Genomic DNA, 461,373 nt, shown 5'->3' with positions numbered 1-461,373 from the left:
GACCATGTGCCCGCCGACCCAGCGGTGGACGCGATTGTGGTTGCGCCAGGAAGCGGCACCCCGCCCGCTCCCCCACCCTTCGAGCTTGTTGCGGAACCCCTTCGCGGACGTCGAGTTCCACGGCGACACGTCGTAGACGGGGTCGGCAAGGGCCACGTCCAGGTCCTGCCGGGTCGGCAGCGCGAGCGGCTGGCGGGCGCGGCCGAGGTCCCGGGTGAGGAACTCGCCGTCGGTGACGCTCTCCTTGATGGTCCAGTCGCCGTGGTCGTAGGCGAACGGCCCGGTCATCACCCGATGGTCGGAGGATCGCCCGGTACCGCCGAGCAGGTCCTCGCTCCAGGGCGCCCCGGCCGTCGTACGGTCCCGGGTCCAGTCCCAGTACGGCAGCGTCACCGACGGGTCCAGGCGCTGCAGCGCCTCCTCCAGGTCCAGCAGGAACTGCCGGTGCCAGGGCAGGAATGAGGGCGCCATGTGGGCCGTACGCAGCCCCTTCTCGCCGTCGGAGACGTAGTACTCGATGTGCGTGCGCACGAACTCGTCGTACTCGCCCCGCCGTTTGAGCTCCAGCAGCGCCCCGACGAACCGCCGCCGCTCGCCGCGCGTCAGCGTGCTGACGTCCTTACGCGTGTACACCACGGCCACCCCCTTCCCCGCCGATGACCGTCAACTGCCGCCCCGGCCCCAGCTCGTCGACTGCGGCGCGGGCCGCCTCCAGGGCCGTGGGGTACGAGCGGTAGTGGTCGATCATGGTCAGATACGTCCCGTCCGCGCGCCGCATCAGATGCAGTGGCCGCCCGTCCACGGTGACGTGCCACCGCCCGCCGCCGGGCACGCGCAGGGTCTGCGCCATGTGGTCGAGATGCTCCGCGCCATCGACGTCGGCCTTCATACCGCGCAGTCGGCGGCCCCGGTACGTCTCGTCGAAGGACGGCGCCTCGTCGCCGCCCCCCGCACGCCGGGGCCACGCGGCGGCGACGACCGGGACCACGGCCAGGGCGAGGGCCGACACGCACAGGGCACGCAGCGCGTCCCGCCGCGTGCTGGAACAGGCACTGGGGCCTACCGGGCCCCGCGGTTCTCTGCTGACGAACAAAACTCTCGCCCTCCTCCTCGTTCGGTTCGTTCGGTAGCCACGACCGCCCGGTGACCGGGCCCGGGTGTCAACACCGGGCCCAGATGGTCCAGTTCGTCAGATCCCGCGACTACCTGGAACAACCCGGACTACATCGAGCCGAGCCCCAGGACGCCGGTCGGGGCCGTCTGCAGCACCGGGGTGAGTACGGCGGCCTGCGGCTCCTTGAGCGTCGGCAGGCCGAACCCCTCGGAGTCCGGCGCGGTCACCGGGGTGTCCACGGCCAGGCCGGGAGTCAGGGTCCGCAGGGCGGCCGCGGGAACGCTGACACCGGCCTGGTCGAAGCCCTTCCCGACGACCTGCGGCAGCGGCGCCTCGGCCGACAGACCGGGCAGCGCGGCACCCATCGGGACCTGCGGCACCGCGCCGGCCGGGATCATCTGCCCCTCGACGTACCGCGGACCCTCGGGTACGCCCGGCCTCAGCAGCGGCAGTTCGCCGCCGGCCCTGGGCAGGCTCACGTTGAGGGACTTCTCGACACCATCCAGAGGGACGGGTACGGGGACCGTGTCGGCCGCGACGGCGGGGGCCGCGGCGCCCACCGCCGCCGCCACGCCGGTGACGACGGCGGCAAGGGTTCGAGTGGTCGACTTCATCGCAAATACGGTCCTTTTCAGGAATCGGGGGGTGCTCATCCGTACCGCGTAACGATCCTGGGAACCGCATCAGCTGAAGATTCCCCCAACTGGTGCATTAATCGTCCGATCAGCCCGGAAGGGCGGCCCGGCCCGGACAGCCGACTCGCCTGTCCGGACCCCCGGACCTCACCCCGCGCCTGTCGGCCGTCAGCGCAGGCTGCGGGCCGGGAGGATGACGTGGGCCGCGGCCGTCAGGGTCTCCTCGGCGCCCGCGAAGGCGGCCAGCGCCTCCGGCTCGATGGGCTTGCCAGGCTGGGCCTCGGGCCAGGGGCGGGTGGTGAACACCAGGTAGGCGAAGCCTCGTTCGGCGACCGCGGTGAGCCATTCGGCGGGCGGGATGCACTGGGCGTTGAGCTGCGGCATGGTGACGACGGCCGAACCGGACTCGACGAGCAGGCTGACCGGCAGGCTCGGGCGGGTGGAGCCGTCGACGGTGTCGCCGCCGACCGGCAGACCGGTGTTGGCGAGGAGCTGCTCGACGGCGACGGCCGAGGCCTCCGGGCCGCCCTCGCCGTCCCCGAGGGAGTAGGCGAGGAGGTAGGGCATGTCACCGTCGGGGGCCTCACCGCTCCAGGCCATCACGACGAGCGTGCCCAGGTCGGCGATGCGGAAAGGGCGCGTTTCGCTTGAGGTTGAGGTCACCGCGGAACCTTATCGGCGGTATTTGACGCGTCCGGCCGCGTTCTCACTCGACCGGGGGATTTCCCGCCGGTATCCACACGAAAGAGGGACGGGACTCGAACAACGCGAAGGACCGATTCCACACCGCCGAGGAAGGCGGACGGAATCGGTCCTTTCGACACTCGTGTCAGCCCTGGAGGGGCAGGCCGCCGAGCAGCCCGCCGTTCGAGTTGAGGGCGGTCGTCGCGCCCTTCACCGTGCTGAGCACCGAATCCTTGTTCTCGGTGTCGAGCGCGTTCGACTGCTGCTGCAGCGGCTGCAGCTGCTGTACGTCGAGGGGGCCCTTGGTGAGCGTGTTCACAGCGCCGTTGAGGCTGGCGGGCGTGAGGTCGGCGGCGTCGTAGGCGAACGCGGGCGCGGCGGCTCCGGCGATGACCAGGGACCCGGCAACAACAGCGGCAGCCTTCAGGGACTTCATCGTGTTCCTTTCTTCGGCAACTCATGTCACCAGAGGGAATTCTGTCGACGTGCCTAACGAGCCCCGGTGTCGACGGAAACCCCGTACGCAGAAAATTTCTGCGGCCCTCGTGATTCCGGAACACGGAACGTGTCCCAAAGGATTGACGCACAAGCGAAATCGACGCACGGGCAAAAGACAGCCGTGGTACCGGCCGGTGGAGTCACCGGCCGGCACCACGGCCAGGGCGCTAGCGGGCCGGCACCGTCAGGGGCGGCACCGCGTCCGGCAGTTTGGGCGCCTCCGCCGGCAGCTTCGGCAGCGGCGGCAGACCCGCCAGCTCCGGCGCCGGCAGCTCGCCGCCGAGCAGGGTGGCGGCGACGAAGCCGACTAGGTTCGTCAGCACGTCGGTGACGGCCGGGACGACGTTCGCGGCATCGCCGGACGTGACCGCCTTGAGCAGCGCGTCGACCGACTTCTGCAGCGCTACGAGCGCGTCGGCCTTGATGTCGAGCGGGCCCTTGACCGCCTTGGCACCCTTGAGTGGCGCCGGAAGCGTGGAGACGACAGGCAGCGCGGGCTTCGCCGGGAGGTCAGGGGTCGTCGGCATTGCCGGAGTGGCCGGAGCCTCCGGGGTCGTGGGCACCGCCGGAGTGGCCGGGGCCTCCGGGGTCGCCGGCACCGCCGGAGTGGCCGGAGCCTCCGGGGTCGCCGGCAGGGACACCGGCGGAGTGGCCGGTGCCGGTGCGGCCGCGGCAGCGGCGATGGCCTCCTTCACTGCGTCGGTCAGCTTCGTCGCCTCGTCCAGCGGCAACTGGCCGTTGTCCGCCTTGAGTACGGCGTTCGTCAGATCGGTGACGGGTTTCACTACGCCGCCCAGGTCTCCCAGCGACTTGACCTGCGCGAGGAGCGCGTCGGCGTTGGGGACGGGCGCCTGGGAAGCCGCGTGGCCGCGCTCGCGGGCCGCGTCGCCGTCGGCCGCCAGGGCGGTCTGTGCGCCTATTCCGACGAGGAGGGTGGCGCAGAGTGCGGTGGACGCGATACGCCGTGCGGGCAAAGCACGCATGGAAGTTCCTTTCGATGGTGCGGTTGGGGTGTCGAACGGTGTGTCCGCTCGAATCCACCGTCCGATCCACCGTTGCCATCTGCAACCGGTCGCGCGCGCAAAGTGACGGTCCGTCGGGCAGGTCGGGTACGTCGTCCCTGGTGAGGCCATGTGTCGAGGCCCGCCCGTCGAGTAGATCGCCCGGCCCGCCATTCGGGGCAAACGCCGGAAACGCGAACCGGCCGCCCTCCCCTGAAGGGAGAGCGGCCAGCAGAAGGGTTCGCGCCGACTGATGTCAGTCGTTGACGCAGGTGTTGCCGAACGCCGGGTTCAGCAGACCGGCAGCGCTGATGGTGTTGCCGCAGATGTTGACCGGGATGTGGATCGGGACCTGCAGGACGTTGCCCGACAGGACGCCCGGGGAGTGGGCAGCGGCGGCGTGCGCGTCGCTGTCGGCGGCGGCAACACCGGCGGTACCCGCCACGGCGGCGACGGCAACGGAAGAAAGGGCGAGGCCCTTCGCGATACGCGACATGGAGAAGTGCTCCTTGGGAGTTGTCACAAAACATCCGGGCGGGGATGCCCGACGCTGTGTCAACGCGCGGCACGCGTCCGGGTTGTGCCGCCAATGGGGTGATCTCTCGAATCGCCCGGCTGCACGATTACGACACAGTCGGCATGAATCACCAACAAATACGCATAGCGGCTAGAGTTACTCACCTTCTACCAGCCGCCCCAAATACACCCAAAAGGCCGACTGCCACCCGGAATCCGTCGCTCGAAGCAGACCGGGAGCGCATGCGGCACCCAAGTGATCTCCAGATTTTCCGTCTCCCCGTCGGTCCACGACCTTTTCCCGAAAGGGCAACGCCGGTCATGCGTATTTCCCCGGGCCTTCTGCTGCGCCGTGCGATGGTGGGCGTCTTTGCCCTCGCCGCGATCTGGACTCCGGGAGGGACGGCGACGGCCGAGCCGCCCGTCGGCACGGAGTCCGGCAAAGAGAAGGAGCCGGAGGCGGAGCGCCTCGCGTTCGCCCAGCGCTACCGCGTGCTCCAGCACGGCGGGATCGTCCGCGCGGCCAACGCGTCCATCAGCTGCCGCACCACCCTCGGGACCTGCGCCGGCGTCCGCCAGGGCGAGAACCTCACGGCTGGAACAGGCGCCGCCAAGGCCGCGGTCAACGGTGACTTCGACATGTTCTACGTCGACGTCGACAGCGATCCCCACACATACAACTCCAGCCGGGCGGAGGTCCGGGTGCCCCAGGGCAGCCAGGTCTCGTACGCGCGGCTGTACTGGGGCGGCAATCTCATGGTCGGTGAGCAGAAGCCGCCGAAGGACAACGGGCGGGTACTGATCGCCGAGCCCGGCGGCCAGTACAAGGAGCTGCTCGCGGACTCGGTCGTCGGCCACCGGGTGGCGCACGGCGCCGACGCGTTCCAGGCCTCCGCCGATGTCACCAAGCTGGTCCGGGAGAGCGGTTCGGGGCTGTACACGGTCGCGCAGATCAATGTGGCGATGGGGAATTCGGCGGCCGGGGCCTGGGGCGGCTGGACGCTGGTCGTGGCGTACGAGAACGCGGCGGAGCCGCTGCGGCACCTCGCCGTGTGGGACGGGTTCGACGCTCTGGGGGAGCAGACGGGTGACGGTCCGTTGGTCCGGTTGGCCGAACTCCCGTTCCCGGCGGGCGCGAACGGGCGCGCCGGTCTGGTCGCCTACAACGGGGACCGTGGCAGCGCCGGCGACTCCCTGACGGTGTCCGTCGCAGGGCGCACAACCGCGCTCGGGGACGCGGCCAATCCCCTCGACGACGTGCTGAATTCCACGATCGGCCCAGCCGTCCCGGAGCGCGTTCCGGCGTACGCGAACACCCTCGGCTACGACTCCGACGTGTTCGAACTGGGTACGGCGCTGCGGAGCGGTGGTGACCAGCTGGCCTTCCGGCTCGTTTCCCAGCGGGACGCGGCGTGGTCCGGCGCACTTTTCGTGGCCGTCGACGCCCGGCAATAGCCGAGGTGCGTCCGGCACCGCCACCCGCGAGCGAGGAAACCGCGCATGCAACTGATCGCACCCGACCCCCGGCCACGGGTCCTGCACGTCACCCAGCCGGTGGACGGCGGAGCCGCCCGGGTCGTGACGGACCTGGCGCGGGCCCAGCTCGCCGCAGGTCTGCACGTCACGGTCGCCTGCCCGGACGGCGGTGACCTCCCCGCGCGGCTGCGGGCGCTCGGTGCCGACGTACGCCCCTGGCACGCGACGCGCGCGCCGGGGCCCTCGATCGTCGGGGAGGTGCGGCGGCTTCGGCGGGTGGTCGGGGCGGTGCGGCCCGATGTCGTGCACGCGCACAGCGCGAAGGCCGGGCTCGCCGCCCGGCTGGCGGTACGGGGGCGGGTGGCGACCGTGTTCCAGCCGCACGCCTGGTCGTTCGAGGCGGTCGGCGGACCCACTGCGGCGCTGGCGCTCAAGTGGGAGCGGTGGGGAGCGCGTTGGGCCTCCCGGGTGGTGTGCGTGAGCGACGCCGAACGGGCGACCGGGGAACGCGCCGGGGTCGCCGGGCAGTGGCGGGTGATCCCGAACGGGATCGACACCGAGCGCTTCCACCCGGCTGCCGCGGCCCCCGTACGGGCCGGGAATCCGCTGCTCGCGGACGTCGATCCGGCCGCTCCGCTCGTCGTGTGCGTGGGGCGGTTGTGCCGGCAGAAGGGGCAGGACGTGCTGCTCCGGGCGTGGGGCGAGGTCGCGGAGCGGGTGCCAGGGGCGCGGCTCGTGCTCGTCGGCGACGGGCCGGACGCCGGGCGGCTGCGGGCTCTCGCCCCGGACTCCGTGCTGTTCGCGGGGGCCGTCGCCGATGCGGTCCCCTGGTACCGGGCCGCCGATCTGGTCGTCCTGCCCTCCCGATGGGAGGGCATGGCGCTGGCGCCGCTGGAGGCGATGGCCTGCGGGCGGCCGGTGGTCGTCACCGACGTGGACGGCGGGCGCGAGAGTCTGCCCGCCGCTCTCGCACCGCGCTGTCTGGTGCCGGCCGAGAACCCCACCGCGCTCGCCGGGACCGTCTCCGAACTGCTGCTCGACCCGCCGCTGCGTGAGTCGCTGGGGCAGCTGGGGCGCCGGCACGTCCTGTCCGCGCACGACGTACGGCACACCGCCGAGGCCGTCGCGGACGTGTACCGCGAGCTGATCACCGCGCACGCCGTGCGGCCCGTGCGCGCCGAGTACAGGGAGTCCATCCACTCGTGACTGCGGAAAGTACCGTCCCGTCCCCCGGCGGAAGGCCGCGGGAACACGGATTCGCGACCGTATCGGCCGTCTCGGTCCATCCGCCCCGCGGGTCGGCCGACGGCTTCAGATTCCCGGCCGGCCGGCGCCCCGCGCCCCGGCCGGCCTCCCCGCTGCCGCTGCTCGTCGTCGACAGCGCCGCCGCTCTGCTCGGCGCCCTGGCACTGACCGAGCCCCAGCGACACCCCCTCCTCGTCTGCGCGCTGCTGCTCGGTGTGGTGGTGCTGAACACGCGCGCTTCGCTCTACCGGCCCGAGTCCGTGCCCGCCTTCCTCGACGAACTGCCCGCCGTCTGTGGCCGGATCGCGATGGGCTGGCTGGCTCTGGCCGCCGTGGTCGGGGCGTTCGCGCCCGCTGACGCGCTGTCCGCGCGCACCCTCGTCCTGGGCTGCGCGGTACAGGCGGCGACGAGTGCCGTCGGGCGCGGGACCGTCCACCGGCTGCGGCGCCGGACGCTGCTGCGCCGCCCGCACACGGCCCTCGTCATCGGCCCGACCGGCACCGCCCGGCGCGTGGCCGCCGCGTTCCTTCGCCACCCGGCGTGCGGAGTACGGCCGGTGGGGCTCATCACCGACCACCCGGACGGCATCGCGGGCCTGCCCGTGCTGACCACCGGCGAGGAGGTACAGCGGGCACTGATCCAGAACGGCGTCCGGGCCGTGCTCGCCGTCCATCCCTCCGTACGGGCCGAACAGGGGCCGCTGCTGAGGGCGTTGGCCGAGTCGGGCTGCACGGTGTGGGAGATCGACGCCGAGTCGCCCTCCTACGAGAGCGCCGAACGGCTCGCCGGGTTCTCCTGCCGACGGCTCGCGATGGTGCCGGACCGGCCGGGCAGCCTCGGCAAGCGGCTGCTCGACGTCCTGGTCTCGGGCACTCTTCTCCTGCTGTTCTCGCCGGCGCTGCTGCTGTGCGCGGTGGTACTGCGGCTGACCGGCGGGCGGGGGGTGGTCTTCAAGCAGGAGCGCATCGGCATGGACGGGCGCCCCTTCACCCTCCTCAAGTTCCGCACCCACCGCCCGGTCGACGAGATGGAGGCGGCGACCCGCTGGAGCGTCGCCGACGAACGGCGCATGAACTGGTTCTGCCGCTTTCTGCGCCGCACCTCGCTGGACGAACTCCTCCAGCTGTGGAACGTCCTCTGGGGCGATATGAGCCTGGTCGGCCCGAGGCCCGAACGCCCGTACTTCGTCGCCAAGTTCAGCCAGACCTACCCGGGCTACGCGGCCCGCCACCGGATGCAGACCGGGATCACCGGGCTCGCCCAGATCCACGGGCTGCGCGGTGACACCTCGATCGAGGACCGCTGCCGGTTCGACAACGCGTACATCGACAACTGGTCGCTGTGGCAGGACATCTGCATCCTGCTGCGCACCGCCGCCACGCTCGTCCGCCCGACAGGAAGTTGAGCGCAGTGAGCCACAGCCCCGCGCTGACGTTGCCGCGCCGAGCGCCCTTCGCGTACGTCGCGGCCTTCGCTCCGCTCCTACCCGTGATCCTGGTGATCGCCCTGCTCGCGCTGCCCGCCGCGCAGGGCACCGACGGCGGGGCGACCCCGGCCGACGCGGTCTCCGGGCTCGTGGTCCTCTACTGCGCGATCCGGCTCCTACGGGAACGGCGGCGCCCTCTGTCCCGTACGGCCGCCGTGGTGCTCGGGCTGCCCGTGGTCGGGCTCGCGGTCGCGGCCGTCGGGGCGTCCTCGCCCGCCGCCGGGATCGGGGGCCTGGGGCGTTACCTCCAGATCTTCGTGCTGGTCCCGGCGTCCGTGGTGCTGCTGGTCCGGGACCGGCGCGACTTCCGGGTGCTGGCCTGGGCGTTCGTCGCCTTCGCCCTGTTCCAGGGGGCGGTCGGGGTGCACCAGTTCGTGACCGGGACCGGCGCCTCCTACCAGGGCGCGGAGATCCGGGCGGTGGGCACCTTCGGGCCCGCCGATGTGATGGGCATGGCGACCGTGGTGGCCTTCGGGCTGATGTGCGCGGTGGGGCTGGCGCTCGGGGCGACCGCCGCCCGGCAGCGGGCCGTCGCCGCCGGCTGCGCCCTGGTGCTCCTCGCCCCGCTCGCCGTCTCCTTCAGCCGGGGCGCGTGGATCGCCACGGCGGCGGCCTGCACGCTGCAGCTGGTGCTGGCCGGGATGCGGCGCGCGCTGAAGGTCGGTGCGGTGGTGATCGCCTCGGCGGTAATCCTGGTCGGTGGCCTCGGCCTCGGTTCGGCGATGCTCCAGGAGCGGATCAGCAGCATCGGCCAAGTCACGGACGCACCCGACCAGTCGGTAACCGACCGGTACACGATGTGGGCGGCGGCGACCGACATGTGGAGCGAACACCCGCTCACCGGCGTCGGGTTGAAGGGTTTCCCCGAACACCGCGACGGACACGCCTCGTTGGCCCTGTCCTCGGGCAGCGACACGGAGGGCGCGGGCGCCGCGTACCGCAAGCAGCCGCTGCTGTCCCCGCACAACATGTACCTGCTGGTGCTCAGCGAGCAGGGCCTCATCGGGCTGCTGGCCCTCGGGGGCAGCTGGCTGGCACTGCTGGTGTGCGGCCTTCGGGGGCTGGTGCGGGCCCGGCGGTCGGCGTCCGGTGACGGGCTCGACTGTGCGCTCGCCGCCTGCGGGCTGCTGATCTGGCAGTTGATCGACTTCCTGTACGCCGACATCGGCGGACCCGCGACCGTGCTGACCGCCGTCGTCTTCGGGTTCGTCGCCTGGTGGGCCCTCGTCGGTGGCGACGACATGCCCGCGGCCTCGGCACGATGACCGCGAAGCCCCCTCGGTCCGAGGGAGAGACCAGGGTGACACTGCCCGCGGCACGCGCCGCTTCGCCGGGCGCGAAGGCAGGCGGAGACAAAGGGCGTTACGACGACAGCAACGGCAACGACTGCAACGATCCTGCCGAACTCGCCCCCGTTTCCAGGAAGTTCCTCGCCCAGGCCACCCTCATCACGGCCGTCCTCTCGGTCGCGGGCGCCCTGCTCGGGCTGGTCCGGGACCAGTCGCTGGCCCGGCTGTTCGGGGCCGGCAGTGACACGGACGCCTTCCTGGTCGCGTGGACCGTGCCGGAGTTCGCGGCGACGCTGCTCATCGAGGACGGGCTGGCCTTCGTCCTGATCCCGGCGTTCAGCATGGCGCTGGCCCGGCGCGCCCAGGGTGCCCCGGGCGATCCGGTGCGGGCGCTGGTCGCCACGACGCTGCCCCGGCTGGCGCTGGCGTTCGCGGCGGTCGGCGCGCTGCTGATCGCCACCGCTCCCTACCTGGTCGAGGCGCTCGCCCCCGGGCTGCCCGACCCGTCGCTCGCCGTGGACTGCACCCGCCTCACCGCCACCTGCGTGTTCAGCTTCGGGCTCGCCGGGTACTGCAGCGCGGCCCTGCGCGCGCACCGGCGGTTCCTGGCTCCCGCGGCGATCTACGTCGCCTACAACACCGGCATCATCACGGCGATGTTCGTGCTGGGCGGGCGCTGGGGGGTGCGCTCGGCGGCGGTCGGGGTGGCGGTGGGCGGCGCGCTGATGGTCGTCACCCAACTGCCCTCCGTGCTGCGGCAGTTGCGGCGGCGCCGGTCGGCCGTGCCGGCCGAGATCGTGGTGGAGGAGACGTCCGGCACGCCGATGGCGTTCGGACTCGTCGCGCCGGTACTGCTCTTCGCGCTGACCCGGCAGTCGCAGGTGCTCATCGAGCGTTTCCTCGCCTCCACCCTCCCCGCCGGGGCCATCTCGCACCTGAACTACGCGCAGAAGGTGGCGCAGATCCCGATGACGCTGTCGCTGATGCTGTGCACGGTCACCTTCCCGGTGGTCGCGCAGGCGATCGCGGAGGGCGACACCGAGCGGGCCCGCAGCCGGGTGGAGCGCGATATCGCGCTGGCCGCCTGGGTGGTGCTGCTCGGCGCGGCCTCGGTGGTCGCCTGTGCGCCGCAGATCATCGAACTCCTCTTCCAGCGGGGTGCGTTCACCGCCCGGGACACCGAAGCGACGGCCATCGTGATGCGCGTGTACGCGCTCGGGCTGCTCGGGCACACGCTGGTCGGCGCGCTCATCCGCTCGTACTTCTCCTCGAACCGGCCCACCTGGTACCCGCTGGCCGCGATGACCGCGGGCATCGTCGCGACGTCCTGGATCGGCGCGTGGACGGTCGGTCCGTGGGGGGTGTGCGGGATCGCCGCCGCCAACGCGGCCGGGATCACGCTGTCGGCCGCCCTGCTGCTGTACGGCATGGGTCCGCGCAGTGTGCCGATCCGGACCCGGCTGGTGCTGGCCGAGCTGAGCAAGCCGGTGCGCGCGGCGGTGTGCGCGACGGCCGCGGGGTCGTTCGTGACCAGCCGGATCGACGGGCCCGTGGCGGGACTCGCCGCCGGTACGGCGGCCGTCACCGTCGTCTACTTCCTGCTCGGCCGGCTCATGCGGGCCCAGGCCGTGCAGAGCTTCGTTCTCGCACTCCGTTCCGCACGCTCCATGACCCGAAGGCTTCCGCATGTCCGCAAGCGCACCCCCACCCACGCCCGCCCCCGTCCCCGCCGCCGCGACCGAGCCCGCTGACCGCGGCCGAAGAGCCGCCCGCCCCGGTTCCGTCCCCTGGGTGGCGATGTACCACTCGGTGGGCGACTGTTCGGACGACCCGTACCGCATCACGGTCACGCCCGCGCGTCTCGACGCCCAACTGCGGTGGCTGCACCGGCACGGGCTGCGGGGCGTCGGCGTGGCCGAGCTGCTCGCCGCCCGTTCCCGGGGCGAGGGGCGCGGGCTCGTCGGGCTCACCTTCGACGACGGGTACGCCGACTTCCTCACCAACGCCCTTCCGGTGCTGGAACGTTGGGACTGCGGCGCTACCCTCTTCGTCCTGCCGGGGCGGCTCGGCGGGGAGAACGCCTGGGATCCGCTGGGCCCGCGCAGGCCGCTGCTCACGGCGGACGGCATCCGTGCCGTCGCCGGGGCCGGGGTCGAGATCGGGTCGCACGGGCTGACACACGTCGACCTGACCAAGGCGGACGACGAGGTGCTGCGCGCCGAGGTCGCCGAGAGCAGAGCGGTGCTCTCGGAGTTGAGCGGTGCTCCGGTCGAGGGGTTCTGCTATCCGTACGGGACGGTCGACCAGCGGGCAGTCGATGCCGTGCGGGCGGCCGGTTACGGATACGGCTGCGCGATCGACCCCGGGCAGCTCAACGGCGTCCATGTCCTCCCTCGCGTCCACATCGGCGAGAACGACACCGCCGTACGCCTGCGTCTCAAGTACCGGCTGCACCGCCTGCGGCGCCGACCGGTCGAGGGGGTGTGACGGCTGTGAAAGCCCTGCACATCATCACCGGGCTCGGAGTCGGCGGCGCCGAGCAGCAACTTCGGCTACTGCTGCGGCACTTGCCGGTCGACTGCGATGTCGTGACGCTCACCAACCCGGGGTCGGTCGCCGACGGTCTGATCGCCGACGGCGTCCGGGTCGTCCACCTCGGCATGGCCGGCAACCGGGATCTCGCCGCCCTGCCCCGTCTGGTCGACGTCATCCGCTCCGGCCGCTACGACCTTGTGCACACGCATCTCTACCGGGCCTGCGTGTACGGCAGGATCGCCGCGCGGCTCGCGGGCGTACGGGCCATCGTCGCCACCGAACACTCTCTGGGCGACTCGCAGATGGAGGGGCGGCGGCTGACCGCCGGGGTCCGCGCGCTGTACCTCGCCGGCGAACGGCTCGGCAGCACCACCGTCGCCGTGTCCCCGACGGTCGCCGAGCGGCTCCGCCGCTGGGGTGTGCCCGCGCCCCGCATCGAGGTCGTCCCCAACGGCATCGACCTGGCCCGCTTCCGCTTCGACCCGGTCGCCCGCCGCCGCACCCGCGAGCGCCTCGGGCTGCCCGAGGGGGCGTACGTCGTCGGCGGCGTCGGACGGCTCGCACCGGGCAAGCGCTTCGGCGACCTCATCGGCGCCCTGGCTCAACTCCCTGACGACTACTGGCTGTTGTTCGTCGGCGGCGGCCCCGAGGAGCAGGTCCTGCGGCGCACCGCGAACGAGGCGGGCGTCGCCGACCGGGTGCTGTTCACCGGCGAACGGCCCTACGTACCGGACGGCACCCCCGGCCCCGACCTGCCCTCGCTCACCGCCGCGATGGACCTGCTCGCCTCTCCCTGCCCGGAGGAGGCCTTCGGGCTGGCCGTCGTGGAGGCACTCGCCGCCGGGCTACCCGTCCGGTACGTCTCCTGCCCGGCGATCGAGGACCTCCCCCCGGAGGCCGCCGAGGGCGCCCGACGCGTACCCGGCGGCGCGGACTCCTTCGCGCGCGCCCTCGCCGAGGCCCGCGCGCTGGGCCCACGGGACCGCACACCCCCCGCCGCCGCCCACCACTACGACATCACCCGCAGCGCCGCCCAGCTCATGGACGTGTACGCGGCGACCACCCCTGCCATCAACCCGTCCCCGTCCCCGTCCCCGTCCCCGTCAACTCAGGGAGCCCCCTCCTCATGACCGAGAACACCAACAGAGCCCCCCGCCTCGCGCCCCGCAACCGCACCCTCCCCCCGTGGACCCTCCTCGCGGCCGGCGCCGTGCTCGGCGGCCTCCTCGGCGGCGCGTACGGCACCTTCAAGCCGCCCACCTACACGGCCACGAGCTACGTCATCGCCGTACCGACCGAAAAGTCCGACCCGGCGTCCGCGCTCGGTTTCGCACAGGCGTACGGGCGGGTCGCCACGCAGCTCGCGGTGCTCGGGGACGCCCAGGCGTTGGCCGGCGTACCGGTGTCGACGCTGCGGAAGAGCGTGCAGACGGCGACCTCGCCCGACGCGCCCATGGTCGCCGTGTCCGCCACCTCCCCGCGCCGCGACCGCGCCGCCGCCATGGCCAACGCCGTGGCGCGCTCCCTCACCCTGCACGCCAACGACACCAAGGACTCCACCCACGTGGAGCTGCTGGAGTTCTCGCGCGCGGTCAAGCCGGCCGGTCCGTCCTCGGCCCCGGCCGCCGTGACCGGGCTGGTCGGCGCGAGCGCGGGCGGACTCCTCGGCGGGCTGGTGCTGCTGGTGCGGCCCCGGCGACGTACGGAGGAACCGCCGCCCGCGGCCTCCGTACCGGGCCCGGCCGTCGCCGCCGACGCACATGGACAGCTGTGACGGTCACGACCACGGGCGCCCTGCGCACCGAAGTCGTCAGCGACGAGGCCGCGTTCGCCGAACTCGCCCCGGCCTGGGGCCGGTTGTACCGGCGGTGCGGCGCGGCGACCCCGTTCCAGAGCCATGCGTGGCTGCACTCGTGGTGGCTGTCGTACGGCGTCGCGGGCCGGCTGCGGATCGTCGTGGTCCGCGATCCGGAGGGCGAACTCCTCGCCGCCGCCCCGCTGATGCGCGTACACCGCCCGCTGCCCGCCCTGGTGCCGCTCGGCGGCGCGATCTCCGACTACGGTGATGTGCTCCTCGACGACGAGGCGGCCGACGAGGCCGCCGACGCTCTCGCCGAGGGACTCTCCGAAGCCGCCCGCACCGCCCTGATCGACCTCCGCGAGGTCCGGCCGGGGGGCGCTGCGGAACGCGTGTACGAGCGCTGGCGGGGTCCGCGCCGTCAGGTCAGGGACTCCCTGTGCCTGGAGCTGCCCGCCGTCTCGATGGACGGTCTGGTCTCCCGCCTCCCCTCCTCGAAAGCCCAGCGGGTCCGCGCCAAGCTGCGCAAGCTGACCGCGCTCGGCGTCGAACGACGCGTCGTCCGCCCCGACGAGGTCGACGCGGCCCTGGCCCGCCTCCTCGAACTGCACCAACTCCAGTGGCAGGGACGGAAGGTGACGTCGGAACACCTCCAGCCCCGGTTCCGCGAGCACCTCGCCCGCTCGGTGGGGCCGATGGTGCGCTCCGGGGACGCCGTGGTCACCGAGTTCCGCCTCGACGACAGCGTGGTAGCCGTCGATCTGACGCTGCTGTCGGGACGCCTCGCGGGCGGCTATCTGTACGGCGCTCATCCTGGCCTGCGGAAACGAAAGGCCGACGTCGCCGTGATGCTGCTCGACGCCTGCGCCCAGCACACGGGGACAGGCGGGCACGGCACGCTCAGCCTGCTGCGCGGTGACGAGCCCTACAAGCACCACTGGCGTCCCGAACCCGTCGTCAACCAGCGGCTGTTGCTGGCCCGGCGGCTGACGGCACCACTCATGTCGGCGGTCCTGTGCGATGTCGCCGCCCGCAGCCGGGGCAAGGAACTCCTGCGCCGGCTACGGGAACGCGCCGGAAACGATGACGGCAACGGCAACGGTGGCGGCGGATCGTGAACGACCCGCCGCCACCGGGCGGTCACCGGTTGCGCGACCACCAGTCGAAGCGCAGGCACAGCTTCCCGCCCATCCAGTACTCCACCCAGTCGCCCAGCTCCAGCGGCGAGCAGTTGGGCGGCGGCAGCGGCACGGGCGGGGTGACCGGGTCCGTGGGCTTCGGCGGTTCGGGGGTCGGGTCCGGCGTCGGCACGGTCGGCTCCGTGTCCTTACGGCCCGTCAGGATCTGGCGGTACACCTCGGACGCCTTCGGATTGCTGCCGCACTGCCACACGCCGTGCGGACAGTAGTCGGTCAGCGTGTTGTACAGCGGCTTGTGCTCGTCCATCCACGCGAGCATGCGCCGCATGTACTCCGGATTGTCACCGTTGCGGAACAGCCCCCATTCCGGATAGGAAATGGGCTTTCCGTGGGCCTTGGCGAAGTCCACATGTGCCTGAAGTCCGTAGGGCTCGGTCACCTGCTCGTCGAATGACAGTCCCCGGGGCTGGTCATATGCATCCATTCCGATGATGTCGACCGTGTCGTCCCCCGGATAGCACTGCGGCCACGGAATGGCGTCCTTACCCCGGGTCGGATTGAAATCGAACCGGAATTTCTGGCCCGGCACCGCACGCATGGTGGTGACGATCCTGTTCCAGTACCTCTTCCAGGCCTCCGGGTCCGGCCCGCAGCGATGGGTGTACGTGATGCCGTTCATTTCCCAGCCGAGCACGATGACCGTGTCCGGGATGTTCTGCTCGACCAGTCGCTCGGCCAGGGCGCGGAAGTGGTGATCGAAGAGACCGGCCGCGCCGCGCCTCAACTGCACCCGGACCTGCCAGTCGGAGACACCCTCCTCGTTGCGCTCCAGCATGGGCACGTTGAGGACGAACAGCCGGTCCTCCTCGGCTCGCCGCCAGTCCGCCCACACATCGAGGAACCCGGGCAGCCCCTCGATGTTGGTCCACCGGTCACCCGGCAGGTAGGTGTGCCCGACCTCGAGATCGGCATCGCCCAGCCAGCGGCTGAGCTCGGCGATCCTGGCCGTGCCCCGGGTGCCGTCGTAGTCGACGTACGCGCCGAACGCGCCGAACGCGGGCAGCCGGGGGGCCTCCGGCGGCTCCGGGGGTTCCGGCGGCTCGGGGTTGGGGGGTTCGGGGGCCACGGGGGGTTCGAGGGCCACCGGGGGTTCGGGCGTCACGGGGGGTTTGGGGGCCACCGGGGGTTCGGGGGCCACCGGGGGTTCGGGTGTCACGGGCGCGACCGGTGCCACGATCCCGGTGGGTGGTGTCGGCTGCGTGACCGTGTCCGGTGCGGGGACGGGAGGATCGGCCACCCCCGCGCCCACGGCGTGTCCCGGCCCCGCCGCCAGGACGGCCGACGCGGCGACCGCCGCCGCCAGGAACGCCAGCCGTCCGCTACGGGCCCGTCGCTTGTGTGGGGCCATGCCTGCTCCTTCCTCCACGCTCGCACTCCCTGTTCTGGTCTTTCTTTTCCACCTACTGACACTCAGTCATATGAATATGAATTCCGCCACCGCGCTTAGGACTTTCGAGTGTTCCGCTCCCCCGCACGAGTGAACCGACCCGAAGGAAACCCGAAAAATATGTCCGCGTCGCTGCTCGACACCCGCGTCCCCGCCGTCCTCGTGCGGATCGACCGGAATCCCTTTCACCACGGAACACTGGGCGCCGTACGCTCACTCGGCCGGGCGGGCGTCGACGTCCACCTGATCGCCGACGTCAGCGGAAGTCCCGTACGCAGATCCCGCTTCGTACGCCAACTGCATCCGCCGCCGCCACCCGGCGCCGCCCCCGCCGACATCGCCCGCGCACTGCTGCGGGTAGCCGCCCAGATCGCGCGGCCGGCCGTACTGATCCCGCTCGACGACGCGAGCGCCGTCGCGGTGGCCGGGGCCCGGGCCGAGCTGGCGCCCTCCTATCTGCTGCCCCATCAGCCCGGCGCGCTGGCCGAACGGGTGGCCGACAAGGCCGAACTCGCCGCCGTGTGCGCGACCGTGGGCATCCCGCACCCGCTGACACTTATCCCGGACAGCCCGTCCGAGGCCGCCGCCGCGGCCTGGCGACTGGGCCTGCCGGCGGTGGCGAAGTGGAGCCGCCCCTGGCTGCTCCCCGCGGACAGCGACCTACGCAGCACGGTCGTCGTACGCTCGGCGCGGCAGGCCAGAGAACTGTTCCTGCGAACGGAGGAGGCGGGCAGCCGACTTCTGCTCCAAGCGTTCCTGACCCCCGGACCGGACCTCGACTGGTTCTGCCACGGGTACGCCGACCGCACCGGGACCGTGCACGGCGGCGGCGCCGGCCGCAAACTCCACGCCTGGCCGCGCGGCGCCGGACTGACCGCGGTGGGCCACTGGACACCGAACGCGCCGGTGCGGGCCCTCGCCGAACGCCTGGTCGGCGAACTGGGCTACCGGGGCGTCTTCGACCTCGACTTCCGCCGCTGCGCCATCACCGGTGACTACCACCTGCTCGACTTCAACCCGCGCCCCGGCGCCCAGTTCCGGCTCTTCACCGACACGGCCGGGCTGGACGTCGTACGCGCCCAGCACCTCGACCTGACCCACCGTCCGATGCCCGAGGGGGCGCCCCGGCCCGGGCGGGCGTTCGTCGTCGAGAACTACGCGCCGCTCAGCGCGCTGCGCCCGGCGCCGGCCGGCCGCGAACTGGCCTGGCACGCCCCGGACGACCTCGTGCCCGGCTGGACGATGTGGGCCCTGTGGGCCCGGCACGCCGCCCGCCGGCTGCCGGCCCGGCTGCGCCGGCTGTGCCAACGGCCCGAACCGGACGACACGCAGGCACGCGTGGTCCGGCAGGCCACGAGTCCCCTCCCGCCCGAGATCGACAACTCCCTGACCGACGACGAGAAAGCGAACAGTTACTGATGTACGACCTGCTGGTGGTGGGCGCCGGCCCATACGGCCTGTCCATCGCCTCCCACGCCGCGGGCGCCGGGCTCCGCCTGCGCGTCCTCGGCCGACCCATGGCGTCCTGGCGCGACCACATGCCGCGGGGCATGTACCTCAAGTCGGAGCCGTGGGCGTCCAACCTGTCCGACCCCGACGGCCGCTGGCGCCTGGACACGTACTGCGCCGGTCAGGGCGTCGAGGCACGGCACGGACAGCCGATCCCGTTGGAGATGTTCGCCTCGTACGGCCAGTGGTTCGCCCGCAACGCCGTGCCCGAGGTCGACGAACGGACGGTGACACGGGTGGCGCCCGTCGCCGGGGGCTTCGAGGCGGTGACGGAGGACGGCGAGACGGTACGCGCCCGGACCGTCGCCCTGGCCGTCGGCGTGCTCCCCTTCGTCGAGATCCCCGCCGCGCTGCGCGCCCTCGGGCCCGGCCTGGTCTCGCACAGCAGCCACCACAGCGACCTCGACCGCTTCCGCGACCGGGACGTCACGGTGATCGGCGGCGGCCAGGCAGCCCTGGAAACGGCAGCCCTGCTCGCCGAACGGGGTTCCCGAGTAAGGGTGTTGGCCCGTGCGGAGCAGCTGAACTGGAACGAGGTACCGCCGCCGTGGGAGCGCTCCTGGTGGCGCTCGGCCCGCGCCCCGCACAGCGGCCTGGGCTGCGGCTGGCGCAACTGGTTCTACTCGGAACGCCCCAACCTCTTCCGCCGTCTTCCGGAACCGACCCGCGCCCGAATCGCCGCCACGGCCCTGGGCCCGGCGGGCGCCTGGTGGGTACGCGACCGTGTGGAATCGGCGGTGGAGATTGTCCTCGGTCAAGAGGTGATGCAGGCACGGGAGTTGGGGGGAGGCGGCAGCGGCGTACGGCTGGACACGGTCACCCGGTCCGGTGAGCGGCGCTCCCTGGAGACCGAACACGTCATCGCGGCAACGGGGTTCAGGGCGACCTGCGACCGACTGGGCCTGCTGGATCCCCAACTCGGCAGCGGTCTGGGCACGTTGGGAGACGGTTCACCGGCGGTCGGGCGGCACTTCGAGTCCTCGTACCCCGGCCTGTTCCTGGCCGGCCTGGTGACGGCATCCGGCTTCGGCCCGGCGATGCGCTTCGTACACGGCGCGACGTTCACCGCGGAGACGCTCGTACGTGGCGTACGGCGCCGGCTGCGGGCGGAGGCCCGGGCGGGTGGCGCGGTGGTGCCGGGGCCGAGGAGGCGGGTTGGGGTGCGCTCCGCTGGATAGACGGTTCGTTCGCTGCAGGGCCGGTGGGGGCTGGTCGCGCAGTTCCCCGCGCCCCTGGACGAGCTACGCGCCCCTTGCGGGGCGCGTAGCTCGTCCAGGTTTGATTATCTTTCCGCTGAGAGAGGCGAGGAAAAGCCGGCCTTGGCACCCAAAGGTTTTCCAAGGCCGGCCCAGACAGCGCCGAACGGCTGGTGCGACGACGTCAGTCGTTGATGCAGGTGTTACCGATCGTCGGGTTCAGCAGCGCGATGATGTTGATCGAGTTGCCACACACGTTGATCGGAACGTGGATGGGAACCTGGATCACGTTGCCGGAGAGGAAGCCCGGGGAGTGGGCGGCGTAGGCCTCCGCCTCGGCGTCGGCGAAGGCCGGGGAGGCCATTCCGAGCGCCATGATCGCGCCGGCGATGACAGCAACGCTCTTCTTCATGAAGTTTCCCTTCTCTGCGGTCATGCCTTATGTCGGCCGGAGGCCGAGCGAGCACAGCTGAACGGCTCGCACCATGACCGGCAGTTGTAAAACGAGGGATAGACAGTCGAAGAAACTACGGAACGTGGTCCCACAGGTAATTCACTCGAACGCCCGGAATCGACAGGAAACACGATCCACACGAAAGGCTTGAGGAAATCGGGGACATGAAAAAACTCGGGCAGCCCCCACACCGTGTGCGGGGGCTGCCCGAGCTGCTTTTGCGGGCGACCGGACGAATGTCGACGACCGGTCAGCCGACGGCAACAGATCAGCTGTTGCCGATGCCGTTCCCGGACAGGACCGGAATGTCGCTGAGAACGTGCGACAGCGGCTCGTCACCCTTGGCCTGCGTGGAGTTCTCGGCGCACTGCTGGTTCTGCGGGGCGGACAGGATCGGAACGTCCTGGACGGCGATCGGCACTCCACCGAGGATGGAGCCCACGTTGGCCTTGACGGGCAGACCGACACAGAGCTTGTTCAGGGTGCCCTGCGCCAGGCTCATCTGAGGGCTCATGTCGCCCTTGGTGAGGGAGTTGCCGAACTTCGAGACCGCACCGTTCCCGCTGACGGACTTGGTGCCGCCGTCGTCCGCTGTGGCAAGCGCCTGGGGGGCGGTCGCCGCCGACACTCCGACGACGGATACGGCTACCGCCGCCGCGGCCATTGCCTTCTTCAGCATTTCGCTTTCCTTTCCTGCAGAGACACACGTTCCTGCTCTCCCATCAACCGGATGCGCGGGGTTTGGTTTCGTGTATTCACCCGGTTGGCCCTTTCCTGGCCCGCAGTTTCATAGAAACGCTCGGCTCACACGCCCTCGGAGACACCCCTCGCTGTGGGCCATCGGAGTGAACCGGAGCAACCATGCGTGCTCAAGGCAGTTGATCAGAACGCTCCGGTGGACGGGGTTTCTTCCGAAGGGACTAGCAAGTGATCAAGAAGGTTATGGCTGCCGCCGCAGTCGCCGCTTCCGTCATCGGTGCTTCCGCCGCAGTCGCGCCGCAGGCCATGGCGATCGCCAACGACGGTGGCACGACCTCCATCAGCGGCAACGGCGCCGAGCAGAAGTTCGGCAACTCGGCCACGTACGGCAACATGAGCCCGCAGATGGCGCTCATCCAGGGGTCGTTGAACAAGCCGTGCATCGGCCTCCCGGCGAAGCTCAACCTCGGTGGCGCCGCCGGCGTCGTGCCGATCGCCGTTCAGGACATCCCGATCCTGTCGGCCCCGCAGAACCAGCAGTGTGTCGAGAACTCGACGCAGGCCAAGGGCGACGAGCCCCTGTCGCACATCCTCAGCGACATCCCGGTCCTGTCCGGCAACGGCGTGGGCAACAACTGACCGGCATCACCAATACCACCGGGGACAGCTGAGCCAGGCGTACGTCCGGGCTCACTTCGAACCTTCACCAGCGGGCCGCCGAACTCTCGGCGGCCCGCTGGCCTACGTTGCGTCAGGTGACGACGAGACACCCTTTGCTCCCGTTTCCCCGTTTTTCCCGCCTGTGCGGCGTCGCGTTGCTGTGCGCAGCGACCGCGATCAGCTGTGGTGTGCCCCAGCAGCAGCCGCTGAGACCCATGGGCGGCGCCGCCGCCGCCAAAGGCACCGACATCCTGCTGCTGGGCACGGACGGCCGCGGCACCATCACCGAGAAGGAGCGTCGCAAGTTCCACGCGGGCGGCATTGCCTGCAACTGCGCGGACGTGATGATGCTCGTCCATGTGTCCGCCAAGCGCGACCGGGTCAGCGTGATCGGCCTGCCGCGCGACTCCTTCGCCACGATTCCGGCGTACAAACCCAAACCGTCCGCGAAACAGCGCCCCGCGCATCCCGCGAAGCTCAACGGCGCATACGCGGAAGGCGGCGCCAAGCTCGTCGAGCGGACGGTGGAGGCGGTGACCGGGGTGAGTGTCGAGCAGTATCTTCAGATCGACTTCCGGCGGTTCATCGACGCCGTCGACCAGGTCGACGGGGTCGAGGTGTGCACGAATCGGCAGCTCAAGGACTCCAAGACCAAGCTGAACCTGGCGCCGGGACGGCACCTGCTCAAGGGCGGGCAGTCCTTGCAGTACGTCCGCTCGCGGCATGTCGATGCGAGTGCCGATCTCGGGCGGATCCAGCGGCAGCAGCGGTTCCTGGTGTCGGCGCTGGAGCAGCTGACAGCTCGGAAGGTGCTCACGGACCCCGTCCTCATGGGCCGGGTCGCCCGGACGCTGCTCGGTCCGGCCAAGGTCGAGCAGGGCTTCGGGAAGGATGGCGTAAAGGCCATGGTCTGGCTCGCCTCGACACTGAGCAAGGTGCCGGCCACCCGGACGGAGTTCGCCACCGTGCCGATCGCCGGGTTCAACCCGCCGAAGGCGGGCATCGGTTCGACTCTGCGCTGGGACACCGCGAAGGCGAAGGCGATGTTCACCAAGGTGCGCGAGGACCGGCCACTGATCGCGGCGGGCTCGGATCCCAATCCTGGCGATCCTCCGGCGTTCGGGAAGGAAGTGCCGGTGCACGGGGACCGGCTGACCTGCCCCTGAGCAAGGCGGTCGTGCAGGAGGGCGAGTGGGCCTGTTTCCCCCGAACGACGGCTCGTACACCTCGCCCACTGGGCCAAACGGGGCAATCACCGCACCCCTGGCCGGGGTTGAACCGTTGACGATCACGCAGCTCCTTACCGGAGTCCGCTTTTCGAAGGGAACGAACATGAAGAAGCTGTGGGCAACCGCGGCCCTCGCCGCCTCCGTCGCCGCCATCTCGGCCACGGCAGCACCCCAGGCGCTGGCGATCGCCGACGACGGTGGCACCACGTCCATCAGTGGCAACGGTGCCAAGCAGACGTTCGGCAACTCGGCCACGTTCGGTGACATGAGCCCGCAGATGTCGCTGGTCCAGGGTTCGCTGAACAAGCCGTGCATCGGCCTCCCGGCCAAGGCCAACATCGGTTCCCTCGCCGGCGTGGCGGCGATCGCCGTCCAGGACGTCCCGATCCTGTCGGCCCCGCAGAACCAGCAGTGCGTCGAGAACTCGACGCAGGCCAAGGGCGACGAGCCCCTGTCGCACATCCTCAGCGACATCCCGATTCTGTCCGGCAACGGCGCCCACAACAGCTGAGTCTCCCCGCTCGGTTGCGGCGGCGGGTCACCGGTTCTCCGGTGGCCCGCCGTTCGGCGTTTCCGGCCGTACGTCCCTTTCCGGCCTCACTTGCTGTACAGCGCCTCGATCTCGGCCGCGTACACCTCCCGTACCGCGTGGCGTTTGACCTTGAGGGACGGGGTGAGCTGGCCGTTGTCCTCGGTGAACTCGCCCTCGACCAGGGTGAAGGCGCGAATCGACTCGGCCCGCGAGACCTCCGCGTTGGCGTGGTCCACGGCCCGCTGGACGTCGGCGCGCATCCGGGGGTCACGGATCACCTCGGACATGGGGGTGTCCGCGGGCATCCCCTGGACGACGAGCCAGTGGCTGACCGAATCGGGGGCGAGAGTGATCAGGGCGGCGACGAAGGGGCGGTTGTCGCCGACGACCATGCACTGGCCGACCGGCGCCCGGCTGCGCAGCCGGTCCTCCAGGACGGCCGGGGCGACGTTCTTGCCGCCGGAGGTGACGATGATGTCTTTCTTGCGGCCGGTGATGGTGAGGTAGCCGTCGTCGTCGAGGGCTCCGAGGTCTCCGGTCGCGAACCAGTCGTCGCGCAGCACTGCGTCCGTTGCCGCCGGGTTGTTCCAGTAGGCGCCGAAGACGACCGCGCCCTTGAGGAGGACCTCACCGTCGTCGGCGATCCGGACGGCGGTGCCGGGGACGGGGAGCCCGACCGTGCCGGGGCGGGGGGCCAAGGGCGGGACGAGGGTGGCGGCGGAGGTCGTCTCGGTCAGTCCGTAGCCCTCGTAGACGATGATTCCGGCGGCGTAGAAGAAGAGACTGAGGTCGCGGTCGAGCGGGGAACCGCCGCTGATGGCGTACCTCATGCGGCCGCCCAGTTCGTTGCGGATACGGCGGTACACAAGCAGGTCGTACAGGGCCCAGGCGGCGTAGAGGCGGAGGCCGGGGCCCTTGGCGGCACTGGGGCCGGTGCCTGCGCCTGTGCCTGTGTCGAGGAACTTTTCGAGGTACGACTCGGCGAAGCGGACGCCGATGCGGTGGGCGCGGTCGAAGGAGGCGGCGCGGCCCATCTTCTCGGCGGTCGCGCGGCCGGTGGCGTGGATCCGCTCGAAGAGGTACGGGACGCCGACCAGGAAGGTGGGCCTGAACTCCCGTAGTACCGGGCGGAGTTCGTCGGGCTTGATGCTCGGGAAGTGGCCGATCTCGATACGGGCCATCAGACAGCCGATCTGAAGGGCCCGGCCCATGATGTGGGCGAGGGGGAGAAAGAGGAGAGTCGAGGCGGTCTGGCCGGTGACCTCCTTGAAGATCGGGTGCAGCAGTTCGACGACGTTCGCCGCCTCGGCATGCAGGTTCGCGTGGGTGAGGACGCAGCCCTTCGGCTGTCCGGTGGTGCCGGAGGTGTAGCAGATCGTGGCGGTGGTGTCGGGGGTCAGGGCCGCTCGCCGCTTGGTCACCTCCGCGTCCGACATCTCCCGGCCCAGGGCGGTGAGTTCGGCCATCGCGTCCTCGTCCAGGGTGAGGACGCGCGGGGGTTCGGGGTGGGCGGCCGTGCCGGTGGTGACGGTGGCCGTGTTGTCCGGCGTTTCCGTGACGACCAGGCGGGCCCCCGAGTCCCGTACGATCCAGTCCACTTGAGCTGCGGACGAGGTGGCGTAGACGGGGACGGTCTGGCCGCCGGCCGCCCAGATCGCGAAGTCCAGGACCGTCCACTCGTAGCGGGTACGGGACATCACCGCGACCCGGCCGCCCGGTTCGAGGCCGGCGGATATCAACCCCTTTGCGATGGCGGTGACTTCGGCGGCGAAGGCGGCGGCTGTGATCGGGCGCCAGGTGCCGTCGTCCGCACGGCGGCGCAGGATCACCGCGTCGGGGGCCTCGGCCGCGTTGGTGTAGGGCAGATCGGCGGTGCTGCCTGTGGAGGGGGATGCCGCCATGGGGGCGGCGCGGGCCTCGCGGACGATGCCGGCCTTCTCGTCGCGGATCAGCTCGATCCGGTGGCGGGCCGCCAGATCGGTGCGGCGCTTCGCCTGCTTCAGATCCCTGCGTACGCCCATGACGGTCGCTCCCGGTGACTGGTCCCGCTCCTGATTCCGAGAAAAATTACCCGCGCGTAGCGGAAGTTCAATGGGTCGCGCGAAAGGGAGATTTTCGGAGCGGATATTTTGCTGCGTGGCGCGGGGCTACGGTCCGGCGCCGGCTTGACCTCCCCCCACCGAAAGGAACCCCGTGCGGTCCGTTCTACTCGCCGTGTGCGCGTCGGCCGTCTTGGCTGTCGCCGGTGCGGCGCCTGCTGTGGCTGTCGCCTCGACTCCGGTACGGGCAAGTGCCGTTGCCTCCTCCCCCATTTCCTCCACCCTCTCCTCCTCTGCCTCCTCCTCCGTCTCCTCCCTGGCTCCGCTGACCGACCTTTTCGCCGAGCGGTTGCTGGTGGCCGACAAGGTCGCCGCCGCCAAGTACGGCACCGACAAGCCGATCGACGATCCGGTACGCGAGCAGCAGATCCTCGACGATGTCTCCGCGCGGGCCGTCGGGCTCGGCCTCGACCCGGAGGCGGTGGCTGCGGTGTTCCGGGACCAGATCGAGGCGAACAAGGTGGTCCAGCGTGGGCTGTACGCGCGTTGGGACGCGCATCCCGAGCTGCGGCCCACCGAGCGGCCCGATCTGGTCAAGGAGGTTCGGCCGATTCTGGATCGGATCACCACTGAGTTGCTGGATGCGTTGAAGGAGACAGAGGGGGTTCGGTCGGGGGACGGGTGCGAGCTGCGGCTTGTGCTTGCTGCGGGGCGCTCCGCTTATGGGTACCGGTTGGATTGGTTGCATTTGGAGGGGCTTGGGCGGGCTGTGCCGTCTGTCTGCGGTTAGCGTGCCTTGGGTTGTTCAGTCCTCATAACGGTCCGCCTGTTCTATCGCCTCGGCCAGTTGGCGTACCGCCTTGTCCTCTGTCGTGTCCGCCAACTTGTCTGCCCTGTCGGCCAGTTCGTTGAGGGACGGGGCGCCCGGCAAGGTGGTCCAGCCGTCGTCGCCCTTGCGTAGGGCGTCGGCGAAGTAGGCGGCCACCGCGGTGATCTGGAGGCGGGACGGGGCGTCCCAGAGGGCTTCGTCCACCGCCTCCGACTCCAACTGGCCCGATTCCTCGTGGGGTTCGCGGGTCTCGGGGTCGAGCCAGCGGACCGTTGCCGTGGCCAGGTGGCCCGAGGCGGACTGCTTGGTGCGGACGGCGTACAGGGCGGTGACCGTGTGGCCGGGGCCTACCTCTCCCCCGTCCACGCGGTCGTCGCGGAAGTCGTCGTCGGCGACGCGGCGGTTGTCGTAGCCGATCAGGCGGAACTCGGCGACGGTCTCCGGGTCGAAGGCGACCTGGGCCTTGGCGTCGCGGGCCGTGAGGTCGATGTTGCGCGGGAGCTGCTCGCAGAACACCTCGCGGGCGTCGGTCTCGTTCGAGACGTAGGTGGTGTTGCCGTCGCCCTTGTCGGCGAGGCGTTCCATCAGGGCGTCGCCGTAGTCGCTGCCGACGCCGACGCCGAAGAGGGTGATGCCGTGTTCGCGGCGGGCGTCGGAGATGCGGTCGAGGATCGAGTCGGCGTCGGTGTCGCCGGTGTTGGCCAGCGCGTCCGAGACGAGCACGACCCGGTTGGTGGCGCCCTCGCGCAGGCCCTCGACGGCGGTGGCGTAGCCGGTGCGCACGCCTGCGCCGAGGTTGGTCGAGTCGGTCGGTTCCAGGTCGTCGATCGCGTGGTGGACGCGGTCGCGGTGGTCGTCGAGTCGGGTCATCGGCAGGACGGTCTCGGCTTCGTCGCTGAAGGTGACGATCGCGACCGAGTCGTCGTCGCGCAGTCGGTCCGTCATCACGCCGAGGGAGTCCTTGGCGAGGTCGAGGCGGCCGGGTTCGGCCATGGAGCCGGAGATGTCGATGACGAAGGTGAGGGCGGCCGGCGGGCGTTCGCCCTTCTGCCCGGCGGTGCGGGTGGCGAGACCCACACGGACGAGGGACCAGTCCTCGCGGTCGGTGCGGGCGCCGTCGACGGTGACCGAGAAACCGTTGCCGTCGGGGCGTTCGTAGTCCTGGCGGAAGCTGTTGACGAACTCCTCGGGGCGGACCGTCGACGGGTCGGGGCGGTGGCCGTCGGCGAGGGTGCGGCGCGCGTAGCCGTAGGAGGCGGTGTCGACGTCGAGCGCGAAGGTGGAGAGGTAGTCGGGGGACGGGGCGAAGTCTCCTTCCCTCTCTCCCTCCGTGTCGCCTTGATCGCCGTCCGATCGGCCGTCCTGCTGCTCGCCGGAGCCGTTGCTCTGGGCGGGCGCGGGTGCGTAGCCCGAGCCGCCCCCGGAGTCCTGCCGGCTGTCCGCCTTGCTGCTCTGGCCGCTGTCGCCCGTGTCGCCGCTGCACCCGGTGAGCAGCAGGCCGCCCGCGGCTGTCAGCGCGATCAGCGTGCCTTGCAGGCGTCGTGTTCGGTGGATCCGAGTCCGCTCCATCAGCCGTGCCCCCTCCGTCCGTTGACGTCGGACGACGTCAACTTCTGTGACTGTGACGGTGGAGGGGGCCGGAATGTGCGGTACGGGGTGTTGCGGATGGATCTCGAAGTGGCCACGAGGGACGGTCTCCGAGACCGGTAGGTGATCCTCCGGTGACCTAGGAGACGACGTCTTTGCGGGCGAAACCCCGGAAGGCCAGGGCAAACAGCACGAGGGCGTACGTTATCGAGACGGCTGTCCCCTGGATCATGCCGCCCCACTCCGGGCGGGGCTGGATGGCGTCGGCCCACGCGAACTGCCAGTGCGCCGGCAGGAAGTCGCGCCAGTCGCCGAGGGCCGTCACGGCGTCCAGGACGTTGCCGACGATGGTCAGGCCGACGGCGCCGCCGACCGCTCCCAGGGGGGCGTCCGTCTTCGTCGACAGCCAGAACGCCAGTCCCGCGGTGACAAGTTGGGACACGAAGAGGTACCCCACGACGACCACGAGGCGCTGGGCCGCCGTGCCCGCGGCGAGCGAACCGCCGGTGGGGATCTCCAGTGGCCCCCAGCCATAGGCCGCCGTGCCGACCGCGATGGCCACGACCGGCAGCAGCACCATCGCGGCCAGGCTCATGCCGAGGGCGACGGCGAGCTTGGACCACAGGAGGCGGGCGCGCGGCACCGGCGCCGCGAGCAGATAGCGCAGTGAGGACCAGCTGGCCTCCGAGGCGACCGTGTCCCCGCAGAACAGGGCGACGGGGATGACGAGCAGGAAGCCCGCGGAGACGAAGAGGTTGACGGCGGTGAAGTTGGCGCCGGACGCGGTGGCCGTGTCCATCAGGGAGACCTGGCCGTTGCGTCCGCCGGGCTCGCCCCCGATCGCGAACGCGGCGACGAGGATGAACGGCAGCGCGGCGAGGATGCCGCCCATGACGAGCGTACGGCGGCGCTTGAGCTGGCGGACCAGCTCGACGCGCAGGGGCAGTGTCCGCCGGGCGCGGTAGCCGTCGGCGGTCTCCGCCCGCTCCACGAGCGTGCTCATCGTGCTGCTTGTCGTGCTCGTCTCGGTGCTCATGCGGAACCTCCGATCAGGGTGAGGAAGGCGTCTTCGAGGCGGCGGTGGGGGCCCACCGACTCCACGGGCACTTCGAGGCGGACGAGTTCGACGACCAGGCGCTGGGCGCTGCCGTCCTCGGGGGCGAGGCGGACCAGGAGGCCGTCGTCGGTGCGTACGGCGGAGACGATGCCCGGCAGGGCGGCCACCTTCTCGACGAGCGGCTCCTCCACGGGGGTGGTGGTGCCGACGAGCAGGGTGTCGCCGGAGCCGATGATCTCGCTGACCGGGCCCGCCTGGACCAGCTTGCCCCGGTCCATGACCACGAGGTGCGTGCAGGTCTGCTCGACCTCCGCCAGCAGGTGGCTGGAGACGATCACCGTGCGGCCGGCCTCCGCGTACCGGATCAGCACCTCGCGCATCTCGCGGATCTGGGGCGGGTCGAGGCCGTTGGTCGGTTCGTCGAGGATGAGGAGGTCGGGCAGGCCGAGCATGGCCTGGGCGATGGCGAGGCGCTGGCGCATGCCCTGGGAGTACGTGCGCACAGCGCGCGCGAGTGCGTCGCCGAGGCCCGCGATCTCCAGGGCCTCCGCCAGGTGGGCGTCCTCGGTCGGGCGGCCGGTGGCCTGCCAGTACAGCTCCAGGTTCTCGCGGCCGGAGAGGTGCGGGAGGAAGCCGGCGCCCTCGACGAAGGCGCCGACGCGGGAGAGGACGGGGGCGCCGGGGCGGATGGCGTGCCCGAAGACGCGGATCTCGCCGTCGTCGGGCTTGATGAGGCCCATCAGCATGCGCAGGGTGGTGGTCTTGCCGGCGCCGTTGGGGCCGAGGAGTCCGAGGACCTGGCCCTTCTCGACGCGGAACGACAGGTCCCGTACGGCGTACCGGTCCGACGACTTCGCGTACCGCTTGCTCAAGTCGGTGATCTGGAGCGGGACTTCGGCCAGTTCGGGGTCCGGGGCGGAGGGCGCCGCCGTGCGTCGGCGGCCGGACAGGAGCAGGGTCAGGGCGATCGCGGCGCCCGCGAGGGGCAGCCACCACACCCAGGCGGGCAGCCCGGCCGAGGCCGTGGTGACGCCGGGGGCGGTGGGGATCTTCAGCTCGCTCTTGACGGAGACGGTGTACGTGGCCGGGGCGACCGGTGACGCGTAGCCCAGGTCTGTGGAGGCGAGGACCAGGCGGAGGCGGTGGCCCTGTTCGACCTCGTGGTCGATGGCCGGGAGGGTGATCGTGACGTCCTTGCCCTCCTTGGCGCCCTCGACCCTCAGGGGGGTGACGAGCTGGCCGGGCAGCACCTGTTGCCTGCCGCCGGCGGAGACGTCGTACACCTTGGCGAAGAGGACGGCGTCCTCGCTGGTCGACTTGACGTGGACGGTGACCGTGGGGGAACCGGTGATCCGTACGTCGTCGGCGACCGGGGCCGATTCGAAGCGCGCGTTCTGCCCCGGGAAGTCGAGTGAGACGCCGACTCCGAGGGAGGAGAGCTGGGAGAGGCCGCCCGCCGCGCCGAGGCCGGGCAGGGAGGAGACGGAGGGCGGGGCGGCGCCGGCCGGGTTGTCGAACTTCTGCTCCCTGCCGGTCAGGGTGAATGCGCGCTGTCCGCTCTCCAGCCCCGGGTAGGTGTCCGCGGTGGCGCCTCGCAGGGTGGCCGCTCCGTCGGTGGAGTCGATGCCGCCGGTGCGGGTGACGCGGAAGGCGGGGCCGGTGTCGGTGCCCTTGTCGCCCTTGAGGTACCGGTCGAACCAGGAGGTGACCCGGGACTCGACGCGGCTCGTCTCCAGGTCGCCGCCGTCATGGCCGCCCGCGATCCAGTCGACGTCCACAGGGGCGCCGTTGGCGCGGATCGCCTTCGCGGCGGCGTCGGCCTGGCCGAGCGGGAAGAGAGAGTCGGTCTGGCCCTGGATCAGCAGGGTGGGCACCTTGATGCGGTCGCCGACAGCGGACGGCGACCGGTCGGCGAGGAGGGTGGTGGCCTCGGCGTCCGGCTCGCCTGCCTCGGCGACCCGGTCGTACATCCGGCACAGCGCGGCCTCGAACTGGTCGCAGCCGCCGCCGGTGTTGATGAAGATGCCGGCCCACTGCTTCTTGAAGACGCCGCCCGGGAACAGGGCGTCCGCGAGGTTCCAGTAGGTGATCGCGGGCGCGATGGCGTCGACCCGCTGGTCGTACCCGGCGGCGAGGAGGGAGATCGCGCCGCCGTAGGACCCGCCGGCCATGCCGACGCGCGGGTCACCCTTCTTGTCGAGCTGAACCTCAGGGCGCGCGGCGAGCCAGTCGATGAGTTTCGAGACGTCGGCGACCTCGGTCTTCGGGTCGTTCAGCCCGATCTTTCCGGTCGATCTGCCGAAGCCCCGGGCGGACCAGGTCAGCACCGCGTAACCGTCACGGGCGAGGTCCTGCGCCTGGGCCCGCATGTCGTCCTTGCTGCCGCCGAAGCCGTGGGCGAGGAGGACGGCGGGGCGGCGGTCGGAGTCCGAACCCGCGGTGAAGTACGAGGTGCCGATGCGCACCCCGCCGCCCATGTCCATGACCCGGTCGGCGCGGTGCACCGCGGGCGCGTCGTCCGAGGCGACGGCCGTCCACGTACCGGCGCCGGCGAGCAGGACGACGGCGGCGGCCACGACGGCGATCAGCCGCCGGGGCCGCCGGGGCCGTACTCCCCGCAGTCCGGGCATTCGAAGATCCATGCGTCAACGGTACGGTCCGCCACTGACATCCGGGGCAACCGCCGGTCGGAACCTCCCGCCATCCTGCAGGCGTACGGCACGGGTCCGGCGTACACCAACCGTGGTACGAACGGGCCCATGAACATTCGGTTCGGGGAGACGCAGTCTGTGGAGATTCGCCGTGCCATGACGGTCGCCGAGGTGGCCGCCGCCGAGCACCTCTTCGACCACCCGGTCCGCACGGAGTGGGCGGAACGTTTCCTGACGTCCGCCGGACATCACCTGTATCTGGCATACGAGCCGGGTGAGAGTGCCCCCGTCGGCTTTGTGAGCGGGATCGAGACGATCCACCCCGACAAGGGCGCGGAGTTGCTGCTGTACGAGCTGGGGGTGGCCGAGTCGTACCGGCGCCGGGGGATCGGGCGGGCCCTGGTGCGGCGGCTGGCCGAGCTGAGCCGCGAACTGGGGTGCTACGGGATGTGGGTGCTGGTCGACACGGACAACGACGTCGCCCTCGCCACGTACAGGAGTGCGGGTGGCAAAGACGACGGGAGATGTGCGGTGGTGGTCTGGGAGTTGCCGGATTCGTCCAGGCTCAGTCCTGGCTAAGCCCCTACCACTCGCACTGGTGATCTGCCGCCGCACTGACGTGTGGCTCCTCACAGTCGAGGCCGCCAGACAACCCCTCCGGCGCCGAGGTCCTCTCCTCGGGTGTGAATTTTCTGAAGAGACGGCCTCACCTGCTCATACTCCTGGCCCTGGTCGTGGTGGCGGCTGTCACGGTGACTGTCGTCGCAGTCATCCAGGCGTACAAGATGGATACGCTTTCGCCGCGCGAGGAACGCGACCGGGCCGCGTCAGGAGCAGGCGGACCGCCGGGGCAGGTGGACTGCGCGAAGGCCAAGTGCATCGCGCTCACCTTCGACGGCAACCCGGGCGAACCCACCGTCCGGCTGATGGACCTCCTTAAGGAGTACAAGGCGCCGTCGACGTTCTTTCTCGAGGGGCGGCGCATCCACAAGTTCCCGGAGGTGGTGCGGCGGATGGCCACGGACGGCCATGAGATCGGGAACCACACCTGGACACACCCTGTGCTGACCGAGGTCTCCGATGCGCGGATCCGCGTCGAGCTGGAACGCACGGAACGGGCCATCACCGGCATCACCGGCCGTAAGCCGACGCTGATGCGTCCGCCCGGGGGCAGCACCGACGACCGCGTATCCAAGGTCGCCAAGGAGCTGGGCATGGCGCAGGTCCTGTGGACGGTGACTGCGAAGGACTACCAGACGGATGACTCCGCGCTGATAACCAAGCGCGTCCTCGATGGCGCCGGCCGCGACGGAATCATCCTGCTCCACCCGCTGCACAAGGGCACCGTGCCCGCCATGCCCTCCATCCTGAAGGCGCTCAGCAAGCAGGGCTACACCTTCGTGACCGTCACCCAGCTCCTCGCTCCGGCCAAGGCCGAGCCCGGCAAGATCTACCGGTGACCGCCTGACCCGGAACGCATCTGCCCGCCGACCAGAAAAGTCCTGGTCAGCAGGCATTTTTGCGGGTTACTCAGTGGTTGCGCGGGAAGCCCAGGTCCACGGCCGAGGGGCCGTCCGCAGGGTCGGGCCAGCGGGTGGTGACGACCTTGCCGCGGGTGTAGAAGTGGGTGCCGTCGTTGCCGTAGATGTGGTGGTCCCCGAAGAGGGAGTCCTTCCAGCCGCCGAACGAGTGGTAGCCCACCGGGACCGGGATCGGTACGTTGACGCCGACCATGCCGGCCTCGATCTCCAGCTGGAAGCGGCGGGCGGCGCCGCCGTCCCGGGTGAAGATCGCCGTGCCGTTGCCGAAGGGGGAGCTGTTGATCAGCGCCACGCCCTCGTCGTACGTGTCCACGCGGAGCACGCACAGCACCGGGCCGAAGATCTCGTCCGTGTAGGCCTTCGCGGACGTGGGCACCTTGTCGAGGAGCGAGATGCCGATCCAGTGGCCGTCCTCGAAGCCGTCGACCGTGTAGCCGCTGCCGTCGAGGACGACCTCCGCGCCCTCGGCCGCCGCGCCGGTGACGTACGAGGCCACCTTGTCGCGGTGCACGGCAGTGATCAGCGGGCCCATCTCGGAAGTGGGGTCGTTGCCGGGGCCGATCTTGATCTTCTCGGCGCGCTCACGGATCTTCTGCACGAGCTCGTCGCCGATCGCGCCGACCGCGACCACTGCCGAGATCGCCATGCAGCGCTCGCCCGCCGAGCCGTAGGCGGCGGAGACCGCGGCGTCGGCTGCCGCGTCCAGGTCCGCGTCCGGGAGGACCAGCATGTGGTTCTTGGCGCCGCCCAGGGCCTGGACGCGCTTGCCGTTCGTCGAGGCCGTGGTGTGGATGTAGCGGGCGATGGGCGTCGAGCCGACGAAGGACACCGCCTTGACGTCCGGGTGGTCCAGGAGGCGGTCGACCGCCACCTTGTCACCGTGGACGACGTTGAAGACGCCGTCGGGCAGGCCCGCCTCGGCGAACAGCTCGGCGAGCTTCATGGCCGCCGACGGGTCCTTCTCGGACGGCTTCAGCACGAAGGTGTTGCCGCACGCGATGGCGATCGGGAACATCCACATCGGCACCATGGCCGGGAAGTTGAACGGCGTGATGCCGGCGACGACACCCAGCGACTGACGGATCGACGAGACGTCGACGCGGCTCGCCACCTCCGTCGACAGCTCGCCCTTCAGCTGCACGGTGATACCGCACGCGAGTTCGACGATCTCCAGGCCGCGGGCCACTTCGCCCAGCGCGTCGGAGTGCACCTTGCCGTGCTCCGCCGTGATCAGCTCGGCGATCGCGTCGCGGTTGGCGTCGAGCAGCGCGCGGAACTTGAAGAGGATGGCGCTCCGCTTGGCGAGCGACGAGGTGCCCCAGGTCGCGTACGCGTCCTTGGCCGCGGCTACCGCCGCGTCGACCTCGTCGACCGTCGCGAAGGCGACGTTCGTGGTGACCGCGCCGGTCGCGGGGTCGGTGACCGGCCCGTACGTGCCCGACGCGCCTTCGACGGTCTTGCCGCCGATCCAGTGGTTGACGATCTTCGTCATGCCCAGGTTCTCCTTCACAGATGGCGGCGTCGGGTAGAGACGTGCCGTTCGTACAGCTCACGTGCCTTGACCGCTGACGGGCGGGTCGCGGTCTCGGCCACAGGAACATCCCACCAGGCCTGCGCCGGAGGCGCGCCCGACACTGTGTCTGCCGTTTCCGTCTCGACGTAGACACAAGTGGGAGTGTTGGCGGCACGGGCCTCGGCGAGCGCCGCCCGCAGCTCCCGTACCGTCTTCGCGCGCAGGACGCGCATGCCCAGGCTCGCCACGTTGGCGGCCAGGTCCACGGGCAGGGGGGCGCCCGTGTAAGTACCGTCGTCCGCCTGATAGCGGTAGGCGGTGCCGAAGCGCTCGCCGCCCACCGACTCCGACAGACCGCCGATGGACGCGTAGCCGTGGTTCTGGATGAGGAGGAGCTTGATCGCGATCCCCTCCTGTACGGCCGTCACGATCTCCGTCGGCATCATCAGGTACGTGCCGTCGCCCACCAGCGCCCATACGGGACGCTCGGGCGCCGCCAGTTTCACACCGATCGCGGCCGGAATCTCGTACCCCATGCAGGAGTAGCCGTATTCGAGGTGGTATTGGTCGTACGACCGCGCGCGCCACAGTTTGTGCAGGTCACCGGGGAGCGAGCCGGCCGCGTTGATGATGACGTCCGACTCGTCGGCGATGGCGTCCAGCGCGCCGAGTACCTGCGGCTGCGTGGGCCTGACATCCGGCTCGTCGGCCTCGTAGGCGGCGTCGACGCGCTGTTCCCAGCGTTCCTTGTCCTCGGTGTACTCGCGGGCGTACCCGTCCGTGACCCGGTGGTCGTGGAGCGCCAGTGCCTCCGTCAGCTGCTGCAGGGCGCTGCGGGCGTCCGCGATCAGCGGGGTGGCGGACAGCTTGTGGCCGTCGTACGGGGCGATGTTGAGGTTCAGGAAGCGGACGTCCGGCGCTGCGAACAGGGTGTTGGAGGCAGTCGTGAAGTCCGTGTAGCGGGTGCCGATGCCTATCACCAGGTCGGCCAGGCGCGCGAGTTCGTCCGCTGTCGCCGTGCCCGTGTGGCCGATGCCGCCGACGTCCTGGGGGTGGTCGTGGCGCAGGGAGCCCTTGCCGGCCTGGGTGGAGGCGACGGGGATACGGGTCGCCGAGGCGAACTCCGCCAACGCCTCCTCCGCGCGGCTGTGGTGGACTCCGCCGCCCGCGACGATCAGGGGGCGGCGGGCGGCACGGATCGCCCGTACCGCTTCGGTCAGTTCGTCGGCGTCGGCGGCCGGGCGGCGTACGTGCCACACGCGGTCGGCGAAGAACTCGTCCGGCCAGTCGTACGCCTCGGCCTGAACGTCCTGCGGGAGAGCGAGAGTTACGGCGCCTGTCTCGACAGGGTCGGCGAGGACCCGCATCGCCTGCAGCGCCGCCGGGATCAGCGCCTCGGGGCGCGTGACACGGTCGAAGTACCTCGACACCGGGCGCAGACAGTCGTTGACCGACACGTCACCGGCGTACGGGACTTCGAGCTGCTGGAGGACCGGGTCCGCCGGGCGGGTCGCGAAGGTGTCGCCGGGGAGGAGCAGGACGGGGAGGTGGTTGATCGTGGCGAGCGCGGCACCGGTGACGAGGTTGGTCGCGCCGGGGCCGATCGAGGTCGTCACAGCGTGCGTGGAGAGACGGTTGGACTGCCTCGCGTAACCGACTGCCGCGTGCACCATGGACTGTTCGTTGCGGCCCTGGTGGAACGGCATGTCGTCGCCGTACTCGACGAGCGCCTGGCCGAGCCCGGCGACGTTCCCGTGGCCGAAGATGCCCCAGGTGGCCTCGATCAGGCGGCGGCGGACGCCGTCCCGCTCGGTGTACTGGGCGGCCAGGAAGCGTACGAGCGCCTGCGCGACCGTGAGCCTCGTCGTCGAGGTCGGGGTGGGCGGGGTCATCGGTGTCCCCCTGTGCTGTGTACGTGGGCCGAGTGAACCTCCGGCGCGGGGCCGAAGCGAGCGGGGAGTCGTCGCCCGCACTTCGCTCCTGCCAGGGCGAAGCGGCGTCCCGCGCCGGAGGCGATCAGTGCCCGGGCGCCTCGGAGTGGGGCGTGCGCGAGGTCGGTGACCGACGCGAACGCCCTTTCTCCGCCCAGGAGTTGGAAATCTTCGTGCACCGTGCCGTTCTCCGCTCGCACGGTACAGCCGTCGTACCCGTCAGTCATCGCGCGCCTCACAACAGTCCGACGGCGGTGTCCACGGCTGCGGACACATCGCCGTCCGCCGGGTACAGCAGCGAGCGGCCGACCACCAGGCCCTGGACGGTGGGGAGTTGGAGCGCGCCGCGCCACTTCTCGTACGCGCCCTCCTGGTCGTCCCCGACCTCGCCGCCGAGCAGCACGGCCGGCAGGGTGGAGGTCTGCATGACCTCGGCCATGTCGTCCGGGTTCTCGGTGACGGGCACCTTCAGCCAGGTGTACGCCGAACTGCCGCCCAGGCCCGAGGCGATGGCGATCGACTTGGTGACGGCCTCGGCGGAGAGGTCGTTGCGGAGCTTGCCGTCGGGGCCGCGCTTGCTGATGAACGGCTCGACGAAGAGCGGGAGTCGACGCTCCGCCATCGCGTCGATCGCGTGGGCCGTGGACTCCAGGGTGGTGAGGGAGCCCGGGTCGTCGTAGTCGATGCGCACGAGCAGCTTGCCGGCGTCGAAGCCGAGGCGTGCCATGTCCTCGGGGCGGTGGCCGGTGAAGCGGTCGTCGAGTTCGAAGGTGGCGCCGGAGAGGCCGCCGCGGTTCATCGACCCCATGACGACCTTGCCGTCGAGGGCGCCGAGGAGGAGGAGGTCGTCCAGGATGTCGGCGGTCGCGAGCACACCGTCGACACCGGGGCGGGACAGCGCGAGGCACAGCCGTTCGAGCAGGTCGGCGCGGTTGGCCATGGCGAGCTTGCGGTTGCCGACCCCGAGGGCGCCGCGGGCCGGGTGGTCGGCGGCGACGATCATCAGCCGGCCGGAGTCCCCGAGGAGGGGCCGCCGGGTGCGGCGGGCGGCGGCTTCGGCTATCGCTTCGGGGTGACGGGCGCGGGTTGTGGCGAGGGCGGAGATGTCGACGGGGGTCAGTGGATTACTGGCCGGGGCGGTCACTGGCTCGGCCACTCGGCCGGTCAGTGGCTCAGCCACTCGGCCAGTCGCCGGCTCAGCCACTCGGCCAGTCGCCGGCTCAGCCACCGAACCACTCAGTGGCCCAGCCACTCCGCCGGTCACAGGCTCCTCAGTCACCGAACCACTCCCGCCCTGCGCACCGGCGCTCACAGAACCGCTCCCGCCGCGAGTGCCGCCTCGACCTCGGTCGGGGTGGGCATCGCCGAGGAGCACTCCAGGCGGGAGGCGACGATCGCGCCGGCCGCGTTGGCGTACCGCATGATGCGCTCCAGGTCCCAGCCTTCGAGGAGGCCGTGGCAGAGGGAGCCGCCGAAGGCGTCTCCGGCGCCGAGGCCGTTGAGGACGTTCACCGGGAGCGGGGGCACCTCGGCCGTCTCGCCCTTGCTGTTGACGGCGAGGACACCCTTCGGGCCCTGCTTGACGACCGCCAGTTCGACTCCGGCGTCGAGGAGGGCGCGGGCGGCGGCGTGCGGCTCGCGTACGCCGGTCGCCACCTCCACCTCGTCCAGGTTGCCGACGGCGACGGTGGTGTGGCGCAGGGCCTCGGTGTAGAAGGGGCGCGCCGACTCGGGGTCTGCCCAGAACATGGGGCGCCAGTCGAGGTCGAAGACCGTCGCAGCGGACTTAGCCCGGTGGGCGAGGGCGGCCAGGGTCGCCGTGCGGCTGGGCTCCTCGCTCAGGCCGGTGCCCGTGACCCAGAAGATGCTCGCCTCGCGGACCGCGTCCAGGTCCAGCTCGTGGGCATCGATCTCAAGATCCGGCGCCTTGGGCTGCCGGTAGAAGTACAGCGGGAAGTCGTCCGGCGGGAACACCTCACAGAACGTGACGGGGGTGTTGAGGCCGGGTACCGACGTGACCCAGCGGTCGTCGACACCGAAGTCGCGCAGGGCGTCGTGCAGATAGCGCCCGAAGGCGTCGTCACCGGTCCGCGTGATCACCGCGGTGCTCCGCCCGAGGCGGGACGCGGCGACCGCGACATTCGTCGCCGAACCGCCGAGGAACTTTCCGAAGGACGTCACCTGGGCGAGCGGCACACCGGTCTGCAGTGGATACAGGTCCACTCCGATCCGCCCCATGGTGATCAGGTCGTACGCCATCGAGTTCCCTTCGCTTTTCTTCGGCTCACGCGGCTCGCACGACAACTCGCACAGCGGCTCGCCCTCAGGTCTAGCCCGCCTCACTGAGCCCTGTCAATACTTTGTCCGGACATTCGGACTAGACCTTGACACGCGCCCTGGCGTCGGCTGAAGCTGACGCCCATGACTACGTTGTCCCCTTCTCCCTCCTCCTCCCCGTCGGGTTCCCCGTTGTCGCGCATCCGGATCGGCTCAGCGCCCGACTCCTGGGGCGTGTGGTTCCCGGACGACCCCCAGCAGGTTCCCTGGCAGCGCTTCCTCGACGAGGTCTCGCAGTCCGGGTACGAGTGGATCGAGCTGGGCCCTTACGGGTACCTGCCGACCGACCCCGCCGTCCTCACCGAGGAGACGGCCAGGCGCGGGCTGAAGGTGTCCGCCGGCACGGTCTTCACCGGGCTGCACCACGGCGAGTCCGTCTGGGAGAAGACCTGGGCGCACGTCGCGGACAACGCGGTGCTCGCCCAGGCGATGGGCGCGTCCCACCTGGTGGTCATCCCGTCCTTCTGGCGGGACGACAAGACCGGTGAGGTGCTGGAGTCGGACACCCTGACGCCCGAGCAGTGGCGCAACCTGACCACGCTGACCGAGCGTCTCGGGCACGAGGTGCGGGAGCGGTACGGCCTGCAGATCGTCGTCCACCCGCACGCCGACACACACATCGACAGCGAGGCGAACGTCACACGCTTCCTCGACGGCACGGACTCGTCGCTCGTCTCGCTGTGCCTCGACACGGGCCACTACGCCTACTGCGGCGGCGACAGCGTCAAGCTGATCGAGACCTACGGCGAGCGGATCGGCTACCTGCACCTCAAGCAGGTCGACCCGGAGATCCTCGCGGACGTGCGGGCGAACGAGGTTCCGTTCGGCCCGGCGGTCGCCCGCGGTGTCATGTGCGAACCCCCGGCCGGCGTACCGGAGTTGGGGCCCGTGCTGGCCGCTGCACAGAAGCTGGACGTGGACCTGTTCGCGATCGTCGAGCAGGACATGTACCCGTGCGAGCCGGACAAGCCGCTGCCGATCGCGCAGCGGACGCGGGCGTTCCTCCGGTCCTGCGGAGCGTAGCGCTCCGCGGGTTGGGCGGTTCATTTGCCTGCGGGCCGGTGGGGGCTTGTCGCGCAGTTCCCCGCGCCCCTTGCGGGGCGCTGCACTGCGCCGGAATTCACCGGCCCCCTCAGGGCCCGCCACCACGCCTATGGCGTGCGCCCCGCCCGTCAACGTGCCACTCCGGTCTGCGGGTGGGCGCCCTTGTGTCACTTGTGTCACAAAAACTCCCCTGGCGTCACGCATGTCACATGTACGCGAGTTCTGCGTCACATGGTGTCAACGAATACTGACCCAAGGTCACCGAGATCGTTTAACGGGCAATGGCTTTGTGATCGCCAAGCGCAGCGTCCGGCTCCCCCGACGGCCGACCCTGGCCGACCCCGTGACATGCGCGCAGGGAGGTGCACCGATGACCGACCGACGGCTCTGGTCGTACAAAGAGATCGCCGCACACATCCGCGTCCAGCCGGACACCGTGCGCTCGTACCGCAAGCACGGCCTGTTGCCCACGCCCGACCACGTGGAGAGCGGCAAGCCCTACTGGTACGCCGACACGGTACGGGCGTGGGTCGCGTCCCGGCCGGGCAACCGGGGCCGAAGAGACGACTGAGCCGCCCCGGACCCCGGCCGCGCCCCGCCCGTCGTGAGCGGGGCGCGGCCTTTATTGGTTTGCCGGTGTGTGCGGGGGCCGCCGAAGATCCGGAGATGAACTTCTCCGTCAAACCCGTTCTCACCGGCGAGAGGGCTGTACTGCGGCCGTTCACCGAGGACGACGTCCCCGTCATGGCCGGGATCCTGCACGATCCCGAGGTGCTCAGGCTCACCGGCAGCCCTGTCGAGGAGTTCGACCCGGACCGGCTGCGCTCCTGGTACACGACCCGGAACGCCCAGGCCGACCGGCTCGACCTGGGCATCGTGGACCGGGCGAGCGGGGAACTCGTCGGCGAGGTGGTCCTGAACGACTGGGACGAGCCCAACCGCAATTGCAGCTTCCGCATCCTGATCGGCCCGGGCGGCCGTGACCGCGGTCTCGGCACCGAGGCCGTCCGCCTCATCGTCGGGCACGCCTTCGAACAACTGGGCCTGCACCGCGTGTCGTTGCACGTCTTCGCCTTCAACCCCCGGGCGCGCCGCGCCTACGAGAAGGCCGGTTTCGTGGCCGAGGGCGTCGAGCGCCAGACCCTGTGGCACGACGGCGAGTGGATCGACGCCGTACGCATGTCCGTCCTCGCCCACGAATGGGCCGCTCACCACGGGTACCCGGACCTCGACGAGGTCAGCGCCACGGCTCGATGACCGTCACCCCGGCGCCCGACGCCGTCCCCATCTCCGCCAGCGCGGCCGGGGACTCCGTCAGCGGGATGGTGGACGTCACCAGCAGGTCCGGCCGCAGTACACCGGCGCGCACCAGCTCCAGCATCGGCGGGTAGGTGTGGGCGGCCATGCCGTGGCTGCCGAGGAGTTCGAGTTCCAGGGCGACAACGCGGGCCATCGGGACGGGCGTTGTGCCGGTGTCCGACGGGAGCAGGCCGACCTGGACGTGACGGCCGCGGCGGCGCAGGCCGTTCACCGAGGCCGCGCAGGTGACCGGTGAGCCGAGCGCGTCCAGCGACAACTGGGCGCCGCCGCCCGTCAGTTCACGTACGGCTGCTGCCGTGTCGTCGGTCGTGGCCGCGTTCACGCACTCCGCCGCGCCGAACTTGCGCGCCAGTTCCAGCGCTCCGGGGGACACGTCGACCGCGACGACCCGGGCGCCGGAGGCCGCCGCGATCATCACGGCGGAGAGGCCCACACCGCCGCACCCGTGCACGGCGACCCACTCCCCCGCCGCCACCCGGCCCTGCTGGACCACCGCCCGGTACGCCGTCGCGAACCGGCAGCCCAGCGAGGCCGCCGTCCCGAAGGACATTCCCTCCGGCATGGCGACGAGGTTCACGTCGGCGTGGTCCAGCGCGACGAACTCCGCGAACGAACCCCAGTGCGTGAACCCCGGCTGGGTCTGCCGCTCGCACACCTGCTGGTCCCCGGCCGCACAGGACGGGCAGCTCCCGCAGGCGCAGACGAAGGGCACCGTGACCCGGTCCCCGGCCCGCCAGCCGCTCACCCGGGCGCCGACCGCCTCGACGACACCGGCGAGTTCATGGCCGGGCACGTGCGGCAGCGCGATGTCGGGGTCGTGGCCCATCCAGCCGTGCCAGTCGCTCCGGCACAGCCCGGTGGCCTCGACGCGCACCACGACCCCGTGGGGCGCGAGCACCGGCTCCGGCACCTCCTGTACCTCGGCCGGCTCCCCGTACCGCTCGAACACCACTGCCCGCATACGCCCTCACTCTCACCGTCGCCGTCTCTCGCACCGGAGATCTTGCCACTGTCACGAGCGAAGTACCCCCCAGGGGTATAGTAGTGTGAGACTCACAGGGCTCGTACGCCACGTGACGCCCTCGATGACGCCTCGAAGAGGAGCAACGACATGACCGCCCAGACCGACACCCCCGGTTCCGTCACCGCCGTCTACCAGGTGACCGGCATGAGCTGCGGGCACTGCGAGGGCTCGGTCTCGGCCGAGATCTCCGAGCTCGCCGGTGTCACCTCGGTGAAGGCCATGGCCGCCACCGGCGAGGTCACCGTGGTGTCCGAGGCCCCGCTCGACGAGGCCGCCGTCCGCGCCGCGGTGGACGAGGCGGGCTTCGAGCTCGCCGACCACGCCTGACCGCGGGGACGCGGCGACCATGACCAGCACCGGTACCAGTACCGAGAAGACCCCGATAGCCACGCCCCACGAGGTCGAGCTGACCATCGGCGGGATGACGTGTGCCAGCTGCGCGGCCCGCGTCGAGAAGAAGCTCAACCGCATGGACGGCGTCTTCGCCACGGTCAACTACGCGACCGAGAAGGCCAAGGTCTCGTACGCCGACGGAGTCGGGGTCGACGATCTGATCGCCACCGTCGTGAAGACGGGGTACACCGCCGAGGAGCCGCCCCCGCCCGCTGTCGTCGACGAGACGACGGCCGCCGAGCGGGACGCGGACCCCGAGCCGGCCGGTCTGCGGGAGCGGCTCGTCGTCTCCGTGCTGCTCGCCGTGCCCGTCGTCCTGATGTCCATGGTTCCCGCGCTCCAGTTCGACAACTGGCGGTGGCTCGCGCTGACGCTGGCCTCGCCGGTCGTCGTCTGGGGCGGACTGCCGTTCCACCGGGCCGCGTTCACCAACGCGCGGCACGGTGCGGCCACCATGGACACCCTGGTGTCGGTCGGCACGCTCGCCGCGTACGGCTGGTCCCTGTGGGCACTGTTCTGGGGCGACGCGGGCAAACCTGCGATGCCCGGGATGGACGACGGGATGGGGGTGCGGGAAAGCTTCTCGTTCACCGCCTCCCGTACGGGCGGCACGTCGGAGATCTACCTCGAAGTCGCCGCCGGGGTCGTCGCGTTCATCCTGCTCGGGCGCTATCTGGAGGCCCGCGCCAAGCGGCGCTCGGGCGCGGCGCTGCGGGCGCTCATGGAACTGGGCGCCAAGGACGTCTCAGTACTGCGCGGTGGGCGTGAAGTGCGCGTCCCCGTGGGCGAGTTGGCGATCGGCGACCGGTTCGTCGTACGGCCCGGGGAGAAGATCGCCACCGACGGTACGGTCGTCGAGGGTGTCTCGGCGGTCGACGCGTCGATGCTGACCGGCGAGTCCGTGCCGGTCGACGTGGGCGCCGGGGACACCGTCACGGGTGCGACCGTGAACGCCGAGGGCCGGCTGGTCGTCGAGGCCACCCGGGTCGGCGCGGACACCCAGCTCGCGCGGATGGCCCGGCTGGTGGAGGACGCGCAGAACGGCAAGGCCGAGGTGCAGCGGCTCGCCGACCGGATCTCCGGGATCTTCGTGCCGGTGGTGCTGCTGATCGCGCTCGGTACGTTCGGCGCCTGGCTCGGCGTCACGGGTGACACGGTCGCCGCCTTCACCGCCGCGGTCGCCGTCCTGATCATCGCCTGCCCGTGTGCGCTGGGCCTGGCCACCCCGACCGCGCTGATGGTGGGCACCGGGCGCGGGGCGCAGCTCGGCATCCTCATCAAGGGCCCCGAGGTCCTGGAGTCCACGCGCCGCGTCGACACGATCGTCCTGGACAAGACGGGCACGGTGACCACGGGCCGCATGACCCTCCAGGAGGTGTACGTCGCCGAGGGCACCGACGAGAAGCAGGTGCTGCGGCTCGCGGGCGCCCTCGAACACGCCTCCGAGCACCCGGTCGCGCGGGCGGTGGCCGCGGGGGCGGAGGAGCGCGTCGGGGCGCTGCCGGAGGCCGAGTCCTTCGAGAACGTGCCCGGGCGGGGCGTACGCGGACGGGTGGATGGTCATGAGGTGGCCGTGGGGCGGCTCGTGGACGGGCTGTCCGAGCCGCTGCCGCGGGAGTTGGCCCACGCGAAGGCGGAGGCCGAGAGCGGCGGACGTACGGCCGTGGTGGTCGCCTGGGACGGGGTGGCACGCGGTGTCCTCACCGTCGCCGACGCGGTCAGGGAGACCAGCGCCGAGGCCGTGCGCGAGCTGCGCGCGCTGGGGCTCACGCCGGTGCTGCTGACCGGGGACAACCGGGCGGTGGCGCTGGCGGTGGCCAAGGCCGTCGGGATCGACGCCGAGGATGTCGTCGCGGAGGTGCTGCCTGAGGAGAAGGTCGACGCCGTACGACGGCTCCAGGGCGAGGGGCGGATCGTGGCGATGGTCGGCGACGGGGTGAACGACGCGGCGGCGCTGGCCACCGCCGATCTGGGCCTGGCGATGGGTACGGGCACCGACGCGGCGATCGAGGCGAGCGATCTGACGCTGGTGCGCGGGGATCTGCGGGTGGCCGCCGACGCCATCCGGCTGTCGCGGAAGACGCTCGCGACCATCAAGGGCAACCTGGTGTGGGCGTTCGGCTACAACGTGGCCGCGCTGCCGCTGGCCGCCGCCGGACTGCTGAATCCGATGATCGCGGGGGCGGCGATGGCCTTCTCCTCGGTGTTCGTGGTGACGAACAGCCTCCGACTGCGCACGTTCCGCTGAGATCGACCGCGGACCTGCCGAAGTTACCGGCAGTAAGCACAAGTAGGTGACATAGTCCCTATGGAGTCCAACGCGAGCCTCACATAAGCTCTTCACAAGGCTCCCGCATCATCCTTACGCTTGGCCCCGGTCGCGACAACCGGGATCCTGCGTACCTAACGGACATATGCGGGAGACGCAGATCACAGTGCTGTGAACGTAACCATCGAAGGGCTTCGAAGGTCTAAGTTGGCGATGTCAGACAGCGTCTTGGGGGGCGCTTGCTGACGTCTGAGGATGTCTTGGGGGACGTCCTCGGAAATGCGTTGCCGGGACACGTACGCCGGGAAGCTTGAGCGGCCCACCCCAGAGTGCGCGTCCCGGCAGACCGCACAGCAGGAGTACGGCGAGTTTTGCTCGTTTTGCTCAACAGCCGCCCCGACGGTGCACAACAACGGTTGCCTCGGCAGCCTGCACACCAGTGATAGCGAATTCAGGCGCTGTCCTCCGAAACGCCCGGCCGGATCCCGTGGGGGGAATCCGCACCGGGACATGGGAAGGCGCCCTGTACGCCGGCCCGTGGGGGGACCGTCGGCAGGGCGCCTTCCGCTTTTTGTTGCCGTGTCTCACTCGCCGGGTGAACTGGCGTGAGCGCGCAAGCCCACCCGGCGAGTGCGAGTTCAGCGCTGTTCGACCGGCACGAAGTCGCGCTCCACCACGCCCGTGTAGATCTGGCGCGGGCGGCCGATGCGCGATCCCGGCTCCTTGATCATCTCGTGCCACTGGGCGATCCAGCCCGGGAGGCGGCCGAGGGCGAACAGAACCGTGAACATCTCGGTCGGGAAGCCCATCGCGCGGTAGATGAGGCCCGTGTAGAAGTCGACGTTCGGGTAGAGGTTGCGCGAGACGAAGTAGTCGTCGGAGAGCGCGTGCTCCTCCAGCTTCAGCGCGATGTCCAGCAGCTCGTCGGACTTGCCGAGCGCCGAGAGGACATCGTGCGCGGCAGCCTTGATGATCTTCGCGCGCGGGTCGAAGGACTTGTACACCCGGTGGCCGAAGCCCATCAGGCGGACGCCGTCCTCCTTGTTCTTCACCTTGCGGATGAAGGAGTCGACATCGCCGCCGTTCGCCTTGATGCCCTCCAGCATCTCCAGCACGGACTGGTTGGCGCCACCGTGCAGCGGGCCCCAGAGCGCGGAGATGCCGGCCGAGATCGACGCGAACATGTTGGCCTGCGAGGAGCCGACCAGACGGACCGTCGACGTCGAACAGTTCTGCTCGTGGTCGGCGTGCAGGATCAGCAGCTTGTCGAGGGCGGAGACGACGACCGGGTCGAGGTCGTACTCCTGCGCCGGCACCGAGAACGTCATACGGAGGAAGTTCTCGACGTAACCGAGGTCGTTGCGCGGGTAGACGAAGGGGTGACCGATCGACTTCTTGTACGCGTACGCGGCGATCGTCGGAAGCTTGGCGAGCAGCCGGATCGTCGAGAGGTTGCGCTGCTTCTCGTCGAACGGGTTGTGGCTGTCCTGGTAGAAGGTCGACAGCGCCGAGACGACCGACGACAGCATCGCCATCGGGTGCGCGTCGCGCGGGAAGCCGCGGTAGAAGTTCTTGACGTCCTCGTGCAGCAGGGTGTGCTGCGTGATCTCGTTCTTGAACACGGAGAGCTCGTCCACGGTCGGAAGCTCACCGTTGATCAGCAGGAACGCCACCTCGAGGAAGGTGGACCGCTCGGCGAGCTGCTCGATCGGGTACCCGCGGTACCGGAGGATGCCCTCCTCGCCGTCGAGGTAGGTGATCGCGGATTTATAGGCGGCGGTGTTGCCGTAGCCGCTGTCCAGCGTCACCAGACCGGTCTGAGCGCGGAGCTTCCCGATGTCGAAGCCCTTGTCGCCGACGGTGGCGTCGATCACCGGGTAGGTGTACTCGCCGTCGCCGAACCGCAGTACTACAGCGTTGTTGGTGTGCTCGCTCACGTCATCCCTCACCGACGTTGTGCCTCTTCTTCGAGGTGCCCTGACTGTCTCTACCATCCCCCATTTGGCGCAGGAGAGTGCACTCGGGGTCGACCATTGGGCCTATTGGCGGCACTCAGTGCCGCCAACTAACTCATCCTGCCCCCCTTCGCCCTGGTTCCGGAAGTGCTGTGTGACCTTTGTGACTCATTTGATCGATCATTTTTGGCGATCACTGCGATGGCCACGGCGGGCTACGACGCCTACGACTTCAGTCTGAAGTCCAGTGCCGTGCAGCGCCGTCCAGCCGACACCGTGCGCACCGCCTGACCTATCGCCTTGCGTGAACCGACCAGGACGACCAGCTTCTTCGCCCGGGTGACGGCCGTATACAACAGGTTGCGCTGGAGCATCATCCACGCGCCCGTGGTGACCGGGATGACCACCGCCGGGTACTCGCTGCCCTGGGAGCGGTGGATGGTCACGGCGTACGCGTGGGCGAGTTCGTCCAGCTCATCGAAGTCGTACGGCACTTCCTCGTCCTCGTCGGTCAGTACGGTCAGGCGCTGTTCGACCTCGTCGAGGGAGGTGACGACGCCGACGGTGCCGTTGAAGACGCCGTTCTCGCCCTTGTCGTAGTTGTTGCGGATCTGCGTGACCTTGTCGCCGATCCGGAAGACCCGGCCGCCGAACCGCTTCTCGGGGAGGTCGGGGCGCCCCGGCGTGATCGCCTGCTGGAGCAGCCCGTTGAGGTTGCCGGCGCCTGCTGGGCCCCGGTGCATCGGCGCGAGCACCTGGACATCCCGCCGGGGATCGAGGCCGAACTTGGCCGGAATTCGTCGTGCAGCCACATCGACGGTGAGCCGGCCGGCCTCCTCCGTGTCGTCCTCGACGAAGAGGAAGAAGTCCTTCATGCCGTCGGTGACCGGATGCTGCCCGGAGTTGATGCGGTGCGCGTTCGTCACCACGCCCGACTGCTGGGCCTGCCGGAAGACCTTGGTGAGCCGGACGGCGGGGACCGGACTGCCGTCGGCCAGCAGGTCCCGCAGGACTTCGCCCGCGCCGACGCTGGGGAGCTGGTCCACGTCCCCGACGAACAACAGGTGCGCTCCCGGCGCGACCGCCTTCGCCAGCTTGTTGGCCAGCAGCAGGTCCAGCATCGACGCCTCGTCCACGACCACCAGGTCGGCGTCGAGGGGGCGGTCCCTGTCGTAGGCCGCGTCGCCGCCGGGCTTCAGTTCCAGGAGGCGGTGGACGGTGGAGGCCTCGGCGCCGGTGAGTTCGGCGAGGCGCTTGGCGGCGCGGCCGGTCGGGGCGGCGAGGACGACCTTGGCCTTCTTGGCGCGCGCCAGCTCCACGATCGAGCGGACCGTGAAGGACTTGCCGCAGCCCGGTCCGCCGGTGAGGACGGCGACCTTCTGCGTCAGCGCCAGCCGGACAGCCGCCTCCTGCTCGGGGGCGAGATCGGCCCCGGTACGCCCCTGGAGCCAGGTCAGCGCCTTGTCCCAGGCCACGTCGTGGAAAGCGGGCATCCGGTCCTCGCCGGTGCGCAGGAGGCGCAACAGCTGGGCGGAGAGGGAGAGTTCGGCGCGGTGGAAGGGGACCAGATAGACCGCCGTCACAGGCTCCGAGTCGCCGTCGGGGCCTGGGACCTTCTCCCGTACGACGCCGGGGTCCTCGCCCTCCTCCGGGGGCGCCGCGAGTTCGGCGAGGCACTCGATGACGAGGCCCGTGTCGACCTGGAGGAGTTTTACGGCGTCCGCGATCAGCCGTTCCTCGGGGAGATAGCAGTTGCCCTGGTCGGTGGCCTGCGAAAGGGCGTACTGCAGGCCCGCCTTGACGCGCTCGGGGCTGTCGTGCGGAATGCCGACGGACTGGGCGATCTTGTCGGCGGTGAGGAAGCCGATGCCCCAGACGTCGGACGCGAGGCGGTAGGGCTGGTTCTTGACGACCGAGATCGAGGCGTCGCCGTACTTCTTGTAGATGCGCACGGCGATGGACGTGGAGACCTCGACGGTCTGGAGGAAGAGCATGACCTCCTTGATCGCCTTCTGTTCCTCCCAGGCGTCGGCGATCTTCCTGGTGCGCTTGGGGCCGAGGCCCGGCACCTCGATGAGCCGCTTGGGCTCCTCCTCGATGATCCGGAGGGTGTCCAGGCCGAAGTGCTGGGTGATCCGGTCGGCGAAGATCGGGCCGATGCCCTTGACCAGGCCGGAGCCGAGATAGCGGCGGATGCCCTGGACGGTGGCGGGCAGGAGAGTCGTGTAGTTCTCAACCGTGAACTGCTTGCCGTACTGCTGGTGGGAGCCCCAACGGCCCTCCATGCGCAGCGACTCGCCGACCTGGGCGCCGAGCAGCGCGCCCACGACGGTGAGGAGGTCGCCGGCGCCACGGCCGGTGTCGACCCTGGCGACCGTGTAGCCGTTGTCCTCGTTGGCGTACGTGATCCGCTCCAGGACGCCTTCGAGGACGGCCAGTTGCCGTTCCCCCTGCGCCTGCTTCGGACCGCCCGCCTGATTCGACATGATCCGACGCTACCGTCCGGCACCGACAGTCCGCCGGGGCCTGTGGACAAGCGGCCTGCCGACCGTCGCCCCAGAGCCGTCACCCCATGGCGGATTTGATGTGGTCCAGCACCGTCCGGAAGTCCTCCGTCGGGGAGAACTCCACGAACTCGCAGTCCTCGAGGGCCACCGGCACATGGCCGGGCGCCCAGTAGTACGCCTGTCCCGCCTCGTACGTCTCGTCGCCCCCGTCGGTGTGCATCAGCAGCCGGCCCTTGAGCAGGTAGCCCCAGTGCGGGCACTGGCAGGCGTCGCCGGGCAGGCCCTTGAACGCCGGACCCATGTCCGTGCCCTGCGGCAGGCTCACGAAGCCCACCGAGAAGCCGCCTCCGATCGCCCGCGTACGCAACTCCACCCCGCCGCCCTCAAGGGTGAGGGGGACGTCCTTGCGAGTCGTCGCCGTCATGGCTCCTCCGCTCCGGCCCGTGGCGGACCTGGTCGGCCGGTGAGAACTGTTACGTCCTTCCAGCCTGGCCCCGGTCCACCAGGACCCGCGACCGCACGACCAGGGCGCTGGGCAGTGCCCGGCGTGGCCGCCCGCCGGAACGCCTCGCATCACGATCCGGTATCGAGAATCAGCCAGGGGCTTGTTTACGTGCTTGTAATCGATTCCAATCTGTCTCCAGTCAGTCGTGTAATCGATTCCACGCGACTACGGAGCCACAAGGAGGTGGTCCGGCGATGGCGAGCATCAAGGACGTCGCAGCCGAGGCGGGCGTGTCCGTCGCCACGGTGTCGCGGGTCCTGAACGACCATCCGTCGGTCAGCGAGGACGCACGCGCACGCGTGCTGGCCGCTGTCGAGGCGCTGGGCTACCGCCCCAACGCCCTCGCCCGCTCCCTGCGCACCGACCAGACCCGCACCCTCGGCCTGGTCATCAGCGATGTGATGAACCACTACTTCACGACCCTGGCCCGCTCGGTCGAGGAGGAGGCCCGCGCCCTCGGCTACAGCGTGATCATCGGCAACGCCGACGAACGCCCCGACCTCCAGGACCACCACGTACGGACCCTGCTGGACCGCCGTATCGACGGCCTCCTCGTCTCCCCCACCGACGGCGGCTCGCCGCTGATGCTGGACACCGCGCGCGGGGGCACCCCGATGGTCTTCGTGGACCGCTGGATCCCGGGCGTGGACGTGCCGGTCGTACGGGCGGACGGGCGCCAGGCGGTCCGGGACCTCGTCGCCCACCTGCACGGGCTCGGGCACCGGCGGCTCGCGATCATCGCGGGCCCGGCGGCCACCACCACCGGCAGTGAGCGCGTCGAGGCGTTCAGGGAGGCCCTGGCGGAGTACGGGCTGCCGCTCCCCGACGCCTACATCGGGCAGGGCGACTTCCAGGCCGAGAGCGGGCGCCGCGTGACGGACGCGTTCCTCGGCCTGGCCGAGCCGCCCGAGGTCGTCTTCGCGGCCGACAACCTGATGGCGCTGGGCGCGCTGGACGCCGTACGCGCGCGTGGGATGCGGGTTCCGCAGGACATCGCGCTCGCGGCCTTCGACGACATCCCGTGGTTCGTGCACACCGATCCGCCCGTCACGGCCATCGCGCAACCGACCGGCGAGCTGGGGCGGGCCGCCGTCCGGGCGCTGGTCGACATGATCGAGGGGCGCTCTCCGCAGTCCGTGACGCTGGCCGCGCACCTCGTCGTACGGCGGTCGTGCGGTGAGCCGGCCCCGGCCTCATCCGAACAGCCCCCCGAGCCCCCCGTGACGAACAGGAGTCTGTCGTGAGCAACCCGGACGAGTTGCTGCGCATCGAAGGCATAGGGAAGTCCTTCCCCGGCGTGGTCGCGCTCGACGGCGTCGACTTCGATCTTCGCCGCGGCGAGGTACACGTACTGCTCGGTGAGAACGGTGCGGGCAAGAGCACCCTCATCAAGATGCTCTCCGGCGCCTACCGCCCCGATGCCGGCCGTGTCCTCGTCGACGGCGAGGAGACCCGTATCCACGGGGCGCAGGATTCCGAGCGCCTCGGGATCGCCACCATCTACCAGGAGTTCAACCTGGTACCCGATCTGACGGTCGCCGAGAACATCTTCCTGGGGCGGCAGCCGCGTCGCTACGGGATGATCGACCGCAAGCGGATGGAGGCCGAGGCCGCCGTGCTCCTGGAGCGCGTGGGTGTGAACGTGTCTCCACGCGCGCGCGTGCGTGAACTCGGTATCGCGCGGCTCCAGATGGTCGAGATCGCGAAGGCGCTGAGCCTGAACGCGCGCGTCCTGATCATGGACGAGCCGACCGCCGTCCTCACCTCCGAAGAGGTCGAGAAGCTGTTCGCGATCGTGCGCAAGCTGCGCGAGGACGGCGTCGGGATCGTCTTCATCACCCATCACCTGGAGGAGATCGCCGCCCTGGGAGACCGGGTGACGGTGATCCGGGACGGCAAGAGCGTCGGACAGGTGCCGGCCGACACGCCCGAGGACGAGCTCGTACGGCTCATGGTCGGGCGGTCGATCGAACAGCAGTACCCGAGGGAGGCCACCGAGGCGGGCGCCTCGCTCCTCAAGGTGGAGGGCCTCACCCGGGACGGTGTCTTCCACGACGTGAGCTTCGAGGTGCGGGCCGGCGAGGTCGTCGGCATCGCGGGGCTGGTGGGGGCCGGGCGTACGGAAGTTGCGCGCGCGGTGTTCGGCGCCGATCCGTACGACCAGGGGTCCGTGTCCGTCGCGGGTGCCGGGGTGCGCGGGAGCGACGTCGGGGCCGCCATGGCCGCCGGGATCGGACTCGTGCCCGAGGACCGCAAGGGGCAGGGGCTGGTGCTCGACGCCTCCGTCGAGGAGAACCTCGGCCTGGTCACCCTGCGGGCCGCCACCAGGGGCGGGCTGGTCGACCTCAAGGGGCAGCGGGTCGCCGCCGCGAAGGTCGCCGAGCGGCTGGGCGTACGGATGGCGGGCCTCGGCCAGCAGGTGCGCACCCTCTCCGGGGGCAACCAGCAGAAGGTCGTCATCGGCAAGTGGCTGCTCGCGAACACCCGGGTGCTGATCCTCGACGAGCCGACGCGCGGTATCGACGTCGGTGCCAAGGTCGAGATCTACGAGCTGATCAACGAGCTGACGGCCGCCGGTGCCGCCGTACTGATGATCTCCAGCGATCTGCCCGAGGTGCTCGGTATGAGCGACCGGGTGCTGGTGATGGCGCAGGGCCGGATCGCCGGCGAACTCACGGCCGCCGAGGCCACCCAGGACTCCGTGATGGCACTCGCCGTCAGCACACCCACCCCTGTTGGAACTACCGGAACTACTGCTGTGGAGGGCTCCCGTGGCCACTGACACGCTCAAGAGCACGACGGGCGCGAGTGGCGCCACGAGCGGCCTGCGCCGTGTCCTGCTCGACAACGGAGCGCTGAGCGCGCTCATCGTCCTCGTCATCGCGATGTCGGCGCTGTCCGGCGACTTCCTGACGACGGACAACCTGCTCAACGTGGGCGTCCAGGCGGCCGTGACCGCCGTTCTCGCCTTCGGCGTCACCTTCGTGATCGTCTCGGCGGGCATCGACCTGTCGGTCGGTTCCGTCGCCGCCCTGTCGGCCACCGTCCTTGCCTGGGCGGCGACTTCGGAGGGCGTGCCGGTCGCGATAGCGGTCGTCCTGGCCGTCGTCACCGGCATCGCGTGCGGCCTGGTCAACGGCTTCCTGATCTCGTACGGCAAACTGCCGCCGTTCATCGCGACGCTCGCCATGCTGTCGGTGGGGCGCGGTCTGTCCCTGGTGATCTCGCAGGGTTCGCCGATCGCGTTCCCCGACTCGGTCTCGCACCTCGGTGACACACTGGGCGGCTGGCTGCCGGTGCCCGTGCTGGTGATGGTGGCCATGGGGCTCATCACGGCGTTCATCCTCGGCCGTACGTACCTGGGCCGTTCCATGTACGCGATCGGCGGCAACGAGGAGGCGGCCCGGCTCTCCGGGCTGCGGGTGAAGAAGCAGAAGCTGGCGATCTACGCGCTGTCCGGGCTGTTCGCCGCCGCCGCGGGCATCGTGCTCGCGTCGCGGCTGTCCTCCGCGCAGCCGCAGGCCGCGCAGGGGTACGAGCTGGACGCCATCGCCGCAGTGGTGATCGGTGGGGCGAGTCTGGCGGGTGGTACCGGCAAGGCGTCCGGGACGCTGATCGGTGCGCTGATCCTGGCGGTGCTGAGGAACGGCCTCAACCTGCTCTCGGTGTCCGCCTTCTGGCAGCAGGTCGTCATCGGTGTCGTGATCGCGCTGGCGGTGCTGCTCGACACGGTGCGCAGGAAGAGCGGGGCGACGGTGGCGCCGGCCGGGGCGGCCGGGGCCGGGGACAGGCGCAAGCAGGCGCTGACGTACGTACTGGCCGCTGTGGTCGCGACGGCGGTCGTGGGCGCGACGTCCCTGCTGCACAGTGGCTCTTCGTCCGCGACGACCCAGAAGGTGGGCCTGTCCCTGTCGACGCTGAACAATCCTTTCTTCGTGCAGATCCGGGCCGGCGCGCAGGCGGAGGCCAAGAAGCTGGGTGTGGACCTGACCGTCACGGACGCCCAGAACGATGCCTCCCAGCAGGCCAACCAGCTGCAGAACTTCACCAGTTCGGGCCTCGGGGCGATCATCGTCAACCCGGTGGACTCGGACGCCACGGGCCCGGCAGCGCGGGCCGTGAACAAGTCCGGTATCCCGCTCGTCGCGGTCGACCGGTCGGTCAACAACGCGGACACCGCCACGCTCGTCGCCTCCGACAACACGGCCGGCGGCCGGCTGGCCGCGAAGGCGCTCGCCGAGAAGCTGGGCGGCAAGGGCGAGATCATCGTCCTCCAGGGCCAGGCGGGCACCTCCGCGAGCCGTGAGCGGGGCGCCGGCTTCACCGAGGGGCTGAAGGCCTACCCGGGCATCAAGGTCGTCGCCAAGCAGCCCGCCGACTGGGACCGCACCAAGGGCCTGGACGTCATGACCAACCTCCTCCAGGCCAACCCCGGCATCAGCGGTGTCTTCGCCGAGAACGACGAGATGGCGCTCGGCGCGATCAAGGCGCTGGGCAGCAAGGCAGGCAAGTCCGTGCAGGTGATCGGCTTCGATGGCACGCCCGACGGGCTGAAGGCGGTCGCGGACGGCTCGCTGTACGCGTCGGTCGCCCAGCAACCCAAGGAGCTCGGGAGGATCGCGGTGGAGAACGCGCTGCGGGTCGCCGAGGACAAGGACGTCGAGAAGACGGTGATGGTGCCGGTGAAGGTGGTCACGAAGGAGAACGTGGCGGCATTCGGCGGCTGAGCAGTATCTCCGGATCGGGGGACGGCCGGGCGCCTCTTGTCGAGGCTGCCCGGCCCGCCCACTGGCAGACCGGCCGTCCGAACCGGGCAATCGACCGAATGACCGGCCGTCGGCCGGTACAACTGATGTGTATGGGGAGACTCTTCATGTACGACTACGACCTGCTGGTCGTGGGATCGGCCAACGCCGACCTGGTCACCGTGGTCGAGCGGCGGCCCGCGGCCGGTGAGACGGTGCTCGGATCCGACCTGGTCGTCCACCCGGGGGGCAAGGGCGCCAACCAGGCGGTCGCCGCCGCCCGGTTGGGGGCCCGTACGGCGTTGCTGGCGCGGGTCGGCAACGACGGCCACGGCCGGCTGCTGCTCGACTCGATGCGGGACGCCGGTGTCGACACGGTGGGCGTCCTGGTCGGCGGGGCGCCGACGGGGGTCGCGCTGATCACGGTGGACCCGTCGGGCGACAACAGCATCGTGGTGTCGCCGGGCGCCAACGGACGGCTGTCGCCCGAGGACATCCGAGCCGCGGGAAGCCTGTTCCAGGCGGCGCGGGTGGTGTCGGCGCAGCTGGAGATTCCGCTGGAGTCGGTCGTGGAGGTCGTACGGAATCTGTCTCCGGAGGGCCGGTTCGTCCTCAATCCGTCCCCTCCTCGCCCGTTGCCGCGTGAAGTCCTGGCGGCCTGCGACCCGTTGATCGTGAACGAGCACGAGGCCCGGGTGATCGCCGGTGCGGACGCCGAGTTGGGCGACTCGCCGGAGGACTGGGCGAAGACGCTGCTCGCGCTCGGGCCGCGCTCCGTCGTCATCACGCTGGGCGCGGAGGGCGCGCTGGTCGCCGTACGGGCCGGGGAGCGGGTACGGGTGCCGTCGGTGCCGGTGGAGGCCGTGGACACCACGGGGGCGGGCGACGCGTTCACCGCCGCGCTCGCTTGGCGGCTGGGCGCGGGCGAGTCGTTGGCACAGGCGGCGGGATACGCGGCCCGGGTGGGCGCGGCCGCGGTGACGCGGGCGGGCGCTCAGGATTCCTTCCCCACCGCTGAGGAGGTCGAGGCCCTGGGCGGTGCTCTCCCGGGGGCTGCCGCGTCCGACAGCCGCTCCGCGGCGGGCGGGAGCCCCGGCCGGGCAGACAGCCCGGGGAAGCCGGCCGGCGAGACCGTGCGAGGTGGGCTCCAGTGAAGCGGGGCGGAATCCTGAACCGTCATCTCGCGGGCGCGCTGGCCGAGTTGGGCCACGGTGACGGGGTGCTGGTGTGCGACGCCGGTATGCCGATCCCGGCCGGGCCACGCGTCGTCGACCTGGCCTTCCGGGCCGGGGTGCCTTCCTTCGCGGAGATCCTCGACGGGTTGCTGGCCGAGCTGGTGGTGGAGGGGGCGACAGCGGCGACGGAGGTACGGGCGGCGAATCCGGGGGCTGCGAAGCTGCTGGACGGGCACTTTCCCGACCCCGCCCTCACTCTTGTCCCGCACGAGCGGCTCAAGGAGCTGTCGGCGGGGGCACGGCTGATCGTACGGACGGGGGAGGCCCGGCCGTACGCGAACGTGCTGCTGCGGTGCGGGGTCTTCTTCTGAGCCCGGATCGGTGTGAGGCGCGTCAGCGGGCCGCTCGGGTGAAGGTCACATGCGTGACGCCGGTGGGCGAGGACGTGGCCTCGACGTCGTAGTCCTTCTCGATGTCCTCCAGCCCGTCCCAGAGACGTACGCCCCGGCCGAGCAGGACCGGGACCACCACGACGTGCAGGTGGTCGATGAGCCCGGCGGCGAGGAAGTCACGGACGACGGTGGGTCCGCCGCCGATGCGTACGTCCTGGCCGTCCGCTGCCTCGCGGGCGGTCTCGAGCGCCTTGGCGGGCGACGTGTCGAGGAAGTGGAACGTCGTGCCGCCCTCCATCTCGATCGAGGGGCGCGGGTGATGGGTGAGGACGAAGGTCGGTGTGTGGAAAGGCGGGTTGGGCCCCCACCACCCCTTCCACTCCGGGTCCTCGTGCCAGCCGGGCGGGCCGAACTTCCCGGCCCCCATGATCTCGGCGCCGATACCGGGGGCGAACTGCTGTGCGAAGGCGTCGTCGATGCCGCCGGTCCCGCCGGACTGGCCGGTCATCTCGTGCCAGAACCGGGTGGTGAACATCCACTGGTGCAGCCTCTCGCCGGCGTGGCCGAACGGGGCTTCACGGCTCAGCCCTTCACCGGTGCCGAAGCCGTCGAGCGAGATGGTGAAGTTGTGGACGCGGGCGAGTGACATGGTCGGCGACTCCGTTGGTGCGGCTGGTCGAGTCCTGCGGCTGGTCGAGCTTCACCAGTTTTTCCCAGGCCCTCAAGGTAGCTGGAGACGGTGCCGCCCGCCGGTCGGTTCAGCATCGAGGGGGCCCGGTCCGTCGACCGGGCCCCCTCGGCTTCCCCTCCGCATCAGAACCCCCGCGATCCCCCCAGATCCCCCTCCAGACGTCCTGACAACAGGTACGACCGGCGAGGTGGGGGGAGGGTTGTACGGGGGCCCAGATTTTTTCGGCTGCCGCGAGGGACGCTCCGCCCCGGGCCGTAAGACAGGTGAGAATGTCTCACTCCGGGTGTACGGGGGCTATTTGTGGATGCCAGGAATCTCTTCGACACCAGAACGACTTCCCGGCTCGTCCGGCTTGAGTGGTCGGTCGCTCTTGTCGTTTCCGGTGTTGCCGCTCTGACACATCTTTCGGAGATCCGCTGGTGGCTTTTCGTTTCCCTTTTCCTCGTCATCGATCTCATCGGATACATTCCGGGCGCCATCGCCCATCGGCGAAGTCCTGACGGGCTCATCGGGCGCGGATATTACATCGCCTACAATCTCATGCACTCACTCGTCACCTGGGCCGTTTTCGCGGGGCTGTGGATTTGGCTGGTAGGTGCTGAATGGGCGTTGCTCGCGCTGCCGATTCACCTCATGGGCGACCGGGCTCTCTTCGGGAACTCCCTGAAACCCTTCGGAGTGCCCTTCGAACCCTCCCCACATCCGGAATTCGAGACATTCCAGCGGGCCTACGACCGGAAGGGGCGCGATGCCGTCCGCGTTTGATCTGGTGTCGGCGCACTCCGACAATCCCAGTGCGTTTCTCGCCCTCAACAGCGGGAACGAGTTCTTTCTCGACGAGCGTCATGACGGGGTCTGCGCCTTTCGTCCGGCGGGACGTCATCTCCTCCAGCTCGGCGGTCCCTTTGCCGCCGACGGCGACCGCGCCGGGCTGCTGGACGCATTCCTCGACCGGGCCGCGACCGGGCGGCGGCGCGTCATCGCCGTACAACTCCAGGCTGCTGACGCCCAGTTGTATGCGTCGCGCGGGTTCACCGTGAATCAGATGGGGGCTTCGTACGCCGTCGATCTGGCGCGGTTCACCCTGCGCGGGTCGCCGTTCGTGCGGCTGCGGAACAAGATCTCCCGGGCCCGGCGTGCGGGGGTGGAGGTCGCCGAGGTCGCTTCCTCAGCCGCTTCGGACGAACTCGGTCTCATCGATCGTGAATGGCTGCGCGGGAAAGGGAAGCACACCAAAGAGCTTCGGTTTCTCGTCGGGGAGCGTGACGGGCCCGAGCAGAAACATCAGCGGGTCTTCACCGGTACCGTCGACGGGCGCATCGTGGGGTACATCTGCTACTCCCCCGCTTTCGGCAGCCGTCCTGGCTGGCTGCATGATCTCAGCCGTCGTCGTGCCGATGCCCCGCCCGGCACCATGGAACTCCTCAACTCGACCGCGATCGAGCGGATGACCGCTGAGGGCGCTGAATGGCTGCACTTCGGGTTCACGCCCTTCGTCGGGCTCGATCCGGCCCATGAAGTACCGGGTGCCAGCGGCATGGTGGCGCGTGTCGTGCGTTTTCTCGGCGAGCGCGGTGAGCGCGTCTATCCCGCCGCCGCCCAGCTCGAATACAAGGAGAAATGGGCGCCGCACGTCGTTCTGCCCGAGTACATCGCCTTTCAGGGCGGGGTCCGGCCGGGTGCGCTGTGGCGGCTCGGGCGGGCGACCAATGCTCTCTAAATCGTCCTCGTACGGAATGGAGTACATCGCGTATGCGTGAGGTAATCGTCCAGGTGGTCGTCGAGGAGCGTACGGCCCGTCAGGCGTACGAGCTGATCTGCGACTTCCGCCGCTACCCCGAGCTGACCGACAAGGTGAACGAGGTCGTGGTGCATCCGCCGGAGGCCGACGGGTCGCTCCGGTCGGACTGGAGTGTCATCTTCCGCAACGGGCTGATGCGGTGGAGCGAACTCGACCGGTTCGTCCCGGAGACGCTGACCGTCGAGTTCGAGCAGATCAAGGGCGATTTCGAGATCTTCCGCGGCTCCTGGGTGTGTGAGGAGAGGGATCCCGAGAACACGGGGGCCACTCGGGCCACGGCGGTCACGGTGGTCACCTTCCGGTCCGAGTTCGACCTCGGCATCCCCTCCCTCGCGGAGATCCTCGACCCGGTCGCCGAGAGCACGCTGCGGGACAACATCCTGCGCATCCTCGAAGGGCTCTTGGGCCGGGTGACTCCCATGACCCCCATGGATCTCACCGCCGCCCGGCATGGCTGACCCGGTGTCGTCCTTGGCCACGCGGCCCGGTGTCGCCCAATGCCTCGACATGTACGCCAAGTTGGCGGCCGGCGTGTGCGTCGTGACCACCCGGGGTGCCGCCGGGCTGCCGGTCTGCGCCACCGTCTCCTCGGCGGCGGCCGTCTCGGCGGCACCGCCCCTGATGTCGCTCTGCCTGGCCAACGCCTCCCGCACCCTCGCCGCCCTCCGCGACCACGGATCCTTCGCCCTCCACGTCCTCGACGAACGGCACCGCCCGTGGGCCGAGCGCTGCGCCGACCCGCTCGCCACCGCCGCCGAGCGCTTCGGCGAGGAGCAGGCGGAGTACGTCCATGGCGTGCCCGTCCGCACCGACGCCCTCGCCTGGTCCGTGTGCGCGGTGACGGACATACGGGCGTACGGCGACCATCACCTGGTCGTCGGCGAGGTGCTCGCCGCCCACACCGGCACCGGGCGTCCGCTGCTCTGGTACGACCGTGGCTTCCACGGTCAGGGAGGCGGGGCGTTCCATGGGTGAGCGGCTCTCGCACGACGACCTCCTCGACGGACCCGACGTACCCGTCACCCAGGCTCCGCCGTGGCGGGCCGGGCGGTCCGAGGATCACCAACTCCCGTCCGTACGGGGCCTGGTGAGCGCCGACTTCACCGTCGTCGGCGCCGGTCTGGCCGGCCTCTCCACCGCCTACCACCTGCTGCGGTACGCACCCGGCGCTGATGTGGCCGTCGTCGACGCGGGCCATCCCGCGGCCGGCGCCAGCGGCCACGGCACCGGCCTCCTCGGGCCCCGGGCCGGTCCGCCCGTCGACCGCGCGATCCGCCGCCACGGCCCGGACGCGGCCCGTCGTATGCACCGGGCCAGCGAGGACGCGGTGACCGGCGTCCTGGAGCTGTGCCGCACCCTGGACGTGCCCGTGCGTACCGGCGAGCAGCTGGTCGTGGCCCGCTCACCGCAGGGACTGGCCCGGCTGTCCGGGCAGGCGGCGGCCTACCGTGCCCTCGGCCTGGACGTACCGCCACTGTCGGCGGCCGGGGTGCGCGAGCGCATCGACGTGCCGTGTCAGGCGGGGCTGCTGCACCGGCACGCGGCCACCCTGGACCCCGCCCTTCTCACCGCCGCCCTCGCCCGGGCGTGTGCAGCGGGCGGCGCCCGTCTGTACGGGCGTTCACCGGTCGTCGGCCGGGACGTCACCGGCACCGGCGGCACCCGGTTGCTCTTCCCGCGCGGTGAACTCCGTACGGGCGCCGGGGTGTTCGCGGTCAACGGCGCAGCCGGTGCCCTCGGCCTCCCGGTGGGCACGGTGGCCCCGCTGGAGGTGCACGCCATCGCCACCGAGCCGTTGAAGCCGGCGGCGCGCGAGGTGCTCGGGGAGGTGTCGGGGGCGGCGTTGGTCGATGCGGCGCGGCTGGCTCCGTACTTCCGGCTGACGCCGGATGGGCGCCTGGTGCTGGGCGGTGGCCGGGCCTCACTGCCGGGTCCGCCGGGTACCGACGGGGCCCGGCGGGACGACAGGGCCCGCCTGTCGACCTGGCGGTGGCTGGCGGAGCGGATGCGGGCCCTGCACCCGCTCCTCGCCGACACCGCCGTCACGCACCGCTGGACCGGCCGTATCGGCGTGACCCTCGATGACCTGCCCGTCGTGGGCCCACTGGCCGGAACCCCCGGGATGTGGTTCATCGGGGGGTGCGGCGGCCATGGGCTGGCCCTGTCCGTCGCCCACGGGGCTCATGTGGCCCGGCAGTTGGTCGGGGGCGGCACAGGAGACGGGGTGGGCGGGGAGCAGACGCTGCCCTGGCACCGGTCGGCCGCTCCACGGTTGCCGCTCGGCGGAGCGGGGCGGGTGATGCTGCGCCACATCCTCGACCGGCTGGACCGCGGGGTACGAGGTGCGGCGTGAACGCCGGATGCCGACACTCACCGATATTCGCTGACACTCGCACCCAAGTCCGCGCGAATCCACGCGAGGGACGCCGGAGCGGGAGATCGTAAGACCTGGTGGAGACCGAGACAGAGAGGGAAGGCCCATGCCCGGCGAAAAGACAGTGACCCGAGGTCCCTACCGGCTGTTGCAGGAGAACTTCCGGCGTCCGGCAGGTGCACCGGGTGCCCTGGTGGGGCATCTGATGACCGTGCAGCATCGGGGGCTCACCCAGTGGGCGGCGGAGCATCTGGACGTCCGCCGCACCCATCATGTGCTCGACCTCGGCTGCGGCAGCGGTATGGCCGTGGAACTGCTGGCCCGGCGGGCCGAGTTGGGCTTTGTCGCGGGCCTCGACTACTCGCCCACCATGGTCCGCCAGGCGGTGCGGCGCAACGCCGACGCCGTCGGCCGGGGCCGAGTGGCGATCCGGCAGGGGGACGTCGGTCAACTGCCGTACGAGGACAGCTCGTTCGACCGGGTCAGCGCCATCGAGACGTTCTACTTCTGGCCGGATCCGCTGCGCGGACTCGCCGAGGCGTACCGAGTGCTCAAACCTGGCGGGCAGTTGGCCGTCACCCTGGAGATGAGCCGGGAGACGGCGGTCGTACCGACGCTCACCCAGCGGTTCTTCGGACAGCGCTTCACCGAGCGGTCGGAGCGGGACGGGCTGCGCATCCTGTCCGGCGCCGAACTCGTGGCGATGCTCGATGTCGCCGGTTTCAAGGACACCCGGTTCGTCGCCGAGCCCCGCCGTTCCCTCGGCTGGGTCTGCGCCCTCGGCAGCAAATGAGCAGCCAGGGGAGCAACCCGGTGATTGGCCCGGCGAGCGGCCAGGCGCGTGGCCCGGCCGCTCCCGAGGTGGCCGGGCTGCCGGTTCTCGGCAGTGTGCCGGCCTTCCGACGGGACATCCTCGCCGCGATGCGCGCCGGCTGGCGGGAAGGCGGCGACCTCGTCCGCTACCGGCTCGGGCCCGTGTCCGTGCACGGTGTCTCCAGCCCGGAACTGGCCGGCGAGGTACTGACCGACAGCGCCGCCTTCGGCAAGCTCGGCCCCGACAACCCGCTGCGGCTGGTGCTCGGCGAGGGGCTGCTGACCGGCGACGACCACGAGAGCTGGCTGACCAACCGGCGCATGATGCAGCCGATCTACAGCAAACAGGCCCTCTCCTCGATGTTCCGTACGATGGCCGGCTCGGTCGAGGACCAGCTGACCCACATGCAGGCCACCTACCGCACCGGTGACACCGTCGATCTGCACACCGAGCTGATGCGGGTGACGCTCGACATCGTCAGCCGGTGCATGTTCAGCACCGACATCACCGAGGGCCTCGGCGAACTCGGCCCGGACGCGGTGGACGTCGCGATCAACTTCGCCTTCGACCGCCTCCAGAACCCCTTCAGCCCGCCCACGCACTGGCCGACCCCGCGCAACCGGCGGTTCCGTGAGGTCATGGCCGGCATCGACGCACTGATCTGCCGCATCATCCGCGAACGCCGGGCGGAGGCGGAGACGGCGACCGCGGGCGCGGGTGTCCGGCGGGGCGATCTGCTGGACATGCTGCTCGACGCCCGGGACGAGGACACCGGCGTGGGCATGGACGACCGTCAACTGCGCGACGAGGTGATCACCACGTTCGCCGCCGGTCACGAGACGACCGCGGTCACCCTCAGCTGGACCTTCTACCTCCTCTCCCGCCACCGTGACGTCCTGGCCGCGGTGCAGCGCGAGGTCGACGACGCCCTCGGCGGACGTCTGCCCACCATCGACGACCTGCGTGCCATGCCGTACACACTCCAGGTCTTCGAGGAGTCGCTGCGGATGTATCCGTCGGCGCCGATCGTGCCCCGACTGACCCTGAAGGACACCGAGTTGGGCGGCCACCAGGTACCGGCGGGCTCACGCGTCCTGGTCAACCTGCACAACATCCACCGCCACCCGGCCCACTGGCCCGACGCGGAACGCTTCGACCCCGGCCGCTTCGGCAGCAGGGAGGGCAGGACGCCGGAGAAACAGCACCGGTTCGCCTACCTGCCCTTCGGCGCGGGGCCGCACCTGTGCATCGGCAAGCACTTCGCGCTCATGGAGGCGCATCTCCTGCTCGCCGCGCTGCTGCAACGCTACGAGTTCCGGCATCTGCCGTCCCACCGGGTCGTCGACCACGCGACGATCACCCTGCGCCCTCGTTACGGCATGGTGATGACCCTGCACGACCGCCGCCCACGCAACCCCCAACGGTTTCGGAGCCTCTGATGACGACGCGCCAGGACGGTCCGCACACCGATCCGCACACCCTGCCGCTCAACACGGTCCGGTACGACCCGGCCCGGCCGCAGGGCCACTACGAGAGCTTCTACCAGCGCGGAAACCATCCCACGGAGCCGCGCGCCTTCTGGATCCGTTACACCGTCTTCAGCCCGGCCGGGATGCCGGAGGCGGCCATCGGCGAGCTGTGGGCGGTGTACTTCGACGGGGTGACGGGCCGGCACGTGGTCGCCAAGGAGGAGTATCCGATCGCCGACTGCGACTTCCGGCGCGGGACGTTCGGCGCGCGGGTCGGCGACCGGGTCCTGGAACCGGGCCGCCTCAAGGGCGAGGCCACCGGCCCGAACGGCAGCATCGGCTGGAACCTGACCTACGAGGGCACCGAACCGCCCCTGTTCCTGCTGCCGCCCAAGATGTACGCCGGCGGCTTCCCCAAGGCCAAGAGCCTGGTCGGGATGCCGCTGGCCCGCTTCGACGGTTCCCTCACGGTCGACGGCGAGACGGTCGACGTGGACGGCTGGACGGGCAGCCAGAACCACAACTGGGGCAGCCAGCACACGGATTACTACGCGTTCGGGCAGGTCGCCGGGTTCGACGACGCCCCGGACAGCTTCCTGGAGATCGTCACCGCCCGCGCGAAGATCGGGCCGGTACGGACACCGATGGCGACCTTCCTCGTCCTGCGGCACGACGACCGCGAGTACCAACTCGTGTCGATGCGACGGGCATTGACCGCGAAAGCCCAATTCGGTTACTTCCACTGGGACTTCAGCACGGGCGACGACACCGTGACCGTCAACGGGCGGTTCCTGGCGGCGCGGGAGCAGTTCGTCGGGCTCAACTACTACAACCCGCCCGGCGGCATCAAGCACTGCCTCAACACCAAGATCACCAGCTGTGAGCTGGAGGTCCGCAACAAGGTCACCGGCAAGGTCGACCGGCTGCGCACCGAGCACCGCGCCCTGATGGAGATCCTCACCGACGACCGCTCGCACGGCATCGAGATCCGCGCGTGAGGACGCCGGGCCGCGCCGACGGCGCCGTGCCGTCCGTACCCGGTCGAGCACCGGGTACGGACGGCTGCGCTGTCACGCCGCGTGCTCCACGAACCGCGCCGCGGTCTCCGCGAGCACCTCGCGCCCGTCCCGGGCCCACAGCGCGTCGTTGAACAGCTCGACCTCGATGGGACCGGTGTAACCGGCGGCCTCGACATACGCCTTCCACTCGCGCATGTCGATCGCGCCGTCACCGATCTGACCGCGGCCGTTGAGCACGCCCTCCGGCAACGGGGTTGTCCAGTCGGCGAGTTGGAAGGTGTGGATACGGCCACCGGCGCCGGCGCGGGCGATCTGCGCGGGCGCGTTGTCGTCCCACCAGATGTGGTACGTGTCCACCGCGACGCCGACCTGGTGGGCGGGGAAACGCTCCGCGAGGTCGAGGGCCTGGGTGAGCGTCGAGACCACGCAGCGGTCGGACGCGTACATGGGGTGGAGCGGCTCGATGGCCAGCCGTACACCGTGTGTCTCGGCGTACGGGCCCAGCTCGGCGAGCGCGTCGGCGATGCGCTCCCGGGCGCCGCGCAGGTCCTTCGAGCCGGCCGGCAGGCCGCCCGACACCAGGACGAGGGTGTCCGTGCCGAGTGTGGCCGCCTCGTCGATCGCCCGGCGGTTGTCGGCCAGGGCCTCCGCCCGCTTCGCGGGGTCGATCGCCGTGAAGAAGCCGCCCCGGCAGAGGGTGGTGACGGCGAGGCCCGCGTCACGCAGCAGCTTCGCCGTCGCCTCGACGCCGTACTCCTGGACCGGAGCGCGCCACAGGCCCACCCCGGGGACGCCCAACTCCAGGCAGGCTTCGGTCAGTTCGGGCAGTGACAGTTGCTTCACCGTCATCTGGTTGATGCTGAAGCGCGAGAGATCCGCGGTGCTGCTCACTGGGCCACTCCGTACAGGGACAGCAGGTTCTTCATCCGCTCCTGAGCCAGCTTCGGGTCCGGGAACAGGCCCAGTCCGTCGGCGAGTTGGTAGGCGCGCGCGAAGTGCGGCAGGGAGCGGGCCGACTGCAGCCCGCCGACCATGGTGAAGTGCGACTGGTGGCCGGCCAGCCAGGCCAGGAACACCACGCCCGTCTTGTAGAAGCGGGTGGGCGTCTGGAAGAGATGGCGGGACAACTCGACCGTGGGGTCGAGGAGTTCACGGAAGCCGGCCGTGTTCCCGGTGTCGAGGACGCGGACCGCTTCCGACGCCAGCGGGCCCAGCGGGTCGAAGATGCCGAGGAGGGCGTGACTGAAGCCCTTCTCGTCGCCCGCGATCAGCTCGGGGTAGTTGAAGTCGTCGCCCGTGTAGCAGCGCACGCCCTGCGGGAGGCGGCGGCGGATGTCGATCTCGCGCTGGGCGTCGAGGAGCGACACCTTGATGCCGTCGACCTTGTCGGGGTGGGCGGCGATGACGTCGAGGAAGGTCTCGGTCGCCGCGTCGAGGTCGCTGGACCCCCAGTAGCCCTCCAGCGCCGGGTCGAACATCGGGCCGAGCCAGTGCAGGACCACCGGTTCGGCGGACTGGCGCAGCAGATGGCCGTAGAGGTCGAGGTAGTCCTCGGGGCCCTTCGCCGCTGCGGCCAGGGCCCGGGACGCCATCAGGATCGTCCGGGCGCCGGACTCCTCGACGAGGGCGAGTTGCTCCTCGTACGCCTTGCGGATGTCCGCCAGGGAGGCGCCGGGGGCGGTGAGCTGGTCGGTGCCGACGCCGCAGGCGATGAGACCGCCCACGGACTTGGCCTCGGCGGCCGACCTGCGGATCAGTTCCGCGGCGCCCGCCCAGTCGAGGCCCATGCCGCGCTGGGCGGTGTCCATGGCCTCCGCCACGCCGAGGCCGTGGGACCAGAGGTGGCGGCGGAAGGCGAGGGTCGCGTCCCAGTCGACGGCGGCCGGGGAGTCCGGGGACACGTCCGCGTACGGGTCGGCGACGACGTGGGCCGCCGAGTAGACCGTACGGGAGGTGAAGGGGGTGCCGGGGGTGAGGGCGAGGGGGGTGGCGCGGGGCTCGTAGGCCCGCAACACACCCGTGGCGTCCGGGAGTTGGATGGTCACAGCGAGATCTCCGGTACGTCGAGACGGACGCCCTCCGCCGAGGACTTCAGGCCCAGTTCGGCGAGCTGGACACCGCGGGCGCCGGCCAGCAGGTCCCACTGGTAGGGCGCGTCGGCGTAGACGTGCTTGAGGAACAGCTCCCACTGGGCCTTGAAGCCGTTGTCGAACTCGGCGTTGTCCGGGATCTCCTGCCACTGGTCGCGGAAGGAGTAGGTCGCCGGGATGTCCGGGTTCCAGACCGGCTTCGGGGTCGAACTGCGGTGCTGTACACGGCAGTTGCGAAGACCGGCGACGGCGGACCCCTCCGTGCCGTCGACCTGGAACTCCACCAGCTCGTCGCGGTTGACGCGCACGGTCCAGGAGGAGTTGATCTGGGCGATCGCGCCGCCCTCGAGTTCGAAGATGCCGTAGGCGGCGTCGTCGGCCGTGGCGTCGTACGGCTTGTCGTTCTCGTCCCAGCGCTGCGGGATGTGGGTGGCGGTGAGGGCCTGGACGGTCTTCACCCGGCCGAACAGCTCGTGCAGCACGTACTCCCAGTGCGGGAACATGTCGACAACGATGCCACCGCCGTCCTCGGAGCGGTAGTTCCAGCTCGGACGCTGGGCGCTCTGCCAGTCGCCCTCGAAGACCCAGTAGCCGAACTCGCCCCGGATGGAGAGGATGCGGCCGAAGAAGCCGCCGTCGATGAGGCGCTTGAGCTTCAGCAGGCCCGGGAGGAACAGCTTGTCCTGGACAACGCCGTGGCGCACACCGGCCGCGTTCGCCAGCCGGGCCAGCTCCAGGGCTCCTTCGAGACCGGTGGCGGTGGGCTTCTCGGTGTAGATGTGCTTGCCCGCCGCGATCGCCTTCCGGATCGACTCCTCGCGGGCCGAGGTGACCTGCGCGTCGAAGTAGATGTCGACGGTCGGGTCGGCGAGGACCTCGTCCACGTTCGTGGAGACGTTCTGCGGGTCCAGGCCGTGCTGCTCGGCGAGCGCCTTCAGCGCGTGCTCGCGGCGGCCGACCAGGATCGGTTCCGGCCACAGCACGGTGCCGTCGCCGAGGTCGAGACCGCCCTGCTCGCGCAGGGCGAGGATCGAGCGGACCAGGTGCTGGCGATAGCCCATGCGCCCGGTCACGCCGTTCATGGCGATACGCACCGTCTTGCGTGTCACGTCTTTCCCTTCGTAGGTGCCACAGGGGCGGGGTACGCGGTGTACGCGCCGCGTACGCCCGTGGAAGAGCAGCCCCCTGGCAGCCCTACTGGCAAGCGTCACAGCAAGCGCTTTCTATCTAGGGAGAAGCTAGCCTCTGTGCAGCGGTCTGGACAAGAGCACAGAGACGTCGAATTGTTCGAGGGTACGAACGGCAGGGGCCGAAGGACGGTCGTGGGTCAGCCGAAGGTCATAGGGTCTGCATCTGTATGGACGCGAAAACGCAAAATACGACAACTTACTGCAACGCGACAGACAACATGATGCGCGACCGGAGGACGACGAGATGACGGTGACCCTGGCGGACGTGGCGGCCCGCGCGCAGGTCTCGCCCGCGACGGTGTCGCGCGTACTGAACGGGAACTATCCCGTGGCCGCAACCACCCGCGAGCGGGTACTGCGCGCCGTGGACGAACTGGACTACGTCCTCAACGGACCCGCGAGCGCACTCGCCGCGGCCACGTCCGACCTCGTCGGGATTCTCGTCAACGACATCGCCGACCCCTTCTTCGGGATCATGGCGAGCGCGATCCAGTCGGAGGTCTCGGGCCCGGGCGGGCGCGCGGGCGGCGAACGGCTGGCGGTCGTCTGCAACACGGGCGGCTCCCCGGAGCGCGAGCTGACGTACCTCACCCTGCTGCAGCGGCAGCGCGCCGCGGCGGTCGTGCTGACCGGCGGCGCGGTCGAGAACCCGCCGCACCTCGCGGCCGTCTCCGCGAAGCTGCGGCGACTCGCGGATGCGGGGACGCGGGTGGTGCTGTGCGGGCGTCCGCCGGCGCCGGACACCTCGGCGATCGCGCTGACCTTCGACAACCGCGGGGGCGGGCAGGAGCTGACCGAGCACCTGATCGGGCTGGGGCACCGGCGGCTGGGATACATCGCGGGGCCGGAGGAGCGGACGACGACGCGGCACCGGCTGGAGGGTCACCGGGCGGCGCTGACGGTCCACGGGATCGACGAGGATCCCCGGTGGACCGTCTACGGGCGGTACGACCGTCGGTCGGGGTACGAGGCCACGCTGGAGCTGTTTCGGCGGGACCCGTCGCTCACGGCTGTGGTCGCCGCGAACGACTCCGTCGCGATCGGGGCGTGCGCGGCGCTGCGGGAGTCGGGGCGGCGGATCCCGGACGACGTGTCCGTCGCCGGGTTCGACGATCTGCCGTTCAGTGTGGACGCGGTGCCTTCGCTGACGACGGTGCGGTTGCCGTTGTCGGAGGCGGGGGCCAGGGCGGGGCGGATCGCGATGGGGCGCGAGGAGCCGCCGCCCGGGGGGATCGCCACGGTTCGGGGGGAGTTGATGGTTCGGGGGTCTTCGGGGGTGCCTCGGAAGTAGGGGGTTGGGGGGTGCGGGGGTCAGGTTTTTCGCCCCCGCCGCCCCTACCCGTCCCATCCCTGGGGGCTGTGCCCCCAAACCCCCCTACGGCCCTGAACGGGCCTTGTCCTCAAACGCCGGACGGGCTGTGGAGCGCGGAGAAAATCAGGACCGGGCGGCGGTCGCGTTGCCTATATTCCTGTTCATGCCCGAGATGCAGCTGCTCCGTCCAGGCCACGCCGCCGCACTACTCGCCTTCGAGCAGGAGAACCGGACCTACTTCGCGGCGTCTGTCCCGGACCGAGGCGATGACTACTTCGCCCGGTTCGACGAGCGCCACCGTGCCCTGCTGGCCGAGCAGGAGGCCGGTGTCTGCTACTTCCACGTGCTCGTCGGTGCCGAGGGCGAGGTGCTCGGGCGGGTCAATCTCACGGATGTGGCGGATGGCGGCGCCGACCTCGGGTATCGGATCGCAGAGCGTGCCGCGGGCCGGGGGCTGGCCACCTGGGCCGTGCGGGAGTTGTTCGACCTCGCCGCCTGCAGTTACGGGCTGACCGTCCTGCGTGCCGCGGCAACACTCGACAACGCGGCATCGCGGGCCGTGCTGACCCGCACAGGGTTCGCCGTCGTGGGCGAGACGCAGCTCTCCGGTCGCCCTGGACTGACGTACCTCCGCGACCTTACGAATCCCACCGCACCGCCCGGAACACCGGCCGCGCGGTCCCGGTGGAGCACGATGGCAGAGGGGACTAGGCCTCCCTCCTGACCTGCGAGCGCCCCCGAACCCGAGGACAATGAGTCCCGTCGGTCGGACATCGCCCACACACCGAAAGGTGGCGATCACCATGACTGAGCACCCGCACGCAGCCCTCGTACGCAAGGGCTTCGACGCCTTCTCGCGCGGCGACATGGACACCCTGCGCGGACTGATGACGGCGGACTGCACCCACCACGTACCCGGAAGCCATCCCCTCTCCGGGGACTTCAAGGGGCAGGACGCGATCATCGACATGTACCGTCGGCTCACCGAGGAGACGGCCGGGAGCATGCGCGTCGTGCTGATGAACATCCTCGTCGACGGGCGGGGGCACGCGGTCGCAGTGCACCGTTTCACCGCCGAGCGCCAGGGCCGGCAGCTCGACGAGCCCGGCGCCATCGTCTTCCGGATCGTCGGGGACAAGGTCACCGACCTCGACGAGTGCGTCGAGGACATCGACCGCAGCAACGAGTTCTGGGCCTGAGCAGTTTTTTCTGATACGTCCTGATACGGCGCCGGAATGCAAGGCAGGCGCGGGCTTTCGGCGCTGGGGTCCTTTCAGCTCGTTGAGGTCCTTCCAGCTCCTCGAAGCAGGGCCGCCTTCGGGCGAAGCGGCTGGTCGGCGCTCGGACGGTGTGTCATCGGCGTGATGGCGACGCCGGGAGCCAAGGGCGCGTCATAGCTGTGTGGCCGTGCGGATCAGCCCCGCGAGGGCGAGGGAGCGGCTGTGCGCCGGCCAGGCGATGTGGGTGACGACGGGGGGTGCGTCGGTCAGCGGGACGGCGGTGTGCCCGGTCCACAGCCAGCTGGGCCGGCTGTGTCTGGTCGCGGATCTCGGGGCCCGGGCCGGGCGGGTACGTGCCGTGGCGGGGCCGGCGGGCGGGCGGAAGGCCGGGGACGTCGCTGATGTCGGCCAGGGACAGGGTCCTGTGCGCGGCGAGGGGGTGCCGGCGGGCAGGACGGCGATCTGCCCCTCGTCATCAGTTCCTCGTGGCTGGGCTGGCGTACTACGTTGCCGGGTCTTGAGGAACACATCGCCCGGGCTCTACCCTCGAAGCGGCAATATCTCTGACTGAGTCAACTGTCCGTGCCCCAGTCGTCAGTCGCCCCCGAGGTGGTCCATGACCGTGCAGGACATCCGCTCCTTCAACCGCTTCTACACGAACGTCATCGGCGCCCTCGACTACAGCAGCCACCTCTACGCTCCCTACACCCTCACCGAGGCCCGCGTCCTCTATGAGCTCGCGCACTCCACCCGTACCGACGCCGCCGATCTCCGTGCCGAACTCACGCTGGATGCCGGGTACTTGAGCCGCATCCTCAACAAGTTCGAGCAGGACGAGGTGATCGAGCGGGCTCCCTCCGAGCGGGATCCCCGGCGGCGACGGGTCACGCTCACCGTGCGCGGGCGGGAGACCGCCAATCTGTTGAACGAGCGCTCCTCGGAGGCCATCGCCTCGCTGCTCGCCACCGTGCCGGCCGCCGACCGGCCCCGGCTCGCGGAGGCGCTGCACACGGTCCGCTCGCTCCTCTCCGACGGCCGTCCCCCGCGCCGCGAGGACGTCGTGCTGCGTGAGCCCGACCCCGGCGACCTCGGCTGGACCGTGCAACGCAACGCGGCGCTCTACGCGGCGGAGTACGGCTTCAACACCGACTACGAGGGGCTGGTGGCGAGGATCGTCGCCGACTTCGCGGAGGACCACGATCCGCATCTGGAGCGGGTGTGGATCGCCGAGCTGGACGGACGGCCGGTCGGGTGCGTGATGTGCGTACGGGACGAGGCACCCGGAACGGCCCGGCTGCGGCTGCTGCTCGTCGAGCCGGAGGCGCGCGGGCTCGGTATCGGCGACCGGCTCGTCGCGGCCGTCATCGGCTTCGCCCGGGAGGTCGGCTACCGCGAGCTCGTCCTGTGGACCAACGACGTACTCACCGCCGCCCGCCACATCTACCGGCGGCACGGCTTCGTCCTCGCCACCGAGAAGCCCCACCGCTCCTTCGGCAAGGATCTCGTGGGCCAGGACTGGCGGCTGGATCTGCACGGAACGACGGAACGGTGAAATCGCGACGCGACGGGTAGGGTCCGTGAGCATGAAACTGGCGTTCTCCACCCTCGGCGTCCCCGGTCTCCCCCTCCCCGAAGTCCTGCGGCTCGCGACCGCCCACGGCTATCACGGTGTCGAACTGCGCACGCACCCCGAAGAACCCGTCCACCTCGGTCTCGGCCTCGCCGAACGGGCCGATGTGGCCGCCGAGTTCAAGGCGTCCGGCGTCGAGATCCTCGGTCTCGCCGGGTACGTGCGTGTCGCGGCCCCCGGGGACGACGAACCGGTCCTCGCCGACCTGCGCGCACTCCTCGACCTGGCCCGCGACCTCGGCGCCCCCTTCGTGCGCGTCTTCCCCGGCGGCGGCACGGACCAGAGCCCCGAGGAAGCCGACGCGACGGCGGCCCGGCGGCTCGGGACGGCCGCCGAGTACGCGGCCGACCTCGGCGTACGCATCCTCCTGGAGACCCACGACTCGCATCGCACGGGCGCCGCCGCGATCCGCGTCCTGGGCCCGGTCGGTCACCGTCAGGTGGGCGCGCTGTGGGACGTCATGCACACCTGGCTCGGCGGCGAGCAGCCGTCGGAGAGCTACGCGGCCCTCTCCCCGCACCTCGGATACGTCCAGGTCAAGGACATCGCCTCGCCCGACGACACCACCCCGCTGGCACTGGGCGCCGGCGTCCTGCCGCTCGCCGAGTGCGTCGAGGTCCTGTCCCGGCACAGCTGGGACGGCTGGCTGTGCTGGGAGTACGAGAAGCGGTGGTACGAGGCCGCGGCACCCCTGGAGGGGCTGCTGGGCGCCGGCCGCGAGCACCTCGCCCGGCTGCTCAACGAGTCGGCCTAGGCCCTACCGGAGTACGTCCCTCAACTCGCCGAACGCCTCGTGGAACCCGGGGAACGTCTTCCGTACGCACCCCGGGTCGTCGAAGGTGATCCCGGGGGTGCGCAGGCCGGTCACCGCGAAGGACATGACGATGCGGTGGTCGCCGTACGACTTGATGTCCGTGCCCCCGGCAGGAGCCGTACCGGGCGGACAGGGGTGGATCTCGATCCAGTCGGGCCCGGTCTCCACCCGTACCCCCAGCCGCCGGAGGTTCTCCGCGCAGGCCTCCAGGCGGTCGCACTCCTTCACCCGCGTATTGGCCACGTCCTCGATGCGTACGGGTCCTGAGGCGAAGGGCGCGAGCGCCGCCAGGGTCGGCATGGTGTCGGAGATGTCCCGCATGTTGACCGTCAGGCCCCGCAGTTCACCGGTGCCCGTGACGGTTGTGCGGTCGGCGGCGATCTCCACCCGCGCGCCCATCCGGCGCAGTACGTCGACGAAGCCCAGGTCGCCCTGGAGCGCGCCGGTGCCCAGGCCCGGGACCGTCACCTCGGCGCCGGTGAGGGCCGCCGCCGCGAAGAAGTAGCTGGAGGTGGAGGCGTCGGGCTCGATGGCGTAGGTGGTGGCCCGGTAGCCGCCGGGCGGGACCACGAAGACGTTGCCCTCCTTGCGTACGTCCGCCCCGAACGCCCGCATCATCGCGATGGTGATCTCCACGTAGGGGGCCGAGACGAGGTCGGTGACGTTGATGCGCAGGCCCTTGCGGGTCAGGGGGCCGAGGAGGAGGAGTGCGGTGAGGTACTGGGAGGACTGGCCGGCGTCGAGGGTCACGTTCCCGCCCTGCACGCCCGCCGCCGCGATGGTCAGCGGGTGGTGTCCCTCCGTCTCCTCGTGCCGCAGGTCCACGCCCAGGTCGCGCAGGGCGCGGGTGAGGGGGGCGAGGGGGCGGCGGCGCATCTGGGGGGAGGCGTCGAAGCGGTAGGTGCCGTGGCCGGTGGCGGCGAGGGTCGGGAGGAAGCGGGAGGTCGTGGCGCCGTCGCGGCAGTAGACGTCGGCCTCGGTGGCCGCCGGGCCCTGCGGGCGGCCGTCGATCTGCCAGGCGCCGGGGGTCCGTCCGACCCGGTAGCCGAGAGCGACCAGGCCCTCGGCGAAGCCCTCCGAGTCGTCCGAGCGCAGGGGGCGTACGAGGGTGGTGACCCCGTCGGCTGCCGCGGCGAGGAAGAGGGCGCGCGCGGTGATGGACTTGGAACCGGGAATCTCTACGACGGCCATGACCCTATGCTCGCCCGCCCCGCGCCCCACGCGCCGGAACGTCCGCGAAATGGACCGTGAACGGTGAGCGCCACGAACCCGGTCCCGGCGGACGGGGCTCCCCTGCCGCCCTCCGCGCGGAAGAAGCGGAAGGAAGCGCGGAAGACGGCAAAGGGAGCCCCGTCCTCCAGGTCAGGAGAACAGCAGGCGCCAGGTCAGCGGGCCCGGGTAGCCGTCCGCGTCGCCGCGCAGTTCCTTGCGGGACTTCTGGAAGTCGCGGACGTTGAGCCGGTCGGCCTCGCCCCAACTGCGGCTCGGGCCCACCTTGTAGTGGTCGCCGAAGCCGCGCTTGACGAGCTGCTTGCCAAGCTTGAGAACGTTGTCGTTGACAGCGCCCTCCTTGAAGAACTTGCGGCCCGGATAGGCGGGCACCGCCGGCTTGGCCGGGCTCTTCGGCGGGGTGGGGGTGTCCTTGTCGTCGTCCACGTCCAGCTCGGCCTTGGCGTACTTGACGAGCGTGGCGAAGTCGATCGCGCCCGGGTCGCCGTGGTCGTTCTCCGGGACGTGCATGTGCCCGCAGACGCCCTTGAAGGCGCTCCACTCGGTGAAGGACAGACGCTGGCCGCCGCCGTCGCCGTACGAGGCCGGGTAGGCCGGCCACGACTTCGGGCCGGACAGCGCCACCCCGTGCTCCTCGTGCATCCAGGCCAGGAACCGGGCGACCGACCTGAGTGCCCAGTCGGGGGCATCGGGCCAGTAGAGGTGCGCCTGGCCCGCGGCCGTCCACTTCTTGTGCGTCTTGGGGTCGCAGGTGCCGACCAGTTCCACCTGGGTGACGTTGAGCGTGTTGGTCTCGACGCCGCCCCGCCTGTTGGCGAGGGCCCGGGACGAGGTCTCTATGTCGAAGTGCTGGTACCACTTCAGCTTCTTGGCGGCGAGGTCCGGCACCGCCGTCAGGTTGGGCGCCATGGAGCCACCGCTGTACGTGGGCAGGGTGCGCCCCTCGGTGGTGTGCAGGACGACGACGTTGACCTGCATCGGGTCACCCGGGTAATCGTCCTGGTACCAGTTCGCCCGGCTGGCGCCCGGGTATCGCTGGGGTCCTGTCTTCGTGGTCATCCCACGCCTCCTGTGTCTCGGCTTCTCCCTGGCCGGTCCCCGACAGGCGCTGCTGCGGTGAGGGCACGCAGGGCAGTACCGGGATCATCTCCCAACTGGCTTGGAAAGTAAGGCGGTTGATGTGATTTCAGTGTGTCGGTCAGGTTACGGGGGGCGGCTCGTGGGTATCACTCCCGCCCCGCCGTCCACCCCCGTACCGACTTCCCGGAATCGCCCACGATCCGGGAACCCACCCCCACCCCGCTCCGTCCAACCGCCACGACTGCCGGATGAGTCACCGTTGTGCGGTGTCGGCCTCGCTGCTGGCTGCGATCGCTGACCTACCCTCTCCAACCGCCCGCGGCCGGCAGCGTGCCGTCACCGGTGCGCCCCCCTCCGATGCGCCGGTGACGGCCCCCGTTTCCGGGGCCTTTACGGGGACAATCGGCCATCTCCCGCCAGTGCCCGCCCTCTTGACTGGAAGAAACTTCCCGGTTATTCGTGACTTCTCGGAAGTTTCCTTCACGAGGGAGGAGCGCCCCCGTGCGCGACCCAGCTGAGCAGAAGCAGAACGGGACCAGTGCCCGTCCATCCAGACGCGCACTTCTCGCCGCGACCGCAGGTACCGGCGCCACCCTCGCCCTCGGCGGCGAAGCACATCCGTCCGACCGTCACGACAGCGACACGAGACTCCGTCGACTCATCTCCCGTATGACACTGGAGGAGAAGGTCGGCCAGCTGTTCGTCATGCGGGTGTACGGGCACTCCGCCACCACGCCCGAACAGGCCGACATCGACGCCAACCTCGACGAGATCGGCGTACGGACGGCCGCCGAGCTCGTCGCCAAGTACCGGGTCGGCGGGATCATCTACTTCGCGTGGGCGCACAACACCCGCGATCCGCATCAGATAGCCGACCTGAGCAACGGCATCCAGCAGGCCTCCCTCACCCTTCCCGGCGGACTGCCGGTCCTCATCTCCACCGACCAGGAGCACGGCATCGTCGCCCGCGTCGGCAGGCCCGCCACGCTCCTCCCCGGGGCCATGGCCCTCGGCGCGAACGGGTCGCGCACCGACGCGCTGACCGCCGGCCGCATCGGCGGCGCCGAACTGCGCGCCCTCGGTATCCGCCAGGACTACGCGCCCGTCGCCGACGTGAACGTCAACCCCGCCAATCCGGTGATCGGCGTACGGTCGTTCGGCGCCGATCCGAAGGCCGTCGCCGGGCTGGTCGCCGCGCAGGTCACCGGGTACCAGCGGTCCTCCGTCGCCGCCACCGCCAAGCACTTCCCGGGGCACGGGGACACCGCCGTCGACAGCCACTACGGCTTCCCCGTCATCGAGCACACGCGCGAACAGTGGAGCACCGTCGACGCGCCGCCGTTCCGCGCCGCGATCCGCGCCGGCATCGACTCGATCATGACCGCGCACATCATGGTTCCGGCCCTCGACGACTCCGGCGACCCCGCCACCCTCTCCCGCCCGATCCTCACCGGCATCCTGCGCGGGGAACTCGGTTACGACGGAGTCGTGGTCACCGACTCCCTGGGCATGCAGGGCGTACGGGAGAAGTACGGCGACGACCGTGTTCCGGTGCTCGCGCTCAAGGCCGGGGTCGACCAACTGCTCAACCCGCCGTCGATCGACATCGCCTGGAACGCCGTACTGACGGCAGTGCGGCAGGGCGAGTTGACCGAGGCGCGGCTCGACGAGTCGATCCTGCGCGTCCTCCGGCTCAAGAACCGGCTCGGGCTGCTCGACCGGCCGTACGTCAGCCACGCCGGGGTCGACCGGGCCGTCGGTGTCCGTGGCAATCTCCTGGCCGCCGACCGGATCGCCGAGCGGACCACCACCCTCCTCGTCAACGAGCGGAAACTGCTGCCCCTTTCCCGGGCGACCCAGAAGAAGGTGCTCGTCGTCGGGGCCGATCCCGCCTCGCCGTCCGGGACCACCGGGCCGCCCACCACCGTGCTGGCGAACGCCCTCACCGAACTGGGCTTCACCGCCACCGCCCTGTCGACCGGCACCGCCCCCTCCGCCGCCGTCATCGCGCGGGCCGTCGCCGCCGCCGGGGAGGTGGACGCGGTGGTCGTCGGCACGTACAACCTCAGCGGCACAAGCAGTCAGCGCACCCTCGTCACCCAACTCCTCGCCACCGGACGGCCCGTGGTGTGCGTCGCCGTCCGTAACCCCTACGACGTGGCCCAACTGCCAGCTGTACAGGCCTACTTGGCCACCTACTCCTGGACGGACGTCGAACTCCGGGCCGCCGCACGGGTGATCGCGGGGCGGGTCCGGCCGCGCGGAAAACTGCCGGTGCCGGTGCTGCGCGCGGACGATCCGACGCGGGTGCTGTATCCGATCGGTCACGGACTGTCGTACTAGAGACGGGAGGTAGGGAGGCGTACGTGTCGTACGTCGCACAACCGGCGCACTACCCCCAATAGGCTCAAATCCGCTGAACTTCCGGCGTGGCCCTGGCATCGCGGGCCACGCTGGGCGGGGGTAGTCGGGGGGATGCGATGCGCGAAGTGCGTTCTGTGGGGCCCATGCGTTCTGCAGGGCCCGTGGGAATGGCGTGGGGGCGGGTGTTCGCCTGCGCGCTGTTGATGGCGGTCGTGGTGTTCACGGGGGCCGGATGTCAGCTGTCGTCGGGCAGTTCGGCGGGTGCCTCGTCGGACGGAGCCTCGGGGGCAGCCGACGGTACGGCGGTCGACCAGCGGCCCGCGCCGCCCCGGCCCACCGGCTACGGCACCGTCTTCCTCTCCATCGACGAGTGCAGTTCCTTCGGCACGACCAGTTTCACCGAGGTGCCCTGCACCAGCGAGCGGGCGGCGGCCCGGGTCGTGGCCCGGTACGACGGCAGGGTGACCGAGGGTCCGTCGTGCCCGGCGACCACCGACTTCGTGCTGCACATCAGCGAACAGCGCCCCGCCGCCGACGAGGACGGCGACGGAGCCGTCCCGCAGGGGTACGCCTGTATGCGCAACCTCCAGGCCCCGCACCCCGGCGACCCGGGCGGCGGCGGAGGCCCGCGCACGATCGTCGGCGACTGCGTGTACAGCACCGGGCGCGGAGAGGTGCGCGAGACGGCGTGCGACGGGAAGGGCGAGAAGAGGCCGGAGTACGAGGTGACCGAGGCCGTCGCCAAACGCTTCAACTGCCCCGGTTCAACTGCCCTTTACGTGCAGTTGGGCGGGGAGTCGCCGGTCGGCTGCGCGAAACCGGTATGAAGGATTCCTTTTGGTCGGCTCCATCGGCCGAAAAACGAGTCGCGCTAATTCCGCGGAACAACTGTTGTGATGATTTCGTGGATCGGTAGGCTCCCCCTGTCATGGTGCGGACCACTTCTTTTCGGACAGGTCCGTCAGCACTCACAGGCCGGGGCCTCTGTGGCACTCCACGCACGCACAGCGCAACAGCCGCAGGACCGGGCTCCGAAGCGCCGGATGTCGGTCCGGACCATGCTCCTCGTCCTGGCTCTGGTGCCCTGTCTGGCCCTGGTCGCCCTGGGCACGATGGACTCGGCCCACCTCTACGGCGACTGGCGGACCGTCCATGACCGCAGCATCGAGGGGAAACGCTTCGGCAGCCCGCTCGTCACCGTCTTCTTCCGCCTGCAGGAGGAGCGGCGGCTCAGCGCGGCGGTGCTCGCGGACCCCAAGGCCGACCGGGCCGAACTGAGACGTCAGCGTGAACTCACCGACAGGTCCGTACGCGACCTCGGCGCGCTCGGCGCTCCTCCGAGCGCTCTCGACGAGGCCTTCCAGGAGGTCAGCCTCGGGCTGAAGAAGCTGCAGGGCTACCGGGACTCCGTGGACCGGCGGTCGACCTACCAGCAGCAGACGTTCGACGCGTACACCGGCGTGATCGCGTCGACCATGGAACTGCTCGAGGACTTCAGCGACGTCGGCTTCGGCGAGACGGCCATCCTCACCCGGCCGGCGCTCGACGCGCAGTGGGGCCAGGAGATGATCTCGCGCGAGGACGCGATCATCACGGCGGGAGTGGCGAGCGGCAGACTCAGCGGTGAGCAACGCTTCCAGATCGCCGAGATGATCGGCAGCCAGGAGCACATCTACAGCGACAAGGTCGTACCGCAGCTTCCGGACATACGGGCCGAGGCCTACCGGACCGTACTGACCGGCGACGACTGGAAGCGGAAGACCTCGGTCGAGCAGATCCTCCTGAGCACCGAGGACACCGACAACACCGACGCCGGCGGCCCGACCGCCGTCTCCGCCGCGCTCGGTGTGAAGTGGCGGCAGAGCATCGCGGGGATCACCCCCCAACTGGTGGGGGCGGGCAACGCGTACTCCGAGGACCTCCTCGCCTCCACCGAGGACGAACTCGACGGCCTGATGACCGACATGATCGTCAACAGCGCCGTGAGCACGGCGTCCGTGGCGCTGATGCTGGTCCTCTCACTGCGCCTGACCGGAACACTGCGCCGCCGGATCTCCGGCCTGCGCGCCGAGGCCCTGGAACTCCAGGAGCGGCTGCCCGACCTCGTGGAGCGGCTGCGCAAGGGCGAGAAGGTCGACACCGACGCCGAACTGCCCGAGATCCACCACGGCGACGACGAACTCGGCCAGCTCGGCCAGGCCCTCAACCAGGCCCGCGGCTCGGCCCTGGATACCGCCGTACGGGAGGTCGAGCTGTACCGCGGCTTCGAGCGGCTCCTGCAACGCATCGCCCGGCGCACCCAGTTGCTGATCGGCATGCAGCTGAAACGTCTCGGCGAGATGCAGCGGCGGCACGAGGACCCCGAGGTCCTGGAAGGCCTCTTCGACCTCGACCATCTGGCGGCCCGGCTGCGCCGCTACGAGGAGAACCTGGTCATCCTCGGGAACGGAACCCCGCAGCGCCGCTGGCGCAGGCCCGTCCTCCTGCTGGACATCATGCGCTCCGCCCAGGGCGAGGTGCAGGACTACCGGCGCATCCGGATCGACACCGACGGCGAGACCTGGCTGTCGGAGCGTGCGGTCGGTCCGATGGTGCATCTCCTCGCGGAGCTGATGGAGAACGCGGTGTCCTTCTCCCGGCCGCCGACCCCGGTCGAGGTGACCGCCTCCCGGGTGGGTCGCGGGGTCGCGATCGAGATCGAGGACCGCGGCATGGGCATGGACCCCGAGCAGTACGCCGAGGCCAACGAACTGATGGCCGCGCCACCCCGTATGGACGTGATGTCCCGCGCCGACGACGCCCGTCTCGGCCTGTACGTCGTGGCCCGGCTCGCCGCCAACCTGGGCCTCCAGGTCGAGCTGCGGCCCTCGTCGTTCGGGGGCACCAGGGTCGTCGTCCTGGTCCCGGTGGAGCTGATCTCCGGCGGTCAGCCGGTGCAGGGACAGCCGGTCCCGCTGTCGGCGCCCCCGGAGCCCACGGCTCCCCAGTCGGGCGCCGTCCCGGACCGGCTCGCACTGCGCGCGGCGACCGCCCGCACCGGACCGGCAGACGCCCGTACCCGCCCCGCACCCCCGACGGCCCCCGTCCGGGACCCGCTCACACTCCGCGGCGCCACCGAACACACCGGACCGGCAGACGCCCATACCCGCCCCGCACCCCCGACGGCCCCCACCCCGAACCCACTCACACTCCGCGGCGCGACCGCACACACCGGACCGGCAGACGCGTCCACCCGCCCCGCACTCCGGCCGCGCGCCGCGCACGTCGGCGACCAGGAGGCGTACGCGCGTCCGCTCATCGGCCCCTGGGTCGCCCCCTCGACGCCCTCGGCACCCACGACCCGCCCCGCGCAAACCCCCGCGCAGGCCCCCGCCCAGACACCCGCGGCGAGCCCGAACCCCCTCCCCCGGCGCGTCCGGCAGGCCAGTCTCGTCACCGAACTCCGGGAGGTTCCCCCCTCGTACGCCACCGAAGCACCGCGCCCCGGCCCCACCGCCGCGCAGCCGCTGCCCCGCCGCACGGGCTCCCGATCCAGTGCCACCGTCGGTGCCTTCCAGCGCCAGTCCAAGGCCGCCCGGCGCAGGTCCGACGGCGATCACCGGCCCGCCCAGCAAATCGACCACCAGCCCACCCACCCCTCACCGGGACCAGACCGGGCCCGGAAGGAAGACGGACGATGACTCTGCGAACCACTGCCACCAACTCCGACCTCGACTGGCTGCTCGACCGTCTGGTCGACCAGGTTCCGGGCACCCGGAACGCCATCGTGCTGTCCGACGACGGTCTGGTGGTGAGCCAGTCCAGCAGCATCGCCCGGGTCGACGCGGAACGCCTGGCCGCCATCGCCACCGGTCAGCAGAGCCTGGCCCGTGGCGTCGGCGAGGTCTTCGGCGGCGGGGCCGTCCACCAGGTCATCATCGAGCTCGACGAGCTCTGGCTGTTCGTCAGCGCGGCCGGCCGGGGCACCCATCTGGCGGTCGTGGCGGACCAGGAGGTCGACGCCGAGGTGATGGCCGTGGCGATGGACACCCTCGTACAGCAGGTGGGGCAGCGGCTGGGGACCGACGTGCGGGTCCAGCGCCTGGAGGGCGGGGGGCGTGAGTGAGCCACTGGGCGTACGCGTCGCCGGACGACGATGACGCCGAGGAGAGCCTCGTCCGGCCGTACACGATCACCCATGGGCGTACGGCCTCGGTGCGTGACGATCTCACCCTCATCACGGTGATCGCGACCGTCGCGCCCGCCGAACGGCCCGGCGACCGGGGGCTGCAGCCCGAGCACCGGGTGATCCTCCGGCAGTGCCGGGTGCCGGTGGCCCTCGCAGAGGTCGCCGCCGGGCTGAATCTGCCGGTGGCGGTGACGAAGATCCTCGTCGACGACCTCATCACGCTGGACCGGGTGACGGCCAGGCCACCGCTCGCGGTCGCCGTCGGCCAGGAACCGGACATGACTCTTCTTCAGGCGGTGAAGGATGCCCTACTCAGACTCTGACGAACAGGCCGGGTCACAGCCCGGGGCACAGGTGGCCATGGCCGGGACGCCCACCGCGCCCGCCGCGGTGAAAATCCTGATCGCGGGCGGCTTCGGCGTCGGCAAGACCACCATGGTCGGCTCCGTGAGCGAGATCCCGCCCCTGCACACCGAGGAGCAGCTGACCGTCGCGGGCCTCGGCGTGGACGACCTCGACGGGGTCGAGCGGAAGACCACCACGACCGTGGCGCTGGACTTCGGCCGGATCACGGTGAGCAGCCGCCTCGTCCTGTATCTGTTCGGGACGCCCGGCCAGGAACGCTTCTGGTTCATGTGGAACGACCTGGTGCACGGGGCGCTCGGCGCGGTCGTCCTCGCGGACACCCGGCGGCTGGAGAGCAGTTTCGCGTCGATCGACTTCTTCGAGAGCCGTGGTGTCCCGTTCGTGGTGGGCGTCAACTGCTTCCACGGGGTGCGGGACCGCACGGTGGACGAGGTGCGGGACGCGCTCGACCTCGACCCGGCCGTCCCGGTCCTCATGGGCGACCTCCGGGACCGGCGCGACAGCCGGGACCTGCTGCTGGCCCTGGTCAACCGGCTGATGGCGGGCCGCCCGCCGGCCGCGATCGGCAGCTGATCACACGACGGTGGAGGGGCCCGGTGGCAGCTGCCACCGGGCCCCTCCATCATCAACTACCCGTACTCTCCACGGTCGTTACGGCCGCAGCGTGGGCTCCCGCTCGATGTTGCGCTTGTCGAGCCTGGCGTCGTACGTCGCCAGCGGCTTGGCCGCCGACGGGTTCGACCGGACGGCGGTCGAGGCGACGCCCGCCCACTCCAGGATGCGGGCCGTGGCGAGCGCCTTCTGCTCGGGGACCAGACCCGCGACGTTCGCGCCGTGGTTCAGGCCGGGGGCGGTGAAGACGTACGAGTCCTTCGCGCCCTTGCCGACGTGGAACGGCTCGGAGCCCCACGGGTCGTTCTGCCCGTACACGAACAGCATGTGCTGGGCACGGTGCTTGACCCAGTTGTCGACGTCACGCATCGCCGACGGCTGGAACTTCATGCTGATGTCCCGGGGGACGAAGTTGCGCGGCGGCTGGTAGCCGTAGCGGATGTACTTCTTCTCGATGTGCGGGAACTTGATGTCGGGCGCGCCGAGTTGGGTGCCCGCCTGGTAGTAGTACGGCGTGTACCGCTCCAGGCCCTGGTCGGTGTAGGCGGAGAACCCGGAGATCGTGTCGATCGAGGTCCAGATGTCGTCGTCGGTCGCGTTCTTCGCGTCCGCCGGGATGGACTCGCAGTCGGCGAGCAGGCTGTACTGCCAGAAGCCCCAGACGTAGTCGAGGACGACGGCCTCGTACGCGCGGTCCAGGCTGCCGATGGTGGTGAAGGTGAAGCCCTCGGCGGCGACGACCTCCGCGTACTTCTTCTCCAGCGGCTCCCGGCGGACGAGCGCCTCGCGCTGTACGGCGTTCAGCCGGTCGCGGCACTCCTTGGTGCCGACCTTGGCGAAGAACCGGTCGTACGCCGAGTCCTCCTTGTTCACCACGTCGTTGGGAGCGACGTACGCGACGACGCCGTCCATGTCACGCGGGTAGAAACGCTCGTAGTACGTGGCGGTCATGCCGCCCTTGGAACCGCCCGTGGAGAGCCACTTCTTGGCGTAGATCTTCTTCAGTGCCGTGAAGACGCGGTGCTGGTCGCTGGCCGCCTGCCAGATGTCCAGCTTGGACCAGTCGGCGGGGTCGGGTCGGGACGGAGTGAAGAAGCGGTACTCCAGGGAGACCTGGTTGCCGTCGACGATCCGCGTCGGTTCACTGCGAGTGGGGTTCGTGTTGACGGAGTATCCGCCGGTGAAGAAGACCGTCGGGCGCGAGGCGTCCTTGTGCAGGACGGTGATGCGCTGCTGGAACGTGCCCTTGGACGGGTGCCGGTGGTCGATCGGCTGGGTGTAGTTGAGGACGAAGTACCGGTAGCCGGTGTACGGCTTCTCCTGGATCAGACTCATGCCCGGGATCGCGAGAAGCTGGTCCTTGATGTCCGAACTGGCAGTGCTGGTACCGCTCTTGGTGCTGGATCCGGCTTCCGGCTGAGCGGCGGTGGCCGCTCCCGCCGTACTCATCGTGCCTATGAACACGGCGAGCGCGAGCAGCCATCTGAGCGCCTTGCGCATGCACCCTCCCCTGTGAGACATCTGTGCGCCGGAAGCTATCGGAGCAACTACCGGTGCACCAGGGGAGATAGGGAAATCCCTCGGGCAGGGGATCAGGAATTAGGGGTCCGGGAAGATCCTCAGCACCGAATCCAGCCAGAACTGACCGATCCCCGCCCCACCGCCCCCTTGACCCACACCTGCCGCCGCCCCGCGTGCACGGTCACCGGGCCGGCCCGCTTCGAGAACGTCCCCTCGTCGACGACCGGACGCCCCCCGCGCGCCCTTACGCTCACCGACATCCACTGGCGGGCCCCCGGGCGCTTGGGCATGGTCACCGCGCAGACGTAGCCGTTGCGCCGGTATATGTGCACCTCGCCGGTGGAGAAGGCCAGCGTCCGCGTCTTGCGGCCGGAGCACGCCGGCGCCGCCGAGGCCGTCGAGGCCGTCGACGCCGCTTCGGCTGTGCCCGGGCTCGCGAGGGAGAGCATCCCGGACGCGGTCAGCACGGCCAGTCCGAGCGCCATCCGCCGCCATACCGAACCACCACTCACCGTCTCCCCCTCCAGCCGCCACCCATGACATTAGTCGTGCGTCGTACTGATGTACGGACGCACGGCACCTGTCGAACGGTTGCGCAAGCCGGTGGCCGCCAGACCTACCGGCCCTCAGCGGGATGAGATGACCGGTTCCTCCGGCTCCTCCGCCGCGCCCACGAACGTGCGCCACAGTTCGGCGTACTGGCCGTCCAGGGCGAGGAGTTCCTCGTGGGTGCCGTCCTCTGCGACCCGGCCGTGGTCCATGAGGACGACCCGGTCGGCGCGGGCCGCCGTCGTGAGGCGGTGGGCGACGACCAGGGTCGTACGGCGGCCTGCGAGGCGGTCGGTCGCCTGGTTGACCTGGGCCTCGGTAGCCAGATCCAGTGCCGCCGTCGCCTCGTCGAGGAGCAGGATGTCCGGGTCGACCAGTTCCGCGCGGGCCAGCGCGATCAGCTGGCGTTGCCCCGCCGAGAGGTTGCGTCCGCGCTCGGCGACCTCGTGGAGGTAGCCGCCCTCCAGCGTGGCGATCATGTCGTGCGCCCCGACCGCCCGCGCCGCCGCCTCCACCTGGGCGTCGGTGGCATCCGGCCGCCCGTACGCGATGGCGTCCCGCACGGTCCCCTGGAACAGGTACGCCTCCTGCGGCACCACCCCGAGGCGATGGCGGTACGAGGTGATGTCGAGGGCGCGCAGATCGGTGCCGTCGACGGTGACCCGGCCGCCGGTGGGGTCGTAGAAGCGGGCGACCAGCTTCACGAGCGTCGACTTGCCGGCGCCCGTCTCCCCGACGAAGGCGACGGTCTGCCCGGCCGGAATCGTCAACTGGACGCCGCTCAGGGCCTCTTCGGCGTCATCGCCGGACCCGTACGCGAAGTCCACGCCCTCGAAGGCGATGTCACCACGCAGGGACAGCACATCCAACGGCTCCTCGGCCGCCTCGGTCGAGGTCCGCTCCTGGAGGAGTTCCTGGATCCGGCCCAGCGAGACCGTCGCCTGCTGGTACCCGTCGAAGACCTGCGAGAGCTGCTGCACGGGCGCGAAGAACAGGTCGATGTAGAGGAGGTAGGCGACCAGCGCACCGGTCGTCAGCGTCCCGTTGTCGATCCGCCCCGCCCCCACGATCAGTACCGCCGCTGCCGCGACCGAGGCCAGCAGCTGCACGAACGGGAAGTACACGGAGATCAGCCACTGTCCCCGCACGCGTGCCTGGCGGTAGCTGTCGCTGCCCTCCGCGAACCGCTCGTTGCCCGTCCGCTCGCCCCGGAAGGCCTGCACGATCCGCAGCCCGGACACCGACTCCTGGAGGTCGGCGTTGACCGACGACACGCGCTCACGGGCGAGTTCGTAGGCCTTCACGCTCGCCCGGCGGAAGTAGAACGTGCCGACGACCAGCACCGGGATGGTGACGAACACGACGAACGCGAGCTGGACGTCGATCACCACCAGGGCGGCCATGATGCCGAAGAAGGTGACGACGGAGACGAAGGCGGTGACCAGCCCGGTCTGCAGGAACGTCGACAGCGCGTCGACGTCCGTGGTCATCCGGGTCATGATCCGCCCGGTCAACTCCCGTTCGTAGTAGTCGAGTCCGAGGCGTTGCAGCTGGGCGAAGATCTTCAACCGGAGTGCGTACAGCACGCGTTCGCCGGTACGGCCCGTCATCCGCATCTCACCGATCTGCGCCGCCCACTGGACGACGACGGACACCAGGGCGAGCGCGGAGGCCGCCCACACGGCGCCCAGGGCGAGTTGGGAGACGCCCGAGTCGATGCCGTGCCGGATCAGGATCGGCAGGAGCAGCCCCATCCCGGCGTCCACGGCGACAAGCCCGAGGCTCACCAGCAACGGCCTCCCGAAGCCGCGCAGCAGCCGCTTCAGCCCGTACGACTCCTCGGGCGTGACCGCGCGTGCCTCGTCGATGCCCGGGGTGTCGGCGGCCGGGGGCAACGCCTCGACCTGGGCGAGGAGTTCGGGCGTGGCCGGCATCCCGACGAACGCGGTGTCCTTGGGCTCGCGGTCGCCGTTCCACAGCCTGGGCGTGACCCCGCGCTCGGCGTCGAACTCGGCGTCCAGCTCGTCCCGTACGGAGGTGTCCTCGGGCGGACAGGAGGGCAGGGCGCGGCCGGGCGAGACGCCGCCCAGCTCGTCCGGGTCGGTCAGCAGCCGCCGGTACAGGGCGGAACGGGCCTGGAGTTCGTCGTGGGTGCCGAGGTCGGCGAGGCGTCCGCCGTCGAGGACGGCGATGCGGTCGGCGAGGCCGAGGGTGGAGCGGCGGTGGGCGATGAGGAGGGTCGTCCGGCCCTCCATGACGTGCTTCAACGCCTCGTGGATCTCGTGCTCGACCCGCGCGTCCACTGCCGACGTCGCGTCGTCGAGGACGAGGAGCCGGGGGTCGGTGAGAATCGCGCGGGCGAGTGCGACGCGCTGGCGCTGGCCGCCGGAGAGGGTGAGGCCGTGCTCGCCGACCTTGGTGTCGTAGCCGTGGGGCAGCTCGGCGATGAAACGGTCCGCCTGGGCGGCGCGCGCGGCGGTGAGGATCTGTTCGTCGGTTGCGTCCGGACGGCCGTACGCGATGTTGGCGCGGACGGTGTCGGAGAAGAGGAACGAGTCCTCGGGGACGAGCCCGATCGCGGCCCGGAGGGAGTCGAGGGTCAGCTCGCGGACGTCGTGGCCGCCGATGAGGACGGCGCCGCGCGTCACGTCGTAGAAGCGCGGCAGGAGGAGGGAGACGGTCGACTTGCCGGAGCCGGAGGAGCCGACGACGGCGAGGGTCTCGCCGGGCCGGATCTCGAAGGTCAGCCCGGAGAGTACGGGCCGGTCGTCGTCGTAGCCGAACGACACGTCGTCGAACTCGACGGTGGCCGGGGCGTCGGCGGGGAGGTCCTTGTGCCCGTCGGACATGGTGGGCCGGGTGTCGATGAGCTCCAGGACGCGCTCGGTACCGGCCCGCGCCTGCTGCCCGACGGTCAGCACCATGGCGAGCATGCGCACCGGCCCGACGAGCTGGGCGAGATAGGTGGAGAACGCGACGAACGTACCGAGCGTGATGTGCCCGCCCACGGCCAGCCAGCCACCCACCGCGAGCATGGCGACCTGCCCGAGCACGGGCACGGCCTGCAGGGCCGGGGTGTAGACGGAGTTGAACCGGATGGTCCGCAGCCGCCCCGCGAAGAGCCGCCGCCCGACCTCCCTGAGCTTCCCGGTCTCCTGGTCCTCCTGCCCGAACCCCTTCACCACGCGTACGCCGGTCACGGCGCCGTCCACGACACCGGCGACGGCGGCGGCCTGGGCCTGCGCGTACCAGGTGGCCGGGTGGAGCTTCGTACGGCTGCGCTTGGCGACGATCCACAGGGCGGGGGCGACGGCGAGGGCGACCAGGGTCAGCGGGATCGACAGCCAGGCCATGATCGCGAGGGAGATCAGGAACAGGAGCACGTTCCCGAGCGTCATCGGGAGCATGTAGAAGAGGCTCTGGATCAGCTGAAGGTCGCTGGTGGCCCGTCCGACGATCTGCCCGGTCGACAGCTCGTCCTGGCGGCGCCCGTCGAGCCGGGTGATCGTCTCGAACATCTCCGTCCGCAGGTCGTGCTGGACGTCGAGGGCGAGCCGGCCGCCGTAGTAGCGGCGGATGTAGGTGAAGACGTAGACGAGGACGGCGGAGACGACGAGCGCGCCCGCCCAGAGGGCCATGGAGCGGCTCTCGCCGCCGATGACGTCGTCGATGATCACCTTGGTGATCAGCGGGACCAGCGCCATGAGGGCCATACCGCCGAGGGACGCACCGATCGAGAGCACGACGTCCTTCGGATACCGCCAGGCGTATCCGACCAGCCGCCGCGCCCATCCCGGTACCGGTACAGGCTCCTGTTCCGGTACAGGTTCCTGTACCGATACCGGCTCCTGTTCCGATACAGGTTCGTGTCCTGGCTTCCGCCCCCGTTGCTCTGCCACTCCGGCGCCTTCCGTAGATCCGCGATTCCGCACTCCGCCGGTAAGCACCAACACGGGCGGAAGCGGATTTCATCCCTCCGCAACAGTCGGAGGGCGCGGTCAGGCGCGTACGCGCAGGTAGTAGAAGCGGGTCGTCTGTACGGCGTTCTGGTTGTCGTCGCTGACCAGGAGGACGCGCAGGGATCCGCAGGTGCCGCCAGTGATCACCATGCCCTCGATGTTGTCGAGGAGCAGGTTGGGCTGGGGCTGCTTGGCGGTCGCTCCCAGTGACGGACAGTTCACGATGTCGGCGAGAAGCGTCTTCTTGATCAGCCTTACGCCGCCCTCGACGGTGTCCCCCTGACCGGTGAGGTTCTCGACGCCGCTCGTGTCCGTGGCGTGGCGCGGGTCGGCCAGGTAGAGGCGGACCGTGTTGCCGACGCCGGCGGTGAAACCGCGCTCCAGGACGAGGAGGCGGCCGTCGGGGGTGGCGGCGACCTCGGGGACGCCCAGGCCGGTGTCGGTGCGGTAGGCGTACTGGGCGCCGAGTGCGAACCGTTTCCCGTGCCGCTCCCAGGTCTGGAAGCGGACGATGCCGGTGGAGTCACCGGAGATCGCGTACTCCATGGACGCGAGGAGCGTACGGCCCCCGGGGAGGAGCGTGAGCCCCTCGAAGGTCTGGTTGGCGGTGGCGCGGCCGGCCGGGGTGACACGGAGCGCGTCCGGCACCGGGAGGCGGCCGAGGATGCGGCCGTCGCGGGAGTAACGGCGCACGGAGGGTTCCGTCTCCGAGGAGACGAGCCGGGTGCCGTCCAGGTCGACGACCAGACCCTCGGAGTCGAGCGCGGCGCCCGTCTCGTCGGCGAGGGGGACGACGCTCGTCGGGGTCAGGGTTCTCCGGTCGAGAGTGAAGAGGGAGGAGCGGTCGGACAGGGCGGCGAGGTCGCCGTTCCGGTCGACCGCGAGCGCGGAGAGGTTGCCGACGAACGTGCCGTCGTACGTCGTCTTGTCGAGCGCGTCGGAGAAGCGGTCGATGGAGACGGCGGGCGAACAGGCGGTATCTGTGCGGGAGTTGGCGTTCACCGGTCCGGCGGCGGTGAGGCAGGTGGCCGCCGCCAGACCGGCGGTGACGGTGGCGAGCAGGGTTCGAGGGCTTCGCAGGGTTCGCAGGCGCATGGCCGTCACCGTAGGGCGGGTCGGTGACGGCCGAGAGGCGCTGCGGTGAAGTGCAGCCGGTTCGCGGTCAGCTCGCCGCGAGATCCCGGTGGACGACCTTGGCGACGCCCTCGATCGTCGCGATGCCGTAGTTCCAGGTGCTGTTGCCGTGCGTGAGCACCGTGATCATGTAGTCGTGGCCACGGCCCTTGAACGTACCGATGCTGTGCACCCGCCAGCCGTACGAGGCGCGTTGCAGCCAGCCGTTCTTGACGTGCACGGAGACACCCGAGGGCACGCCCTTCGGCGTACCCCAGCGCTGGGACGCGATGACCTCGCTCATCAACTTCTGTATGTACGCACGGGAGTTGTCGCTCAGGACCCGGTTGGTGAGGGTGGTGAGCATGAGGAGCTTCTGTTCGTCGCGGGCGGTGATCTGGGTGAGCCCCCAGTAGCCGTTCGCGCCGGGTTTGGTCTGGGTCATGGCGGCGGCCGTGAGGAAGCCCTTGATCTTCGTCAGGCCCAGCTGGCTCCACAGCTTTGTGGTCGCGGCGTTGTCCGACTTGGTGATCATGGCCTGGGAGAGGCTCTTCTCCCGGGCGGTCAGGGCGCGTTGGGTCTTCTGGGCGTCCCAGAGCAGGGTCGCCAGGACGGTCACCTTGACGACACTGGCGGAGTCGAAGGCGGTCTGCGCCCGGTACGCGCACGTCGTCTGGGTCGTGCGGTCGTAGACACCGATGCTGATGGAGCCTCGGCGCCCGGCGAGGGCGGACGTGATGTCCCGCTTCAGCTTGGTGGCGAGGCCGGCCTTGGCGGACGTACAACTGACGGCCGCCGGGGCCGCGTTGGCTGGTGCGGCGGTGGCCAGGAGGGCCAGCGCGGTCGTGACGCAGACAGCGGCACCGCCGAGTACGCGAGCACGCGCTGATCTCGCCGATCTGGATATGCGGCGGCCCGCGGATATGTGGTGAGTGTGAGTCATGGAGGTTCCCCATCCCCGTGAAAGACGTCAGCCTGCCCCCGGCACGCTGGTCTCCTTTGACTCACATGCACGTACGAATGGTTGTACGCCTGGCCACACTTCTTTGGGGAGAGCATGCACCACACGTAACGCACTGTTTCCAGAATTCACAGCCGGTCCCCAGGTGCACCACAGTCCCCGCCCACTCCCCGTTCGCACGATTCGCTGGTGACATCTGCCACCGACCCTCACCCCCACGCTCCGGAGACCACCCCCGCTGCCGCCGATCCCGCGGCGCCCGTGGCTCCACCGGCCCCCACCGCGTCAGGCGTGCCCGGCACGCCCGAGAAGGCGCCGCGCTGGTCGCTGCCCGCGCTGCTCGCGATCATGCTGCTGGCCGGGGCCCTGTACTCCTGGAACCTCTCCTCCTCCGGCCTCAACAGCTTCTACAGCGCTGCCGTGCTGAGCGGCACGCAGAGCTGGAAGGCGTGGTTCTTCGGCTCGCTCGACGCGGGGAACTTCCTCACCGTCGACAAGCCACCCTTCGTCCTCATGGTCATGGGCCTGTCCTGCCGCCTGTTCGGCTACGGCACCTGGCAGATGATGGCGCCACTGATCGCGTCCGCGCTCGGCACCATCTGGATCCTGCACTCCTGCGTGAAGCGGGTGTTCGGGCACGCGGCGGCCACCGTGGCCGCGCTGGTCCTGGCGCTCACCCCGATCACCGTGGCCATCAACCGCGACAACAACCCCGACACGCTGCTGGTCTGCCTGATGGTGGCCGGCGCGGCCCTCGCCCTGCGCGCCACGCGCGACGGCAAGCTGCTGCCGCTGATCGGCTCGGCGGTGTGCTTCGGCCTCGCCTTCAACACGAAGATGCTCCAGGGCTACATCGCACTGCCCGCCGTCTTCGCGGTCTACCTGTACGCGGCCAACGTGGGCCTCGTGAAGCGGATCGTGAACCTGCTGCTCGCGGGCGTCGCGCTCGCGGTGGCCAGCTTCTGGTGGGCCACGGCCGTGACCCTCGTACCGGCCGACGAACGCCCGTACATCGGCGGCTCGACGGACGGCAGCGCCTGGAACCTGATCATGGGCTACAACGGCCTCGGCCGCGTCCTCGGCGGCGAGGGCAACGGCGGGGGCGGTGGTGGCGGAGGCGGCGGCTTCTCCGGGACCGCGGGCATCGGCCGGATGTTCAACGAGATCCTCGGCGGCCAGATCTCATGGCTGATCCCCTTCGCGAGCATCGCGCTGGTGGGTGGCCTGGTGCTCTGCGGCCGAGCCCCGCGTACGAACGCGACTCGCGCCGCACTACTCATGTGGGGCGGCTGGACGCTGCTGCACTACCTCACCTTCGCCATGGCCGAGGGCACGATGCACCCGTACTACACGACCGCCCTCGCGCCCGGCATCGCGGCGCTGTGCGGTGGCGGCGGCGTCCTCCTGCTGCGCGCGTTCCGCACCGACAAGCGGTGGGTGTGGGTACTCCCGCTGGCCCTCGGCGTCACCGGCGTCTGGTCGATCGTCCTGCTGCGCCGGAGCGCCGACTGGAACGCGTGGCTGTGGCCGACGATCGCCGTGGTGATGGGCTTGGCGATCACGGGTCTGCTGGTCTTCCGCAGCGGACGGCGAGTGCAACTCCTGGCGGCCTCCGTGGTGGCGGCGATCGTCGCGGCGGTGGCCGGCCCGGCTGCGTACTCCTTCGCGGAGACCTCCGCGACGGGCGGCGGCGGCATGGGCGGCACGAACCCGACGGCGGGGCCTTCGACGGGCGGCGGCATGGGCGGCCCGGGTGGCGGCGGGGGTGGCGGCGGTCGCACGGGCGGCGGCTTCCCCGGCGGCAGCGGCGGACCGGGGCAGCAGAACGGGCAGCAGGGTCAGCAACAGGGTGGCCAGGCCGAGGCCGGTCAGCAACAAGGCGGCCGGCAGGGCGGTCAGATGGGTACGCCGCCCAGTGGCGGTATGCCCAGCGGGGCGCCCGGCGGCACCGGTGAGCAGGGCGGGCAGCCCGGCGGCATGGCCGGCGGCGGAGGTACGGGCGGCGGGGGCGGCATGGGCGGCGGCGCCGACAGCGAGCTGATCACGTACCTGAAGAAGCACCAGGACGGCGCCAAGTGGCTGCTGGCGGTGTCCAATTCGCAGGGTGCGGCGCAGCTGATCGTGAGCAGCGGTGAGCCGGTGATCTCCATGTGGGGCTGGACCGGTACCGACAAGGCGATGACCCTGGCCAAGCTCAAGGAGCTGGTGAAGAAGGGCGAGTTGCACTACATCCAGCTCGGCGGCGGCATGGGCGGCGGGGGCGGCATGGGCGGCTCCAGCCTCAGCTCGGAGGTCACGGCCTGGGTGCAGGAGCACGGCACGGCGGTGCAGGAGAGCGAGTACAGCGGCAGCGCGTCGACGGAGTCGCCCACTGACTCGTCCAACTCGTCCAACTCGTCCAACTCGTCCAACTCGTCTGACTCATCGAGCTCGTCCGCGTCCTCGATCTACCGTCTGGACGCGTCGGACGTCAGCTGACCGAGTGGCCCTTGACCGGAACGCCGGTCAAGGGCCCCCGTTTCGCTCTACGCGCGTCAAATGGCGCCGAAATCAACCGAGTTGCCGGTTTAAGTCACCCAACAGACACGTGCAGTTCATTGCCTGAAACGCATGTCCATGTCACGCTCCCGAATGCCTCCCCCATTCGACACGCGTAGAACGGACACCCCCGATGCCCGCGACGCAGATACGCACCCGCCGTTGGAAGACCGTGGCGCTCGCCACGTCGACCGTCCTGGCGGCCCTCGCCATCCCCACCATGACCGCGACCCCGGCCGGCGCGACAACGACCGCCTACGACGCGACGTACTACAAGAACGCGGTCGGCAAGACCGGCACGACCCTCAAGTCCTCGCTGCACACGATCATCAGCAGCCAGACGAAGATCTCGTACTCCGCGGTCTGGGACGCCCTCAAGGTCACCGACCAGGACCCGAACAACAGCAGCAACGTGATCCTGCTGTACAGCGGTGTCTCGCGCAGCAAGACCCTCAACGGCGGCGACGTCGGCGACTGGAACCGCGAGCACACCTGGGCCAAGTCCCACGGCGACTTCGGCGAGGTGACCGGCCCCGGCACGGATCTGCACCACCTGCGCCCCTGCGACGTCCAGGTCAACAGCACCCGTGGCAACCTGGACTTCGACAACGGCGGCAGCACCGTCACCAACGGCGGCGGCAGCACCGTCGACTCCGACTCCTTCGCGCCGCGCGCCGCGGACCGGGGCGACGTGGCCCGCATGATCCTCTACATGGCCGTGCGCTACGAGGGTGACGACGGCTTCGCCGACCTGGAGCCCAACGAGAAGGTGGGCAACGGCAGCAACCCGTACATGGGCAAGCTCGCCGTGCTCAAGGCCTGGAGCGAGGCGGACCCGCCCAGCGCCTTCGAGGAGAAGCGCAACCAGGTCATCTACGACACCTACCAGCACAACCGCAACCCGTTCATCGACCACCCGGAGTGGGTCGAGGCGATCTGGTAGCCGCACCGTTTCCGACCTGAACGCCCCGCGATCCACGGGGCGTTCAGTGCGTCGGCTACTTCCCGCCGAGGCTTTCGGCGAGAGCCAGGAAGAGGTGGAGATTCGCGACACCGCTGACCTTGGCCGTGAACCAGGGGCTGGACTCGGCGGACTTCATGACGCGGACGCTGCCTCCTATGACGACTATCTCCTGGACGTCGGACCACGGAAGAGCGCGTTTCCCTGTGGCGGCCACGCCGGTACGCGAGACCGAGAAAGCGCCGAAGTCGCTCGTCCCGCCGTCCGACACCGCTTCCAGGACCTTCTGCCCCTGAGCACGGAGTACCGCCTCCTGCATCCAGGGGCCCCAGGTGTCGGGGCTCTCGTAGAACTCCGTGATCTCAGCTCCGCCGAAGCTCGGGGCGACCACGGAGTAGAGGTACTTGGCGGGGGTGGGGACACCGTTGACGATCAACTGAGTGATGTCCTGGTAGACCTTCGCGGAGTCCCAACGGAAGGCGGTCATGCCATCCCCGGACTGCGGTTGCACGATCATCCCGTACTCGAACAGGTGGAGACGCTTGGCGGCCTGCTTCCTGCTGAAGTTGGGGAAGCGCCGCAGCCACCAGAACCACAGCAACCCGGGAACCAGAAAGAACGCCGAGAGAACGAAGAGCATGTTGAGGTACGCGAGGAACATCAGTACGCCGAGCCGCTTGGGGGCGAACGAGCCCTCCAGCACGCCGAGTTGGTGACGCGCGGCCAGTGCGGCGACCTCGGGTGAGAGCGACTGGGGCGTGGGTGCCTTTGTGGTCATGAGCCTCTGCTTCACGAAGGAGTGACGGGGATCGGGCGAGCTACTGCCGTGTCCGGGCGACGAGTTCAGCGAGCAGTTGGGTACGGGGGACCATCGTCGCGATCATCACATGCTCGGTGTCCGCATGCGCACCCCTGCCGACGGCGCCCAGACCGTCCAGCGTCGGGCAGCCCACGGCCGCCGTGTAGTTGCCGTCCGAGGCGCCGCCGACGGCGATTCCCCGCAGTGGCTCCTGGCCCAGTTCAGACGCGATGCGGGAAGCAAGCGCGAACAGTCCGGCGGAGGAACCGGGCTCCATCGGCGGCCGCTTCCTCCCGCCCAGTACGGTCAGCCGGGCCCCCGGTGTCCGGGCGGTGAGCCCGCGCATGAGCTCGTCGACACGGTCCTGCGCCGCCAGGGTCGGCACACGTACGTCCACGGCGATCTTCGCCTGCGCGGGCACGGTGTTGAGTGTGCTGCCGGCCGACACCAGGGTGGGGGTGATGGTCGGGGCTCCCAGTACCGGACATGTGCCTTCGGCTGCAGCGGCGCCACCCATCGAGGCTCCGAGACCGGCGATGGCCAGCACCTGGTGAGCGGCCTCGACCGCGGCGTTGATCCCCAGGTGCGGTTCCAACCCCGCGTGGGCGGCCTTGCCGTGCACCACGACTTCGTACCGTGAGGTGCCCTTGCGGGCGGTCTTGAGTGCGCCCGTTTCGTCTGCGGACGCCTCCAGCACAAAGGCGGCCGCAAGACCGCGCGCGGACTCCTCGATCAGCCCCCGGGAAGTCGGGGAGCCGACCTCCTCGTCCCCGGTGACCAGCACGCACACACCCTCCGGGGACGGCAGGGACGCCAGCGCGTGGAACATCTGCACCAGTCCCGCCTTCATGTCCAGGACACCGGGGCCCCGGGCGACCCCGTCGGCCACCGACCAGGGGTGGGTCTCCAGCGAGCCCACCGGCCACACCGTGTCGTGGTGGCCCACCAGCAGCACGCGCGGGGTGCCGAAGGTCCACCGCAGGTGGGTCACACCGTCGACCACGATCGTCTCCGGCACCGCACCCAACAGCCTCGCGCCGAGCGCGCCGACCACCTCTGCGCTGCGGGCAACGGCCGCATGGTCGGCGGAGAAGGACTCGCAGACCACGAGTTGCTCAAGATCGGCCAGCATGGCGGGCAGAGCACTCACGTTTCCCCCTCGGACTGCGAATTTGCGGCGTCATAAGACGTTACGAAGGGCCAACACATTCCACCAGCGACTAGATTGCATGGAAGCCATGCACTGAAGGAATGCCAGAAGCCAGAAACTTCAGGAACGGGGAGATGTGTTCGGGATCGACGCGCTGCGCCTGCTGGTAGCCGTGGCCGACACCGGGTCGTTCACCGCCGCGGCGACCCAGCTCAACTACACGCAGTCCGCGGTGTCCCGGCGGATCGCCACCCTCGAACAGCAGGCGGGCGGCCCGCTCTTCGAACGGCTCCCACGTGGCGTACGTCTGAACCCGGCCGGCAGTGCGCTGCACCGGCACGCCGTGGACGTACTGGAACGTCTGTCACGGGCGGAGCAGGAGCTGACCGTGATCCACGCGGGCCATGGCGGAATGCTCCGCGTGGGAGCCTTCGCGACCGCCAACATCTCGCTGGTGCCCACTGCCCTACGGGAGTTCAGGCGGGCCAGACCGGACGTCGAGATCGTCGCCGTCGAAGGCCGGAGCGCCACATTGATGGAGCGCCTCGCGGAGAGGGCGCTCGACCTCGCCGTGGTGAGCGACTATCCGTCCGGCCTCCCCTCGGCCGACGGCACCACGACAGCCGTTCTACTGGAGGACGAGCTGTTCGTCGCCCTCCACCGCGAACACCCCCTGGCCGGAGCCGAGTCGATCGATCTGCGCGACCTGCGCGACGAGGCCTGGCTCCAGGACACGTACGGCGACCGCCCCACCATGCTCGCCGACGCCTGCGCCCGGGCCGGCTTCACCCCACGGAAGATCATCAGAATCGCGGAGTGGACAGGCAAGTTCGGCTACGTGGCCGCAGGGCTGGGAGTGGCCCTCGTCCCGTCGCTTGCCACTTGGGCGCTCCCGGCGGAACTGGCCCTGTGCCGCGTCGACGACCCCGCTCTGCGCCGGACGGTCCACCTGGCGTTGCCTGCGGCGCCGCTGCCGGCGGCACTGAAACTGGGGGATCTACTGCGCGGTGCCGCAGGCTGAACCGGCCTTGTGCCGCGCCCGGGCAGGAATGACAGCGCGGGCGCACCCGAGAGGCCGGGTACACCCGCTACCGCCGCACCCCCGCCGACCACACGGTGGTGAACCGGCCGGAGCACTGGGACCCGACTGCTAGACCTTCTGCAGCCGCAGCTGCATCTGGCAGCCGCCGGAGCGTCCGTCGGTGTCAATGCCGATGGTCACCGGGCTGCCCGCGAACGCCGTGTGGTTCTGGTCCGAGGGCAGGGAGTTCACGCACTGGCTGCCGTCGCCGTCCGCGAAGTACCTCACTTCGAGGATGACGTCGGAGCGGCCCGAGACGGTGAAGGTGAGGTTGCAGTAGCCCGGCCTGCCGTCGGCGTCGACCCGGACCGGGGACCCGAAGGTCCGGAACCGCTGAATCGGCATCTGATACGTGCCCGGGTTTCCGCACTGCCCCGCGTCGCCACCGGCACTGGCCTGGAAGCCGTAGCTGATGGACGCACCCCGGAGCGTGTTGTCCGGGTCGAAGATGCCGAAGGACAGCTGACAGCCGCCCGAGCGGTTGTCGGTGTCGAATCGGATCGCCCGGGTGAAGGCCGGATCGGCGCCCCACTGCTGCCCCGACTGCCCGCCGCACTGCCCGGCATCGCCGTCCGGGTTGAACCGGATGCCGATCTCCGCCGGGGCGGCGGTCACGGTGTTCTCCGATGCCTGCGCCGCCGTACCGGTCAGACCGGCGATCAGCGCACCGGCGGCAAGGACACCGGACAGCGCTCTCAGGCGTGAGTTCCTCATACTGTTTCCCGTTGCCGAGACCGTAGTCAGGTCTCAGCATTCCGGACGTTTCCGCCCGGAAGGTCCGTCTCGTCACCAGAGCGTGAGGGCTTCGGCTTGAGTACGGTCTCTCGCTTCCGTCTGCCGCTGGTGCGGCAGGGTTGCGCCACCTGCCCGCCCCGCCTCCGCCTTGCGGCGGGGGCGGGTGGCGCGGGTCTTCTGGTCGGCTCCACGAGGCTTCGACACCGATTGGGTGTCCTGGTCTCCGGCCACTCCGGTACCGGTTGTTGCGGCTGCCGCGAGCGCGGCGAGGTTGAGTGCGGCGTTGTCGTCCCGGTCGATGACCAGGCCGCAGGCGTCGCACAGGTAGGTCCTCACGTGCAGCGGCAGTTTGGCTTTCACCGCGCCGCACCCGGAACAGGTCTTCGAGGAGGGGTACCAGCGGTCCGCCGCGATGGTGCGGGTGGCGTGGCGCTGGCGGGTCTTGTAGGTGAGCTGGCGGCGGATCTCCCCGAACCCGGCGTCGGCGATCCTTCGCGCGAGACGCCGGTTGCGGAGCATCCCGGCGACGTTGAGGTCTTCGACCACGACCGTGCCGTACTCGGCCGCCACGGCGGTGGTGAGCTTGTGCAGGGCGTCCGCGCGGAGGTTGGCCACCCGGTGATGCACCTTGTTGCGGGCGGCGTTGGCCTTCTCCCACCGCTTCGACGGCTTCTGCCCGGTCCGCCGGTCGGGGCCCTGGCGTCGGGAGACGACGCGGGAGGCGCGGCGCAGCTGCTTGCGTGCCCGGTCGTAGTGCCCGGGATTCGCGATGGTGCGGATCTCGCCGGTGCTGTCGGCCATGACCGCGAGGGTCTTCACCCCGAGGTCGATGCCGACCGCCACGTCCGGCCGCGCCACGCGTTCGAGGTCCCGCTTGACCTCGGCCTGGAATGAGACGAACCAGCGTCCGCGCTCGTGCCGCACGGTCGCGGACAGGATCCGGGCCGTCCCGGCCTGGACGCGGGCGAGGAGCTTCACCGTGGGCTCGTGGGTGCGGATCGTGCCCAGCCGGGGCAGGGTGACGTGACGGCCGTCAGCGTCCACGCGGATCACGCCGGTGGTGAACCGGCAGGCAAGGCGCGCCTTGCGCTTCGACTTGAACCGCGGCGCACCCATCCGCTTGCCGCGCCGTTTGCCGTTCTTGGACTTCGCGTAGTTGTCGAACGCGGCCGACGCGTTCGCCAGGCCGGTGGAGTACGCCTCCTTGGAGTTCTCCTCCCACCAGGCGGCGAACCTCGGATCGGTGTGCTTGGCCTCGTTGAACGCCTTCCGCAGCGCGGGCAGCGACCACGGCCGCCACTGCGTCAGCCCGGCCTCGCCAATGCCGTAGGACTCCTCCGCGCGGCGCTGCCACCAAGAGGCGGTCACCCAGCCGACGGCCCAGTTGTAGGCGGCACGCGCCGCGCCGCAGTGCGAGCGCAGAGCATGCTCCTGGGTGGCGTTCGGGTCCAGTGCGAAGCGGTACGCCTGCACCACGAACCCGGGCTGCGGCTGGAACCTCTTCACTCGGCGGCCTCGCCGGTCGCTACGGCCACCGCGCGGGCGGCCCGGTTCTTCGCTGCCCGCCGCCCGTACAGGCGGGCGCACATGGAGGTGAGCACCTCGGTGATGTCGCGTAACAGGTCATCGGCGGTCTCGGTGGGGTCGAGGACGACCAGGCGCCGCCCGGACGCCGACAGCGCTGCCTCCAGGTGCTCGACGCCGAACCGGGCCAGCCGGTCGCGGTGCTCGACCACGATCACCACCGTCTGCGGGTCGGACAGCAGCCGGTGCAGCTTGCGGCGCCGCCCGTTCAACCCGGATCCCACCTCGGTGACGACCTCAGCGACGGCCAGGCCCAGCCCGTTCGCGCCGGACACGACCCGGGCGGCCTGCCGCTGAAGATCGGCTTTCTGGTCAACGGACGACACGCGGCAGTACGCCACCACACGCCCGGACGGCTGGACGGCGACCTCGTCGACCAACCACGTCCCGGACGGCGCCTGGCGAACGGGGACGGGCATCTTCCCGTCCTTCACCCACCGCCAGGCGGTCTGGTAGCTCACGCCCTGCTGACGGGCCCACTCCGAAAGCTTCACGAGACCAAGGTACGTGAGACACACGACTAGGGATGACTATGAATGACTAGACAATCTGTAGCAGCTTTCACCCCTCCCAGGGCATCGTGGGCACACTCGGCCACCGCGTGGCGTGAGTGAACGCGATGGCCGCGTGAACCTCGGCGGCGCCTGGTCAATGGCGCCGCGTTTCCTGCGTTGTGCTGCGGTTCAGGGCGTAACAAGAGCCCCCGTTGTTGCACGGACTCAGTATGGGTTGTCCGAGGTGGGAGCCGTACTGCCGGTAACGGGCCAATCTGCGGAGCGTGAGCACCGACCGGCCCAAACCGGTCGGCCGGTACGTCAGCTGGGTGGCGTTTCGGCAGTTCAGAGCGCACAGGTGGGATACAGCCAACTTCCCTGCGGCGGGGCCATATTCATCCGGCACAGTCTGTTCGCCGCCCGAAGCGGGGAGCGAAAGGGCTTGCATTGATCTTGACGGCCTGGCCCCGGCCGTCCTCCCGCCCGGCCGGCCGTGCTCGAGTGCGGTTTCCCCGCAGGTACGCCTGCACACGGCCGAGGCGACCGGCTCGTACGCCACGCCTCAGCGTCCCCGGGGCGGGGGCGGGGGCGGGGGGCGCCCGGACTGAATCGCAGGCACGGGAGCTGGTGATCCAAGAAGCTGTTCTCGGTGTCAACGCATGCTTGACCACGCATCTGGGCGGGGTGCCAGCACCGCGAAGACCACCGCGTCGGCGGATGCCATGACGTCGGCCATGAAACGAAGGCGCCGGATGCCGAGCCGGCTTAGTCCTGAGCCGTGGTCAGCGGCGACGACGAGGGAGACCGCGAGCAGCAGCAGTCGCCAAAGGACCATCACCAGGTGGCGCACTGGGCGGGGCAGTTCTGCCAGGGAGGCGTGCAGTCGCTCGCAGTGGAACGGGACATGACGCTGCTCGTCGGACAGGATCCGTCCCGCCACATCCGAAGTGAGCGCGTCAGGGGCGCCATCACGTACGACCCGGTAATAGCGCAGCGCCACCACTTCCGCGATCATCAGCACCAGCAGTTCCAGGCGCAGACCCATGAGACGCCGCAACCGTACGAAGACCGTGTCGCTCCAGTGACCGGTCAACGTCGGTACGCCACCCGCAGCCAGCAGCCGAGCGAGCAGGCGGGCGTGGTTCTGTTCCTCGGCGACGAAGAGCCGGACCGCCTGCGCGTAGTCGGCATCGCCGGCGAGGTCCGCTTTGCCGACGAGGTTCGCGCCGTCACCGTCCTCGCCGACCTGGAAGCGCTGAATGCTGGCCCACACCGCAGGATGCAGCGTTGCCCCTTGCCCCCAGTCCGGGTCCCCTTGGGCATGCCGACGCTCCCGCTCGTCCTCGAACCGCTCTGTCCACTTGGCGAAGCCGCCCGTATGCACCCGGTCACCCCTGTCCGGGACACGGCCACCGTGCCCCGGAGAGAGACGACGCCCGGCAGACACCAAACCGTTCCACTGCTGCCCGGCCGGTCATTACCTCGTGCGCACACGACAACTGCCCTGAGACCCTGGCGAATTCGGCCGAGCGCATTGACGCCGGCTCGACCGTCGCCCCAAGCCGGCGCCCAATCAGTTCCCGCAAACACGCAGCTTCCCAAGCTGAGAGCACCCGTTGCTGTCCACGAAACCGCGAGTCAGAGCAGGTCTCTCCAGAAAGGGACCGTCGCTGTGGGGTCCCAATTCTCGTCGACGTCTCCGCGTGCCTCGTCGAACTCCTGGTGCATGTAGTCGACGAGGTCCAGCCCGTAGTAGATGACGTCGGTCTGCCACATCGAGAGCACCGGATGCCCGAAGTTCCCCCGGCCGGCGGGAAGGTAACGGTGGGCGTACACCGGTACAAGCGCCGGCACATCTGCGAGGTGGAGTCGTGCGGTGGCCAGGGCGGCCGTGTCTTCGGACGGCCGCTCACCCCAGGCCTCGTACCAGAACCTGTGTTTCTCGACGCTCAAGAGGACTCCCTCGACCGGCCAGTTGAGCTGTTCGCGCGCCTCGGCCGGATTCTCGTTGCGCCACTCGGGCCAAGGCTTGGACCAGGTCTGCCCCTCCTCGGGCGGAACATTGACAGGAAGACCGGCCGCAAGGAACGCGCGGTGATCGTCCGCGAACTCGAAGCCGTACTCGCGTTCGATGCGCGCGAACTCGGCGTCCGTCAGTCCCGGCTCGAACTCGTAGAGCCCTGTCTGCACCAGCCGACGTGCGGCATCCGCACCCAGGCGCGTCCCCTCTTCACTGATCACCGGCGCACTCTAATGTCAGAGCCGAGCAGTCGCCGCCCATGGCGCCAAGGTCGTTCGTACAGTGGTGGGTTGGGATGGGTGGTGAAGGCACGCTATAGCGTGACCGCATGGATGACCCCAGGATCAAGGTGTACGGCTCAGCAACCGAAATCACCATTGCGGCCAATGCCGCAGGGCTGCGCGACTTGGCTGAGCGACTCATGGGGCTCGCAGATCCCGAACTCAGGGACGGGTACCACGAGCATCTTGAGGGCGGCATCAATCTCGCAGAGGGCTCAGTCAGCCTGATCCTGGCCCGAGACGAAGCGCTGTAGACCCCACGCCGAACCAACACCAGTACCGCTTGGTACACGGCAGACACGCCGACGGATACGTCGAGAAGGCAGAACCGGCCGGATTCGAACCGGCGTCCTCGCGATTTTGGAGACCGCGCGCGACGACCTCTGCGCTACAGCTCCGCCCCGTCCGCCGCCCTAAGGACTCCCGCTGCTGCCGAGACAGCACCCGTGCCCTCCCGTGCCCGTTCGGCCGGGAACTAACGGGGAACCACGGTGACCGATTCTCCTGGTCAGGGACCGTTCATCTGCGGAAGCGGTGAGATTCGACTTACCGGGTCAGCCGCTGCGGGGCGGCACTGGCAATGCGTGCGACTAACTAAGGGAGCAGTCAGCGGTGCAAGATTTCCGGCGCTGTCTGCCCGTGTCGGACGTCCTTGATCAGAACATAGCCCGGTCCCGCTGGCTCCAGGCAGTCCGGACCGTGCAGGTCGAGGTCCTCAAGATCCGTCGGAAGTACGAAATGCTGCCCGACGTATGCCGGATCAAGGGCGAAGCTCACCCGAGTGCCGCTGCCTTCCACCGGATGAAACTCTTGGGGATCAGCACAGGGCCGGATGCCGCTGAGGTCCTGGCGCAACCCGCGCCCCGCGCACCACATCTCAACAGTCACCCGGTGGGATATTGCGGCAGTAGCTGCCAACAGCCACCACTCAGACCTCAGAAGGGAACCGAAGTAACCGAGGTCAGGAGCGTCGGAGACTCCCCAGGCATGCGGCTGATCCATGGCCACCGTGAAGCTGCTGTCGCTGGTGATCGTGACGAGGCCGCGCAACGCGTGCTCCCCGGCAACGCTTGTCGCTGGATGAAGCACGTGCCGCCCCACCGCGGAAAGCAAGTTGGCCGGCAGCTTCGGACTCCCGGGCCCCACCCCGAAGTACATGCCCGGCCATTTACGCACGGCGGCATCGAACTCCAGCACCTCGATGTCTGCCGCGCTGTACCTATGCTCCGTCACAACCACACGCTATCGATCTGGCAGGCCCGCCTGAAGGTACAAATAAGCGGAAATTCCTCCGAGACCCACAGGCAATACGGGGGTATCGACTGTCTTCGCGGACCAGCCCGGAGCTCAGCCGGGCCAACCCAACCGCTCACGGGAATCCACCCCACCAAGAAACACGACCCATGCCGCTGCACCAACCGCGACGGCCATGCCACAGGGGTTCTTCGAGTCACGGACATCGATGCCCGCCGCCCTGAGGCGGACTTCTATGCATTCGCCGTTCTGGCCGCTGTAGCTGCTCTTGAACCAAGTGGTCCGCTGCGACGACATCTGCTGCTCTTCCTTACGAGTCGGTCAGCCCCTCGGCGATCCCCATGATCCGGGACTCGGATTCCATCGCGCTGAGGGCTGCGGCACGGAGGTGGTCGAAGGCGCCGCCCAGCCGAGCCGTGTCCTCCCGGGTCTCCAGGTACGCGTGACTCGCGAAGTTCTCCAGAAGAACCACTTCCAGCCCCGCCGGCGGAGGGAAACTGTAGATCAGGAAGGGATATGGCCCACCCTGGCAGGCTCCTGCCGTGAAGGGTAGTACCTGCAAAGTCACGTTCGGAAGCTGGGCCAACTCAACCAGGTGCAGCAACTGTGCCCTCAGAACGCCGGGCCCACCAACCTGCTGACGCAACGCCGCCTCACCGAGAATCATCCACACCTTGAGGGGAGTTGGATCCGTCCGCGTCAGCGCCTTCTGCCGCTCCATGCGTACGCGCACCTTGGTCTTCTGCGCGTCGTCCAACGGCCCCGGAATCCCTCCCTGGATGACGGCCGTCGCATACGCCTCGGTCTGGAACAACCCAGGCACGATGCCAGGCTGGAAGCCCCGGCACTCGGATACCTCGTCCTCCAGACCGATCAAGTCCAGGAACTCCTGAGGGAGTTGGTCTTCGAGAACCCGCCACCACCGCTGGCGGCGACTCTCCCGCGCCAACGCCAGCCAGCCGTCCCGCTCCGCCGGGTCCTTCACCCCGTAGAGATCGAGCAGCACCTTGAGATCGAGCTGCCGGATTCCGCTGCGCCCCGACTCGATGCGACTCACCTTGGCCGCGTGACAACTGAGCTGCTCAGCCGCGTCCTCCAGGAACAGCCCGCGCTCCTCGCGCAGGCGCCGGAGATTGGTGCCGAGCACCCGCTTGCGCACAGTCGGCCTGTATTCCCCAGCAGTCACATCGCCCCCAGTTGGTGCACCTCTCCGTGCCCATCAGAGTACCCAGCGCCACGTACACGGCAATCGAACTTAGTCGTTTCACTTGCAAGTCGCTCGATGAGCAATCACGCTTACCCACAGCGACACAGTGCACACACAGTGCACTTGCCGACCAAGAGGGGACCCCCATGCCCGAAACCACCCCCAACTCCCCCGCCACCGAAGCCACCTGGCAGCTCCCCCACACCCCGCGCAGCGCCCCCCCGCGCCCGCGAACTGCTCCGCACTCAGCTCACCGACTGGAAGATCGACGGCGAAGTGGCCGAAACGGCGGAGCTGTTGCTCTCGGAGCTGGTCACCAACTCCCTGCGCCACGCCTCCACCCCGCCCGGCCGGGAGATCGGCCTCCGGTTCGCCACGTACGACGGACGCCTGCGCGTGGAAGTCGCCGACGCGAACAACTGTCGGCCCACTCCCCGACAAGCGAGCCCCGAGGACGAGGGAGGCCGCGGCCTCACCCTCGTACAGACCCTCGCGGAACGCTGGGGCTGCTGCCCCCGTCGGCACGGCATCGGAAAGGCGACATGGGCGGAATTGGCGCTTCCATAATGAGCGCCGCCCACGCGACGGTACTGTCGGAATCGCCACACATCACACCGAACGGCACACCTGAGGAGATCCCCCGTGGCCGACGCCCCCGTTCCGCCGCCAGACCACACGGCCCCACCCGAGGATGCCGTCACGGTCACTGTCACCTACACGGGCAGTGAAGCCGAAGCACTGCGCACGCTGGCCCTCCTGGAAGGGCGCACCCCGGAGGAGGTAGCGCTGGATCGCATCGCTCGCCGCGTTCCGCTGTCCTTCTCCTCATCCTTTGGCGAAGACTCCGAAGCGATGGCTGCGCTGACGCGTGCAATGTTCGACGGACCCTCCGACCTGGCGGCCAAGTCCGGCGATGACCTGTTCCAGGAGGGTGACCGTTGAAGCGTCACCAGTTCGCCGTCGCCGACACATCGGTTCTCCTCGCCATCTACAACCGAAAGGACGCTCATCACGAATCCGCCGTACGAGCTCTCTCCCTGGCGGAGCGGCTCGTAGTGTCACCGCTGGTCCTGGCCGAACTGGACTATCACCTCACGACGAAGATCAGTGGCCGGGCAGCCGCAGACGCTCTGGCCAGCATGCGTGCATGGGCGAGCACCGATCGCCTTCAACTCGTCGCCGTGGGGTGGCCGTTGCTGAGCGACGCCGAGCGGCTCATGCGTACATACGCGGATCATGACGCCATCGGCATGACCGACGCGGTCAACGCCCTCTTGGCGTGGACGTTTCGCCAGCCAGTCGTGCTGTCTTTCGATCACCACTATCGGGATGTCATCGCACCCCGCACGGCAGCCGAGAAGCCCTTGCATGTACTTCCGGTTCCCGAGTAGCACCCTGTCCTCGTCAGTCCAGATGCGTCGCCGCGAACATCCGCAGCACCGCCGGAAGAACCACCACCGAAGGCCCCGGTTCCGCCAGCGCCTTCGCGAGGTCCGTCTCCAGTGTCTCCGGCGTCGTCCGTACCCCCGGTACCCCGAACGACTCGGCCAGCGCCACGAAATCCGGCCGCGCCAACTCCGTGCCCGTCGTTTCGCCGAACGCGTCGGTCATGTACTCGCGCAGGATGCCGTAGCCGCCGTCGTCGACGATCAGCCATGTCACGTTCAGGTCGTACTGCCGGGCCGTCGCCAGTTCCGCGATCCCGTACAGCGCACCCCCGTCGCCCGAGACCGCGAGTACCGGGTACGTCGGGTCGGCCACCGCCGCTCCCAGGGCCGCCGGGAAGGCGTAGCCGAGGCCGCCCGCGCCCTGGGCCGAGTGCATGGTGTTGGCGCCGCGCGGGTCGAAGGCCGACCAGGCCCAGTACGACAGGATCGTCATGTCCCAGAAGGAGGCCGACCGGGGCGGGAGTGCCGTCCGGATCGACGCCAACAGGCCCTGTTCGAGAGTGAGTTGCTGCCCTTCAAGGCGCTCCCGCACCCGGTCCAGGACCCCCCGCACCCGATCCCCCGCCGTCTCGTCCTCTCGCACCACCACCGTCTCCAGTAGCGCCTGCAGTGCCAGCCGCGCGTCCGCGTGGATGCCCAGTGCCGGGTGATTGGACTCCAACTTGCCCAAGTCGGCCTCGATTTGGACGACCCGGCCGCGCGGCTTGAACGTGTGGTAGTTCGACGACAGTTCGCCCAGGCCCGAGCCGACCACCAGCAGGACGTCCGCGTCCTCCAGGAAGTCGGTCATGTGCCTGTCCTCCAGCCAGGACTGGAGGGAGAGTGGGTGACTCCACGGGAACGCGCCCTTTCCCCCGTACGTCGTCACGACCGGTGCCTGGAGACGCTCCGACAGCGCCCTCAGCTTGCCCGACGCGTCCGACCGTACGACCCCGCCACCCGCGATGATCGCCGGGCGCTCGGCGTTCGACAGCAAGTGGGCTGCCAGCGCCGTCAGTTCGGGGCGCGGGGGGAGTTCTTCCGGGAAGGCGTCGCCGCCTGTCACCACGGGAATCGGGGTTTCCGCCGTCAGCACGTCCTGCGGGATCTCCACCCACACCGGGCCGTGCGGAGCCGTGAGCGCCGACTTCCAGGCGTCGGCGATCGCCGAGGGGATCTGGGACTGCGTACGGACCGTGTGAACCGACTTCACCACGCCCCTGAACGAGGCCTGCTGGTCCGGGAGTTCGTGGAGGTAGCCGTGTCGGCCGCCGCCCAGCCCGGCCGTCGGGATCTGGCTGCTGATCGCCAGGACGGGGGCCGAAGCCGCCGCCGCCTCCTGGAGCGCCGCCAGTGACGTCAGCGCGCCCGGGCCGGTCGACAGGAGGAGTGGCGCCGCCTCTCCTGTGATCCTGCCGTACGCGTCCGCCGCAAACCCCGCGTTGTTCTCCACCCGTAGGCCGATGTACCGCAGGTCGGAGCGGCGCAGCGCGTCGAAGATGCCCAGGGCGTGCTGGCCGGGGAGGCCGAAGACCGTCGTCGTGCCCAGTCCGGCCAGCGTCTCCACGACCAGGTCTCCGCCGTTGCGGCCGGGGGGCGGATTGAGGGCGGCCTCCGTCTGGGCGGGGGTCGGCTTCAGCACCAGGTCGTGGTCGTGGGTCACTTCGTTTCGCCGTCCTCGTTCTCGCCCTGGTCCCCGCGGGCCTGTGCAATCTGTTGGGTACTGTGTTGGGCGATCTGGCGGGACATGATCGTCGTCAGTTCGTACGCCGTGTGCGACGCCGCGACCGACGTGATCTCGGCGTGATCGTACGCGGGTGCCACTTCCACGACGTCCGCCGAGACCAGGTTGCAGGACGCCAGGCCCCGCAGGATCTCCAGCAGCTCCCGCGACGTCATACCGCCCGCCTCCGGCGTACCCGTGCCGGGGGCGAACGCAGGGTCGAGGCAGTCGATGTCGATGGAGATGTAGAGCGGGCGGTCGCCGATGCGCTGGCGGAGCTGGTCGGCGACCTCGTCGACACCGCGCCGCATCACGTCCGCCGACGTCACGATGCCGAAGCCCATCTTCGCGTCGTCGTCCAGGTCCTGCTTGCCGTACAGCGGGCCGCGCGTGCCGACGTGCGAGAGGGCGGAGGTGTCGAGGATGCCCTCCTCCACCGCCCGCCGGAACGGCGTCCCGTGCGTGTACTCGGCGCCGAAGTAGGTGTCCCAGGTGTCGAGGTGGGCGTCGAAGTGGAGCAGCGCCACCGGGCCGTGCTTCTTCGCCACCGAGCGCAGGAGTGGCAGCGCGATCGTGTGGTCGCCGCCGAGGGTCATCAGCCTCGCGCCCGTCCCCAGCAGCTCGTCGGCCGCCGCCTCCACCGTCTCGACGGCCTCGTGGATGTCGAACGGGTTGACGGCGATGTCTCCGGCGTCCGCGACCTGGGCCAGCGCGAACGGGGACGCGTCCTGTGCCGGGTTGTACGGGCGCAGCAGCCGGGACGCCTCGCGGATCGCGTTGCCGCCGAAGCGGGCGCCCGGCCGGTACGAGACCCCCGAGTCGAACGGCACCCCGACCACGGCGACATCCGTCCGTCCGCCGACCTCGTCGAGGCGTGGCAGCCGCGCGAAGGTCGCGGGACCGGCGTATCTCGGGATGCGCGACGAGTCGACGGGGCCGCGGGGCGTCTCGTAACTGCTGGTCATACCGTTCTGCCTTCTTTCCTGGACCTGGGGACCGGATCGAGTATGGATTCCCATCCATGGATTCCCATCCACGAATACAAGTTCGATGGTGCGCCCGGTGAGCCGCTCTCGCGCCAGAGTAGAGCGGCTGGGGCGCCGCGCGCTCCTCGGAGCTCGTCACCGGGTTGAAGCAGTGCCGAGGTCGCGTGACCTGCGTCCCAGCGGTCGGGACACCGGGGGCTCGCGGTGTCGTCTGCCTCACAATGGGAGGCATGCCGATACCCGCAATTCCCAGCCGCGCCGAGCTTGTCGATCACCTCGTCAGAACCCGCATCGCGGGTGATGTCGCCACGCCTCGCGAGAACAACCTCTCCCACTACCGCAAGCTGGCGAACGGCGAACGGCACTACTGGCTCGGGCTGGAGCTGGGCGACCGCTGGACCGACGAGCAGGACGTGCTCGCGGTGATGGCCGAGCGGGCCGGCGTCAACGACGATCCCGAACACCGGTACGGGCAGGACACCATCGACCCCGAGCTGACCGTCGCCGCGCTGGAGCGGCTGGCGGCCCGGCTGCGCAAGGCGGCCGACGGACAGCAGCGGGTGCTGTTCGCGACCGGCCACCCGGGTGGCCTGCTCGATGTGCACCGTGCCACGGCCGACGCGCTGCGGGCCGCCGGCTGCGAGATCGTCGTCATTCCGGACGGTCTGACGACGGACGAGGGGTACGTGTTCCAGTTCGCGGACGTGGCGGTGCTGGAGCACGGGGCCTCGCTGTGGCACACGCACTCCGGCGAGCCGATGCGCGCGATCCTGACGGGCCTTGAGCGGGAGGGCCGCCCGCTGCCCGACCTGGTCGTCGCCGACCACGGTTGGGCGGGGTACGCCGCACAGCACGGCATCGACTCCGTGGGGTACGCGGACTGCAACGACCCGGCACTGTTCCTGGCCGAGGCGGAAGGCACCCTCCAGGTGGCCGTTCCGCTCGACGACCATGTGACGAGCCCGCGCTTCTACGACCCGCTGACGGCGTTCCTGCTGAACGAGGCCGAGCTGCTCGGCGAGTAGCGAGCATCGGCCGCTGTTCAGGGGGTGCGGGGGACCCGGATGACGCCCTCCTGGATGACCGTGATGGCCAGCTGTCCGTCCTGCGTGTAGATGCGGCCCTGGCCGAGACCGCGGCCGCCTGACGCGGACGGCGACTCCTGGTCGTACAGCAGCCATTCGTCGGCGCGGAACGGGCGGTGGAACCACATCGCGTGGTCCAGGGAGGCGCCCACCACGTCGTTGACCGCCCAGCCGCCCCGTCCGTGCGCGAGCAGGACGGAGTCGAGCAGCGTGTAGTCGGAGACGTACGTGGCGAGGCAGACGTGGAGCAGGGGTTCGTCGACGGCGCCGCCGAGCTTGCCGTTCGTACGGAACCAGACCTGGGAGCGCGGTTCGCGGGGCTCGCCGATCCTGCCGTAGGGCGGGTCGTCGACGTAGCGGATGTCGACGGCTTCGCGGGACTGCAGGAATCTTTCGACGACCGCCGGGTCCAGGTGGTCGTACCCGTTGAACTGTTCCTCCGCCGTGGGGAGGGTCGCCGGGTCGGGGGCGGCGGGCATCGGGGCCTGGTGGTCGAGGCCGTCCTCGTGCTGCTGGAAGGACGCGGAGAGGTGGAAGATCGGCTGACCGTGCTGGACCGCGACGACGCGGCGGGTGGTGAAGGAGCGGCCGTCCCGGATGCGGTCGACGGTGTAGACGATCGGCACACCGGGGTCGCCGGGGCGCAGGAAGTACGAGTGGAGCGAGTGCGCGGGGCGGTCCGCGGGGACCGTGCGCCCGGCGGCTACGAGTGCCTGGGCCGCGACCTGCCCGCCGAAGACGCGCGGGACGATGGCGGGCCGGGACCGGCCGCGGAAGATGTTCTCCTCGATCTGCTCAAGGTCGAGCAGATCGAGGAGAGACTGAAGTGCCTGACTCATGCAGTCATTTCTATTGGGCGGTAATTTCCGGGACCTTCCGGGCCCATGTCCTTACAGGCCCGTGATCCCGCGCCTGCGGATGGACCTAGAGCCCCATGTCCTTGGCGATGATCGACTTCATGATCTCGCTGGTGCCGCCGTAGATACGGTTGACGCGGTTGTCGGCGTACAGGCGGGCGATCGGGTACTCGTTCATGAAGCCGTAGCCGCCGTGCAGCTGGAGGCAGCGGTCGATGACGCGGTGCGCGACCTCGGTGCAGAACAGCTTGGCGCTGGCGGCCTCGGCCGGGGTCAGCTCGCCCGCGTCCAGCGCCTCGGTGGCGCGGTCGGCGACGGCCTCGGCGGCGTCCACCTCGGCCTTGCAGGCGGCCAGCTCGAACTTGGTGTTCTGGAAGGCGGCGACCGGCTGGCCGAAGACGACGCGGTCCTGGACGTACTGCTGGGCGAACCGGACGGCCGCCTTGGCCTGCGCGTACGCGCCGTAGGCGATGCCCCAGCGCTCGGAGGCGAGGTTGTGGCCGAGGTAGTAGAAGCCCTTGTTCTCCTCACCGAGGAGGTCCTCGACGGGCACCTTGACGTCGACGAACGCCAGTTCGGCGGTGTCGGAGGTCTTGAGGCCGAGCTTGTCCAGCTTGCGGCCGACGGAGTAGCCCTCCGCCTTGGTGTCCACGACGAAGAGGGAGATGCCGTGGCGGCGGTCCTCGGCGCTGGGCGCGTCGGTGCGGGCGCAGACGATCATGCGGTCGGCGTGCACGCCACCGGTGATGAAGGTCTTGGAGCCGTTGAGGACGTAGTGCGTGCCGTCCTCGCTGAGCTTGGCGGTGGTCTTCATGCCCGCGAGGTCGGAGCCGGTGCCCGGCTCGGTCATCGCGATCGCCCACATCTCCTCACCGGAGACGAACTTCGGCAGGAACTTCTTCTTCTGCTCGTCGTTGGCGAGCATCTTTATGTACGGCAGGCCGAGCAGTACGTGCACACCGGAGCCACCGAAGGACACACCCGCGCGCGCGGTCTCTTCGTAGAGGACGGCCTCGAACTTGTACGAGTCGATGCCGGCGCCGCCGTACTCCTCGTCGACGCGGATGCCGAAGACGCCCAGCTCGGCGAGCTTGTAGTAGAAGTCGCGCGGCGCCTGGCCGGCCGCGAACCACTCGTCGTAGACGGGAACGACCTCGGCCTCGATGAAGGCGCGAAGGGTCTCCCGGAACGCCTCGTGATCCTCATTGAACACAGTACGGCGCACCGCCGCCTCCTCGACTCGAACACCTAAGCGCTTGCTCAGATCAACCGTACCGGCCAGTACGAAGCCCCGTCCAGGGTAGTTGCCCCGTAACGCTCATCACTCTCCTACTGCCGCGAACGCTCCACGGGCCATCCGGTGCAGCAAGGCCGCCGTCACACCCCGGCCCGGCAGTGCTCCCGGGCGGCCCAGGTGCGGGGTCGAGTTCAGGAGGCCGAAGACGGAGTGGACGGCCGAGCGGGCGGTCGGTTCCGTCAGCTCCGGGTAGACCTCCCGGACCACCTCCACCCACAGCTCGACGTACTGGCGCTGGAGCTGGCGCACCAGCTTGCGGTCACTGTCGCGCAGACGGTCCAGTTCGCGGTCGTGGAGGGTGATCAGGGGGCGGTCGTCGAGGGCGAAGTCGATGTGGCCCTCGATGAGGGAGTCGAGGAGCGCCTCAGGGTCCCCGTGGGCCTCCGACACGCGCCGTTTGCCGCCGGTGAGGAGCTGGCCGCTGATGCCCACCAGCAGCTCGGCGAGCATCGCGTCCTTGCCCGGGAAGTGGCGGTAGAGGCCGGGGCCGCTGATGCCCACGGCCGCCCCTATCTCGTCCACGCCCACGCCATGGAAACCGCGCTCGGCGAAGAGCCTCGCGGCCTCCTTGAGGATCTGTTCGCGGCGGGTCGGGGCGTCGGTTCTCGTGGCCATGCAAATGATTCTAGACACGGAGGTTAGCGGTCGTTAACCTGAAGGGAGTGGGTTAACGCTCATTAACCCGTCGTCCGCTGGTCGACCACGGGATGGCCACCGGACGAACCACTGGGTGAGGGGACCGCAGGATGCAGGAGGCACCGGAGCTGCACAGCGCGTCGGACCCCGCGTCGGAGGCCTGGCGGGCCAACGAGGCGGCTCACCGCGCGCTGGTCGGGGAACTGCAGGACAAGCTGGCCGCGGCCCGGCTGGGCGGGGGCGAGAAGGCCCGGGAGAGGCACACCGCGCGCGGGAAGCTGCTTCCGCGGGAGCGGGTCGACCGGCTCCTCGATCCAGGGTCTCCCTTCCTCGAACTCGCCCCCCTTGCCGCCGACGGGATGTACGAGGGACAGGCGCCCGCCGCTGGTGTCATCGCCGGAATCGGGCGGGTCAGCGGGCGGGAGTGCGTGATCGTCGCCAATGACGCCACCGTCAAGGGCGGCACGTACTACCCGATGACCGTCAAGAAGCATCTGCGCGCGCAGGAGATCGCCCTCGACAACCGGCTTCCGTGCATCTACCTGGTGGACTCCGGGGGCGCCTTCCTCCCCATGCAGGACGAGGTCTTCCCCGACCGTGACCACTTCGGGCGGATCTTCTTCAACCAGGCGCGGATGTCCGGCGCCGGGATTCCGCAGATCGCCGCCGTGCTCGGATCGTGCACCGCGGGGGGCGCCTACGTCCCGGCCATGAGCGACGAAGCCGTCATCGTCCGCAATCAGGGGACCATCTTCCTCGGCGGGCCCCCGCTGGTGAAGGCCGCCACGGGCGAGGTCGTGACCGCCGAGGAACTGGGCGGAGGTGACGTCCACGCGCGCGTGTCGGGCGTCACCGACCACCTCGCCGAGGACGACGCGCACGCCCTGCGCATCGTCCGCAACATCGCCGCCACCCTCCCCGCGCGCGGGCCGCTGCCCTGGGACGTCCAGGCCTCCGTCGAGCCCAAGGTCGACCTCCACGGGCTCTACGGCGCCGTGCCTGTCGACTCCCGCACCCCCTATGACGTACGGGAGATCATCGCGCGCGTGGTCGACGGTTCCCGTTTCTCGGAGTTCAAGGCCGAGTTCGGGCAGACCCTCGTCACCGGCTTCGCCCGTATCCACGGCCACCCGGTCGGCATCGTCGGCAACAACGGCATCCTGTTCTCCGAATCCGCCCAGAAGGGCGCCCACTTCATCGAACTCTGCGACCAGCGCGGCATCCCTCTCCTGTTCCTCCAGAACATCTCCGGCTTCATGGTGGGCCGGGACTACGAGGCGGGCGGCATCGCCAAGCACGGCGCCAAGATGGTCACGGCCGTGGCCTGCACGCGCGTGCCCAAGCTGACGGTCGTGGTCGGCGGGTCGTACGGGGCCGGCAACTACTCGATGTGCGGCCGGGCGTATTCGCCGCGGTTCCTGTGGATGTGGCCCGGCGCGAAGATCTCGGTCATGGGCGGCGAGCAGGCGGCCTCCGTCCTCGCGACCGTCAAACGGGACCAGTTGGAGGCTCGCGGGCAGGACTGGCCGGCTCCGGACGAGGACGCCTTCAAGGACCCGATCCGCGCCCAGTACGAGCGCCAGGGCAACGCCTACTACGCGACCGCCCGGCTCTGGGACGACGGCGTCATCGACCCCCTTGAAACCCGCCAGGTACTGGGTCTCGCGCTCACCGCCTGCGCCAACGCGCCGCTGGGCGAACCCCAGTTCGGCGTCTTCCGGATGTGAGGGGCGCCAGGACGATGAGGGGCTCTAAGACGATGAGGGGCTTCACCACGATGTTCGACACAGTCCTTGTGGCCAACCGGGGCGAGATCGCCGTACGCGTCATCCGTACGCTGCGCGCCCTCGGTGTGCGCTCGGTCGCCGTGTACTCGGACGCCGACGCGGACGCCCGGCACGTCCGGGAGGCCGACACGGCGGTACGGATCGGACCGGCGGCAGCATCGGAGAGCTATCTGTCCGTCCCCCGCATCCTGGAGGCCGCCGCCCGCACGGGCGCACAGGCGGTGCACCCCGGGTACGGCTTCCTCGCCGAGAACGCTTCCTTCGCGCGCGCGTGCACCGAGGCGGGGCTGGCGTTCATCGGCCCCACGGCGGACGCGATCTCCCTCATGGGCGACAAGATCCGCGCCAAGGAGACGGTCCGCGCGGCCGGGGTCCCGGTGGTCCCCGGGTCGAGCGGCAGCGGGCTCACGGACGCCGAACTGGCCGACGCGGCACGGGAGATCGGCATGCCGGTACTGCTCAAGCCGAGTGCGGGCGGGGGCGGCAAGGGCATGCGGCTGGTGCGGGACGAGGCCGAGCTGGCGGAGGAGATCGCCGCCGCGCGGCGCGAGGCCCGCGCCTCCTTCGGTGACGACACACTCCTCGTCGAACGGTGGGTCGACCGGCCCCGGCACATCGAGATCCAGGTCCTGGCCGACGCCCACGGGAACGTCGTACACCTGGGCGAGCGCGAGTGTTCGCTCCAGCGGCGCCACCAGAAGCTCATCGAGGAGGCGCCCAGTGTGCTCCTCGACGAGCGGACCCGGTCCGCGATGGGCGAGGCGGCGGTCCAGGCGGCGCGCTCGTGCGGGTACGAGGGCGCGGGCACGGTCGAGTTCATCGTCCCTGGCAGCGACCCCTCCTCGTACTACTTCATGGAGATGAACACCCGCCTCCAGGTGGAGCACCCGGTGACGGAGCTGGTCACCGGCCTCGACCTGGTGGAGTGGCAGCTGCGCGTGGCGGCGGGCGAGCCGCTCGGCTTCGGGCAGGAGGACGTACGACTCACCGGGCACGCGGTCGAGGCCCGTATCTGCGCGGAAACGGTGTCCGTGCGGGCGGGTGCGCGGGGCTTCCTGCCGTCCGGCGGCACGGTGCTCGCCCTGCGCGAACCCTCCGGTGACGGCGTCCGCACCGACTCGGGACTGACCGAGGGCACGGAGGTCGGTTCGCTGTACGACCCGATGCTGTCCAAGGTGATCGCGTACGGCCCCGACCGCCCGACGGCGCTCAGGAAACTCCGGGCGGCCCTCGCGGAGACGGTCACCCTGGGCGTGCCAACGAACGCCGGGTTCCTGCGCCGGCTCCTGGCCCATCCGGCGGTCGTGGCGGGCGAGTTGGACACGGGGCTGGTGGAACGCGAGGTGGACTCCCTCGTACCGGACGGGGTGCCGGAGGAGGTGTACGAGGCGGCGGCGGCCGTACGCCTGGAGGCACTGCGGCCGCAGGCGACGGGGGGCGGCTGGACCGACCCCTTCGCCGTGCCCAGCGGTTGGCGGCTGGGGGGCACGCCGAAGGCACTGGCCTTCGAGCTACGGGTGACAGGACTTGAACCCGTCACCCACCTTCTGCACGGCACGCACAACACGGTCACCGACGACCAGGTGTCCGTGGTCCTGGACGGTATCCGCCACACCTTCCACCGCGCCGGCGACTGGCTGGGCCGCGACGGCGACGCCTGGCAGGTGCGCGACCACGACCCCGTGGCCGCCTCCCTGACCGGCGCCGCGCACTCCGGCGCGGACTCGCTCACCGCGCCGATGCCCGGCACGGTGACGGTGGTGAAGGTGGCGGTCGGGGACGAAGTCGCCGCCGGTCAGAGCCTGTTGGTGGTCGAGGCGATGAAGATGGAGCACGTCATCGCCGCCCCGCACGCGGGCACCGTCGCCGAGCTGGACGTCACCCCGGGCACGACGGTCGCCATGGACCAGGTTCTCGCCGTGATCACCCCCGCGAAGTCCTTGGCCGAGTCCTTGGCAGAGGAGGAGAAATGACGCTCCCCATGGTCGTACCGGCCCCGGGTCTGCCCGCGCGGGTCAGGATCCACGAGGTCGGCGCGCGTGACGGCCTGCAGAACGAGAAGTCGACCGTGCCGACGGAGGTGAAGGCGGAGTTCATCCGCCGACTGGCCGACGCGGGCCTGACGACGATCGAGGCGACCAGCTTCGTCCACCCCAAGTGGGTGCCCCAACTCGCCGACGCGGAGCAGCTGTTCCCACTCGTCAGCGATCTGAGCGAGCTGAAGGTGGCGCTCCCGGTCCTGGTCCCGAACCAGCGCGGCCTGGACCGGGCGCTGGCGCTGGGAGCGAAGCGGGTCGCCGTGTTCGCCAGTGCCACGGAGTCCTTCGCCAAGGCCAACCTCAACCGCACGCTCGACGAGTCGCTCGCGGTGTTCGAGCCGGTGGTGCGGCGGGCGAAGGCCGAGGGAGCGCACGTACGCGGCTATGTGTCGATGTGTTTCGGCGATCCCTGGGAGGGGGCGGTCCCGCTCCACCAGGTGGTGCGGGTCTGCGCGGCGCTGCGGGACATGGGCTGCGACGAGCTGAGCCTGGGAGACACGATCGGCGTCGCCACCCCCGGCCATGTCCTGGAACTGCTCTCCTCCCTCAACGAACAGGGTGTGCCGACGAACGTGCTCGGCGTGCACTTCCACGACACCTACGGCCAGGCGCTGGCCAACACGTACGCGGCGCTGGAGCACGGCGTCACGACGGTCGACGCGTCGGCGGGCGGCCTCGGGGGCTGCCCGTTCGCCAGGTCCGCGACCGGCAACCTGGCCACCGAGGACCTGGTGTGGATGCTCCAGGGTCTCGGCATCGAGACCGGAGTCGACCTCGGCAGGCTCGTCGCCACGAGCACCTGGATGGCCGACCGACTGGGCCGGCCGAGCCCGTCCCGCACCGTACGAGCCCTTTCTCACAAGGATTCCGAGGAATCCATGGAATCCCAGGAGCAGTGAACAGCGATGGACCACAAGCTCTCCCCCGAACTGGAAGAACTGCGCCGTACGGTCGAGGCGTTCGCGCACGACGTCGTGGCCCCGAAGATCGGTGACTTCTACGAGCGGCACGAGTTCCCGTACGAGATCGTCCGCGAGATGGCCAGGATGGGCCTGTTCGGACTGCCGTTCCCCGAGGAGTACGGCGGTATGGGCGGCGACTATCTGGCGCTGGGCATCGCGCTGGAGGAGTTGGCGCGGGTCGACTCGTCGGTGGCGATCACCCTGGAGGCGGGGGTGTCGCTGGGCGCGATGCCCATCCACCTGTTCGGCACGGAGGAACAGAAGCGGGAGTGGCTTCCGCAGCTGTGCGCCGGCGAGATCCTGGGCGCGTTCGGGCTGACGGAACCGGACGGCGGCTCGGACGCGGGAGCGACGCGGACGACGGCCCGGCTGGACCCCGACACCGACGAATGGGTGATCAACGGCACGAAGTGCTTCATCACCAACTCGGGTACGGACATCACGGGCTTCGTTACGGTGACGGCGCTGACGGGCCGCAAGGCGGACGGCAAGCCGCGTATCTCCGCGATCCTCGTCCCGTCCGGGACGCCGGGCTTCACGGTCGCGGCGCCGTACTCGAAGGTCGGCTGGAACGCGTCGGACACACGGGAGCTGTCCTTCTCGGACGTGCGGGTCCCGGCGGCGAACCTGGTCGGCGAGGAGGGTCGCGGCTACGCCCAGTTCCTCCGCATCCTCGACGAGGGGCGCATCGCGATCGCGGCCCTGGCGACCGGACTTGCCCAGGGCTGCGTGGACGAGTCGGTGAAGTACGCCAAGGAACGGCACGCGTTCGGGCGGCCCATCGGCGCGAACCAGGCGATCCAGTTCAAGATCGCGGACATGGAGATGAAGGCCCACACGTCCCGCCTGGCCTGGCGGGACGCGGCCTCCCGGCTGGTGACTGGCGAGCCCTTCAAGAAGGAAGCAGCCCTGGCCAAGCTGTACTCGTCCACGATCGCGGTGGACAACGCCCGTGACGCGACCCAGATCCACGGCGGCTACGGCTTCATGAACGAGTATCCGGTGGCCCGGATGTGGCGCGACTCGAAGATCCTGGAGATCGGAGAGGGCACGAGCGAGGTCCAACGGATGCTTATCGCACGGGAGTTGGGGTTGGTGGGCTGAGGTCCACCGAGAGTGCTGCGGTGATCGCGGCGGCGTGCCGGTAGGCGCTGTGGGCTGCCGCGACGACCTGGTCCTGTGCCTCCGGGTCGGTGAGTGCCTGGTTCATACGGGCGGTGAAGCGGGCCCAGCGGTCGCGGTCGCCGCTGGTGTAGTAGGCGACGCCGTCCGTGCCGGGCAGACGGTAGGCGGTGGTGACGTACGGGTGGAGGAAGAGGGCGCCGAGCGTTGAGCCCTCCATGACATAGAGGAACCCTATGAGGGAGGGGAGGGAGGGGCGGGTGTGGAGGTCGGACACCGCGGCCCACTGCCGTATCTCCGCGGCGAACTTTTCCGCTTCCTCGGCCGCCCAGGAGCCGGGCGCGGTGCCGAGGTCCGCGAAGTAGACCAAGTCACGCTCGATGAGGGGAAGTTTCACGAGGTCGGGCGACCACACCGACTCGGCGGACGGGCCCGTGACTCGGGAGAGCGCACCTTCCAGAGCCGTCAACACCACCCGATAGGCGGCGAGTTGGCCGACGTACCGCTCGATGGGAAGTGTCCCGGCAATCATCGCGCTCGCGAAGGGGGTGGCTTCCAGCGCGTCGTGCCGGTCGCGGGTGCTCGCACGCAGCCGCTCGACCACCGTGACCGGCGCCGTCGTCATGCGCCGCTCCGCTGCTGAAGCGTCTCGTGGAGACGGTCGATGAGGTGGCCCTTGCGTTCGATGGTGAGGTCGAAGTAGGCCGCGCTGAGGTCGGAACGGCACACGCGGTACACGCTCTCCTTGGCGTCGCGCTTCAGCCGGACCGCTTCGGCGGCGAGAGCGAGGAGCGTGGACTCAAGTTTGGGATGACCGAGGACGTACGACTTGAGCCGCTCCCCCGAGAGTGACAGCTGGGACGACTCCGGGTCGAGCAGTTCGAGGAAGACCCGGTTGCTCAGCCCGTCGTAGTCCTCGTGGATCCTGCCGCCGCCGAACTCGGGTACGAAGTCGGTGAGGTCGTTGAACAGCTGGCTCGCCAGGCCGAGTTGGCGCATGGCGGCGTCCAGGATGTGCTGCTCGTCCTCGACGACACGCAGGCCCGCGAGTGCCGAGTCGAGCGGCATCCGGAAGAGGGTGCCGGTCTTGAGGGCGGCCAGGGACTCCCAGTAGGCCACGCGCTCTTCGAGGGGCGCGGCGATCAGCTCGGCGCGGGTCTGTGCCGTACGGGTGGACAGGTCGACGGCCTGCCCGGTGAAGCCGCTTTCGACGGCGCGCACCAGACTGTCCACGACAGCGGGATCGGCCGCGTGCCGCAGGACGGCCGCGATCAGCCAGGACCCGGTGTTGAGCGCGAGCGGTACGCCATGGGTGACATGGAGCGCGGGTTCGCCGTAGCGGACGTCGCTGCCGTCCTGGATGTCGTCGATCGCGACGAAGGCCTTCAGCATGACCCGTACGGCCACGGCCGCCCGCCGGACGACCGCCAGGTCCGCCGAGAACGCCTCGTTCCCGGTCTCGTGGGGGAAACCCCGGTAGTTGCGGTAGGCCCAGTACACCATCGACGGCCGCAGCGGAGCCCGGTTGCCGCCGGGCGCCCCGGCAGCCGGCGGCAACGCCTCCTGCCCCACCTTGGATCCGACGGCATCGGCGACGGGTTCGTAGAGGGAGCGTCGCAGGGCGGCCTCGTACACGGATCGGACCGACTGCACGGACTGCGAGGAGGCCGCCGCAGGAGCGGTCAGCGAACCGAGAAACTCGGCCAGATCATCCTCCAGCAGAGCCGCATCGCCCCGCACCACCGCCGCTACCGCGTCCACCGCTCCCACAGCCGCGCCAGCACCCTTCTCCGTGGCACCCATACCCGCCTCAGCCTCCGCTTCCGGCTCCCGCCCCCGACCCCCGTCGACACGCAGAAGCGTGATCGCAACTGACGCTCCCCGCAAGGGAGTTCGAGGACAGCGCGGTAGCGGATATGGCGAAATCCAGCCCTCAAGCCCGCTGCATGGGCCTGCGCAGGCCCATGCAGCCTCGCGGCATAGGCCTTTGGCAAATTCCATCGGCAAAATCCACTCGTACGACTGAATACATCGTCTCGGCGCCACGGAAACGCATTCACCCCCATTACGTTCCGTCACATGGTCAGCTCACCGCACGAGGCGATGCACCAGATCTTCAGGGAGGACCCGGAGCTGTTCGCCCGAGCCCTCCCGAGGGCCGGCATTCCCTTTCCCGAACCCACGTCGATCCAGTTCCTGGACACCGATCTCACCGAGATCAAACCCCTGGCACGCCGCGTGGACACCCTGTTACGGATCGACACGGCGGACAACGGCGGCTACCCGCTCGCCTTCGAGTCGCAGGGCAAACCGGACCAGGAGAAGCACAGCAGCTGGACGTACTACTTGGCGTACCTCTACGCCAAGTACCAGTTGCCCCCGATCCTGCTGGTGCTCTGCCGGGACAAGAACACCGCGTCCTGGGCCGCGAACCCGATCCGGATCGGCCTGCCGACCCACACCAGCATCGCGGTCTTCCCTCTGGTCCTGGGCCCCGACAACCTGCCCACGATCATCGACCCGGACGAGGCGGAACAGGACATCCCCCTGGCGGTCCTGTCCGCACTCGCCCACGCCAAGGACCCGGCCCTCCCTGCGATACTGGAAGCTCTGGCGACGGCGCTGGCCAATGTCGGCGGCAATACCTTGGACGACTGGGCGGAATACACCGAAATCGGCCTGGGTGACACCCCGGCCCGCGCACTCTGGAGGAACCTCGTGGCCATGCGTCCCAGCCGCTTCCCCGGCAGCGGCACCATCGTGGAGGAATACCGCATCAAGGGCTTCACCCAGGGCGAGGCCGAAGGCCGTGCGAAGGGTGAAGCCGAGGGCCGCGCCCAGGGTGAAGCCGAGGGCCGCGCCCAGGGCGAGGCCGAGGGGCGCGCCCAGGGCCGCGCCCAGGACATTCTCCGCATCCTCGACCTCCGCGGCATCGCCGTCCCCGAGGCCGCCCGCGAACGCATCACCAGCTGCACCGACCTGGACGCCCTCGGCGTCTGGCTCGACCGGTCACTCACAGCCGCCGACACGGAAGAACTGTTCGCCCAGGAATAGCCTCCGGAGCCAACAGGGGCCGCACCACCCGGATCCGGCCGTCGCTGCTTCGGCCGGGAAGCGGCCACCGGGACCTGGGGGGCTACGTGCGCCGGGACGGCTGCCGCACCAGGTGGGCGGTGCCGGTCTCGTGCGATGCAGGCGCCGCCCCGTCCCAGTCGTCGTCGTTGAGCATCATGTCGGGGCCGAACATGACGATGACGGCGGCGACCAGGAGGACGGTGAGCGGGCCGGCGAGCATGACCAGGAGGAACGACAGCAGGTCGGTGGACGACTGTCCGGTCTCTGGTGCTGTGTTCACACCCGCCCGACTGCGGAAGCAGGGCACGGGGAACCGGGCGGTCAGTTCAAGCCACCTGGCCGAGTTGTACACGATTCAACCACACAAAGAACACACTTCCCATACACAAGGGGCAGTTGTCCGCCGAATCGATACATCGCCGTCTTTTGCTGTAAAACCGGTACACCTTCACCAGCAGCCGGTGGCCTGACGCCGACTTTCGAGTTCTGAGGTGTCGGCACGGCCAGGGTTGTCCGGCGCGCCGTCCCCGTCGACACCGACTGCTGTACCGATGGGCCGAGGGTCCGACCCTCTCCCCTCTGCGACCGCCGGGGCCCCAGCCCACCGAGCGCAAGTACGGCCGCCCGACCCAGAGCAAGAGCCGACCACCCAACGACCAAGACCAGCCGCTATTCCGCACAGGCCCGCTACGCCGCAGCGAGGTCACCCCATACGTACTTGCCGCGACGGCCATCTCTGCTCAGCGGCTGCCAGCCCCACAGGTCCGCGCAGGAACTGATCAAGGCCAGGCCGCGCCCTTCCTCCATGTGCGTGAGCTGCGCCAACGACTCTACCGAGGGCGGCGGCGCGGGCGGTTCGGGGTCGGCATCCCATGCTCCTACGCGCAGGAAGCCGTCGCGCATGCGCAGGCGCAGGGCGACGGGGCCCTTGGTGTGGCGTACGGCGTTGCTGACCAGTTCGGTCGCGAGGAGCTCGGCGACGTCGCTGAGGCGGATCAGGCCGTGCATCGTGAGGATGAGGCGGACAGTACGGCGGCAGACGGTGACGGCGCGGAGGTCGTGCGGGATGTGGAGGACGTACTCCCAGGGTTCGTTCGCGGCGGGGGCGGTTCCTTCGTTTTCGGGCATGGGTTGACTCCGTTGCTGGGGAGATGAGTTGGCTGGACATTGGGTGCGGGCGGTGGCTGTGCCGCAGCCGTCATGGCAGGACGGAGTGGTGCGCTTCCGGGGTCCCTGCGATTCCGCAGCGTGTGCGTTGCGAGACTGAACGTAGTGCAAAAATTTTTCCTCGCGCAAGCCGCTGCACTAACCTGGCACTCGAACGTGGCGCAGCAACAGGCAAGTTCAGACCGGAGGGCACGTGGCACCGAGGAGCCGACCGAGCGCACGGCAGGTGCGCCTGGGTACCGAACTGCGCAGGATGCGGGAAGCCGCCGGGCTGAAGGCCCGCGAAGCGGCGGGGCTACTCAGTTCGACTTCGGCCCAGATGAGCCAGGTGGAGGCCGGCCTGGCCGGAGTGAGCGAGGAACGCGTACGCCGCCTGGCCGCTCACTACGCGTGCGCCGACGATGCCCTGGTCAATGCACTGGTGGCGATGGTCACCGACCGTACGCAGGGCTGGTGGGAGGAGTTCCAGGGCCTCCTGCCGCCGGCCTTCTCGGATGTCGCCGAGTTGGAGCATCACGCGACGTTCCTTCACGAAGTCGTCATTACCCACGTACCGGGCTTGTTGCAGACCCCGGACTACGCCCGCGCGGTCTTCGGCTACATGGTCCCGCGGTTGCCCGAGAGCGAGCTGACTCCGCGAGTCCGGCACCGGATGAACCGGCGAGCCGTCATCGAACGCGATCCCCCGGTTCCGTACAGGACCGTCGTCCACGAAGCCGCTCTGCGCATCCGTGTGGCCGACCGCAAGGTGATGCTGGCCCAACTGCACAAGATCCTGGGCGAGATGGAGCGGGGTCACGTCACCGTACGTGTTGTCCCCTTCGACACGGACGGGTTCGCCGGAGCGAGCGCCGCGATGATGCATCTGGGCGGCCCGCTCCCCCGCCTGGACACGGTGCTTCGCGACTCGCCCAGCGGCACGGCGTTCCTGGATGCCGAGTCCCAACTGGACCGCTTTCGAACGCTCTTCCGTAAGGTGGAGAAGGCAGCGCTAGACCCGGCACAGTCGCGGGACTTCATCCACCGTTTGGCGAAGGAACTGTGAGGCATCAAGCGTGACAAATCCCCTCCCCTGGCAGAAGTCCTCCTTCTCCGAGGGAGGTGACGGGAACACCTGCGTGGAGATAGCGGATGCATGCACCCACATAGCCATACGCGACTCCAAGGATCCGGCCCGGGGCACGCTCACCTTCCCGCCCAGGGCCTTCGCCACGTTCGTTGAGGTACTCAAGAGGGACACTTCAGGCACGGCCACCTGACTCGGTCCGACCGGCCGGGTGTTCCACCAGGGGTGCACGGTCCAGAAGGAGGCCAAGCTGCTGGAGCGGCAGGTTGGTTCCGCCAGGTGCCCGTGAGTCGGTTTACATTCCTGCCTACACTCCCGAGCTCAACCTCGCCGAAAGCGTCTGGTCATTACTCAAGAGTGCAACACCCTGCTATTCGGCGCCCACCTGAGGATCCGCAGTTCTGGCCAAGCGCCGCCAAGTTTTTGTCCTTTGGCTTGTCGCCGACGGCGATGCGCGAACCGTTAGGCGCTATCACGTCCACATCACTGGAACCGACAATTGGTTGTCGGACGAGCAGTCCAGCCTTCCTCGATCACCGGAAGGAGTTGGGCATCGATCCACAGGCTGCCGCGAGAGCATTCCTCACCGAGGCCGCAAGGACTTGGCCCTCTGCAACTCATACTCGTATCCATGACGGTTCTGCGGGATCAGGACAAGCATGGAATTGAAGAAACCTTCCGCAGCCCGCTCGACTGCGGCTGAGAGCTCCTCTTCGGAGACACGAGCGACGCGCTTACCATCACCAGCTTCACAACGGACCAAGAGGTCGGATTTTCCGACCCGCTCAATGGATAGACAGATTGGCTGATCTGGGAACAGCACTTCGGCGCGGCCAGCCTTTCTAACCTCGATGACCAACTGGACGAGATAGGCCCACAACTGGTCGACGTAGTCCCACATGCTTTTATCGATCAATTGCACGCCGTTGACTGTGAGCTCCAGGGCTCCCTCCACATACAATGGGTCTCCGTCGTACGAAGCGATTTCGTCAACTGCGACAAACCCGCCAATCGAATTCCGGAGATACGTAGAAATTTCAATCACGAAGCCACCCCTTCAAATGTGTCGTGTGGTGAAAAAGAGGGTCGGCGCCAGAGGCGCCGACCCTACCCTGTTAAGCCATCCGACTAGTAGGCCGGATAGAACTGCGCCACCCTGCCGTTGTTCAAGCCGACGACATAGCGCTCACCATTGTACTCACCCCTGATCTGGTACGAGCCGGACGCGCCCCCGTTTGAAATCACATCGTCGCGCTTGTCACGAATGATTTGAGTGATCGCGTCTCCCACGCCATCGATCGACATCTCCTTGCCGAAAAATGTCTGCTGTTTCTTCACACTGCCGTCCCAGTACTTGGGGTGGTGGCGCGACAGAATATGTTTCATGCCCGATGAATCCACCAGAATTTTCTCGCCCCCAATAACCAATGAGCGATTCTTCCATTTCGCCATGTCTTGTGTGAGCTTCGCGGGCCTGGACAGCTTCACCGCGTCCTTTATCCGCCTAAGCGCGTTGGGTACCTTGACGGAGTCGCCGAAAGGAAGAAATCCGACGACAGCGGCGGCGATTCCCCATCCGTTACCGTCGTCGACAGCCCGCTTGAGGTCGTAGGCGTCACATCCAGCACCGAGTACAGGAACCCATCCGCACGCGGCAATCCTGACTTCCTTCTGCGCCTCCTCGGGAATAACGGGCACATTGGTGCTATCCCCAAAGTTCCCCTGATATGGGGTTACGCCGCAAGAGGAAATGTTGTATCCGCAGTGGGGGGTTTCACGGCCCTTACCATCGCTGACGGTATCTCCTGTACTACTGGCACTCGCCGTACCGCCGCCCCCCGAAGGGACCACGCCCGTGGTGTCTGCCGTGCCGTCCGACTTGGATCCGTAGCAGTAGATGCTGGCGTCGCTGCAATCGTCTCCTTCATGACCGCACTTGAGGCCACCGCACGGGTCGAGACCCGCGGGATCGGAGAGTGTGGCGGGGTTGTTATTGCCGTAGGTATAGCCGTTGAGCGACTGATGCTCGGCCACGTTGAGCAGCGGGTCGACGCTGATGAACCGCCCGGTCGACGGCTCGTACTCACGCGCCCCCAGATGCGTCAGCCCCGTACCGGAGTCCGCAGACGCCCCGAGGAATCCCTTGTCGTCGGGCCACGGACCGAAGGTCGGCTGGCCCCGGTCCGCGCCGAACGGCGTGCTGTAGCGCTTCGTGATCCCCTTGGTCGCGTTGTCCACAGCGAGGCTGCTCGTGCCGTGGTGATCCGCAGCCAGCCAGGCCAGCTTGTCCGTGCCCGACTTGTTGGTGCGCAGGGCGATCGTGGAGCCGGCGCCGGTGTAGTAGCGCTGGGCCCAGAACTTCGCCGTCGACGTCGACGTGTCGAGGTGGACCTCAGTCGCCCCCAGGTACAGGACCGTCTCACCGGCCGCGTTGCGGCGGATCAGGAGGCTGCCATCGGCGTCGTAGACGTAACCGGTGGTGCTGGTGCCCTCCTTGAGGGTGTCGAGCTTGCCCTCCGCCGACCAGGACAGGGTCTGGCTCGCCGTGCCGTCCGGCCGGGTCGTGGTGTTGCCCGTCGCGTCGTAAGCGTAGGCCGAGGTGACGCCGGTGCAGGTGGTGGTGGCGGTGGTGGCGAGGAGGCGGTGGGTCTTCGTGCTGTCGTAGCAGTACGTCCTGGTCGTGGGCGTACTGCTGGTCTTGGTGACCTCGGTCGCCCGCAGGCCCGAGTCCTTGTACGTGTACGACGTCCAGTACGGGGCCGCGCCGCCCAGTTTGGCCGTCGTGCGGTTGGCCGTGGAGCAGTCCGCTGCCGCCGGGGTCCAGGCGTCGGTCAGACGGCGGTGACCGTCGTAGGCGAAGCACTGGTTGTCCGCGACGCCGGTGCCGCCGAGGGTCATCGGGTCCGAGATGGACGTGACGTTGCCCGCAGCGTCGTATGCGTAGTTCAACTGCTGGAGCGCGTACGCGTGCGTGTCGTCGGTGACGGACGACCTAAGGAGGCGGTCTGTGCCTGTCTCGTACTGGTTGTTGATGTACGTGTTGTAGGTGCCCTCGGCCTCGGACTTGCCCAGGCTGAGCACCTGGGGCTGGCTCAGGGAGGTGTAGCTGGCGTCCAGCAGGTAAGCGCTGGTGCCTTCGGTCTGGGTGTTCAGACCAAGACCGTCGTACTTGTATATGACCTGCTCCGACGCAAGGCCACCGGCGGCGGGTTCCGTGGAGCTTTGCAGAGTTCCGTCGATACGGTAGTCCGCGGTGAAAGTCAGTGTCCTGTCGGCGACGGCCTTCTTGGCCACCAGCGGGTCGCTCTCCGGCAGTTCGAGCTTGGTGGCGGTGGCCCGGTACAGGCTGTCGAAGGCCGTGACCCTCTTCGTGTAAGCACTGCCGGTAGTGACTGCTCCGCCGACATAGCGGGTGGCCGAGTCCCGCTGACCCTTGGCGTTGGCGACCCCGTCGTAGGTGTACGCGGTGAGTTTGTTCGCGTCGACCTTTTCCTCGGCGGTGGAGGACAGGTCCGCCGTGGCAGGGGCCGACCAGGTGCCGGTGGTACGACCCAACACGTCGTAGGCGCTGATGACGATCCGGGCCGCCGCGTCCTTGGTCCAGGAGACCTGGTCCAGAGCCGTGTAACCGGTGGTCGTCGTGCCCATGTCGGGATCGGTGGCGGAGGTCTGACGGCCGAACAGGTCGTAGAGGTACGACCATGAGCTGTCCGGGCCCGCGATTGTGGACTGCTTGCCGTCGCGGGTGTACGTGAACTTCGTGGACGTGTAGGTCGCGCCCACCGTGGCGCCGAAGCCGGTGTCGGCCGGGCTGGCGCCCTCGTACTCGCGGGTTTCCTTGGTGCGGCCCTGGGCGTCCACGATCGTGCGGGCGGCCGAGCCTCCGCCCGGGGCGGTCGTCGCGGTGGAGTCACCCGTGTAGGTGCTGCTGGTACTCCACTTCTCCACACCGACGACGTAGAAGGTACTGGTCACGGGCCGTTCCGCGCCGTCGAAGACAGTCACCGACTGCTTGGGGCTACGGCCGTACGCCACTGCGGAGTACTCGCCGGAGGGAAGGCTCTCGGAGTCGAAGGCATCGGCGTACGTCTGGTAGGCCAGGCCGCGGTCGTTGTAGCGGGTGTCCGTGAGCAGCCGGCCGCCCTGAGGGGTGGGGCTCTGGCTCTGGAGCGGCCTCAGGAGTGAGTCGTAGATGGCGTAGCTGGTGTTGTACGTGGTGCCGTCGGCCTTGAGCGTCGAGGTCGAGGACCAGGAGTTGTCGGAGTTGGTGACCGAGTAGGCGTACGTGTAGTTGGGGCTGTAGTCGCTGGCGCTGGAGCGGTTGGGCAGCCACGTCGCGGTCTGGCGGCCGAGGGCGTCGTACGTCGTCTCAGTGATCTTGTTGTTGATGTCGTAGACCTTGGTCGGCAGGCCTCGGGCGTAGTCCGCGTAGACAAAGGTGCTCTGCGTCTTGGCGTTGGTGACCTTGGTCCGGGTCAGCGGGCCCACTGCCTCGGGGACGTAGAACGTGGCCATCGTGTTGCCGTCGGTATCGGTTACCGTGGCGACACGGCCCAGGGTGTCGTACGTCGTCCTGCTGGTCGTCTGCCATGCGGACGGGTGGCGTTCGCCGTTGGTGGCCGCCGCCGGATAGGCGGTGGGGCGGCCGACCCAGGTGACCTCGCCCTTGGTCAGGGTCTGGGACGCGGACCAGGCGGCGGTCGTGGACGTGCCGTCGTAGACCATCGCGGTGTCGGACAGAACGTCGCCGCGTGTGGCCGATGACGTGGGCAGAGCCAGGTCGGTCTCGGCGGGCGTGCAAGCCCTGCCGAGCACTCGGGTACGGGTGACCAGGGAGTTGATACCGAGCGCGTCGTTGGCCGCGTACCAGGTGCGGGTGCACGTCTCGTCGCCGGTGACGGCCGCGTCGCCCTCGTCGTACACCTTCAGAGGCTGTCCGTAGGCATCCCATTCGGTGGTGGCTGTGGTGCGCGTGCGCCAGGATGCCTTCGCCGTCAGATAGGTGTGCGTGAAGGCCCTTGCCGTACGGACGTAGTAGGCCTTGGTGTTCGAGGCGCTATGGGTGGCCGTGGTGCGGTACCAGGGGTCGTTGACGGTCACGCTGACCGGCGTCGAACCGTTGTAGGTGATCCGCTCGCGCAGGAAGCCCGCGTACGGGTCGCTGTCGGTCTGGTCGGCGACGTCCAGGCCGGTGAAGTCGATGCCGGCGACCGAGGCGGACCGTGTGGTGGCGGTGCCCTTGAGCTTGTCGCCGTGCATGCCCTGCAGGTAGGTGGAGACCGTCTTGCTCTGGGTGGCGCCCGCGATGCCCTTGGTGGACGTGACCTTGCCGTAGCCGCGCCAGACGGACCATGTGCGCTCGGCCTCGGGGGTGAGCGGGTCGTCGTTGTAGTGCCAGGCGGGATCGGCGTAGGTGTAGGCGTTCTCGATGTCCGCGCTCTGGCTGTACGGGTCTGCGCTGGTGACAGCGGTGACCCGGTACTTGTGGAACCAGTCGATGGATGCCTGGTCGGCTCCGTTGATGTTCCAGTACTGCGGGTAGCAGGGCTTGGAGTTGTCGTCCTCGGCGGCCGGCATGTTCGAGCCGCGCACGCACTCCGGGCCGGAGATGGTGACCGTGGTGACGGCGCCCGTCTCGGAGGTGACCGTCCTGATCCGGGGACGGTTGAGGGGCAGGATGTTGTCCTGATCGCTGTCGACCCGGTTCGGCCGCATCTCGTAGGTGAAGGTCACCGGATCGAGCTTGATGGCGGTGCCGTTCTTGCCTGTGTGCTGAACGGACTCCAGGACCAGGCTGTGGTCGGAGGTGTCACCCAGGTCGTTGCCGTCCTTGAAGTCCTGGTCCAGTGCCCAGGAGTCGACGGCGGTGAACGCGCTCGTCGCGGCCGACCAGGCGTGGGTGTTGACGCCGGTCAGGCGCTTGCGGGTGAAGAAGGACGGGCTGGACGCGTCGCAGTCGGCCCCGGAAGCGCAGATCGAGTCGAAGGGGACGTCGGGCCACTTGGGGGCGGAGGAGTCCGTCAGTTCGCCGCAGTCGGAGACCGTGCAGCGTTCGGTGTAGGAGAAGGTGACCTTGTCGGAGGTCACGCCGGAGAACAGGGTGTCCTTGTTCTGGCCGTAGCGGATCTCGGTGAGGTAGCCGCCGCGGGTGTACTTAGCGGTGGCGGTGGCAGCGTCGTTCTGGGCGTAGTAGTTGGTCTCGGGGGTGTACCAGTACGTCATGGCGTTGCCGCGGAGGTCCACGACGTAGTCCAGGTTCCAGCGCCAGGCCTGGGTGAGCGAACGGCCGGCGAAGGCGGAACCCTTGTCGTAGCCAGGCTCGCCGGAGTCGTTGCCGTAGACCGGCACCGTCCATACGGAGTTGGTGCGGTCGGTGGTGGCCGCGCCGGGGAGCTTGTGCTGCCCGAAGACGTACTTCGTGCCGTCGCCGGTGGTGACGGTCCAGTACTCGCCGTCGTCGTCGCCGTTGTCGCCGCCGGTGGAGCGGACGACGGTGGAGGAGTCGTCGGAGCTCAGCCGCCATACGTCGTCGGTCTTGTCAGCGGCATCGACCTTGACCAGCTTGCTCGACTTGCCGTTGAGGACGATCGAGGCGTTCTCGAACTTCCAGCACAGGTCGAACTTGTCGGTCTGCCCGTCCTTGTCGCAGCTGCCGTAGGAGCGCTCGATGTACGAGGACGAGGAGATCTCGAAGCCCTCGCCGACCGGGTTCGACTGGTTGTTCGTCGAAGCGGTACGGCCGTCAACGCTGCCGGAGTCGTAGGACAGCGACAGTGACGGGGACGGTCCGGCCGCAGCGGGCGGCACGGCCATGTCGTACGACCAGGTGAAGGCGCCGGAGGAGCCGCCTGCCTCCCAGCTGGAGGCAGGGGAGAGCGGGCTCGCCGTGTAGTCGCCCGCGCCGGACGTGGAAGCGCCCGCAGTCGCCGCTAGGGCCAGGACGGTCACCGCAGAGGAAGCAGAGGAGGCCGAAGTGGCGCTCTTAGCAGTGGAGTTGGGCGTCGACGAGCTCTTCTGAGCCGTCGGTGCTCCAGGTTCTGCAGCGAGGGATACCTTGGCCGAGACGGTCTGGCCCGAGATGTTGTTGTCGGAGTCGAGTGGTGTCCGCTCTCGGCAGGCCGCCTTGTTCGGCGTCGTCAACGCACAGGCCGGGAGTTGGAACAGTCGCAGCCGACCGGACCAGCCACCGCCGTACGCGGAGGCGAAGTCCGAGTAGTCGACGCTGACTTCGGCGGTGCCGGGGGCGGTAGCCGTCGCGGTCAGCAGTACGCCCTTGATGCCGGCGGCCTCGGTCGCCTTGCGGCTGCGGACCTCGACACGGGCGTCGCCCGAGGCTCCGTCGCGCGTGCCGGTCAGAGTCACCGGGAGACCGCCGGCCGTCAGCCGGGCGGCCTTGCCCTTGCCTGCGAGCCCCGCCTTCGCCGACCCCGCCTTCGGCCAGGTCGCGGTCTGCTCAGCGCGGGCGCGTCTGCCCTGTTCGGCGTTCTCCGCACGGGTCTCGGCCACTCGCGCCCGGGCCTTCTTGGCGCTCTGCCCGGAGAACTCGTGTACCTCGGTGACCAGTTGCTCCGGCAGCTTGGGCTTGCCCAGGCCTCCGACGCTGTCCGCCGCTTGGACGGGGGCCGCGACAACAGTCGACACGACGAGGGTCATCACCAAGGCCGACAGCATGCGTCGACTGAAGACCACACGTCTGATCCTGGCACGGACCCCACGTCTTCCAGCGCTCACAGCACAACCCCCCACGTGATCAAGGCGAACAGAGGACGACCGGACGACGGACGGTCGGTGAGACGAAAGGTCAGCCATCCGTGCCACCCCCGGTGTCGCCGACCTGCTGCCCGGACATGGCCCCGGCCCAGATCCGAATCCGGGGGATTCGGCCTGCGAGGTAGTGGCCCCAGGCGGAGTCGACGAAGCCCGTGCCGACCGCGAAGTCGCCCGAACCCGACATCGCCGTGTATTCGAGGTCCGCGCCGTCCTGGTTGCCACCGATATAGAGGCTGATCGTGCGCGCGGGGGCATCGAACACACCGGTCAGCTGTGTGACGCTGTTGGGCGTAACCATCGCGGCCTCCTCGGAGACCACGGCCGTCCAAGTCCCATTGGTCAACCGGCCGAAGTACCACTTACCCTCGACGGTCTTCGTCTCGGTCTGCGGATCGTCCACACTGGCGGTCTTCTCGAACCACAGGCCCCAGGAGGAACCGTCGGCGCCTCGCTGGCCGACGACCTGGGAGACGTAGCCGTCGGCCTTGCGTGCCATGACTTCGGTGTCCAACTCCACTGCCGTGGTCACTGTGAACGCCCCCGTGTCGTCCACAACTGGGCCCGCAGCGGTGGCCGTGTCGTTCGTGCCGTCGAGCGCGATTGCCTTGCCATCGAGCGAAGCCCCGTTGGAGAGGGTGAGTGACCGCTTGTAGCCACTGACAGCATCTGCCAACGGGCCAGTGCCGACTCCCGCACCGTCCGGATTCCAGTCCGCCACCTGCTCGACGTACGCCTTGTTGTTCACGTCCAGCAGCTGGGCCTCGGTCGCCACGTCGTTGTCGGTCAGCAGCCGCTGCCAGACAGCCATTTCGTCGACACGGCCGCTCATGTAGTTCTGGTAGGTGCCGCCCGAGGTGAACGCGACCCGGCCGACCTGCAGAGCGCCACCCGCGACCATCGCGTCCGACGTGCTGGGCACCGCCACCGGCGCCCCCTGCGGCTGGCCGTTCACGTACAGCCGGATCGCCCGGTTCTCGGCGTCATAAGAGCCCGCCACGTGGACCCACGTGTTGAGTGGTACGCCTGTGGCACTCGCGTTGACGCTCTGATACTTGCGTACGCCGTTCTCGTACCAGCTCCACAGGAACACCCAGCGCTGCACGCCCGACGAGTAGTAGAGAGTGAAGTTGGAGTTGTCGCTTCCCGTCTGGGAGATGACTGTCCGGCTGGCGGACGCGTCACTCAGGTTGGCCCATGCCGAGACGGTGAAGGGGAACCTCGTGTCGACCGCTGCCTCCGAGGTGGCCGCGTATCCCGACTGCCGGGCGGCGTCGTCGGGATCGCCGTTCAACCACAAGGAGTAGTCCGCGTCGCCCCGCCTCGCCAGCAAGGACCAGCCCGCGCCCGCGCCGTGCAACGCCATGGGGTGCCTCGTGCCCTCTGTGGCGGTGTCGGCGGCCGAGAGCTCGGTCGTGGCGGGGTCGGGGGTGTAGTCGTTGAAGTGCCAACGCCCGACTGCCGGTTGGCCCTCGGCGACCTTGAAGTCCACCGCCGCCGTGTCACCCTCGCCGACGCTGTCTCTCGCCTGGACCTCGAGCGTCAACGTGCCTTTCCGGGACGGTGTGATCCACAGAGTCACGGTGTCCCCGGAAAACCATTGCGACCATTCGTCGTCGGTGGAGAGCTTGTAGTGGTAGCCGTTGTTGACCGTGTCGTCCCCGGGGTTCCGGGAGAAGGTGAACTTCCCCTTGATCCCCGGGCCGCCACGCGGGTCGCAGTCGTTGCCGGGGCACTCGATGTACGGACCGCCGAAGGTGATCACCGGCTTCTTCGGACCAGAGGTGTCGATCTTGAAGTAGCACCAGTCCTTTTTGGTGGTCACCGTGCTGGACGACTGTAGATAGCTGGCGTCGTTGTTGTAGAGCGACCGTGTGAACACCGCCAACCGGTATGTCTTCTTATCGGCGAACGCGATAGGCGTGACGGCCTTCACTTGCTCGTTGTCGTCCACGGAACCGCTGGTGGGCCGTACCGGTTCGGTGACCAGTGCCCAGCTGCCGTCGTCCTGCTTCTTCTGGACGTAGAAGTGCGCCCGCAGATGTGCGTAGCGTTCACCGCCTGCTGCGGTCTGCGGTCGTGCCGTCAGTATCGGAGTCGGGTCCGCGACGACATCCGGGACGGCGGATTTCGTCGAGCATCTGACACTGTTGCCCTGCACGATTCCGGGATAAGTCGGCACAGCGGGCAGCCCCACGTACTTGACCGCCAGGGCGGCATCGTCGTCGAACCGCTTCCAGCCATTGGGGTCGCCCTCGTCGTGCGCCTTCAGCATCAAGGTCAGCCGGGAGAAGCCACCGTCCGCGAAGACCTTCACCGTGTGGGTGAGGTTTTGGTAGCTCTTGGCTGGGTCGTCATTGAACTCGATCGGCGCGTCCGGCTGGCTCGGAGAACACGCCGTCCCACGCCCTGCGGCGACCCTTTGGTCGCCCATCACATCCCAGTTCGCCGTCGGGCCCGGCCAGTTGGTCGCCGACGAGATGTTGCCGGTACGGACGAGGTCGACGACCGTCTTGTCGCAGGACATCGAAAAACGTTCGGTCACCCGGAAAGTCGCGTCCAGCACCCGCTTGCCCGCGAGCTGGGCCGACCCGAACTCGAAGTACATGCGCTGCCGGTAGCCCGAGCCGCAGTAGTACGCGTAGCCGCCGGTGACGTACGTGCCGCACAGGCCGACACCCTCACCGTCGTCACCGCCGGCGAAGTTGTAGAAAGTGTCGCCGTCGGAGGACAGCACGGTGCGCTCGGATTCGTTCAGGCCCACGTCCGGGTCGATGTACAGCGGGTAGACCGTGTTCTCACCGTTCAGCAGGCCCGCGTCCGGCACCACGGCCACCGCGTCGTCGGTCAGTTCCACGGGCAGTACAGCGGAGGCGTCACCGTTGCCGGGGCCTTCGGCCGGGTCGGCGGAGATCTCACCATGGCCGTCCACGACGGGTTCGTCGTCAGCGGCGGCGAGCGACATGGTCGTCGTCCCCGTGTCGGCGGTATCCCCTGCCGAGTCCCACATACGTGCGGCCGGTGAACGGAACACCGTGTTGCCGTCCTCGTCCATGGCGGCAAGGCCACCGCCCGCCCGGGTGGCCACCGTCAGGCCTTGCGTCTTGAGGGAGAACTCGATCCGCTCCAGCTCCGGATTGGCGGCTGCTTCGGCGGACTTGACGACCAGCACCTGCCGGACGCCCTCCACCGTCGCCGTCATCCGCAGGTCGACCCCGGGCAGCACCTCCGCGTACGTGGCGGACGCTTCGTCCAGTACCGGTGTCGGAAGACTGCCGGGCCAGCCCAGGCTCAGCGAACGGCCGTCCTCCGCCAGCTTCACCAGTGCCCCGCCGTCACCACCGGCGGAGAGGGAGATGTCGGCCACCGCCGCTTTCGGCCCGATCGAGCCGTCGGCCCGGCGCTCCAACGTCGCGTCCGGCGCCGCCCACGAGCCGTCCGGCCGCGCGACGCGCACGGGGACGGCGGACTGCGTCAGGGTGAACGAGTAACCGTCAGGGTTGGCGTGCGTCGTGGCGTACTCCTCGCGCGCACCGACGACTTCGACCGCTTCACCGGAGGCCGCCGCCTGCTCCAGCGCAGCCGATGCCTCGGACTTCGCCGGCTCCGCATCGTCGGCTCGCGCCACCGACGTGGTGACGCCCAGGGCGGGCAGAGCCGCTAGCAACGCCGTGACCGTCAGACCAGAGACAACCCGTCTCGCACGCCCGACGCTTCCGCGCTGCGGGCAGCGCAAAGAGTCCCCACCCATTCCCCACCCCAGTTTTACGTGATCTTTACGAGCTCCCATATCCAACACAGTTGATCGAGAACGGTCAAGCAATTTCAAAGTGAACACATCGACGCCAAAGACGCGCGAACCGAGCACCAACGCGCCGTCCACCAAGTCCCATTGAGGCTCAAAATCGATGTTTGCCTATGCGTGTCACCCGCCAAGCTGGCGGCTACCGAACCACACTCCCGACAGAGAGCGAGCACGAGTGACTTGAAGCCGACCATCAGATCGCCCCGTACTCAAGTGGCCTCGATCAACAAAAAGGCCCCCATGGGCATCATCCACCTCAGCGGCGGCCGACTGACCGCGACGGCCGCAACGGCGGTACGGGTGGGGCCGGTTACGCCGGCCTGAAGGTACGGAACACCACTGCCAAGGTCCTCGCCGACGGCCTCCTCGTCACCGCCGGGAACGATGACGACGGTTCCCAGGGGGCCTCCCCGGCTCGCGGGGTGTCCGTCGGCAACTCGGCCTGCACTGTGGTCACTTCGGGCTTCGTCGACGGCGTGGAGATCGACTGGCACGACGACGGCGGCAACACGCTCCTCCAGAAGGGGGCTGGGGTCGTCCTGTCGTAACCATGGCTGAAAAGTGCCGTGCCGACGACAGTCCGGCATGCGCACCCGCGCCTTCGCGAGGCTCGACCCTGGCCGGGTCGGGCCTCGCGGCCGTTCAGCGACCCACTATCGAGCCACCTAGACTTCCTTCACCTTCGCGACACAAGAGCCATCTCAACGCTTGAACAATCATCCAGAAGGGCCGCACACCTTCGATCCACAGGTCTTTCACAGAATCAGGTGCATGCCACCCCGCACACCCCACTCCCCCGAACCACCCCCTGGACATCGACTGAGGTTAGGCTAACCTACCTTTCGAATTGTCCGGCGGGCCGAACCGCCCTGTTCGAAAGCAGCCATCTCATGTCCAACGCCCGTGCCACCCAACTCTCCCGCCGCGGCATCCTCGCCGCAGGCAGCGCCCTCGGCCTCGGGGCCGTCCTCGCGGCCTGTGGGGACGAAGACGCGAAAAGCGGTGGCGCGGACCCGGACGCATCGAAGGCCGCCGCCGCTCCCGCCGGGCCCTGGACGTTCAAGGACGACCGCGGCCAGAGCGCCAAGGCCGACAAGGTGCCCGCCGGCATCGTCGCCTTCACCGGTGTCGCCGCCGCGCTCTACGACTACGGCGTCGAGGTCAAGGGTGTCTTCGGCCCGACCACGACCAAGGACGGCAAGGCCGACGTCCAGGCCGGCGACATGGACGTCACCAAGGTGACCGTCCTCGGCAACGAGTGGGGCCAGTTCAACATCGAGAAGTACGCGGCCCTCGCCCCGGACCTCCTCGTCACCACGATGTTCGACAGCGCGGGCACCCTCTGGTACGTCCCGGAGGAGTCCAAGGACAAGATCCTCGCCGTCGGCGCCCCGACCGTCGGTATCTCCGTGTTCGACATCCAGCTGGACCAGCCACTGCAGCGCATGCTGGAGCTGGCCAAGACCCTCGGCGCGGACACCACCTCCGCCAAGGTGACCGCCGCGAAGAAGGCCTTCGAGGATGCCGCCGCCCGGCTGCGCGCGGCCACCAAGGCCAAGCCGAACATCAAGGTGCTGGTGGGTTCCGCGAGCCAGGACATCTTCTACGTCTCCGGCTCCAACCTCTCCATCGACCTGGAGTACTTCAAGGCCCTCGGCGTGAACTTCGTCGAGCCCTCCGCCGATGCCCTGAAGGCGAGCGGCGGCTGGTACGAGAACCTGAGCTGGGAGAACGTCGACAAGTACGGGGCCGACGTGATCATGATGGACAACCGTACGTCGGCGATTCAGCCCGCGGACATCACCGAGGCGACCTGGAAGCAGTTGCCCGCGGTGAAGGCGGGGCAGGTGATCGCGCGTAATCCCGAGCCGATCCTGTCCTACGACAAGTGCACGCCGCTTCTCACGAGCCTCGCGGAGGCGATCGAGAGCGCGAAGAAGGTCGGTTAACACCCGGCGCCTCAATTCGCGCCGTGAGTCAGCTTGTTCGTGGGGAACCGCGCGTCCGCTGTGGCTGGTCGCGCCCCGCGGCGGAGCCGCAAATGTCACAGCCCCGCGCCCCTTCGGGGGCGCGTCGTCGCGCCCTCCGACATCACCTCAGGAGGAGTCATGACGACCGCCACTGCCGCCCCCTTCCGGTTCTTCGCCCTCCAAGTCGTACGCACCGCCCGCCTCGGGCTGTCCCTCGTCCGCGTCACCTTCGCCGGGGACGATCTCGCCTTCTTCGCCTCCGCCGGGCGCGACCAGAGTCTCTCCCTCTTCCTTCCGCACCCGGGGCAGGACGCCCCCGCCGTGCCCGTCGAGCTGGGCGACGGATGGTGGCAGGGATGGCGTGAACTCCCCGATGACGTACGGGCGGTGATGCGCTCGTACACGCTCCGCGCTCTGCGCGCCGACGCCCGCGGCCGTACGACGGAGATCGACATCGACTTCGTACTGCACGGCGTCGAACCCGCCGCCGTCGCCCCCGCCGGACCGGCCTCCCTCTGGGCCTCCCGGGCCGGCGCCGGTGACCGCGTCCTGCTGCTCGGACCGGCGGTCGCCGACAACCGCGCGATCCGCTTCCGCCCGCCGACCGGTACCGATCTCGTCGTCATCTGGGCCGACGAGACCGCCGTACCGGCCGCCTCCGCGATCCTCGAACAACTGCCCGCCGGCACCCGGGCACAGGTCTGGCTGGAGGCCGGGCAGGCCGGGGACATCCAGGATCTGGCGACCGCCGCCGACGCCGAGATCACGTGGCTCGTGCGCGGCGCGGGCGCAGGAACAGGAAAAGGCACAAGCGCAAGCGCACACACAGGCACAGGCGCCCCCACAGCCCTGGAAGCGATCCGGGCCGCCCAACTCCCCTCCGCCGAGCGGCCGTACGTCTGGATCGCGGGTGAGTCCTCCGCCGTGAAGGAGTTGCGCCGGCATCTCGTGCGGGAACGCGGGATCGACCGTCGGGCCGTCACCTTCGTCGGTTACTGGCGGCGCGGGCTCAGCGAGGAACAGCTGCGTGAGCAGCCCGAATGACGGCAGAGGCCTGGATCACAGCTGTGACGGGTGAGGCAGGAGTTCACACGGAAACTTAGGTTAGGCTAACCTAAGTTAGACCGTTCGACGGGTCGAACCTGCACGTGCCCTGCCCTCTCTGTCCCCCGGAGGCTTCCCCGATGCGCTCGCACCTGCTCAATGACACGACCGCGGAGCGGTACCGCCGCTCCGTGACCGAAGGAGTCGAGCGGGTGGCGGCGAAACTCGCCACCACGGACCGTCCGTTCACCGGCGTCACGGTCGACGCCCTCGCCCCCCGCATCGACCGGATCGACCTGGACAGGCCCCTCCTCGACGAGGCCGCCGCCCTCGACGAGCTCGAAGAGGTCTATCTGCGCGACGCGATCTACTTCCACCACCCCCGCTACCTCGCCCACCTCAACTGCCCGGTCGTCATACCCGCGGTGCTCGGCGAGGCGATCCTCTCCGCCGTCAACTCCTCCCTCGACACCTGGGACCAGTCGGCCGGCGGCACCCTCATCGAGCGCAAACTGATCGACTGGACCAACGAGCGCATCGGCCTCGGCCCCGCCGCCGACGGCATCTTCACCAGCGGCGGGAGCCAGTCCAACCTGCAGGCGCTGCTGCTGGCCCGGGAGGAAGCCAAGAGCGACTCCCTCGCCGAACTGCGCATCTTCGCCTCCGAGGTCTCTCACTTCAGCGTGAAGAAGTCCGCGAAACTGCTCGGCCTCGCACCCGACTCCGTCGTCCCCGTCCCCGTCGACCACGACAAGCGGATGCAGACCGTCGCCCTCGCCCACGAGCTGGAGCGCTGCGAGCGCGACGGGCTGGTTCCCATGGCCGTCGTCGCCACCGCCGGCACCACCGACTTCGGCTCCATCGACCCGCTGCCCGAAATCGCCGAACTCTGCGCCCAGTACGGCACTTGGCTGCACGTCGACGCCGCCTACGGCTGCGGACTGCTCGCCTCGGTCAGGCGCCGCGACCTCCTCACCGGCATCGAGCGCGCCGACTCGGTCACCGTCGACTACCACAAGTCCTTCTTCCAGCCGGTGAGTTCGAGCGCCGTGCTGGTCCGGGACGCGGCCACCCTCCGCCACGCCACCTACCACGCGGAGTACCTCAACCCGCGCCGCATGGTGCAGGAGCGCATCCCCAACCAGGTCGACAAGTCCCTCCAGACGACACGTCGTTTCGACGCCCTCAAGCTGTGGATGACCCTGCGTGTGATGGGCGCCGACGGCATCGGCGAGCTCTTCGACGAGGTCTGCGACCTGGCCCAGGAGGGCTGGGAACTGCTCGCCGCCGACCCGCGCTACGACGTCGTCGTCGAACCCTCCCTCTCCACCCTCGTCTTCCGCTACATCCCCGCCGCCGTCACCGACCCCTCGGCGATCGACCGCGCCAACCTGTACGCCCGCAAGGCCCTGTTCGCCTCCGGCGCGGCCGTGGTCGCGGGGACGAAGGTCGGCGGACGCCACTACCTCAAGTTCACCCTGCTCAACCCCGAGACCACTACGGACGACATCACCGCCGTACTCGACCTGATCGCCGGCCATGCCGAGCAGTACCTGGGAGACTCCGTTGACCGCCTCGCGTCCGTCGCTTCCCTCGCGTCCGTCACGTCCATCGCTTCCTGAAGCCGAAGCCATGACGAACACGGACACGAACACGAACAGGGCCTACGACTTCATCGGGATCGGTCTCGGCCCCTTCAACCTCGGCCTGGCCTGCCTCAGCGAGCCGATCGACGAACTCAACGGCGTCTTCCTCGAATCGAAGCCCGACTTCGAATGGCACTCCGGGATGTTCCTCGACGGCGCCCATCTCCAGACACCGTTCATGTCGGACCTCGTCACCCTCGCCGACCCCACCTCCCCATACTCCTTCCTCAACTACCTGAAGGAATCGGGCCGGTTGTACTCGTTCTACATCCGCGAGAACTTCTACCCGCTGCGCGTCGAGTACGACGACTACTGCCGCTGGGCCGCGAACAAACTGCGCAGCGTCCGCTTCAACACCACGGTCACCGACGTGACTTACGCGTACGAGGACGACCTGTACGTCGTCCGCACGGCCGCCGGTGACAGCTATCGGGCGCGCAAGCTCGTCCTCGGCACAGGCACTCCCCCGTATATCCCGGACGCGTGCGCGGAGCTGGCCGGCGACTTCATCCACAACTCCCAATACATACGACACAAGCGGGAGTTGCAGGCCAAGGAGTCGATCACGCTCGTCGGCAGTGGCCAGTCCGCCGCCGAGATCTACTACGACCTCCTCAGTGAGATCGACGTACACGGCTACCGGCTCAACTGGGTGACACGCTCGCCCCGCTTCTTCCCCCTCGAATACACGAAACTCACGCTGGAGATGACCTCCCCGGAGTACATCGACTACTTCCGCGCGCTGCCCGAGCGGACCCGTTACCGCCTCACGCAGGAGCAGAAGGGCCTGTTCAAGGGGATCGACGGCGAACTCATCAACGAGATCTTCGATCTGCTCTACCGGAAGAACCTCGGCGGCCCGGTCCCCACCCGGCTGCTCACCAACTCCGCGCTGAACACGGTGACTTACGAAAGCGGAAGCGGAAGCGGGAGCAGGAGCGGAACGTACACGCTCGGCCTGCGCCAGGAGGAGCAGGAGAAGGAGTACACGCTGGACACCCAGGGCCTGATCCTCGCCACCGGCTACAAGTACGCCGAGCCGGAGTTCCTGAAGCCCGTCCGCCACCGGCTGCGCTACGACACCCAGGGCAACTTCGACATCGCCCGCAACTACGCGATCGACACGACCGGACGCGGCGTCTTCCTCCAGAACTCCGGCGTCCACACCCACTCGGTCACCTCGCCCGACCTGGGCATGGGCGCGTACCGCAACAGCTTCATCATCGGCGAGCTGCTCGGCAGCGAGTACTACCCGGTCGAGAAGTCCATCGCCTTCCAGGAGTTCGCCGTATGACCTCCACGACCACGCTCTCCTTCACCTTCCGTCCGCTCGACCCCCTGCAGGACGCCGAGCTGCTGCACAGCTGGCTCACGCATCCCAAGGGGGCCTACTGGATGATGCAGGACGCCCGGCTCGAAGACGTCGAGCGTGCCTACATGGAGGTCGCCGCCGACGAGCACCAGCGCGCCCTCCTCGGTCTCCACGACGGTGTACCCGCCTTCCTCATGGAGCAGTACGACCCGGTCCACCGCGAACTGGTCGGCCTGTACGAGCCCGAGCCCGGCGACGTCGGCATGCACTTCCTGGTGCCGGCGACCGGCACACCCGTGTCCGGGTTCACCAGAGCCGTCATCACGGCCGTGCTGGCCCACCTCTTCGAGGACCCGCACACCGCCCGCGTCGTCGTCGAGCCGGACGTCGACAACAAGGCCGTGCACGCCCTGAACGAAGCCGTCGGGTTCGTGCCCGAGCGAGAGATACAGAAGCCGGAGAAAAGGGCGTTGCTGAGTTTCTGCACCCGCGAGCAGTTCGAGAGGGCGGTGTCCATATGAGCCTCACCGACGCCACGACCCACCTCTCCCCCGAACGCTGGGAGCAGGCCAACCGCCTCCTCATCCGCAAGGCCCTCGCCGAGTTCGCGCACGAACGGCTGATCACCCCCGAGCCGGTCGGCGAGAACGGCAGCGACCAGAACGCCGGCAACCAGTACGTCGTCCTCGGCGACGACGGCCTGACCCGCTACCGCTTCACCGCCGCCCGCCACGCCCTCGACCACTGGCAGGTCGACGCCGACTCCATCTCCCGGCACCGCGACGGGGCCGAACTCCCGCTCTCCGCCCTCGACTTCTTCATCGAGCTGAAGAAATCACTCGGCCTGAGCGACGAGGTCCTGCCTGTCTACCTGGAGGAGATCTCCTCCACCCTCTCCGGTACCTGCTACAAGCTCACCAAGCCGCAGATCCCCGTCGCCGAGCTCGCCAGAAGCGGCTTCCAGGAGATCGAGACCGGGATGACGGAGGGCCACCCCTGCTTCGTCGCCAACAACGGGCGGCTCGGCTTCGGTGTGCACGAGTACCTCTCGTACGCGCCCGAGACCGCGAGCCCGGTCCGGCTGGTGTGGCTGGCCGCACACCGCTCACGCGCCGCGTTCACGGCGGGCGTCGGTATCGAGTACGAGGCCTTCCTGCGCGCGGAGTTGGGCCAGGAGACGGTTGTCCGTTTCCGTACGAAACTGTCCGACCAGGGCCTCGACCCCACCGAGTACCTCTTCATCCCGGTGCACCCCTGGCAGTGGTGGAACAAGCTCACCGTCACCTTCGCCGCCGAGATCGCCCAGCAGCACCTGGTCTGCCTGGGCGAGGGGGACGACGAGTACCTCGCCCAGCAGTCCATCCGGACCTTCTTCAACCGGTCCAGCCCCGAGAAGCACTACGTCAAAACGGCTCTCTCGGTCCTCAACATGGGCTTCATGCGCGGGCTTTCGGCCGCCTACATGGAAGCGACCCCGGCCATCAACGACTGGCTCGCCCAACTCATCGACAACGACCCGGTGTTGAAGTCGACGGGCCTGTCGATCATCCGCGAGCGCGCGGCCGTCGGCTACCGCCACCTGGAGTACGAGGCCGCCACCGACCGCTACTCCCCGTACCGCAAGATGCTGGCCGCCCTCTGGCGCGAGAGCCCGGTGTCGTCCCTGAGCGACGGCGAGTCCCTCGCGACCATGGCCTCCCTGGTCCATGTCGACCACGAGGGCCGCTCCTTCGCCGCAGCACTCATCGAGCAGTCGGGCCTGACCCCCAAGGAGTGGCTGCGCGACTACCTCCGCGCCTACTTCACCCCGCTCCTGCACAGCTTCTACGCCTACGACCTGGTCTACATGCCGCACGGCGAGAACGTGATCCTCGTCCTGCGGGACGGCACGGTCCAGCGCGCGATCTACAAGGACATCGCCGAGGAGATCGCCGTCATGGACCCGGACGCGGTACTGCCGCCGACGGTCGAGCGACTGCGCGTGGACGTACCGGAGGACAAGAAACTCCTGTCCGTCTTCACGGACGTCTTCGACTGCTTCTTCCGCTTCCTGGCTGCGAACCTCGCCACCGAAGGCGTCCTGGAGGAGGACGACTTCTGGCGTACGGTCGCCGACACGGTCCGCGACTACCAGGCGTCCGCGCCCGAACTCGCCGACAAGTTCCGGCAGTACGACATGTTCGCGCCCGAGTTCGCCCTCTCCTGCCTCAACCGCCTCCAGCTCCGGAACAACAAGCAGATGGTGGACCTCGCGGACCCGGCCGGCGCCCTCCAGCTCGTCGGCAGCCTGAAGAACCCGATCGCGGGCCGGTAAGCAGGGCACCACCCGCTCCCCCAGACAGACGGGCACCTCGGAGTACGGTCCTGCGAGGTGCCCGTCGTCATGGGCATCGGGAACAATCTGCTGCATGGCGGAAATCATCCAGAAGGACGGCACGTGGGTCTTCGACGGTGACGCCCTCCGGCTCACCCCGGGGCGTGACAAGAACGTCAGCCTGCTCCGCAAGGAACTGGGCGAACTCACCGTCCCCCTCCACGCGTTGGCCGGTGTCTCCTTCGAGCAGGGCAGAAAGTCGGGGCGCCTGAGGCTGCGGCTGCGCGACGGCGCCGACCCGCTGCTCCAGGCGACCGGCGGCAAGCTGGCGGAGCCCAACGACCCGTACCAGCTGAACGTCGAGTCCGACCGCTACGGCGTCGCCGAGTACTTCGTGGACGAGGTCCGCAACGGGCTGCTGCTCGACGAGGTGCCGTCCGGTGCCGTCGACCGGTATCTGCTGCCCGGGCCCGCCGTACCGCTGTCCGTGTCGGCCGGGGACGGCACCGTGACCTTCGACGGTGAGCACATCCGGCTGGAGTGGAACTGGAAGACGGAGGACGCGAAGGCCGCCGCCGGCCCCCGTTCCCTCGCCGTCGCCGACATCGCGGCCGTGGAGTGGCATCCGGCGGTGGGCCTGGAGAACGGCTACCTGCGCTTCGGTGTGCGGCACGCGCCGACCAAGGCGCCGCCGAAGTACGACCCCAACTCCGTCGAGCTGTGGGGATTCAAGAAGGACCCTCTGATGGCGCTGGTCGCGGCGGCCGTCCAGGCCCGCCTGCCGCATCCGGCGGCGCCCGTGGCGGACGTACCGCCGCAGAGGCCGAAGGAGATCGCCGCACCGGCCGCCGACAGCACACCCGCCGAACACGACCACGACGCCCAGCTCCGCCGGCTCCGCGAACTCGGTGAGCTGCACCAGACCGGCGTACTCACGGACGACGAGTTCGCACTCGCCAAACAGGCGGTCCTCAAGCGCATGTAGAAACACTCGACACGCGCGGGAGAACCGCCTGTCGGACTCACTCGTGACTCACTCGTACGCCCTGCCTTCGGGGCATACGCGCATGCTCAGCGTACGCGGCGCGCGACCGTGAAGCGGTCGACCTCCTCGCCCGTCTCCGCGATACCGCGCACCGTCAGCGTGGCGAGGCGGCCCTTGGCGGCGGGGGTGACGTCGACGCGGAGGAAGGAGTAGTCGAGGTAGCGCACGCGCGACCAGGTGACCGTCTCGTTGACCTTGCCGTCCTTGGTGTTGATGAAGGAGGCGACCGAGTCGACCTCGTTCTCGTGGCCCTCGTAGGACAGCGGGGCGGTGAACGCGTAGAGGCTGCGACCGGCCGCGCCCGCCGTCACGTACACGACACCCTCGGTCTCGGGGTACGAGGTGCCGCCGATCGGCAGCTTCTTGGTGACCGCGCCGGCCTTGATGACATCCGTCCGCTCGTACTGGTGGTTGTGGCCGTTGATGACCAGGTCGACCGTGTACTTCTCGAACAGCGGCACCCACTCCTGGCGCACGCCCCCCTCCGAGGCGTGCGCGGTGGAGGTGCAGTAGGCGCAGTGGTGGAAGAAGACGACGACGAAGTCGACGTCCTTGGCGGCGCGGAACTTCTTGAGCTGCGCCTCCAGCCACTTGGTCTGCGTACCGCCGGAGATCCCCAGGTTGGCCGGGATCTCGAAGGAGATGTCGTTGGCGTCGAGCGAGATGACCGCCGTGTTGCCGTAGACGAAGGAGTACACGCCCGGGAGGTTCTTCTTGTCCGGGCCGTTGTCGGGAAGGTTCCAGCGGGCGTCCTCGCCGCCGTAGCCGTTGGGCGAGTACCAGGCCTCCATGTCGTGGTTGCCGTAGGCCGGCATCCACGGGACGGACTTGGCGACGGACTCGGTCTGCGCGAGGAACTGGTCCCACACGCGGGAGTCGAAGCCGGTGTCGGCGGTCTTGCCCTGTCCGGCCGGGTCGGCGTACGCGATGTCGCCGGCGTGCAGATGGAAAGCCGGGTTCTGGCCGAGCAGCAGGCTGTTGTTGGCGAGGCCGTGATAGCCGACGCCCTCGTCACCGAAGGCCGTGAAGGTGAACGGCTTCTTGTGGTCCGGGGCGGTGGTGAAGGTGCCGAGCGTGCCCAGCAGATGCGCCTCGGCCGGGTCGAAGCCGGCGTGGCCGACACCGTAGTAGTACGTCCTGCCGGGACGCAGGTGGCTGAGCTTGGCGTGCAGGTAGTACTGGGTGTGGTCGCCGCTGGCGCCGACACCGGCCGGCGTGTAGAGGGTCCGGACCTCGGCCTCGATCCTGCGGGAGAGGTCCCAGGGGTGTGCGCCGATCCGGATGAAGGGCTTCTTCACCGCGACCGGGACCTGCCAGGAGACGGTGATCTCCGTGCGGGGGTCGTTGCCCCAGGCGAGGTGGCGGCCGAAGGGGGCGACGAGCGCGCCGTCGACCTTCTCGGCCTGCGGGTACGTCTGCGTCGGTACGGAAGTCCGCGTGGCGGCCTGGGCGACGGCGCCCGGCACGAACGCACCGCCCGCGACGGCGCCGACAGTGACGGCACCGCTTCTGATCATCGTGCGCCGCGAGAACTTGGCGCGAAGGTACTCGTGCTGCTCAGCCATGCTCATGCGCTCGGCGAGCTGCTCCGGTACGCCCATGCGAGGAGTGTCCATGGCTGAAAACGGTGCTCTGGGCAGCCATCGCCATGCAGGACACAGGGTGAACAGGCCCCGAACAGGGTCCCATAAGAGTTTCAACAGACCGTTGCCCGATATCGGGCAGGATTCTTGCGATTGCCAGCGCTTTACCTCAGGATCGTCGGGTGCACGACGAACTCGTTGATCATCTGACGCGTACCACACCCCTCTCCCGGGGCGAGGCACTGCGGGTGATTCAGGACGTTCTCGCCTACTTCGACGAGACAACCGAGGATTATGTCCGTCGCCGCCACCGCGAACTCCAGGGCCAGGGACTGGTGAACGCGGAGATCTTCGACCGGATCGAGGCGGATCTGAAATACCGCGCGGTCGCACCACCGGAGCTCACCCTCCGTCAGCTGCGCCGCATCGTCTACGGCTAGGGACCAGGTACTTATATATGTGCGGGATTGTCGGATACATCGGCAGGCGTGACGTGGCGCCGCTGCTCCTCGAGGGCCTCCAGCGCCTGGAGTACCGCGGCTACGACTCGGCGGGCATCGTCGTGACCTCGCCGAAGGCGGCCGGCCTCAAGATGGTCAAGGCCAAGGGCCGGGTCCGGGACCTGGAGGCCAAGGTCCCCAAGCGCTTCGCCGGCACCACCGGCATCGCCCACACCCGCTGGGCCACGCACGGCGCCCCCTCCGACCACAACGCGCACCCGCACATGTCGGGGGACAACAAGGTCGCCGTCGTCCACAACGGGATCATCGACAACGCCTCCGAGCTGCGCAAGAAGCTCGAAGCCGACGGCGTCGAGTTCCTGTCCGAGACGGACACCGAGGTCCTCACCCACCTCATCGCCCGCTCCCAGGCGGACACCCTGGAGGAGAAGGTCCGCCAGGCGCTCCGGATCGTCGAGGGCACGTACGGCATCGCCGTCATGCACGCCGACTTCACCGACCGGATCGTGGTCGCCCGCAACGGCTCGCCGGTCGTCCTCGGCATCGGCGAGAAGGAGATGTTCGTCGCCTCGGACGTCGCCGCGCTGGTCACGCACACGCGCCAGATAGTGACGCTGGACGACGGCGAAATGGCCACCCTGAAGGCCGACGACTTCCGGACATACACGACCGAGGGCACGCGGACGACGGCCGAGCCGACCACCGTGGAGTGGGAGGCCGAGTCGTACGACATGGGCGGCCACGACACGTACATGCACAAGGAGATCCACGAGCAGCCCGAGGCCGTCGACCGCGTCCTGCGCGGCCGGATCGACGACCGCTTCTCCACGGTCCACCTCGGCGGCCTCAACCTGGACGCCCGCGAGGCGCGTGCCGTGCGGCGCGTGAAGATCCTCGGCTGCGGCACCTCGTACCACGCGGGCATGATCGGCGCCCAGATGATCGAGGAGCTGGCCCGCATCCCGGCCGACGCCGAGCCGGCCTCCGAGTTCCGCTACCGCAACGCGGTCGTCGACCCGGACACCCTCTACGTCGCGGTCTCCCAGTCCGGTGAGACGTACGACGTGCTGGCCGCCGTCCAGGAGCTGAAGCGCAAGGGCGCGCGGGTCCTGGGCATCGTGAACGTCGTCGGTTCGGCGATCGCCCGCGAGGCGGACGGCGGCATGTACGTGCACGCGGGCCCCGAGGTCTGCGTCGTCTCGACGAAGTGCTTCACCAACACCACCGTCGCCTTCGCCCTCCTCGCGCTGCACCTGGGCCGCACCCGCGACCTGTCGGTCCGCGACGGCAAGCGGATCATCGAGGGCCTGCGCAGGCTGCCCGGGCAGATCTCCGAGATCCTGGAGCAGGAGGAGGAGATCAAGAAGCTGGCCGAGGAGTACGCCGAGGCCCGTTCGATGCTCTTCATCGGCCGCGTCCGGGGCTACCCGGTGGCCCGCGAGGCCTCCCTGAAGCTGAAGGAGGTCTCGTACATCCATGCCGAGGCCTACCCCGCCTCGGAGTTGAAGCACGGCCCGCTGGCCCTCATCGAGCCCGCCCTGCCCACGGTCGCGATCGTCCCGAACGACGACCTCCTGGAGAAGAACCGCGCCGCCCTGGAGGAGATCAAGGCCCGCAGCGGCCGCATCCTCGCGGTGGCCCACCAGGACCAGGAGAAGGCCGACCAGACGATCGTCGTCCCGAAGAACGAGGACGAACTCGACCCGATCCTGATGGGCATCCCCCTCCAACTCCTCGCCTACCACACGGCGTTGGCGCTGGGCCGGGACATCGACAAGCCGCGGAACCTCGCCAAGTCGGTCACTGTGGAATAAGCGCCCACAAGGGCGCGCCCCTTTGGGGCGCGGGGAACTGCGCGAGCAACCCCCACGCACCCGCAGAGGCCAACGAACAGAGCGATCCCCCCGTGCTGCCACCAGACACGGGGGGATCGCCATATTCGCCGGGGGCCGCCCAACCCCCGGCCTGCGCAGCTAACCGGTGGCCGTCACGCCCCGGCCGGCAGCACGTCGCGGAAGAACCGTCGGCCAGTGAGCCAGCGCCGCGGTCGCCGCGTACCAGGCCACGAGCCCACCTGCCGCAGCGAACCACCCACCGACCTTGGCCAAACCGTCACTTGAGCCGAACCGCGCGATGGCGAGCAGCAACATCGCCACGAACAGCAGCCCGTACGCGCCCCGCGTGAGCGGAGCCGACGCGGCCGCACCCAGCGTCAGACTGAGCGCGACGAGCGCGAACAGCAGCAGGAACAACCCCGCCGCATTGTCGGAGACCTGGGCGTCGGCGCCGACACCCCAGGTGAACCAGAACGCCCCGAGCGCGGCGAACGCCGTACCGGTGAACGTGTCACGGTCGCGGAAGGCGAGCAGCCCGGCGATGAAGAGGGCGAGGCCGCCGACGTAGGTGGCGAGTGAGACCGCGTCCGCGGCCGTCACGCCGTCGATCACTTCGGTGTGCCCGAGGCCGAAGGCCAACAGGGTGAGTCCGAGCGCGAGTTGGCCGAGGATCGTGGTGGTGCTTCCCGCGGAGACGTCATTGTCCACGGCGGGCTCCCTTCGTGCATGTACCCCTACAGCTTGTTCAGTGACCGGTATATGCCCTTCACAAGCGCACAAACACCTCTACGCACAAGTAGGTTCACTCAGCGCAAGAAGGCGCCCACAAGGGAGTTCGGGCCGCGCCCGCCACTCATCTCGCGCAGGAGGAGGGGGAGTTACGGAATGACCACGACCGGCCGCTGAGCACGCTTCGCGAGCCGCCCGGCCACCGACCCGAAGATGCGCCCGACGATGCCGTGGGTCGAGCCGACGACGATCGCGTCCGCCTCGTACTCCCGCCCCACCTCTTCGAGTTCGTGGCAGATGTCGCCGCCGCGCTCGACAAGGATCCAGGGCACCTCGGCCAGATAGTCCGCGCACGCGAGTTCGAGCCCGAGGACCTCAGTTCTGTGGTCCGGCACGTCGACGAAGACAGGTGGCTCGCAGCCGGCCCACACCGTGGTGGGCAGCCGGTTGGCGACATGCACGATGATCAGGCCCGAACCGGAGCGGTGGGCCATGCCGATGGCGTACGCGAGGGCGCGCTCACTCGACGTCGAGCCGTCGAAACCGACGACGACACCGTGCTTGAACGCGGGGTCGCAGGACTGACGTGATTCTTCCGCCGCCAAGGGCTCGGCCGCCGTGTGATCGGCGACGGGGCGCTTGCGGTCCGCGGGTTCCAGGAATTCGTGACCGGCCATGGGATTCTCGGCGTTTTGATCCTCGTGGTGGGACGACGTGATGTGGGACGACAGAGTGCGGCGGAGCTGTGTCCGGGAATCATCTTCCCAACCCCATACCCCCAAGGGTACGGCCGCACGCCTCCGTAGCCCATAACCCGCACCTGCTCCGGACGGGTTCCAGGGAGCATGCCCGAGGGTGCGCCCGTAACGCAATGGTTGCTGCCACGTACAGGCTGTTTGCACAGGGTTCGCGTACATCCCACCCAGGTCGATCATGCTCACGCACATCTTCCGGACACGGCGGCCAGTGACCGACCGCTCGAACAAGCGTTGAACCCCGTGACCCATCGTCACAGGGAGCAGCCATGACCTCACCGACCCAGGAGTCCGCGAGCGACCTCATCCGCTGGGCGGCCTTCAGCTGCGTCCTGGTCCCCGTGGTGCTCGTCCTCTACGGCACGTCGCTCGGTGGCGCCGCCGGTACGGCACTGGGGCTGGCGGCTGTGACGGGGGTGTGCCGGGTGCTCCTGCGGCAGTCCGAGCGCGGCGCGGCCCGACTGCTGGCCGAAGAGAGCACCCCGCCCCGGGCGCGGCACGGCAGGACCGGTCCGGGTGCCCACCGGGGCGGCCGGCATTCCGGCGGAACTACACCGGTCGATTGACCTGTTTTCGCGCACGCGCCCGATGCTTTTCAGCCAACTTCCGGACACCGCACACCCCTTGGCCGAACAACCCCCAAACCCCCGTTCCACCTGCACTGAAAGGGTCCAGACGGGTCCGCGCACCCTACGCGGATTGGCCACTAGGACGAGGCGCACTTCCCTACGCGGCCCACTAGTGCAACGCTTCGTGATCGAATGCTTTACGCCAAGTTGCCAAGTCGACAATCTGTCGAGTGACGAACCTGGTCACCTCGGCATCATGGGACACAGTAGATTCGATCTTGACTGTCTACGGCGGGGGACTCGTGCAGGACCGAGGGGAAACGTGCAGGAGCGACACAACCGAGGAGCCGCGACCACCGAGGGGGGCTTAGCAGTATGAGCCACGACTCCACTGCCGCGCCGGAAGCCGCGGCCCGGAAACTTTCCGGGCGACGCCGCAAGGAGATCGTCGCGGTGCTGCTGTTCAGCGGCGGCCCCATCTTCGAGAGTTCCATACCACTTTCGGTGTTCGGGATTGACCGCCAGGACGCCGGAGTGCCGCGCTACCGACTATTGGTATGCGCCGGAGAAGATGGCCCGCTGCGGACCACCGGCGGGCTGGAACTGACAGCACCGAACGGCCTGGAAGCGATCGCGCGGGCAGGCACGGTCGTCGTGCCGGCCTGGCGTTCGATCACCGCGCCGCCACCGGAGGAGGCGCTCGACGCACTGCGCCGGGCCCACGAGGAGGGCGCGCGGATCGTAGGTCTGTGCACAGGCGCGTTCGTCCTCGCGGCGGCGGGCCTGCTGGACGGCCGCCCGGCGACCACGCACTGGATGTACGCACCGACGCTGGCCAAGCGCTATCCGTCCGTGCACGTCGATCCACGCGAACTCTTCGTGGACGACGGCGACGTACTGACGAGCGCCGGCACAGCAGCAGGCATCGACCTTTGCCTGCACATCGTGCGGACGGACCACGGCAACGAGGCGGCCGGTGCGCTGGCCCGCCGACTGGTGGTCCCGCCGCGCCGATCGGGCGGCCAGGAGCGCTACCTCGATCGGTCTTTACCAGAGGAGATCGGCGCCGACCCGCTCGCCGAGGTCGTCGCCTGGGCGCTGGAGCACCTCCACGAGCAGTTCGACGTGGAGACACTGGCGGCACGCGCGTACATGTCCCGTCGTACGTTCGACCGCCGCTTCCGCTCACTCACGGGAAGCGCGCCGCTGCAGTGGCTGATCACGCAACGCGTCCTCCAGGCCCAGCGTCTCCTGGAGACGTCGGACTACTCGGTGGACGAGGTCGCGGGCCGCTGCGGCTTCCGTTCCCCGGTGGCGCTGCGCGGCCACTTCCGCCGCCAGCTGGGCTCGTCCCCGGCCGCGTACCGCGCGGCGTACCGGGCACGCAGGCCGCAGAGTGAGCGCTTGTCCGAGCCGGACGGAGCGGTGAGCGGGGCGCAGGGAGGCCCCGGCATGGGTACGCCGACCACGGCGGGCCAGGGACACGGGCACGGCCCGGGTCACGGCCAGGGCGGCCACGACCGCGCCCTGCACCCGGAGAGCCCGGTCCCGATCCAGGCCCGCCGGACTGCGAGCACGGTCGGCCTGTCGGCGGAGCACGCACGGGATCCGTACGTCGGAAACCGCGCGAGCCTGCCGAGTCAGCGAAGCGGCACGTAAATGCTGGACGGGCTGGGGGTACGTCACCCAGCCCGTCCAACATTTCCAGCCCGGACGGCACCACCCAGCCCGGACGGCACCCTCCAGCCCGTCCGGCGTTTGAGGACGAGCGCGTTCAGCGCGACCGGGGGTCTGGGGGCAGAGCCCCCGGCCGAGGCCCACACCAACACCGGGTGCCCAACCCCCCGCACAACCCCACCGCACCGCTGGTCCGCCGCGCGCCCACTCCCCGTAAGGTGAGACGCATGAACGATCGCATGGTGTGGATCGACTGCGAGATGACCGGTCTCTCGTTGTCCGACGACGCGCTCATCGAGGTGGCCGCACTGGTCACCGACTCCGAGCTGAACGTACTCGGCGAGGGGGTGGACATCGTCATCCGTCCGCCCGACTCGGCGCTGGAGACGATGCCGGAGGTGGTGCGGCAGATGCACACCTCGTCCGGACTCCTCGACGAACTGGCCGGCGGTACGACACTGGCCGACGCCGAGGCGCAGGTCCTGGCGTATGTGCGCGAGCACGTCAAAGAACCGGGCAAGGCCCCGCTGTGCGGCAACACGGTCGGTACGGACCGCGGCTTCCTGCTCCGGGACATGAGCACCCTGGAGGCGTACCTCCACTACCGGATCGTGGACGTCAGTTCGGTGAAGGAGCTGGCCCGGCGCTGGTTCCCGCGGGCGTACTTCAACAGCCCGGACAAGAACGGCAACCACCGTGCCCTCGCCGACATCCGTGAGTCGATCGCCGAGCTGCGGTACTACCGCGAGGCGATCTTCGTACCGCAGCCCGGCCCGGACTCGGACACGGCCCGCACAATCGCGGCGAAGCACGTCCTGCCTGCGGCGCCGTAGCCCCGTACGACAGCCCGAACGACAGCCATTGTCTCCGGCCTCGCGACAGCCCCGAGAAAGCCGGGCGCGAGCACCCCTTCTGACCCTGTACACTTTTTCTCGGCCGGTCAGGAAGACCACTCGGACTTCCCAAGCCGGTCATGGTGGGTGTAGCTCAGCTGGTAGAGCACCTGGTTGTGGTCCAGGATGCCGCGGGTTCAAGTCCCGTCACTCACCCTGAATGATCAAGGGCTGACCCGTGAAAGCGGGTCAGCCCTTAGTCGTATCCCGCCCCTTGGGGACATCGGCTCCCCGGATCCGTCCGTGACCTGGCTCAATCCGCGCCGCACCAGGACCAGGGGTGGGCCGGTGCCGCACCCCCGGCCACAGCGGCCCCCGCCCCCGCCGTCAGGACGACGTACGGGTCATCAGCTCCGTAGGAAGCACCACCCGGCGTCGTTCCAATACCCGGGATGCCGTCGGACGGCGGTCCGCGACCTCCTCCAGGAGGAGGTCGATCATCGCCCGGCCCATTTCCACTATCGGCTGGCGGACGCTCGTCAGGGGCGGGTCCATGTGGCGGGCGATAGCCGAGTCGTCGTAGCCGACGAGGGCCACGTCGTCGGGTATGCGGCGGCCCAGTTCGCGCAGGACCTGGCGGGCGCCCGCCGCTGTCACGTCCGAGCCCGCGAAGACCGCGTCCAGATCAGGGCAGCGGGCGAGCAGGCGGGTCATCGCCCGACGGCCGCCCTCCTCCGTGAAGTCGCCCGGTTCGATCAGGTCCTCGTCCACCTCGTGGCCCGCCGCCTCCAGGGCGTCGCGGTAGCCGTCGACGCGGCGCTGGGCGCCGTACACGTCCAGGCGGCCCGTGATGTGGGCAACCTTGCGGCGGCCCCGGGACAGGAGGTGTTCGGCTGCCTGCCGGCCGCCTCCGTAGTTGTCGGAGTCCACCGAGGTGAGGGTTTCCGCAGCCGACCTCGGGCCGCTGATCACCGCCGGGATCTCCAGCTGGGCCAGCAGGTCGGGGAGCGGGTCGTCCGCGTGGGTCGAGACCAGCAGGACGCCGTCGACCCGGTGGGCGGCCAGGTACTGGGCGAGGCGTTCGCGCTCCCTGTCGCTGCCCGCGAAGATCAGCAGGAGCTGCATCTCCGTGTCCGAGATCGCGGCCCCCACACCGCGCAGCATGTCCGAGAAGTACGGTTCCGCGAAGAAGCGGGTCTCCGGCTCGGGGACGACGAGCGCGATCGCGTCCGTGCGGTTCGCCGCGAGGGCACGGGCCGCGGTGTTCGGGACGTAACCGAGTTCGGCGACCGCCGCCTCGACCGCCGCGCGGGTCGCGTCGCTGACCCTCGGTGAACCGTTGATCACCCGGGAGACCGTGCCGCGGCCCACTCCGGCGCGCGCGGCGACCTCTTCCAAGGTCGGCCGGCCACCGCTGCGGCCCCGCGCTCCGTGGCTTGCCATCTGGGGCTCCGCCCTTCCGCTGTCATCACCCTGGCCTGGAATCTAACAGTCCCCTCCGGGGTCGCCTGCCACCACCGGCGCCGCCCCGGCCCGACTCCCCGCGCTGGCCGATCTTCATCGGTCCGCGTCCCGTTCGTACCGACCCGCCGAGTTAGCTAACGGGCAGATAACTGAACGCACCTCCTCCCGTCATCGCCCTTGACACCCCCGCCCGGACCGACGAACCTTCAACACATCACCGATGGGAGCGCTCCCACGGTACCTGACACATACACATCCCGCACGTTCCCCGCCCGAGCCGCAGCACTGAATCAAGACGAACTAACGGGCCCAACAACGCAGTTGGCCGGGGGGTCGGCACGTCAGGGCAACAGGAGGACGCAATGCGAGCACGTACCCGAACCGCCCGTCGTCAGGCGGTGGTCCTCGCGGCCGTAGCGTCGCTGGGCGCCGGGCTGCTGGCCGGCTGTGCCGACGACGGCGGCGACAGCAAATCGCCGTCGGAGGGTGGCGGTGGCGGTGGCAAGACCACCCTCACGCTTGGCCTCTTCGGCGCCATGGGCTTCAAGGAAGCCGGTCTCTACGCCGAGTACGAGAAGCTCAACCCCAAGATCAAGATCGCCGACAACGTCATCCAGCAGAACGCGAACTACTACCCGCCGCTGCTGAACCACCTCACCACCAACAGCGGCCTGCTGGACATCCAGGCCGTCGAGGTCGCCAACATCTCCGAGATCGTGAGCACCCAGGCCGACAAGCTCACGGACTTCTCCAAGGTCGCCGGAGTGGACAAGAGCAAGTGGCTCGACTGGAAGTGGGCGCAGGCCACGACCAAGGACGGCCAGACGGTCGGCCTCGGTACCGACGTCGGCCCGACGGCCATCTGCTACCGCAAGGACCTCTACGAGCAGGCCGGTCTGCCCACGGAACCCGCGAAGGTCGGCGCACTGTGGGCCGGTGACTGGGCCAAGCTCGTCACCGTCGGCGAGCAGTACAAGAGGAAGGCACCCAAGGGCACCTTCTTCATGGACTCCCCCGGCGGTCTGCTCAACGGGATCATCGGCAGTGAGAAGGAGAAGTTCTACGACGCCTCCGGCGAGATCATCTACAAGTCGAACCCAGCTGTCAGGGCCGCGTTCAAGCTGACCGCGGAGGCCGCCGAGAAGGGGCTGGTCCAGTCGCAGACGCAGTTCCAGCCGGGCTGGAACTCGACGATCGCCAACAGCAAGTTCGCCACGATCTCCTGCCCGCCGTGGATGCTCGGCACGCTGAAGGACAACTCGAAGCCGGAGTCGAAGGGCAAGTGGGCCGTCGCCAACGCACCCAAGGGCGGCAACTGGGGCGGCACCTTCCTGACCGTGCCCAAGAGCGGCAAGAACGTGGCGGAGGCCCAGAAGTTCGTGGCCTGGCTGACCGCGCCGAAGCAGCAGGCGACGCTGTTCAAGGTGCAGGCCAGCTTCCCGAGCGCCCCCTCGGCGTACACCATGCCCGAAGTCACCGGCGCGGTGAACGAGATGACCGGTGACCAGCCGATCGGCACGATCTTCGCCGAAGCCGCCAAGTCCGCCCCGGTCCAGGTGATCGGCCCGAAGGACCAGATCATCCAGGAGGGTCTGTCGGACAACGGCGTCATCCTGGTGACGAAGGGCAAGTCGGAGCAGGAAGCCTGGGACGCGGCAACCAAGACCATCGACAACAAGCTGGACAAGTGACCCGTATGACCACCCGTCACGACACCGCCGTGCCCCCCGTGAAGGAGGGGGGCACGGCCCCGGGCCGCTCGCCCGAGGACGTCTCCCCCGCGGCCGAGAAGAAGCGGGCCCGGCTGTCCCGCCGCTGGCAGCGGGACATTCGCTGGAGCCCGTACGCCTTCGTCTCCCCGTTCTTCCTGTTGTTCGTCGCCTTCGGCATGTTCCCGCTGCTCTACACGGGCTGGGCCTCGCTGCACCAGGTGGAGCTGACAGCGCCGACCGACATGAACTGGGTCGGGCTGCGCAACTACACCCGGATCTTCGACGACGAGTTCTTCTGGAACGCGGCGAAGAACACCCTGACCATCGGCATCATCTCCACCGTTCCGCAGCTGATGATGGCCATGGGCATCGCCCACCTGCTCAACTACAAGCTGCGGGCCTCGACCTTCTTCCGGGTCGCGATGCTCGCGCCGTACGCGACCTCGATCGCCGCCGCCTCGCTGGTGTTCGTCCTGCTCTTCGGCCGCGACTACGGCATGATCAACTGGGCGCTCGACACCGTCGGCATCAGCCCGGTCGACTGGCAGAACGACAAGTGGCCCTCACAGATCGCCGTCTCGTCGATCATCGTCTGGCGCTGGACCGGCTACAACGCGCTGATCTACCTCGCCGCGATGCAGGCCATCCCGCATGACCTGTACGAGTCGGCGGCCCTGGACGGGGCCAGCCGCTGGAAGCAGTTCATCCATGTGACGCTGCCGGCCCTGCGCCCGACGATCCTGTTCACCGTCGTGGTCTCCACCATCGGGGCGAGCCAGGTCTTCGGTGAGCCCCTGCTGTTCGACGCCAACAAGGGCACCTCGGGCGGCGCGGAGCACCAGTTCCAGACGCTCGGCCTGTACCTGTACGAGCAGGGCTGGGTCGCCCAGCACCTGGGCCGCGCCTCGGCGATCGCCTGGACGATGTTCCTGATGCTGATCGTCATCGGCATCATCAACTACGTCATCTCGCGCCGGCTGCGCGCCAGTAGCTAAGGAGTCCCGGCCGTGACGACGACATTGACACCCCCCGACGCCAAGCCGACCGAGAAGGCCAAGCGTCCCCGCCTGCCGAAGTCCGCGCGGGCCGGCGGGCAACTGCACGGCGGTCCGATCGCGTACGCGATCCTGATCATCTTCACGATCGTCTCGCTGCTCCCGCTGGTGTGGACGGCGGTCGCCGCCTCGCGCGACAACAACCGGCTGGCGCAGACCCCGCCGCCGTTCTGGTTCGGCGGCGGTCTCTTCGACAAGCTCGAAATCGCCTGGACGGACGCCAACCTGGGCGAGGCTTTCTTCAACACCACGATCGTGGCGGGCGTTTCGTCGCTGACCATCGTCTTCCTGTCGACGATCGCCGGTTTCGCCTTCGCCAAGCTGCGGTTCCGGGGCCGGGGCGCCCTGATGCTGATCGTGATCGGCACGATGATGGTGCCGCCGCAGCTGAGTGTGATCCCGCTGTACATGATGGTCGCCAAGCTGGACTGGACCGACCAGTTGCAGGCGGTCATCCTCCCCTCGCTGGTGAGCGCGTTCGGCGTGTTCTTCATGCGGCAGTACCTGACCCAGGCACTGCCGGACGAGATCATCGAGGCCGCCCGGGTCGACGGTGCGAGCAGTTGGCGTGTGGTGTGGCACGTGGTGTTCCCGGCCGCGCGGCCTGCGATGGCCGTGCTCGGCATGCTGACGTTCGTGCAGACCTGGAACGACTTCATGTGGCCGTTCCTGGTGCTGACCCAGACCGGCAACCCGACCGTGCAGGTCGCGGTGGCCGCCCTCGGTCGCGGCTACACCCCCGACCAGTCCCTGATCATGGCGGGCGCGCTGCTCGGCACGCTGCCGCTGCTGATCGTCTTCGCGATCTTCGGCAAGCAGATCGTGGGCGGGATCATGCAGGGCGCCGTGAAGGGCTGACCCGCACCCAGAGCATTGGGCTGACCCGCACAAGGACTCTCGTACGGGAACTCTCCTGGGGGCCGGGTCACCGCCGCCTCGGCCCCCTCGCACTTCCCCCCACTTCCCCAGCCGTCTACCCGGCGGCCTCCACGACCTCCTATGGGAGCGCTTCCATGCCTGAACCCGTTACCCCGGTGACCTTTCCTCCCGCCTTCCTCTGGGGCGCAGCGACCTCCGCGTACCAGATCGAGGGGGCGGTGCGGGAGGACGGCCGCACCCCCTCGATCTGGGACACGTTCAGCCATACGCCGGGCAAAACGGCGGGCGGCGAGCACGGTGACATCGCTGTCGACCACTACCACCGCTACCGCGACGACGTGCAGATGATGGCCGACCTGGGCCTCACCGCGTACCGCTTCTCCGTCTCCTGGTCGCGGGTGCAGCCGACCGGCCGAGGGCCCGCGGTCCAGCGCGGGCTGGACTTCTACCGGCGGCTCGTCGACGAGCTGCTCGAACACAACATCAAGCCCTCGCTCACCCTCTACCACTGGGACCTCCCGCAGGAGCTGGAGGACGCGGGCGGCTGGCCGGAGCGGGAGACCGCGCTGCGTTTCGCCGAGTACGCCCAGATCATGGGCGAGGCGCTGGGCGACCGCGTCGAGCAGTGGACCACGCTCAACGAGCCCTGGTGCAGCGCGTTCCTCGGTTACGCCTCGGGTGTGCACGCCCCCGGCCGGACCGAACCGCTGGCCTCCCTCCGGGCGGCGCATCACCTCAACCTGGCGCACGGGCTGGGCACTTCGGCCCTGCGTGCGGCGATGCCGGCCCGCAACACCGTCTCGGTGAGCCTCAACTCCTCGGTGGTCAGGCCACTTTCGCAGACCCCCGAGGACCTGGTCGCGGTCCGGAAGATCGACGACCTGGCCAACGGCGTCTTCCACGGCCCGATGCTGCACGGCGCCTACCCGGAGACCCTGTTCGCCGCCACCTCGTCGATCACTGACTGGTCGTACGTCCTGGACGGCGACCTCCCGCTGATCAACCAGCCGTTGGACGCGCTGGGCCTCAACTACTACACCCCGGCGCTGGTGTCGGCGGCCGAGGAGAAGCCGAGCGGTCCGCGCGCCGACGGTCACGGGGCGAGCGACTTCTCGCCGTGGCCGGGGGCGGACGAGGTCCTCTTCCACCAGTCGCCGGGCGAGCGCACGGAGATGGGCTGGTCGATCGACCCGACGGGCCTGCACGACCTGATCATGCGGTACACGAAGGAGGCTCCGGGCCTGCCGATCTACATCACCGAGAACGGCGCCGCCTACGACGACAAGCCCGAGTCCGACGGCCGCGTCCACGACCCCGAGCGGATCGCCTACCTCCACGGCCATCTGCGGGCGGTCCGGCGCGCGATCGCCGAGGGCGCGGACGTTCGCGGCTACTACCTGTGGTCCCTGATGGACAACTTCGAGTGGGCATACGGCTACGGCAAGCGCTTCGGCGCGGTGTACGTCGACTACGCGACCCTGGCCCGCACCCCGAAGTCGAGCGCCCTCTGGTACGGCCGCGCGGCCCGCAGCGGCACCCTGCCGCCGGCGAACGCCGAGTGAGCCGACGGGGGCGTTGATCGGGGCTTTGACCGGGGGACGGGGCGCGGCACCTGAGGGGGGTGCCGCGCCCCCTGCCTGCCCACTGACTCGACGCGGACCCGGACTCGGACACCGACTCGGGCTCGGACTCCGACTCCGACTCGGGCTCGGGCTCGGACACCGACTCCGACTCGGGCTCGGGCTCGGGCTCGGGCTCGGGCTCGGGCTCGGACACCGACTCCGACTCGGGCTCGGACACGGACACGGGCTCGGGCTCGGACACGGGCTCGGGCTCGGACACGGACACGGGCTCGGACACGGACACGGGCTTCGACCTCTCCGGCGGGTCAGCGGAAGACCGACGGCGGCGGTGCCGGTGAGGCGATCGCCGCCGCGTCCGTGACCGGTACGGCTCCGCCGGTGAAGTCGGTGAGGGCGCGGCCGTGTTCGAGGCGGGCGGGGTGCGGGTCGGAGGCAGTGCGGCGAGTCAGTTCGGCGATGGGCAGCGGGTGCGCGGAGCCGACGAGCACCGCGTTGCCGAACCGTTTCCCCCGCAGCACTGTGGGGTCGGCGATCAGGGCCAGCTCGGGGAAGACGGCTCCTGCGGTGGCGATCTGGCCCCGCAGATGGGCGAGCGGCGGCCCGTCGGCAAGGTTGGCGGCGTAACAGCCGGCGTCGTTCACGACCCTGCGTACGTCCGTCAGGAACTCGACCGACGTCAGATGGGCCGGGGTGCGCGCCCCGCTGAACACGTCGGCGATGACGAGGTCGGCCCAGCCGTCGGGGATCTTCGCGAGTCCTTCGCGGGCGTCGGTGGAGCGCACCCGGATACGGGCGCCCGGATCCAACGGCAGCTCGCGGCGGACCAGTTGGACGAGGGCCGCGTCCCGCTCGACGGCCTGCTGGGTGGATCGGGGGCGGGTCGCGGCGACGTACCGGGCGAGGGTGAGGGCGCCGCCGCCGAGGTGCACGACCTGCACAGGCTTGCCGGGCGGGGCGACGAGGTCGATCACATGACCGAGGCGGCGCTGGTACTCGAAGGAGAGGTAAGCCGGGTCGTCGAGGTCGACGTGGGACTGTGGGGCGCCGTCGATGAGCAGTGTCCAGGCGCGCGCCCGGTCCCGGTCGGGGATCAGCTCGGCGAGCCCGCCGTCGACCGTCTCGACGACGGCCTCGGCGGCCGACTGTCCGCGCCGCGCGTTTCTGGACTTTCCCATTCCCTCATTATCGGGGTGCGCGAACACCTCGGCCCAACCATGACCGTACTGCGACCGTACGGCGGTCGTGCCAGGTCAGCGGCGGTTGTCGGCCGCCTCGATGAGCCGGGCCGCCTCACCGAGGGCCGCGCGGAGCACCGTCGGGTCGGTGGCCAGGTCCGCGTCTCCGGGCGGGAGCAGCCAGTCCGAGCCCTCGACCGGGGGTTCGGGATCGGGCACCGCGAGGCTCAGGCCACGCCCGTTGGTCTCCGTGCAGGTGCTGCCCGGGACGTCCCAGGCCGCGGCGGTGCCCCTCGGGACGAGGAAACCGAGGGTGTCGCAGCCGTCGTCGTGCAGTACGGGGCCGACCGCGTCGCCGGCGCCCCTGCGCAGGATGTCGACCGCCTCCAGCCCCTGCCGCGCCGGAACCGTCACCAGATCACAGTTGGGCACTTTGTTTGACGCGGACGATGCGGGCAACGCGAGTGATGTACGCCCTCTGAACGGCGCACAAGGATCGGTGCTCTGACTGATCTCCATCCCGGCCTCCACTACGGAACCCCTCCTGAAACGAGTGGGTCGGGAGTTCGGGTAGCTCCCGGTCCATCCGGTTCAACGCGTCGGAACGTCAACGGCTACGGCCCAAGACCGCCGCAAAGGATGGCAGTTCATGGCAGATCGTGGATGAGATATCCGGTTTGTAGCCAAACCCCGCATGGCGGGTCGTGCACAGCGGGTACGTTCTTGCCCGCCGGAAACAGGACGTCCGATGGATAACTGTTCCAACTCGTCAGGAATCCGGCACGGTTCGACGGTTCGCAGAGAGGGCCCGGCCATGACGTCGTCAACGGTGACCTCGTCGCAGTCCCCCCGGCCGCCACGGCCGAACCTCGCCTTTCGGCAGTTGCGCGGGCAGCGCTCTCCGGGCGAGTTCGCCGCGGCGGTACGGCGGGCCGCCCGCGAGATCGGGGAGCGGGTCAGCTGTGACGCTCGTTACGTCGGTCGGGTCGAAGCGGGTGAGATCCGCTGCCCCAACTACGCGTACGAGCGGGTGTTCCTGCATATGTTCCCCGGCCGGACCCTGGCCGACCTGGGGTTCGCGCCCCGCGCGTCGGTACGCGGACGCGGAGCGCGCGAAACGGAGGACGCGCCCCCCGCGCACGCCGCGATCCCGACGTCCGGCACCGGTGAGACACCGGGGGCGTACGAGCCGTATGACATGCAGGACGCGCAGGACCCGTACGAAACGCACGACAACTACGAGGAGAGCGACGTGCTGCGTCGCGCATTCATGACGGGTGGTGCCACTGTGGCAGCCGCCTCCCTGAGCCCCTTCGGGCTCGCCTACGAGGCCTCGGCCGCGGACCGTCCCACGCGCCGCGTCGGAGCCGGTGAGGCGAGCGCCCTGGAAGAGGCCGTACGCCGCATCAGACTGCTCGACGACCGGCACGGCGCGGACGGCCTCTACCGACGCGCCGCCGCCCCGCTGCGGGCCGCCTACGAACTGCTCGACGCGGGCGCGGTACGGCAGACCACCGCCGACCGGCTGCACGCGGGCGCGGGTGAACTCGCCATCTCCGTCGGCTGGCTGGCGCACGACTCGGGCCGCTTCGACGACGCGCGCTCGCACTACGCGGAGGCACTGGCGACCGCCCGCGTGTCCGGGGACGCGGCCCTGGAGGCACACGCCTTCTGCAACACGGCGTTCCTCGCGCGCGACGCGGGGCGTCCGCGCGAGGCGGTCAGAGCGGCGCAGGCCGCGCAGCGCGTGGCCCGGCCCCTGGGCTCGCCCCGTCTGATGTCGCTGCTCGCGCTGCGCGAGGCGGGCGGCTGGGCGGGCCTCGCCGACCGCGCCGGCTGCGAACAGGCACTGGCGCGGGCCCAAGGGCTGTACCAACGCGGCCCCTCGGAGGCCGACCCCGAGTGGATGAGCTTCTACGGGGAGGCCGAGCTGGAGGGCCTGGAGGCGCAGTGCTGGTCGACACTGGGCGACTGGCCCCGCGCGGCCCGGCACGCCCGCCGCGCGGCCCATCTCCAGAACCCGCACTTCACCAGGAACATCGCCCTCTACACGGCCGAACTCACCGACGACCTGGCCCGCGGCGGCCACCCGGACGAGGCTGCGACGGCAGGCATGCGGGTGCTGGATCTGCTGGACGAGGTCCAGTCGTCCCGTATCCAGACGATGCTGGCGGCGACGGCGAGGGTGCTTCTGCCTCACCGGCGGGCGGCAGGGGTGTCGGCGTTCCTGGAACGCCACGCGAGTCTGCCGCGCACGGCATAGCTGCGGGGCGGGGCCCTTCAATCCTGCCCGGCTGCGGGCCCGGTGGGGGCTGATCGCGCCCACGCGGCGGAGCCACACAATGTCACAGCCCCGCGCCCCTCTAAGGGCGCCTCAGCCGACGGAGTTCCCACGTGCCGAGCGGCTCGCCCACCTGTCCGGCTGCGGGCCCGGTGGGGGCTGGTCGCGCCCACGCGGCGGAGCCGCACAATGTCACAGCCCCGCGCCCCTGAAGGGGCACTCCAGTCGGCCGGGGTTCATAGGCACCGAAGTGCCGGCCCAGCCACGCGGCTGCGGGCACACGCGGCGCCCGTTCAGCCCGCCCGGCCGCGGGCATGCGTGTCGCTAGGGGCGGCGCCCGTGTCACCGCGAGCGGCACCCCGTAAGCGCCGGGTAGCGAATCGCACCCGCCGTCAGCACCGGCGCCGGGTGCGGTTCGCTACCCGGCCAGGTGCCCCAAGTCGTTCCAGCTCTCGATCGCCGGTTCCCCGTAGGCCCAGCCCAGTATCGACAGCGACGTCGGATTCAGTCGGATCCGTGCCGCGAACTCGAGCGGCAGCCCCAGCCAGCGCGCGCCGATCGACCGCAGGATGTGGCCGTGCGCGAACACCAGCACGTCACGATCCTCCGACCGCGCCCACGCGACCACCTCGTCCGCGCGCGCGGTGACCGCCTCCAGGCTCTCGCCCCCTGGGACCCCGTCCCGCCAGATCAGCCACCCCGGCCGCACGGCCTGGATCTCCGCGGGAGTCATGCCCTCGTACGCCCCGTAGTCCCACTCCATCAGCGTGTCCCACTCGGCCGCGCGCTCACCGAACCCGGCGATCTCGCACGTCTCACGCGCGCGTGCCAGCGGGCTCGTGCGCACCTCGACGCCCGCAAGCCCCTCGAAGGGCGCCCGGTGCAGTCGTTCGCCGAGCAGCTTGGCACCGCGCCGGCCCTCCTCCAGGAGGGGGATGTCGGTCCTGCCGGTGTGCTTGCCGGACAGCGACCACTCCGTCTGTCCGTGCCGGGCCAGCAGGATGCGCGATGACATGAGGAGCCCTTCCGGGGGGAGACGGTAAGCGTGGCGAACAAGGCGAAAGGTGGAGGAAAAGGAGCGCCGAAGCGAATCAGGTGTACCTATTGGCGAAAAACCGAGGCGGAACCCCTCCATCATCGCGCACGCTGTCCGGGGGCAACCGAGGGGCCGATCTTTGCGTCCTGTGTGACAGGGGCGCTTCATGGGGCGTTCACGTACACCGTAAAATCGGGCGAACCGCAGGCCACCGACGACGGAGGCGCAGCTAGACGGGGACAGAGAGTGGGAGAGACGATCGGATGCCGGCGACCGATACTGCACGGCCCGAGACGGCCTCGCCCACCCGCCTCCGCTGGTGGACCGAGCTGCCACTGATCCTGCTGGTCTACGCGTGCTATTCGGCCGGACGCCTGCTGGTGCGGGGCGACGAGTCGACCGCCGTCGAGCACGGCCTGGCGATCCTCAGGTTCGAGAAGTCCTGGTGGTTGAACGCCGAGCACCCGCTCAACCGCCTGTTCACCCGCGAACCCTGGATCGGCATACCGGCCGACTTCTGGTACGCGTCGCTGCACTACCTCGTCACCCCCGCCATCCTGATCTGGCTCTTCCGGTCCCGTGCCGTCCGCTACCGGGCGGCCCGCACCTGGCTGATGACCTCGACCTTCATCGGCCTCATCGGCTTCACCCTGCTGCCCACCTGCCCGCCCCGCCTCCTGGAGGCCGGCCACGGCTTCGTGGACACGATGGCCCAGTACAGCTCGTACGGCTGGTGGGGCGGCCAGGCCAGCGCCCCGCGAGGGCTCGGCGGCATGACGAACCAGTACGCGGCGATGCCGAGCCTGCACGTCGGCTGGGCCCTGTGGTGCGGAGTGATGCTGTGGCGGTACGGCGGTACGCGCACCACCAAGGTCCTGGCCGTCGTCTACCCGTTGATCACGACGATCGTCGTGATGGGCACCGCGAACCACTACTTCCTCGACGCGGCCGCGGGCGCCGCAGTGATGGGCCTCGGGCTGCTGCTGGCACCGCTCGTCATACGGAACGCGGACCGGGCGAGGGTGTGGATCACGGCCCGCGTCGCACCCGTCGCAACGCGCTCTCGCGGCGCAGAGGCCCCAATTGTCAGTGGTGGATGCCAGACTTCCCCGCGTGAGCGAATTCCAAGGCAGCGCGAGTCCGTCTTCGGGCCAGTTCCCGGGCCAGAAGCCAAGCCGGGTGCCGCTTCCGCGGACGCGGGGGACGGCGCTGCGGCAGCGGCTCGCTGAGCTGCGCGGTCCGGCGGTACCACCGAAGGCACTGGACGCGCGCGCCCTCGCGGCCCTCGCCGCCAACCCCGGGTGCAGACGACGCGCGATCCTGGACGGCGCGGGGGTGAACAAGGCGACGCTGGCGAGCGCGCTGGGCTCACCGTCCGCCTTCGGACAGTCCCAGTTCGCCCTGGCGCGCGGCAACACCTTCGAGGCCCGGGTCAAGGCCGACGGCGGCGCGGAGCTGCTCCGGCTGGTGCACGAGAAGCTGGACCCGGGTGCGGTAGCCCCGGCGGAGGCCGAGGTCCCCGACCTCACGGCGACCGGGCCGGAGGGCCGCACGGCACGGACGGCACTGGCCCTGCGCGACGCCACAACCGCGAGGGCCGGCACCGGTACCGGCGGCTGGACGCTCCTCGACCACCCCATGCTCGCCCTCGACGTCGCGGGCTCCCCGGCCTTCCTGGAGCCGGACGCGGTGGTCGTACACCCGGACGGCAGCTGGTCGGTCGTGGAGATCAAGTCCTTCCCGATGCTGGACGGTTCGGCGGACCCCGCCAAAGTGGGCGCGGCGGCCCGTCAGGCCGCGGTGTATGTGCTGGCGCTGGAGGAGGTCGCCGCCCGGCTCACCCAGGGCAGCGATCCGGCGCCGACGGTGCGCCACCGTGTGCTGCTGGTCTGCCCGAAGGACTTCTCCAACCTTCCGGCCGCCTCCGCGGTCGACGTCCGCAAACAGCGCGCGGTGACCGGCCGCCAGCTGTCCCGGCTGACCCGCATCGAGGACATCGCCGAGGCCCTCCCCGAGGGCACCTGCTTCGCCCCGGACCTGCCCACCGCCGAACTGACCGCGGCGGTCGAGTCGGTCCCCGCGGAGTACGCGCCGGAGTGCCTGTCCGCGTGCGAGCTGGCCTTCCACTGCCGCGACCGTTCCCGCGCGCAGGGCGCGGTGACATCCCTGGGCCGTTCCGTACGGTCCGAACTGGGCGCCCTCACCACGGTCGACGACGTGTTGTCGGCGGCCCACGGCCGGTCCGGTGACCCCCAGGACCCGACAGTGGCCGCGCTACGGAGGGCTGCGACCCTGCGCGCGGAGGCGCTGCGCGGCGCCGAACTCGCCGCTCCGGAGCCGGGGTTGGAACCGGAGGGCGCCGTATGTCGCTGATCGCCACCCTCGCCCGCCTCGAAGCCGTCAGCACCGGCCGCGCCCAGCCCGCCGCCACCGTCCGGCACCGGCACCTGTCCGGGCGGCCCCTCGTCCTCGTACCGCTCACCACCGCCGGTGAGGCCGGGGCCCCGCTGGGGGCGCTGGTCGGCGATGACCGGGACGCGCCGCGCCTGCTCGTCGTACCGCAGCCGCGCGACCGCGACCTGAGGTTCGCGTTCCTCGCCGAACTCGCCGACGTCGTCCTGCCGTTCATCGACTCCTACGCCGACGCCGTGGAGGCCGCAGAGCGCAACGAGATCGACCCGGAGACCGGCAAGCGCATCAAGGTCGAGGTCGAACTGTGCGCGGACGCACCCCAGTTGATCGTCCCGAGCCGCGCCGGCATCGACTTCGTACGGCTGCTGGGCCGCTCGATGCGCTTCAGGCGTACGGCGGAACAGGACCCGGAGACACCGCATCCCGCGCCGCCCCGGGTGCCGTTGCTCGGCCGCTGGTTCACGCACTACGGGGAGCGCGCCCGGGTCCCCGGGTCCGCACTCCTCCTGGCGCTGACGGACGTGCTGTCGCGGCACTGGGCCACCGGGCAGTCCACGCTGGAGGACCAGCACCTGGGCGCACTACTGGCCTGGATCGATCCGCCGGACGGCGTGTCGGGCGCCGAGGCTGCGCTGCGGGCCGAGTTGGCGCGGGACGGGAAGGGGCAGCTGCTGTGGCCGCCGGCCGGTCCGGCGACCGACCCCGCGTTCGACAACAAGCTGCTCGCCCCCGCGATCGAGAACTACAACCGCGCGCGGACCGCGCTCGCCGCCGCCGAGGACGGCGAGTCGGCGGACGACCGGCTCGGTGAACTCACCGCCGCCGAGCGGGAGATCCGCGCTCTCGTCGAGAGCCGTACGCGGCCCACCTGGGACGCGGTGTGGCGCGGCCTCGACCTGCTGCGGACACTGCCGGAGGGCGCCCACGCGGCGGACCGGTGGACGCGCGACCGCTGGTCGTTCACCGGCCACCGCGACCGGGTCACCGCGGGCGAGCCCCCGCAGCCGCGCCGCGACGACGCGGTGACGGCAGCCAACAAACTGGCCACGCGCGAGCGTGAACAGGCCCGGCTGGAGGCCCAGGAGGCCCTGGACGACCCGCTGGTGATGGCGGGCCGGCGGCTGTCCGGGGAGGCGTTCGCGGGCGAGGTCACGGACGTCGTCATGACGTACAGCGACGGCAAACGCCCGAGCCCGCGCCCACTGGTCACCGTACGCACGGACGACCGTCCGCAGCTCGGCGAGCGGGTGAAGGTGTACCGCTCGCTGGGCGGCAAGCCACAGGCGGCGGAGTTCGTGGGCCATGAGGAGGGCCACGGGGGCGAGGGGAAGGGCGCCGACGGGAAGGGTGATGAGGGGGCTGCGCTGATCGTTCTTCGGGTGGTCGACAAGATGGGCCGGGGCAAGGAGCCCGAGGTCGGATCGGTGCCCGAGAAGGGGGACCTGGTCTGCTTCACGCTCTTCGAGCACGAACAGCGGGGCGGCGCGAAGCTCCCCGACGCGGACCAGACCCCGTGGACCCACGGCGGACCACCGGGCGAGGAAGCGACACCGGCGCTACCGGCGGCCGACCCGGTGACCAATGAGGACGTGCTGTGAACGCCGGTTCGCGGAGGGGTATTTCGATCGCCGCCGCCCGACAACACCGCCGGGGCCGCCGCCGCACCGAGGCTGACGTCCGGACGACAGCCCGCGCGCACAGGGGCACTTCGGCCTCCGGCGACCGCCGCCACCCCACCCCCGAGGAAGGCCCCCTGTGAACCCCGCTCACCCCCCGCAGGCCGCCTTCGATCCCGGCGCCGCCGCCGGCCGGGCCACCGACGCGATCCTCCATGACACGCTGCACGGCACCCACCGTGGAGTCGTCGTCGACTCGCCGCCCGGGGCCGGGAAGTCCACGCTCGTGGTCCGGGCCGCGCTCGAACTGGCCGAGGCCGGGCGCCCGTTGATGGTCATCGCGCAGACGAACGCCCAGGTCGACGACCTCGTCGTCCGCCTCGCCGAGAAGAACCCCGAGCTGCCGGTGGGCCGCCTGCACAGCAGCGACTCCGACCCGTACGACAAGTCGCTGGACGACCTGCCGAACGTACGGAAGTCCGCCAAGGCCGCCGAACTCGCGGGCCTGGACGTGGTTATCTCCACGGCCGCCAAGTGGGCCCACGTCAAGGTCGACGAGCCGTGGCGGCACGCGATCGTGGACGAGGCGTACCAGATGCGCTCGGACGCGCTGCTCGCCGTTGCCGGACTGTTCGAGCGGGCCCTGTTCGTGGGCGACCCGGGCCAGTTGGACCCCTTCTCGATCGTCGGCGCGGAGCAGTGGGCGGGCCTGTCGTACGATCCCTCGGCCTCGGCGGTCACCACCCTCCTGGCCCACAACCCCGAGCTGCCCCAGCACCGCCTGCCGGTGTCCTGGCGGCTCCCGGCCTCGGCCGCGCCCCTCGTCTCGGCCGCCTTCTACCCGTACACCCCGTTCCGCAGCGGCACCAGCCACGGCGACCGGCGGCTCGCCTTCGCGGTCCCGTCGGACGGCTCGGGCCCGGACCGGGTGCTCGACGAGGCCGCCGAATCGGGCTGGGGCCTGCTGGAACTCCCCGCCCGGCACACCCCTCGTACGGACCCCGAGGCGGTACGCGCGGTCGCCATGGTCGTACGCCGCATGCTGGACCGGGGCGGCGCGGCCACCTCGGAGCGCGGGCCCGAGCCGACGCCTCTCACGGCCGACCGGATCGCGGTCGGCACCGCACACCGGGACCAGGCGGCGGCGGTCCGGGCGGCGCTCGCCGAGCTGGGGGTGGCGGACGTCACCGTAGACACGGCGAACCGCCTCCAGGGGCGGGAGTTCGACGTGACGGTGGTCCTGCACCCTCTCTCGGGCCGCCCCGACGCCACCGCCTTCCACCTGGAGACGGGCCGCCTCTGTGTCCTGGCCTCCAGACACCGGCACGCGTGCGTGGTGGTGTGCCGGGCGGGGGTGACCGAACTCCTGGACGATCATCCGTCGACGGAGCCGGTGCAGCTGGGGGTGACGGTGAAGTTCCCGGACGGCTGGGAGGCGAACCATGCGGTGCTGTCACATCTGGCGGAGCACCGGGTCGCCTGGCGGCCCTGACCCGGCAGTCGTGACGTGCACTCCGGCGGCCGACCGGCAGACGCCCACCACCGGCGCCGCCCAATCGCCGGACGGAGTCCGGCACACCGCCGGAGGCGGCCGATGAACACAGCCCGGACGGCTGGGAGGCGAACCATGGCGAACCATGCGGTGCTGTCGCAGCTGGCGGAGCACCGGGCCGCCTGGCGGCCGTAGGGGCAGATCAGCTGCCCTGTCGGGCGAACCCGGGGCCCACTTGCGCGGGCAGGGGACAATGGACGGTGGCCCGGCTGGACGGCGGGGCCATTTCGACCGTGTGCCGTACATGCCGTGGTGCATGAAGGGCACGTATGAACGGTGCGGACCGTACGAGGAGGAGAAGACATGGCGGAGCCCACGCCGCGTCGCAACGAACCGCGGCTACGCCCCGCGCCCCTGCTCTTCGAGCCCACTCAGGTGGCCGACGACCCCGAGCACTTCTTCGACCTGGAGTCGATCGACGACCCGCGCGCGCTGCTGACCCGCGCCACGGAGCTGACCCAGGCGTTCCGCGCCGCGACCGACCGCGCGGTGGAGTACCAGGCGATGGCGGCGGCCCAGCTGGCCGACCCGCGCCGCTTCGACCGGCTGACCACTGCCGACATCGCGGAGCGGGCCGAGTGGACCGAGGACTACGCGCGGAAGATGGTCGAGTACGGCCGTGAGCTGCTGCGCGGTGGCGGGGAGAACGCCAGCGGGGGCGGCAGCAGCGACCATGGCCACGGTCACGTCGACCCCGTCTGATTCGGTCCGGTCCGATTCGGTCCCGGTCTGATCCACTTCAGTCCGGTCCGATCCAGCCCGGTCCAGAAAGTCCGTGCGGCATATTCAGGTGGGCAAGGTACTCCACCTTGCCCCCTCCCGTCCCGGTTTCCGGCAACCCTCGGAGACCGCATGCTCACTGCCGGTAGATCTAGATGCCATGAGCAGCACACACTCTGACGTATCCGGAGTCACCTCGGAGGGGGCCGTCTGGCTCGCCTCCGCAGGAACGTATCCGCGCAGCACGCTCTCGCTCTGGGCCGAGCGGCCCACCGCCCCGCTCGTCCTGCCCTGCGGCACCGCGTTCGACGTCGTCAACGTGCCCGCCATCTTCGGCCGCAGGATGCTCGACCGCCTCTGGGACGACGGGCCCGGCTCGGGCCCGGTCGCGGCCTACCGGGGCCGGATACTCCTCTTCGCGGCGCTGGGGACGGCCCAGCGGCTGCCGTCACTCCTGAGGTGGGAGGAGTGGGGCTCCGCCAGCGATGTCGGCGAACTCGGTAATGGCACTGATGGCGGTGATGGTGGCGCCGGACGCCGCCGCCTCACGATTCCGCCGCTCCTGTGCCACGGCCGCGGCGACGCGGTGACGGTCCCCTCACTGGTGACCGACGAGCCCGAACACGGGGAGGAAGAGGGCGATCCCCGCCCCGAATCGCGCTGGGTCGTCGCCCCCGACACCAGCCGTCCCTGGCTTCCGGGCCCGGAAATTCTGCTCTGGGCGGCCGTACGAGCGGCCCGTGCCGCGGTCTCCAGTGGGGTGCGGATATCGATTTTTCCTCCCGCCGATCAGGGTGCTAAGGTCTACGACGTCAGCAAGCGCCGCTAGCTCAGTTGGTTAGAGCAGCTGACTCTTAATCAGCGGGTCCGGGGTTCGAGTCCCTGGCGGCGCACGTTGTCGATTGGCGAGGCTGTTCACCAACAGCCTCGCCAACGTCGTTTCAGGACCCCCGGCCAAACCTCTTAGCCGGCTTCCGTGATCTGCACCGTCCACGCCCCCGAGGGCGTACGGCTCTCCACCTCGACGCGGACGTTCTCGCCGGGCACCGTGAAGCTCTCCCCGAGGGCGATGGGCGCGTCCGCGAGGGGCGGGTAGACGGAGTCCTCCCAGCAGGCCTCGGTACGCGGATGGGCGTCGACCACCTCGACCGGGCCACCGCCCGACTGGGCCCCGCCGCGCACCCGGTAGACGAGCACGCCCTGTCTGCAGGTCGCGCTGTCGTTGCCTGTCGCCCCCCGTGCCTCGAAGGCGAGCGCCCGGTCGACCCCGGTGCGCACCACGGCCAGCTTCACCCCGTCGCCCTGCCCGAAGACCGGCGCACCGGCTCCCGTACCCCCACCGCCATCCGCACCCGCACCCGCACCCGCACCCGCACGTGCGTATACGGTCGCAGCCGGATGTGCCCCCAGCGATTCCAGAGTCAGCCGGGTCGATCCTCCCCCGCGTACGCACACCACTTGGCGCGGTTCCAGCCACCCGAGTTTCCACTTGTGCCAGGCGAACAGGTCCGGCGCCAGACCGAACTGGCTGCCCATCAGGTCCCAGTCGCCGACGTACGTGTCCCAGTCGCCCTTTCCGTCGACCGGCCGGTGGTAGAGGTCCGGCAGGTCGAAGACGTGGCCCGTCTCGTGGGCGAGGACGAGCCGGTCCGGAGGGTGATTCTCGAAGACGGTGACGACCCGGCGGATGTCCGTGCCGTCGGCGCGCAGCGGGACGTCCAGGTTGACGACCTTCGTCGCGTCGGAGTCGACGCCGGGAGCGTCCGGGTCGGCCACGAAGTAGACGACGTCGTAGCGCGAGAAGTCGACGTCGCGGTCGGCGGCGGCGAGCGCGTCCCTCAGGTAGGCGGCGCGGTGGGCTGCACTCCAGTCCCGCTGTATGGCGTACGCGGTGGACGGCCGCGGCATCCGGAGCCAGTTCCGGAGCGGGTGCGGGCGCAGCGTGAACTTGCCGTACGAAGCACGGGCGTAGAAGTCGCTGGTGGCCGGGAAGTGGTCGGCGGCGAGTGCGGCGGGGGTGCTCCGCGGGCGCGCGTCCGGGAAGGACAGGAACACCATCACGGCGTCAAGGGCGCGGGACGGTCGCGGATAGGCGGCGTTCCAGGTGTCCAGGCCCTCCGAGTGGTGGGCGTCGGTGCGCTGAAGAGCGCAGGGCTGCGCCGAGAAGGGTTCGGCGACCGAGGGTCCCGCGATGAGAGAGGTGGCGGCGAGGGCAGTCATGGTGGTGAGAACGGCAGCCGTGCTGCGCAAGCGGGGGTGCGCTCCGGCGCACGCGAGCCCCTTGAATCCCGCCAGGGCATCACGGGTGAGCCCCTTGAGGGGGAGCTGACGCGGCACGCAGACCTCCGGGTGCGGATTTCGGGGATACCGCAGCCCAGCCTGTGTGATCTTGCGTTTGTATGCCCTGTTTGTCTGCACCAGAAGGGTGATTGGGCGGCGATCGAGCGGTTGACCAGCGACGATCGGGAGCGGGCAGACGGGTGACCATGCATGTGGGAGCTCACCCTTTGTGGAGCGACACCCCGAATCACTCACGGAACGTCACAACCGATCGCGAGCGAAGGAACCCGTCCAGGCGCGGGCAGAAACGATCTGTCAGAACTGCCGGTCGTTCGTGGACACTGGACAGTGGCTGGAAGGGCTTCGGGCCAGCCTCTATGATCGGCACACTTTCCTGGCACTTCCCTGACACTTTCCTGCACGGACAAGGCCAGGGCGGCGGTTTGCCGCCCGGTAGGCCGTCCGACGGGATCCACATGAAGACCGAGTGCACTGCGGGAGCGAGCGGTGAGCGGAACGTCCCAAGGGCCGGCGCCCGCGGTAGATCTCGTCCGGCCGGCCGTCACAGAGAGTAACTCCGACGTGTCTTCCGCGTCGTCCACGCCATCCATGCCTTCCACGCCATCCGTCTCGGCGACGTCGGCCGCGTCGGCTGCGTCGGCTGCGTCGGCTGCGCGTTCCGCCTCGTCGACGCCCTCTTCCCACGCGGCTGCCGGTACAGCCATGATGCGGGCCGCGTTCGCGGCGGCGCCGCTGGCGATGGCCGTGGTGGACCGTGAGGGCCTGGTCGTCGCGGCGAACGAGTCCCTGGGTGCGCTGCTGGGCATCGACCCGGAAGTGGCGGCCGGGAAGGTGGCCGCCGATCTGGTGGACCTGCCGTCCGACACGCGCGCTTGGCACGCGTACCGCGAGGTGCTGCGCGGCCGGCAGGCACGGCTGCGCTGCACACGACGTCTCAAACACCCGGAGGGGCACTCCCTCTGGGCCCAGGTAACGGTCACCCCGCTGGCGGCGGACACCTCGGAGGCAGGGGAGGAAGGGGCAACTGCGGAGGGGGCGCAGGCAGTTCGGGGATACGGGAGCCAGGGCGTCCTGCTGTCCGTGGCCGACATCAGCTCACGCCGTGAACTGCAGGCGCGGCTGCGGCACTTGCAGATGCACGATCCGGTGACCCGGCTGCCCAACCGGACGCTGTTCTTCGAGCGACTGTCGGCGGCGCTGGAGGCGGAGTCGTACGAGCAGAGCGGGACGGGCCGGATCGGCCTGTGCTACCTGGACCTCGACGGCTTCAAGGCCGTCAACGACACCCTCGGCCACCGCGTCGGCGATCGACTGCTCGCCGCCGTGGCCGAACGTCTCACGCGGTGCGCGGAGGAGGCGGGCCTGGCCCGGCGGAACCCGGGCGCTGTCGCCCCGCTGGTGGCGAGACTGGGCGGCGACGAGTTCGCGCTGCTGATCGAGGACTCGACGGGCACCGACCAACTGGCGGACCTGGCCGAGTCGGTGCTGAAGTCCCTCCAGCTTCCCTTCGACCTCGCCGGTCAGCGGGTGTCGGTCTCCGCGTCCATCGGCGTCGTGGAACGGCATGCGGCGGGCACGACCCCCACCGGTCTGATGCAGGCCGCGGACACGACGCTGTACTGGGCGAAGGCCGACGGCAAGTCCCGCTGGACACTCTTCGACCCCGAGCGCAACGCCCACCGCATGACCCGCCAGGCCCTGTCCTCCACCCTCCGGCCGGCCATCGAGCGGGGCGAATTCGCCCTGGACTACCAGCCGTTGGTGGGCATGGAGGACGGCCAGGTGCACGGCGTGGAGGCGCTGGTGCGCTGGCACCACCCCCAGTTCGGCACACTGACGCCGAATCGGTTCATCGGACTGGCCGAGGAGGACGGCTCGATCGTGCAGCTGGGGCGCTGGGTCCTCGCCACAGCCTGCCGACAGGCCCGCCGCTGGCAGCTCGAACGCCCGGACGAGCCGCCGATCTTCGTGAGCGTCAACGTGGCCGTGCGCCAGGTCTGGGACTCGGACCTGGTGGCGGACGTCGCGGAGATCCTCGCGGAGACCGGACTGCCGGCCCGTCTGTTGCAGCTGGAACTGACGGAATCCGCGGTCATGGGCTCCGCCGGCCGGCCCCTCCAGGCACTCCAGGCCCTCAGCGACATGGGCGTGGGCATCGCGATCGACGACTTCGGCACGGGGTACTCGAACCTCGCCTACCTCAGCCGGCTGCCGGTGTCAGTACTGAAACTGGACGGTTCTTTCGTCCGTGGGTTCCAGTACGAGGGTGAGGGCGTCGCGCCGAACCCGGCCGACGAGATCGTCGTCGAGGCGATGATCCAGCTCGCGCACCGGCTGGGTCTGACGGTCACCGCCGAGTGCGTGGAGACGGCCGCCCAGGCCGGCCGCCTGCGCCGCATCGGGTGCGACACGGGGCAGGGGTGGCTTTATTCGCGGCCGGTGGGGGCGGATCGGATCTCTGTGCTGATGGAGGGGAAGGCTTGCCGGCGGGGGTGATGCCGCTCCGCTGCGGGGGTTCCTTCGCTGCGGGGGGGGTCCCCTTCGCTGCGGGACGCGGGGGAATCTCCTTCGCCGCGGGGTTCCTTCGTCGCGGGGTCTCCGTCAGTTTGTGGGCAATCCGTAGGCGTCCGCTATGAGTTCGTACGAGCGCAGACGCAGCTCGCCTCGGTGGGCGTGGGAGACGAGCATCAACTCGTCGGCTCCCGTGCGCTTTTGGAGGTCGTCCAGGCCGGTGCGGACCTCGTCCGCCGTGCCGTGGACGATGTTCGTCATCCAGGAACTGACGAACTCCCTTTCCATCGGGCTGAATTCGTACGCCTCCGCCTCCTCCGGGGCAGGGAACAGGCCGGGGCGGCCCGAGCGCAGGCGGGCCATGTTGAGGCCCATCGCCAGTACCTGACGGCGGGCCTCGTTCTCGTCGTCGGTGGCGAGAGCCGAGACGCCGATCAAGGCGTAGGGGGCGTCCAGGACGTCCGAAGGCTGGAAGGACTCGCGGTAGAGGTCCAGGGCCGGGACGGTGTTCTGCGCGGAGAAGTGGTGCGCGAAGGCGAAGGGGAGGCCCAGTACACCGGCCAGGCGGGCGCTGAAGCCGGAGGAGCCGAGCAGCCAGATGGGCGGGCGGTGGGTGGACTGGACTCCGCCCGGGGACGTCGACTGGATCGGGCCCGGGATGGCGTGGATGCGGTGGTACGGGTGGCCGGTCGGGAAGTCGTCGTCCAGGAAGCGGGTCAGCTCGGCGAGCTGCTGGGGGAAGTCGTCGGCACCTTCGTTGAGGCGTTCCGTGCGGCGGAGGGCCGCGGCGGTGGCACCGTCCGTGCCGGGGGCTCGGCCGAGACCCAGGTCGATGCGGCCCGGTGCCATGGCTTCGAGGGTGCCGAACTGCTCCGCGATGACGAGGGGGGCGTGATTGGGGAGCATCACTCCGCCGGAGCCCAGGCGGATGCGGTGGGTGTGGGCGGCGAGGTGGGCGAGGATCACGGCGGGCGAGGAGGAGGCTACGCCGGGCATGGAGTGGTGTTCGGCGACCCAGTAGCGGTGGAAGCCGCGGGATTCGGTGAGGCGGGAGAGGGCGACGCTGGTTTGCAGCGCGTCGGTGGCGGTGTGGCCGGAGCCTACGGTGACCAGGTCGAGGACGGAGAGGGGGACGGGGGCGGTGCCCTGTGTCCTGCCTCGGATCTCGTCCGGCGTCGCGTCCGGCGTCGTGGCTGCCGTGGCGTCCGGCGTCGCGTCTGCGGTCACGGTGGGTGCCTCCTGCTGCTGTTCTGGTGCGGTGCGCTGTCCTCGGCGGAGCAACAGGAGGGGGGCTCCGTTTTATTCCCGGGGATGTTTTTCGCCCCCGCCGCCCCTACCCGTCCCATCCCGAACCTGGGGGCTCCACCCCCAGCCCCCCGCCGCGCTGAACGCGCTTGTCCTCAAACGCCGGACGGGCTGAGGGTGGGACCGCGGCGCGTCAGGCCTGGACCAGGGATTCCCTTGTGAAGAGCGTGCCCAGGGAGGGGGCGTTCACTTTGCGGGTCGTCAGCCTCAGGGCCTCCCAGACGGAGACCTGGTTTGCGGTGAGGACCGGCTTCGCCAGGTGTTTCTCCAGGGTCGCGATGTGGGACGCCGTGTGCAGTGCCGTGTCCGGGAGGAGCAGCGCCTCCGCGTCCGACTCGGCGGCGAGTGCCTCCCTGGCCAGCGATGTCAGCTCGTCCTCTCCCCACTCCCCCACTTCCGCCGCCGTGACGATCCCGGCGCTGTGGATCGCCGTCACTTCGATCCCCGCCGCCCTCAGGAACTCCGCGAACAGTTCCGCCACGTCCGCCGGGTACGTAGCCCCGATCGCCACCCTCCGTACCCCGAGTTCCCGCGCCGCGTGCACGAAGGCGAACGACGTCGAGGACGCCGGCATGCCCGCGGCCTGGGCAAGGGTGCGTACCTGTTCATGGGCGCCCTTCCACCCGTACACGAAGCTGCCGCTGGTGCACGCCCACACCACCGCCTCCGCGCCGGACAGACGCAGCGCCTCGACGCCCGCCGCGAGGCGGTCCGCCGAGCCCATTTCCAGGAGCGCGTCCACCCGGTGCGCGTCCTCGCCGATGTCCGTATGGACCAGATCCAGCCGGATGTCGCTGCCCAGAAGCTGCTCGATGCGCTGGTAGTCGTCCTCGGCGGAGTGGCCCGGGTAAAGGAATCCGAGTGCCGTCATGTCCAACCTTCCCGCTCTTGTTCTTCGCGTTCCTGTGCGCGCTCCTGCCGCTCTTCCGGCAGTGCCTGGGCCTGCCAGGCGCGTGCCGACTCGTCCAGCAGCGCCTGATACGGCCCTACCGCCCGGGTACCCACTCGACGCAGCGCTGCCCACATCGTGACCTGGTTGGCCGAGATCACCGGGATGCGCAGTTCGGCCTCCAGCTGCGCGATGACGTCGTACGTGGGGAGGTTCGTGCAGCTGATGAACAGCGCGTCCGTCCGGGTCCCCGCCGTGGCCTGCCTCGCCATGTCCGCCACCGCCCGGTACGGGACCTTCCAGATGTGCCGGGTCAGGCCCATGTACGCGCATCCGGTCACCGTGACGCCCGCCTCGGCCACGTACTCCTCCAAGGCCCGCGTCACCGACACCGTGTAGGGCGTGACGAGGGCCACCCGGCGTACGGACAGTTCCGTGAGTGCTTCCAGCAGCGCCCCCGAGGTCGTCACCGACGGGACCTCGCCCGCCCGGGTCATCGCCTCGCACATCGCCCGCTCACCGGCGATGCCGCCGACGAAGCTGCCCGAGGTGCAGGCGTAGGCGACGATCTCGGGGGCGATGACGTTGAGGGTGCGTACCGCGTCGCCGAGAGTCTCGTGCTCGCTGACCAGGCGGGCCAGGTCGAGGCTGACCTCCACGGGGACATACGGCGTGCGGGTGAGGTGGAGGGACACGTCGTCCGGGACCCAGCGCCACAGCTCGCGGTCCAGGGCGAAATCGAAGGGTGCCACTACGCCTACGCCGCGTTGCGGGCGTGGTCCACCGAGAAACGACACATCCATGACAGGCACCGGCCTCACAGTGAGGAACGAAGGGGCAACGGACCGTACGCACGCCCGTGTTGACGAAGGTAGGTTCGGGTGCGAGCGTGGTCAATCCGCGCATGTCAGACACCCGGCCGCCTGGCCACCCAGTCGCCCAGTCGCCCAGTCGCCCAGTCGCCCAGCAATCAAGCCTCCCCGATCGGAAACGGCTCCCGATGCCCGCGCTCCCCACGCTCCTCGTGCTCGACGCCGACCCCCCGCCCCGCCTCGGCCGGCTCACCGGACGCGCCCGGATCATGCACGCCGACGAGTCCACGCTCGCCGGGCAACTCCCGTACGCCGATGTCCTGCTCGTCTGGGACTTCGCCTCGCACGCCGTGCGGGCCGCCTGGCCGGGCGAGGGGGCGCGCCCGCGCTGGGTGCATACGGCGAGTGCCGGGGTCGACCACTTGATGTGCGCCGAACTCGCCGCGTCCGACACCGTGGTGACCAACGCGCGAGGCATCTTCGACCAGCCCATCGCCGAGTACGTCGCCGCCCTCGTCCTCGCCATGGCCAAGGACCTGCCGAGGACCCTGCACCTCCAGCAGGGGCACGAATGGCGGCACCGGGAGTCGCAGCGGGTCGCCGGGACGAAGGCCTGTGTCGTCGGGTCCGGACCCATAGGGCGGGCAATCGCCCAGTACCTGAAGGCACTTGGCGTGAAGACGGCGATCGTCGGGCGTACCCCGCGTACCGGCATCCATGGGCCCGACGACCTCAACCGGCTGATGGCGCGCGCCGACTGGGTGATCGCCGCAGCTCCCCTCACCGCCGACACGCACCACATGTTCGACACCACCCGCTTCGGCGTCATGCAGCCCTCGGCGCGTTTCGTCAACGTCGGCCGGGGACAGCTGGTCGACGAGCCCGCGCTCGCCGAGGCGCTGTCGAAGCGGTGGATCGCGGGCGCCGCTCTCGACGTGTTCGAGCACGAGCCGCTCACGCCGGACAGCCCCTTGTGGGAGGTGCCCGGGCTGATCGTCTCTCCGCACATGAGCGGCGACACGGTGGGCTGGCGCGATGAACTCGGTGAGCAGTTCGTGGAGTTGTACGAGCGGTGGGAGGCGGGGAAGTCGCTGACGAACGTCGTCGACAAGCAGCGCGGGTACGTACCCGGACACTGACCACTGACCACTGACCCGACCGGAGGGGCGGACGATGACCGAGCTGGCCGAACTCACCGCGACCCAACTCCTCGACGGCTACCGCAAGGGCGAGTTCAGCCCCGTCGACGCCACCCGCGCGGCCCTGGAACGCGCCGAGCAACTCCAGCCCGTCGTCAACGCGTTCGTGCGCATCGATGCCGACACGGCGCTCGCGCAGGCCCGCGAGTCCGCCGACCGGTGGCGGCGCGGTGAGCCCGCCGGGCTCGTGGACGGCGTACCGACGACCGTCAAGGACATCATCCTGCTGCGCGGTGCTCCTACCCTCCGGGGCTCCAAGACCGTTGACGGTGGCGGTGATTGGAGCGAGGACGCGCCTTCCACCGCCCGATTGCGCGAGCACGGCGCCGTCTTCCTCGGCAAGACGACCACCCCCGAGTACGGCTGGAAGGGCGTCACCGATTCGCCGTTGTCCGGTGTCACCCGTAATCCGTACGACGCCTCGCGCACCGCCGGTGGGTCGAGTGGCGGGAGTGCCGCTGCCGTGGCGCTCGGCGCCGGGCCGCTGTCCCTCGGGACGGACGGCGGAGGCAGTGTCCGTATCCCGGCGGCGTTCTGCGGGATCTTCGCGCTGAAGCCGACGTACGGCCGTGTCCCCCTCTATCCCGCCAGCGCCTTCGGGACGCTCGCGCACGTCGGCCCGATGACCCGGACCGTGGCGGACGCGGCGCTGCTGATGGATGTGATCAGCGGCCCCGACTCCCGTGACTGGTCGGCGCTCGGGCCGCCCGTCTCCGGTTCGTTCGCGGGCTCCCTGTCCGGCGGAGTCCGGGGGCTGCGGGTGGCCTACTCGCCGTCCCTCGGTGGTCAGGTCGCGGTGCGTCCCGAGGTGGCCGGCGCGGTTCGGCGGGCGGTGGAGCGGCTCGCGGAACTCGGGGCGTACGTCACCGAGGCCGATCCCGACTTCACCGACCCGGTGGCCGCCTTCCATACCCTGTGGTTCAGCGGGGCCGCCCGGGTCACCCAGCGACTCGGGGCGCGGGAGGCCGAGTTGCTCGATCCCGGGCTGCGGGAGATCCGGGCGCTGGGGGGTCGCATCAGCGCGCTCGACTATCTGGCGGCGGTCGACGTCCGGATGGAACTCGGGCGGCGGATGGGCCTGTTCCACGAGTCGTACGACCTGCTGGTGACCCCCACTCTGCCGATCACCGCGTTCGAGGCGGGAGTTGAGGTGCCCGTCGGTTCGGGGCTGCGGCGCTGGACGGGGTGGACTCCGTTCACGTACCCGTTCAACATGACGCAGCAGCCCGCCGCGACCGTCCCTGTGGGGGTCGACGGGGACGGTCTGCCGGTGGGTCTGCAGCTCGTCGCGGCCCGGCACCGGGACGATCTGGTGCTGCGGGCCGCGCACGCGCTGGAACTGGAACAGGCACTCGATCCCGGCAGGTTCGATCCCCGCGGAGTCAGGCCCGGCGGAAGCTGAGCGTCTCCCCCGCCGCGCCCGAGCGCCACAGGTCGTTGCAGGCCTGAGCCATCTCCGGCAGGCCCTCGACCACCTCGCCCCACACCGTGCCCGGCACCCAGCCCACATCGCCGTTCAGCAGCAGGTTGTTGCGCTCGTAGAACAGGGCCAGGTCCACGAGTGTCGTTCCGGGCCCGACCTCACGGTCGTAGCCGTACGCCTTTGTTCCCAGCTCCGCTCCGGCGAACGCGAAATAGCAGAGATCTCCCGGGATCGGGGTGACTGTCGGGTTCTCCAGCGGTGGTTCCGATTCCGCGAAGGGGGTGAAGAGCGCGTATATCTCGTTGCGCGCGTACTTGGCGTGGTAGACGTCGCCGGACAGCGGCAGGGCGTTCCACACGGTCGCGCAGGTGATCGGGGCGCGGTCGGTCAGGAGTTTCGCCGTGCAGTGGATTTTCCGGGCGGCCAGTGACACTTCGATGTATCGGTCATCACCCTTGTGTTCCATGCCTCCCATGCGTTCCCCGCATTCCCTGATGCATAACTCGTGCACTCTCGGGTAGCCGCGCGGCCATGGTTCCATCAACTGCACCATCACTCGCACCACCCTGTCTCAGACGCCGGTCGCTGTTCGCGGGGGTGGCGGCGCTCGGCGCGCTCGGTACGGTCGGCTCCCTCGGCACCGTCGGGTGCAGCCGGGTGTCCGCCGCCTCCGGTGTCGAGGGCGGTGACCTCCTCGACCGGCTTCGGGCGCAGGGCGTCGTGCGGCTCGGTATCGCCGGTGAGATACCCCAGGGATTCATCGACAAGGACGGCGAGCTGACCGGCGAGGCGCCCGAATTGGCCAGGGTCATCTTCAAGCGGCTGGGGGTGGACCGGCTCCAGCCCGTGCCCACCGAGTTCGGCTCGCTCATTCCCGGACTGAATTCACAGCAGTTCGATGTCGTGGCCGCCGGGATGTATGTCAATCCGGAACGCTGTGAACAGGTACTCTTCGCCGATCCTGACTACCAGATGCTCGATTCCTTCATCGTCCGCAAGGGAAATCCCAAGGATCTTCACAATTACCGGGACATCGTCGAGAAGAAGGCCAAACTCGCGACCGGAACCGGATATGCGCAGATCCAGCACGCAGTCGAGGCGGGATACAAGGAGAGCGACCTGCTCATCGTGCCCGACCAGGTGGCCGGGCTGAACGCCGTCGAGGCCGGGCGCGTCGACGCGTTCTCCGGTACGGCGGTCACCGTCCGTCTGGTCGCGAAGAAGTCCCGCAAGGCGGAGGCCGCCGATGCCTTCGCCCCGATCATCGACGGCAAGCCGCGTGTCGACGGGGGTGCCTTCGCGTTCCGGCTGACGGAGACAAAGCTCCGGGACGCCTTCAACGTCGAGTTGCACAAGCTGAAGAAGAGCGGCGAGGTGTTCCGCATCCTGCGGCCGTTCGGTTTCACGCAGGACGAGATGACCGACCTGACCGCGAAGGAGTTGTGTCGCGGATGACCTCAGGACTCTGGGAAATCGTGCTCAGCGGAGTCTGGGTCACAATCCAACTCCTTCTGTTCAGCGCCCTGTTGGGCGGCGTCGTCGCCTTCGTCGTCGGGATCGCGCGGACCCACCGGCTACGGTCCGTGCGCTTCCTCGCGGGCTTGTACACCGAGGTGTTCCGCGGGACCTCGGCACTCGTGATGATCTTCTGGGTGTACTTCGTGCTGCCGCCCGCCTTCGGCTGGCAGCTGGTGCCGATGTGGGCGGGCACGCTCGCGCTCGGGCTGACCTACGGGGCGTACGGCACGGAGATCGTGCGCGGCGCGCTCAACGCCGTCGAGCCGGCGCAGCGGGAGGGCGGGATCGCGCTCGGGTTCACGCCCTGGCAGCGGATGCGGCTGATCCTGTTGCCGCAGGCGGTGCCGGAGATGATCCCCTCCTTCGGCAACCTGCTGATCGAGCTGCTCAAGGGCACCGCGCTGGTCTCCGTCATGGGCATGGGTGATCTGGCGTTCAGCGGCAACCTGGTGCGGCTCGCGCTGCAGGAGAGCGCGGAGATCTACTCGTACATCCTGGTGATCTACTTCGTGATCGCCTTCCTCCTCGCCCGGCTCATGCGTGGGCTGGAGAAGCGGCTGAAGCAGCCGACGGGAGGTGCCGCGTGAAGTGGGACTGGGGCGCCGTACGCGATTTCATGCCGCAGTTCTGGGAGGGGCTGCTCGTCACCCTCCAGGCGCTGGCCCTCGGGTCGTTGATCTCGTTCACGCTGGGGCTGGTCTGGGCGCTGCTGATGCGGACGCCGACCCGCTGGGTGCGCTGGCCGGTGGGGGTGGTCACGGAGTTCGTGCGGGACACTCCGCTGCTCGTGCAGCTGTTCTTCCTCTTCTATGTGCTCCCCGAGTGGGGCATCGCCGCCTCCGCGCTGACCACCGGTGTCGTCGCGATCGGGCTGCACTACTCGACGTACACCATGCAGGTCTACCGCGCCGGTATCGAGGCCGTGCCGCCGGGCCAGTGGGAGGCGGCCACCGCGCTCAGCCTGCCCGTGCGGCACACCTGGACGGCGGTGATCCTGCCGCAGGCGGTGCGCCGGGTCGTACCGGCGCTCGGCAACTACGTGATCGCGATGCTCAAGGACACACCGCTGCTGATGACGATCACCGTGCTGGAGATGCTCGGCGAGGCGCGGCTCTTCTCGCAGGAGCACTTCCAGTTCACCGAGCCGCTGACCGTGATCGGCGTCGCCTTCATCCTCATCTCCTTTCCCGCCTCCCTCCTCGTTCGAGCTCTGGAGCGACGCCTTGCCAGTTGACACCCCCACCCCAGTGGAAACTCCCTCCGAACTCGTCCGGCTGGACCAGGTGACCAAGCGGTTCGGTGAGCAGACCGTTCTCGACCGGCTGAGCCTCTCCGTCGAGGCGGGGCGGCATGTCACGCTCATCGGTCCTTCCGGGTCCGGCAAGACGACGATCCTGCGACTGCTGATGACCCTGGCCAAGCCCGACGAGGGCACGATCACCGTCGACGGGGAGGCACTGTTCCCGGCGCCCGAGAAGCAGGTCCGCGAGGTGCGGAAGAAGATCGGGATGGTGTTCCAGCACTTCAACCTCTTCCCGAACATGAGCGTGCTGCGCAACATCACCGAGGCGCCCGTCACCGTCCTCGGCCTGCCGAAGGAGGAGGCGGAGGCACGCGGGCGTGAGCTGTTGGAGCTGGTGGGCCTCGCGGACAAGTGGGACGAGCGTCCGTCCCGGCTGTCGGGCGGGCAGCAGCAGCGGGTGGCGATCGCGCGGGCGCTGGCCATGCGCCCGCAGGTGCTGCTGCTCGACGAGGTGACCTCGGCGCTCGACCCCGAGCTGGTCGCGGGCGTCCTCGACGTGCTGCGGGACATCGCCCGCAGCACCGACATCACGATGCTCTGTGTGACCCATGAGATGGGTTTCGCCCGGGACATCTCCGACCAAGTGCTGATGTTCGATTCTGGCCATGTGATCGAGTCCGGTCCGCCGGAGAAGATCTTCAGCGATCCGGAGCAGGACAGAACGCGCGAATTCCTCAGCGCGGTGCTCTGACCGTGCGGAAAAGGGCGCCATGGCGAATTTCGACATGCCAGTGGCATGTGCCAGATGAACAAGGCCCCTGATGAGAGGCCGCAACCCGGGCGACAATCTCGTCAACGCCCCCTCCACATAGACCCCTTGGCGGCTATCGTGGAGGGGATTGGCTGTCCGGATCACGGCTAAAAGCAAGCCAGGGGGAACACCGTGGCTCTCAAGCACGAGCCGACCGCGCCGCACCACTCGACCCAGGACGCCCTGCGCGTCCTGGAGACAGTGGCGCGACACTCCGCCGGTGTCACCGACGCCGAAATCGCACGTCAGACCCGCCTCGGCACAGACCGGCTCACCCCCCTCCTGCGCATGCTGCGCCGCGAGGGGTACGTCGAACAGGCGGCCGACGGTTCGTACATCACCGGCACCGCCCTCAGCCGCCTCGGCTCCGCGCACGGCCATGACCAGGCCCTGCGCGCCCAGCTCCAGCACACCCTCGACCGACTGCGCGACTCGGTGGGCGCGGCCATCTACATGAGCCGGTACGTCGACGGCGAGATCCATGTCACCCAGTGCGCGGACAGCGCGGCGACCCCCGCGGTCAACGAGTGGGTCGACTTCCGCTCGGCCGCGCACGCCAGCGCGATCGGCAAGAGCCTGCTGGGCCAGCTCGACCACAACAGCCGCCGCGACCATCTCGCCCGCCACAAGCTGGCCCGCCTCACCTCGCACACGATCACCAACGAGCGGCTGCTGCTGTCCCGGCTGGAGACCCAGCCGGCCACGGTGCCGGTCCTGGACCTCCAGGAGTACGCGGTCGGTACGGTCTGCGCGGCGGTCCCGATCACGGCCGGCTCGACGGTCGGCTGCCTCGCCCTTTCACTCCCGGTCCGCCACGCCCACCGCCTGCGCCAGGCGGCGGAGCGGCTGAACCGGAGCGCGGCGCCTGTACTGCTCTCGCTGGCCATTTAGCCCGTGATCGAGGCAGGGCTACCTGGTCCGGAGCACCCTCCCGGACCAGGTAGTATTTTCTCTGTCGCCAGCCGCGAGAGCGGTCGGCGAGAGTCATGCGCCGCTAGCTCAGTTGGTTAGAGCAGCTGACTCTTAATCAGCGGGTCCGGGGTTCGAGTCCCTGGCGGCGCACATAAAGAGAGAGCCTCTCGCAGCTGCGAGAGGCTCTTTCGCTGTCTGCTGAGCAGTTCCTCATCTACTGAGCAGCTCCTCGCGCCCCCGCTCCCGGTACCGCGCCACCAGGCCCGTCACATCGTCGGCGGTCAGTCTGCGGTACGTCGGTTCGCCCGGCGGGCGCCACCACACCGGGTCCGGGCAGCGGAACCCCTCGCGTCTGAGGCCTGCCCGGTGGATCTTGTTGGTCGCGGTGACCGGCATCCGCCGCACGACCCGTACGAACCGGGGCGCCATCTTCGTCCCCAGGTCGGGCTGCGCGGCCAGGAAGCCGGTGAAGGCGGCGGGGTCGAAGGTGCCGGCCAGCGTCGCCATGACCTGGTCGCCGGCCACCGGGTCCGGCACCGCGTACACGGCGACGGCCACCGCGCCCTCGTACCGGGCGAGGATGTTCTCGATCGTCGCGGCGGCCAGGTTCTCGCTGTCGACGCGCAGCCGGTCGTCGGCGCGGCCCGCGAAGTACAGGAAGCCGTCCGTGTCCCGGTAGAAGAGGTCGCCCGTCCAGTACCAGCCGTCCCTGCGGCGGGCCGACTCCGCCTCCGGGTTGCGCCAGTAGCCCTCGAAGGGGTTGGCGCCCCGGTTCACCAACTCGCCTATCGCATCAGTGCCGTTGAGCAGCCTGCCCGAGGCGTCCTGAACCGCCGGCGGGCACTCGGCACGGGTCGCCGGGTCGACCACCGCGAGGTCGTCGTCCGGTGCCGCCCGGCCGACGGCGCCGGCCGGGGTCCCGGGCGTCCACCGCACCGCCGCCCCGCCCTCCGAGGACCCGTACCCCTCGACCAGCCTCACCCCGAACCGCCGTTGGAAGGCCGCCGCGTCCACCGCCCCGGCCTCCGTGCCGAAGCCCAGCCGCAGGGGGTTGTCCCGGTCGTCGGGCCGGGCGGGCGTCGCCAGCAGGTACTGGACCGCGCGGCCCACGTACGTGAAGTAGGTCGCCCCGTACCGGCGTACGTCCGTCAGGAAGCCGGAGGCCGAGAAGCGGTGGCGCAGCGCGACCCCGGCGCCCGCCGCCAGGGCCGGTGCCCAGTCCGCGATCACCGCGTTGCCGTGGAACATCGGCATGCAGACGTAGTGCACGTCGTCCCGGCGCACCCCGAAGCTCGCGGCCAGCGTCCGTCCCGCGGCGGCGAGCCTGCCCTGGGTGCAGATCGCGGCCTTGGGGGCGCCGGTCGAGCCCGAGGTGAAGTAGAGGAGGAGACGGTCGGCGGGAGTGGCGCGTGAGGCGTCCGGTTGGGCGTCGGCGTACGGGGCCAGGAGGTCCTCGTACTCCTGCGTGTCGGTCAACAGGAGGCGTACGCCGGGGAGTTCGAGGCCGGTGAGGAGCGGGAGGTGGGTGCGCTCGGTGATCAGGACCGGGCACTCGGTGTGCAGGATGTCGCGGGCCAGTTCGGGACCCCGGCGGGTGGGGTTGATGCCTGCGACGGCGGCACCGGCGAGGGCCGCCGCGCTCAACCACAGGGGATATTCAGGCGTGTTGTCGAGCAGGACGCCGATGTGCGGTTCGGCGCCCGGCGGCAGCAGGTCCGCCAGGAGCGCGGCCCTGGCCGCCGCGCCCGCGGCCACCTCGTGGTGCGTGAGCGTCCGGTCCTCGCACCACAGCCCCGGACGGTGGTCGCCCCACCGCGCCGCCACGAGTTCCGCGACCGTCTGTTCCGTCCCCGACACCATGGCCGCGCACCATAGTTGACGTACCGTCAGATGTGGAGGGTCACGGCGACTCCGTGGTCACTTCCCAGCCCTCGGGAAACCCGTCGACCGTGCCGGAGTCGGTGCCGTAGTCGGTGTCGCTGTAGCCGCTGTCCCCGCCGAAGAACATGTCGTCGATCGGCTCGAAGACATGGCTGTACGTCACCATGAACCCGACGCAGAACACCACGAACATCCCGAGGAATCCGAGGATGCCGGCCAGGGCCAGCCCGTTCCGGACCGGGCTCGGACGGTGCGCCGTGGCGTTGACGCGCTCGCCCTCGCTGTAGAAGACGGTCACGAAATCGCCCTCGAGAATCGTGCCCGAGCCGCCCGACTCCTCGAAGCGGACGGTGCGGCCGTCGCGCGCGACGAACTCGTACACGTGGTGCAGCGTCGTGTGCACGGAGGTGTCGCCGGAGCCGCCACTCGTGGTCGTGTACGTCCGAAGGCAGCGCGCCTCGGCGGTCAGGCCGCTGTTCCAGGCGCGGCGTATCCGCAGCGCCCGGCGGATCACGAACACCGCCACCCCGACGACCACCACGATCATGAGCGTCGGCACCCCGTAGAACATGAAGTCCATGGCCGTTCCCCCGGTCTCTCGTTCGGTACGGCTCCCCGTACGCCGCCTCACCTGGTCCTGGGGGCGTACGGGGAACGTACCCGTGGGGGGCCGTGTATTTACTCAAGGAATGCTCAGAACCTGACGTCCGAGCAGGCGTAGAACGCGTTGGCCGTGTCCGCGATCGTCCACACCGCGACGATCACATGCCGGCCGCTGAGCCCGGACGGCAGTGACCCCGTGTGGGAGAGCGTGGCCGGCGGGCGCTGGCCGTTGTAGGGGACCGTGAGGAACGGGGTGAGGTTGAGGTCCGAACGGGCGAGGGCGTGGTTCTGGTTCCACCCCGGCTTCGTGACGTAGTACTTGAAGTCGGTGGTGGCGTGCATGGCGGTGAACTGCCAGCGGAAGGTGTAGCTCCCCCCGCCCGTCACCGCGGTCGCCGGCCAGGTACCGCCGGACGGGGTCTTCGGCTGGTTGAGCGCGCCGAAGTTGCCGTGGTTCGCCGAGCAGATCTGGCCGTCGGCCGGTCCGGCGGCCGGGAAGCCCTTGGGGCCCTCGACACTCTGCGGCTCCCACTGGATGTCGCCGCAGCCCGTCACGGTGCCGTTCTGGCAGAGCTTCTGCCTGCTGATGGGGAGGTCGGTGTAGCCGTGGCCGCTGGCGCCTCCGGCGGTGAGGACGAGGGCGCCGGTGGTGGCCAGGCCGACCACGGAGGCACACAACTTGGTCTTTTTGCGCATGCTGCCGCTCCTGCTGAACGTGGGGGAGGTTCAAGGAGGTTCAAGTGAGCCGTGCAGGTCTAGACCAAGTCTCAGATTATTACCGCCCCTTGAGCATGTCCAGACCAATCACGGCCCCGGCTCGCCCCGCCCCGCGCAGAACGCGACCGTCAGGTCCTTCACCAGCACCTTGCGTTCGTAGTCGTCCAGTTCGACCAGGCCGCGCAGGGTCAGCCGGGTCACCGTGTCCTCCACCGAGTCCACGACCGACGTGAGCGCGGCGGCCCGGTGCCGGGCGTCCAGGGTGGCGATGTGACGGCGGGTCATCGCGGCGGCGACCTCGGGGGCGTACTCGACCCGGACCGGCAGTACCGAGAACACCTCCAGGCCGACCGGCGCCGTGTCCGCCGCGACCGCCCGGGTCAGCGCGTCCCCCGCCGATTCCATCGCCCGCCGTCCCGCGCCCGGCATCTCCACCGGCACCCGGACGAGCGCCGCCTCGACACACTCGCGCAGATAGGTCTCGTGGTCCTCGACGCCGAGCGTGGCCCGCGCGGTGTCCCGCACCCGCCACACCACGAGGACGACGACCCGCAGCGCGACCCCGCTCGCGTCGGCCGCCGGCATCGGCTCGCCGCGCCAGTGCCGCAGCCGCACGTCGACCCGGGCGCGCAGCAGCAGCGGGTTGACCCACAGCAGCCCGGTACGCCGGACGGTCCCCCGGTAGCGGCCGAACAGGCCGAGCACCCAGGCCCGCCCGGTCCGCCCCCGCGCCAGCCCGCCGAACCCGAACAGCCCGAGGGCGCCCGCCCCGGCGTACGCGGCCCACTGGGCCGGGCCGAGACCGGCGCCCGCGTATGTCGCCGGCAGGCGCAGCGCCTCCACCGCGAGGGGCGGCAGCACGCCCGCCCACCAGGAGGTGAGCACACCCCCGGCCGCCCCGACGGCACCGGCGAGCACGCCCACCGCGCCGGGCAGCACCCGCGCCGGGCGCTCCACCAGGTCGGGGTCGACCGTCGGAACCGTTGGGCGGGGTGTGGCCGGTGCGGGCCTGCGGACGCGCGGCTGCTCGCCCGTCCCCTGCCTGCGCCCCACGACGGCGGGCCTCAGCGGTACCGGCGCCGGGTCGGGTTCGTCGCGGAAGAGGAGGTGGACGGGGATCTCGGTGGTCGCCTCGTTCTGGATGAGCCGGGCGGGCCGGGGGCCGCTGTCCGGGGGGCCCTCGGGGTCAGGTGTCTGTTCGGTCGTCGTACTCATTTATGCCTCCAGCCTCCGCGCCAGATGCGTCATAACAGTGGTTACCGGCCAACAGGCGTGTGCCGGGACGGGCGTTACGAGGAGAAGAGGCGGCGCCAGGTCTCCGGGCCCGGGTAGCCGTCGGCCGCGCCGCCCCGCCAGCCCTGGGCGCGTTGGAAGGCCTGCACCGCGCGCCGGTCCGCCTCGTTCCAGCCGGGGTCGGGCTGGGTCGTGTAGTACCGCCCGAATCCCTTCTTCACCAGCCGCTCTCCGAGCTGGGTGACGTGCGGACTGCTGGCGCCCGGCCGGAACAGGGCCCGCCCGGGGAACTCGGGGACCGCATGCCTGGCAGAGGGCGGACCGGCCGCACCGAGGACCGTGGGAGGGGGCGCCCCCGGGGCTGTTCCCGGGGCTGTTCCCGGATCCGTTCCCGGGGCTGTTCCCGGGGCTGTTCCCGGATCCATTCCCGGGGCTGTTCCCGGGGCTGTTCCCGGATCCATTCCCGGGGCTGTTCCCGGGGCTGTTCCCGGATCCATTCCCGGGGCTGTTCCCGGGGCTGTTCCCGGGGCTGTTCCCGGATCCGTTCCGGGGGGCGTCCGGGCCGTCGCCCCTGCCGGGTTGTCCCCGATGTCGCGGCCCGTTCCGCTCACCAGCAGCGTCCAGGTCCGCGGCCCCGGCAGTCCGTCCGCCGCCGTGCCCGTCCAGCCCTGGGCCTGCTGGAACGCCCGCGTCGCCCTGCGGTCCGCGTCCGACCAGCGCGGGCCCGGACCCGAGGTGTAGTAGCGGGCGCCGCCGCGCTCCACGAGCATCCGGCCCAGCTGGGTGACGTACCCGTTGTTCGCGCCCGGCCCGAAGTACATCCGGCCCGGGAACCGGGCCGCCGCGTCCGAGGAGGCTCCGAGTACCGCGCCCGTCGTACCGTCCGTACCGTCCGCGTCGTCCGTACCGCCGGTGTCGCCCGGGTCTCCCAGGTCTCCCGGGTCCGAGGTGCCGCCCGTGTTCGCGGCGAGGCCCTTGTAGCGGTAGGCCTGATAGCCGTCCGAGTGGCTCCAGTAGGCGAACGGAGTGGCCTGCCTGCGGGCGTGCGGGCGGGTCTCCTCGTAGGCGGTGTAATAGGTGTGCGTGTAGTCCGTCCAGCCGCCGAAAATGACCACGTGCGAGCCCTTTTCCGGGTCCGACTGATTATGGAACAGGAGAATGTCACCGGGTTGCAGATCCTCCTTGGCAATCCGCACCCCGTACTTGTCGAGACTGCCCGTCCATTCGTTCCCGGCGAGGTTCCAGGCCATGGAGACGAAGCCCGAGCAGTCCTGCCGGTAACCGTCTCCCCAATACGTGCCCATGCTGTACGGCACCCGCGCCACGACCCATGCCCTGGCCCGGTTGACGATCTCCGCCCGGGTCGTCGCCCGGAGCTTGTCCGAGGCCGGTTTCCCGGACGGGCCGTGCAGCGGGGCCTGGCCGCCCTGCGGAGTGTCGGGCTCGTCACCTGCGGGTACGCCCGGACGCTGGGGGGCGTGCGGGGCGGCCGCGGCCGGCAGGGCGTGTCCGGCGCCGAGGACGGTGGAGGCCGCGGCGGCGACGACGAGGGTCCGCCTGACCGCCGTACGAGCGGGTCCCGGACCCGTTCCCGACACCGGTCCGGAATAGGGTGCGGCCCGTCGTCGGCGGACACATCCGGGGCATTCGCAGTCACTCGCGGGATCGAATTCCTCGAATACCGGAGTCGCCATACGATTCCCCTCACTCTCCGGGCGATACCTTGCGCGCTTCTCCACGAGCGCAGTTTCTCAACTGTCACCCGCTGTCGCATGTTGACGGTCCGAATGATGTACAGCCGGCCTACGGCCCGGCGCGACACTCCGGGGGTCCGGACCACTCACCGGTGTCGGGTAGAGTTGTCGACGTCACCACGCGCCGCTAGCTCAGTTGGTTAGAGCAGCTGACTCTTAATCAGCGGGTCCGGGGTTCGAGTCCCTGGCGGCGCACAGACACACAGCAGGCCCTCCGCTCCGGCGGGGGGCCTGTTCTCGTGCACCCGGCGACAGATCGCCAAGGATTCCTCGGACACTCAGAGAGACAATAAGTAAACACTCCAGCACCATCCGCACACAATCGGTCACAGTCGCACCAATCGGGCTCAACAGCCGTCACAATGAGCGCGTATGACCGGTAAACACCATGTTTCGCGTCTTGCGATCATGCTGAACGACATAGAACCCTGGGCTTCAAGATGCTGCGGATACGCGGCACTTGGGGGCGGGACCGGTTGCGCTGACACGGGGATGGGGCCCCGTTCATGAACTGACGCCGAGGGGGGCATCATGCAACCGGAAGGGCACTCTTCCATGTCTATAGAGTGTGGATGACGTGGGGGCAGTGGTCCATTACTGATGCGTTTGTGAAGGCCGAGGGGGGCCGAGCAGACGCATAAGAACCGAGAAACACGCGGCTTTTTGCGTGTGGGGGGATGACTCATGACGTCGACGCCGACGGGCGCCCGGCATAACTTCGACGCATCACAGACGGCCCAGCTCAGGCTGCCGTCCAACCGGACCGGCGGTTTCCGCCGGATCAAGAAGAGTCTGCCGAAGTACGACTACGAGCACTACAGCCGGCTGGCCGGACCCCTCACACAGCCCGACCCGACCAAGCCGTACACGGTCAAGTACCGGTCCCTGCTCTCGCAGGAGCCGCACCGCATACGGGCCGCGCTGATGCTGGGCGCCGCACCGCTGCTCTCCGTCGTCCTGCTCGTCTGGCTGCTCCAGCCCGCGCACTGGACCCACCGCGACTACCCGGCCTACGACTTCCTGCCGGCGCTCGACATCGTGATGCTCGTCTCGATCGGTCTGATCGAGCTCTTCCGCTGCCTGAACGTGCTGTCGAACGCGCATGCCACCCTGGTCGCCCGCGACCCGATCCCGGTGGTGCCCGAGACCGGCACAAGAGTCGCCTTCCTCACCTCCTTCGTGCCCGGCAAGGAACCGCTGGAGATGGTGACGAAGACGCTCGAAGCCGCGGTGAGAATCCGGCACCGCGGCCTTATGCATGTCTGGCTCCTCGACGAGGGCGACGACCCCGCGGTGAAGGCGGTCTGCGAGCGCCTGGGCGTGCACCACTTCTCCCGCAAGGGCATCGCGAAGTGGAACCAGCCCAAGGGCCCGCACCGCGCCAAGACCAAGCACGGCAACTACAACGCCTGGCTCGACGCACACGGCGACGACTACGACTTCTTCGCCTCCGTCGACACCGACCACGTACCGCTGCCCAACTATCTGGAGCGGATGCTCGGCTTCTTCCGGGACCCGAACATCGGCTTCGTCATCGGCCCGCAGGTGTACGGGAACTACGACAACTTCGTCACCAAGGCCGCCGAGTCGCAGCAGTTCCTCTTCCACGCGCTGATCCAGCGGGCCGGCAACGCCTACGGCTCGCCGATGTTCGTGGGGACCAGCAACGCCGTACGCATCAGGGCACTGAAGCAGATCGGCGGGCTGTACGACTCGATCACCGAGGACATGGCGACCGGGTTCGAGATCCACCGCCACAAGAACCCGGCGACGGGGAAGAAGTGGCGCTCGGTCTACACGCCCGACGTGCTCGCGGTCGGTGAGGGTCCCAGTGCCTGGACGGACTTCTTCACGCAGCAGATGCGCTGGTCACGGGGGACGTACGAGACGATCCTCAAGCAGTACTGGAAGGGCTGGTACTCGCTGCCGCCGAGCAAGCTCTTCAACTACACGATGATGATCATCTTCTACCCGATGTCCGCCCTCAACTGGATCCTGGCGGCGCTGAGCTGTGCACTGTTCCTGGGCCTGGGCGCCTCGGGTGTGAACATCGACCCGACCGTGTGGCTGATGCTCTACGGCAACGCCTCGGCGCTGCAGATCGGCCTGTACATCTGGAACCGCCGGCACAACGTCTCCCCGCACGAGCCGGAGGGTTCGGGTGGTGTGGCGGGCATGGTGATGTCCGCGCTGTCGGCGCCGCTCTACGCGAAGGCCCTGATCGACTCCGCGCTGCGGCGCAAGAGCAAGTTCGTGGTCACACCCAAGGGCGACTCGGCGAGCCCGGACCGCTGGTTCGGGACGTTCCGGTACCACTGGTACTTCATCCTGATCTTCGGCGGCTCGATCGCGGCCGGCTTCACCTTCGGGCACTCGCACCCCGCGATGATCATCTGGGCGACGTTCGCCACGGGGATCACCGCGACGCCGATGGTCGTCTGGCGGCTCATGCTGCGCCAGGAGAAGAAGAAGCTCGCCGCCCGCCCGGCCGCCGAGCCGCAGGACGCCGCGCCCGCGCCGTACCCGACAGTGCCGACCCAGCCGACGTCACACGCGCCACACACCCCGCCGCACGCATCGCACGCCCCACACGCCCCTCACTCCACCCACGCGCCGCAGCACAAGCCCCAGTGGGCCGCATCGGGTGGAACGGGCGAGGGCAGCGTAGGGAGCGGGGGCAACGACCAGACCATGCAGATTGCCCTTGGTGGACTTGGGGGACGTAAGGAATGACAGACCGTGCAGGCCGCCGCCGCGCCCGTCGACTCGCGATAGGCACGGCGGTGGTCCTCGCGTTGGCGGGGATGAACGGGCCGTGGGTGTATCGCTTCAGTACCGAGAAATATCACGACTACAAGATCAACAGACCGGAGTACAAGGCCGAGAACGGCAAGTGGGAGGTGGTGAACTTCCCGGAGGAATACCGGCAGAACACCATCCACGCGGCCCTGCTGCACACCGGCAAGGTCCTGCTCGTCGCAGGCTCCGGCAACAACGCGGACAACTTCGACGCGAAGAAGTTCGACACCCGCATCTGGGACCCGGTCAATGGCACGATCAAGAAGATCCCGACGCCGAAGGATCTGTTCTGCACCGGCCACACGCAGCTCGCCAACGGCAATCTGCTGATCGCGGGCGGCACGAAGCGGTACGAGAAGCTCAAGGGTGACGTCACCAAGGCGGGCGGCCTGATGGTCGTCCACAACGAGAACCCGGACAAGCCGATCACCCTGCCCGCGGGCACCAAGTTCACCGGCAAGGAGAACGGCAAGACGTTCGTGTCGAAGGACCCGGTCGTCGTGGAGCGCGCGACGAAGGTCTTCGACAAGGCGACGGGCGCTTTCCTGCGCAACGAGCCGGGGCTCGGCCGGATCTATGTCGAGGCGCAGAAGAAGGGCGCCAAGTACGAGACCGGTACGCAGGACAACTACCGCGTGCAGGGCCTGTCGGGCGCCGACTCCCGCAACACGTACGGCATCGCCGAGAAGCTCGCCCTGGACAAGAAGGACTTCCAGGGCATCCGGGACGCCTTCGAGTTCGATCCGGTCGCCGAGAAGTACATCAAGGTCGACCCGATGAACGAGGCTCGCTGGTACCCCACGCTCACCACCATGTCGGACGGCAAGATCCTGAGCCTCTCCGGCCTGGACGAGATCGGCCAGCTGGTGCCGGGCAAGAACGAGCTGTACGACCCGAAGACCAAGACCTGGACGTACACGACCCATACACGGCAGTTCCCGACGTACCCGGCGATCTCCCTGATGCAGAACGGCGAGATGTTCTACTCGGGCGCGAACGCGGGCTACGGCCCCGACAACGTCGGCCGTGACCCGGGCGTCTGGGACGTGGCGACGGACAAGTTCACCAAGCTGAAGGGGCTCAGCGACCCCAACATGCTGGAGACCGCCGGCACGGTGCTGCTGCCGCCGGCGCAGGACGAGAAGTACATGGTGATCGGTGGGGGCGGGGTCGGCGAGTCGAAGCTCTCCAGCAAGAAGACCCGCGTGATCGACCTCCTGGCGGACAACCCGAAGTTCACGGACGGCCCGTCCCTGGAGAAGGGCACGCGCTACCCGCAGTACTCGATCCTCCCCGACGACACGGTGATGATCTCGGGCGGCTCGGAGGACTACCGGGGGCGCGGCGACTCGAACATCCTCCAGGCCCGTATGTACGACGCGAAGACCGGCAAGCTGAACAGGGTCGCCGACCCACTGGTGGGCCGCAACTACCACTCGGGCTCGATCCTGCTGCCCGACGGCCGGCTCATGTTCTTCGGCTCGGACTCCCTGTACGCGGACAAGGCCGACACCAAGCCGGGCAAGTTCGAACAGCGCATCGAGATCTACACGCCGCCGTACCTGTACCGCGACGCGCAGCCCTCACTGTCGGGCGGCCCGCAGACGATCGCACGCGGCGCGTCGGGCACCTTCAAGTCCGAGCACGCGTCCACGATCAAGACGGCCCGTCTGATCCGCCCGAGCGCCTCGACCCACGTCACGGACGTCGACCAGCGCTCCATCGCCCTGGACCTGAAGAAGACGAAGGACAGCATCACGGTGACGGTCCCGAAGAACCGGAACCTGGTCGAGTCGGGCTGGTACATGCTCTTCGTCACGGATGATCAGGGGACGCCGAGCAAGGCTCAGTGGGTGAAGGTGCCTTGACCTCCTGAGAGTCGTACGACCCCGGAATCGACGACGGCGCCCCTCTGAACGAGGGGCGCCGTCGCGTACGTGGAGGTCCGCGACCACGCCGCCACACCTGACTTCGCCGGAGCCGCTCAGCCCTGTGCGCTCCCCTTCTTCCTCGATTTGAGGCGGGCGAAGATCCAGAGCAGCGCGCAGGAGATCAGCACACCCCAGACCGGGTGGATCAGGGCGTCCAACAGTTTCCCGGCGGAGAAGCCGGAGCCGGGGGCGAGCAGAGCGAGAACGGCAAACACGAACTTCAGGACCGCGCCGCCCAGGAGCATGAAGGCCACGAACGCCAGCGGGACCTCACGCCAGCCCTTGCGCGCCTTTTGCTCCTTCTCTTCTTCTCTCGTCATGGCGTTCTTAGATCAGCTGTCGCCTGTGCTCCTCACACCGAGGACGTATGTCGGGGCGAGCATGCCGCACGCGGCAGCCGTCGCCCCGACGCATTCCTGGCCGGATCCGTTAGCTCTGCGCTTTCTGCCGCATCCTGAACCTGACGCAGGCGACGACCGAGACCACAGCGAAAAGCATGACCGTGTCTTCGGCCAGGGTCTCCAGCGCGTTCATGGTGGAGTGCCCGAAGCCCACAGCGGTCGCGAAGTGCGCTATCGCGATGGCGAAAAGCATGAGGGTGAATCGCAGCAGAGAGAACCCGCGCTTCTTTTCGTCCGGTTCACCTGTCATTTCTACCTCTGTCTTCATCCCTGGCCTGCCAGACTTCTCTTGCATTTCCATGATGCTCCAGCCCAGCCTCGACTTGATCACGGCGCAAGGCCCCTGAATCACCAGCGGTACGAAAAGATCGGCGCCCTTCAAGAGAAGGGCGCCGATTGGGCTTTGGCTTTCAGGGATGTGGGCCCGTCTGGTCAGTCACTCGCCTTCGCGAGCTTCAGCGCGTAGTCGACCCACCACTGCCCGGCCTTGGGCCCGCCCTTGCACTCTCCGTCGGACTCCCCGGGACGCTTGACCCACAGATACGCGTCGACAAGCGGATCGGCCGTCTTCACGGTCGGAGACTCCCCGAGCGCCCTCCCAGGAGGGTTGCACCAGTTCTCGTCCGCCTTGCCCCCGCTGTACGGGCCGTTCCCGTTACGGGACGTGTCCACCACGAAGTGCTTGGCCCCCACCTTCGCCGACAGCTCCTTGCCGTACTTGATGGAATCAGCCGTCGAGTAGAAGTTGGACACGTTGACGGAGAACCCGTCCGCCTTCTCGATGCCCGCCCACTGGAGCGGCTCGAAGATCTGGTCGGGATGTGTCCATCCCGCGTTCCCCGCGTCCAGGTACACCTTCGTGTTCTTCAGCGCCGACAGGGTGTCGATCGCGCCGCTCAGCAGGTCGTACCGCTCCTCGTGGAACTCGTCCTGGGTGCAGCCGTCCACGAGGTGGAGGATCGCGTCCGGTTCCAGGATCACCGTGGCCGCACGGTCACCGATGCCCCTGGCGACGCCGTCGATCCAGGCGCGGTAGCTGTCGCCGTCGGCGGCGCCTCCGCTGGAGTACTGGCCGCAGTCGCGGTGCGGGATGTTGTAGAGGACGAGGAGCGCGGAGCGGTCCGCCTTCTGCGCGGCCTCCGTGAAGCCGCGGGCCTCCGCCTCCGGGTTCTCCGGGCTGATCCACTCGCCGGTCGGCTGCTCGGCGATCTTCCGGATCTGCTCGGCGTCCGTGGTCTTGTCGTTCTTGACGTACGCGGCGACCTGTTCCGCCGCGTTGCCGTCGGGGTTCACCCAGAACGGGTTGGTGCCCTTGGGCTGTTGGGTGATCCGGGCTTCCGCTTCCTTGCCCGGCTCGTCGCCGTCCCCCTTGTCGGAGGAGGAACAACCGGTGAGCAGCAGTGCCGCCCCCAGCACCGCCGCGGACGCCCTCCCCCAGGACGCCCCCTTACTGCCGAACATCGAACTCCCCCTCGGGTGCACTGTCCTGGTCCCCCCTGGATGCAGTGGCGTAAGCCTCAATCCTGACATAGGTGGCCGGGCGCCCACGAGGTCGCCCGTGCCTTGTCGGCTAGCTGTTACAGCGTGTTCGGTCGGCTGATTCGCGCGCCCGAGGCCCTGCACACCGAGGTCTGAACAGCGACAGCGGACCAGGTCGTAGAACTATCTATTACCTGCATGGATAACACAGAGCCACCGGACCGGGACTTGGCGTCATTCCGCCTCTAGGCCTGGGCGCACATCCGTTCTACAGTCGTCTCAGACGGCCCCGGCCCCGGCCAACACTTCACCGTCCGCGTTATCCGGGATTTCAGGGTTTTCAGCGGCGGGCACCGAACCTCCCGCGCCGGTCGCCGGGTTACTCCCGCAGCCCGTGCGCCCGCGGTCGAGGACCAGCCCGGTCGACGGCTCTGGGGGGAACGGGTCGTCGACCGGGCAGGGCGGGGGACGCAGAGGACGCGTCAGAGGTTCAGACGGCCGCACCCGTCAGGTACGCCGACACGATCACGTTCGCCGTGTAGGTGCGGGTGACCCGGTCGAACGTACCGCCACAGGTGATGAGCCGGAGTTCCGCGCGGCCCGACTGCCGTGTGCCGTACGCCTGTTGGGCGTCGAAGCGGTCACGGGGCAGGACCTTGACGTCGTCGACGGTGAACTCGGCGACCTTGCCGTCGGCGCGGGTGACCCGGATCGTCGCGCCCGGCCGCAGGGTGCTGACCTTGTAGAAGACGGCGGGGCGGGTCTCGGTGTCGACGTGTCCGACGAGGAGGGCAGTGCCGGCGGCGCCGGGCCGGGTGCCGGATCCGTACCAGCCCACGACGCCCGCCTGGTCGAAGGGCGGCGGATCGATCGCGCCGCGCCGGTCGAGGCCGCGGACCACCACCGGGGCCTGCACGCCCAGTTCGGGTATGTCCACGCGCTGCGGCAGGGCGCCGCTCAACGGCTCGTGCGCGGGCGGGAGTTCGGGGTCCGGGGGGCGGCCGACCGCCGCGACGTCGCCGGTGGTCGGCGCGGATATGCCATGGCGTACGTCGGTCACCTCACGGCCCCACAGCCACAGCCCGAGGAGCAGCAGCGCCCAGGCCACGCCCATGGTCAGGCGCCCGGCGCCGGAGGACCGTTCGCGGTCGTCGTCGGTCATGGCGGCTCAGTCCGTCCCACGGCCCCGGCGGAAACCGCGCACCGCCACGACGACCGCCGCCACACCCGCGAGGACCAGCCCGACCACGGCCTGCCGGGTGCCGGGGCCGGTGCCCCGCGCGTCATGGGCGAGCCGCTCGGCGGCGGCCAGTTCCGTCGCCGCGCCGCCACCACCGGCGGGCACGGGAGCGACGGGTGAGGCGGGCGCGGCAGGCGAGGCGGGCGCGGCAGGCGAGGCGGGCGCGGCAGGCGAGGCGGGCGCGGCAGGCGCACGCGAGGGCTCGGCGGAGGACGGCTTTCCGGCCCCTTCGTGCGTCCCCTTCGCGAAGACGGCGATCGTGCCCTTGACCTTGCCGTTCTGACCGTCGCAGCCGACCGTGACGTCGTACGTGCCAGGCGTGAGCGAGGAGCGGACGCGGGACCCTCCGACGAGCGCCCCGTCCTGCCCCTGCCCCGCGAGCAGCACATCGGCGACGAACGCCTCGGACTTCGCGGTCCCCGTCTTCCCCGTACAGCCGTGCACGACCAGCCGTAGGTCGCTGCCGGGTGCCGGGGATGCAGGGGTCACCGTGATGCCCCCGCCGGCGGCGTACGCCACGGGTACGGCGGTGAGCGCGGCGGCGACCGCGGCACCGGCACAGAGAGTGAGACGTGTGGAACCCATCGTGAACCTCCAGACATCTGGAGACTCCTCCTCCGAACGCCGGTCCGCATCTCCGGAGCGGGTACGGCTGCTCCGTACGGGTGGCGAAGGGTTTGGAGAGGTAGGGGAGGAGGGCCTGGCGAAGAGGGTCCGGCGGGGGGGCTCAGATGCGGTCGACGAGGTCCGCGATGGAGTCGACGATCTTGGACGGGCGGTACGGGAAGTTCTCGACCTGGTCGGGTCCGGTCAGGCCGGTGAGCACCAGGAAGGTCTGCATCCCGGCCTCGATGCCGGCCAGGACGTCGGTGTCCATACGGTCGCCGATCATCGCGCTGGTCTCGGAGTGCGCGCCGATCGCGTTCAGCCCGGTCCGCATCATCAGGGGATTGGGCTTGCCCGCGAAGTACGGCTTCCGGCCGGTCGCCTTGGTGATCAGCGCGGCGACGGCACCGGTCGCGGGCAGCGGGCCCTCGGTCGAGGGGCCGGTCTCGTCCGGGTTGGTGGCGATGAAACGGGCGCCGTTCTCGATGAGGCGTACGGCCTTGGTCATGGCCTCGAAGGAGTACGTGCGCGTCTCGCCGAGGACCACGTAGTCGGGCTCGTGGTCGGTGAGGATGTACCCGATGTCGTGCAGGGCCGTGGTCAGGCCGGCCTCGCCGATGACATAGGCGGTCCCGCCGGGGCGCTGGTCGTCGAGGAACTTGGCGGTGGCGAGCGCCGACGTCCAGATGTTGTCGACGGGCACCTCCAGGCCCATGCGGCGCAGCCGGGCGTGCAGGTCTCGCGGGGTGTAGATCGAGTTGTTGGTGAGCACCAGGAAGGGCTTGCCCGACTCGCGCAGCTTCTTGATGAAGGCATCGGCGCCGGGGATCGGCACGCCCTCGTGAATAAGCACACCGTCCATGTCGGTGAGCCACGAGTCGATGGGCTTGCGGTCTGCCATGTCCGGTCTCCTGCTCCTGCACTGCGTTCTGCGTTGCCGTACACGCGTACGAGATGCCGCGTCCACCCACCCTGTCACAGGCCGGATCTTGGGGGAATGGCCGGTTTATGTCCGTCCCACGCCTCGGACCCGGACGAGCAGCAGCACCCCGCCGCCGGTCAGCAGCAGCACGAACGCGATGCCCCCGAGGCGCAGAGCGGCCTCGCGTCGACCGGTGCCGGCGAGCTCACCGGTGTACGGCAGCCCGTCCTGTACGCCGGGTACGGGACGGGGTGACGCCGGGTCGGCGGAGGCGGAGGCGGCGGAGGTGGGGGCGGAGGTGGGGGCGGAGGTGGAGGCGGGAGCGGAGGTGGGGGCCGGGGCTACGACGCGGAAGCGGTAGTCGTTGGACTGGCCGACCCAGTCGCCGTCGTCGGCGTGCCGCTGGATGACGGCGGCGTTGGCGACGATGTCGTTTGCCACCGCCCCGGCATCGATCGCGAGCCGCACCTCCACGGAGACGGTTCGCCCGGGCCCGACAGTGAATCCGGGAAACCCGTCACCGTCGAAGACCCCGATGGTCTCGTCGGCGTCGGTGGCCTCGAACCGCACAGGGTAGGGGCGGGGGCGATGTCCGTCGTAGAACTCCAGGCGCGGCTGAGTGGTCGTCAGGGCACGGCGCTCGTCGACGAGTACGAGGACGGGGTGGATGTCCGTGCAGGTGCGGGCGGTGTTGTTGGTGAGGTCGAGCCGCCAGGTCCGGTGCTCGCCACCGGCCTCGTAGGCGGTGGGGCCGCCGTGGATGCGGGTGGTGAGGGGGAAGGTGCGGTCGGTGGGGGTGGTGGCGCAGGTGGCCGCGTGCGCGGGGGCGGAGAGGGCTCCGGGTGTGGCGATGAGGGCGGCGGTCATGGTCGCGGTGAGGGTGGTGGTGAGGGTGGAAGTGGCGGTCGCGGTGAGGGTCGCGGTCATACAGGTACACAGTCGCATGAACACATGACCATGCCGGGACGGTGGAGGGGGTGGGCGGCACCGCTCCGGGGAGTGTGGGGCTACGCCCCGAACGGGCTCGCGAATGCGCCCGATCGGCGGACGCGGCGCTTCACGCTTTCCCGTCGGCTCACATTTCCTCGTCGGCGTGGGTGAGACGGCCGTCGGTGAGGCGCCAGTAGTGGAGGTGGTGGGTCTGGCGCCAGGTCTCTGCGTCGGCGAGGCCCTGCGTGATCCAGGCGTGGAGTTGCGGGAGGGCGGCTTCCTTCAGAGTGGCGCGGATGGCGGCTCGATCGGCCGCGTCGATCGGGTGGACGTCCACGTAGAAGCCGACGCTGTCCGGGTGGATGCCCCGGCCGTAGTTGCGGGACTCGGGGGCGAGCCATCTGGCTCCGAGCACGATCGTCCCGCTGCCGGGCCCGTTGAGGAAGCGCAACTCCCGTATCTGGGAAGCGAGTTCACCGAGGGACTCATTGACCTCGGTGGTGGTCAGCGGCCAGGCCCGGTGCCGCGGAAGTCTGCGGGCGAGTCGCTTGCGCCGGTTGCGTGCGGTCATGGACTGAGGGTCGCAAGGTTGGGCGGCCGGTCCCACGGAGTTTTTTCCGAGGGGAGAAGTTGAACGGGCGGGCGGGCGGTGGTCCCGCTACCCGTCGGCCCGTCCGAACAGCGGCGCGAGGAGCAGTTGGGCCGCGCCCTCCGCAACTACGCGCGCCCCGCCGGGGGCGACCCGTACGGGCACCGCCTGGTCGGCGCCCTCACGCCGGGCGCGCCCGGCGAGAACGGCGGCAACCCCTCGTACGAACCGTTCCGGCTCCGCGGCGACGGTACGGCCACCCAGCAGCACCCGGTCGATGTCGAGCAGCCCCACGAGGTTCGCGGCGCCGGCGCCGAGCACCCGGGCCGCCTCGTCCAGGTCGCCGCGAGCCACCGCGCCGAGACACAGCGCCTCGATGCAGCCACGGTCGCCGCAACCGCAGGGCGGACCGTCCAGTTGGATGACCTGATGCCCGAACTCGCCGGCGCCGGTCCTGGCCCCCCGGTGCAGCGCCCCGCCGATCACCAGGCCGGCCCCGAGGCCGGTACCGAGATGCAGGTAGGCGAAGGAGCCGCCCTCGCCCCCGACCGCCAGCCCGAGCGCGGCGGCGTTGGTGTCCTTGTCGACGGCGACCGGCACCCCGAGCCGCCGCGCCAGCGCGTCCCGCAACGGAAACCCGTCCCACTCGGGAAACCCGGTGACCCGATGGAGCACGCCCCGCACGTGATCGAGCGGCCCGGGCAGAGCCACACCGACCCCGAGAAGGGCGACGCCCTGCGTACCCGGCCCGCCGGAGCGACCGGACCCCCTGGACTCCTCGAACCCGCGGGACCCTCTGAACTGCCCAGACCCACCAGACCCGCCGAACTCCCCCGACCCACCAGACCCGCCGGACTGCCCGGACCCACCAGCCCCCTCGAACCCGCCAGACCCACCCGGCCCCCCGCCAAGCGGCCCGTCGGTCTCCCCCGGCCCCCCGCCAAGCGGCCCGTCGGTCTCCCCCGGCCCCCCGCCCGGCAGCACCACAGTCTCGCCCGGCCCCCGGCCAAGCGGCAGCGTCCCGACCTCCCCCACGCCCCCGCCCCCGCCAAGCAGCGCCTCGACCACCCCCGCCACCCCCTCGATCACGGCCTCCGCGCCCGCGCCCAGGTCCAGGGGGGCGCGGCGCTCCCCCACCACGGACCCCACGAGATCGACCAGCACCACCCTCACCTCGTCGCGGTCCAGGTGGACGCCCACTGCGTGGCCCGCCTGCGGTACCAGTCGCAGTACCGTGCGTGGCTTGCCGCCCGTCGAGGCTCGGTGGCCCGCCTGGGTGGCCAGGCCCTCGGTGCGGAGGCGGGCGGTGATCTTGCTGACCGCCTGGGGGGTCAGACCGGTCCGCTCGGCCAGTTCGAGGCGGCTGATGCCCTCGGCGCCGGCCGCGCGCAGGAGGTCGAGGACGAGCGCGGCGTTGTGGCTGCGCAGGGCAAGCAGGTTCACCCCGGGGACCGTGGCGGTGGCGTTCCCGGTCGGGTTCGCGATGGCGTTCGTCCTGTTCACGTGAACTATTGTCCCCGCTGCTTGCACTTTGGCAACAGCGTTGCGAAAGTGGACGGCATGACTGGTACGACTGGCACCCCTGGCCCGAGTGGCACTCCCCTCCGCATCGGCCTCGTCGGCTACGGCCTCGCGGGCTCCGTCTTCCACGCCCCGCTGATCGCCGCCACCGAGGGCCTCGTCCTCGACACGGTCGTCACGGCGAACCCCGAGCGGCAGGCCAAGGCCCGCGCCGGGTTCCGGGACGTCCGGATCGCCGGCGCCCCGGACGAGCTGTTCGCCCGGGCCGACGAGCTGGACCTGGTCGTCATCGCGTCCCCGAACAAGACGCACGTCCCGCTGGCGACCGCCGCCCTCAAGGCCGGTCTGCCGGTCGTCGTCGACAAGCCGGTCGCGGGCACGGCGGCCGAGGCACGTGGCCTCGCCGCCCTCGCCGACCAGCAGGGACTGCTCCTCTCCGTCTTCCAGAACCGCCGCTGGGACCACGACTTCCGCACCCTGCGCAAGCTGATCGCCGAGGGCGAGCTGGGTGACGTGTGGCGGTTCGAGTCGCGGTTCGAGCGGTGGCGTCCGCAGACGAAGGGCGGCTGGCGCGAGTCCGGCGACCCGGCGGAGTTCGGCGGACTGCTGTACGACCTCGGCAGTCACGTCGTCGACCAGGCACTGGTCCTCTTCGGCCCCGTCGACTCCGTGTACGCCGAGACGGACATCCGCCGCCAGGGCGCCGAGACCGACGACGACACGTTCATCGCGCTCACCCACACGAGCGGTGTCCGCACCCATCTGTACGTCTCCGCGACCACCGCCCAACTCGGCCCGCGCTTCCGGGTCTTGGGCTCGCGGGCCGGGTACGTGAAGTACGGCCTCGATCCACAGGAGGACACCCTGAAGGCGGGCGGGCGGCCGGGCGACGCCGGTTGGGGGCTCGAACCGGAGAGCATGTGGGGGCGGGTCGGGTCGGGTGAGTCCCCGCTCACAGGCGGCGGCCGGCCGGAGCCGACGCTGCCGGGGGCGTACGAGAAGTACTACTCTGCGATCGCCGCGGCCCTGCGCGACGGCGGCCCCAACCCGGTGACCGCACTGGAGGCGGCGGCCGCGCTCGACGTGCTGGAAGCCGCCCGGCGTTCCGCGAACGAGAAGGTGACGGTGACCCTGCGATGACCAGTCAGAAGCCCGGCGGCCACAAGGCGAGCGGACAGCCGTCGCTCGGGCCGCGCATCGCGCCCGAACTCACCCCGAGCGTCGAGGAACTCGAAGCACAGCAACGGCACCTGGTGTTCCGGGAGTTCTCGTACGAGGACGCGTGGGCGCTGGGTTCACTGCTGGTGGAGCTCGCGCGGGAGCGGCAGGCGCCGGTGGCCGTCGACATCCACCGCGCCGGTCAGCAGCTCTTCCACGCCGCCCTGCCCGGCTCGACCCCCGACAACGACGCCTGGATCGACCGCAAGCGCCGGGTGGTGGAGCGTTACGGCGCCTCCTCCTACCTGGTGGGCGCCCGCTTCCGCGCCAAGGGCACGACGTTCGAGGACGACTCGCGCCTCGACCCCGACACGTATGCGGCCCACGGCGGCTCGTTCCCGATCACGGTAGAGGGCGTCGGCGTGATCGGCGCGGTGACGGTGTCGGGGCTGCCCCAACTCCAGGACCACCGGATGGTCGTGGAGGCGCTGGGGCTCTTCCTCAAGGTGTAGGAGGACGTGTGGTGCGCCGGGAATTATCCCGAGGGGCCCTCCGGTTGGGACTGCAATGACATCCCTGAAAGAGACAGTCGGTCGGTACGGCATCTTCAGTCTCGGGCTGCGGGCGGAGGACCCCGAAGGCCTCACCGAGCGCGCCGAGGCCGCCGCCGAAGTGGAGGAACTGGGCTTCGGCGCAGCCTGGTTGGGCGGCAGCCCGGGCGTACGGCACGCGGTTCCGCTCGTCGAGGCGACCTCGCGGCTCGTCGTGGCGACCGGCATCCAGACCATCTGGCAGGAAGACGCCACCGAAACGGCGTCCCGTATAGCGGAGTTGGAGGCGACCCACCCCGGTCGCTTCCTGCTCGGCCTCGGGGTGAGCCACGCCGGGATGGCGGAACGGTACCGTCGCCCGTACACCTCGATGGTCGAGTACCTGGACGCCCTGGACGCGGCCGGACAGCCCGCCGAACGCCGGGTGCTGGCCGCGCTCGGCCCGAAGATGCTGGGGCTCTCCCGGGACCGCGCCGCCGGCTCGCACCCGTACCTCGTGACCCCCGAGCACACCGCGCAGGCCCGCGAAGCACTGGGCGAAGCCCCGCTGCTGGCACCGGAGTTGAAGGTCATCCTGGACACCGACCCGGACCGGGCCCGTACGACCGCCCGCTCCGCCCTCGCCTTCTACCTGACCCTGCCGAACTACACCAACAACTTCCTGCGCATCGGCTTCACCGAGAACGACCTCACGGACGGCGGCAGCGACCGTCTGATCGACGCGGTGTTCGCGTGGGGCAGCGAGGACCGGATCCGTGAGCGGATCGGCGCCTTCCACACGGCGGGCGCGGACCATGTCGCCCTCCAGGTCGTCGAGGACCGGTCCAGGGACGCCCTCCCCCGCGACGGCTGGCGCCGCCTGGCCGACCTCCTGAAGTAACCGGGAGCGACGAGCGGGACGTGCGAGACGTGAGCGAGGCGTAAGGGACTGGAGGGGATCTGGTCAGGCCCTGAGGCGGTGGCGTTTCCTCCGGATGTGTTCGGTCGTTTGTCTGCACGTGTCATCGGGCGGGATCCAGGAGCCCGGTGACACGCATGCGAACGGAGAAGTCCCGTGCGATTGACCGATATCCACCGTTGCGAGATCCGGCCCGGACGGCTCGTGACCTGGACCCTGCATCCGACGACCGTCAACAGCGTGGCCGACCTGCCCGAGGACGCCCGCCCACCCGCGTACGTACAGGAGGCTCACGTCCGAACCGCGCGAACCGTGCGCGAGGACGGCCTGTTCGTACCGACGTGGCTCGGCACGGCCTTCGACATCCCCGGGCGGGTCGATCTCGACGTCCTCCAGGAGGCGTTGCGGACCTGGACGCTGCGACACGAGACGCTGCGCAGCGGTTTCCGCTGGGTGGAAGGCCCGCTCGGATCACCGGGCTCTCCCGGATCTCCCGGATCTCCCGGATCTCTCAACGACGAACTGCGGCGCTTCACCCTCGCCGCCGACGCCGTCGTCCTGCACCGCGAGGACGTCGGCGTCTTCGCGGACGGGGCGGCGCTGCCCCGCTATCTGCAGGATCGGTTCGACATCGCGGCGGACGCGCTGACCTGGCCGAACTTCATCTACAGCGCGGTCGTCAGGGACGACAGCACCAGCGTGTACATGGCGTTCGACCACACCAACGTCGACTCGTACTCGATCTTCCGCATCGCCCACGAGATCCACCAGCTCTACACGGCCGGCCTCGACGGCAGGACGGTGGACACGACGCCGGTCGCCAGTTACGTCGACTTCTGCGCGAGCGAGCGTACGCACGCCGACGGGATCGACGAGACGCACTCGATCGTCACCGAGTGGCGGAAGTTCATCGCGCGGTGCGACGGCAAGCTGCCGAACTTTCCCGTCGACCTCGGCCTCGACCCCGAAGGGCCGCTGCCCACACAGAAGTTGATGCGGGAGTGGCTCACCGACGACGCGGACGCGGCGGCGTTCGAGGCGTACTGCCGTCCGTACGGCGGCAGCATGATCGGCATCCTCGCGGCCACCGCCCTCATCGTGCGGGAGATCAGCGGGCAGCAGGTCTACCGCACCGTCGTACCGTTCCACACGCGGGCCAGGTCCGAGTGGTCGGACTCGGTGGGCTGGTACGTGGGCGGCGCGCCGCTCGAGATCCCGGTGGGCCAGGTGTCGGACTTCGACGGCGCCCTGGACCTGGTCCGCACCGCGCTGCGGGCGAAGCGACCCCTGTCGAGGATGCCCATCGCCCGGGTCCTGAAGCTGCTCGGCTCCGACTTCCGGCCCACCTCACCGGACCTGTACTCGATCGTCTCGTTCGTCGACACGCGGGACATCGCGGGCTCGGAGAGGTGGGAGGACCTGAAGGCGTACGGCCTGATCCGCGTGTCCTACGGCGACCAGGTGTGCGCCTGGACCACCCGCCTCCACGAGGGCCTCCAGTTCGCGGCCCGCTACCCGGACACGGACGTGGCCCAGAAGAACATGCGGCTGTACGTGGCGAGGCTGCGGGAGCTGATCACATCGGTGGCGCAGGAGGCGCCCCAAAGGGGCGCCTTCAGGGGCGCGGGGAACTGCGCGACAAGCCCCCACGGGCCCGCAGCCAACGAACTACCCGTCAAAACCCTCACGCGTCCTTGAACTCCTGACGCTGGCGCCCGAGCCCCTCGATCTCCAGCTCGACCACATCCCCGGCCCGAAGAAACGGCTTCGGCTCGGGCGCACCCAGCGCAACCCCCGCCGGTGTACCCGTGTTGATGACATCACCCGGGTACAGGGTCAGGAACTGGCTGACGTACCGCACGACTTCGGCGACCCCGAAGATCTGCTCGGCAGTCGTACCGTCCTGCTTGAGCTCGCCGTTCACCCACAGCCGCAGCCCGAGAGCCTGCGGGTCCGGCACCTCGTCCGCGGTCACCAGCCAGGGCCCGAGCGGGTTGAACGTCTCGCAGTTCTTGCCCTTGTCCCAGGTCCCGCCCCGCTCCAGCTGGAACTCGCGCTCGGACACGTCGTGCGCGACCGCGTACCCGGCGACATGCGCGAGCGCCTCCTCGTGCGAACCGAGGTAGCGGGCCGTACGTCCGATGACGACCGCGAGTTCCACCTCCCAGTCGGTCTTCGTCGACTCGCGCGGCACGAGCACCGTGTCGTACGGCCCGACGACCGTGTCCGCCGCCTTGAAGAAGATCACCGGCTCGGCGGGCGGCTCTGCGCCCGTCTCGCGGGCGTGGTCGTGGTAGTTGAGCCCGATGCACACGATCTTGCCGATGCGGGCCAGCGGTGGCCCGATCCGCAGCCCGGTGGCGTCCAGCGCGGGCAGCTCACCGGCGTCGGCGGCGGCCCGGATCCGGCCGAGCGCCGCGTCGTCGGCGAGCAGCGGTCCGTCGATGTCCGCGACGACCCCGGACAGGTCCCACAGGATTCCCTCGGCGTCGAGCAGCGCGGGCCGCTCCGCACCCGCCGTACCGACTCGCAGCAGCTTCATGGTCGCTCTCTCCCTCGGTTACGTCCTCCGGTCACGCCCACAGTCCCGCCCTCAGTGACGCACTCAGACACCACTGATCATTCATCGGAGGACTGGTCGATCGTCCAAGCTGGGGGTCCGGTCCGCAACACCTGTTCACGTACTGGACTGCGGCGCGAGCTGCCAGCGGTACAGCACCGCCCGCTCGACGGCGGCCCAGGTCGTACTGGTCACCATGTACAGCGCGGCGGCCAGCGGCATCACGGCCACGGAGAACAGCGTGAAGAAGGACATGAACGGCGCGAGCTTGGCGGCGGACGCGAGCCCGGGCACCGCCTCACCGGCGCCGTCGCCGCCAGCGCCACCGCCCAGCGTCACCGGGTTGGCGGCCATCACCAGCTTCATCCGCCGATAGTTGAAGGTGGCGACGGCGCCGACCAGGACGAACAGTCCGAGGTAGACGAGCCCGGCGGCCCCGAAGAGCCCGCCCCCGCCGAGCGCGTCGGCCCACCGTTCGCCGAGCGGCGCGGCGAACAGCCTGTGGGTGAGGAGGCCGTTGGTCCGGCCGCCGATCTCCGAGTTGGAGAAGAGGTGGTAGAGCAGGAAGAACGCGGGCAGCTGGAACAGGCTCGGGAAGCATCCCGACAGCGGCGAGACCTTCTCCTCGGCGTGCAGTGCCATGACGGCCTGCTGGAGCTTCTTGGGGTCCTTCGCGTGCCGTTTCCGCAGCTCCGCGACCTTCGGCTGCAGCGCGGCGCGCGCCCGCTGTCCACGCGCCGCCGCGCGGGAGAGGGGGTGCACGAGGAGTCGTACGAACGCGGTGAACAGGATGATCGCGACGGCGGCCGAGGAGGCCTGGAAGAGGGGCTGGAGCAGGTCGGCGAGCTGCTCGACCAGGCCCGCGAAGGCGGACAGGAAGGTGGACAGGACGTTGGACATGGGTGAGTGAGCCCTCCGAGGGTCTCGTCGTACCGGGATTTCCGTGGATGCGGAGATCGGCATGACGACCCGCGCGGGGATGTCAGCAGCTGTCGGTGCTGTGTCTGCCCTACGCGGTGGTCGCCGGGAGGGCGAGACCGGGGGCGCGGGGGCGGGTGCGGCCACGGGCGTCGGGGTCGCGTTGCGGCAGGAAGGCCGTACGGCGGGCCCGGTCGCGGATGGCCGTACGGACCCGGGTGGGCGGTACGGCGGGCGCGCAGCGCGAGGCGATGAGCGAGCAGGCGGCGAGAGCGGATCCGGCCGCGGCGGTCGCCGCGAGGGCGACGGCGGCGGAGAGGCTGCCGGCGTCGAGCAGCGCGACCTCGATGAGGAGCAGGAACAGTGCGGCGGCGGTACGCGGGTTCACCCGGACCGGACTCCAGCTCCGGATCATGCCCACACCCCCACTCCTGTTGTCCTGCCGTTCGTTATACAGGATGCCTCGGTTTCGGCTCAGCGGGGCCGCACCGACGTGAGCTTGCCCCAGACGACCAGGCGGTAACGGGACGTGTACTCCGGGGTGCAGGTGGTGAGGGTGAGGTAGTAGCCGGGGGTGCGGTAGCCGTACGCCGGTCTGACGGTGGAGCGGGGGACGGCCCTGATCGCGCCGTCGTCGCGGGCGGAGGTCTGGGGAAGCGTCCGGTCGACGGTGTACGAGTACACCGCGTCCGCCGTCTCGACCCGGACGGCGTCCCCGCGTCGCAGCCGGTTGATGTACCGGAAGGGTTCGCCGTGGGTGTTGCGGTGCCCGGCGAGGGCGAAGTTCCCGGCCTGGCCCGGCTGTTGGGTGCCCGGGTAGTGGCCGACGTATCCCTTGTTGAGGACGCGCGACTTGCTGACGCCCTCGGCGACGGGGACGCGGAGACCGAGGCGGGGGATGCTGAGGATGGCGTACGCCTGGGACCAACTGGGTGTGGATGAGCGGGAGTTGGTCTGGCTGGTGCTGTCGGTTCCGGTGCCGGAGCGGGTGGCGGAACCGGAGGAGCCGGAGGGGTCGGCCGAACCGGGGTCATCCGTGGCATCGGCGGGACCGGAGCCGCTCGCGGGGCTTTCCCACTCCCTCTCCAGGGCCCGTACCTCCCGCCGGGCGCCCTGTTCGGCCTGCCGGTTGGTCCACCACAGCTGGTGGACGACGAGGAGCGCGAGGACCGTGCCGAGGGTGACGAGGAGCTCGCCGCAGCTCCACATCACACGGCGGCGGAAGGCTCGCCGACGGAGCGTGCGGTGCCGTACGACTGGAGCCCGAGCCCGCATGCGTACGCCTCCTTCGCGCTCATGGGGACGCCGGGCCGCACGATAGGCCAGACCTCGCCAAGTAACCAGACCTGTCCGTCCCCTCCCTGTGAGCCCCCTTTGTCCAATGGTTTTAGAAAGCGCTGTCACAACTCTCGACAACCTCACCGACCACACCTGATGCTTCCTTCTGGCATGAACGGGGAAGGTCAGAATCCGGACGGAGAAGCCATGATCCGACGCAGATCCCTGCTGGCAGCGGCGGGGGGCACGGTCCTCGGTAGTGCCCTGGCCACGGGCACCGCACGGGCCGACGCGACCATCACCGTCAACCCCGCGACGAAGTACGGGACTTGGGAAGGCTGGGGCACCTCGCTCGCCTGGTGGGCGAACGTGTTCGGCGCCCGGGACGACTTCGCGGACCTCTTCTTCACCACCAAGTCGGTGACGTACAACGGGAAGTCGCTGCCCGGTCTGGGCCTGAACATCGCCCGCTACAACCTCGGCGCGTCCAGCTGGAACAGCGTGGGCGGCACGACCATGGTGGCGTCGGCGAACATCCCGGCGTTCAAGCAGATCGAGGGCTACTGGCAAGACTGGAACAACGAGGACCCCACGTCCTCGGCCTGGAACTGGTCGGCGGACGCGAAACAGCGGGCGGCGCTGACGAAGGCGGTGGCGCGCGGGGCGACGACCGAGTTGTTCGCCAACTCGCCCATGTGGTGGATGTGTGCGAACCACAACCCGTCGGGCGCCTCGGGCGGCGGCAACAACCTCCAGACCTGGAACTACCGCCAGCACGCCTCCCACCTGGCCGCCGTGGCCCTTTACGCGAAGAACAACTGGGGCGTGAACTTCGCGACGGTGGACCCGTTCAACGAGCCCTCGGCGAGCTGGTGGACGGCCACCGGTACGCAGGAGGGCTGCCACATGGACGCGTCGGTCCAGGCCGCCGTACTCCCGTACATGCGAAGCGAGTTGAACAGCCGAGGCCTGACGGGAGTGAAGATCTCGGCCTCGGACGAGACGAACATCGACACGGCCCGCTCGACCTGGGCGGCCTTCGGATCGTCGACGAAGGCCCTGGTGAACCAGGTGAACACGCACGGCTACCAGGGTTCGGGGGGCCGGCGCGACCTCCTCTACACGGACGTGGTGACGACGTCCGGCAAGAAGCTGTGGAACTCGGAGACGGGCGACAAGGACGGGACCGGCCTGACCCTGGCCTCGAACCTCCTCTACGACTTCCGCTGGCTGCACCCCACGGCCTGGGTCTACTGGCAGGTCATGGACCCGACGGCGGGCTGGGCGATGGTCGCCTACGACGCGAACACACTCCAGCCGACGACGGTCCAGACGAAGCACTACGTGATGGCCCAGTTCAGCCGCCACATCCGCCCCGGCATGACGATCCTCGACACGGGCGTCAGCTATGCGGTGGCGGCCTACGACGCGAGCGCGAAGCGCCTGGTGATCGTGGCCCTGAACACGTCCACGTCGGCCCAGACCTTGACCTTCAACCTCGGCAACTTCACCACGGTGACGGGCGGCTCGGGCGGTGTGGTCCCGCGCTGGAACACGGTGACGGGCGGCGGCGGAGACCTCTACACGGCCCGCTCGGACAGGTTCCTGAGCGGCAAGACGGTGGCGGTGCCGTTCGCGGCGGGGGCGGTGCAGACGTTGCAGGTGGACGGGGTGACCATCTGAGTCGCTGAGGAGGGGAGACGCCGGGCCGGGCGTCTCCCCTCCTCAGCGAACCCTGTCATGGACGCCACTCTTCAATGTCGGTCGTCGGCAGTACGGTGATCCCATGCGCCCCGACACGCCTGCGGAAAACGTCGACCACATCGCCGAAGCGGCCCGCCTGGAGCGGACCGCCGGCCTCTATCCCGAGGACGCCGAACACCTGCTCGTGCAGGCCTCGGCCCACTTGGAACTGGCCGGCGACCGCCCCGCCGCGACAGCCCTGTACGACCGTCTGCTCCAATCCCCCGGTTCCCTGGAGAACCCCCATCTCGTCCGCGCCCTCAAGGCGTCGAACCTGTGGGAGTACGGCCACGAGGCGGAGGCCCGAGCGATCATCGACGGCGTCCGCGCCGAGGCCCCGCGCGATCCGGCCCCCTGGGTGATCGTCGCGGAGTCCCTGGAATCGCACGACGAGCTGGAAGCGGCCCAGGAGACGTTCACGGAGGCGACCCGTCTGCTGGTCTCGGACGCGCAGGAACCCCCGTACTCCACCCACCCCTTGCTGTACGGCCGCCACCGCGTACGCCGGATGCTGGGCGTCGCCCACGACGAGTGGGACACCCTGGCGGACACGCTGCACTCGTCGCCGGTGTCGCTGGACGAGCTCCACGACCCCAAGAGGGTCTGGTCCCTCGGCTCGGACAACCCGGCGGAGCTGCAGGCGGAGATCTCCCGGCTGCGGGCGGAACTGGGCGCGTTCCGGGAGGCGCTGTCCCGCCCGTTCCCGGTGGCGGTACTGCACTGGCCGGCGGACGAACTGGCGGAGCTGGTGGCCGCGTATCCGGCCCTCGCGGACGAGTACCCCTCGCACGAGGAGCACCTCGCGACGATAGAGGCGTCACTGCGGGAGCTGGCGGCTTCGGGCACGGCGAACCTGGGGATCGTCACGGGAACGGTGCCTTCCTACGAGGCCTTCGCGGCGTCGGAGCAGGCCTCGCCCGGGGAGGTCGCGTTGCTCCCGCAGTACGCGACGACCCTGGCGGCACGGGGGTTGGCGGTGGCCTGGCCTCCGCAGCGGGGGGTGGCTTGCTGGTGCGGGTCGGGGACGGCGTACGAGGGATGCCACGGGCGGGTGGGAGTGTAGGGGTCTTTCGGGGCTCCCCCAAAGAGACCGGCGTCGTCGCCCGTGACCTGGGCGCCTTCCTGCGGCCGCGACCTGGCGCAGAAACGGACGACCGTGGTTCCGCCCGGCCGGTGAGGGGGTGGAACCACGGTCGTCGAGGTCGGGCTGGTGTTACGGGGCCGTGTTGTAGCGCTCGATCAGGTGGCTGCGGCCGAAGGTCCAGTTGCCCGCGGCGGCTTCCCAGCTGCCCACGGGTGCGTTGAGCCTGCCGTTGCCCTGGGCGGTCCAGGTGAACATCTTCACCCGGCCGTCGCTGTAGCCGTACATGGCGCCGAAGTCGTCCTTGCCGTCGCCGTTGTAGTCGCCGGTGACGAACTTCAGGCTCGCACGCGTCATGTTGCCGGCCGGGGTGGACCAGGCTTGGACGGGCTTGCCGAACGTGCCGTCGGCCGCGGCGGAGGCGACATGGATGGCATCGTGGCCGTCGGCGTAGTCGTACCAGGCGGCCACGTCGTCGCGGCCGTCGCCGTCGAAGTCGCCCGCGAACACCGACGTACGGTCCGCGGAGCCCCAGGTGTCGCTCTCCCAGGAGCCGACCGGGGCGTTGAAGCCACCGTCGGCAGTGGCCGTGAACGTCCACAGCTTCGCGCGGGTGTCGCCGTACCCGTACCAGACGGCGAGGTCGTCACGGCCGTCGCCGTTGAAGTCGCCCACCGCCGGCTTGCCGTTCGTCTGGGTCCAGTTCCCCGCGGGGGTCGTCCAGGACGTGAACGGGTTGCTGAAGCCGCCGTTGGAGTTCGCCGTGAACGTCCACAGGGTGTCGTGGCCGTCGGCGTAGTCGTACCAGACGGCGAGGTCGTCACGGCCGTCGCCGTCGAAGTCACCGCTGGTGAGGTCCATGCGGGCGAAGGTCCAGCCGGACGTCACCGCCCAGGAGGAGAAGGGCGCCTGGAAGGTGCCGTCACCCTTGCCGAGCCAGGTGAACATCTTCACCCGGCCGTCGGTGTAGTCGTAGGCGGCGGCCAGGTCGGCGATGCCGTCGCCGTTGTAGTCGCCGGTGGTGCGCTTCATCTGACCCGCCGTCCAGGTGCCGGCGGGACTGGTCCAGGCGGTGAAGGGGGCCTTCAGCCTGCCGTCGGGCTCGGCGAGGATGGTGAACACCGAGTCGTGGCCGTCGCCGTAGTCGTACCAGCTGGCCATGTCGCCGCGGCCGTCGCCGTCGTAGTCGTGGCGGAGGGTGCTGCCGCTGGCCCACCGGGACGCGCCCTGGGCGTTGCGGATGACGAGGTTGCCGCGGTCCTGGAGGACGAGTTCGCCGCCCGGGGCGGTGGTCCTGGACTCCCACAGCACGGTGCTGCCGTTGGTCCCGATCACGGCGAGGTTGCCGTTGCCGTCGAAGCGGGCGGTGGCACCCGCGTTGCCGGCGGTGCCGGTGGACCACACGATCGTGCCCGCGTTGGAGCGGACGGCGAGGTTGCCGTCGGCCCCCATGGTGAGGCGGGCGGAGTTGGAGACGAGGCTGTCGCCGGGCCGCAGGACGGTGCCCGCGGCGAGCCGGCCGCCGCTGACGGTGTTGTCGAGGCGGGTCGCGACAGCGCCGGTGCGGGTCTCGTCGGAGCCGAAGCAACCAGCTTGCCAGGAGCGGCTGTTGAGGGCGACCAGTTCCGGGGTGCCGTTGTTGACGCGGATGACCGGGCCGCCCGCGTCGCCCTTGCAGACGGCGGCGGAAGCGGTCTTCGGCGCCAGGTTCAGGGTGGTGGTGTCGGAGGCTCCGACGGTGAAGTCACCGGTGTGGAGCTGGAGGGGCACCCACTCGTCCTTGGTGCGGCCCCACCCGGCGGCGGTCAGGGTCTCACCGGCTACGGGAGCCGTGGTGGCGAGCTTGACCGGGGTGATGCCCGTGGTGGGGGTGGCCAGGCGCGCCAGGACCAGGTCGCGGCCCTCACGGGGCACCAGTTCGACGACCTCGCGGACCTGCCCGGCGTTGGTGGCCAGGTCGCTGGTCCCGATGGTGGCAACGGTCTTCAGCGCGGGCCTGCCCGCCGGCACCGACTCCGTGACCGGGTCGGCGACGAAGCAACTGGCGGCGGTGGCGATCCAGCCCGGCGCCACCAGCGCACCGGAGCACGCGCGCTGACCGTCTCCCACGTTCAGACGCGCGGTGAAGGAATAGGTGCTGCCGGAGGCCGCGGGACCGGCTAAGGCCTGCGCCGGGGCGGCGGCAAGCGTGCTCGCCGCGACGGCGGTGATGAGTGCGCCGCTCGTGAGAGCCACGCGGGTGCGTCTGTTGGACACGTTGGCGTTCCTCGTTCCTCGTTCTGTTCGTCAGGTTCTGTGGTGTGACCTGGGTCGTGCGCGGGGAACGGTCAGCCGGTGATGCGGAGTTCGAGGAGCACGGTGGGGGGCTCGTTGACGCCTTCACCGACACCCTTGAAGTCGTTCTTGGGCACGTTGACGGTCTTGCTCACGCCCTCGGCGGTCAGTTCGGCGCGGACCGGGTGGGACTCGGTCTGGATCGCGAAGACATCGGCGAGTTCGAGGGTGAGATAGCCGGTGCTGGAGGTGACCTTGAAGCAGAACTCGCCGGCGCCTACGCGGGTGAGGACCTTGAGCTGGTCGGCGGCGTCGTCGCAGGCGGCGAGGGTGATGCGGCCGTCGCCGCGCTTCAGGGTGATGCCCTGCTCGGCGAGGATCTTGTCGGCGTCCGGGTAGCCGAAGTCCTCGACGGCGTACGGCGGCACGTCGGCGGCCGCGTTCTCGGTGTCCGCGTCAGTGCCGGTGCCGGTATTGGCGACCGCGAAAGCGGAGGCTCCGACGATCGCTGCCGCGGTGATTCCGGAAAGCAGGAATTTACGGGCGTGGGTTTTCAACAGAGAGTTCCTTCCAGGAGGTAAACGGAACGGATCCGGAAGGGAAGATTCAACATGTCGACCCTCACCGAATCTGCCGCCCCGTCGAAATCGCGCACGTCAAGATAGCAAGCGTTCGTTGCAAGTGCACCGGTGTTCCGACGGATTTCCGCGTATGCTCGCCGGGCCGAAATCCGTTACCTGGCAAGCCGGTTGGCGCCAGACCGAGAAATGGATCCTGGTTACTTTGAGACAAAAATTAAGGGCCTGCGCTGATGCAACCAGCCAAAGAAGGTCCGCAAACAGAGTGAAGCGATCAATGCGGGCGATGCGGGCAATCTGCCTTGCTCTCCTGATCTCCCTCGTGGCCGGAATCCTCGGCTCCGCACCGGCTGTTGCCCTCGAAGACCCCGTATACAACGAGGATCTGAGCGACTCGCACATCCCGGCCACGGACCGCGGCAAGGTCCTGACGGCGTGGAAGGCGGGTGGTCCGGGCGTCAAGGCGGCCGCCGAGGCGGCCCTGTTGGGGACGGACGCGGACGTACGCGAATTCCTCGACACCGAGCAGGCGGTGGCCGAGCTCAGTGACGACCGAGTGGCCACGGTGCAGGTCTTCTCGGCCGGCGGCCGTGGCGTGCGCGAGGCCGCACAGCTGGCCCTCGCCGGTACGCCGGCACAGCTCGACACGTTCCTGAAGACCGGCTGGCAGGCGCCGCTGGAACAGGACCAGCGGGTCCGTGCCGCCCAGATCGTCAGCGCCGGCGGCCCCGAGGTCAAGGAGGTCGGCCGGGCGGCACTGAGCGGCACCGCCGCCGACGTCCAGAACTTCATCGTCGACAGCCAGTACGCGGCCCGGGAGAACGACGAACGGGTCCAGGTCGTCCAGATCCTGAGCACGGGCGGCACGGCCACCAAGGAGGCGGCGCAGGCCGCCCTCGACGGCACGCCCGAGGACGTGACGGAGTTCCTGGAGGTGGGTCAGCACATCGCGCGGGCCCGCGACCAGGAACAGGCCACCATCGAGGAACTCGTCGCCCTCGTACAGGAGGCCGGCCGCCAGGCCCGGGTGGAGACCGAGGCCGCCAAGGAGGCGTCGGCCCGCGCGATCGCCGCCACCCGGCTCGCCAAGGAGGCCGCCCAGAAGGCAGCCGCCGAGACCGAGGCCGCCAAGGACGACGCGACCAGGGCGTCCAATGCCGCCGGACGCGCGGCCGACGCCGCCGAGGGCGCGGCCAAGGCCGCGCAGGAGGCGATCAGCGCGTCCCACGCCGCCAACGCCTCGGCCCGGATCGCCGCGAACGCCGCCGCGCAGGCCGCGTCCGCAGCCGCAGGCGCCGCCCAGGCCGCGTCCCGCGCCCGCAGCGCGGCCGCCGACGCGGCGACCGACGCGACCAAAGCCTCCGCGGCGCGCAAGGCCGCAGAGGGTGCGCGTGCCGCCGCCGCGGGCGCCAGGAAGGCGGCCGAGGCCGCCAACTTCGCCGGTGACGCGGCCGACGAAGCGGGCAAGGCCGCCCTGGCCGCCGCCGGCGCGGGCACCAACGCGGACCTGGCCGCGGCCGCCGCACAGGAGGCCAGCGGTCACGCCAACGTGTCCAGCGCCCAGGCCGCGCGGGCCAGGGCCGCGGCCGCGGAGGCCCGCAGGCACGCGGCCGAGGCCACGCGGGCCGCGAACAAGGCGGTGGCGCTGGCCGCCAAGGCCGCCAAGGCGGCGCGCGAGGCCCGCGACGCCGCCAACTCCGCCGCCGTCCACGCCGAGAAAGCCGCTGCCGCCGCCGACGAGGCCGCCGAGCACGCCGGTGACGCGGCCAAGGCCGCGGCCGAGTCGACCAAGCACGCTGCGGCGGCCAAGACGGCGGCCGACACCGCGACCGCCGCGGTCGTCCAGGCCAGGACCACCTTCGACCTGGCCCGTGAGGTCGAGGCCGAGGAGCTGGCCGACCGCAGGTACACCGAGGTCGAGCAGGCCAAGGCCTACAAGATCGCGGACAGCGAGCGTGAGGCGCGGAAACAGAAGGACAGTGAGGCAGCCAAGGCCGCCGACGCGGAGGCAGTGCGCCTCGCGGCGGAGGTGACCCGCCCGGGCGCCGATCTCGCCGTCGCCGCCGTACAGGCCCGCAAGGTCGCGCTGCACGTCGCGAGGACCCGCGGCCCCTGGAGCGTCACCACGGCCGAGGCCGCTCTCGCGGGCTCGGACGCGCTGGTCGTCGAGTACATCAGGGCCGGCTGGAAGGAGGCGGGCGAGCGGGACGAGTACGCCCGCGTCGTCAACCTGGCCTGGGAATCGGAGTACACGGCCGTCCGTACGGCCGCGGAGTCCGCGCTCAACGGAAACACCGCGCAGATCAGCGCCTTCGTCACGACCGGGCAGCACAACGCGGCGAAGAACGACTACCGCGTCGAAACGACCCAGCTCATGGCGAACGCCGGTGCCGCGGTGCGGAAGGCCGGCCAGGAGGCGCTCGACTCCGGCACACCGGACCGCATGAGGGCGTTCATCCACTCCGGCTACTTCACGGCCCGTACGAGCGACGAGCGGGTCAGTGCCGTCCAGTTGAGGAGCACCGGCGGCCCCGAGCTCAAGGCGGCGGCCGACGTCGCCCTTGCCGGACCGCCTCAGGTGCTGCACCAGTTCATCGAGGTCGAGCGGTTCCGGGCGGTACGCAAGGACCGGCTCACCGCCACTCACGTCTCGCGGATCCTGGGCCTGATCTCCGGAGCGGCATCGATCGCCTCGAAGGCGCAGCAGGACGCCGCGCTGGCCGCCAAGGTGGCGGCCGAGGCCCGTAAGGCGGCGGCCGAGGCGGAGCAGTACCGCCAGCAGGCCGCGGCGTCCGCGACCCAGGCGGGCGAGTACGCCAAGCAGGCCGACGCCCACGCCGACGCCGCCGAGAAGTCCGCGGCCGAGGCGGCTGCCTCGGCCAGGTCGGCGCGTGCCGCCGAGGCCAGCGCGAAGAGCGCCGCGCAGGACGCCGACCTGTCGGCGTCCCGCGCGGAGTCATCCGCCGCGCAGGCGCAGCGCTCGGCGAGCGATGCCTGGGCGGCGGCCGACGCCGCGTACGCCTCGTCCATCGCCGCCGGCAAGGACGCCGACGCAGCCAGCAAGGCCGCCGACGAAGCCGGGGACATCGCCTTCCGGAAGCTGCAGGAGGAGATCAGGGCGCACTTCGCTGACCTGGCCGCCAAGGCCGAGGAAAAGCAGGCCCTCGCGGACGACAAGGCGCTCGAGGAGTACCTGAACCAGCTTGAGGAGGTCGACTGGGGCAAGGTCCTATCCGAGGGCGGCCACTTCAGCCTCGACATCCTCGGCCTGATCCCCGGCTTCGGCGAGGCTGCCGACGGCGCCAACTGCGCCTGGTACGCCGGCGAGGGTGCGCTGGTCGACGCGGGCCTGTCCTGCGCCGGCATGGTGCCGTTCGCGGGCTGGGGCGCCGCCGGCGTCAAGTTCGGCAAGTGGGGCACCAAGGCGGACGGTTTCTTCAAGAAACTGTTCGGCAAGGTCCCGGACTTCCCGGTGTGTGTCAGGCGCCTGACGCGGACGGCCCTGGGGGCGACGGCATTCCCCTGCCCGACCAACTTCGCGAACTTCGGCAATGACGTACTCCAGTCACCGGCAGGCCTGATCTACACCAGGAGGAGCGACACGGAGCACTACATCGATCACGTCATGGCCCACACCAGGCCCAACCCCGGCAAGCCCCTGCACGGCGTCTTCAAGCAGAAGAACCAGGAAGAGCTCCTGGCCCTGATCGACGAGGCCTGGGAAAGGGGCGGCACCATCGTGCCCACGAACAACAGCAACAAGGTCACCCGGGTCGACTACGACGAGGCCATCGGCGACAACGGGGAGAAGTACATGTGCATCGTCACCAGTGTCGTCAAGAAGAAGGACAGGGTGCGCACCGTGTTCCCGTCCTCCGATCCCACCTGCCCGAGAAACTAGATTCCGGGACGGCAGGGGCGAGTCCACGCTCCTGACCTGCTGAGGGTGGTGGCCCCGGGCTCCGGGTCCACCACCCTTCCCGTAGGACAACCGACAACCGACAGCAGACAGCAGACAGCAGACAACCGATGGAAGGGCACGACATGCTCCCGCTGGACCGGATCCGGGCGCTCCTGCTGGAGCACGACGATCCCCGCCACCTCGAACGCCCCGCGGACTTCGACCTGGTGACCTCGCGGAACTGCTTCGCCGGGCTGGTGAGCTCCCTTGAGGAACGTTTCGGGCCGTCCTGCTCAAGCGGCCTGGGCCAGGACGCCAGTTTCTACGGTGTCATCGACGTCCCGGCGGACACGACGGGCCTCGGCCGTCCCCTGCACGTCATGATGAGCAACTTCGGCGGCTATTTCGTCACCGCGCGGGTGGTGGCCGGTGAGGGTTTCCCGGACGGCGAGGCGGGCCTGGCCGAGGAATTGGTGACGTGGTTCGACGGCGTCTGTACGGAGCTGAGGTGCACCTTCGTCCCGTCGGAGCTGCTCCGTGAGCCGTACGACGGGCCGTCGGTCCTGCCGGCGGCAGGGGACGTGGAACTGGCGGCGGTGCTCGTGGCCGCGGGCGTGGCCGAGGACGAGGAGGACGACGAGGAGCTGGGAAAGTCGGACTGGAACGACCGGTACTTCGACTACATGTGAGGCTCTCGACGCCCTGGCCGAGGAGACCACCGCCGAGCGCCACACGATCTACGGCGTCGGGTAGGCGGGGTGTCGGCAGCCAGGGCCTGGGGTTTCACCCGGCGTTCGACTGGTCCGGCGCCGCCGGCCTCATCGCGTCCGAGACGGTCTTTACTCCGCCGTGCGCGGTGAGGCCTCCGTCCACGGGGATCTCCGCTCCGGTGATGAAGGAGGACGCGTCGGAGAGGAGGAAGACGACGAGGGGCGCGATGTCGTCGACGGTGCCGCTGCGACCGAGCGGTGTCTCACGGAACATCGCCTCCCGGAAGGCCGGGGTGGCGGCCGCGGTCATCTCGGTCTCGATGTAGCCGGGGTGCACCGTGTTCACGCGGATACCCCGCGGCCCCAACTCGGTTGCCGCGATCTTCGACACCCCGCGCAAGGCCCACTTACTGGCCGTGTACGCCACCGGGTAGTACGCGGTGAGCGCCGCGGACGACCCGACGTTCACGATCGACGAGCCCGGCGGCATCAGCGGCGCGAGGTGCTGGATGCCGAGCAGTGGCCCGGTGGTGTTCACCGACTGCACGTACGCGAAGTCCTCCGGGCGTACGTCGCCGAGTCGGTCCCGCTGGATGACGCCGGCGTTGTTGACGAGCCCGTGGACATGCCCGTACGCCTCGCGGAGTTCGGCGGCCAGGGTGGACCAGTCGGCCTCGTTGGCGACGTCCAGCTTCCTGCAGTCCCCAACTCCGTCCGGGCGTACGTCGGTTGCGATCACGGTGGCTCCGGCGCGGGCCAGGGCCTCGGCTTCGGCGGCGCCCTGGCCTCGGGCGGCGCCGGTTATGACGACGACCTTGCCGGTGAGGGGGTGGAGGTGAGGGTGGGGGGCGTCCGCGTGGTGGGGGGACTGGTCGCTTTGGGGGGTGGGGGTCATGGCGGACAAGGTAGCGGCCGTGAGTAAGAGGGAGACCGGGTAGGGGCGGTCTGCGTCCGGCCCGGTGGACTCGCTTTGTACCTCGGCCGGGATCGTACGGCGAGACATGAACATCCGGACGTCGCCTGTCGGTTCGGTATGGGTGCGGGTGGTGGCGAGGCTGTCGGTGATGGCCGCGCAGAGCCGAGGCCGGTGATCTCTCCTCCGTACGCAGTACGAGTGAATGAGCCGATTGTTCACTTCGGGGCAGGTGGCGAGTCTCCTACGGTCTCTGAATGGATCTGAGGGCTGCAGGAAAGACCCTGCGGGCGGGGACCCATGGAAAGGCGCACCTGATGTCGGGGTCGGGGAAGTCGCCGGACGTGCTCAGGGTCCGGGCAGGCCACTGCCGTCGGACCTGGGCGTGGGCCTGGGGTGCGGTGGGCGTGGCCTGCCTCGCGGGAACAGCGCTGGCTTTCAGCGCGCCGTGGGTGTCTGGGAGCGTGGCGGCGCGGATGGTGGCTTTCGGGCCGTCCATGGGCTGCTGGGGGTTGACGGCCTCCCTGGTGCTCCGTGCGTGGGGGACGAGCGGACGGGTGCGGACGCGGCTGCTGTTGTTGGGGGGTTCGGCGGTAGCCGGGGGTGTGTTCCGGGGCGCGGTCAACGTGCTGTCGGCTCACCCTCCTGGTTCGGGACGGGACGAGCGATCGCTGCTCGGTTCGGTGGTGGTCACCGGAGTAACGCTGGCGGTTGGCCTGGGGATGGCCGGTCTGGTGGTCGCGGCCGATGCGGGCAAAGGGCGGCGCGTGTTGCTGCGGCGCGTGCTTGACGGGGTCGTCACAGCCGGAGCCGTGTTCATGACGGGATGGGTACTGCTGCGGGGGGCCGGTGACGGCTGGCGGCTGGGGGCGGTCGGTGCCCTCTGGACCGCGGAGGTCGTGTTCCTCAGTTTTCTGTTCGCCCTGTGCCGTCTCGTACGGAGCGACCAGAGAGTCACCTTGTGGGTGGGGATCGTCGGGCTGTCGCTCATGCTGATCGGCGACACCCTGCGCGTGTGGACGGTCGGCCCGCACAGCCCTGAGGCGATGTCCTGTCAGCTGGCCGACATGTGCAATACCGCGGGCCTGCTGGTGGTCGCTGTCGGCCCTTGGGTGCCCGGCGGGGCGAGCATCCTGGGCACTGCTCAGCCGACGTTGCGATGGGGGATGGAGGGTGCGGCGGCGTTCATTCCCCTGACGGTCTGCACGGTCACGGCGCTGGGATATGTGATGGCTCCTCCTGCCCGTGACCCGGTGCCGCTGTTGGTCGGTGGGGCGGCGCTGTTGAGCCTCTGGGCACGCCAGACGTTCTTGCCGACCGAGAACACCAGAAACGACGACTGAGCCAGCGGCCGGGAGTAAGAGGGGGGCGGGTGGGGGCAGTTGGTGGGGGCGGACACCGACGGCCCCTTCGGCGCCATTATTTCTTGGCGTTCAATCCAGCGGCATTACCGGCGAGACTTCCCATTACCGTTCTGGTGGCTACGCAATGGGGCGCCCGGCCGTCCCGGGTTGGTCCGACTGGTCGGATCTTCCGGTGGGTCGCGCCGGGACGTTCCGGGCGGCGGCAGAGCCGAGGTTATGAATGCTCACCCGACCATCCATGAGCATCAACCTCAGGAGCCACACGATGCGCCCCATCAGAGCAGCCTGTCTCGGCATGGCCACTGCGCTGGTCACCCTTCTCGCCTGCGCCCCTGTCGCGGCCTCCGCGACGGACACCGGTTCCGCCCACGACAAGGGCGGACACCGGGTCATCACACTCATCGGCCGGCTCGCGCAGCAGACGCGCTTCCCCGTCAACCCCGGCGGCGCCCCCGCCCAGGGCGATCGGACCGTCTTCCGCTCGGTCCTCTCCGACGAGGACGGCAACGAGGTCGGCGAAACCGGCGGCACCTGCGACACCACCCGGGTCGACAACGGCGGAGCGGAGATGTGCGTCGTGACCTACAGCCTCCCGGGCGGCCAGCTCGAGGTGCAGGGGATGGTCTTCGGCATTCTCAACCCGGGCCCTCCCCCCTCGTTCGACAACGGGATCACCGGCGGCACCGGGGAATACGACCGGGCTCGTGGCTCGGTCCACGCCGACACGATCGCTCCGGGCACGAGGCGCTTCACGATCGACCTGAAAAACTGACCGATCCTGCCCCCGCCCGGTGAGAAGGCCGGCCCGTCCACCGCACGGCCCACCGGCTCGATCGGTCCAACTGGCGACGCCGCCACCTGGCTCGACCCCAGGCCATCCGCTATCAGCGACAGGCCGCCCAGACGTGACGATCACGATCTGCAGCTGGAGTATCCACGTCCTCGCGCGGACGCCAGGGAGCAGGTAACCCGCCAATAGGCCCGCCAATAGGTTCAGTTCCGAAGGCGGGAGTCCGGTGGCCCCGAGAAGTTCTCGGGGCCACCGGACTCCCGGCCTGCACGAGCTTCATCGTCCCGTCGACGCCCGGTCCGCCACGCCTTCGCGCTACGCGGCTACCGGTGGTGGCCATCGGCTCGATGCCGGTGCCCCTTCCGCCCCCGCCCATGCCTACGCTGCAACGGTGACGGCTGACCTGTCTCACTTGACCTGCGCAGCGGAAGCCTGCGGGCTACGCGTCGCCGGGGCGGTGAGCGCGCCAGAGGCGTCTGAGCGCTTCGAGTTCGCTTCGAGGGAAGTGATCGCCCCATTCGCCTTGGTAGCCGCTCTCGCCGTACGTCCGATCCACCTCGTCGAAGCAGCGGATCACGGCTCGGGCCAGCGCGTCGATGCCGAGCCGACCCGACCAGATCTCGGTGCCGTCGTTGTCGTGGTCGCGGCCGTGGCGCAGTTCCAGCAGACGGACCCGGACGTCATCGGCCTGACGCTGGAAGATCCAACGGTAGGCGGTGGGTTCGGCCTCGAACTGCGCGCGAGTCTCCGCTTCCCCGTAGAAGAGTCGAGCCACGGCAGTCAGCAGATCCTCTGGCGCGTTGGTGATGTAGGACGCGCTGAGCTCGGCTTTCGCCTGGTGATCCTCAATGGTGCAGGTGGCCCACCCGCATGCGTCGAGTACCCAGGTCATACGCGTACCGGTCGTCACGGCCGCTCCTCACCGAGGAAACGGCGGACGTCAGCCGCGAGCGAAGTCATCTGCTCACCGGCTTCCAGCCAAGTGGTCACGGAGGCAGCCCAGCCGCCCGAGGCTGCCGGCCAGGGGCACAGTGTCCACGTCAGCCCGACGTAACCGCCCGTCCGGAAGACGGCCGACACCGCGAGGTCCGTGTCGTCGCTCCCCCAACTCCGCTCGCCGTTCCACCCTCGGAAGTCCGACGCCAGCGCTTCCAGGAACAGAGCGAGACCACTCCCCCAGGCCCAGGCCACTACGTCGTCGACGCGAGCGGTCAGGCCAGGAGCCCGCAGTTCGACGGCGAAATACACGGCGTCTTCGTCGAGGCTGTGGCTGTACCGCTCGCACAACTCCACGCCGACAGACGAGTTGTCGTGGCAGCGGATGACCACGCCGGGCTCGTTGTCGGTGCCGTCGTCGGGGGAACTCATGAGCGGAACGCTAAGCCAGCGGCCTGTTCGACGTCATTCGGATTCGCTGCCAGTGAGGTGAGGAACGGCAATCCTGGCGGTGCGAGCCAGGCAGCGAGGCGTGCTCCGCACGGATGCGATATCTACGGCGCGGGTGCAAAGTGAGTTATGGGCTTGAGGATCCCATTTGTGGACGGCGGCAGCAGTAACCCGTCCACCGGGATACGTGAACACTCCGCCGTGCACTCTCTCGTACAAAAGCACGGATTCCCCTTCCCCTTCCCCATCGGCGATGGCTGGTGGGGGTACCGCCGACCGATTACCGAGGCAACAGAAGGGATCCCTTATGGCTGTCACCACGACCGACCACTGGGTCAAGCACAAGTCGACCGTTCCCGCCACAGAGAACGAACAGGTCGAGCTCTTCGTGCGCGAACGTGACGGCACGCCTCCCGGTTCGCCCACGAACCGCAAGGCGGTCCTCATGCTGCACGGCAGGAGCGTTCCCGTGCTGGCCGGCTTCGATCTCCAGCACACCTCGTACGGATGGGCCGAGGCGCTGGCAAAGGCCGGTTACGACGTCTTCATGATGGACCTCACGGGCTCGGGCCGGTCGCCGCGTCCCCGGATGGAAGACCCGTGCAACGTGAACCCCAACCAGCAGGTCGAGGTCATGCCCCCGCTGTACGGACCACGCCCACCGAGTTACCCCTACGTACTGACCAACTCCCAGAGCGACCAGGACGAGCTCAGCACCGTCGTCGAGTACATCCGGAGCACGCGCAACGTCTCGAAGGTCGCCTTCATCGGCTGGTCGGCGGCCGCGTTCGCGATGGGACCGTACGCGATCAAGAATCCGGGGAAGGTGGAGAGCCTGTTCCTGCTCGCGCCGATCTTCCCGCCCCTGGGCCCCTCGAACCCGCCGACCCTGCCGGCGCCCGGCTTTCCCACCCACGTGCTCACGCGCAAGAGCTTGGACGAAAGCTGGAAGGCTCAGGTGCACTGCACGAACCAGCGCGAAGCCGACATACTCGACGTCGTGTGGAGCGCCCTCATGGACAACGACCCGATCGGCCGCACCTGGGGAAAGGTCCAGCCGAACGGAAAGCCCGCGGGCGTCAACCGCTTCCGGAACTTCGTCACTTGGGGCTGGAACAAAACCACTGCGGGGCAGGACGGCATCCTCGGCGGCGGTGTGCCCGTACTGATCGTGCACGGCGAGTTCGACACGACGGCCAACACGACACCGCCCAACCCCAACCCCGCGCTCGACTTCCACGTCCCCGCGCTCTATGACGCCATCACGGGGCTTAACAGGATCCTGGTCACGGTGAAGTGCGCCGGCCACTCGATGCCCTGGGAAGGGCAGCACAAGAACCTGCACAACCTGTCGAAGCACTGGCTCAAGCAACTCAAGGTCGAGGGCAAGACCAAGGGCCGCTTCGTCATGGCCGAGGACGGCGTCATCACCCAGGCTCCATAGGCCTGCGGCAACAGCCCGCCCGGGCGCGGGGCCTGTCGCTGCTCGCCGTCAATCAGTCCCCGCGTCAGCAGCATCGCGCTTGTTCGCCCAGTCCTTCGCTGGTGTCCGATCGCGAGAAGAGGCCGGTGAGGCCGGTGAGGCCGGTGAGGCCGGTGAGGCCGGTCCGGAGTGCAGGCTCCGGACCGGCCGCGCGGGTGTGTGGGGCGTCAACCAGCGGTGGGTACGGGGTCACGGTCCGATCCGGCCGCCGACTTCGGATCGGCCGCTTCGAGCGCTTCGGGCACCTCGGCCGCCTCGGCCGCCTCGGCCTCTTCGAGCTTCGCGCTGGGTGCGGGGTCGGCCGGCGGCTGTGGATCACCCTGCGGCTCATGGGTGCGGTCGGTCTCGGAGGCGGCGGCATACGGGATCTCGCCACGCAGGACGGCCCTGGCACGGTCCTCGTCGAGCTGCCCCTCCCACTTGGCCACCGCCAGGGTGGCGACGCCGTTGCCCACGACGCTGGTCAGGGCGCGGGCCTCGGACATGAAGCGGTCGATGCCGAAGATGAGGGCCAGGGCGGCGACGGGGACGTGCGGAACGGCGCTGAGAGTGGCGGCCAGGGCGATGAAGCCGGAGCCGGTGACACCAGCGGCGCCCTTGGAGGTGAGCAGCATGACGGCGAGCATCGACAGTTGCTGGGTGAGGCTGAGGTCGATGCCGAGTGCCTGGGCGAGGAAGACCGAGCCCATGGTCAGGTAGATCGCGGTGCCGTCGAGGTTGAAGGAGTATCCGGCGGGCAGTGTGATGCCCACGACTGGCTTGGAGGCGCCGGCGTGCTCCAGTTTGGCCATCATGCGCGGCAGCACCGGCTCGCTGGACGAGGTGCCGAGGACGATCAGCAGCTCCTCCTTGATGTAGCGGAGGAAGGGCAGCAGACGCAGGCCGTTGAGGCGCATGACCCCGCCGAGGACGACCAGGACGAAGAACAGGGCGGTGAGCCAGAAGGAGCCGACCAGCAGAAAGAGGTGACGCAGGGTGTCCAGACCGTAGTTGCCGATGGTGAAGGCCATGGAACCGAAGGCGCCGATCGGGGCCAGCCGCATGATCCAGCGGATGAGCGTGAACAGGACCTTGGACAGCTTCTCGACGCTCTGGGTGATCCCCGCACCCGCCTCGCCGGCGGCGTTCAGGCCGAAGCCGAACAGGACCGAGACCAGCAGCACCGGCAGGATCTCGTGGCCGGTCAGCGCGCTCGGCAGGGTGTCCGGAATGGTGGACAGGATGAAGGCGGCGACACTCTCGTGGCTCTGGGTCGCCTCCGGCGGCAGGCCTTCGGTGGAGAGGGTGGAGGGATCGACGTGCAGTCCGCTGCCGGGCTGGACGATGTTGACGACGACCAGGCCGATCACCATGGCGACGGTGGTCAGGACCTCGAAGTAGATCAGCGCCTTGAGACTGACCCGGCCCACGGCACGCGCGCTGCCCATGGAGGCGATGCCGTGCACGACGGTACAGAAGATGACCGGCGCGATCATCATGCGTACGAGCGCGATGAAGCCGTCGCCCAAGGGTTTCAGCTCGGCTCCGAACGACGGCCACAGCCAGCCGACGGCAGCTCCGGCTAGGACACCGATCAGGCACTGGACGTACAGCAGGGACAGCAGTCGGCGGATGCGGCCGGGTGGAGCGGTGACGGTGCCCGGGGCGGCGGCGTCGTTGCGGCTCATGCGGGGCGTCCTTCCAGGACGGGAACGAGGAGTTCGGCTCGGGCGATGCGGCGGGCGGCGCGGTGCAACAGCACCGTGGGGGACGTACCGTCCGCCGCGGGTACGGCTTGGGCGGTGATGACTCCGGCGGGGGTGCCCAGGCGCAGCGTGCCGTCGGCGGTCTGCCGGGCGACGCGGTGGGCGAGGGTGCCGGGGGTGGCGGCTGCGGTGGCCAGCGCGACGGCCGAGGTGAGACCGATCGCCGGGTGCGGGGCGTGCATGGAGACCATGCGGACGGCCAGGTCGTACTCGTCCGGTGCGACCGGGGTGCCGTCGGTGGTGCGGTAGGCGGCGGGGCGGGCGACGACGCCGACCTTCGGCACGGCGTGGCTGACGGGATCGTCCTCCTTGACCAGCCCCATGGCCAGGGCGGCCTGCCGGCGCAGCACGGTGAGCGCGGGCACCGCCGCGGCGAACTCCGTCAGGGACTCGGTGCCCTGGAGGCCGAACGCCTTGGCCTCGAACAGCGCGGCCGGGGCTCCGGCGTCGACCAGAGACGCCTCGATCCGGCCGGCCGGGCCGGTCAGGGTGTCCACGGCGCGGCCCGTCGGCAGGGCGCGGCCCGTGGTCGAACCCGCCGGGTCCTCGAAGCCGAGCAGGACCGGCACACCGAGCGCGGCGGTACCGGGCACCGCGGCTGTGCCCTCGTCAGGGGCCGTACGGCCAGGGGTGGGGATGGCGCCGGTCAGGCGGGCTCCGGTGTTGACGTTGCGCATCCGCACCCTGGTGGTCTCCGAAGTGATCGGCACCAGGCCGTTGTGTACGGCGTACAGGGCGACGGCGGTGGCGCAGTTGCCGCAGTTGCTGGCCCACTCCACGCGCTCGTCACCGATGCCGACCTGCGCGAAGGCGTACTCGACGTCGACGCCCGGCTCGGCCGAGGCCCGGACGATCGCGGCCTTGGAAGTGGTCGAGGAGGCACCGCCGACGCCGTCGATCTGGCGGGGGTCGGCGGCGTTGTAGGCGGCGAGCAACAGGGTGTCGGCGTCCACGCCGGTCGCCACCACGTCGTGGTGGTCGAAGATCCAGCACTTGCTGGTCCCGCCGCGGATCATCTCGCCCTGCAGACGCAACACAACAGACTCCTCATGGAAGCCCCGACGGCACTTCCGTGCGGGATGCGATCCACAGTGGAGGCGGAGAGCGTGAAGTACAATCTCGGAAATCTGCACGGGTATTAAGTTGAAATTAACGCTGGAGGTGACGTGATGCTCGACGTCCGGCGCATCCTGCTCTTCACCCAGGTCGCCCGCCGGGGCTCGGTCACCGCGACCGCACGGGCCCTCAACTACACGCCGTCAGCGGTGTCCCAGCAGGTCAGCCGCCTGGAGGCGGAGGCAGGACAGCCCCTGCTGGAGCGCCATGCGCGGGGGGTCACACTCACCGACGCGGGCCGCGCCCTGGCCGAACGCGGGGCGCGGATCGAGCGCGAGCTGACGGCCGCGGAGAACGAGCTCGCCGACTTCGCGGGACTGCGCGCGGGCACCCTCCGGGTCGGCACCTTCCCCACCGTCGGCGCCTCCCTCCTCCCGCGAGCCGTGATCGCCTTCCGCGAAGCGCATCCGGACGTACGGCTGGCGGTGCGCAGCGCCCGTATCGCTGGCCTGTGGGCGTTGCTGGAGAACCGGGAGATCGAGATGTCCCTGATGTGGGACTACGACTGGAACCGCATCGACCGCGAGGACATCGTCGTCACGTCACTCGTCGACGACCCCCCGGCGCTCCTCGTCAGCAACGACCACCCGCTCGCCGGCCGCCCCTTGGCCGCCCTCGCCGACTTCGCGAACGACCCCTGGATCACCCGCGCCGAGAACCACCCGGTGGCCGAGGCTCTCGCCCGCAGCTGCCACGCGGCCGGTTTCGAGCCGCAGATCGCCTACGAGGCCCACGACTACCAGGAGGCCCAGGCCATGGTCGCCGCCGGCATCGGCGTCGCCCTCGCCCCCACCCTCGCCCTGGAAGGCATCCGAGGCGGCGTCAGCATCCTGCCGCTACAACCCCCGGCCCCGGTACGCCGCATTCTCCTCGTCCGCATGAACGACCATGTGCTTACCCCGGCCGCCTTGGCTTTTGCGGGGTTCTTGCGCGATAGCGCGGGGGTGGGGGCGGGGTCCTGAGATGGCGGGTTGTACGTCTGGCGGGGCGACGGCTTGCCTGCCGACCTCTTCGCCGAGATAACCGTGATCAATAAGAGGCGTGAGGCGGACTGCGATGCGCTCTCACCTCCTAGCAATGGCGACTGACGGAGAGGGATGAACTAGCCGCACTGGCGGTGAACCTCACCGCCGCCATCGTCCGCACTCATGCGCTCAAGCGGACCACCTCTGTCCGATCAGGAGCGACGGCCACGACACTCGACGCGATCGGCGCACCACGTGGGTGTGGAGACCCCCCGGAGGGCCTCCACATCCAGGGAAGAATGATCGCTTATTCGGACCACCAGACCACAAACGCCGGCAGAATGCCTCCGTGCCTGCCCCTGACCCGTCTTCTCCCTCCGTCTCCGCCCGCATGAGCCGACAGAGTTCTCGCGACACGGCTCCCGAGGTCGCGGTACGGCGACTCCTGCACTCTGCGGGGATGCGTTACCGAGTGAACGTTCCCGTGCCCGGCGCGGCACAGCGGACGATCGACATCGTCTTCGGCAAGACCAAGGTCGCCATCTTCATGGACGGCTGTTTCTGGCACGGCTGCCCCCAGCATGCAACCCAGCCGAAGGCGAATGCGGACTGGTGGCGCGCCAAACTCGACAAGAACATGGCACGTGATCGTGAGACGACCGAGCTCCTGCGTTCTGCGGGCTGGACTGTCTTGAGGTTCTGGGAACACGAGTCCGCCGAGGATGTCGTGCGCCAGATCGCTGTGGCCGTGGCTTCCAAGCGTCAAACGCTGGGTGGTCCCTGAATCAAACCTCTCGGCCCCGACTCGTCCTCCATGGCGGGCAGGCATCGGCGGGCGCTCCACCGGGAGTTCGCAATCGCCGGCGTGAAAATCGATCGGGGGCGCCGCTTTCCCTTATCCGCACCCAACTCACCCAATAGTGTGTAGGTCCTGTACGAAGGTGACGGGCCGATGAGCACCTCTCAGTGCTGTGCCATCCATGAAGCGATCCTCGATGGCAGAAGTACTCCGGGGTGCGAACGGCTCAGCGAACGAGAGCGGGGAACGGTCGACTCCCATGACCGATGAATTCGACGACATGTATGAGACGTTCAAGGCACTCTTGGACTCGTTTCCTCCCTCGGAATCCGTCAAGCGGCTGGAACAGTTCGGGATCCATCCGGACGTTGTCCAGCGGATCCGCGAGCGCCACGAGCAGCAGACCGTCCGTATCAAGGAACTCGAAGAGCCGCACGCGGTGGTCCTGGGCAACCGCGACACCTGGTACACGGGCCCGCAAGCCAAGGACAAGTGCTGGCCCGCCATCGTGGACCTCCTCGGCAAGGACGGTTGGCCCCGAGAACCCGCGATCAGAGCCCTGGACGACTCCTCCACCCGCGTCGTCTCACTGCTGAACCACCCCAAGGAGAAAGCGTTCTCCACACGCGGCCTCGTCGTTGGATATGTTCAGTCCGGTAAGACGACCAACTTCACCTCGGTCATGGCCAAGGCCGCCGACCGCGGCTACAAGTTGTTCATCGTCCTTGCCGGCATCCACAACGGCCTCCGCCGGCAGACCCAGGCCCGACTGGTTCAGCAGCTGGTGGAGCCGAATCCCTCGATGTGGTCCCAGCTGACCGGGTTGGACAAGGACTTCACCCCGCAGGAGAACCCTGCCTCGTACTTCGGGGGAAGCAACAAGACGCGTGTGCTGTGCGTGGTGAAGAAGAATGCGGCAGTTCTGCGCAAGCTCGCCCGATGGCTCGAAAAGGCGTCGGACTATCTCCAGGACTGTCCGGCTCTGATCATCGACGACGAGGCCGACCAGGCCACCGTGGCCACATCGTCGATCAACCCGCTGATCCTGGACATCATGGGCTGTCTACCGAGGTCCGCCTACGTCGGCTACACAGCCTCGCCTTTCGCCAATCTGTTGATCGACCCGAGTGCCGAGGACCTGTATCCCAAGGACTTCGTCGTCAACCTTCCAAAGCCCCAAGGTCACTTCGGCACGGAGGTCCTTTTCGGACGCTACGCGCTCGACGGTGAGGACCCGGAACAGGTCGACGACGGCTACGACATGATCCGCTCGATCCCCGACGAGGATGTGCCGTACGTGCGCCCGGAGACCCGGGCTGACGTCGAGGGTTTCGAGCCCGTCATCACCGACACCTTGCGGAGCGCGGTTGAGTACTTCTGGCTCGTCACGGCCGCCCGCCGGGTGCGGGGCACGGGCAATGAGCACAGCACGATGCTGGTCCACACCAGCGTCAATACCGCGGTGCACAACAGCTTCAAGAGACCACTCACACGTCTGCGTGAGCAGGCAGCGCTATCCCTGAGGGACGCTGACTTCCTCACTCGACTGCGGGATCTCTGGGCTGGGGAGACCCAGCGCGTCCGGGCCGAGGACTTCGGCGAGGAGAAGGTGCCGTTCGAGCAGTTGCTGCCCGAACTGCGCGGAGTCCTGGACAGCTGCCGCATCATCATGGACAACTCCAGCAGTGAGGACCGCCTCGACTACGAGAACGGTCCGGTCGTAGCCATCGCCGTGGGTGGTAACACGCTTTCGCGGGGCCTGACCCTGGAAGGACTGTCGGTCAGCTACTTCGTCCGCGCCGTCTCGGCGTACGACACCCTGCTCCAGATGGGACGTTGGTTCGGCTTCCGGAACGGCTACGCCGATCTGCCCCGGATCTGGATGACGGACGAGTTGGCCGAGTGGTTCCGGCACCTGGCCACGGTCGAGACCGAGATGCGCCGGGACATCGACACCTATATGACAGAAGACGAAACTCCTCTCACGTTCGCCGTCCGCCTGCGCACTCATCCCTCCCTGCGCGTGACCGCAGCCGCCAAGATGCGTGACGCCGTCACGGCAGCTTCGTCCTACGGCGGCAAGCGGGTCCAGACCCACTACTTCCACACCAACGCCGACTGGTTGGCCGGGAACATCGACGCGGCACGTCGTCTGGTCGCAGCCTCCGCCGCGAGTGCGGCCAAAGTGGAACGGCGCCCCACGGACGGCCGCTACATCTTTCGCAACGTTCCTCATGACCTCGTGATCGGTTTCCTGTCGGCGTACAAGTTCCATGAGAAATCCCCTGAGAACGACGCGGACTTGATCACTGCCTACATCCGGAAGCGAGTCGCCGCGGCCGGGTCACTGCGCCGCTGGAACATCGCGGTCGTCGGCAACCCGAAGGGCGACGGCTTCACTTTTGCCCCCGGTGTGACTGTCGGGCGCAACAACCGTGCCCGACTCGCGGTCAGCAACGCCGACCCTGACTTCGCCGACATCAAGACCCTGATGAGCCGTCGCGACGCGGCGGTGGACCTGGCCGAGGGCACGTCGAAGTTGAACGAGAAGGGAATCATGGACAGGCGCCGCGTCGAGCTTCCGGACACCGGTCTCCTCGTTCTGTATCCGATCGACAGGGTCTCCGAACCGGACCCCACAAAGACAGCACGTGCGCCCTTGAACGCCGAGGAGCATGTGATCGGCGTCGGGTTGGTCTTCCCCGAACCTTGGGACAAGGACAGTGCGGTCGAGAAGTACATCTCCGCGAACCTGTCCAAGGTACGGATCGAGGAGGAGGACTACAGCCTCCTCGTCAGCGAGGACGCATGAACGACGACACTCTCCACGGACTCGTCGAGAAACGCTGGACGGCGCTGGAAGCCGAGCAGACCACGGGTGAACGTCGCCTGCGGGTCTCCCACTTGCCGGTCACCGGCGATCACGGACCCTTGGCAGTCGGCGTGGACCATGGAGGACACCGCCATCTCCTGGTTCCGGTCCACTCACACCGAAAGATCCGTCCCGGCTTGGACGGACCGGTACTCCAGCTGCGCAAGCGAGCGCTGGAGGACGAGGACACCTACCAGACCTATGCCGACCTCGCCTGCCTGCGTGATGACCTCCGTGATCTGTTCACGGAACTGTGCGTGGACGTGCTGGAGGCCTCGAAGGAACTGCCCGAGAATCCGGTGAAGGCGCTCTATCGAGTGCTCGACCGTTGGAGAGCACTCTTTCGAACAGAGGAGGCTCCCCTTGGGCCCGAGCAACTCGCTGGATTGTTCGGCGAGTTGACGTTACTCAACCGCCTGCTTGAGAAGGATTCGAGCGCGCACCGCCTCTGGCGCGGTCCCGAGGGACACTGCCACGACTTCTCGACCGGCGTCACTGCCGTCGAGGTGAAGGCAAGCACCGCCTCTGAAGGCCGCAGACCACAGATCCACGGGCTCGACCAACTCGAAGCACCGGTTGGCGGTGATCTCTGCCTGGTCTGGTTCCGTCTGCAACGCACCACGATGAATGGTTCCGGCACTGCGGTGGTGGAACTGGTGGACCGCACACTTCGACTGTGTGACGACGAGGGGGCTCTGCTCGAACTTCTCGCGCAGGCCGGCTATCGCCCTGTGGACGCCGACCGCTACCACAACATACGTTTCGTGATCAGCGAGGAGCAGTGGTATTCCGTGGGCCCCGGCTTCCCCGGGTTGACGGGCCGAGCGCTCGCCGCGGCAGGCGTACCGATTTCGGTACTGGACGTGGAGTACACCATCGACCTGTCCGGTGAGACTCCGGCACCCATGGAACCCGACCAGATGTCCCGGGTGATCGACTGCTTGATCCAGGAGTCCGTGTGACGTTGCCCAGCTGGTTTGCCCAGCCCTATCCCCCGGAAGGCGCGAGCGCCGCCGAGGGCATCCGCAACCAGCTCGGCCGGCCTGAGCTCGACCTTTTCACCATCCTGGTCCGCGAGTCCGCCCAGAACAGCTGGGACGCCCGCCTCCCCTCCTCATCCGTTCCCGTCGACTTCCGCATCGACATGCGAACAGTCGGTCCCGCCCACTCGGGCGCTTGGCGAGAGCTGCTGCTCCACGGGGCACCCGACAGCGCGGAGAATTTCCCACTGCGCGATACCCTCCGGCGTGGTCCGATCCGGTTCCTGGCCGTCTCCGACCGAGGCACTCGCGGACTCGGAGGCCCCACCCGCGCAGACGATGCCACGGGAACCGACCGTGACTTCGTCTCTTTCATCCGCAACATCGGCGAACCGCGAGACGTTGCACTGGGTGGTGGCACCTACGGCTTCGGCAAGGGCATCTTCTATCTGCTCTCCAAGCCCGGCACTGTCCTCGTGCACTCGCGCTGCCGAACCGCACTGGGCGGCCTCGAAACCCGGCTCATAGGCTGCACCCTCTGGAGGAGTTACAAAGCCACCGAGCCGCAGGGAGACCGCCGTTACACCGGTCGACACTGGTGGGGCGATACCTCTGGAGAGGTAGTCGAACCTCTGATCGGCCAACAGGCGGAGGCGACTGCACAGCGCCTGGGTCTGAGACCCTTCGGTCCCGACGAGACCGGCACGGCCGTTGTTGTCATCGACCCCAACCTTGACGACCTCGCGCCGAACGAAGCAGCCGATTACCTGGCTGAGACCATCACCTGGCATCTGTGGCCAAAGATGATCTCCGTGGGCAACAAGCCACCTGCCATGCGTTTTTCCGTCGCCTGCGACGGCATCGAACACCCCGTGCCCGATCCGCAGGAGACCCGGCCACTGAACATGTTCGTCTCGGCCTACGAGCAGATGACCGGCTCGGCCGGCACCGATCTGGAGTGCAGGAGGCCCAGACGACATCTGGGACGCCTCGGACTGGTCAAGCGGATCATGCCGCCGCTGGAACCGACGCGCGCGTCTCGAATGCTCGACATTGAAAACCTGGTCCACCACGTGTGTCTCATGCGCCCGGCAGAGCTCGTCGTCACCTACCGGCCGGGTCCAAAGCCTCCGAGCGAGAACCAAGGGTATGCCGGAGTCTTCCGGGCCGACGTGAGCATGGACGAAATCTATGCCAAGGCCGAACCACCCACGCACGACGCCTGGAACCCTCAGTCTCTCGAAAGACCCGAGAGCACCTACGTGCAGACGACCTTCAGCCGCATCAACGAGGCGCTGGACAGTCTGCTCTCCCTCGGCGGAATCGCCCGCCCCGGAGCCAGCAATGTCGCTCTGGGAGCGGCCAGTTCAATGTTCTCGGGCTTGGTGGGTGGCGCGTGGGGAATCGGCGGAGCCACCGCGTACACGAAGCCCGGCAGCACGTTCACACGCGCCTCGCGGTCGGAGGAACTGGAGGAGGACACCGTCCCTTCGGCCTCGGCCCTTCCCGTTCCGAAGGCAGCGCCCGGTAAGGAACAGCCCTCAGCCGGTGATGCGGTCGGTTCAGGCGGCTTCGACACCGACCGGCAGTCGTTCGATGGTGTGCCGAAGCACAGCGAAACCGACATGCCACGACGTCGTCCGCGCGTGCAGTACGTCGGCGATCCCTACTTCGACGATCACGACGACGTTTCTGTGCTCGTCCAGGAGTTCCGACTGCCGGTCCTCGGAACCCAACGGGTACGGATCGATCTCGCCGTCACACTTCCCGGTTCGAGTGGACGCGAGACCGATCCGCCGATCGGGGCGAGCATGCCTGTGCTTCTCGGTTGGGAGGACGGCAACGGACTTGTGCACTCCTCAGAGGCGTGTGTGATCGAGGGCGGCGAGGCCGTCTGGCGTGCGCTCGTGCGTCCGGCACCGGACACCATGACCGAGATCGGCATCAAGGTCGAGGCGGTGAGGGCTTCGTGACACGGCGCGCCCTTCCGTATCGCTCTCCTTCCGAAGACGTCGTTGTCGTCGAACCCTGGCTGTTGGTTACCGAAGACGGTGAAATTCCTATACCCGAGGCCCTGCCTGACTGGGATTACCAGATGGACCTGCACCTGCGCAGAACCGTCCGAGTCGATCTGCGTCGGGCTCGCTCGCAGTCCGGCCTTCCGATCGATACGGCGCTCATGCTCGCGGCCGTATGGACCGCCACCGGCTCCAACCTCAGTGGGCCAGCCCAGCACGTGCGGCTGACCGACGACGACACACGCAAAGTGGACCTGGATGTGCGACTGCGTGGTGCCGACCTGGGCGGCTTGCTCCTCCTGGACACCGCCCTCGTTCTGGCCGAACGGCGGAGTGACGCCCGCCCCTCCTCACCACGTCGGGCAGGCTCCGTGCTGTGGAGCGATCGGGACACGTTGCGTCTCCAGGGCGATGCACCCCAGTTCCCGATGGCTGTGATCGACTTCGCCCGCACATCCTTCCCCGACAGCGCGGCCTGGCACCTTCAGATCAGTGGCGGCTTGGAGAGCGCCACCATGGGGTCCCTGCTCCTGCTGATCAACGAGCGCAACACGGTGACGGCAACCGCCTTCAAGAACGCGGGCAAACCTGGACCGGTCGACCGGATCGTGCTCTCCGCGGTGTACGCGGATGCCGCCCGGACCATGATCGAGCACGCGCTCGGAATGGACGACTTCGTCGAAGACTGCGAATTTCCGGACGGTTCGCTGGGCGCGACCCTGGTCAGCCTCTTCGACCAGTTGTTCCCCGGCCAGTCGATCACTGACATTCGTCTGCGTCGACACCAGTCACCTGCCCTTTTCGCCTCGGATCTCCAGGCGGCGGTCAAGATCTTCGAGGTGTCACGATGAGCTTTCTCTACCCTCGTTTGCTCGCCGAGCAGGCGAGACCACTGTTCGAGGCTTACCGGACGCTGTCGATTGCCGAGCTGACCGGTCGAGCAACCGTCTCCCACGAGTCAGCCGTGTACGTGGCCACCGGCGGAGACCGGATCTCCGCCGACCGGCTTCGAGAGCTACGGACGGGTGTTCTCGATCTCGCCGGCCGAGCAGGTTTTCCCGACGACTCCGACCGCACACGCAACGCCGATTTCGACCTCCGACTCGCCGCTCTCCTGCACGCCGAGACGGGCATGGTGCCGGCCGAGGCAGCCTCCCGCGACGTCTGGGCCTTCCTCGCACTCGTCCTGCTCCCGGACGTGGCTTTCTGGCGCTACCCCCAACCGCCCAAGGACCGTGTTCTCGGTACGGACCTCACCCGACACGTGTTCGGTCGGTTGTGGTGGCGAGCTCAGCTCGTACGCTCCCCCGACGCTCCGGATCCGTACAGCGCCCTCAGCATCCTCGGTGAGGCCGCCTTCGACCAGATCTACGCACGCCGGGCCGCACTTGGCGGGAGTCCCCACCTTGTCCGTTCCATTCTCCGCGTCTGGAACGACCTGGACCTTGCAGGGCACAACGAGCGCGACACCCTTCGTGACTTCCTCAAGAGACTGTTGCGGCTCGCCCCGTTCGTGCTCTTCGACGGCGTCGCGGAAGGTGCCCTGGACGACGAGCTACTCGCTGTCGCCCAGGAGTCCGTCGACGCCCAACGACCGGCGTCCTCTCCCCCGGTGGCCGGCACCACGCAGTCCGGACAGTCCGCTCCGGTTGTCGTCGAACCGACTGTCGCCGCATCTCAGGAGGCGGAAGCATTGCCTCCCGCCTCTGCCCCGGTGGTCGAGTCCCGTCGGTTCAGGTCGGTGGAAATCTGTGCCGGAGCCGGAGCGCAGGCACTCGGACTGGAGCGAGCCGGGTTCGACCCGGTACTACTCGTCGACAGCAAAGCGGATGCCTGCTTCACTATCGACCTCAACCGGCCCGCCTGGGACGTGGTCTGCATGGACGTTGTCCAGTTCCACCCGAACATGCGCCAGGAGACGCTGGGCATCGACCTGCTCAGCGGCGGACTCCCGCGCGTGAAGTCCACTGCGACCGTGGGTCGTACCGAGGACACGGAGGAGCGTGGAGTCCTCCGGGCCTCGATCGGACTGGCATGCGCCATGAGGCCGAAGGCCGTGCTGCTGGAGAACGTCCCGGACCTGGTCGAGAGCCCGCATTTCGAGGCCGATCGTTTGTGGATCGAATCCGCCTTGCGGGATGCGGGCTATCGGTCGAGTTGGCGAGTCCTCAATGCGGCGGGCTTCGGTGTGCCGCAGAACCGCAGCAGCGGGTTCCTGGTCGCCCTGCAGGAGCCGTACTTCTCCCGCTTCTCCTGGCCCGAGCCAGACCGGGTGCCTTCACCGACCGTCAGTCAGGTTCTCGGCCCGTCCATGGCCGCACGTGGTTGGCCCGGCGCGGAACGCTGGATCAAGGGTGCGGACAGAATCGCCCCGGCACTCGTCGGCGGCTCCGATCGACGGGGCGGCGCCGACCTCGGTCCCACCGGCAGCAAGAAGGCTTGGGCCGCACTGGGTGTGAACGGCAACAGCCTCGGCGACGAACCCCCGGGAGCCGATTTCCCCTCGGACGAACACCCCAAGCTGACGGTCGATCAAGCCGCGATGATCCAGGCAATCCCGGAGAACTGGCGCTTCTTCGGAGGAAAAACCTCCAGATATCGCCAAATTGGTCATGCTATGCCACCTCCTCTCGCCACTGCGCTGGGCCGTGCCATCGCGGTCGCCCTGGAAAGCTAAGATCGCCGCATGTACAATCGCCGCCCCCTCGACCCCGAACCCATCACCGTCGTCGACCTGTTCTCCGGCTGCGGTGGTTTCACTCAGGGGTTTCACGAGTTCCGTCCCGAGGGTGTAGAGGACGGCGGTCCCGTCTTCCACAGCATCGCGGCAGTCGAGCACAACGCCGCAGCGGTTGCCACGTACTCCGCGAATTTCGGCAGCGCCCGGCCGGACAAAGCCTTCCCGCAAGCCCGCGTCCACTTCGGCGACATCGAGAAGTGGGAACCGACTCCTGAGGCCCTCCACGCCGATGTAGTGGTCGGAGGACCTCCCTGCCAGGGCTTCTCGGCCTTGAACCGTGCCAAGAAGGGCAGCGATCGCAACCGGCTGTGGGAAGAATACGTTCGCATCGTCGCCAAGATTCGCCCAAAGGTCTTCGTCATCGAGAACGTCGACCGCTTCCTCAAGTCCGACGAGTTCGGCAACCTGCTCAGCCAGGTCGAGGAAGGTGGCCTACTGGCCGACTACGAACTCGTCGATCCTCCTGGCCACGAGCCCACCGACACCGACGAGCAGAAGAACAAACGGTATTTGCTCAACGCCGCCAACTACGGGGCAGTCCAGGCGCGTCGACGAGCGATCGTCATCGGAGTGCTCCGCGATGTCGGCAATGACCGCAAAATGACATACCCCTCAGCGACGCGTGTCCGACGTCCGAAGCGCAGCGCGGGGTTCCCGGCCGTTCCGCTCGACGGCGTCGATATGGAGTCCACGTACTGGCGAGCAGTGAAGAGCGTGTTCGAAGAGTCGGCCCAACTGGAGATCAAAGGCACTGAGCTTCCGGACGGCAAGGACCACATCCCCGAAGTGGACTCTGTGATTCCGGGAATCTTCACCACTCTCGATCTGCACTTCGGCCGCAATCCGGAACCCCTCTCAAGAGCCCGCTACCGCGCCATCCCGGAAGGCGGTAACCGCAAGAACCTGCGTGACAAGTGGTACACCGTGGATGAATTCGGCGAAATCCATCTCTTCAATACCCCGAAGCCCGCAGGCGTGAGGACACCGGTCGACTATCTCTCGACCACGAGTTGGGACAATCACAACACCGGCACCGGCGACGTCATGGGCCGGCTACGCATGAACGAGCCCTCAGTCACCATTCGAACCGAGTTCTTCAAACCGGAGAAGGGCCGCTACCTCCACCCGACCGCGCCCCGTCCGATCACCCATTACGAAGCCGCTCGCATTCAAGGGTTCCCGGTCGAATTTCGCTGGTGCGGATCGAAGACAGAGATCGCCACACAGATCGGCAACGCCGTTCCCATCCCACTCGGAAGAGCCATTGCCGAGGCGATTCACACGTACTTGCGCGGATGACCGAGGTCCAGGCGGTGCCCAGCCAATTGAACTCGCGCCAATGCGCCGCCAGGGCGACTACACCCTTGAGCGAGAAGCCAAAACACTAGATCCTGACGGACTTGTGAACCTTCTCCGAGATCGCCGCGAGGTAGCATCTCGCGCCGTGTCGCTCGTCACCCCTCGCCCGCTTCGAAATGCATCTGGGCCCGGTCCAAGACATCATCGGCATCACGGCCGTGCGCCCGGAGCCAGTGGAGAAGGTCGGCAATGGCACCGATGACCGTCTCCTCCGCCGTAACTGTGCTCAGCCGCCCAGGGCCGACTGTAGCCAGCGGCTTCGCTCCGCAGTAGAGACCGAGCATGTGCTCCGCTCTTGTCACGTGAGACGCCCTGCGATGGCCGTTGGGCGAAGTCAGGCTGGTAGAGAGCTCGCACCACGTCACCTTCTGGTCAGCGAGGAGTTGGACGCCCCAGCGGTCAGCAGTGCAGGTGACGAGCTCCATGCCGCGCCCCGATTCGGAGTTGACGTCCTCGCCGAGGAGCGTGGGCAGAGCCCGGGTGTCGGGGTCATGGACCTCGATGCGCAGGTGGGTGCCCTTCATGGAGACCGCGAGGGTGGTGGGGGTGCCGGGACCCACGTGGGTGATCACGTTGGCCACGAGCTCGCTGACGCAGAGTTGGGCCGCGTCGACGAGCTCGTCCAGGCCCCAGAGCCCCAAGTGGACCCGCAGTACACGCCGCAGGCCTGCCACTTCCTCGGGCTCCGCCAGGAAGTGAAGGTCCCACGGCTTCCGTGACATACATGCTTCCCGGATCACGAAGACCCCTCTCGTCGCATGCCGTCTCCCCCGACCCAGCTCGAATCAGCGGAGCGTTACACGCACTCACAATGAGTTGCGTCACTGGAAGGATGGACCGAGCGCATCCCTTCATGCAATGTGCACGGCGGGATTCCCACTTCCGAGTGATTGGCAGGCGGCCCTCTTGGCGCAAGACTGAACGCCCGCTATCCGAAAGAGGGTTGAAGTGGCCGGTTCACCGACGGCGCGCCGTCGCCGTCTCTCGATCGAGCTGAAGAAGCTCCGTGAGAAGAGCGCGCTCACCTGCGCCCACGTCGGCGAAGCGCTGGATTGGAGCGGCTCCAAGGTCAACCGGATGGAGACGGGCAGCGGCAGGGTCCAGCCGTCCGACATCGACGCCCTGTGCCGGTTCTACGACACCAGCGACGAGCTGCGCGAGTTCCTCAAGTCGCTGGCTCGGCAGGCCAAGACACGCGGTTGGTGGCAGGTGCACGGCGCCGGCGTCCCGGAGTGGTTCAACATCTACATCGGCCTGGAGCAGGACGCCTCCACACTCCGCCAGTATCAGTGCGAGTTGCTGCCTGGCCTGATGCAGATCGCGCCCTACACGGCCGAACTCCACACGACCGGCGCACACATGTCCGTCGAAGACATCGACCGTGCGGTGCGAGTACGCATGGAGCGCCAGGCCATGCTGACGCAGGCTGGCGCCCCCGACGCCTGGTTCATCGTGAACGAGGCCGCTCTGCGCAATGTGATCGGCGACCGCGCACTGATGCGGGAGCAACTTGAACACGTGCTGGACGTATGCGAGTTGCCGAGCGTGACCTTGCAGGTCCTGGCCTTCGACTCGGGCACCTACCCGGCCACCGGCTCGTTCACGATGCTCGGCTTCCCTGACCAGGCGGACCCGGACATCGTGTATCGGGACGGCATCACCGACGCGGTCTACCTGGAAGGCGAGCATCATGTACGTGAGTACACCCGGGCCTTCGACGGGCTCAGGGCTGCTGCCTTGAGTCCTCAACGCTCCGGTCAGCTGATCAAGTCCGTCATGAAGGAATACGCAGGATGAGCATTGCGAGATCCGTGATCGACGACCTCCCGACGTGGTTCACGTCGTCGTACAGCAACGGCGCGGGGGGCGAGTGCGTCGAGTGTGCGCTCACTGGTGACGGTGCCCTTGTCCGTGACTCCAAGAGTCGCGGAGGGCCTGTGGTCGTTGTTCGAGGTCAGGCATGGGAAACCTTTGTACGAACGCTGTGCCACGGGAATCTGGAGGGCTGACCAAGAGACAACGCTCTTCCGCCAACGGCTGCTGCGCGGCCCCCGCCCCGCGTGATCCATACCTCGCCGGAAGCTGATCGTCTAAGCCTGTGCCGAGCCCGCTGATGGTGTCCCGCCGGGGACACCGTTGGCGAAATCGGTGCTGTCAGGCAGGGTCCTCTGCGAGTGAAGCGCCAGGTCCCGGCGGGGGCGAGTGGGGTTTTGGTGAGCCCTGGTCGGTACGGATGAGGTCGAGGGCGGCGGCGGTCAGGATGTACTGGAAGCCGGTCTTGTCCAGTCCGCGGTAGCGGGTGCGGCGTAGTCCGCAGCGGCGGAGTCCCTGCGTGACCGTAACGGCCGTGGTGCGGCTTCCAGCGGACGCTTCATTGGTGTCCCACGATGTGGTGTAGGAGTTCTTGGTGCGTGAGTTCTCGATTGTGTCCCTCCAAGGAAACCACTGCTCCACAGCCGTCCAAGAGTCGTCACCGGGGTCGCCGAACCTCCGCCAGAACGTCTTCCAGCAGTCCCGTCACGTTGCGTCCACCGAGGACCAGTTGTCGATCCAGCAGCCGATTACCGGTTTCGCAGGACGTCTCGCTCACGAGCGAACAGCCGTGGCAGGCGGAGAGGTTGAGCTGCGAGGCTCCCTGTCGGTCACTCTCGATACAGACAGGGTCGTTGGAACAGAAGTCCGTATCCTCAAGCGCCGCCACCAGCAGGGGGATGAGCTTCTCCGGGTCCCCGAGCCTGACAAGGCCGCCCAGTGTTCCCTGCGCATCCCCTGCCGCGGTGTAGATCAGGATGCCCGCAGTCTTGTCGGTGCGATCGGAGTTAGCGTAGATGCGCTCTTGCAACGCGGCAGACGCATAGCCACTCGCGAAGGCCAATCGACGGATGAGCAGGTGCGCCAGTGTGTGAAGGGCCACGAACCTGGGCTCCGGCACGTCGAGGCGGCCGGCCAGCGGCGAGTCGGCCCTGCGCGCTTTGAGGATGCCAGCACGTGCCTGCACCCCCTTCTGCGCCTCCCAAGCTGTCAGCTCCGCCTCGTCGAACCGTAGGAAGATGCCCTCTCCAAACAACTCGATCGCCGGATAGACGGGCTCATATTTCTGGTTCGCCCCCAGGTCGACGCCGATCAACTCCGCTTCCGCGTCATGGCGCCGGAATCCTCGCAGAGCACGGACTTCCCGCACCCGACGTACCTGTCCGATTCCGCCGATCCTGCTGATCAGACTCGTGGGCCCAGGAACGCCTTCGAGGCTTCGCCCGTCAACAACGAAGTCACTGCCGCTGCCGTCACGTCCCGCGTCGAGTTTCTTCAGGAACGCCGCCCACTCCCCGTCCTTGAGGTCGAGCAACATCTCACCGGCGGTACTCTCCTCTCCCGCCGCAACGGCCAGGACGATCTCCGGTGTCACGCCGAGATCTTGGGCAATCCACTGAGCCCCCGTCTCCGCCAAGGGACCACCGTTGTCTGCCACAACCTTTGCGAACAAGGCATGTCCACGGATGTTGTCTGCTGCTTCCACGGACGGGGGGCGTTCCTCCGGTATGTCGAGTGCCGAGATGGTCTGGGCGATGTAGTTGCCCGTGGCACCGCGCTGAACGGCGACCAGGTCGTGGGGGCAAGCTTTCTTGACCGAACCCTCCGGCTCCCAGGGCTGACGTCCCTCGCAGCGGATCCCGTCTCGCTTCAGGGCCCCCTTGGCCACCAGTTCCGCGAAGGAGCGTGAATTCCCGCACCCGTAGCACTTGACCACCAGTGACGCGAGGCCTTCGCCGCGCTTGGCCAGCTTGTGGAACCTGAGCGCCTTGTAGTCACGACAGAAGCGAACTGCTTCGCTCTTACTGACCGCAGGTCCCCGGTGCGCCCACTTGAACCAGGGGATATCCCGGACATGGCTGCCTTTCTCGCAGACGGCGATGTATCGCATCGGCACGAGGTCGCCGCCACACTCGCAGGTGTTGCTCCACTTGCCCTTCTTCTTCCCGGTCAGCTTCGTGAGTTTGTCGCAGCGCTCGCAGAACCTCCAGGCCGGAAAGCGCCAGTAGGGCAACGCGGACGTCTCCTTGCCGGCACGGCCCGCATGCGCCGGAGGTTGCCTCAGCTTTCCGGCTCCGAGCCTCGCCATAAGGCGCTCACAGCTGATCTCTGGGGCAAATTTCGTGTCCCACCATGATGTGTCCGGCGCCATGAGGGACTCGCCTCGGATGTCGACAATCGCACCTACGCCGAAGGGTGAGATCGTCTCAGAGAGCCGCAGGTCATGCCTGATCTTCTCCATCGAGCACCTCCTCCTGCGGTTCCTGGACCTCAACTGCCACGCTTGGCTCGACCGACCTCATCGAATCCGCGACGAGCCATCCTTCTCCGGGCTGTCCGAAACTCTTCAACAGAGCTGCCTGTTCATTCTTCGTCCTCTGGTAGTACAGGGGCTCATCCGAGTCCCGAGCCAGTTGCGCCCGACGATCCCAATCCGTCAGAAGGCTCCACAGCGCATGCCTCGTGTCGGTCGCTTCCGACCCGTCGGAACGGTGTACGTAGCCCAGGAACCGGTCCACGATTCCTTCGACCGCGTTGCGAATCCTGACATCGCCGAGGTCGAGCTGACCCGCCTCGTCATTCTGGGAGAGCGGAGTGAATGACTGCCTCAGCAGTGCGACGAGTGCGCCGGCGAGGGACCTGTCGCGTGAGGACAACGACCATGGGGTGACACTCGTGGGCTCCACACTGCGGTACAGCGCCTCGTGATAGCCACGGAAGGTCTCGAAGTGGGACCGGTCGCGGGCTCGACTCGACCTGAACAGCGTGACGACGATCCCGTTGGTATCGCCACGTCCAACCCGGCTGGTGGCCTGGATGTACTCGGCTGTGGTCTTCGGCTGCCCCACCATGAGCATCAACGCGAGCCTCGGGATGTCGATGCCGACGGAGAGCATGTTGGACGAGAGAACCACATCCACGGCATCCGGCGACTCGTCGACCTTGACACGCAGCGCACGTAGATCGTTCGGCAGTTCCTCCGCTCCACGGCGACTCGTAAGCTCGAGGACTTTTCCCGCCCTCACAGGCCGGAGCGGGAAGCCGAATCGCTCCGCGCGAGGCTCGAGCCGGCCGTTGACGTCGTCAACGACCAGCGTCCCTGTACGCCCGAGCTCACGAAGACTGTTGTGATACATGACCAGCGTCCAGTAGGCGTCCCGCGAGGCGGCGGACGAGGCACGGGCGGCCAGCGCTTCCGGCATCTCCACCATGGGGGTGGCTGCGGCGATGACAGCCGACGGTTGGGAGACCGACTGGGGCATCAGGCCAACGTAGAGGCGTCCTTCTTCGTTCTCCACCGGGCGGGAGAAAAAGGTCCGATCGTCATCGAGTCCGGAGGGGGGATACAGCGCGACATCCCGGCCGTAGAGCCCTTGAACCTGTTCCTCGGACGCACGAATGGTGGCCGTCGACGCGACGATCTTGGGACTGGATCCCGTCCGGCTGAGCAGGAGCTGGATCACCGCGTCGAACACGGCGACGGTGGTACCGAGCGGCCCGGAGAGCAGGTGCAGCTCGTCCTGGATAATCATGGACGGCTGCCTGTAGTTGGTCCCCAGGCCCAGAAGCCTTCCTGCTTCGGGCCTGAACTGCAGACGCGCGAACTTGTCGACCGTCGCCAGGAGTATCGTGGGCGGTTCCTCATACAACACTTCGTCGACGACGGCGAGCGGAAGCTCGTCGGCGAATTCGCACGACTCGTCGAGGCAATGGAGCACGACGTCCTTGCCCGTCAGACGCATGCCGTAGCCCTCTGGCTTGTCGCTCCTGAGTTCCGGCACCATCGGCGTCAGGCACCAGGGGCAGCTCTCCACCTGAAACTCGTTCGCCTCCTCAGGACGTGCGGCCTTTTGCAGCCGCTTGAGGGCGTCCCGTGCGTCTCCACGCGTGCGGGGCGTGACTTCGTTGCCCACCCAGAGGCCGATCGAGAACGGTGCCATCCCCTTCACGCGTTCGTCCATGGCGCGCAGTTTTTCCATGGCGCAGATCAACGCGGCTGCGCGTTGGAACTGTTGTGCGGTCAGCAGTCGCAACGTATACCGCGTGATGACGGTGGTCCCTCCGCCAGCGAGACCGTGAGCGAGCCTTCGTCGGAAGATCTCAATCGCAGCAAGGCCCAGGTACGCCTCAGTCTTGCCACCGCCCGTCGGGAACCAAATGAGGTCCACGAGGTCCCGGTGCTCGTGCTCGGCATCGACTGTGGATGCCAACGAGACAAGCAGGAAGCCGAGTTGGAACGGGCGCCATTCCGGCTCCGGCACCTCGTCATCGGGTTCTCCACGGTTGATCCTGGCCTGACGCAACTGAAGGCGCATAGCGGCCATGCCAAGCGAAAATGCCCTTCGGAGTTCCTGCCCATCTGGTGCTCGGAGAAGGTCCAAGCCCTCCCTCATCCTGTCGACCGCGTCCAGAGAACGCCTGGCGATTCGGACGGCCACGTCCTCGTCGTCGCCGAAGGTCTTTGCTCGTTTCATCTGCCGGTCTGCCCAGTTGGCGAAGGCATCGACAAAGGCGTCCAGGCTCCGAATCGCCGCGTCAGGGTCGGAGTCGATCTGCTCGAGGTAAGCCAACTGCAGAGACTTGGCCTCTGCCGTCCCTTTGTCGAAGCCGGTGGTCTCAACGGCAGGAACCACAAACGCGGGCACGGGGTCCAGGAAGACTTTGGCGCAACGGCCCTCAGTGAAGTACCAGTCCGCAGCCATTCCGTGCCCGACCGCGTAGACCTTTCTTTTCCGATAGCGCAGGCGCAGCTCGGCGGCCTCACCATCGGAGTCGAAGGAACGCGTCGTGTCGTACTCCAGAATCTGTGCTTCGGCGGACGGCGTCACCTTCAACTGAAACTGAAACAGCGTCAGAGAAACATCGAGCCGGTCGTCACCGGTGGATTCAGTCAGGTTGCGAACATGCACTGTGACCAACGAGTCGCTTCCGAAGTCACGCCAACGTGCTCCGACCTCGACCTTGACACCACCGACAACCAGGGGCACAGGCGCACCCCCTCGGGGGAGCCCGATTTCGTCTTTGGAGAACCGACTACGCTGCCACCTCGGCGGTCCATCCCCGCTGGCGGGAGCATACGTGCCGCACGAGAAGTCGACGTCGACGGAGTCGCCGTCGGTAACGAAGGAGATCGCGACGGAGGACGGCTTCCAGTCCTCGGCCAGGGGCACCTGGGCAGCGTTCTCCTCAACGTCGCCCTCGGGAACGTCCGGGGAGATCTCCTCGTCGTCCGTGTCCTTGCCGCCAGAGTGCTCGGTTGACTCCTTGACGGGGAAAAGCATGCCAACGGCGTACTGCCGGTGGGGGAGGTTTGCCGTGACCTCCTCGTCTCCCCCCTCCGGCCCGACGTAGGACGCCCGGAGGTGTCGCAAAGCCTCCTTCTGGGCTGCGGTGAGGTTCACTTGCCAACCTGCTCTCGGAGAAGGTCCTGAAGCCGCTTCTTGTCCTCCTTGGAGGCGACCACGTGGAGCGTGACGCGGGCTCTCGTGATGGACACATAGAAAGCGGCCACTCCGCGGTCGTCGTACGCCTGTGGCAGGTCACAGACGATGACGTGTTCTGCTTCCAACCCCTTGGCGAACCGTGGGTTCGTCACCAGGAATCCCGCGTTGCTCCTGAATGGTTCGCCATTCGACGAGACGCTGATGAGCCAGATGTCGTTTCGACCGGCCCCGTTCGCCACCAGTTCCCGGGCCACAGCCTCGGCCTCGGAAACATCGGCCGGTCCGGCCGACCACCGCCATGCCACCCGCTCGCCATTGACTATGGCCGGGTCCCCGACATCTGCACCCAGATATTCCTGCACAACATGGACGATCGCCCGGGTGTTCCGCACGTTGCGGTCCAAGTCATATTGCAGTGCCTCCTGCTGCACTAGCTCGCAGACATCCGGGTCGAATTCGCCATCCACACGCGCCTGGTTGTTGGGGTCGAGGAACATCCTCCACCGACCGCGTTCACGGCCACCGCAGATCACGGAGTCGAGTGCGTCCATGCCTTCGGCGTTCATGAGGTCCTGTGCCTCGTCGACGAAGACGACGTCGTACTGCTTGTCACCGGACAGATCGGCGAAGGGAAGGAGATCGATGTCCCTTCCCTCGATCCGCGGCCCGAAGAAGTCGACGAGCGCTGGCGAGTGGAAGGTTATGAGAACCGACTTCCCCTGCCCGGCCTCCTGCTTCGCGCCTTCCGCGAGCACCAGGGACTTTCCGGTCCCCGCGCCGCCGAAGACGAGCATCCTCGGATTGCGGGAAAGCGCCGCCAAGACCCGGGCTTGGCCCTCCGTCGCCAGGTTCTGCTCCTCTATCACCGCGCCCCGCTGGGCATCGATCACCGGCATGCGCGTGAACTCACCGAAGAGCCGAGCCCGTAGAACCTCAGGGGTCGCGATTCTGGTCCCCCGAGGAGCGGTCCTTGCAGTGCTGGCGACTGTTTGAAAGGCCTCTGTCATCCCGGCGATGCTCATCCGGTCCTTGGCCCACCAATGGCTCTCCTGCCACCCGACGGCTGCAGGAAGGGATTCGGTGTCCGGAGTGATGGCAACCGCCTCGGCCGCGAACCAGCCGACCCGTTCTTCCTGGAGTATCTTGCGCAACGCGTACATGGCCGACTGCGCCTGGTCCATCGGGGACTCGCGCAACCTGTTCCAGTCGCCGCGGCGGTCGATCGTGTACCAGACTCCGTTGTGCTTCCCGACGCCCCCGCCCTTGACCTCGATGAGAATCACGACACCGCCCCAGAGCACGACGAAGTCGGCCTCCGCCTGCTGCTTGGCCTCGTGACTGCGCAGCTTGACGGAGTAGAAGGCGACCGCGTCCTGGGGTCCCTCGACGGCCCGCAGGAGCCGGGCCACCCGTCGTTCGGCGTTGCTGGTGGCTGTCGCCTCTATGTCGGAGAGGTCCGGTATGAGTATCACGCGCCCTGCTTTCGCCAGAGGTCCTCGTAGGCCCTATATCCAAGGGCGTCGTTGACCGCGCCGAAGTTGTCGGCGACGTCCACGATCAGGCACTCGGGCTTGCCACCGTTCGCGAGACCGCGCAGGCCGCGGCCGGCCATCTGGATGTAGGCGTTGGGGCTGAACGTCGGCCTCGCGATGTACAGGGCCCGGACACCGGGGGCGTCGAAACCCTGAATCAACAGGTCGCAGTTCGCGAGAACCCGGATCTCACGGTCCTTGAATTTCTGGATGACTTCGCGCCGCTCCTGCCGTCCGGTCTGACCGCTGACTGCTTTGGCTGTGCGGCCTCGATAGCGAAGCGTCGCCGCAAGCACCTGGGCGGACAACACATTGGGGGTGAAGACGAGGATGGGCCATTCCGGGTCCTGGCTCAGAATGTGGTCGACGAGAATCCTCATGCGCGCCTGGTTCTGGCCGATGCGATCAAGGACCTGGGGCTCGAGCTTGCGCATGGACTGCACCTGGGCGAGTTCGCCCGGCTCCAACCTCACCTCCACGCCGTCCAGCACCTTGTGCTCGACCCGAGCGAGTACGCCGATCTTCGACAGCTCGTCGTAAGGATTGCCGTCGAACGCCGCCATCCTGTGCGTACCGAAGCGAGCCACCAAGTCGTCTGTCTGCCCGGAGTGGACATCCGGCCTGCCCTTGAACGGCGTTGCCGAGATGCCCACGAGCGGGCGCTTCCAATTACGGCCGTCGACCCCGAGCCACCGGAAGATCTTCGTGTACATCGTCGACCCGCCGGCTCGATGTGCCTCATCGACGAAGACGGCGGTTGCCTGACTCAGCCACTCGTACTCAGCCGAGTCGACCAGTACGTTGAGCTTGGCGTCCGTGGCCACGACCACGCTGAACTCGGTGTCGGGCTCATGGACGACGTTGGTGTGCCACAGCCTTCCGATCGTCAAGGGACGCTCGTCGCCGAGCCCACGCCAAACAGTGCTGAACGTCTGCACCGCCTGCTCGCAGAGTTCCTCCGACTGCGCGATCCACAGGACAGTCCCGCGCAACTCACCCTCGATGAAAAGCCGCAGCACGGTTTCGGTGGCAACGCGAGTCTTTCCTGCTCCCGTCGGTAGTTCCACCATGCCCTTTCCGTGGCGCCCCTCCGCGTTTCGAGAGGTGAGAACCTCCCGCAGTTGCCGACTGATGTTCTTCTGGAAGTCGTGAAGAGAGTTGAGCTTCACAGCACCGGGCACGACGAATTCCTCGTCCTGGCGGTGAGTTCGGCGCCCGGCGTACTTGGCTCCGAACCCCATCTTGCGGAGCCAAGCGATCGTCGACGCCCCGCCTGCCCATGTCGTGGGAACGTCCGGGTACCCCTCGGCCCTGAACTCAGCTGCGAGGTACTTGATGGAGTCACTTCCGTAGACGGTCATGAAGAGGTCGCCGACGGACGTCGTCCTGTCCACCAAGCCCTGACTCTTCAGCGCCTGCCAGAGTCCCTTCGGCAAGTTGTCCCTCAATGTGTCCTCGCCGAGAAGGATCTCGAGACGTTCTGCATCACTGGACGCCGCACGTGCCGCCTGCCGTTGCTCCTCGAGCCGCTGCTCGATGCCTTCTTGAAGGACACCGCTCATTTCGGCGTTCGTGAACTGGAGACCGAATGCCTCGTTGAGGATTTCCAGAACACGTCGTTCATCGAGGTCCGCACGAACGACCAGCGTCAACCCGTCGAGATGCCAATCGAGCGACTTGTCTTCGACTCCGTCTTCCGTGGTCACGCGCTTTGCAATGTGCACGGCTTTGGCCACTGACGCGTTCATGACCTTGTCGTCGACAAACATCGAACGGAGCCCGGTGTACACGTCGATGACGCGCTCCGCGTCCTGCCGACCGTCGACCAACAACGAGAAGGAGAAGTTGTCCTGGAAACGGCGGCATCCGACCGCCTCGACGAGCAGCTCCACCTCGTCCTGAGCCGCCCACAGAAACGGCTTGTGCCTCTCACGGAGGAGTGCCCGCTCCTCCTCGGTCGTCGCCAGGTACACCGCGTCGGGCCGCTTCGCCTCGACCGCGCGCCCCACTCGGGCAGGGATCAGCGGAGGATGGGAGTTGGGGTAACCGATCTCCCCGGCGGAGAGGACGAACGCTGTTAGTGTCGGATCCTTGATCGCTGGATTGACAAACTCAGCGTTGAGTGCCTCACACAACACCTCGGCAGAGACGTCCTTCAGCACCTTCGGCAATTCCAGGAGATCCTCGACGCGCCGCGGTCCCCGGAAGAGGGGCAACAGGGCCTCGAACGTGACGAGCGCGGCCGACACCACCTTGCGAGGTTCTCGGTGGCCGCGAGTCGAATTCAGCAGGCCCGCCCGTTCCACGGCCCATCGGACGGGGGAAATCACTCGGTACCTGTTGCCCGTGTCGCTGTCTTCACACGTCCAATAACCGTCCTCCTCGAACCCGAGCAGCTGGACCGACCACGTCTCCCGAATGCTGGGGGCTGCCTGCGCCTCCTCCAACATGAGGAGCACCGAGAACGGACCTGCCCCTTCGTTCTTGTCGAACGCCACCCGCTCGATGGCACGCTCACCAGGCCCGAGTCGCCTGTTGAGCTCGTCCAGGACGTAATCGCCGTACTCCTGGAAGTAGGTCTCGTCCTCGACCGAATAGGACTTTCGCGGCGCGTGGACAACTCCTGCCTCGTGCGCGAGCTGCGCAACGCATCGTGACCGGTCCAGCGTCCGCTCGGGAATGCTGTTGCCAAGGCCATCGATGTCCAGCACCTGCTCGGGCGGCGCCCACCCACCGTCGCAGGTCGGGACCGGGACCCTGAAGCCTCCCGCCTTGCGGCCAGCGACAACCTTCTGCGCCTGCATCACGGGCACTTCCTTGGCTGCCTCCCAAAACTTCGGCAGTTCGTCGCCTTCCGGTTCCGAAGACAGCTTGGCCATCCTGGTCTCGAAGACGGCCATCGGATCGAGGTCCCGGAACCCTCTGTCGGTGAGCTTCTTCTCTACACCGGGGAGAGCGAGGAAGTCCGGGCGGACGAAGCTCGCACCCTCGACATCCTCCTCGAAGCCCCTGAGGAAGACGTGGCCACGGTCCTTGATGGAGCGCATACCGGCGGTCGTCGGAATTACCTTCGCGGAGTTGATGCCCTCGACCTTTGGGTTCTGCACGACGAACTCGAGCGCCTGCGCGGCCGACCGCGCGTCGTTTCCGTCGGCCCACTCACGCAGCCACGTCAGGACTCCCGTTCTGGGGATCTGCTCCAGGGCCCTCATCTCGTCTCTGGACCGCCGGTCCAGAGAATCGGGATCGACGCTGTTGATGTACAACTGGCGCAGACGCGTCATGCGCTGGCTGTTGGTGTAGCAGCGCCAATGTGGCACATCCTCGCGGGTGTTGGGTGACTTGATCCACTCTTCGTGGTCCGCTTCGGACGCGCCGACTCCGAAGTCCAAAGGGCGGAGATCCAGAGCCATGCGCAGGATGCCGGTCGCGTCGGGTACCAGCTCTTCCTTGGCTCCGAGGTGCGGAACATGAGCGCAGAGAACGTCGTCGCCCAACGAGTAGGTCTCACGACCACGCGCTGGCATGTAGTCCAGGTGCGCGGCCGGATCGTCGCCGGAGGAGACCTTGGGCAACATATCGACGAACATCTTCGAGAGAGCCACGAGGATCTCCCTATTGTAATCGTTCTCCAGCAGTGTGGTTCGGTCGTCGTTCACGCTCCAAGGCGCGTTGAAGAGGGCGGACGCAGAAGTCCTGTCCTGGAGCGGGAAGTACGACCAGAACTCGCCCAGCCTCAACTGGGTGATGCGCGCGGGCATGGCAACCGTGACCTTTACCTGGCCGCGCGACACCGCCTCACCGACCTCCATCCGGGCCTTGGGACTGGAGGTGTGCATCCTGTCCTCGACGTACCAGTCGTCGTGGCTGCCCTCCGGACGCTCGATGCGGAACCGGCCGTCGCCCAGGCGGCGTGACACGTGGCTCGTGTCGAAGTCGCCGTCCGCCCCGATCACTCGGAGCCGAACCTCGCGGACCGCCTTGACGAAGAGGAGGAACTCCGAGCGGAACTCCTCGATCTCCTTCCTGAGGCTCTCCAACTTGGAGGCACGCGGCAACCTGACGATCGTCGTCGCCCACTGAGCGAGTTCTCCGAGAATCGAATCCTTCTCGAACTCGGACTTGGCGTCGATTCGCGTAATGGTCCGCAGGATCGGCAACCTCTTGGCCGGCGACCCGATCGAGGCGAACGCCGCCTTCGCGTTGGCGGAGTTGCACTCGAAGGAGATCGATCGACTAAAGACCTGAGGAGCATCGGTGACGGCCAGCACCGACTTGAACCCGAGCCCGAACCGCCCGATCTCGTCGCCCCTCTTGGCACTGAGATGTGCGTGAGCGATCGCAGTGAGACCACTTTGCGAGAAAGGGCGACCGGCGTTCGCGCAGTACAGAGTCTGGTGGTCGAGGTCGAGGACGATTTCGACACGTCCGGCCCCCTCCTCGTGTTCGGCAGCCCCCGACATCGCGTCGGCCGCATTCTGCACCAGCTCCAGAAGCGTGCGGTTGGAGTAGCCACCGACCCGTATGGACTCCTCATGGTTGGCGTGCTCCGTGATCAAGTTCGGATTCGCACGATACGAATCGATCGCCCGCCCAAAGATGTCGTCCACCTCGCGGGCCAACCCCGCGTCGGGAACCCACTCGACACGCTTCCCTGTCACGCCCGCACCGCCCCCGCTGCCGACACCGCAACGCACCACTGCCAGACCTGCACCTACGTGGCTCCTGAACGTCGATCGCCATGTTCCTCAACGATGCGTCACAGCACGCACCATCAACCTGCCAGGGACTGTAGACCTAGTCACCTACATGATCGGCTTATATCACTAGATCGTGTCCCGTCAACGGCCGTTCAGGATTTTCCGGAGTCATACGAGCCAGCCAATACTGCTAGCTGTCGGTGAGACTCATACTCGTCGTGCGACACCGCACGCTCCCAGTTGCTTCGAAGACGTCCCTGCACTACTTCACGATGCCTGGTCGGTTCGCAGTTCCAAGGGTGGCCGCTCCAACTGCCGTTCTCGGAGAATTGGTTGAAGAGGACCTGCGTCCCGTCGAAGATCCACAGGTCGGCGCCCGGCAGCATCACGTCGACCACTCATCGGCGGGACAGCCAGCGCACTTGTTCCCCCCGGCATGCACGTTGACGGCGGTTCCGGCAAGCTCGTACCGGATGTAGTCGGTAACGGGTTCCGAAACAATGCGAGCACGGCGTGCGACGACTCTGCGGGCGACCGCATGGGAGACCATGTCGCCCCCAGGGCTCCCGGTAATAGCTGTGCGGATCGCGCGACGTCGCTCGGGTCTTTGCCACGGTCACCAGTAGGGCCGACGTGCGGCGGTCCGCTCCGCCCGGGCGTGCCAGTGCCGCGATCTGGCGCACCGTCAGCAGTTAAGGAGCCGTGCCTGCGGAATCATGGCCGACCAGCGCTACGCCACTTCCAAGGACGCAGCCACCGGCCTGTGGCTTGTGTACAGCTGACTGCTTCGCCGCCTGACGCGTCTGCCCCCGCAATCCCGGGGAAGGATATGACCTGTTCGACGCGATTCGCGCAATGGCCGATCCGGAGCGTTCTGGAGAAGGGCGTGCAGTCATGGACGTATCCCAGCCCCTGGACCCCCTAGCCAAAACCGCCCTGTGGACCGCATCAATGAGGGCCCGCGAGCACCGCCGCGCTGACCGCCTGTTCGCCGACCCGTTGGCGGAGGCCTTCGCCGGTGACGAGGGGCCGCGGATCATGTCGCAGTTCGAGGGGCAGGTGCAGGCCGGTGTGGAGGACCCGGCGCTCGCGGTGCGGACGCGGTTCCTGGACGATCAGTTGCTGCGGCTCGATGCCGACGGGGTACGGCAGTTCGTGTTCGTGGCCGTCGGGATGGACTCGCGGGCCTTTCGCCTTGAGTGGTCCCCCGGCGTGCTGGTCTACGAACTCGACCGTCCCGCTCTGCTCAGCTTCAAGGAAGATCTCGTACGCGATCTCCACGCGCCGGCCACGGCCGTGCGGGTCCCGCTCGGAGTGGATCTGTTGGACGACTGGACAGGGCCTCTGCTCGCGTCCGGATTCGATCCTCGGCAGCCCACGTGCTGGCTGGTGGAGGGACTGCTGTACTTCCTCGAACCGAACGAGCGCGACGTGCTGTTGCAGCAGCTCACCGACTTGTCGGCAGCCAAGAGTCAACTCCTCGCGGACTATGTCGGCCAGACCATCCTGGACAGCCCCGGGATGACCGCCTGGCGCGAACGCATGGCCGATCAGGGGCATCCGTGGAAGTCGGGCAGTGACCAGCCCAAGGAGCTCTTCGCACCGCTCGGCTGGGAGATCCACGTGTCCGCGTACGGCGATCCGGACGCGGACTACGGCCGCTGGTCGGACGCGGCCGTCGCGCCCGGGCTGTCCGGGACGCGCGGCCGGTATCTCGTGATCGCCGACAAGCAGTGACGGCCCGGCAGCCAGGCATCCTCTGCTCGCCGCGAGCCGCGGCTACTTGTGCAGCCCGACGAAGGACGGGCCGACGCGTACGGTCTTCACCTCGATCGTCTTCCACACGTCCTGAAGGACATACGGCTCGATCTTGAGCCAGGCGTCCAGCTCGGCCCTCGACGGGTATTCGAGGACGATCATGGACCCGATCATCCGGTCGTTCTCGTCGAGGATCGCGGTACCGAAGAGCATGTGGCCTTCGGCGACCAGTTTGTCGCCCAGGGCGATGTGCGCTTCACGTGCGGCCAGGCGGCGGTCCAGGGCGCCTTCGTCCGTGCCGTCGTAGGCGAGGAGCATGAACTGCATGAGGGTCTCCGTAAGTAGCAGTAGTTGTTGTTGTCGGTCGCGCACATGGTGATGGTCGGAGCCTGGGCACGCTCAGATCGCCGCGCCGACGACTGCCTGCGGTGAGAAGCCGGCGGGCCAGCGCGTCGTCTCGTCCCAGGTGGTGGATGAGTCCATGCGGATGTTGTCCAGCAGACAGCCGGTCAGATCGGCGCCGCGTAGCACCGCTCCTCGCAGGTCCGCCTCGGTGAGGTCTGAGTGGGCCAGGTTGGCCCCGGCCAGGTCGGCGGACCGGAGTACCGCCTGCGCCATGTCCGCGTGGTTCAGCTGGGCGTCCTGAAGCCGTGCCCCAGTGAAGTCGGCCATCTCGATAACGGCCTCGGACAGGTCGGCGTTGTTGAAGTCGCAGTCCGTCAAGTTGGCGCGGGAGAGGTTTGCCTTACGGAGGTTCGCGCCGACCAGGTCGGCTCCGTGGAGGTCCTGGCCCTCAAGCACGATGTCGTGAAGGTTCGCGTCCCGCAGCCGGGCTTCCACGAGCGCCCCTTCGGCCAGCCAGCCGCGAACGTCCAGTTCGAGGACGGCTCGGAGGGCGAGTCCGTGGTCCGTGCTGCTCGCTTCGCGTACGAGCTGTTGGCGCAGCCGGGCGGATTCACGCCGTTCGGCCAGGCGGTCGATCATCAGTACGGTGACCGCGACAGCGATGAGTTCCGCACCCACCGAGGTGCCGACATCGCTGACCAGGCCCGACCACGTCCAGCCCTTGGCTGAGACATGGCCGACGACGATGCCTATCAGACCGGTAGCCATGAGCAGAGCGCCGATGACGACCGGGGAGAGAGGGCCACGGTGACTGGACATCAGCCGCTCCAGGGGAGGGGATCGAGGCCGCCCGCCCATGCGGGGTCGGGCTCGGGAACGGTCAGGGCCAGTCGGAAGGTGATGTAGTAGTTGCGATTCGAGGGGATGTGAGCGTTGCGGCACGCGGATCGGGCGTAGCGCGCGCCGAGGTTCCAGCAGCCTCCGCGCAGGACTCGTCTGTCGCCGGCTTCAGGGCCGCCAGGGTCCGACTCCGCGGCGGAATCGTAGAGGGCGTACCAGTCGGAACACCACTCCCAGCACTGGCCGTGGATGTCGAAGAGTCCGGCCGGGTTGGGCCGGAGGATGCCCGCCTCGTGGGTCTTCAGGCCGGAGTTGGCGCCGGTCCACGCGTATTCGTCGATCAGTTGGCGGTCGGAGCCGAAGCTGTAGGCGGTGGTGGTGCCCGCGCGGCAGGCGTACTCCCACTCGGCCTCCGTGGGCAGCCGGAAGCCGGCCCATCCGGGCTGGGTCACCGGGTGGTCGTCGAGGTCGGCGCCGAACTCGGCCGGGGCGGAGCCGGGGACGATCTGAGTCGTGAGCCAGGTTCCGAAGTCCGCCGCTTCGTACCAGGTGGGTGCGACGACCGGTTCGGACGGCTTGTCGCTCCACTCGCTGATGTCCGGCAGGCCCTGCCGTCCGGCCTGTGCCATGAACGTCTCGAACTCGCCTCGGGTGACCTGCGCGTCGCACAGGGCGAACGACCGGGTGAGAGCGGTGGGACGCCTCGGCCCCTCATAGCTGCTGCGTTCCGACTCGTCTTCCGGGGAGCCGATGAGCAGGTTTCCAGGGCGGAACACGCTGAAGGTGAGCCGAGGGCCGAGCGGCGGGGCGCAGGTGAACCAGGTGCGGCGGCCGGTGGGGTCGTACGGCGCAGGGGTCTCCGTACCGTCGATGCGGTGGTTCCAGCGGCGGTCCAGCCAGCGGGCGGCGCTGTGCACGCCGGCGGAGGGATCTGCGTGGTGGAGGTCGAGTACGAGGCGTTCGGTCCTGTCGAACTGCGCCGTGTCGGAGAACGCCTCGGGTCTGTACTGGCCGAGCGCCATCATCAGGTAGTAGCGGGCCTGGGCGTCCGGGGCCTCGGCGAGCAGTCCCGCCAGAGTGTCGGCCGGAACCTCACGCTGTGATGCCTGATGAGCGAACTGGGTGGCGAACTCAGGATCCGGAGCCGTCACCAGCCGCTCCAGGATGCCGTCCGTGTGGGAGAACCGCAGCAGTGTGCAGGCGGCGGCGACGCGGCGGCGACCGAGTTCGACTCTCTCTGTTTCAGTGAGAGCTGGTGGCGGCGGGAGGCGCAGGGTGGATCGGAGTTCGGTCTGTGCCGCCTCGTGGACCGCTGGGATCGGGCTCTGCGCCAGGCGTCTGACGACCTCCGCGTACGCGTGCTCGGGGCCGCCGCTCGCCAGCCGCGCCAACAGGTCGCCGCGGTCGGCCGCGACCTCCTGGAGGACCGACACGGCGGTCTCACGCACGGTCTCCCGTACGGATGTGTCCACCGCGGTCGCTGTCAGGGGCTCCAGCAGATACTCGACGACCGGTCCCAGAGCTGCCAGCCACGCGGGCAGGTGGAGCTGGTCCTGTTCGAGGAGGTCGGCGGCGAGCCGCTGTGCGACACCGCTCCAGCGACCGTCATGGGGAGCGGTCGCCGTTTCCGCGAGGAGTACGGCGGCGTGCAGGCGCGCGACGGGTACGACGGCTTCGGTGTCGAGAAGCGTCCCCCACAACTGGCCTCGCAGTTCCGCGTCGATCGGCGACAGGACCTGCCGGGCCACCGCGAGTTCCCCGGGCGCGATGCCACGCAGGTTGCGGCCGATCCATGCGGCCTCGACGGGGTCCGCCCCGGCGAGGAAGAGCTGCAGCCGCCAGATGTCCTCATGCGCGAGGCCGTTGTCTGCGCCTGCCCGAAGCGCCACCTCACCGCGCAGGATCTGTCGGACCCGCTCGTCGACGACCGTTCGGTGAATGGCCAGTTGGGTTACGACGGCCATGAGTTCGTCGGTTTTCACCGTCAGTAGCCGCTCGACCTGTGCCAGGGCCTGCTGGTGCAGCTCGGCCCTGTGGATGTCCGCACTGTGCCGAATGAACTCCTGGAGGTCGCCGGCCACGGCGTCGCTGCCCTGTGACTGGAGCCATCCTTCGGCCTCGGTGAGCAGTCGGCCATGCAGGACAGTCGAGGCGTCGTCGGGAACGGCGCGCCAGTCCTCGTAGCGGCGGCGGGTGCGCTGTTGCCACAGCAGGAACTGCCGGTCGCCGTCGAGCCAGGTCCGTAGCCTGCCCCAGTTGCGGATCACCGCCTCGTGGGAGACCTCGACTGTCGGCATGGCCCGCTCGTCGGAGTCGGTCACCAGGAGGCGGGCGTCTGTGAGTGCGGCGATGACCTCGTCGACGCGGGCGAGTCCCGTGAGTTCGGCGACCGGAGTGCGACGCCGTGCGTCCTCGCCCTCCTCGCCGATGGGGGCGACCCGTACGAGCCGGGTCAGCAACTGGCGTGCTGTGTCCTGCTGTTGTGGCGAGAGGGTCGAGTACATCTCCTCGGCCCGGGTGGCTATCGCGCCGACGACCTCGCCGACAGCCTCGTACGCCGCGTGCGTGAGCTTGCCCGAGGACTGCCGGTCCCACAGCAGGGTGAGGGCGAACTCGAGGAGCGGAAGGTGGCCGGGTTCGCTGCCCACATCGTCGAGGATGCGGTCGACCAGGCCGTCCTCAAGGTCCAGCTGTCGCGCCCGCGCCGGCTCCACGATGGCGCTGCGCAGTTCGACCCGGTTCATCGGTGGCAGGTTGACGACATGGTCCTGGAGTACGTCGGAGAACCGCCGGTGCGCGATGGCCCGGCCGTAGAAATCGCCTCGAAGCGTGAGGATCACCTTCGCCCGGGATGTACCACCGGGATGTTCCTGAGCGAAGTCGGCAAGGTGGTCGAGGAACTGGTCGATGTCCTGTCTGTCGCGGCTGTGCGTGAACAACTCCTCGAACTGGTCGGCAAAGACAAGGAGAGGCCGGTCGAGACGCCGCACGATCTGTTCGATGAACGAGCCGATGCCGCCGTTTCGCATGCGCTCGGCCATACTGGCGGCTGCCACGGCGTTCTGCTCCACGGTGGCCTCGGGGTGCGCCAGCTCGACCAACGCGCCGGCCAGTGCCGTGTACGGATGAGAGCCAGGCCGGAAGGCGGCGACCGCCCAGTGCTCCTGGCGTCGCAGAGCGGGGATCAAGCCGGCGTGGACGAGGGACGACTTGCCGCTGCCCGAGGCTCCCACCACCCCGGCGAGTGAGGCGTGTCCGATCGTGCGAGCCAGGCGCCTGACCACACTGGAGCGGCCGTGGTAGAGGGGAGCGTCCTGCTCCCGGAAGGCGTACAGACCGCGATAAGGGCAGTCACCGCGGTCCCGTCCCGTGCCCGGCACGGTGGCACCGGCGGCAGCGGACGGGGTGCGCCTGAACTCCTCCCACAGGGCGACAACCTGCTGCGGGGAAAGGCCGACCGCCGCCACGTACTTCTCCAAGTAGCGTTCCGTGGGCGCCTGTTCTCCGCGTTCTACCTCGGTGACGATCTGCCCGGGAAACCCCATCCGGCTGGCGAGCTCAAGCTGGGAGAGGCCGCCGGCCAGACGTACCCTCCGCAGGTGTCCGCCGATATGTCCGGGCACGGGAGCGGAGGCCCGGGAGCGAGGCGTGGAACGGGGGGTCAGGGGGATCAACTCCAGCAGACGAGAGGGCGGCCGTGACGAACGCCGAGGAAGCAGGACAGGCCGATCCGGGCACCCTGCTCCTGCCGGGATACGGCGTGCAGCTTCGTGGCGTCGATCAGGACCAGGTCACCGGCGGTGATCGGCAGGACGCATGAAGGGGGCGGCACGAGAGCTCGGTCGGTCCCGTACTCGCTGTCGGACGCGCTCCATGCGGTCAGTTGCGCTTCGTCCGGCCAGAGGTCCCACAACTGCAGCTCGCCGCCCCTTTCGGGTACCTGCAAGTAGATGTTGGCCGCGAGCTGCGCGTCCAGTTCATGGCCAAGCGGCAGCCCGGGAGCATCGCGGCTGAGCCGGTCGTTGTGCGGGAGGAGTTCGCTGCCCTCGGGGAAGACGCGGCACACCCCGGCGAACATCGGCCGGTCGTCGATGCTGGCACGTTCCAGTCCGTAGAGAGCGTCGAGGTCCCGCCACAGCACATCTAGTGGAGAGGCGTGCGGCGCACAGCAGGTTCGGATCTGCTCCATGAGCGTGTCCGCGTTGCGCAAGTACTCTGCGAGCGCATGGCCGTTGGTGCTGCCGTCAGCGTCATGAGTTTCGTAGTGGCTCTCACCGACGCGGACCAGTTCGGGAGTGTTGCGGTAGGCGGACAAGCTGGAGTGGGCCGCGAGGCGGCGGGCCATCCCGTGTGCCTCTGCCGGGTCCGTGAAGCCGGGTACGTGGATGGCCAGGACGTCTCCGGCCAGCAATGGTTCCAGGCAGCCTTGGGCTAACCCGGCGAGCGTCAGTATCCGGTGGTCACCGGTCATGACCTCGCCTCCCGCGGGGCGTCGGCGGTGGCCGGCTTGCGTACCAGGTGAAGCCGGTCGTCCAGGACGAAGCCGTCGATGCCACGGTCGAGGACGTGCTCGACCAGGTCGGTGGTCCTGTTGATGAAGCCCCGGCCCGGAAGGTTGAGTGACGTGTTGCAGAGCACGCCCGCACCGGTCACCTGCCTGAAGGCTCGTAGCAGACCGTGCAGTTGGGGATTCTGCGCCGAGTTGACGGTCTGGGCCCGCGCAGTGCCGTCGACGTGGGTAACCGCGCGCAGAGACGGGTTACGGACGTTCTGGAAGTAGAGCATGTGAGGGCTGGGCCCGACCCAGTCGAAGTGCTCGCTCACGTCTTCTTCCAGGCACACCGGGGCGATGGGCCGATAGGACTCTCGCTGCTTGATCTGGTTGAGCCGGTCGCGCGTCCGGTCCTCGAACGGAGCGGCCAGGAGCGACCGATTCCCGAGCGCACGCGGCCCGATCTCGCATCGTCCCTGGACCCAGGCGAGAACCCGGCTCTCGGCCAGCAACCCGGCAACCCTAGACAGGTCCAGGGGCTCGTCCGTGAAATGCTCCGCGATCCGCTCCGGACTCCGATCGTGGACGAAATCCTGCCCTCTGTAGACATCCCAAGTGATCTTGGCCTGGCCGGTGAAGTGACGCTGCGCATCGACCGCTGTGCCGATGGCTGAGCCGGAGTCGTTCGGGCACGGCGGCACGAAGACCTCGGGGAAGAGGCCGCAGTCGCGCCACTGCTGGTTCCAGTCGCAGTTGAGGCCACATCCACCGGCGATGAGGAGCGGGAAGCCCTCTGTGAGCTCGCGCTCGGCCACTGCGAGGAAGCGGTCGAAAATGGCCTGGGAGTGTTTCGCGGCGAGATCCTTGAACTCCTGGCTCTCCACTCCTATGTCGTAGAAGGGCGACCAGGCCAGTTTTTCCTTCGGAGCAGTGAGTAGGATCGACGGCTGGTCAAGGATGTACTCGATCAGATCCCGCTCCACCTGCGACACGGCGGAACTGCGCGCGAAGCCGGTCAGCGCCATGAGCTTGCCGGCGTTGGAGAAACGGAATCCCCCGTGCTCCCGTGACGTAGAAGGGTCCGCGAGGGCGAAAATGTGTTGGTACTTGTTTCCCGGGTCCTCCAGCACGGTGGACAGGCGCCTTACCTGAAGGTCCGGTGTGAAGGCGTAGAACGACCCGATGTTGCCTTCCCAGACCAGCGCGTAGCAGGGCTGCCCTGGCTCTAACTCCGACATCCCGTATGCGCTCAGCAGATGGGACCGCTCGTGGGTCGAGCTGAACGTGCGGACAGGGGTACCGAAGAACCGGCTCTCCCCAGTGAGGATGCCGCTCTCGTCGTACCCGAAGTACCCCGCACCCAGCGGAGGATCGACGGAGTGGAACCCCTTGATCCACCCGCTGAGACACACCACGTCCGGCGGTCCGTCCAACCGCTCGGCAGCGTCCAGCAAGGCGGACGGGGTCAGGTCGGTGTAGCGGGGGAAGGAGTCCTTCTCGCTCTCGTGCGAGAAGAGGAGGCGCCCGTCCTCGACAAGGGCGACGGTCCCGTCATGCCCAGGCTTGAACGACAGGATGCGCACCAGGTCCCCCGAACGGCTGTCTTATCCGGCGGATAAACATAACGACGGGCAGTCATGCAGGTCAATGGGCCTATGGGCAGGCTGAGTTGAGCATGAGGACGACTGCGCGCGACCCTACGTGGTGCATGTCCCGGTACTCCTCGGCGCGATGACCTCGATCATGGTCTGGAGTTTCTCTCGCCTGCTGCTGCCAGCCCCCGCCCCAACAGGAGCCCAGCTCAAGGAGGATGTCCCAGCCCAGTCCGACTCCCCGAGGCCGTCGAAATGGGCGTCGGCGTCGCCTCGGCTCCGCCGGCCGCCTCGCGGTCAAGGGCTTCAAGGCGCCCGCGCCCTCCGCAAGACCAGCCGCATCAGGCGGTCTGCTGGTGTCGCGGGCGTTGTGCCGGAGGTCCGCGGCGATCAGCCCCGCTGATCTTGTCGGCGCCGTCGACCGCTTGCTGCACCTGTGGGTGCCGCGTGCCCGAGTGATCCAGGAACTCGCAGGGCACACTGGAGGAGACGCCGGGTTTCACCCGGCAGTGGCAGACCCTGGTGCAGCGCATCCGCAACCAACTGTCCCTTCATACGGTCCGGTTGTTGTGGGGGGACTTCGCAGCGCCCTGAGGAAGAAACCGACACGGGTACTGGTGGGGGACACACAATGGCGATGGGGCCGAGTCCGGAACCGAACGGAGCACCGTGGAGAGGGGGATCCGGCGCATGGCGGATGTGGTTGAAAATACTCATCTCACTTGCGGCGGGCGGCCTGGCGTCCGTCATCGCCAAGGTCGCTGACTCGGAGGCCAAGTGGCAGATCGGAGTCGGCATCTTTGTCGGTGGCTGCATCCTGATCCTTCAGCTCCTGGGCGATCTGATCAATCAGGTGAGGGACTTAAAGGCCGTGCTGCCTCAGCACAACGCGCAGACACAGGAAACGGTCGTGAGGAGCTTCGCCCAGATTAGCGAGGCGACCAAGTTCTACAGCGAGATGGAGAGGCTGCCTTCCGACGGAGTGGCCGCGTTGGCCACCAGTGCGGTGGAGGTGCTTTCTAGGGGTCCCGACATCATGAGGCGCTTCGCCGAGGAGCTGATGCGGCGCCTCGCTGTTGATATGGAGGCGCTCAAGAGCGGGAGTGTCGATTGCGCCGGCGAGAACCACGACTGGCTACTGATCCTTACCAACTGCGCCACGCATTCCATCGATACCACAACCACGCTCTCCTTGGTGGACCGGGACTTCTGGAACAGCGAGCCTGCCACCCGCTATCTGCAGGCGCAGCGCGAGGCGATAGCGAGGGGGGTGACGGTACGGCGGCTGTTCCTCGTGGCCGACTCGACAGACCTCAACTACGACCTGCGCCAACTCAGCGAAGAGCAAGAAGAGTTGGGCATAGAGACACGTGTGATCGTCCGGACACAGCTGCCCCAGACCGTCAGGCGGGGCTTGGTGGATGAATTCATCGTCTTCGACAAGGCGACCTGCTACGAGATCGAACAGGATCAACTTCAGGTCAACACCTCGACGCGGGTGAGAGCGCATGAGGGCCACGTCAGACTGAGGACCCAGCGGTTCGCCGAGCTCTGGGACGCGGGCGTGCCGACGCAGACGGTGGGGACCCCGACAGGTGAGCCAGGGGCGGGCGGCGCGTGATGCGGAAGACGTGCATTAAGGGGCCACGCGTTTTCCGGACAGGCTTCTGACCGTTTATTTCACGCGGCGATTCGCAACTTCTCGTACTCGGCGTGGACATCACCGACCCGGCGGAACTCGCCCTGCACAACAAGGACTTCGGCCTTCTCAGCAACGCCGCCCACTACGGGGCCAATGCCAAGGAACTGATCGACAAGGCCCTGGACTTCTGGAGCAACGAGTAGCGCTCCCAAAGGAGTTTGCGCAGCCTTGCGCGTACCACCCCGCGGTGGGCCCGGCAGTGATCAGGTCCAGTAGACGTCCGCCAGCGGATATCCGCCTGTGTCGAAGGTTTCCTGGCACACCGAGATCCCGAACGCGATCTCCAGGCCCTTGAGGAACCGCTGCTGCCAGTCGGTTATCCAGCCTTCGTTCTGGAAGACCGGGTGCCCATCGACGTAGCGGACCTCAGGACGGCATCCTGCTTCATGCATGGCCCAGTTGAGGAAGGACATCTCCGGCGCGTAGTCGAAGTAGTGGCCGCCGTTCCGTTTCGCCTCTTCGTCGAAGTAGCCGTAGATCTCGTCGCTCCACACCAGCCGACCGTCTTTGAAGTAGAGCATGCAGTACATGCCCTTGGCGGAAATGTTGTAGAGGAGGACGACCCGACCGGTTCCCTGCGGCAGCGCGAAGCCTTGTTGGAAGTGGATCAGGTAGTCGAAGTTCCCGGCGAGGAAGGACCAATCGCCTTCCTTGCCGTAGACAGCTACGAGGGGTTCGTCAGGGACTCGCGTTTGGGGGTGGGTCCGTTCATAGATGGCCTTGGCTTCGGCACTCACCGGCTCAGGGATCTCCCAGGGAACGGCTCCGAAGACCACCGCCAGGTCCTGCGGCGCGATACCTTCCGCGAACACGAGGCCCGCCTGTTCACCAAGGATGGGGTCGGCGCGGTCGCTCGTCCATCGCTCGCCGAGCCATGCGATTCCATCGTCTTCTGCCATGACCAGGGACCGTAACAGCAGGGTCTGACAACGGCGTTCGGGGCGTTGACCAAGGTCAACCGCAGGCTGATTGCCTGTCAAAGGGCTGGCGTTCGGGCGGACCGTACCCCATCGGGGGATGCGTAACTGAGGAGAAGGCACCCGGACGCCGGCCACCACCTGCGCCTCCGATGGCGTTCCATCCCGCCGTGATCCGGTGGAAGTCGTGATCCGTACGCCCCGCCCTCGAAAGGCGCTCCCGATGCCCACACCCAGCCTCCTGGCCGTCTTCGCCCACCCCGACGACGAGTCCCTGTCGGCGGGCGGCACCCTCGCCCGCCACGCAACCGCCCACGCCCGCACCGCAGTTGTCACCGCTACCTGGGCCGCAGACACCCGCCGCGCCACCGAACTCGCCGAAGCCCTCCGCATCCTCGGTGTGGGCGCGCCCCGAATGCTCGGCTACGCCGACTCCCGCGTGCCACCATCGGCCCCGGGCAGGCAGCGCTTCCTCGACGCGCCCGTCGACGAAGCGGTAGGTCAACTGGTCGCGCACATCCGGGAGTTCCGTCCGGAGGTCGTGGTCACCCATGATGTGTACGGCGGACTCACCGGCCACGAGGATCATGTGCACACGCACCGGGTGACCCTGCTCGCCGTCCAGGCGGCCGGACTTGAACGGCTCTACCCGGACGCCGGTGAGCCCTGGCAGCCGAGCGCTCTGTACCTGGCCACGCATCCGCACTCGGCCATTCCGGTGTGGGGCGGACACCTGGCTCCCACCGGCAAGGCCATGTACAGCGTCCCGGACGAGCAGGTCACCGCGACCGTCGACGTCAGCCCCTGGCTGGAACAGAAGATCGCCGCCGTGCTGGCCCACCGTACCGAGGTGGAACGGGGAGCCGCCCCCGGGCTGATCGCCGGGCTCTCCGCCGCCGAGCGGGAGCGGCTGCTCTGCACCGAGTGGTACATCCGCCACAACCTCGTATCCACGGTGGCAGCGCAGACAGAACTCACGGCCTGAGCGTGGCAGCCGACGCCACCGGGGAACGGGCGATCAGCGCCGAGGACAGATGCGGGGTGCGTTCCAAGTACGAACTGGGCTCCGCGCTCACGCCCCGTGCTTGGACCACCAGTCGGTGAGCGGCTCCGCGTGTGCGAGTGCCGTGTTGCGGTAACGGGTGAACTCGGCTGCTCTGCTGGGCGGTAGGACTTCCGAGCCCGGAAACCCTCTCCGCCGTCGTAGCCCATATGGCCAAACTTGATATGCTCTGATCAAAAAATAAGGGGGAGAATCATGCGCAAGATACTCAGCAGCACCGGTGTTGCAGCTGGAGCGGCAGCACTTCTCATGACTGCGACGGGAACCGCGACGGCTGCTCCGGTGAGCTGGAGCATGCCAGGCGGACAGGGCAGCACCTACGGCAGCGTCCAGTTCAACAACCGCTCTGTTGGCATTACAGGCGAGGTCCAGTCGCATATCAGCGGCTGTATCCAGACCACGTTCCAGACTTACCCGGGTGATGGCTTCGAGACGCGCACCACTTGCGACTACAGCACAAGAGGGTTCAACTTCACGATGAGCACGGATTTTCCAGGTGGGGCATCCTGGGTCCAGGTCACCCTCGTCCACATCAACGACAACGGGACCGACGAGTGGCTCGGGGCGAGGACGATGGACAGGCCCTGATTTCTTCCGAGCGCTCCCGACCAGAGTTCTCCGGTGGGTTCCTGCGGATGGGCGGCCCAGTGTCCCGCGGCTAAACCTCGTTTACCGGCGGTCGCTGCGGACTCTAGGGTCGTGAACGTGTTGAGCCCACTGGAGAGTAGGAACTTGGTCGTCGTCGGCGCCGGCATTGTCGGCGCATCGGTGGCCTATCACGCCGCCCGGGCGGGCGCCAACGTGACGTTGGTCGACGCCGGGCGGCCAGGCGCCGGCGTGACGGCGGACTCGTTCGCCTGGATCGGATCGTCCGGCGTGCTCAAAGTTCCGGCCGCCGGGCTGCGGGCCACCGCAACGGCGGAGTACCACCGACTCGGGGCCGAGTTGCCGGGACTCCCGGTGACCTGGTCCGGCTCGCTGAGCTGGAACAGGAAGGACAGTGCGCCGGACGCCGGACCCGGACAGACGCTCGTGGACGCGGCCACCGTGGCGACGCTCGAACCCAACCTTCGGCAGCCTCCGGAGTGGGCTGTCTGGGCGCCGGGGGACGGCGCTGTTGACTCGGTGGGCGTGACCGAGCGACTGGTCGAGGGCGCTCGCGCCCATGGAGCCCGGGTGCATCTGGACACGCCGGTTACCGCGGTCCGCCGGGATACAGCGGGCCGGATTGCCGGGGTTGAGACGACAGCAGGACCCCTCTCCGGTGCGACGGTGGTGCTGGCGGCCGGAGTTGCCACGGCCGCGCTGGGCGCGCCGCTCGGCGTTCGCGTCCCGGTCGAACCGTCGCCGTGCCCGCTGTTCCGGCTCAGCGCCCCGGCCGGTCTGGTCCGCACCGTGGTCAACACCGAGGACTTCGATCTTCGGCAGGTCGCCGCGGACCGGCTGATCGCCGCAGCGGACTCGCCCGAACGGACCCTTGCCGCCGTCCGGTCCACTTTCCATGGCGCCGGGAGCGTCGAGTTGCTCAGCACCCGACTCGGAGTGCGCCCCATGCCGGCCGACGGTGAGCCGATCGTCGGCCCGGTCGCCGAGGTCCCCGGCCTCTACTTGGCAGTGATGCACTCGGCGGTCACGCTCGCCGCGGCCGTGGGCCGCCTGGTCGCACGGGAGTTGGTCGACGGAACCGTTGAGTCGGCTCTGTCAGGTTGCCGCCCGGATCGCTTCTGACGATCCCGATGTGGTGGGCGGTCCCTGCCTGGATCGCCGCGAGCAGTCGCTGTTCTGGCCTGGCAGCCCCCATCGCCGCAAGGCCGCACACGGCTCGCACCCAGGTGGGGCCAATCGACTCGTCGACCCCGCCACTCCGGGCAACGGCGGAGCACCCCCTGACACGGAAGCCCGAGAGCTTGACGGTGTTTCTACGACTTCGTATCCGGCGATTCCTCGTCGTCCGGTTCGAGATTCCAGACGGCCACGCTCACCTTGTGCGCCAGCTCTTCGATGTCCTGGGCGCCCCGGATCACTCGTGCGGTGTCGTCGGTGGCTGTCCACAGCACCACGTCGGCGCCGACTTCCTCGTCGCGCCAGGCGTAGCGGAGTGCGGCGATCACTTCGGGGGTGTCGTCCTGCCGGAGATAGCGGAATGTTCGCAGTCCCTCCCCGAGATGTTCCGTGTGGAAGTGCTCGATGACCGGGGGCTCGACAGCGTCCGGGTCCTCGGCTCCGACGAGGAAGCGCAGCGTCAGCGATGAGTTTTCGGCTTGCCGGCGGTCTGCCGTTCGTACTCGTAGACCGTCTGGTCGGGAGAAACCATGAAGCAAGTCCAGTCAGCCGACGGAACCGCCATCGCGTACGAGCGGACCGGCAGCGGCCCCGCTCTCGTCATCGTCACCGGCGCGTTCTGCGACCGGGGCACAAGTGTGAAGCTCGCGGCCGAACTCGTGGGCTACACCGTTTATCGGTACGACCGGCGGGGGCGCGGCGATTCCGGTGACTCCCCCACGTATGCGGTGGAGCGGGAGGTCGAGGATCTCGGCGCGGTGGTGAGGGCAACCGGTGGGTCGGCGTATGTCTACGGCCACTCCTCAGGGGCCGTACTGGCGCTCGAAGCGGCCGCCCGCGGCCTGCCGGCACGGAAACTCGCCGTCTACGAGCCGCCGTACACCGGCAGCGGGCGGCCGGCCGAGCCGATCGCGGCGCGGCTGGCGGAGCTGGCGTCGACCGGCCATCGTGACGAGGCCGCGGCGCAGTTCCTGTCGATGACGGGGATGCCGGCCGAGGCCATCGAGCATGTCAGGGCCGACCCGGGCTGGCCCGCCATGCGGGCGATCGCGCACACGCTGGCCTACGACATCCTGCTCTGCGGCAACGGCCTTGCCCCCACTGACCTGTTGTCGCGGATTTCGGTACCCGCGCTGGTGATGGCGGGCGGCAACAGCGCTCCCTGGGCAACGAAATCAGCCGAGTCGGTCGCCGCGGCGGTCCCGGATGCTCGCGTACGTATCGTCGAGGAACAGGACCACGGCATCGCCGCCGAGGCACTCGTCCCGTTGTTGACGGAGTTCTTCACATAGAGGGATAGAGGTGCTTCGTGATCAGTCGGTCGAGCGGGGCGTGGTCATCGAGCCGGGACTGGCCGCGGAGCCGGACATCGTCCCGACGCGTTGCCCACCTCTCCGACCGCCGACGCCGCCACGGGGAGATCACCAACCTGGACACAGGACATATGGTTCGCGCATGAAAGCAGCCGTGCACAACCGGTACGGATCGCCGGACGTCGTCCGGGTCGTCGAGGTCGACAAGCCCCCGGTCGGGGACCAGGACGTTCTGGTGAGGGTGCACGCGACGACCGTCAACCGGACCGACTGCGCCTACCGGGCGGCCAGGCCCTTCTTCATGCGTCTCCTCACCGGGCTCACCCGGCCACGGCGTACCGTGCTCGGCACCGAGTACGCCGGAGCCGTGGAGGCGGTCGGCGGCGGTGTCGCGTCCTTCTCAGTCGGTGACCGGGTGTTCGGGTACAACGAGGGCGCGTTCGGAACCCATGCCGAGTATCTGGCGGTTCCGCACGACGGGCCCATCGCGACCGTCCCGGCCGGTGTGACCTTCGAGGAGGCCGCTCCCGGTACCGAGGGCGCGCACTACGCGCTGGCGTTCATCACGAAGTCGGGTGTCGGGGCCGGGCACGACGTCCTCGTGTACGGGGCGACCGGCGGTATCGGCTCGGCGGCCGTGCAGTTGCTGAAGCAGCGCGGGGCCACGGTGACCGCGGTGTGCGACGGGGCACACGTGGAGCTGGTGAAGGGGCTCGGCGCGGACCGGGTCGTCGACCGCACGGCGCAGGACTTCACCCGGGACGAGCAGCGCTACGACGCGGTGTTCGACGCCGTCGGCAAGAGCACGTTCGGGCAGTGCAGGCGGCTGTTGAAGCCCGGCGGGGCGTATCTGTCCTCGGAGTTGGGCCCCGGCGGGCAGAACCTGCTCCTGCCGCTCGTCACGCCGCTGTTCCGGGGCCGGAAGGTGAAGTTTCCCTTTCCCACTCAGGACCAGGCGATGGTGCGGTACTTCGGGGAGCTGATGGAGGCCGGGGAGTTCAGGCCGGTCGTCGACCGGCGTTACCCGTTGGAGGAGATCGCCGACGCCTACCGGTATGTCGAGACCGGTCAGAAGGTCGGGAACGTGGTCATCACCGTCGTACCGCCGGACTGAGCCCGGGCCCGCGCGCCGACGAAGGGTGCGCGGACCAGGGTCGCCAGCCCATGCCTGTCAGCCCATGCGATGTCAGCCCGTGTGGACCTTCAGTGCCGTCCGGACCGCGGATTCGAGTGCGCCTTCGATCCAGGCGGGTTTGATGGAGGTGTGGCAGCCCGCGAAGTGCAGCGGTCCTTCGGAGGTGGGGACGTCGGGGAACAGTTCCGCGTGCTGGCCGGGGAAGAGGACGGAAGCCTCGCCGTAGGCGTAGTGGTCGCGCATCCAGGACTGTGTCCTGCACTTGCCGGTGAAGAAGACCTCGCACCGGCGGCCGAAAACGGCCTGGATTCCGGCGAGCGCGCGCAGATACCGCTCCTCGTCGGCGAACGCGTCCCACTTGAGGGCGTCGTCCGACCAGCTGTAGGAGGCGAGCACGATGCCGCCGTCGCTGCCCTCCATGGGGCTCGCGTGTTCGAAGTACATGAAGCGGTTGGCGTTGTCGCTCACCGAGCCGCCGCCCCGGACATGAGCGGCCTCCGGTTCGCCGCTCAGGCCGAGCCCCGGCCGGAAGACGGTGAAGCACTCCTTGAGTCCTTCGGGGATCGTCACCCCCAGGTTCTTCACCGAGCCGTGCGCGCCGAGGTGCCTGGCGTCCCTGACCGTGCCCGCCCTGTACTTGTCGTAGAGCTTGGGCTCGATGGAGTTCAGCGTCTCCCGCCACTGCTCCTCGGTGAACTCCCACCAGCGCTGGGAGAACTCCAGCAGCACCTTGGTCGCGGCGTCGTAGTGCAGCTCCGTGACAGCCCGGCGCTTGCCGTAGGAGAGCGGCGGGTCGAAGGCCACGTGGCGCAGTCCGGAGAAGGGGACGGTGATGATCGCCTCGTCACCCTCGAAGACCTCGGTGGCACCCCCCTTGCCGGTCTGACAGTCCTCCGAGACGGTGTGCACCTTCACCTTGCCGCCGTTGCTGCCGCCGACGCGTTCGATGCGTACGGCGCGCCGGTCGAGCCTGACCTTTGCCTTCACCGGCGCGTACAGGGCGTCGGCGAGCACTGCCGTACCGCCCTTGAGCTCCCAGAACTTGGTGCTCGGGGCGATCAGCACGCTGGAGAGGAAGCTGTGTACGAAGGAGAGGTGCAGCCGAGAGGTCAGGTTCTGGATGGTGCCGATGAGGTCGATGGTGCGGGTGTCGAGCCCGGCGACCTCGGTGAGATACCGGTACATGGACCAGTGGCCGTACTTCTCCAGGACGGTGATCCACCCGTTGACGAGGGCGGTTCCTTCCTTGTCCTGGACCAGCCGGCGTGCGGGTTTGAGGGCCTCGGTGAGGATGGCGGAGGCGGTCTTCGTGCGGTTGGGTCCTGTGACGCCGAAGGTGTCGTTGATCTTTTCGGGGTGCTTCTCGTAGTCGGCTCGGCGCATGTGGATGCCGTTGACGTGGATCCAGGTGCGGTTGGCCTTCCGGTCGGGGTTGTCGACCTCCACATCCACCAGGTAGAACTCCTGGCGCGCGATGTCGTACTTCTTGATCAGCGCCATGAGGAGCGGGTGGCTGTCGGGCAGGCGCATGGCCCCGGCCTCGGCGTACTGCCTGGGGTCGGCGAACGGCTGCTCGCCGTTCTCATGGCCGCCCTTGCGGAACGTCTTGATACGGCCGCCGACTCGGTTGCCGTTGGCCTCGATCACGACGACCTCGTGGCCCGCCCGGTTGAGCAGGTCGGCGGCGAGCAGACCGGCCGGTCCGGCGCCGATGACCAGGACGCGTTTGGTGGCCTTCGCCCGGCCGGCGGGCAGGCCGTTCTCGATGGCCCTGAGGTAGCCCGGGACAAGGGAGTTGTCGTGCTCGTCGTACACGGCGATGGCGCGGGCGACCGTCCGGTACGCCTGGCGGTCGATGCCGGGCGGTGGCACTTTGGCCGGTGCCGTCGAGGGTGCGGTGACGGGGCTCAACGCGGTCGCGGGCGCGGCGGAGGCGACGGCGAGCCCGGCGGCGAGCGCCGAGACACCGGTCGCGGTGACCACGGCGCGGCGCGAGGGCGGTGCGGGTTGGGCGGTGTGTGAAGCACTCGGAGCGAGTTGCTCTTCGCTTTGCTGCGTGCTCAGGTTCTGTTGCTGCGTGCTCAGGTTCTGGGTGCTCAGGTTCTGTGTGCTCATCACCTTTCACTCTTGGCGCATGGGCCGTACGGAGTAAGCGCATTCACACGGACGAGGACCGCAAACCACTCGAACCACTGAGATCCGCTGGTCACCGGCAGGCGAGGAACGCCTTCATCTCGTCGTACAAGCGACCCGGCTGATCCAGATGTACGTCATGGCCCGCCCCCGGGACGGTGACGGTCTCCGTCCCTGGCCGGCGCTCTCTCATCTCCGTCTGCTCCCGCTCACGCATCGTGCCCGAGCCACCTCGCACGACCAGCGGCGGACAACTCACCCGGCTCCACTCCCCCCAGTAGTCGTGGACGGCCAGTTCCTCGACCGCCGCGAGCATGCTCTGCTTGGCCACCCTCGGATACCAGCCGTCCGCCCGCCGCTCCAGCCCCCTCCCCCAGGCCTCGTGACCGAAGAACTCCGCCCCGGCGGACGGGGATTCGAAGGGCGTCGGCCAGCTGTCCAGCCAACCGGCGATCTCCGACGGCAGGTTGGGGCTCGGGCCATCCGGTCCCGCCTCCACCAGCACCAGGGACCGCACCAGCTCCGGATGCGCCGCCGCCGTCAGCAGTGCCGTCAGACCGCCCAGCGACTGGCCCACCAACGTGACCGGTGCCAGGTCGAGTCCGCGGATCAACGCCACCGCGTCCCGTACGTTCACCGCACGCGTCATGTCCCGCGGGGCGCGCGTGCTCTCGCCGTGGCCCCGGGCGTCGTACGTGATCACGCGGTGCCCGTCCGGCAGCAACAGGCCCAGCAGATCGGCCCATTCGCCCCGGTGACCCGCGAGTCCGTGCAGGAGGAGAACCGGCCGACCCTCGCCGGAAACGGACGGGGAGTGGTCCTCGTACGCCAAGGTTGTACCGTCAGTCGTCCTCAGTACCGGCATAGTCGATCAGCATAATCAGAACATTCGGACAGGACCGGCCTTGTTTCCCCTGCATCTGAACCTGAACCTGAACCGGAATCGCGGTGCGCGGCTCCGTGGGCTCGCGCTCTTCTCCGGCGCCCTCGCGCTCGCGCTGTACTGCTGGGGGCTGTTGCAGGTCTTCGGTGCGGTGCTGGAGGCGGAGGACGGCGGTGCGGACTCGGCGCCGGTCCGGCCCTGCCGTACGCATGCGAAGGGGGCCGAGGCTCTCGACTACCGCATCGACTACGTCCCGCTGCGGTTCGTCTGCGAGACGCGTGGCGGCGGGAGTTACGTCGCCGACCGCGTGCCGGGGTACGTCAATCCCGGCGCGTTCGGATTCGCGCTGGCCGCGATGCTGCTGGCCATCGGCGCCGGGTACGAGGCCGAGCTGCGCGCCCGCCGGGCCGCCACCCCGACCGACGGGGAGCCCAGGATCACGGGTTAGCCTCGCCCCGTAAACCGCACGACACCTCTCGACACCGCACGACCACCGCGCGACCACCGAACGACCGACCCAGCAGGAGGCAGGCCACCATGGCGAAGACGACCAAGGTTCCCACGGCGTTCGTGGCCGCCGGCGGGCTCGTCGGCGGGTACGCCGCCGCCCGCTGGAGCAGGAGCCGGCAGCTCGGCGGGGCCGTACTGGCCGTCGCGGGGACCGTCGCCGCCCAGCAGTGGCAGGAGCAGGCGGGCGGGACGGCCGCCGGGGCGCTGACCGTCGCGTACATCGCCGCCTTCGCCGGATCGCACCCCCTGGCCAAGAAGGTGGGCGCCTGGCCCGCCGTGTTCGGGGTCGCCGGCGCCGTCGCCCTCGCCTCCTGGGCCGTCGCCGACCGGCACTAGACGCTCCGCTGGGGGGCCGCGAGGGGCTGTGAGTTTTGCTGCGGCGCCGTCGTGGCTGGTCGCGCAGTTCCCCGCGCCCCTTGAAGGGGGGGCCTGCGGTCCTCCCTTCAAGGGCGCTCAGTCGGTGGTCTGGAACGCCCTTCGGTACGCGTACGGGCTCGTCCCGACCACCCGTTTGAAACGGTCCCGGAACGCCGTCGGCGACCCGAACCCCGTCCGGGCGGCGATGAGTTCGACCGGATGCGTCGTCGTCTCCAGCAGGTACTGCGCCCGCCGCACCCGCGCCCGGTGCAGCCACTGCAGGGGTGTCGTGCCCGTCTGTTCCCGGAAACGGCGGTTCAGGGTACGGGCGCTCATGCCGGCCTGCGCCGCGATGTCGGCCAGCGTCAGGTCGCCCTGGTCCGCGTGCTCCTCCAGCCAGCGCAGTACCGGTTCCATCGTCGCGCCCGCCGGGGCCGGCGGCTGGGCCTGCACGATGAACTGGGCCTGCCCGCCCTCCCGTTCGAGGGGCATCACGCACATCCTGGCCGCCTGCGCGGCGACCGCCGAGCCGTGGTCGGTGCGGATCATGTGCAGGCACATGTCCAGGGCCGCCGCCGCGCCCGCCGAGGTGAGGAACTGGCCGTTGTCGACGTACAGGACGTTCGGGTCGACGGTCACCTTCGGATAGCTGGCCGCGAGGTCCCCGGCGGCGATCCAGTGCGTGGTCGCGCGCAGGCCGTCCAGCAGGCCCGTCGCCGCGAAGAGGAACGCGCCGACGCAGATCGAGGCGATGCGTGTCCCATCGGCCGCCGCCGTGCACAGCGCCTCGGCCACCCCCGGCGGCAACGGCAGGGTCGGGTCGGCGGTGCCCGGCAGCACGATCGTGTCGGCGTCCGCCAACGCGTCGAGCCCGTACGGCGCCCGCACACTGAACGGCCCCGCACTCACCTCGTCGGCGACCGAGCAGACCCGTACGCGATACGCCTCCCGCCCGTCCGGCAGCCGCGCCCAGCCGAACGCGTCGATCGGCGCGGAGAGATCGAACGGGATCACGCCCTCAAGGGCCAGTACGGCGACGGTGTGCATGGCAGGAGCCTAGAGAACCGGCCTGGCGAGAATCTGTTGACCCCTGGCAAAACCGCCACTTCTGCGTGCCCTCCCCCGCACCTAGCGTCGTCCCGTGACCAAGTTCCTGCTCGCCGTCCACGTCCTCGCCGCGATCATCGCCGTCGGTCCCATCACCGTCGCGGCCAGCATGTTCCCGCCCAGCGCCCGCAAGGCACTCGCGGCGCCCGACGATCCCCGGGCGCTGGAGACCGTACGGCTCCTGCACCGGATCTGCCGGGTGTACGCCGGGATCGGCATCGCCGTCCCCGTGTTCGGGATCGCCACGGCGAGCAGCATGGGGGTGATGGGCGACGCCTGGCTGATCGTCTCCATGGCACTGACGGTGGCGGCGGCGATCGTCCTGGTGGTGCTGGTGCTGCCCCGTCAGGAGACCATCCAGGAGACGGTCGCCGAAGGTGCCGCGAGCGGCGCGGACCGGGCGACGACCGTTCAACTCGCCATGTTCACCGGCATCTTCAACCTGCTGTGGGCCACGGTGACGGTCCTGATGATCGTCCGCCCCGGCTCCACCACCGGGGCCTAGCAGAACACCGCACGCCTACCTGTGACCGGCCGACACCAGCCCCTCCATCGACTCCTCCTCCACCCGGAACGCCCGCCCCACCCCCGCCGCGATCAGCACCCCCGCCGCGATCACCAGCGTGAAGAAGGCCCAGGTCAGGGGCCAGGCGTTGGCGAAGCCGTCGGGTGGGCCCGGATGGGCGCGCAGGGAGGCGTACATCAGGGCCGCCGGAGGGACCGCGATCAGCAGCAGCGGCCAGCCCCGGCTGTCGCGGTAACCGAAGTAGGCGGCCAGGAGCAGCAGCAGGACGCCCAGGGCGGCGACCCCGACGCCCGTCACCGGGGTCGTCTCCTGTGTCGAGCCCGCGCTCTCCGCCCGGTTGCGCAGGTCCCAGGGGACGCAGACGACGTACGACGCCGAAGCGACCGCGACGCCGAGTGCGCGTGTCAGCCAGCGCTCGGCCCAGGGACGTGTCCCCAGCGGCCCGAGCAGCTTCCCGGTGGTGCCGTTCCCCGTTATCTCGGTCATACGTACGAGAGTTACCTGCCTGGAGACGGTCCGACAGAGTACGCGTACTCAGGTACAGGTACCTATCCGCGGACTACACCCCCACCGCCCGCGACACCGTATAGATCAGCAGCCCGGCCAGCGAGCCCACCACCGTGCCGTTGATGCGGATGAACTGCAGGTCACGGCCGATGTGCGCCTCGATCTTCTTCGTCGTGTGCTCGGCGTCCCAGCCCGCGACCGTGTCCGTGATCAGGGAGGTGATCTCGCCCTGGTAGGTCGTCACGACGTACACCGCCGCGCCCTCGACCCAGCCGTCCACCTTGCTCTGCAGCCCGGCGTCGACCGCCATCCGGGACCCCAGCGACAGCAGCGACGCCCGCACGCGCAGCCGCAGTTCGCTGCGCTCGTCCTCGGCCGCCGAGACGATCATCGAGCGTACGGCCGTCCAGGCGGACGCGATCAGGTCCTGGACCTCGCCGCGCCCCAGCACCTCGGTCTTCAGCCGCTCGACACGCGCGCGCGTGTCCGTGTCGGACTGGAGGTCGGAGGCGAAGTCGGTGAGGAAGCGGTCCAGGGCGCCGCGCGCCGGGTGGGAGGGGGCGTCGCGCATCTCGGTGACGAAGCGCAGCAGTTCCTTGTAGACGCGCTCGCCGACCTTCTTGTCGACGAACTTGGGCGTCCAGCCGGGCGCGCCGCCCTGCACGGCGCCCATGACCTCCTCCTCGTGCAGGACGAGCCAGTCGTGGGCGCGTACACAGATCAGGTCGACGACCCGTCTGTGGCCGCCGTCGACGACGACCTTCTCCAGCATCTTGCCGATGCCGGGCGCGATCTCCTGGGCGTCGGCCCGCCGGGTGATGGCCTCGCCGACGACCGCCTGGACGTCGGAGTCGCGCAGGACGGTGAGCGCGCCCCGCAGGGCGGTGGCCAGCTCCGCCGTGACGCGGTCCGCGTGCTCCGGCTCGGCCAGCCAGGTACCGAGGCGGCTGCCGATGCCCACGGCCCGCAGCCGCTGCCGTACGACGTCCTGGGAGAGGAAGTTCTCGCCGACGAACTCCCCGAGGGAGACGCCGAGCTGGTCCTTCTTGGTGGGGATGATCGCCGTGTGCGGGATGGGCAGGCCCATGGGACGGCGGAAGATCGCGGTGACCGCGAACCAGTCGGCCAGCGCGCCGACCATGCCGGCCTCGGCCGCCGCGGCGAGATACCCCGTCCAGGCACCGGCGCCCTGCTCACCGGCCCACTTGGCGAGGACGTACACGACGGCGACGAAGGCCAGCAGTCCGGTCGCGGTGAGTTTCATCCGGCGCACCCCGCGTTGGCGCTCCTCGTCGGCGGGGCTGAAGGAGGTCATGGCCCGGCCGGGGACCGTACCGGCAGGGGCGACGACGGGCGCGGCACGGGTCCGCTGCTGCCCTTCGGTCACGTCGGTCACGTCAGCCCCTTGCTTCCCTCCGGTCCCGTCAGCCCCGCCGGTTGATCCCGTTTTCGTGCGTGCCATTCGCTCCACCGTTCAGTGATCCCCCACACATTGTCCCTTCTTGACCTACTCCCGGAACGGAACAGGAGTTCCCCACGTATATCCGGAGGGGGTCAGTCCGAACGATTCGGCCGACCCTCACAGGCCCATCCCGCATCATGGGCGCAGCCCACCGGAGCCCCCCACGCTCCCCGCCGTACTAGGAGTCACGCACCCCATGACCAGGCGCCACGGTTATGGCTTGTTCGCCGCGATGATCACACTCGTCGTGGCCGTTTCCACCGCCATATACGTCGGGGCGACCCTCGACGACAGCACCCCCCAGCAGGCGAAGTCCCTCAGCCGCGCCCGCGGCGACACGGGCAACGCCGTCGCCCCCGCGTCCGCCGGCGCCTGGGTCGGCACCTGGTCCGCCTCCCCGGTCGACGGCGAGCCCGGCACCGAGAAGCAGGGCCTGGCCGGCCGCTCCCTGCGCAACGTCGTGCACACCGCGGCCGGCGGTACGAGTGCCCGCGTCACGCTCTCCAACCTCTACGGCACGCAGCCCCTGACCATCGCCCACGCCTCGATAGCCGTCGCCGCCGCCGAGAACAGCGCCGCGGCCGACGCCGGCACCATGCGCCGGCTCACCTTCGGCGGCAGCCCCTCGGTGACCATCCCGGCCGGGAAGCAGATCATCAGCGACGCGGTAGGGGTCGTCGTCCCGCGCGACAGCGATGTCCTGGTGACGACGTACTCCGCCATCCCGTCCGGCCCGGTCACCTACCATCCGCACGCCCGGCAGATGTCGTACGCCGCCCGGGGCGACCGCACCGAGGACCCCTTCGCCACCGCCTACACCGAGCGGATCGAGGCCTGGCGGTACGTCACCGCCCTGGACGTCTTCAGCAACCAGGCCAACGGCACGGTCGTCGTCCTCGGCGACTCCCTCACCGCCGGCAGCACGTCCAGCGTGGGCACCAACAGCCGCTGGCCCGACGTCCTCGCCGACCGGCTCCACGCGGCGGCGGAGTCCGGCGCGGACGTGCCCCACTACAGCGTCGTCAACCAGGGCATCGGCGGCAACCGCGTCCTGCAGCCCGGCGGCCTCGGCACGCCGTCGCCCAACGCGAGCGCTCTGACACGGTTCGGGCGCGACGCCCTCGACCGTACGAACGTCAAGGCCGTCGTCATCGACCTGGGCGTCAACGACATCCTGCGCTCCCGCGACCCCAAGGACCTGCAGGCGGCCTCGATCGTCGGCGGGCTGCGTGAGCTGGTGGCCGATGCGCACCGGCGGGGCCTGCGAGTGATCGGGGCGACGCTGATGCCGTTCGGGGGGTTCCACGGGTATTCGGCGACCACGGAGGCGCTACGGCAGTCCGTGAACGCGGAGATCCGGGCGGGGCGCGTGTACGACGCGTACGCGGACTTCGACAAGGCGCTACGGGATCCGTACGACCCTCGGCGGTTCCGGGCGGACTACGACTCCGGGGATCACCTGCACCCGAGCGACAAGGGATACGCGCGGATGGCCGCGGTGTTCGACCTGGAGGAGCTGAAGGGGGCGGCACCGGCTCAGTTGTGAGTGCGGGTGCGTGTGGGGTCGCAGCGTGGCGGGGACGGGGTGAACCCGTCCCCGCCACGCTCGCGGTGTGGGTCAGGTGTTGTAGATGGAGCTGATCCGGTCGTTCCAGCCCGAAGCCCCCGAGGACATGGTGCCCTCCGAGTGCCAGGCGTTGGTGTTGCCCGGGTACCAGTACCCGGAACCATTGGTGTGCTCGGCCAGGTGGGCGTTGCAGCTGCCGACCCGGTACGACGACGTCTGGTCGTTGAAGTTGTATCTGGCGTCGGTCAGGTTCTGCCAGTAGCCGCGGTCGTAGAAGGACAGCTCGCGACCGGCGAACTGGCCGTGCTCGTACAGGCGCAGCGGGGTGGAGCAGGAGGCGGCGGCCACGCTCGGAGTCTGGCGCTGCGCCAGCTTGGCGGCGGTCTGTTCCTGCTCCTTGGCGGTGCGGAAGCACTGGACCCCGCCCGCCGCCTTCCAGACCATGCAGGCCTTGGCGGCACCCCAGTCCTTCGACAGGTCGATCGTCCTGCCCTCGAACTGTGCCTGTACCCCCTTCGTCTGTGCCGCCGAGGCGCCCTCGGCCTGGGCGGCCGGCGCCATGACGAGCCCGGTTCCTGCGATCAAGGTGATTCCGCCGAGCGCGAGGCCGGCCTGGGTAAGCATTTTCCGCATGTCGCAAGGTCTCCTTCGGTCAGTTCGAGGCAGGGCAACCGTGGCTTCTTCTCCATGCCCATGCCACTCTTCCTGACTGACAGTGCAGGGCGGGCCTGCGGTGAATCTGGGGGAAACCTTGAACCGGCTGGTGGCATTCGGACTGCTGGGCAGCGTCGAGGCGCGTGTGCAGGGCCGGTTCCTCGACCTGGGCCACGCACGGCAGCGGTGCGTACTGGCGGTGCTGCTCGTGGAAGCCGGCCGATCCGTTCCGGTCGATGAACTCGTCAACCGGGTATGGGCGGACTCTTCTCCCCGCCACGCCAGGGACACCCTGTACGGCTATGTCTCCCGTCTCCGGCGCGCGCTGGCGGACGTGGACGGCGCGGACATCGTCCGGCGATCCGGCGGCTACGTCCTGGACGTCGAGCGGGCGGCGGTGGACCTGCACCGTTTCCACGACCTGGTGGCCGGTGCCCGGGCGGCCGGACAGGACGACCGGGCCGCAGCCGTGTTCGACCAGGCCTTGGGGCTGTGGCGGGGAGACGCCCTCGCCGGCCTCGACACCCCATGGACCAACGCCCTGCGCACCACCTTGGACCAGGAGCGCCTGGAGGCCGAACTGGAGCGCACCGACATCCGGTTACGGCGCGGACGACACACCGAACTGCTGGCCGACCTCGCCCGCCGCGCGCAGGCGCATCCGCTGGACGAACGACTGGCCGGGCAGTTCCTCCTCGCCCTGTATCGATGCGGCCGCCCGGCCGACGCTCTCCACAGCTACGAGCGGCTCCGGCAACGGCTGGCCGACGAACTCGGCTGCGACCCGAGTCCTCCGCTGCGGCTGCTTCACCAGCGGATGCTCACCACCGACCCCGCGCTCGACCTCCCCGCCGCCGACCCCGTACCGGTCTCCGCCGCCGTGGCCGTGCGGCGCCGCACAACCGTCGGTCGACTGGTCGGACGTACCACGGAACTCGCGCTCGCCGAACGGGCGATCGAGGACGCCGTGGCCGGGACGCCAGGAGTGCTGGAACTTGTCGGTGAGCCCGGCATCGGGAAGACCCGGCTGCTCGTTGAGGTGGGCGAACAAGGGCGCCGACGGGGCCTGACCGTCCTGACCGGGCGGTGCGGGGAGTGGGATCAGGCTCCGTACGGCGTGTTCGTGGACGCCCTGGACGATCACCTCGGCGCGCTGGACGCATCGTCCGGTCTCCCGCTCGGCCTGCTGGGCGCGGTCTTCCCCGCCCTGTCCGCCTGGTGTCCCGACGGACCCAAGCCGGTGACCGCCGAGCGGCACTGGTTCCACCGGTCGGTGCGGGCACTGCTGGAGACACTGGGCGGCGCCGAGGGAATCCTGCTCGGGCTGGACGACCTGCACGGCGCGGACGCGGCGACCGTCGAGCTCATCGACCATCTGGCACGGCACCCGCCGCGCACCCCGCTGCTGCTCGTGCTCGCCCACCGGCCGCGACAGGCCCCGCCACGGCTGATCGCGTCACTGTCCCGGTCGAAGGCCGAGGGCCGGTCGGCCAGGATCGAGATCCAGCCGTTGTCACGGGCCGAGTGCGCCGAACTGTGCGGCGCGGCAACAGGAAAAGAGCAGTTCGACCGGCTGTACGAGGAGAGCGAAGGCAATCCGTTCTATCTGGAGGCGCTGGCCCGCAGCACCGGCACCCCTCCGCCGCCGGCCCCCACCGACCCCGGGCCCACTCCCGACGGACTGCCGCCGTCGGTACGCGCCGCACTCCAGCAGGAGCTGGAAGGCCTGTCGGCCACCGCACGCGCCACCGCGGGCGCCGCCGCGGTGCTCGGCGACACCTTCGACGTGGACACGGCGGCGGCCGTGGCGCGGATCGCGGACACCCGGGCGCTGGAGGCCCTGGACGAACTCGCGGACCGGGATCTGGTACGACAACTGGAGGTCACCCGGCGCTTCCAGTTCCGCCATCCGCTGGTGCGTGCGGCGGTGTACCAGGGCCTCGGCGCCGGATGGCGGATCGAGGCCCATGGCCGGGCCGCCGACAGCCTGGCCTCACGCGGCGCCTCCTTGATCACGCGAGCGCCCCATGTCCAGCGCTCGGCCCGCGAGGGCGACACGGAAGCCGCCGACCTGCTCGTACGAGCCGCACGTCAGGTCCTGACCCTCGCGCCGGTCACCTCGGCCTCCTGGACCGGGGAGGCGCTGCGGCTGCTCGGCGGCCATCATCCGGCGCGACCGGAACTCCTGCTCCAGCAGGCCGATGCCCTGGGTCTGGCCGGACGGCTTCAGGACAGCCGGGACCTCCTGCGCGAGGCCGCTGCCCTCCTTCCTGTCGACGCGCACGGCCTGCAGGCGCGCACGATCGCCTCCCTCGCCCGTGCGGAGTGGCAGCTCGGCCGATACCAGCAAGCCAGGGACCTGCTGCTGCGGGAGCTGGCCAACGGAAACGGGCGGCCGGCCTCCGACATCGTGATCCTGCACCTGGGGATCGCGGCCGTCGCACTGCGCACCTCCGACCTTCCCGCCTCCGTCGACTGGGCCAAACGCGCCCTGCGCACGGCGGAACGCCATCAGGACGCGCCGCGCATCGCCGAGGCGCACGGCCTGCTGGCGCTGGCCCATGTCATGTCCGGGAACCACGCACGATCGACGGAACACCTCGACCTGGCACACGACGCGCTGGACGACACCGGCGACCAGCAGGTGGCCGACCACCTCAACACCCTTGTCACCGTCTGCTGGACACAGATGTTCCAGGGCCGCTACGAATCCGCGCTGCACGGGATCGCACAAGGGCTGAAAGTCTGTCGCCACACAGGCCAGAGTGTCTTCCGCGCCGACCTGCTGGAGACCGCTGCCTACGTCCACCTGTGGCTCGGCCGGTTGGACGACGCGGCGGCGTACGCCGCCGAAGCACTTGAGGCGGCCACGCTGGTCGGGAGCGACGAATCCCGCTCACTGGCCACCGTGGTGAACGCCGCGGTGCTCATGTGGCGAGGAGACGGCGCCGGGGCGCTGAAGATCTGTCAGGAGTCACTGTCCCGGGCCGCCACCGATCCGGACTCACACCGGTCGGCGGTCATCGCGCTGCTCGGTCAGGCCATGCTGCTCACCGGCGACCCGGCCGGCTGTGTCCGCACCGTGGTCGAGGGCGGCGGCGGGCCCGGGCTCACCGGATACGAGGCCCCCATGCGTCCGCTGTGGCTCCGGACCCTGGCCGTGGCAGAGCTGGCGCGGGGCGATGTCCCGGCCGCCGAGCGCTGGGTACATGCCGCTGCCGAGGCCGTGCCTCCAGACGGACCCCCGTCCTGCACGGGCTTCGCCCTGCTCGCCCGCGCCGAGGTCCAGCTCTTTCGGCGGGACGCCGCCGCGGCATCCACCGCGCTGCGAGCCGCCGACGTGTTCCGCGCGGCCCGCATGCCGCTCTACGAGGCCTCCGCCCGGCTGACGGCGGGCAGCGCCCTGTCCTCCTCCGACCGTCCTACCGACGCGCCGGCCCAACTCGTACAGGCAAGGACGCTGTTCACCCAGTGCGGTGCGGACGTCCTCGCGGAATCGGCCCATCAGGCCCATCAGGCCCATCACGAGCACAGCCGCGTCGCCGTCGCGGACATGACGTGACCGGCGTGCTGTCTCCGCTCAGTTCTCGTCCCGCTTGTGCGGGTCGTGCATGCCGTGGTGAAACCCGGAGTCCGAGCCGAAACCGGAGGCGGAGCCACCCAACTCCCCCCGACCGTCCCGCCGCTCCAGCTTCTCCTGGCGCCGTTCCTCCTTCAGGCGCTGACGCTCCGCCTTCGGGAGTTTGCGCGTGACGCCCACCCCGCCCCAGAAGGCGAACCCCTGGATGATCACGCGCGGGGCACCGGGATCCCCCAGCACCCCCTCCTGGCTGTGGTCGAAGCCGCCCATGATGCCGATGCCCCGCACGACGACCTCGACGCCGGGCGGCACGATCACATTCATCCCGCCCATGATCGCGACGCAGTTGAGGACCACCTCACGGTCCGCGAAGTTCGCCTCACGCAGGTCGAGTTCGCCACCGCCCCAGAACGCGAACGAGTTGAACTGGCGCGGCACCGTCCAGCGCCCCCTGCGCTGGAACCCGCCCATGACGGCGACACCCCACCGCGAGGAACCCTCGCCCCCGACAATCCGGTCCGCCCAACTCCCGCCCCCGACAGGCTGCTTGACCATGCTCACCGTGGGCACACTCACCCCGGCCCCGGGCAGGTCACGGGTGATCGGCGTCAACTCACCGTACGTACGCGCCTGGTAGGTCGCATCCAGCCGTTCCTCGAACTCGGCCATGTCGAGCCGGCCCTCCGCGAGGGCGTCCCGCAGTACCTCGGCGACTCGTTCACGATCGGCGTCGGAAGCGCGCAGCTCCGGAAGGTCGTCCGTCATGCGTCGAAGCCTACGAGGTACCCGCGCGGGAGGCTACGAGGCCGCGCGCCCCGACTTCCCGGCCTGCTCGGCGTACATTTTCGCGATGACCGCCTCGATGTCCGGCTCCCGCACCGACAGGTCCACCAGCGGATACTCCGCCGCGATCCGCGCGACCAGCGGAGCCGCCGACTCCGACGCCGGGAACGCCAGCCACTGACGCGGGCCCTCCACCCGTACGACCCGCGCCGACGGCACCTCGATCGGCGGCAGCTCGCGCTCCAGGTCCACGACGAGGGTCCGCTCACTCTCGCCCACCTCGTGCAGGCCGGTCAGCGGGCCGTCGTACATCAGCCGCCCGTGATCGATGACCATCACACGCGAGCACAACTGCTCGATGTCCTGGAGGTCGTGCGTGGTGAGCAGGACCGTCGTGCCACGCTCGGCGTTCAGGTCGCGCAGGAACTCGCGTACCCGGGCCTTCGAGATCACGTCCAGGCCGATCGTCGGCTCGTCCAGGTACAGCACCTCGGGGTCGTGCAGCAGGGCCGCCGCGATATCGCCCCGCATCCGCTGACCGAGGGACAGTTGACGCACCGGTACGTCCAACAGGTCGGCCAGTTCGAGGAGTTCGACACAACGGTCGAGGTTCTCCCGGTAACGGGCGTCAGGGATGCGGTACATACGGTGCATCAGCTTGTACGAGTCGATCAGCGGAAGGTCCCACCACAGCGTCGTACGCTGCCCGAACACCACCCCGATACGCCGCGCGAGACGCGTGCGCTCACGGGACGGATCGATACCGGCGACCCGCAGCCGACCGCCGCTGGGGGTGAGGATGCCCGTCAGCATCTTGATGGTCGTCGACTTCCCGGCACCGTTCGGGCCGATGTAGCCGACCATCTCCCCGCGCGCCACCCGGAAGGAGATCGAGTCGACCGCCCGCACCTCCCGCCGCTCACTCCTCATGAACCCGGTCCGCTTACGCACGTCGAAGACCTTCTCGACGCCGTCCAGCTCGATGAACGACTCGTTGAACGACTCGTTCAAGGAACCGTCCGCAATATGCCCCTCCGCGACCCGACCGTCTGCGAAATGACCGTCCACTTGACTGTCCACGCGCCCTAACTCCCCGTGCTCCGGTACGAACGAAGTCCCGCCCGCCACGCCAACCCGGCGAGCGCACAGCAGCCCGCCGCCACCAGCGGCGGCAGGAACGCCACCCACTGCGGCAGGTCGAGCGGATAGGGGCGGCCCAGCACATACAGCGCGGGCAGCCAGTTGACGAAGGCCAGCGGGAGAACGAACGTCACCCCGCGCACCAGATCCTGCGCGAACAGACCCGGCGGATACTGCAACAACGTGGACCCGCCGTACGTGAACGCGTTCTGCACCTCGGAAGCGTCCCGCGCCACGAACTGGAAGGCCGCGCCCCCGACGAACACCGCGCAGAAGATCGCCCCGCCACTGACCACCATCACCGGCATCAGCAGCACCTTGAGCACCGTCCAGTGAACGTCGTCGAGGGCCGTGAGGGCATAGCCGAGCACCATCAGGCCCTGGGTGATCCGGCCGAGGCGGCGCAGCGCGAACCGGTCCGCGGCAACCTGCGCGAGCACCGGTGCCGGCCGGACCAGCAGCGTGTCCAGGGTGCCGTCGCGAACCCGGCGCCCCAGCCGGTCCATCGACCCGACGACGAGATCTGCGATCCCGAACGCGACCGCCGACAGCCCGTACAGAAACGCGACCTCAGGCAGCGAGTAGCCGCCGAGCCGGTCGATCTGGGAGAACATCAGCATGATCGCCAGGAAGTCGAGGCCGGTCGCCACGAAGTTCCCGATCGTGGTCATCGCGAAGGAGGCCCGATAGGCCATCGTCGACCGGATCCACATCGCGGCGATCATCCGATAGGCCCGTACGCCGTCGAGCACCCGCTCCCTGCGACCGAGCGGCCCGTCGTCCCAGTCGGCGCCGGTCCACCGCTCACCCCGGACACCGCTCTTCACCGCAGCGCCCACTCCCACGCCCACGCCCACGTCACCCACCCTGAACCACCACCCGCCGAGTAGCGACCGTCTGCAACAGACGCCCCACCGCGAGCAGCGCCACCGCCCACCCGGCCTGGAACGCGAACGTGCCCAGCGGATCCGCCTCCCCCAGCAGGATGTCCGCCGGCGCCTGGATCAGCGCCGCCCACGGCAGAGCCCGTACGATCTCGCCGAGCAGCCCCGGGAAGACATTCAGCGGCAGCACCATGCCCGAGCAGAAGACGCCCGCGAGCCACGCCATCTGGATGACGCCCGCGCCGTCGAGGAGCCAGAACGCGGTCAGTGCCACCAGGAACCGGAACGAGTAGCTGACCAGCATCCCCAGCACCACCGCCGCCAGGAACGCCAGCCAGGTCAGCGGCGAGGCCGGCAGCGTCAGATCGAAGAGCCAGGCGCCGACCGCGACCGGGATCAGCCCCCGCCCCAGCAGATGGAACAGGGCCCGGCCCATGTCCTGGGCCAGCCACCACAGCTGAAGGTCGGCCGGCCGGTACAGGTCGATCGCGATGTCACCCGTACGGATACGCTCGATCAGCTCGTCCTCGAAGCCCGTACCCATCACGCACATCGTCGTCAGCAGCGCCTGGCCCAGCCACACATAGGTGAGAGCCTGGGACTGGTCGTACCCGCCGAGGTGCGGTCTCTCGTCCCACAGGGCGATGTACGTGTAGGCCAGGATCACGCCGAAGACGGTGTTGGTGAACATCCCCGCCAGCGTGGCCGCCCGATAGGTGGCATACCGTCGGAAACCCCCGGCCGCGACGGCCGCGTACAACCGCCCAGAACCCACGACACCAGCCCTTCCCGAACGCTCCGGAACGTATTCGGACCGAAGCGCAGGAGCCTAGTCCGCGCCCCTGGCCGCCCGCCACGCGATTTCGGGCCGGAAGCGTGCCGAGGTCAGGGAACTGATCGCGTGGTGCGACAGTCTTCAAGAGGGGGCGTAAAAGACGTTTGAACGCGTGAGAGGTCGTACGGGAACGTGCGACGCGAAACAGGAGTCCGTGCACGACATGAGCGACCAGCCAGAGCCGCAGCAGCCGACGCAGGGCTCGGCACCCAAAAAACCCGACGTACAGCCCGAGAAGACCGCCGTGCAGCCCGCCGTGGAAGCCCACGTGGAACCCGTCGCGCAGCCCGAGGTGGAACCCGTCGCGGAAGCCGAGGAAACCGTCGTGCAGCCCGTCGTGCAGCCCGTTGTGCAAGCCGTTGTGCAAGCCGATGTGGCGGAGGGCGGGAAGCCCACGAACGCCACGAACGCCACGAAGGCCAAGCGTCCTCGGCGCACCGGATGGCGACGACTGATCCCCACCTGGCGGTTCGTGCTCGGCACGTTCCTGCTCGGGATGCTGCTGGTCATCGGCGTGTTCGCGCTCGGCTACTACATGGTGCACATCCCGGCGGCCAACGCCGCGGCCACCAAGCAGAGCAACGTCTACCTCTACGCCGACGGCAGCCAACTCGCCCGCGACGGCGAGGTCAACCGGGAGAACGTGACACTGGCGCAGATCTCCAAGGACGCCCAGCACGCCGTACTCGCCGCCGAGGACCGCGACTTCTACACCGAGTCCGCGATCGACCCCAAGGCGATGATCCGCGCCGCCTGGAACACGGTGACCGGCAAGGGCAAGCAGTCCGGCTCGACGATCACCCAGCAGTACGTGAAGAACTACTACCTCGCACAGGAGCAGACCGTCACCCGAAAGGTGAAGGAGTTCTTCATCTCGATCAAGCTGGACCGGGTGAAATCCAAGGACGAGATCCTTGAGGGCTACCTCAACACCAGCTACGCCGGCCGCAACTCGTACGGCCTCCAGGCCGCCGCCCAGGCCTACTACGGCGTCGACGCCGTCGACCTGACCGCCGGCCAGGGCGCCTACCTCGCCGCACTGCTGAACGCGCCGAGCGAGTACGACGTGATCGCCCACCCCGAGAACAGGCCGGCCGCACTCGCCCGCTGGAACTACGTCCTCGACGGCATGGTCACCAAGGGCTGGCTGACCGAGTCCGAGCGCACGGGCATCAAGTTCCCGGAGCCGAGGCAGTCGATCGTCTCGACGGGCCTGTCCGGCCAGCGCGGCTACCTGGTCAAGGCGGTCAACGACTACCTCTTCGACAACAAGATCCTCACCGAGGACGAACTCCAGGCCGGCGGCTACCGCATCACCACCACCCTGCAGAAGCCCAAGCAGGACGCCTTCGTGAAGGCGGTCAACGACAAGGTGATGTCGAAACTCGACAAGAAGAACAACAAGGTCGACAACTACGTCCGCGCAGGCGGCGTCGCCATCGACCCCGCCACCGGCAAGGTCCTCGCCATGTACGGCGGCATCGACTACACCAAGCAGTACGTCAACAACGCCACCCGCCGCGACTACCAGGACGGCTCCACCTTCAAACCGTTCGTGTTCACCTCCGCCGTCGAGAACGGCTCGGTGACCCAGGACGGCCAGACGATCACCCCGAACACGTACTACGACGGCACCAACAAGCGCCCCGTCGAAGGCTGGAACGGCCCGGAATACGCCCCCGAGAACGAGGACCAGGGCACGTACGGCGACATCACCGTCCGCACGGCGACCAACAAGTCCGTCAACTCGGTGTACGCACAGATGGCCGTGGACGTGGGCCCCGCAAAGGTCAAGCAGACCGCGATCGACCTCGGCCTCCCGTCCGACACCCCCGACCTCAACCCGTACCCGTCCGTCGCGCTCGGCACATCGACGGCCAGCGTCCTCGACATGGCGGAGGCCTACGCCACCCTCGCGAACCACGGCAAGCACGGCACGTACACGATCATCGAGAAGATCGTCAAGGACGGCGAGGAGGGCGCAGTCACCCTCCCCAAGCAGAAAACGAAGCAGGTCGTGTCACGGGAGGCCGCCGACACCACCACCGCGGTCCTGCAGAGCGTGGTGGAAGAGGGCACGGCGACAGCCGCCCAGGAAGCCGACCGCCCGGTCGCCGGCAAGACCGGCACCGCCGAGGAGGACACCGCGGCCTGGTTCGCCGGCTACACCCCCGACCTCGCGACGGTCGTCTCCGTCATGGGCCAGGACCCCGTCACCGGCAAGCACAAGTCGCTGTACAACGCGATGGGCCTCGACCGCATCAACGGCGGCGGCGCCCCCGCCGAGATCTGGGCCCAGTTCACGAAGGCGGCCCTCAAGGGCAAGAAGGCGAAGGAGTTCGACCTCCAGCTCCAGGAGGGCGCCGACGAACAGCCGCTCCCGCCCGTCGACCCCGACCCCGACCCCGACACCGACGCAGGCCAGGACAACGGCGGCACCACCGACGGCACCAACACCACCGGCGGCCAGGAAACCCCGGGCGCCACAAACGGGACGCCTGGCACAGGCGGCCCGACAACGACCGGCGGCCCGACCACGACGGGCGGCCCGACAACCAACACCGGCGGCACGACGACGACCGGGGGGACGACGAACACGGGCGGCACCACCGACACCACCGGCGGCACCACCGACACCGGCGGCACCACAGACACCGGCGGCGGTACGACAGACACCGGCGGCACGACGGACACCGGCGGCGGGACCACCGACACCGGCGGCACAACAGACACCGGCGGCGGCAACACGGGAGGAACGACGCCGGGCGTGACGAGCGGAGCACTGAGCACGTCGCGACGGGACTGACGACAACCGAGCGGCAAGCGGCGGTAGTCGGCCGGCCGAGCGGCGAGCGGCGGTAGTCGGCTCCCCCGAGCACCAGCATGCCGACCACCGCCGCACCAGCCGACCCAGGCCGGTCGCCCCGACGTCAATCCCTCTGCCGACGAGCCTGCCTCACCTCGCGGTCGACAGCCCAGGCATCGGCGACCGGCCCGAGGTGACCCAGCTTGTCGGGGTTGATCACCGAACGGATCGTCTGAATCTGCCCGTCGAGCACATCGAGAGCCAGGATGTGCAGCACCTTGCCGTCCCGGTCACGGAAAACCGCACCGGGCCGACCATTGACCTCGTGCGGCTCGAAAGTCACATCGACCCGGGCCATCCACGGAATGACGGAGGCAAGCAACCGGGCCACATTCTCGGCACCGACAACAGCCCTGGCCAGCTGCGGAGCCTTACCGCCACCGTCACCGACCATCGACACATCCGCCGCCAGCAGATCCCTCAGCCCCACGACATCACCCTCACGGAGAGCATCGAAGAACCGCGCCGCCAGCTCCTCCCGCTCCTGACGGTCCGCTTCGAAACGCGGCCGCCCGGCCTGCATGTGCCGCCTCGCCCGTACCAGCAACTGCCGGCACGCCGCCTCCGAACGCCCCACCGCCCCAGCGACCTCGTCGAAACCGAAACCGAACACCTCCCGCAACACGAACACCGACCGCTCCAGCGGACTGAGCCGCTCCAGCAACAGCAACGCCGCCATCGACACCGAGTCGGCCAACTCCGCCGAACGCGCCGGATCCTGATACGGATCCGAAAGCAACGGCTCCGGGAACCACGGCCCGACATACTCCTCCCGCCTCACCCGCGCGGAACGCAGCACATCGATCGAGATCCGCGTCACCGTGGCGGACAAGAAGGCCTTCGTCGACGTCGGCCGGGTCGCCGAACCGTCGAAGCGCAACCACGTCTCCTGCACCGCGTCCTCGGCCTCACCCACACTGCCCAGAATCCGATAAGCGATCGAAAACAACAGCGACCGCAACTCCTCGAACTCCTCAACCTTGCTCACACCGACTCCCCCTCGCGATCCGCCCACCCGGCCGTACTCATCGTCGCTCTTCGTCGGCGCGGGCACCTTCCGATGGTCACCCGGGTTCAGTTCAGCTCGCTTCAGTGGAACTGCCCCACCTCGTAGTCCCCAGCCGGCTGCTGCGTGATGATGTTCAACCGGTTCGCCGTGTTCATGAACGACACCAGAATCACCAGCGCGGTGAGCTGCTCCTCGTCATAGTGCTCGGCAGCCCGCGCCCAGACCTCGTCGCTGACCCCGCCCGCCGCGTCCGCGACCCTGGTCCCCTGCTCCGCCAGCTCCAGCGCGACACGCTCCGCCTCGGTGAACACCGTCGCCTCCCGCCACGCCGCCACCAGATGCAACCGCACCGAGGCCTCCCCGGCCGCAGTGGCGTCCTTCGTGTGCATGTCGATGCAGACGGCACAGCCGTTGATCTGACTCACGCGCAACGCCACCAGCTCCTGCGTCGCAGCCGGCAGCGGGGACTCCTTGAGCGCCTTGCCCGCCGCCATGAAGTGCTTGAGGGCCTTGCTGGGGTTCGGGCCGGCGAAGTAGTTCAGTCGCGCATCCATCGTGTGCTCCTCCGTCGTCGTCAGTGCCTACACCCCCTGAGACGAGACAGCCCGACACCCTGTGACACGGACCTCGACACTCGTGTCCGGTGAACGTGAAAGAGCCAGAGACAGAGCAGAGACAGCAAAGAGGCCGGCGACAACAGTCGCCGGCCCCACCTACCGATGATTCACAGACACAGGTTCACAGATACAGGCCGGTCGAGTCCTCAGAGCCCTCGAAACGGTCGGCGGCCACGGCATGCAGATCACGCTCGCGCATCAGCACGTACGCAACTCCGCGCACCTCGACCTCGGCGAGATCCTCCGGGTCGTACAGAACACGATCGCCCGGCTCCACCGTCCGTACGTTCTGCCCGACCGCGACGACCTCCGCCCACGCCAGCCGACGACCGACGGCCGCGGTGGCGGGAATCAGGATGCCGCCACCGGAACGCCGCTCGCCCTCGCTGGCGTCCTGCCGCACGAGCACACGGTCGTGCAGCATCCGGATGGGCAGCTTGTCGTGATGGATGCTCTGCTCATTGCTTTTGGCGCTCACACTCCGAACCTACCCGCCTCTTCAGCCCTTGCGCCGCCGGGTGCCCAGAGCGAGCACCCCGACCAGCCCCACGACCACCAGGGCCAGGGGCACGATCCGCTCGATCCGGGGCGCCCCGTCCTCGTCGACGAACTGCCCCTTGACGTCGCCGACAACACGGTTGACGCCGACGTAGGCACGCCCAAGGGTGTGATCGATATGGGAGACGACCTTCGCCTTGGCATCGCCGACGATCGTCTTCGGGTGCACCCGCACCCCGATCTCGTCGAGCGTCTCGGCCAGCGTCTCGCGACGACGCTTGATGTCCGCCTCGATCTGCGCCGGGGTTCTGCTGCTGTCCGAGGTGTCCGCCACCGTACGCCCTCCGAAGTCCGCTGGATGCATTGCTCCGGACAGTCTGTCAGTTCCGCCTCCGGCCGCACTGTCAGCACCCCCGGTTAGGCTCGGACCGGCACCTTTCAAGGACGCACGAGGACGTACGAGGAGATCAGACGGATGAGCGAGCGACTCCAGCCCGGTGATGTTGCCCCCGCCTTCACCCTGCCCGACGCCGACGGCAACGAGGTGTCGCTGGCCGACCACAAGGGCCGCAAGGTCATCGTCTACTTCTACCCGGCCGCCCTGACCCCCGGCTGCACCAAGCAGGCCTGCGACTTCACGGACAACCTCGACGTCCTGGCCGGCGCGGGCTACGACGTGATCGGCATCTCCCCCGACAAGCCGGAGAAGCTCGCGAAGTTCCGCGAGAAGGAGAACCTGAAGGTCACCCTGCTCGGCGACACGGACAAGACGGTCCTGCAGGCATACGGCGCCTTCGGCGAAAAGATGAACTACGGCAAGACGTACGTCGGCGTCATCCGCTCCACGGTCATCGTGGACGAGGAGGGCAAGGTCGAACGATCCCTGTACAACGTGCGGGCGACGGGCCACGTAGCGAAGATCATCAAGGACCTGGGCGTCTGAGGCCCCGTTCCCGCCGCCCGAGCGGCCCGCGCCGGTTCAGGTCCGGCACGGGCCGCTTTTTGCATTTCGGGCGTGACTGTCCGATAAACGGTTCGTTACTCCGTGCGAGGCCACGAACGGGTGGTCGGGAAACGGAGGGGATTCGATGGGGGCAAGTGCGTACAGCAAAGAGCGGCTGGAGGAGGCGGCTCGGGGGGCGCGGACGTTGTCGGAAGCATGCGGGAGATTGGGGGTGGATCCGAAGGGTCAGAAGCGGCGCTACATCTCCCAGCGGATGAAGAAACTGGGGGTGGATGTCCTGCACTTCGAGCGCGAGGGGGCCAAGTGGACGAGGGAGATCCTTGAGCCGGTGGTCGCGGCGTCATCGAGCGTCAACGAGGTTCTACGGCGACTCGGGCTCGAGGTGGTCGGCGGACACCACACGAACATCTCCCGTCGCATCAAGGCTTACGGCATCGACACCTCGCACTTCACGCCGGTGGTCCGCACGGAGCGGCAGCGGTACAACCAGCGCCGTCGGACTGCCGAGGAGATCCTGGCCGGGGACACGTCGGCACATGCCAAGCGGGTCCCGAGCAGTCGCCTGAAGCGGGCGATGGGCGAGCTGGGCGTGGAGGAGCGCTGCGCCCTGTGCGGGATCGAAGGGGTTTGGCTCGGGGAGCCGCTCCCCCTCGAGGTCGACCACATCGACGGCAGCTGGCGGAACAACCGCATTGAGAACCTGAGACTCCTTTGCCCCAACTGCCACTCGACAACGGACAGTTACCGCGGACGCGGCAAGGGGCGCGCCTCATGAACAGGGGCGTGCAGTACACCCGTGAGCGCTTGACCGAGGCAGCAACTCGGTGTTCCGACCTCGACGAGGTCATTGCCTTCTTCGGCACCCAGCCATACGGCTACCTCCGCATGTACCTCACCAAGCGATTCGCCCACTTCGCCATCGATATCTCACACTTCGCCCCATGCGGCCGGTCCGCCCGGCCCATCAGCGACGAGTTACGGGCGGCCGTCGCCGAGTCCACCTCCTTGGCGGAGGTGCTACGCCGCCTCGACCGCACGGACAACGCCACCCAGCGGACAAAGCTGCGTAAGTGGATCGCCGACGATCAGTTGACGACGGCACATTTCCTGGGACAGGCACACCAGCGGGGAAGGCCGTCCCCGAACTCCAAACGGCCTGAGGATGTCCTGGTGCAGCACGAGGGCAAGCAGCGGACGACGACAAAGCGCCTGCGCCGAGCGCTCAACGAGGTCGGCGTAGCCGAAGAATGCGCCAGGTGCGGCACTGGCCCGGAGTGGCTCGGCAAACCCATGACCCTGGAGATCGATCACATCAACGGGGACTGGAGCGACGACCGGCGCGAGAACCTGCGGCTGCTCTGTCCAAACTGCCACGCGATCACTAGCACCTGGTGCAGGGGCGGCAGGAGGCAGCAGACAACATCTCGATAAGAAACCCGCGCTCAACTCCAGCCGCTTGCCCGGTACGATGGCAGGCGGCTAGCGGCGGTGGCGCAGTGGCGACGCAGCAGACTTAGGATCTGTGGCCCTTGATCGGGCTTGAGGGTTCGAATCCCTTCCGCCGCACATAAACGGCCTGCGAATCGGAGGATTGATTCGCAGGCCGTTCCTCTTCTCGGACCTCAGCCCAACAACTCCCGAACCACCGGCACCAACCCCCGAAACGCCTGCCCCCGATGGCTGATCGCGTTCTTCTCCGCGGCGCTCAGCTGTGCGCACGTTCGCGTCTCCCCCTCCGGCTGGAGGATCGGGTCGTAGCCGAAGCCGCCCGAGCCCACCGGGGCGTGGCGGAGTACGCCTCTCAGCCGGCCCTCGACCACCCGTTCCGTGCCGTCCGGGAGGGCGAGCGCTGCCGCGCAGGCGAAGTGGGCGCCCCGGTGTTCGTCCGCGATGTCCGACAGCTGGGCCAGGAGTAGCTCCAGGTTGGCCTGGTCGTCGCCGTGCCGGCCCGACCACCTCGCCGAGAAGATGCCCGGCGCCCCGTTGAGCACGTCCACGCACAGGCCCGAGTCGTCGGCCACCGCCGGGAGGCCTGTTGCCTGGGCGAGGGCGTGGGCTTTGAGGAGGGCGTTTTCCGCGAAGGTGACGCCTGTTTCCTTGACGTCGGGGATGTCGGGGTAGGCGTCCGCGCCGACCAGGTCCATGGGGAGGGCCGCGTCGGCGAGGATCTGCCTCAGCTCGGTGATCTTTCCGGCGTTACGGGTGGCGAGGATCAGGCGTGTCATGGCGTCCAGTATCGCGGGCTCACCCGGGACCGTTCACGCCGATTCCGACGGTTACGAAGGTTACGACGTGCAGACGTTCGTCAGTTCGCCCGCCGCGTCCGTGACGCCGCTGATGTCGGGTGTCTGGTCGCCGTTCTTGATGGCCGAACGGACGTTGTCCACGGCCTTGTTGAGGTCGTCGACCGCCTTGTTGACGTCGGTGTTGTCGGTCTTGTCGCCGAGGTCGTTGAGGTTCTTGTCGATCGAGGCGAGGGCTTCGTCGGCCTGGGTCGGGTCGTTCGCCGCGTTCTGGACGGCGTTCTGGAGGTTGGAGACGCTGGTGGCGATGGCGTCGGCGGTCTGGACGCAGTCCAGGGCCTTGTTGACGGCGTCGCATCCGGTGGTGAGCCCGGCGGTCAGCGCGACGGCCGCCACGGTGGCGGCGACGGCGGTGGCGCGGCGCCCCTGTCCGAGTCGTCGTGCGTTTCGGAGTCGGCGGCTGACGGGCATGGTTCGGGTTCCCTACGTTTGACGGTGGCGGATCGGGCGTACGGCAGCGCACATCGCCGTACGCCCGTGTTTGTGCGTATCCCTGGAGACGCCGTAGAGCGGCGGTGCGGTTGCCCGCGACCGCCACCTTATTTGGTGTGCCCTTTACCTTTCCAGGGTCGCGGCCAGTGCCTTGTGCTGGAGTGCCGCCAGGTCGGTGCAGCCGGCGACCGCGAGGTCGAGGAGGGCGTTCAGCTCGTCGCGGGCGAAGGGCTCCGCCTCTGCTGTGCCCTGGACCTCGACGAAGCGGCCGTCGCCGGTGCAGACGACGTTCATGTCCGTCTCCGCGCGTACGTCCTCTTCGTAGCAGAGGTCGAGGAGCGGTACTCCGCCGACGATGCCGACGGACACCGCGCTCACCGTGCCGGTGAGGGGCTGGCGGCCGGCCCGGATCAGTTTCTTGCCCTGTGCCCAGGTGATCGCGTCGGCGAGGGCGACGTATGCGCCGGTGATGGCGGCTGTGCGGGTGCCGCCGTCGGCCTGGAGGACGTCGCAGTCGAGGACGATGGTGTTCTCGCCGAGTGCCTTGTAGTCGATGACCGCGCGCAGGGAGCGGCCGATGAGGCGGCTGATCTCGTGTGTGCGGCCGCCGATCTTGCCGCGGACGGATTCGCGGTCGCCGCGGGTGTTGGTGGCGCGCGGGAGCATCGAGTATTCGGCGGTGACCCAGCCCTCGCCGCTGCCCTTGCGCCAGCGGGGGACGCCCTCCGTGACGGAGGCGGTGCAGAAGACTTTCGTGTCGCCGAAGGAGACGAGGACGGAGCCCTCGGCGTGCTTGCTCCATCCGCGTTCGATGGTGACGGGGCGGAGCTGTTCGGGGGTGCGGCCGTCGATACGTGACATGGCTACGAGCCTAGCCGTAACGGCGGAAGGGGCCCTTCCTGTGGTGGGAAAGGGCCCCTCGGGGGTGAACGTCCGTGCTGGGTACGGGGGTTCGAGTCCCGGTTCGGATCCGGTTCGGATCCTGGCTCCGGTTCCGGTTCGGATCCGGGGTTTACATCATGTCCTCGATGTCCGCCGCGATCGGGTCGGCGTCCGTGCCGATGACGACCTGGATGGCGGTGCCCATCTTGACGACGCCGTGGGCGCCGGCGGCCTTGAGGGCGGTGTCGTCGACCAGCGCAGGGTTGATGACCTCGCAGCGCAGGCGGGTGATGCAGCCTTCGACTTCTTCGATGTTGTCGAGGCCGCCGAGCCCGGCGACGATCTTCTCTGCCTTGGTGGACATGTCCTACTCCCTGGTCCGAGCCACTTTGTCGCAGTAACCCACAGTTGGCCGATCTTCGCGAGCGATCACGGCAGCGCAACCGTTCGCCGACTGGTCTACACCAGTTTTCAACGACCGCCAAACCGGATCCCATTGCGGGGACGCGGGAGGGAGCTCAGGGCCGGTGAAGGAGCGCAGGAGGACGCAGGCGGAACCCCCTGAGTACCCCGAGCGCCGCCACATCGAAGCGCACCCTCTGGAGCGACTCCCCACAGAGGGTGCGCACGATGGGTCGCGGTCTCCAGTTCGAACGTCTCCATGGTGATGGCGGGTGCGGGCAGCGCGCAGGCCGACGGCCCGCTGGGGCCGCCTCCGCCGCTCTACATCAGTGTGACCATCGGCATGGCGAAGAAGGACGTCGCAGGCGGCGCTGTCACGGCGCCGGGCCGCTCGACCGACTCGACTTCCCCTAACCGTCGGGCGCGGCCGGGAGGACTTCAGCGACCGACCGGTGAACCTTGACGCATGGGATGCGGGGGCCGTCCGATCGTGAACTGCACGTTGCCCGCGATCGGGCCGCATCAGTTCCTGAACGGCTTCGCATGTGATCTGCGGGTCGGGCGGGGACTGGTCGCGCAGTCCCCCGCACCCCTTCGTGGACGACGCCCCGGACCGCGCGTAGAACAGCGGGTTCCTTATCCTGGCTTCACCGTGCTACAACAGGTCTACACCACTAAGTGGTGTAGACCACGCGGCCGATTGCCGCTTTCCCCGAGACGCCGCCCCTTCCCCTGTCTCCCCAGGCGGCGCCTTGCCCACTGGAGGAAGTTGTGTCCACGGCCAGCGCCGCTCCCGCGGCTGCGAAGAAGAGGGGATCCGGCGCGATGGCTGTCCTGCAGCGCATCGGTCGCAGTCTCATGCTCCCAGTCGCCGTTCTGCCCGCGGCCGCGCTCCTGGTGCGCCTCGGCAACACCGACATGCTCGGCCGGGAGTCGTTCCCCGCGTTCATCACCAAGATCGCCAGCTTCATGGCGGCGGGCGGCAATGCGATTCTCGACAACATGGCGCTGCTTTTCGCCGTGGGTATCGCGATCGGCTTCGCGAAGAAGTCCGACGGTTCCACAGCCCTCGCGGCGGTTGTGGGCTACCTGGTCTTCAAGAACGTGCTGGCCACGTTCACCGACAAGAACCTGCCGCAGGTCGCGAAGGCCGTCGATGGCAAGGTCGTCATGGTCGACGCGCCGGTGGACGCGAAGGTCCTCGGCGGCGTGGTCATGGGCATCGTGGTCGCCCTGCTCTACCAGCGCTTCCACCGCACCAGGCTGCCCGACTGGGCGGGCTTCTTCGGCGGCCGCCGTCTGGTGCCGATCCTCGCCGCCTTCGCGGGTCTGCTGATCGGCATCGTCTTCGGCTACATCTGGCCGGTCCTTGGCACGGGCCTGCACAATTTCGGGGAGTGGCTGGTCGGTTCGGGCGCCGTCGGCGCGGGCATTTTCGGTGTCGCCAACCGTGCGCTGATCCCGATCGGCATGCACCACCTGCTGAACTCCTTCCCGTGGCTGCAGGCCGGTGACTACCACGGCAAGAGCGGTGACATCTCGCGCTTCCTGGCCGGCGACCCCACCGCCGGGCAGTTCATGACCGGCTTCTTCCCGATCATGATGTTCGCGCTGCCCGCGGCCTGTCTCGCGATGGTCCATTGCGCCCGCCCCGAGCGCCGCAAGGTCGTCGGCGGCATGATGTTCTCCCTCGCGCTGACCTCGTTCGTCACGGGTGTGACCGAGCCCATCGAGTTCACCTTCATGTTCATCGCGCCGGTCCTGTACGCGATCCACGCGGTTCTCACCGGTTTCTCCATGGCGCTGACCTGGTCGCTCGGCATGAAGGACGGCTTCGGCTTCTCGGCCGGTGCGGTTGACTTCGGCCTGAACCTCGGTATCGCGACCAACCCGTGGGGGCTCGTACTCGTGGGCCTGTGTTTCGCGGTGGTCTACTACGCGGTCTTCCGCTTCGCGATCATCAGGTTCAACCTCCCGACTCCGGGCCGCGAGTCGGACGAGGAACTCGCCGAGCTGCAGAAGGCGGAGGCCAAGTAGCCCAAGGCGCCTCCCCGACCCGCCGAATTCCCCGGCCCGTGAACGGGCTGGGGAATTCGGCATGCCCGGAAAAAAGAACCGAATAAAGGTAAGAGTCCCTTAAGAGCTCTCCTAGAACCGGGCCGGGCGGGCAGCCAAAGCTTGATCAGTAAATACGCCCCGCGTAGGTTCGGGTCAGGCCGAAGCGGCCAAGACCACCAACCAGGGGAATTCGATGAGTCTTCAAGCTCTTCGTGACATGCAGTTCACCGCCCTCACCGACGAAGAGGCGGCCACCTCTTCGGGCGAGGGAAAGCCCAGCCGCGCCCGGTGCGAGTGGATATTCGCGCAGATCGGGAATCCGCTCTCCTGTAGCTACGGGGACTATTACCAGCTCTGGAAGTCACTCGGCTGCGACAAGCTGTAGTCCGGATCGGCGCTCGCCCGGCTGAGGGCGGGCGCCGCCCTTTCCCCGGCCGCGTTCCAGGCCCGACCAGGAGAACTTCGTTGAACTGGCAGAGGTACCACACGCATCAGACGGGCGACACCGACTGCGGCCCTGCCTGTGTCCACGCCGTACTGATGCGGCACGGCGTGCCTGTCGACACCGCGATACTGCGGGAGTCCGTCGGTCTCGGCGAGTTCGGTTCGAACCTTCTGCGGCTGCGCGAGGTCCTGGACGGATACGGCGTCGACAGCGAACTCCTGCGCCTCGACACCGGCCAACTGGCCCAAGCCGTACGGCTGGCGGGGCCGGCGGTCATCCTGCTGGACGAAGAGGGCTACCGGCACTTCGTCGTCGTGCACGAGGTCACCGACCGGGGTGACTTCATCATCGGCGACCCCCTCCTGCACCGGCCGATGCGGGTGGGACCCGAGATTCTCGCCGAGGTGTTCCACGGCGAGGCCCTGGTCACCGACCGCACCCCAGCACGACCGATCCTCGCCCCGCGACTGCGCCGGACACACTCGCAGCACCTGCTCCGGCAGGCGGTCCGCGACCACCGGGGGCGGCTGGCCGTGGTACTGAGCACGACGGTGGTCATCTCCCTCGTGGCCCTGCTGAACAGTCTGTTCGTGCAGATGGCAGTGGACCGCGTGATGCGGGAGGGGTCGCGGGAGCAACTCGCCACCATGTCGGGCATGTTCATCGCGGTGGCGCTGGTGGCCGCAGGCGTGCAGTACCTGCGTGGCCGGGTCATCGTCACGCTGAGCCAGTCACTGCAGCGCGGGCTCTCCGAACGGTATCTGGCCAAGCTTCTGCGCCTTCCCGCCCAGTACTTCAAGAACCGACGAACCGGCGATCTGGTCAGCAGGATCGACGACGTCCAGGAAATCCAGGGGCTCATCACGGCGGCCGCGGTGAGAGCTGCGGTCGACATGTGTGTGGTCCTTTCGGTCGGCACGTATCTTCTCGTGGCGAGCCCGATGCTCTTCCTGTTCCTCATACCCCCCGCGACAATAAACCTGCTCAGCTCGCTACTCCTCTTCCCGCACATCAGAAATGCGGCTGAAGAGGCGCTTCAGCGTGACGCCACCCTAAAATCCGAAACACTCAACGTACTGCACGGCCACACCGAGCTGGTCGGCTACGGAAAGACCGAGTTCGCCTTCAACAGAATGACACGTTCGCTGAACCGGAGAATTGATTCGGAGACCCGGCTCGGCCGCCTCGAGAACTTCAATTCCGTGATCAAGACAGGCAACCAGACCGTGTTTACTGTCGTGATCGCGTGGGCCGGTCTGACACAGATGCTCGGGGGATCGCTCACCGTCGGCGAGGTCTTCGGTTTCCTAACCATGTCGGGCTACTTTCTCGGCTCCATGGACTCCGTCGCCTCTCTGCAGGTCACCGCCCAGCGCACCTCGGCGGCCCTGGGCCGGTACAGGGACGTGGTCCTCCAGCGGGACGACGCCCGCCACGGCCTCCCCGACGCGGAGGCCGAGACACCGCTCGAACCGGCCGACATCTCTGTCAAAGCGCTGGGCTTCTCCTACGCGGGCTCCGGCCATGAAGTCCTCGTCGGCGTCGATCTCGACATTCCCCACGGCACGAGCGTGCTACTGCGCGGCGCGAACGGTTCGGGCAAGAGCACGTTGCTCGCCCTGCTGGCCGGCACCCACCCGGGATACCACGGAAGCATCACCCTCGGAGACGCCGAGATCAGCCGGATCCGCGACGCCGAGCTGCGCCGCCATGTTCTCTACGTCCCCGAGAATCCCGTACTGTTCACCGCTCCCCTCCGTGAGAACCTGACTCTCGGCGTCCCTCACCGCACGGACAACATCCTCGCCGCATGCCGCGTTGCCTGCTTCCTGGACGTACTGGAGAACCTCCCCGCAGGGCTCGACGAGCCACTGAGGGAGTCCGGCGCCGGCCTGTCCCGGGGGCAGATCCAACGGCTGTCCATCGCCCGCGCAGTGCTGCACGCACCCCAGGTCTTCCTCTTCGATGAGACGTTCAGCGGCATCGACCGCGACACGTTCGCCCGCATCTGGGGGCACCTACAAGCCGTCAAGGGAACCAAGATCATGGTTTCGCACGGACACGTCCAGGACGTCGAATTCGACCTGTGCCACTCTCTCGACGCGGCAGACCCCGCTCTGACCGGGTAGATCCGATCCCTTATTCACCCACTCCACCTCTCCACCCCCCGCCTTGCTCTGCTCTGCTCCGAAGGAACCGTCCGTAATGAAGTTCGCGGATCTGCTGGATCTCGTCCGTACGCCCGGCGGCATCCCGTCGTCCCGTCTCAGGGCAGATCTGGCTCTGGTCGGCCCTGTGTCCCCCGATCTGGCGGGAGCAGCCCTTCCGTCGTCCGACCCGGCCGTACTGGCGGCCGACTACGAGCGTCACCGCCCGGCAGCGGTCACCGCCGTCGTACTCACCCGGGACGAGGAGGACACCATCGCGGGCTGCCTCACCGCGCTCGCCCAGGACGTCGACGACTGCCTGCTGATCGACTCCGGCTCCACCGACGCCACTGTCGAGCGGGCCCGCGCGGCTCGCGGCGACGTACGGATCCTGGCGGCGCCGTGGGTCGACGACTTCGCACACCACCGCAATCTCGCCCTGGAGCACATCACCGAGGGCTGGATCGTCCACGTGGACGCCGACGAGGTGCTGCGGCCGGAGCATGCGGGAAGGATCAGACGCTCCCTTGGTCTCTTTGACTTCCTGCTGCCGACAGCGGATTTCGTGGTGTCCCCGGCCATCGTCGACATCGAAGGACCTGTCTACACCAACACACAGCGCATCCTCCGGGCTGGCGGCCCCTTCCGCTTCCGGGGTCGCGTTCACGAGCATCCCTACGACGGCGCGGGCAACGCTCCGGTCCGCGTCCGGATCGACGCCCGGTTCGACCACTCGGGATACCTCCCTGAGGTGATCGAGAAGAAGGGGAAGCGGGACCTGTACGGCCGGTTGAGCCGGCGATGCCACGTTGAGGAGCCGGACAACCCGAAGTGGGTCTACTACGCCGTGCGCGACACCCTGGACTACCGCACGGCGTCCCGGGAAGAGCTGATGACGTCCTTCGCACTCGTGGAGGCGACCGTCGCCGATACCCCGGCCGGGGCACCCGACTACCGGACGGAGCGCGTCGTCGACGCGTGGATCCTGCTGTGCGAACTGGCTGTCCGCTTCGGCGGAACGGACCAGATCGTCACGTACGCGGCCCGACTCGCCGAGGTGGGACGGACGGTGGAGGCAACGTACTACCGCACCGTCATGGAGTCGAGTCGGCTCATCGGCCGTCTGTCCACGCTCGTCGACGGGATCTCGTCCGTCGAGCCCGACGAGGAGCCGGGCAACCGCCATCTCATGGCGCGACTCTTCGAGTTGCAATCGACGCTCGCCCTCGCCAGCGGCAGGTACGAGGCCGTCGTCCCCGCCTACCGACAGGCCGTGGCCCGGGGTGCCGGGCTGAGCGTGAACGAGGACTTCGAGATGCTCGGGCGGGTACTGGCGGGCGTGTGGGACGACGCCCGAGCGGGGCAGGGGCCGCAATAGCACGACGGCTCCCGGAACCAGGGTTTCGGAAGCCGTCGCCGGGATGAGGTTCAGATCACGTACGACACCCGCGGCGCCGCCAGTTCCACCGGGCCCCTGAACACCTCGCGGGCGTCGGCCAGGTTCACCTGCGGGTCGGTCCACGGGGGGATGTGGGTGAGTACGAGCTTGCGCGCGCCCGCGCGTTTCGCCGTCTCGCCTGCCTCGCGGCCGTTGAGGTGCAGGTCCGGGATGTTCTCCTTGCCGTGCGTGAACGCGGCCTCGCAGAGGAACAGGTCGGTGTCGCGGGCGAGTTGGTCCAGCGCGTCGCTGGTGCCGGTGTCCCCGGAGTAGGTGAGTGACTTCCCGGCGTGCTCGATGCGGATGCCGTACGCCTCCACCGGGTGGCGCACCCGCTCGGTGTGGACGGTGAACGGGCCGATGTCGAAGGTGCTCGGCTTGACCGTGTGGAAGTCGAAGACCTCGCTCATGGAGGAGGCGGTGGGGGTGTCGGCGTAGGCGGTGGTGAGGCGCTGTTCGGTGCCCTCGGGGCCGTAGACCGGGATGGGGTCGCAGCGGCCGCCGTCGTGGCGGTAGTAGCGTGCGACGAAGTACGCGCACATGTCGATGCAGTGGTCGGCGTGCAGATGGCTGAGAAAGATCGCGTCGAGGTCGTAGAGACCGCAGTGGCGCTGCAACTCGCCAAGGGCACCGTTGCCCATGTCGAGTAGCAGCCGGAAGCCGTCGGCCTCTACGAGGTAGCTCGAACAGGCCGATTCCACGGACGGGAACGACCCCGAGCAGCCGACGACGGTGAGCTTCATAAAGCAGAAACCTCCGCGGGCGGGGAGCGTCAAAACTAACGTGACGGGGTTCTTGCGGTGCTGTCGAGCGTAAGGCGCAAAACCCCCCGTCGCTCCTCCGTCAAGGGCTGTTGTGGGCGAACTCACCTGTGCTGTCACCGGTTCGGCTGGACGGGATGCGCCGGTAGCGCGGGCGGCGTGGGGGGTGCGCCGGTACCGTCTTCCGTATGGACACGTCATGGTGGCTCGCCCTGGCGGCCGTCGTGCTGCTCGCGCTGGTCGCGGCGCTGGTGGACGGCTGGGGGCGGGGGCATCGGCCCCGGGGTCGTGGGGGCAGGCCGCCGGGGCGGGCCGAGGGGCCGAAAGGGCAGCGGGGGCGGGCGGTGCGGCCCCGGCCCGCGGAGATCTGGTGGGCGAATGTGCCCTTTGAGGACGGTCCCGGGGGCAAGGACCGGCCGTGTCTGGTGCTCTCGGTGCGCGGGCGGCGTGCGACGGTCGCGAAGATCACCAGCAGGTATCACGACGAGCGGCCCGGAGTGATCCCGCTGCCGCCGGGCGCGGTGGGCGATGCCCAGGGCCGGCCGAGTTTTCTGGAGACGGACGAGCTGCGCGACATGCACGTCGGGGAGTTCCGGCGGCGGGTGGGGGTGGTGGACCCGGCCCTTTGGGACCAGGTCCGACACCTCGCGTCGTGATCTTTCGGCCTGTTGGAAGCTTAGGCGCTCACGCCCAGAGCTGGCCCTGCAGTGTCTCGATGGCTTCCTCTGTCGTGGCCGCTGTGTAGACGCCTGTCGAGAGGTATTTCCAGCCACCGTCGGCGACGACGAAGACGATGTCCGCGCTCTCGCCCGCCTTGACGGCCTTGTTGCCGACGCCGATCGCGGCGTGCAGTGCGGCACCGGTGGAGACGCCCGCGAAGATGCCCTCCTGCTGGAGGAGTTCCCGGGTGCGGGTGACCGCGTCCGCCGAGCCGACGGAGAAGCGGGTGGTGAGGACGGAGGCGTCGTACAGCTCGGGTACGAAGCCCTCGTCGAGGTTGCGCAGGCCGTACACGAGGTCGTCGTAGCGCGGTTCGGCGGCGACGATCTTCACGTCCGGCTTGTGCTCGCGGAGGTAGCGGCCGACGCCCATCAGGGTCCCTGTGGTGCCGAGGCCGGCCACGAAGTGGGTGATGGAGGGGAGGTCGGTGAGGATCTCCGGGCCGGTGCCGGCGTAGTGGGCGCCCGCGTTGTCCGGGTTGCCGTACTGGTAGAGCATCACCCAGTCCGGGTGTTCGGCGGCGAGCTCCTTGGCGACCCGTACGGCCGTGTTGGAGCCGCCGGCGGCGGGGCTGGGGATGATTTCGGCGCCCCACATGGCGAGCAGCTCGCGTCGTTCCTGCGAGGTGTTCTCGGGCATCACGCAGACCATGCGGTAGCCCTTGAGCTTGGCGGCCATGGCGAGTGAGATGCCGGTGTTGCCGGAGGTCGGTTCGAGGATCGTGCAGCCGGGGGTGAGCCGGCCGTCCTTCTCGGCTTGTTCGACCATGTGCAGGGCGGGGCGGTCCTTGACCGAGCCGGTGGGGTTGCGGTCCTCCAGCTTCGCCCAGATCCGTACGTCGGTGGACGGCGACAGCCGCGGCAGGCGCACCAGGGGGGTGTTGCCTACCGCGGCCAGCGGCGAGTCGTAGCGCATGGGTGCCAGGGGCCTATCAGGCCATGCCGCCGGCGACGGCCGGCAGGATCGTCACGGTGTCGCCGTCGGCGAGCTTGGTGTTGATGCCGTCGAGGAAGCGGACGTCCTCGTCGTTGAGGTAGACGTTGACGAAGCGGCGCAGCTTGCCGTCGTCCACGATGCGGGCCTGGACGCCTGTGTGCCGGGTTTCGAGGTCGGCGAAGAGATCGGCGAGGGTCTCTCCGGCACCGGGGACGGCCTTCTCGCCGTCGGTGTAGGTGCGGAGGATGGTCGGGATGCGGACCTCGATGGCCATGGCTCGGGGCTCCTGTCGGGAGTGGTAGGTCGATGGGCGCGCGGCGGCGCGAAAAGCGGGTTGGTGCAGGTCATGCATGTGAGGCGCCGCGGCTCACGGCCGTACGGCAGCAGGGGGCAGCATCAACAGATGGCGCTTGCCAGCCTGCACAGGTCGACGTGCAGCCGCGCCACGAGCAGCAGGGTGCCCGGCGTCTTCTCGCTCACGTCGTAGGAAACCATGGGCTCATCGTATCGATTCCCGGTCCGAATCCCGGAAGCCTGTCCCGTATTCTGGACATTTTCGGGCCGCCAGGTGAGATCAGTACGTTTCTACGACGCTGACCTCCTCCTCCGTGACCTCGCCCTCGATGATCCGGAACGAGCGGAACTGGAAGTCGCCGAGGCCGTCTGTGTCGGCCGTGGACACGAGGACGTAGTGGGCGCCGGGCTCGTTGGCGTAGGAGATGTCGGTGCGGGAGGGGTGGGCCTCGGTGGCCGTGTGGGAGTGGTAGATGACCACGGGTTCCTCGTCGCGGTCGTCCATCTCGCGGTACAGCTTCAGCAGGTCGCCTGAGTCGAACTCGTAGAACGTGGGCGACATGGCCGCGTTCAGCATCGGGATGAAGCGCTCGGGGCGGTCCGTGCCTGCCGGTCCGGCGACGACGCCGCATGCCTCGTCGGGGTGGTCCTTGCGCGCGTGGGCGACGATCTGGTCGACGAGGGCCTGGGTGATGGTCAGCATGTTCGCCAGGATAAGCAGAGAGGCCGTCCCGTACCGAGGAGTGGTACGGGGCGGCCCATATGCCGGAACCTGCGGCTCCTCAGGGCATCAGCGTGGAGACGAGGGTCTCTTGCAGCCCGCCCAGCCACAGGTACGCCATCACCATCGGCTTGCGCGGGTCCTCGTCCGGCAGCCGGTAGAGGAGGTCGGTGTCCTCCTCGTCGACGACGTCCAGCCGGGAGCCGATGGCCAGGCGCAGGTCGTTGAGTGTGCCCAGCCACCGCTGGGACTCGTCGTGCGACAGCTTGAGCACCGCGCCCCCGTCGCCGGCCGGTGTCAGCGCGTCCAGGGAGCGGATCACCGCGAGGGCGCTCTCGCGCTTGCCGGTGCGCAGGTCGTTCTCGGTGAACCGGCGGAACTCGGCGGCGTGCTCCCGTTCCTCCTCGGCCTGTCCGGGTGATGACGGTACGTCGACGGGGTCGCCGTAGGCGTCCGGGAACAGGCGTCTGAGGACGGGGTCGGAGGGGGGCTCGGTCGGGCCCTCGGCGAACAGCTCGGCGAGCGGGTCGTCGGAGGAGTCCTCGGCGGGGCCGGGGCCGATCAGCTCCAGGAGCTGGACGGACAGCGACCGGATGATGGAGATCTCGACGTCGTCGAGGGCGATGGCCGCGCCACCGCCGGGGATCGGTTCGAATTGTCCTGGCATGAAGTGAGTTCGCTACTTCCGGTCCTGCTGGAGGGTGGCCCACAGACCGTAACCGTGCATGGCCTGCACGTCGCGTTCCATCTCCTCGCGACTGCCGCTGGAGACCACCGCCCGGCCTTTGTGGTGGACGTCCTTCATGAGCTTGGTGGCCTTGTCCTTCGGGTAGCCGAAGTACGTCTGGAAGACGTAGGTCACATAGCTCATGAGGTTGACCGGGTCGTTGTGGACGATGGTGACCCAGGGGACGTCGGGCTCGGGTACGGCGAAGGTCTCCTCCGCCGACTCGGTGCGTTCGATCTCTACGGGAGCGGGTGACGTCACAAGCCCATGCTGCCACCAGAAGGGGGTCGCGGGCCAAATGGACCTGGAAATCGTCAAAGTGACGAGATGGGGGTAGCATCCTCTCTCATGAACACAGCGGACCTTGGGCTGCCGGTGGACGTTCCCTCGACGGCGCTCTTCACGGATCACTACGAGCTGACGATGCTCCAGGCCGCCCTGAAAGCGGGCACCGCCGACCGGCGGTCGGTCTTCGAGGTCTTCACCCGGCGGCTGCCCGAGGGTCGCCGTTACGGCGTCGTCGCGGGCACCGGGCGGGTGCTCGACGCGGTGGAGAACTTCCGGTTCGACGCGGATGTCCTCGGTTTCCTGCGTGAGCGCCGGATCGTCAACGAGGAGACCGTTCAGTGGCTGGCCTCGTACCGGTTCGGCGGGGACATCTGGGGCTATCCCGAGGGTGAGGTCTACTTCCCGGGCTCGCCGATCCTGCGGGTGGAGGGCTCCTTCGCGGAGTGCGTGCTGCTGGAGACGGTGATCCTCTCGATCCTCAACCACGATTCGGCGATCGCTGCCGCGGCGTCCCGGATGGCCTCGGCCGCCGGTGACCGTCCGCTGATCGAGATGGGCGCCCGGCGCACCCATGAGCTGGCCGCGGTGGCCGCCTCCCGGGCCGCGTACGTCGGCGGTTTCGCGACCACGTCCGATCTGGCCGCCGGTTTCCGCTACGGCATCCCGACCGTCGGGACGAGCGCCCACGCGTTCACCCTGCTCCACGACCGCGAGCGGGACGCCTTCCAGGCCCAGGTGGACTCGCTGGGCCGGAACACGACGCTTTTGGTGGACACGTACGACGTCACCGAGGCGGTCCGGGCGGCGGTGGAGGTCGCCGGGCCCGAGCTGGGCGCGGTGCGCATCGACTCGGGGGATCTGCTCCTGGTCGCGCACCGGGTGCGGCAGCAGTTGGACGAGCTGGGGGCCGAGCGGACGCGGATCATCGTGACCTCGGACCTCGACGAGTACGCGATCGCCTCGCTGGCGGCGGCGCCGGTGGACGCGTACGGGGTCGGCACCCAGTTGGTGACGGGTTCCGGCCACCCCACCTGCTCCATGGTCTACAAGTTGGTCGCCCGGGCCGAGTCGGCGGACCCGAAGGCTCCGCTGGTCCCGGTGGCAAAGAAGTCGAGCGGCGGCAAGACGTCGATCGGGGGCCGGAAGTGGGCGGCCCGGCGGCTCGACCGGGACGGGATCGCGGAGGCCGAGGTGATCGGTACGGGGCCGGTGCCCGGGGAGCTGGCGGACCGGCAGCTGCTGGTGGAGCTGGTGAAGGGCGGTCGGGTGGTCGCCCGGGAGCCGCTGGACGTCGTACGGGACCGGCATGCGACCGCGCGTGCAAACCTGCCGCTGTCGGCGACGCAGCTGTCGCGTGGGGAGGCCGTCATTCCGACGGAGTACGTCGCCCTGGGGGTCTGACACGGGCCCGACACCCTCGCTGCACAGGGGCAACAGGCGTCCGAGCCGGCCGGTTGCCCCGAATGCCCCCTCCCGAAGTGGGGCCGGAGTCTCTAGGCTCGGAAGTTCACATATTCGCACCGGCAGTCGAAGGACACCGACCATGCGCCGCGCCCTGATCGTCGTAGACGTGCAGAACGACTTCTGCGAAGGAGGCAGTCTCGCGGTGGCCGGGGGTGCCGACGTCGCCGCCGCGATCACCGAGCTGATCGGGCAGGCCCCCGCCGGATACCGCCACGTCGTGGCGACCCGCGACCACCACATCGCCCCCGGCGGCCACTTCGCCTCCAACCCCGACTTCGAGCGCTCCTGGCCCGCGCACTGCGTGGCCGGCACGGAGGGTGTCGGCTTCCACCCGAACTTCGCGCCGGTGGTCGCCTCCGGCGCGATCGACGCCGTCTTCGACAAGGGTGCGTACGCGGCGGCCTACAGCGGCTTCGAGGGCGCCGACGAGAACGGCGTCACGCTGGCCGACTGGCTGCGGGCCCGCGAGATCGACGAGGTGGACGTGGTCGGCATCGCGACCGACCACTGCGTCAGGGCCACCGCCCTGGACGCGGCCCGCGAGGGCTTCCGCACCCAGGTCCTGCTCGACCTCACCGCCGGGGTGGCCGAGGGGACGACGGAACGGGCACTGGAGGAGCTGCGGGCGGCGGGCGTGGAGCTGTCCGGGAAGCCGGTGGTGTAACGGCCGGACGGCCGGACGTCATCCGGTCAGTCGCCCTGGACCAGCCACTTTCCGTCGCGCATCAGATCCCGGTCGGTCATCTCGGGCACGGTGCCCCATGCCTGGATGATCTTCGGGGTGACCTGGAACCAGACGTATGAAGGGCCGCTCTCGCGCGGGTCCCAGCCGTCCTTCGCGGTGAAGGCGTCGCCCACGGAGGTGGGCAGCTCGTCGCGGGTCAGCATGCGGGCGGTGCCGTGGATCAGGACGACGTCCCGGGTGTGGCCGAAGCAGAGCCGCGCCCGGCCCGAGGCGCGCAGGTTGCGGCCGGTCGGGTTGGTGTCGCGGGTGGCCAGCCACACCGTCTCGCCGTCCCACCAGAAGGTCAGCGGAACGAGCGTCGGCTCGCCGGTGGCGTCGGCCGTGGCGACCCATACGTCGATGTCCCGGGCGAGCCGATCCAGCGCCTCGCGCCTGCGCTGCTCGATGCTGCGGGGTCCGTCGGTGGGAGTGTCAGCTGCCGTCATGCGCCGAGGCTATGGCGTACGTCGGCCGGTCACATCCGACGGCGGTCCTAGGTCGCAGGGCTGATGGTGGCGGAGGACCGGACTTCCCGGAACCGCCCCTGGACCGTCCTGGACCGGCCCTGGACCGCCCAAGCCGTCCCCGGCTGTCACACCCGTGCCGGCGGCCTCCGCAGGAGGGACCTGATCGGGTGCCACAGCTCCGTGCGCTCCAGTGCGGACGGGACGCTGTTGTCCGGGGCCGCGCGCTGTGCCGCGCGCCATATCAGGCCGTCGGGGTGGTGCAGGACGGCCGTGATCTCGTCGGGGCTCGGCGGGGCCGCGTTGCCCCGGAGGTAGACCGCTCGCAGGCCGAGGTTGCGCAGGCGGGTCAGTGCCCTGGCGCGGTTCCGGGCGAGCACCAGGACGCGTACGTCGTCCAGGCCGACGCCTGTCGGCCGGCCGGTCGGCGCGGTGGGGCTGGGCAGGTTCAACGCCACCACCACGCTGCCACTGGGCAGCTTGCAGAAACCTCCTGCGGCCATGCGGTCACACCCCCCGTGGGACTCGGTGTCAATAAGAAAGCCACAGGAGGCACCTAAACACGATCGGCCGCGACCCGCCAGGGGGTCACGGCCGATCACGCTCTGACCTGCAGTTATGTGGATTACTTCACTGCGGGGCCCACCTGGACCGAGATCGTGGAGCCGTCCTTGGCCTCCTTGACGATCTTGATCTTGGTGTTGGTGTCAGTGATCTTCACGCCCGCGAGCGGGGTCGCCGCGTCGTAGTACGTGGAGGTGCGGTCGTTGAAGATCGGCACGCCCTTCTGGGAGGGGATCTTCGTGAGCACGTCCGCGTTGTGGAGCCGGAGCGCATCCGTGCGGTACAGGCTGAAGGGGGAGTCGTAGGACTGGATGCGGCTGCGCATCAGCGTGCCGTCCGCCCACTTCAGCGGGGTCGGGTGCGCGTCCACCGGAAGGATCTTGCCGAGACCCGGGTGCGCGGTGACGTTGTTGTCGTTCTGGGAGGTGTCCCACTTCCAGATCAACAGGCCGTTCTGGTACGGGAAGTGCTCGACCCAGTCCGGACGGGTCGTCGAGAAGCCGAAGTTGTACGGGCCGACCTTGAGGGTCTTGTCGTACGACACGTACTGGCGGTTCTCGGCGATGTAGTACTGCGGGTAGCTGTCCGTGTAGGACGCGCCGATGCGCGAGAAGCCCTTCGTCTTCCACGCCGCGTCCGCGCTCTCCGCGTTGTCGGCGAAGAGCGTCGCGCCGTCGGCGGTGAGGGTGATCTCGTCGGCCGCGAAGCCCTTCTGGGAGACGCCGCCGTCAGAGGTGTAGCGGAAGCGCAGGTCGAACTTCTTGCCCGCGTAGGCGTCCAGGGAGTACGACAGCTTCTTGTACGCGTCCACCGTGCCGGTGAGCGCCGGCTTGCCGCTGCCGTCACGCGGGATGGCAGCGCCGTCGACCGTGCCGTCGATCGGCGTGAAGGTGACGCCGCCGTCGGTGGAGACCTCGGTGTAGAGGTAGTCGTAGTCGGCCTCGATGTCGTACCAGCCGTCCAGGGTGAGGGTGGCCGAGGACTTGCCGGTGAGGTCGACCGAACGGGTCAGCGTGTTGGAGAGGTTGTTGTCGCTGCCGCTCCACCACTGGGTCGCGCCCTGCGCCGGGGCGACGATCTCGGTGGTGACCGTCTTGTCCGGCAGCTGGACGACGAGCGCCTGCGCGTTCTTGGTGTTGTACTCGGCGACGCCCAGCTTGTGGTTCGACTTCTTCCCGGCCTTCGCCGTGTCGTAGTCGAGCCAGCCCAGCTGGAGTTTGTCCCAGGCGGTCATGTCGCCCGGCAGGTTGCCGATGTTGTCGCCACCGGTGCCGAGCCAGGAGCCGCCCGACATCAGGGTCCAGTAACCGGTCGAGTTCTCACCGGTGTTGGTGGTGTCGTAGTGGTCCGGCAGACCGAGGTCGTGACCGTACTCGTGGGCGAAGACGCCGAGTCCGCCGTTCTCCGGCTGGATGGTGTAGTCGCCGACCCAGATACCGGAGTTGCCGATCTGCGCGCCGCCGAGCCGGTTGCCGGCGGGGCCGGTCGAACCGGCGTCGGTGCCGAACGCGAACCAGCGGTGCGCCCAGATGGCGTCCTCGCCCTGCGCGCCGCCGCCCGCGGACTCGTCCTCACCGGCATGCACGATCTGGAAGTGGTCGATGTAGCCGTCGGGCTCGTTGAAGTTGCCGTCGGCGTCGAAGTCGTTGCGGTCCCACTGGTCGTACGCGGCCAGCTGGGTCTTGATCGCCGCGTCGGTCGCGCCGGCTGCCTTCTGCGCCGCGACCCATGCGGCGACCCCGTCCTGCACCGCGAACCAGGCGCAGTTGTCGGGATCGCACTTGTTGGACCCGTAACGGGCCTCGTTGTAGGGGACCTTGACCCAGTCCGAGACCGTGCCCTCTACCGAGTAGCGGCCCGAGGACTGCTTCTCGTAGTACTTCTTCATCGACTCGGTGTTCTTGCCGGTGCCGAAGTAGAGCTTCTTGAAGTGCTCGGTGTTGTAGTCCGCCTGCCAGGCCGTGCTGTTGTCCTGGGCGCGGTCCGGCTTGGCTATCTTGTTGTGCAGCGGGCCGGGCGTGCCGCCGTAGCGGCTGTCGACCTGGTCGCCGAACTCGACGAGGATCGTGAAGATCTTGTCGGTTCGCTCGCGGCCGAGCTCGACGTACTTGCCCTTGCCCTTGCCGCTCTTGAGCTGCACGACCTGCGAGCCGTTGCGGCTCTGGGCCTTGGCCTCGCCGGAGATGACCTGCCTGAGGGCTTCCTCGCGCTGGGCCTCCTGGGTCTTGCTGAGCGGCCCGTCGAGGTCGTGGTCGGCGTGCTGCTGCTCCGCCGGGTCGTGCCGGTTCGCGGCCGGTACCGCCGAAGCGCCCTTGCCTGAGCCGGAATCGGCCTCGGCAATGGCGAAGGTGGAGAAGGTGGCGGCGGCTGTGGCGAGTGCCACACCGACGGCCGCCGTTCTGAACGTCCAGGGTCTGCTGGTCACTTGAGGGTCCTCCCCCGCGTCCGTCCGCGCGGATGGGGGGTTCCTGGTTCGGAAGCTGTCCGCGGGCGGTATACGCGTGTAGTCAAGTGACGTAATTTGACTAGAGGTTTAGAAGAAAAGACAGACCTTGACTTGGACAGGTCAAATGCATTACCGGCGCGCGGGCGCGTCCACTTGGTGGACGTCATGACTCCGTGCGCCCCCTGTGCTCCGGAGCCGTGTGTTAGGTCACGCTTACTGCGCGTTCCAGTCGGGCATGGACGCGATTAGAGTCGGTTGGCGGAACGCCGGTTGTCCGGTGGAAAACCAGGTCGACACGCTCCCCTCACCCCCGAATCCAACGAGGACTCGATTGCCATGCCTCGTCCGACTGCGCCTCGTCCGACCGTCGCACAGCTCGCCTACGGTTCGTGCACCGTGATTCTCTCGACGCTCGCCATGTTGCTGCTGTCCCAGACGAGTTCGGGCCCGGGGGTCGCGTTGATCGCCCTCGTGGGGCTCGTCCTGGGACTGCTCGTCGCCATGACCGTGCCCCGGCCCAAGCGGGCTCGGGCGACCTCGCAGGTCGTCGCCTCCTCGGCTGCCGCGCCGCCGCGACGCGAACGCGTCCCGGTACAGGCCTCGGCGCAACAGGACTGAATCGAACCACCCCTTCCGCTACGACAGCGGCGGTCGGGTGGGGCCTGCATGACGCAGCCCCCACCCGACCGCCGCTGTCGTAGCCGGAGTTGCTCAACCCGTGCTGACCACCACCGTCTTGGCCACCTTGTCGTGCAGGCCCTGCTTGTACGGCTTGTCGAAGAAGCTCCAGCCGCCCGCGATCGCCGTCCAGACGCAGGCGCAGCAGAACGCGAACGGGATCCACAGCACGAGCGAGCGGACGAGCGTGGTCTGCACGGAGGGCGTGGCGCCGTTGTCGAGGTTGGCGACCCGGAGCTTGAGCCAGGTCTTGCCGAGTGTCTGCCCGGTCCGGGAGATCAGGATCGTGTCGTACGCGATGTAGAGCACGGCGACGATGAGCGACTGGCCGAGCGAGCGGCCGTACTCGATGTCGTCGTTGTCGATGTCGTACTCGTTGACGTTGAAGCCCCAGGTCAGCAGCCAGGCGACGACACCGACAAGGATCATGTCGATGATCCGCGCGAGCACGCGTCGGCCGCTGTCGGCGAGCGGGGGCATGCCCGAGAGGGGGTCGCCGGCGCCGCCGTACGGATCACCGCCGCCGGCTCCGTAGGGCGCACCACCTCCGTACGGCGAGCCGCCGCCTGTCGGGCCTGAGCTGCCGTACGGATCGCCTGCGCCGTACGACGGAGGCGGTGGCTGCTTCCTGAACGGGTCGTCGTCTTCCGGTGGCTGCTGACCGGAGCCGGGGGGCGGTTCGCTGCTCATGGCCCGAGTCGACCGCGAACCACCCGGCTCCGCATCCGGCGAGCGGCCGTCCGGGGGACCGAATCAGCTGATCCGTATGTCGTACCCGGCCGACCATCATCGAACGTACGGTCGACGTACGTCTGTGCGTACGCCTGCGTGTACGTCTGTGGGTACTTCTGTGTGTGCTCAGCCCGCCACGAACGTGTGCGCCGCCTTGTCGTGCCAGCACTGGCGCCACGGGCGGTCGAACAGGCACCACAGGACGCCCACGACGCCGATGCCGAGCAGCCCCGGGACGGCGTAGACGAGCCAGCGGCGCAGGGCCCCGCCGAACGACGGCGGCTCGTGGCCCTCGATGTCCCGGACCTCCAGACCGACCAGCTTCTTGCCGAGGGTGCGACCCCACTTGGCGGTGGGCCACGCCTCGGACAGGACGCCGGCAAGCAGCAGCACGGCCAGCACGATGCCCAGGTACAGCCCGGTCGTGCCGTCCAGCAGCCATACGGTCACGGTCTCGCCGGAGAGCTTGGCCGCGTCGACCTTCTCCGTGATGTGGTCGACGGCCATGGTGCCCAGCGGTACGGCGGCCACGGCGGTGAGGGCGCCGAGGACCAGGGTGTCCACGAACCGTGCGACCAGCCGCTTGCCGAGGCCCGCCGGACGGGCCGACGCCTGTCGGCGGGCGGCGGCCTGGAACACGTCCTCGACGGGCGGCTTCCAGGGTGTGACGCGCGGTTCCGAGCCCTCCTCGGGCGTGGCCAGGCGGTGCACCTGCTGGGCCCAGGAGGGCTGGCCGCCGCCGACGCCGGGGGCCATGGCCGCACCGGCGCCCGGGGCGTTCTGCTGGGGAACGGCCGGGGTCGCGGGCAGCAGGGCGGGGTTCGCGCCCTGGGCCGCCGCCGCACGGGCCGCCGCGGCCTTTCCGGCGCCGAAGCCGCGGCCCGGCGCGGGTGCGGCCGCGGGTGCCGTGACCGGACCCTGCGCCCCCTCCGGGGAGCTCGTGCTCCCCGGCTGCGCGCCGCCCGCCCCGCCTTCGCGCCCCGTGCGCGGGGAGAGCGCACGGAAGGTCATGGTGCCCTCGGAGGGGACGGGGCCACGGGTGCCGGGGACGCCTCCCTCGGCGGCCGGTCCCGGGGTGGGCCGGCGGAACACGAACGTGCCCGACTCGGGCACGTCACCGGCGTCCGGCTCCGCGGGCGGGATCGTCGCCGTACCGTCCGTGCGGGCCGAGAACCCGTCCGGCTGGACCGGGGGCTCGCCTACGACCCTGGGGTCGGCTGTCCTCGGGTCGGCGGCCTGTGCCGGTGAGCCCCAGGAGACCTGGCGGTCCCGGTCGCCGCCGAAGCCGGACTGGTGGGAGCGGTCGGCGCCCCAGGCGGACGCCGGTTCGGGCCGGCTGCCGTGCTGGGCCTCGGCAGGGGTCGCCCGACGCGGCTCTGCGCCCGGCGACCGCGGGTCCTCGTCGAAGAAGTGCGGCCCGGTCTCCTCCACCCGCGCCGCACCGGACGCGTCGTCGGACTGCGCCGGGCGGCTGGTGCCCGGCACCCAGGAGGCACCGTTCCAGAACCTGACATATCCAGGAATGGACGGGTCCGGGTAATACCCTTCGCGGGGCCTGTCGTCACCGGGGGCCGGGGTTGGGGCGCTCATGTCCGTCGTCCCGTATCTGCTCGGGGGTCATTTGGGGTGCCCCACATCTATCAGACCGGCGCATCCCCCATTACCCCTCCGGCCGTACCTACTCCCTTCGTGACAGCTTCTGCCATCAGTCGCGACCGCTCCGACACCGTTCGCAAAAAACTCTCCGAAAAACCTCTCAGAACCCGCGTAATGCTGACGCCTCCCCGCGCTCTCTCCTCGTACGGGCCCGACGTGGGTCCCTGCAACGAGAGGAAGTGCCCGCCATGAGTCACGCGATGAACACCGTGGTGGAACGGGAACTGGAGCTGAAACTCATCCTGTCGCCGGAGCGGAGCATCCCCGTCCCCGCCCGCCTCACCTACCGCGCCAACGATCCGTTCGCCGTCCACATCGCCTTCCACATCGGCTCCGAGAACCCCGTGAACTGGACGTTCGCCCGTGAACTCCTCGTCGAGGGGGTGTTCCGGCCGTGCGGTCACGGTGACGTCCGGGTGTGGCCGACGAAGGTCGACGGGCACAGCGTGGTCCTGATGGCGCTGAGTTCACCCGACGGGGACGCCCTTCTTGAGGCGCCCACCGCTCAGGTGTCGGCGTGGCTGGAGCGCACCCTGCGGGCGGTACCGCCGGGCTCTGAGGTCGAGCAGCTCGGCATCGACGACGGCCTCGCCGAGCTGCTCGCGCCCTTTCCGGCCGATGATCTGTGGCTGCGCGACCCGTGGCCGTCGGACGAGTCCCAGGACGGGGAGGGATACGTATGAACGGGGAGGGACACGTAGGACACGTACCGCCCGTCGTTCAGAACAGCTTGCCCGGGTTCAGGAGGCCCAGCGGGTCGAAGGCCGCCTTGACCGCCTGCTGCATCTCCACGCCCACCGGGCCCAGCTCGCGTGCCAGCCACTCCTTCTTGAGGATGCCGACGCCGTGCTCCCCGGTGATCGTGCCGCCGAGTTCCAGGCCGAGGGCCATGATCTCGTCGAAGGACTCGCGGGCCCGCCGGGACTCGTCGGCGTCCTGGGCGTCGAAGCAGACCGTGGGGTGGGTGTTGCCGTCGCCGGCGTGGGCGCAGACCCCGATGGTCAGCTGGTACTTCTCGGCGATGCGCTCGACCCCCTCCAGCAGCTCGGCGAGTCGCGACCGGGGGACGCACACGTCGTCGATCATCGTCGTGCCCTTGACCGCTTCGAGCGCGACGAGGCACAACCTCCTTGCCTGGAGGAGGAGTTCGGACTCGGCGGCGTCGTCGGCGGGGACCACCTGCGTCGCCCCGGCCGCCTCGCAGAGCACGCCGACGGCGGCCAGGTCGGCGGCGGGGTCGTGGGTGTCGAAGGCGCAGAGCAGCAGGGCCTCGGTGGTCTCCGGCAGCCCCATGTTCGCCAGGTCGTTGACGGCCTTGACGGTCGTACGGTCCATCAGTTCGAGGAGGGACGGCACATGACCGCCCTCCATGATCCGGCACACGGCGTCGCACGCGGCGGCTGCCGACCCGAACTCGGCGGCCAGGACAAGCTGTTGGGGCGGCTGTGGCTTGAGGGCCAGCACCGCCCGTACGACGATGCCGAGGGAGCCCTCCGAGCCCACGAACAGGCGGGTGAGGTCGTATCCGGCGACGCCCTTCGCGGTCCGCCGCCCGGTGGACATGAGCCGTCCGTCGGCCAGCACGACGTCCAGGCCCAGTACGTACTCGGCCGTGACGCCGTACTTCACGCAGCACAGCCCGCCCGACGCGGTGCCGATGTTGCCGCCGATCGTGCACATCTCCCAGCTGGAGGGGTCCGGCGGGTAGTACAGGCCGTGTTCATTGACCGCGCGGGAGAGGGTGGCGTTGATGACGCCGGGTTCGACGACGGCGATGCGGTCGACCGGGTTGATCTCCAGGATCCGGTCCATCTTCACGAGCGACAGCACGATGCAGCCCTCGGACGCGTTGGCCGCGCCCGACAGTCCGGTGCGGGCGCCCTGCGGGACGACCGGGACGCGCAGCTCGGTGGCGACGCGCATGACGTGCTGGACCTGTTCGACGGTGCGCGGCAGGACCACGACGGCCGGGGTGCCCGCCTCGCAGAAGCTCGCCATGTCGTTCGCGTAGGCGGCGGTGATGTCCGGATCGGTGAGCACGGCCTCGGCCGGCAGCTCCGCGAGGAGCCGGTCAGTGAGGTTGCCCTGGGCTTCGTCGGGTGCGGCTTGGATACGGCTCATGATCACAGCGTCGCACCCGGGGCCATCGGTGTGAACCCCGTGTGCGAGGCGCTTTCGGTAGGGGAATCCGGTCGTCGTATTGACGCACAGTGAGCGCCATGGAGATGGAGAAAGTCCGTGTTCGTGTCCTCCCGCGCCCGTTGATCGCCGCACTCGCGGGGTGTGCGGTACTCGGCGGCGCACTGATGCTGCTTCCCCCGGACCGCTCGTCCGCCGTGCCCTCGCCGGGTCCGGCGGCCAGGGCGGAACTGGCGGTGACCGCCGGGTCACCCGCCGCGCTGCCCGACCTGGCGGCACTCATCGGGGACCGTGAGGCATTCGTACGCGCCCATCCGCGTGACGGTCAGGCCTGGGCGCAGCTCGGCTCGGCCTATGTGGAGCGCGGGCGGCGGACGGCGGACGCCACGGACTTCCCGAGGGCGGAACGGGCGCTGCGTACGTCGGTCAAGGTGCGTGCGGGGCAGAACGCCGAGGCGCTCGGTGGGCTGGCCGCGCTGGCGAACGCGCGCCGTGATTTCCAGGCCGCCCGGAAGTGGGGGGAGGCGGCGCTGCGTCAGGCGCCGAAGCGCTGGACGTCGTACCCGCCGCTGCTCGACGCGTACACGGGCCTCGGCGACTACAAGGCGGTCCGGCGGACGCTGGAGCGGCTGCAGGGGCTGCGTTCCGGGGCCGCGGTGCCCGCGGTGTCGGCGCGGGCGGCGGGCGTGTACCGGGACGAGGGCCGGCGTGAGGACGCTCAGGCGGCGCTCGCGGACGCGGCGGCACGGGCCGCGACCCCGGCCGAGGAGGCCGAATGGCAGTACCGGGCGGGCGAGTTGGCATGGGAGCGCGGCGAACCGGCCGACGCGTTGCGGCACTTCGAGGCGGCCCTGCGTCTCGATCCCGGGCTGGGGTCCGCGCGGGCGGGCGAGGGACGGGCGTTGGCGGCGCTGGGCCGTACGCGGGAGGCGCTGAGCGCGTACCGGGCGGCTCTGGCCAGGCAGCCGTCGCCTCAGTACGCGCTGGAACTGGGCGAGTTGTACGACTCCCTGGGCCGGCCCGAGGAGGCACAGGCGCAGTACGCGGTGCTGCGGGCGCGGGTCGCGAAGGAGCAAGTCGGCGGTGTGGACGGGGAGTTGCTGCTCGGCCGGTTCGAGGCGGACCACGGGGACGCGGCCTCGGCCGTACGGCGGCTGCGGGCCCAGTGGGCGCGGCAGCCGGGGCTCGAGGTCGCGGACGCGCTGGGCTGGGCGTTGCACCGGGCGGGCAAGGGTGAGGAGGCGCTCGGCTGGGCGAAGCGGACGACCGACAAGGAGCACGGCGGCGAGGTGCGCAGCGCGCTGTACGCGTACCACCGGGGCATGATCGAGCGGGAGTCGGGGCTGACGGGTCCCGCGCGCCGGCATCTGGCGGAGGCGTTGCGGATCAACCCGTACTTCTCGCCGGTGGGCGGGCCGGAGGCGCAGGAGGCGTTGAACGAACTGGGGGCGTTGTAAGTCTCAACGCCCCCCAGCCCCCCGTACCCCTATTGGGCTGCCTACAGGTTGCCGCGCTTGTCCTGCTCCCGTTCGATCGCCTCGAAGAGGGCCTTGAAGTTGCCCTTGCCGAAGCCCATCGAGCCGTGTCGTTCGATGATCTCGAAGAAGACGGTCGGCTTGTCCTGGACCGGCTTGGTGAAGATCTGCAGCAGATAGCCGTCCTCGTCGCGGTCGGCGAGGATCTTCAGCTCGCGGAGGGTGTCGACGGGGACGCGGGTGTCACCGACCCACTCCCCCAGGGTGTCGTAGTACGAGTCGGGTGTGTCGAGGAACTGGACCCCGGCCGCCCGCATGGTCCGTACGGTCTCGACGATGTCATTGGAGTTGAGGGCGATGTGCTGGACGCCCGCGCTGCCGTAGAACTCCAGGTACTCGTCGATCTGGGACTTCTTCTTGGCGAGGGCCGGCTCGTTGATCGGGAACTTGACCTTGAGGGTGCCGTCGGCGACGACCTTCGACATCAGCGCGCTGTACTCGGTGGCGATGTCGTCGCCCACGAACTCCTTCATGTTCGTGAAGCCCATGACCTTGTTGTAGAAGCCGACCCATTCGTTCATGTGGCCGAGTTCGACGTTGCCCACGCAGTGGTCGATCGCCTGGAAGGTGCGCCGGGCGGGCGGTTCGACGATCGGGGCCGCGGCGGCGAACCCCGGGAGGTACGGGCCGTCGTACCCCGTGCGCTCGACGAGGGTGTGGCGGGTCTGGCCGTACGTGGCGATCACGGCGAGTACGACCGTGCCGTGCTCGTCCTTCAGCTCGTACGGCTCGGCCAGCGGGCGGGCGCCGTGCTCGACGGCGTACGTGTACGCGGCGCGGGCGTCCGGGACCTCGATGGCGAGGTCGACGACGCCGTCGCCGTGCTCGGCCACATGTGCGGCCAGGAAGTGGCCCCAGGTGGTGGCGGGCTTGACGACCGAGGTGAACACGAACCGGGCGGAACCGTTCTCCAGGACGTACGACGCCGTCTCGCGGCTGCCCGTCTCCGGTCCGGAGTAGGCGACGAGCCGCATACCGAAGGCCGTGGAGTAGTAGTGCGCCGCCTGTTTGGCGTTGCCCACGGCGAAGACGACCGCGTCCATTCCCTTGACCGGGAAGGGGTCTGCCTGCCGGGCGGTGTCGGGAGTGAGGTGTGTGGTCTGCGTCATAGCGGCAGCCTCGCCCCGCCACCGCAAGATGCGCAACAGTTTGCGCAGCGGCTGGACATTCTGCTCAGCTGCGAGCAGGGATGGGCGAGCTTTCTGTACAGGATGACCATCCTCGACGACCACTCCTGGGAGGCTGCTGTGGCGATCGACGAGCTGGACGGGCGGATCATCGTGCTGCTCGCGCGGGAGCCGCGGATCGGCGTACTGGAGATGTCCCGGCGGCTCGGCGTGGCGCGTGGGACGGCGCAGGCGCGCCTCGACCGGCTTCAGTCGAATGGCGTCATCCGGGGGTTCGGGCCGCAGGTGGACCCGGCGGCCCTCGGCTACCCGGTCACCGCCTTCGCGACGCTCCAGATCCGGCAGGGGCAAGGTCCCGACGTACGGGCCCACTTGGCGTCCGTACCGGAGGTGCTGGAGCTGCACACGACCACCGGCAGCGGGGACATGCTGTGCCGGCTCGTGGCCCGCTCGAACGCCGATCTCCAGCGGGTGATCGACCGGGTCGTCGGTTTTGATGGCATCGTCCGGGCCGCCACGGCGATCGTCATGGAGAACCCCGTTCCGCTGCGGATCATCCCGCTCGTGGAGCAGGCGGCTCTGGAGGACAGCGACTGATCCGAGACGGGCTGGAGGGTGGTGGCGGTGAGCTTCTGGGAGTACCTCGGAAACCGCCATCAGCAGCTGCTCACGGACGCGCTCCAGCATGCCGGCACCGTCTTCCAGTGCGTGGTCGTGGCGACCGTCGTCGGGGTGGCGCTCGGTGCCGTCACGTACCGGAGCGAGTGGGCGGGGAATCTGGCGACCACGGCGACGTCGACGATCCTGACGATCCCCTCGCTCGCGATGATCGGCCTGCTGATCCCTGTCGTCGGCCTGGGTGTGGCGCCCACGGTCGTCGCCCTCACCCTCTACGGCCTCCTTCCGATCGTGCGCAACGCGATCGTGGGCCTGCGCGGCGTCGACCCGTCGCTGGTGGATGCGGCGAAGGACATCGGGATGTCCCGGGTGGCGCGGCTGACCCGGGTGGAGCTGCCGCTGGCCTGGCCGCCGATCCTGACCGGCATCCGGGTCTCGACGCAGATGCTGATGGGCATCGCGGCGGTCGCCGCGTACGCCTCGGGGCCGGGGCTCGGCAACGAGATCTTCCGTGGCATCGCCTCGCTGGGCAGCGAGAACGCCCTGAACCAGGTCCTCGCGGGCACGCTGGGGATCATCGTGCTGGCGGCTCTGTTCGACGCGGCGTACGTGGTCGTCGGACGGCTGACGATTCCGAGGGGGGTCCGTGTCTGAGACCAGGAGGACCAGTGGTCGCGGCGCCACGATCGAGCTGGAGAACCTCACCAAGAGGTATCCGGGAAGCTCCGGGCCGTCCGTCGACAACGTCTCGATGGAGATCAGGGCGGGCGAGACCGTCGTCTTCGTGGGCCCGTCGGGCTGCGGGAAGTCGACGACGCTGAAGATGATCAACCGGCTGATCGAGCCGTCCGGGGGCCGGATCCGCATCGGCGGCGAGGACGTCACCGACATGGACCCGGTGAGGCTGCGCCGCAGGATCGGGTACGCGATCCAGTCGTCCGGTCTCTTCCCGCACATGACGGTCGCCCAGAACATCGCGCTCGTCCCGAGGATGACGGGCTGGCCGGCGGGGCGGATCACGGCGCGGGTGGAGGAGATGCTCGATCTGGTGGGCCTGGATCCTGGCGAGTTCCACGACCGCCATCCGCGCCAGCTGTCCGGCGGTCAGCAGCAACGGGTGGGCGTGGCAAGGGCGTTGGCGGCCGATCCGCCCGTCCTGCTGATGGACGAGCCGTTCGGCGCGGTGGACCCGATCACCCGGGAGCACCTCCAGGACGAGCTGATCCGGCTCCAGCACGAACTGCGCACGACGATCGTCTTCGTCACCCATGACTTCGACGAGGCGATCAAGCTGGGCGACCGGATCGCGGTCCTGCGCGAGCGGTCGCACATCGCCCAGTTCGACACTCCGGAGGCGATCCTCACCAACCCCGCCGACGATTTCGTGTCCGGGTTCGTGGGCGCGGGGGCGGGGACGGCGCTGAAGCGGCTGAACCTCACCCGCGTACGGAACGTGGAGGTCACCGACTGTCCGACGGCGACCGTCGACGATCCGCTCCAGGAGATCTTCAACAAGCTCCGGTCCAGCAGTACGAACGGGATCCTGCTGCTCGACAGGCGGCGCCGGCCGTACAAGTGGCTGCGGCGGGGCGACCTGATGCGGGCCAGGGGTTCGCTGGCGCGGGCCGGGACGCCGGTGTCCGACACAGCGACCCGGGACGCGACCCTGCGGGACGCGCGAACTCCTGGAGGCCGACCGGCTGGAGGCGGTTCGGGCGCAGCACGAACCGGAGGCGGCGCGGACGGACCGGACGCGTGCCGAGCAGGAGGGGGACAGAGAGGGAGAGGAGGTGCGGGCGTGACGACTACGAGGGTGGATCTGTATGGGGATGCGGATACGAAGGCCGGGACCGGGACCGACGAGACTTCGGCTCCAGTCCCCAAGTCCCGTACATCCCGGCTGAGTTGGCAGCGGATGACACTTCTGCCCGGTGCCCTTCTCCTCGTACTGCTGGTCACCTGGCTGTGGTTCCGGCAGGCCGACCTGGATGCGATCTCCGAGAACGCGCTGTCCAACGGGCAGGTGTCGAAGGCCCTGCGGCAGCATGTGGAGCTGACGGTGATCTCCACGTTCTTCGTACTCGTCATCGCGATCCCGCTGGGCATCCTGCTCACGCGCAGGGCCTTTCGCCGGGCGACCCCGGTGGTGATGACGGTCGCCAACATGGGTCGGGCGACCCCGGCGATCGGTCTGCTGGCGCTACTGGTGATCTGGCTGGGCATCGGCAGAAAGGCGGCGCTGATCGGCATGGTGGCGTACGCGGTCCTGCCCGTCCTGTCGAACACGATCGCGGCCCTGAAGGCCAACGACCCGACGCTGCTGGAGGTCGCGCGGGGCATCGGTATGTCGTCGCCGGGGGTGCTGGCCCGGGTCGAACTCCCGCTGGCGGTACCGCTGATCCTCGCGGGCGTGCGTACGGCTCTGGTGCTGAACGTGGGCACGGCGACGCTGGCCGCGTTCGGCGAGGGAGGTGGACTGGGGGTGCTGATCACGACCGGGATCACCAACCAGCGGATGCCGGTGCTGATGCTGGGCTCGATCCTGACCGTCGTACTGGCACTCCTGGTGGACTGGCTGGCCTCACTGGCCGAACTGCTGCTGCGGCCACAGGGGTTCGTGAAGTAAGGCTTGCGCAGCGGGGGGCTCGACTTGCAAAGAAGTGGTTGCAAAGAAACCCTTGCAACCACTTCTTTGCAACGCTATCTTTGTACGCATGCCGGACCAGCCCGAAGAACTGACACCCCACCAGCTCAACGCCCGCTCGCTGCGCGGCATCGCCCATCCACTGCGCATGCAGCTGCTGATCGCACTGCGGCGCGGCGGGCCCGCCACCGCCTCCCAACTGGCCGCGAAACTGGGCGAGTCGAGTGGCGCGACCAGTTATCACCTGCGGCAGCTCGCCGCGCACGGCTTCGTCGAGGACGCCCCGGAGCACGGCAAGGGGCGGGAGCGCTGGTGGAGGTCGGCCCACGACGGTGTGCAGTTCGACGACGCCCTGCTCAAACACCCCGACCCGGCCGTCCGGGGTGCCGCCGACCTGTTCATCCACGAGGTCGCGAACATCCACACCCGAGAGCTCTCGACCTGGCTCGGCAGTCCGGACGACTGGTCCGACGAGTGGAAGCGCTCCTCGGACCTGAGCGACATGACGCTACGGCTGACACCCGAGCACGCCATGGAACTGGTCCACCGGATGCACGAACTCGTCGACAGCTACCGCGCCCAGGCCCCGGCCGAAGGCACCCCGGACGCCGAGACGGTCCGTGTCCACACGCACGTCTTCCCGATCCACATCACCTGAGAGGCTGCCGCCCGATGAACCCCGAGCCCTACCTCGCCCCCCACCACCTCCGCGCCGCCGATCTCCGCGCCGAGGCTGACGCCCACCGCCTCGCCCTCGCCGCCAAGCGCCCCGCAGGGGACCTGCGCACCCGCGTCGGCTGGACCCTCGTAGAGGTCGGCCTGCGCCTGGCCTCCGCGCCGCCGAGGCCCCAGCTCGCCTGAAACCTAGAGCCTCTTCGGCGGGCGTCCGCTGGACTCCCGCACGACCAACGGCGGGTCCACCTCGTGCAGGACGCGTTCCGTCGAGCCGGGGTTCGTGATCTCGTCGACCAGCAGTCCGATGCCCTCGATGGCCACCGCGTCGAAGTCCTGCGCCACCGTGGTCAGCGCGGGCTGCTGGAAGCGGGCGGCCGGGATGTCGTCCATGCCTACGACGCTCACCTCGTCCGGTACCCGGCGCCCCCGCTCGTGCAACGCCCTGACCAGGCCGATCGCCATGTCGTCGTTGGCCACGAAGACCGCAGTCATCGCCTCGTCGGCCGCCAGTCGCAGGCCCGCCTCATAACCGCTCGCGCAGGTCCAGTCCCCCTCGACGGGCTCGGACCCGGGCAGGCCCGCCTCGGTCAGCGCCGACCGCCAGCCGTCCGCACGGTCGCGGGACGCCCACCACTGACCGGGCCCCGACACATGCCGGATCTCGGTGTGCCCCAGATCGATGAGATGCCGGGTCGCCACATACCCACTGCGATCCGACTTCTCCGCCGACCGGATACGCCGCGCCGCGACCAGACCGGGAAAGCGGCCGATGGTGAGGATCGGGACGTCCAGCCAGACCTTGACGGGACTTCCCTCGTCGACCGCCTCCGACAGCACGATGCCGTCGACGCCCTGTTCGAGGAGGCTGTCGATGGCCTCGGCGGTGCTGTGTTCGTCGTCCTCGGTGGTGTGGGCGACGCTGACCGAGTAGCCGAGCCGGCGCGCCGAGCGTTCGATGGCGACGAGCATGGTCATGGGGCCGTAGAGGCGGGTGCCGAGGGAGATCACGCCGAGGCGCCGGCTCCGGCCCGAAGTGAGGCTGCGCGCGGCGCCGTTGGGGCGGTACCCGAGTTGCTGGGCCGCCCCCAGAACACGCGTCCGGAGCTCTTCACGGACATACGGCTCGTTGTTCATGACGCGCGAGACCGTCTTCTGGGAGACGCCGGCGAGCCGCGCGACATCGGTGCTCGTCGCCGGTGGCCGCGCGACGCCGTCACGACCTTGGGTGCCAGCCACCGAAGCTCCCTTTCTCAGGACTGCGTTCAAGCCCGCGCAGCAAGACTGCGCAGTCAGAAAACCATTGCGATCAGTGTGCGGGCCGACCCTCGGAATCGTCAATCGGAACCGTAATCCCGAGGAAACAGCAGCGACACGAGTCTTGACGTCGGCTCGATCTGGGCCACAGACTCCGGCCTGACTACGCAGTCATGAATGCAGTCGTCGATGCGGTGTCGAGGCAGTTGTCGAGTCCAGTCGGCGCACAGTGATCGGAGCGGTGATGCGGAGAAAGCAGAGTAGACGAAAGCTGGCGAAGGCGCTGGGGAGCGTTGTCGCGGCAGGCGCGCTGCTGGCGGTACCGATGGCCAGTGCGCAGGCCTACAACCCGACCGGCGGAATCCTCTACCAGCTCGGCAACGAGCCGTGCCTGAAGGGCCGGTTCAACTGCGCGGTCTACCCGAAGTCGGCAGAGCTGCCCGGCGGGCGGCTGGTCGCGTCGTTCGAGAAGTCCACCGTCGTGACGAAGTCGGCGAGCGCCGACGGGCAGACCCTCCCGGTCTACAAGAGCGACGACGCCGGAACGAGCTGGCAGCCACTGTCCGAGGTCAAGGCTCCGGCGTACCTCTCCACGGACCCCAAGTACGCCAAGTACACGAGCAACTGGACCAACCCGTACCTCTACGTCCTCCCGCAGAAGGTCGGTGCGCTCAGCAAGGGCACCCTGCTGCTGGCCAGTGTCGTGTCGGGGGACGACTACTACTACAAGGAGCACAAGGCTGCCGACCCCAACTGGACGCCGAACAACGACGGCGACCGCAAGGATCTGGCGATCGCCCTGTACTCGAGCGTCGACGACGGCAAGAGCTGGAAAGTCGTCAACGTCATCGCGACCGCGGGCTGGCAGGGCGGAAGTGCGGGCGCGATCGGCAAGAATATCGCCGCGGCGAACACGAGCCGTCAGGTGGATCCCCTCTGGGAGCCGTACCTGATGGTCTACGGCGGAAAACTGGTCTGCTTCTACTCCGACGAGAACGACTACACCGGCTTCAACGCGACCACCGGCGCCCCGGTCCTCGACCCCGCCAACACCACGGCCACCGACTCGGGCGGCCAGATCCTCGCTCACAAGACCTGGAACGGCAGTAGCGCCGAGTGGAGCACCCCGGTCGTCGACGTCTCCGGGTCCAAGCAGGACATGGGCGGCGGCAAGACGGAGATCGGCGGCGGCAGGCCGGGCATGACCAACGTCGTCCCCACGACGGACGGCAGGTGGCTGCTCACGTTCGAGTACTGGGCCGGCGGGGCCAACACCCGGTATGTGATCTCCGACAGCCCGCTGACGTTCTTCCGCGGGAGCCAGACCGGCATGGACGTCGGCACGCTGCCGGTCGTCGCCGGTTCCCGGCCGCTCTCGGCCGGCGGCAGCCCGGTCGTCATCCGGATTCCCGACGGACGCCTGGTGTACAACGCCTCGAACAGCGGCAATGTCTGGGTCAACGAGAGCGGGCGCAGCGACGGGGTGTGGACGGAGTACCAGACGACCTCGCCGGCCGGCTACAGCCGCAACCTCCAGTACGTCGACAGCACCGGACGCGTCGCGATCCTCAACAACCAGGGCACCTCCACGATCGCCTTCGCGGAGGTCGACCTCGGCGACTCGGCCGGCACCTACTACCAGCTGCTGAACCGGAAGACCGGGCAGGTGATCGGCACCGGCAACAAGACCAACGACGCCAACCTCGGCAACGGGGACGTGCCCGATGTGACCCTTGAGGACGCCGGAGCGGCGGCGAATCCCGACACCCAGTCCTGGCATGTGGTGACCGAGCCGAACGGCGGCACGACGCTGCTGAACAGGTCCGGCGGCCGTGCGGCATCCATCTGGACCGGCAACGCGACGGTCGGCCAGCGCATCGGCCAGTGGGTCGACAACAGCGCCACGGGCAGCTGGAACCTGGTCAAGACGGACGACGGCTTCTACAAGCTCCAGTCGGTCAAGAACACGGCCCTGTACCTGACGGGTGCGACGGCCGGGGCGCCGCTGACCTTGCAGAACGCGACGACGGACGGCTCGCAGGACTGGAAGCTGGTGAGGTGAGGTGAGGTGAGCTGAGGGAGACGGGGCCGGGGGGGACTAACGCGCGCCGACAGGCCGCGCTAGCAATTCGGCACAGTCCCCCGCCCCGTCTCCAACGCCACCAACGCCCCCACCGCCCCCTTCAGCGACGTGACCGGGATCAACCGCAACCCCTTCGGAAGCTCCGACTCCGCGTCCGAACACTCCGCCCGCGGCACCAGGAAGACGGTCGCGCCGTCACGACGCGCGGCCTGCGTCTTCAGGGCGACGCCCCCCACCGCGCCGACCGTGCCGTCCGCGTCGATCGTCCCCGTACCGGCGATGGTGCGACCGCCGGTCAGGTCGCCGCCCTTGCCGTCGCCGTCGAGTTTGTCGACGACGCCGAGGGAGAAGAGGAGTCCCGCGCTGGGGCCGCCGACGTCGGAGAGCTTCAGGCTGACCTTGATCTTGCCGGAGTCCTCGTCCAGGTAGTTCAGGGCCGCCTCGGCCGCCGCGTCCTGCGACTTCTTCATCTCGGCCGCGTTGTGCTCCTCGATCTCCTTGGTGCTGTCGCCGCTCGGATAGACCGAGTCGCGCGGCATCACGGCCTGGTCGCTGCGGAACCAGCCGTCGAGTACGTCACCGAGGCTCACATGGGTGTCCGGGCCGGTCGCCTCGATCGTCGTCATCCGCAGCTCGCCGCGCGTCTCGCGGGTCGTCGCGCCGGTGATGGTGATGACCGGGTCGCCGTTGTTGTCGCCGAGAACGTTCGCCGTCATCCCGGGTTGCGCCACGGCGAACGGCAGCGGCGCGAACGCCGCTGTGGCGAGGAGGGCCACGACGGGCAGGGCACAGACGGCGACGGCCCGGGGGCGCGTGAGGCGAGAGAGCACGGGGTCAATCTAACGTGGGGGCCGATTCCGGCCAGGGGCGGCTGCCCCGCCCTCACCTGGCAGGGACCCGCCCCTCACTACAGGGGCCCAACTACAGGGGCCCGCCGGTCAGCGCAGCGCCTCGGACACTTCGCGGGCCGCGTCCATGACCCGTGGCCCCACCCGCTCGGGCACCGAGTCGGCGAGCATCACGACCCCGACGCTCCCCTCGACACCCGTCACGCCGATCAGCGGAGCCGCGGCCCCGCTCGCGCCGGCCTCCAGCTCCCCGTGCGTGAGGGTGTATCCGGGGTCGGTGGGGGGCTGCTGCCGGGCGGAGAGGATGGCCTTGCCGGCCGCGCCGCGCTCCAGGGGGTGGCGGAAACCGGCCCGATAGGCCACGTGGTAGTCGGTCCAGGTCGGCTCGACGACGGCCACGGCGAGCGCCTCCGTCCCGTCGACCAGGGTCAGATGGGCGGTGGCGCCTATGTCCTCGGCCAGCGACCTGAGCGCGGGCAGCGCGGCCTCCCGTACGAGGGGATGCACCTGCCGGCCGAGCCGCAGCACCCCGAGCCCGACGCGGGCCCGGCCGCCCAGGTCACGGCGTACGAGAGCGTGCTGTTCCAGGGTGGCCAGCAGGCGGTACACGACGGTCCGGTTCACGCCGAGCCGGGTCGACAGCTCGGTGACGGTCAGACCGTGGTCGGTGTCGGCGAGCAGCTTGAGGACGCGCAGTCCCCGGTCGAGCGTCTGGGAGGTCTCCGCGGTCACGACGCCCACTCCTTCACGTGGTGAGGTCGGCAGCTCCCTGACGGCGGATGCGTCGCCGGTCCCGTGGGCGACGCGCGTCAGAGGCGGCCGTTCGGCGGCGGCCGGGGGCTCTCCCGGGCACGGTCGCTTCACGACTGCGCTCCGCGGCGGCGCTGCCACGGGGCGTGTACGTTGCGGGGACAGTAGCGAAGGCAGTTCGCTCAGCGGAAGGCTCCGTCCAGAATCCGGTCACTCCGCGGTACGGACTACTGCGCTTCCTCCCGATATGCACGGCGTGTGTACGGCCGCACACGCCCCTCACCGGACACGCCGGCCGGCGGTGAGGCGATCACCGCATCCGGGTGGCCCATTCCTGCACTTTGGCGATGCGCTGTCGCAACTGTCCCGCGGTCGCCTCCGCGCTCGGAGGCCCGCCGCAAGCGCGCCGCAGCTCGGTGTGGATCACCCCGTGCGGCTTGCCGGTCTGATGGACGTACGCGCCGACCATGGTGTTGAGCTGCTTCCTCAGCTCCAGCATCTCCTTGTGGGAGACCACGGGCCGCCGCTCGGCGGGCAGTTCGAGGAGATCAGCCTCGTCGTCGGGCTTCTTACGGCTGTGCGCGATCTGCCGGGCCTGCCGCTTCTGCAGCAGCATCTGCACCTGATCGGGTTCGAGGAGCCCCGGGATCCCGAGGTAGTCCTGCTCCTCCTCGCTCCCCGGGTGCGCCTGCATGCCGAACTCGGCACCGTCGTACAGCACCCGGTCGAAGACGGCGTCGGACTCCAGCGCCTCGAAGGAGAACTGCTCCTGCTCACCGGTGTCCTCGTCCTCCTCCCGGTTCGCCTCCTCCATCTCCTTCTCGGATTCGGCGTACGGGTCCTCCTCGCCCTCCTTCTTGGGCTTGTCGAGGGCGTGGTCGCGCTCGACCTCCATCTCGTTGGCGAAGGTGAGAAGGTCGGGGACGGTCGGCAGGAACACGGAGGCCGTCTCGCCGCGCCGCCGGGAGCGCACGAAGCGTCCGACGGCCTGGGCGAAGAAGAGGGGGGTGGAGATGGTGGTGGCGTACACCCCGACCGCCAGCCGGGGCACGTCGACGCCTTCCGACACCATCCGGACGGCGACCATCCAGCGGGAGTCGTTGTGGGCGAACTCGTCGATGCGTTCGGAGGCGCCGGTGTCGTCGGAGAGGACGACGGTCGCCTTCGTTCCCGTGATGTCGCGGATCAGCTTGGCGTAGGCGCGGGCCTTCTCCTGGTCGGTTGCGATGACGAGCGCCCCGGCGTCCGGGATGCCCTTCCGCACCTCGGTCAGCCGCTTGTCGGCGGCGCGCAGCACGCTGGGCATCCACTCGCCGCGCGGGTCGAGCGCGGTACGCCAGGCCTGCGAGACGGCGTCCTTCGTCATCGGCTCGCCGAGCCGGGCGGCGATCTCGTCGCCCGCCTTGGTACGCCACCGCATCTGGCCGCTGTAGGAGAGGAAGATGACGGGCCGCACGACATGGTCGGCCAGCGCGTTCCCGTACCCGTAGGTGTAGTCGGCGGCGGACCGCCGGATCCCGTCGTTGCCTTCCTCGTACGCCACGAAGGGAATGGGGTTGGTGTCGGAACGGAAGGGCGTACCGGTGAGCGCGAGCCGGCGGGTGGCGGGCTCGAAGGCCTCAAGACAGGCCTCGCCCCAGGACTTGGAGTCACCGGCGTGGTGGATCTCGTCGAGGATGACGAGCGTCTTGCGCTGCTCGACACGATTGCGATGCAGCATGGGCCGCACGCCAACCCCGGCATAGGTCACGGCGACGCCGTGGTACTCCTTGCTGAGCGGCCCGGCGCTGTACTCGGGATCGAGTTTGATCCCTATCCGCGCCGCCGCCTCGGCCCACTGCTTCTTCAGATGCTCGGTGGGCGCGACCACGGTCACCTGCTGCACGACATGGTGGTGCAGCAGCCAGGAGGCGAGCGTCAGCGCGAACGTCGTCTTGCCGGCGCCGGGAGTGGCGACGGCGAGAAAGTCACGCGGCTGCTCCTGGAGATATCTCTCCATCGCCTTCTGCTGCCAGGCACGCAGCTTGCCGGCGGTGCCCCAGGGGGCACGGCCGGGGAAGGCGGGCGAGAGGTGATGGCTCGAGGCGGCAGTCGTGGCGGCACTGGCGGCGGTGGTAGTCACGGTCTCCGGGGTGGTGGGTCGGGCGGCTCTGCGGCGGCTGTAGCCACAGCGACGGCTGGGGCTACGTATGACAACCGGGCCACCCTACCGGCGGCCCGGTCCTGTCAACGCGCGTACGACGCGGGGTGACCCGGGGATGGGACTCAGCTCACACCGACGGCTCGGCCAGGTCTCGCAGCACCTCGGAGATGGCCTTGACCTCGTCCACGCTGCCGGATGCCACCGCGATCACCAGACGTTCAGCGGCATCGATGTCCGGCCGCAGTTGCACGTCGTTCAGCGCCAGGAAGACGACGCAGGACGTCCATGCAGTGCGCTTGTTCCCGTCGACGAACGGGTGGTTGATAGCAAGCGACTGCAAGAGGGCGGCCGCTTTGTCGAACAGGTCGGAGTACGCCTCCTGCCCGAACATCGAAGCCGACGGACGATGCACGGCCGACTCCAGCAGACCGGCGTCACGGACGACAACTTGCTGATCATCGACAGCGAGTCCGGCGATGTCCAGAACGTCCTCGGCCGACAGATAGATGTACGTCACTTGAGCCGCTCCAACAGTTCGGCCCACTTGACGGTCTGCTCCTTGGCGGCCTTACGGACCAGCGCCTCGTGAGCCGTCCTGGAGAGGTAGTCGTCCACAGCCTTCAGCAATATGGCGTGCATACTCGTGCCCTCCTCCTCGGCGCGCAGCTTCAGAGCTTCCGTCTGGTCGTCGCGAAGACGCAGGTTCATAGCCATACCAAAACGGTACCACCCGATGGGGTCAGACTGGTACCACTCAGGGGTGAGCGGCCCGCACCCTCGTCGTCACCCAAGCCCCCACCAACGCCACCCCCGCCATCGGCAGAAACACGGCGGCGAAGGCGCCCGGATGGGAGCCGTCGGCCGACGCGGCGGAGGCGTGAGCGACCGTCCCCCCGCCCAGCGCGGCGAAGGCCGCACCCCCGCCGGCCAGCAGCAGCACGTTGGAGAGCCCGTCGGAGATCTGCAGGGCGGCGGAGTTGGTGCCGGCCTCCTCGGGAGGGGAGAGATGAAGCAGCAGCACGCTGGTACTGGAGATGACCAGCCCCATTCCGAAGCACCCGAACGCCCACACCACCGCAAGGGTCCACACCGGCACGGCTTCGATCAGCACGGCGGGCGCCGCGGCGATCGAGGCGGCGACCATCACCATCCCGAACGTCATCAGCCGCTCCCGATACGGTTCCATCCGCGCCCGCGCCTGCACGGACGACCCCACCGCCCACGTCACCCCGCCCGCCGCGAGCGAGAACCCGGCCATCGTCGGCGACAGCCCCCGCTGGGTGACGAGCATCAACGGGATGAAGGACTCGGCGGCGATGAACGACCCGGCAGCCACTCCCCGCAGCAACACGACGGACGGCAACCCGCGCGCGGCCCGATACGTCCCCCGGGGAAGCAGTCCGAGCACGGCGGGCACGAGCAACGAGACGCCGAGGAGCCCGGGAACGACCGAGATCCACCTCAGATCCTGGGCGGCGTACTGAAGCAGTCCGGCACCGAGGGAAATCCCAAGGGCAAGCCGAATACGCCGCCGGTCCCCCTGCTCATCCCGCTTCCCCTCCTTCACCGGCCCGCCGGCCAGCCGACGTATCTGGGGCAGCGCGAGGGCCAGCGGAAAGACGACAAGCACCGGTATCCCGACGAACACCCACCGCCAGCCGAGCTGCTCGGTGACGGCACCCGCGGCAAGGGGCCCGACCACGGAGGGCACCACCCAACTGGCGGCGAACGCGGCCATGATGGCGGCCCGCAACCGCTCCGGATAGGCCCGCCCGACCACGACATACAGGGAGACGATCACCAGCCCTCCCCCCAGCCCCTGCACGGCCCGCCCGGCGATGAACAGCCACATGACCCCGGCGGTCCCGGACAACAACAACCCGGCGGCAAAGGCGGCGATCCCGGTGGTCAGCGCCCCCAACGGCCCCCTGCGATCCGACCACTGCCCGGCGAGCACCATCCCGAAGAGGCTGGTCGTGAAGTACCCGGAGAACGCGAACGCGTACAGCGAAACCCCGTCCAGCTCCCGCGCCGCAACGGGCATCGCCGTCCCCACGGCGGTCGCCTCAAAGGCGATCAGCAGCACAACGGAGACGATCCCGACACTGAGCGCCCGATAGGAACGCCCCAGCACCCCCTCACCAGGAACGGCAGCCGAAGAGGTGTCCGTGTCGGCAGAGTCGGCAGGGTCGGCGGCGACGCCGGTGTCGCCCGGTTCCAGGGAGGTCATGAAGGCCAGCGTAAGGGCCGTCCCCCGCCTTGACCCCTGTCGGAGGTAGGGGCCCACCCGAGACCTTGGTCGTACGCCCCCCTGACACCGACCTCCTCCCCCGCCCCGTTCATGAACGGCGTGTGGCAGTCCCATTGCGGCGCGCCCAGTTCTCTTGTTCCCCGGCGGCCCCCGCCCCTACGGTCAAGTCACGAAGTTCGGAACGGACAGCGGAACGGACAAGGGAACGGTCCAAAGACCGCGCCCACTCACCGCTCCCAACCCGGCCGTGTGCCCGAGTGGTTCAGGGATTCGCCTGCAAAGCGAATTACGCGGGTTCGATTCCCGCCACGGCCTCACCTGCTTGAACCTGGCAAATAGATGGGGTGGCCCTCCTGGAGGGCCACCCCATCTGCCGTTCTTCTCGGCGCCCCTTGCCTCTAGGACAGCGACCGGCCTATATCTCGCCTAGCACGGCTGCAGGAACCCGTGTACGCCGAGGCCATGCGCGTGGCTCAGGAGACACTCGACGCCGAGCTCGGCGGTCGGGGCCACGGGCGCAGCAGTACGCCCGTCCGGAAAACCGGCTGACGCGAGCCAAGGAGCGGCAGACTGCCCCGCGTTCAGAGCACCCGGCCCGCCTCGCCGTCGAAGTCGATCGTCTTCGCTCGGCGCAGCAGCCACAGGGTGAAGGCGAGGGTCGAGACGTCCGTGTTCAGGCGGTGCAGGGTGGCCTCGGGCTCGTTCCAGGTGAGGATCGTGCCCGTTCTGCCGTCCAGCACCAGGCTGTTGCCCTCCGCCAGGTGGCCCAGGCGGATCAAGTCTCCTGCGCCTTCCGGGAGTTCGGCCGTCGTGTCCTCGTCCGCGCAGTATTCCGCGAGCGTCGGCAGCGGTATCTCCGTGTCCAACTGGAAGAGGAAGCCGTCCTCCGGGAGTCCCGTGCCGGCCAGGAAGCGGCGCGTCGGCTCGTGGGTGAGCGGTGCCGGGAAGTCGACGTCCTCGAAGCGCGCCACCTTGGCGTGGCCGAACTCCTGCTCAAGGAGCCGCGCGGGCAGGTCCAGGGCGAGGCCCGACTCCGCGCCGGAGGCGGCGATCCGGGCCAGCGGGCGGATCAGGGCGGCCATCTTCCAGTAGGGCAGCACATCACCGCTGGTGCCCTGTGCGAACACCATCAGCAGGTGCCGGGACGTCTCCGCCAGCGTCTGCGGGCCGAACCGGCCTGCGGAGGAAGCCAATTGGCCTCGCGCGGCCGCCATCTCCTCCGTCGCCGCCGAGAACCGCTGCAGCACTTCCAGCTCGGAGGCCGGCGGGCGCCGGTCCATCGGGGCAAGGCGGTTGTGCGGGAAGAGGGTAGTGGGCGTCTCTCCCGTCGAGTCCGCCACCGTCCGCAGGGCCCCGGTCCGCACAGTCCCGGTGCGCAGTGCGCCGAACCTCAACTGGCCCTTGCCGGCCGGAAGCCCTACGCGCGTCAGCAGCTCGCCCCTGGTCAGAGTGATCGTCGTGCTCATGGTTTCCCCCGCGCATGGTTGTTCACGGTCCCCCGGGCGCGACGTCGAAAACGTCCGCTGCCCGGCAGGCCCTCCCACTGCCCAGAACACTACGCGGCACCACTGACAACGACCCCTGACCTGCGACGGAGCATCAGATCGGCCGTCAGCCACTCAGCCACTCAGCCACTCAGCCGAAGTAAACGCCACCCGCGACAACCACAACCGCCGCCACCACGAACAGCAGCACCCACGCCAGCACCTTGCCGGGCGTCGGACCGGGCTCGTAGCGCTGCGGCTCCTCCGGAGTCGGGGCCGGGGTCGGAGACGGGGTCGTCATGTCGCCGTCACCACCGCCGCCTGCGGGCGGATCGGGAGCCGGTTCACCGGGCGGCCCGTCGCCGCGCGTACCGCCGAGGCGATGGCCGCCGGGGACGTCACCACCGGTACCGCGCTCGCCGCCTTCGCGCCGAAGGGGGCGACCACGTCCCGTTCCTCGACCAGTTTGACGATGCGGATGTCGGGAGCGTCCAGGGCAGTCGGGAGGGCGTAGCCCGTGAGGTCGGGGTGGCGGATCAGCCCGCGCGCGGAGCGCAGGTTCTCCGTGAGCGCGATGCCGACGCCCTGGGTGACGCCCGCCTCGATACGGGCCGCCAGTTGGGCCGGGTTGAGGACTCGGCCGACGTCCTGGGCGAGCGCGAGTTCCACCACTCGTACCGAGCCCAGTTCGATGTCGACGTCCACCACCGCGCGGATCGCACAGAACGCCAACCCGACGAAGGCGTCGCCCTGGCCCGCCTCGTCGAGGGGTTCCGTGGGGTGCGGGCGGCACTGTGCCGTGGCCCACAGTTCCTTGCCGTCCATCGCCTCCGTCACCGTGGTCGACAGGACACCGTCGTACGAGGTGATCTTGCCGTCGGTGATCTGGAGCAGCTCCGTGGACATGCCGAACTTGTGTGCCAGGGGCTGGAGGAGCTGGGTGCGGACCATCTTCGCCGCCCGTTCCACCGCGCCGCCCGACACCCAGGTGTGGCGGCCGCGGGCGCCCGGGCCGGCCGGGGGCTGGTCGGTGTCGACGGGAGCCACGTGGACCTCGTCGATGCCCAGCGTCTCCTGGACGATCTGGCGGGCCAGGGTGGTGAAGCCCTGGCCCGTTTCCACTGCCGCGCACAGGACTGTGGCGATGCCGTCGTGGACCTTGACGGTGGCCGTCGAGACCTCGTCCGCGCCCTCGGTGCCGAGCATGTGGACCATGCCCAGGCCGTAGCCGACGCCGCGGCGGACGGCGCCCGGTTCGCCCGCGCCCTCGGGGCCGCCCGGGAGCAGCCACTCGTCCTCGGGGGTGTCCTTGGGGAGCTGGGGCAGCGGGAAGTCCCGTACCGCCTGGAGGAGTTCGGCGACCGGGGCCGGGCAGGTGACGGACTGGCCGGTCGGGAGTACGTCTCCCGTGGCCATCACGTTGCGCAGGCGAAGCTCGGCCGGGTCGATGGCCAGCTTCTTCGCCAGCTTGTCCATCTGGGCCTCGTAGGCCGCGCAGACCTGCATCGCGCCCTCGCCGCGCACATGGCCGGAGGGGGGGTTGTTGGTGCGGACGGCCCAGCCCTCGATGAAGGCGTTGGGGACGACGTACGGGCCGCAGGCGAAGGAGACGGCCGCCGCGAGGGCCTCCGCGGAGGTGTCCGCGTACGCGCCCGCGTCGAGCAGGATCTGTGCCTCGACCTTCACCAGTTTGCCGTCGGTGTCCGCGTGGTGGCGGTAGCGGAGGAGGGTGGGGTGCCTGTGGACGTGGCCCAGGAAGGACTCTTCGCGGGTCGCCGTCAGTTTCACCGGGCAGCCCGTTTTCAGCGCCAGCAGGCCCAGCGGGAGCTGGAAGCCCTGGTCCTCGCGGTCGGCGGTGGCGCCGGGGACTCCGGTGACGACCACCTTCACCCGCTCCGGCTCCAGGCCGTAGCAGGCGGCGGCCGCGTCGCGGTCCCCGTGGGGGTCCGTCGACGCCAGATACAGCTCCACACCACCGTCGGGGCGCGGTACCGCGAGGCCCGCTTCGGCGCCGATGGGGGCCGGGTCCTGGCGGCCGATCCGGTAGAGGCCCTCCACGACGATCTCGCCGGCCGCCTCCGGGTCGCCGTGGCGCAACGGGATGTGCCGGATCAGGTTGCCGTCCGGGTGCAGCGGTTCGGCCTCGAAGGCCTGCTCGGGGTCGGTCACCGGCTCGAGTACTTCGTACTCGACGATGACGGCCGCCGCCGCCATGCGCGCGGTGTCCGGGTGGTCGGCGGCGACGGCGGCGATGGGCTCCCCGTGGTGGCGTACGACCTCGGAGGCGAACATCGGGCGGTCGGCTCTGCCGCGGCCGTGCAGCTCGACTCCCGGCACGTCCTCGTGCGTCACGACGGCCCGTACGCCGGGCATCTCACGCGCGTGGGTGGTGTCGATGGAGACGATGCGCGCGTGCGGGTGCGGTGAGCGCAGTACGGCGGCCCACAGCAGGCCCTCGGCCCACAGGTCGGCCGCGTACGGGAACGTGCCCTCGGTCTTCGCTCGCGCGTCGGCGGCCGGCAGCGACACGCCGAGGCCGTGCGGGAGCGCCTCCCCGTCGGAGGCGGCCTCCGCGGCCGTGGTCGCGGTGGCGGCTTCGTTGCTCACGTCTGGCCTCCGTCCTGGCCGTACGCCGGGTCGTGCGCGTGCGCCTGATCATGCGCTTGCGAGTCATGGTTCCGGGCGGGCTCGAAGCCCGGGGCGTCGAACGCGGAGGGGTTGACGCCGCCCGCGCCCGGTCCGGCCTGGTGCGGGATGCGTGCCTCGCCGTCTTCCCCCTCGGCGTCGGCGGCGTGCGCCTCGCGTTCGACGACGACCTCACGGACCGCCTCCAGGACGCCCCGGTAGCCGGAGCAGCGGCACAGGTTGCCGCACAGGGCCTGGCGCGTCTCCAGTTCGGTCGGGGCGGGGTTGCCCTCCAGGAGGTCGTGCACGGTCATCGCCATCCCCGGGATGCAGAAACCGCACTGCACGGCACCGCACTTGGCGAGCGCCCGTTGTACGTCCGAGGGCTGCCCGTCGGTGGCGAGGCCCTCCACGGTGCGCACCTCGCTGCCGGCGGCGGTGACCGCGGGCACCAGGCAGGAGGCGACGAGCCGTCCGTCCACCTGCACGTTGCAGGCCCCGCACTCGCCCTGCGAGCAGCCGTCCTTGGCACCGGCGAGGCCGAGGCGCTCGCGCAGTACGTAGAGCAGTGACTCGCCGATCCAGGCGTCGGTGACGGGCCGGTCGGAGCCGTTGACGCGCAGCACGTACGAGGCGAGGGGGTGTTCCTCGCCGGGCAGTCCGGGGGCGTCGTCGGCCGCATCGGGCTCTGTGGCGGGCTCCTCAGCGGTCGCCGTGGCACCGGATGCCTCGATGGTCTCGGTGACCGCGGCCGGCTCGCCCTTCACGGGCTCCTCGGCGGCCTCCGGCGAGGTTTCCGGCCCGGAGGCCGGGTCGGGCTCCGTGGCGGGCTCTGCGGGGCCGTCAGGGGCTTCGGTGAGGTCGCGGACGACCGCGGCTGGGCCTTGATCCTCGTCGGCGACCGGGTGACCGGCTTCGGCGGCGGTGTGACCGGAGTCGTCGGCCGGGTGACCGATTCCGTCGGCCGGGTGACCGGCGCCGCCCGTTTCGTGCGCGATTTCGGGCGCGTACGTTGTCCCGGCGCCCATCGTCCGACCGGACTCCGGCTCCTGCTCGGCCGCGGCCGCCCAGGGCTGTCCCGTCCCCTCCGTCGCCCAGGGCGCGGGCGCGCCGCCGGGGAGGGTGGCGGGCGGTGTGCCGCCCCACTGTTCGACCAGTGCCGAGGTACTGAACTCGCCCGATTCGTCCGGAAGGTCGCCATCGGCGACGGGGATCCGCCACTCCCCGGTCACCTCGCGGCCCGCGACGCCGGGTACGGCGGCCTCCGGCCCACCGGTTCCCTGCTCGAAGGCCCACTGCCCCGTGGAGCTCTGGTCGTAGTTGAACCTGTCGTGCCGCGGCGCCTCCTGGGGCACGGCGTTCGGGTCCGGCCACTGGGCGCCCCCGGGGGGCGCGGGCGGCGTCCCCCAGGCACCCGGCGCGCCCGCGGAACCGTCCTCGACCCCGGCGCCCGGCACTGCCTCTATCTGCGGGGGCACGTATCCGTGGCCGGGCGCGGCCAGCGGACTGTCCACAGAGGCCAGGAGCGCGTCGATGCCCCCTTCGGGGAGCTTCACGAAGGCGGTGGCACCGTCGTCGTAGTCACCCTGGGGCAACGGGTCCCAGCGGCCCCCGCCACGGGGCGCGCCGTCTTCGCGCTGCCCCGGTTGGCGGCCTCCGCTCCGGTCTCCGTACTGGTCGTCGCCGTACTGGTCGTCGCCGTACTGGTCGTCGGTCACGACAGTGCCCTCCCCAGTGCTCGCCGGGCCAGCGCGGCGACAGTGCGGCGCAGATGCATCACGGCGGGCGGAAGCGGTGGTACGGAGCCGTCCTCGGCCGGGGCCGGGTCGGGAATGCAGGCCGCGGCGACGTACTCGCCGAAGGCACCCAGTGCCTCCGGGACGATCGTGCGGTTGTTGTCCCAGTCGATGAGCCGGGCGACCCACTGCTCGGCGTCCAGGGGGCGCAGCGGCATGGGCGCTATGGCACCGACGGCGCACCTGACTCCGCGCCGGGCGGGGTCGAGGACGAGCGCGACGGACGCGAGGGCGCGCCCGGGGCCGGTCCGTCCGGTGGCCTTCAGGAAGACCTGGGGCGCGTGCAGCAGGGGCACGCGCACGAAGCCGATGAGTTCACCGGCGCGCAGCAGCTCCACGCCGGCCAGCAGGTGCGACACCGGGATCTCACGGCGGGCGCCGCCGGGGCCCGCGATGATGAGCGTCGCCTCCAGGGCGGCCAGCACGGGAAGCGCGTCCCCTGTGGGGGCGGCCGTGGCGATGTTGCCGCCCAGGGTGCCCGCGTTGCGGATCTGCGGCGGGCCGGCGGCACGCGCGGAGGCGGCCAGGGCCGGGATCAGGGCCGCGAAGTCGGGTCGGCCCATCCGCGCGTGGGTGAGGCCGGCGCCGAGCAGGGCGTGGCCGTCCTGGTACTGCCAGCCGCGGATCTCGCTGATCCGGCCGAGGCCGACGAGGGCGGCGGGCCTGAGCTGCCCGGAGTTGACGGTGGCCATGAGGTCGGTGCCGCCCGCCACAGGAACGGCGGCAGGCATGGCGGCGAGCGCCGCGACGGCCTCGTCCAGCGAGGCGGGCAGCGTCACGGCCTGCGCCGTCTTCGGTGCGTGCGTGGTCAAACCGGATGCCCCTTCCCGCTGCCCCACCTGGTCCCACCTGTGTTGCCGTACGGTACGTGCTGACAGGGCGGACGTGGCAACTCTGGCACATTCTCGCGGGACCCGAACGCGGGGGTCCGCTAGGAGGCATTCGCCCCTCTCGCCAGCAGGATGGTCCGTTTTCGCACGACATCACCGATCAGTTCCGATTCGAACTGATCGGTGACTGTTGAGGACGCTTTACCCGTGGGGCCTCACACGTTCGGGGGCGCACCCTCTCTCGGTTGTCCGGGGATACCCGGCCGCTGCTGCCACGGATGCGGCCCCGCGGGCGGCCGATAACCGACACCGAGGGCGTCAAGTCGCCCGTAATGGGCGGCCATCCGGTGTTCGAAGTCGACGAAGTCCCGTTCGGCGGGCGCGGGCAGGGCGCTCCAGGCGACCTCGGCGAAGGCGGCCAGCCGCGGGAAGGCCTGGTAGTCCACGCGCGCGGTGTCCTCCATCGCCTCGGTCCACAGGTTGGCCTGGGCGCCGAGGACGTGTCGCGCCTCCTCGGGACCCAACTCCGGTGGAACCGGCTCGAAACGGAAGACATCCTCAAGGGTGCGGACGTACCCGATGGGGACGGGTTCGTCGGCGCCGCCGTGCTGACGGTGGTCCAAGTACACCTGCTGCTCGGGGCACATGACGACGTCGTGACCCGCGCGCGCCGCCGTGATGCCGCCCGCGTAACCGCGCCAGGAGGAGACGGCGGCGCCCGGTGCGAGCCCGCCCTCCAGGATCTCGTCCCAGCCGATGAGCCGACGCCCGCGTTCGGCGAACCAGGTGTCGAAGTGCCGTACGAACCACGACTGGAGCCCGTCCTCGTCGCCGACCCCGAGTTCCTCGATGCGGGCCTGCGCGGTGGGCGACTCCCGCCACTGTTCCTTCGCGCACTCGTCGCCGCCGATGTGCACAAACCCTGAGAACTCAGCAAACGCAGTGCCGTGTTCGCCGCCGGCCGGGAACAGGTCGAGGACTTCCTCGAAGACACCCTCGTAGAAGCGCAGGGTGTTGTCAGTGGGGGCGAGTACGTTATGGCTGACCCCCCAGTTGTCCCAGACGGAGAGGGAGGTCGTGTCGATGACGTCTGTGTTGCCGAGTTCCGGATACGCGGCGATGGCGGCCTGCGAGTGCCCCGGTACGTCGATTTCGGGGACCACGCTGATATGCCGCTCGGCGGCGTAGGCGACGATCTCGCGGATGTCGTCCTGGTTGTAGAAGCCCCCGTGCGGCTTCTCCTCCCACAGCGGTGAGGCGTGGTGGCCGAATTTCGTCCGGGCCCGCCAGGAGCCGATCTCCGTCAGCTTCGGGTACCGCTTGATCTCGACGCGCCAGCCCTGGTCGTCCGTCAGATGGAAGTGGAAGACGTTGAGTTTGTGCGCCGCCATCAGGTCCAGGTAGCGCAGGACGCCTTCCTTGGGCATGAAGTGCCGGGCGACGTCGAGCATGAGGCCGCGCCAGCGGAAACGGGGGGTGTCCTCGACGAATGTGCCGGGGACGAGCCACTGCCGGCCGGGGGTGACAGGGGCACGCCGGAAGGCATCGGGGCCGAGCAGTTGACGGAGCGTCTGCGCGCCCCAGAACACACCGGCCGACCCACCGCCGTGGATCGCGATGGCGTCCCCGTCGACGTACAGCTTGTAGCCCTCCGGGCCGAGGTGACCGGCGTCCTCGGGCAGGACCCGCAGCCGGATGGTCTCGCCTTCGGCTCCTGCGCCGGGCGGCAGCGCGAGCCCCGTCGCAGCACCCAGGACACCGCGCAGCCAGCGGGCCGTCGCCTCGGTACCAGGCCCGGCGTCGATCACCGTGGTCTCGTCGAGCACGAAGCCGCCCGCGTTGCCGACGCTCCGCACGGGCGCCGGAATAAGTTCAGTCACGTCAGTCAGTCCTTAACCGCTCCACCGAGCCCCGACACCAGTCGGCGCTGCACGAGTACGAAGAACACCAGCACCGGAATCGTCATCACCGTGGAGGCGGCCATCACGCCTCCCCAGTCCGGGTCGTCGGGCTTGTAGAAGACCAGCAGGGCCATCGGCAGCGTCGACTGTGAGGTGTCGCTGATGATGAACGACTTGGCGAACAGAAAGTCGTTCCAGGCCGAGATGAAGGAGAACACGCTGGTGGCCACCAGTCCCGGGAAGACCAGCGGGAAAAGGATCTGCCACAGGAATCGCGACCGGCTCGCACCGTCGATGTACGCGGCCTCCTCCAGCGCCTCCGGTACCGCCTTCACAAAGCCCCGCAGCATCCAGATCGCGAAGGGCAGCGAGAAGGCGATGTGCGGCAGGATCAGGGCGCCCAGTGTGTTCAGCTGCCCGAAGTCCCGCATGAGGAAGAACAGCGGGATCGTGAGCGCCTCCACGGGCACCATCTGGGCCACCAGGAACATGATCAGCAGGGTGGTCCGGAAACGGAACCGGAATCGGGTCACCGCGGTAGCCGCGAGAAACGCGATCAGCGCCGAGACGACGACCACGGAGCAGGCGACCACAAGGCTGTTGAGAAAGTACCGGCCGAATTCCTGCTGCCCGAAGACACGCCGGAAGGAGTCCAGGGAAGGGGATAGCGTCCAGGGGCGCGGCTCGGTCGACTCGATCTCGCCGGCCGGTTTGAAGGCGCTGAGCACCATCCAGTAGAGGGGGAAGGCGACGACGGCCGCGATCAGCAGCGCCGACACCTCGGCGGCCAGCCGCCAGGGCCGCCGTACGAAGCGGCGTCCCCCTCGGACAACGTTGCCGGACATCACAACTCCTCCCCTTGCCTGCGCAGCAGCCGCAGGTACACGAGCGTCACGGCGAGCAGGATCAGCAGCATCACGATCCCGATCGCCGAGCCGAGGCTGTACTGGGAGGAGGCGAAGGCCTGTTGGTAGGCGTAGACGTTGAGGGTGAGGTTCTGGCCGGCGATGCCGCCCCCGTTGGTCATCACATAGATCTGGGTGAAGACCTTGAAGTCCCAGATGACCGACTGGATGGTGACGACCACCAGGATCGGTCGGAGCATCGGCGCCAGCACCGAGCGCCAGATGCGCAGTTGGGAGGCGCCGTCCAGGGCCGCCGCCTCCAGCACCTCGGCCGGGACGGCGCGGATGCCCGCGTACACCGTGACCATCACGAACGGGAAGGAGCACCACACCACTTCGAGCAGGACGAGGAAGAAGGCGCTCAGGCGTCCGTACGTCCATGAGTGGTCGCCGAGGCCCAACATCCGGTTGACCGGGCCGAAGTCGGGGTCGAAGAGGAACAGCCAGACCGTGGAGCCGGTGACCGCGGGGGTCGCCCACGCGCCGAGCGCCGCCAGCATCAACGCGAGACGCGGCAGGGCACGGACACGGGTCAGCAGGACGGCGAGGGCACAGCCGACGGAGAGCGTGGAGACCACACAGGCCGCCGCGAAGACGACGGTCGCCAGCAGCACCTGCCAGAACTGGGAGTCGGAGAAGATCTCCCGGTAGTTGGCGAAGCCCTCGAAGGTGGCCGGTTCACCGCCGCTGACCTGAGCCTGGGTGTAGTGGAAGAACGAGATCAGCCCGAGCTGGTAAATGGGGTAGAGGAGCAACCCCCCAAGGACCACAAGAGCAGGGGCGAGATACAACCAAGGGGTAGTCCAACCCCCAAAGGGGCGCGGGGCTGTTCTGGATCTGCGGCTACCGCCGCGTGGGCGCGACAAGCCACGATCCACCCGCACCCGCCGACGCTCATCAGCCCCCGAGCCATCAGGCGCTGCCACCTGCGTCACCCCGCGGAGCCAAACGCGTCGTCCATCTTCTTGGCCGCCGCCGCGGAAGCCGCCGCGACATCCTTCTTGCCGCTGACGATCTCCTGGAACATCGTCGGCAGGACCAGTGAGGAGTCGATCTGGGACCACGCGGGCGACGCCGGTACGAACTTGGTGCCCGCGGCGAGGGTCTTCACGAAGGGCGCGACGTACGGCTGCTTCTTGGCGACCACGGCGCGTGTGTCGGCGAACGTCGGCAGGAAGCCCATGGCGTCGAAGAGTTCGGTCTGTGTCTGCTTCGAGGCGAGTTGTTCCATGAGTTCGACGGCGAGCGTGCGGTGCGAAGTGGTCTTCAGCACACCGAGGTTGTTCCCGCCCGCGAACGCCGGTGCCACCGAGCCGGCCTCGACGCCCGGCAGCGGTACGACGGCGTAGTCGCCCTTGACCTTGCCGGCCTCGACGGCCGTGTGGTTGAAGTCGCCGCCGATCGCCATGCCGGCCTTGCCCGCGGCGAAGGCGGTGATGGTGTCGTTGCCGCCCATGCCCGCGCACTTGGCGGCGGGGCAGTTGTCGTCACCGAAGAGGGAGGTGTAGGCCTTGATGCCCTTCTGGGCGGCGGCGGTGTCGATGGCGGAGGCGTACGAACCGCCTCTGCCGGTGGCGAGTTCGCCGCCGTTGGCCCAGATGAACGGCATCGCGCCGTAGGTGAAGGCGCCGCCGACCGCGAGCCCGTAGAGGTCGGGCTTGGCCGCGCGGATCGCATGCGCGGTCTCGGTCAGCCCGGCCATGGTCTTCGGGACTTCGAGGCCGAGTTCCTTGAAGATGTCGGTGCGGTAGTACAGGGCGCGGACGCCGACGAAGAAGGGGGCGCCGTAGACCTTGCCGTCGACGGTGACGGACTGACGGGCGGTCGGGTCGGTGTCCTTCGCCTCGTTCCAGGCCGCGAACTCCTTGCTGATGTCGAGGAGTCCGCCGTCATGGACGTACCCGGCGGTGTCCGTGTTGCCGTACTCGATGACGTCGGGGGCGCTCTTGGGGTCGTTGAAGGCGGCCTTGATGCGCTGGGCGCGGGTCTCGACGGGGATGTACTCGACCTTGACGTCGGCGCCGTCGTGGACCTTCTCGAAGGCGTCGACGACCGACGTGACGACCTTCTCCTTCGGGGCGTTGCCTACCTCCTGGAACAGCCACACGCGCAGGGTGCCGGTCTGCTCGTCCTTGCCGGAGGAGGAGTTGTCCGAGGTCTCGGGGGCACAAGCGGTGGCGGTGAGCCCGGCGAGGGCCAGGGCGGCCATGGAGGCGACCAATCGGGCAGATCGGACAGAGAGCTTCATCTGGCGTTTCCTCCGGTGAAAGCGTTGCAACATGCGCAATGGATGTTTCGCTCTGCACAACACAACGGAGGCTATGAACTACCTGGCCATGGCCACAAGAGGTCTGGACCAGTCTCCACGACTCTGTGACAGGCCGACGCATCCCGTGCAACGACAGACAGCACAAAGGTCCCCAAGGCGCGCCAAATCGCACCCTGAGGACCTTGCGCAGAACAACGACCAGCCGACGCGGCCTACTTCTTACCGTCGCCCTTGCCTTCGTCGCCGCCGGAACCCATGGAGTCGTAGATCTCCTTGCACATGGGACACACCGGGTATTTCTTCGGGTCGCGGCCCGGTACCCAGACCTTGCCGCACAGCGCCACGACGGGAGTCCCGTCGAGGGCGCTCGCCATGATCTTGTCCTTCTGGACGTAGTGGGCGAAGCGCTCGTGGTCGCCGTCGCCGTGCGAGGTCTGCGGCGCCGGTTCGACGAGGGTCCCCGTACCAGTCCCGCGCTGGGGCTGGGTCTCAGGCTCAAGAGTGCTCATAACGGCAAGGGTACTGAAGGTCACACCTCTCAGTTCAGCGAAGGGTCGTCCGGGTAGGTCGCGACCATCGCCAGTTCGCTGCGCTGGCGTCTGAGGACCTCGCGCCACAGGCGTTCCGGGGACGGCGAGGAGATGTCTCCGGGCTCCGACTCGACGACGTACCAGGCGCCGTCCGTCAGCTCGTCCTCCAGTTGCCCCGGGCCCCACCCCGCGTACCCGGCGAAGATGCGCAGCGACCCCAGCGCCTTGGCCAGCAGCTCCGGTGGCGCCTCCAGGTCGACGACGCCGATCGCGCCGTGCACGCGCCGCCAGCCGAGGGGTGTGCGTTCGCCCGACCCGCCGCCGCCGGGGATGACCGCGATGCCGAGCGCCGAGTCGAGGGCGACCGGGCCGCCCTGGAAGACGACCCCTGGTTCGCCCGCGAGTTCAGCCCAGCCCTCCAGGATGTCCCCGACCTCCACCGGGGTCGGACGGTTGAGGACGACGCCGAGGGAACCCTTCTCGTCGTGGTCGAGAAGAAGCACCACCGCGCGGTCGAAATTCGGGTCCGCCAGGGCGGGCGTGGCCACGAGCAGCCGTCCTGTGAGCGAGGACACCTCGGTCATGCCAGACATGATCTCGCATCTTCCCTCTGTGCGGGGGACCAATCGCGGTAGCGGGGTGAGGGCAGGTCAGGGGCTGTACGGAAGCGGGGCGGGCGCGCGCCCGCGCCGGTGACCGCATGTGCCCGGCGGCGAACGGTTCGTGTTGTGGCAAAGCTATGACACGGCTGAGCGGTACTTGGGCTTACAGAAGGGGGGTGTGCGGCGATTACCCTTGCTCTTCGGCTCCTGCGCGTGCCTGTACGACCGCGTCCTGCACGACGGGCCCGCCAACACTCCCCGCCCAACTCATCGGAACGCGAGATACATGACGGTCAACGGCACAGACGACGTACTGATTGTCCACGGCGGCACCCCGCTGGAGGGCGAGATCCGTGTCCGCGGTGCGAAGAACCTCGTACCGAAGGCCATGGTCGCCGCCCTGCTGGGCAGTGCGCCAAGTCGACTGCGCAATGTCCCCGACATCCGTGACGTCCGTGTCGTGCGCGGGCTGCTCCAGCTGCACGGGGTGACGGTCCGTCCGGGCGAGGAGCCCGGCGAGCTGATCATGGACCCGTCGCACGTGGAGAGCGCCAACGTCGCCGACATCGACGCGCACGCGGGGTCGAGCCGTATCCCGATCCTCCTCTGCGGTCCGCTGCTGCACCGCCTCGGGCACGCGTTCATCCCGGGTCTCGGCGGCTGCGACATCGGCGGCCGGCCCATCGACTTCCACTTCGAGGTGCTGCGGCAGTTCGGCGCGACGATCGAGAAGCGGGCGGACGGGCAGTACCTGGAGGCTCCGCAGCGGCTGCGCGGCACGAAGATCGCGCTGCCGTACCCGTCCGTGGGCGCGACCGAGCAGGTCCTGCTGACGGCGGTGCTGGCGGAGGGCGTCACCGAGCTGTCCAACGCGGCCGTGGAGCCCGAGATCGAGGACCTCATCTGCGTACTGCAGAAGATGGGCGCGATCATCGCCATGGACACCGACCGCACCATCCGTGTCACCGGTGTCGACTCGCTCGGCGGCTACACCCACGCGGCCCTCCCGGACCGTCTGGAGGCCGCGTCGTGGGCGTCGGCGGCACTGGCGACAGAGGGCAACATCTATGTCCGCGGCGCCCAGCAGCGGTCGATGATGACGTTCCTGAACACCTACCGGAAGGTGGGCGGTGCCTTCGAGATCGACGACGAGGGCATCCGCTTCTGGCACCCCGGCGGCCAGTTGAAGTCGATCGCGCTGGAGACGGACGTACACCCCGGTTTCCAGACGGACTGGCAGCAGCCGCTGGTCGTCGCGTTGACGCAGGCCACCGGCCTCTCCATCGTCCACGAGACGGTGTACGAGTCCCGGCTCGGATTCACCTCCGCGCTCAACCAGATGGGTGCACACATCCAGCTCTACCGCGAGTGCCTCGGCGGCTCCCACTGCCGCTTCGGCCAGCGCAACTTCCTCCACTCGGCGGTCGTGTCGGGCCCCACGCGCCTCCAGGGCGCCGACCTGGTCATCCCGGACCTCCGGGGCGGCTTCTCGTACCTCATCGCCGCCCTGGCCGCCCAGGGGACGTCCAGGGTGCACGGCATCGACCTGATCAACCGGGGCTACGAGAACTTCATGGAGAAGCTCGTGGAGCTGGGCGCGAAGGTCGAGCTGCCGGGCAAGGCGCTCGGCTAGGCATGTTCAGCCCGGCTGGGGCCCCCTCTGGGGGAGTTCGAGGCCGTTGGTGACAGCGACAACGATGGGGCGGCACCCGGAAGTCCGGGTGCCGCCCCATTGGCGTTGTCACAAGCCTTACGGCGAGTTACTTGCCCTTCGCCGCTTCCTTGAGCTTGGAGCCCGCGGAAACCTTGACGCTGAAACCGGCGGGGATGTCGATCGGGTCACCGGTCTGCGGGTTCCGCGCGGTGCGAGCGGCACGGTGGGTGCGCTCGAAGGTCAGGAAGCCGGGGATGGTGACCTTCTCGTCGCCCTTGGCGACGATCTCACCGACGGTCTCGGCGAACGCGGCCAGAACGGCGTCGGCGTCCTTGCGGGTGACCTCGGCGCGGTCGGCCAGCGCGGCCACCAGCTCACTGCGGTTCATGTTGTTACTCCCGTGTTCTTCTTGCTGTTGAGGCGTGCCCCGCGGCGGAGCCGCATGGGGGGCACAGCGAAGCCGATGCTGCCAGGGTCCTCGGTGGGTCCCCGGACCCGGGTCCGCCGTCGGACCCTCACGCCCGAAGACGCATCCTGCCCCCACCTGCGGCGGGAAAGCCAATCCGGCACCCCTGGGAGTCACACGAACACCCTTGGGAGTCACACGGAAAGCGTCAGCGGCCGGGGCCGACAGGCTGAACCTGGCCGCCACCCTAGAGGCGCCCGGGGGCCGGGCGCCCCCGACGCGCCGGTACGGGCACCCGTGGCAACCGTCACATCATTGCGTGCGTGGGCCCTGAACGGGCCCCGTCCTCAGACGCCGGACGCGCTGTCGGCGGCGGCCGCCGCCTTCGCGGCCTCCCGCACCGCACCCGCCACCGCACCGGCCACCTTGTCGTTGAAGACGCTCGGCACGATGTAGTTCGGGTTCAGCTCGTCCTCGGTGACGACGTTCGCGAGTGCGGTCGCCGCCGCGAGCATCATCTCGGTGTTGACCGTGCGGGACTGCGCGTCCAGGAGACCGCGGAAGACACCCGGGAAGACCAGCACGTTGTTGATCTGGTTCGGGAAGTCCGAGCGGCCGGTGGCCACGACGGCGGCCGTCTGGCGGGCGATCGTCGGCTCGACCTCGGGGTCGGGATTCGCGAGCGCGAACACAATGGCGCCCTCCGCCATCGCGGCCACGTCGTCGCCGTCGAGGACGTTCGGGGCCGAGACACCGATGAAGACGTCGGCGCCTCGCACGGCCTCCTTGAGGGTCCCTGTGAGGCCCTCCAGGTTGGTGTTGTCGGCGATCCAGCGCAGCGGGGAGTCCGGGGCGGCGTTCACCAGGTCCGCGCGGTCCGCGTGGACGACGCCCTGGATGTCGGCGACGACGGCGGTCTTGACTCCCGCGGCGATGAGCAGCTTGAGGATGGCCGTACCGGCCGCGCCGGCGCCCGACATGACGACCCGGATGTCACCGATCGACTTGTTGGTGACGCGCAGGGCGTTGGTGAGGGCCGCGAGGACGACGATCGCGGTGCCGTGCTGGTCGTCGTGGAAGACGGGGATGTCGAGGGCCTCGCGCAGGCGGGCCTCGATCTCGAAGCAGCGGGGGGCCGAGATGTCCTCGAGGTTGATGCCGGCGAAGCCCGGGGCGATCGCCTTGACGATCGCGACGATCTCGTCGGTGTCCTGGGTGTCCAGGCACAGCGGCCAGGCGTCGATGTCGGCGAAGCGCTTGAAGAGGGCCGCCTTGCCCTCCATGACCGGCATGGCGGCCATGGGGCCGATGTTGCCGAGGCCCAGGACCGCAGAGCCGTCCGTGACGACCGCGACGGTGTTGCGCTTGATGGTGAGGCGGCGGGCATCCTCGGGGTTCTCGGCGATCGCCATGCACACCCGGGCCACGCCCGGGGTGTAGATCATGGAGAGGTCGTCACGGTTGCGGATCGGATGCTTGGACTGCATCTCGATCTTGCCGCCGAGGTGCATGAGGAACGTACGGTCCGAGACCTTGCCGAGGCTGACGCCCTCGATGCCGCGGAGCTTCTGCACGATCTCGTCGGCGTGCGCGGTCGAGGTCGCCGCGATGGTGACGTCGATCCGGAGCAGTTCGTGGCCGGAAGCGGTGACGTCGAGGCCGGTCACCGAGCCTCCGGAGGACTCAACGGCGGTGGTGATCTGGGAGACCGCGGTTCCGCTCGCGGGCACCTCCAACCGGACCGTGATCGAGTAGGAGACGCTGGGCGCCGTTGCCATGGCCGACTTCCTTCTGCTTTCACCCTGATGCTTGGTTTGCCGTCCGATCGTCGCACCTACCGCGCGGTAGCTGGTAGCGGGGCCTCGATTGCGAACGTTTTGTTCTCAATATGTTCTTGACGGCAAAGATGGCAGAGACGACAAAGAGGTCCACGTCACCAGGTGACGTGGACCTCTTCATGCTCAGTGGCACCGACCCGCCATGCTCGCCTCGCGGCAAGTGGTCGCTCGAAGCGACGAAGGTTGGGCCCGGGGGCTTGGATCGAGCCGGTGCCACGTCAACGGTAACAAACGATCCCCGTAAGGCAATTCCCATCGGCCACAGACTTGGCCTCAGTCTCGGAGAAGGTCCGGCACCCCTCGTGCATCGGGCTCGTCGCGGTCCGCCGAGACGACCGTGAGCTGCTGGGTGGCGCGGGTCAGGGCGACGTACAGGACGCGCAGGCCGGCGGGGCTCTCGTCGGCGATCTCCGCCGGGGAGACGACCACTGTGGCGTCGTACTCCAGGCCCTTGGCCTCCAGGCTGCCCAGGGCCACCACGCGGTCGCCCAGGCCCGCCAGCCAGCGGGCCGCCTCCTCGCGGCGGTTCATGGCCACGACGACGCCGACCGTGCCGTCGACCAGGTCGAGGAGGCGGGCGGCCTCGTCACGGACCGACTGGGCCAGGGAGCCCCTGACCGGAACGAAACGGGGCTCCACGCCCGTCGAGCGGACCGCCCTCGGGGACTCCGAGCCCGGCATGGCCAGGGCCAGGACCTTGGCGGCCAGTTCGGCGATCTCGGCCGGGTTTCGGTAGTTGACGGTGAGGGTGAAGCGGCGCCGCGGGCGGCTGCCCAGGGCCTCATCACGGGCCTGTGCCGCCTCGTCGGGGTCGGACCAGGAGGACTGGGCCGGGTCGCCGACGACCGTCCACGTGGCGTGCCGGCCACGGCGGCCGACCATGCGCCACTGCATCGGCGTGAGGTCCTGGGCCTCGTCGACGATGACGTGGGCGTACTCGGTGCGCTCCTGGGCGAGCCGCTCGGCCCGTTCGCGCTGTGTCTCCTCCCGTACCGGCATCAGTTCCTCGAGGCCGCTGAGCTGGTCCATGGGGTCCAGGTCGCGTCTCTTGCGGGGGCGGGCCGGGGTGCCGAGGATCGCGCCCAGCTCATCCAGCATGGCCACGTCGTGGACCGAGAGGCCGTCGCGCTTGAGGGCGCGGGCGACCCGGCGGACCTCGCCGGGGTTGAGGATGCGGCGCGCCCAGCGGCCGAGGCGGCGCTCGTCGGACATGGCGGTGAGGACCGACGCGGGGGTCAGTTCCGGCCACCAGGCGTCCAGGAACGCGATGAAGTCGTCCTCGGTCGTGACGTCCTCGTCGAAGGAGGAGCGCAGCTCCGCGGCGAGTTCCGGGTCCGTGTGCCGGCCCTGGGAGCCCGAGCGGGCCCACAGGGCGTCCAGCAGCAGCTTGCGGGCGCGGGGACGCAGCAGGTTGACGGGAGCCGTGCCGCTGAGCGCCGACTCGCGGATGCGGGCCAGCTCCGGGGCCTCCAGTTCGATACGGCGGCCGAAGGCGACGACCCTCAGGCGGGTCGTCACCGTCGGCGAGTCGTACTGCTCCAGGGCGCCCCGCGCGGCCTTCCGCAGCACCGCGAGCATGCGGTACGAGCCCTTGGCTCGGGCCACGGCCGGGGAGTCGTACAGGGTGGCCTCGGCGCCGTCGACGAGGGAGCCGATGGCGCGGATCGCGACCTGGCCCTCCTCGCCCAGGGACGGCAGGACGCCCTCCGTGTACGCCACCAGGAGCGGGGTCGGGGAGACGATCAGGATGCCGCCCGCGTACCGGCGCCGGTCCTGGTAGAGGAGGTAGGCCGCGCGGTGGAGCGCGACGGCTGTCTTTCCTGTTCCCGGCCCGCCCTCCACGTACGTCACCGAGGCGGCGGGGGCGCGGATCACCAGGTCCTGTTCGGCCTGGATGGACGACACGATGTCCCGCATGGTGTGGCTGCGGGCCTGGCCGAGGGCCGCCATCAGGGCGCCGTCACCGATCACGGCGAGCTCGTGGCCGTCGAGGGACGCCTTCAGCTCGGGACGCATCAGGTCGTCCTCGACGCCGAGGACCCGCCGGCCCTTGGAGCGGATGACGCGGCGGCGGACCACGCGGCCCGGGTCGACCGGGGTCGAGCGGTAGAAGGGCGCGGCTGCGGGCGCGCGCCAGTCGATGACGAGGGGCGAGTAGTCCTCGTCGAGGACGCCGATACGGCCGATGTGGAGGGTCTCGGCGATGTCGGCGGTGCCGTCGGGGCGTACGGCCCCTTCCGCGGCCTCCACGGCCGTGTAGGCGCCGTCCGGGCCCTTCTTGCCGTCCATGCCCCGCAGCAGGTCGATACGGCCGAAGAGGAAGTCCTCGAACTCGTTGTTCAGCCTGTTGAGGTGGATGCCGGCGCGGAACACCTGGGCGTCCCGTTCGGCGAGCGCGCCCGGAGTGCCGACCTGGCCTCGTTTGGCCGCGTCGTGCATGAGGAACTCGGCCTCGTTGATCTTCTCCTCAAGACGCCGGTACACCCGGTCCAGATGTTCCTGTTCGACGCTGATCTCGCGGTCGCGGACGGAGTCCTGCACTGAGGAGTCCTCGACCGGAACGAGCGCCGTTTCCTGCTGAGCCTGAGCGGCCACCGGGCCCCCTTCTGACTTGCTGGGCAGCCGTCAACCGTACGCGAAAGAAAGGCCGTGATGCTACGCGTCCGCCCCAGGACACCGTACGAGTCTTCGTACGAGGTGTCCTGGGGCGGTCACGGAGCGGCGGTGAAATGGTTTGTGGAGCAGTTGCTGAGCAGTTGCTGAGCGTCAGGCGTCGACCTCGACGAGCTGCTTGCCGGTGGAGTCGACAACCTCGTAGTGGTCGATCTGGTCGGCGCTGAAGGCGGTTCCGCCGTGGATGTAGAGCGGGTTGCGGGCCGCTTCGGTCGTGGCGTCCTTGATGCCGTAGCCCGGCGTCGGGACGGACCAGTTGGACATGGTCTCGCGTGAGCCGTCCTTGCCGACGACGATCAGGGAGCACTTCAGCGGGCCCTTGACGCCCCCCAGCTCCAGGACCGCGCTGACACCCCAGGCCTTCGGCGTCATCGCCACGGTGGCGGTGACCTTGGTGGTGGGGTCGGTGGCGGAGACCCGGTCGGTCATGCCGGCGAAGTCGTCCTTGGCGGAACCGGTCGTCTTCGTCGTCACCGTCGGCGAGGGCTTGGCCACGCTGGTGGTGTCGCCGCCGGTCGTCGCGAACACCGCGGTCGGGCCGCCGATGATGAGGGCTGCCGCGGCGGCCACCATGTAGAAGCTGCGCCGACGCTTGCTCGCACGCCGTTCCGCGACCTCGTCGACCAGCCGCGTCGCGAGCTGTGGGCTCGGGCGGGCGGACAGCGACTCGCCGATGGCGGGAGTTCCCTGGGCACCGGGCAGGTCCGCGAGGGCGGCCAGCATCGGTTCCATCCCGGCCAGCTCGTCGAGCTGCTGGGCGCACCATTCGCAGCCCGCGAGGTGCGTCTCGAAGGCCGTGGCCTCCGCGTCGTCGAGGATGCCGAGGGCGTAGGCGCCTACGGTTTCGTGTTCGTTCGGGCCTTGGGAACCCTGCATTCCTCGCATGGAACCAGGACTACCCGCTCCGAACCCCCCGTAAATGCTCATGCCGTCACCCCCCGCTCCTCCAGTGCGAGCTTCATCGAACGCAGGGCATAGAAGACCCGTGAGCGCACCGTTCCGCTGGGTATGCCCAGCGTTTCGGCGGCTTCGTTCACGGTACGCCCCTTGAAATAGGTCTCGACCAGGACCTCCCGGTGGGCAGGGGTCAGGTCGTCCAGCGCGTCCGACAACGTCATCAGCCACAACGCCTTGTCGATCTCGTCCTCCGCGGGGATGACCTCCAGCGGCGACGGGTCCACCTCCTGCGGCCGGGCCTGCCGGCTGCGGTGACCGTCGATGACGATGCGCCGGGCGACCGTCACCAGCCAGGGGCGTACCGAACCGGTTGCCCGATTGAGCTGACCGGCGTTCTTCCAGGCACGGATAAGTGTCTCCTGGACGACGTCCTCGGCTCGTTGCCGGTCTCCGGCGACCAGCCTGAGGACGTATGCCAGCAGGGGCCCTGCGTGCTCTCGGTACAGCGCACGCATCAGGTCCTCGTCGGGTTCCGAGGGCTGGGACATGCGATGTCGGGCCCTCGGTGCTCGTTCATTGGCCACGACGGAATCCTTGCGCACGCCCACCTCCGCTGTCCCGGGTTCTCCCGGTCGGTCGCTCCCCCCGAGGTACGGAAGGCGGGTGCGGGATGTTCAACGTGCGACCACAACTTTCTTTATCTGGACGCGACGTGAGGGACAAGAGAGCACATTCCTGCCGCAAGTGCTTTACATTTCCGCCACATTGGCAAGATCGGGGCGATGCCCGCGGCGCGCCGACTGGAAACACACGTGTAACCAAGGTCACTGCAACCTGCGGAAGTTGGTACGCCCGATTTCGGCGAACGGGCCCGCTATGGGCGATCTGTGAACACACTCCGAACGGTCTACGCGCGTGCCAGGGCAGCCCGCCGACGATGCCTCGCGACCCGTTCCCGGTTGCCGCAGATCTCACTCGAACACCATCTGCGCCGCCTGCCCCGGGACGTGTCGAGATAGACGATCGGGCAGTTGTCACCCTCGCACTGGCGCAGACACGCGCGCGCCTCGGGGTCGGTGAGCAGTTCCACGGCGTCCCGGGCGACCGCGCCGAGCAGGCCCGCACAGTCGGGCGGCCCGTGCAACTCCCGTACGAGCGTGCCGTCCGCGGCACGGACGGCGCGGGTGGCCGGGGGCGCCGGGCGGGCGAGTTCGTTCAGGCGGGTGAGGGCGTGGTCCAGGGAACGGGGGTCGGCGGTCGGGGGGTTGTGCACCAGCTGGCCGGTCAACCGGCCGGTCAGGGACCGCAGTTCGCGAAAGTGCGCGACCCAGGAGTCGTCGACGTGGCGCAGCGGCGTGCCCGCCGGGACGAGCCCGGATGCGGCGATCCAGGCGCGGAGCGGCCCGACGGCACCGAGCCGTTCGTCGGGGTGGGCGGTCGCCAGCAGGTCCAGGCAGATCCGCCCGGCGTCGAAACGCAGCTCGTACGAGGCTGTGGCCACGGTCGTCTCCGATGCCATGTGCCTGTCACCGCCTAGGAGTCGCCACCGTACGGGGCACAGGGGATGCCGGTGAGTTGCCGGTGGGATGCCAGTGAGGGGAGTCCGGGGAACCGTTCCCTCTACAGTGCCTGCCCGCTCTCGCAGCCGGAACCCCTCGTGCAGTTCGCTCCGCGGGATACGCGGTTCGTTCGGCACGGTCGGTGAAGGCGCGAAGCCCTGCGGGATAGGGCGGTTCGCTCACCCGCGGGCCGGTGGGGCTCGCTCCGCGGGACACGCGGATCGTTCGCCCGCGGGCCGGTGGAGTTCGCTCCGCGGGACAGGCGGGTCGCTCACCCGGGGGCCGGTGGAGTTCGCCCCGCGGGACACGCGGTTCGCTCACCCGCGGACCGGTGAGGGCACTCCGCTCCGCGGGACAGGCGGGTCGATTACCCGCGGACCGGTGGGGCTCGCCCCGCAGGACACGCGGATCGCTCACCCGCGGACCGGTGGGGCTCGCCCCGCAGGACACGCGGATCGCTCACCCGCGAGCCGGTGAGGGCACTCCGCTCCGCGGGACACGCGGATCGTTCACCCGCGGGCCGGTGGGGCTCGCCCTGCGGGATACGCGGGTCGCTCACCCGCGGGCCGGTGAGGGCACTCCCTCCGCGGGACACGCGGGTCGTTCACCTGCGGGCCGGTGAGGGCACTCCGCTCCGCGGGACACGCGGGTCGCTCACCCGCGGGTCGGTGAGGGCACTCCGCTGCGCGGGACACGCGGGTCGTTCGCCCGCGGGCCGTGGGGGCTGGGCGCGCAGTTCTCTGCGACCCTGTCGGGGCGCGACTCCTCCGAGGCTGCCTGGCGACCCGGCACGGATCGTCGACCCTGCGACGACCGCGCTGGTCTGTCAGGCCCGTGTACTGGTCGTGAGTGGAAGCGGCTACGCGTCGGCGTACTTGGCGTCGGCCGCTGGGTCCAAGGCCAGCCGGTAGCCGCGTTTGACGACCGTCTGGATCAGTTTGGGCGCGCCGAGAGCCGTGCGCAGGCGGGCCATCGCCGTCTCCACGGCGTGCTCGTCGCGGCCGGCTCCGGGCAGCGCGCGCAGGAGTTCGGCGCGGGCCACGACCCAGCCGGGGCGGCGGGACAGGGCCCGCATCAGGGACATTCCGGCGGGCGGTACAGGCCGCAGGGCGCCGTCGACGAGGACGGCGTGGCCGCGGATCTCGACCCGGTGCCCGGCGATGGGCAACGCCCGTGCGCGGGCCGGGAGTTCCTGGCAGAGGAGCTGTACGAGGGGGCCGAGCCGGAAGCGTTCGGGGGACACCGTGTCGACGCCGTGGGCCTGGAGCGGCAGCGCGGTGACCGGGCCGACGCAGGCGGGGAGGACGTCGTGGTTGAGGGCGGCGAGGAGCTCGGGGAGCAGGCCCCGTTTCTCGGCGCGGGAGAGGAGGGACGCGGCGGCGGGGGCGCTGGTGAAGGTGAGCGCGTCCAGGCCGCGCGAGATGGTGGCGTCGAGGAGCCGGTCGACGGGGCCGATGTCCTCCGGCGGCATCCACCGGTAGACGGGCACCCCGACGACCTCGGCGCCCGCGGCACGCAGTGACTCGACGAAGCCGGGCAGGGGCTCGCCGTGCAGCTGGATGGCGATACGGCGCCCCTCGACACCCTCCTCCAGGAGCCGGTCGAGCACCTCGGCCATGGACTCGGAGGACGGCGACCACTCCTCCGTGAGCCCGGCCGCCCGGACGGACCCCTTGACCTTGGGGCCGCGCGCCAGCAGTTCCACGCCGCTGAGACAGGCGAGCAGGTCGTCGCCGAGCCCCCAGCCGTCGGCGGCCTCGATCCAGCCCCGGAAGCCGATGGCGGTGGTGGCGATGACGATGTCCGGCGCCTGGGCGATCAGCTGCTTGGTGGCCGCGAGCAGCTCGCTGTCATCTGCGAGCTGCACGATCCGCAGGGCGGGGGCGTGTATGACGGCGGCGCCCCGCCGCTGGAGGAGTGTCCCGAGCTCGTCGGCCCGACGCGCGGCGGTGACACCCACGGTGAACCCCGCGAGGGGCCCGTGGTCCGGTGGGCCGTGTTCTGGTCGCTGCTGTTCGTCGTACATGGCTCTCGTCCCGCAGTCGGGTCACGTCTGCACAAGCGTGCCGAACGAGCCTGTCAACGGCGCGTGACAGGCTCGGTTCGACTACATGTCGCTGGTGTTACTTAAGCCCCTTTGGGCGAAGGTCACACCTCGGCGTAGCTGAGCTGCGGCTTTGCTTCCGAGGTTGTGGTTTCGGCCGTCTGTGCGGTCGCCGGGCGGCGAAGGTATACGGCCCAGGTGACCAGGAAGCAGACCCCGTAGAAGGCGAGGAAGGCGACGAAGGCACCGGTGCCGGAGCCGACGCTCAGGAACGACTGGCGAAGGGAGAGGTTGATACCGAGGCCGCCGAGCGCGCCGACCGCACCGATGAGCCCCATGGAGGCGCCGGACAGGCGACGGCCGTAGGCCGCGGCCTCCTCGCCCTCCAGTCCCTTGGCGATTGCCTTGGCCTGGAAGATGCCGGGGATCATCTTGAAGGTCGAGCCGTTGCCGAGGCCGGAGAGGACGAACAGGAAGATGAAGGCCGTGGTGAACAGGGGCAGCGACTTCTGCATGGACGCGACGACGATGACACCGGTGGCGGCGGCCATGCCGACGTAGTTGTACAGCGTGATCTTCGCCCCGCCGAAGCGGTCCGCGAGGGCGCCGCCCACAGGCCGGATGAGCGAGCCGAGCAGCGGGCCGATGAAGGTGACGTACGCGGACTCGAGCGGCGTACGGCCGAACTGGGTCTGCAGGACCAGGCCGAAGGCGAAGCTGTAGCCGATGAACGACCCGAACGTCCCGATGTAGAGGAAGGACATGATCCAGGTGTGCGCGTCCTTGACGGCGTCCTTGGCGGCGCCGGTGTCGTTCTTCAGGTGCGCGATGTTGTCCATGTAGAACGCGGCGAGGACGGCGGCGATGAGGATGAGGGGGATGTAGATCCCCAGGAGCACCCGCGGACCGCCGCTCGCCCCGATGACGGCGAGACCGATGAGCTGCACGACCGGGACACCGATGTTGCCGCCGCCGGCGTTGAGTCCGAGAGCCCACCCCTTCTTCCTGAGCGGGAAGAAGGCGTTGATGTTGGTCATGCTGGAGGCGAAGTTGCCGCCACCGATGCCGGCGAGCATGGCGCACGCCAGGAACGTGTTGAACGAGGTTCCCGGCTCCATGACGATGAACGCCGCGATCGTCGGGATGAGCAGGAGCGACGCGGAGACGATGGTCCAGTTCCGGCCACCGAAGAGGGCGACGGCGAAGGTGTAGGGGACGCGGACGACAGCGCCGACGGCCGTGGCCATCGACACGATGAAGAACTTGTCGGCCGGGGTGAGCCCGTACTCCGGTCCCATGAACAGCACCATCACGGACCACAGTGTCCAGATGGAGAAACCGATGTGCTCGGAGAGGACGGAGAAGAACAGGTTGCGGCGGGCAACCTTCTCCCCGGTCGCGTTCCAGAAGGCCTCGTCCTCGGGATCCCAGTGCTCGATCCAGCGGCCTCCCTTGCCGGGTGCGGGGGCTGAACTAGGGGCTGTCATGACGCCTCCACGGTGGTCCGGGGCTCGGGTGGTTCTTTTTGGGGTGCTGAGCGGTGATGAGTCCCGAAGGTAGATAGAGCGCGTTTCCGCACTGTGGCTGTGGGTGACCGGAAGGGAACTTTGCTCTCACCCCGCGAGGAGGTGGGATGAGAGGTTACGCAGAGGGAGGTCACGGCCAGGGCACGGCGGACCCTCGGACCGATGGCCCGGTGAGTGGACCCCGGCGGCCGGATCGACCTCAATAAGTCCCTTTCGCAAGCCAGTTCGATGTGCCAAGATCGCTGTGCCCACGGGGGAAGTGGGGCAAGGAGTGCCGTGCCCGACCAGTACCGCGCACGCTCCCTGCCCGCGTCCGGGCACGTTCTCGCACCTGTTCTCCGACGTACCGTCCATGGTTCCTGCTGCTCTGTGACGCGTTTCGCCGCTTCCCCTCCCGGGCCGATCCTTCAGCCGAGAAGACAGGAAGCAAAGTGCGCAGAGCGTTACTTTCGCGGGGCGCCCCCCGCAGCAGATCCAGATCCTACGGCCCGCGCAAGGGGCTGGCCGGCCTCGCGCTGGCGACAGCGGTGTCCGTACTCACCGGCCTGGTGTACGCCGTACCGGCGAGCGCCGCCCCCGATCCGCTGCCGGACACCGGTGGCAACCGGATCACCTTCGGCGAGGATGTCCGCGCCGACCGCTGCGAGGCCGGCTTCGGCCTTCACATCGGCGGGCCAGCACTGAAGACCGCCGCGTCGAAGGCCCTGGGCGGCACTGACGCCGAGCTGGCCGCGGCCCTGTACCGCAGGGCCAACATCTATCCCAGTGTCCTGGACGACGCGGTGACCGTCGACGTGGCCGGTGTCTCCGACTACGTCGACGCCTCCAACGCGAGCACTGCCCGCTGGGAGGCCGCCAACAGGGTGTACGCCCTGTCCTACTTCGGCGGTGACGATGCCGTCACCCTGCACGCCCCCGAGTTCGACGGGAAGATCCGGGCATTCACGATCGGCCCGCAGTTGCGACTGTACGACCGCTTCGGGGAAGACGGCCGCAGCGTTCCCGGCGCCGCCGCCATCGACAGCGCCAAGAAGCTGAACACGGCCAACGCCGGCAAAGACCCCGGCGACGACCGGATCGCCGACCTGACGCTGTCCCCCAGCTACCTCACCGCGCCGCACAACAGCACCACCGCGAGCGACATCGCGCGCTATCTGCGGCAGGGCGGCTTCCCCCGGCAGGCGCCGACGGAGGACAGCGTCGAGTACCGGCTGGAGGTGGAACAGCTCAAGATCGCCTGGGGCAACTGCGACAGTTGGAACCCCATCGACCCGCGCCGGGTACTCGCCTCGGTGACCGCCACCGCCTATGCGGAGTGGGAGGCGGAGTACGCGGCCCAGGCCAAGCCCCGCGGCGACATCATGGCCGCCGAGGTGACCGCCGCCGCGCAGGTGCACAAGGCGACCGACGCGATGATCGAGGGGATCGCACAGGCCTGGCTCGCCGAGCAGATCCTGGTCTGGCAGAAGTACTGGGCCGGGCAGCCCAAGGACGACATCCACCGTCCCAAGGCCGCCGTCTTCACCAAGGCCACCACCGACCTGGCCAACGCCCGCACCCGGGTCTCAGCCCAGCTCACCCTGGCCAACCAGGCGGTAACCGCGGCCAAGGGCGCCGCCGACAAGGCGGCCACCGCCCAGACCAGCGCGTACGCCATCGCCGACGCGGCCAAGATGCCACGCGGGCGCGGCCTGCTGTATGCCCAGCAGTCGGCGCAGGTCGTGAAGGCCTCGTACGCGGCGGCCCAGGCGGCCGCCAAGGCCACCCAGACCGCGGTGAACGCCGCCAAGGCCACCGTCGCCGACAGTAAGGCGCAGTTCGCGCTGGCGCAGACGCAGGCGCACGCGCTGAACACCGAGTTCCGCCGGGCCGCCGCCGAGGAGGCCGCCGCCCAGGCGAAGGCCGCCGCGACGGCAGCCGACGTACAGGCCAAGGAAGCCGCTGCCAACGCCGCCAAGGCGAAGGCCGCGCAGGCAACCGCCGAGGCCGGCGAGAAGACCGCGAGGACGGGCGCCGCCACGGCCGCCGCCCGGCGCGCCGAAGCGGAGACGGCCCGCGACATCGCGAAGACCGAACACGCCACCGCCACCCGCGAACGCGCCAAGGCCCAGGACGCCGAGACCCGCGCAAAGGCGGACGCGGCGACGGCCGCCACCGCGCGGGGGGCGGCCGAGACGGCGGGTGCCACCGCCTCCGACCGCAGTGCCGCCGCCCTTGAGGCGCAACAGCAGGCCTATGAGGCACGGGACCGGGCCAGGGCCGCTGAGGACGCCAAGCAGGCCGCGCTGTCACGGGCCGCCGCCCTCGAAGCGGCAGCGGCGGCAGCCGCCGGTTCCGCTGCCGCAACCGAGGCCCGGGCCGCCGCCACGGAGGCGCGTGGCGCCGCGAACACAGCGACGTCGGCAGCGGCCAGTGCCCAGCAGAACGCGGCGACCGCCACGACCGCCGCCGTCAACGCCCGCGCCGCCGCCACCCGCGCCGACGCTGCCGCCGCCACGGCCCAGTCCGCAGCCGACGGCGCCACCGCCGCCGCGCTCACCACGCACGCCGCTGCCGTCACCGCGCATGCTGCCGCCGCTACGGCGATCAGTGCGGCGGCAGCGGCACAGAAGAACGCCGAGAACGCCGAGGTCGAGGCCAAGAAGGCAGCCGCTGCTGCCATCACCGCCCGGCAGCAGGCCACGGCCGCCCGCGAAGAGGCCCTGAAGACGGCCACCTGGGCCGCGGTCACCGCTGGCCAGGCGTACGCGGCGAGCGAGGCCGCCAGCGCGGCCCGCGACTCGGCGGCCGAGGTCATCAAGCCCGCCAACGACGCCATCAACATCGGCACCCCCTATAAGGAGACCGACTCCGCCGCCGCATATGCGGTCCTCACCGGCCAGACCTCGCTGACCCTCGCCGAGCAGCAGGCAACAGCGGCCAAGGCGAAAGCCGACGACGCGGCGAAGGCCGCCGCGACCGCGAAGGCGCTGGCTGACAAGGCAGCCGCCGACGCCAAGGCCGCCGCCACGGCGGCCGCCAACGCCGCCGCCGACGCCGCGAAGGCCGCCGCCTCGGTGACAGCCGCTCGTACCTCGGCCGCCGAAGCCGCCAAGGCAGCGGAGGCGGCCAAGAAGGCAGACGCCAACGCCCAGGCGTACGACGCTCAGGCGAGCTCCGACGCCGCCTTCGCCCAGGCCGCGGCCTACACCGCGAAGAGCGAGGCCACCGCCGCGAACAACGAGGCCACCGAGGCCGAACGCGACGCGGCGGGGGCCCGTACGGCGGCCGACGCGGCCAACGCGGACGCCGCTTCCGCGCGCAGCACCGCGACCCAGGCTGAGAAGGACGCCGCCACGGCGGAGACCGCCGCGAAGAACGCGGACAGCGCCGCCAAGGACGCCGACGCGGCGGCAGACAGTGCCGAAGAGGAGGAACGCAAGGCGATCCAGGAGCTGCGCGCTGCCAACGCCACGGGCGCCCCTGACAGCGGCCCCGGTCTGTCCGCGAGCGACGAGGCGCTGCTGTTCACCCAGTGCGGCCAGAGCTGCGTCGACGACTACAAGGCCGCCAAGGCGCTGGCGTCCATGGATGTCATCGACTGGGTGAAGGAGAACGGCGCCGAAATCCTGCTCGAAGTCATCGGCGTGGAGAACCTCAAGCGCTGCTTCGGTACGGGCGACGTCGAGAGCTGCCTGTGGTCGCTGGTCGACGTGGGCACCCTGGCCCTGGCGGTCGGCAAGCTCCCGGCCGTCAGCAGGGCGATCGTCAAGGTCGCCAGCGGCATCGGCAAGTTCCTCGACGACGTGGCTCAGGCCAAACACACCCTGGACCGGCTCCGGAAGCTGCTGGAGACGCTGCGCAAGGGCAGCGCGCCCGCGAAGTGCCTGCTGAGCATCGCGGACGACGTGCTGGGCGCGGCCTCTCTGGCCCCGGCCAAGCGCGCCGCCGCACCTGCCGTCCGGGCCTCGGCCACCGCCGCGCCCAAGATGTGCATGACCTCGTCCATCGGCAAGGACTCGGTCCTGACCAGGCTGGCCCGCAAGGCGACGCAGAACGCCGATGTCCAGGCGGACCTGGACAGCATGTTCAAGCAGCTGGCCAATGGCAACCTGAACCCTGGCATGTACAACAAGTACGACAAGGCGACGGGCGTCAGCTACGCCCGAGCCAAGAACGGCGGCCGGCTGTTCTTCCGGGTGCTGGACGGCACGGTCGAGATCGTCGCCAAATCGGACAAGCGGTTCGAGAGCCAGGTCTTCGACAGATTGAAGAAACTGTATGGAAAGTGACGCTCCCTTCCCGCAACACCGGACCGTCAAGAACGTCGGTACCGCGAAGCTGGAGGTCCTCTTCTTCCTCGGGGACGGCGACGACCTGTCCTCCGTCGACAACGTGGACGCCGTGATCACCGCCCCCGACGGGATGCGGTGGAGCGCGACGCTGCTGACCCGGTCCGCGATCGACTCGGTCATGGATCACTGGGCGAGCACGGGTGAGTGCCTGGGCGGTCAGTACTTCCAGGTACGGGACCTCGTCATCGTCCGGGAGGCCGGGCTGGACTCCATGGCACGGGCGCTGGGTGACATCTTCGACGAGTACGGCCTGGACACGGACGTACTCCCGAAACTCGGCCCCGTCGACGAGGAAGAGGACGGCTGACGGCTGACGCAACAAAAACGGCCCCGAGGAACTGTCGACAGTTCCTCGGGGCCGTTCCCGACCCACCGGGACGGCCCTCAGGCACGTGCCCGCCCGGTCCGCTACCACTGGATGGGCGCCAGGGTGCCGCTGTCGCAGGCCGGGCAGCGTAAGCGCAGGGTGCGGCGGCAGGTGGCACAGCCGTCGTAGCCGCAGCAGTCGGGGCACCAGATGGTGTGGAAGCCGACGCAACAGCCGCAGTAGTCCGCTGTCAGTTCTGCGGTCACTCGGGCCGACCAGCAGCCGAGCCCTCAGCGGTCTGACGTCCACCACGGAAACCGCCCCGCCCTTGCCGATCAGACCGTCCGCGAGGCGCTGGACGATGTCGGGTATCGACGCGGGATACCGGGTCGCGAAATCCAGGTCCTGGCTGAGGCGAGCGACCAGGCCATGAGCCTGTACGGCGTAGCTACAGGCAAGGGCGAGCTCGTAGTCACCGCCCGCGACGAGAGCATCCGCCAGTAGACGGCGGTGCAGCGCAGGCCGCTTCATGCGGTGCCGGGGCGCCGGAGCTCAGGGAAGGCGTCCTCCCACGTTTCACGCACACGGCGCCCCAGCATCTTGCGCAGGATCGGCCAGTGCCGGACGAGGTGCTCGCGGTTGAGGTACCGCACGAAATCATTCCTGGACCCGTTGTTGAGGACGATCCGATACAGCCCCAGCAGCAGCTTCACGTCACCGAGGTCGAATACCCGCAGCCCGGACCAGGCGAGATCCAGCGGCAGTTCGACGGACCCGCTCCCATGGCCGGCCAGCTCGTCGAGCATCACCGGCAGCCGCTCCGTCCCGTAACCCCAACCGGAGGGCGTCCTGCTGCTTCCGTCTGCGGACTCAGCCACTACAGCAGTATGCCGGTACCACTCCGCAAGCAGACCCTGCGAACGAACCCGACTCCGCCGCCGCTGCCGATTCAGCACCAATCCCCTCTTCCGCCGACCTCGAACCACAGCAGCTTCCCGGCGCCCCGGTCGAGCAGGCCGTCACCGAGGGGCCACCCACCCCACGAGCTGGCGTACTCCCGCACCAGCAGTAGTCCCCGCCCGCCCTCCGCATCCTCCGGAGCAGCCGGCATTCGATCCCCCGGCGGCCTGTCGAAGGGCGCCGGAATGTGCGAACTCGAATCCCACACCCCCACCCGCAACCGCCCGCCCTCCAACGCCGTCAGCCGCAGCGAAGCGGGCCCCTTCGTGTGCCGGTACGCGTTCGTCACCAGCTCGGACGTCAACAGCTCCACGATGTCGACGACTTCGTGCATGCCGTGACCGTTCAGAGCGGCCCGTACGGTCATGCGTGCGACGCGTGCAGCTCGGGGGTCATGTGGCAGACGGAGGGCGTACACCCAGGTGGCGGGCAGGACTACGGTGACCATGAATGGCTCCGGAGGGAAGGGGACTTGGACTTGCCCGACCAATGCGTCCGGCGGTGGCTGTGCCTGAGGTAGGCGCGCTTCCGGCTTATGGGCGCGGGCAGTTGGGCGGTATGCGGCTACCATAAGGGAGAGCATTAGAGATCTCTAACGTTTCTAGTTGGATAGCTTCAACCTTCACTCGTGTGAGGGAGAGCAACGCCGCGTCACGGCCTGAAAGGAGACGCTGTGCCGCCCACGAACAACCCCACGCTGCGGCAACGGAGGCTGGGTGCCGAGCTGCGCAAGCTTCGCGAGCGTGCCGGGCTCACGACCACGGGCGCCGCCCCGCTTCTAGGCGTCAACCAGGCGCGGGTAAGCATGGTCGAGACTGGACGGACACCCGTCAGTGCCGACAAGGTCCGTTCCATGGCAGGTGCGTACGACTGCACGGACGACCGTCTCGTCGAGGCCCTTGCCGCGATGACAGGTCGGCGCGTCCGGGGCTGGTGGGAGGGTTACCACGACCACGTACCCGTCGCCCTGAACGACCTGGCCGAGCTAGAACACCACGCCGTTGCCCTGCGTGTGGCGCTCATCGTCCACATCCCCGCCTTGTTGCAGACCACGGATCACGCACGCGCGCTCTTTGAACAAGTGGCTCCGCCCATGCGGCAGTACGAAATCGAGCACCGCCTCACCCACCGCATCAAGCGGCAAGGCGTACTGCACCGGGAGAACCCGCCCCCGTACACGGCGATCATCCACGAGGCCGCTCTCCGCATGGACTTGGGTGGCCCTATTGTCGCTCGTGGACAGCTTAAGCACCTGACCGACATGAGCGAATTGCCACACGTCACCGTCAGGGTGGTCCCCTTCGGGGCGCCCGACTTCCCGACCACCGGCCAGTCCTTCGACTACGTCGCGGGCCCCGTCCCCCAACTCGACACGGTGCAGCTGGACACTCACTACGGCGCCTGCGACTTCCTGGACGCGGAAACCCAGTTGAGTAAGTACCGTGCCGTACTGGACCGCATGGAGTCCTGCGCACTCCGTCCCACCGAGTCAGCCGACTTCATCCACCGCATCATCCGGGACACCTGAGGAGACCAACCGTGCACACCAGCCATTGGCGGAAGTCCAGCTACAGCGGAGACGGCTCGAACTGCATCGAGATAGCCACCGACCCCACCACCATCCACATCCGCGACTCGAAACGCACCGACGACCCCCACCTCACCGTCGCCCCCTCCACCTGGACGACGTTCATCTCGTACGCGGCGTCCCCTCGCCGGACGCCGTAGCAACCTCTCTTTCCCCGTCTCTGCTCACCCCCTCCGTCGCCCTCCCCCACGCTTCGCCCCGTCCGGCCACAGCCGTGGGCTCCGCTTGGCGGCGACGTCCTCGATCCAGCCCAGCGCCAGGATCGTCAGGCCGATCAGGGGCCACACCAGGACGAACATCCAGAGGTTGTACGTCGAGTCCAGCGCGGACGTCATCCCGTCGGTCATGAACGGGAGTTGGTACACACGGTCGATCAGGGGGACCGTGGCCATGATCAGGAGGTTGTGCCACAGGTAGATCGTGACGGCCCTGTTGTTGGACAGGGTGACCAGCCTGTCCCACTTCGCCAGGCGCCCCGGCAGCTCCTGCCACGACGGGGAGTACTGGAGCAGGATCACCACGAACCCGAACGACCACATCGCCTGGGCCAGCGGGATGTCGTTCAGGTCCCAGCCGTCGGGGCCCTTGTGCCCCGAGGCCCACCAGATGCCGAAGGCCATGAGCAGGGCCGCGCAGGACACGGAGACATAGCGCGGGATCTTCTTCAGCAGGCCCTCGTGGTGGGCGAAGCCCAGCACCCAGCAGCCGCCGTACACCGCGAAGTCGGTCACCGCGTTGCCCGTGTCGCCGGGGATCTTCACGAGGCCCGTCCCGACGACCGCCGTCAGGGCCAGCGGAGCGAGCAGTGTCGCCCAGGGGACCCGGCGGAACGCCCACAGCAGCAGCGGTGAGGCGATCACGAACCACAGGTAGGCCCGCAGGTACCAGAGGGGGCCCGCGGCCTGGACCGCCCAGGTGTTCTCCAGGATCCCGGACTTGGAGCCGATGCTCCACGGGTAGGGCGGGGCGCCGATCGGAATGAGGTAGTTGAGGAGTTCGACCAGGCCCCAGGTGCCGCCGTGGTCGGGATCCTTGGCCAGGTCCCAGCCGCCGAGGAACATCAGCGCCAGCGCCACCGCGCTGAACGCCCACAACGGGGGCAGCAGGCGCCGGATCCGGCCCCGGATGACTCCGAGTGCCGGGCGCTTCAGGGAGCGTGCCATCAGGGAGCCCGCGAGCGCGAACATCACGCCCATGGACGGGAACACCACGGTCAGCCACGCCCAGCCGAACAGGTGGTACACCACGACGCGGACCAGGGCGATGCTGCGAAGCAGGTCGAGGTAGCGGTCGCGGCCGGGCTTCCTGGTCCCGGGCGGGAGGGGCCCGGCGGCCGGCTGCTCCCCGGGCGCCGGCTGCTGCGGAACGCCGTACGAGGGTGTGGTCGCCGGGTCGGCGGGCGTCGTGGCGGCCGTAGGTCGCTGGGTCATGCCACGGGCCTCCTGTCGCCGCCGCTCGTCCGGGCGGCCGGTACGGCGTCCGGCGCCGAGCCCACGACTCCGGTGCGCCGGAGTTTCTGCCAGCGCAGGCGGCCGCCGGTGAGCGCGGTGATCCAGGACTGGAGCAGAACGACGTACATGAGCTGGCGGTAGAGGATCTGTTGCAGGGGCAGCGAGATCAGGTGGGTCATCTTCTCGCGGTCGAGGCGGAACGCGTAGGCCGCGCACACCAGTTGGATGGCGAGGACGCCCAGCCAGGCGAAGACGGTCTTCTCGGTCGGGCCGAACACCAGCCCGTACAGAAGGAACACGTCGATCAGGGGGGCCAACAGCGGCGCCACCACCATGAACAGCGACACGAAGGGCAGGCCCACGCGACCGAAGCGGCCCGACGGGCCCCGTTCGACGACCGAGCGGCGGTGCTTCCAGATCGCCTGCATGGTGCCGTACGACCAGCGATAGCGCTGGGACCACAGCTGCTGGACGGATTCCGGGGCCTCGGTCCAGGCGCGCGCGTTCTCCGCGTACACGACCCGCCAGCCGTCGCGGTGCAGGGCCATCGTGATGTCGGTGTCCTCGGCGAGCGTGTCGTCGCTCATCCCACCGACCCGCTTCAGGGCGGAGCGGCGGAAGGCGCCGACCGCGCCCGGGATCGTCGGCATGCAGCGCAGCACGTCGTACATCCGGCGGTCCAGGTTGAAGCCCATCACGTACTCGATGTGCTGCCAGGCGCCGATCAGGGAGTCCTTGTTGCCGACCTTGGCGTTGCCGGCGACGGCGCCCACGCGCGGGTCGCCGAAGGGCTGGACGAGTTCGCGGACGGTACCGGGCTCGAAGACCGTGTCGCCGTCCATCATCACGATCAGGTTGTAACGGGCGTTCGCCACACCCCTGTTGAGGGCGGCGGGCTTGCCGGCGTTGAGCTGGCGCACGACGCGTACGTTCGGCAGGCCCATGTCCTCGACGATGCGGGCCGTGCCGTCGCTCGACCCGTCGTCGATGACGATCACCTCGATGGGATGTTCGCTCCGCATCAGTGAACGCACGGTGGCCTCGATGCACTTGGCCTCGTTGTACGCCGGGACGAGCACCGACACCGGTTCGGTGATCGGCGGGCCCCAGCTGAAGTCGGGGCGGCGGGTGCGGCGGGCGTGGATGACGGAGAGCAGCAGCATCAGGCCGAACCGGGTGAACACGAGGACGCCGATGATCGCGAGACCGACGACCAGTACGTCGGTGATCCCGTCGGAGGCCCGGACCAGGAAGGTCCACGCCTGGCCCTTCGCCAGTTCGACGCCGGCGACCGGCGTGTGGGCGCTGGGCGCGTCGAGGGCCTCGGTGAGGTTCTGGAACTCGTACCCCTTCTTCTTCATGTCGGGCAGGAAGCGGTCGAGGGCCTGGACGGTCTGATGGCGGTCGCCGCCGGAGTCGTGCATGAGGACGATCGCGCCCTTGCCGCCCTTGGGGGTGGCCTCGCGGATGATCGCGTCGACGCCGGGCTTGCGCCAGTCCTCGCTGTCCGTGTTGTTGACGACGGTGATGTAGCCGCGCTTGCCGATGTACTCCGTGACCGGCCACGACTTGTTGTCCATGGCGTCGGCGAAGGAGGAGTACGGCGGCCGGAACAGCGAGGTACGGATGCCCGCCGCACCGGCGAGCGCCAGCTGGTTCTGGGACAGCTCCCAGTCGATTCGTTTCTTCGACTGGAAGGAGAGGTCGGGGTGGTTGAAGGTGTGCAGCCCCACCTCGTGGCCCTCGTCCACCATGCGCTGTACGAGATCCGGGTAGCGCGAGGCCATGGTGCCGGTGACGAAGAAGACCGCGTGCGCGCGGTGCTTCTTGAGGACGTCCAGGACCTTCGGGGTCCACTTGGGGTCCGGCCCGTCGTCGAACGTGAGGACGAGTCGCTGGTCGGGCACGTTCAGGCTGGTGGTCCGGCCGCTTCTGGTGTCGATGACCGGGCCGCCCTCCAGGATCTTGTCCGGCACCAGGTCGGCGGAGGCCTCGGGCTGGATGCGGTGGTCGGCGAGGATTTCGCTGTGCACGTACCCGCGCAGCATCAGCATCGCCATCAGGGCGACCAGGATGAGCGAGGGAAGCAGCAGGCGCATGGGCAGCCGTCGGCGCCGGGCGGCGCCCCCGGCGCCGTTCGGGGCGCCGTGGCGGCGGGTGCGGGATGCCATCAGAAGTTGTTCTCCGGGGACGAGGAGATCAGAACGGAGTCGACACAGTCGGACGGCGTTCTGCTGGGCGGGCTGCTGGGCGTGCAACCGGGCGTGCTGCTGGGCGGAACGAGTGGGCCGGCCTCGGCCGGGAGTCGTCGGGAGCCCTCTACGCCATCGAGGAGACCGACGCCGACGAGGAGGCCGGCTCGCCGGCGGCGACGGTGGCACTCGGTTCGGCCGGGCTCTCGGCGATCGGGGTCGGGTCGGTCGCACCGCCGGCGACCGTGCCGCCGTCCGCGGCCGGGGACGTCGACAGCGATGGCGTCGGCGACGGGTCGGGCGAGGGAACGCTGCTCTCCGACGGGGTCGGTTCCGGCGAGCTGGACACCGACACGGACGGCTCGGGGTCCGGTTCGGGCGTGGTCGTCCCCGGGTCGGGCTTGGCGGCGCCGGCCGAGGGCTTGGGTTCGACGGACGCACCCGGGCTCGCGGCGCTGGGCGAGGCGCCCGGCGTGACGGCGGCGGCCCCCTTCGACGGAGTGACCCCCGCGCTCACCGATGCCTCCGGGTTCGGCGTGGCCTCGGCCGAGTCCGACGGCTCCACCGACTCGACGGGCAGCGGGCTCGTCTCGACCTCACCGGCCGGCTGCTCGTCCTGCTGGCCGGGCACCGGCAGCCAGGGCGCGTTCGAGTTGCCCGACAGGAGGGTGGCGACGATGACGACGGCGTACACGGCGCAGGAGATGCCCACGGCGATGCCGATCCGGCGGTATCGGCGGCTGCGGCGACCGGTCTCGTCGACGAAGACGGGGCCGTCGCCGACTCCACCGGCGTCCTGGCCCTCCTTGGCCTGCCGTACGAGCAGCTCCTCGAGCTGTCGGCCCGCTCCGTCGAGCTGGACCGTCACCTCGTGCGGGTCATGGGTGTGACCGGCCTCGACAGGGTTCTCCCAGGGGCGCTGGTAGGGGACGCCGAAAGAGATGCCGGTTTCCCTGGTTTTTCTGACTTCTCCGGTTTCTCCGGATCGCGTTTCTCCGGATCGCGGCGGAGCGGCCGTATCTCTCTGCCTGGGCACAGGCCAGGAATTACCGGGTCCGATTCTGCCGTTTTCGGAAACCGCTTGCCCCTCCGGCGCGGCCTCGGGCCACGAGGACCCGGCTCCTGATCGGCCGTCAGGCCGAGTGTCGGAACGGGACTCAGGTTGGGCGTTTTCACGCCACTTCTTCACACGCACGCACATCCCCCCACGGGAACCTTTCGGGTGCGCGTACGATTCCGGGATTTTCGTACTACCTATGTTCGAATCGGACCCCCATCCGACTCGAGCGCCCCCATTTGTCACACTGCGCCCGGGCCCCGAATGTAGCGCACGTGGAGGTCTCGTGTGCGCCATGTGTCACCTGTGGGCCGAAATGATGTTGTTCATAAAGTCGTTGTCGATGGCCGGAATCCATCCGCCGACAGGCATCCGCAACCACCCCTCCTCCCTCGCGAGCTGGGCGGCAGCCCGTCGAAGGGCGTCAAATCCCGGATGCACCAGACCCCTCCGCCACACCAACGAAACGGGCGACAACGGAACGGGGTCGACCAGTGGTCGCACAACCGTCCGAGGCATCGCCGGGAAACCCACCACGGCGAGGACCGGGTTCCGCAGCTTGGCCATGATCCGCTGGAACTCCTCGTCGCCCACAGCGAGCGGCGCGGGCGACGCGATCCCGATGCCGCGCCCCTCGAAGAGCTGACGCGCGAGGTCGGTCCACTCCGGGGTCCGGGGGTTCCCCGCACCCGCGTACACGGTCTCCCCCGCCAGCGCGGCCAACGGCACCTCGGGCAGCGCGGCCAGCCGGTGATCCTCGGGCAGGACGACCGCCATCGGCTCGTAGCGCACGGGCTGCTGCTCCAGTTGCGCCCGCAGCACCGGATCCAGGCCCGCGAACCGTCCGAACGACGCGTCGAGCCGGCCCGCGAGCAACTCATCCGCCGCGAAGGTGAGCCCACTCTCGAACCGGGCCATCAGCTCGTGCTCCGGGGCGAGTTCACGCGCCCGGTGCAGCACCCGCCGCCCGGTCGCCAGCCCCGGCGAGTTCAGGTCCACCAGCAGCGGCCGGGCCTCCCCGAACGCGGCCAGCAGCTCGTCATGGGCCGCCAACACCCGCCGGGCGTACGGCAGCAGCCGCTCACCGTCGGCCGACAGCGTCACCCGCCGGGTCGACCGCACGAAGAGATCGGCACCCAACTCCCGTTCCAGGCGCCGGATGTCGCGGCTCAGCGCCTGCTGGGCCACGTAGAGACGGGCGGCTGCGCGGGTGAAGTGCAGCTCCTCGGCCACGGCGAGGAAGGCGCGCAGGAGACGGGGGTCGAGGTGGTTCGGGGCAGACATCCGGCGAACTTACAACAGGAGTGCGTTAATCGGCCGGGATCAGGTGTTGGACCCCGTGATCGACTCCGGGCGACGGTGGATGCATGCCGCAGCCATCACCCCGACCGCGCTCCCGACCGCTCCCCCAGCCGCTCCCCGCCGTCACCCAGGACGCCCTGGTCATCGCCGACTTCCGCCCCCGCGGCCGTACCCGTACGCCGGACGACCACCGCCCACCCGGCCCCTACCGCCGCCTCTTCACCGTCCCCGGCGCCCGCGCCTTCACCGCCGGGAACCTGATCGCCCGGCTCCCCATGGGCATGTTCAGCGTGAGCGCGGTCATCATGATCGCCGGATCGCGCGGCTCGTACGCCCTCGCCGGCGCCGTCACCGCGACCGGGCTCGCCGCGACGGCCCTGGTCGCACCCTGGACCGCACGGCTCGTCGACCGGTACGGCCAGGCCCGAATCGCCGTACCGGCCACGGCACTTGCCGCCCTCGGCTCCCTGGCCCTGCTGCTCTGCGTGCACTACGGCGCCCCCGACTGGACCCTCTTCGCCGCGTACGCCGCCACCGCCACGACCCCCAACACCGGCGGCATGTCACGGGCCCGCTGGGCCCATCTCCTGAACGGCGACGAGAAGGCGCTGCACACCGCCAACTCCTTCGAACAGGCCGCCGACGAGCTCTGTTTCATGCTGGGCCCGGTCCTCGCGGCCTTCCTGTGCGGGGCGTTGTTCCCGGAGGCGGGCACGCTGGTCGGGGCGGTCCTGATGATGACCGGCGTGCTCCTCTTCACCGCCCAGCGGTCGACCGAGCCACCCGTCCGGCGCGTCGAAGCGCTTCTCACCCCGGGTACGTCTCCGCTGCGCGCCCCCGGGATGCGCCCGCTGCTCGCCGTGTGCCTGGCCACGGGTGCCGTGTTCGGGTCGATGGAGGTCGTCACGATCGCCTTCGCCGACGAGCAGGGGCACCGGGCGGCCGCCGGCGCCGTACTCGCCCTCCAGGCGGCCGGATCGTGCGCGGCCGGTCTGCTGTACGGGGCGTTGCGGCCGTCCGGGCCCGCCGAGCGGCGCCACCCCTGGTGCCTGGCCGTGATGACGGCACTGATGACGCTGCCCCTGCTCGCCGCCGCTCTCACCGGCTCGCTTCTCGTCCTCGCGGGCGCGCTGCTCGTGGCCGGGATGGCCACCGCGCCCACGATGATCACGAACATGACCCTGGTCCAGCACCGCACCCCCGAGGGCCGCCTGAACGAGGGCATGACCCTCGCGGTGACCGGCCTCCTCGGCGGCATAGCCGGCGGTTCGGCGGCGGGGGGCTGGGCGGCGGAACAGGTGTCGGCCACGGCGGGGTACTGCGTCCCGGTCGCGGCGGCGGCGAGCGCGCTGCTGCTGTCACTCGCGACGCGCAGCCGCTGTCACTCGCGAGCCGAAGCCGGCTGACCCGCCGGGTCAATTCGCGCGCACCCCATTGACTCGTTTACACGCCACACATACCTTCGCTCGTCGAAGCGCTTCGACGACTCGTGTCGAACCAGTTCGACGACCCTGCGCGACGGGTGACCGAGATCCATCCGACTCCCCTGGAGGCACTGGATGCTGACGGCAAGAAGGAATGGCAGGCGCACGACGAGAACGGCCGTTTCCCTGGTGGGGCCCCTGGTCGGGGCCCTGCTGCTGACCTCCTGCGGCGGCTCGGAGAGCGGCTCGTCCGACGGGAAGACCCTACGTCTCTGGCACTACGAGGGCCCCGACAGCGCGATGGGCGTGGCCTGGAAAGCGGCCGTCGAGGAGTTCGAGGCGACGCATCCGGGCGTCACGGTGGAGTTCGAGGAGAAGGGCTTCGAACAGATCCAGAAGACCGCCCCGATGGTCCTCAACTCCTCCGAAGCACCGGACCTGATGGAGTACAACAAGGGCAACGCGACAGCGGGCCTGCTCTCCACACAGGGCCTGCTCACCGACCTGACCGCCGAGGTGACCAAGCGCGGCTGGGACAAGAAGATCGGCGCCGGTGTCCGCACCACCAGCCAGTACGACACCAACGGCGTGATGGGCTCCGGCAGTTGGTACGGCGTACCCAACTACGCCGAGTACACGATGGTGTTCTACAACAAGGACCTCTTCAAGCAGCACGGCATCGCCGAGCCGACGTCGTTCGACGAACTCACCGCAGCCATGGACAAGTTCGTCGCCGCCGGCATCACCCCCCTCGCAAGCGCGGGCGCCGAATACCCGGCCCAGCAGTACCTGTACCAGCTCGCCCTGTCGAAGGCGGACCGCGCCTGGGTCGACAAGTACGAGCTGTACAAGGGGAAGACGGACTTCCACGACGCCGCCTGGACGTACGGCGCCGAGACCTTCGCCGACTGGGTGAAGAAGGGGTACATCGGCAAGAACTCCAGCAGCCTCAAGGCGGAGGACGCCGGAGTCTCCTTCATCCAGGGCAAGAGCCCGATCCTGTTCTCCGGCAGCTGGTGGTACGGCCGTTTCAAGAGCGAGGCGAAGTTCGACTGGGGCACGTTCCTGTGGCCCGGCTCCGGCCTCACCCTCGGCTCCGGCGGCAACCTGTGGGTCGTCCCCAAGGGCGCCAGGAACAAGGAACTCGCCTACGACTTCATCGACATCACCATGTCGAAGAAGATCCAGAACCTGCTCGGCAACAAGGGCGGGGTCCCGGTGGCCGCCGACCCGGCCGCCATCACCGACCCGCAGGCCAAGTCCCTCATCGCCGACTTCAACACCCTCTCCGGCAGGGACGGCCTCGCCTTCTACCCCGACTGGCCGGCCCCCGGCTTCTACGACGTCCTCGTCTCCGAGGTCCAGAAGCTGATCACGGGCAGCGCGAAACCCGACGCGGTCCTCGACTCGTTGCAGGAGGCGTACGACAAGGGCGTACCCAAGACATGACGGTCACCGTCGAACGGGCCCGGGTCGCCAAAGACGCCCGGCGGCAGGGCGGTTCGCGCCACCGCAAGGACTCGTACACGCTCTTCCTCCTCCCCGGGGCGCTCGCCTTCCTCGCCGTGATCGTCGTGCCGTTCCTGATGAACACCGGGGTGAGCTTCACGGATTGGCGGGGCGTGGGCACCCCGGAGTGGTCGGGGCTCGCCAACTACCGGGCACTTATGGACGATTCGGAGTTCTGGGCGTCGTTCCGGCACAGCCTGTTCATGGTCGTGGCGATGGCGGCCGTGCCCACTGCTGTCGGGCTCGTCCTGGCCGCCGCCCTGTTCGACTACGTCGGCAAGCACTTCGGGAGCCGCTGGGCGGCCGTGCTCCGCGCCTGCTTCTACCTCCCCCAGGTGCTGCCGATCGCGGTCGCCGGCATCGTCTGGAGCTGGATCCTCGCGCCCGAGAACGGCTCGCTGAACGAGGTACTGAGCGCCGTCGGGCTCGGTTCCTGGCAGCAGGACTGGCTCGGTGACCCGGACATCGCGCTCTACAGCGTGATGGGCGTGATGGTCTGGGTGCAGCTCGGCTTCCCGCTGGTCGTCTTCATGGCGGGCCTGCAACGCGTCGACCCGCAGCTCTACGAGGCCGCCGAGCTGGACGGCGCCGGCTGGTGGCGCCGCTTCCGGCACATCACGCTGCCGCAGATCCGCCCCGAGACCTACGTCGTCCTCACCTGGTGCACAATCGCCGCGCTGAAGGTGTTCGGCGCGGTGTACGTCCTGACGAAGGGCGGCCCGGGCGGCGCGACCAACGTGCCGTCCTACTTCTCCTTCACCACGTTCTTCGAGAAGACCCAGGTCGGCTACGGTGCCGCCGTCTCCACCGTCCTGACGGTGATCATCCTCGCCGTCTCGCTCATCGGCCTGAAGCTCCAGACCCGGGCCGAGGACGCCGAGGAGGGGGTACGGGCATGACGACCGCCCTGCGCCGCTACCCGGTGCTCATCGCCCTTGTCCTCGCTGCCCTGTTCATGGTCGTGCCGTTCCTGATCGTCGCCGTCAACGCGGTGAAGTCGCCCGCCGAGTACTCCGCGAACGGCCCGCTCAGCCTCCCCGAGGGCCTCTACCTCGACGGCATCAAGGACTTCTGGGAACGCGTCGACTTCGGGCAGAAGCTCGTCAACTCGGTACTGATCAGCGGGTCGGTGGCGGCCCTGGCGGTCGTCCTGTCGGTGCTGAACGCGTACGCGATCGGCATCGGCCGGATCAGGGGCCGCACCTGGGTCCTGGCCTTCTTCGTCCTCGCGAACATGCTGCCGCAGGAGGCGCTGGTCTACCCGGTGTACTACCTGAGCAAGGAAGTCGGCCTGTACGACACCCGGTTGAGCGTGATCATCGTCTTCACCGTGATCCAGGCGGCCTTCGGTACGTACCTTCTCTCCTCGGTGCTGGGCCAGTTCCCGCGGGAGATCATCGAGGCCGCGCGGATCGACGGCGCGAACAAGTGGCAGGTGCTGTGGCGGATCGTCGTCCCGGTCAGCCGCCCGACTCTCGGCGTGCTCCTCGTCTTCTTCTTCATCTGGACCTGGAACGAGTTCCTGCTCCCCCTGGTGATGCTGATCTCCAACGACAACCAGACGGTGTCGGTGGCCCTCGGCGTCCTCCAGGGCCAGCGCCTGATGGACGCCACGATGACCAACGCGGCTGCCCTGCTGGGCGTGCTGCCCGCCCTCGTCTTCTTCCTCGTCTTCCAGCGAACCCTCACTCGCGGCATCGCCGTCGGTGCGGTCAAGTAATCCGGCCAACCAAGTCAGGTAAGCCAAGTAAGGGGTATGCGTGTGAAGTTCACCGACGGCTACTGGCTGCTGCGCGAGGGCGTCACCGCCGCCCACCCGGTCGAGGTCCTCGATGTGACGGACGCCGACGGCACGCTGGACATCCACGCGCCGACCCAGCCCATCCGCCACCGCGGCGACCTGCTGAAGGGACCGGTCGTGACGATCAGCGCCCATGCCCCGATGCCCGACGTCATCGGCGTCACGTTCACGCACTTCCAGGGCGAGCAGCCGCAGGGCCCCCAATTCGAGGTGCGGCGCGAGGAGCTGACGACCCACACGGAGTACGACGAGGAGCACGCGACGCTGACCTCCGGCACCCTCTCCATCCGGGTCAGCCGCACCAGCCCCTGGCACGTCGACTTCCTCGCCCACGGCCGTGTCCTCACCAGCAGCGGACCCAAGGGCATGGGCATCATGCGGGACGCGACGACCGGCGCCCACTACCTCCGCGAGCAGCTGGGGTTGGGGGTGGGGACGAGCGTGTACGGCCTCGGCGAGCGCTTCGGCCCACTGGTCAAGAACGGCCAGGTCGTCGACATGTGGAACGCCGACGGCGGCACGGCGACGGAACAGGCCTACAAGAACGTCCCGTTCTATCTCACGGACGCGGGCTACGGCGTCTTCGTCGACCACCCCGGCCGGGTGTCCTTCGAGGTCGGCTCGGAGGCGGTGTCCAGGGTCCAGTTCAGCGCCGAGACACAGCAGTTGACGTACTACGTCATCCACGGCCCGACCCCCAAGGACATCCTCCGCAAGTACACGGCCCTGACCGGCCGCCCGGCACTGCCGCCGCCGTGGTCGTTCGGCCTGTGGCTGTCCACGTCCTTCACCACCTCCTACGACGAGGAGACGGTGACGTCGTTCATCGAGGGCATGCGGGAGCGCGAACTCCCGCTCTCCGTCTTCCACTTCGACTGTTTCTGGATGCGCGAGTTCAACTGGTGCGACTTCCAGTGGGACCCCCGGGTGTTCCCCGACCCCGAAGGGATGCTCCAGCGGCTGAAGGCGAAGGGCCTGCACATCAGCGTCTGGATCAACCCGTACATAGCCCAGCGGTCGCCGCTCTTCGCCGAGGGCAAGGCACTTGGCCACCTCCTCCGCCGACCGGACGGCAGCGTATGGCAGTGGGACCTGTGGCAACCCGGGATGGCCTTGGTCGACTTCACCAGCCCGGCCGCCCGCGACTGGTACGCGTCGAAACTGGAGGCGCTGCTCGCGCAGGGCGTCGACTGCTTCAAGACGGACTTCGGTGAACGGGTCCCGCTGGACGTGGAGTTCGCCGACGGCTCGGACCCGGAGCGGATGCACAACTACTACACGTACCTCTACAACAGGACCGTCTTCGACGTGCTGCGCAAGCACCGTGGCGAAGGAGAGGCGGTCGTGTTCGCGCGTTCGGCGACGGCCGGCAGCCAGCAGTTCCCGGTCCACTGGGGCGGGGACTGCGAGGCGACGTACGAGTCGATGGCGGAGTCGCTGCGAGGCGGACTGTCCCTCGGGCTGTCCGGCTTCGGCTACTGGAGCCACGACATCGGCGGCTTCGAGGGCACCCCGAGCCCGGCCCTCTTCAAACGCTGGATCGCCTTCGGTCTCCTCTCCTCCCACAGCCGCCTGCATGGCAGTTCCACCTACCGGGTGCCCTGGCTGTTCGACGAGGAGGCCGTGGACGTACTGCGGCTGTTCACCCGGCTGAAGCTCCGCCTCATGCCCTATCTGTACGAGGCCGCGCGCACCGCCCACACCGAGGGCGTCCCGATGATGCGCGCGATGGTCCTGGAGTTCCCGGACGACCCCGGATGCGCCCACCTGGAACGGCAGTTCATGCTCGGCCCCGACCTGCTGGTCGCGCCGGTGTTCAGCGACGAGGGCGAGGTCTCGTACTACGTCCCCGAGGGCGAGTGGACCCACTTCCTGACCGGCCGCACGGTGACCGGCCCCCGTTGGGTGCGGGAGCGCCACGGCTTCGACAGCGTGCCGCTGCTGGTGCGTCCCGGGTCGGTGATCCCGGTGGGCGCGGTGGACGACCGCCCCGACTACGCGTACGCCGACGGGGTCACACTGCACGCGTACGGCCTGGAGCGCGGCGCCCAAGTGACAGTGCCTGTCGGGGACGTGACGTTCACGGTCGTCCGCGAGGGCGACACGCTGCGGGCGTCGTGCAGCGATCCGTCCGCGCCCTGGGGGCTCGCGGCGGGCAGACGTGAGGTGCGGGCGAAAGCGGGCACCGGGTTCCTGACGGTGGAACTGCCGCCTGCGGAGCCGGGATCGGTGGAGCCGGGGTCGATCGAGTCGGGAGGCGAGTGATGGTGAAGATCACCGATGTGGCACGGCACGCCGGGGTCTCCCCGAGTACGGTCTCGTACGCCCTCAGCGGCAAGCGCCCGATCTCCGAGGAGACCCGCCAGCGCATCGAACGCTCCATCCAGGAACTCGGCTACCGCCCCCACGCGGGCGCGAGGGCACTGGCGAGCAGCAGATCCAACGTCCTCGCACTCGTGATCCCCTTACGGACCGGCATCCACGTCCCGGTCGCGATGCAGTTCGCGGTGTCGGTGGTGACGGCCGCGCGGCGCCACGACCACGACGTCCTGCTCCTCACCCAGGAGGAGGGCGAGGCCGGCCTGCACCGGGTGGCGGACACGGCTCTCGTGGACGCGCTGATCGTGATGGACGTCCAACTGCAGGATCCCCGGCTGCCGTTGCTGCGCTCACTGGACCTGCCGTCGGTGCTGATCGGCTTCCCTTCGGAATCGGCGGGCCTGACCTGTATCGACCTGGACTTCAAGGCGGCGGGCGAGTTGTGCGTGGAACGGCTCGCGGGCCTCGGGCACCGGGTGATCGCCCTGGTCGGCTCACCGCCCGAGGTGTACGTACGCCGGACCGCGTTCGCCCAGCGCGTGGTCCAGGGGTTCACGGCCGCGGCGGACCGGGGCGGACTGTCGTCCTCGGTCCACCCCTGCGAGGCATCGCCGGCCGCGGCCAGGGTGGTCGCGGAGCAACTTCTGCGCGAGCACCCGGCGTTGACGGGGGTCGTCGTCCACAACGAAGCGATCCTGGAACATCTGATCGACGCCTTCGAACAACTCGGCCTGCGCGTCCCCGGCGACCTCTCCGTCACCGCGATCTGCCCGGACGACGTGGCCGAGAACCTGCCCGTACCGGTCACCTCGGTCTCCATACCGTCGGCGGAGGTGGGGGCAGGTGCGGTGGACCTGCTGATGAAGAAGCTGAACGGCACGGGCCACGCCCCGGAGGCGACGCTCCTGCCACCCCGCCTGACGGAACGGGCGAGCACGGTGGCGCGGGCGGCGCCGTGAACCCGTAACCCCGTAGGTCCCGGTGAGCGGCCTAGCTCACCGCCTACTCCACCGTCACCGACTTCGCCAGGTTCCGAGGCTGGTCCACCTCGTTCCCCCGAGCCGTGGCCAGCTCACAGGCGAAGACCTGCAACGGCACCGTGGCGACGAGCGGCTGCAGCAGGGTCGGTGTGGCCGGAATGCGGATCAGGTGATCCGCGTACGGCACCACCGCCTCGTCCCCCTCCTCCGCGATGACGATGGTCCGCGCACCCCGGGCCCGGATCTCCTGGATGTTGGACACGATCTTGTCGTGGAGGACGGACCGTCCACGCGCCGAAGGCACGACCACGACCACCGGCAGGTCGTCCTCGATCAACGCGATGGGCCCGTGCTTCAGTTCACCGGCGGCGAAGCCCTCGGCGTGCATGTACGCGAGTTCCTTCAGCTTCAGCGCGCCCTCCAGCGCCACCGGATACCCCACGTGCCGCCCCAGGAACAGCACCGTGTTCTTGTCGGCGAGCGACCGTGCCAGCTCACGCACGGGCTCCATGGTCTCCAGCACCCGCTCGACCGCACCGGAGATGTCCGCCAGGTCACGCACGACAGCCCGGATCTCGTCACCCCACTTGGTACCGCGCACCTGCCCCAGATACAGGGCGACCAGATAGCAGGCCACCAACTGCGTGAGGAACGCCTTGGTCGAGGCGACGGCGACCTCGGGCCCCGCATGCGTGTACAGCACCGCGTCCGACTCACGCGGGATCGTCGAGCCGTTGGTGTTGCAGATGGCCAGCACCTTGGCGCCCTGCTCGCGGGCGTGCCGCAGCGCCATCAGGGTGTCCATGGTCTCGCCGGACTGGGAGATGGCGATGACGAGGGTCCGCGAGTCGAGAATGGGATCCCGGTACCGGAACTCGCTCGCCAGCTCCACCTCGCACGGAATGCGCGTCCAGTGCTCGATGGCGTACTTGGCGATCAACCCGGCGTGGAAGGCCGTACCGCAGGCGACGACCACAACCTTCTCGACCTCCCGCAGCGCACCCGCGGGAATCCGCACCTCGTCGAGCGTCAGTGACCCGGCCGCGTCGATACGGCCCAGCAGGGTATCGGCGACAGCCTTGGGCTGCTCGGCGATCTCCTTGAGCATGAAGTAGTCATAGCCCCCCTTTTCCGCGGCCGACACATCCCAGTCGACGTGATACGACCGCGCGTCCCCCGCACTGCCGTCGAAGCCCGTCACCGTGACCCCGTCCCGGCGCAGCTCCACCACCTGGTCCTGACCCAGCTCGATCGCCGACCGCGTGTGGGCGATGAACGCGGCGACGTCCGAGGCGAGAAAGGCCTCGCCCTCTCCAACGCCCACCACGAGCGGCGAGTTCCGCCGCGCCCCGACCACCAGATCAGGCTCGTCGGCATGCACCGCTACCAGCGTGAACGCGCCCTCCAGCCGCCGGCACACGAGCCGCATGGCCTCGGCCAGATCGGCGCAGGACGAGAACTCCTCGGCGAGCAGATGGGCGACGACCTCGGTGTCCGTCTCGGAGGCGAGTTCGTGCCCCCGCTCGGCCAACTCCGCCCGCAGACAGGCGAAGTTCTCGATGATCCCGTTGTGGACGACGGCGACGCGCCCGGCGTTGTCGAGATGCGGATGGGCGTTGGCGTCGGTCGGCCCGCCGTGGGTGGCCCACCGGGTGTGGCCGATGCCCGTACCGCCGGCCGGCAGCGGCCGTTCAGCGAGTTCCTTCTCCAGGTTGACGAGCTTCCCGGCCTTCTTGGCACCGGCCAGCCCGCCATCGGCCAGGACAGCCACACCGGCCGAGTCGTACCCCCGGTACTCCAGCCGCTTCAGCCCGGCCATCACGACATCGAGAGCCGACTGCGAGCCCACGTAACCCACGATTCCGCACATGCTGCGCAGCCTACGATCGAAGACGCGCCACACCCGGGCATCGCGTGCCCGATATCGGAAATTCCCGCCGGGGGTACGAAGGCCCCGGCGGAAACGGAATCCCGGTGGATCAGCCGAGCTTGGCCAGCTGCGCGTCGACGATCTCCGTGGGGAAGTCGTAGTCCTTGCCGGTGGAGGCCGAGGCGAAGTTGACGGCGGGCACGTAGACGACGGTGGTGCCCTTACGGACGACGACGGCCTTCATCGGTGCCTTCAAACCGGCGTCCACGGTCACCGTCAGGGCGAGCGCCTCGTCCGCTCCTTCGGGCGCCGCGGTCTTGGTCACCTTCAGGGCGTCGTTCTTCGTGCCGGTCACGGTGTAGGAGAAGCCGGCGGCGCACTTCTCGACGGAGGCGTTCAGGTCCTTCATGGCCTGCTCGGCGCCGCCGTCCTCGTAGGACGCCAGCGTGATGACGGCCTGCTCCAGGTCGAGGGTGGCGAGGAACTGTTCCTCGTCACTCGCCCCGGCGGCGGGCTTCTGGGCGTCGCCCTTCCACGTCCGCTTCACCACGGCCGCCGGCTTGCCGACGTAGGTGGCGGACTGGAGGTACGCGAGCGGCGCGCACGCCGCGTTCTCCGACGTCACCTTGTCCTGCGCGATGTCGTCCTTCGCCGGCACCTTCTCGTTGAGGGTCCCGCTCTTGACGTCCGCCTGCACGAGGGCGGCCTTCGCCAACTCGGCGGCGGTGAGCGCCTTGGCGGCGGTCTTCCCCTCGCCGGCCTTGTCACCACCACCGCCGGCCTTGTCACCACCACCGGCGGCCTTGTCGCCTCCGGCGTCGTCGGAGGAGTCACCGCAGGCGGTGCCCAGAAGGGCGAGCGCGGCGACGGAGGCGGTGAGAGCGATACGGCGAACGACGGTGGTCCTCAAGGGAGAAAGCTCTTTCTCTTTGGGCTTTTCAGGGCTCCTGCTTTGCACGCACTTTACGGAAGGCACCCACCGGACGATCATCGAACTCGCATTCGACACCCACTCGTGACATGACGGGCCATGACCCGCCACGGCCCGGCGTGACGCACTCCACCCCCCACCCCGTCCACACTCCCGTAACAATGGACTGTGATCTCTCCGGTCTCCTCGATGCCCCGGAGCGCCCACCGGCAGCGGCCGGAGGCGACTCCCTACGTCGACCTCACCCGTGCCGAGTGGAGTGCGCTGCGCGACAAGACGCCGCTCCCCCTCACCGCCGAGGAGGTCGAGAAGCTGCGTGGTCTGGGCGATGTCATCGACCTCGACGAGGTGCGGGACATCTACCTCCCGCTCTCCCGCCTCCTCAACCTCTACATCGGCGCCACCGACGGACTGAGAGGAGCCCTGAACACCTTCCTGGGCGAACAGGGCACCCAGACCGGCACCCCGTTCGTCATAGGGGTCGCCGGCTCGGTGGCGGTGGGCAAATCGACCGTCGCCCGTCTCCTCCAGGCGCTGCTCTCCCGCTGGCCCGAACACCCACGCGTGGAACTGGTGACCACGGACGGCTTCCTCCTCCCCACCGAGGAGCTGACGTCCCGTGGCCTGATGTCGCGGAAAGGTTTCCCCGAGTCGTACGACCGCCGGGCCCTCACCCGCTTCGTGGCGGACATCAAGGCGGGCAAGGACGAGGTCACGGCCCCCGTCTACTCCCACCTCATCTACGACATCGTCCCGGACAAGAAGCTCACGGTCCGCCGCCCCGACATCCTGATCGTCGAGGGCCTGAACGTCCTCCAGCCCGCCCTCCCCGGCAGCGACGGCCGCACCCGCGTCGGCCTCGCCGACTACTTCGACTTCAGCGTGTACGTCGACGCCCGCCCCGAAGACATCGAGCGCTGGTACCTCAACCGCTTCCGCCGGCTGCGCGAGACGGCGTTCCAGAACCCGTCCTCGTACTTCCGCAAGTACACGCAGGTGTCGGAGGAGGAGGCCCTGGAGTACGCCCGCACCACCTGGCGCACCATCAACAAGGTGAACCTCCTGGAGAACGTGGCCCCCACCCGGGGCCGCGCCACCCTGATCATCCGCAAGGGCCCGGACCACAAGGTGCAGCGACTCAGCCTGCGCAAGCTGTAGCCACGCCGCAACCGCCGCCGCACACGGCCCGGTTACCCTGCCCCCATGCTCCACCTACGCCTCATCACCCCGGCCGACAAAACGAACGACGTGGTCCACCTGATCGAGAAGACGGTCGGCACCACCCACCTCGTCGTCCTCCCCGGCGCCGCCCGCAACCCCGCCGGGGATGTCGTGATGTGTGACGTGGCCCGGGAGGCGGGCGACGAACTCATCGCCGGACTGCGGAAGTTGGACCTGGACACGACCGGTTCGATCGCCGTGGAGAACATCGATCTGTCGCTCTCCAAGCGCGCCGACAAGGCGGAGAAGGAGGCGCCGGGCGAGGGTGCGGACGCGGTCCTGTGGGAGCACCTCGCGGACGCGACGCACGAGGAGTCGACGCTGTCGATCACCTACGTCGCCTTCATCACGCTCGCCACGATGATCGCGGCCTGCGGTGTGGTCCTCGACAACGCGATCCTGATCGTCGGCGCGATGGCGGTCGGCCCGGAGTTCGGCCCCCTGGCCGGCCTGAGCACAGCCCTCGTCCAACGCCACCCAAGACTGGCGGCCCGCTCACTGACCGCCCTGCTGGTGGGCTTCGCGGTGGCGATGCTGGTGACGGTCGGTTTCAGCGTCTTCATGGACGCCGTCGGCCTGTTCACCGAGGCGAAGCTGGAGGCGGAGCGCCCCAACACCGGCTTCGTCTACGCCCCCGACTGGTTCTCGTTCGTCGTCGCGGCGCTCGCGGGCATCGCCGGCACGCTCTCCCTGACCTCCGCGAAGTCCGGCGCCCTGGTCGGTGTGGCCATCTCCGTGACCACGATCCCGGCCGCGGCCAACGCCGCCGTGGCACTGAGCTACGGCGACATGGGCCAGACCTGGGGCTCCACGAAACAGCTCCTCCTGAACCTCCTGGGCATCGTCCTGGCAGCCGCCCTCACGCTGCTGGCCCAGAAATGGCTGTGGAGCACCCAAAGAAAAGCCGGCCGAACCTCTTAAGACGCGCTGGCACAAACGCGCCCGACAGGGGCGCGGGGAACTGCGCGACAAGCCACAACGAACCCGCAGCCCGCGACGAAACAGATCCCCCACCCCCAACCCGGCACCGCGAACTACCCCAACGCCGACTTCACAACATCCGCCAACCGCCCAGCCACAGACCGAGCCTGATCAATATCCGCAGCCTCAACCATCACCCGAACCAACGGCTCAGTCCCGGAAGGCCGCAACAACACCCGCCCCGTAGCCCCAAGTTCCCGCTCAGCCTCCGCCACCGCGGCCGTCAGCTCCGCAGACGACCCCACCCGCGTCCGGTCAACATCCGGCACATTCACCAGCACCTGCGGCAACCGCTCCATCACTGCCGCAAGATCCCGCAGCGTACGACCGGTCTGCGCGACCCGAGCCGCCAGCAACAGCCCCGTCAGCGTCCCGTCACCCGTCGTGGCGTGATCCCAGATGATCACATGCCCGGACTGCTCGCCGCCGAGCGCGTACCCGTGCTCCTTCATCTCCTCCAGGACGTACCGGTCCCCGACCGCCGTCTGGATGATGGACAGCCCCTCGCGCTCCATCGCCAGTTTGAAGCCCAGGTTGGACATGACCGTCGCGACCACGGTGTCGGCGCGCAGTGCGGACCGCTCCCGCATCGCCAGCGCGAGTACGGCCATGATCTGGTCGCCGTCCACCTCCGCGCCGGTGTGGTCGACGGCGAGGCAGCGGTCGGCGTCGCCGTCGTGAGCGATGCCCAGGTCGGCGCCGTGTTCGAGGACGGCGGCCTGGAGCTTGCCGAGGTGGGTGGACCCGTAGCCGTCGTTGATGTTGAGGCCGTCCGGATCCGCGCCGATGGTGACGATCTCGGCACCGGCCCGGGTGAACACCTCGGGTGAGACCAGACTGGCAGCGCCGTGCGCCTCGTCCAGCACCACCTTCAGACCGTCCAGTCGGTTAGGAAGCGCGCCGACGAGATGGGAGACGTACTGCTCGAAGCCCTCGTCGTACGACCGCACGCGGCCCACGCCCCCGCCGGTCGGGCGGTCCCAGGGAGCGCCGGTGCGGTGCTCCTCGTACGTGGTCTCGATCCGCTCCTCCAGCTCGTCGTCGAGTTTGTGGCCGCCACGGGCCAGGAACTTGACGCCGTTGTCGGGCATGGCGTTGTGGCTGGCGGAGAGCATCACGCCGAGGTCGGCGCCCAGCTCGGCGGTGAGGAACGCGACCGCCGGGGTGGGCAGCACACCGACCAGCAGAACGTCGACGCCCGCGCTGGCGAGGCCCGCGACCACGGCGGCCTCCAGGAACTCTCCTGACGCACGTGGGTCCCGTCCGACCACGGCGACCGGCCGGTGGCCCTCGAACGAACCCGCCTCGGCGAGTACGTGGGCCGCCGCTACGGACAGGCCGAGAGCCATCTCGGCTGTCAGGTCCGCGTTGGCGACACCGCGCACGCCGTCCGTGCCGAAGAGTCGTCCCACTGGTGTCCTCCGAAGGTGCTGGGAATGTGCGCACTGTACATACGGCTCATGCGCTGAGGGGCCTGTGTGTCGTGCGGCTCATGCCGAGTGTCCATGCCGGACCTGGCTACGTATATCCCCTGTGCCTGTTTCCAAGCTGTCGGGATCGTTCCGCAAACCTGCGCCGCAGGCCTGTGATAGGTAGCCATGAGCCTCTGATAAGTAACGTCCCCTGTAAACGAACCGCCCCGACGGCACGAAAAGTGCCGCCGGGGCGATGCGTACGAGACGTATGAAACGTCCGAGAACAGCGGAGCGATTAACGCTTGCTGTACTGCGGGGCCTTGCGGGCCTTCTTGAGACCGGCCTTCTTGCGCTCGACCGCACGGTCGTCGCGACGGAGGAAGCCGGCCTTCTTGAGGGCGCCGCGGTTGTTGTCCACGTCGGCCTCGTTCAGCGCGCGGGCCACGCCGAGGCGCAGGGCACCGGCCTGACCGGAGACGCCGCCACCCGTGATGCGGGCGACAACGTCGTAGCGGTTGTCGAGCTCGAGCACCTTGAAGGGCTCGTTGACTTCCTGCTGGTGCACCTTGTTGGGGAAGTAGTCCTCAAGGGTGCGACCGTTGATCTTCCACTTGCCGGTGCCCGGGACGATCCGGACGCGGGCGATGGCGTTCTTGCGACGGCCCAGGCCGGCGGCCGGCTGCGGGTCGCCGAAGCGACCGTCAAGGGCCTCCGCGTACTCGCCCTCGACGACGGGCGCCTCGGACTCGGTGGTGTAGCTCTCGACGTCGGCGTTCTCGAACTCGACATCGGCGTTCTCGTCGAGCGGCTGCTCGACAGTGGTCTCGGCCACGATTCTCCTCAGAATTCTTTACGTCTTAGGGGGTGGCCGGAACTACTGCGCGACCTGGGTGATCTCGAACGGCACCGGCTGCTGGGCAGCGTGGGGGTGCTGGTCGCCCGAGTAGACCTTCAGCTTCGACAGGCACTGACGGCCCAGGGTGTTCTTGGGGATCATGCCCTTGATGGCCTTCTCGACGGCCTTCTCGGGGTTCTTCGCCAGAAGCTCGTCGTAACGGACGGAACGCAGACCACCCGGGTAACCGGAGTGGCGGTACGCCATCTTCTGGGTCTTCTTGTTGCCGGAGAGGTGCACCTTGTCGGCGTTGATGATGATGACGAAGTCACCAGCGTCGACGTGGGGCGCGTAAATCGGCTTGTGCTTGCCGCGCAGAATGTTCGCGGCAGTGGTGGCCAGACGGCCCAGGACGACATCCTGGGCGTCGATGACGTACCACTGGCGAGTGATGTCGCCGGGCTTAGGGCTGAACGTACGCACTTCGTAGCCTTCGCTTCTTCAGTGGATGGGTCCTGACACATGGCATCACTGAAGCGATCGTGCAGCTGGGGACGACAGTGCCGGGAACAATGCCCGTATGCCGCCCACTGGAAACTGCTCCAGGGAACCTACGTAAGGGCCTCTCGTGTGAGAACGACCAAGCCGATACGCATAACGAACGCCCAGGCTACCCGCGCAGCCCCGGACGGGTCAAAACGAGCCCGGCGGGCACCGGGCGAACGCAAGCAGACGGCCACGTGTAGACCCGCCCAACGACCGCCGCAACGGACAGTACGGGCCGGTGCGTGAGAAACCCTCCTGAACCCCGACCGAACCCCGACCGCGTTGCCCCTGTGGCCCATGAGAAGGCCCTGAGACGCATCGGCACAGGGGTTGCACGGCGTCTAAGATGCGCCCATGAGCTTTGGGCAGGGGGGACCTCAGTGGGATCCCTGGAAACCGAGTAACCCGCAACAACCGTGGGACGACCAGAGCGGCCGGACCTCGCAGCCGTCCTGGGAAGACCAGAACGGCCGGGCCCCGCAGCAGCAGCCGTGGGGCGGTCAGTTCGGCGACCAGGCCCCCGACTGGGCGGCGCTCGCCGACGCGTCCGAGACCCGTAACAGACGCCGCAGACTCCTGCTGATCGTCGGGGCCGCGGTGGCCACCGTCGGTGTGGGCGCGGCCGTCGCCATGGCCGTGGTCAACGCGGACGGCAACAGCGAGGCCTCCAACAAACCGACCTCCGGCCTGCCCCCCACCGCGGCCATCCCGAGCGACACCGCCTCGGCGGCACCGTCGTTCGCACCGACCAGCGCCCCGCCACCGCTGGATCCGAAGGACTTCATATCCAGTGTGAAGAAGGACACGGCGCCCCTGGCTCCGGACGTCCTCTTCCCCGGTACGCAGCTGACGATGGGCGAGCGCCTCTACAAGAAGGGCCCGACCGCCGACACGACGAACTGTGCGTCGGCCGCGAAGAACACCCTTCCGAAGATCCTCAAGGACAACAGGTGCACGCGCTTCCTGCGCGTCACGTACAGCAAGGACGGCATCGCGGTGACGGTCGGCGTGGCCGTCTTCGACACCGAGGCCCAGGCCACGAAGGTCAAGGCCACGGCGGACAAGAAGAGCATCGTCGAGTCCCTGTCCGGTGGCGGTGTCCCGACCTTCTGCCGCGCGGCGATCTGCCGCTCGACGACCAACTCCTACGGCCGCTACGCCTACTTCACGATCTCCGGTTTCACCGACGGCAAGAACGTGACGACGAAGAGCACGCCGGTCTTCACCACCGGCGACGACCTGGCCGAGTTCGCCTTCCGCCAGATCAGACGGCGCGGCGAGGCACAGGCCTCGGCGGCCAGCCAGTAGTAGGTACGCCCCCCGAAATGGCCGACGATCACCGATCGTCGGCCGTTTCGTCACGGGATGACGCGAAACGGCCGCCCCCGCCTACTTCAGGAAGCTCCTCGGTGCACCTCGCCCCGCACCCGCCGAGCCTCAAGCTGGCGCCCGGCAAGCAACTCGTCCGCCGGATAGGCGACCTCCTCCAAGGTCAGCCCATACGGCCGTACGACATGCACGGCACTGTCCCGCACGCGACCGTCGAGAACCTTCCTGGGCCACTCCACCCCCCGATGCCCGTCGCCCACGAACAGCAGCGCGCCGACCATGGACCGCACCTGGTTGTGGCAGAAGGCGTCGGCGCGTACCTCGATCTCGACGATGCCGTCCAGCCGCCGGCGCACCCCGAAGTCGAGGATCTCGCGAACCGTCGACGCGCCCTCGCGCTTCTTCGCGTACGCGGCGAAGTCATGTTCCCCCACAAGGGACTTGGCGGCGGCGTCCATCGCGAGGACATCCAACTCCCAGTCGTGCCAGAGCACATGGTTGCGCAACAGCGGATCCACACCACCGGCCCGATCACCGACCCGGTACACGTAACGCCGCCACAAAGCAGCAAACCGAGCATTGAACCCAACCGGCGCCTCGGCAACACGCCACACCCGCACATCTTTGCCGAGCCGCCCGGCAAGCCGCTTGAGCAACTTCTCCTGGTGCTCGCCCCACAGCTCAGCGGGCAGATCGACGTGGGCGACCTGCCCTCGCGCATGCACCCCGGCATCGGTACGCCCGGCCACTGTCAGTTCGTACGCGGTCTCCCCGGACCGCGTCACGGTCCGCAGGGCGTCCTCGATCTCCCCCTGTACGGTCCGCCGTCCCCCGGCCTGCTTGGCCCACCCGGAGAACGCGGTCCCGTCGTAGGAAAGGTCCAGCCGCACCCGTACGAACCCGGGCTGTACGTCATCGCTCACACGGAGATCCTCTCAGCAACAAAAAAGCGGGCCCGCCCTCGAAAGGAACGGACCCGCTTCTAAGGGGGCGCGGGACTGTGTCCCGCAGACGCTTACGCGTCCTTGGACTCCTCGGCGGCCTCGTCGGCCGGCTTGGCGTCCTCGACGACCTCTTCGGCAGCCTCGGTCTCAACCGGGGCGTCCTTCTTGAGGGTGTCTTCCTTGACGGCACGCTTGGTCGCCGCCTCGGCCTCACCGGTGGCCTGCTGGGCCACGGTCAGGGCCTCCACCAGCTCGATGACAGCCATGGGCGCGTTGTCGCCACGACGGTTACCGATCTTGGTGATACGGGTGTAGCCACCCGGGCGGTTCTCGTAGCGCGGGCCGATCTCGGTGAAGAGCGTGTGGACGATGCTCTTGTCCGTGATGACCTGGAGCACCTGACGGCGGTTGTGAAGGTCGCCCTTCTTCGCCTTGGTGACCAGACGCTCGGCGTACGGACGAAGCCGGCGCGCCTTCGCCTCGGTGGTCGTGATCTTGCCGTGCTCGAAGAGCGACTTCGCGAGGTTCGCAAGAAGCAGCTTCTCGTGCGCGGCACTGCCGCCCAGACGGGCACCCTTGGCGGGCTTCGGCATGATCTTTCTCCTTGTTGTCTGCCCCGGCCGTATCAGGTACCAGAGTCAGTGTCCGAGCAGGCGATCACCTGTCGGAGATCCGGGAGCAGCCCCGAAGGGGCGATCCCGGAAGGGGCGCGGGGCGGTGTCGATATGCGACTCCGTCGCGTGGGGCGCGACAAGCCACAGCGCACCCGCACCCAAAATCAAACCGCGAGTCCCGAGCTCTCAGTACTGCTCGGTCTCCACGAAGCCCGCATCCACGTCATCGTCGGCACCAAAGGCATCGACGGCCGCGGTCGGGTCAAACCCGGGAGGCGAGTCCTTGAGCGCAAGACCCATCCCAGCGAGCTTAGCCTTGACCTCGTCGATCGACTTCGCACCGAAGTTGCGGATGTCGAGCAGGTCCGCCTCGGAACGAGCCACGAGCTCACCCACGGAGTGGATGCCCTCACGCTTGAGGCAGTTGTACGACCGAACGGTGAGCTCGAGCTCCTCGATCGGCAGCGCAAGATCAGCAGCCAGCGCGGCATCGGTCGGGGACGGGCCCATGTCGATGCCCTCGGCGTCGATGTTGAGCTCACGGGCAAGCCCGAACAGCTCGACAAGCGTCTTACCGGCAGAAGCCATGGCGTCCCGGGGGCGCATGGCCTGCTTGGTCTCGACGTCGACGATCAGCTTGTCGAAGTCGGTGCGCTGCTCGACACGCGTGGCCTCGACCTTGTACGTGACCTTGAGAACCGGCGAGTAGATCGAGTCGACCGGGATACGCCCGATCTCCTGACCCACCTGCTTGTTCTGCACTGCGGAGACGTAGCCGCGACCGCGCTCGACGGTCAGCTCCATCTCCAGCTTGCCCTTGCCGTTGAGCGTGGCGAGGACGAGGTCGGGGTTGTGCACCTCGACACCGGCCGGCGGCGCGATGTCGGCGGCAGTGACGAGACCAGGGCCCTGCTTGCGCAGGTACATGACGACCGGCTCATCCTGCTCGCTGCTCACGACGAGCTGCTTGAGGTTGAGGATGAGGTCGGTGACGTCTTCCTTGACACCCGGCACGGTGGTGAACTCGTGCAGAACGCCGTCGATACGGATGCTGGTGACAGCCGCACCCGGGATCGACGAGAGAAGGGTCCGGCGGAGGGAGTTACCGAGGGTGTAGCCGAAGCCCGGCTCCAGCGGCTCGATGATGAACCGGGAGCGGAACTCGTCGACGACCTCTTCGGTCAACGAGGGACGCTGAGCGATCAGCATTTTGAGATCCTTCAGTCATGGACACCCGCTATTTGATGCCCGACTAGTACTACAAGGGTACGGGCGATACGGCTCCAAGGAGCCATACCGCCCGAAACCTCAAACCGCCAAGCCGCAGCCGAACGTCAGATCAGACGCGACGGCGCTTGGGCGGACGGCAGCCGTTGTGCGGGGTGGGGGTGACGTCCTGGATGGAGCCGACCTCAAGACCGGTCGCCTGAAGCGAACGGATGGCCGTCTCGCGACCCGAACCCGGGCCCTTGACGAAGACGTCGACCTTGCGCATGCCGTGCTCCTGCGCGCGACGGGCGGCCGACTCAGCGGCCATCTGCGCGGCGAAGGGGGTGGACTTGCGCGAGCCCTTGAAGCCGACATGGCCGGCGGAGGCCCAGGAGATCACGTTGCCCGCGGGGTCGGTGATCGAGACGATCGTGTTGTTGAACGTGCTCTTGATGTGCGCGTGCCCGTGAGCGACGTTCTTCTTTTCCTTGCGGCGCACCTTCTTGGCAGCGCCCTGACGACCCTTGGGGGGCATCTAATTCTCCTACGGGGAGGTGGTCGGTCCTACAGCGAAGACCGCTGGTGAAGCGTTGTCCGCTGAGGACTACTTCTTGCCCGGCTTCTTCTTGCCGGCGATGGCGCGACGCGGGCCCTTGCGGGTACGAGCGTTCGTGCTGGTGCGCTGACCGTGGACGGGCAGGCCACGGCGGTGGCGAATACCCTGGTAGCAGCCGATCTCGATCTTGCGGCGAATGTCGCCCTGGATCTCGCGACGGAGGTCACCCTCGGTCTTGATGTTGGCGTCCACGTACTCGCGGATCGCGACGAGCTGCTCCTCGGAGAGGTCCCGAACACGGGTGTTCGGGTCCACGCCAGTCTCCGCCAGCGTCAGCTGGGAGAGGGTCCGGCCGATGCCGAACACGTAGGTGAGGGCGACCTCCACACGCTTTTCACGCGGGATGTCAACACCGGAAACGCGTGCCATTCAATGGCTCCAGTTGTCGTTCGGAGGTCTTCCACAAAGCCGTTTCCCAGCCGCCGTATGAGGTACGAACTGGGTCCCCGGCCTCCGACCGGGGGTGTCAGCTCCACTGAACGATGATCGAACTACAAACTACGGATCACCGAACTTCGGACCTGGGCCCTGCGTATGAACATGTACTGCTCGCGTCGCGCGAATTTCTGCGGGTGCAGAAGGTGGGTCGTGCGTCAGCCCTGGCGCTGCTTGTGGCGCGGGTTCTCGCAGATGACCATGACCCGACCATGACGGCGGATCACCCTGCACTTGTCGCAGATCTTCTTGACGCTCGGCTTGACCTTCATGGGATGAGGTTCTCCGGGTCAGTGCCCCACGCCAGGTGCAGACGGAGGGCGAGAATAAAGATCTACTTGTATTGCTGGAGTTACTCTCCAGGATCGCTCCGGAAAGTTTGACGGGTGAGACCTGTCCGGCGACGACCCTCCCGGCCGTCGAGGCGAGTACGGGACTCGCCCAAACTCACTTGTACCGGTAGACGATCCGGCCACGAGTCAGGTCGTACGGAGACAGCTCCACCACGACCCGGTCGTCAGGGAGGATGCGGATGTAGTGCATACGCATCTTGCCGCTGATGTGTGCCAGGACCTGGTGGCCGTTCTGGAGCTCAACCTTGAACATGGCGTTCGGAAGAGACTCGACGACAGTGCCCTCGATCTCGATGGCACCTTGCTTCTTGGCCACGCTTCGCCCTTCGAATCGACTACCTTGATCGACTCCCTTGCGTTCCCCCTGAGGGGCGCATGCGGACATGCGGGTGCACGAGAGCCGACGAGTCAGTCTACGTCAGCACACCCGGAAAGACGAATCGAGGAAGAGTGCCCCACAGGGGTGATCCTTAACCAACAGGGGGCCCCACAACGCCCCAACCACCCAAAAGCGCCCACCGACACAAAGCCGGTGGGCCCCACAGCAGTGCGGCCGGCCGGAGAGCACCCGCTCTCAAGGTCCGACCCCGAAGCCGTGAGCTGGGAGCGCAAGGGGAGACGCCCCGCGTGGGGCACAGGACCGACTCTCGGGACCGGGCACAGGGGCAGCCCCACCGGGACCTCGGTGCGCAACCCCGACCGGGCACACGGGACGCAGCCCCCCACCGGAATCCAGAGGCGTAGCCCAGGCCGAGCACAGGGGACGCAGCCCCGAGGGGGCGCAGGGGACACAGTCCCCGCCGGGGCGCAGGGACGAAGCCCCGGCCCTGACACAAGGGACCCAGCCCCGAGGGGGTTCGGGGGAACACACCCCCGGAGTCAGAGGCGAAGCCCAGGCCGAGCACAGGGGCCCCAGCCCCGAGGGGGTGCAGGGGACACAGTCCTCGCCGGAGTCAGAGCGAAGCCCCCGGCCCTGGCACAGGGGACGCAGCCCTCACCCGGGGTACAGGAGCGCCGCCCCGGGCCTGGCACAGGGGACACACCCCGAGGGGGATGCACCACAGTCCCTCGGGGTCCAGGGACGAAGCCCCGGGCCCGGGTCCAGGGGTGCAGCCCCAGCCGGGGCCAGGGACGCAGCCCCAGCCGGGCGGGGTCAGGGACACAGCCCCGAGCGGGGGGTCAGGGACACAGCCCCGGGCCCGGGTGCAGGGGCGCAGCCCCAGCCGGGCGGAGTCAGGGACACAGCCCCGAGCGGGGGGCCAAGGGCGCAGCCCCGGGCCGGCGTGCAGGGGACGCAGTCCCCGCCGGGGTTCAGGGGCGCAGCCCCAGCCGGGCGGAGTCAGAGGCGCAGCCCCGGGCGGGGGTTCAGGGGCGCATCCCCGGGCCGGCGTGCAGGGGCGCAGCCCCAGCCGGGCGGAGTCAAGGGCGCAGCCCCGAGCGGGGGGGGCCAAGGGCGCAGCCCCGGGCCGGGGTGCAGGGGACGCAGTCCCCGCCGGGGGTCCAGGGGGCTGCGCCCCCTGGCCGGGGCGAAGGGGCGGAGCCCCTGGGGATGGGACGGGTAGGGGCGGCGGGGGCGAAGAAGACCTACGCCAGCGGATCCGGCGCCGCAGTCACGCCATGCTCCGCCAACTTCGCCTTCCCCCCGTCGGGAGACGTAAGCACCAACGGCCCCGCCTCCGTCAACGCCACCGAGTGCTCCCAGTGCGACGACCACGTCCCGTCCGTCGTGATGACCGTCCAGTCGTCCTCAAGCACTGCCGTCTTCGGCGTACCCAACGACACCATCGGCTCGATGGCGAGACAGAATCCGGGGACCAGCTTCGGCCCCTTCCCCCGCTTGCGCTCGACGTAGTTCAGCAGATGCGGGTCCATGTGCATCTCGGTCCCGATGCCATGCCCGCCGTAGTCCTCGATGATCCCGTACCGCCCGCCACCCGCCTTGGGCTGGCGACGGATGTACGTCTCAATCGCCCGCGAGACATCCACCAACCGGTTCCCCAGCTTCATCGCGGCGATCCCCGCCCACATCGACTCCTCCGTCACCCGGGACAGCTCGATCAGCTCCGGCGCATGCCCGGACCCGACGAACGCCGTGTACGCCGCGTCCCCGTGCCAGCCGTCGACGATCGCGCCGCAGTCGATGGAGATGATGTCCCCGTCCTTCAGCACGACCTCGTCGGACGGGATGCCGTGGACGACGACCTCGTTGACGGAGGTGCAGATGGTGGCCGGGAACCCGCCGTACCCAAGGAAGTTCGGCTTCGCGTTGTGCTCCGCGAGCACCTTCCGCGCGACCTGATCCAGATCCTTCGTACTGGCACCCGGCACGGCCGCCTCACGAGTGGCCGCGTGGATGGCGGCGACGACAAGCCCCGCCTCGCGCATCTTGGCGATCTGCTCGGGGGTCTTGATCTGCACCATGGGGACTACGGCCTTTCTTGGACCGATTGGACTGATGAGGCTGACGAAGCGGCCGAAGCCGCCGAAGCGGCCGGAACTGCCGAAGCCGCCGGAACTGCCGAAGCCGCCGGAACTGCCAAGCGAAGAAACACACTCAACGAGTGACGAGCCAACGATACGGCGACCCGCCCCCACGCAGCAGCCGCGGTCCCCTGACAGGAAACCGCGGCTGTCCGACGTAAAAATCCCACGTAAAAACCGGAAGGACTACTCGCCCTCGCCGTCACCCTTCAGCGCGGCCATCGCCTTGCCGGTGACGTCCTCCACCTTGCCGAGCGCCGAGATCGTCACCACGAGGCCCTGGACCTTGTAGTAGTCGATGATCGGCTCCGTCTGGGTGTGGTAGACCTCCAGCCGCTTGCGAACCGTCTCCTCGGAGTCGTCGTCCCGCTGGTACAGCTCGCCGCCGCAGACGTCACAGACGCCCTCGGCCTTCGGCGACTGGTACGTCACGTGGAAGACATGCGCCGAGTCGTTACGGCAGATGCGGCGGCCGGCGATGCGCTTGACCACCTCGTCCTCGGGGACCTCCAGGTCGAGAACCGCGTCCAGCTTCATGGACTCGGCCTTGAGCATCTCGTCCAGCGCCTCGGCCTGCGAAACGTTCCGCGGGAAGCCGTCCAGCAGAAAGCCGTTCACCGCGTCGGACTGCTCCATGCGGTCCTTGGCCATCGCGATCGTGACCTCGTCCGGCACCAGGTTGCCCGCGTCCATGTAGGACTTCGCGAGTTTCCCGAGTTCCGTCTGCTTGCTGATGTTGGCCCGGAAGAGGTCGCCCGTGGAGATGTGCGGGATCGACAGGTTCTTGGCGAGGAACGCGGCCTGCGTTCCCTTCCCGGCACCAGGCGGCCCGACGAGGACGATTCGCATCAGCGGAGGAACCCTTCGTAATTGCGCTGCTGGAGCTGGCTCTCAATCTGCTTCACGGTCTCAAGACCGACACCCACGATGATCAGGATGCTGGTCCCGCCGAACGGGAAGTTCTGGTTTGCATTGAAACCAACCAACGCCATCGTCGGTACGAGAGCGATTAGACCCAGGTACAGCGAACCCGGCCAGGTGATCCGGTTGAGTACGTAGCTCAGGTACTCAGCGGTCGGCCGACCAGCCCGGATGCCCGGGATGAAGCCACCATACTTCTTCATGTTGTCGGCTACTTCTTCGGGGTTGAAGGAGATGGCGACATAGAAGAACGCGAAGAAAACGATCAGCGTGAAGTACGTGGCGATGTAAATCGGGTGGTCACCCTTGGTCAGGTTCTGCTCGATCCATGTCTTCCAGCCGGAGGTGCCGCCGGAGAACTGCGCGATCAGCGCGGGAATGTAGAGCAGTGACGAGGCAAAGATCACAGGGATGATGCCGGCCTGGTTGACCTTGAGCGGGATGTACGTCGACGTGCCACCGTAGGACCGGCGGCCGATCATGCGCTTCGCGTACTGGACCGGAATACGGCGCTGAGCCTGCTCGACGAAGACCACCAGCGCGACCATGACGAGGCCGACGGCGATGACCGTGCCGAACTCGATCCAGCCGCCCGCCAGGTCGCCCTGGGTCTTGATGGCCCACAGCGCGGACGGGAAGGTGGCGGCGATCGAGATGAACATCAGGATGGACATGCCGTTGCCGATACCGCGGTCGGTGATGAGCTCACCGAGCCACATGACGACGGCCGTACCGGCGGTCATGGTGACGACCATGGTGATGGTCACGAAGATCGACTGGTCCGGGACGATCTCGTTGGCCACCTGGCAGCCGCTGAAGAGCGCACCGCTGCGCGCGGTGGCTACCAGGCCGGTGCCCTGGAGGATGGCGAGAGCCACTGTCAGGTAACGGGTGTACTGCGTGATCTTCGCTGTGCCCGCCTGGCCCTCCTTCTTGAGGGCCTCCAGACGCGGGATCACCACCGTCAGCAGCTGCAGAATGATGCTCGCCGTGATGTACGGCATGATGCCCAGCGCGAAGATCGTGATCTGCAGCAGCGCCCCGCCGCTGAACATGTTCACCAGACCGAACAGGCCCTGGCTTCCGCCCTTCGCGACGTCGATACACGTCTGGACGTTCTGATAGTCGACACCTGGGATCGGGATGTGCGTACCCACCCGATAGACCACGATGATGCCGAGCGTGAAGAGCAGCTTCTTGCGCAGGTCGGGCGTCTTGAACGCCCGGGCGAACGCGGTGAGCACGGTGCCTCCTGCGACCCCCGCGCTACTGCGTAGAGGTGACGGTTTTGAGGTTCGACGAATACGTTGACAGATAACTAACAGCCGAGAGGGGTCCGGAGTTCCTCGCGAACAGAACGGACTCGACTTGACAGTGCTGGCCACCTTACCGGCGACCATGCTTCCTAGGAACGACCAACCGGGGATACCCCATTTGTGGGGTACCCCCGGTAGGGATCGCTCAGGTCATCGAGACGCCTGTGGTGTTCAGAGCAGCTCGGTGACGGTACCGCCGGCGGCGGTGATCTTCTCCTTGGCGGAGCCGGAGACGGCGTCGACCGTCACCTGCAGCGCCACGGAGATCTCGCCCTGGCCGAGGACCTTGACGAGGCTGTTCTTGCGAACGGCACCCTTGGCGACGAGTCCCTCGACGGTGACCTCGCCACCCTCCGGGTACAGCGCGCCCAGCTTGTCGAGGTTCACGACCTGGTACTCGGTCTTGAACGGGTTCTTGAAGCCCTTGAGCTTCGGGAGACGCATGTGGAGGGGCATCTGGCCACCCTCGAAGCGCTCCGGAACCTGGTAACGGGCCTTCGTGCCCTTGGTACCACGTCCAGCCGTCTTACCCTTCGACGCCTCACCACGACCCACACGGGTCTTGGCGGTCTTGGCGCCGGGGGCAGGACGGAGGTTGTGGATCTTGAGCGGGTTGTTCTCCGCCATGATCAGTCGACCTCCTCAACCGTCACGAGGTGGCGGACGGTGTGAACCATTCCGCGGAACTCGGGGCGGTCCTCCTTGACGACCACGGTGTTGATCCCCTTGAGACCAAGGGACCGCAGGGTGTCACGGTGGTTCTGCTTGCTGCCGATGTACGACTTCGTCTGCGTGACCTTGAGGCGAGCCATTACGCACCCGCTCCCGCACGCGCACGGAGCAGAGCCGCGGGGGCGACGTCCTCGAGGGGCAGACCACGGCGAGCCGCAATCTCCTCGGGACGCTGCAGGCCCTTGAGGGCCGCCACGGTCGCGTGCACGATGTTGATCGCGTTGGACGAGCCGAGCGACTTCGACAGGATGTCGTGAACGCCGGCGCACTCGAGGACAGCACGCACCGGGCCACCGGCGATAACGCCGGTACCGGGGGAAGCAGGCTTGAGCAGGACGACGCCCGCGGCCTTCTCGCCCGTGATCGGGTGCGGGATGGTGCCCTGGATGCGGGGGACCTTGAAGAAGTGCTTCTTGGCCTCTTCAACACCCTTGGCGATCGCGGCCGGCACCTCCTTGGCCTTGCCGTAACCGACACCGACGGTGCCATCGCCATCGCCCACTACGACGAGCGCAGTGAAGCTGAAGCGACGACCACCCTTCACAACCTTGGCGACGCGGTTGATCGCGACAACGCGCTCAACGTACGCGGTCTTCTCGGCGGCAGCAGCGCCGCCGTCACGGCCCTTCCGGTCCCGCCGCTCGCCGCCACCGGCACCGCTTCCGCGGCGCTGGGGTCCAGCCATTGGATTACCTCTCTCTTTTTCCGCTAGCTACGCTGCGCTGCGACGGTTAAGTCGCGAGCGCGACGGGCGGCTCAGAACTTGAGCCCGGCTTCGCGGGCGGCGTCGGCCAGGGCGGCGATACGCCCGGCGTACCGGCTGCCACCACGGTCGAACACGACGGCCTCGACACCTGCGGCCTTGGCACGCTCGGCGACGAGTGCGCCGACCTTGCCTGCCTGCGCCGACTTGTCTTCGCCCTCGCCACCGCGGATCGAGGCGTCCAGGGTCGACGCCGACGCCAGGGTGTGACCCTGGATGTCGTCGATGACCTGGGCCACGATGTGGCGGTTCGAGCGGGTTACAACCAGGCGGGGACGCTCAGCCGTTCCGTTGACCTTCTTACGGATCCGGATGTGACGCCGCTTGATGGCAGCACGCTTGTAAGCGTCGCCCTTAGCGATCTTCGTACCGTATGCCATGGCTTACTTACCCGCCTTTCCGACCTTGCGGCGGATGACTTCGCCCTCGTACTTGACACCCTTGGCCTTGTACGGGTCGGGCTTGCGCAGCTTGCGGATGTTGGCCGCAACCTCGCCGACCTTCTGCTTGTCGATGCCCTCGACCGAGAACCGCGTCGGGTTCTCGACCTTGAAGCTGATGCCCTCGGGCGCTTCGACGGTGATCGGGTGGCTGTAGCCGAGCGCGAACTCGAGGCTCGTGCCCTTCGCCGCCACGCGGTAACCGACACCGCTGATCTCGAGCTTCTTCACGTAACCCGCGGTCACGCCGGTGATCATGTTCGCCACCAGCGTGCGGGACAGGCCGTGCAGGGCCTTGTTCTGACGCTCGTCGTTGGGGCGGGTGACGTTGAGAACGCCGTCCTCACCCTTGGCGATGTCGATCGGCGCAGCGACGGTGTGGGAGAGGGAGCCCTTGGGGCCCTTCACCTGGACCGTGCGGCCATCGATGGTGACGTCCACGCCGGCGGGAACCGTGATGGGGAGCTTGCCAATACGCGACATAGCTGTTTCCTCCGTTCCCTTCTACCAGACGTAGGCGAGGACTTCTCCGCCTACGCCCTTCTTGCCGGCCTGCTTGTCGGTGAGGAGACCGTGCGACGTGGAGATGATCGCCACGCCCAGGCCGCCGAGCACCTTCGGCAGGTTGGTGGACTTCGCGTAAACCCGGAGACCGGGCTTGGAGATCCGCTTGATGCCCGCGATGGAGCGCTCACGGTTCGGGCCGAACTTCAGCTCGAGAACGAGGTTCTTGCCGACCTCGGCGTCCTCGACCTTCCAGCCCGTGATGAAGCCCTCCTGCTGGAGGATCTCCGCGATGTGCGACTTGATCTTGCTGTGCGGCATACCCACGGTGTCGTGGTATGCCGAGTTCGCGTTACGCAGACGAGTCAGCATGTCCGCGATCGGATCAGTCATGGTCATGAATTGGCCTTCGGCCTCTCTCGCCGGGGTTTCCTGAATGCGCCATCCCTCTCCCCACTCACTCAGTGGCGGGACGGGTGCGGTGCGGGGGACCTACGGCGTAGTAAGTCGTACGGGCGGCAATCAGGCGCCCAACCCTCCAAGCCTAAGCCATGAAAGGGTGGGCGCCTGACACGCCCATTGCTTACCGAGAGCTTCGGGAATCCCTAGAAAACGGGATTACCAGGAGCTCTTGGTCACGCCCGGCAGCTCGCCACGGTGAGCCATCTCACGAAGGCACACGCGGCACAGGCCGAACTTGCGGTACACGGAGTGCGGACGACCACAGCGCTGGCAGCGCGTGTAGCCACGTACGCCGAACTTGGGCTTACGAGCAGCCTTGGCAATCAGAGCCTTCTTCGCCATCTCGCTTACGCCTCCTTGAAGGGGAAGCCGAGGTGACGGAGGAGCGCGCGGCCCTCAGCGTCGTTGGTCGCCGTGGTCACCACGGTGATGTCCATACCCCGGGTGCGGTCGATCTTGTCCTGGTCGATCTCGTGGAACATGACCTGCTCGGTGAGACCGAAGGTGTAGTTGCCACGGCCGTCGAACTGCTTGGGAGACAGACCACGGAAGTCGCGGATGCGCGGCAGCGCGAGCGACAGGGTGCGGTCCAGGAACTCCCACATGCGGTCGCCACGAAGCGTGACGTGGGCACCGATCGGCTGACCCTCACGCAGCTTGAACTGCGCGATGGACTTGCGGGCCTTGGTGACGGCCGGCTTCTGACCGGTGATCGTGGTGAGGTCGCGGATGGCGCCCTCGATCAGCTTGGAGTCGCGGGCGGCGTCGCCCACACCCATGTTGACCACGATCTTGACGAGGCCGGGGATCTGCATGACGTTCTCGTAGGAGAACTCCTCACGCAGCTTGCCCGCGATGTCCTCGCGGTACTTCGTCTTGAGACGCGGAGTGGTGGTAGTCATCAGATGTCCTCACCCGTCCGCTTGGCAACGCGGATCTTGTTGCCCTCGTCGTCGAAGCGGTAACCGACACGCGTGACAACCTTGTTGCCGTCCTTCTCAACGACCAGCTGGACGTTGGAGACGTGGACGGGCGCCTCGGTCGTGACGATGCCGCCGGCCTGCGAACCGCGAGCGGTCGGGCCGGCCTTGGTGTGCTTCTTGACCCGGTTGACACCCTCGACCAGGACGCGGTCCTCACGGGGGAAGGCCGCGATGACCTTGCCCTGCTTGCCCTTGTCCTTACCGGTGATGACCTGAACCAGGTCGCCCTTCTTGATCTTCATGCTTACAGCACCTCCGGCGCGAGCGAGATGATCTTCATGAACTTCTTCTCGCGCAGCTCCCGGCCGACCGGGCCGAAGATACGGGTGCCACGAGGGTCGCCGTCGTTCTTCAGAACAACAGCGGCGTTCTCGTCGAAGCGGATGTACGAGCCGTCCGGACGGCGGCGCTCCTTGACGGTGCGAACGATGACGGCCTTGATGACGTCACCCTTCTTCACGTTGCCACCGGGGATCGCGTCCTTGACGGTGGCGACGATCACGTCGCCGATGCCCGCGTAGCGGCGACCGGAGCCACCGAGGACACGGATGCAAAGGATTTCCTTCGCACCAGTGTTGTCGGCGACACGCAGTCGCGACTCCTGCTGGATCACGTCTATCTCCTGATTGTCTGCCGGTTCCCGGCGAGCTCCGCAAGGGTTCTGCGGAGCTCACCGAGCCTGGCGGAACTGTCCTGCGGGTAGCCCCCGCAGGAATTTACTTGGGCCGCCCGGCGGGCTGCGTAAGTCACTCACGCTGCTTGCGCGCGTGATTCACGCAGCCCATCCGGTTTCCGGCCGGAGTTCCGTAAGTCGACTTACGGACTACGGAACTCCACCCGGGGCGGCGAGTCTGTCTGCGGGGGTTCAGTCCCGCAGGGACTACTTGGCCTTCTCGAGGATCTCGACGATGCGCCAGCGCTTCGTCGAGGACAGCGGCCGGGTCTCCATGAGGAGGACACGGTCGCCGACGCCGGCGGCGTTCTGCTCGTCGTGGGCCTTGAGCTTGCTCGTACGGCGGATGACCTTGCCGTACAGCGCGTGCTTCACGCGGTCCTCGACGGCGACGACGACGGTCTTGTCCATCTTGTCGCTGACGACGAGACCCTCACGGGTCTTGCGGAAGCCACGGGCTTCGGTGCTCTGCTCAGTCACGTTGCTCTCGCTCATCAGGCGCTCTCCACCGTTTCGATGCCCAGCTCGCGCTCACGCATCAGGGTGTAGATCCGCGCGATGTCCTTACGGACGGCCTTGAGCCGACCGTGGTTCTCGAGCTGACCGGTCGCCGCCTGGAAGCGGAGGTTGAACAGCTCTTCCTTGGCTTCGCGGAGCTTCGCAAGAAGCTCCTCGTCACCCAGTTCGCGCAGCTCGGACGCCTTGGTACCGGCCGACATCACGCTTCACCTGCCTCGCGCTTGACGATCCGGCACTTCATCGGCAGCTTGTGGGCTGCGCGAGTGAGGGCCTCACGGGCGATCTTCTCGTTGGGGTAGGACAGTTCGAACATGACCCGACCGGGGTGCACGTTCGCGATCCACCACTCCGGAGAACCCTTACCGGAACCCATGCGGGTCTCGGCAGGCTTCTTCGTGAGCGGGCGGTCCGGATAGATGTTGATCCAGACCTTGCCGCCACGCTTGATGTGGCGGGTCATCGCGATACGGGCCGCCTCGATCTGGCGGTTGGTCACGTACGCCGGCGTGACGGCCTGAATGCCGTACTCGCCGAACGCGACCGTCGTACCACCCTTGGACATGCCACGACGCTTCGGGTGGTGCTGCTTGCGGTGCTTGACCCTACGGGGGATCAGCATTTCGGTCAGGCCTCCGTTCCGGTGCTTTCAGCAGCCGGAGCGGCAGCCGCCGGGGCCTCGGCCTTGGGGGCCTCGGCAGCGGGAGCCTGCTGCGGCTTGCGGCCGCGGCCGCCACGCTCGCCACCACGGCCACCACCACGGGCCGGACGGTCACTGCCGCCACCGGCACCGCCACGGGCCGGGCGGTTACCCGCACGGGCAGCAGCGTTCTCGGCGCGGACCTCGGCGATGTTCTTGACGTCGCCCTTGTAGATCCAGACCTTCACACCGATACGGCCGAAGGTCGTCTTGGCCTCGAAGAAGCCGTAGTCGACGTTCGCGCGGAGCGTGTGCAGGGGCACACGGCCCTCGCGGTAGAACTCCGAGCGGGACATCTCGGCGCCGCCGAGACGGCCACCACACTGGATCTTGATGCCCTTGGCGCCGGCCTTCATCGTCGACTGCATGCTCTTACGCATGGCCCGACGGAAGGAGACGCGGGAGGACAGCTGCTCGGCGACGGCCTGAGCGACCAGCTGAGCATCGAGCTCGGGGTTCTTGACCTCGAGGATGTTGAGCTGGACCTGCTTCTTGGTCAGCTTCTCCAGGTCGCCGCGAATACGGTCGGCCTCGGCGCCACGGCGGCCGATGACGATGCCCGGACGCGCGGTGTGGATGTCGACGCGGACGCGGTCACGGGTGCGCTCGATCTCAACCTTCGAGATGCCGGCGCGCTCCATGCCGGACGTCATCATCCGACGGATGGCGACGTCTTCACCGACGTAGTCCTTGTACAGCTTGTCGGCGTACCAACGCGACTTGAAGTCGGTGGTGATGCCGAGTCGGAACCCGTGCGGGTTTACCTTCTGGCCCATTACCGGGAACCTTCCTTGCTGCTGACGACCACGGTGATGTGGCTGGTCCGCTTGCGGATCCGGTAGGCGCGGCCCTGGGCACGCGGACGGAACCGCTTCAGGGTCGGACCCTCGTCGACGTACGCCTCAGTGATGACGAGGCTGTCGGCGTCGGTGTGGTCGTAGTTGTGTGCGGCGTTGGCGATGGCGCTGTCAAGCACCTTGCCGACCGGCACGCTCGCGGCCTGCGGGGCGAAACGCAGGACCGCCTGAGCCTCCGTGGCATCCATGCCACGGATAAGGTCCACCACACGGCGGGCCTTCATGGGCGTAACGCGGATGTACCGCGCCTGGGCCCTGGCTTCCATGGTTGTCCTTCCAGTGTCTGTCATGGTCGATTCCACCCCGCGTTAGCGGCGCTTCGACTTCCGGTCGTCCTTGACGTGACCCCGGAAGGTGCGCGTCGGCGAGAACTCGCCGAGCTTGTGGCCGACCATCGACTCGGTGACAAACACCGGAATGTGGGTCTTGCCGTTGTGCACCGCGATCGTGTGGCCGAGCATGGCCGGGATGATCATCGAGCGACGGGACCAGGTCTTGATGACGTTCTTGGTACCGGCTTCGTTCTGTACGTCCACCTTCTTTACAAGGTGTCCGTCGACGAAGGGTCCCTTCTTGAGACTGCGCGGCATCTAAACCCGCTCCTAGCGCTTCTTGTTCGTCTTGCGGCGGCGGACGATGTACTTGTTCGAAGCCTTCTTCGGCGAACGAGTACGACCCTCCTTCTGACCCCACGGCGAGACCGGGTGACGACCACCGGAGGTCTTGCCTTCACCACCACCGTGCGGGTGGTCAACCGGGTTCATCGCCACACCGCGGACGGTCGGGCGGACGCCCAGCCAGCGCTTACGGCCGGCCTTGCCCCAGTTGATGTTGCTCTGCTCGGCGTTGCCGACCTCGCCGACCGTGGCGCGGCAGCGCTGGTCGACCAGACGGATCTCACCGGAGGGCATACGAAGGTGGGCCATCGTGCCCTCCTTCGCCAGCAGCTGCACCGAGGCACCGGCGGAGCGGGCGAACTTGGCGCCGCCACCGGGACGGATCTCGATCGCGTGGATCGTGGTACCGACCGGGATGTTGCGGAGCGCCAGGTTGTTGCCCGGCTTGATGTCGGCCCCAGGACCGTTCTCGACGCGGTCACCCTGCGACAGGTTGCGGGGGGCGAGGATGTAACGCTTCTCGCCGTCCGCGTAGTGCAGCAGCGCGATGCGCGCGGTGCGGTTGGGGTCGTACTCGATGTGCGCGACCTTCGCCGGCACGCCGTCCTTGTCGTGACGACGGAAGTCGATCACTCGGTAGGCGCGCTTGTGTCCGCCACCCTGGTGGCGAACGGTCACACGACCGGAATTGTTACGGCCGCCCTTGCTGTGCAGGGGGCGAACCAGCGACTTCTCCGGCGTGGACCGCGTGACCTCGACGAAGTCGGCGACGCTGGAGCCACGGCGGCCCGGCGTAGTCGGCTTGTACTTGCGGATTCCCATTTCTCAGTCCTCGTCCGATATCGGACGATCCGACCCGCTTACGCGGCCGGACCGCCGAAGATGTCGATACGGTCGCCCTCGGCGAGGGTCACGATCGCGCGCTTGGTGTCAGCGCGCTTACCGAAACCGCTCTTGGTGCGCTTGCGCTTGCCGATGCGGTTGATCGTGTTGACCCCGGTGACCTTGACCGAGAAGACCGCCTGGACGGCCTGCTTGATCTGGGTCTTGTTGCTGCCGGGAGCGACGATGAACGTGTACTTGTTCTCGTCGATGAGCGCGTAGCTCTTCTCGGACACGACCGGCTTCAGCAGGACGTCACGGGGGTCCGTGTACGACTTGCTGACCGGCGTGACGACGGTGTTCTTGCCCTCGGCCTCGTGGCGCTTCGCCTTGGCGACGCGCGCGGCCTTGGCGACCTTGGCCGCCTTGGAGGCAATGGCGGGGTGACGGATCGCCATCAGACCTCGCTCCCTTCGGTGTCAGTGGCCTTGGGGCCGGACACGAAGGACTCGAAAGCGGCCTGGGTGAAGACCACGTCGTCCGAGACGAGAACGTCGTACGTGTTCAGCTGGCCCGGGTCCAGGATGTGCACCTGGGGCAGGTTGCGGGCGGAAAGCAGCCCGGCCTCGTCGGAGCGCTCGATGACCAGGAGCACGTTCTTGCGCTCGCTGACCTTGCCGAGGAAGCTCTTCGCGGCCTTGGTGGAGGGGGTGTCGCCCTCGATCACGCCGGTGATGACGTGGATTCGAGCGTTGCGGGCCCGGTCGGTGAGGGCGTGGCGCAGGGCCGCGGCCTTCATCTTCTTCGGGGTCCGCTGCGAGTAGTCACGCGGGGTGGGGCCGTGAACGACGCCACCGCCGGCGAACTGCGGCGCACGGGTCGAACCCTGACGGGCGCGGCCGGTGCCCTTCTGACGGTAGGGCTTCCTACCGCCACCACGGACCTCGGCGCGGGTCTTGGTCTTGTGCGTGCCCTGACGGGCAGCGGCCAGCTGTGCGACGACGACCTGGTGAAGCAGCGGGATGCTGATCTTCTCTACGTCGAAGATCTCCGCGGGGAGCTCGACGCTTCCGGCCTTCTCGCCAGCGGGCGAAAGGATGTCAACAGTGCTCATCGGTACCTCAGGCCCCCTTGGCCGCGGTGCGGACCAGGACGAGGCCGCCGTTCGGACCAGGAATCGCGCCCTTGATGAGCAGCAGACCCTTCTCCGCGTCAACGGCGTGGACGGTCAGGTTCTGGGTGGTGACCCGCTCGTTGCCCATGCGGCCCGCCATGCGGACGCCCTTGAACACACGGCCGGGGGTGGCACAGCCACCGATCGAGCCGGGGGAGCGGTGCTTGCGCTGGACACCGTGGCCGGCGCCGAGTCCCTTGAAGTTGTGACGCTTCATGACACCGGCGAAGCCCTTGCCCTTGCTGTTGCCGGTCACATCCACCTTGACGCCGGCCTCGAAGGTCTCGGCGGTGATCTCCTGGCCGAGGGTGTACTCGCTGGCGTCAGCGGTACGGATCTCGACGAGGTGGCGGCGGGGGGTGACGTCAGCCTTGGCGAAGTGACCCTTGAGGGGCTTGTTCACCTTGCGAGGGTCGATCTCGCCGAAGGCGATCTGGACCGACTCGTAGCCGTCGGAGTCATTCGTACGGACCTGGGTCACGACGTTCGGACCGGCCTTGACGACGGTGACGGGAACAACACGGTTGTTCTCGTCCCACACCTGCGTCATGCCGAGCTTCTCGCCCAGGATGCCCTTGATCTGCTTAGCCATTCTCAGATCACCGTCCCCTAGAGCTTGATCTCGATGTCGACACCGGCCGGGAGGTCGAGTCGCATCAGAGAGTCAACGGTCTTGGGCGTCGGGTCGAGAATGTCGATCAGGCGCTTGTGCGTGCGCATCTCGAAGTGCTCGCGAGAGTCCTTGTACTTGTGCGGCGACTTGATGACGCAGTACACGTTCTTCTCAGTGGGCAGCGGCACCGGGCCCGCGACCGACGCACCAGTGCGTGTCACCGTCTCGACGATCTTCTTCGCCGAGGAATCGATGACCTCGTGGTCGTAGGCCTTGAGCCGGATGCGGATCTTCTGTCCCGCCATGGCTACTCAGTAGTCCTGTCTCTTCGTACGCTCTGGAACCCGGTGTTCCGTACTCACTTCTTCGCCCTGCTTGTCCGACCCACGCGGTCGGGTGTGTCGCGCTCTCACCGACATGGATGTCCCATATGAGACGTCCCTGCACGGGAAGCACGGCCCTTCCGGAACCGCAGGCCGAGGGCGATTGCGCCAAACTTCCTGACGCGAAACCCACCGGGTGCCTGGCCGGCGCCGCACTGACACTTCCCGAAAGATTCCCGTACGTCCGCCCCAGCGCTGCCTTACGACAGATGGGACGACGAGTACTGTGGGACTCGCTTTCGGTCCTCCCGGCGGGAGGCGCGCAGCATCGACAACTCGACCGAGCAACTCGGACAGTCTGCCATACGGGGCATGGCCTCCGCCAATCGAGCCGGAGAGAATACCCCCAGGGTGACGAAGGTCAAACCCGGACAGGGCGTGTCCCCACCCGGGCGCATCCGTAGTACGACGATCAGCGCACGTCGATGTAGTCCTGGCCGCTGGTCGCGGTGCCGGTCGTGGTGTTGCCGTAGAACATCCACCGGAAGAAGCCGTCGGTGGAGGCCGTGACCTGGGTGCGGAGGGCACCCGCACTGTTGGTGGTGACCCACTTGAGCGTCTTGAAGGTGGTGGCACCCTTGGCGCGGAACTGGAGTCTCACGGCGCTGCCGACGTAGGGGCCGTTCTTGTGGGTGGTCCAGTTCGCCCGGGTGAGCTTGCCCGCGACGGTGACCTTCTTGCCCTTGGCGACCGGCTCCGGGGTGGCGTCGGCGGCGGTGAGATTCGCGGCGCGTCTGAGGGAGACGCCTCCGGGCCTTGTCTCGAACTCCTGGGCGACGAGAGTGACCTCGTCGGCCTTGAACAGGCGGAGCGACACAGCGATCTTCCACTTGGTGGCGTCGCTGTTGGAGTCGACCTGCTCACGCGACGGATGGGGATCGATGTACAGGGTGCCCTCGCAACGGGCCCTCTTGGAGCTGACGTCGAAGCAGGTGTATCCGCCCGGCCCTATGTAGCTGTCTCCGGTGTCGGCCGCCTCCGTCAGGCTTCCCCGGTACAGGAAGGGGTGCGCGTCATAGCGGAACGGGTGCTCTGTGCTGTACCCGGGAGGTAGGGCGATATTGAAACTGATGGGCGGTTCCACCACCCTCGACGTGCCGACAACCACCGGCCTGCCGTTGTTGATCACGAGGTCCGACAGGACGATGCCCGTGTCCCTGGCCTGCGCGGCCGGGGCGTTGAGCACCGAGAGTGCGAGGGCCCCGGCTGTGGCGATCACGGCGGCGGTACGTCTTCGGCCGCGTATACCTGCGTTCATGCACACCTCTCCGACAGTTGCTTGATCGGTTGATCAACTGCCGGAAGCGTACGAGATGAACTCGGCCCAGATGGTGGGGGCGAGGGTGAGGCGGGGGCCTTGGGAGGCTTTGCCGTCTGCTCGCGGTACAGCAACTCCACGACTGGCGGCTCCCGTTGGACCCCGCCGAGCATCTCGTCGCCGAACTCGCGGCGAACGTGGTGCCCCACGGCCGCGTACCGGGCCGCGATTTCCGGCTCGGGCTGTACGTCGTCGGCGCCACGCTGCGCATCGAGGTGACGGACACGCGGGGCGACGTGTTGCTGGGGGTGCGGGCGGTGGCGCCGGACAACGAGTCGGGGCGGGGGCTGGTGATCGTCGAGGCGTTGGCGGAGCGGTGGGGGGTGGAGTTGGGCCTCGGCCTCGGAAGACGGTTTGGGCGGAGTGCGGGGTGGGGTGAGGAAGGACTGGACCAGCTGCACACTGCGCGCAGGCGAGTGTCAGCTCAGGAGGTCTTCCGGGTGGTACTCCATGAGCTGGAGTTCGGTGCCGCCCACATCCATGACCATGTCCCTGCTGGAATGACCGAAGAGCGCTTCAACCGCGCTCAGCGCCAGCACCTCGACGCGGAAACAGCCGCACGGGTTCCGCTGCACGAGCGGCAGTTCGGCATCCGGCGCTTGGGCAGCCGCAAAATCTTCGGCGGTTTTCCGTTGAGCCGGCGTGAGGGAATCCAGCGGAACGAAGTCGAGAGGTTCGATGAAATACCGAGTGAGCCGTTCTCGGCTGACGCTACGCAATCTGCACCATGAGCCGTCCGTAAAGAAAATCTTCACATCCTGCGCGGCCTTGAAGTCCCGCAGTTCAACTCTCTCGATGGCGGCCCGAGGGATCTCCCAGAGGATTTCATCGTCAATTCGATAGGCATTCCCCTTTATGTTGGGGAAACCCACGATCACGAGCCGACGGTCAGTGAGGACCGCGTGCGTGCCATAACGTTTCTCGGAGGAGCGGCCGGGGTCCAGTTGCCAGGGCAGAGTACGGGCAATGGTGCCCGGCGCAGCCCACATGACGGGAAAATCATCGATCTCGTCCGCCCGGTCACGCGAGGTGCGCTTGTTCCGCTCCATAGGGCCGCCAAGGTTCCCGCCGTGGGCGGAGAGAAATGCCAGGACAGCGACTCCCGCAGTGATCAGCACGCCCGCGATAGCATTCCGAGCGATCACGCTACCCGTTGAACGTGCCCGGTACTTCCGTCCTACTGGCCAACCAGCAAGCTCGTCCTGTATGTCGTTACGCTGAGGATCGCGAAACCATCGCATTCCGCTGACACGCGTGACCTCGCCCGTAACGAAGGTGATCGGAGCGCGGGCGAGGAGCACCTCGCCCGGTTCAGGCTCCCAGACGCTCATATCGGTGTGAATCTTCCTTCGCTATGACTCCGGATTTAGCTCTACAGATCGCCGGGCTTCGGCTGGGCAGGGGCACCCGAGTCGTCCATCAGAATCGAATGCGTCTCAAATAGGCCCTTTCCCGCTTTCGCGGGGACTCGGGCCTCAACGAGGACGATCCCGCTGGGCAGCCTCGTGTACACGGGCGGCTGCGCGGTGTCGGGGAGATCGGCCACGAAGCGGGAAACCCGCTGGCGTTGAGCGTCGGACAGGGCACTTTCGGGCAGTCCTTGTGCGCTGCCCGAGAGGAACTCAGCGAGGCGCTCGGCAGTGTCGGGGCTGCCCGTGAAGAGACGGATCCAGGACTGGTCGGCGAACGTGATACGTACATCTGCGCCAACCTCGCTGAACTTCATCCGTCGGGCCCCTGCGATCGACTCCCGCGGATACTCACCCAACGCATCGGCCTTGTCGAGGGTGCCGCTGCGAGTGCCGAGGAAGAGCAGTCGCCGACTGGTCAGGGCGAGATCCGTGGTGTATCCCTCTGGGCGCCGCGCGGGATCCAGTTGCCATGGCACCGTACGCGCGAGGGTGCCGTGGGCGGCCCACATCACGGGGAAGTCGTGGACCTCGTTCTCCGGTTCCTCCGGCTTTCCTCGCACCGGTACGTCCCCGAAGGGCGAGCCGGAGGCTCCCCCGATGTTGGCGATGAGGTTCGCGATCAACGGAATACCCACCAGGAAGGCACGGCCGGCCCGGCGAGCGGCCTGGTCGCCCGCCGCGTGCGGGCTGAAGGCTGGGCCGGGCGGCCAACCGGGCAACTCTTCCTGGATGTCGTTGCGTTCGGGGCCCCGGAACCATCTGCTTCCGGAGACGGCCGGAGCCACGCCAGTGGCGAACTTGGCCGTGGTGCGAAGGAGCAGGTCTTCGTCGGCTGCGGGATACCAGTCCATCAGTACGTCTCTCTCCTACGTTCCTGAGTTGTCCCCGTGGGCAAGTTCGGACGAGTCAGCCAGGCTGACCTCTCTGGGCGGGCAATGCGGGGAACTCCAACGACCCAACAATTCCCGCAATGGCGTGCGTGAATTCATCCCATTGTTCTACGGAGGCCGTGTCCAAAGTGATCACGGCAGTAAAGGGGCCTGTCGAGAACGGAACGTGCACCTGGATCTGCCCCATCACCAATTCCTCGTCCTGGCCGCTTTTCGCGTACTGACCGTCCACCACAAGCTTACGGAAGGAGATCACCGAGACCGCTGGACCACAGGGCAGGTCGAGCCACGTCACATCGCGCATAGGGTCGGGGTTGAGAATCGCAAAGATTCCCTGAGCGACGGTGTCCGGGTCCGTCTCTCCGGACTCGAACACCGCCACGGTGAGCGAACAGTGCGCTACGCCGCCGCCATCCCCGATGTCGTACAGGCCGATGCCGAAGAACGAGACACCACCTGCCAGCATTTCCTGTGCTGTCGCGCCGTACAGTCCGCTCATGGCCTCCCACAGAGGCTCCTCGCCTCGTGGGTAAATGTCCTGAACCAACATCCTTACGGCTTCGGTCCGTTCGGTCTCATTCAGGGAGACCTCGATCGCGTGCATACCTTCGGGCAGACGGAGGGCCATTGGCGGCAGCGCCATGCCTTCCACACCCAGCACCTGGCGTTCTTCGGAGTTGTCCATACTGTGACTGTTTCTTCTCACGAGTCGGCGGCGATCACGTACGGACGTGCTCAGTTCCCGTAATCGTTGTTTGCGATGGTGTTGGCCTTGTTGCCGGTGAGCCCTGCCTTGATGGTGGCGTCCAGGGCGCGACCGGCGTTCCCCATCGGCGCGATCACTTCGGCGCTCTTGATGAACGGTAGCTTGGACCCGATCAGGTTGATTCCCTGGGTACCGAGCCATTGCCCCTGACGGACGTTCTGCAGTCCGCTCTCGACGGCGAGAGCCATACGGCTGCCGCCCGCGCCGAGTTTGACGACGGGAGTGGCCTTCAAGGGGCCGAAGAGAACGAACGTCTTGCTGATGTCCGTCACCCCGCGATAACCCGAGCCGAGCTTGGCGGCACGAGCGGTGGCACTGGTGCCCTTGGCGAGCGCCGCAGTCCCAGTGAGCCCCTTCACCCCAGGCAGAATCCCCAGCGCATCGAATCCGATGTCCGCCCAACTCACGTCCGCACCCGCCGCCTTGGCCACCACATGAGTCAGCAGCGCCGCCCCGCTCGTGATCATCGCCGCGGCGGCGAAGATCGCCCCGATCGGTTCGAAGGGGGCCGTGATGATCGCAAGAACACCCAGGGCGCTGCTGACCAGGCTCAGTACGTCGCCGATCTCCTTGATCATGTCGGCGTGGTCCTTGAGCCAGTCGCCGGTGGCACCCCACGCGTCGGCGATGCCCGTGCCGAGCTTGTCCCAGAAGCCGGGCTCGTCAGGGGCGATGTCGGCGGCCTTGTCCAGCTCCCTGCTGATGTGGCCGGCGGCGCGCCGGTAGCGCTCTTCGAGTTCGTGGACCTTCTGGATGACCCCGTTGACGTCGCCGGAAGCCTTGCCGAGCTCGTCGCTGCCGTTGCCGCCTGCCTTCGCCTCGGCGTCCGACTTGGCGTCGAGCTTCTCCTTGGCGGACTTGTCCAGGCGGTCCGTCTCGTCCTGGAAGTCCTGGAGTTCGCCCGCCCACTTGTGCAGCGCACGTGAGGCCTTGTCGAAGGAGTCGTGGCTCTTGCGGATGAGCGGGGTGACGTCCTCGCCTATGTACTCGGTGAAGGCGACCGCGGTCTTGCCCTTCCAGTCGCCGCACTCGATCCGCTCCAACTCCCCCAGCGCGGTGCCGAGTTCGCTCGCCAGCCTGCCGAGCCGCTTGGCGAGGTCGCGGGTGTCCTCGACATCCCCGGGGGTGGGATCCCAACCTATGCTCGGCGGGACGATCCGCTGGCCGGCCACGCTACTTGCCCTTCTTCGAGGCCTTGGCGGCCTTGAGGGACTCGGCCAGCTCCAGGTCCAGTCCGTCGAAGGTCTCGGCGATCTTGTTGATCATCTTCACGGCACCCTGGGTGTGCTTGCCGAGCTGCTTGATGCCGTAGCCCCAGTCGTCGGCGAAGTCCTGCACGTCCTCGACGAGCCCGCTCTCCCCGACGCACGAGGCGTCCGCGCTGCGCAGGCTGCGCCGGGTCGCTTCCATGCGGTCGCTTATCGAGGAGAAGGTCTTCTTGAGGTCCGCGAATATGGTGTCGTCGAGGCGCAGGTCACTCATACCGGATTCCATCCATTTCGACAAAAAACGATCTGGATTTGGATATACCGGACAAAGAACCGCGCTCCACAGTTGACTCCCCGTAAGACATCAGTGCGATCAAGAAATCGACGGTATCGGTGAGATCGGCGCGCCCGCCACACTGAACCCGCTCTTCAGGGAGGGACTTTGTGAATTGTTGTCGGCAATTTTGTATTCACTTGTTCCGGACCACGCCCACTCGCCCACCGACGAAACTCAGATGACTCCCAGCCCCGCCGATCCATACCCTGCTCCGATGGACTCCGTAAGGGTCAGGCTGATGCGAGAAGAGGATCTCTCGTCGACAGAGCAGGCGTCGGCAGTGACGTTCCTCGAGGCGGAGTCCGGCACCAGGCGGGTCAGTGATCCGGAGGTCGAGCCTCGTTCGGTGGCCGCTTCGAAGCAGTGGATCGACCGGATGAGCTACTTCCTGAGCGTGGATCCGGAAGGGTGCTGGATCGCCGTGGAGGAGCGACCTCAGAAGGCCGACCGGACAGTCGGATTCGCCATCTCGCAGAACCGTGACCGCCTCTGGTTCCTCGCGACGTACGGCGTCCTGCCCAGTCACCAGGGACAGGGCATCGGCAGACGTCTGATCGACGCCACCCTCGCCCACGCCGCCTGGCGCCCCGGCATCTTCTCGTCCAGCGTCCACCCCGGCGCCACCCGCCGCTACCGGCTGGCGGGCTTCTCCCTCCACCCTCAGATGCGGATGACCGGCACCGTCGACCGGTCCACGCTCCCCGCAATCAACGGCCTCAGGGAGGGCCGGGCCGACGACGTCGAGTGGATGGACCGACTGGACCGGGACCTCCGCGGCGCGGGCCACGGCCCCGACCACGTCTACATGCTCGCCACCCTGCGACTGGTCGTGTCCGAGGACCGCAGAAAACCGGGGTACGTCTACATCGACGACCTGGGCCGAGCCTCGGTGCTGGCCGCCTCGCACCCGGAGACAGCGCAAAACCTGCTGTGGGAGGCCCTGGCCTCATCGCGGGGACGCACCCTCGTCAACTGCATCACCACGCCCAACCAGTGGGCGGTCGACGTCGGCCTCGCCGCCCGTCTCGACATCGGGCAGGAGGGCTACATCGCCGTCCGTGACATGCCTGCCCCGGCTCCCTACCTGGCCAGCGGACACTTCCTCTGACCCTGACCCTGCCCCTGCCCCTGCCCCTGCCCCTGCCCCTGACACGGTCTCAGGTACGAGTCCCCGGCATCCATCCGAACCCGTCAGTCCCCCTCCCCCAGCCCCTCCCCCACCGCCGCGAACGCCGGCTTCCGCCCGAACGCCTCATCCGTCAGCGTCGCCGCACCCTGCCCGCCGAAGACCCCCGGCACCCACGAGTACTTGTCGCTGAACCCCCACACCATGAACGAGGTGCACCGCCGCGCCTGCACGCACGCGTCCAGCAGCCCCCGGAAGTACGTGGCCTGCGCCGCCAGCTTCCCCTCGTCCACCGGCAGGATCATGCGTACGTCGACCTCGGTGAACGCCGTCTGCATGCCCAGCTTCTCGAAGCGGGCGAGGTTCTCGGCGACCTGGCCCGGGAAGCCGTACTGGATGGCCAGGTGCCCCTGGATGCCGAAGCCCTGTACCGGGACCCCTTGCGCCCGCAGCCGCTTCGCCAGGTCGTAGTAGGCCGTCGACTTCGCGTTGACGCCCTCGACGTTGTAGTCGTTCAGGAACAGCTTGGCCTTCGGGTCGGCCGCGTGGGCCCAGCGGAAGGCGTCCTCGATGTAGGAGGGCCCCAGCTGCTGCAACCAGATCGAGTTCCGCAGCGAGCCGTCCTCCTCGAAGACCTCGTTCACCACGTCCCACTGGTAGATCCTGCCCTTGAAGCGCTTCACCTCCTTGGTGATGTGGTCCTTGAGGATCCCCCGCAGCTCGGCCGCTCCGATCGAGCCGTCCGCCACCCCGGTCGTCAGCCAGCCCGGCAGCTGGCTGTGCCAAACCAGCGTGTGGCCCCGCACCGCCTGCCCGTGCGCCCGCGCGAAGCGGACCAGGTCGTCCGCCGGCCCCCAGTCGTAGGTCCCCCGGCTCGGCTCCACCGACTCCCACTTCATGACGTTCTCGGCGGTCACCGAGTTGAACTCGCGTGCGGTCGTTCTGCGGTACGTCGTGTCGTCGGCCAGTGCCGCCATGTCCACGGCGGTGCCGATGCGTACGCCGGTACCGGCCGCCAGCGCCCTCAGCGGGACGGGGTTCGGGTGCGCCGACGCCGGCTGCGCGCCCGCGCCGGCGATCACCAGCGTCGCGCCCAGTACCGCCGCGGAAACGGGCATGCGGAAGACGTTCATGTACGGTCCCCTCACTTGGTGTGTTGTTGCCTGCTCGTGCTCAGCGAACGCGCCGGCTCTCCAGCGGCCCCAGATACGTCGGTGTCAGCCCGCCCGTGTCGATCACCAGCCGCTGCACGACCACCGTCGGGTCGACCACCCAGAACTTCAGCCGGTGGACGCCCGCCGCGGCCACCGTGTGCCTGGTCGCCGTCACGTTCACGTTGTCGGACGTATGGCGGGCCCACTGCTTGTTCATCAAGCCGTCGTCCGCACCCGTGACCGCGTGGATGTCGACCTGCTTCGGCTCGGCCTCGTCGAACGACACCGCGTAGCGCAGCCCGCCCGTCGGGAGCGTCGGATTGCGCGGCGACAGATACGCCCACACCGTCACCTCACCCGCCGACAGCAGGCTGACCTCGTACTCCAACCGCGCCGAAGCCCCGCCAGAAACCCCGCCAGAAGCCCCACCCGGCGTCCGGCGCGGAGCCGTCACCGGCCACGGCGTCATCCCCGCGCCCGTACGCCCGATGCGGTCCAGGCGCCGCCAACCACCCACCACCCGCGCGTAGTTGTCGGCGTCGATGGCCACATAGCCCCCAGCCTCCACGAACCCCCGCAGCCCCCGCTGCTGCCTACGCGACGGTTTCTCCACGACGCACCCAACCGTCACCGACGCCCCTGCACCCGACACCGTCAGCAACGCATCCGTACGACCGTCCGGCACCCGAGCCCAGTCCACCGTCACCGTCAGCCGCACCTGCTGCTCGACCCGCCCCCTCGGCCGGTCCACCACCAGCCACGGCACCGACGACTCCACCCGGTACTGGAAGGGCGTACGCCCCCGGTTGAACACCTCGACGTACTGGTCGGGCCGCGTCTGATACGGACTGAACACCGGCAGCGCGGCCGAACCGGAGGATCCTCCCGGCCACCACTCGCCCGTGTCCTCGGCGCCGTCGACCGACACCCCCAACTCCGCGCGCACCGGCAGCTCCACCCGCCGCACGGCCGGGAACAGCACATCCGGGAGTGCCACGTTGTCCTTCTCGGGCTGCTGCCAGGGGGCGTTGGGGCCGTACCGTGCCACGTCCCCGTAGTCGATGTGCGGCTGGGTCTGGAAGCCCTCCCACTTGCCGCCCGCCACCTGGTGGTTGAACCGATCGGCCAACGCGAAGTCCCGCTCCAGACCCGCCTCCGCCTCCGCCGCGCGGTCGTTCGTCGCCGCGCGCCCCTGGGCCGCGTACAGGAGGTTCTTGAACTCGGCCTCGCGCAGGCCGTACAGGTTCGCGGTCGCCTCCACGGCGTACCCCACGAGCTCGTACCAGGCGTCCTGCACCCGGGCGGGCAGGCGTCTGCGCACGCGCTCCGCCTCCTTCGCCAGCCCCTGCCACTCCTCCGTCGCCCGCTCCAGCTCCCGGTGGCCGAAGGCGAAGGGGGTCTCCTGGTCGTCGTACACGATCGCCGACTCGTCCTTCGTCGGGTCCTTCGCGGGGTTGAGTGTGATGCGACGGTTGAGGAGTTCCGGTTTGCGGCGGGCCTGCAGCTGCCCGTACTCGGCGAGCACCGACGCGATCGCCGTCGCGTGCTCCGCCCCGAAGTTCTGGCGGGCGTACCGGCGTTCCCACTCCTCCAGGTTCGCCAGATCCCAACGCGCGGGATTCCAGGCGTAGTTGAGGAAGAACTCCATTGGGAGCTCGTTCCCCTTCAGGTCGCCCACGTTCGTCACCCACAGGCCGTGGTTCCCGTACGCGTGGGCCTGGTGGAGCTGGTCCCAGAGGTTGTGGAGGTTGGCGGTGTCCACCCACTTGTAGTTGCGTCCGACGCCCACGTAGTCGAAGTGGTAGTACAGGCCGTAGCCGCCGCTCCTCGCCGGCTCCGCCGGGTTCGGGTGCTTGCGGATGTTGCCCCAGTTGTCGTCCGTCAGGACGACGGTGACGTCGCCGGGGACGCGTAAACCCCGGTCCCAGTAGCGCTGGACCTCCTTGTAGAGGGTCCACACCTGTGGGGTTTCCTGCACCGGCTTCCCGGTCACCTCCGCGATGATCCCGCGCTGCGTCTCGATGATCTCCCGCATCAGCTCGATGCCGTCACCGTCCGGCAGGCTCGTGTCGCCGTTGCCGCGCATACCCAGGGTGACGACGCCCTCGAAGTCCTCGTCGACCATCCGCCGGATGCCGTCGCGCCAGTACGCCCGGACGGCCGCCGCGTTCCTGCGGTAGGACCACTCCCCCGTGCCCCCGTAGGGGTCCCGGCCCGGCGTCACGATGTTCCCCGCGCTGTCGCGCACCGCCGGTACCGCGTGCCGGTTCCACTCCTCGATGCCCCGCATCATCGGCGCCTCGTGAGACGTGCCCATGACGATCCCGTACGCCTTCGCCCGAGCATGGTTCTCCGGGTCGTCCTCGGCGAACGCCCTGCCCCACACGGCTGGCCAGAGGTAGTTCGCCTTCAGGCGCAGCAGCACCTCGAAGACCCGCTCGAAGAAGGCGGCGTTGAACCCTCCGGGGTGCCCCGGGGCCTTTCCGGGGCCGAAGAACCTCGGCGCCCAGGTCCCCAGCGCCGGGTTCTCGTCGTTGACGAAGATCCCGCGGTACTTCACGGCCGGGGTGCCCTGCGTATGCCTCCCCGGCAGCACGTACAGCGCGTCCCGGTGGACCGGCGGTACGTCGTCCCACCAGTACCAGGGCGAGACGCCGATGCCGTACGAGACGTCGTACGCGCCGAAGATCGTGCCGCGCGGGTCGCTGCCCGCGATGACGAACGCCCGGTCGACGCCGGGCATCGGGCGCTCCACGACCGTCTGGAGCGAGGTCTCCCAGCGGCCGGCGATGCCCGTGACGTCCAGCTTGCCGGCGCGGATCAGTCCGTCGATCAGCGGGCTGCGGCCGATCGTGCCGACGAGGATCACCTCGCGGGCGACGGTCGCAGCCGGACGTACGCCGGTGACGCGTTCGATGTCGTCCCGCAGGTCACCGGCGACTCGTACGACTCCGGGGTGGTCCTCGGCGCTGACGACGACCGGCGCCCCGACGACCGCGAACGCACCGCCGGTGAACGAGATGTACGCGCCGGCGTCCGTGCGGCGTACCGCGCCCTCCCCCGCCCGCGCGACCCCCGGCAGCACCGGCACCGCCGCGAGACCGGCACCCACCCCGAGCACAGCCCTCCGGCTGACGGACCCAGACATGACGTAACCCACCCCTCCGCTGAATTTGGTCAGTGGCATGACAAATAGTGGGGCGAGTGCACGGAGTGAACAACGGGTCGTACGCGACGAATAGTTTCGTAACAGCAACCAGGCGTAGCCGACACAGCAAAGAGGCCCGTACGACCGAAGTCGTACGGGCCTCTTCAGGAAGCTCGTGAGAGCTACCAGGTCAGGCTGTCAAGCCAACAAGGACTACTTGTTGATCTTGATGACCTGGCCGGCGCCCACGGTCCGGCCACCCTCACGGATGGCGAACTTCAGGCCCTCTTCCATGGCGATGGGCTGGATGAGCTCAACGGTCATCTCAGTGTTGTCGCCCGGCATGACCATCTCGGTGCCCTCGGGGAGGGTCACGACGCCGGTCACGTCCGTGGTGCGGAAGTAGAACTGGGGGCGGTAGTTGTTGAAGAACGGCGTGTGACGGCCGCCCTCGTCCTTGGACAGGATGTACGCCTGCGCCTCGAACGAGGTGTGCGGGGTGACCGAGCCGGGCTTGATGATGACCTGGCCGCGCTCGACGTCCTCGCGCTTGATGCCACGGAGGAGCAGACCGACGTTCTCGCCCGCCTGGCCCTCGTCGAGCAGCTTGCGGAACATCTCGATGCCGGTGACCGTGGTGGTGGTCTTCTCCTGCTTGATGCCGATGATGTCAACGGTCTCGTTGACCTTCAGGACACCACGCTCGATACGGCCGGTGACGACCGTACCGCGACCAGTGATCGTGAAGACGTCCTCGACGGGCATGAGGAACGGCTTGTCGACGTCACGCTCGGGAGTCGGGATCGCCTCGTCGACGGCAGCCATGAGGTCGAGAACCGACTTGCCCCACTCGGCGTCGCCCTCGAGCGCCTTGAGCGCCGAGACCTTGACGACCGGCAGGTCGTCGCCCGGGAACTCGTACTCGGAGAGGAGCTCACGAACCTCGAGCTCAACGAGCTCCAGGATCTCCTCGTCGTCCACCATGTCGGCCTTGTTCAGCGCGACGACGATGTACGGCACGCCGACCTGGCGGGCCAGGAGCACGTGCTCCTTGGTCTGCGGCATCGGGCCGTCGGTGGCGGCCACGACCAGGATCGCACCGTCCATCTGCGCGGCACCGGTGATCATGTTCTTGATGTAGTCCGCGTGACCCGGGCAGTCGACGTGGGCGTAGTGACGACCCTCCGTCTGGTACTCGACGTGCGCGATCGAGATCGTGATACCGCGCTGACGCTCTTCAGGAGCCTTGTCGATCTGGTCGAAGGCCGAGGCCTCGTTCAGGTCGGGGTACTTGTCGTGCAGCACCTTGGTAATGGCGGCCGTGAGGGTCGTCTTACCGTGGTCGATGTGACCGATGGTGCCGATGTTGACGTGCGGCTTAGTCCGCTCGAACTTTGCCTTCGCCACTGGGGTCCTCCTGCGGAGTGGTTCTGGTACGCCTTACTCATCGGCGCCAGGTGATCTTTGCTGGGATGCCGCCCGCCGGGGTTTTCCCTCCCGGGTTGCCCCGGCGGTCGGTGTCAAGCCTAAAGCGTGTAAACGGGGTGTGTTACTCGCCCTTGGCCTTCGCGATGATCTCCTCGGCGACGTTCCGGGGAACCTCGGCGTAGGAGTCGAACTGCATCGAGTAGCTTGCGCGACCCGAGGTCTTGCTGCGGAGGTCACCGACGTAGCCGAACATCTCCGAGAGGGGCACGAGGCCCTTCACGACGCGGGCACCGGCACGCTCCTCCATGGCCTGGATCTGACCACGGCGGGAGTTGATGTCGCCAATGACTTCACCCATGTAGTCCTCGGGCGTGGTGACCTCAACGGCCATCATCGGCTCCAGGAGCACGGGGCTGGCCTTGCGCGCGGCCTCCTTGAAGGCCTGCGAGCCGGCGATCTTGAACGCCAGTTCGGAGGAGTCGACCTCGTGGTAGCCGCCGTCGAGAAGGATGACGCGGACGCCAGTCATCTCGTAGCCGGCCAGGATGCCGAACTGCATGGCCTCCTGCGCACCGGCGTCCACCGACGGGATGTACTCCCGCGGGATACGGCCACCGGTGACCTTGTTCACGAACTCGTACGAAGCGTCGCCGTCCACGATCGGCTCGATCGCGATCTGCACCTTGGCGAACTGACCGGTACCACCGGTCTGCTTCTTGTGCGTGTAGTCGTGACGCTCGACGGCCTTGCGGATCGTCTCGCGGTACGCGACCTGCGGCTTGCCGACGTTGGCCTCGACCCTGAACTCGCGCTTCATACGGTCGACCAGCACCTCGAGGTGCAGCTCGCCCATACCGCCGAGGATGGTCTGGCCGGTCTCCTCGTCCGAGTGAACGTGGAAGGAGGGGTCCTCCTCCGCGAGACGCTGGATGGCTACACCCAGCTTCTCCTGGTCACCCTTGGACTTGGGCTCGATGGCGACCTGGATGACCGGCGCCGGGAAGTCCATGGACTCCAGGATCACCGGGTTCTTGTCATCGCAGAGCGTCTCGCCGGTCGTGGTCTGCTTCAGACCCATCACGGCGACGATGTCGCCGGCGCCCACCGCTTCGATCTCCTCACGCTTGTTCGCGTGCATACGGTAGATCTTGCCGATGCGCTCCTTCTTGCCCTTGACGGAGTTCAGCACGGCAGTGCCGGTCTCCAGGCGGCCCGAGTAAACCCGGACGAAGGTGAGCTTGCCCAGGTGCGGGTCGCTCATGATCTTGAACGCCAGCGCGGACAACGGCTCGTCCACGGACGGCTTGCGCTTGACGACGACCTCGGGGTCCTTGACGTCGTGGCCTTCGATGGCCTCGACGTCGAGCGGGGTCGGCAGGTAGCGCACGACCGCGTCGAGCAGGGGCTGGACGCCCTTGTTCTTGAACGCGGTGCCACAGAACACCGGGGTGACCGTGATGCCGTTGGACTTGCCGGACGCGATGGTGATGCGACGGATCGCGGCGTACAGCTGCTCCTCGGTGGGCTCCTGGCCCTCCAGGAACAGCTCCATGATGTCGTCGTCGTGCTCCGCGACGGCCTCGACCAGCTTGCCGCGGTACTCCTCGGCAGCCTCGGTGTGCGTGGCCGGGATGTCGACGACGTCGTACATCTCGCCCTTGGCCGCCTCGGCGGACCACACGAGCGCCTTCATGCGGACCAGGTCCACAACGCCCTTGAAGTCCATCTCGGCACCGATCGGAAGCTGCATGATCAGCGGAACCGCACCGAGGCGGTCCTTGATCATGTCGACGCAGCGGTGGAACTCCGCGCCGGTCCGGTCGAGCTTGTTGACGAAGCAGATACGCGGCACGCCGTAACGGTCGGCCTGACGCCACACCGTCTCGGACTGCGGCTCGACACCCGCAACGCCGTCGAACACGGTGACGGCACCGTCGAGGACGCGCAGCGAGCGCTCTACCTCAACGGTGAAGTCGACGTGCCCGGGGGTGTCGATGATGTTGATCGTGTAGTCGTTGTCCTCAAGCGGCCAGTGACAGGTGGTGGCAGCAGAGGTGATCGTGATGCCACGCTCCTGCTCCTGCTCCATCCAGTCCATGGTGGCAGCGCCGTCGTGGACTTCACCGATCTTGTAGCTGACGCCGGTGTAGAAGAGGATCCGCTCAGTGGTGGTCGTCTTACCCGCGTCGATGTGAGCCATGATCCCGATGTTGCGGACCCTGGCCAGGTCAAGTGAAGTGGTAGCCATAAGGCTTCGGTCTTCTCTCGGTCTCGATGTGGGCTGCGACTACCAGCGGTAGTGCGCGAAGGCCTTGTTGGACTCGGCCATCTTGTGGGTGTCCTCGCGCTTCTTGACGGCCGCACCGAGGCCGTTCGAAGCGTCGAGAAGCTCGTTGAGCAGACGCTCGGTCATGGTCTTCTCGCGACGGGCGCGGGAGTAACCGACCAGCCAGCGCAGCGCGAGCGTGTTGGCGCGACCGGGCTTGACCTCGATCGGAACCTGGTACGTCGCACCACCGACACGGCGGGACTTGACCTCGAGGGTCGGCTTGATGTTCTCGAGCGCGCGCTTCAGCGTGATGACCGGGTCGTTGCTGGTCTTCTCGCGCAGGCCCTCCATGGCGCCGTACACGATGCGCTCGGCGGTGGAGCGCTTGCCGTTCAGCAGCACCTTGTTGATCAGCGACGTGACAAGAGGAGAACCGTAGACCGGGTCGATGATGACCGGGCGCTTCGGGGCGGGGCCCTTACGAGGCATTTCTACTTCTCCTTCTTGGCGCCGTAGCGGCTGCGGGCCTGCTTGCGGTTCTTGACACCCTGGGTGTCAAGGGAGCCGCGGATGATCTTGTAGCGAACACCGGGCAGGTCCTTCACACGGCCACCACGCACGAGCACGATGGAGTGCTCCTGCAGGTTGTGTCCCTCACCCGGAATATAAGCGGTGACCTCGATCCCGCTGGTCAGACGCACACGCGCGACCTTACGCAGGGCCGAGTTCGGCTTCTTCGGGGTGGTCGTGAACACACGCGTGCAGACACCACGGCGCTGGGGAGAACCCTCGAGCGCGGGCGTCTTGTTCTTCTCGACCTTGTCTTGCCGGCCCTTCCGGACCAGCTGCTGGATCGTAGGCACTACTTCTCCGGTTTCTGTGTGCCGATGGTGAAGCTAACCTGGAACGACGCCGACCCACGCGGTCGGGTGTGTCGAATACTGCAGATCCCCGCCGCGAGGCGGGAAGGGCGCAGATTGCGGTGGTCACTTACGGCTCCCCGCGCGGTTCGAAGGCACGCACGAGGGCCAGGGCACACCCCAGGCACAAGGTCTGAGCGTACCTACCTCAACGACTTCGGTCAAAACAAATGGAAGCCGGTACGACACGCCGGGCTCCGGACCGCTCTCGAGCCCGCCTTTGACTCCTTGTGGCAGCTTGCGCCAGCTTTTGGTCGTTTGAGAGCCACGGTGGCTGAATCGCGCCCTTTACAGCCCCGTGGACTTGCCCGTTCAGTACCTTGATCCGTCCGCTGCGACGATTCGGGGGCAGAGCGTGATGAGGACGGCCGCGTACTCACTGGACGACGGGGGCCTGGACGACCGGGTGCCCTTCCTCGCCCGCCTTGAACAAGAGGACCGCACGGCCCTCCTGTCCCTGGGCCGCGAGATGAATTTCGCCACCCGGGTGGCCCTGATCCACCAGAGCGAGCCCTCCTCCCACGTCCTCTTCCTCGTCCAGGGCTGGACAAAGGTCACCGCGTCGGCCGCCAACGGCTACGAGGCACTCCTCTCGCTGCGCGGCCCCGGCGACATAGTCGGCGAGTCCGCGGCGCTCACCGGGCGCCCCCGGTCGGCCACGGTGACCGCGCTGGAGGCGGTGCGGGCGGTGGCCGTGGAACACGAACGCTTCAAGGACTTCCTGGGCCGTTCACCAGCAGTTTCGTTCGCCCTGCTGGGCCTCACCGCCGACCGCACCCGCGCCGCGGACCGCCGCCGCCTGGAGTTCGCGTCCATGAACGTAAGGGAACGCTTCGCGATCCTCCTCCTCGACCTCGCCCGCACCCACGGCCGCCGCACCCCCGAGGGCATCGAACTCTCCGTCCCGCTGAGCAAGCAGGAACTGGCGGGTTCGGTGGGCGCGTCGAGGGAGATGGTCCAGCGGCTGCTGCGGGAACTGCGCGAGAAGGAGGCGGTGGAGACGGGGAGGCGGGCGCTGCTGATACGCAGGCCGGACATTCTGCGAAAGATCGCGGCGGCGGAGGGTTGAGCATCTCCAGCCCGTCCGGCGTTTGAGGACGAGGCCCCTTCAGGGCCGAAGCGGGGGTCGGGGGGGGGCGGCAGCCCCCAGGTACGGCGCCCACACCCACTCCCCGCGCCCCGCAGAGCGTTCTGTGTATCCCGTCACACTCCGACTGCGTCATCCGCCCTCACCGCACACGGCCCACACCCACCACGCTGCTGCAAGCAACCCCCACAGTGTCGAAGGGCGACCATGAACGACCCCCTGAGCCGCACGATCCTGCTGCTGGACATAGAGAGGTTCAGCGACCGGGACGACGTCGAGCAGGCATACCTGCGGCGCATGCTCTACGACATCACCGACCGCGCACTCGAAAGCGCCGGTATCGACGAGACCCGCCGCCTGCGCGCCGACCGCGGGGACTCCGTGATGGAGCTCATCGACGCGAACGCCCCGGTCACCGCCCTGCTGCGGGCCCTCCTCGTGGACGTCCCGGCGCAGTTGCGCGTCGTCAACCGTATGGCGTCCAGCTCGGCCCAGATCCGGCTGCGCGGGGTCGTCGCCACGGGGTACGTGGCCGTGGACGAGCACGACGGCTGGGTCGGCACCGACCTGAACAACGCCTGCCGCCTGCTGGACGCCCAGCTGCTGCGCGCCGCCCTGCGCGAACGCCCCCACGACTTCGCGCTGCTCGTCTCGGACGGCCTGTACACCGGCGTCGTACGGCATGACCATCCCGGCATCCCGGCCGACGAGTTCCACCCGGTCGGGGTGGACACCAAGAACGGCCCGATGAGGGCGTGGCTGCACGGCCCGCTGCCCAGCGGCCACAGGGCAGCCCCGGCCGGTACGGCCGACCAGGACCACCGTGGCACGGGGGCGGGGGAGGCGCCGGGCGGTTCGGGGGACCGCCCGGCGCCACAGACCCCGCCGGCACCGGAGGCGACGGAGTCACCGAGAGTCCCCGTGCAGGGCACCTCCCCCGAGAGCCGCCCCGCCCCGGGCCCCGTCTTCAACTTCAACGGTGCCGTGAACATAGGCGGCAGCGTGGTGACCGGCGACCAGCACGGCGTCAGCGGCGGCCAGGTCACCGGGGACGTCAACCTGGGCGGCCGCAACGGGAGTGACGGCTCATGAGCACCCCTGACGCGGCGGAGGCCCCGCGCCCCGGGCCCGCCGCCGACCCGGCAGCCTCCGACGACGGCAAGGACGGCAGAGACGGCACCGCCAAGGACTCCAAGGACTCGAAGGAGTCCAAGGAGGCCGACGGCTCCGAGGGATCGGAGGAGCGCGAACAGCCCCAGACCGCCTGGTCGGCCCGGCGCGACCTGATCGACCACAGCCCCCGGACGATGCAGTTCGGCGGCAGCGCCGGCTTCGGCGGCAGCGCGGTCGCCGGCCACCAGCACGGCGTCAGCGGCGGCCAGGTCACCGGGGACGTGATCATGGGCAGCAAGACGGAGATCCACCAGTGGTCGATACCCGGGTTCTCCGCCCCGTCCGCCGCTGCCTCCGCCTCGGGTGAGGTCCCGCAGACCACGCTCGACCGGCTCGCCGCCTCGTTCGTCGCCGCCGACGAGACCATCGAGGCCCTGCTCACCCGCCTGCGCCGGGACCGCGTCCTCGTCCTGTCGGGCGCCCGCTTCACCGGCAGACACACGGCCGCCCTGATGCTCCTGCACCGGCTCGGGGCGGCGCCCATACACACCCTCGACCGCGACACGAACCCGAGCACCCTGGCGGACAAGTTCACCGCGCCGGACGGCACCGCGGAGAGAACCGCAGACGGAACCGCCACGGGAACCACCGGAGGAGCCCGGGCCCACCCCCGCGGCTACGTCCTCGCCGACCTCGTCACCCGCCGCGACCGCCCCCTCCGCGAGCACCATCTCCTCGCCGCCTGCGACCGCCTCACCGCGCAGGACGCGTACCTCGTCGTCACCGTCGGCCCGACGGCCGTCCTGGAGGACGTACCGGTCGTCAACTGGCAGCCGCCGGACACGGCAGACGTACTGGCCGCCCATCTCCGCACCCGCGTCGCCTCCGCCACCGATGACAAGGAGGCGACGGCGGCGAAGCTGCTCGAACTCCCGGACGTCACCGAGTTCCTGAGCCGCAGTCACCAACTCCGCGAGGTGGCCGCGTTCGCCCAGCTGCTCGGCCGGTACGCGGCCGGCGAGGTCGCCGAGAACGCCGTCGCCCAGTTCTCCCTGATCTCCCTGGAGAACCAGGTCCAGGAGTGGTTCGAGGAGGACGAGGCGTCGATCCATCTGCGCGACAAGGCATTCCTGGTCGCACTGGCCGCGTTCGACGACGGCCCGTACGCCCTCACCGCCGAACTCAGCGATCTGCTCTACCGGTTCCTCCAGCAGACCCAGAACCCGGTGGGCGTCCCCGAGGTCCCCGTCTTCGGCACCCACATCGGCAAGCGCCTCCAACTCGCCCGCGCCGAGCGGTACGAGGACGACGAACACACCGAGTGGGGCCCGGTGACCCAGCAGAAGGCCCGGTTCGTCGACGACCGCGCCTCCCTCGTACTCCTGCGCGAGGTCTGGACGGGCCACCCCTCCGCGCGCCCCGCGCTGATCGACTGGCTGCGCCGGCTGGCCGACGACGGGCGCCCTCTCGTCCGTACCCGGGCCGCGTCCACAGTGGCCGTCCTGGCCCGCACGGACCTGCCCTCGGCCATGGCCCTGGTCATCGAACCCTGGGCGACCTCCAACCGCTTCCGGCACCGCCTGGTGGCCGTCAACGCCCTCACCCTCGCCCATCTCATCGACACGCCGAACATCCCGCGCATCCTCGACGAGTGGTCCAAGGGCGAGGACCGGCGGCTGCGCTGGGTGGCCGTACGGGCGTACGCGCTGATCGGCGCCGAACGCCCCGAGCAGGCCCTCGCCGCGCTGCGCACCGCGGCCCGCGGCCTGTACCGGGACCTCGCCGACCCGGACGACTTCGACCGCGAGATGGCCCGCGAACTCGGCGAGGCCGTCGCCCTGTTGCTCCTCTCCGAGGCCAGCGACCGTGTCCTCGCCGAGCTGCGTCTGCACCTCCCCGACGACCGCCCGGTGCACGACCTGACCATCGGCGGCTTCGTCAGCGCCTGCCGCCACACCCAGGACGACGAGCGGTACGGCCATCCGCTGGTCCTCGGCTGGTACGCGCAGTCGGCCACCGAGGGCTCGGCCGCCGCCCACGGCATCCCGTTCCTGTGGCGGGCGGCCCTGGGCGACCCGAACGCGACCCGGCACGCCCTCGACGTGCTGCGCGAGTGGGTCCTCATCGCCGACCGCTCCACGACCACGGAATGGGCCCTGGCGGCCCTGCTCCCGACCCTGGTCACCACCCCGGCGGAGTACCAGCGCCTGGGCCACCTCCTGCGGACGATGCCGGGCGAGGACGGCGCCGCCCCACCTGCGGTGGCGGCCCGCCTCCTGACGACGCTCCCCGTCCGCCAGTAAGTCACGTCCCCGCTCACCGAGGAGCAACGCACGATGCCCGCCTTCCACCGCCCGCCCGAGTGGCAGCAGTCCGCCGACCGGCACACCCAGCTGATCGACCCGGTGCTCACCGTGCGGCAGCTGTCGCGCTTCGAACTCTCCCTGAAGTCGACGGTCCGCATCGACCACGCACTCGTCTTCGCGACCGCCAAGGGCGGCTACGAGGCCTACCTCCCGCCCCGCCGCCCGACGCGCAGCGAGATCGCCGCCCGCCACTACACGGCGGTGTACGAGGTCGACATGGGCGTGCACCCGTTCTCCGGCACGCTCACGCTCCCCAGTGACAACGACGCTTTCGAGTTCTCGGCCGAGATCGACATGTCCTGGCAGGTCATCGACCCGGCCCGGTTCGTGGGCAGCGGCCACCGGGACGTACCGGGCCTGCTCATCGGCGAACTCCAGCGCGCGGCCCGCCCGGTGAGCCGACGCTTCCCGATCGCGGACAGCGCGGCGGCGGAGGGGGAGCTCCTCCAGGCGATCAACGTCCTGGGCCCGCTGGGCGCCCCGGCAGGACTCCAGGCCACCTGGACCCTGCGCCTGCGCCGCGACCAGGAGAACATCGACCACCAGCGCCGCCTCCAGGCGATCGACCACTCGGCGACCGAGCAGGTGCGGGCGGCCCAGCGCGGCTCCGAGGTCGACGTGGAGGTGGACCGCCGCAACCGCCAGCAGGACGCCCTCCAGATCGAGCGCGGGATGTCGTACGGCGCCCAGCAGCAGCACCTGGCCCTCCAGCAGCAGCGCTGGGACTACGAGCAGGCGGCCCTGCAGAGCAGCCAGCAGCACCAGCTCTCCATCCAACAGGGGCACCAGGAACTGGAGTTGCAGCAGATAGAGGCCCAGAAGATCGCCTTCTACCAGTACCACCTGCAACAGGGCGGCGTGCAGGCCTGGGCCCTCCACCTCGCCCAGCACCCCGAGGACTCCCGCCTGGTCATGACGAGCATGCGTGACGACCAACTCCGCATGATCCAGGCCCAGATGGACCTGGTGAAGGATCTGCTGCACGGCGACAACGCGGAGAAGTTCGAACTGGAGGGCCCCAAGCAACTGGCCCTGCGCACGGTCAGCGACATCCTCAACCAACGCCTCCCCGGCGTCCCCCAGACACCTCCACCGCTCCCGGGCGGCGACCCGGCCCTGGGCGACCCGTACGCGGCGTACGGCCAGGGGGCGCCCGGGGTGCCGGCGCAGCCGGGATTCGTCCCGGGGCAGCCCCTCCCCGGCCGCCTCGACCCCTCGCACGCGCACCCCGGCCACGCCCCCGGCGGCCCCGCCCCCGAGCCCGCCGACCAGCCCCCGAGCGACGCACCCCCGGCCCAGGCGACCCAGCCGCCGGTGCCTCCGACCGCCCCGCCCGGCCAGGCGCCGGCCACCCCCGCCTGGGGCACCCAGCCGCCGACAGGCCCGTATCAGGGCGCCCCGCAGCCCTCCGCGCCCGCCCCCGGCACCGCGGCGCCCTACGGAGCCGCCCCCGCGTACGGCGCCCCGGGCTCCGCAGGATTCCCCGGCGCCCCCACCCTCCCCGCCTACACCCCACCGGCCCCGCCCACTCCCCCGCCGTACCAGCAGGCGTACGCCGCGCCCCAGACCCCGGGCGCCTACGGCACTCCCGCGGCCCCCGCCTGGCAGCCGCCCCCGGGCTACGGCACCACCCCGACGCTCCCCGACCAGCAGAACGCGGCGGTGGACGAGCCGGCCGAAGGCCCCGGTGACGGAACCAAGCAGGACAGGGCAGGCAGCGGCACATGACGACGCTCGACCCGAGCCCCACCCCGGCGCCGCCCCCACCACCAGGCACCCCTGCCGACCCCGCCGACCCCCCGCCCACCCAGCTCTGCGAGCGCCTCCTCGCGGACCTCCGTACGGAGATCGCCCGCGCCGACAGCAAGGCGTCCGTCCTGGTGGCGGCGCTCGGGATGACCGCCGGTGTGTTCAGCGGGCTGCTCGCCGGGCGGAACTGGAACCCGGCCGCGCTCACCGCCTTCGGCACCGTGGTCTGGAGTGCCGGGGCCGCGTCCCTGGTGCTGTCCCTGTTCTCGCTGCTCCTCGCCGTGCTGCCCCGCTACCGTTCCGAACCCTGGACGCCGGGCCAGCCCCTCTCCTACTTCGGCGACATCCAACAGGCCGTGCGCCTCGGCCAGTTGGAGACAGCGCTCGCCGACACCCAGCGCGACCCCACGGCCGCACTCACCTCGGCGCTCACCGAGACGAGCCGCATCGCCGCGCGCAAGCACCAGTGGATCCGTACCGGCCTGATCTCCTTCTGCACCGGCACGCTCCTCCTCCCCGCCTCGCTGCTCATCGGCTGAACACACCGGATCGCTCAGTCACCGTCCCCGGCACGTGAAGGAAGACCATGACCCACCCACCCTCGTCCCGACCGGAATACCCCGAGCCCTCCGAGCAGCCCCTGTTCCCGCCGACGTACCCCGAGCAGCCCGCTCCCACATACCCACAGACCGCGCAGGCCCCGCAGCAACCACCCCAGCACCAGAACCCGGCCCAGCCACCCTCCTACCCGGCTTCCACCCAGCCCCCGGCCCACCCGGGCTCGCCCCAACCACCGTCATCCCCGGACGCGGCTAAACCACCGTCATACCCGGACACCGCCCGGTCCCCGGCCTACCCGAGCGCGACCGAACCGTCCCAGTACCCGGACGCGGCCAAACCACCGTCATACCCGGACCCGGCCCAGCCACCCTCGTACCCGGATTCGGCCCAGCCACCCTCGTACCCGGACCCGGCCCAGCAGCCCCAGTACCCGGGCTTCGCCGAGCCCCCGGCCTACCCAGGTTCGCCCCAGCATTCCCGGCACCCCGACGCCCCCCAACCCCCCGCCCAGCCAGGCTCGCCCCAGCAACCCCAGCACCCGAACGCCGCCCAACCCCCCACCTACCCAGGCGCACCCCAGCAACCCCAGGCCTACCAGGGCGCGACCCCTACCCCGCCCCAGGCGCCCACCTACCCGGGCACCGACCCCACCCAGCCCCCGCCCTACCCCCAGGCCGCCACCGCCCAGGCCGTCCCCCCGCAGTACGCGCCCCCGCAGCAACCCCCGAGCACACCCGCCCCGCCCGACCAGGGCTTCACGCCCCCCACCGCGCCCGAAGCTCCTCCCGCGCCCCCCGCCGAGCACCCCCACCACATCTCCACCGACCGCGGGCGCGTCCACATCTCCGCCCACCAGCGCCGCACCGACGCCACCGCCGTGGGCAACCTCCTCCTCTACCTCCCGAACTTCCTCTGCAGCCTCCTCGTCGTCAGCATGTTCTCCCTCTTCTTCGGCGACCTCGCGTTCCTCGTGATCATCGCCTGGATACTGAGCGGCGCACTCGTCTTCCACCGGCCCACCGAAAGCGCCCTCGCGCGCCGTTTGCTCCACCTGCGCTACCCCACTCCGCAAGAACGAGCCAAACTCGAACCGGTCTGGCGCGAGGTCACCGCCCGCGCGGGTGTCGAGGGCCGCAACTACGAGCTCTGGGTCGAGGACAGCGACGGCCTGAACGCGGTCGCCGCCGCCGGCCACATCGTCGGCGTCACCCGCTTCGCCATGAACGAGCTGCCCAACGGCGAACTCGCCGCCGTCATGGCACACGAGCTCGGCCACCACGTCGGCGGCCACGCCTGGTCGGGGCTCCTCGGCTACTGGTACGCGCAGCCCGGTCGCCTCGCCTGGCGGTTCCTGCGCGCCTTCTCCGTGTTCGTCTTCAAGGTGTCCCGCGCCTTCTCCTGCTTCGGTGTCGGCTTCGTCGTGCTCGTCCTCGGCGGCATCGCCATGGCGACCATCAGCACCCTGTACGGCCTGCCCCTGCTGATCCTCGGGGTTCCGTACGCACTCGCCGCCGTCGGCCGCCGCGCCGAACTCCGCGCCGACGAGCACGCGGCGGCCCTCGGCTTCGCCCCGATGCTGGCCTCCGTACTCGACAAGCTCCACCAGGAGGAGCAGCGGCAGACCGCCGCGCTCGCCGCGCTCAACAACGGTGTGGCGCCCCAGGAGAGCCCGCTGAGCAAGCTGCTCTCCTCCCACCCGGACCACCACACCCGGCTGCACCACCTTCAGCCGTACCTGCAGCAACAACAGCGCTGAGCCCGGACACGCCGAAGGGCGGCCACCCCGCAACCGGGGTGACCGCCCTTCGTACAACCAACTACCAACTGGCAACTACCAACCAGTGACTACCGCTTACTGGTTGTACGGACCGTAGTCGTAGTCCTCCAGCGGAACGGCCTGGCCGGAGCCCGTGCCGAACGGCGAGTAGTCGATGTCGTCGTAGCCGACGGCCGAGTACATCGCGGCCTTGGCCTCCTCGGTCGGCTCGACCCGGATGTTGCGATAGCGGGACAGACCCGTACCGGCCGGGATGAGCTTACCGATGATGACGTTCTCCTTGAGGCCGATGAGGCTGTCGGACTTGGCGTTGATCGCCGCGTCCGTCAGAACTCGGGTCGTCTCCTGGAAGGAGGCGGCCGACAGCCAGGATTCCGTCGCCAGCGAGGCCTTGGTGATACCCATCAGCTGCGGACGGCCGGAGGCCGGGTGGCCGCCTTCCTGGACCACACGACGGTTCTCGGTCTCGAACTTGCCACGCTCGACCAGCTCGCCGGGCAGCAGCTCGGCGTCGCCGGACTCGATGATCGTCACGCGGCGGAGCATCTGCCGGATGATGATCTCGATGTGCTTGTCGTGGATCGACACACCCTGCGAGTTGTAGACCTTCTGGACCTCGCCGACCAGGTGGACCTGGACCGCGCGCTGACCGAGGATCCGCAGCACGTCGTGCGGGTTGGTGGCACCGAAGGTGAGCTTCTGGCCCACCTCGACGTGGTCACCCTCACGCACCATGACCTTGGCGCGCTTCGAGATCGGGAACGCCGTCTCGTCGCTGCCGTCGTCCGGGGTGATGACGATCTTCTTGGTCTTCTCGGTCTCCTCGATACGGACGCGGCCGGCCGCCTCCGAGATCGGGGCGACACCCTTGGGCGTACGAGCCTCGAAGAGCTCGACGACACGGGGCAGACCCTGGGTGATGTCGTCACCGGCCACACCACCGGTGTGGAAGGTACGCATCGTCAGCTGGGTACCGGGCTCACCGATGGACTGGGCGGCGATGATGCCGACCGCCTCACCGATGTCGACCAGCTTGCCGGTGGCCAGCGAACGGCCGTAGCACATGGCGCAGGTGCCGACGGCGGACTCGCAGGTCAGGACCGAGCGGGTCTTGACCTCCTCGACGCCGTGCCTGACCAGCTCGTCGATGAGGACGTCACCGAGGTCGGTGTTGGCCGGGGCCAGCACGCGTCCGTCGATGGTGATGTCCTCGGCCAGCGCACGGGCGTACACCGACGTCTCGACGTTCTCGGTCTTGCGCAGCACACCGGCTTCGTCGCGCTCGGCGATCGCCAGCTTGAGGCCGCGGTCGGTGCCGCAGTCCTCCTCGCGGATGATGACGTCCTGCGAGACGTCCACCAGACGACGGGTGAGGTAACCCGAGTCGGCGGTACGCAGAGCGGTGTCGGCGAGACCCTTACGGGCACCGTGGGTGGAGATGAAGTACTCCAGCACGGACAGGCCCTCGCGGAAGGACGCCTTGATGGGACGAGGAATCGTCTCGTTCTTGGCGTTCGACACCAGACCACGCATACCGGCGATCTGCCGCATCTGCATCATGTTTCCTCGGGCACCCGAGTCAACCATCATGAAGATGGGGTTCGTCTTGGGGAAGTTCGCGTTCATCGCCTCGGCAACCTCGTTGGTCGCCTTGGTCCAGATCGCGATGAGTTCCTGCGTGCGCTCGTCCTTGGTGATCAGACCGCGCTCGTACTGCTTCTGAACCTTCTCGTCCTGGGCCTCGTAGCCCTTGACGATCTCCTTCTTCGCCTCGGGAACGACGATGTCGGAGATGGCCACGGTGACACCGGAGCGCGTGCCCCAGTAGAAGCCGGCCGCCTTCAGGTTGTCGAGCGTCGCCGCCACGATGACCTTGGGGTAGCGCTCGGCGAGGTCGTTGACGATCTCACCGAGCTGCTTCTTGCCCACCGAGTAGTCGACGAACGGGTAGTCCTCGGGCAGCAGCTCGTTGAAGAGCGCGCGGCCCAGGGTGGTGCGCAGGCGGAAGGTGTCCCCCTGCTGCCACTCGGGCTCGTTCTCGTCACGGGCCGGCGGGGTCCAGCCGCGCGGCGGGATGGTGCCCACCGGGAAGCGGATGTCGACGGCCGACTGGAGCGCGAGCTCGCCGTTGTCGAACGCCATGGTCGCCTCGGCGGTGGAGCCGAACGCGCGGCCCTCGCCCTTGACGTCACGCAGTTCACCGTCGGTGGTGAGGAAGAACAGACCGAGGACCATGTCCTGGGTCGGCATCGTCACCGGACGGCCGTCGGCGGGCTTGAGGATGTTGTTCGAGGACAGCATCAGGATGCGGGCCTCGGCCTGCGCCTCCGCGGAGAGCGGCAGGTGCACGGCCATCTGGTCACCGTCGAAGTCCGCGTTGAACGCGGTGCAGACGAGCGGGTGGATCTGGATGGCCTTGCCCTCGACGAGCTGCGGCTCGAAGGCCTGGATGCCGAGGCGGTGCAGCGTGGGCGCACGGTTCAGCAGCACCGGGTGCTCGGCGATGACCTCTTCGAGGACGTCGTACACGACGGTGCGGCCGCGCTCGACCATGCGCTTGGCGCTCTTGATGTTCTGCGCGTGGTTCAGGTCGACCAGGCGCTTCATCACGAACGGCTTGAAGAGCTCCAGCGCCATCGCCTTCGGCAGACCGCACTGGTGCAGCTTCAGCTGCGGACCGACGACGATCACGGAACGCGCGGAGTAGTCCACACGCTTGCCGAGCAGGTTCTGACGGAATCGACCCTGCTTGCCCTTCAGCATGTCGCTGAGGGACTTCAGCGGGCGGTTACCGGGACCGGTGACCGGACGGCCACGACGGCCGTTGTCGAACAGCGCGTCAACGGCCTCCTGAAGCATGCGCTTCTCGTTGTTCACGATGATCTCGGGAGCACCGAGGTCGAGAAGCCGCTTCAGACGGTTGTTCCGGTTGATCACACGGCGGTACAGGTCGTTCAGGTCGGAGGTCGCGAAGCGGCCACCGTCCAGCTGCACCATCGGGCGAAGGTCCGGCGGGATGACCGGGACGCAGTCGAGAACCATGCCCTTGGGGCTGTTGGAGGTCTGCAGGAACGCAGACACGACCTTCAGCCGCTTCAGGGCGCGGGTCTTCTTCTGGCCCTTGCCGGTACGGATGATCTCGCGGAGGCGCTCGGCCTCTTCATCCAGGTCGAAGGACTCCAGGCGCTTCTGCAGCGCCGCGGCACCCATCGAACCGTCGAAGTAGGTCCCGAAGCGGTCGCGCAGCTCGCGGTAGAGCAGCTCGTCGCCCTCCAGGTCCTGGACCTTGAGGTTCTTGAACCGGGTCCACACCTCGTCGAGACGGTCGATCTCGCGCTGCGAACGGTCCCGCAGCTGCTTCATCTCCCGCTCGGCACCTTCGCGCACCTTGCGGCGTACGTCGGCCTTGGCACCCTCGGCCTCCAGCTCGCCCAGGTCGCTTTCCAGCTTCTTGGCGCGGGCTTCGAGGTCGGAGTCGCGGCGGTTCTCGATCTGCTGCCGCTCGACGGAGACATGCGCCTCCAGGGAGGGCAAGTCACGGGTACGACGCTCGTCGTCGACGAACGTGATCATGTACGCCGCGAAGTAGATGACCTTCTCGAGGTCCTTCGGGGCGAGGTCGAGCAGATAGCCCAGCCGCGACGGAACGCCCTTGAAGTACCAGATGTGGGTGACGGGGGCGGCGAGCTCGATGTGGCCCATCCGCTCACGACGCACCTTGGCGCGAGTGACCTCGACGCCACAGCGCTCACAGATGATGCCCTTGAAGCGGACGCGCTTGTACTTGCCGCAGTAGCACTCCCAGTCCCGGGTCGGACCGAAGATCTTCTCGCAGAAGAGTCCGTCCTTTTCGGGCTTGAGCGTGCGGTAGTTGATCGTCTCGGGCTTCTTGACCTCGCCGTGGCTCCACTGACGGATGTCGTCCGCCGTAGCCAGGCCGATCCGGAGCTCGTCGAAGAAGTTGACGTCGAGCACTATGCGTCAATCCCTCTCAGGGTTGTAAGTCATGGGGTCTGATTCGGGGGTCCTGGGGCCGGCGGGCCTTGATCGCTCAAGGCCCGCCGAACTCCCGTCAGACCTCTTCGACGCTGCTCGGCTCACGCCGGGACAGGTCGATGCCGAGCTCCTCCGCCGCGCGGAAGACGTCCTCGTCGGTGTCACGCATTTCGATGGACATACCGTCACTGGACAGCACCTCCACGTTGAGGCAGAGAGACTGCATCTCCTTGATGAGCACCTTGAAGGACTCGGGGATGCCGGGCTCGGGGATGTTCTCGCCCTTGACGATGGCCTCGTAGACCTTCACGCGGCCGGTCACGTCGTCGGACTTGATGGTCAGCAGCTCCTGGAGGGCGTACGCGGCGCCGTATGCCTCCAGCGCCCACACCTCCATCTCACCGAATCGCTGGCCACCGAACTGGGCCTTACCACCCAGCGGCTGCTGGGTGATCATCGAGTACGGACCGGTCGAACGGGCGTGCAGCTTGTCGTCGACCAGGTGGTGGAGCTTGAGGATGTACATGTAACCGACGGAGACGGGCTCCGGGAACGGCTCGCCGGAGCGGCCGTCGAACAGCGGGGCCTTACCGGTCGGGAGCACCATGCGCGAACCGTCGCGGTTCGGGATGGTGTGGTTCAGCAGACCCGCCAGCTCGTCCTCACGCGCACCGTCGAAGACGGGGGTGGCGACGTTGGTGCCGGGGGCGACCACGTCGGCCTCGATGGCCTGGAGGCGCTGCGCCCAGTCGTCCGCAAGCCCGGAGACGTCCCAGCCGCGACTGGCGAGCCAGCCGAGGTGGATCTCCAGCACCTGTCCCGGGTTCATTCGGGACGGCACACCGAGCGGGTTGAGGATGATGTCGACCGGAGTTCCGTCCTCGAGGAACGGCATGTCCTCGATCGGAAGGATCTTCGAGATAACACCCTTGTTGCCGTGGCGGCCGGCGAGCTTGTCACCGTCCGTGATCTTGCGCTTCTGCGCCACGTAGACCCGAACCAGCTGGTTCACGCCCGGCGGCAGCTCGTCGCCCTCCTCACGGTCGAAGACGCGGACGCCGATGACCTTGCCGATCTCACCGTGCGGCACCTTCAGCGAGGTGTCGCGCACTTCGCGCGCCTTCTCACCGAAGATCGCGCGGAGCAGGCGCTCCTCGGGGGTCAGCTCGGTCTCACCCTTGGGCGTGACCTTGCCGACGAGGATGTCGCCGGCGACGACCTCGGCACCGATGCGGATGATGCCGCGCTCGTCGAGGTCGGCGAGGACCTCCTCGGAGACGTTCGGGATGTCCCGGGTGATCTCCTCGGGGCCGAGCTTGGTGTCACGGGCGTCGACCTCGTGCTCCTCGATGTGGATCGAGGAGAGGACGTCGTCCTGCACGAGGCGCTGCGACAGGATGATCGCGTCCTCGTAGTTGTGACCCTCCCACGGCATGAAGGCGACGAGCAGGTTCTTGCCCAGCGCCATCTCGCCTTCCTGGGTGGCCGGCCCGTCGGCGAGAACCTGGTTCTCGACGACCCGGTCGCCCTCGTTGACGACAACCTTCTGGTTGACCGAGGTGCCCTGATTGGAGCGGGAGAACTTCGCGACGCGGTACGTGGTGTACGTGCCGTCGTCGTTGGCGACGGTGACGTAGTCCGCGGAGACCTCCTGGACCACACCCGCCTTCTCGGCCTTGATGACGTCGCCGGCGTCGACGGCGCAGCGGTACTCCATGCCCGTACCGACGAGGGGGGCCTCGGCGGTGATCAGCGGCACGGCCTGGCGCATCATGTTCGCGCCCATGAGGGCACGGTTGGCGTCGTCGTGCTCCAGGAAGGGGATCATCGCGGTGGCGACGGACACCATCTGGCGCGGCGAGACGTCCATGTAGTCGACGTCGTCGCCCGGGATGTAGTCGATCTCGCCGCCACGGCGGCGGACGAGAACGCGGGACTCCTCGAAGCGCATGTCCTCGGAGAGGATCGCGTTCGCCTGGGCGATGACGAAGCGGTCTTCCTCGTCGGCGGTCAGGTAGTCGACGTCGTCGGTGACGACACCCTCGACGACCTTGCGGTACGGGGTCTCGACGAACCCGAACGCGTTGACCCGGCCGTAGGAGGCGAGCGAGCCGATCAGACCGATGTTCGGGCCTTCAGGGGTCTCGATCGGGCACATGCGGCCGTAGTGCGAGGGGTGCACGTCACGGACCTCGAAGCCGGCCCGCTCACGGGAGAGACCACCCGGGCCAAGCGCCGACAGACGGCGCTTGTGGGTGAGACCCGACAGCGGGTTGTTCTGGTCCATGAACTGCGACAGCTGGCTGGTGCCGAAGAACTCCTTGATGGAGGCGACGACCGGCCGGATGTTGATCAGGGTCTGCGGCGTGATCGCCTCGACGTCCTGAGTCGTCATGCGCTCGCGGACGACACGCTCCATACGCGCCAGACCCGTACGGACCTGGTTCTGGATGAGCTCGCCGACGTTGCGCAGACGACGGTTGCCGAAGTGGTCGATGTCGTCGGTCTCGACGACCATCGTCGTGCCGTTGTTGCCAACGGTCTCGGTCTCACCGGCGTGCAGCTTCACCAGGTACTTGATCGTCGAGATGATGTCCTCGACGGTCAGCACACCGGCGTCCAGCGGGGCCTCGCCGCCCAGCTTCTTGTTGACCTTGTAACGGCCGACCTTGGCGAGGTCGTAGCGCTTCGGGTTGAAGTACAGGTTCTCCAGAAGCGTCTGCGCGGCCTCACGGGTCGGCGGCTCGCCCGGACGGAGCTTGCGGTAGATGTCGAGCAGCGCGTCGTCCTGGCCCTGGGTGTGGTCCTTCTCCAGGGTGGCGCGCATCGACTCGTACTCGCCGAACTCCTCGAGGATCTGCTCGGTCGTCCAGCCGAGAGCCTTGAGGAGGACGGTGACGGACTGCTTGCGCTTGCGGTCGATGCGGACACCGACCATGTCGCGCTTGTCGATCTCCATCTCGAGCCAGGCACCCCGGGAGGGGATCACCTTGGACGCGAAGATGTCCTTGTCGGACGTCTTGTCGATGGAGGAGTCGAAGTAGACACCCGGCGAACGGACCAGCTGCGACACCACGACACGCTCGGTGCCGTTGATGACGAAGGTGCCCTTGTTGGTCATGAGCGGGAAGTCGCCCATGAAGACCGTCTGGGACTTGATCTCGCCGGTCTCGTTGTTGGTGAACTCGGCCGTGACGAAGAGCGGCGCGGAGTACGTGAAGTCACGGTCCTTGCACTCGTCGATCGAGTTCTTCGGAGGCTCGAAGCGGTGGTCGCGGAACGTCAGGGACATCGACCCGGAGAAGTCCTCGATCGGGGAGATCTCCTCGAAGATCTCCTCCAGACCGGACTTGGTGGGGACGTCCTGTCCGCTGTCCAGAGCCGCCTCGACACGAGCCTTCCACGCGGCGTTACCGAGCAGCCAGTCGAAGCTCTCGGTTTGCAGCGCAAGGAGGTTCGGAACCTCGAGGGGCTCCTTGATCTTTGCAAAAGAGATGCGCAGCGGGGCAGTGCTGGCGCCGTAGTTCGTATTCGCGGAGGCAGTGCGCGAGGCGGCCAAGAGGGGGTCCTTCCGAGGGCTCGGACTCACTACGCGCGTACCGGCCCCCCACTGGGGCACAGAGACAGGCGCTCCACGAACCAGCCGGGAAAGGCCAGGTCGGAGAAGGTCCGATCGTCGGTGCTCAAGCGAGGGCATGCCCCTGGTGACGGGCAGGAGGCAGCTAACAGGCAGCGCAAAGGGTCAGTGTAGCCACTTGGCCCACTGATGTCCAGTGCGGGTTTTTGAAGACCCTCGTTGTTCTCAACCCCTGCTGCAAGCCACGCCCTCGATGCACATCGATCCTGCCCTCTTCGCCACCGATCCATGCCTCGGATTCGGATCCTTGTGACGACGCGTCCTGAGAATTGCGCGCTGCGTGCGGTTCGTCAAGGCCTCCATACCCAAACCCGGTGCTGCCATCGTCACGTGCGGCACGTCACCAGGGGCGTTCGGAGGCACAACGAAGATCACCTTACTCGCCGTCACCGAGCCTGCAAGGCAGCCACGACCCGACCCCTCGAACGCCGAAGAGCGACCACCCAGATGGATGATCGCTCTTCACAGCTTCAGCGTTACAGGGCTATCGGGAGCCCCTGCTCAGCGTCCACGAGAGTCCTCAGCGGACCCTCGATGGGGTCACTTGACCTCGACGCCCGCGCCGGCGGCCTTGAGGGACTCGGCAGCCTTCTCGGCGGCCTCCTTGGTGACCTTCTCGAGAACGGGCTTCGGGGCGCCGTCCACGAGGTCCTTGGCCTCCTTGAGACCCAGCGAGGTCAGCTCACGCACGACCTTGATGACCTGGATCTTCTTCTCGCCGGCACCGGTGAGGATGACGTCGAACTCGTCCTGCTCCTCGGCGACCTCAGCGGCGGCGGCCGGGCCGGCCGGGGCAGCGGCGACCGCGGCGGCGGCGGTGACGTCGAACTTCTCCTCGAAGGCCTTCACGAACTCGGAGAGCTCGATGAGGGTGAGGGTCTCGAACTGCGCGAGCAGCTCTTCCTGGGACAGCTTCGTCGCCATGATGGGCGATCCTTCCAGTCAATTCGGCAGGTGCCGATGTAAGTGTCGGCGGGCGTACGTTCGGCCCGCGTCGACCACCGCGTCAGGCGGCGGTCAGAGTGCGAGCCGAATTACTCGGCACCGCCCTGCTCGGCCAGCTTGACGCGAAGCGCTTCCGCGGTGCGGACGAACTTCGACGGGAGCGCCTGGAAGAGCGAGGCAGCCTGAGACTGCTTGCCCTTCATGGCGCCCGCCAGCTTGGCGAGCAGAACCTCGCGGGACTCGAGGTCCGCAAGCTTCTTGATCTCGTCGGCGGACAGCGCCTTACCGTCAAGGACACCGCCCTTGATGACGAGGTTGGGGTTGTCCTTGGCGAAGTCACGAAGACCCTTCGCCGACGTCACCGGGTCACCGGTGATGAAGGCAACCGCCGTCGGACCGTTGAACAGGTCGTCGAGCGTCGAGATCCCGGCCTCGTTGGCCGCGATCTTGGTCAGCGTGTTCTTCACCACGGCGTACTGGGCGTCTTCACCGAGCGAACGACGCAGCGTCTTGAGCTGCGCCACGGTGAGACCCCGGTACTCGGTCAGCACAGCGGCGTTCGAGCTGCGGAACTGGTCCGCGAGCTCGGCTACCGCGGCAGCCTTGTCGGGCCTTGCCATAAGCGTGGCCTCCTTCCGGGTGATGAGGACCGCTCAGAAGGAGACTGGGAAAACGAAACGCCCCGGCGCAGGCGCACGGGGCGTGAGCTCGACCAACCGAATTCCGTGAGCGGAGTCCGTCCGGGAGCACATCCACAGTCACCTGCGCGGGTCGTCCGCAATTCAGCGGATCCTTCGGCCACCGCACCTTCTTACGAAGACACGGCAACGACCAGCGGTCTTTGGCTTCTGGACGAGAGTACGTGAACGGCTCACCGACAAGCAAATCCGCCTGTTCGCAGCAGTCCGGGCGTCTCAGCCCTCCTGCGCTCCCTTCATCATCGCGGCCAGGTCAGCGACATCCTTGGCAGGCGGCTCAACGATGCTCACGGGCTTGTTGACGTCGTCGAAGGTGACGGTCATGTCGAGGGGGCCCTTGTCGGCCTGGCCGCGCAGCCGGAACTGCTTGGTGAGCTCGCCCGCGCCGATCCACATGTCCATCGTGAACTTGTCGATACCCAGCTTCTCGAACCGCTCAAGGCTCTTCTCGCGCATCTCGCGCCTCGCCTTGCTCTGGGACTTGATGGCTTCGCGGAACTGGTCGAAGGTGACCGTGCCCGCGTAATGGGTGGTCTTCTCCCCGTCCACGGTCTCCGTGCCGACCTCCTTCACATCCTTCGAGCCGGTGAGGAAGGTGGACTCCTGGGCGGGGTTCCTGTCGGCCTGCCCAGCGGCCCCGAGGGAACCGCCACCGGCGCCACCCGCGCCGCTCAGCGCGGCCATGTCGAACTTGATCCAGCTCTTGCCGTCCATCTCCTTGGCGGCCGCCGCGCCCCCGCCTATGAACATCGCCTTGTCGACGAGACGGATCTCGGCCGTGCCGTCGGCGCCCTTGTCGAGGGCGGTGATCTTCATGCTCATCGCCACGTCGGGCTTGAGGCGCATCTTGGCGTCGGCCTTGACGCGGCCCTCCCCAGGCATCTTGCCGGTCATCCGGTAGCTGAGGGAGGTGATGTCCTCCACGTTCTTCGCCGCCTTCGCGACGGCCGCCGCCGGCGTCATCTTCGGCGACTCCTCCGAGGCGCCCTTGGAACAGGCGACAGCGCCCGTACCGATGAGCAGCACGGCGAGGCCTACACGTACAGAAGAAGCACCCATGATTCCCCCCAAGGAACACTGTGAACACACGGTCGATTCACAGAAACGACCGTGAGCCTAACCCGGTGGGGCGGACGAGGCTTCTGAATTCCCCAGCAGGTCCTTGAAGTCCGCGGTGTCCCCGCCCTCCGGCGCCGCCACCGCCGCCTTCACGCCGTAGGCGCTGTAGTACGCCGTCGACGACATCCGTCCGCTCGACAGCTCGCCCCGCTCGACCTTCTTGACCAGCAGATTCCGGTCGTTGACCCAGATGTCGACGGTCTCGGTGGTCACGCCGGCCTGGACGAGCTGCTCCTTGAGGGCGGAGTCGGCCAGGGCCGCCACCTCCACCGTGCCCGAGTAGTGCGTCGTACGCACCCCGCGCACCGTCTCCGTCCCGGACCTGCGGACGTCACCGGAGGCCAGCAGCAGCTTGACCGGCTGGACGGGGGCGGTGTTGTGCAACTGGTCCTTCAGATACGTCCCCGAGCCGCCGGGCAGGTCCGCCAGGTCGTCGTAGTCGTACTTGATCCAGTGCTTGCCGTGCATCTGGGCAGCGAACTTGTCACCGACCTTGGCGTAGTAGGCGTCGGGCAGCAGCCGGGCCTCCATGGACGAGCTGTTGAGCGCCCGCATGGACTTGGCCAGCTCTCCGCCGGTGTAGGTGATGCTGAGCTTGCCGACCGGCTCACCGGCCCAGCCGAGGACGCCGACCGTCCGCATGGAGAGCAGGTCGCCCATGACGGAGGAGGAGCTGACCCGGGCGGAGCCGGCCCGGTCGGTGGCATTCTCCACGGCGTGCAGCGCGGCGGCCGTACGGGCGTCGGGGCGCCCCGCGCTCGGAGTCGGCTCGGCGCCTTCGTCGTCAGGTCCCCCGGAGAAACTGCACGCCGACATCGCCACGCCCACCGCGACCAGCGCGGCGGTCGCCACGACCGGCCGGACTCCCCGATGTGGGCCCCGTATACCCCGTTCGCCGCTGTCCCTCATCCGTCCCCAACCCCCTCGTACACCCCGTGATCAACACGCTAACCCCTCCGTACGACAACGGACCCCGCACCTCGAAAGGTTGCGGGGCCCGTCGTACGAACGTGAACGCGCGGCTACCGGGGTGAGCGGGAGGCTCAGACGGCGGCCGGGTCCTCCTCGGCGAGGAGGTTGCGGGTGCGGTTGGGGTCGAGCGGAACACCGGGGCCGATCGTGGTGCTGAGGGCGGCCTTCTTGATGTAGCGGCCCTTCGCGGCGGACGGCTTCAGACGGAGGATCTCCTCCAGCGCGGCGCCGTAGTTCTCCACCAGCTTGGTGTCGTCGAACGACGTCTTGCCGATGATGAAGTGCAGGTTCGAGTGCTTGTCGACGCGGAACTCGATCTTGCCGCCCTTGATCTCGGTCACGGCCTTGACCACGTCCGGGGTCACGGTGCCCGTCTTCGGGTTCGGCATCAGACCACGCGGGCCGAGGACGCGGCCGAGGCGGCCGACCTTGCCCATGAGGTCCGGGGTGGCGACGACGGCGTCGAAGTCCAGACGGCCCTTCGCCACCTCGTCGATCAGTTCGTCGGAGCCGACGATGTCGGCGCCCGCGGCGGTCGCGGCCTCGGCACGGTCACCGGTCGCGAAGACCAGGACCCGGGCGGTCTTACCGGTGCCGTGCGGGAGGTTCACGGTGCCACGGACCATCTGGTCGGCCTTGCGCGGGTCGACACCCAGGCGGAAGGCGACCTCGACGGTGCCGTCGAACTTGCTCGTGGAGGTCTCCTTGGCGAGACGGACGGCCTCGAGCGGGGCGTAGAGCTTGTCCCGGTCGATCTTGGCGTCCGCAGCGCGGAGAGACTTGCTGCGCTTGCTCACTACTGCTCCTGTGTGTTCTGAGGAGTCGTGGTACGGACCGAGCAGGTCCTGCCACGCACTACAAGACTTACGAGGTGGGGGCTCAGCCCTCGACCGTGATGCCCATCGAACGGGCGGTGCCGGCGATGATCTTCGACGCGGCGTCCAGGTCGTTGGCGTTCAGGTCGGGAAGCTTGGTCGTGGCGATCTCACGGACCTGCGCCTGGGTGATCTTGGCGACCTTGGTCTTGTGCGGCTCGCCAGAGCCCTTCTCGACACCCGCGGCCTTGAGGATCATCTTCGCGGCCGGCGGCGTCTTGGTGATGAAGGTGAAGGAGCGGTCTTCGTAGACCGTGATCTCCACCGGGATCACCCAGCCACGCTGCGACTCGGTCGCGGCGTTGTAGGCCTTGCAGAACTCCATGATGTTGACGCCGTGCTGACCGAGCGCGGGGCCGACCGGCGGGGCGGGGTTAGCCGCTCCGGCGTTGATCTGGAGCTTGATGAGCCCCGTGACCTTCTTCTTCTTGGGAGGCATTCCGGGTCCTCTATCTTCGTTTTCTTCGGTCTTCGCTGTGCCTGACAGAAGCCAGGCAACCGCACCACGATAAGGGACACCATGGCGAGGCGTGAAACCGAGCAGGTCAGGCCAGCTCCGAGAGCCGACCTGACCTGGACGGAAGCTAAGGGCGTGCTAGTTCTTCTGGATCTGGTCGAACGACAGCTCGACCGGGGTCTCGCGGCCGAAGATCTCGACGAGGCCCTTGACCTTCTTCGAGTCGGCGTTGATCTCGTTGATCGTCGCCTGCAGCGTCGCGAACGGGCCGTCGGTGACGGTGACCGAGTCGCCGACCTCGAAGTCCAGCACCTGGACCTCGAGCTTGCGGGCCGGAGCCGGCCTGCCCTCGGCCTCGGCGAGCTCACGGGCGGCCTTCTCCTCGGCCTCCGGCGCGAGCATCTTGACGATCTCGTCCAGGGTCAGCGGGTACGGGTCGTACGCGTTGCCCACGAAGCCGGTGACACCGGGGGTGTTGCGGACGACGCCCCAGGACTCGTTCGTCAGGTCCATGCGGACGAGAACGTACCCGGGAAGCTTGTTCTGGCGGACCGTCTTGCGCTCGCCGTTCTTGATCTGGGCGACTTCTTCCTGCGGCACCTCGGCCTGGAAGATGAAGTCCTCGACGTTGAGCGAGACGGCACGCTGTTCCAGGTTGGTCTTCACACGGTTCTCGTAACCGGCGTACGTGTGGATGACGTACCACTCGCCGGGGAGCGTGCGCAGTTCCTCGCGGAGGGCCTCGACGGGGTCGACAGGCTCGGCCTCTTCTTCGGCTTCCTCAGCCTCGGCCTCGGCGTCGTCCTCAGCCTCGGCGTCGACGAGCTCTTCGTCCTCGTCGGCGTCGGCCTCGATGACGTCGCCGTCCTCATCCTCATCGCTCTCGATGTGGATGGCGTCTTCCTCGGCGGGCTCTCCCACGGCGGCGTCCGCAGCGTCGACCTCGTCCTCGACCTCGTCAACGCCCTCGACGATGTCGAGCTCGTCATCCACGGACTCGTCCGGCACGATGGCGTCGTTCAGGTTCGGGTCAGACACGGTGGCTGCTTCTTCCTGGATACATGTGGGTGGAACATGCGAAAGGGGCGCCGCACCCGGCGCCCTTCGCTCTTGGCTCAGCCGAAGACGTACTTGGCGGCTTTGTTGAGGCCAAAGTCAATCACAGTCACCAGGCCGATCATGACGATCACAAAGACGATCACCACGGTCGTGTACGTCGTCAGCTGGTTACGCGTCGGCCAGACGACCTTGCGGAGCTCCGCGACGATCTGGCGGTAGAAAACCGCGAGACGCTTCAGCGGGCCCTTCTTGGCGCGCTTACCGCCCTTGCGAGTCTTCTTGTCCGACTCGGGCGCCTCATCCTGGGCATCAGGCATATCGATGGAGCCCACGGCATCCGCCATTCGTCCTCACCTGTTCCCGGGTCGTGGCCGTGCCGCGCCCGGTCTGAGCCGCACGGCGATGCATTGCAGTACGTACATGCGCACACAGCCTGGTGACAGGCGTGTGTAGCAGGGCCGGAGGGACTTGAACCCCCAACCGCTGGTTTTGGAGACCAGTGCTCTACCAATTGAGCTACGACCCTTTGTGGTTACTCCAACGTACCGTACTCGTCCGAGTGCTCGGTGTGCACCGGATAAGCGCGGGCCGGTGAAGGCCAACGAGGTGAGAGTGTACGTGCTTCGGAGCCGGTCGTCGAACAGAAAGCGCCCGCTGGACCGTTGTCGGCGGAAGATCGCCCAGCCCAGGCCCCGGATCCGGACGCTTGTTCAGCCGTCCGCCCGGTCTCGCGCCCTCCGGCGTCCCGTCGGCGGTCCGGTCTGACCAATAGGTGAAACCCGTGTGCCGGGGAGGTTTCCGGTCTGAAACGATGGGCACCATGAGCGCTGCAACCCCTTCCACCGCGCGCCGGGTCTCCGCCCGAGTCGGCGCGATCTCCGAGTCCGCCACCCTCGCCGTGGACGCCAAGGCCAAGGCCCTGAAGGCCGCCGGGCGCCCGGTGATCGGCTTCGGCGCCGGTGAACCGGACTTCCCGACCCCGGACTACATCGTCCAGGCCGCCATCGAGGCCTGCTCGAACCCGAAGTACCACCGCTACACGCCGGCCGGCGGTCTGCCCGAGCTGAAGGCCGCGATCGTCGCCAAGACGCTCCGCGACTCGAACTACGAGGTGGACGCCTCCCAGGTCCTGGTGACCAACGGCGGCAAGCAGGCCATCTACGAGGCGTTCGCCGCGATCCTCGACCCGGGCGACGAGGTCATCGTCCCGGCCCCGTACTGGACGACGTACCCGGAGTCGATCCGTCTCGCCGGCGGTGTCCCGGTCGAGGTGGTCGCGGACGAGACCACCGGCTACCGGGTCAGCGTGGAGCAGCTGGAGGCGGCCCGCACCGAGCGGACGAAGGTCGTCCTGTTCGTCTCCCCCTCGAACCCGACCGGCGCGGTCTACAGCGCCGAGGACACCGAGGCGATCGGCCGCTGGGCCGTGGAGCACGGTCTGTGGGTGCTGACGGACGAGATCTACGAGCACCTCGTCTACGGCGACGCGAAGTTCACCTCGCTCCCCGCGATCCTCCCCGAGCTGCGCGACAAGTGCATCGTGGTCAACGGTGTCGCCAAGACGTACGCCATGACGGGCTGGCGGGTCGGCTGGATCATCGGCCCGAAGGACGTCGTCAAGGCCGCGACGAACCTCCAGTCGCACGCCACGTCCAACGTGTCGAACGTGGCCCAGGTCGCCGCCCTCGCCGCCGTCTCCGGGAACCTGGACGCCGTCGCGGAGATGCGCGTGGCCTTCGACCGCCGCCGCCACACGATCGTGCGCATGCTCAACGAGATCGACGGCGTGGTCTGCCCGGAGCCCGAGGGTGCCTTCTACGTCTACCCGTCGGTGAAGGCCCTCCTGGGCAAGGAGATCCGCGGCAAGCGCCCGCAGGACTCGGTCGAGCTGGCCGCACTGATCCTCGACGAGGTCGAGGTGGCGGTCGTACCCGGTGAGGCGTTCGGCACACCGGGCTACCTGCGCCTGTCGTACGCCCTGGGCGACGAGGACCTCGTCGAGGGCATCAGCCGCGTACAGAAGCTGCTGGCCGAGGCGACGGACTGAACCTCGTGAGGTGAGTGGGCCGCTTCCCTTTGGGAAGCGGCCTTCTTTCGTCCCGCGGTACGAGCGTCAGTGCGAGCAAGACCACGTTCAGGGAAAGCGCTACCGGTTCGGACGGAACGTACGGCAGGATCCGAGAATGGAGCGCGTACGTGATGTCTCTGAACTGCCGAAAGCCCATCTGCACCTGCACTTCACCGGGTCGATGCGGTCAGCGACCCTGCTGGAACTGGCCGACAAGTACGGTGTGCGGCTGCCCGAGGCGCTGACCGACGCCCTCACCAGTGGTGAGCCGCCGAGACTCCGGGCCACCGACGAACGGGGCTGGTTCCGTTTCCAGCGGCTGTACGACGCGGCCCGGTCCTGTCTGCGCGAGCCCGAGGACATCCAGCGGCTGGTCCGCGAGGCCGCCGAGGAGGACGCGAAGGACGGCTCGGGCTGGCTGGAGATCCAGGTCGACCCGACGTCGTACGCCCCTCGACTGGGCGGTCTCATCCCGGCGCTGGAGATCATCCTGGACGCGGTGGAGACCGCGGGTCGGGAGACCGGGATCGGGATGCGGGTCCTGGTGGCCGCGAACCGTATGAAGCACCCCCTGGACGCGCGCACGCTGGCCCGCCTGGCCGTGCGGTACGCGGACCGGGGTGTCGTGGGCTTCGGGCTCTCCAACGACGAGCGGCGGGGCATGGCCCGGGACTTCGACCGGGCCTTCGCCATCGCGCGCGAGGGGGGCCTGTTGTCGGCCCCGCACGGCGGCGAGCTGACAGGCCCGGCGTCGGTCCGCGACTGTCTGGACGACCTGCACGCGTCCCGGATCGGCCACGGCGTGCGGGCGGCGGAGGACCCGCGCCTGCTGAAGCGTCTCGCGGACCGGCAGATCACCTGCGAGGTGTGCCCGGCGTCGAACGTCGCCCTGGGGGTGTACGAGAAGCCCGAGGACGTGCCGTTGCGCAAGCTCTTCGAGGCCGGTGTGCCCCTGGCGCTGGGCGCCGACGACCCGCTGCTGTTCGGCTCACGACTGGCGGCCCAGTACGAGTTCGCCCGCCAGTACCACGCCTTCACGGACGCGGAACTGGCCGAACTGGCCCGGCAGTCCGTTCGCGGTTCGGCGGCGCCGGAGGACGTACGGACCAAACTGCTGGCGGGGATCGACGACTGGCTGGCCTCGTGATCCTGGAGGGTTGCTAGAGGCTGACGCCCACCGTCACCGGTTCGTTGACGAGGGTGACCCCGAAGGCGTCCTGGACACCGGCGACGACCTCGCGGGCGAGGGCGAGCAGGTCCTCGGTGGTGGCCCCGCCGCGGTTGGTGAGGGCCAGAGTGTGCTTCGTGGAGATTCGGGCGGGCCCGGTGCCGTATCCCTTGGCGAAGCCGGCCTTGTCGATCAGCCAGGCCGCCGAGGTCTTGGTGCGGCCCTCCCCCGCCGGGTAGGCGGGCGGTACGGCGTCGGCGCCGAGCCGCTCCGCCACGCGCGCGTGGAACGTCGCGAACTCGGCGTCCGTGAGGATCGGGTTGGTGAAGAAGGACCCGGCTGACCAGGTGTCGTGGTCCTCGGGGTCCAGGACCATGCCCTTCCCCGCGCGCAGCTTCAGCACGGTCTCGCGGGCCGCGTCCAGCGGCACCCGGTCGCCGGGCTCGACACCGAGGGCGCGGGCCGTCTCGGCGTACTTCAGCGGCGCCGACAGCCCGTCCGCGTCCTCCAGGGCGAAGCGGACACGCAGGACGACATGGCGCTCGGGGTCGGCCTTGAAGCGGCTGTGGCGGTACGAGAAGGCGCAGTCGGCGCCCGTGAGGGTGACCGTCTCGCGGCTGACCCGGTCGTAGGCGACGACCTCGGTGATCGTCGAGGACACCTCCTGCCCGTAGGCACCCACGTTCTGGATGGGTGTCGCGCCCGCGGAACCGGGGATGCCGGCGAGGCACTCGATCCCGGCGAGCCCGGCCTCGACCGTGCGCGCGACGGCGTCGGTCCACACCTCGCCGGCGGCCAGCTCCAGCCCCGGGCCGTCGAGGTGGAAGCCGGTCGTGGCGATCCGCAGAGCCGTCCCTGCGAAGCCCTTGTCGCCGATGACCAGGTTCGAGCCGCCGCCGACGACCAGCAGCGGGGTCCCGGACTCGTCGGCCTCGCGGACGGCGGCGATCACCTCGGCGTCGGTCGTCGCCGTGATCAGCCGGTCCGCGGGACCGCCGAGCCGGAAGGTGGTCAGCGGGGCGAGGGGCGCGTCGTGGATTTCCTGCACGCGCCAAGACTACGAGACCTCACTGACAACCCAGGACGACAGCAAGACGGCGACAGGACGACAAGCGGCACGCGCGTACGGCCCCGCCGGTGAGCATCGGGGCCGTACGCGCGCGTGCCGCGGTCCTACGTTCGTTCAGTGGTCGGCCGTCTCCAGGACCGGGGCCGGCTCGGCGGAGTCCGTGACCGGCGCGGGGCGGCGGGCAGCCGGGATCAGCAGGGCCGCGACGCCCGCGAGGGCGACCACTGCCGAGCCGACCACCAGGGCGGGCCGGAGGCCGTCGACGAAGGTCTGGCCGGTCTCGTAGCCGCCCTGGGCCGCGAAGATCGATCCCATGACGGCGATTCCGAGGGCGCCGCCGACCTCGCGCAGGGCGTTGTTGGCGCCGGAGGCGATGCCCTGTTCGCTCGGCCGGACGCTGGACATCACCAGGTTGGCGGCCGGGGCGAAGAACAGGGCCATGCCGATGCCGCTGATGATCAGGCCGGGCAGCTGGATGGCGTAGGAGGCGTCCGCGGTGGCTATGGAGGCCATGTAGCCGAGACCGGCGGCCTGGAGGAAGAGGCCGGTGGCGACGACCGGTCGGCCGCCGATCCGGTCGGAGAGGATGCCGGCGATCGGGGCGACGAGCATCGGCATACCGGTCCAGGGCAGCATCCGCAGGCCCGCCTCGGTGGGCGAGTAGCCGAGCACGCCCTGCATGTACTGGCTGAGCAGGAAGATCGACCCGAACATCCCGAGGAACATCAGCAGGGAGGCCGCGTTGATCCCGGCGAAGGCGCGGGAGCGGAAGAGCCGCATGGGCAGCATCGGGTTCTTCGCGCGGGTGCCGTGGACGACGAAGGCGACGAGGAGCGCACCGCCCGCGACCAGCCCGGTCAGGACGTAGGAGCTGGTCCAACCGTCGGCCGGTCCGCGCACGAGCCCGTACACGATGCCGAAGAGACCGCCGCTGGCCAGCAGGGTGCCGATGACGTCGAGCGGGGCGCCGGTGCCGTGCGACTCGGCGAGGCGCAGCCGGGCGAGCGGCAGCAGGGCGAGGCCCAGCGGAACGTTCAGCCAGAAGATCCAGTGCCAGGAGATGTGCTCGGTGAGGCTGCCGCCGATGAGGGGCCCGGAGGCCACGGCGAGCCCGTTCACGGCGCCCCAGATGCCGAACGCCATCCCGCGTTTGGCGGCCGGGACGGCTGCCGTGAGCAGGGTCAGTGTCAGCGGCATCATGATCGCCGCGCCGACGCCCTGGACCGCGCGGGCCGCGATCAGGGAGTCGATGCCGGGTGCCATGGCCGCGGCGGCGGAGGCGCCGGTGAAGACGGTGAGCCCGGCGAGGAAGAGCCGGCGCCGCCCGAAGCGGTCACCGAGCGCCGCGCCGAACATCAGCAGCACGGCGAAGGTGAGCGTGTAGGCGCTCACGGTCCATTCCAGGTCGCCCAACGCTCCCCCGAGATCCTTGCGGATGGAGGGCAGCGCGGTGGTGACGACGAGGTTGTCGAGGGCCGCCATGAACCCGGCGACGCTGGTGATGACGAGGGCCCAGACGGCTCCGCCGCGTGGTGCGCCGGTCGTCCTCTGCTCTCGCTGCTCTCGCTGCTTGCTCGGCTGCTGTGACATCTCTCCCCCTGGGGATGATCGCTATCGGCAGTTTCGATTACGTAATTAAGTTATTGGTCACTAACTTTGGCGCCCAAGCGAAGAGCACGAAGCCGCGAACACCGACCCACGACCCTCAGGCTTCGACCCGCCCCTTGACCTGCACCGAGGGCCACATCCCCTGCCAGACCCGATGACCAGGCGGAAACCCCATGGCCGCAAGGGTGTTGATGAGCATCCCGTACGCCATGAAAGTCGTCGTCTCCTCCCCGACGGGCACCTCCACGGCGTCCCAGAGCTTCATCCAGCCGGCCCGTACCGCCTCGCCGAACTCATGGTCGCCCTCGGCTTCGGCGGCGGCGACAGCCACGTATGTCTGCATCTGCATCTGCAGCCGCTCGGGATGCTCACTGATCAGCCGCGCGTACGCGTCCGCCATGGAATGCAGGGCCTCCTCGCCCTCAAGCCCCTCGGCCGCCTCCGCCATGAGCCGGCGCACATCACCCATGCACCGCTGGGAGGCAGCAGCGAACATCGCTTTCTTGCCCGGGAAGAGCCGGAAGAGGTACGGCTGCGAGACACCCACCCGCTTGGCGATCGCCTCGGTGGAGGTGCCGTAGTAGCCCCCCTGCGCGAACTCGGCGATCGCCGCGCGAATGACACTCTCGCGACGCTCTTCTGCACTCATCCTGACCATGCGAGTAAGTTAGTACTCAATCACTAACCACGTCAAGAGTGCTCGAAATGAAGTCGGGTAAGGGGCGCCCACCAATGGCGAACGCCCCTTACCCGACTCCGGAATCCCCCGAACTGCCGTACTCAGCCCAGCCGGACGACAGCCCGGGACATGCCCAGCACCTTCTGGCCGGCACACATCGCGAGCAGGTCGACGCGGACCTTGTTGTCGTCGAGCTTGGCCCCGACCTTGCCGCTGACCTCGATGGTGGCGCCCTGGTCGTCGTTGGGGACGACGACCGGCTTGGTGAAGCGGACGCCGTACTCGACGACCGCTCCCGGGTCGCCGACCCAGTCGGTGACGACGCGGATCGCCTCGGCCATCGTGAACATGCCGTGCGCGATGACGTCGGGCAGACCGACCTCGACCGCGAACTTCTCGTTCCAGTGGATGGGGTTGAAGTCCCCGGAGGCGCCCGCGTACTGGACGAGGGTGGCGCGGCTCACGGGAAAGGTCTGGGCGGGCAGTTCGGTGCCGACCTCTACGTCGGCGAAGGAGATCTTCGCGAAATCGTTCGCGGAATTGGCCGTCATGGGGTCAGCCCTTCTCGGCCGCGCGGGCGACGAGCTTGGTCCAGGCGGTCACGACACGCTCGCCCGCCTCGTCGTGGACCTCGCCGCGGATATCGATGATCTCGTTGCCCGCCATGGACTTGATGGTCTCGATGGTCGAGGTGACGGTGAGCCGGTCGCCCGCGCGGACGGGGCGGACGTAGGCGAACTTCTGATCACCGTGCACCACCCGGCTGTAGTCCAGGCCGAGCCGCGGGTCCGCCACGACGTCTCCCGCCGCCTTGAACGTGATCGCGAACACAAAAGTGGGCGGGGCGATCACATCGGCGTGACCGAGGGCCTTGGCGGCCTCAGGGTCCGTGTACGCGGGGTTGGTGTCCCCCACCGCCTCCGCGAACTCGCGGATCTTCTCCCGGCCGACCTCATAGGGCTCGGTGGGCGGATAGGACCGCCCCACGAAGGACTGGTCGAGCGCCATGGGCTCGGCACCTCCTGAATCGCACTGGTTACGCACTGTCGCGTCGCGTGGTTGCGTGGTTCACAGCTGATGTGTCACGTGGTTCGCAGCTGATCTAACGACGCGAGGCCGCCCCCCAACCAACAGGGGACGGCCTCGACGTACGAGCCTGATTTATCGCGTTTCGCGATGCGCTGTGTGCGCATTGCAACGCGGGCAGTGCTTCTTCATCTCCATTCGATCCGGGTTGTTACGCCGGTTCTTCTTGGTGATGTAGTTCCGCTCCTTGCACTCCACGCAGGCCAGCGTGATCTTCGGGCGGACGTCGGTGGCAGCCACAGGAGTGCTCCTTGACGAACGGATGGGACGTTGAACGCATAACAGAGTAGCCGATCGAAGGACCGACCCCGCAATCGGCTACTGTCAGTAGCGGTGACCGGACTTGAACCGGTGACACAGCGATTATGAGCCGCTTGCTCTACCGACTGAGCTACACCGCTGTGATGTGATCGGACCCCGCCTTGCGACGGGGGCCTCTCACACCAGAGCCCCAATACGGAATCGAACCGTAGACCTTCTCCTTACCATGGAGACGCTCTACCGACTGAGCTATTGGGGCGAGCGATGAAGACATTACACGCTCGGCCACCGTTCACCCAAATCCGTTTCGCGGCACCCGCCCCGGCCTGTTCCGGCCCCCATTCCGCGCTCCCTCCGCACCCCTTCCGCGCTCAGAAAACCCCTCCCCCAGCAGCCTCGAAGCCCTCTCCCGCACCCCCTCGCCAGCGATCTTCCCCACCCGGCGGACCACACCGGTACGACTATTGCGCTCCTCCGCAACAGGGCCTGATGCCCGCCCTAGGCTCGACTCACTCTGCGTGATCTTGTGTCCCCGCTTGCGCGCAGCCGCCCCCGAGCACAGGAGCGCGATGCCCGACAGCCAGCCGCAGCAGCCCCACTCCTCGTCCTCGTCGTCCTCATCGGCACCCGCATCCTCCGGGGACCCGGCCGCCCTCCTGCTGTGTGGAGCGCGGCTCACCGACGGCCGGACCGTGGACGTACGGCTGGGTGGCGGTCGTATCGAGGCGGTCGGCACGGTCGGCAGCCTCAGCGCGTACGCCACCCACGTGGACCTCAGCGGCTACCTCCTCCTGCCGGCCCCCGCCGAACCGCACGCCCATGGCGACACAGCCCTGTCCGCCGACGTCGACGGCCCGGTCTCGTACGACCCGCAGGACGTCCAGCGCCGGGCCACCGAGGCCGCTCTGCTGCAACTCGGCCACGGGGCCACGGCGTTGCGCTCGCACGTCCGCATCGGCGACGTACCGGGGCTTGGTGCCCTGGCCGCCGTACTGCAGGCTCGGCGGGCGCTGCGCGGCCTCGCCGAGCTGTCGGCGGTGGCGATGCCACGCGTGCTGACCGGCGCGGCCGGGGCGGACGGTCTGGCGATGCTGCGGGACGCGGTGAAGATGGGCGCGTCGGTGGTGGGCGGCTGCCCGGACCGCGACCCCGATCCAACCGGCTACGTGGAGGCGGTCCTGGAGGTCGCCTCGGAACACGGCTGCCCGGTCGACCTGCACACGGACGGCGACGACCCGGCCAGGCTGGCGCGTCTCGCGGCGATGGCGGGCGGTCTGCGCCCCGGCGTGACCATCGGCCCCTGCGGCGGATTCGGCCGGCTGCCCGCAGAGGTGGCCTCGCGGGCCGCGGACCAGCTCGCCGCGGCGGGCGTGACGGTGGCATGCCTCCCACAGGGCGGCTGCGGGGGCGCGGAACGCCGCGCCACGGCGCCGGTACGGCTGCTGCGGGCGGCCGGCGTACGCGTGGCGGCGGGCAGCGGCGCACTGCGGGACGTGTCGAACCCTGTGGGCCGCGGAGACCCCCTGGAGGCGGCGTACCTGCTCGCTTCCAGGCATGGCCTGCGCCCGGAGGAGGCGTACGACGCCGTGAGCGCATCGGCGCGGGCGGTGCTCGGTCTGCCGGAGGTGCGGGTGGAGGCGGGATTTCCGGCGGAACTGCTGGCGGTACGGGGCGACCGCCTGGCCGACGCGCTGTCGCTCGCCTACAGCCGAATCGTGGTGCACAGGGGGCGCGTTGTGGCACGGACGAGCGCGGTACGGGAGTACTGCAACACGCCTGCCGTGGCGGCGCTGGACCTGCCGCGACAGGGACGTACGGCGCCGTCGTGAGGTGAGGGAAGGGTGCGGCTTCGGCAGAGCGGACGGACACCGTACGGGCTGTGCGGCGAACGGGTTCGGCGGGGCGTACGGGTTCGGCGGGGCGTACGGGTTCGGCGGGGCGTACGGTCGGAGGCATGCGCATTGTCATCGCTGGAGGACATGGTCAGATCGCGCTGCGGCTCGAGCGTCTGCTCGCCGCGCGCGGTGACGAGGCCGTAGGCATCATCCGGCGCCCCGAACAGGGCGACGATCTACGGGCGGCCGGCGCGGAACCGGTCGTGTGCGACCTGGAGTCGGCCTCGGTCGAGGAGGTCGCGACGCTGCTGCGGGGCGCTGACGCGGCGGTCTTCGCGGCGGGCGCGGGCCCGGGCAGCGGGACGGCCCGCAAGGACACGGTGGACCGGGGAGCGGCGGTGCTGTTCGCGGACGCGGCGGTCCGGGCGGGAGTACGCAGGCATGTGGTCGTGTCGTCGATGGGCGCGGATCCGGCCCACCCGGGCGACGACGTCTTCGACGTCTACCAGCGGGCGAAGGGCGAGGCGGACGCGTACGTCAGCGGCTTGGACGCGCTGGACTGGACGATTCTGCGCCCCGGCGCCCTGACGAACGACGCCGGCACGGGCCGCGTACGCCTGGAGGCCGACACGGGGCGCGGCGCCATCCCGCGCGACGACGTGGCCGCCGTCATCACCGAACTGCTGGACACTCCGGCGACGGCGGGCCTGACGCTGGAGCTGATCAGCGGGTCGATGCCGGTTTCGGTGGCGGTGAAGTCGGTGGCGGGGAACTGAGGGCAAGCGGTCGGGGGACCGGCCGGGGGTGAGCCTGGAGCTCGGGCAGGGCTAGAAGAGGGGCAGCTGGCCAGGGAATTCGGGTTGGACGTACCCGTCCAACGACGGCTGGGCCGCCCCGAGTTCCGCCTGCCTCCGCGACCCCGGACACGAAACGAGCTCACCACTCCCCCGGGCCCCCGACGGATCGTGCCGCGCGAACCTCCCGGCGACGACAGCGATCTCCCGCCGGCACTCGGGACAGCTCCGACGACGGGACGACGACACGAACGACGGCCGTGACAGCGATGACATGGGGTCACTCTCCCTCATGGCCTCGGCGTGCGCCCACAACGAAGAGACCCTCTTCTCTCTGCGTAATCG

Annotated in this window: 409 protein-coding genes, 10 tRNA genes and 6 pseudogenes (1 of these 425 cut by a window edge); 184 read left to right on the top strand and 241 right to left on the bottom strand. The window is 68.9% G+C overall.

Features of this window, described 5'->3' with window-relative positions; all coding sequences use genetic code 11:
- The 7 genes from OG734_RS31885 to OG734_RS31855 form a co-directional block, all read right to left on the bottom strand.
- Positions 1-636, bottom strand: partial view of a tyrosinase family protein gene (locus OG734_RS31885; RefSeq protein WP_330290891.1) — the 5' portion only. The gene continues 234 nt to the left of window position 1, outside the view; the window shows 636 of its 870 coding nt (coding positions 1-636); its start codon is at positions 634-636; its stop codon lies beyond the left edge, outside the window.
- On the bottom strand, positions 620-1,093 hold the full coding sequence (locus OG734_RS31880) for a tyrosinase family oxidase copper chaperone (RefSeq protein WP_330290890.1): 474 nt from the start codon (positions 1,091-1,093) through the stop codon (positions 620-622). Before OG734_RS31880 ends, OG734_RS31885 begins: the two co-directional genes overlap by 17 nt.
- A gap of 128 nt (positions 1,094-1,221) precedes the next feature.
- Entirely contained in the window at positions 1,222-1,728 is a 507-nt protein-coding gene (locus OG734_RS31875; RefSeq protein ID WP_330290889.1) for a hypothetical protein, read from the bottom strand.
- 189 nt (positions 1,729-1,917) lie between these two features.
- Complete coding sequence (locus OG734_RS31870) at positions 1,918-2,412, bottom strand: DUF5949 family protein (protein ID WP_330290888.1); 495 nt, start codon at positions 2,410-2,412, stop codon at positions 1,918-1,920.
- Between the two features lie 166 nt (positions 2,413-2,578).
- Entirely contained in the window at positions 2,579-2,869 is a 291-nt protein-coding gene (locus OG734_RS31865) for a hypothetical protein (RefSeq protein ID WP_330290887.1), read from the bottom strand.
- A 229-nt stretch (positions 2,870-3,098) separates the two neighbouring features.
- Positions 3,099-3,914: a hypothetical protein gene (locus OG734_RS31860; RefSeq protein ID WP_330290886.1), complete on the bottom strand. Its 816-nt coding sequence runs from the start codon at positions 3,912-3,914 to the stop codon at positions 3,099-3,101.
- A gap of 274 nt (positions 3,915-4,188) precedes the next feature.
- Entirely contained in the window at positions 4,189-4,428 is a 240-nt protein-coding gene (locus tag OG734_RS31855) for a chaplin (protein WP_330290885.1), read from the bottom strand.
- Positions 4,429-4,769: 341 nt separating this feature from the next.
- Here OG734_RS31855 and OG734_RS31850 point away from each other — a divergent pair, with 341 nt between their 5' ends.
- The 9 genes from OG734_RS31850 to OG734_RS31810 are packed head-to-tail and all read left to right on the top strand — an operon-like array spanning position 4,770 to position 15,396.
- Entirely contained in the window at positions 4,770-5,903 is a 1,134-nt protein-coding gene (locus OG734_RS31850) for a DUF3344 domain-containing protein (protein WP_330290884.1), read from the top strand.
- Between the two features lie 45 nt (positions 5,904-5,948).
- Entirely contained in the window at positions 5,949-7,130 is a 1,182-nt protein-coding gene (locus OG734_RS31845) for a glycosyltransferase (protein ID WP_330290883.1), read from the top strand.
- Positions 7,127-8,575 carry a sugar transferase gene (locus tag OG734_RS31840; RefSeq protein WP_330290882.1) on the top strand — a complete coding sequence of 483 codons (1,449 nt, stop codon included), beginning with the start codon at positions 7,127-7,129 and terminating at the stop codon, positions 8,573-8,575. Before OG734_RS31845 ends, OG734_RS31840 begins: the two co-directional genes overlap by 4 nt.
- 5 nt (positions 8,576-8,580) lie before the next feature.
- On the top strand, positions 8,581-9,921 hold the full coding sequence (locus tag OG734_RS31835) for an O-antigen ligase family protein (protein WP_330290881.1): 1,341 nt from the start codon (positions 8,581-8,583) through the stop codon (positions 9,919-9,921).
- Positions 9,918-11,696 (top strand): murein biosynthesis integral membrane protein MurJ, encoded by a 1,779-nt coding sequence (gene murJ, locus OG734_RS31830; RefSeq protein WP_330290880.1) that lies wholly within the window; start codon positions 9,918-9,920, stop codon positions 11,694-11,696. The genes OG734_RS31835 and murJ overlap by 4 nt, the downstream gene beginning before the upstream one ends.
- Positions 11,632-12,432, top strand: coding sequence for a polysaccharide deacetylase family protein (locus tag OG734_RS31825; RefSeq protein WP_443064955.1), 801 nt, complete (start codon positions 11,632-11,634; stop codon positions 12,430-12,432). Before murJ ends, OG734_RS31825 begins: the two co-directional genes overlap by 65 nt.
- Before the next feature lie 5 nt (positions 12,433-12,437).
- The gene (locus OG734_RS31820; RefSeq protein WP_330293861.1) at positions 12,438-13,610 is read left to right on the top strand and encodes a glycosyltransferase; all 1,173 of its coding nucleotides are present in this window, start codon (positions 12,438-12,440) and stop codon (positions 13,608-13,610) included.
- Positions 13,607-14,254, top strand: a complete 648-nt coding sequence (locus tag OG734_RS31815; RefSeq protein ID WP_330290879.1) for a lipopolysaccharide biosynthesis protein — start codon at positions 13,607-13,609, stop codon at positions 14,252-14,254. Before OG734_RS31820 ends, OG734_RS31815 begins: the two co-directional genes overlap by 4 nt.
- Entirely contained in the window at positions 14,251-15,396 is a 1,146-nt protein-coding gene (locus OG734_RS31810) for a GNAT family N-acetyltransferase (protein ID WP_330290878.1), read from the top strand. The genes OG734_RS31815 and OG734_RS31810 overlap by 4 nt, the downstream gene beginning before the upstream one ends.
- Before the next feature lie 22 nt (positions 15,397-15,418).
- On the opposite strand, the gene OG734_RS31805 is transcribed toward OG734_RS31810, so the two are convergent.
- The gene (locus tag OG734_RS31805; protein WP_330290877.1) at positions 15,419-16,825 is read right to left on the bottom strand and encodes a glycoside hydrolase family 26 protein; all 1,407 of its coding nucleotides are present in this window, start codon (positions 16,823-16,825) and stop codon (positions 15,419-15,421) included.
- Positions 16,826-16,984: 159 nt separating this feature from the next.
- Here OG734_RS31805 and OG734_RS31800 point away from each other — a divergent pair, with 159 nt between their 5' ends.
- A complete protein-coding gene (locus tag OG734_RS31800) occupies positions 16,985-18,283 on the top strand; it encodes a carboxylate--amine ligase (protein WP_330290876.1) in 1,299 nt (432 codons plus the stop codon).
- The gene (locus tag OG734_RS31795; protein WP_330290875.1) at positions 18,283-19,551 is read left to right on the top strand and encodes an NAD(P)-binding domain-containing protein; all 1,269 of its coding nucleotides are present in this window, start codon (positions 18,283-18,285) and stop codon (positions 19,549-19,551) included. Before OG734_RS31800 ends, OG734_RS31795 begins: the two co-directional genes overlap by 1 nt.
- Before the next feature lie 202 nt (positions 19,552-19,753).
- Here OG734_RS31795 and OG734_RS31790 read toward each other — a convergent pair whose 3' ends face one another.
- Both OG734_RS31790 and OG734_RS31785 read right to left on the bottom strand, forming a co-directional pair.
- Complete coding sequence (locus OG734_RS31790) at positions 19,754-19,981, bottom strand: chaplin (RefSeq protein ID WP_330290874.1); 228 nt, start codon at positions 19,979-19,981, stop codon at positions 19,754-19,756.
- Positions 19,982-20,291: 310 nt separating this feature from the next.
- Positions 20,292-20,699 carry a rodlin gene (locus tag OG734_RS31785; RefSeq protein ID WP_330293860.1) on the bottom strand — a complete coding sequence of 136 codons (408 nt, stop codon included), beginning with the start codon at positions 20,697-20,699 and terminating at the stop codon, positions 20,292-20,294.
- A 251-nt stretch (positions 20,700-20,950) separates the two neighbouring features.
- Between OG734_RS31785 and OG734_RS31780 the strand changes: the two genes are divergently transcribed.
- The 3 genes from OG734_RS31780 (at position 20,951) to OG734_RS31770 (ending at position 23,122) form a co-directional block, all read left to right on the top strand.
- Positions 20,951-21,361 carry a rodlin gene (locus tag OG734_RS31780; protein ID WP_330290873.1) on the top strand — a complete coding sequence of 137 codons (411 nt, stop codon included), beginning with the start codon at positions 20,951-20,953 and terminating at the stop codon, positions 21,359-21,361.
- Between the two features lie 209 nt (positions 21,362-21,570).
- The gene (locus OG734_RS31775) at positions 21,571-22,548 is read left to right on the top strand and encodes an LCP family protein (RefSeq protein ID WP_330290872.1); all 978 of its coding nucleotides are present in this window, start codon (positions 21,571-21,573) and stop codon (positions 22,546-22,548) included.
- Positions 22,549-22,714: 166 nt separating this feature from the next.
- Complete coding sequence (locus tag OG734_RS31770) at positions 22,715-23,122, top strand: rodlin (protein ID WP_330290871.1); 408 nt, start codon at positions 22,715-22,717, stop codon at positions 23,120-23,122.
- An 86-nt stretch (positions 23,123-23,208) separates the two neighbouring features.
- Here the strand turns inward: OG734_RS31770 and OG734_RS31765 are convergent, their stop codons facing one another.
- Entirely contained in the window at positions 23,209-25,164 is a 1,956-nt protein-coding gene (locus OG734_RS31765) for an AMP-dependent synthetase/ligase (RefSeq protein ID WP_330290870.1), read from the bottom strand.
- 172 nt (positions 25,165-25,336) lie between these two features.
- Between OG734_RS31765 and OG734_RS31760 the strand changes: the two genes are divergently transcribed.
- Complete coding sequence (locus OG734_RS31760; protein ID WP_330290869.1) at positions 25,337-25,972, top strand: chorismate mutase; 636 nt, start codon at positions 25,337-25,339, stop codon at positions 25,970-25,972.
- Positions 25,973-25,987: 15 nt separating this feature from the next.
- Here the strand turns inward: OG734_RS31760 and OG734_RS31755 are convergent, their stop codons facing one another.
- From OG734_RS31755 to OG734_RS31745, 3 genes are all read right to left on the bottom strand, one after another.
- A complete protein-coding gene (locus OG734_RS31755) occupies positions 25,988-27,580 on the bottom strand; it encodes a vWA domain-containing protein (RefSeq protein ID WP_330290868.1) in 1,593 nt (530 codons plus the stop codon).
- Between the two features lie 157 nt (positions 27,581-27,737).
- A complete protein-coding gene (locus OG734_RS31750; protein WP_330293859.1) occupies positions 27,738-28,601 on the bottom strand; it encodes an ABC transporter permease in 864 nt (287 codons plus the stop codon).
- A gap of 29 nt (positions 28,602-28,630) precedes the next feature.
- Complete coding sequence (locus OG734_RS31745; protein ID WP_330290867.1) at positions 28,631-31,297, bottom strand: alpha/beta fold hydrolase; 2,667 nt, start codon at positions 31,295-31,297, stop codon at positions 28,631-28,633.
- 117 nt (positions 31,298-31,414) lie between these two features.
- On the opposite strand from OG734_RS31745, the gene OG734_RS31740 reads away from it, so the two are divergent.
- Together OG734_RS31740 and OG734_RS31735 are read left to right on the top strand one after the other, a co-directional pair.
- Positions 31,415-31,885, top strand: a complete 471-nt coding sequence (locus OG734_RS31740; protein ID WP_330290866.1) for a GNAT family N-acetyltransferase — start codon at positions 31,415-31,417, stop codon at positions 31,883-31,885.
- A gap of 104 nt (positions 31,886-31,989) precedes the next feature.
- Positions 31,990-32,766, top strand: a complete 777-nt coding sequence (locus OG734_RS31735) for a polysaccharide deacetylase family protein (protein ID WP_330290865.1) — start codon at positions 31,990-31,992, stop codon at positions 32,764-32,766.
- A gap of 70 nt (positions 32,767-32,836) precedes the next feature.
- On the opposite strand, the gene mmsA is transcribed toward OG734_RS31735, so the two are convergent.
- From mmsA to iolC, 5 genes and pseudogenes are all read right to left on the bottom strand, one after another.
- The gene (gene mmsA / locus OG734_RS31730) at positions 32,837-34,339 is read right to left on the bottom strand and encodes a CoA-acylating methylmalonate-semialdehyde dehydrogenase (RefSeq protein WP_330290864.1); all 1,503 of its coding nucleotides are present in this window, start codon (positions 34,337-34,339) and stop codon (positions 32,837-32,839) included.
- Positions 34,340-34,353: 14 nt separating this feature from the next.
- Positions 34,354-36,252, bottom strand: coding sequence for a 3D-(3,5/4)-trihydroxycyclohexane-1,2-dione acylhydrolase (decyclizing) (gene iolD, locus OG734_RS31725; RefSeq protein ID WP_330290863.1), 1,899 nt, complete (start codon positions 36,250-36,252; stop codon positions 34,354-34,356).
- A 35-nt stretch (positions 36,253-36,287) separates the two neighbouring features.
- Positions 36,288-36,500 (bottom strand): annotated as a pseudogene (locus OG734_RS31720) (5-deoxy-glucuronate isomerase); the annotation flags it as partial.
- 26 nt (positions 36,501-36,526) lie between these two features.
- Complete coding sequence (locus OG734_RS31715) at positions 36,527-37,411, bottom strand: Cgl0159 family (beta/alpha)8-fold protein (protein WP_330293858.1); 885 nt, start codon at positions 37,409-37,411, stop codon at positions 36,527-36,529.
- A 188-nt stretch (positions 37,412-37,599) separates the two neighbouring features.
- Positions 37,600-38,550, bottom strand: coding sequence for a 5-dehydro-2-deoxygluconokinase (iolC, locus tag OG734_RS31710; protein ID WP_330290862.1), 951 nt, complete (start codon positions 38,548-38,550; stop codon positions 37,600-37,602).
- Positions 38,551-38,712: 162 nt separating this feature from the next.
- Between iolC and OG734_RS31705 the strand changes: the two genes are divergently transcribed.
- From OG734_RS31705 to OG734_RS31695, 3 genes are all read left to right on the top strand, one after another.
- The gene (locus tag OG734_RS31705) at positions 38,713-39,651 is read left to right on the top strand and encodes a sugar phosphate isomerase/epimerase family protein (protein ID WP_330290861.1); all 939 of its coding nucleotides are present in this window, start codon (positions 38,713-38,715) and stop codon (positions 39,649-39,651) included.
- 391 nt (positions 39,652-40,042) lie between these two features.
- Positions 40,043-40,243, top strand: a complete 201-nt coding sequence (locus OG734_RS31700) for a helix-turn-helix transcriptional regulator (RefSeq protein ID WP_318324143.1) — start codon at positions 40,043-40,045, stop codon at positions 40,241-40,243.
- Between the two features lie 95 nt (positions 40,244-40,338).
- The gene (locus OG734_RS31695) at positions 40,339-40,929 is read left to right on the top strand and encodes a GNAT family N-acetyltransferase (RefSeq protein ID WP_330290860.1); all 591 of its coding nucleotides are present in this window, start codon (positions 40,339-40,341) and stop codon (positions 40,927-40,929) included.
- Here the strand turns inward: OG734_RS31695 and OG734_RS31690 are convergent.
- Positions 40,910-41,953: a zinc-dependent alcohol dehydrogenase family protein gene (locus tag OG734_RS31690; RefSeq protein WP_330290859.1), complete on the bottom strand. Its 1,044-nt coding sequence runs from the start codon at positions 41,951-41,953 to the stop codon at positions 40,910-40,912. The two genes, OG734_RS31695 and OG734_RS31690, sit on opposite strands and share 20 nt — an antisense overlap.
- Positions 41,954-42,103: 150 nt before the next feature.
- On the opposite strand from OG734_RS31690, the gene OG734_RS31685 reads away from it, so the two are divergent.
- Together OG734_RS31685 and OG734_RS31680 are read left to right on the top strand one after the other, a co-directional pair.
- Complete coding sequence (locus OG734_RS31685; protein WP_330290858.1) at positions 42,104-42,343, top strand: heavy-metal-associated domain-containing protein; 240 nt, start codon at positions 42,104-42,106, stop codon at positions 42,341-42,343.
- Positions 42,344-42,362: 19 nt separating this feature from the next.
- Complete coding sequence (locus tag OG734_RS31680) at positions 42,363-44,657, top strand: heavy metal translocating P-type ATPase (protein WP_330290857.1); 2,295 nt, start codon at positions 42,363-42,365, stop codon at positions 44,655-44,657.
- Positions 44,658-45,316: 659 nt separating this feature from the next.
- Here OG734_RS31680 and OG734_RS31675 read toward each other — a convergent pair.
- The 3 genes from OG734_RS31675 to OG734_RS31665 form a co-directional block, all read right to left on the bottom strand.
- Positions 45,317-46,615 (bottom strand): citrate synthase, encoded by a 1,299-nt coding sequence (locus OG734_RS31675; RefSeq protein ID WP_307624856.1) that lies wholly within the window; start codon positions 46,613-46,615, stop codon positions 45,317-45,319.
- A 242-nt stretch (positions 46,616-46,857) separates the two neighbouring features.
- Positions 46,858-49,119 (bottom strand): SF1B family DNA helicase RecD2, encoded by a 2,262-nt coding sequence (recD2, locus tag OG734_RS31670; protein ID WP_330290856.1) that lies wholly within the window; start codon positions 49,117-49,119, stop codon positions 46,858-46,860.
- Between the two features lie 79 nt (positions 49,120-49,198).
- Positions 49,199-49,564 (bottom strand): hypothetical protein, encoded by a 366-nt coding sequence (locus OG734_RS31665; protein ID WP_330290855.1) that lies wholly within the window; start codon positions 49,562-49,564, stop codon positions 49,199-49,201.
- A 275-nt stretch (positions 49,565-49,839) separates the two neighbouring features.
- Here OG734_RS31665 and OG734_RS31660 point away from each other — a divergent pair, with 275 nt between their 5' ends.
- The 5 genes from OG734_RS31660 to rbsD all read left to right on the top strand — a co-directional run bounded on the left by OG734_RS31660 (position 49,840) and on the right by rbsD (position 55,936).
- Positions 49,840-50,889 carry a LacI family DNA-binding transcriptional regulator gene (locus OG734_RS31660; RefSeq protein ID WP_330290854.1) on the top strand — a complete coding sequence of 350 codons (1,050 nt, stop codon included), beginning with the start codon at positions 49,840-49,842 and terminating at the stop codon, positions 50,887-50,889.
- Positions 50,886-52,427, top strand: coding sequence for a sugar ABC transporter ATP-binding protein (locus OG734_RS31655; RefSeq protein ID WP_330290853.1), 1,542 nt, complete (start codon positions 50,886-50,888; stop codon positions 52,425-52,427). The genes OG734_RS31660 and OG734_RS31655 overlap by 4 nt, the downstream gene beginning before the upstream one ends.
- On the top strand, positions 52,417-54,372 hold the full coding sequence (locus tag OG734_RS31650; RefSeq protein ID WP_330290852.1) for an ABC transporter permease/substrate-binding protein: 1,956 nt from the start codon (positions 52,417-52,419) through the stop codon (positions 54,370-54,372). Before OG734_RS31655 ends, OG734_RS31650 begins: the two co-directional genes overlap by 11 nt.
- Positions 54,373-54,518: 146 nt before the next feature.
- Positions 54,519-55,544 (top strand): ribokinase, encoded by a 1,026-nt coding sequence (locus OG734_RS31645; protein WP_330290851.1) that lies wholly within the window; start codon positions 54,519-54,521, stop codon positions 55,542-55,544.
- Positions 55,541-55,936 (top strand): D-ribose pyranase, encoded by a 396-nt coding sequence (gene rbsD / locus OG734_RS31640; RefSeq protein ID WP_330290850.1) that lies wholly within the window; start codon positions 55,541-55,543, stop codon positions 55,934-55,936. Before OG734_RS31645 ends, rbsD begins: the two co-directional genes overlap by 4 nt.
- Positions 55,937-55,958: 22 nt before the next feature.
- On the opposite strand, the gene OG734_RS31635 is transcribed toward rbsD, so the two are convergent.
- Positions 55,959-56,606: a dihydrofolate reductase family protein gene (locus OG734_RS31635; RefSeq protein WP_330290849.1), complete on the bottom strand. Its 648-nt coding sequence runs from the start codon at positions 56,604-56,606 to the stop codon at positions 55,959-55,961.
- A gap of 342 nt (positions 56,607-56,948) precedes the next feature.
- Between OG734_RS31635 and OG734_RS31630 the strand changes: the two genes are divergently transcribed.
- From OG734_RS31630 to OG734_RS31595, 8 genes are all read left to right on the top strand, one after another.
- Positions 56,949-57,413, top strand: a complete 465-nt coding sequence (locus tag OG734_RS31630; protein WP_330290848.1) for a hypothetical protein — start codon at positions 56,949-56,951, stop codon at positions 57,411-57,413.
- On the top strand, positions 57,397-58,368 hold the full coding sequence (locus OG734_RS31625) for a bifunctional lysylphosphatidylglycerol flippase/synthetase MprF (protein ID WP_330290847.1): 972 nt from the start codon (positions 57,397-57,399) through the stop codon (positions 58,366-58,368). The genes OG734_RS31630 and OG734_RS31625 overlap by 17 nt, the downstream gene beginning before the upstream one ends.
- Positions 58,369-58,400: 32 nt before the next feature.
- Positions 58,401-58,907 carry an SRPBCC family protein gene (locus OG734_RS31620; protein ID WP_330290846.1) on the top strand — a complete coding sequence of 169 codons (507 nt, stop codon included), beginning with the start codon at positions 58,401-58,403 and terminating at the stop codon, positions 58,905-58,907.
- Positions 58,900-59,424: a flavin reductase family protein gene (locus tag OG734_RS31615; protein WP_330290845.1), complete on the top strand. Its 525-nt coding sequence runs from the start codon at positions 58,900-58,902 to the stop codon at positions 59,422-59,424. Before OG734_RS31620 ends, OG734_RS31615 begins: the two co-directional genes overlap by 8 nt.
- Positions 59,384-60,802 carry an NAD(P)/FAD-dependent oxidoreductase gene (locus OG734_RS31610; RefSeq protein WP_330290844.1) on the top strand — a complete coding sequence of 473 codons (1,419 nt, stop codon included), beginning with the start codon at positions 59,384-59,386 and terminating at the stop codon, positions 60,800-60,802. The genes OG734_RS31615 and OG734_RS31610 overlap by 41 nt, the downstream gene beginning before the upstream one ends.
- A 127-nt stretch (positions 60,803-60,929) precedes the next feature.
- Positions 60,930-61,616, top strand: coding sequence for a class I SAM-dependent methyltransferase (locus OG734_RS31605; protein ID WP_330290843.1), 687 nt, complete (start codon positions 60,930-60,932; stop codon positions 61,614-61,616).
- A gap of 20 nt (positions 61,617-61,636) precedes the next feature.
- Positions 61,637-63,076, top strand: a complete 1,440-nt coding sequence (locus OG734_RS31600) for a cytochrome P450 (RefSeq protein WP_330290842.1) — start codon at positions 61,637-61,639, stop codon at positions 63,074-63,076.
- Positions 63,076-64,104: a hypothetical protein gene (locus OG734_RS31595; RefSeq protein WP_330290841.1), complete on the top strand. Its 1,029-nt coding sequence runs from the start codon at positions 63,076-63,078 to the stop codon at positions 64,102-64,104. The genes OG734_RS31600 and OG734_RS31595 overlap by 1 nt, the downstream gene beginning before the upstream one ends.
- A gap of 72 nt (positions 64,105-64,176) precedes the next feature.
- Here the strand turns inward: OG734_RS31595 and OG734_RS31590 are convergent, their stop codons facing one another.
- From OG734_RS31590 to OG734_RS31580, 3 genes are read right to left on the bottom strand one after another with little or no spacing between them, the layout of a single operon-like run.
- Entirely contained in the window at positions 64,177-64,974 is a 798-nt protein-coding gene (locus OG734_RS31590; protein WP_330293857.1) for a sugar phosphate isomerase/epimerase family protein, read from the bottom strand.
- A 38-nt stretch (positions 64,975-65,012) separates the two neighbouring features.
- Positions 65,013-66,170 (bottom strand): dihydrodipicolinate synthase family protein, encoded by a 1,158-nt coding sequence (locus tag OG734_RS31585; RefSeq protein ID WP_330290840.1) that lies wholly within the window; start codon positions 66,168-66,170, stop codon positions 65,013-65,015.
- Positions 66,167-67,324, bottom strand: coding sequence for a Gfo/Idh/MocA family protein (locus OG734_RS31580; RefSeq protein ID WP_330290839.1), 1,158 nt, complete (start codon positions 67,322-67,324; stop codon positions 66,167-66,169). The genes OG734_RS31585 and OG734_RS31580 overlap by 4 nt, the downstream gene beginning before the upstream one ends.
- Positions 67,325-67,649: 325 nt before the next feature.
- On the opposite strand from OG734_RS31580, the gene OG734_RS31575 reads away from it, so the two are divergent.
- The 3 genes from OG734_RS31575 (at position 67,650) to OG734_RS31565 (ending at position 69,916) form a co-directional block, all read left to right on the top strand.
- Entirely contained in the window at positions 67,650-68,696 is a 1,047-nt protein-coding gene (locus tag OG734_RS31575; protein ID WP_330290838.1) for a LacI family DNA-binding transcriptional regulator, read from the top strand.
- 184 nt (positions 68,697-68,880) lie between these two features.
- Positions 68,881-69,441 carry a GNAT family N-acetyltransferase gene (locus tag OG734_RS31570; RefSeq protein WP_330290837.1) on the top strand — a complete coding sequence of 187 codons (561 nt, stop codon included), beginning with the start codon at positions 68,881-68,883 and terminating at the stop codon, positions 69,439-69,441.
- Between the two features lie 79 nt (positions 69,442-69,520).
- Positions 69,521-69,916, top strand: coding sequence for a nuclear transport factor 2 family protein (locus tag OG734_RS31565; protein WP_330290836.1), 396 nt, complete (start codon positions 69,521-69,523; stop codon positions 69,914-69,916).
- Positions 69,917-70,108: 192 nt separating this feature from the next.
- Here OG734_RS31565 and OG734_RS31560 read toward each other — a convergent pair.
- Positions 70,109-70,485, bottom strand: a pseudogene (locus OG734_RS31560) (LysR family transcriptional regulator); the annotation flags it as partial.
- 68 nt (positions 70,486-70,553) lie between these two features.
- Between OG734_RS31560 and OG734_RS31555 the strand changes: the two are divergent.
- Positions 70,554-71,489: a helix-turn-helix domain-containing GNAT family N-acetyltransferase gene (locus OG734_RS31555; RefSeq protein ID WP_330290835.1), complete on the top strand. Its 936-nt coding sequence runs from the start codon at positions 70,554-70,556 to the stop codon at positions 71,487-71,489.
- Between the two features lie 31 nt (positions 71,490-71,520).
- On the top strand, positions 71,521-72,321 hold the full coding sequence (locus OG734_RS31550) for a sugar phosphate isomerase/epimerase family protein (protein ID WP_330290834.1): 801 nt from the start codon (positions 71,521-71,523) through the stop codon (positions 72,319-72,321).
- Between the two features lie 3 nt (positions 72,322-72,324).
- On the opposite strand, the gene aroA is transcribed toward OG734_RS31550, so the two are convergent.
- Positions 72,325-73,572, bottom strand: a complete 1,248-nt coding sequence (gene aroA / locus OG734_RS31545; RefSeq protein ID WP_330290833.1) for a 3-phosphoshikimate 1-carboxyvinyltransferase — start codon at positions 73,570-73,572, stop codon at positions 72,325-72,327.
- Positions 73,573-73,743: 171 nt separating this feature from the next.
- On the bottom strand, positions 73,744-74,670 hold the full coding sequence (locus tag OG734_RS31540) for a peptidoglycan-binding protein (protein ID WP_330290832.1): 927 nt from the start codon (positions 74,668-74,670) through the stop codon (positions 73,744-73,746).
- A 522-nt stretch (positions 74,671-75,192) separates the two neighbouring features.
- On the opposite strand from OG734_RS31540, the gene OG734_RS31535 reads away from it, so the two are divergent.
- The 6 genes from OG734_RS31535 to OG734_RS31510 all read left to right on the top strand — a co-directional run bounded on the left by OG734_RS31535 (position 75,193) and on the right by OG734_RS31510 (position 82,162).
- Positions 75,193-77,034, top strand: a complete 1,842-nt coding sequence (locus OG734_RS31535) for a glycoside hydrolase family 3 protein (protein WP_330290831.1) — start codon at positions 75,193-75,195, stop codon at positions 77,032-77,034.
- A gap of 164 nt (positions 77,035-77,198) precedes the next feature.
- On the top strand, positions 77,199-77,882 hold the full coding sequence (locus OG734_RS31530; protein ID WP_330290830.1) for a hypothetical protein: 684 nt from the start codon (positions 77,199-77,201) through the stop codon (positions 77,880-77,882).
- A gap of 216 nt (positions 77,883-78,098) precedes the next feature.
- Positions 78,099-80,735 carry a sensor histidine kinase gene (locus OG734_RS31525; RefSeq protein ID WP_330290829.1) on the top strand — a complete coding sequence of 879 codons (2,637 nt, stop codon included), beginning with the start codon at positions 78,099-78,101 and terminating at the stop codon, positions 80,733-80,735.
- Positions 80,732-81,160 (top strand): roadblock/LC7 domain-containing protein, encoded by a 429-nt coding sequence (locus OG734_RS31520; protein WP_330290828.1) that lies wholly within the window; start codon positions 80,732-80,734, stop codon positions 81,158-81,160. Before OG734_RS31525 ends, OG734_RS31520 begins: the two co-directional genes overlap by 4 nt.
- Positions 81,157-81,546, top strand: coding sequence for a DUF742 domain-containing protein (locus tag OG734_RS31515; protein WP_330290827.1), 390 nt, complete (start codon positions 81,157-81,159; stop codon positions 81,544-81,546). Before OG734_RS31520 ends, OG734_RS31515 begins: the two co-directional genes overlap by 4 nt.
- A gap of 37 nt (positions 81,547-81,583) precedes the next feature.
- The gene (locus OG734_RS31510; RefSeq protein ID WP_330290826.1) at positions 81,584-82,162 is read left to right on the top strand and encodes a GTP-binding protein; all 579 of its coding nucleotides are present in this window, start codon (positions 81,584-81,586) and stop codon (positions 82,160-82,162) included.
- A 78-nt stretch (positions 82,163-82,240) separates the two neighbouring features.
- On the opposite strand, the gene OG734_RS31505 is transcribed toward OG734_RS31510, so the two are convergent.
- The 5 genes from OG734_RS31505 to OG734_RS31485 all read right to left on the bottom strand — a co-directional run bounded on the left by OG734_RS31505 (position 82,241) and on the right by OG734_RS31485 (position 90,286).
- Positions 82,241-83,701: a S28 family serine protease gene (locus OG734_RS31505; protein WP_330290825.1), complete on the bottom strand. Its 1,461-nt coding sequence runs from the start codon at positions 83,699-83,701 to the stop codon at positions 82,241-82,243.
- Positions 83,702-83,820: 119 nt separating this feature from the next.
- Positions 83,821-84,207 carry a hypothetical protein gene (locus tag OG734_RS31500; protein ID WP_443065111.1) on the bottom strand — a complete coding sequence of 129 codons (387 nt, stop codon included), beginning with the start codon at positions 84,205-84,207 and terminating at the stop codon, positions 83,821-83,823.
- 141 nt (positions 84,208-84,348) lie between these two features.
- Positions 84,349-88,170 (bottom strand): ABC transporter ATP-binding protein, encoded by a 3,822-nt coding sequence (locus OG734_RS31495; RefSeq protein WP_443064954.1) that lies wholly within the window; start codon positions 88,168-88,170, stop codon positions 84,349-84,351.
- A gap of 99 nt (positions 88,171-88,269) precedes the next feature.
- Complete coding sequence (locus tag OG734_RS31490) at positions 88,270-89,325, bottom strand: esterase-like activity of phytase family protein (protein ID WP_330290822.1); 1,056 nt, start codon at positions 89,323-89,325, stop codon at positions 88,270-88,272.
- A 67-nt stretch (positions 89,326-89,392) separates the two neighbouring features.
- Positions 89,393-90,286 carry a serine hydrolase gene (locus OG734_RS31485; RefSeq protein WP_330290821.1) on the bottom strand — a complete coding sequence of 298 codons (894 nt, stop codon included), beginning with the start codon at positions 90,284-90,286 and terminating at the stop codon, positions 89,393-89,395.
- A gap of 207 nt (positions 90,287-90,493) precedes the next feature.
- Here OG734_RS31485 and OG734_RS31480 point away from each other — a divergent pair, with 207 nt between their 5' ends.
- Together OG734_RS31480 and OG734_RS31475 are read left to right on the top strand one after the other, a co-directional pair.
- On the top strand, positions 90,494-92,782 hold the full coding sequence (locus tag OG734_RS31480) for an ArnT family glycosyltransferase (protein WP_330290820.1): 2,289 nt from the start codon (positions 90,494-90,496) through the stop codon (positions 92,780-92,782).
- A 193-nt stretch (positions 92,783-92,975) separates the two neighbouring features.
- Positions 92,976-93,785: an endonuclease I family protein gene (locus OG734_RS31475; protein ID WP_330290819.1), complete on the top strand. Its 810-nt coding sequence runs from the start codon at positions 92,976-92,978 to the stop codon at positions 93,783-93,785.
- A 55-nt stretch (positions 93,786-93,840) separates the two neighbouring features.
- On the opposite strand, the gene OG734_RS31470 is transcribed toward OG734_RS31475, so the two are convergent.
- A complete protein-coding gene (locus OG734_RS31470; protein ID WP_330290818.1) occupies positions 93,841-94,581 on the bottom strand; it encodes a DUF6585 family protein in 741 nt (246 codons plus the stop codon).
- A gap of 40 nt (positions 94,582-94,621) precedes the next feature.
- Positions 94,622-95,734, bottom strand: a complete 1,113-nt coding sequence (locus tag OG734_RS31465) for a M20 family metallopeptidase (protein WP_330293856.1) — start codon at positions 95,732-95,734, stop codon at positions 94,622-94,624.
- A 154-nt stretch (positions 95,735-95,888) separates the two neighbouring features.
- On the opposite strand from OG734_RS31465, the gene OG734_RS31460 reads away from it, so the two are divergent.
- Positions 95,889-96,773, top strand: a complete 885-nt coding sequence (locus tag OG734_RS31460; RefSeq protein ID WP_330290817.1) for a LysR family transcriptional regulator — start codon at positions 95,889-95,891, stop codon at positions 96,771-96,773.
- 129 nt (positions 96,774-96,902) lie between these two features.
- On the opposite strand, the gene OG734_RS31455 is transcribed toward OG734_RS31460, so the two are convergent.
- The 5 genes from OG734_RS31455 to OG734_RS31435 form a co-directional block, all read right to left on the bottom strand.
- Positions 96,903-97,547, bottom strand: a complete 645-nt coding sequence (locus OG734_RS31455; RefSeq protein WP_330290816.1) for a hypothetical protein — start codon at positions 97,545-97,547, stop codon at positions 96,903-96,905.
- A gap of 72 nt (positions 97,548-97,619) precedes the next feature.
- The gene (tnpB, locus tag OG734_RS31450; RefSeq protein ID WP_330290815.1) at positions 97,620-99,074 is read right to left on the bottom strand and encodes an IS607 family element RNA-guided endonuclease TnpB; all 1,455 of its coding nucleotides are present in this window, start codon (positions 99,072-99,074) and stop codon (positions 97,620-97,622) included.
- Entirely contained in the window at positions 99,071-99,646 is a 576-nt protein-coding gene (locus tag OG734_RS31445; protein WP_330290814.1) for an IS607 family transposase, read from the bottom strand. Before OG734_RS31445 ends, tnpB begins: the two co-directional genes overlap by 4 nt.
- A gap of 652 nt (positions 99,647-100,298) precedes the next feature.
- Positions 100,299-101,030 (bottom strand): ferritin-like domain-containing protein, encoded by a 732-nt coding sequence (locus OG734_RS31440; protein WP_330290813.1) that lies wholly within the window; start codon positions 101,028-101,030, stop codon positions 100,299-100,301.
- A 254-nt stretch (positions 101,031-101,284) separates the two neighbouring features.
- The gene (locus OG734_RS31435; RefSeq protein ID WP_330290812.1) at positions 101,285-101,887 is read right to left on the bottom strand and encodes a hypothetical protein; all 603 of its coding nucleotides are present in this window, start codon (positions 101,885-101,887) and stop codon (positions 101,285-101,287) included.
- A gap of 107 nt (positions 101,888-101,994) precedes the next feature.
- Here OG734_RS31435 and OG734_RS31430 point away from each other — a divergent pair, with 107 nt between their 5' ends.
- Positions 101,995-102,201, top strand: a complete 207-nt coding sequence (locus OG734_RS31430) for an Imm32 family immunity protein (RefSeq protein WP_330290811.1) — start codon at positions 101,995-101,997, stop codon at positions 102,199-102,201.
- A gap of 69 nt (positions 102,202-102,270) precedes the next feature.
- On the opposite strand, the gene OG734_RS31425 is transcribed toward OG734_RS31430, so the two are convergent.
- The 4 genes from OG734_RS31425 to OG734_RS31410 form a co-directional block, all read right to left on the bottom strand.
- A tRNA-Trp gene (locus OG734_RS31425) sits at positions 102,271-102,345 on the bottom strand.
- A gap of 208 nt (positions 102,346-102,553) precedes the next feature.
- On the bottom strand, positions 102,554-103,180 hold the full coding sequence (locus tag OG734_RS31420; RefSeq protein ID WP_330290810.1) for a hypothetical protein: 627 nt from the start codon (positions 103,178-103,180) through the stop codon (positions 102,554-102,556).
- 114 nt (positions 103,181-103,294) lie between these two features.
- On the bottom strand, positions 103,295-103,498 hold the full coding sequence (locus OG734_RS31415; protein WP_330290809.1) for a DUF397 domain-containing protein: 204 nt from the start codon (positions 103,496-103,498) through the stop codon (positions 103,295-103,297).
- 13 nt (positions 103,499-103,511) lie between these two features.
- Complete coding sequence (locus tag OG734_RS31410) at positions 103,512-104,360, bottom strand: helix-turn-helix domain-containing protein (RefSeq protein WP_330290808.1); 849 nt, start codon at positions 104,358-104,360, stop codon at positions 103,512-103,514.
- Between the two features lie 123 nt (positions 104,361-104,483).
- Here OG734_RS31410 and OG734_RS31405 point away from each other — a divergent pair, with 123 nt between their 5' ends.
- The 3 genes from OG734_RS31405 (at position 104,484) to OG734_RS31395 (ending at position 105,799) form a co-directional block, all read left to right on the top strand.
- Positions 104,484-104,975 carry an ATP-binding protein gene (locus tag OG734_RS31405; protein WP_443064953.1) on the top strand — a complete coding sequence of 164 codons (492 nt, stop codon included), beginning with the start codon at positions 104,484-104,486 and terminating at the stop codon, positions 104,973-104,975.
- A 75-nt stretch (positions 104,976-105,050) separates the two neighbouring features.
- Positions 105,051-105,350, top strand: a complete 300-nt coding sequence (locus tag OG734_RS31400) for a hypothetical protein (RefSeq protein WP_330290807.1) — start codon at positions 105,051-105,053, stop codon at positions 105,348-105,350.
- A complete protein-coding gene (locus OG734_RS31395) occupies positions 105,347-105,799 on the top strand; it encodes a type II toxin-antitoxin system VapC family toxin (RefSeq protein WP_330290806.1) in 453 nt (150 codons plus the stop codon). The genes OG734_RS31400 and OG734_RS31395 overlap by 4 nt, the downstream gene beginning before the upstream one ends.
- Before the next feature lie 13 nt (positions 105,800-105,812).
- On the opposite strand, the gene OG734_RS31390 is transcribed toward OG734_RS31395, so the two are convergent.
- A complete protein-coding gene (locus OG734_RS31390; protein ID WP_330290805.1) occupies positions 105,813-107,498 on the bottom strand; it encodes a thiamine pyrophosphate-binding protein in 1,686 nt (561 codons plus the stop codon).
- Entirely contained in the window at positions 107,495-108,523 is a 1,029-nt protein-coding gene (speB, locus tag OG734_RS31385; RefSeq protein ID WP_330290804.1) for an agmatinase, read from the bottom strand. The genes OG734_RS31390 and speB overlap by 4 nt, the downstream gene beginning before the upstream one ends.
- Before the next feature lie 251 nt (positions 108,524-108,774).
- On the opposite strand from speB, the gene OG734_RS31380 reads away from it, so the two are divergent.
- A complete protein-coding gene (locus OG734_RS31380) occupies positions 108,775-109,569 on the top strand; it encodes a phosphatase (RefSeq protein ID WP_330290803.1) in 795 nt (264 codons plus the stop codon).
- 17 nt (positions 109,570-109,586) lie between these two features.
- On the opposite strand, the gene tesB is transcribed toward OG734_RS31380, so the two are convergent.
- From tesB to OG734_RS31365, 3 genes are all read right to left on the bottom strand, one after another.
- Positions 109,587-110,468, bottom strand: coding sequence for an acyl-CoA thioesterase II (gene tesB, locus OG734_RS31375; RefSeq protein ID WP_330290802.1), 882 nt, complete (start codon positions 110,466-110,468; stop codon positions 109,587-109,589).
- An 85-nt stretch (positions 110,469-110,553) separates the two neighbouring features.
- Positions 110,554-111,711, bottom strand: a complete 1,158-nt coding sequence (locus OG734_RS31370) for an acyl-CoA dehydrogenase family protein (protein ID WP_330290801.1) — start codon at positions 111,709-111,711, stop codon at positions 110,554-110,556.
- Between the two features lie 96 nt (positions 111,712-111,807).
- A complete protein-coding gene (locus OG734_RS31365) occupies positions 111,808-112,398 on the bottom strand; it encodes an SACE_7040 family transcriptional regulator (RefSeq protein WP_330290800.1) in 591 nt (196 codons plus the stop codon).
- Between the two features lie 131 nt (positions 112,399-112,529).
- On the opposite strand from OG734_RS31365, the gene OG734_RS31360 reads away from it, so the two are divergent.
- Genes OG734_RS31360 through OG734_RS31345 form a run of 4 tightly spaced genes read left to right on the top strand, consistent with a single transcriptional unit; the run spans position 112,530 to position 118,311 of the window.
- Complete coding sequence (locus tag OG734_RS31360) at positions 112,530-114,146, top strand: carboxyl transferase domain-containing protein (protein ID WP_330290799.1); 1,617 nt, start codon at positions 112,530-112,532, stop codon at positions 114,144-114,146.
- A 50-nt stretch (positions 114,147-114,196) separates the two neighbouring features.
- On the top strand, positions 114,197-116,179 hold the full coding sequence (locus tag OG734_RS31355; RefSeq protein WP_330290798.1) for an acetyl/propionyl/methylcrotonyl-CoA carboxylase subunit alpha: 1,983 nt from the start codon (positions 114,197-114,199) through the stop codon (positions 116,177-116,179).
- A complete protein-coding gene (locus OG734_RS31350) occupies positions 116,176-117,144 on the top strand; it encodes a hydroxymethylglutaryl-CoA lyase (protein ID WP_330290797.1) in 969 nt (322 codons plus the stop codon). The genes OG734_RS31355 and OG734_RS31350 overlap by 4 nt, the downstream gene beginning before the upstream one ends.
- Positions 117,145-117,150: 6 nt before the next feature.
- Positions 117,151-118,311 (top strand): acyl-CoA dehydrogenase family protein, encoded by a 1,161-nt coding sequence (locus OG734_RS31345; RefSeq protein WP_330290796.1) that lies wholly within the window; start codon positions 117,151-117,153, stop codon positions 118,309-118,311.
- Here the strand turns inward: OG734_RS31345 and OG734_RS31340 are convergent.
- Positions 118,280-118,954, bottom strand: coding sequence for a biliverdin-producing heme oxygenase (locus tag OG734_RS31340; protein WP_330290795.1), 675 nt, complete (start codon positions 118,952-118,954; stop codon positions 118,280-118,282). The two genes, OG734_RS31345 and OG734_RS31340, sit on opposite strands and share 32 nt — an antisense overlap.
- Entirely contained in the window at positions 118,951-120,132 is a 1,182-nt protein-coding gene (locus OG734_RS31335) for a polyprenyl synthetase family protein (RefSeq protein ID WP_330290794.1), read from the bottom strand. The genes OG734_RS31340 and OG734_RS31335 overlap by 4 nt, the downstream gene beginning before the upstream one ends.
- 276 nt (positions 120,133-120,408) lie before the next feature.
- Here OG734_RS31335 and OG734_RS31330 point away from each other — a divergent pair, with 276 nt between their 5' ends.
- Complete coding sequence (locus tag OG734_RS31330; protein ID WP_330290793.1) at positions 120,409-121,383, top strand: hypothetical protein; 975 nt, start codon at positions 120,409-120,411, stop codon at positions 121,381-121,383.
- Between the two features lie 82 nt (positions 121,384-121,465).
- Here the strand turns inward: OG734_RS31330 and OG734_RS31325 are convergent, their stop codons facing one another.
- Together OG734_RS31325 and OG734_RS31320 are read right to left on the bottom strand one after the other, a co-directional pair.
- On the bottom strand, positions 121,466-121,684 hold the full coding sequence (locus OG734_RS31325; RefSeq protein ID WP_443064952.1) for a hypothetical protein: 219 nt from the start codon (positions 121,682-121,684) through the stop codon (positions 121,466-121,468).
- 407 nt (positions 121,685-122,091) lie between these two features.
- Positions 122,092-122,532: an ATP-binding protein gene (locus OG734_RS31320; RefSeq protein ID WP_330290792.1), complete on the bottom strand. Its 441-nt coding sequence runs from the start codon at positions 122,530-122,532 to the stop codon at positions 122,092-122,094.
- 232 nt (positions 122,533-122,764) lie between these two features.
- Between OG734_RS31320 and OG734_RS31315 the strand changes: the two genes are divergently transcribed.
- Both OG734_RS31315 and OG734_RS31310 read left to right on the top strand, forming a co-directional pair.
- Positions 122,765-123,616, top strand: a complete 852-nt coding sequence (locus tag OG734_RS31315) for a helix-turn-helix domain-containing protein (protein ID WP_330290791.1) — start codon at positions 122,765-122,767, stop codon at positions 123,614-123,616.
- A 10-nt stretch (positions 123,617-123,626) separates the two neighbouring features.
- Positions 123,627-123,830: a DUF397 domain-containing protein gene (locus tag OG734_RS31310; protein WP_330290790.1), complete on the top strand. Its 204-nt coding sequence runs from the start codon at positions 123,627-123,629 to the stop codon at positions 123,828-123,830.
- Between the two features lie 390 nt (positions 123,831-124,220).
- Here the strand turns inward: OG734_RS31310 and OG734_RS31305 are convergent, their stop codons facing one another.
- From OG734_RS31305 to OG734_RS31295, 3 genes are all read right to left on the bottom strand, one after another.
- The gene (locus OG734_RS31305; protein ID WP_330290789.1) at positions 124,221-124,682 is read right to left on the bottom strand and encodes a hypothetical protein; all 462 of its coding nucleotides are present in this window, start codon (positions 124,680-124,682) and stop codon (positions 124,221-124,223) included.
- 83 nt (positions 124,683-124,765) lie between these two features.
- Positions 124,766-131,308 (bottom strand): RHS repeat domain-containing protein, encoded by a 6,543-nt coding sequence (locus OG734_RS31300; protein WP_330290788.1) that lies wholly within the window; start codon positions 131,306-131,308, stop codon positions 124,766-124,768.
- A gap of 130 nt (positions 131,309-131,438) precedes the next feature.
- Positions 131,439-135,071: a LamG domain-containing protein gene (locus OG734_RS31295; RefSeq protein WP_330290787.1), complete on the bottom strand. Its 3,633-nt coding sequence runs from the start codon at positions 135,069-135,071 to the stop codon at positions 131,439-131,441.
- 560 nt (positions 135,072-135,631) lie between these two features.
- On the opposite strand from OG734_RS31295, the gene OG734_RS31290 reads away from it, so the two are divergent.
- The 8 genes from OG734_RS31290 to OG734_RS31255 all read left to right on the top strand — a co-directional run bounded on the left by OG734_RS31290 (position 135,632) and on the right by OG734_RS31255 (position 144,480).
- A complete protein-coding gene (locus OG734_RS31290) occupies positions 135,632-135,757 on the top strand; it encodes a hypothetical protein (protein WP_330290786.1) in 126 nt (41 codons plus the stop codon).
- Positions 135,758-136,099: 342 nt separating this feature from the next.
- On the top strand, positions 136,100-137,158 hold the full coding sequence (locus OG734_RS31285; RefSeq protein ID WP_330290785.1) for an ABC transporter substrate-binding protein: 1,059 nt from the start codon (positions 136,100-136,102) through the stop codon (positions 137,156-137,158).
- A gap of 159 nt (positions 137,159-137,317) precedes the next feature.
- Positions 137,318-138,223, top strand: a complete 906-nt coding sequence (locus OG734_RS31280; protein WP_330290784.1) for a siderophore-interacting protein — start codon at positions 137,318-137,320, stop codon at positions 138,221-138,223.
- 140 nt (positions 138,224-138,363) lie between these two features.
- Positions 138,364-139,845 (top strand): lysine decarboxylase DesA, encoded by a 1,482-nt coding sequence (gene desA / locus OG734_RS31275; RefSeq protein WP_330290783.1) that lies wholly within the window; start codon positions 138,364-138,366, stop codon positions 139,843-139,845.
- Positions 139,846-139,855: 10 nt separating this feature from the next.
- Positions 139,856-141,163 (top strand): lysine N(6)-hydroxylase/L-ornithine N(5)-oxygenase family protein, encoded by a 1,308-nt coding sequence (locus tag OG734_RS31270; RefSeq protein WP_330290782.1) that lies wholly within the window; start codon positions 139,856-139,858, stop codon positions 141,161-141,163.
- The gene (locus OG734_RS31265; protein WP_330290781.1) at positions 141,160-141,702 is read left to right on the top strand and encodes a GNAT family N-acetyltransferase; all 543 of its coding nucleotides are present in this window, start codon (positions 141,160-141,162) and stop codon (positions 141,700-141,702) included. The genes OG734_RS31270 and OG734_RS31265 overlap by 4 nt, the downstream gene beginning before the upstream one ends.
- Complete coding sequence (locus tag OG734_RS31260) at positions 141,699-143,495, top strand: IucA/IucC family protein (RefSeq protein WP_330290780.1); 1,797 nt, start codon at positions 141,699-141,701, stop codon at positions 143,493-143,495. Before OG734_RS31265 ends, OG734_RS31260 begins: the two co-directional genes overlap by 4 nt.
- 94 nt (positions 143,496-143,589) lie before the next feature.
- Entirely contained in the window at positions 143,590-144,480 is an 891-nt protein-coding gene (locus tag OG734_RS31255) for a DUF4429 domain-containing protein (RefSeq protein WP_330290779.1), read from the top strand.
- A gap of 86 nt (positions 144,481-144,566) precedes the next feature.
- Here the strand turns inward: OG734_RS31255 and OG734_RS31250 are convergent, their stop codons facing one another.
- Complete coding sequence (locus OG734_RS31250) at positions 144,567-146,141, bottom strand: purple acid phosphatase family protein (RefSeq protein ID WP_330293854.1); 1,575 nt, start codon at positions 146,139-146,141, stop codon at positions 144,567-144,569.
- A gap of 164 nt (positions 146,142-146,305) precedes the next feature.
- Here OG734_RS31250 and OG734_RS31245 point away from each other — a divergent pair, with 164 nt between their 5' ends.
- Together OG734_RS31245 and glmS (OG734_RS31240) are read left to right on the top strand one after the other, a co-directional pair.
- Complete coding sequence (locus OG734_RS31245; protein ID WP_330290778.1) at positions 146,306-146,563, top strand: hypothetical protein; 258 nt, start codon at positions 146,306-146,308, stop codon at positions 146,561-146,563.
- Positions 146,564-146,580: 17 nt separating this feature from the next.
- Entirely contained in the window at positions 146,581-148,398 is a 1,818-nt protein-coding gene (glmS, locus tag OG734_RS31240) for a glutamine--fructose-6-phosphate transaminase (isomerizing) (protein WP_330290777.1), read from the top strand.
- Between the two features lie 159 nt (positions 148,399-148,557).
- Here the strand turns inward: glmS (OG734_RS31240) and OG734_RS31235 are convergent, their stop codons facing one another.
- A complete protein-coding gene (locus OG734_RS31235) occupies positions 148,558-149,127 on the bottom strand; it encodes an acetate uptake transporter (protein WP_330290776.1) in 570 nt (189 codons plus the stop codon).
- Between the two features lie 170 nt (positions 149,128-149,297).
- On the bottom strand, positions 149,298-149,825 hold the full coding sequence (locus OG734_RS31230; protein ID WP_330290775.1) for a universal stress protein: 528 nt from the start codon (positions 149,823-149,825) through the stop codon (positions 149,298-149,300).
- 347 nt (positions 149,826-150,172) lie between these two features.
- On the opposite strand from OG734_RS31230, the gene OG734_RS31225 reads away from it, so the two are divergent.
- The 4 genes from OG734_RS31225 to OG734_RS31210 all read left to right on the top strand — a co-directional run bounded on the left by OG734_RS31225 (position 150,173) and on the right by OG734_RS31210 (position 153,198).
- Entirely contained in the window at positions 150,173-150,469 is a 297-nt protein-coding gene (locus OG734_RS31225; protein ID WP_330290774.1) for a hypothetical protein, read from the top strand.
- 378 nt (positions 150,470-150,847) lie between these two features.
- Entirely contained in the window at positions 150,848-152,131 is a 1,284-nt protein-coding gene (locus OG734_RS31220) for a helix-turn-helix domain-containing protein (RefSeq protein ID WP_330290773.1), read from the top strand.
- 245 nt (positions 152,132-152,376) lie between these two features.
- Entirely contained in the window at positions 152,377-152,982 is a 606-nt protein-coding gene (orn, locus tag OG734_RS31215) for an oligoribonuclease (protein WP_330290772.1), read from the top strand.
- A 143-nt stretch (positions 152,983-153,125) separates the two neighbouring features.
- A tRNA-His gene (locus OG734_RS31210) sits at positions 153,126-153,198 on the top strand.
- Between the two features lie 171 nt (positions 153,199-153,369).
- Here the strand turns inward: OG734_RS31210 and OG734_RS31205 are convergent.
- Complete coding sequence (locus OG734_RS31205) at positions 153,370-154,425, bottom strand: LacI family DNA-binding transcriptional regulator (protein ID WP_330290771.1); 1,056 nt, start codon at positions 154,423-154,425, stop codon at positions 153,370-153,372.
- A 383-nt stretch (positions 154,426-154,808) separates the two neighbouring features.
- On the opposite strand from OG734_RS31205, the gene OG734_RS31200 reads away from it, so the two are divergent.
- From OG734_RS31200 to OG734_RS31185, 4 genes are all read left to right on the top strand, one after another.
- Positions 154,809-156,137, top strand: coding sequence for an ABC transporter substrate-binding protein (locus tag OG734_RS31200; RefSeq protein WP_330290770.1), 1,329 nt, complete (start codon positions 154,809-154,811; stop codon positions 156,135-156,137).
- Positions 156,138-156,142: 5 nt separating this feature from the next.
- Positions 156,143-157,153 (top strand): carbohydrate ABC transporter permease, encoded by a 1,011-nt coding sequence (locus OG734_RS31195; RefSeq protein ID WP_330293853.1) that lies wholly within the window; start codon positions 156,143-156,145, stop codon positions 157,151-157,153.
- Positions 157,154-157,165: 12 nt separating this feature from the next.
- On the top strand, positions 157,166-158,071 hold the full coding sequence (locus tag OG734_RS31190) for a carbohydrate ABC transporter permease (protein WP_330290769.1): 906 nt from the start codon (positions 157,166-157,168) through the stop codon (positions 158,069-158,071).
- A 155-nt stretch (positions 158,072-158,226) separates the two neighbouring features.
- Positions 158,227-159,654, top strand: coding sequence for a GH1 family beta-glucosidase (locus OG734_RS31185; protein WP_330290768.1), 1,428 nt, complete (start codon positions 158,227-158,229; stop codon positions 159,652-159,654).
- Positions 159,655-159,980: 326 nt separating this feature from the next.
- Here OG734_RS31185 and OG734_RS31180 read toward each other — a convergent pair whose 3' ends face one another.
- Both OG734_RS31180 and OG734_RS31175 read right to left on the bottom strand, forming a co-directional pair.
- Positions 159,981-160,850, bottom strand: coding sequence for a spermidine synthase (locus tag OG734_RS31180; protein ID WP_330290767.1), 870 nt, complete (start codon positions 160,848-160,850; stop codon positions 159,981-159,983).
- Positions 160,851-160,925: 75 nt separating this feature from the next.
- A complete protein-coding gene (locus tag OG734_RS31175) occupies positions 160,926-161,369 on the bottom strand; it encodes a hypothetical protein (protein WP_330290766.1) in 444 nt (147 codons plus the stop codon).
- 295 nt (positions 161,370-161,664) lie between these two features.
- Here OG734_RS31175 and OG734_RS31170 point away from each other — a divergent pair, with 295 nt between their 5' ends.
- Positions 161,665-163,113, top strand: coding sequence for a hypothetical protein (locus OG734_RS31170; RefSeq protein ID WP_330290765.1), 1,449 nt, complete (start codon positions 161,665-161,667; stop codon positions 163,111-163,113).
- A 436-nt stretch (positions 163,114-163,549) separates the two neighbouring features.
- Here OG734_RS31170 and OG734_RS31165 read toward each other — a convergent pair whose 3' ends face one another.
- On the bottom strand, positions 163,550-164,146 hold the full coding sequence (locus OG734_RS31165) for a histidine phosphatase family protein (protein ID WP_330290764.1): 597 nt from the start codon (positions 164,144-164,146) through the stop codon (positions 163,550-163,552).
- A gap of 284 nt (positions 164,147-164,430) precedes the next feature.
- Here OG734_RS31165 and OG734_RS31160 point away from each other — a divergent pair, with 284 nt between their 5' ends.
- The 7 genes from OG734_RS31160 to OG734_RS31130 all read left to right on the top strand — a co-directional run bounded on the left by OG734_RS31160 (position 164,431) and on the right by OG734_RS31130 (position 171,360).
- Positions 164,431-165,396 carry a phosphatase PAP2 family protein gene (locus OG734_RS31160; protein ID WP_330290763.1) on the top strand — a complete coding sequence of 322 codons (966 nt, stop codon included), beginning with the start codon at positions 164,431-164,433 and terminating at the stop codon, positions 165,394-165,396.
- Positions 165,347-166,540 carry a hypothetical protein gene (locus OG734_RS31155; RefSeq protein ID WP_330290762.1) on the top strand — a complete coding sequence of 398 codons (1,194 nt, stop codon included), beginning with the start codon at positions 165,347-165,349 and terminating at the stop codon, positions 166,538-166,540. Before OG734_RS31160 ends, OG734_RS31155 begins: the two co-directional genes overlap by 50 nt.
- Positions 166,531-168,177 carry a hypothetical protein gene (locus tag OG734_RS31150; RefSeq protein ID WP_330290761.1) on the top strand — a complete coding sequence of 549 codons (1,647 nt, stop codon included), beginning with the start codon at positions 166,531-166,533 and terminating at the stop codon, positions 168,175-168,177. The genes OG734_RS31155 and OG734_RS31150 overlap by 10 nt, the downstream gene beginning before the upstream one ends.
- A 157-nt stretch (positions 168,178-168,334) precedes the next feature.
- Positions 168,335-169,687: an AAA domain-containing protein gene (locus tag OG734_RS31145; RefSeq protein WP_330290760.1), complete on the top strand. Its 1,353-nt coding sequence runs from the start codon at positions 168,335-168,337 to the stop codon at positions 169,685-169,687.
- 363 nt (positions 169,688-170,050) lie between these two features.
- Positions 170,051-170,449, top strand: a complete 399-nt coding sequence (locus tag OG734_RS31140; protein WP_330290759.1) for a hypothetical protein — start codon at positions 170,051-170,053, stop codon at positions 170,447-170,449.
- A gap of 178 nt (positions 170,450-170,627) precedes the next feature.
- Entirely contained in the window at positions 170,628-171,296 is a 669-nt protein-coding gene (locus OG734_RS31135; protein ID WP_330290758.1) for a hypothetical protein, read from the top strand.
- A tRNA-Lys gene (locus OG734_RS31130) sits at positions 171,287-171,360 on the top strand. The genes OG734_RS31135 and OG734_RS31130 overlap by 10 nt, the downstream gene beginning before the upstream one ends.
- 70 nt (positions 171,361-171,430) lie before the next feature.
- Here OG734_RS31130 and OG734_RS31125 read toward each other — a convergent pair.
- The gene (locus tag OG734_RS31125; RefSeq protein ID WP_330290757.1) at positions 171,431-172,804 is read right to left on the bottom strand and encodes a M6 family metalloprotease domain-containing protein; all 1,374 of its coding nucleotides are present in this window, start codon (positions 172,802-172,804) and stop codon (positions 171,431-171,433) included.
- Positions 172,805-173,254: 450 nt separating this feature from the next.
- Between OG734_RS31125 and OG734_RS31120 the strand changes: the two genes are divergently transcribed.
- Positions 173,255-175,264, top strand: a complete 2,010-nt coding sequence (locus tag OG734_RS31120) for a putative bifunctional diguanylate cyclase/phosphodiesterase (RefSeq protein ID WP_330290756.1) — start codon at positions 173,255-173,257, stop codon at positions 175,262-175,264.
- A 105-nt stretch (positions 175,265-175,369) separates the two neighbouring features.
- Here the strand turns inward: OG734_RS31120 and OG734_RS31115 are convergent, their stop codons facing one another.
- The 3 genes from OG734_RS31115 to OG734_RS31105 all read right to left on the bottom strand — a co-directional run bounded on the left by OG734_RS31115 (position 175,370) and on the right by OG734_RS31105 (position 178,276).
- Positions 175,370-176,506 carry an LLM class flavin-dependent oxidoreductase gene (locus tag OG734_RS31115; protein WP_330290755.1) on the bottom strand — a complete coding sequence of 379 codons (1,137 nt, stop codon included), beginning with the start codon at positions 176,504-176,506 and terminating at the stop codon, positions 175,370-175,372.
- A 211-nt stretch (positions 176,507-176,717) separates the two neighbouring features.
- Positions 176,718-177,455: a maleate cis-trans isomerase family protein gene (locus OG734_RS31110; protein ID WP_330290754.1), complete on the bottom strand. Its 738-nt coding sequence runs from the start codon at positions 177,453-177,455 to the stop codon at positions 176,718-176,720.
- Positions 177,452-178,276 carry a maleate cis-trans isomerase family protein gene (locus OG734_RS31105; protein WP_330293852.1) on the bottom strand — a complete coding sequence of 275 codons (825 nt, stop codon included), beginning with the start codon at positions 178,274-178,276 and terminating at the stop codon, positions 177,452-177,454. Before OG734_RS31105 ends, OG734_RS31110 begins: the two co-directional genes overlap by 4 nt.
- Positions 178,277-178,473: 197 nt before the next feature.
- Between OG734_RS31105 and OG734_RS31100 the strand changes: the two genes are divergently transcribed.
- Positions 178,474-179,424, top strand: coding sequence for a D-2-hydroxyacid dehydrogenase (locus OG734_RS31100; protein ID WP_330290753.1), 951 nt, complete (start codon positions 178,474-178,476; stop codon positions 179,422-179,424).
- Positions 179,425-179,458: 34 nt separating this feature from the next.
- Positions 179,459-180,886 (top strand): amidase, encoded by a 1,428-nt coding sequence (locus OG734_RS31095; RefSeq protein ID WP_330290752.1) that lies wholly within the window; start codon positions 179,459-179,461, stop codon positions 180,884-180,886.
- On the opposite strand, the gene OG734_RS31090 is transcribed toward OG734_RS31095, so the two are convergent.
- A complete protein-coding gene (locus OG734_RS31090) occupies positions 180,867-181,382 on the bottom strand; it encodes a DUF3830 family protein (RefSeq protein ID WP_330290751.1) in 516 nt (171 codons plus the stop codon). The genes OG734_RS31095 and OG734_RS31090 overlap by 20 nt on opposite strands.
- Before the next feature lie 56 nt (positions 181,383-181,438).
- Between OG734_RS31090 and ehuB the strand changes: the two genes are divergently transcribed.
- From ehuB to OG734_RS31060, 6 genes are all read left to right on the top strand, one after another.
- The gene (gene ehuB / locus OG734_RS31085) at positions 181,439-182,362 is read left to right on the top strand and encodes an ectoine/hydroxyectoine ABC transporter substrate-binding protein EhuB (RefSeq protein WP_330290750.1); all 924 of its coding nucleotides are present in this window, start codon (positions 181,439-181,441) and stop codon (positions 182,360-182,362) included.
- The gene (gene ehuC / locus OG734_RS31080; RefSeq protein ID WP_330290749.1) at positions 182,359-183,012 is read left to right on the top strand and encodes an ectoine/hydroxyectoine ABC transporter permease subunit EhuC; all 654 of its coding nucleotides are present in this window, start codon (positions 182,359-182,361) and stop codon (positions 183,010-183,012) included. The genes ehuB and ehuC overlap by 4 nt, the downstream gene beginning before the upstream one ends.
- Positions 183,009-183,659: an ectoine/hydroxyectoine ABC transporter permease subunit EhuD gene (gene ehuD, locus OG734_RS31075; RefSeq protein WP_330290748.1), complete on the top strand. Its 651-nt coding sequence runs from the start codon at positions 183,009-183,011 to the stop codon at positions 183,657-183,659. Before ehuC ends, ehuD begins: the two co-directional genes overlap by 4 nt.
- Positions 183,649-184,419, top strand: a complete 771-nt coding sequence (gene ehuA, locus OG734_RS31070) for an ectoine/hydroxyectoine ABC transporter ATP-binding protein EhuA (RefSeq protein ID WP_443064950.1) — start codon at positions 183,649-183,651, stop codon at positions 184,417-184,419. Before ehuD ends, ehuA begins: the two co-directional genes overlap by 11 nt.
- 192 nt (positions 184,420-184,611) lie before the next feature.
- Positions 184,612-185,370: an IclR family transcriptional regulator gene (locus OG734_RS31065; protein ID WP_330290746.1), complete on the top strand. Its 759-nt coding sequence runs from the start codon at positions 184,612-184,614 to the stop codon at positions 185,368-185,370.
- Between the two features lie 97 nt (positions 185,371-185,467).
- A tRNA-Lys gene (locus tag OG734_RS31060) sits at positions 185,468-185,541 on the top strand.
- Between the two features lie 60 nt (positions 185,542-185,601).
- On the opposite strand, the gene OG734_RS31055 is transcribed toward OG734_RS31060, so the two are convergent.
- The 5 genes from OG734_RS31055 to OG734_RS31035 all read right to left on the bottom strand — a co-directional run bounded on the left by OG734_RS31055 (position 185,602) and on the right by OG734_RS31035 (position 191,519).
- Positions 185,602-187,251 (bottom strand): AMP-binding protein, encoded by a 1,650-nt coding sequence (locus tag OG734_RS31055; RefSeq protein WP_330290745.1) that lies wholly within the window; start codon positions 187,249-187,251, stop codon positions 185,602-185,604.
- A 40-nt stretch (positions 187,252-187,291) separates the two neighbouring features.
- Positions 187,292-187,852, bottom strand: a complete 561-nt coding sequence (locus tag OG734_RS31050; RefSeq protein ID WP_330290744.1) for a DUF3592 domain-containing protein — start codon at positions 187,850-187,852, stop codon at positions 187,292-187,294.
- 113 nt (positions 187,853-187,965) lie between these two features.
- Positions 187,966-188,571: a lytic polysaccharide monooxygenase auxiliary activity family 9 protein gene (locus OG734_RS31045; RefSeq protein WP_330290743.1), complete on the bottom strand. Its 606-nt coding sequence runs from the start codon at positions 188,569-188,571 to the stop codon at positions 187,966-187,968.
- A gap of 108 nt (positions 188,572-188,679) precedes the next feature.
- Positions 188,680-189,807 carry an SPFH domain-containing protein gene (locus OG734_RS31040; protein ID WP_330290742.1) on the bottom strand — a complete coding sequence of 376 codons (1,128 nt, stop codon included), beginning with the start codon at positions 189,805-189,807 and terminating at the stop codon, positions 188,680-188,682.
- A gap of 74 nt (positions 189,808-189,881) precedes the next feature.
- Entirely contained in the window at positions 189,882-191,519 is a 1,638-nt protein-coding gene (locus tag OG734_RS31035) for a peptidoglycan-binding protein (protein ID WP_330290741.1), read from the bottom strand.
- Between the two features lie 181 nt (positions 191,520-191,700).
- On the opposite strand from OG734_RS31035, the gene OG734_RS31030 reads away from it, so the two are divergent.
- The 3 genes from OG734_RS31030 to OG734_RS31020 all read left to right on the top strand — a co-directional run bounded on the left by OG734_RS31030 (position 191,701) and on the right by OG734_RS31020 (position 196,246).
- Positions 191,701-191,774: transfer RNA gene (locus OG734_RS31030), tRNA-Lys, on the top strand.
- 489 nt (positions 191,775-192,263) lie between these two features.
- On the top strand, positions 192,264-194,312 hold the full coding sequence (locus OG734_RS31025; RefSeq protein ID WP_330290740.1) for a glycosyltransferase family 2 protein: 2,049 nt from the start codon (positions 192,264-192,266) through the stop codon (positions 194,310-194,312).
- Positions 194,309-196,246, top strand: coding sequence for a galactose oxidase early set domain-containing protein (locus OG734_RS31020; protein WP_330290739.1), 1,938 nt, complete (start codon positions 194,309-194,311; stop codon positions 196,244-196,246). Before OG734_RS31025 ends, OG734_RS31020 begins: the two co-directional genes overlap by 4 nt.
- 116 nt (positions 196,247-196,362) lie before the next feature.
- Here the strand turns inward: OG734_RS31020 and OG734_RS31015 are convergent, their stop codons facing one another.
- The 9 genes from OG734_RS31015 to OG734_RS30975 form a co-directional block, all read right to left on the bottom strand.
- Complete coding sequence (locus OG734_RS31015) at positions 196,363-196,629, bottom strand: hypothetical protein (RefSeq protein WP_330290738.1); 267 nt, start codon at positions 196,627-196,629, stop codon at positions 196,363-196,365.
- 109 nt (positions 196,630-196,738) lie between these two features.
- The gene (locus OG734_RS31010) at positions 196,739-197,041 is read right to left on the bottom strand and encodes a hypothetical protein (RefSeq protein ID WP_330290737.1); all 303 of its coding nucleotides are present in this window, start codon (positions 197,039-197,041) and stop codon (positions 196,739-196,741) included.
- A gap of 101 nt (positions 197,042-197,142) precedes the next feature.
- Positions 197,143-198,171 (bottom strand): glycoside hydrolase family 6 protein, encoded by a 1,029-nt coding sequence (locus tag OG734_RS31005; RefSeq protein ID WP_330290736.1) that lies wholly within the window; start codon positions 198,169-198,171, stop codon positions 197,143-197,145.
- A gap of 508 nt (positions 198,172-198,679) precedes the next feature.
- Positions 198,680-199,351, bottom strand: coding sequence for a class F sortase (locus OG734_RS31000; protein WP_330290735.1), 672 nt, complete (start codon positions 199,349-199,351; stop codon positions 198,680-198,682).
- A 6-nt stretch (positions 199,352-199,357) separates the two neighbouring features.
- Positions 199,358-200,014 (bottom strand): hypothetical protein, encoded by a 657-nt coding sequence (locus OG734_RS30995; protein ID WP_330290734.1) that lies wholly within the window; start codon positions 200,012-200,014, stop codon positions 199,358-199,360.
- 142 nt (positions 200,015-200,156) lie between these two features.
- On the bottom strand, positions 200,157-200,936 hold the full coding sequence (locus tag OG734_RS30990) for an HAD-IIA family hydrolase (RefSeq protein ID WP_330290733.1): 780 nt from the start codon (positions 200,934-200,936) through the stop codon (positions 200,157-200,159).
- 105 nt (positions 200,937-201,041) lie between these two features.
- A complete protein-coding gene (locus tag OG734_RS30985) occupies positions 201,042-201,884 on the bottom strand; it encodes a hypothetical protein (RefSeq protein WP_330290732.1) in 843 nt (280 codons plus the stop codon).
- 148 nt (positions 201,885-202,032) lie between these two features.
- Positions 202,033-202,458: a hypothetical protein gene (locus OG734_RS30980; protein ID WP_330290731.1), complete on the bottom strand. Its 426-nt coding sequence runs from the start codon at positions 202,456-202,458 to the stop codon at positions 202,033-202,035.
- An 87-nt stretch (positions 202,459-202,545) separates the two neighbouring features.
- Positions 202,546-203,979 carry an ROK family transcriptional regulator gene (locus OG734_RS30975; RefSeq protein WP_330290730.1) on the bottom strand — a complete coding sequence of 478 codons (1,434 nt, stop codon included), beginning with the start codon at positions 203,977-203,979 and terminating at the stop codon, positions 202,546-202,548.
- A gap of 57 nt (positions 203,980-204,036) precedes the next feature.
- On the opposite strand from OG734_RS30975, the gene OG734_RS30970 reads away from it, so the two are divergent.
- From OG734_RS30970 to OG734_RS30955, 4 genes are all read left to right on the top strand, one after another.
- Complete coding sequence (locus OG734_RS30970) at positions 204,037-205,137, top strand: Gfo/Idh/MocA family oxidoreductase (RefSeq protein ID WP_330290729.1); 1,101 nt, start codon at positions 204,037-204,039, stop codon at positions 205,135-205,137.
- On the top strand, positions 205,134-205,667 hold the full coding sequence (locus OG734_RS30965) for a heme-degrading domain-containing protein (RefSeq protein ID WP_330290728.1): 534 nt from the start codon (positions 205,134-205,136) through the stop codon (positions 205,665-205,667). The genes OG734_RS30970 and OG734_RS30965 overlap by 4 nt, the downstream gene beginning before the upstream one ends.
- A 55-nt stretch (positions 205,668-205,722) precedes the next feature.
- A complete protein-coding gene (locus OG734_RS30960; RefSeq protein WP_330290727.1) occupies positions 205,723-206,586 on the top strand; it encodes an LLM class F420-dependent oxidoreductase in 864 nt (287 codons plus the stop codon).
- 174 nt (positions 206,587-206,760) lie between these two features.
- Positions 206,761-208,302 carry a condensation domain-containing protein gene (locus OG734_RS30955; RefSeq protein ID WP_330290726.1) on the top strand — a complete coding sequence of 514 codons (1,542 nt, stop codon included), beginning with the start codon at positions 206,761-206,763 and terminating at the stop codon, positions 208,300-208,302.
- Here OG734_RS30955 and OG734_RS30950 read toward each other — a convergent pair.
- From OG734_RS30950 to OG734_RS30935, 4 genes are all read right to left on the bottom strand, one after another.
- The gene (locus tag OG734_RS30950) at positions 208,289-209,146 is read right to left on the bottom strand and encodes a fumarylacetoacetate hydrolase family protein (protein WP_330290725.1); all 858 of its coding nucleotides are present in this window, start codon (positions 209,144-209,146) and stop codon (positions 208,289-208,291) included. The two genes, OG734_RS30955 and OG734_RS30950, sit on opposite strands and share 14 nt — an antisense overlap.
- A 135-nt stretch (positions 209,147-209,281) precedes the next feature.
- Positions 209,282-210,040 carry a YidC/Oxa1 family membrane protein insertase gene (locus OG734_RS30945; RefSeq protein WP_330293851.1) on the bottom strand — a complete coding sequence of 253 codons (759 nt, stop codon included), beginning with the start codon at positions 210,038-210,040 and terminating at the stop codon, positions 209,282-209,284.
- Positions 210,041-210,173: 133 nt separating this feature from the next.
- Positions 210,174-210,497, bottom strand: a complete 324-nt coding sequence (locus OG734_RS30940; RefSeq protein WP_330290724.1) for a DUF6412 domain-containing protein — start codon at positions 210,495-210,497, stop codon at positions 210,174-210,176.
- Between the two features lie 59 nt (positions 210,498-210,556).
- Positions 210,557-211,357, bottom strand: coding sequence for a class E sortase (locus tag OG734_RS30935; RefSeq protein ID WP_330290723.1), 801 nt, complete (start codon positions 211,355-211,357; stop codon positions 210,557-210,559).
- Positions 211,358-211,567: 210 nt separating this feature from the next.
- Here OG734_RS30935 and OG734_RS30930 point away from each other — a divergent pair, with 210 nt between their 5' ends.
- Both OG734_RS30930 and OG734_RS30925 read left to right on the top strand, forming a co-directional pair.
- Positions 211,568-213,043, top strand: coding sequence for a beta-1,6-galactanase (locus tag OG734_RS30930; protein WP_330290722.1), 1,476 nt, complete (start codon positions 211,568-211,570; stop codon positions 213,041-213,043).
- 103 nt (positions 213,044-213,146) lie between these two features.
- On the top strand, positions 213,147-214,166 hold the full coding sequence (locus OG734_RS30925; protein ID WP_330290721.1) for an SEC-C domain-containing protein: 1,020 nt from the start codon (positions 213,147-213,149) through the stop codon (positions 214,164-214,166).
- Between the two features lie 150 nt (positions 214,167-214,316).
- Here OG734_RS30925 and OG734_RS30920 read toward each other — a convergent pair whose 3' ends face one another.
- On the bottom strand, positions 214,317-216,440 hold the full coding sequence (locus tag OG734_RS30920; protein ID WP_330290720.1) for an FG-GAP-like repeat-containing protein: 2,124 nt from the start codon (positions 216,438-216,440) through the stop codon (positions 214,317-214,319).
- A 71-nt stretch (positions 216,441-216,511) separates the two neighbouring features.
- On the bottom strand, positions 216,512-217,015 hold the full coding sequence (locus OG734_RS30915) for a hypothetical protein (protein ID WP_330290719.1): 504 nt from the start codon (positions 217,013-217,015) through the stop codon (positions 216,512-216,514).
- Positions 217,016-217,322: 307 nt separating this feature from the next.
- Between OG734_RS30915 and OG734_RS30910 the strand changes: the two genes are divergently transcribed.
- Together OG734_RS30910 and OG734_RS30905 are read left to right on the top strand one after the other, a co-directional pair.
- Positions 217,323-220,937, top strand: a complete 3,615-nt coding sequence (locus OG734_RS30910) for an ALF repeat-containing protein (protein WP_330290718.1) — start codon at positions 217,323-217,325, stop codon at positions 220,935-220,937.
- 128 nt (positions 220,938-221,065) lie between these two features.
- Positions 221,066-221,626 (top strand): hypothetical protein, encoded by a 561-nt coding sequence (locus OG734_RS30905; protein ID WP_330290717.1) that lies wholly within the window; start codon positions 221,066-221,068, stop codon positions 221,624-221,626.
- A 94-nt stretch (positions 221,627-221,720) separates the two neighbouring features.
- Here the strand turns inward: OG734_RS30905 and OG734_RS30900 are convergent, their stop codons facing one another.
- Positions 221,721-222,542 (bottom strand): SDR family NAD(P)-dependent oxidoreductase, encoded by an 822-nt coding sequence (locus OG734_RS30900; RefSeq protein ID WP_330290716.1) that lies wholly within the window; start codon positions 222,540-222,542, stop codon positions 221,721-221,723.
- A 701-nt stretch (positions 222,543-223,243) separates the two neighbouring features.
- On the opposite strand from OG734_RS30900, the gene OG734_RS30895 reads away from it, so the two are divergent.
- Together OG734_RS30895 and OG734_RS30890 are read left to right on the top strand one after the other, a co-directional pair.
- Positions 223,244-223,903, top strand: a complete 660-nt coding sequence (locus OG734_RS30895; protein ID WP_330290715.1) for a hypothetical protein — start codon at positions 223,244-223,246, stop codon at positions 223,901-223,903.
- Between the two features lie 286 nt (positions 223,904-224,189).
- Complete coding sequence (locus OG734_RS30890) at positions 224,190-224,696, top strand: allene oxide cyclase barrel-like domain-containing protein (protein WP_330290714.1); 507 nt, start codon at positions 224,190-224,192, stop codon at positions 224,694-224,696.
- A gap of 457 nt (positions 224,697-225,153) precedes the next feature.
- Here the strand turns inward: OG734_RS30890 and OG734_RS30885 are convergent, their stop codons facing one another.
- Together OG734_RS30885 and OG734_RS30880 are read right to left on the bottom strand one after the other, a co-directional pair.
- Positions 225,154-225,624 carry a hypothetical protein gene (locus OG734_RS30885; RefSeq protein ID WP_330290713.1) on the bottom strand — a complete coding sequence of 157 codons (471 nt, stop codon included), beginning with the start codon at positions 225,622-225,624 and terminating at the stop codon, positions 225,154-225,156.
- A complete protein-coding gene (locus OG734_RS30880) occupies positions 225,621-226,082 on the bottom strand; it encodes a DUF6228 family protein (RefSeq protein WP_330290712.1) in 462 nt (153 codons plus the stop codon). The genes OG734_RS30885 and OG734_RS30880 overlap by 4 nt, the downstream gene beginning before the upstream one ends.
- Positions 226,083-226,407: 325 nt before the next feature.
- On the opposite strand from OG734_RS30880, the gene OG734_RS30875 reads away from it, so the two are divergent.
- Positions 226,408-227,544: an alpha/beta fold hydrolase gene (locus tag OG734_RS30875; protein WP_330290711.1), complete on the top strand. Its 1,137-nt coding sequence runs from the start codon at positions 226,408-226,410 to the stop codon at positions 227,542-227,544.
- A gap of 206 nt (positions 227,545-227,750) precedes the next feature.
- On the opposite strand, the gene dctA is transcribed toward OG734_RS30875, so the two are convergent.
- Positions 227,751-229,250 (bottom strand): C4-dicarboxylate transporter DctA, encoded by a 1,500-nt coding sequence (gene dctA / locus OG734_RS30870; RefSeq protein WP_330290710.1) that lies wholly within the window; start codon positions 229,248-229,250, stop codon positions 227,751-227,753.
- Positions 229,247-230,365 (bottom strand): PrpF domain-containing protein, encoded by a 1,119-nt coding sequence (locus OG734_RS30865; RefSeq protein ID WP_330290709.1) that lies wholly within the window; start codon positions 230,363-230,365, stop codon positions 229,247-229,249. The genes dctA and OG734_RS30865 overlap by 4 nt, the downstream gene beginning before the upstream one ends.
- Positions 230,366-230,497: 132 nt before the next feature.
- On the opposite strand from OG734_RS30865, the gene OG734_RS30860 reads away from it, so the two are divergent.
- The 8 genes from OG734_RS30860 to OG734_RS30825 all read left to right on the top strand — a co-directional run bounded on the left by OG734_RS30860 (position 230,498) and on the right by OG734_RS30825 (position 242,117).
- Complete coding sequence (locus tag OG734_RS30860; RefSeq protein WP_330293850.1) at positions 230,498-231,406, top strand: LysR family transcriptional regulator; 909 nt, start codon at positions 230,498-230,500, stop codon at positions 231,404-231,406.
- A 394-nt stretch (positions 231,407-231,800) separates the two neighbouring features.
- Positions 231,801-232,193, top strand: a complete 393-nt coding sequence (locus OG734_RS30855) for a very short patch repair endonuclease (RefSeq protein WP_330293849.1) — start codon at positions 231,801-231,803, stop codon at positions 232,191-232,193.
- Between the two features lie 274 nt (positions 232,194-232,467).
- Entirely contained in the window at positions 232,468-235,020 is a 2,553-nt protein-coding gene (locus OG734_RS30850) for a Z1 domain-containing protein (RefSeq protein ID WP_330290708.1), read from the top strand.
- Entirely contained in the window at positions 235,017-236,042 is a 1,026-nt protein-coding gene (locus tag OG734_RS30845) for a PD-(D/E)XK motif protein (RefSeq protein WP_330290707.1), read from the top strand. Before OG734_RS30850 ends, OG734_RS30845 begins: the two co-directional genes overlap by 4 nt.
- Positions 236,039-238,033, top strand: a complete 1,995-nt coding sequence (locus tag OG734_RS30840; protein WP_330290706.1) for a hypothetical protein — start codon at positions 236,039-236,041, stop codon at positions 238,031-238,033. The genes OG734_RS30845 and OG734_RS30840 overlap by 4 nt, the downstream gene beginning before the upstream one ends.
- Positions 238,030-238,929, top strand: coding sequence for a hypothetical protein (locus tag OG734_RS30835; RefSeq protein WP_330290705.1), 900 nt, complete (start codon positions 238,030-238,032; stop codon positions 238,927-238,929). The genes OG734_RS30840 and OG734_RS30835 overlap by 4 nt, the downstream gene beginning before the upstream one ends.
- Entirely contained in the window at positions 238,926-240,755 is a 1,830-nt protein-coding gene (locus OG734_RS30830; RefSeq protein WP_330290704.1) for a DNA cytosine methyltransferase, read from the top strand. Before OG734_RS30835 ends, OG734_RS30830 begins: the two co-directional genes overlap by 4 nt.
- Before the next feature lie 9 nt (positions 240,756-240,764).
- Positions 240,765-242,117: a DNA cytosine methyltransferase gene (locus OG734_RS30825; RefSeq protein WP_330290703.1), complete on the top strand. Its 1,353-nt coding sequence runs from the start codon at positions 240,765-240,767 to the stop codon at positions 242,115-242,117.
- A gap of 155 nt (positions 242,118-242,272) precedes the next feature.
- On the opposite strand, the gene OG734_RS30820 is transcribed toward OG734_RS30825, so the two are convergent.
- On the bottom strand, positions 242,273-242,899 hold the full coding sequence (locus OG734_RS30820) for an ATP-binding protein (RefSeq protein ID WP_330290702.1): 627 nt from the start codon (positions 242,897-242,899) through the stop codon (positions 242,273-242,275).
- Between the two features lie 226 nt (positions 242,900-243,125).
- Between OG734_RS30820 and OG734_RS30815 the strand changes: the two genes are divergently transcribed.
- Both OG734_RS30815 and OG734_RS30810 read left to right on the top strand, forming a co-directional pair.
- A complete protein-coding gene (locus OG734_RS30815; RefSeq protein WP_330290701.1) occupies positions 243,126-243,974 on the top strand; it encodes a helix-turn-helix domain-containing protein in 849 nt (282 codons plus the stop codon).
- Complete coding sequence (locus OG734_RS30810; protein WP_330290700.1) at positions 243,971-244,186, top strand: DUF397 domain-containing protein; 216 nt, start codon at positions 243,971-243,973, stop codon at positions 244,184-244,186. Before OG734_RS30815 ends, OG734_RS30810 begins: the two co-directional genes overlap by 4 nt.
- A 461-nt stretch (positions 244,187-244,647) precedes the next feature.
- On the opposite strand, the gene OG734_RS30805 is transcribed toward OG734_RS30810, so the two are convergent.
- The 6 genes from OG734_RS30805 to OG734_RS30780 form a co-directional block, all read right to left on the bottom strand.
- Positions 244,648-246,450: a DUF1998 domain-containing protein gene (locus OG734_RS30805; protein ID WP_330290699.1), complete on the bottom strand. Its 1,803-nt coding sequence runs from the start codon at positions 246,448-246,450 to the stop codon at positions 244,648-244,650.
- The gene (locus OG734_RS30800; RefSeq protein ID WP_330290698.1) at positions 246,431-249,610 is read right to left on the bottom strand and encodes a helicase-related protein; all 3,180 of its coding nucleotides are present in this window, start codon (positions 249,608-249,610) and stop codon (positions 246,431-246,433) included. The genes OG734_RS30805 and OG734_RS30800 overlap by 20 nt, the downstream gene beginning before the upstream one ends.
- Positions 249,607-251,124 (bottom strand): NERD domain-containing protein, encoded by a 1,518-nt coding sequence (locus OG734_RS30795; protein WP_330290697.1) that lies wholly within the window; start codon positions 251,122-251,124, stop codon positions 249,607-249,609. Before OG734_RS30795 ends, OG734_RS30800 begins: the two co-directional genes overlap by 4 nt.
- The gene (locus OG734_RS30790; RefSeq protein WP_330290696.1) at positions 251,121-255,845 is read right to left on the bottom strand and encodes a DEAD/DEAH box helicase; all 4,725 of its coding nucleotides are present in this window, start codon (positions 255,843-255,845) and stop codon (positions 251,121-251,123) included. Before OG734_RS30790 ends, OG734_RS30795 begins: the two co-directional genes overlap by 4 nt.
- Before the next feature lie 191 nt (positions 255,846-256,036).
- A complete protein-coding gene (locus tag OG734_RS30785) occupies positions 256,037-256,270 on the bottom strand; it encodes a DUF6879 family protein (protein WP_330293848.1) in 234 nt (77 codons plus the stop codon).
- A complete protein-coding gene (locus OG734_RS30780; RefSeq protein WP_330290695.1) occupies positions 256,270-256,434 on the bottom strand; it encodes a DUF6879 family protein in 165 nt (54 codons plus the stop codon). Before OG734_RS30780 ends, OG734_RS30785 begins: the two co-directional genes overlap by 1 nt.
- Positions 256,435-256,778: 344 nt before the next feature.
- On the opposite strand from OG734_RS30780, the gene OG734_RS30775 reads away from it, so the two are divergent.
- Positions 256,779-257,621: an SAM-dependent methyltransferase gene (locus OG734_RS30775; protein WP_330290694.1), complete on the top strand. Its 843-nt coding sequence runs from the start codon at positions 256,779-256,781 to the stop codon at positions 257,619-257,621.
- Between the two features lie 42 nt (positions 257,622-257,663).
- On the opposite strand, the gene OG734_RS30770 is transcribed toward OG734_RS30775, so the two are convergent.
- The 5 genes from OG734_RS30770 to OG734_RS30750 form a co-directional block, all read right to left on the bottom strand.
- A complete protein-coding gene (locus tag OG734_RS30770) occupies positions 257,664-257,969 on the bottom strand; it encodes a YciI family protein (protein WP_330290693.1) in 306 nt (101 codons plus the stop codon).
- A 72-nt stretch (positions 257,970-258,041) separates the two neighbouring features.
- Positions 258,042-258,806, bottom strand: a complete 765-nt coding sequence (locus OG734_RS30765; protein ID WP_330290692.1) for a pentapeptide repeat-containing protein — start codon at positions 258,804-258,806, stop codon at positions 258,042-258,044.
- Entirely contained in the window at positions 258,806-262,450 is a 3,645-nt protein-coding gene (locus tag OG734_RS30760; RefSeq protein ID WP_330290691.1) for an nSTAND1 domain-containing NTPase, read from the bottom strand. The genes OG734_RS30765 and OG734_RS30760 overlap by 1 nt, the downstream gene beginning before the upstream one ends.
- Before the next feature lie 47 nt (positions 262,451-262,497).
- Complete coding sequence (locus OG734_RS30755) at positions 262,498-263,298, bottom strand: hypothetical protein (protein ID WP_330290690.1); 801 nt, start codon at positions 263,296-263,298, stop codon at positions 262,498-262,500.
- Positions 263,295-264,902, bottom strand: a complete 1,608-nt coding sequence (locus OG734_RS30750) for a carbamoyltransferase C-terminal domain-containing protein (protein ID WP_330290689.1) — start codon at positions 264,900-264,902, stop codon at positions 263,295-263,297. The genes OG734_RS30755 and OG734_RS30750 overlap by 4 nt, the downstream gene beginning before the upstream one ends.
- A gap of 422 nt (positions 264,903-265,324) precedes the next feature.
- Between OG734_RS30750 and OG734_RS30745 the strand changes: the two are divergent.
- From OG734_RS30745 to OG734_RS30735, 3 genes and pseudogenes are all read left to right on the top strand, one after another.
- Positions 265,325-265,505, top strand: a pseudogene (locus OG734_RS30745) (SCO2521 family protein); the annotation flags it as partial.
- A gap of 109 nt (positions 265,506-265,614) precedes the next feature.
- Positions 265,615-266,532, top strand: coding sequence for a DUF6879 family protein (locus OG734_RS30740; protein WP_330290688.1), 918 nt, complete (start codon positions 265,615-265,617; stop codon positions 266,530-266,532).
- Between the two features lie 92 nt (positions 266,533-266,624).
- Positions 266,625-266,756 (top strand): hypothetical protein, encoded by a 132-nt coding sequence (locus OG734_RS30735; protein WP_330290687.1) that lies wholly within the window; start codon positions 266,625-266,627, stop codon positions 266,754-266,756.
- 60 nt (positions 266,757-266,816) lie between these two features.
- Here OG734_RS30735 and OG734_RS30730 read toward each other — a convergent pair whose 3' ends face one another.
- A complete protein-coding gene (locus OG734_RS30730; RefSeq protein ID WP_330290686.1) occupies positions 266,817-267,512 on the bottom strand; it encodes a hypothetical protein in 696 nt (231 codons plus the stop codon).
- A 241-nt stretch (positions 267,513-267,753) separates the two neighbouring features.
- Here OG734_RS30730 and OG734_RS30725 point away from each other — a divergent pair, with 241 nt between their 5' ends.
- The 3 genes from OG734_RS30725 to OG734_RS30715 all read left to right on the top strand — a co-directional run bounded on the left by OG734_RS30725 (position 267,754) and on the right by OG734_RS30715 (position 270,321).
- Positions 267,754-268,515, top strand: a complete 762-nt coding sequence (locus tag OG734_RS30725) for a PIG-L deacetylase family protein (RefSeq protein WP_330290685.1) — start codon at positions 267,754-267,756, stop codon at positions 268,513-268,515.
- A 273-nt stretch (positions 268,516-268,788) separates the two neighbouring features.
- Complete coding sequence (locus OG734_RS30720) at positions 268,789-269,181, top strand: hypothetical protein (RefSeq protein WP_330290684.1); 393 nt, start codon at positions 268,789-268,791, stop codon at positions 269,179-269,181.
- A gap of 111 nt (positions 269,182-269,292) precedes the next feature.
- Positions 269,293-270,321, top strand: a complete 1,029-nt coding sequence (locus OG734_RS30715) for an NAD(P)/FAD-dependent oxidoreductase (protein WP_330290683.1) — start codon at positions 269,293-269,295, stop codon at positions 270,319-270,321.
- A gap of 191 nt (positions 270,322-270,512) precedes the next feature.
- Here the strand turns inward: OG734_RS30715 and OG734_RS30710 are convergent, their stop codons facing one another.
- Positions 270,513-270,704: a hypothetical protein gene (locus OG734_RS30710; protein WP_330290682.1), complete on the bottom strand. Its 192-nt coding sequence runs from the start codon at positions 270,702-270,704 to the stop codon at positions 270,513-270,515.
- A gap of 201 nt (positions 270,705-270,905) precedes the next feature.
- Between OG734_RS30710 and OG734_RS30705 the strand changes: the two genes are divergently transcribed.
- Both OG734_RS30705 and OG734_RS30700 read left to right on the top strand, forming a co-directional pair.
- The gene (locus OG734_RS30705; RefSeq protein WP_330290681.1) at positions 270,906-271,667 is read left to right on the top strand and encodes an alpha/beta fold hydrolase; all 762 of its coding nucleotides are present in this window, start codon (positions 270,906-270,908) and stop codon (positions 271,665-271,667) included.
- Positions 271,668-271,830: 163 nt separating this feature from the next.
- Positions 271,831-272,802 (top strand): NAD(P)-dependent alcohol dehydrogenase, encoded by a 972-nt coding sequence (locus tag OG734_RS30700; RefSeq protein ID WP_330290680.1) that lies wholly within the window; start codon positions 271,831-271,833, stop codon positions 272,800-272,802.
- 72 nt (positions 272,803-272,874) lie between these two features.
- Here the strand turns inward: OG734_RS30700 and OG734_RS30695 are convergent, their stop codons facing one another.
- Positions 272,875-274,938: an FAD-dependent oxidoreductase gene (locus OG734_RS30695; RefSeq protein WP_330290679.1), complete on the bottom strand. Its 2,064-nt coding sequence runs from the start codon at positions 274,936-274,938 to the stop codon at positions 272,875-272,877.
- A 91-nt stretch (positions 274,939-275,029) separates the two neighbouring features.
- Complete coding sequence (locus tag OG734_RS30690) at positions 275,030-275,788, bottom strand: alpha/beta fold hydrolase (protein WP_330290678.1); 759 nt, start codon at positions 275,786-275,788, stop codon at positions 275,030-275,032.
- A gap of 73 nt (positions 275,789-275,861) precedes the next feature.
- Between OG734_RS30690 and OG734_RS30685 the strand changes: the two genes are divergently transcribed.
- The gene (locus OG734_RS30685; RefSeq protein ID WP_330290677.1) at positions 275,862-276,287 is read left to right on the top strand and encodes a hypothetical protein; all 426 of its coding nucleotides are present in this window, start codon (positions 275,862-275,864) and stop codon (positions 276,285-276,287) included.
- 89 nt (positions 276,288-276,376) lie between these two features.
- Positions 276,377-276,685 carry a hypothetical protein gene (locus tag OG734_RS30680; RefSeq protein WP_330290676.1) on the top strand — a complete coding sequence of 103 codons (309 nt, stop codon included), beginning with the start codon at positions 276,377-276,379 and terminating at the stop codon, positions 276,683-276,685.
- Between the two features lie 117 nt (positions 276,686-276,802).
- Here OG734_RS30680 and OG734_RS30675 read toward each other — a convergent pair whose 3' ends face one another.
- Positions 276,803-277,753, bottom strand: coding sequence for a GlxA family transcriptional regulator (locus tag OG734_RS30675; protein WP_330290675.1), 951 nt, complete (start codon positions 277,751-277,753; stop codon positions 276,803-276,805).
- Positions 277,754-277,847: 94 nt separating this feature from the next.
- Between OG734_RS30675 and OG734_RS30670 the strand changes: the two genes are divergently transcribed.
- Positions 277,848-278,318: a DUF2269 family protein gene (locus OG734_RS30670; RefSeq protein WP_330290674.1), complete on the top strand. Its 471-nt coding sequence runs from the start codon at positions 277,848-277,850 to the stop codon at positions 278,316-278,318.
- A 15-nt stretch (positions 278,319-278,333) separates the two neighbouring features.
- Here OG734_RS30670 and OG734_RS30665 read toward each other — a convergent pair whose 3' ends face one another.
- Together OG734_RS30665 and OG734_RS30660 are read right to left on the bottom strand one after the other, a co-directional pair.
- The gene (locus tag OG734_RS30665) at positions 278,334-278,825 is read right to left on the bottom strand and encodes a hypothetical protein (protein ID WP_330290673.1); all 492 of its coding nucleotides are present in this window, start codon (positions 278,823-278,825) and stop codon (positions 278,334-278,336) included.
- A gap of 73 nt (positions 278,826-278,898) precedes the next feature.
- Positions 278,899-280,308 (bottom strand): DUF445 domain-containing protein, encoded by a 1,410-nt coding sequence (locus OG734_RS30660; RefSeq protein WP_443064949.1) that lies wholly within the window; start codon positions 280,306-280,308, stop codon positions 278,899-278,901.
- Between the two features lie 196 nt (positions 280,309-280,504).
- Between OG734_RS30660 and OG734_RS30655 the strand changes: the two genes are divergently transcribed.
- Positions 280,505-281,854 carry an SGNH/GDSL hydrolase family protein gene (locus OG734_RS30655; protein ID WP_330290672.1) on the top strand — a complete coding sequence of 450 codons (1,350 nt, stop codon included), beginning with the start codon at positions 280,505-280,507 and terminating at the stop codon, positions 281,852-281,854.
- 72 nt (positions 281,855-281,926) lie between these two features.
- Here the strand turns inward: OG734_RS30655 and OG734_RS30650 are convergent, their stop codons facing one another.
- Positions 281,927-282,508, bottom strand: coding sequence for a hypothetical protein (locus tag OG734_RS30650; RefSeq protein ID WP_330290671.1), 582 nt, complete (start codon positions 282,506-282,508; stop codon positions 281,927-281,929).
- Between the two features lie 118 nt (positions 282,509-282,626).
- Here OG734_RS30650 and OG734_RS30645 point away from each other — a divergent pair, with 118 nt between their 5' ends.
- A complete protein-coding gene (locus OG734_RS30645) occupies positions 282,627-286,091 on the top strand; it encodes a BTAD domain-containing putative transcriptional regulator (protein ID WP_330290670.1) in 3,465 nt (1,154 codons plus the stop codon).
- Between the two features lie 18 nt (positions 286,092-286,109).
- On the opposite strand, the gene OG734_RS30640 is transcribed toward OG734_RS30645, so the two are convergent.
- From OG734_RS30640 to OG734_RS30625, 4 genes are all read right to left on the bottom strand, one after another.
- Positions 286,110-286,874, bottom strand: a complete 765-nt coding sequence (locus tag OG734_RS30640) for a DUF1707 SHOCT-like domain-containing protein (protein WP_330290669.1) — start codon at positions 286,872-286,874, stop codon at positions 286,110-286,112.
- Positions 286,875-286,907: 33 nt separating this feature from the next.
- Positions 286,908-287,903 (bottom strand): ABC transporter ATP-binding protein, encoded by a 996-nt coding sequence (locus tag OG734_RS30635; RefSeq protein WP_443064948.1) that lies wholly within the window; start codon positions 287,901-287,903, stop codon positions 286,908-286,910.
- A gap of 74 nt (positions 287,904-287,977) precedes the next feature.
- Positions 287,978-288,784, bottom strand: coding sequence for an ABC transporter permease (locus OG734_RS30630; RefSeq protein ID WP_330293845.1), 807 nt, complete (start codon positions 288,782-288,784; stop codon positions 287,978-287,980).
- Positions 288,785-288,890: 106 nt separating this feature from the next.
- Positions 288,891-289,691: an ABC transporter permease gene (locus OG734_RS30625; RefSeq protein WP_330290668.1), complete on the bottom strand. Its 801-nt coding sequence runs from the start codon at positions 289,689-289,691 to the stop codon at positions 288,891-288,893.
- Between the two features lie 223 nt (positions 289,692-289,914).
- Between OG734_RS30625 and OG734_RS30620 the strand changes: the two genes are divergently transcribed.
- Positions 289,915-292,557, top strand: a complete 2,643-nt coding sequence (locus OG734_RS30620) for a transglycosylase domain-containing protein (protein WP_330290667.1) — start codon at positions 289,915-289,917, stop codon at positions 292,555-292,557.
- Positions 292,558-292,681: 124 nt separating this feature from the next.
- On the opposite strand, the gene OG734_RS30615 is transcribed toward OG734_RS30620, so the two are convergent.
- From OG734_RS30615 to OG734_RS30600, 4 genes are all read right to left on the bottom strand, one after another.
- Positions 292,682-293,605, bottom strand: coding sequence for an RNA polymerase sigma-70 factor (locus tag OG734_RS30615; protein ID WP_330290666.1), 924 nt, complete (start codon positions 293,603-293,605; stop codon positions 292,682-292,684).
- 101 nt (positions 293,606-293,706) lie between these two features.
- A complete protein-coding gene (locus OG734_RS30610) occupies positions 293,707-294,180 on the bottom strand; it encodes a carboxymuconolactone decarboxylase family protein (RefSeq protein WP_330290665.1) in 474 nt (157 codons plus the stop codon).
- A 184-nt stretch (positions 294,181-294,364) separates the two neighbouring features.
- Positions 294,365-294,721 (bottom strand): GroES family chaperonin, encoded by a 357-nt coding sequence (locus OG734_RS30605; protein ID WP_330290664.1) that lies wholly within the window; start codon positions 294,719-294,721, stop codon positions 294,365-294,367.
- Between the two features lie 21 nt (positions 294,722-294,742).
- A complete protein-coding gene (locus OG734_RS30600; protein ID WP_330290663.1) occupies positions 294,743-295,075 on the bottom strand; it encodes a DUF3618 domain-containing protein in 333 nt (110 codons plus the stop codon).
- Positions 295,076-295,216: 141 nt separating this feature from the next.
- On the opposite strand from OG734_RS30600, the gene bcp reads away from it, so the two are divergent.
- The 4 genes from bcp (at position 295,217) to OG734_RS30580 (ending at position 297,271) form a co-directional block, all read left to right on the top strand.
- Positions 295,217-295,684, top strand: a complete 468-nt coding sequence (gene bcp, locus OG734_RS30595; protein ID WP_330290662.1) for a thioredoxin-dependent thiol peroxidase — start codon at positions 295,217-295,219, stop codon at positions 295,682-295,684.
- 145 nt (positions 295,685-295,829) lie between these two features.
- Positions 295,830-296,480 (top strand): HNH endonuclease signature motif containing protein, encoded by a 651-nt coding sequence (locus OG734_RS30590; protein ID WP_330290661.1) that lies wholly within the window; start codon positions 295,830-295,832, stop codon positions 296,478-296,480.
- Positions 296,477-297,136, top strand: coding sequence for an HNH endonuclease (locus tag OG734_RS30585; RefSeq protein ID WP_330290660.1), 660 nt, complete (start codon positions 296,477-296,479; stop codon positions 297,134-297,136). Before OG734_RS30590 ends, OG734_RS30585 begins: the two co-directional genes overlap by 4 nt.
- A gap of 51 nt (positions 297,137-297,187) precedes the next feature.
- A tRNA-Leu gene (locus tag OG734_RS30580) sits at positions 297,188-297,271 on the top strand.
- 56 nt (positions 297,272-297,327) lie between these two features.
- Here OG734_RS30580 and rdgB read toward each other — a convergent pair.
- The 4 genes from rdgB to OG734_RS30560 form a co-directional block, all read right to left on the bottom strand.
- Positions 297,328-297,930 (bottom strand): RdgB/HAM1 family non-canonical purine NTP pyrophosphatase, encoded by a 603-nt coding sequence (gene rdgB, locus OG734_RS30575; protein ID WP_330290659.1) that lies wholly within the window; start codon positions 297,928-297,930, stop codon positions 297,328-297,330.
- A 60-nt stretch (positions 297,931-297,990) separates the two neighbouring features.
- The gene (locus OG734_RS30570) at positions 297,991-298,419 is read right to left on the bottom strand and encodes a hypothetical protein (RefSeq protein WP_330290658.1); all 429 of its coding nucleotides are present in this window, start codon (positions 298,417-298,419) and stop codon (positions 297,991-297,993) included.
- Between the two features lie 144 nt (positions 298,420-298,563).
- Positions 298,564-299,301, bottom strand: coding sequence for a ribonuclease PH (gene rph / locus OG734_RS30565; RefSeq protein WP_330290657.1), 738 nt, complete (start codon positions 299,299-299,301; stop codon positions 298,564-298,566).
- Between the two features lie 151 nt (positions 299,302-299,452).
- Positions 299,453-299,686: a PTS glucose/sucrose transporter subunit IIB gene (locus OG734_RS30560; protein ID WP_330290656.1), complete on the bottom strand. Its 234-nt coding sequence runs from the start codon at positions 299,684-299,686 to the stop codon at positions 299,453-299,455.
- Positions 299,687-300,495: 809 nt separating this feature from the next.
- On the opposite strand from OG734_RS30560, the gene OG734_RS30555 reads away from it, so the two are divergent.
- The 4 genes from OG734_RS30555 to OG734_RS30540 all read left to right on the top strand — a co-directional run bounded on the left by OG734_RS30555 (position 300,496) and on the right by OG734_RS30540 (position 305,752).
- Entirely contained in the window at positions 300,496-301,761 is a 1,266-nt protein-coding gene (locus OG734_RS30555) for a PTS transporter subunit EIIC (protein WP_330290655.1), read from the top strand.
- A gap of 214 nt (positions 301,762-301,975) precedes the next feature.
- Positions 301,976-302,167 (top strand): hypothetical protein, encoded by a 192-nt coding sequence (locus OG734_RS30550; RefSeq protein ID WP_330290654.1) that lies wholly within the window; start codon positions 301,976-301,978, stop codon positions 302,165-302,167.
- Between the two features lie 80 nt (positions 302,168-302,247).
- Positions 302,248-304,356 (top strand): peptidase domain-containing ABC transporter, encoded by a 2,109-nt coding sequence (locus tag OG734_RS30545; protein WP_330290653.1) that lies wholly within the window; start codon positions 302,248-302,250, stop codon positions 304,354-304,356.
- A gap of 76 nt (positions 304,357-304,432) precedes the next feature.
- A complete protein-coding gene (locus OG734_RS30540) occupies positions 304,433-305,752 on the top strand; it encodes a glycosyltransferase (RefSeq protein WP_330290652.1) in 1,320 nt (439 codons plus the stop codon).
- Positions 305,753-305,802: 50 nt separating this feature from the next.
- Here OG734_RS30540 and OG734_RS30535 read toward each other — a convergent pair whose 3' ends face one another.
- Positions 305,803-306,555 (bottom strand): MBL fold metallo-hydrolase, encoded by a 753-nt coding sequence (locus OG734_RS30535; protein ID WP_330290651.1) that lies wholly within the window; start codon positions 306,553-306,555, stop codon positions 305,803-305,805.
- Between the two features lie 206 nt (positions 306,556-306,761).
- Between OG734_RS30535 and OG734_RS30530 the strand changes: the two genes are divergently transcribed.
- Positions 306,762-307,229, top strand: coding sequence for a type II toxin-antitoxin system PemK/MazF family toxin (locus OG734_RS30530; protein ID WP_330290650.1), 468 nt, complete (start codon positions 306,762-306,764; stop codon positions 307,227-307,229).
- A 28-nt stretch (positions 307,230-307,257) separates the two neighbouring features.
- Here the strand turns inward: OG734_RS30530 and OG734_RS30525 are convergent, their stop codons facing one another.
- The 6 genes from OG734_RS30525 to clpS all read right to left on the bottom strand — a co-directional run bounded on the left by OG734_RS30525 (position 307,258) and on the right by clpS (position 310,232).
- Entirely contained in the window at positions 307,258-308,208 is a 951-nt protein-coding gene (locus tag OG734_RS30525; RefSeq protein ID WP_330290649.1) for a PLP-dependent cysteine synthase family protein, read from the bottom strand.
- Between the two features lie 16 nt (positions 308,209-308,224).
- A complete protein-coding gene (locus tag OG734_RS30520; RefSeq protein WP_329276303.1) occupies positions 308,225-308,503 on the bottom strand; it encodes a MoaD/ThiS family protein in 279 nt (92 codons plus the stop codon).
- Between the two features lie 122 nt (positions 308,504-308,625).
- Positions 308,626-308,724 (bottom strand): putative leader peptide, encoded by a 99-nt coding sequence (locus OG734_RS30515; RefSeq protein ID WP_330290648.1) that lies wholly within the window; start codon positions 308,722-308,724, stop codon positions 308,626-308,628.
- A gap of 79 nt (positions 308,725-308,803) precedes the next feature.
- Positions 308,804-309,226 carry a M67 family metallopeptidase gene (locus OG734_RS30510; protein WP_330290647.1) on the bottom strand — a complete coding sequence of 141 codons (423 nt, stop codon included), beginning with the start codon at positions 309,224-309,226 and terminating at the stop codon, positions 308,804-308,806.
- A gap of 79 nt (positions 309,227-309,305) precedes the next feature.
- On the bottom strand, positions 309,306-309,911 hold the full coding sequence (locus OG734_RS30505) for a DUF2017 domain-containing protein (protein ID WP_330290646.1): 606 nt from the start codon (positions 309,909-309,911) through the stop codon (positions 309,306-309,308).
- Positions 309,912-309,923: 12 nt separating this feature from the next.
- On the bottom strand, positions 309,924-310,232 hold the full coding sequence (gene clpS / locus OG734_RS30500; RefSeq protein WP_053741646.1) for an ATP-dependent Clp protease adapter ClpS: 309 nt from the start codon (positions 310,230-310,232) through the stop codon (positions 309,924-309,926).
- Positions 310,233-310,319: 87 nt separating this feature from the next.
- Between clpS and OG734_RS30495 the strand changes: the two genes are divergently transcribed.
- Together OG734_RS30495 and OG734_RS30490 are read left to right on the top strand one after the other, a co-directional pair.
- Entirely contained in the window at positions 310,320-311,660 is a 1,341-nt protein-coding gene (locus tag OG734_RS30495) for a nicotinate phosphoribosyltransferase (RefSeq protein ID WP_330290645.1), read from the top strand.
- Positions 311,661-311,802: 142 nt separating this feature from the next.
- Complete coding sequence (locus tag OG734_RS30490) at positions 311,803-312,387, top strand: nicotinamidase (protein WP_330290644.1); 585 nt, start codon at positions 311,803-311,805, stop codon at positions 312,385-312,387.
- A gap of 26 nt (positions 312,388-312,413) precedes the next feature.
- On the opposite strand, the gene OG734_RS30485 is transcribed toward OG734_RS30490, so the two are convergent.
- From OG734_RS30485 to OG734_RS30475, 3 genes are all read right to left on the bottom strand, one after another.
- Complete coding sequence (locus OG734_RS30485; protein WP_330290643.1) at positions 312,414-312,893, bottom strand: pyridoxamine 5'-phosphate oxidase family protein; 480 nt, start codon at positions 312,891-312,893, stop codon at positions 312,414-312,416.
- Positions 312,894-313,039: 146 nt separating this feature from the next.
- Entirely contained in the window at positions 313,040-313,414 is a 375-nt protein-coding gene (locus OG734_RS30480; RefSeq protein ID WP_330290642.1) for a hypothetical protein, read from the bottom strand.
- Positions 313,415-313,536: 122 nt separating this feature from the next.
- Positions 313,537-315,900 (bottom strand): immune inhibitor A domain-containing protein, encoded by a 2,364-nt coding sequence (locus tag OG734_RS30475; RefSeq protein WP_330290641.1) that lies wholly within the window; start codon positions 315,898-315,900, stop codon positions 313,537-313,539.
- A 357-nt stretch (positions 315,901-316,257) separates the two neighbouring features.
- Here OG734_RS30475 and OG734_RS30470 point away from each other — a divergent pair, with 357 nt between their 5' ends.
- Positions 316,258-316,539, top strand: a complete 282-nt coding sequence (locus OG734_RS30470) for a hypothetical protein (RefSeq protein ID WP_330290640.1) — start codon at positions 316,258-316,260, stop codon at positions 316,537-316,539.
- A gap of 93 nt (positions 316,540-316,632) precedes the next feature.
- On the opposite strand, the gene OG734_RS30465 is transcribed toward OG734_RS30470, so the two are convergent.
- Both OG734_RS30465 and OG734_RS30460 read right to left on the bottom strand, forming a co-directional pair.
- The gene (locus OG734_RS30465; RefSeq protein WP_330290639.1) at positions 316,633-317,289 is read right to left on the bottom strand and encodes an RDD family protein; all 657 of its coding nucleotides are present in this window, start codon (positions 317,287-317,289) and stop codon (positions 316,633-316,635) included.
- A 168-nt stretch (positions 317,290-317,457) separates the two neighbouring features.
- The gene (locus OG734_RS30460; protein ID WP_330290638.1) at positions 317,458-318,921 is read right to left on the bottom strand and encodes an RDD family protein; all 1,464 of its coding nucleotides are present in this window, start codon (positions 318,919-318,921) and stop codon (positions 317,458-317,460) included.
- Between the two features lie 266 nt (positions 318,922-319,187).
- Here OG734_RS30460 and OG734_RS30455 point away from each other — a divergent pair, with 266 nt between their 5' ends.
- Positions 319,188-319,670 carry an SsgA family sporulation/cell division regulator gene (locus OG734_RS30455; RefSeq protein ID WP_330293844.1) on the top strand — a complete coding sequence of 161 codons (483 nt, stop codon included), beginning with the start codon at positions 319,188-319,190 and terminating at the stop codon, positions 319,668-319,670.
- Between the two features lie 37 nt (positions 319,671-319,707).
- Here OG734_RS30455 and OG734_RS30450 read toward each other — a convergent pair whose 3' ends face one another.
- Positions 319,708-321,114, bottom strand: coding sequence for an FAD-binding oxidoreductase (locus OG734_RS30450; protein WP_330290637.1), 1,407 nt, complete (start codon positions 321,112-321,114; stop codon positions 319,708-319,710).
- A 92-nt stretch (positions 321,115-321,206) separates the two neighbouring features.
- On the opposite strand from OG734_RS30450, the gene OG734_RS30445 reads away from it, so the two are divergent.
- Positions 321,207-322,583: a tetratricopeptide repeat protein gene (locus OG734_RS30445; protein WP_330290636.1), complete on the top strand. Its 1,377-nt coding sequence runs from the start codon at positions 321,207-321,209 to the stop codon at positions 322,581-322,583.
- 41 nt (positions 322,584-322,624) lie between these two features.
- Here OG734_RS30445 and hppD read toward each other — a convergent pair whose 3' ends face one another.
- Complete coding sequence (gene hppD / locus OG734_RS30440; RefSeq protein WP_330290635.1) at positions 322,625-323,770, bottom strand: 4-hydroxyphenylpyruvate dioxygenase; 1,146 nt, start codon at positions 323,768-323,770, stop codon at positions 322,625-322,627.
- Between the two features lie 138 nt (positions 323,771-323,908).
- Here hppD and OG734_RS30435 point away from each other — a divergent pair, with 138 nt between their 5' ends.
- The 6 genes and pseudogenes from OG734_RS30435 to OG734_RS30410 all read left to right on the top strand — a co-directional run bounded on the left by OG734_RS30435 (position 323,909) and on the right by OG734_RS30410 (position 327,911).
- Positions 323,909-324,385 (top strand): Lrp/AsnC family transcriptional regulator, encoded by a 477-nt coding sequence (locus tag OG734_RS30435; RefSeq protein WP_330293843.1) that lies wholly within the window; start codon positions 323,909-323,911, stop codon positions 324,383-324,385.
- A gap of 27 nt (positions 324,386-324,412) precedes the next feature.
- Complete coding sequence (locus OG734_RS30430; RefSeq protein WP_330290634.1) at positions 324,413-325,060, top strand: ABC transporter permease; 648 nt, start codon at positions 324,413-324,415, stop codon at positions 325,058-325,060.
- Positions 325,053-326,208, top strand: a pseudogene (locus OG734_RS30425) (ABC transporter ATP-binding protein). The gene OG734_RS30430 and the pseudogene OG734_RS30425 overlap by 8 nt, the downstream one beginning before the upstream one ends.
- Positions 326,205-327,032, top strand: coding sequence for an ABC transporter permease (locus OG734_RS30420; RefSeq protein WP_330290633.1), 828 nt, complete (start codon positions 326,205-326,207; stop codon positions 327,030-327,032). The pseudogene OG734_RS30425 and the gene OG734_RS30420 overlap by 4 nt, the downstream one beginning before the upstream one ends.
- Before the next feature lie 88 nt (positions 327,033-327,120).
- Positions 327,121-327,708 (top strand): ArsR/SmtB family transcription factor, encoded by a 588-nt coding sequence (locus OG734_RS30415; RefSeq protein ID WP_330290632.1) that lies wholly within the window; start codon positions 327,121-327,123, stop codon positions 327,706-327,708.
- Between the two features lie 14 nt (positions 327,709-327,722).
- Positions 327,723-327,911 carry a hypothetical protein gene (locus OG734_RS30410; protein WP_330290631.1) on the top strand — a complete coding sequence of 63 codons (189 nt, stop codon included), beginning with the start codon at positions 327,723-327,725 and terminating at the stop codon, positions 327,909-327,911.
- A 3-nt stretch (positions 327,912-327,914) separates the two neighbouring features.
- Here the strand turns inward: OG734_RS30410 and OG734_RS30405 are convergent, their stop codons facing one another.
- Positions 327,915-328,961, bottom strand: coding sequence for a LacI family DNA-binding transcriptional regulator (locus tag OG734_RS30405; protein WP_330290630.1), 1,047 nt, complete (start codon positions 328,959-328,961; stop codon positions 327,915-327,917).
- Positions 328,962-329,223: 262 nt separating this feature from the next.
- On the opposite strand from OG734_RS30405, the gene OG734_RS30400 reads away from it, so the two are divergent.
- A complete protein-coding gene (locus OG734_RS30400) occupies positions 329,224-331,041 on the top strand; it encodes an RICIN domain-containing protein (RefSeq protein WP_330290629.1) in 1,818 nt (605 codons plus the stop codon).
- 59 nt (positions 331,042-331,100) lie between these two features.
- On the opposite strand, the gene OG734_RS30395 is transcribed toward OG734_RS30400, so the two are convergent.
- The 6 genes from OG734_RS30395 to OG734_RS30370 form a co-directional block, all read right to left on the bottom strand.
- A complete protein-coding gene (locus OG734_RS30395; protein ID WP_330290628.1) occupies positions 331,101-331,892 on the bottom strand; it encodes a S16 family serine protease in 792 nt (263 codons plus the stop codon).
- Positions 331,893-332,000: 108 nt separating this feature from the next.
- Positions 332,001-332,642 carry an IclR family transcriptional regulator gene (locus tag OG734_RS30390; protein WP_330290627.1) on the bottom strand — a complete coding sequence of 214 codons (642 nt, stop codon included), beginning with the start codon at positions 332,640-332,642 and terminating at the stop codon, positions 332,001-332,003.
- Between the two features lie 328 nt (positions 332,643-332,970).
- Entirely contained in the window at positions 332,971-334,782 is a 1,812-nt protein-coding gene (locus OG734_RS30385) for a DEAD/DEAH box helicase (RefSeq protein ID WP_330290626.1), read from the bottom strand.
- A 148-nt stretch (positions 334,783-334,930) separates the two neighbouring features.
- Positions 334,931-335,320: a type II toxin-antitoxin system death-on-curing family toxin gene (locus tag OG734_RS30380; protein ID WP_330290625.1), complete on the bottom strand. Its 390-nt coding sequence runs from the start codon at positions 335,318-335,320 to the stop codon at positions 334,931-334,933.
- Positions 335,317-335,517: a CopG family transcriptional regulator gene (locus OG734_RS30375; RefSeq protein ID WP_053741608.1), complete on the bottom strand. Its 201-nt coding sequence runs from the start codon at positions 335,515-335,517 to the stop codon at positions 335,317-335,319. Before OG734_RS30375 ends, OG734_RS30380 begins: the two co-directional genes overlap by 4 nt.
- A gap of 40 nt (positions 335,518-335,557) precedes the next feature.
- Positions 335,558-337,033 (bottom strand): MFS transporter, encoded by a 1,476-nt coding sequence (locus OG734_RS30370; protein WP_330290624.1) that lies wholly within the window; start codon positions 337,031-337,033, stop codon positions 335,558-335,560.
- Between the two features lie 264 nt (positions 337,034-337,297).
- On the opposite strand from OG734_RS30370, the gene OG734_RS30365 reads away from it, so the two are divergent.
- Both OG734_RS30365 and OG734_RS30360 read left to right on the top strand, forming a co-directional pair.
- Positions 337,298-337,369: transfer RNA gene (locus OG734_RS30365), tRNA-Cys, on the top strand.
- A gap of 117 nt (positions 337,370-337,486) precedes the next feature.
- Positions 337,487-337,603 (top strand): annotated as a pseudogene (locus OG734_RS30360) (VOC family protein); the annotation flags it as partial.
- Between the two features lie 32 nt (positions 337,604-337,635).
- Here the strand turns inward: OG734_RS30360 and OG734_RS30355 are convergent.
- The 11 genes from OG734_RS30355 to OG734_RS30305 form a co-directional block, all read right to left on the bottom strand.
- Positions 337,636-338,520: an SUKH-4 family immunity protein gene (locus OG734_RS30355; protein ID WP_330290623.1), complete on the bottom strand. Its 885-nt coding sequence runs from the start codon at positions 338,518-338,520 to the stop codon at positions 337,636-337,638.
- Between the two features lie 169 nt (positions 338,521-338,689).
- Positions 338,690-338,839 carry a hypothetical protein gene (locus OG734_RS30350; RefSeq protein WP_330290622.1) on the bottom strand — a complete coding sequence of 50 codons (150 nt, stop codon included), beginning with the start codon at positions 338,837-338,839 and terminating at the stop codon, positions 338,690-338,692.
- Complete coding sequence (locus OG734_RS30345; protein WP_330290621.1) at positions 338,836-341,145, bottom strand: xanthine dehydrogenase family protein molybdopterin-binding subunit; 2,310 nt, start codon at positions 341,143-341,145, stop codon at positions 338,836-338,838. The genes OG734_RS30350 and OG734_RS30345 overlap by 4 nt, the downstream gene beginning before the upstream one ends.
- Entirely contained in the window at positions 341,142-342,881 is a 1,740-nt protein-coding gene (locus tag OG734_RS30340; protein WP_443064945.1) for a 2Fe-2S iron-sulfur cluster-binding protein, read from the bottom strand. The genes OG734_RS30345 and OG734_RS30340 overlap by 4 nt, the downstream gene beginning before the upstream one ends.
- A complete protein-coding gene (locus OG734_RS30335) occupies positions 342,878-343,771 on the bottom strand; it encodes an FAD binding domain-containing protein (RefSeq protein WP_330290620.1) in 894 nt (297 codons plus the stop codon). Before OG734_RS30335 ends, OG734_RS30340 begins: the two co-directional genes overlap by 4 nt.
- A gap of 233 nt (positions 343,772-344,004) precedes the next feature.
- Positions 344,005-345,669, bottom strand: a complete 1,665-nt coding sequence (locus OG734_RS30330) for a beta-N-acetylhexosaminidase (RefSeq protein ID WP_330290619.1) — start codon at positions 345,667-345,669, stop codon at positions 344,005-344,007.
- A gap of 5 nt (positions 345,670-345,674) precedes the next feature.
- Positions 345,675-346,535, bottom strand: a complete 861-nt coding sequence (locus OG734_RS30325) for a carbohydrate ABC transporter permease (RefSeq protein ID WP_330290618.1) — start codon at positions 346,533-346,535, stop codon at positions 345,675-345,677.
- The gene (locus tag OG734_RS30320) at positions 346,535-347,479 is read right to left on the bottom strand and encodes a carbohydrate ABC transporter permease (protein ID WP_443064944.1); all 945 of its coding nucleotides are present in this window, start codon (positions 347,477-347,479) and stop codon (positions 346,535-346,537) included. The genes OG734_RS30325 and OG734_RS30320 overlap by 1 nt, the downstream gene beginning before the upstream one ends.
- 47 nt (positions 347,480-347,526) lie before the next feature.
- The gene (locus OG734_RS30315) at positions 347,527-348,843 is read right to left on the bottom strand and encodes an extracellular solute-binding protein (protein ID WP_330290616.1); all 1,317 of its coding nucleotides are present in this window, start codon (positions 348,841-348,843) and stop codon (positions 347,527-347,529) included.
- Positions 348,844-349,076: 233 nt separating this feature from the next.
- Positions 349,077-349,373 (bottom strand): DUF3039 domain-containing protein, encoded by a 297-nt coding sequence (locus tag OG734_RS30310; protein WP_330290615.1) that lies wholly within the window; start codon positions 349,371-349,373, stop codon positions 349,077-349,079.
- Between the two features lie 29 nt (positions 349,374-349,402).
- Positions 349,403-349,978, bottom strand: coding sequence for a YqgE/AlgH family protein (locus tag OG734_RS30305; protein WP_330290614.1), 576 nt, complete (start codon positions 349,976-349,978; stop codon positions 349,403-349,405).
- Between the two features lie 304 nt (positions 349,979-350,282).
- Between OG734_RS30305 and murA the strand changes: the two genes are divergently transcribed.
- Entirely contained in the window at positions 350,283-351,629 is a 1,347-nt protein-coding gene (gene murA, locus OG734_RS30300; protein ID WP_327695242.1) for a UDP-N-acetylglucosamine 1-carboxyvinyltransferase, read from the top strand.
- Between the two features lie 127 nt (positions 351,630-351,756).
- Here the strand turns inward: murA and OG734_RS30295 are convergent, their stop codons facing one another.
- From OG734_RS30295 to OG734_RS30260, 8 genes are all read right to left on the bottom strand, one after another.
- On the bottom strand, positions 351,757-352,038 hold the full coding sequence (locus OG734_RS30295) for an HU family DNA-binding protein (RefSeq protein WP_053741618.1): 282 nt from the start codon (positions 352,036-352,038) through the stop codon (positions 351,757-351,759).
- A 365-nt stretch (positions 352,039-352,403) separates the two neighbouring features.
- A complete protein-coding gene (locus OG734_RS30290; RefSeq protein ID WP_330290613.1) occupies positions 352,404-353,834 on the bottom strand; it encodes an NAD-dependent malic enzyme in 1,431 nt (476 codons plus the stop codon).
- 333 nt (positions 353,835-354,167) lie between these two features.
- Complete coding sequence (locus tag OG734_RS30285) at positions 354,168-356,489, bottom strand: HelD family protein (RefSeq protein WP_330290612.1); 2,322 nt, start codon at positions 356,487-356,489, stop codon at positions 354,168-354,170.
- Positions 356,490-356,660: 171 nt separating this feature from the next.
- Positions 356,661-357,443 carry a zf-HC2 domain-containing protein gene (locus tag OG734_RS30280; RefSeq protein WP_330290611.1) on the bottom strand — a complete coding sequence of 261 codons (783 nt, stop codon included), beginning with the start codon at positions 357,441-357,443 and terminating at the stop codon, positions 356,661-356,663.
- A gap of 47 nt (positions 357,444-357,490) precedes the next feature.
- Positions 357,491-358,012 (bottom strand): sigma-70 family RNA polymerase sigma factor, encoded by a 522-nt coding sequence (locus OG734_RS30275; protein WP_044471680.1) that lies wholly within the window; start codon positions 358,010-358,012, stop codon positions 357,491-357,493.
- A 359-nt stretch (positions 358,013-358,371) separates the two neighbouring features.
- The gene (locus OG734_RS30270) at positions 358,372-358,983 is read right to left on the bottom strand and encodes a CGNR zinc finger domain-containing protein (RefSeq protein WP_330290610.1); all 612 of its coding nucleotides are present in this window, start codon (positions 358,981-358,983) and stop codon (positions 358,372-358,374) included.
- 899 nt (positions 358,984-359,882) lie between these two features.
- Positions 359,883-361,049: a uroporphyrinogen-III synthase gene (locus OG734_RS30265; protein ID WP_330290609.1), complete on the bottom strand. Its 1,167-nt coding sequence runs from the start codon at positions 361,047-361,049 to the stop codon at positions 359,883-359,885.
- Between the two features lie 122 nt (positions 361,050-361,171).
- Complete coding sequence (locus tag OG734_RS30260; protein WP_330290608.1) at positions 361,172-362,554, bottom strand: nitrate/nitrite transporter; 1,383 nt, start codon at positions 362,552-362,554, stop codon at positions 361,172-361,174.
- A 566-nt stretch (positions 362,555-363,120) separates the two neighbouring features.
- Here OG734_RS30260 and OG734_RS30255 point away from each other — a divergent pair.
- Positions 363,121-366,864 (top strand): hypothetical protein, encoded by a 3,744-nt coding sequence (locus OG734_RS30255; RefSeq protein WP_330290607.1) that lies wholly within the window; start codon positions 363,121-363,123, stop codon positions 366,862-366,864.
- Positions 366,854-367,234 (top strand): hypothetical protein, encoded by a 381-nt coding sequence (locus OG734_RS30250; RefSeq protein ID WP_330290606.1) that lies wholly within the window; start codon positions 366,854-366,856, stop codon positions 367,232-367,234. The genes OG734_RS30255 and OG734_RS30250 overlap by 11 nt, the downstream gene beginning before the upstream one ends.
- Before the next feature lie 527 nt (positions 367,235-367,761).
- Here OG734_RS30250 and OG734_RS30245 read toward each other — a convergent pair.
- Together OG734_RS30245 and OG734_RS30240 are read right to left on the bottom strand one after the other, a co-directional pair.
- A complete protein-coding gene (locus tag OG734_RS30245; RefSeq protein WP_330290605.1) occupies positions 367,762-368,112 on the bottom strand; it encodes a hypothetical protein in 351 nt (116 codons plus the stop codon).
- Positions 368,113-368,183: 71 nt separating this feature from the next.
- Positions 368,184-368,642 (bottom strand): ATP-binding protein, encoded by a 459-nt coding sequence (locus OG734_RS30240; protein ID WP_330290604.1) that lies wholly within the window; start codon positions 368,640-368,642, stop codon positions 368,184-368,186.
- Between the two features lie 225 nt (positions 368,643-368,867).
- Between OG734_RS30240 and OG734_RS30235 the strand changes: the two genes are divergently transcribed.
- Both OG734_RS30235 and OG734_RS30230 read left to right on the top strand, forming a co-directional pair.
- Complete coding sequence (locus OG734_RS30235) at positions 368,868-369,722, top strand: helix-turn-helix domain-containing protein (RefSeq protein WP_330290603.1); 855 nt, start codon at positions 368,868-368,870, stop codon at positions 369,720-369,722.
- 11 nt (positions 369,723-369,733) lie between these two features.
- Entirely contained in the window at positions 369,734-369,922 is a 189-nt protein-coding gene (locus OG734_RS30230) for a DUF397 domain-containing protein (RefSeq protein WP_330290602.1), read from the top strand.
- A 24-nt stretch (positions 369,923-369,946) separates the two neighbouring features.
- On the opposite strand, the gene OG734_RS30225 is transcribed toward OG734_RS30230, so the two are convergent.
- The 4 genes from OG734_RS30225 to OG734_RS30210 all read right to left on the bottom strand — a co-directional run bounded on the left by OG734_RS30225 (position 369,947) and on the right by OG734_RS30210 (position 375,766).
- Positions 369,947-371,212: an acyltransferase family protein gene (locus OG734_RS30225; RefSeq protein ID WP_330290601.1), complete on the bottom strand. Its 1,266-nt coding sequence runs from the start codon at positions 371,210-371,212 to the stop codon at positions 369,947-369,949.
- On the bottom strand, positions 371,209-373,404 hold the full coding sequence (locus OG734_RS30220; RefSeq protein WP_330290600.1) for a polysaccharide deacetylase family protein: 2,196 nt from the start codon (positions 373,402-373,404) through the stop codon (positions 371,209-371,211). The genes OG734_RS30225 and OG734_RS30220 overlap by 4 nt, the downstream gene beginning before the upstream one ends.
- A gap of 148 nt (positions 373,405-373,552) precedes the next feature.
- On the bottom strand, positions 373,553-374,293 hold the full coding sequence (locus tag OG734_RS30215) for a hypothetical protein (protein ID WP_330290599.1): 741 nt from the start codon (positions 374,291-374,293) through the stop codon (positions 373,553-373,555).
- Between the two features lie 489 nt (positions 374,294-374,782).
- Positions 374,783-375,766 (bottom strand): LysR family transcriptional regulator, encoded by a 984-nt coding sequence (locus tag OG734_RS30210; RefSeq protein ID WP_330290598.1) that lies wholly within the window; start codon positions 375,764-375,766, stop codon positions 374,783-374,785.
- A gap of 83 nt (positions 375,767-375,849) precedes the next feature.
- Here OG734_RS30210 and OG734_RS30205 point away from each other — a divergent pair, with 83 nt between their 5' ends.
- From OG734_RS30205 to OG734_RS30180, 6 genes are all read left to right on the top strand, one after another.
- Complete coding sequence (locus OG734_RS30205; RefSeq protein ID WP_330290597.1) at positions 375,850-377,190, top strand: MFS transporter; 1,341 nt, start codon at positions 375,850-375,852, stop codon at positions 377,188-377,190.
- A gap of 153 nt (positions 377,191-377,343) precedes the next feature.
- Complete coding sequence (locus OG734_RS30200) at positions 377,344-378,657, top strand: extracellular solute-binding protein (protein WP_330290596.1); 1,314 nt, start codon at positions 377,344-377,346, stop codon at positions 378,655-378,657.
- A complete protein-coding gene (locus OG734_RS30195; RefSeq protein ID WP_330290595.1) occupies positions 378,654-379,616 on the top strand; it encodes a carbohydrate ABC transporter permease in 963 nt (320 codons plus the stop codon). The genes OG734_RS30200 and OG734_RS30195 overlap by 4 nt, the downstream gene beginning before the upstream one ends.
- Positions 379,613-380,437 (top strand): carbohydrate ABC transporter permease, encoded by an 825-nt coding sequence (locus OG734_RS30190; protein WP_330290594.1) that lies wholly within the window; start codon positions 379,613-379,615, stop codon positions 380,435-380,437. Before OG734_RS30195 ends, OG734_RS30190 begins: the two co-directional genes overlap by 4 nt.
- A gap of 42 nt (positions 380,438-380,479) precedes the next feature.
- Entirely contained in the window at positions 380,480-382,783 is a 2,304-nt protein-coding gene (gene yicI / locus OG734_RS30185; RefSeq protein WP_330290593.1) for an alpha-xylosidase, read from the top strand.
- Entirely contained in the window at positions 382,783-383,796 is a 1,014-nt protein-coding gene (locus tag OG734_RS30180) for a LacI family DNA-binding transcriptional regulator (protein WP_330290592.1), read from the top strand. Before yicI ends, OG734_RS30180 begins: the two co-directional genes overlap by 1 nt.
- A 43-nt stretch (positions 383,797-383,839) precedes the next feature.
- Here the strand turns inward: OG734_RS30180 and glmS (OG734_RS30175) are convergent, their stop codons facing one another.
- Both glmS (OG734_RS30175) and OG734_RS30170 read right to left on the bottom strand, forming a co-directional pair.
- Entirely contained in the window at positions 383,840-385,687 is a 1,848-nt protein-coding gene (gene glmS / locus OG734_RS30175) for a glutamine--fructose-6-phosphate transaminase (isomerizing) (protein ID WP_330290591.1), read from the bottom strand.
- A gap of 109 nt (positions 385,688-385,796) precedes the next feature.
- On the bottom strand, positions 385,797-386,597 hold the full coding sequence (locus OG734_RS30170; protein WP_330290590.1) for a hypothetical protein: 801 nt from the start codon (positions 386,595-386,597) through the stop codon (positions 385,797-385,799).
- Between the two features lie 210 nt (positions 386,598-386,807).
- Here OG734_RS30170 and coaA point away from each other — a divergent pair, with 210 nt between their 5' ends.
- Together coaA and OG734_RS30160 are read left to right on the top strand one after the other, a co-directional pair.
- Positions 386,808-387,776: a type I pantothenate kinase gene (coaA, locus tag OG734_RS30165; RefSeq protein WP_443064942.1), complete on the top strand. Its 969-nt coding sequence runs from the start codon at positions 386,808-386,810 to the stop codon at positions 387,774-387,776.
- A 45-nt stretch (positions 387,777-387,821) separates the two neighbouring features.
- On the top strand, positions 387,822-388,760 hold the full coding sequence (locus OG734_RS30160) for a DUF389 domain-containing protein (RefSeq protein ID WP_330290588.1): 939 nt from the start codon (positions 387,822-387,824) through the stop codon (positions 388,758-388,760).
- A gap of 113 nt (positions 388,761-388,873) precedes the next feature.
- Here the strand turns inward: OG734_RS30160 and glmM are convergent, their stop codons facing one another.
- The 3 genes from glmM to rplM all read right to left on the bottom strand — a co-directional run bounded on the left by glmM (position 388,874) and on the right by rplM (position 391,553).
- Positions 388,874-390,232: a phosphoglucosamine mutase gene (gene glmM, locus OG734_RS30155; protein WP_330290587.1), complete on the bottom strand. Its 1,359-nt coding sequence runs from the start codon at positions 390,230-390,232 to the stop codon at positions 388,874-388,876.
- Between the two features lie 298 nt (positions 390,233-390,530).
- Positions 390,531-391,067 carry a 30S ribosomal protein S9 gene (gene rpsI / locus OG734_RS30150; RefSeq protein WP_330290586.1) on the bottom strand — a complete coding sequence of 179 codons (537 nt, stop codon included), beginning with the start codon at positions 391,065-391,067 and terminating at the stop codon, positions 390,531-390,533.
- 42 nt (positions 391,068-391,109) lie between these two features.
- Complete coding sequence (gene rplM, locus OG734_RS30145; RefSeq protein ID WP_006376008.1) at positions 391,110-391,553, bottom strand: 50S ribosomal protein L13; 444 nt, start codon at positions 391,551-391,553, stop codon at positions 391,110-391,112.
- Between the two features lie 417 nt (positions 391,554-391,970).
- On the opposite strand from rplM, the gene OG734_RS30140 reads away from it, so the two are divergent.
- Positions 391,971-392,924 (top strand): hypothetical protein, encoded by a 954-nt coding sequence (locus OG734_RS30140; protein WP_330290585.1) that lies wholly within the window; start codon positions 391,971-391,973, stop codon positions 392,922-392,924.
- Between the two features lie 86 nt (positions 392,925-393,010).
- Here OG734_RS30140 and truA read toward each other — a convergent pair whose 3' ends face one another.
- The 32 genes from truA to OG734_RS29980 form a co-directional block, all read right to left on the bottom strand.
- Complete coding sequence (truA, locus tag OG734_RS30135; RefSeq protein WP_330290584.1) at positions 393,011-393,868, bottom strand: tRNA pseudouridine(38-40) synthase TruA; 858 nt, start codon at positions 393,866-393,868, stop codon at positions 393,011-393,013.
- A gap of 92 nt (positions 393,869-393,960) precedes the next feature.
- On the bottom strand, positions 393,961-394,482 hold the full coding sequence (gene rplQ / locus OG734_RS30130) for a 50S ribosomal protein L17 (protein ID WP_330290583.1): 522 nt from the start codon (positions 394,480-394,482) through the stop codon (positions 393,961-393,963).
- Between the two features lie 207 nt (positions 394,483-394,689).
- Positions 394,690-395,712: a DNA-directed RNA polymerase subunit alpha gene (locus OG734_RS30125; RefSeq protein WP_330290582.1), complete on the bottom strand. Its 1,023-nt coding sequence runs from the start codon at positions 395,710-395,712 to the stop codon at positions 394,690-394,692.
- A gap of 130 nt (positions 395,713-395,842) precedes the next feature.
- Positions 395,843-396,247: a 30S ribosomal protein S11 gene (gene rpsK, locus OG734_RS30120; RefSeq protein WP_006376016.1), complete on the bottom strand. Its 405-nt coding sequence runs from the start codon at positions 396,245-396,247 to the stop codon at positions 395,843-395,845.
- Positions 396,248-396,316: 69 nt separating this feature from the next.
- Positions 396,317-396,697 carry a 30S ribosomal protein S13 gene (gene rpsM / locus OG734_RS30115; RefSeq protein WP_053746337.1) on the bottom strand — a complete coding sequence of 127 codons (381 nt, stop codon included), beginning with the start codon at positions 396,695-396,697 and terminating at the stop codon, positions 396,317-396,319.
- 224 nt (positions 396,698-396,921) lie between these two features.
- Entirely contained in the window at positions 396,922-397,035 is a 114-nt protein-coding gene (rpmJ, locus tag OG734_RS30110) for a 50S ribosomal protein L36 (protein WP_003998809.1), read from the bottom strand.
- Between the two features lie 175 nt (positions 397,036-397,210).
- Positions 397,211-397,432: a translation initiation factor IF-1 gene (gene infA / locus OG734_RS30105; protein ID WP_003948620.1), complete on the bottom strand. Its 222-nt coding sequence runs from the start codon at positions 397,430-397,432 to the stop codon at positions 397,211-397,213.
- A gap of 1,268 nt (positions 397,433-398,700) precedes the next feature.
- Positions 398,701-399,537 (bottom strand): type I methionyl aminopeptidase, encoded by an 837-nt coding sequence (gene map, locus OG734_RS30100; RefSeq protein ID WP_330290581.1) that lies wholly within the window; start codon positions 399,535-399,537, stop codon positions 398,701-398,703.
- A gap of 246 nt (positions 399,538-399,783) precedes the next feature.
- Positions 399,784-400,446, bottom strand: coding sequence for an adenylate kinase (locus OG734_RS30095; protein ID WP_330290580.1), 663 nt, complete (start codon positions 400,444-400,446; stop codon positions 399,784-399,786).
- Positions 400,446-401,762 (bottom strand): preprotein translocase subunit SecY, encoded by a 1,317-nt coding sequence (gene secY, locus OG734_RS30090; protein ID WP_330293841.1) that lies wholly within the window; start codon positions 401,760-401,762, stop codon positions 400,446-400,448. Before secY ends, OG734_RS30095 begins: the two co-directional genes overlap by 1 nt.
- 243 nt (positions 401,763-402,005) lie before the next feature.
- Positions 402,006-402,461 carry a 50S ribosomal protein L15 gene (gene rplO, locus OG734_RS30085; protein ID WP_067437940.1) on the bottom strand — a complete coding sequence of 152 codons (456 nt, stop codon included), beginning with the start codon at positions 402,459-402,461 and terminating at the stop codon, positions 402,006-402,008.
- Between the two features lie 2 nt (positions 402,462-402,463).
- Positions 402,464-402,646, bottom strand: coding sequence for a 50S ribosomal protein L30 (gene rpmD, locus OG734_RS30080; protein WP_006376032.1), 183 nt, complete (start codon positions 402,644-402,646; stop codon positions 402,464-402,466).
- Positions 402,646-403,251, bottom strand: coding sequence for a 30S ribosomal protein S5 (gene rpsE, locus OG734_RS30075; RefSeq protein WP_006376045.1), 606 nt, complete (start codon positions 403,249-403,251; stop codon positions 402,646-402,648). Before rpsE ends, rpmD begins: the two co-directional genes overlap by 1 nt.
- A 71-nt stretch (positions 403,252-403,322) precedes the next feature.
- The gene (gene rplR / locus OG734_RS30070) at positions 403,323-403,709 is read right to left on the bottom strand and encodes a 50S ribosomal protein L18 (protein ID WP_330290579.1); all 387 of its coding nucleotides are present in this window, start codon (positions 403,707-403,709) and stop codon (positions 403,323-403,325) included.
- A 3-nt stretch (positions 403,710-403,712) separates the two neighbouring features.
- Positions 403,713-404,252: a 50S ribosomal protein L6 gene (gene rplF / locus OG734_RS30065; protein ID WP_105974516.1), complete on the bottom strand. Its 540-nt coding sequence runs from the start codon at positions 404,250-404,252 to the stop codon at positions 403,713-403,715.
- A gap of 21 nt (positions 404,253-404,273) precedes the next feature.
- The gene (gene rpsH / locus OG734_RS30060; RefSeq protein WP_010986352.1) at positions 404,274-404,672 is read right to left on the bottom strand and encodes a 30S ribosomal protein S8; all 399 of its coding nucleotides are present in this window, start codon (positions 404,670-404,672) and stop codon (positions 404,274-404,276) included.
- 219 nt (positions 404,673-404,891) lie between these two features.
- The gene (locus OG734_RS30055) at positions 404,892-405,077 is read right to left on the bottom strand and encodes a type Z 30S ribosomal protein S14 (protein ID WP_003948630.1); all 186 of its coding nucleotides are present in this window, start codon (positions 405,075-405,077) and stop codon (positions 404,892-404,894) included.
- Positions 405,078-405,082: 5 nt separating this feature from the next.
- Positions 405,083-405,640, bottom strand: coding sequence for a 50S ribosomal protein L5 (gene rplE, locus OG734_RS30050; RefSeq protein WP_330293840.1), 558 nt, complete (start codon positions 405,638-405,640; stop codon positions 405,083-405,085).
- A complete protein-coding gene (gene rplX / locus OG734_RS30045) occupies positions 405,637-405,960 on the bottom strand; it encodes a 50S ribosomal protein L24 (protein ID WP_052839850.1) in 324 nt (107 codons plus the stop codon). Before rplX ends, rplE begins: the two co-directional genes overlap by 4 nt.
- Before the next feature lie 2 nt (positions 405,961-405,962).
- Complete coding sequence (rplN, locus tag OG734_RS30040; protein ID WP_006376015.1) at positions 405,963-406,331, bottom strand: 50S ribosomal protein L14; 369 nt, start codon at positions 406,329-406,331, stop codon at positions 405,963-405,965.
- A 267-nt stretch (positions 406,332-406,598) separates the two neighbouring features.
- Entirely contained in the window at positions 406,599-406,886 is a 288-nt protein-coding gene (rpsQ, locus tag OG734_RS30035; protein WP_330290578.1) for a 30S ribosomal protein S17, read from the bottom strand.
- On the bottom strand, positions 406,886-407,110 hold the full coding sequence (gene rpmC, locus OG734_RS30030) for a 50S ribosomal protein L29 (protein ID WP_003998824.1): 225 nt from the start codon (positions 407,108-407,110) through the stop codon (positions 406,886-406,888). Before rpmC ends, rpsQ begins: the two co-directional genes overlap by 1 nt.
- Positions 407,110-407,529 carry a 50S ribosomal protein L16 gene (gene rplP / locus OG734_RS30025; protein ID WP_319206662.1) on the bottom strand — a complete coding sequence of 140 codons (420 nt, stop codon included), beginning with the start codon at positions 407,527-407,529 and terminating at the stop codon, positions 407,110-407,112. Before rplP ends, rpmC begins: the two co-directional genes overlap by 1 nt.
- Before the next feature lie 5 nt (positions 407,530-407,534).
- Positions 407,535-408,383: a 30S ribosomal protein S3 gene (gene rpsC / locus OG734_RS30020; RefSeq protein ID WP_053746346.1), complete on the bottom strand. Its 849-nt coding sequence runs from the start codon at positions 408,381-408,383 to the stop codon at positions 407,535-407,537.
- Positions 408,383-408,730 (bottom strand): 50S ribosomal protein L22, encoded by a 348-nt coding sequence (gene rplV / locus OG734_RS30015; protein ID WP_006376023.1) that lies wholly within the window; start codon positions 408,728-408,730, stop codon positions 408,383-408,385. The genes rpsC and rplV overlap by 1 nt, the downstream gene beginning before the upstream one ends.
- Before the next feature lie 42 nt (positions 408,731-408,772).
- Positions 408,773-409,054 carry a 30S ribosomal protein S19 gene (gene rpsS / locus OG734_RS30010; protein ID WP_024755409.1) on the bottom strand — a complete coding sequence of 94 codons (282 nt, stop codon included), beginning with the start codon at positions 409,052-409,054 and terminating at the stop codon, positions 408,773-408,775.
- A 12-nt stretch (positions 409,055-409,066) separates the two neighbouring features.
- The gene (rplB, locus tag OG734_RS30005) at positions 409,067-409,903 is read right to left on the bottom strand and encodes a 50S ribosomal protein L2 (protein WP_006376052.1); all 837 of its coding nucleotides are present in this window, start codon (positions 409,901-409,903) and stop codon (positions 409,067-409,069) included.
- Between the two features lie 38 nt (positions 409,904-409,941).
- Entirely contained in the window at positions 409,942-410,361 is a 420-nt protein-coding gene (gene rplW, locus OG734_RS30000; RefSeq protein ID WP_330290577.1) for a 50S ribosomal protein L23, read from the bottom strand.
- Positions 410,361-411,017 carry a 50S ribosomal protein L4 gene (rplD, locus tag OG734_RS29995; RefSeq protein ID WP_006375997.1) on the bottom strand — a complete coding sequence of 219 codons (657 nt, stop codon included), beginning with the start codon at positions 411,015-411,017 and terminating at the stop codon, positions 410,361-410,363. Before rplD ends, rplW begins: the two co-directional genes overlap by 1 nt.
- A gap of 7 nt (positions 411,018-411,024) precedes the next feature.
- Positions 411,025-411,669 (bottom strand): 50S ribosomal protein L3, encoded by a 645-nt coding sequence (gene rplC / locus OG734_RS29990; protein WP_053746348.1) that lies wholly within the window; start codon positions 411,667-411,669, stop codon positions 411,025-411,027.
- Between the two features lie 17 nt (positions 411,670-411,686).
- Entirely contained in the window at positions 411,687-411,995 is a 309-nt protein-coding gene (gene rpsJ, locus OG734_RS29985; protein ID WP_003948644.1) for a 30S ribosomal protein S10, read from the bottom strand.
- A 490-nt stretch (positions 411,996-412,485) separates the two neighbouring features.
- Positions 412,486-413,331: a hypothetical protein gene (locus OG734_RS29980; RefSeq protein WP_330290576.1), complete on the bottom strand. Its 846-nt coding sequence runs from the start codon at positions 413,329-413,331 to the stop codon at positions 412,486-412,488.
- Between the two features lie 116 nt (positions 413,332-413,447).
- Here OG734_RS29980 and OG734_RS29975 point away from each other — a divergent pair.
- Positions 413,448-413,770: pseudogene (locus OG734_RS29975) on the top strand (ATP-binding protein).
- Positions 413,771-413,810: 40 nt separating this feature from the next.
- Here the strand turns inward: OG734_RS29975 and OG734_RS29970 are convergent.
- Genes OG734_RS29970 through OG734_RS29950 form a run of 5 tightly spaced genes read right to left on the bottom strand, consistent with a single transcriptional unit; the run spans position 413,811 to position 417,941 of the window.
- A complete protein-coding gene (locus OG734_RS29970) occupies positions 413,811-414,722 on the bottom strand; it encodes a hypothetical protein (RefSeq protein WP_330290575.1) in 912 nt (303 codons plus the stop codon).
- Between the two features lie 41 nt (positions 414,723-414,763).
- On the bottom strand, positions 414,764-415,654 hold the full coding sequence (locus tag OG734_RS29965; RefSeq protein ID WP_330290574.1) for a hypothetical protein: 891 nt from the start codon (positions 415,652-415,654) through the stop codon (positions 414,764-414,766).
- A 55-nt stretch (positions 415,655-415,709) separates the two neighbouring features.
- A complete protein-coding gene (locus OG734_RS29960; RefSeq protein WP_330290573.1) occupies positions 415,710-416,378 on the bottom strand; it encodes a hypothetical protein in 669 nt (222 codons plus the stop codon).
- A 50-nt stretch (positions 416,379-416,428) separates the two neighbouring features.
- Positions 416,429-417,631 (bottom strand): enoyl-CoA hydratase/isomerase family protein, encoded by a 1,203-nt coding sequence (locus OG734_RS29955; protein ID WP_330290572.1) that lies wholly within the window; start codon positions 417,629-417,631, stop codon positions 416,429-416,431.
- Position 417,632: 1 nt separating this feature from the next.
- Entirely contained in the window at positions 417,633-417,941 is a 309-nt protein-coding gene (locus OG734_RS29950; RefSeq protein WP_319206638.1) for a hypothetical protein, read from the bottom strand.
- A gap of 277 nt (positions 417,942-418,218) precedes the next feature.
- On the opposite strand from OG734_RS29950, the gene OG734_RS29945 reads away from it, so the two are divergent.
- Positions 418,219-419,112, top strand: coding sequence for a GNAT family N-acetyltransferase (locus OG734_RS29945; RefSeq protein WP_330290571.1), 894 nt, complete (start codon positions 418,219-418,221; stop codon positions 419,110-419,112).
- 83 nt (positions 419,113-419,195) lie between these two features.
- Here the strand turns inward: OG734_RS29945 and OG734_RS29940 are convergent, their stop codons facing one another.
- From OG734_RS29940 to rpsL, 6 genes are all read right to left on the bottom strand, one after another.
- Positions 419,196-420,263, bottom strand: a complete 1,068-nt coding sequence (locus OG734_RS29940) for an endo-1,4-beta-xylanase (protein WP_330290570.1) — start codon at positions 420,261-420,263, stop codon at positions 419,196-419,198.
- A 40-nt stretch (positions 420,264-420,303) separates the two neighbouring features.
- Complete coding sequence (locus tag OG734_RS29935) at positions 420,304-423,432, bottom strand: glycosyl hydrolase 115 family protein (protein ID WP_330290569.1); 3,129 nt, start codon at positions 423,430-423,432, stop codon at positions 420,304-420,306.
- Positions 423,433-423,645: 213 nt separating this feature from the next.
- Positions 423,646-424,839 (bottom strand): elongation factor Tu, encoded by a 1,194-nt coding sequence (gene tuf / locus OG734_RS29930; RefSeq protein ID WP_006376004.1) that lies wholly within the window; start codon positions 424,837-424,839, stop codon positions 423,646-423,648.
- 142 nt (positions 424,840-424,981) lie between these two features.
- Positions 424,982-427,108: an elongation factor G gene (fusA, locus tag OG734_RS29925; protein ID WP_330290568.1), complete on the bottom strand. Its 2,127-nt coding sequence runs from the start codon at positions 427,106-427,108 to the stop codon at positions 424,982-424,984.
- Between the two features lie 39 nt (positions 427,109-427,147).
- Entirely contained in the window at positions 427,148-427,618 is a 471-nt protein-coding gene (gene rpsG / locus OG734_RS29920; RefSeq protein ID WP_005481264.1) for a 30S ribosomal protein S7, read from the bottom strand.
- Positions 427,619-427,620: 2 nt separating this feature from the next.
- Entirely contained in the window at positions 427,621-427,992 is a 372-nt protein-coding gene (gene rpsL / locus OG734_RS29915) for a 30S ribosomal protein S12 (protein ID WP_003948652.1), read from the bottom strand.
- Between the two features lie 415 nt (positions 427,993-428,407).
- Here rpsL and OG734_RS29910 point away from each other — a divergent pair, with 415 nt between their 5' ends.
- From OG734_RS29910 to OG734_RS29885, 6 genes are all read left to right on the top strand, one after another.
- Complete coding sequence (locus OG734_RS29910; RefSeq protein ID WP_330293839.1) at positions 428,408-429,118, top strand: Crp/Fnr family transcriptional regulator; 711 nt, start codon at positions 428,408-428,410, stop codon at positions 429,116-429,118.
- A gap of 225 nt (positions 429,119-429,343) precedes the next feature.
- Positions 429,344-430,228, top strand: coding sequence for a hypothetical protein (locus OG734_RS29905; RefSeq protein ID WP_330290567.1), 885 nt, complete (start codon positions 429,344-429,346; stop codon positions 430,226-430,228).
- Positions 430,225-432,552, top strand: a complete 2,328-nt coding sequence (locus OG734_RS29900) for a hypothetical protein (protein ID WP_330290566.1) — start codon at positions 430,225-430,227, stop codon at positions 432,550-432,552. Before OG734_RS29905 ends, OG734_RS29900 begins: the two co-directional genes overlap by 4 nt.
- Positions 432,553-432,585: 33 nt before the next feature.
- Positions 432,586-434,343, top strand: a complete 1,758-nt coding sequence (locus tag OG734_RS29895; RefSeq protein WP_330290565.1) for a hypothetical protein — start codon at positions 432,586-432,588, stop codon at positions 434,341-434,343.
- Positions 434,340-434,903 carry a Pycsar system effector family protein gene (locus OG734_RS29890; protein WP_330290564.1) on the top strand — a complete coding sequence of 188 codons (564 nt, stop codon included), beginning with the start codon at positions 434,340-434,342 and terminating at the stop codon, positions 434,901-434,903. The genes OG734_RS29895 and OG734_RS29890 overlap by 4 nt, the downstream gene beginning before the upstream one ends.
- A 47-nt stretch (positions 434,904-434,950) precedes the next feature.
- The gene (locus OG734_RS29885) at positions 434,951-436,681 is read left to right on the top strand and encodes a M48 family metalloprotease (protein WP_330290563.1); all 1,731 of its coding nucleotides are present in this window, start codon (positions 434,951-434,953) and stop codon (positions 436,679-436,681) included.
- Between the two features lie 96 nt (positions 436,682-436,777).
- Here the strand turns inward: OG734_RS29885 and OG734_RS29880 are convergent, their stop codons facing one another.
- The 11 genes from OG734_RS29880 to OG734_RS29830 form a co-directional block, all read right to left on the bottom strand.
- On the bottom strand, positions 436,778-440,677 hold the full coding sequence (locus OG734_RS29880; RefSeq protein ID WP_330290562.1) for a DNA-directed RNA polymerase subunit beta': 3,900 nt from the start codon (positions 440,675-440,677) through the stop codon (positions 436,778-436,780).
- 97 nt (positions 440,678-440,774) lie between these two features.
- Entirely contained in the window at positions 440,775-444,257 is a 3,483-nt protein-coding gene (gene rpoB, locus OG734_RS29875) for a DNA-directed RNA polymerase subunit beta (protein ID WP_330290561.1), read from the bottom strand.
- Positions 444,258-444,875: 618 nt separating this feature from the next.
- Positions 444,876-445,259 (bottom strand): 50S ribosomal protein L7/L12, encoded by a 384-nt coding sequence (gene rplL, locus OG734_RS29870; protein ID WP_330290560.1) that lies wholly within the window; start codon positions 445,257-445,259, stop codon positions 444,876-444,878.
- 110 nt (positions 445,260-445,369) lie between these two features.
- The gene (gene rplJ / locus OG734_RS29865) at positions 445,370-445,900 is read right to left on the bottom strand and encodes a 50S ribosomal protein L10 (RefSeq protein WP_020132671.1); all 531 of its coding nucleotides are present in this window, start codon (positions 445,898-445,900) and stop codon (positions 445,370-445,372) included.
- 294 nt (positions 445,901-446,194) lie between these two features.
- Positions 446,195-447,037, bottom strand: coding sequence for a DUF1396 domain-containing protein (locus OG734_RS29860; RefSeq protein WP_330290559.1), 843 nt, complete (start codon positions 447,035-447,037; stop codon positions 446,195-446,197).
- 57 nt (positions 447,038-447,094) lie between these two features.
- A complete protein-coding gene (locus tag OG734_RS29855) occupies positions 447,095-448,006 on the bottom strand; it encodes a hypothetical protein (protein WP_443064941.1) in 912 nt (303 codons plus the stop codon).
- Positions 448,007-448,140: 134 nt separating this feature from the next.
- Positions 448,141-448,866: a 50S ribosomal protein L1 gene (rplA, locus tag OG734_RS29850; RefSeq protein ID WP_330290557.1), complete on the bottom strand. Its 726-nt coding sequence runs from the start codon at positions 448,864-448,866 to the stop codon at positions 448,141-448,143.
- Between the two features lie 82 nt (positions 448,867-448,948).
- Positions 448,949-449,383: a 50S ribosomal protein L11 gene (rplK, locus tag OG734_RS29845; RefSeq protein ID WP_006383482.1), complete on the bottom strand. Its 435-nt coding sequence runs from the start codon at positions 449,381-449,383 to the stop codon at positions 448,949-448,951.
- Between the two features lie 156 nt (positions 449,384-449,539).
- Positions 449,540-450,439 (bottom strand): transcription termination/antitermination protein NusG, encoded by a 900-nt coding sequence (gene nusG / locus OG734_RS29840; protein ID WP_330290556.1) that lies wholly within the window; start codon positions 450,437-450,439, stop codon positions 449,540-449,542.
- A 77-nt stretch (positions 450,440-450,516) separates the two neighbouring features.
- A complete protein-coding gene (secE, locus tag OG734_RS29835; RefSeq protein ID WP_006383475.1) occupies positions 450,517-450,804 on the bottom strand; it encodes a preprotein translocase subunit SecE in 288 nt (95 codons plus the stop codon).
- 109 nt (positions 450,805-450,913) lie between these two features.
- Positions 450,914-450,986 (bottom strand) — tRNA-Trp (locus tag OG734_RS29830).
- Positions 450,987-451,280: 294 nt separating this feature from the next.
- Between OG734_RS29830 and OG734_RS29825 the strand changes: the two genes are divergently transcribed.
- Together OG734_RS29825 and OG734_RS29820 are read left to right on the top strand one after the other, a co-directional pair.
- Positions 451,281-452,507: a pyridoxal phosphate-dependent aminotransferase gene (locus tag OG734_RS29825; RefSeq protein WP_330290555.1), complete on the top strand. Its 1,227-nt coding sequence runs from the start codon at positions 451,281-451,283 to the stop codon at positions 452,505-452,507.
- A 136-nt stretch (positions 452,508-452,643) separates the two neighbouring features.
- Complete coding sequence (locus OG734_RS29820; protein ID WP_330290554.1) at positions 452,644-453,675, top strand: adenosine deaminase; 1,032 nt, start codon at positions 452,644-452,646, stop codon at positions 453,673-453,675.
- 13 nt (positions 453,676-453,688) lie between these two features.
- On the opposite strand, the gene OG734_RS29815 is transcribed toward OG734_RS29820, so the two are convergent.
- From OG734_RS29815 to OG734_RS29780, 8 genes are all read right to left on the bottom strand, one after another.
- Positions 453,689-454,744 carry a UDP-N-acetylmuramate dehydrogenase gene (locus tag OG734_RS29815; protein ID WP_330290553.1) on the bottom strand — a complete coding sequence of 352 codons (1,056 nt, stop codon included), beginning with the start codon at positions 454,742-454,744 and terminating at the stop codon, positions 453,689-453,691.
- A 135-nt stretch (positions 454,745-454,879) separates the two neighbouring features.
- Positions 454,880-456,355 (bottom strand): MFS transporter, encoded by a 1,476-nt coding sequence (locus OG734_RS29810; protein WP_330290552.1) that lies wholly within the window; start codon positions 456,353-456,355, stop codon positions 454,880-454,882.
- Positions 456,356-456,470: 115 nt separating this feature from the next.
- Positions 456,471-457,031, bottom strand: coding sequence for a TetR/AcrR family transcriptional regulator (locus OG734_RS29805; protein WP_330290551.1), 561 nt, complete (start codon positions 457,029-457,031; stop codon positions 456,471-456,473).
- A gap of 122 nt (positions 457,032-457,153) precedes the next feature.
- On the bottom strand, positions 457,154-457,603 hold the full coding sequence (locus tag OG734_RS29800) for a MaoC family dehydratase (protein ID WP_330290550.1): 450 nt from the start codon (positions 457,601-457,603) through the stop codon (positions 457,154-457,156).
- Between the two features lie 4 nt (positions 457,604-457,607).
- Positions 457,608-458,060 carry a MaoC family dehydratase N-terminal domain-containing protein gene (locus tag OG734_RS29795; RefSeq protein WP_330290549.1) on the bottom strand — a complete coding sequence of 151 codons (453 nt, stop codon included), beginning with the start codon at positions 458,058-458,060 and terminating at the stop codon, positions 457,608-457,610.
- Between the two features lie 153 nt (positions 458,061-458,213).
- Positions 458,214-458,378 carry a 50S ribosomal protein L33 gene (gene rpmG, locus OG734_RS29790; RefSeq protein ID WP_018834916.1) on the bottom strand — a complete coding sequence of 55 codons (165 nt, stop codon included), beginning with the start codon at positions 458,376-458,378 and terminating at the stop codon, positions 458,214-458,216.
- A gap of 88 nt (positions 458,379-458,466) precedes the next feature.
- Positions 458,467-458,539: transfer RNA gene (locus OG734_RS29785), tRNA-Met, on the bottom strand.
- A gap of 46 nt (positions 458,540-458,585) precedes the next feature.
- Positions 458,586-458,658 (bottom strand) — tRNA-Thr (locus OG734_RS29780).
- 310 nt (positions 458,659-458,968) lie between these two features.
- On the opposite strand from OG734_RS29780, the gene OG734_RS29775 reads away from it, so the two are divergent.
- Together OG734_RS29775 and OG734_RS29770 are read left to right on the top strand one after the other, a co-directional pair.
- Positions 458,969-460,228: an amidohydrolase family protein gene (locus tag OG734_RS29775; protein WP_330290548.1), complete on the top strand. Its 1,260-nt coding sequence runs from the start codon at positions 458,969-458,971 to the stop codon at positions 460,226-460,228.
- 125 nt (positions 460,229-460,353) lie between these two features.
- A complete protein-coding gene (locus tag OG734_RS29770; RefSeq protein WP_330290547.1) occupies positions 460,354-461,010 on the top strand; it encodes an SDR family oxidoreductase in 657 nt (218 codons plus the stop codon).
- Between the two features lie 51 nt (positions 461,011-461,061).
- Here the strand turns inward: OG734_RS29770 and OG734_RS29765 are convergent, their stop codons facing one another.
- Positions 461,062-461,304, bottom strand: coding sequence for a hypothetical protein (locus OG734_RS29765; RefSeq protein ID WP_330290546.1), 243 nt, complete (start codon positions 461,302-461,304; stop codon positions 461,062-461,064).
- Positions 461,305-461,373: the final 69 nt, after the last annotated feature.

The sequence above is a fragment of the Streptomyces sp. NBC_00576 genome (assembly GCF_036345175.1).
In the GTDB taxonomy this organism is placed as follows: Bacteria; Actinomycetota; Actinomycetes; order Streptomycetales; family Streptomycetaceae; genus Streptomyces.
Note: the sequence above shows the minus strand (reverse complement) of the source record. Positions and strands in the feature narration are given on the sequence as shown.

Excerpts from the sequence above, each read along its gene's own strand:
- OG734_RS31875 (WP_330290889.1), bottom strand. The coding sequence starts at position 1,728 with ATGAAGTCGACCACTCGAACCCTTGCCGCCGTCGTCACCGGCGTGGCG.
- OG734_RS31865 (WP_330290887.1), bottom strand. The coding sequence starts at position 2,869 with ATGAAGTCCCTGAAGGCTGCCGCTGTTGTTGCCGGGTCCCTGGTCATC.
- OG734_RS31860 (WP_330290886.1), bottom strand. The coding sequence starts at position 3,914 with ATGCGTGCTTTGCCCGCACGGCGTATCGCGTCCACCGCACTCTGCGCC.
- OG734_RS31855 (WP_330290885.1), bottom strand. The coding sequence starts at position 4,428 with ATGTCGCGTATCGCGAAGGGCCTCGCCCTTTCTTCCGTTGCCGTCGCC.
- OG734_RS31850 (WP_330290884.1), top strand. The coding sequence starts at position 4,770 with ATGCGTATTTCCCCGGGCCTTCTGCTGCGCCGTGCGATGGTGGGCGTC.
- OG734_RS31845 (WP_330290883.1), top strand. The coding sequence starts at position 5,949 with ATGCAACTGATCGCACCCGACCCCCGGCCACGGGTCCTGCACGTCACC.
- murJ (WP_330290880.1), top strand. The coding sequence starts at position 9,918 with ATGACCGCGAAGCCCCCTCGGTCCGAGGGAGAGACCAGGGTGACACTG.
- OG734_RS31825 (WP_443064955.1), top strand. The coding sequence starts at position 11,632 with ATGTCCGCAAGCGCACCCCCACCCACGCCCGCCCCCGTCCCCGCCGCC.
- OG734_RS31815 (WP_330290879.1), top strand. The coding sequence starts at position 13,607 with ATGACCGAGAACACCAACAGAGCCCCCCGCCTCGCGCCCCGCAACCGC.
- OG734_RS31805 (WP_330290877.1), bottom strand. The coding sequence starts at position 16,825 with ATGGCCCCACACAAGCGACGGGCCCGTAGCGGACGGCTGGCGTTCCTG.
- OG734_RS31800 (WP_330290876.1), top strand. The coding sequence starts at position 16,985 with ATGTCCGCGTCGCTGCTCGACACCCGCGTCCCCGCCGTCCTCGTGCGG.
- OG734_RS31795 (WP_330290875.1), top strand. The coding sequence starts at position 18,283 with ATGTACGACCTGCTGGTGGTGGGCGCCGGCCCATACGGCCTGTCCATC.
- OG734_RS31790 (WP_330290874.1), bottom strand. The coding sequence starts at position 19,981 with ATGAAGAAGAGCGTTGCTGTCATCGCCGGCGCGATCATGGCGCTCGGA.
- OG734_RS31770 (WP_330290871.1), top strand. The coding sequence starts at position 22,715 with ATGAAGAAGCTGTGGGCAACCGCGGCCCTCGCCGCCTCCGTCGCCGCC.
- OG734_RS31765 (WP_330290870.1), bottom strand. The coding sequence starts at position 25,164 with ATGGGCGTACGCAGGGATCTGAAGCAGGCGAAGCGCCGCACCGATCTG.
- OG734_RS31755 (WP_330290868.1), bottom strand. The coding sequence starts at position 27,580 with ATGGAGCGGACTCGGATCCACCGAACACGACGCCTGCAAGGCACGCTG.
- OG734_RS31750 (WP_330293859.1), bottom strand. The coding sequence starts at position 28,601 with ATGAGCACGCTCGTGGAGCGGGCGGAGACCGCCGACGGCTACCGCGCC.
- OG734_RS31745 (WP_330290867.1), bottom strand. The coding sequence starts at position 31,297 with ATGGATCTTCGAATGCCCGGACTGCGGGGAGTACGGCCCCGGCGGCCC.
- OG734_RS31740 (WP_330290866.1), top strand. The coding sequence starts at position 31,415 with ATGAACATTCGGTTCGGGGAGACGCAGTCTGTGGAGATTCGCCGTGCC.
- mmsA (WP_330290864.1), bottom strand. The coding sequence starts at position 34,339 with ATGACGAAGATCGTCAACCACTGGATCGGCGGCAAGACCGTCGAAGGC.
- iolD (WP_330290863.1), bottom strand. The coding sequence starts at position 36,252 with ATGACCCCGCCCACCCCGACCTCGACGACGAGGCTCACGGTCGCGCAG.
- iolC (WP_330290862.1), bottom strand. The coding sequence starts at position 38,550 with ATGGCGTACGACCTGATCACCATGGGGCGGATCGGAGTGGACCTGTAT.
- OG734_RS31705 (WP_330290861.1), top strand. The coding sequence starts at position 38,713 with ATGACTACGTTGTCCCCTTCTCCCTCCTCCTCCCCGTCGGGTTCCCCG.
- OG734_RS31700 (WP_318324143.1), top strand. The coding sequence starts at position 40,043 with ATGACCGACCGACGGCTCTGGTCGTACAAAGAGATCGCCGCACACATC.
- OG734_RS31695 (WP_330290860.1), top strand. The coding sequence starts at position 40,339 with ATGAACTTCTCCGTCAAACCCGTTCTCACCGGCGAGAGGGCTGTACTG.
- OG734_RS31690 (WP_330290859.1), bottom strand. The coding sequence starts at position 41,953 with ATGCGGGCAGTGGTGTTCGAGCGGTACGGGGAGCCGGCCGAGGTACAG.
- OG734_RS31685 (WP_330290858.1), top strand. The coding sequence starts at position 42,104 with ATGACCGCCCAGACCGACACCCCCGGTTCCGTCACCGCCGTCTACCAG.
- OG734_RS31680 (WP_330290857.1), top strand. The coding sequence starts at position 42,363 with ATGACCAGCACCGGTACCAGTACCGAGAAGACCCCGATAGCCACGCCC.
- recD2 (WP_330290856.1), bottom strand. The coding sequence starts at position 49,119 with ATGTCGAATCAGGCGGGCGGTCCGAAGCAGGCGCAGGGGGAACGGCAA.
- OG734_RS31665 (WP_330290855.1), bottom strand. The coding sequence starts at position 49,564 with ATGACGGCGACGACTCGCAAGGACGTCCCCCTCACCCTTGAGGGCGGC.
- OG734_RS31660 (WP_330290854.1), top strand. The coding sequence starts at position 49,840 with ATGGCGAGCATCAAGGACGTCGCAGCCGAGGCGGGCGTGTCCGTCGCC.
- OG734_RS31645 (WP_330290851.1), top strand. The coding sequence starts at position 54,519 with ATGTACGACTACGACCTGCTGGTCGTGGGATCGGCCAACGCCGACCTG.
- OG734_RS31635 (WP_330290849.1), bottom strand. The coding sequence starts at position 56,606 with ATGTCACTCGCCCGCGTCCACAACTTCACCATCTCGCTCGACGGCTTC.
- OG734_RS31625 (WP_330290847.1), top strand. The coding sequence starts at position 57,397 with ATGCCGTCCGCGTTTGATCTGGTGTCGGCGCACTCCGACAATCCCAGT.
- OG734_RS31620 (WP_330290846.1), top strand. The coding sequence starts at position 58,401 with ATGCGTGAGGTAATCGTCCAGGTGGTCGTCGAGGAGCGTACGGCCCGT.
- OG734_RS31615 (WP_330290845.1), top strand. The coding sequence starts at position 58,900 with ATGGCTGACCCGGTGTCGTCCTTGGCCACGCGGCCCGGTGTCGCCCAA.
- OG734_RS31605 (WP_330290843.1), top strand. The coding sequence starts at position 60,930 with ATGCCCGGCGAAAAGACAGTGACCCGAGGTCCCTACCGGCTGTTGCAG.
- OG734_RS31595 (WP_330290841.1), top strand. The coding sequence starts at position 63,076 with ATGACGACGCGCCAGGACGGTCCGCACACCGATCCGCACACCCTGCCG.
- OG734_RS31590 (WP_330293857.1), bottom strand. The coding sequence starts at position 64,974 with ATGACGGTGAAGCAACTGTCACTGCCCGAACTGACCGAAGCCTGCCTG.
- OG734_RS31575 (WP_330290838.1), top strand. The coding sequence starts at position 67,650 with ATGACGGTGACCCTGGCGGACGTGGCGGCCCGCGCGCAGGTCTCGCCC.
- OG734_RS31570 (WP_330290837.1), top strand. The coding sequence starts at position 68,881 with ATGCCCGAGATGCAGCTGCTCCGTCCAGGCCACGCCGCCGCACTACTC.
- OG734_RS31565 (WP_330290836.1), top strand. The coding sequence starts at position 69,521 with ATGACTGAGCACCCGCACGCAGCCCTCGTACGCAAGGGCTTCGACGCC.
- OG734_RS31555 (WP_330290835.1), top strand. The coding sequence starts at position 70,554 with ATGACCGTGCAGGACATCCGCTCCTTCAACCGCTTCTACACGAACGTC.
- OG734_RS31550 (WP_330290834.1), top strand. The coding sequence starts at position 71,521 with ATGAAACTGGCGTTCTCCACCCTCGGCGTCCCCGGTCTCCCCCTCCCC.
- aroA (WP_330290833.1), bottom strand. The coding sequence starts at position 73,572 with ATGGCCGTCGTAGAGATTCCCGGTTCCAAGTCCATCACCGCGCGCGCC.
- OG734_RS31540 (WP_330290832.1), bottom strand. The coding sequence starts at position 74,670 with ATGACCACGAAGACAGGACCCCAGCGATACCCGGGCGCCAGCCGGGCG.
- OG734_RS31530 (WP_330290830.1), top strand. The coding sequence starts at position 77,199 with ATGCGTTCTGCAGGGCCCGTGGGAATGGCGTGGGGGCGGGTGTTCGCC.
- OG734_RS31525 (WP_330290829.1), top strand. The coding sequence starts at position 78,099 with ATGTCGGTCCGGACCATGCTCCTCGTCCTGGCTCTGGTGCCCTGTCTG.
- OG734_RS31520 (WP_330290828.1), top strand. The coding sequence starts at position 80,732 with ATGACTCTGCGAACCACTGCCACCAACTCCGACCTCGACTGGCTGCTC.
- OG734_RS31510 (WP_330290826.1), top strand. The coding sequence starts at position 81,584 with ATGGCCGGGACGCCCACCGCGCCCGCCGCGGTGAAAATCCTGATCGCG.
- OG734_RS31505 (WP_330290825.1), bottom strand. The coding sequence starts at position 83,701 with ATGCGCAAGGCGCTCAGATGGCTGCTCGCGCTCGCCGTGTTCATAGGC.
- OG734_RS31500 (WP_443065111.1), bottom strand. The coding sequence starts at position 84,207 with ATGGCGCTCGGACTGGCCGTGCTGACCGCGTCCGGGATGCTCTCCCTC.
- OG734_RS31490 (WP_330290822.1), bottom strand. The coding sequence starts at position 89,325 with ATGCGCCTGCGAACCCTGCGAAGCCCTCGAACCCTGCTCGCCACCGTC.
- OG734_RS31485 (WP_330290821.1), bottom strand. The coding sequence starts at position 90,286 with ATGACTCACACTCACCACATATCCGCGGGCCGCCGCATATCCAGATCG.
- OG734_RS31475 (WP_330290819.1), top strand. The coding sequence starts at position 92,976 with ATGCCCGCGACGCAGATACGCACCCGCCGTTGGAAGACCGTGGCGCTC.
- OG734_RS31470 (WP_330290818.1), bottom strand. The coding sequence starts at position 94,581 with ATGACCACAAAGGCACCCACGCCCCAGTCGCTCTCACCCGAGGTCGCC.
- OG734_RS31465 (WP_330293856.1), bottom strand. The coding sequence starts at position 95,734 with ATGCTGGCCGATCTTGAGCAACTCGTGGTCTGCGAGTCCTTCTCCGCC.
- OG734_RS31455 (WP_330290816.1), bottom strand. The coding sequence starts at position 97,547 with ATGAGGAACTCACGCCTGAGAGCGCTGTCCGGTGTCCTTGCCGCCGGT.
- OG734_RS31430 (WP_330290811.1), top strand. The coding sequence starts at position 101,995 with ATGGATGACCCCAGGATCAAGGTGTACGGCTCAGCAACCGAAATCACC.
- OG734_RS31415 (WP_330290809.1), bottom strand. The coding sequence starts at position 103,498 with ATGTCGTCGCAGCGGACCACTTGGTTCAAGAGCAGCTACAGCGGCCAG.
- OG734_RS31405 (WP_443064953.1), top strand. The coding sequence starts at position 104,484 with ATGAGCAATCACGCTTACCCACAGCGACACAGTGCACACACAGTGCAC.
- speB (WP_330290804.1), bottom strand. The coding sequence starts at position 108,523 with ATGACCAGCAGTTACGAGACGCCCCGCGGCCCCGTCGACTCGTCGCGC.
- OG734_RS31380 (WP_330290803.1), top strand. The coding sequence starts at position 108,775 with ATGCCGATACCCGCAATTCCCAGCCGCGCCGAGCTTGTCGATCACCTC.
- tesB (WP_330290802.1), bottom strand. The coding sequence starts at position 110,468 with ATGAGTCAGGCACTTCAGTCTCTCCTCGATCTGCTCGACCTTGAGCAG.
- OG734_RS31365 (WP_330290800.1), bottom strand. The coding sequence starts at position 112,398 with ATGGCCACGAGAACCGACGCCCCGACCCGCCGCGAACAGATCCTCAAG.
- OG734_RS31360 (WP_330290799.1), top strand. The coding sequence starts at position 112,530 with ATGCAGGAGGCACCGGAGCTGCACAGCGCGTCGGACCCCGCGTCGGAG.
- OG734_RS31355 (WP_330290798.1), top strand. The coding sequence starts at position 114,197 with ATGTTCGACACAGTCCTTGTGGCCAACCGGGGCGAGATCGCCGTACGC.
- OG734_RS31350 (WP_330290797.1), top strand. The coding sequence starts at position 116,176 with ATGACGCTCCCCATGGTCGTACCGGCCCCGGGTCTGCCCGCGCGGGTC.
- OG734_RS31345 (WP_330290796.1), top strand. The coding sequence starts at position 117,151 with ATGGACCACAAGCTCTCCCCCGAACTGGAAGAACTGCGCCGTACGGTC.
- OG734_RS31340 (WP_330290795.1), bottom strand. The coding sequence starts at position 118,954 with ATGACGACGGCGCCGGTCACGGTGGTCGAGCGGCTGCGTGCGAGCACC.
- OG734_RS31335 (WP_330290794.1), bottom strand. The coding sequence starts at position 120,132 with ATGGGTGCCACGGAGAAGGGTGCTGGCGCGGCTGTGGGAGCGGTGGAC.
- OG734_RS31330 (WP_330290793.1), top strand. The coding sequence starts at position 120,409 with ATGGTCAGCTCACCGCACGAGGCGATGCACCAGATCTTCAGGGAGGAC.
- OG734_RS31320 (WP_330290792.1), bottom strand. The coding sequence starts at position 122,532 with ATGCCCGAAAACGAAGGAACCGCCCCCGCCGCGAACGAACCCTGGGAG.
- OG734_RS31300 (WP_330290788.1), bottom strand. The coding sequence starts at position 131,308 with ATGCTGTCGGCCTTGGTGATGACCCTCGTCGTGTCGACTGTTGTCGCG.
- OG734_RS31285 (WP_330290785.1), top strand. The coding sequence starts at position 136,100 with ATGTCCAACGCCCGTGCCACCCAACTCTCCCGCCGCGGCATCCTCGCC.
- OG734_RS31280 (WP_330290784.1), top strand. The coding sequence starts at position 137,318 with ATGACGACCGCCACTGCCGCCCCCTTCCGGTTCTTCGCCCTCCAAGTC.
- desA (WP_330290783.1), top strand. The coding sequence starts at position 138,364 with ATGCGCTCGCACCTGCTCAATGACACGACCGCGGAGCGGTACCGCCGC.
- OG734_RS31270 (WP_330290782.1), top strand. The coding sequence starts at position 139,856 with ATGACGAACACGGACACGAACACGAACAGGGCCTACGACTTCATCGGG.
- OG734_RS31265 (WP_330290781.1), top strand. The coding sequence starts at position 141,160 with ATGACCTCCACGACCACGCTCTCCTTCACCTTCCGTCCGCTCGACCCC.
- OG734_RS31260 (WP_330290780.1), top strand. The coding sequence starts at position 141,699 with ATGAGCCTCACCGACGCCACGACCCACCTCTCCCCCGAACGCTGGGAG.
- OG734_RS31255 (WP_330290779.1), top strand. The coding sequence starts at position 143,590 with ATGGCGGAAATCATCCAGAAGGACGGCACGTGGGTCTTCGACGGTGAC.
- OG734_RS31250 (WP_330293854.1), bottom strand. The coding sequence starts at position 146,141 with ATGGGCGTACCGGAGCAGCTCGCCGAGCGCATGAGCATGGCTGAGCAG.
- glmS (WP_330290777.1), top strand. The coding sequence starts at position 146,581 with ATGTGCGGGATTGTCGGATACATCGGCAGGCGTGACGTGGCGCCGCTG.
- OG734_RS31230 (WP_330290775.1), bottom strand. The coding sequence starts at position 149,825 with ATGGCCGGTCACGAATTCCTGGAACCCGCGGACCGCAAGCGCCCCGTC.
- OG734_RS31225 (WP_330290774.1), top strand. The coding sequence starts at position 150,173 with ATGACCTCACCGACCCAGGAGTCCGCGAGCGACCTCATCCGCTGGGCG.
- OG734_RS31220 (WP_330290773.1), top strand. The coding sequence starts at position 150,848 with ATGAGCCACGACTCCACTGCCGCGCCGGAAGCCGCGGCCCGGAAACTT.
- orn (WP_330290772.1), top strand. The coding sequence starts at position 152,377 with ATGAACGATCGCATGGTGTGGATCGACTGCGAGATGACCGGTCTCTCG.
- OG734_RS31205 (WP_330290771.1), bottom strand. The coding sequence starts at position 154,425 with ATGGCAAGCCACGGAGCGCGGGGCCGCAGCGGTGGCCGGCCGACCTTG.
- OG734_RS31200 (WP_330290770.1), top strand. The coding sequence starts at position 154,809 with ATGCGAGCACGTACCCGAACCGCCCGTCGTCAGGCGGTGGTCCTCGCG.
- OG734_RS31195 (WP_330293853.1), top strand. The coding sequence starts at position 156,143 with ATGACCACCCGTCACGACACCGCCGTGCCCCCCGTGAAGGAGGGGGGC.
- OG734_RS31185 (WP_330290768.1), top strand. The coding sequence starts at position 158,227 with ATGCCTGAACCCGTTACCCCGGTGACCTTTCCTCCCGCCTTCCTCTGG.
- OG734_RS31180 (WP_330290767.1), bottom strand. The coding sequence starts at position 160,850 with ATGGGAAAGTCCAGAAACGCGCGGCGCGGACAGTCGGCCGCCGAGGCC.
- OG734_RS31175 (WP_330290766.1), bottom strand. The coding sequence starts at position 161,369 with ATGGAGATCAGTCAGAGCACCGATCCTTGTGCGCCGTTCAGAGGGCGT.
- OG734_RS31170 (WP_330290765.1), top strand. The coding sequence starts at position 161,665 with ATGACGTCGTCAACGGTGACCTCGTCGCAGTCCCCCCGGCCGCCACGG.
- OG734_RS31165 (WP_330290764.1), bottom strand. The coding sequence starts at position 164,146 with ATGTCATCGCGCATCCTGCTGGCCCGGCACGGACAGACGGAGTGGTCG.
- OG734_RS31160 (WP_330290763.1), top strand. The coding sequence starts at position 164,431 with ATGCCGGCGACCGATACTGCACGGCCCGAGACGGCCTCGCCCACCCGC.
- OG734_RS31150 (WP_330290761.1), top strand. The coding sequence starts at position 166,531 with ATGTCGCTGATCGCCACCCTCGCCCGCCTCGAAGCCGTCAGCACCGGC.
- OG734_RS31140 (WP_330290759.1), top strand. The coding sequence starts at position 170,051 with ATGGCGGAGCCCACGCCGCGTCGCAACGAACCGCGGCTACGCCCCGCG.
- OG734_RS31135 (WP_330290758.1), top strand. The coding sequence starts at position 170,628 with ATGAGCAGCACACACTCTGACGTATCCGGAGTCACCTCGGAGGGGGCC.
- OG734_RS31110 (WP_330290754.1), bottom strand. The coding sequence starts at position 177,455 with ATGACGGCACTCGGATTCCTTTACCCGGGCCACTCCGCCGAGGACGAC.
- OG734_RS31105 (WP_330293852.1), bottom strand. The coding sequence starts at position 178,276 with ATGGATGTGTCGTTTCTCGGTGGACCACGCCCGCAACGCGGCGTAGGC.
- OG734_RS31100 (WP_330290753.1), top strand. The coding sequence starts at position 178,474 with ATGCCCGCGCTCCCCACGCTCCTCGTGCTCGACGCCGACCCCCCGCCC.
- OG734_RS31095 (WP_330290752.1), top strand. The coding sequence starts at position 179,459 with ATGACCGAGCTGGCCGAACTCACCGCGACCCAACTCCTCGACGGCTAC.
- OG734_RS31090 (WP_330290751.1), bottom strand. The coding sequence starts at position 181,382 with ATGGGAGGCATGGAACACAAGGGTGATGACCGATACATCGAAGTGTCA.
- ehuB (WP_330290750.1), top strand. The coding sequence starts at position 181,439 with ATGGTTCCATCAACTGCACCATCACTCGCACCACCCTGTCTCAGACGC.
- ehuC (WP_330290749.1), top strand. The coding sequence starts at position 182,359 with ATGACCTCAGGACTCTGGGAAATCGTGCTCAGCGGAGTCTGGGTCACA.
- OG734_RS31055 (WP_330290745.1), bottom strand. The coding sequence starts at position 187,251 with ATGGTGTCGGGGACGGAACAGACGGTCGCGGAACTCGTGGCGGCGCGG.
- OG734_RS31050 (WP_330290744.1), bottom strand. The coding sequence starts at position 187,852 with ATGGACTTCATGTTCTACGGGGTGCCGACGCTCATGATCGTGGTGGTC.
- OG734_RS31045 (WP_330290743.1), bottom strand. The coding sequence starts at position 188,571 with ATGCGCAAAAAGACCAAGTTGTGTGCCTCCGTGGTCGGCCTGGCCACC.
- OG734_RS31040 (WP_330290742.1), bottom strand. The coding sequence starts at position 189,807 with ATGAGTACGACGACCGAACAGACACCTGACCCCGAGGGCCCCCCGGAC.
- OG734_RS31035 (WP_330290741.1), bottom strand. The coding sequence starts at position 191,519 with ATGGCGACTCCGGTATTCGAGGAATTCGATCCCGCGAGTGACTGCGAA.
- OG734_RS31025 (WP_330290740.1), top strand. The coding sequence starts at position 192,264 with ATGACGTCGACGCCGACGGGCGCCCGGCATAACTTCGACGCATCACAG.
- OG734_RS31020 (WP_330290739.1), top strand. The coding sequence starts at position 194,309 with ATGACAGACCGTGCAGGCCGCCGCCGCGCCCGTCGACTCGCGATAGGC.
- OG734_RS31015 (WP_330290738.1), bottom strand. The coding sequence starts at position 196,629 with ATGACGAGAGAAGAAGAGAAGGAGCAAAAGGCGCGCAAGGGCTGGCGT.
- OG734_RS31005 (WP_330290736.1), bottom strand. The coding sequence starts at position 198,171 with ATGTTCGGCAGTAAGGGGGCGTCCTGGGGGAGGGCGTCCGCGGCGGTG.
- OG734_RS31000 (WP_330290735.1), bottom strand. The coding sequence starts at position 199,351 with ATGACCGACGACGACCGCGAACGGTCCTCCGGCGCCGGGCGCCTGACC.
- OG734_RS30995 (WP_330290734.1), bottom strand. The coding sequence starts at position 200,014 with ATGGGTTCCACACGTCTCACTCTCTGTGCCGGTGCCGCGGTCGCCGCC.
- OG734_RS30990 (WP_330290733.1), bottom strand. The coding sequence starts at position 200,936 with ATGGCAGACCGCAAGCCCATCGACTCGTGGCTCACCGACATGGACGGT.
- OG734_RS30985 (WP_330290732.1), bottom strand. The coding sequence starts at position 201,884 with ATGACCGCGACCCTCACCGCGACCGCCACTTCCACCCTCACCACCACC.
- OG734_RS30980 (WP_330290731.1), bottom strand. The coding sequence starts at position 202,458 with ATGACCGCACGCAACCGGCGCAAGCGACTCGCCCGCAGACTTCCGCGG.
- OG734_RS30970 (WP_330290729.1), top strand. The coding sequence starts at position 204,037 with ATGACTGGTACGACTGGCACCCCTGGCCCGAGTGGCACTCCCCTCCGC.
- OG734_RS30965 (WP_330290728.1), top strand. The coding sequence starts at position 205,134 with ATGACCAGTCAGAAGCCCGGCGGCCACAAGGCGAGCGGACAGCCGTCG.
- OG734_RS30960 (WP_330290727.1), top strand. The coding sequence starts at position 205,723 with ATGACATCCCTGAAAGAGACAGTCGGTCGGTACGGCATCTTCAGTCTC.
- OG734_RS30950 (WP_330290725.1), bottom strand. The coding sequence starts at position 209,146 with ATGAAGCTGCTGCGAGTCGGTACGGCGGGTGCGGAGCGGCCCGCGCTG.
- OG734_RS30940 (WP_330290724.1), bottom strand. The coding sequence starts at position 210,497 with ATGATCCGGAGCTGGAGTCCGGTCCGGGTGAACCCGCGTACCGCCGCC.
- OG734_RS30935 (WP_330290723.1), bottom strand. The coding sequence starts at position 211,357 with ATGCGGGCTCGGGCTCCAGTCGTACGGCACCGCACGCTCCGTCGGCGA.
- OG734_RS30930 (WP_330290722.1), top strand. The coding sequence starts at position 211,568 with ATGATCCGACGCAGATCCCTGCTGGCAGCGGCGGGGGGCACGGTCCTC.
- OG734_RS30925 (WP_330290721.1), top strand. The coding sequence starts at position 213,147 with ATGCGCCCCGACACGCCTGCGGAAAACGTCGACCACATCGCCGAAGCG.
- OG734_RS30910 (WP_330290718.1), top strand. The coding sequence starts at position 217,323 with ATGCGGGCAATCTGCCTTGCTCTCCTGATCTCCCTCGTGGCCGGAATC.
- OG734_RS30905 (WP_330290717.1), top strand. The coding sequence starts at position 221,066 with ATGGAAGGGCACGACATGCTCCCGCTGGACCGGATCCGGGCGCTCCTG.
- OG734_RS30900 (WP_330290716.1), bottom strand. The coding sequence starts at position 222,542 with ATGACCCCCACCCCCCAAAGCGACCAGTCCCCCCACCACGCGGACGCC.
- OG734_RS30890 (WP_330290714.1), top strand. The coding sequence starts at position 224,190 with ATGCGCCCCATCAGAGCAGCCTGTCTCGGCATGGCCACTGCGCTGGTC.
- OG734_RS30880 (WP_330290712.1), bottom strand. The coding sequence starts at position 226,082 with ATGAGTTCCCCCGACGACGGCACCGACAACGAGCCCGGCGTGGTCATC.
- OG734_RS30875 (WP_330290711.1), top strand. The coding sequence starts at position 226,408 with ATGGCTGTCACCACGACCGACCACTGGGTCAAGCACAAGTCGACCGTT.
- dctA (WP_330290710.1), bottom strand. The coding sequence starts at position 229,250 with ATGAGCCGCAACGACGCCGCCGCCCCGGGCACCGTCACCGCTCCACCC.
- OG734_RS30860 (WP_330293850.1), top strand. The coding sequence starts at position 230,498 with ATGCTCGACGTCCGGCGCATCCTGCTCTTCACCCAGGTCGCCCGCCGG.
- OG734_RS30855 (WP_330293849.1), top strand. The coding sequence starts at position 231,801 with ATGAGCCGACAGAGTTCTCGCGACACGGCTCCCGAGGTCGCGGTACGG.
- OG734_RS30850 (WP_330290708.1), top strand. The coding sequence starts at position 232,468 with ATGACCGATGAATTCGACGACATGTATGAGACGTTCAAGGCACTCTTG.
- OG734_RS30845 (WP_330290707.1), top strand. The coding sequence starts at position 235,017 with ATGAACGACGACACTCTCCACGGACTCGTCGAGAAACGCTGGACGGCG.
- OG734_RS30830 (WP_330290704.1), top strand. The coding sequence starts at position 238,926 with ATGAGCTTTCTCTACCCTCGTTTGCTCGCCGAGCAGGCGAGACCACTG.
- OG734_RS30825 (WP_330290703.1), top strand. The coding sequence starts at position 240,765 with ATGTACAATCGCCGCCCCCTCGACCCCGAACCCATCACCGTCGTCGAC.
- OG734_RS30820 (WP_330290702.1), bottom strand. The coding sequence starts at position 242,899 with ATGTCACGGAAGCCGTGGGACCTTCACTTCCTGGCGGAGCCCGAGGAA.
- OG734_RS30810 (WP_330290700.1), top strand. The coding sequence starts at position 243,971 with ATGAGCATTGCGAGATCCGTGATCGACGACCTCCCGACGTGGTTCACG.
- OG734_RS30805 (WP_330290699.1), bottom strand. The coding sequence starts at position 246,450 with ATGGAGAAGATCAGGCATGACCTGCGGCTCTCTGAGACGATCTCACCC.
- OG734_RS30785 (WP_330293848.1), bottom strand. The coding sequence starts at position 256,270 with ATGCTGCCGGGCGCCGACCTGTGGATCTTCGACGGGACGCAGGTCCTC.
- OG734_RS30780 (WP_330290695.1), bottom strand. The coding sequence starts at position 256,434 with ATGGTCTCCCATGCGGTCGCCCGCAGAGTCGTCGCACGCCGTGCTCGC.
- OG734_RS30775 (WP_330290694.1), top strand. The coding sequence starts at position 256,779 with ATGGACGTATCCCAGCCCCTGGACCCCCTAGCCAAAACCGCCCTGTGG.
- OG734_RS30770 (WP_330290693.1), bottom strand. The coding sequence starts at position 257,969 with ATGCAGTTCATGCTCCTCGCCTACGACGGCACGGACGAAGGCGCCCTG.
- OG734_RS30765 (WP_330290692.1), bottom strand. The coding sequence starts at position 258,806 with ATGTCCAGTCACCGTGGCCCTCTCTCCCCGGTCGTCATCGGCGCTCTG.
- OG734_RS30755 (WP_330290690.1), bottom strand. The coding sequence starts at position 263,298 with ATGACCGGTGACCACCGGATACTGACGCTCGCCGGGTTAGCCCAAGGC.
- OG734_RS30730 (WP_330290686.1), bottom strand. The coding sequence starts at position 267,512 with ATGGCAGAAGACGATGGAATCGCATGGCTCGGCGAGCGATGGACGAGC.
- OG734_RS30725 (WP_330290685.1), top strand. The coding sequence starts at position 267,754 with ATGCCCACACCCAGCCTCCTGGCCGTCTTCGCCCACCCCGACGACGAG.
- OG734_RS30720 (WP_330290684.1), top strand. The coding sequence starts at position 268,789 with ATGCGCAAGATACTCAGCAGCACCGGTGTTGCAGCTGGAGCGGCAGCA.
- OG734_RS30705 (WP_330290681.1), top strand. The coding sequence starts at position 270,906 with ATGAAGCAAGTCCAGTCAGCCGACGGAACCGCCATCGCGTACGAGCGG.
- OG734_RS30700 (WP_330290680.1), top strand. The coding sequence starts at position 271,831 with ATGAAAGCAGCCGTGCACAACCGGTACGGATCGCCGGACGTCGTCCGG.
- OG734_RS30695 (WP_330290679.1), bottom strand. The coding sequence starts at position 274,938 with ATGAGCACACAGAACCTGAGCACCCAGAACCTGAGCACGCAGCAACAG.
- OG734_RS30680 (WP_330290676.1), top strand. The coding sequence starts at position 276,377 with ATGGCGAAGACGACCAAGGTTCCCACGGCGTTCGTGGCCGCCGGCGGG.
- OG734_RS30675 (WP_330290675.1), bottom strand. The coding sequence starts at position 277,753 with ATGCACACCGTCGCCGTACTGGCCCTTGAGGGCGTGATCCCGTTCGAT.
- OG734_RS30665 (WP_330290673.1), bottom strand. The coding sequence starts at position 278,825 with ATGACCGAGATAACGGGGAACGGCACCACCGGGAAGCTGCTCGGGCCG.
- OG734_RS30660 (WP_443064949.1), bottom strand. The coding sequence starts at position 280,308 with ATGGCACGCACGAAAACGGGATCAACCGGCGGGGCTGACGGGACCGGA.
- OG734_RS30655 (WP_330290672.1), top strand. The coding sequence starts at position 280,505 with ATGACCAGGCGCCACGGTTATGGCTTGTTCGCCGCGATGATCACACTC.
- OG734_RS30650 (WP_330290671.1), bottom strand. The coding sequence starts at position 282,508 with ATGCGGAAAATGCTTACCCAGGCCGGCCTCGCGCTCGGCGGAATCACC.
- OG734_RS30640 (WP_330290669.1), bottom strand. The coding sequence starts at position 286,874 with ATGACGGACGACCTTCCGGAGCTGCGCGCTTCCGACGCCGATCGTGAA.
- OG734_RS30620 (WP_330290667.1), top strand. The coding sequence starts at position 289,915 with ATGAGCGACCAGCCAGAGCCGCAGCAGCCGACGCAGGGCTCGGCACCC.
- OG734_RS30610 (WP_330290665.1), bottom strand. The coding sequence starts at position 294,180 with ATGGATGCGCGACTGAACTACTTCGCCGGCCCGAACCCCAGCAAGGCC.
- bcp (WP_330290662.1), top strand. The coding sequence starts at position 295,217 with ATGAGCGAGCGACTCCAGCCCGGTGATGTTGCCCCCGCCTTCACCCTG.
- OG734_RS30590 (WP_330290661.1), top strand. The coding sequence starts at position 295,830 with ATGGGGGCAAGTGCGTACAGCAAAGAGCGGCTGGAGGAGGCGGCTCGG.
- OG734_RS30585 (WP_330290660.1), top strand. The coding sequence starts at position 296,477 with ATGAACAGGGGCGTGCAGTACACCCGTGAGCGCTTGACCGAGGCAGCA.
- rdgB (WP_330290659.1), bottom strand. The coding sequence starts at position 297,930 with ATGACACGCCTGATCCTCGCCACCCGTAACGCCGGAAAGATCACCGAG.
- OG734_RS30570 (WP_330290658.1), bottom strand. The coding sequence starts at position 298,419 with ATGCCCGTCAGCCGCCGACTCCGAAACGCACGACGACTCGGACAGGGG.
- rph (WP_330290657.1), bottom strand. The coding sequence starts at position 299,301 with ATGTCACGTATCGACGGCCGCACCCCCGAACAGCTCCGCCCCGTCACC.
- OG734_RS30560 (WP_330290656.1), bottom strand. The coding sequence starts at position 299,686 with ATGTCCACCAAGGCAGAGAAGATCGTCGCCGGGCTCGGCGGCCTCGAC.
- OG734_RS30550 (WP_330290654.1), top strand. The coding sequence starts at position 301,976 with ATGAGTCTTCAAGCTCTTCGTGACATGCAGTTCACCGCCCTCACCGAC.
- OG734_RS30540 (WP_330290652.1), top strand. The coding sequence starts at position 304,433 with ATGAAGTTCGCGGATCTGCTGGATCTCGTCCGTACGCCCGGCGGCATC.
- OG734_RS30535 (WP_330290651.1), bottom strand. The coding sequence starts at position 306,555 with ATGAAGCTCACCGTCGTCGGCTGCTCGGGGTCGTTCCCGTCCGTGGAA.
- OG734_RS30530 (WP_330290650.1), top strand. The coding sequence starts at position 306,762 with ATGGACACGTCATGGTGGCTCGCCCTGGCGGCCGTCGTGCTGCTCGCG.
- OG734_RS30525 (WP_330290649.1), bottom strand. The coding sequence starts at position 308,208 with ATGCGCTACGACTCGCCGCTGGCCGCGGTAGGCAACACCCCCCTGGTG.
- OG734_RS30520 (WP_329276303.1), bottom strand. The coding sequence starts at position 308,503 with ATGGCCATCGAGGTCCGCATCCCGACCATCCTCCGCACCTACACCGAC.
- OG734_RS30515 (WP_330290648.1), bottom strand. The coding sequence starts at position 308,724 with ATGGTTTCCTACGACGTGAGCGAGAAGACGCCGGGCACCCTGCTGCTC.
- OG734_RS30510 (WP_330290647.1), bottom strand. The coding sequence starts at position 309,226 with ATGCTGACCATCACCCAGGCCCTCGTCGACCAGATCGTCGCCCACGCG.
- OG734_RS30505 (WP_330290646.1), bottom strand. The coding sequence starts at position 309,911 with ATGCCAGGACAATTCGAACCGATCCCCGGCGGTGGCGCGGCCATCGCC.
- OG734_RS30495 (WP_330290645.1), top strand. The coding sequence starts at position 310,320 with ATGAACACAGCGGACCTTGGGCTGCCGGTGGACGTTCCCTCGACGGCG.
- OG734_RS30490 (WP_330290644.1), top strand. The coding sequence starts at position 311,803 with ATGCGCCGCGCCCTGATCGTCGTAGACGTGCAGAACGACTTCTGCGAA.
- OG734_RS30485 (WP_330290643.1), bottom strand. The coding sequence starts at position 312,893 with ATGACGGCAGCTGACACTCCCACCGACGGACCCCGCAGCATCGAGCAG.
- OG734_RS30480 (WP_330290642.1), bottom strand. The coding sequence starts at position 313,414 with ATGGCCGCAGGAGGTTTCTGCAAGCTGCCCAGTGGCAGCGTGGTGGTG.
- OG734_RS30470 (WP_330290640.1), top strand. The coding sequence starts at position 316,258 with ATGCCTCGTCCGACTGCGCCTCGTCCGACCGTCGCACAGCTCGCCTAC.
- OG734_RS30465 (WP_330290639.1), bottom strand. The coding sequence starts at position 317,289 with ATGAGCAGCGAACCGCCCCCCGGCTCCGGTCAGCAGCCACCGGAAGAC.
- OG734_RS30460 (WP_330290638.1), bottom strand. The coding sequence starts at position 318,921 with ATGAGCGCCCCAACCCCGGCCCCCGGTGACGACAGGCCCCGCGAAGGG.
- OG734_RS30455 (WP_330293844.1), top strand. The coding sequence starts at position 319,188 with ATGAACACCGTGGTGGAACGGGAACTGGAGCTGAAACTCATCCTGTCG.
- OG734_RS30445 (WP_330290636.1), top strand. The coding sequence starts at position 321,207 with ATGGAGATGGAGAAAGTCCGTGTTCGTGTCCTCCCGCGCCCGTTGATC.
- hppD (WP_330290635.1), bottom strand. The coding sequence starts at position 323,770 with ATGACGCAGACCACACACCTCACTCCCGACACCGCCCGGCAGGCAGAC.
- OG734_RS30415 (WP_330290632.1), top strand. The coding sequence starts at position 327,121 with ATGCCGGACCAGCCCGAAGAACTGACACCCCACCAGCTCAACGCCCGC.
- OG734_RS30410 (WP_330290631.1), top strand. The coding sequence starts at position 327,723 with ATGAACCCCGAGCCCTACCTCGCCCCCCACCACCTCCGCGCCGCCGAT.
- OG734_RS30400 (WP_330290629.1), top strand. The coding sequence starts at position 329,224 with ATGCGGAGAAAGCAGAGTAGACGAAAGCTGGCGAAGGCGCTGGGGAGC.
- OG734_RS30375 (WP_053741608.1), bottom strand. The coding sequence starts at position 335,517 with ATGGCTATGAACCTGCGTCTTCGCGACGACCAGACGGAAGCTCTGAAG.
- OG734_RS30370 (WP_330290624.1), bottom strand. The coding sequence starts at position 337,033 with ATGACCTCCCTGGAACCGGGCGACACCGGCGTCGCCGCCGACCCTGCC.
- OG734_RS30355 (WP_330290623.1), bottom strand. The coding sequence starts at position 338,520 with ATGAGCACGACGATCACTCTGACCAGGGGCGAGCTGCTGACGCGCGTA.
- OG734_RS30350 (WP_330290622.1), bottom strand. The coding sequence starts at position 338,839 with ATGACGACCCCGTCTCCGACCCCGGCCCCGACTCCGGAGGAGCCGCAG.
- OG734_RS30325 (WP_330290618.1), bottom strand. The coding sequence starts at position 346,535 with ATGTCCGGCAACGTTGTCCGAGGGGGACGCCGCTTCGTACGGCGGCCC.
- OG734_RS30315 (WP_330290616.1), bottom strand. The coding sequence starts at position 348,843 with ATGAAGCTCTCTGTCCGATCTGCCCGATTGGTCGCCTCCATGGCCGCC.
- OG734_RS30310 (WP_330290615.1), bottom strand. The coding sequence starts at position 349,373 with ATGAGCACTCTTGAGCCTGAGACCCAGCCCCAGCGCGGGACTGGTACG.
- OG734_RS30305 (WP_330290614.1), bottom strand. The coding sequence starts at position 349,978 with ATGACCGAGGTGTCCTCGCTCACAGGACGGCTGCTCGTGGCCACGCCC.
- murA (WP_327695242.1), top strand. The coding sequence starts at position 350,283 with ATGACGGTCAACGGCACAGACGACGTACTGATTGTCCACGGCGGCACC.
- OG734_RS30295 (WP_053741618.1), bottom strand. The coding sequence starts at position 352,038 with ATGAACCGCAGTGAGCTGGTGGCCGCGCTGGCCGACCGCGCCGAGGTC.
- OG734_RS30290 (WP_330290613.1), bottom strand. The coding sequence starts at position 353,834 with ATGGCAACGGCGCCCAGCGTCTCCTACTCGATCACGGTCCGGTTGGAG.
- OG734_RS30280 (WP_330290611.1), bottom strand. The coding sequence starts at position 357,443 with ATGCAGGGTTCCCAAGGCCCGAACGAACACGAAACCGTAGGCGCCTAC.
- OG734_RS30275 (WP_044471680.1), bottom strand. The coding sequence starts at position 358,012 with ATGTCCCAGCCCTCGGAACCCGACGAGGACCTGATGCGTGCGCTGTAC.
- OG734_RS30270 (WP_330290610.1), bottom strand. The coding sequence starts at position 358,983 with ATGGCATCGGAGACGACCGTGGCCACAGCCTCGTACGAGCTGCGTTTC.
- OG734_RS30265 (WP_330290609.1), bottom strand. The coding sequence starts at position 361,049 with ATGTACGACGAACAGCAGCGACCAGAACACGGCCCACCGGACCACGGG.
- OG734_RS30260 (WP_330290608.1), bottom strand. The coding sequence starts at position 362,554 with ATGACAGCCCCTAGTTCAGCCCCCGCACCCGGCAAGGGAGGCCGCTGG.
- OG734_RS30250 (WP_330290606.1), top strand. The coding sequence starts at position 366,854 with ATGGAAAGTGACGCTCCCTTCCCGCAACACCGGACCGTCAAGAACGTC.
- OG734_RS30240 (WP_330290604.1), bottom strand. The coding sequence starts at position 368,642 with ATGGTCACCGTAGTCCTGCCCGCCACCTGGGTGTACGCCCTCCGTCTG.
- OG734_RS30225 (WP_330290601.1), bottom strand. The coding sequence starts at position 371,212 with ATGACCCAGCGACCTACGGCCGCCACGACGCCCGCCGACCCGGCGACC.
- OG734_RS30220 (WP_330290600.1), bottom strand. The coding sequence starts at position 373,404 with ATGGCATCCCGCACCCGCCGCCACGGCGCCCCGAACGGCGCCGGGGGC.
- OG734_RS30210 (WP_330290598.1), bottom strand. The coding sequence starts at position 375,766 with ATGTCTGCCCCGAACCACCTCGACCCCCGTCTCCTGCGCGCCTTCCTC.
- OG734_RS30205 (WP_330290597.1), top strand. The coding sequence starts at position 375,850 with ATGCCGCAGCCATCACCCCGACCGCGCTCCCGACCGCTCCCCCAGCCG.
- OG734_RS30200 (WP_330290596.1), top strand. The coding sequence starts at position 377,344 with ATGCTGACGGCAAGAAGGAATGGCAGGCGCACGACGAGAACGGCCGTT.
- OG734_RS30195 (WP_330290595.1), top strand. The coding sequence starts at position 378,654 with ATGACGGTCACCGTCGAACGGGCCCGGGTCGCCAAAGACGCCCGGCGG.
- OG734_RS30190 (WP_330290594.1), top strand. The coding sequence starts at position 379,613 with ATGACGACCGCCCTGCGCCGCTACCCGGTGCTCATCGCCCTTGTCCTC.
- OG734_RS30180 (WP_330290592.1), top strand. The coding sequence starts at position 382,783 with ATGGTGAAGATCACCGATGTGGCACGGCACGCCGGGGTCTCCCCGAGT.
- glmS (WP_330290591.1), bottom strand. The coding sequence starts at position 385,687 with ATGTGCGGAATCGTGGGTTACGTGGGCTCGCAGTCGGCTCTCGATGTC.
- coaA (WP_443064942.1), top strand. The coding sequence starts at position 386,808 with ATGCCCCGGAGCGCCCACCGGCAGCGGCCGGAGGCGACTCCCTACGTC.
- OG734_RS30160 (WP_330290588.1), top strand. The coding sequence starts at position 387,822 with ATGCTCCACCTACGCCTCATCACCCCGGCCGACAAAACGAACGACGTG.
- OG734_RS30140 (WP_330290585.1), top strand. The coding sequence starts at position 391,971 with ATGAGCTTTGGGCAGGGGGGACCTCAGTGGGATCCCTGGAAACCGAGT.
- rplQ (WP_330290583.1), bottom strand. The coding sequence starts at position 394,482 with ATGCCGAAGCCCGCCAAGGGTGCCCGTCTGGGCGGCAGTGCCGCGCAC.
- OG734_RS30125 (WP_330290582.1), bottom strand. The coding sequence starts at position 395,712 with ATGCTGATCGCTCAGCGTCCCTCGTTGACCGAAGAGGTCGTCGACGAG.
- rpsK (WP_006376016.1), bottom strand. The coding sequence starts at position 396,247 with ATGCCCCCCAAGGGTCGTCAGGGCGCTGCCAAGAAGGTGCGCCGCAAG.
- rpsM (WP_053746337.1), bottom strand. The coding sequence starts at position 396,697 with ATGGCACGCGTTTCCGGTGTTGACATCCCGCGTGAAAAGCGTGTGGAG.
- rpmJ (WP_003998809.1), bottom strand. The coding sequence starts at position 397,035 with ATGAAGGTCAAGCCGAGCGTCAAGAAGATCTGCGACAAGTGCAGGGTG.
- map (WP_330290581.1), bottom strand. The coding sequence starts at position 399,537 with ATGGTGCAGATCAAGACCCCCGAGCAGATCGCCAAGATGCGCGAGGCG.
- OG734_RS30095 (WP_330290580.1), bottom strand. The coding sequence starts at position 400,446 with ATGCGAATCGTCCTCGTCGGGCCGCCTGGTGCCGGGAAGGGAACGCAG.
- rplO (WP_067437940.1), bottom strand. The coding sequence starts at position 402,461 with ATGGCGGAGAACAACCCGCTCAAGATCCACAACCTCCGTCCTGCCCCC.
- rpmD (WP_006376032.1), bottom strand. The coding sequence starts at position 402,646 with ATGGCTCGCCTCAAGGTCACGCAGACGAAGTCGTACATCGGCAGCAAG.
- rpsE (WP_006376045.1), bottom strand. The coding sequence starts at position 403,251 with ATGGCTGGACCCCAGCGCCGCGGAAGCGGTGCCGGTGGCGGCGAGCGG.
- rplR (WP_330290579.1), bottom strand. The coding sequence starts at position 403,709 with ATGGCATACGGTACGAAGATCGCTAAGGGCGACGCTTACAAGCGTGCT.
- rplF (WP_105974516.1), bottom strand. The coding sequence starts at position 404,252 with ATGTCGCGTATTGGCAAGCTCCCCATCACGGTTCCCGCCGGCGTGGAC.
- rpsH (WP_010986352.1), bottom strand. The coding sequence starts at position 404,672 with ATGACCATGACTGATCCGATCGCGGACATGCTGACTCGTCTGCGTAAC.
- OG734_RS30055 (WP_003948630.1), bottom strand. The coding sequence starts at position 405,077 with ATGGCGAAGAAGGCTCTGATTGCCAAGGCTGCTCGTAAGCCCAAGTTC.
- rplX (WP_052839850.1), bottom strand. The coding sequence starts at position 405,960 with ATGAAGATCAAGAAGGGCGACCTGGTTCAGGTCATCACCGGTAAGGAC.
- rpsQ (WP_330290578.1), bottom strand. The coding sequence starts at position 406,886 with ATGAGCGAGAGCAACGTGACTGAGCAGAGCACCGAAGCCCGTGGCTTC.
- rpmC (WP_003998824.1), bottom strand. The coding sequence starts at position 407,110 with ATGTCGGCCGGTACCAAGGCGTCCGAGCTGCGCGAACTGGGTGACGAG.
- rplP (WP_319206662.1), bottom strand. The coding sequence starts at position 407,529 with ATGCTGATCCCCCGTAGGGTCAAGCACCGCAAGCAGCACCACCCGAAG.
- rpsC (WP_053746346.1), bottom strand. The coding sequence starts at position 408,383 with ATGGGCCAGAAGGTAAACCCGCACGGGTTCCGACTCGGCATCACCACC.
- rplV (WP_006376023.1), bottom strand. The coding sequence starts at position 408,730 with ATGGAAGCCAGGGCCCAGGCGCGGTACATCCGCGTTACGCCCATGAAG.
- rpsS (WP_024755409.1), bottom strand. The coding sequence starts at position 409,054 with ATGCCGCGCAGTCTCAAGAAGGGACCCTTCGTCGACGGACACCTTGTA.
- rplB (WP_006376052.1), bottom strand. The coding sequence starts at position 409,903 with ATGGGAATCCGCAAGTACAAGCCGACTACGCCGGGCCGCCGTGGCTCC.
- rplW (WP_330290577.1), bottom strand. The coding sequence starts at position 410,361 with ATGGCGATCCGTCACCCCGCCATTGCCTCCAAGGCGGCCAAGGTCGCC.
- rplD (WP_006375997.1), bottom strand. The coding sequence starts at position 411,017 with ATGAGCACTGTTGACATCCTTTCGCCCGCTGGCGAGAAGGCCGGAAGC.
- rplC (WP_053746348.1), bottom strand. The coding sequence starts at position 411,669 with ATGGCTAAGCAGATCAAGGGCATCCTGGGCGAGAAGCTCGGCATGACG.
- rpsJ (WP_003948644.1), bottom strand. The coding sequence starts at position 411,995 with ATGGCGGGACAGAAGATCCGCATCCGGCTCAAGGCCTACGACCACGAG.
- OG734_RS29980 (WP_330290576.1), bottom strand. The coding sequence starts at position 413,331 with ATGAACGCAGGTATACGCGGCCGAAGACGTACCGCCGCCGTGATCGCC.
- OG734_RS29970 (WP_330290575.1), bottom strand. The coding sequence starts at position 414,722 with ATGAGCGTCTGGGAGCCTGAACCGGGCGAGGTGCTCCTCGCCCGCGCT.
- OG734_RS29965 (WP_330290574.1), bottom strand. The coding sequence starts at position 415,654 with ATGGACTGGTATCCCGCAGCCGACGAAGACCTGCTCCTTCGCACCACG.
- OG734_RS29960 (WP_330290573.1), bottom strand. The coding sequence starts at position 416,378 with ATGGACAACTCCGAAGAACGCCAGGTGCTGGGTGTGGAAGGCATGGCG.
- OG734_RS29950 (WP_319206638.1), bottom strand. The coding sequence starts at position 417,941 with ATGAGTGACCTGCGCCTCGACGACACCATATTCGCGGACCTCAAGAAG.
- OG734_RS29945 (WP_330290571.1), top strand. The coding sequence starts at position 418,219 with ATGGACTCCGTAAGGGTCAGGCTGATGCGAGAAGAGGATCTCTCGTCG.
- OG734_RS29940 (WP_330290570.1), bottom strand. The coding sequence starts at position 420,263 with ATGAACGTCTTCCGCATGCCCGTTTCCGCGGCGGTACTGGGCGCGACG.
- OG734_RS29935 (WP_330290569.1), bottom strand. The coding sequence starts at position 423,432 with ATGTCTGGGTCCGTCAGCCGGAGGGCTGTGCTCGGGGTGGGTGCCGGT.
- fusA (WP_330290568.1), bottom strand. The coding sequence starts at position 427,108 with ATGGCTACCACTTCACTTGACCTGGCCAGGGTCCGCAACATCGGGATC.
- rpsG (WP_005481264.1), bottom strand. The coding sequence starts at position 427,618 with ATGCCTCGTAAGGGCCCCGCCCCGAAGCGCCCGGTCATCATCGACCCG.
- OG734_RS29910 (WP_330293839.1), top strand. The coding sequence starts at position 428,408 with ATGAGGACGGCCGCGTACTCACTGGACGACGGGGGCCTGGACGACCGG.
- OG734_RS29905 (WP_330290567.1), top strand. The coding sequence starts at position 429,344 with ATGAACGACCCCCTGAGCCGCACGATCCTGCTGCTGGACATAGAGAGG.
- OG734_RS29900 (WP_330290566.1), top strand. The coding sequence starts at position 430,225 with ATGAGCACCCCTGACGCGGCGGAGGCCCCGCGCCCCGGGCCCGCCGCC.
- OG734_RS29895 (WP_330290565.1), top strand. The coding sequence starts at position 432,586 with ATGCCCGCCTTCCACCGCCCGCCCGAGTGGCAGCAGTCCGCCGACCGG.
- OG734_RS29890 (WP_330290564.1), top strand. The coding sequence starts at position 434,340 with ATGACGACGCTCGACCCGAGCCCCACCCCGGCGCCGCCCCCACCACCA.
- OG734_RS29885 (WP_330290563.1), top strand. The coding sequence starts at position 434,951 with ATGACCCACCCACCCTCGTCCCGACCGGAATACCCCGAGCCCTCCGAG.
- rplL (WP_330290560.1), bottom strand. The coding sequence starts at position 445,259 with ATGGCGACGAAGCTGTCCCAGGAAGAGCTGCTCGCGCAGTTCGAGACC.
- rplJ (WP_020132671.1), bottom strand. The coding sequence starts at position 445,900 with ATGGCAAGGCCCGACAAGGCTGCCGCGGTAGCCGAGCTCGCGGACCAG.
- OG734_RS29860 (WP_330290559.1), bottom strand. The coding sequence starts at position 447,037 with ATGGGTGCTTCTTCTGTACGTGTAGGCCTCGCCGTGCTGCTCATCGGT.
- OG734_RS29855 (WP_443064941.1), bottom strand. The coding sequence starts at position 448,006 with ATGAGGGACAGCGGCGAACGGGGTATACGGGGCCCACATCGGGGAGTC.
- rplK (WP_006383482.1), bottom strand. The coding sequence starts at position 449,383 with ATGCCTCCCAAGAAGAAGAAGGTCACGGGGCTCATCAAGCTCCAGATC.
- secE (WP_006383475.1), bottom strand. The coding sequence starts at position 450,804 with ATGGCGGATGCCGTGGGCTCCATCGATATGCCTGATGCCCAGGATGAG.
- OG734_RS29825 (WP_330290555.1), top strand. The coding sequence starts at position 451,281 with ATGAGCGCTGCAACCCCTTCCACCGCGCGCCGGGTCTCCGCCCGAGTC.
- OG734_RS29820 (WP_330290554.1), top strand. The coding sequence starts at position 452,644 with ATGGAGCGCGTACGTGATGTCTCTGAACTGCCGAAAGCCCATCTGCAC.
- OG734_RS29810 (WP_330290552.1), bottom strand. The coding sequence starts at position 456,355 with ATGTCACAGCAGCCGAGCAAGCAGCGAGAGCAGCGAGAGCAGAGGACG.
- OG734_RS29805 (WP_330290551.1), bottom strand. The coding sequence starts at position 457,031 with ATGGTCAGGATGAGTGCAGAAGAGCGTCGCGAGAGTGTCATTCGCGCG.
- OG734_RS29800 (WP_330290550.1), bottom strand. The coding sequence starts at position 457,603 with ATGACGGCCAATTCCGCGAACGATTTCGCGAAGATCTCCTTCGCCGAC.
- OG734_RS29795 (WP_330290549.1), bottom strand. The coding sequence starts at position 458,060 with ATGGCGCTCGACCAGTCCTTCGTGGGGCGGTCCTATCCGCCCACCGAG.
- OG734_RS29775 (WP_330290548.1), top strand. The coding sequence starts at position 458,969 with ATGCCCGACAGCCAGCCGCAGCAGCCCCACTCCTCGTCCTCGTCGTCC.
- OG734_RS29770 (WP_330290547.1), top strand. The coding sequence starts at position 460,354 with ATGCGCATTGTCATCGCTGGAGGACATGGTCAGATCGCGCTGCGGCTC.
- OG734_RS29765 (WP_330290546.1), bottom strand. The coding sequence starts at position 461,304 with ATGTCATCGCTGTCACGGCCGTCGTTCGTGTCGTCGTCCCGTCGTCGG.